We start from the raw sequence: 419,592 nt of genomic DNA on the forward strand, positions 1-419,592 counted from the left end.
AAAGTTTCATCCCCTTTAGTAATTCTGACTATTTATTTTTCAAATACAGATTCTCTTTCATATCCATTTATTGATTAATCATTACCTGTGAATCAGTGCTGATTATCGTACACAAAGTGATACTTAGTTGTATAACTCTTTGAAAATACGTCGGATCCATTGACACATAGGATCATTGTGAAAACGTTTGTGCCAGTATAGATAAACATCTTCTGAAGGATGACGAAGTGCCTTTGGTACCCTTTTACACACAAGTTCACGTTGCTTCGCAGCTTGCTGGGCAAAAGGAGTTGGAAGGTGAAATATGATATCCGTAGTTTCTGCGATATCAGGAGCGACATTGAAATTAGAAAGTTGGACAGGAATCGACAACTTACGTTGCTTGTCGATTAATCCGAGATCTTTAAAACGACTTTCAACCGACAGTTTTTTATCACCTTGAAGTGAGATCTGTCCTAACTGACTATTCAGAAGGTCATCGACCGTGATCTCTTTGTCTGCTAGCGGGTGGTCTTTACTCATCAACAAGCGATAATCGCGACTGGTCACAAAGGTGCGATACAGGTTCTGCTCTGAGCTAGACGGCTCATGAGTCGAGAGAACAAAATGTACGTCTCCCGAGATCAAACTCTCGAAGTGGCGTTTAGGAATTGAGTCGATGTCCACAATCATGTTCGGAGCCTGACGACGAACCTCCGCCATCACTTTTGGCATCAAATGAGTGATCTGAGGTACCAAACCAAAGAATCGAACAGTCGCATCGCTATCACTTGGCTCAAACACATCCCCTGCTACAAGCTTTTCCAATCGCCCTAATACCGATGTTAAATCTTGTTTGATCGACTCAGCTTTTGGTGTTAGTTCATACCCATAAGTACCGCGAACCAACAAGTCATCATTGAAAACTGTGCGAAGCTTTTGCAATGAACGGCTGATCGTCGGTTGGCTCATGTCCAGCGCTAATGCCGTATTTGAAACATGCTTTTCTTCTAACAGGTGCTTGAGGATAACTAATAAGTTGAGGTCGACTTGAGCCAGATTCATAGAATAGATACTTAGAAATGGAAAATTCAGATTTAGAATAATGCAGCGAGCTCGTTATGAACACAACGGCCGTGGACACTTGTTATCTAGGTAAAGTGTAACAGTTTGTAGCAAAAGCAGTGGATTGTGAAAAATGACTAGGAAATTAGATACAGAGCAGCCGCACTTTAGTACGGCTGCTAATTAGATGATATTAGAGTGGTATGTTGCTAGTCGCTTAACATCGACAAATCATCATCAACTGGGCTTTCTGCGTTTTTATTATCGAAGCTAGAGCTGTCATCCATAACATCTACACCCATGTCGGTGTTATCTTGCGTAGTCCAATCGCCTTGCGAGCTGTCATCACCAGACATTGAGCGTCCAGCTCTATCTGCGCTTGTTCCCTGCATTTCGTAACTTTCATCAATGTGGATCGATGCACTCGCATCCGCACCTTCGACTGGAACATCATTGACATCAATGCCCACCATCTCTAATTGAATTTCCCCTTCAAATGCCTCATCCACTTTCAGTGCCATTGGCGCATCAAGATTGCTCACGCTATAGCCGCCTTCACCATCTGAAACCCCTTGAACAGGCTCTACTCCATCAGGTAAACCGGTTACCAGCATATGCTCTACATCTCCATTCCCGCTGATATTGTCTGGAATATCAACGTCGAACGTATCGCCCGGCGCCGCAGTATAATCTGGCTCTTGGTTTGAGCTTGTTTGAGGCGCTGGCTCCCTCATTGCCATCGCAATCACTGGTTGTGGCTCATCAAGTGGGTCTTCGTTTAGCAGTGTCACTTGGTGTTGACTGCCATCTGAGGTAGTAAAATCGATATCAATGTCACCTTGGTAGTTAGGATCTCCCCAGAAACTCCACGTCCCATTGTTATTATCGATTAGCGTACCACCATCGCCAGTGTATGAAACTTCGCTGATGGTTGTGGTTTCACCACTATTTGGCACCAACTCAAGCAGATCTTCACTTTCGAGCAGTGCATAGCTCTCATCACCAAGAACGAATGGAGAAGGCTCAGGTTCACCTCGGCCTAACTCTGTTGTCACCTCATTGTCAGCCGGATCTTCAACTTCATCGAGAGAAACGACGGATAAAGTGACCGAGAATTCACCGTTGTAGTTTTCTGGTGGTGTCATGGTCAGCGTATTGAGGTCCCATTTACCAATATCAATCGCCTGATTTTCCTCAGTGATCACGACTGTATTCTGACCATCACTCACAGTAAAACCAATTGGATAGCCTGTCATTGTTACGCTGGTCATGACCTCTGACGTATCAAGCTGTTCGATATCAATCCCGAAGTGTGCCGTTGTATCCTCTTTAAAAACTAATGGGCCATCAAAGCTTGTAGTGATTGCCACACCATCTGCTACTGGGCGAATGTAGACATTCATGTCCATGCTGGCTTCAGTGTTACCATCAGTAACTACCACTTGAAGACCTGTGGTACCAGCAAAGTCGTCAGTCGGAGTAAACGTCCAAGTTCCGTTACCGTTATCAACAACAGTACCTTCCGCTTCCTCCCCCGTGGCAGTAACGACACGAGACACAGTCAAGGAACTATCTACATCACCAAATAGGTCAATCAAGTCAGAACTATTGAAGGTAATGGCTCCATCTTCATCCACTGCTAAATGCGCATTACCGTTCTGGAACGGAGCATCATCTACTGCCATTATGTTGAGGTTTACAGTACCTTCTGTGGTCGCTTCACCATCACTGACTTCATAAGCAAGATCGATAGCGCCATTGTAGTTTTCCGGAACCACAACTTGGTACAGTCCGTCTTGAGTTGGTGTAATTGATGCTTGTATCGGCGTTCTAATAGACAAACTTTCCAGCGTGAACTCGGAGTCATCCACGTCAGTAACTTTTGAGAGAATGAAAGCTGGGTCAATGGTAATGACTTGATCCTCGACACCTTCCATTGAGAGAGTTGGAGCTATCGGTGCGTCATTGACGGCTTCCACATTGAAGGTCAAATCCGTGGTGGTCGTCGAGGTGTCGCCATTTGAATTTTCAACAGACGTAGCAGACAGTTGCAGGCTGACTTCGCCGTTAAAATCTTGTGGTGGTGTAAACTGCAGATTATCTAGATTCCACCCCAATACATCGACGCTGTTGCTATCGGCAGTCGCGTCAAAGGTATTTGTGCCATCGGTTAGGGTACTCCCCTCCGGCAAAGCATCTAAAACTATAGACTGCATGCTTTCCGAACCGTCGAGATCCGTAAGCATCGTGCTGATATCAATACGGATATCATTATCTTCTGTCGGTACTTCAGTCACCCGAATATTGTCTAACAAGCCCCCTAAGCTGTTGTCATCAGGAGCGTTAAACTCAAGTCGTGGGTTATCAGTGGTCGCAGTCAGCTCATAACTATAAGTGTGCCAGCCTACTGTATCCTGGCTGATGGTATCGATAAGCTCGCCATCAAAATACAGCTCAATATCTGAATCGTCTTCCCAGTTGCGTCTTGCTGAGTAATCAAAAGTAAGAGTGACCGTTTCTCCGGCTTGAAGGTCAAGGTTTTGGTAGATATTAGACTCATCGCCTCTGTGTACTTCTAACTCGATGACATTGCCACGGTCGCTATCACGAATGCCGGTGTAAACTTGTTCTCCACGAATTTCCAAGCCGCCATGAGTATTATCCGTGCTCCACTCATCACGAGCATTACTGGTATCAAAGTCCGTATCAACCATCGCACCTAGGCTGGCTGAAACATCAGGCGCGTCAGCGACCGCTTCCACATCTAAATTGAGTACAGCGGGGACGGTGTGTGTCCCATCCGTGACATCATAGGTAACGTCAATGTTGCCGCTATAGTTTTCTAGCGGAGTCACTGTAAACGACCCATCTGGATTTGCACTTACAGAGCCAATCGCAGGATCAACAGAAACATTCAATGCTGTCAGATCATCGCCATTGATGTCTGTTGCGTTAGCGAGAAGGTCATCTTGAGTAAACGTAATGGCGTTATCTTCGCTTACTGAATCAGATAATGGTGATACTTCTGGCGCATATTCGTTGGCATCAATATGTAAGGTTTGACTTGTTGTCGCGGAGTCTTGATTGGAGCTTTCTGTTGAAGTTGCTTCAATCACTAAATCAATGTCGTCGCTAAAGTCTTCTGGTACTTCCAATACTAAAGTTTGGTCCAATACAACAGAAGGAATGATCGCGGGTTCACCATCTGCCACCACGATTTCACCGCTGTAAATCGCTTGGTTAGTTTCACCTAAATCAATTGAGAAAGAGAAATCGTCATAGTCACGGTCACCACCACCATATAGATCTTCAATTCCGTAAATTAACTCACCGTCGTCGTTCATAGTAACGCGAGTATGTTCTACGCCGTCTTGATTGAGATTTGTGCTGGTGCCACCATGGAATACTGCATCACCATTTTGGCCACGCACCACACTTTCTGTACCATCTTCAGCAATGTAGATTAATTGTGGATCATTTGAAGTGATACTTGCCGGTGAACCATCCTCATTTCTAAAGACAAATTCACCACCTTCCAGTGATTCAAAATCGTTGTAGCGACCACCGTTCGGGATGACGAATAGGTTGAAACTCTGACCCTCTTCAAGTTCGAACGAGAAAGAAGACTCTCCCGGTATTAAAGTACCACCAGCGCCTTGTTGTGAGGCATCACTATACACCATATTTACGTTGGTGATTGAGCCATCCTCTTCCACCACATAGTAACCTACCGAGTTCTTGTAACCTGCACTCTCACCCTCAAAAGTCACTGTGACGGTAGAGTCAGTAAAACTGGTTAAGCCGCTCGATTGATCATTAAGAATCGCGTCACTATCGTAGCGAATTACACTACCATCCGGCGCCCCACCAACCGTAACACTTAGTGCTTCAGATCCATCTTGATCCACCAAAGAGGCGTCGATATCAAACTCAACCACATTCTGATTATCGCGAATCACTTCACCATCTAGGTTGTCTGCACTTGGTGTCACACTGAGCTCTGGAGCATCTGCCACGGCTTCAACATTTAGCTGAAGTTCATTGTTAACCGTATCAATACCGTCGGTGACGTCGTAGGTGATAGATATTGGCCCATCAAAGTGCTCGTCCGGTTCAATGGTAAAGGTTCCATCATGGTTATCCGTGAGTACCCCATTTCCGTCAATACTCAAGTTAAGTGCTGTTAGAGATTCACCGTCCAACTCCGTAACATTGGATAGAAGCTGTGCTTGAGTCAACGTAATTAAACCATCTTCATCAACCTGATCTGTTAAGACGCCATCTACAACTGGCGCATCTTGTTGAGGGATAACATCCACAGATACTGTCGCGGTATCAAACGAACCATTCCCATCTGTTGCAGTGTATTCAAATTGAGCTTCACCGAAGTAGTTAGGTGCTGGTGTAAAAGTAATAGAACCATTTTCGCCTAGTTCAACTGCGCCTTGGCTCTCATCCACCATGCTCACTTCAACTATCGACAACAAGTCACCATCTGCGTCAGTGTCATTGGCCAACAAGTCATTGGCATCAAGAACAAGCACACCATCTTCTAGCACCTGAATAGGTGTCGTAGTAATGGTGTCATCAACGTCAATCAACTGCTCAGTAACATCGATAGGCTGATCAGCGGTATCATAGTTTAGGTCTAACGTTGTAGCACTTGTCACTTCACTGCCATCACCCTGAATAGTGACCAGCTGCAGTTCTTCTGTAAGCGTGCGAGATACCGTCATATTCTGCACAACATATGTGCCGGTTCCACCAGTAGTGCCAAGTTCGAAGTGATGAACAGGTTGATCCGTTGTGAAGACGTACTGATCTTGGAACTCACCAGATTCTCGATAACCGCCTTGAGAATCGATAACATTCCCCTCTTCATCGTAGGCGGTGATGATTACTTCCGTTGCGTTTCTATGAGATTCATCAAACCAGCCGCCAAGCCCATCGAGTTGGAAGGTAATTTGATTAACATCCTCACCATCAATCGTGACAACAAGCGTGTCGTTATGGGACAAACCATTATTCGATTGGTCGCCAATACCAGCCCCTACGGACGTTCCAGCGCCATTCCAAGCTGTCAAATCCCCACCAGTAACTTGAGTCGTGATTGTGACGTCATCTTGCGTAAACACAGCCGTGTCACCATCAACTACGCCCCAATCAGATGCTTGTGCGGTTCCATCAAACACATCCGTGCTGGTATCACTATCGAAGCTACCTACCTTGATATCAATCGTCGCTGACTCGACGACATCTACATCTGGAACAAACTGCAGTTCAGTATCAGCAGAGTATATTTCACCGACAACGACATCTTCCCATACATCGTCTTCATTGAGATATTGAAGTACACCATTCTCAGGCTCGGCATCTAGGCGAATGCTTGGCTCTCCGGCATCAAGCTCTGAGTCGTCGTTAGCTATGACCGGGTCATTAACAGATACAACATGAAGATTCGCGGTGGTTTGCGCGGTTGCACCTTCGTTGTCTTCAATCACAACATCAAACACCACGTCACCATGGAAGTTTTCATTAGGCGTAAAGCTAAAAGATCCGTCTGGATTTTCTACAAGCTCACCGTCCTCACTTGAGTATTCGACAGATTGAAGACTCACAGGCCCCTCAACATCGGTAGAATTAGCAAGCAAATCATCCGCCGTGAAATTTAATACGCCATCTTCATCAATTTCGTGATAGGTCGGCGCTGCATCAGGAAGATCGTTCACCGCTTCGACATTGACGTCAAACGATAAGGTATCAGTGGTCGTATCGCTATTATCAAGCTCGTTAGAATAGATAGGTCGATCGGGAGTAACATTGACATCAAAACTCTGGGTATCCTGCTTGCTATCACTCGCCTCACCCGAATTCGCAGCGCGGCTTTCACTCGAGCCCTCACCACTTTGAGGTTGCGACGAACTTGATTGCTGAGCAGGTTGACCCGCACCTTCATTACCTGCAGGTGTATTTCCGCCTACTTGCTGCGAACCGACATTTTGTTGAGCTCCACCACTTTGTTCCGAGGATTGTTCCTCTTCTTGATTCTCCTCTTGCACCTGAGAAGGCGGTGCGCCACCCTCGCTTTGACGTCCTTCTGCTGCAACAGGTTGGACCCCTTGCTCTCCACCCTCGCTCTGTTGCTCTGCACTCGGCTGTTCGTTGCCTTCTGCTTGCTGCTCACTATTTTCTTCTAATGGTGCTACTGAGTCAGAGCCGGTGGCCACTGTATTTGCAGCTGTAGATTGCTGATTATTTTGATTTCCGGGATGAGATGACGAAGAAGGCGACTTGTCCTCTGTGGCAATTTGCTCAACTGCATCGTTCAATTCGTTGTTTTCTGGGTTCTGACCAACTGGCATACGCACTCCTTGTCAATGACTTATTGTTTCTTATTATTCCTATGCTATACGTAGCATAGGACACCAAGCACATAACACAAGTTGATCAAAGCCGTATGGAATAAAAAGATGATCCGACGCTTATTCTGTTTAATACATATTAAAAATTAACGAGTTAGGCGTCTCTTCTAACAAATCTGTACTAGAGTAAAAAGAAAACAAAAATGCGTTGCATATGGACCGCCAACCCGAGCAGCGAAATTACAACGTCAATAAACTCGCTTGATACTCAATACTACTCGCTATACTGCGAACAATTCAAAGCGAAGGGCAAGGATGGCTGGCTTATGAATGAACTAGATAAAATCATCGAGCGCTCGATTAACCAAGAGCACCAATCAACGCTCGATACGTCAAACTCCCAAGACAAAGTTACAGTAAATAAAGTCTTTGTGATCATTGCTGTTTTTATACTAGGCATCGTGATCTGGGCGACCCAAGCAACCATTGATATTACGGTGTCAACAAGAGGCGAGGTTTTACTCGATTCGGACGTTGAGAAAGTACAGCATTTAGAAGGCGGTATTCTAGAAGAGCTCTATATCTCTCCCGGAGACCTTGTCTACAAAGGTCAAAAAATAGCAACATTAACTTCGCAAGACCGTGTGTCGGAATTGCAATCCACTCGATACGAAATATCTCAACTTCAGGTCGAAAAACTCAAATACCAAGCTCTCATTCATGACACACAACCTGACTTTTCACGTTACGCAAACTACCCTGCCTTAGTTGAAACGCAAACCCTCTCATGGACAGAAGAAAACAATCGAAATCGATCTAATGATGAGCTGTTCTTACATGATATTCAGCATAAAAAAGGGTTGATCGAATCAATGAACCGTCGTGTTGCCTCTTCAAAGCAGCAACTGGCCGTGATTAATCAGCAACTGAAGATCAAAGATCAGCTTTATAAAGAAGAGATGGCATCGCATATAGATGTGCTGAACATGAAGGTACAGCACCTGAACATGTTGCGTGAGATCGAGAACCTTAATGAAGGCATCTTAAACGAAGAGTTCCAACTTACTCGCCTAGAAAAGCAATTGAGTGACAACCAAAAGAATCGTAGAACCGACTATTACACCAAACTCACTGAAGTAAACAACAACCTTAAGATCAAACAAACTCAACTTCCGTCGGTAACCGACAAGGTGGAAAGGCTATTAGTGTTCTCTCCTGTTGATGGCAAGGTCGACAAAATCAACTTCAATTACCAATCCGCCGTCATCCCTCCTGGTGACAGCATCGCAGATATCACGCCACTCAACAATGAGATGCATGCAGAGGTCAAGATCCCGCGTAAGGACGTAGGCTTCATCGAAAAAGGACAAGAAGTCAAACTCAAATTCGATACCTATAACTTTGCCAAGTACGGCATCTTATCTGGCAACATCGAATCCATTTCTCGCAGCTCTTACGAAGAAAAAGAGCAAGAGTACTACATCGCCAAAATCAAGATTACCGAGAACTACCTAACGCGTAATCAAATCCAATATTACATTGCTCCTTACATGGAGTTTACTGCAGACATTAAAACCGGTAGCCGAAAAGTGATCGATTACGCCTTGAAGCCGATCATGACCGCGCTCGATGAATCGTTTGATGAGAGGTAGCGGCCATGAGTCAGTCAAATAGATACACCCAAAAACTGAGTCACTTACTGTTCATTGTGATCGTTGCTATTTTGAGTACAAGTGCGGTTTATACCGTTCAAACCATCTACAACAACAATGAGCGTAGCAATGCGCAATCGCTACTGTTTGGTAAATCTCATGAAGTGCTCAGTGATATTTCAACGCTCAACTCAACTCTAGACTTGTGTAGTACCAATATTGAAAGCTGCGAACAAGAACAAGTTAACTTATTGATTACCAAACTTCAGGGTGAACTATCAGAGTTTCAACAACTGATCTCTGAAGAAAAATCGCTAGCCCTTTTAACAGGGGTTTTAGGGTTCGATCTGTTAGAACTTCATTTCCAAAAATACCAAGAGACTGGCGACTTAAATCAACTCAACAGTTCGCTGCGTGTCGCATCCGAGAAAAGCGTCAATACCGTCAACAGCTTCATGGATAACTACCACAACCAAGCAGCGCAAAACTCACACCTGCAGTTGTACACGATCGCTGGTTTTAATCTGGCACTCTTTTTGGCGCTGTTTGTTTACTTTACCCAAAACAGCCGACTATTAAGCCGCACCCGAGCACAGAAAGATCAAGCGCATGCGACCTTCAAACAGATATCGAGCAATCTAAAAAGCATTGACCACGAGGCGGTAAAAGCTCGTATCTCAAGCGTCGAAACCTCGAGCATTGAAAAGAACATCTACGCCAAGCTGCTGTCGAGTTACGAACAGTTAGAAGAGCAGAAATCGCAGACCGACCTTTATCAACGCTTATACAACCTACTCGGTTACGAAGTACGCGGTATCACCAATACTATTCAAGGTGGGATTAAGTTATTGGTTAAGGACAGCGATGAAAACGGAGCCCTGCTTGCCAAAGAGATCATCTCGGCTACGTGGACATTGGAAAATCTTGCAGACAACTTCAACCGCTTATCAAACGTAGATGCGCTTAACGATGACAAAAACATCGACTTCTACGACTTGATCAGCGAGTTGATTGTTCTTACTGCCACCAAATCTAAGCAACAGTCCAAAACGCTTGAGTGCTTTGTTGAAAATACTATTCCAGCTCAGCTTTACGGCAGTCAAACTGGATTGTTCTGGATATTGCTACTCCAGATTTCCAACAAAATCGCTACGCCTACGCATTCTAATGCTTTACTGCATGTCGGCTGCAATAGCTCATCACAAGTAGATAAGCTGCGTATTACTCTGTCCCTCTATTTTTATCGCGATACCTACACCCAAATTGAGCAGTTAGACAAGCTCAACTGGAACGATGCACAAATCAAAGACATCACCAACGTTGAACTAGCTAACAACCTACTTACCGGGATCAAAAACTACTCCGCGGTATCTGAGTCACTAGAAGAAGCGGAAAAAATGGTGATCAATTTTGATGTCAACGCTTCTCAGTACGCGCCTCTTACTAATCGCCTGGAGGGACGCACCATTTTGTTGTGTGGTACCGACAGTTTACAGCTCGATATATTGAGCCAGACTTTTGTTAATGAAGGCGCCAACGTCGTTTTAGCAAGCACGGCTAACGACATCTTTAAAATGATGAAGGATTTAAAACCTCACGACGGTATATTCTTAACAGACCACATTAAGGGCATCACTCTCGATTCCTTCTGTAAGACGCTTAAAGCACGATTAGCGGCCAAAGAGATCAAATTGATGCTCTCTATGTCGAGTTCAGCCGATCTAGACGATACATACAACCACGTTGATTACGTGTTCTACCACCCGTTTACCCCTGTCGACTTCATCGACAACATTGTTAAGACATTAGACAGTGAAAGTGAGAAAGAGAGCCAGTCTGATAAGCAATTCTTGATCGTTGAAGATGATAGAGTGCAGCAGATCATTCTTAACAAAATTCTCTCCAACTTTGACTTCCAGTGCCAAGGTGTCGATGACGGTGCCAAAGCGGTTGCGCTTATCAAAGAGCAGCAGTTCGATATCATCTTTATGGACTGCATTATGCCAAACATGGACGGTATCGAAGCAACAACCCACATTCGCCAATACGAACGTGATAACCACTTACCACCCACCACTATTATCGGTGCTACCGCGTTAACCAGTAATAAAGAGCACAAACGCTGTGTTGATGCAGGCATGGATTACGTTATCAGTAAGCCATACAAGAATGATGAAATTTACTCAGTTATCAAGAAATACATGGCGATTAGGAAGGTGGGTTAATGAAAGCAGTGTTTGATGCAAGAAGGTATAACAGGTCGACACTGGGGTTATCCTTAATCGGCTTATTCACTCTTGCAAGTAGTATCAATTCCCAAGCTGGTGAGCTGTCTGTAGTGATTGACGAAGCAATTGCAAAGAATTACAGCATCATAAATTCAAGATATGAAATTCAAAGTACCGAGTTTGATAAAGACATTAGCTCTGCCTTTTTCTATCCGACAATCAATGCCAACGCCAATACCACGTGGAACGAATCAGACGTACGTTCATTGCAACCGAGCAACCAAAACTACAACAGCAATGGTTACACCCTCTCGGTATCTCAAACCTTGTTAGATGTCTCGCGTTATAACACTTACCGCGAATCGGAATTGGACGTGCAGATCAGCAAACTGCAACATGACAAATTGGTCAATGATACGGTGGTCGAAGTCGTAGACAATTACTTTTCATATCTAAAATTTCATGCCCAAAGAAAGGCCACCGATGCGCAGTATCGTTCATCCGAGTCTCGTCTAAAACAAGTAACTCGTAACAATGAGCTAGGTAATTTACCAAAGACAGATGTTTATGAAACTCAAGCGAGGAAGAACACCACCAGCAAACAGATTTCGGACATCAACAAACAGATAAACTTGTCGCTGAATCAGCTGCAATCAACGTCACAGACCCAAGTCGTCCCCTCTTTTGACGTAGCGCTCAATAATCAATATCTACCTATATCTGACTCAGAAAAAGCACAACTAAAAGGGAAATTAGTTGAAGCGAACTTCGACATAACGATAGCAAAGTCGCTATTAGATAAATCAAAACGAACCCTAAGCAAATCACGTTCAGACTTCTACCCAACGCTACAAGCTTCTGCCAACTACGAGTATGAAGACAGTAACCGTGACAATTCTAAAACCGACACCACAACCTACAGCTTAACCGTCGATTTACCTATCTTTGAAGGTGGTAGCGACTATTACGAATATCAAAAGAACAAGGGGCGAATTCAGCAATTTTCCGCTCAATACGACCAAGCACTCAACGACGCACAATTTGCGCTCGACGATACAGTGCTGACCATTAATGCCAACATCGAAGCCATGTCCTATTTGCGAGCAGCTGTAATCGCAAACTATCGCGTTTACCAAGGCAATAAAAAAGCTTACCGACTTGGTACAAAAACCTTAACCGACCTACTTAATTCGGAATCAGACCTTTTTGACAGCATTCGTGAGTACTACACCAATCAGTATGATTATGTCATCAACGTCACCAAACTTAGAGCCCTGTTTGGAGCCATCGATTTGGAGGAGCTCAATCGTATTTCTGATCGGATGATCCCTATCCAGGATACTTTTGACTTATCGATCATCGACAGCTTGTCAGCGGAAGGAGAAGGATAATGGACAAACTTAATTACCTTCCCAAATTGAGTGTTGGTGACACCAGCTTCTTAGTGATATCAAGTATATTGACCACCATTCTTGGCTTGGTACTGCCATTTTCGATATTGATCATTTTCGACCGTATCATTCCCAATGAATCCAGTTCCTCTCTCTATTTCATCTTCGTGATTATCCTTGTGGCGATCATGCTCGACTATAAAATCAAAAACATTGAAGAGTCGATGGTATCGAGAATAGGCAACCGCTTTGAACAAACGGCGACCAACCAGATATTCAATGCCATCTGTCACTCAGACACAGCTCAATTTAAAAAGCTGGATACTGGGTCTTACTTGGAAAGGCTGACTACCATTCTTGGGCTTCGTTCCTATTACAGCGGTGAGCTCATCGGTGCACTTATCAACGCATTCACTTGTCTTGTTACTCTGCTGATCATTGCGGTTATCAATCCACCAGCAGGGTTCATCTTAGTCGCGAGTGCTCTGTTTTTGTTGGTTACAGCTCTTCATCTATCAAAGAGTAAAGTCGCTTTAATGCAGAAAAAATCTGATATAGATGGCACCACTAACTCGAATATCATCGATATCATCTCTAACCCGCTCGATATCAAAGGGCGTTCGATGGAGTACCGACTTGAAAACCTAATGAACACCATGGTCAAAGAGCGTGAGTACCACACCAGCGAATTTGAAAAGCAAGAATCAAAGTTCAGCCTAACCTTAACGCTTATTCAGCAACTGGCTGTGATATTAACCGTGGTAACCAGCGCCATGGCTGTAATCAACCTCGATATCAGCCAAGGGGTAATGGCAGCCATCATCCTTCTGACCAATCGTTTCTTTGGCCCTTACCAACAGACCATGCGTGCCATTAGCCAATGGAAGGTCAACAAGAGCTATATTATGAGGCTGAACGAAATACTGGAGATGGCGAACGAACACACATCCAACCGATTAGTAGGCGTACCGCCAAAACATGTCAGCTATCAAGGTCAAGAACACTATCAGTTTCAAGCCAACAAAATCACTGTACTTTCAGGCCAGTCTGGCTCAGGTAAGTCTTCTATTTTAAGAGGATTAAGTCAGTACTCACATGAGACAGCAATGGAAAGACAAGTCGATGATGACATCATAGATAACATTATCATGGTCACTAAACACAGCACTTTCGTTGATGGCACCATCATCGATAACATCACCTGTTTTAGACCTGAACTGCACAAAGCCGCTTATTCGTTGTGTGAAGCATTAGGAATAAAAAGCGATATAGACGATCTTAAGCAAGGCTTTTATACCGAGATAACCACCACAGGCATCAAGCCATTCTCACGCAAGGTTAATTTTGCATTGCTCATTGTTCGTGCACTGCTCAGCAACAAGAAAATCGTACTCATCGATGACTTCGACCTCTCTTATGATGTCGACTTTTCGGCCAATTTGCTCTCATGCTTGCGCCCAAGGGTCAACTCTTACTTGTTCGTTATCGCGAGTAACAAGATAAAACACAAAGATCGTAACATCGAACACATCAAAGCTCGTGAGGTGGCATAGCATGGATACATTGATTGCTTTTGACGAGATAAAAGAACGTCTACTCCACTTTCGAGAAGGCCACTTATCGAGTCGTTACGCCGAGAACCCATTATTGCTCGGCTTAAGCTACACCTTAGTCGCTCTTCAATGGGAAGGCACGGCAGAGCTGTTGTCAGATACGTTTATCGCCGATACAGACCACTTTAAAGCGTTTGATGCCACACTGTCACGACTCGGCTATCAATGCCTGCACAAAAAGATCACCAATCATAGGCAGCTGGAAACACTCAGCTGCCCAGCATTTATCACAATCAACCGCCAAAACTACATTTTGTTGGGTGTCGATAATGAGGTGCTACACCTATACGACTATGAAAATGACATCCCCATTGAGAGCCCACTTCCGGCCAAATTTAAGGCTCGTGTTTGTGCTATATCGAGCTATTCACGGATATTTCGTGAACCACCACCTGAATCACAAGACAAACGGAATTGGGTGAAACACATCTTCTATGAACACAGTGCTGAATTTAAAAGTCTCGCTCTATTGAGCCTTTTCATCACTCTGTTCGGAACCATACAACCGTTTTTTATTATGGGTGTGTATACCTTTGCGTTAACCGCAGACTCCGCCTCAACCTTATATTGGCTTGCCTCTGGCGCAATTGCTGTCGCTCTAATGGAACACTTTTTGAAGCGACAGAGGATGAGTATTCTCAACACCTCCGGACAAGAACTTGCCCACTATATTTCGTATCACGTGATCTCTAAGTTATTGTGGCTGCCTTATGCTATGACCTCTAGCGCCACCACCTCTTCACAGTTAGCGCGACTAAAAGATATCGATCAATTTAGACAACTAGTAACCGCAGAATCGAGCTTAAGTTACTTCGATCTGCCGTTTATCTTTATCTTTCTTATTGCCATCTTTGTGATGTCTGGTAGTGCTGCAATTACGGTTCTGATTGGCATTGCACTCATGGTGGTGTTTTGTATTTATGCTCGCTATATCTATCTGCAAGCGACATCTCGAAGCTCTCGTGCCAACGCAATGGTCTCTTATCAATGGAACGAGCTTTTAACGAATGTAGGCTCAATACAAAAGCTGCCGCTGCTCTCTGTCGTCAAATCCCGATTCAACGCAGCATTGACCCAGCGCCTCAAAGACTCTCATCAAGTTTCAATTACCAACTCTAAGATTCAACAACTTGGTAGTAGTCTCATTCAAGTAATAGGCACCGCTAGTATTGTGACTGCGGTATCTGCGGTAATGGCTGGGGATGCCAATCCGGGTGCGATGCTGGCGATCATTATTCTGGTTTGGAAGACATTAACGCCTATCATGGGAATCTACAATTCACTCGCCAAAATCGACACGATTAAAGCCTCTTCGGCCCAAATCAATGCTTTGATGTCCCTTGACGATGACAAAACCAAAATGGAAAAAAGCCCGCCTATTCAAGAATTGGGGGGACGAGTTAACATTAAAGGGTTGTCTCACCGTTACCCAGGCGTTGGAAGCGGGCTAACCAACCTGTCTGTTGCAGTCACTCCAGGGCAAAAAGTGGCGGTATGTGCTCCTTCCGGTGCCGGAAAAACCACCTTGATGAATATACTCGCTGGGATAGAAACTCGTTTTCAAGGCCAGCTACTCTACGACGGCTACAACGTGGCTCAGTTTAACAACTTTAGACTTAGAAGCAGTCTTACTTATATCCCATTTAATATGCATCTGTACCCGTCTACCGTTCATGCTAACTACACGGTATATAACGGATATGTCCAAGATGAGACCATTGACGAGATGCTTAACTTCTTTGACCTGTTGCCCTATTTACCACAAGGTAAGAACACCCTATTGAGTACTGAATTCCTTGACCAACTTCCTGATGGCGTATATCGAAAACTGGTATTGGCAATCGGTCTAGGAGACTGCTACAAAAAGGTTCTTATTTTGGATGAGCCCTTTGTGGGCGCCGAAAATGAAAACAGCCGTTATCTAACGCTTTTGTTTAAGGAGCGACTGGCGAGCTGTACTGTGATGTTTACCACCACTAGTAAAGCTATGGTCGCCGTTTCAGACAGATGTCTACTACTAGAAAAAGATGGTTCACAGAAGTTTTTCGGTACTCCAGATAAAGTACTGCAAGCAGCTCCTTCAATGATTAACTAATATCTAAGATTTGATGGCGTCTCTACTAAAAACGCTTGTTCTAATAGAAAAGAGCGACCGATATGGGTCGCTCTTTCGATACAAAATGCTAACGAGAACCTAGGTTACTCTTAGAATCATAGTTTAATCCAAGCATCATCCCAATACAGGCTATCTCCCGGAGCGTAAGACGCGCTCGCACACCACGCGGTGTACGGCCAAGGCTTACATTCGTAGACACCGTTGTCAGCGCCTATCACTCGGTCACCCGCTTGATACGCAGTGCCTGCTACATAGTCAGGATACTCTCCCGGCGGTGGTGTTGTCGTCTCATCAGTCACAACAAAGCTGTTTTGTGATGAAACCGTTTCGCCATCTTCAGCAACACCTTCAAGTAGTAGCTGATACGTGCCTGCCTCAACCCCTTGTAATTCAATGGTTAAAGCGGATTGGCCATTAACTTGAGACTGAGACTGCTCAACCACTTGATTCGAAGCATTACGAACACTCACATCAACCATTAACGCTTGGTTGCTAACTAACTGTAGGTTCAGCGCAACTTGACCATTATCCAATGCGTATGAAGATGCTAAGCCCGTTACACCCAGCGTAGGGTCGACATCGGGATCAGGCGTTTCACCACCACACGAAGCGTCTGAATCTTTACTCCACACACCCCACTCGCCCGTTGTGCCCGGTTCTTCACCTCGAGTCCACCAGCCCGCTTTCCATGTGTGTCCATCGTGAGAGACTTTGTCGCCTTCAACATAAACACTATCTGCATCCCAAGGGTTTGCGCAGGTTGATCCATCAGTCACTGTCACAGTCCGTGTCGCTTCAACGGTTTGAGCCGCACTGTCAGACACTTTATAAACTAAGGAATACTTACCGATAGTATTTACATCCACTTGCCCTGTAACTTGTATTGATGCTGTTAAGTCACCGTCTTCCGCGTCGTTGGCTGTAACGCCCTCCAATGCATCAAAATCGCCGTCTAGCATTACCGTCGTATTCTCTACTCCACTCAATACTGGCTTCTGGCTATAGACCTCTACAGTACGTACTTGGGTCGTTTGATTATCATCGCTATCGGATACTTTATAAGTAAGCACGTAAGTACCAATTGAAGCAGTATCCACGTAGCCTTCGACTACGATTGAAGACGTTAAATCACCATCTTCTTTGTCATGTGCAGAGACACCCTCTAACTCATCAAACGCACTTCTATGTAGCACTCGAGTATTCTCAACGCCTTTAAGGATTGGCTCACCGTCGTTACCCGGAGGTGGGGTTACTTGGCTATGGATAAATGGACCATAGTCATTAATAAAGGTTTCGTTGTACTCTTGCCCTTGCGCGTTGGTGCCCATGTCCCAGTTCACAGACCAAGTCATAACGCCACGCAGCGGCTGGCCCTGCTCTGATAACTGTTCAAATGCAGAATACAGATCTTGTGGTTCTTGTACGTAACCAGTAGCCGCAGCATCAATGTTAGAAGGGATACCAAACACTAACTTGTTGTGAGGAATTTTATGAAAGCCTCGCGTGCCGTTACTCAATGAATCGGAGATGTAGTAGATAAACTCTTCTTTCAATTCATCGTTATTTTGAGCAATCCAACCGACACCCTCTACCCAGATACCGTCACCACCTTGGTTGTAGAATTGAGGGTTAATCCAGTCATAGTAACCTTCAAGGTTATCGATGTATGGGACGTATTTACCACCAGCAGTCAGGTATGGAAATTCAGGTGCCATGGTAATGAGAAAGTTTTTGCCCTGCTCTCGGTAATGATCTTTTACCAGTCTTAATGCTGCTGGAATGACAGTTTGGTTATCCGCAGCCGTTACAGCCGCTTGCTCTAAATCGATATCTAAACCATCAAAACCATATTTCTCGGTAAGACGAATGATCTCTTCAGCAAACGCCGTCTCATCTCCCGTCTTAAGTTCAATATGAGCATCAGCACCACCAAGTGCGATAAGTACTGAACGCCCTTGCTGATTAAGCTCTGATATTTGGTTAATGAACTGCTGCTCTGAAAGGCCAATAGTTGGATCGAGCTTAAAAGTAGGAATGCGACCTTCTGCAACATCATAAACCTTCATAAAAGAGACGTTCACAATGTTGTACATCGGGTTTACTGCATCTAAAGTGACGCAAGGCGCCTTGCCTCCCTTATAACCTGCTCCATCGCACCAGTTGTGCCAATATCCTACTACCACACCGCCATTAGGGTTGGTCATTGGAGTACTGCTCGCATTTGCCATTCCCGGTAGTGCGACGATACCCACTGAAATTGCGAGTTGTAGTGCCGTTCGTTTCATCATAAACATCAATCCTCGTTGAATAACTGTGCCTATCACAGCGCCTAACAATGATTTTATGCATGAATAAAAACAGACTAATAATGTATTTTTTATAAAAAGAGTATCATTTATATAAGTTGTGATTTTAACTCACAGATAAAGAAAAAATATAATCTTACTTTTGACTAATCTGAATTATTTACCCGTCTTTTTTACTTATTTAAATAACCAGAAGGAATTGTTTGACATGGGATTATTTAGATTAAATATATTAATAAAGCCTAATAAAACACGCTTCGAGGAAATTCGTCAGCCCCTCCACTCACTAGCTACACCACCGTTATGCGATACAAAAGCCCCTCACCACCAGATAAACAACAGTATGCATATTAACTTCTACACATTGTACAATATTAAACCAATTAAGGAATTGCTAATTTAAAATATGTAAAGTGCCCGCCGAAATTAATGAATAGGAATTCACAAAGTTATGGTTTCATTCACATTATTGATAACTCATCCTGTTTCAATTGATATTGATTTTATAAATTAAAATACATATTCAACTCGCCGAGTAAGTGTCCCATATACTATGACCATCAAGTACCAGAGCATTGCCAAGACCTCACTCCATTTTATTGCTTCTTTTTGTTGTTCTATGGCTCTGCTTCTTCCCATCACACCCTTTCACTACAAGAATGTGAGCGAGAAGTCGGTAGTACTCGCAGAAGCCAAATTAGATGAGATAAAGGCGCAGTTCGATTCTTTTATAACCACGCAAAATGCTAGCCTTCCGTGTAAAGCATTTGTGCGAGAGCTTAGGCAAGCTGTATTTCACACGGACTGGGTAAAAGAAGCGGCGATATATAATGATCGAGACTACTTTTATTGCTCCACAACCGAAGGCGACGTTTGGTTTCCTTTATATCAAACCATCAGCAACCGCATAAACAATGACCCGAATCTAACAACACTTTCTTATACCAACTCTGCTATTTCTCAGTCGAAAGCCATTATGCTGATCTTCAAAGATCACGTAAGCCAAGAAGGTGTCAGCCTATTAATCCCACCGCATTACATTTCTGACATTGTCGAAGATCATCTGTCCCAATACGGGCTGAATTCAAAGGTTGAAGTCATTCATCGAGACATCTCTGCGCTCGAGCCAATTTCATACATTAAAGCTTTAAAAATAGAGTCTGACACTTATCCACTAGCCGTCATCTCTTATGCTGGTTATGGCTATTACCTCAACTTCCTTCTTAAGTACTCTTGGTTTGGTTTTCTTTGTGCTGGTGTCGCGACCATCGTTGCGCAGAACATTAAGCACAGAAACCAAGAACGGAGAGGCCTTGAGTATTCACTGTCTAATGCACTTAAAAACAAACACTTACATGTTCACCTTCAGCCTATTGTTGATCAGCGCACTTCACAGGTTGTTGGTTGCGAGTCACTCTTACGATGGAATGACCCAGTCGAAGGCAGTGTCTCGCCTGCGATTTTCATCCCGCTCGCAGAAAGCCTAGGGTTAATCGAAGATCTCACCTACTTTGTGCTTGAAGAAGTGTTAAGCACATTAAAAACAAACAGCTCTCTATTTGAGAACAGATACATTAGCGTCAACATCAGCCGCAATGTCGTCTCAAACCCAGAGTTCGCCGACAGTGTTCTTAGACTATTCCGTAAAAACCCAGAGTTGTTGAACAAACTTATCTTTGAAGTCACTGAGGATGGTGAGTGTCTTGAGAAGGACATGGTGACAATTAGAACCAACTTAAACAAACTGGCTGAAGCTGGCGTAGAAATCGCAATCGACGACTTCGGCACTGGTTACGCGGGGTTAGACTTTGTACGCCAATTCCCCTTCAGCGTCCTTAAAATTGACCGTGTGTTTGTAAAAAACATCTCGGATTCGTCGAGCTTAGGAGTTCCTATTCTTGAATCTATGCTTCAGCTGGCCGACTCACTTGGAATGGAAGTGATTGTTGAGGGTGTAGAGAACGAATCGCAAGTCCAAACGCTCTCAGGGTTGGGCGTAAAATACATCCAGGGCTTCTATTACTACAAACCCATGCCAAAGAAACTGGCTTTGGAAATATTGAAGCAGCAAGATCTGATTCGATATGAAGGATTTAAGTTGCTTCCTTCTTAGATATGCCCCTTAAACATAAAACGCCTGCTATCTTGTCTTGAATAAGTCAAAGGTAGCAGGCGTTATTGTATGGACCCGTTACAGCCAATCAGCGTACAACAAACACCGAGCAATGGGCGTGGCGAACAACCTTCGCTGCATTAGAGCCCAGTAGATAAGAGCGAAATTTTGGTTTGGCAGATGCCATCACAATCGCGTCGGCTTTCGACTGTTTCGCTTGAATAACCACTTCGTCAAATACAATCCCATTACGTATGATGCTTTTACCGCGGTGTGGTCTTGGCACCAACTCTTCCAACATTGTTTGTACACTGTCAAAAACGCTTAGGTGTTTATCCGAGAATGTCGACCCACTTACCGTCGGTACCATGCTGTGGTGCACTCGCGCATCATCCACATAAAGCATATCAATCACACCGTTTTCCGAGATCAGCTTGAGTGCCATTTCGACTTCCCTTTTGACCACTTCTGGATAGGCAAGATCAACAGGCATTAAAATTCTGTTCAGACTCATATCAATTTGCCCCCATAACCTTGTTAGGTAGCCACATCACCATTTCAGGAAACAACATACAGGCTATTAAGACGCATAATTTCAGCAAAATGAACGGCAAAATGGAGCGATAGATATCCATCATACTGACACCCGGCGGAGCAATACCTTTTAGATAAAACAACGCAAAGCCATAAGGGGGTGTCTGCACTGCTATCTCGATGTTTAGAATCATCAAAATTCCAAACCAAATAGGATCATAACCGAGCGATACCACTATTGGCGTGAACAGCGGTGCGCACATCAATACGATGATCAGTTCGTCGATGATAAAACCGAGCAACAACATGATGACTTGCAGAAGGATAATCACGCCTAATGGGGGCAAACCGAGATCTTGCGTGATTTGGGCGACCATGTTTTGCACACCACTCAGCATATGGAAGTTGCTAAACAGAGAAGCGCCTAAAATGATCCACATCGATACGCTGACCAACATCGCTGTTTCAAAGCCAGAAGATTTGAACATTTCAAAGCGAAAGCGCTTAAAAACAATAGCCAGAAGAATCGCACCAACAACACCAATAGCCCCAGACTCAGTCGGAGTCGCGATACCTGTAATAATACTGCCCAACACAGCCACAATAAGTAACAGCGAGAACATTCCGTCACGAGCAGTTCTTATCTTCTCTTTGCCCGTCATTGAGCTTTCCGCGCCCGTACCTAAAGGTGCTTTCTTCGGATTGAACTTACAGCTGATAACGACATAAGCGATTAGCAAGGTTATGGAAATCAAAGCTGGGATGATCGCCGCTAAGAACATGCGCCCCACGGAGTTCTGGGTTGTGGCCGCGTACATGATCATCGGGATACTCGGTGGTATTAGGATTCCCAATCCGCCGCCTGCCATAATCACACCTAGGGCGAGACGTTTATCATAACCACGTTCTAACATCGGTTTGAGCGCGATGCTTCCCGATGTCATGATCCCTGCCCCAATGATGCCCACCATGGCACCAATCATGGAACAGACACCAATGACGCTGATCGCCAATGAGCCACGGATACGCCCGATCACCATCTGACTCGCGTTAAACATCGCATCCCCGATACCGGAGCGTGTAAGAAGTTGTCCCATATAAATATAGAGCGGGATAGCCAACAAAATAAAGCTAAAGAAGTTACTCTCTATGGTGGTTGGCACTAAATTAAATATGCCCTCTCCCCAGGTTAGATAACCCATTCCCATAGCGATGCCACCAAGTGCTAGACCAACTGGTGCACCTAATGCAAAGCTAAACAAAATACAGCCGATAAGAAGCAGCGTTAATACCTCAATACTCATGCATCCCCCGCCTGTTCAATTAATTCTTGTGGCTGTTCGATACTTTCTACTTCTCGTTCAATCAGGTCGTTGCCTGTGATAACGAAATAGATGTCCTGCACCATGTCGCTGGTAAACTGGGCAATGAACACCGCGCTCGCGCACATCATCATCACCCAAAAATGTGCCATTGAAGGTGCCCATTCAGACTGGCGTCGGTAGTTAAACTCCACCGCCTCTTCAAACTTGCCAAATGCCATCATCATCACGACACAAAGGAAGAAAATCGCCAACGAGTAGGAAAACAGATTGAACAGTGAACGAACTCTTGTAGAGACTGACAGGTACAGAACATCAACATTGATATGCGCTTTGTTCTGTTGCGCTAATGCGCCACCTAGGGCGGCAATGTAGCCAAATAAAAACAGTGATACGTCGTATGCCCATATAGTGGGCTCACCTAACACGTATCGAGAAAACACCTCAAAGGCGACGGTGGCTGCAAGGATTGGCATCAACACCGATGCTGACACGCCAAACCAATACACAACCCGATTTATGCCCAAACAATAAGCAGTTAACACCTTAGTAAACATAACCTTCATCCCTAGCAGCAAATAGGAAAAGGGGGCAAGCCCCCTAGATTGACAAATTCACTGATAATTCGACATCTACCCTATGATTTGAAATCAGTGATAAGCCAAATTTTTATTCGTTGTTTTGTACAATTTTGATTAGGCGTTGGCTGTATTTGTCAGCGTCAGCATATTCGCTCCATAAAGAGCCAGCAGCACCATTCCATTTAGCGATATCTTCAACACTCGGTTCTGGGCTCCACTTCATGCCTTTTGACTCCATATCAGCAATCGCTTGAGACTCCCATAAGCGGGATTTTGTCATCTGCTCACGAGCGTGAACTGAGCTTGCTGCACGAACAATGGCTTGAAGATCTTCAGGTAGCTTGTTCCACGCGCTTTTGTTCACAACAATAGGGAGGGCCTGCGCACCAGCGATTGGCAAGCGGTACATGTACTTCGCCACTTCGACGTGGTTTCCGTCTCTATGGTCAATCAAGTTACTGCCTATTGAGCCATCGATAACGCCCGTAGCCAAACTGGTGTAAATTTCACTCCAAGACAGTGAAGCTGGTGAAGCACCTAGATTACGCAAGAATTTTCCGTAGGCGCCTGGCGCACGAATCTTGAGGCCTTTAAAATCTTCAACAGAGTTAATTGGCTCTTTGGTCAGTACATAAACCGGCAGCTGAATGTACGGTTCCAGCCATACCAAATTCTGTTTGTCGTAAGCTTCTTCAAGTACTTCACCCCAACCTTTCTCGTGGAATAGCGCACTCAGCTCACCGACATCATCAGTCATACCTGGCAAACCCACTTCAACCACGCCTGCAGGGAACTCTCCCGCATGCATCGGTTGGAAAGGTGCGCCCATTGTCATTAAACCCGATTTAACCGAACCCAAAACGCCAGTCTGACCAACGCCTTCACCGGCATACATCACTTGAACGGCAATACGGCCGTTAGACATGGTTTCAATGTTTTCAGCAAAGCTCTTATACACTTCACCATAAGCGGTACCGCGAGAGTATAGGTTCACAAATCGCCAGTTATGCTCTGCCGCAAAGGCCTGAGACGCAGTAAAAAATGTGCTAGAAATAGCCAATGCATATCCAGCAACGAGTTTAGTTACACTTCTTTTGCGTAGTTTGCCTAAGGTTTTAAACATGAATAATCTCCTTGATATGATCTCGCTGTTCTAGTTATTCCAAAACAGTGCTGGGTGACGCTTCAGTTCCTCGTTGTCACCTTGTGAACAATAATTACAATTTGTTTACATTCATTAAATTCATATTTATCCACCTAAAGTTTTATAAATCTCAAACCTTTGCAGTTTTAATAAGTGACTATGCAAAAAACGGGGACTCGTCATTCAACAATTTCCGGGATGCAGAACGAAAAAAAGCAGCACATCGAGTGCTGCTTCATGCGAGGTATCGAAATAAGTTTCTCGTTACTGCAATAAGATGAAAGGCATGTTTCAAACAAAACGCTGAGAGGTCATAAACTGACGACTAGATGCCCTGACATAGATATTTGATCTCCAAGTAGTCATCAATGCCATACTTTGAGCCTTCACGCCCACTCCCAGATTCCTTAACACCGCCAAATGGGGCAACTTCTGTCGATATGATCCCCTCATTTGTCCCTACAATTCCGTACTCAAGTGCTTCACTAACGCGCCACACTCGACTTTGATTCTGTGTGTAGAAATAAGCGGCTAAGCCATAAGGTGTGTCGTTCGCTCGCTGGATAACTTCCTCTTCATCACGAAAACGGAAAATGGTCGAGACTGGGCCAAATAACTCTTGGTGTGCGATGTCCATCTTTTCAGTGACGTTGGTCAGAATAGTAGGTTGATAGAACTGACCACCCACCTTAGATACGCTTCCTCCTAATACAAGAGTTGCCCCCTGTTCAATCGCTTGCTCGACTAAACCATGCACCTTATCAACCGCTTTTTGATTAATCAGAGGGCCAATATCAGTACCATCAGAGAGGCCATCACCAATCACTAAACCACGTACGGCTTGAGTATAAAGCTCAACAAATTGCTCATAGACCGAATCATGAATATACAAACGGTTAGTACATACGCAGGTTTGGCCAGCGTTTCGATATTTCGAAATCAACGCACCCTGCACTGCTTTCTCAATGTCCGCATCTTCAAACACAATAAATGGTGCGTTGCCACCTAGCTCAAGGGAGACTTTTTTGACCGTATCTGCAGCTTGGCGAAGTATATGTTTGCCAACAGGCGTTGAACCGGTGAATGAGATTTTTCGAACCAAAGGATGCTGACAAAGCACCTCACCAACACTTGCAGGTGTGGACGTAGTTACAATGTTTAGCACGCCTTTAGGAATGCCGGCCTGCTCGGCAAGTTTCGCCATCGCCAGCGTACACAACGGGGTATCTTCTCCCGGCTTAACCACCACAGTGCACCCTGCAGCCAACGCTGGCCCAACTTTGCGAGCGATCATCGCGATTGGAAAGTTCCAAGGTGTCACTGCCGTCACCACACCAATAGGCTGCTTAATCGTCATGTAGCGTGTGTTAGGGTTCGCAGATGGAATAATATCGCCATAGACTCGCTTAGCTTCCTCGCCAAACCACTCAAGAAATGAGGCTCCATACATCACTTCGCCGTATGCTTCTTTATAAGGCTTGCCTTGTTCTGATGTGAGTAATTTAGCCAGTGAATCTGCGTTCTCGACAATGAGGTCAAACCATTTTCTCAACAATCCCGCTCGATGTTTTGCGGTTGTTTGTTTCCATTCTAAAAATGCATCATGAGCAGCTAATACGGCTGTTGTCGCTTCTTGCTGCCCCATATCCGGCACGTGCGTTATCACTTCACCTGTCGCTGGGTTCACAACCTCAAATTGTTTGCCATCAATCGACTCTACCCATTCACCATTAATGAGGCATTGGGATACTACTAAATCTAATTGTTTCATCACTTCAGTCCCTAATTTTATAAATTCCTACAACTTCAAAGATTCTTGAATTTGTTTGACGCATAATCAGCCACTTACATAACAAAAATAATAACAAACGCTTAATCGGGATAAATGTTCCCCTTTAAACATGAAGTTTTATGAGCCTAAAACAATGACAAAGAATCCTTCGCCTGTCGGTCAAATTGGTGACTACGAAATAAAGCAGTTAAAGATATTTAAGGTCGTCGCCGATTGCGGTGGCTTTTCTGCCGCCGAAACAGAACTCAACATCAGCCGTTCAACGATCAGTATTCATATCTCTAACTTAGAATCTCGACTCAACCTCATTCTGTGTAGACGTGGCCGCGCAGGGTTCGCACTAACGGAAGAAGGTGTTGTTGTCTATGAAGCAACGGTTAAATTACTCGGAGAGCTAGAGGACTTTCGAAACACAATCAATCATTTAGATATTCAGTTATCGGGAAGTTTGACGGTGCTATTTAGTGACACGATAAGCCTAGACAAACGCGCTAGCATTCCTACCGTCATTCGTAAGTTTTCAAAACTAGCGCAAGAGGTTTATCTGACGGCTGAAGTCGCAAGAATGACAGAGATCGAAAGAATGGTAATGCAGGAAGAAGCAGACATTGGCTTTATCCCCTACCACAGAGCGCTTGATGGATTAGAGTATGAACATATCTACACGGATATTTGTTATCTGTATGCCAGCAATAACAACCCGTTGGCGCAACTCGATGATCATGAGCTGACTGATGAAGTGATCGACGGCTTTCCTGTGGTTTATGCTGGAATCAAAACCCAAGAACGTATTAATGGGCACTTAGCCAATATGAACCTAAAAGCGACCGCCTATAACTATGAGTCTCGTATGGCGCTACTGTTGTCTTCTCGTTTTATTGGCTATTTGCCTGAACAATATGCACAGCCTTATGTCGAGTCTGGTGAGCTTGTTGCTATCGCCCCTGACCGCCGTTATTACAATTTGGAAATCATGGCGATCACCAAGAAAACATCCGGGCTTAATAAAGTACGCTCACTTTTTACCAAAACAATGCGCGACTATTATCGCAAGCAAGCTACTGAGCTAGCTATATGACGGAGAATGAAAAATAGCAGAAAATGAAAATGCCTGAGCGTTGCTGCCCAGGCATTTTTATTGATACGAACATAACGAGTTAAACTCTATGTTCGACTTAAGCCACTTCTGACGCTGTTTTATTATCTTGTTGTTCTAGTGAATCTGAACTTATCTCTATTTGCTGCTTTTCAATGATCTTGTCACAAATATAACCGCCGATCGGTATTGCAGATGTTGCTGCAGGAGATGGCGCATTACAGACATGAAGGCTTCGCTCGCTTTCAGCAAATAAAAAGTCATGCACCAATGTACCGTCTTTAAGTACCGCTTGAGCTCGAATACCGGCAGGATATGGTTCCAGATCTTCCACTTTGATTTGAGGGCAATATTTGTTTACTAGCTTTAAGTAACCAGGCTTCCACCACGAGTTCTTGGTTTCAATTAAGCCCGTCTTTAGGTGCTTCACGGTAACCTTCCAAAAACCCGGGAAACGCACCATATCCATCACGTCGCGAACGCTAAAATTGATCTTCCCGTACCCTTCTCTTTTCCATCCTTGGACAGCGTTTGGCCCAACAGTGACTGAACCATCAATCATTCGAGTCAAATGCACGCCCAAAAACGGTAGGTCTGGATCGGGAATTGGGTAGATTAGATGATTCACAATATCATTGTATTTTTCTGGTAATCGATAGTATTCACCGCGATAAGGAACAATTTGGAAATCAGTCTCAATGCCCATCATACGTGTTAAACGATCCGCCATTAGACCTGAGCAAACCACCAAAAAGTTGCCAGCATAAGATGTCGCTTGTTGATTGATATTAGCCGTTACGACAATGCGCTCTGGCGATTCATTCAATCCCGTCACTTCGGAGTTTAATGACACTGTGCCACCAGCAGAGACAAACTCTTCAGCCATTTTCTCGGTCACAAGGCGATAATTAACAATGCTCGTCGTAGATACCGCAATGGCGCCTAAGCCCACAATGTTTGGCTCACGACGCTTTAATTCCTGTTCATCAATTAGCTCAACATCCAAACCATTTTCGTGGCAACGCAAATATAACGCGTGCATGCGCTCAACTTCTTGTTGAGACGTTGCGACCAGCAATTTGCCACAGTTTTCAACAGGGATGTCGTGTTTTGCACAAAACGTCGTCGTCGCTTCCACACCCGCTTTGCAAAATTCCGCTTTCAAGCTACCCGGCGCGTAATAAACGCCAGCATGAATAACGCCGCTGTTATGGCCCGTTTGATGATGCGAAAAGCCGGATTCTTTTTCCATCAACAAAATCGATTTATCTGGGAAGCGACTTTGTAATTGCCAAGCCGTCGATACCCCGACTATGCCACCGCCGACTACGACGTAGTCATACACTTTTTCCACGACTGGTGCTCCTTCACTCTTTTCGTTTTTTATTTACTTTCTCTATTTTTATTATAGTTAAGCGACTTAACGCATTACTGTCGTTCAAGTCGCTTATTGATCATCACTGTTCGAAAACTAGCGAGTAAAGTGCCCACGCTGACGCAGTAGCTCACGCTTAAGGCCTGGGTCTGCCACAAACTTATCGCGGCCATGCAGCCAGCAATGATTTTGTACCACCAACATACTGCCGACGTTCACACGGACATTAAAACAGTTAGTATCGCTTTCTAGAGATTCACTCATTTGGTGAAGGTAAAGGCCTTGCTGCATGTTTTTCGGCTGTGCAAACTGGTCGATGAACAACATATGAGGCTTGCCATTTTTATCCTCTTCAAAGAACACAGGGTGATCTACTGTGTAACCGACATTCTTACTTGGCGGTGCACCCCACACAATATCTTGCTTAGCCATTGGATGATGATAGAAACGCTCTAAATCTTGCCAATCATCAACGTGCAACAATAACGAGTCGCCCATCTGCATATTCTTTTCATCCATCTTCATCATCAATACGAAATCGGTACGCTCTTGAACGTAAGTCCCATCATTGTGAAGTTCCATACGTCGATGTGCCTGACGTAGATAACTATCACTATTGTCATCATTTTTAACGGTGAAGCGCGCGTAATACTTACCATACATCGCATCGAAGTTAGGAATCCCAATCAAATGAGATATTGCGGTCGACAAAATAACAAAGAAGTCACGTTGCTCATCACTGTCGTCAAATGCCGCTTTCGCTTCCGCATCAGGTTCTAACAAAAAAGCGCCTGTTTCCCTGTCTTCCATGGTTGCCACGAGAAATTTACCCAGTTGGTAGTCACACGCCTTATCAAGAGCATCGGCCACAGCGAAACGAAGAAAAGCTTTATATTCTAATGATTGAAGATTGTAATCTTGCGTAAGCTCAGAAAACTTATCCAGCGTTCCTTTCGCTAATGTCACGACTTGTAGACGTGAGTTTTCTGGGTGCTGCGAGATAATAAATCCACTTTTTTCTTGTACGTTTTCACTAAAAACCGTCGCGATATTCATTGTTTCACTTCCTTTTGACTGTGCCGCTGAGCGGCTTTTTCATAATATCTTGTTGTTAAACAGTTGAATGACTGACCAATGTTGAGCATTAGATATCAGCCACGCCTTGAGTTAACAAAACTATAACGACAGCGAGATCATATTAACAATATATGGTAGATATAGTTTTCATATACAAAATAGATGGCAATGAAAATGGATTTGAAACGTCTCTACTATTTCAGCCAGTTGGCAAAGACTGGAAACTTTACCAAAGCCGCCGATCAACTTGGGATTGCACAGTCTGCTCTCAGTACCAGTATCAAGAAGCTCGAACAACAATTGGAGCTCAAACTGATTAATCGAACCGAGCGACAAATGAGCCTGACCGCCGAAGGGCAAGTGCTGCTTCGTCACACCAAAATCATCTTGGAAGACGTTGAACAAGCTGAAAAAGAGCTACAAGAGTTGAAAGGATTAACCAGTGGAGTGATTAATTTCGGTGCGCCGGCAATGCTTGCTTCTTACTACCTTCCAGACGCGTTGGAGCAATTCAAAAAGTCATATCCCGGAATTCAGATTAATGTCCACGAAGCTGGTACAGCGACATTGGCGCAAATGCTTGTTAATGGCGAACTCGACCTAGCGCTGATTAGAGGCGACCGCGAACACGAGCAGATTCGCCATACACTGTTGGCTCAAGATCAAATTGCGGCCTGTGTTCCCACTAATCATGAGTTCGCAGCGAGAAGTCACATCACTTTAGAAGAGTTTTGCCAGCAGCCCTTGGTAATGTTTAAAAATGGCTATTTTTTGCGTGAAACGATCAACTCCTACTGCCAACAAAACAAAGTCCAGCCCAACATTCACTTTGAGACCAACCTACCAGAACTGCTTAAATCTATGGTCCACCGGCAGATAGGCATTGGTACTTGCTTACCAATTTTGGTTGCTAACGATCCGCAACTGAAAGCCATTCCGTTTGATCCCCCTATCCCATTACAGCTAGGGATTGGTTGGAAATCGAGCCACTACCTCTCAACGGCCGCAAAGGCATTCGTCAGCTTCTTACAAGGCACATTGCGCAACCAACAACACGACTAAAGTTTGATGACGATAAATCTTTATATTGATTCGGAGTGATTTTATTGGTGTTTTGCCGTGGATAACATTCTCGCTACATTTTCAAACACAGAGCATGTCGACCATGGAAAAGAAAGTAAATTACGACGCATTCTGGATGCCGTTCACTGCAAACCGCGACTTCAAGGCTAACCCTCGAATCATTAATCGCGCCGAGGGTATGTATTGCTACTCTGATGGAAACGTCAAACTGCTTGATGCGACTGCTGGCCTTTGGTGTGTGAATGCAGGCCACGGTCGTAACTCTATAGGTGAAGCGATGGCAAAGCAGGTCGCAGAGCTAGATTACAGTTCACCGTTCAATTTTGGGCATGATATCGGTTTCGAGTTTGCAGAACGTCTTATCAAACACACACCACCAGGTTTGAATAAAGTGTTCTTCACCAATTCAGGATCCGAAGCCGTTGAAAGTGCACTTAAAATTGCATTGGCTTATCAGCAAGCCAAAGGTAACACAGGTAAATTTAAACTGATTGGTCGTGAACTCGGCTATCATGGGGTTAACTTTGGAGGAATATCCGTAGGTGGTTTAACACCTAATCGTAAGGGTTTTGGTCCACTGCTTGCGACCGACCACCTCGATCATACGCTCGACATCGAACGCAACGCGTTTAGTAAAGGCTTACCAGAAAATGGCGTAGAGAAAGCCGAACAATTAGAACGTCTTATCCAGTTTCATGGCGCTGACTCTATTGCTGCGGTTATTGTTGAGCCTATCTCAGGTGCTGGCGGCGTTATCCTGCCACCTAAAGGTTATTTGCGTCGAATACGTGAAATCTGTACGCGTCATGATGTGGTACTGATTTTTGATGAAGTCATCACTGGCTGGGGACGCTTAGGCTCTGCCTTTGCCGCCGAAGAGTTTGATGTTGTACCCGATCTGATTACTTCAGCAAAAGGGATCAGTAGTGGTGTTGTTCCTCTAGGCGCTGTTTTCTCTAGCGAACATATCTACAACACCGTGGTAAACAGTGCACCTGAAGGCACGGTTGAGTTTTTCCATGGTTATACCTACTCAGGGCACCCTGTTGCCTGTGCTGCTGGACTAGCGACTCTGGATATCTATGAAAAAGAAGGATTACTTACCCGAGCAAAAGGCGAGATTGGGCAGTACTTCGAGCAAGGACTTCATTCACTGAAGGGAACAGGTAACATTATCGATATCCGCAATTATGGATTAATCGGTGCGGTACAGTTCGCAGAAGCGTCTCATGGTAAACCAATCGGTTTTGATATCCTTAAACGCTGCTACGACAAAGGCGTAATGGTTCGTAGTATGGGTAATACTATCGCCCTATCCCCACCACTGCTCATCGAAAAAGAGCACATTGATGTCATCGTCGAAACTCTCTCTGATGTAGCCAAAGAGTTTGCTTAGGACTGGTTTTCAGACACAAAAAAGCCCGCATAACTGCGGGCTTTTTACCATACCGAAGTATGAAAATTTGGTGGGTCCGGGCGAACTCGAATCGCCGACCCCTACCATGTCAAGGTAGTACTCTAACCAACTGAGCTACGGACCCAAATTTTGTGTTCTCTTGCTTGATTAAGTCTCGTGTGACTAAACGCTGTTGTTCTGACAAAAAACAACTTAAGGGATGGTGGGTCCGGGCGAACTCGAATCGCCGACCCCTACCATGTCAAGGTAGTACTCTAACCAACTGAGCTACGGACCCATTCCTTAAGAACGAGGAAGATATTAACGACACAGCTGAATTGGTGCAAGTATAAATTTACTTTAAATCAACCGTTTGCTCTTTATATCAACAAAGCGTCGGTTTTTTAGACTCAACCTAGCTCGTTTTATTGAGTTGGGTCACATTAAGGTGGAAAGATAGAAACAAAGCACTCGCTGTGGAGTGCTTTAAATTAGCGTGCGATGGAAACTGATGGTTATAAAATTGGTATCGCTAACGAATCTCTATTGTATAGATACCAATCAAACTAAATATGATCGCAATGAATATCAGCAAGTTATCTCTATCCAAAACTAACCCATGCTATTCTTAATTTTTGGAAGTGCATATTCTTTCGGCAATGTAAGAACCAAAGACTGCATTTTTTGCCCGCGGTCGTAGTAATTAAACAAAGTGATGATCCCTACGATAAGGTTGAACCTTCCCAGTTTGTCTGAGCTTGGTATAGAAGAAAGCAACCGATCTAGGTGAACAATCGGATCTGACGCGTGTGTCCATCTTCTATTTATTAGCTTGTCAATGAACATAAAGTATACCGATGGTCTCTCCTCACTAATAATATAGAAAGCCGCAACCATTTCAGAAGTTGGTTTGTACTTGTCCAATGTTTGTCCAATCTTTCGAATCTTGTCGCACTCATTAGATATCGTTAACAACTGCTGGTTGTGTACAAGACGATACATAGATTCGAAGTTTCTGTCGTTCTCATTGTTCTTATAATTAAATATCAACTTCATAGCACCTAATAGGTAGCTGTCTTTAAATAAAGTATCGGCATCTGTTGTTGTGCTCATACCCAAATCTCTCATTTATTGTATTTTTTATTACAAGGGGATATTTCATTTTATTATTAATAGTGAACGTTTATGTCTAAGGTGGATTTTCGTTACTCAGACACTTTTCATTCACCTCGATATAACTATGACATAACGGCTTAATGTCACTAACCACTATTACTGAATTTTTATTTTTAAAAAATGCTCCTGTAAACACTGCTTAAAAAAAAGGGTAGAAATAACTACCCTTACAAATGCCAAGACGTTGTTGTTTTTATTATTTTTATATAGAGCGAGTTGCAGAAGGCTCACTCTATTTGAGCCATAATTCCCATAAACAGAGCATCATTGCTTTGACTCTATGGTGTGTAAATTTAATGTACTAATTTCCCTCTTTAGCCTTATTGTCACTATCTGATTTTAATTATCTTATGACAAATAGTGCATCGGTATTTTTGTTTGATTAACAGTAACTTTTCTATGCTAGTTCGATGCAAGCGAACGACAGATTTGTGTTTGCAATTTTTCATACTTCTCCTAGTTATATATTTCCAACTAGACGTTTTTATTATTATTTTGTTTGAAAAATATTATTTACAAAAACAATCACACAATCAATCGATTTTACTAAAGTTTATTTGGCCTTACACAGGCTTACAAAAGTGTTTGTTTGTAATTATTGACTCTAAACATCAGTAGAGATAGGCACTCAGGCGAGCTTTCTGATTTATATATCAATGAAATCAGCACAACCGTAAGTCTTACTCTATTGATATTAGAGTTAACTAATCAACATTTTTAGTAAAAAGTGATTCTAATAAATAGAGTGCTAATCGGAGTACTCCAATAGTTATTAGAAACTAAACCATAATAAATATGAGTGTACTTAAGATAGGTAATAAATAGACAGGTATCTAAGAAAGGAAATTGACGAGAAGTCAGTAAGGCAGGCAAAAGTGCCTGCCCTATTCAATTTGAATTGTTTTGAAAATGACTATTCTTCTTCACTTTCGAAAACAACGTTGTAGTTTTCAGTGTAGGTGCAGTTTGGTTGGCGGCTACATGTGAAGAATCGACGACCTTTGTGTTCACCTTGACTAGCAAGCTTAATGATCATTGGTGAACCACACTTCTTACAAAAGCGAACTTCTTTAGAAGGTTCAATCAAATCAATGTGTGCGGCAAGTAATCTCTTCAAACGGCTCACCTGATAGCTGTGTTTAATTGACGCTCCTATCAAAGGTAAACCCGCTGATTTACATACGTGAATAAGCAGTTTTTCACGGTCTACCTTACCTTTGTTCAATTCCTTGCCGTTATCAAGTTCAATAATGACTCGCGGTTCTAGCGTTCTTGGATCGCAAACAACAAAGTCAAAGTAACTACGGGAGATTTTATTGTTAGCAATAAACCAGTTCTTTTTAGAGTTTGACTTGGCCGGTGCTAACACGCTCGTCATGCTGACTTTTGCAAAAACAGCACCGTGATTACCCACTGCAGATTTCAGTGCGTTGTAAAAGGCGGCTTGCTGCATGTTCAGTAATGCCCCTTTCTTCTGGTAAGCATGATCTTTTGTATCATCATGTTTAACCACATATTTTTGTATGAAGTAAAAAAATACAACCAAGAGAATTACAACAATAAAAATATTCGTCATTTTGCCATTGCTTAACTATGAACTAGAACCGTTAGCGTATGTATAAAAGTCGTCATAGGCAAGAAAAAGCATCAGCTTTACCAACCTCTACACATCTTAGTGACTCAATCATCAAGCTAAATACAGTACGCAGGACACACTCTGTACAATTTCCACACAGAAAGCGCCTAACCATTGATTTAGATCAAATTTACCAAGTATGTGATCAACTAGTCTGAAATTCGTTAAGCAAATGTTAAGGAAGACAATATGGAACTAAAACAAGACCCGAGATGTTATACCGATGTGTGTGTCGATGGAAAATGGTTCCACTATGACCACTGCAGCACTCGTGCTTATATGTTGAAAGGTGGCGCATCAGCCGTTTTTGAACTAGACAGAGAGCCATCTACTGAAACTGAGCTCGTTGAGCTGCTACAAGGAATAGCTAAATAAGAGCTTCAAAGATAGAGCTGTCTCCGTAATCGTTAATACCTACTAAACATCAAATTGTGCTCTGACAGCAAACTTTATTTCCTCCAAGTAAGGTTTGCTGTCATTCCCCTTCCACAACTCAAGAGCAGTTAATAAACAGATCCGTTCAACAATGAGTTTCTCACTCTCATCTTTATTCAATTAGCACATCAATTGCTGTCTTAAATTCACACTGGTGATATCAAAGCTCATTCCTACAACCGCCGTAAATTGCTACTCAGTTTTTTTAGAAATCTGGACGATTCAGAGCATTTTCTTGATTTAACTCAGACAATGTACCGCCTAGTTGGCGTTATATTGAATTTCCTGTTCCTACAGACCACTATTTCAGAAGAAAAAGTGGTCATCATAATGAGAGTTAAAAATGACCCAAGTTAATGAGCAACGTCTAGTTGAGCACTTTTGCGATCTAGTAAAAATTGACAGTGAATCACGTAATGAAAAGGCGATAGCGGAAGCACTAGCAGAACAGCTAGGTGAACTTGGCTTCACCGTTCACAAACTGCCTGTACCAGAAGAAGTTTCAAACGGCTTCAATATCTACGCACGCTTAGAAGGTTCACTAGAAGGCAGCACCGTATTTAGCTGCCACATGGATACTGTAACGCCGGGGATTGGTATTGAGCCAATCATTGAAGACGGTATCATTCGTTCCAAAGGCAATACCATTCTAGGTGGTGATGACAAATCAGGCATCGCTGCGATTATGGAAGCAGTACGTTGCATCAAAGCAGAAGGGCTCGAGCACCAAACCATTGAAATCGCATTCACTGTTTATGAAGAAGGCGGTCTGTTTGGTTCATTGAACTTTGATATGTCTTTCATCCAATCAGACAACGCAATTGTACTAGATACAGGCGGCCCTATCGGTACTATCGTTAACGCTGCACCAGGCCAACAAAAGATCGTTGCTAAGATTAAAGGCCGCCCTGCCCACGCAGGTCTAGCGCCAGAAGAAGGCATTAGTGCAATTCAAGTTGCGGCTGACGCTATCACTAAAATGAACTTGCTACGAATCGATGAAGAAACCACAGCGAACGTTGGTATTGTTGAGGGCGGACAAGCGACTAACATCGTAATGCCAGAACTAACGGTTGTTGCTGAAGCGCGTTCACTGAATGGTGACAAGCTAACTAATCAAGTTAACCACATGGTCTATACTTTTGAAGAGAGCGCTAAACAGTTTGGTGCAGAAGTTGAAATCGAATCAACTCGTGCATACGACGCGTTCGTTATTGCTGATGACCACCCGCACATCCTGTCAATTAAATCAGCATTCGAAAAATTGGGCGTTACCGCTGCAACCAAGGGTACCGGTGGCGGTAGTGATGCAAACAACTTTAACGCGAAGGGTTTAACTACCGTTAACCTGTCAACCGGTATGGCGAAAGTACATACAACTGAAGAGTACATCGCAGTTAAAGACATGGTTTCAATCACCGAGTTTGTTATTACCTACGTAACGCAATAAACCAGATAGAAATTAAAAAAGCCAAGCATCATCGCTTGGCTTTTTGTTATCTGGAAAACATGACGTTAAGTTACTTGTTAGAAGACTCCATCATTGTCATCACATCTAACGCTTCTTCGATATCTTTAACGGCTACGCGATTGCCTTTCTCTAACTGAGCAAAGACAATACTCAAAAAGTCATTCTGATTAAACAGTTCTTCATTGCTCGCATATCTCTTAAGGTACGAATCTTTTAGCTGCTCTGATTTCATTCTATTCTTGGAATTAGCAACAAACACCACGATCGCTAAAGCGATAGCTAAGACAAGAATGTACAACATTAAATTTCCTTTCTTGGTTTGATTTCAACCTCTAGCGAGGCCTTTGAGAATATTATCAATAATTACAGTGTGGGTTCTTTGTCAGATGCTCGAAGTGTGCATTCGCCCCAGTTTTGGAGCGTTTATGTGCTCTCAACCTGTGACCACAATCATCACATATGAAGTGTGTTTTATGACGTATCTTTAATGCCTCATCTATGGTGATAGGCTGGTTGTCGTCTGCATTTATTGCCGTAAATATGTTCTTGGTGGTCTTTTTCGCTTTCTTAACGCTCGTACGAGAATAGTCTGTTAATTGACTGCTACTGATTGTTAGGGGGCCAAACAGTGCGGTTTCTATCGTTATCATATTTCACCCATAAAAAGAGGCACATAGAACCTTTAACGCTCTACTTTGGTGAGGGTGTAGTATCCATATTGCTTTCAAAACTCTCTATTATTTATAGAAAGAAAGAGACTCTTTTATATCAATGAGGTAACAAGGGTATAAAAATCAAAAGGTTAACAAGAAGTGTAAAGCCACCTAATTTAGATAAGATATGCTCGCTCGAGCAGAAAAAACAAAGCCAAGCGTGGCGGCTTGGCTTTGTTATTTGAATGGAGCTTTGCGAATCTAAGACAATAGCTTAGAACCCTCGCCTTTTCCAAAACTGACCTTCATCTTTCGCAACTAAATCAAAGGTCTTATCGGCTATCACTCTGCCCTTAAGCTCAACGGTCATTCTCCATTTACCAATCTTATTGTCGATAGGCGCCCAGATCGTGTCGCCGAGATAAAAGTCCCAGTCATTGCTTCCGACATACTCTTCACCGTCGAATGGCTCGAGTACTTCTCCTTTGTCGGTGGTGATGTTTGGGTGATAGATGCAGTATCGGATCTTTTCACCTTTGGCTTTTTTAATATTGATGATATACCCAAACTCCACATCGATTTCGGCTTCTACTCGATGAGTGAATTCCTGAATCTTTGGTAGGTCTTTAGATTTTGAATCCCAAGTCGAGTAGATACCATAAGAAGTCATATCCACGACAACAGAACGTTTTGCCATTGTTCATTTAACCTTTAACTGTTTTCTTTATTTCTCTTCATGCAACAAGACACTTTGGGCCATCGACTCCGATGTTCGCAGTTTTGTTATTCTTGCCAATCTTTCTTCATGCGTGCAACTACGGACTCCGGCACTCCGTGAATATTGCCATACTGTTCACGGCACACCTCAATAAGCAGTTCAGCACCATGTTTGCGCGCCATGTTTCGGTACGCCTTCATCTCCCATCGCTTCACGAACGTGTTCGAAACAACCACATCAAGACCTTGCTTTAAGGCATCTTCCGCACGATTTTGACACCACTCATGCGCTTTGGGGAGCAGTTCCGGTTCGAAACAGTATTCACCGTCACTATTCACGAAGTACATGTCGGCTTCTACATGAAAGGCGTCGAGAGATTTTGCTCTTGTTGATTTGCCAGAACCAGGCAGACCTCGAATTAAGATAAGTTTCAAACTGGTACTCACCGATCATCAAAAATAGAGTGAAAGCAAAATGTTAACGTATCTGAGGTCAAAAGCATAAACCTAGATCATTAAGCGCTGTTTTAAGCATCAAACGTTCACTAGTGTGTATTCAATTGTCCCAACATAGGTTCTGTAACCTCATAGATGAGCAGGTACCCGGCGGATTCAATAACGAAATATTTACAAAGGTGCGTTTTGTATGTCGACAAGCGTCACAATATATTATAGATTCAGAAGTATAGACGTCTAAATATCTAGCTTAGGGAGAAAGCTGTGCCTATTCGCATTCCAGACCAATTGCCAGCGAGCGATGTTCTTCGTGAAGAGAACATCTTTGTTATGCCGCTATCAAGAGCATCGACACAGGAAATTCGTCCACTTCGAGTCTTGATCCTCAACCTAATGCCGAAGAAGATTGAAACTGAAACTCAATTTTTACGCCTATTGTCGAACAGCCCGCTACAAGTGGATGTCGAGCTACTGCGTATCGACGATAGACCAAGCAAGAACACACCAACTGAGCACCTTGATAACTTTTATCGTCAATTTGAGATGGTAAAAAACCGTAACTTTGATGGACTGATCATCACAGGTGCGCCACTAGGCTTGGTTCAATTTGAAGATGTGATCTACTGGGACCATCTAAAGACCATTATGGAATGGGCTAACAAACACGTTACCTCTACCCTTTATGTTTGCTGGGCGGCTCAAGCAGGCTTGAAACTGCTTTACGATCTACCGAAACGTACTCGTAAAGAGAAGTTATCTGGTGTTTATCATCATGAGATTCATAACCCGTACCATCCAATCCTGCGCGGCTTTGACGATACCTTCTTAGCACCACACTCTCGTTATGCTGACTTCTCACCAGAATACCTATCCGACCATACGGATCTCGATATTCTGGCGACATCTGACGTCGCTGGTGTTTACTTAGCAGCGACAAAAGATAAGCGAAATGTGTTTGTGACCGGGCATCCAGAGTACGATGCACATACACTTCACAATGAATACGTTCGTGACCTTGGCGAAGGAATGGAACCGGTAATACCGATCAACTACTACCCTAACAACAATCCTGATAACAAACCTATTGCTAGTTGGCGTAGCCATGGTCACCTGCTGTTTTCAAACTGGCTAAACTATTGCGTTTACCAACAAACGCCATACGATTTGGATCATTTCAGCGAAGAAAACTTCACCAAGGACGACTGATTCGTCTGAACAGTTCTTTAAAACCAAAGCGTTTATTCGAGCCGTTTGTCACCTCTCTATTATGAGTTGGTAACAAACGGCTTTTTTATGGCGATTGGGTCGCATTAGCTCGCCTTTTTGCCAACCAACCATTCGAGTTCTCCTATCATGTCTGTGAATTCACAAGGAGCCTCTCAATGCCTTCATCCAAGTTAACCAACTTATCCCCCTTCCTACTATTAATTGCGCTCAGTGGATGTGTGTCAGTAACAGAAGGTGAACCACAAAGAGTTGAAGCCGACCCTATTGCAATGTCTGAGTCTCGAATCGCTCTTGGGCTAGGTTATATGGAGCAAGAGAATATGGTTCGAGCACGAGAGAATCTTGAATTGGCGATTCAACACGCCCCTCGCTATTATCGCGCTCGCCTATCGATGGCACATTATTATGAAAAAGTTGGAGAAACCGATGAAGCGAGAAAAGAATATAAAGCTGCACTGAGGCTAGACTCGAACAACGGTAACGTTCTAAATAACTATGGTACCTTTCTCTGTAAGCAAGGCGATTATGATCAAGCCGACCGATACTTCAACAAAGCCATCAACCAACCCTTTTACTACTTAGTTTCGGCAAGCTATGAGAACGCTGGCTTTTGTGCACTAAAGTCAGGTGATAGTGAAAAGGCTAAGTACTACTTCACACGCGCTCTCGACCACGAGCCAAACCGTTTTAAATCAATCCTACAATTGACAAAGATCGAGGTATCACAGCAAGAGTTTCGAGAAGCAAGATTGCGCTTGTTTAAGTTCCACCAGCGATATGGGTATCAAATCCCCTCTTTGCAGATCTTAGTAGAGTTGGAATCAAAAGCAGGTAACAAAGCTTTACGCGACAAGTATCAGTCTATGCTTGATGAGATGAAAGTCTCTTAAGATAAATCCACGTCCATTAAAAAAGCCGACGACTTAATTTCATCAGTCATCGGCTTTCATTATCGTCCTGATTCGGCAAAACAGTAGCCTATTATTGTTACTTCAGCGAAATCCAAGCCTGGCGTTGCGACTTATCCATGAAGCTCCAAGCGACAAAACGACTGACTTTTTGTCCTTGCGCCATCTCAACGACTTTAACCTCTTTCGCATTAAGCTTAGCCAGTTGATCCTTTAATACGGCGACGTTTTCCTTTTTGGAAATCAGAGTTGTGAACCATAAGACTTGCGTAGCAAACTCCAAGCTCTCCTTTGCTAAACCAGTGACGAATTTAGCTTCTCCTCCCGGACACCATAGCTCTGCTTTTTGACCTCCGAAGTTAAGATCGGGCTTGGTTTGCTTACTCGCCATTGCACTCGGACGCGAAACCTTCTTGTCGAATTTACCCTGCTTTTTCGCACGATTCGCCGCAAGGTTATCGAGCTTTCGCTGAGTCCCTTTCTGCGCTTCTTCTAAAGAGCTGTGGAATGGCGGATTACATGTTGTGACGTCGTAACGTTCATTTTCCTTAATGATCCCTTTAAAGAAGGCTGTTGAGTCATGTTGTAATCGACAGTGAATCTTACCTTTCAAGTTAGGGTTGCTTTCAGCAATAAAGTTAGCAGCCTTAACTGAGACTGGATCCACGTCACTTGCGTTATAACGCCATCCGTACTCCGTAGTCCCGATGATTGGGTAGATACAGTTTGCTCCTACCCCAATATCAAGAGCTTTGACCTGATCATGTTGGTATGGCTTGCCCTGGCTTTCACTATTCAGCAGGTCGGCAACTCGATGAATGTAATCAGCGCGTCCCGGGATCGGTGGGCACAAGTAGCCAGCCGGAATATCCCAGTGTTGAACACCATAGTGATGCGCAAGCAAAGCTTTGTTCAGCAGCTTCACAGATAATGGGTCAGAGAAGTTAATTGTCGATTCACCAACAGGATTCTTCACCAACTGGTCTTTCAGATCAGGTAGAGCTTTCACCAGAGCATTAAAGTCATATCGCCCACGGTGCTGGTTTCGTGGGTGCAAACCGCTTTTAACCTGTGGTTTCTTTACCGTCGTTTGACTAGATTTCTTTATTGCTTTGCTTTGCTTACTAGACGTGGCACGTTGCTTTGATGACGCAGGTTTTTGGCCCTTAGACATCTTAGCTGATGCATTTTTTTTATCATTTTGATTTTTAGAGGCAAAGTTGCTTTTAGGTTTCTGATTCATCGTTTATTTCTTTAAGTCTAAATAGATCATAAACAGGCGAGCATCCAATTCTAATTGGTGATACTCAGGCTCCATATGACAACATAGCTGATAGAAGGCTTTATCGTGCTCTTTCTCTTTGATATGTGCGAGTTCATGAATCACGAGCATTCTTAAGAGAGGCTCTGGTGCATTCTTAAACACACTGGCGATACGAATCTCATTCTTAGATTTGATTTTTCCGCCGTGGTTCTTAGCCACATACGAATGCAGACCCAATGCATTATTGATTAGGTGGATTTTGCTGTCGTATACCACTTTACTGATTGGTGGCGTCTTCTTCATATAACGGTTTTTAATCGCCATCGCGTAATCAAACAGCGCTTTCTCACTCTTGATAGTGTGGTTTTCGGGATAGCGGGACTCAAACCATTTTACCAATCGACCGGACTCAACCATTTGTGTCACAGGATCTATAATGTGTTGCGGGTAACCTTGAATATAACGCAGTGATGGGTGCATGAAGCTACGCCTTAAAAGAGCTCTTAAGAGAGGACACAAACCAAAGCCGTGTAGTGTAACTGATCACACTTTTCTATTCACCTTAGATTCGCTACACTTTGCCCAGAACCATCAAGAGAGAACCGAAATGAAACGTGTTGTATTGTACGTAGCGGATAAATGCCCTCATTGTAAAGACGCTCAACGCTACCTAGATTCAAAGAACATCACCTACCGCCTGACCAACGCAAAAATGCAGCGTGGCCGTAAAGAGTTACAAGCAATGGGCGCTCGCTCAATCCCAGTACTTAAGATTGGCGATCAAATCATGGTTGGATGGAATCAGAAAAACTTCGACAAGATGTACAACGCCAACTACAACTAGAATCGAGTCGGCTTAAATTGCATCATAAAAAAAGCCCGCATAATGCGGGCTTTTTTGTGCAAGTAATACACAAAAATATAAAAATTGTAGAATCAAATCAGCCTTTAATTTTAAAGACAGCGTTACATTTAACGCATTTGTATTTCGCTTTAATACCCAAAATTTTATCAAACAAAGTTCTGTGTACTCTTACTACTTGCTGCTCTTTACATTTACACTTCATAGAATCTGATTAATATACTGTCAAGAATTTGAACTATACGTAATCATTACTGAAAGTAAACCAAATTTACATTTAATCTCTAAAAATCAATAGGTAATCGGTAAAATTGAGTATTTTATCCATATGAATTATGTGACATTTAGTCAATAACGATCAAAAAGTTAATGGTTATATAATTCATCCGTAAAATATCCGATTTTTACAAAACAGCCCTCGCGACTGTTTATTGACACAATTGTTGGTTAAACATACTGCTTAACAAATTCAATAAAGGTTCTATCTGCCTTCGATAAATACCCTTCTTTTCGCCATGCTAACGATAAATTAAGTTTTACTGGTTCACTAAATGGAATACCCACAACATCCGATTCATATTCAGTCACCAAACTCAGCAAAGCGGTTATTGCGAACTCCTGTTTTACGATCGACAAAATCATAGGCAATAAATTCGTTTCAAAGGCGATACTCATATCAAGATCGTGTTTCACGCGCATTTGATCAATAAAGTCACGATGAAAATATCCCGACTTAAACATGATCAAGTCTTGCTCAAAGAACTGCTCAAAGGTCAGGCTTTTTTGTGCTGCGAATGGATGGTCTTTACCTACAACCGCCAACATTTCTGAGGCCAGTAGATGATCTGTTTCTAGATCTTCAGGCACGTTATCATGGTTCACCACACCGATATCGAGCTCACCATTAAGCAACATCTCTCTAATTGAGGCGGTACCAGCATCTATCATGGTGATCTTGAGGTTTGGGTACTGACTTTTAAACGCCATAACCACTCTTGGAAAAAAGTAGCTTCCCATCATGCTTGGCGCGCCCAATCGTACTTCCCCTTTTTCCAGCCCCTTCAGCTCATTCATCGCCAGTTGAGCATCTTCAAATTGCTGTCCAATACGTTTGGCGTGCTCATATAGCACTTTTCCCTCTTCTGTTAACGTCACCTGCTTATCTCCTCGTCGGAATAACGTGAGTTCAAGGGTTTGTTCGAGCTTTTTTATAGAAATACTTAAGGCTGGTTGTGCGATATGAAGCGACTTGGCGGCCTGTGTGAAATTGCCATGGTCGGCAACCGCTAAAAAGTGACGAAGAGATTTTGATTCAAGCATGGTGATATAAAAAATATATTGAGGTGATATCTTTAATATATTTCTTTTATCAAGGGTGAGTTGCTACTTTGTTCACAAGTCGGTAAATAAATAATACAAGGTTCACCTCATGTTTGACGCAGGCACGCCACAATACAGAAACATCACCCGTTCATTGGCGATTGGCTCGTTTATTATTTTTTGTAACCTCTATGTCTTCCAACCCATTCTTCCACATATGGCTGAAGTGTTCTCAGTCAGCGAAACTCAAGTTAACTGGTTATTCGCAGCGACTACACTCGGTTTATCATTCAGCCTTGTTCCCTGGGCCATAGCATCAGAAAGCTTCGGCCGAAAACCTATTATTCTACTTAGCCTCTTTTTAATTCCGCTAGTTGGTCTCTCTATGGTGTTTACTTCAACGCTATGGCAACTGGTTGCGGCACGCGCAATCATGGGGGTTGCAGTTGCTGCCTTTGCTGGCGTCGCCGTTGCGTATATGGTCGAAGAATTAACACCTAGAGCGTTTGCTATCGCTATTGGTGGCTATATTGCGGCCAACTCGTTAGGTGGGATTTTTGGACGTGTGATAGGTGGGCTCATCACTGACTACTTCGATTGGCATGCAGCTATCCTCTTTTTTGTGGTGAGTTCATTTATTGGTGCTCTCTATATCGCTTGGAAACTGCCAAACCAACATGGATTTAAGCCGCAGAAAGGTCTGTTCTTTCACCACAACCGAGCGGTGATCACTCACCTCAAAAATCCAACACTTTGGACAGCGATGCTCATTGGTGGCGCTAACTTTGCTCTCTTCGTTAATTTGTATTCTGTAATGGGGTTCAGGCTTGTTGCAGAGCCTCATTCCCTTGCTGTCAGCTTGGCGTCGTTGATCTTCCTTTGTTATCTAGCAGGGACGCTTAGCTCTAAATTCTCTAGCCGTTGGACACAAAGGTACGATCCACTCGCGGGTATCGCCTTTGGTGCAAGTATCAGTTTGCTCGGCATGCTTGTCTCTGCCGTTGAACAGATCCCCTTCATGATTGCTGGTCTTCTCTTAATTAGCTTTGGCGCATTCTTTGCCCATACGCTCGCATATGCTTGGGTGAGTCAAAAGGCGACCAAGGCAAAAGCGACCGCAACTGCGCTTTATCTCGTTCACTATTATATAGGTGGTAGTCTGGGTGGATTCCTGCTGCTTTATTGTTGGCAACACTTCGGTTGGAATGGCGTTATGGCGGGAGGTTCGTTGTTGTATGGCTTGATCTTCATCTGGCTCTATCAACTGCACCACCATCGCGAAACCAAACCTGCAATGACACAAGCGCAAGTCTAACAAGCACTTATTTAAGCGTTTGAAAGACCGATTAGTACAGTAAGGGTAAATTAGGGTTTTGATTACGACTGATTTTGTTATGCTACGCAAAAATTATTCGGAGCAAGTCATGTCAAACACATCCTCGAACGATCTTCAGGTTATTCACGACCAAGTTCAACAATGGCTAAATGATGTTGTGATTGGACTAAACCTATGTCCTTTTGCTGCCAAACCACAGCGTAACAAGCAGATTAAGATCTTCGTTAGTGAAGCCACAACTGAAGAGGCGTTGTTGGAAGACATTATGGCGCACTTTGTGGAACTCGATAACACGTCGCCGCAGGAGCTAGAGACAACGCTGGTTGTTGTTCCAAACATGCTTCAAGACTTCTTTGACTACAACATGTTTATTGATTGGATCGAGGCGCTTATTAAGCAGCAAGATTGGGAAGGCATCTACCAAGTGGCGACGTTCCACCCTGATTACTGCTTTGGTGGTGCAGATCCAGAAGACGATGAGAACCTGACTAACCGCTCACCTTTCCCTGTTTATCATTTAATTCGTGAAGAGAGCATGGAAAAAGTGTTGAAGCACTATCCGAACCCAGAAGCAATTCCAGACACCAACATCGCTCGTGTGGAGTCTCTGACACCGGAAGAGCGACGTAAACTATTCCCGTACTTGTTTGGCGCTAGCTAGTACAAACTTTCTGCGAAGTCATTATATATGGGCGGGCTACAAATTGGTCTCGCCCATTTTCTTTGGCGAGATACAAACACTCATCAGCAACCTTTATCAAATTGTCGAGCGTCGACATTCTATTGAGTTGATCACCTTCATCGGCCAGTTGAAAGTGGCAAACACCCGCAGAGATGGTAATAGGCTCTCTGTCTAAAGTGATCGTTTTCACTGACTGTAAAAGTTGCGTTATGCGGCGCTCAGCATACTCAGGAGTAGATTGCGGGTAACAGACGATGAACTCTTCACCACCGAATCGAGCTGCAATCCCCCCCTCATCGGTATTTTCTCTTAGAACATTGGCGATCTTTTTAAGCACATCGTCACCGATCTGGTGACCATAGTTGTCGTTCACTTTCTTGAAGTGGTCAATGTCGATCACCGCAATGCTCCCGACCCCTTCACCTGCCCTAAGCTTCTCAACCTCTGCATTGAGCTTTTTAAACAGGCAACGACGATTGGGTAGTCTAGTCAATGGATCGTACAGGGCTTGATATTCTAACTTCTCATTAAGCTGTTTAAGTCGTAACTCTTGCGCTCTTCGAACCAACTCCACTTCAATCCACGAAGCCATCAGCTTCATCACGTCGATATCAATCTCTCTAAATTTTCGATAATAAGGTGTTGGACTAGAGAAGTTTAAGGTGCCATAGATTTCATTATCAACATAGATTGGTATGCCGATATAAGACTCTAAAGCGAAAGCTTTGTAAGCTGGGTGTGCGGCGTAAACATCATGCGTGCCGCAATGTTCGATTGAAATCGGGCCACGAGCTTGGCAAGTAATCTCGCAATAGGTAGCTCTATAATCGAAAGAGTCACCCTGTTGGAGCGGTACATCTTCAGGAGTGACGCAATATTGAACCGTGTAATTATCCCCTTCGACTTTAGATAGAATGCCAATATCGAGTTCAAATCGTTGTAAGCCCATCTCCAAGAGCTGTACGATTTGTACATCAAACCCTTTTTGATAGTCGTTAGTAATTTGATACAAGCGTCGAATAACAACTTCGCTTTCGCTGGCTCTATTCATAAATCGATTCTCTACTTTAGTAGATGGCTCTCATATAAGCCATTCCTGATATTGATGAGTAAAAGGGAAAAACAATCAATATACAAATACTTTGATAGCAATCAGAGACATTGACACAAAGAATATGTTCTCAACTGCTTGTCTTGTGAATAGCGCCAAACTTCTAGCTTTGCTAAAATGCCCGTCTACCAAAGACAAATGGATAGGAATATGACCCTTTCTCAACTAAACCAAACCATCTTCGATCACCTTTACCGCGATATTAAAGAGTTCCGTAGCACTTTTGATCTTCCTGTTGCTGCACCAGAAACCATGGACGACAAAGGCGATACTCTTCACACCTCTTTGGCTATCGAAGAGCTGACTGAACTTGCAGAAGCCGATTCAAAAACAGAACAAGCCGATGCAATCGTCGACAGCGTCTACGTATTAATGGGTCGTTTAGTCCACATGGGCCAAGACAAAGTTGAAGATAATCTAGCAATCAGCTACCTAATTGATTTGTTGCTTAACGTCGCGAAGAACCGCGCTATCGACTTCCTACCATGTTGGGACGAAGTGCACTCAAGCAACATGAGTAAGGTATGTCGCAACGAGAAAGAGTACGCAGAAACTGAAGCATTCTACGCTGAACAAAACATCAAGCTAATGGCCGTACAAAAAGGTGATTACATCATCGCGAAGTGTGCAGAAGATTTCGTTTCAGAAGAGAAGACCATTCGCCAAGGTAAAGTGCTTAAGTCGGTTTACTACCGTCCAGCTGATCTTGTGCCGCTAACGGCTTAAAAATATTTCCTTATAAGCGAAATTTAAAAAGCGCCTCAAGTTCTGAGGCGCTTTTTGTTTATTTCTACAGACCAAAGTGGCTGACTGAGTTAGCTTGGTTGGATTCTTGCCATGTGGTAAACCGCAACATATTCGCCATCACGAAATGCAAATGCCGCAGACTCCCCTTCAATTTGAAAACCAAACTTTTTGTAGAGGTTAATAGCCTGCTCGTTGTCGGTGTAAACCGTCAATTCAAGGCGCTTAATGTTAATCCAGTTATCACAAAGATCGACCGCAGTCTGCAATAATGCGCTACCAACACCTTTCCCCGCAAAGTTATCTTTGACCCCCATGCCCAATGAGGCAACGTGCCTGCGTCTCGGGTTAACACAGACCTCTAAGCCAAGGTTGCCAATGACTTCGCCTTGGTACAACGCGACGTAAGAATAGACATGCTCTGGAACATGGGTGAGACGCTTCTCCCAGAGCTCGAGCGAAGGGTGTGGGAGTTGCAGGGTGCCGCGAAACGCATTTGGGCACTCGTAGATCTCTTTAACACTTCTTGCATCACTCGGTTCTGTGCGTCTTACTTGTATTTCCATTTCATTTCCTTCTTAGTTCATGTTGTTTTATCACTCTAATTGCTGTTCCTTTCACAGTAACAAAACAGCGTTAAATAACAACAGGCTAGAAGAAAAATAATGAAATTAACAAGTTACATAGTAAAAGATGCTAGATAGCATTTCGACTTAAGGGAACTAGCCATTAGTAGTCAGATTTAGCTGTCAATTAAGGCCCAGAGAAAACGCGACTTCTTTTACTTGAAACTAAGGCCGTGAATGAATTATTCGAAAAGTAGATAAGTGGAATCGTCGACAGTAATACTCTTAATTCGGGTATTAAACACTTGCTCAAGCTGCTCTGGGACCATCACCTTTTCAGCTGTGCCAACCTTTTGTAACACACCTTTATCTAACAAAAGCACCTGGTCAGCATGCCTTAAGGTGCGATTCAAATCATGGTTCGCCATTAAAACTGAAATCCCTTGCTTGGCGACCCGGTCGATAAGCTTATAGAGCAATGCTTCTTGCCCAATATCCAGCGGTGCAGCTGGCTCATCAAGAATCAGTAACTTCGAATAGGGATTTAACGACGGCCAAATCTGAAGACACATACCCGCCAAACGGACACGTTGCCATTCGCCGCCAGAAAGGGTCTGTATTGAGCGGTGCAGCTTATCGCTTATCTCGAGCATCTCGCTAACCTCTGTCAGCACCTCAGACACGATCGCACTGTGAGGCTCTGCAGAACTTGGCAGGGACAAAGCAAGAAATTGAAACACCTCTAGGTTGAACGCTGGTCGTGCGCTCTGACTTAAATAAGCACGCTGCAGAGAGAGGTCTTGCAGTGAAAAACTCGATAATTGTTTATCAACCCAAATTACCTCGCCTGTATAACCCTCTCCTATACCCGAGATCGCCTCGAGTAAGGTACTCTTGCCGCTGCCATTTGGGCCGACAACATGAGTAACCTGCCCCGGTTTTAGGTCGAATGAAAGCGGCAATAGCCTTGAGCCTACGCTTAAACTTTTAATTTGAATCATGATTTTTCACCAACATCCAAATAAAGATTGGCGCACCAATCGTGGTTGTCATAACACCAAGCGGCAATTCAGCAGAATCAAGCAGTGTACGAGCGCAGATATCTGCAAACACCAACAGTGCTGCGCCTGATACCGCTGAGAGTGGTAGCAGATATCGGTTATCAGTACCTATCGCCAAGCGTAATAAGTGTGGCACGACTAAGCCCACAAAGCTGATCACCCCACCAAGGGCAACGGCACAACCGACCAGTATTGAGACAGCGAAAATCAAACGCCAACGTAGTGCCGGTACGTTGATACCTAGCTGAGCAGCGTGTACTTCCCCTATCATCAGTTTGTCGAGTTTACTTCCTTGCAAACACAACCATATGACGACAGGAATCATCACTAAAGTAAGAGTGTGTTGATACCAAGCGACACCGCCTAAGCTACCCATCAGCCAGTACATCAGCTGGCGAAGGCTTAGATCATCACTAAAATAGAATGCCCAAGTCACCATCGCTCCCGACAAAATGCCAAGTGCAACGCCAATCAACAAGAGTTTTGCGGTAGTTAAGCGCATCGCTCTCACCATGCCCACCAGCAGGAGTGTAAAACAGAGCGAGCCGATCACCGCTGCAATCATAAAAAGTTCGGGCGTTGGAGCGAACGGTAAGAAAAACAGAACAACAACCATTGCGAGACTAGCGCCACCGGAAATTCCGAGCACACCGGGCTCTGCTAATACGTTTCCTAACAAAACTTGTAAGCTTGCTCCAGACACGGCAAGCGCTGCGCCTATTGCAATTGCAGCAAGCAGACGTGGAAGTCGTAAATCAACAAGTAACTTTTCTTCAAGTGGAGAGAGTGTATTCAACGGAGAGATAAAGAGATCACCGACCATTAAATAGAGGCCGCTGAGAACAATCAGCGCTGCAAGCATCAGATAGATGGCACGAGTCCAGCGTCGCTGTTTTTGTTGAATAAGGTGTTGGAAATCCATATCAAGCTACTTTAACTAAGTTCGCGTAACCTTACCTGTATCCCCAAATAAACACAAGGTTCGCAATAACGTGCGAACCTTGTGATATCAATCGTTTGAGATGAATTAGTGGCGTTGATTAATCGTAAACCAGTTGGCCATGATCAAATCGAGTTTCTACCTCACACACCATTAGTGCGGCACGTTGTCCAATAGCAACATTGCGATTTGGGAACACGACTGCTTCATTCTCATTTTTAGCCATCAATGGTTTATCACCGTCGTGGCCAAACACTTCACCATGTTTGAATGCAGTGAAGTTCTCAACTGAGTCTGAGAACATGAAGTCAAAATCGTCATGTAAACGAACAATAGTACGACTTACACGATAAGTAATGGTTTTCTTTGGTAGGTGCTCAGGCTCAGTTTCAGCGATAAGGTTACGCATCGCCAAATCAAATGCCGTTAGCTTATCGAGTTGGTTCTCACCAATGCGCGCCACCTGCCCAAGCTCCATTGTTAGTGCCTGCGCACCAAAGTTTTCTGCACTGTACCAACTGAATGTACTGGTTGGAGAGTTTGAAAGCAGCAAAGCCTCTACGTGCCCGCTATTAATAAAATCAATGAGCTCTTGGCTGCGAACGGGATGACGAACTTTAGGGCTTACTGCAAATGAATAGTGCTTCGATAAACGAATTGCACAGTGAAGGTCTAAATGCCAGCGCGTCTCAGGTTGAGTATCTCGATAGAACTCAGTAACTAAGTGCTTTAGATGGTTCGCAATCTTGCTTTCGCGGTTTACTTCATACTCTTTATCGTCAAAAAGACGGTTCATGTTTACATCAAGAAAACGGGTATGAGCGTTGGTCGCTTCTGGGTGAGCGATAATAAACAAACAGCGAGCTTTTACTGATTGGAAACCTGTTTCAATGTCTTCAATAATCTTATCAACCAGTTCCATTGGTGCGGTTTCATCACCATGAACGCCTGTTGAAAAAATGATGTTCTTGGTCTGTTGATCGTAATCCGCAGGAATCACTTCAAAGACACCACGTTGGTGGACTTTTAGTTGTACTCCATTACCTAGTACGGTTTGTCCTGCAAGCACTTCTTGTTCAAGATCTAGGCTGTCAAAAAGAAATGATTGGCGAAAGAGAGATTTCGTCATGCGCTACTCCTTAATTGCACGGCCGTATGTTAATAAATTGTACAAAGAAATTGTGTTGCTATGATCGCACTTATCAACAGAAACTCCGTTATCACTCACAAATACTGCCCATAAATAGTTATATTGGCCCTGGTTATAACAGGGAGAATTAAACCTTGCGAGGTTTTTAAGCTATATCAATCAGATAAGAGCCGTGTAACCTACCACAGCTCTTATTGAGTATGAACCGATTAAGATCAATTAATCTTCTTGATTGAGCAGTCTTTCAAACTCGTCAATTTGCGCAGACACCATATCGATACTCTGTTGCCAGAAGTCCGCTTCAGTAAGATCCATACCTAAGTGCTTAGCCACCACATCTTCAGCCATCATGCTGCCCGTGTCTCTAAGAAGTGCGACGTAGTCACTGTAAAAGCGTTCGCCCTTCACTTCTCGTTGCGCGTACACACCCTTACTGAATAGGTAGCCGAACAGGTACGGATAGTTGTAGAAACTCACTTGCGAGATACTGAAGTGCAGCTTACTCGCCCAGAAGTAAGGGTCCGCTTCACTCATTGCTTCGCCGTACCACGCTTTCCACGTTTTCTCCATTAAGTCACACAACTGCTTAGCCGTAAGCTCGCCTTTCTCGCGCTGTTCGTAGAAGGCCTTTTCGAACTCAAAACGTACTGGAATATTGATCATCAATGCCAAAGATGAAGAGAGCTCTTCCCACAGCATTTCTAGCTTCTCATCACGCGTTTCTGCTTGTTTTAGCAAGTGGTCACGAACAATGTTTTCCGCAAAGATTGAAGCAGTTTCCGCCAACGTCATCGGGTAACGAGTTTGACACAGTGGCATGTCACGCATAACCCAGTTATGGAAGGCATGGCCAAGCTCATGAGCAAGAGTCATAAGATCCGAACGGCTACCACTCCAAGTCATGAATACCAGTGGAGAGCGCGTCGCTGCGAACTTGGTACAGTAAGCTCCCAAGCGTTTGTTTGGCGCAGGCGCTGCATCAATCCAGCCATTTTCAACCATAAGGTCAACAAACTGCGCCATCTCTGGATTAACTTCTGCAAAGGCAGTCTTAATCACATCGATCGCTTCATCAAACGGGTAAACCTTAGATTCACCATCACCCAGCGGTGGCATCGCAGCAAGATGGTTCCAAGGTTTCATCTCATCCAGGCCATGGACTTTCGCCATCAACAGACCCGCTTTTTGGCCTACCGAGCGATTGGCTTTTGCTGTTGCCATCATTGTATCGAGTGTTTCAGGCACGATACGACTGCCATGCAAGCTCGGCGCTAAGAAATGCACATCACAGATCTTCGAGCGTTTTTTGTTTTCAGTTAAGCGCCACCCTGCCAATGCGTTAAGAATGGAAGCGAACGATTCTTGATGCGTCGCCATCGCTTGTTGAACAGCGCGCCAACCTGGCTCTTGCTTATCAAACTCACTACCATAAAGAAGGCTCGCCGCTTGTGAAAAACCAAGTTCTTCCTCTTCACCTTCAAGCTGCAGTGAGAGTTTTAATGACCCCGTTAAGTTGTCGTATAAACGACCCCATGCATCACGACCATCAACTTCCATTGCAGCAAGCAGTTGTTCTTCAGCAACACTTAGACGAGTTGCCGCTAGCTTACGGGAACTCTCGATAGCAAAGCCTTGACCCGCAACGTCCGGACTGGTGTGGTCTAGTACTTTGGTGATAAAATCCACGTCAGCGTGAACCAGAGTGTCTTCATAAGGGCTAAATGCTTGAGACATTTCAGAGTTGAGTTTTGCAACACGGCCCAAAAGCTGTTTCGCTTCGGTATGGGTTGCATCCACTGACGCGTGGCAATTTGCGAAGGTATGAATGGTTCCCAACAGCGTGCCTGCCGCTTCGGAGGTTTGAATCGCATTCTGCATCGCGATCACGGTATCGCGCTTTTCAACATGAAGATAGAGCAGTTCGATACACTGCTCGATCAATTCAATATCTTGTTCAATTTTTGAATCGTCTAATCCACGATATGCAATGCTCAAATCCCAACTTGGCGTTGTCATGAGTTCTGTCCTTATTCTGTGCGATGTTCTATCGATAAATTGGTATATATTAAAATCCAGTTTTCACTGGCTGGTGCTAGGTTGCTAACAATGGCTGCCCAATCACCTTCACACTGATATAGTTATTGTCGTCTGTTTGTGTGATTTGAATGTGTGTCAGAGACGCATTACCAATGGCAAGGTTGGAGTAAAGCGTTGGCTTCTTCCAATCAATATCCAAACAATGCGCCAAAATCATTCTAATTACGCCACCATGCGTAACCAATAATGTGTTGTCATTGATGCAACTAATAAGTTGCGACCAACCTTGAATTACTCGTTGATGGAATGCCTGTAAACTTTCCGCTCCAGCAAGTCGGTGATTTGCTGGGTCTTGCCAAAATGATTCTAAACAGCCCCATTGGTCGCTAAGAAGATCGAAAGGCACGCCATCTACATCACCGAAATTCATCTCTTGCATTTCATCGATGCTCTGCAAAGGTATTGATTTGGCTCGCGCCGCTCTCTCTGCCAAATCATAACAACGGCGCAGTGGTGATGTTGCTACTGCATCAAATTTAATCGGAAGCGCTGTGATTGCTGCGCAAATCTCATATTGGAGTGACGCGTCAACGAGCACGTCTGTCTTGCCATTGAGTGCCGCCTCTCCAAGTACTTTGCCATGACGAACGAGGTAAATATTTTTGGTACGTATCTTGTTCAATATGAGCCCGTTAGCCTTCGTTTTTTAGAACCATAGGTAAACCTGCTGCAATGAAAGTAACTTGCTTCACCACTTTTGCTAAGGCTTGATTCATTCTGCCAGCATTGTCTACAAATAAACGAGACACTTGCCCCATAGGAACAACCCCAAGACCTACTTCATTTGAAACCAAAATGATATTGGCTGGGCTCGATTCGACGGCATCGACTAACTCTTCTATCCAACTTTCGACTTGTGCATTAGTCGCTTGTTCACCAAGTTGATAAATCACGTTGTTGAGCCAAAGTGTTAAGCAATCTACCAAAACCACATCTGATGAATTTAAATCGCGCAGTGTTTTTGCAAGCTCAAGCGGCACTTCATGTTCGTTCCAACGCGTATCACGTCGTTGTTGGTGATGAATAATGCGAGCCTCCATCTCAGCATCAAAACTGGTCGCAGTTGCTATGTAGTGCAGCTGAAACGCGTCGTTACTCGATTTCTCGATGGCTTGTTTTTCAGCGAAGCTCGACTTTCCTGAGCGTGCTCCACCAAGAATTAAATGCGTGTTTTTTCCATTGTTCATGATTCGTGTTTACCCCATAAGTCCGTTATAAAACGTAGCGATAAACAGCAAGTAAGTTGAAAGTTCGACCAGCTGCTGCGCGGCGCCTAAGCAATCTCCAGTAAAGCCACCAATACGCAGCGTTAGCCAACGTTTAAGCAGTGTACGGACGACATAGCCTATGACTAACAACAAAGCGCTAAATTCGATACCAAACCATAAGCTCGGTATTAATCCAATGGTAATCAAAAATAGAGTTTCAGTGCGCGTCTGCTTATTGGCTAATGGCTTACTCTTGCTGGTATCAGGATCGCTGACATAAGGCATGTCATAAATCAGCGACGCTGCAATGGCTCGACTAAATGCGTAACTTGAAACCAAGATCATGAAAAGATCTGCGGTACTTGTTTGCTCAATAAGCTCGCTCAGAAACACCCACTTACCTAACAGAGCCATAATCAATGCAGAAGCGCCATAAGTACCAATACGACTGTCTTTCATGATGGTTAGGCGTCGCTCAAGGGTCATGCCTCCACCAATACCATCGGCCATATCTGTCAGGCCATCTTCGTGGAACGCACCTGTCAGCATTAAGCTAAATGCCATCATAAGGGTCAATGCTACGTCAACGGGTAAGAACAAACTTAGCAAAACATAGACGGACGCACACAATAGACCGAGCAGAATGCCGACCGTCGAAAAATAACGCCCGGCTCGATTCATACGCTCTTCCGAATAAGGCGTATTATGGGGTACAGGTAGACGAGAGAAGAAACCCAGTGCCAACAAAAACAGTTGCCACTGATATTTAAAGCCGCTGTTTGTCTCAGACTGATTCATTACACCGTCACTCCAGCACTCTCAAAACTGGCCATGTTGTTGTAGAACTCAGCGGCGGCCTTAATCAAAGGCAGTGCCAATGCTGCACCCGTACCTTCACCGAGCCTTAGTCCCAAGTCCAACATAGGTTCAGCATTTAATTCACTCAATACATATTGATGTGCGTGTTCTTGAGACTTGTGCGCAAACAACATGTAATCACGACATGCTGGTTCAATTAAGCTCGCCACATACGCAGCTACCGAGACAATAAAGCCATCTACCAAAATCGGTGTTTGCGCCTTTGCTGCGCCGATAAACCCACCAACCATTTGTACAATTTCAAAGCCACCCACTTCAGCAAGCACTTGCTCTGCAGATTTGCCTTCACAGCGCTCGACACCGTTGGCAACCACTTGCTGCTTACGTTTAAGTTGTTGGTCATCTATTCCAGTACCAAGACCAACACACTCTTTTGCATCTAGCCCAGTTAGTGCGCTGAGTATTGCCGAAGCACTGCTGGTATTGCCAATGCCCATTTCACCAAACATAACGAGGTTGCAGCCTTGCGCGATTTTACTTTCAATCAAAGACTGACCATAGCTGATCCCTTTCTCGACCTGTTCAAGTGACATAGCTGCTTGTTGATTAAAGTTGTGAGTACCATTACCCAACCTTTGAGTGACCAATACTGCGGTATTGCTGCCCGAAATCGCGCTGGTATCGATGGCTTGTAAAATACCTGCGTCCACAACGGTTAGGTCAATATCGTTTAACCGACAGAAACAGTTAATCGCTGCGCCACCATGGACAAAGTTCAATACCATTTGCTGAGTCACAGCACTCGGAGCAATACTCACCCCCTCATCCGCGATACCATGGTCGCCAGCAAAAACAAACATTGAAGGCTTCGTGATTTGAATTGTCTCAGCCGGTGTTTGGCTTTGTTGACTTTGAATGAACGCCAATTGAAAAGCTGTCTTCTCTAACAGGCCAAGAGCGCCCAATGGTTTGGTTTTTTGATCGATTCGATTTTGGATAAACGCCGAGTGTTGAGTGTCTAGCATGGAAATGACTTACCAATGTGATGATTTGAAGTTTTAATCGTTAAATGACTGCTTTTGCTGAGAGAGCAGTAGTTTCTTACGTACAAAAATAGTTTCTTACATAGTAAAACCAGAAAACAGAGCCCATCGTTGACTCTGCTTTCGATTATTTTGGTCGCGCTACCGAAAAAACATTAGAGAGCGTCGCGTATTCACCGCCACCAAGGCGTGACAACGGGTTTAGCGCTAGCGCATCGATTTTCAATCGCTCACTGGTTTGATCGATAATCTCTTCAGCAATGTATACCGCTTCAACCTTTGCGAATACCAAGCTTTGTGGAACCTCTCCCACTTCTTTAACTTCAAACAGCGTACAACCAAACGCCACTGAGCAAGATTTAACTCGAGGCAAAGAGAAACCTTCAAACTCGACTAACTCAATATCGTTCGCTTGTACTTCAGAATGATCGTGCTCGAGTGTTGCAGCTGTAGCCGTCATTACTTCCGCAGAGGATTCAGACGCAATATGAATAACTAACTTACCGGTTTCTATTGCATTTTTGGCTGTGTCTTTGATTTCACCTGTCGGCTTTTTTCCAACAGAAAGCATCAACAATGGAGGCTGGCTCGATACTGGAGCGAAGTAGGAAAACGGAGCAAGATTAAATACATCACCACTTGATTTGGTTAACGCCCATGCTATTGGACGAGGTACAACCGTTTGAGTCATCAGGTGGTAGATTTCATTTGCAGAGAGAGTATCGAACTGGAGGTTCATCGCGCATCCTTGGCTGTGACAAAGTAACAATCAGTGTACTTGCTATCGCCTAATCTATCTATCGATAAGTCCCTTTTGACTCCGTGTTTGTTGTCGAATTGAACAAAATCGACTCAAAAATCTCATTTTGACTGTCAATTTGAACAATCCTGGACCGTTCAATATTGCATTCCAATAAAATCAATCACTTAAAAGTTGGCATCAGTTATGCTTCTATTAAAGTGCTTTAAGTCACTCACTATGAAAAGCCAAGTGTACGGCTTTCAAGGAACGAAAGCTGAGGTACACATTTAGCAAAATAAGATTTAGGAGGTCTTTATGTTCGCTAACCAAAGTAGAAGAAAGCCGAATAAATCTGGTAAACAAAGCAAAAAGGTGAAGAAAATCCCACTCTCCTTCACTTAGGCAAGCGCCCGTCTCCAGCGCAAGCCAGAAAGCCCGCTCCCCGCGGGCTTTTGTTTTATTGCGTCAGATGCCAACTCGCTGTAAACATGAACAATTTGTAGCGCAATTCACGGATTTTTCTGGATCTTCTGAGTAGATTGTTCCAAAACTAAAGTACTCAGTATTATAGATTCACTACATTTCTACTCACTAAGGAGTCCGCATGTCCATTCAAGGAGACAATTCTTCCGTTATCTTAGCAGGCGCGACGGGGTTAATTGGTGGTCATGTATTGCAACACCTGTTAAATGAATCTTCGGTAAAAACCGTTTATACACTCACTCGCTCTCAAATAGTAACAGAGCTCGCTTCAAATAAGCTGGTCCAAATCATCAACAACGACCTCGATGTCACCCAGTGGAACGATAATCACCCAAGACCAAAGCTCGGTGTTATTTGCCTGGGTACAACCATAAAACAGGCAGGCTCAAAATCAGCATTACGTAAGGTAGATGTAGAATTGGTGACTCACGTCGCTCAAACGATGAAGTTTTTGGGTGTTGAGCGCGTTGCCGTTGTATCCAGCTATGGCGCTTCTCCCACTTCTTACTCACACTACTTAAAATGCAAAGGACAGATGGAACAAAACTTAATTCGTATTGGTTTCAAGCAATTGTTTATTGCGAGGCCTGGACCACTACTAGGTAATAGAACGAAGCCAAGATCTGATGAAAAGCTCCTACAAACACTCTCTCCTCTTTTCAGACCTTTTATGCTTGGTCGTTTAAAAAACCTTCGCCCAATAGAGTCAGAGGCTGTTGCCAAGACAATGCTGTTTAAATTATTCGAAAATAATTTCAAAAATGTCGAAATCTTTAGTTCGAGTGACATGCTCAATTTTTTGGCGAAATATCGCTAAATTGATGACTGAAACATCACTCTGTTGAATATCCGAACAACCACTCTTTTAGATATGACTAATTGATCTATCAAATTACTTTTCCTTATTTTACGTTTTGTTACAGAACGTTATTTTAGCTAACAGTACTCACGCCTATATATCTAGGCTTCCTATCGTTCTGAAGTAATTCATAAGGAAATTCAATGTCATTCCCTGCTATCGCTGCCTTAGCGGTATTCACTGGTATTCTCTTTTTTCTCTACGGACAGCAGAAAAAAGAACACACACTTTCGCGTCTAGTTCTACTTGGTCTTGTCTTTGGTAGTGGTTTCGGTCTTGGGCTACAACTGCTATTCGGCGAAGGTAACCCGATCATTAAAGAAACCTTAGACTGGGTTAACATTGTTGGCCGCGGCTACGTGGGTCTACTGAAAATGGTCATCATGCCACTGGTACTAGTGTCTATGATTGCCGCTGTTGTGAAATTAGAAAAAGGCGGTTCACTGGGTAAGATTTCAGGAATCACCATCTCTGTACTGTTAGCTACAACCGCTATCTCGGCCGTGATCGGTATCATTGTGACTCAAGCATTTGGTTTGTCTGCAGAAGGGCTCACTGAAGGTGCACGTGAAACAGCACGTCTAGCAGCACTAGAAACTCGCGCCGACCGTGTCTCTGACCTGACTATCCCTCAAATGCTGGTTAGCTTCATTCCAACTAACCCATTTGCTGATCTTACTGGCGCACGTTCAACGTCTATCATCGCTGTTGTTATCTTTGGTGTGCTAACAGGTATTGCAGCACGTAAAGTGATGGCAGAGAAAGAAGAACTAGAGTCACCGATTCGTACTTTCGTAGAAGCCGCGCAATCTATTGTGATGCGCCTTGTTAAGATGATCATGGCTCTGACTCCATACGGCATTGCAGCTCTAATGGCGAAAGTTGTCGCGACATCAAGCGCATCTGATATTCTGAGCCTACTTGGTTTCATCGTCGCTTCTTATGTAGCTATTCTACTGATGTTTGTAGTACACGGCGTATTGGTTTCATTTGTTGGCGTAAACCCGAAAGAATACTTCAAGAAGATTTGGCCAGTACTGACGTTTGCGTTCACATCACGCAGTTCGGCAGCAACAATTCCTCTGAACGTTGAAGCGCAAATCACTAAACTTAACGTACCACCAGCGATTGCAAACCTGTCAGCGTCATTCGGTGCAACAATCGGTCAAAACGGTTGTGCGGGTATCTACCCTGCAATGCTAGCGGTGATGGTTGCGCCAACTATGGGCATCAACCCAATGGACATCAACTTCATCCTATCGCTGATTGCCATCATCACAGTAAGCTCATTTGGTATCGCTGGCGTAGGCGGCGGTGCCACGTTTGCAGCACTAATAGTACTACCTGCAATGGGACTACCTGTAACTATCGCTGCTCTGCTTATCTCTATCGAGCCACTTATCGATATGGCTCGCACTGCGCTTAACGTATCTGGTGCAATGACGGCAGGCACAATTACAAGCCGCATTCTAGGTAACAAAGAAGAGCAAAACGATCTTCAGCAAGCTCAAGCGTAATTGGATTGAAAGCGTCGACTTAAGATAAGTTATGTAAACTCATTCAAGCCAAAACGAAAAAACCGATGCGCACTGCATCGGTTTTTTATTTCAAGCACAAAAAGACTAAAGATCGAGCTCAGAAATACTCGACATAGCAAGCAGTTCGTCCTCTTCCTCACTCAAGCCACTGATTCCTATTGCTCCAACAACACGGCCTTCAACGACGATAGGCACGCCACCTTTAAAGCCAGTGATATTCGGATCATTCCAATAACCGATATCCTTGCCGGTCGCTCGTGCCCACTCACCTAAATTGCCACTTGGTTGACGATCACGTGCCGACGTATACGCTTTGCTTTTTGCTAACAGGCCAGCCTGAACACTTACGTCGTCCATCTTAGCGAATGAAACCAATTCACCGTGAGTATCACAAACAGCGACGGCAATTTGCTGATGATTTTGAGTCGCGATTTCAATAGCCATCGCCACAGCTTGTTGAGCTTTGTTTGAAGTCAGCATGGTTATCACCTATGGTAGAGCTTGGCCACGAGAGTAAACAAATAGGTTGTACCACTCTTCGCGAGTTAGATTAACCTTACTCGCAGCAACACTTGCACGAATTCGGTCAAGGTTAGTTGTACCGATCACCGGTTGAATACCGGCTGGATGACGCAGAAGAAACGCTAATACGATCGCTTCACTAGTCACACTGTATTTTTCAGCAAGCTGTTGAACGTATTTCGAAGTCGCTCGAACACTTTCATCCTCAGAATTTAAGCCCTGCTCTGAAAAACGTCCTTGCGCCAAACAGCCCCATGCTTGAAGTTGAACACCATTGGTGCGGCAGTATTCTAGCGTACCCGGAGCCCAATCCGATTCATTCAAGCCTTGAGAGTTAACCAGAACAACATCGTTGAGCCAATCCAGTTTCGCAAGGCTCATCTCCATCTGATTAACCACTAGAGGTTGGTCAAGAGCAGATTGTAGATACTCGATTTGATGGCCACTCATGTTAGACACACCAAAGTGTTCTACCTTGCCCGATGAATGCAGATCTTGGAGTGTACGAGCTAACTCATCGAGCTCCATCAGCGGATCAGGACGGTGTAGCAAGAGTACGTCTAACTTTTCCGTATTTAAGCGTTCAAGAATGCCATCAACTGAACTCTGTACCCAATGTGCTGAGAAATCATAACGTCCAACGTTACCTTCACCTTGAAAACGAATTCCACACTTCGACTGCAGGAACATTTGATCGCGCAACTCAGGCTGGCTCTTTAATACTCGGCCAAACGCCTGTTCAGCTTTAGAAAATGTATAGATATCAGCATGGTCAAAAAGATTAATACCTGAAGCCATTGCCGTTTCGATAATAGCCTGTGTTTGGTACACATCGTCTTGAGAAACAGGGTTGTCGTTCCAACCGCCGCCTAGCCCCATACAGCCGTATGCAATTTCACTGACATTAGTTAGGTGTTTTGACAAAGGAAGTACGTTTTTCATTATTCATTCTCGTATTCATAAAATCAGCCTTAATCATATTGTTCTACGAGGAAAACAGAATAGCCTGAATCCGAAATGATTGTTCGCTATAATGAACAAATCGATACTGGAGATAAGACATGAATGAGCACAAGCGAATAGAAAGGTTGATGTTGTTTGTTGAGCTTGCTCAACAGCTCAATTTCACCAAAGCGGCAGAACAACTCCGTATTTCAAAAAGTTACTTATCCGAACAGATAAAACGGTTAGAGAGTGACTTAGAGTGCCCGTTACTGGTTCGAACCACACGCAGTGTCCGACTCACGCTTCAAGGCGAGCGTGCGCTTGCTCAAGGCTTGGTTATTCGCTCTCAAGTACTCGATCTCGAGCGAAGTGTATCTGATGAACATGAAGCGATTAAAGGGGTGCTAAGAATCACCGCGCCCAAGATGTTTACTGAGGTCTTTCTCTCTGACCTGTGCCAACGCTTTCAAGCGCTTTACCCGGACATCTATTTCGAGATAAACAGCAGCTACACCACATACAACCTCAACCGCGAAGATATCGACATAGCATTTCGCGCCACCAACACGCCACCAGAAAACATGGTGGCTAAAAAGCTATTTTCGTATCAACACGACCTCGTTGCTGCGCCGAGCTATCTAGAAAAGTTCGGTGAACCTAACTCACTCGACGATCTGCAAAATCATCAATGTCTTGCGACCCTACACCAACATGAATGGCCATTTAACAGTGGTAGCGTGCATGTTTCTGGTTGGCTCTCAAGCAACGAGAACCACCTTTTAAAGCAACAGGCTGTGCGTGGCAGCGGCATTATTCGTATCGCTAGTTATTACGTCGCTGAAGAGATCAAGCAAGGAAACCTAACACCACTACTCACTCATGAATGCATCGCAAACGGCAATTCCATCTACTTGTTTTATCCTCAAATGGTCTACCCAGCCAGAAAACATAAAGCTTTTGTGCAGTTCGTTCAAGACTACTTCGAAGAGCATAAAATCGAAAAGTAACTTTATTTATCAGCAGCTTACCTTGCTCCCAGAAGAGTGAATATAACGCCAGACGACACAATTTGTTACCTTTCAACAAAGGTTCAGGTGATCGTCTGTGCGTCCCCTTTCGAATAACGTTGTGATAGCCAACGTGTTTGTGTACGCACTGGAATGCACATCACTCGTTTAAGTCATGACTTAAAAGTGCCATCAAATCGAAACATGAATTTGCGTTACTGAAGCTACCCATTGAGACAATGAGTACAATCAGGAGGATGTATGAAATACTGCCCGTTCTGCTCGACCGAATTAATCGAAAGACACCATGTACAGGTGTGCCCACGAAATGAGATCGGCGAATGCCGCTTCGATGGCTATGAACAGTACGAACAACGTGTGTTGGCCGAACTCTCGTCTGACAACCTTAATGTGAATAGCAATGTCTATAGTCGAATCCCAGAAAGGTAATCCTTAGCTGAAGCCCTTTTAACGACTATCAGCTTACCGTCACTAACATCTTTCGATGGCCCATCGCCCTTTTAGACGTGATTCATAGCGATGGCTAGACAAATAAAAACGCCCTTGAAGAAACAAGGGCGTTTTTCATTCTAAGTGTTACTGATAACTCTAATGGTGTAGCTCAGGATTCTGAAAAGCATCACCTAAGCTCACAACACGTAATTATTTCGCAGTATCAGCTGCTACTTTTGGTTGATCAACTTCTGTTAGAAGACCTTTAATCAGGCTGACACAGCCTAGTAGTAGGATGATAGTAAACGGCAGAGCCGCAATGATTGTAATTGATTGCAGCGCTTGAATTGATTGTGTACCACCAATCCACAGCATTACCATCGCAATTGCGCCTGAAATGATTGCCCAGATAACCTTCTGACGAACTGGCACTTCTAGCTTACCGCCTGCAGTCATACCATCGATAACGATAGAACCAGAGTCAAGAGTCGTTACGAAGAATACGATAATAAGCGCAACTGCAATCACAGATAGAATGTTACCTAGTGGGTAAGCATCTAGCATGTAGAACAGGCTTAGAGAAACATCAGCGATACCCTGATCAATACCCAGTTGGCCAACCTTATCCATCACTTGCTCAATCGCCACGCCACCAAAGATAGACATCCAAGCTGAAGTAACAATCGTTGGGATAATAAGCACGCAAAGTAGGAACTCACGAACTGTACGACCTTTAGAGATACGCGCTACAAACATACCGAAGAACGGTGCGTATGCTACCCACCATGCCCAGTAGAATACGGTCCAACCATGTAACCAAGTCGTATCTTCACGGCCCGTTGTTTGGCTCAGCGGGATAATGTTTTTCACATAACCTGTTACCGCTGTCGCGACTGAATCTAGAACCGTAGTGAAATTAAGCACCGCGATGAAACCTAGGAAAACAAATGCGATAACCATGTTTAGGTTACTTAGTAATTTTACACCACCGTCCATACCACGAAGTACAGAAACAATTGCCAGTACCATAATCAGTACAATGATCAGTTGCTGGAGGAACAAGTTGTTCTCAAGACCAAATACATGGCTGATACCACTTGCTGCTTGCGTACCACCTAGTCCTAGAGAAGTCGCTAGACCGAATAGCGTTACTAGAACTGTCATCACATCAATCACGTCGCCTGTTTTGCCCCAAACTTTGTCACCAAGGATTGGGTAGAAAACTGAACGCATCGATAGTGGTAAACCTTTGTTGTAAACAAAGTACGCTAGACAAAGCGCTGCCATACCATAGATAGCCCAAGCATGCAGACCCCAGTGGAATACTGTCGCGCCCAGTGCAGCTTCACGGCCAGCTGCAGTATAAGGTTCTGCGTTGAGTGGCGTACCAAACCAGTTAGTGAAGAACGCTGTAGGCTCTGCCACACCCCAGAAGATAAGGCCGATACCCATGCCCGCAGCAAAAAGCATCGCAATCCAAGAAGCCATTGTGTAGTCAGCAGTTGCGTTTTCGCCACCTAGGCGAATTTTGCCCAATGGAGAGAATGCCAGACCAATAGCAAAAATAAGGAAAAGGTTCGCGCCCCACATGAATAGGAAATCGAAGTTCGCAAGTACTGCGCCTTTCACCGCGTCGATTGCAGCTTTTGCATCGCCGGGTGCCATTGCTAGAAGTGTTACGATGAAGAGAATTGAAAGGCCTGCAGAAGCAGTGAAAACCGTGTTGTGGACATCCATGCCCCACTTGTTAATGTTGTCTTGACCGACTTGATAATCTGTTGAATCTATACTGTATTTTTTTGACTTAAAACTCATAAATTAAGATGCACACATATTCGACAATCCGAATATAAGGACCAACTCCATATCCAATTAAAATTTGATCAGCGCGCCATACCATATAAAAGGGTAAAAATAAGTGAATTTAATCAATCACTTACGACGTCTTACTCAATCCCGAGGTCGGTATTATAACACAGAATAAAACATTTTTTTGGCAAAGCCTGCGCACTAACCCACCAGAGACAGCATAACTATCTGATTATAAAGAACTAAATAGTGGTAACTTTTTTCAAAAAATAGTTAGAGTACAAATTAATTTTCTTGCTCATACCAAGTGCATTATTCACTTCAAACAACGCTAATTAGGGCATTCGCATTTGCGGTCATTGTCTTACTCAAGTCATAAAAAAATGCAGTTGACTCATACGAGTACAACTGCATTTTTAAATCGTTTAAGGCTTAGTACTTGATTACCACATCAAGTCATCTGGCACGACGAAGTCTTTGTACGGGTCATCTTCATCAACTTCTTCTTCTGAAGCCGCCTGAGTATCAACGATAGATTCTTCGTCACGCATCGCAATCTTGTTGGCAACGCTGGTTGGGATAATCACGTACCCTTCGTCATCACGAGCAATACTTAAAATACCTTTACTTAGCTGCTTTTGAGTCAGCTCTTCGACGTATAGGTGCTTAACCAACGTACCGTCAGTAAAGTTGTATTTGATCTCGCCATCTTTTTGCTCGATCTTGTTCATCGCAATCAACTGTTTCACCTGAGCTTTGATCTCTTTACTCAGCTGTTTCTCTTTCATTTGTTGATTCAGCTCTTTATCTTTCGCTTGTTGCGCCAAACGATTCTCTTCAGCTGCTGCTTTCGCCTCGCGAGCTTGAACACGTGACTTCTTAGAGCCTTTTTTTGCTTTTTTCAGCTTTTTCTCATTAACCAAGCCAGCTTTTAGCATCTGCTCTTGGAGTGTTAACTTTGCCATGACTTTCCCAGTTCAGGATTAAAAACGGCACTATCATACCTGTTTTTTGTCATTCTGTTTATATCCTCTACTCGGTTTATGACAAGGATAAAGAGTCAAATATCTAAACTCGCGATTGCCGCGGCTTAATTAGCGTCTAAATTAGGACAAACGTTGACGAAATTGCGCTGGTGTCTGTTTCATCCAGCTCCTAAATGCACGTCTGAAATTAGCAGAATCGCTATAACCAAGACGTTCCCCTATATCTTCAACACTGATGTCGGTATTTAGCAGCAACTCCTTGGCCAATTCTCGGCGGACTTCAGCAAGCAAATCATGATAACTCGTATCCTCTTTCGAGAGTTCCCTTCGCAATGTTCGTGAAGAACAGCCAAATTCACCAGCCAATTGTTCAATGTTTGGAAACTGACCAGGTTCTTGATAAAGCATCGCTCTCACTTGATTACTAAAGATTGAGGGAGAACCTAGACTTGCCATGATGCTATGACAAGAAGATAAATAATGCTCTAAGGATGCAGCATCGTGACTCGGCAATGGCTCATGGAGTAAATCACTATTAAAACGGAGCTCGCAAAACGTTTGGTTGAATTCAACATTACAAGCAAACCGTTGTTGGTATTTGTCTCCATGGCGACATAAAGCGTAGATAGGCTCTGGATAAGAAAGACGTAGCTCATTAACTTTCAGAGGTTGACGAGTCAACTGATAGAAAAGAGAAACAATAGAACTGAAGAAATACTCACAGCAGAAAGGCAACATTTCGCCGATATCCAACGAGTTCTCGATTCGGATGATCGCTTCATCAGAGTCCTGAATCAGTACCACGGAGAATATTGGACCGTTTAGCCGAAGATATTTGAAGCCACTCTTAACGGCTTCCAATACGTTTGCGCTCGTCGCCAGCACGTAACCCAGCACACCAAAGTGGTTCAACCTCGCCTGTTGTCCAAGCCATAAGCCCAGCCCTTCTTGAGGCAATAGACGATTCACCGCCTTGAACACAATCAACTTGTCGGCAAAGCTAAGTTGAATATTAGGGTCTTGCCAATCAATGTTGGCTAAGCCAAGGGAAGACAACAACGCTTTACAGTCGATGCCTCGTGATTCTAGGCTATCAAGCAACAACGCAATATCTAAACTTCCCAATGGTTGATGGGCACTACTTGGTTGATATGCCGCCAATATTTTCTCTTCTGTCATGACTCTTCCATAATCCGTCGTCGGCTTCCCTTCTAATCAATAATTGAGTTGGCCTCTCTATTGGAACTTTACCATATCCAAATCACACAGCGTGATGGCAAGCTGTTTAATGTCCGCTAATGACCTAACCTTTCGCAAATTGGCTCACTAGAATAGTCATCATGTTAATGCAATGTAAACTTTAATCATGATTAAACCTGAAATCATCCGAAAAGCACCTAGAAGTATTATTGATTCTCAGGGCAAGCCTGTTGTCGGTCAGTTCGATACAATCCCTCACGAGCTCAATATCGAGAGGTTCGATTATCGCAATGTCATGGATAATCCAGCCAGTCGTTGGCAACGCTACTTTCATTATAAGCAGTTCCAATTTGTCAGCGTGGTTGCTGCAAACTATGTCATCGGTGTTGCGATCGCCGATATTCGCTATCTGGGTTCCGCATTCTGCTATGTATACAACATCAACGAAAACAGTCTTGAAGAGCAGTCTTGGCTTCGCCCACTGTCTCTAGACAAAGCAATAACATCTTCTCCCTACCAAGGAGTCACCCAAATTGCTCGAGGCCAAATCCAATTCAGCATTAATAAAGGTAATTGGGCAGTAGAAATAAATACTAAGCATGTTCAAGCCAACCTTGAGCTCCTAGGTCAAGAAGATAGTCAGCCGCTTTCAATGGCAACACCAACTGGCTACTCGGGCTGGACCTATACCCAGAAACACAACGCGCTTTCAGTAAGTGGAAACCTGACCATTAACAACCATGAAGTGGACCTTGAGCACGCCTTAGGAGGCTACGATTTTTCAGCTGGTTATATGCGCCGGGAAACAAGTTGGCGCTGGGCAAGTATTAACACGCATCTTATTGGAGAGTCCTCAAAACTGATTCGATTCGGGTTAAATCTGGCGGCAGGCGTAAATGAGACTGGGACGTGTGAGAACACACTTTGGATAGAGGGCATAAAACATCTCCTCCCTGTCGTCCACTTTGAGTTTAACCGTGATGACATCACTCAACCTTGGCAGATTCACTCTGAAGATCGACGAATTGATCTGACTTTTACGCCTTGCAATAAACGCAGTGAAAAACTCAATTTGATTGTGCTTAAGAGCAATTTTCGTCAGTTTATCGGCCACTTTTCTGGCTCGATAACAGATAACTATGGGGTCATACACCAGCTCGAGCATGTACTTGGATTAACTGAAGATCATTTTGCGTGCTGGTAAGCGAAGTTACTACCCAATAAACCTATCTACCCAAAACTGTTACTAATACATACCGAGGCATCCGATGAACATAGAGTCACTCATCAACAACCCAGAATGGTTACTCGTGGTACTTGCACCACTTTTCATCGCTTGTATGCTCGCTGAGTATTTCATTGGTCAAAAGCAGGGACACTTACCTGAAAACTCGCGCTATACCGTTACGGAAGTCGCTTGCAATTTCACTCTGGCAGGAATGCATCAGCTCTCCGATTTGGTGACGGGACTATTGGTTGCTCACCTGTATCTTTGGCTCTTTGGTTGGCGACTCATCGAGATTGAAATGGGGTTGGTCAGCTTTCTCTGTCTAATGATATTGCAAGATTTTTGCTATTACTGGTTCCACCGAGCGAGTCACAGAACACGCTGGATGTGGGCATCGCATGTTGCCCACCATAGCTCTGAACGAATGAATTTTAGTACTGCCTTCCGTCAAAGCTTGATGTATCCAATCTCTGGCATGTGGGTCTTCTGGCTGCCATTGGTGATCATTGGATTTGAGCCTAAGTGGGTAGTATTCGTCGTACTTCTCAACCTTGGTTTACAGTTCTTCGTTCATACACAATGGATACGCACATTAGGTCTCTTAGAGTGGGTGTTCAACACGCCTTCTCACCATCGTGTTCATCATGGTCGTAATCCACAATACATTGATAAAAACTACGCAGGCGTGCTCATCATATGGGACAAACTGTTTGGCACTTTTGAACCGGAAGTGGAAACCGTTCGTTACGGCACCACTAAGCCTGTCAACAGCGATAACCCTATAACTGTCACCTTCCAAGAGTGGAAACTGATTTTTCAAGACCTCAGAAACCGTGAATATAGCTGGCGTGAAAAGCTTAAAATGATGTTCACGCCACCGTCTGATTAACCCAACAAGCTCAGAGCTGAGTTTGGAGCTTGTTTCGCCTGTGCCAATATTGAACTAGAAGACTGTTGTAGTATTTGAGATTTGGTCAACTCTGTTGTTGTTTTTGCAAAGTCTGTATCCCTTATTTGACTTTTTGATGCCTGCACATTGAGATCAATATTGTTTAGGTTGCTGATAGCGTGCCCAAGCCGGTTTTGAAAAGCTCCAAGTTCAGCTCGATGCGAATCAACATACTCTAAAGCCTGGTCGACCAAAGCAATTCCCCTTTGGGCACCACCTTGAGAAGTTACATCAATATTAGACACAGTCTCATAGCGATATTCTGGTGCGCCCATTATTTCAAGGAAATCGCCATCGAGATTAACGTTAAAGTCAGGCCCATAAAATATTTGTAGTCGTCCCTCTCCATCAACCGATGTGTTAACAATATCCTGCTGGCCATTGATTCTTGTCGCGATTTCTTCTAGGTCGCTGCCTTTCTTCAAATCAAACGTCACCTGTTCAAAACCATATTCGTCAGCTATATCAACTGTTAGTGATGCGTCTCGAGGTAAGGTCCAGTCATCAGCTTTTCCCTCAGCTGTCCGCAAAAACATGCCACCAGCAGAAAGGCTGTCAGATCGTACGTTTTGTAGGCTCAGTACAACCGCCTCTCCACTATCAGCACCAATTTGAAACGATCTATCTTGAAACGAGCCATTTAACAACTTTGAACCAGCAAATGAAGTCGTTTCCGCAATTCTATTGAGCTCATCATTAAGCGCTGTAACCTCGGCTTGAATCGAAAGCCGATCATCTTTTGAATTCGAGCCATTCGAAGCTTGTAGAGACAAATCACGCAACCTTTGGAGTACATTGGTCGTCTCATTTAAGGCGCCTTCCGCCGTCTGAGCGATAGAGATTCCATCGTTAGCGTTTCTTACTGCCACCTCAAGACCTCGATTTTGTACATTAAGTCGATTCGATATCTGCAGACCTGCTGCATCATCCTGAGCACTATTTATTTTGTAGCCTGATGACAGCTGTTCCATTGAAGTACTGACTTGGGAACTGGCATTATTTACAAACCGCTGAGCTACCATAGCCGATACATTTGAATTTACATTTATAGCCATACTGTACGCCTAGTTATATTTATAAAAACATCAATAATTTACATGAATATTATGCATTTAATAACCTATCGGCACTTTATGAGCCAACTTTAATATATCCGTTCCTTTTTCGTCCGATTTGTTGTGCTATCTGTCGCATTTAGTACAAATACAAGCCAACACGGTTCAACAAAACAAATTTCATACTCCTTGACTAGAACTAAGTGACAAACTAGCTGAGCTCCTTTGAATGATTTCATTCAAATAAAACATGGTGTTGAACATAAATCTAATCGCGAATCAAGTCGGCTAAGCTCATTGCGTTAGCGCCCTCACGGTGTTCTAATACTTGGGAAATCAGATAAAACTGGATATATCAACGTTATGCAGCACGACTCTCAGCCGACCTACTTCTTCTTCGATTATGAAACTTGGGGGACGAGCCCAGCCAAAGATCGACCAAGCCAATTTGCGGGTGTTCGCACCGACCAAGATTTCAACATCATTGGTGAGCCTCTGGTTATCTATTGCCAACCGCCAGCTGATTATCTACCTGCACCTGAAGCTGCATTAATTACGCGAATCACCCCACAGAAAGCAATGTCACAAGGCTTACCTGAGCCAGAGTTCATCGCTAAGATTCACGCAGAGTTATCTAAGCCAAACACAACCAGCCTTGGTTACAACAGTATTCGTTTCGATGATGAAGTGACACGTTACACCTGTTACCGCAACTTTATCGAACCGTATGCGTGGAGCTGGCAAAACGGTAACTCACGTTGGGATCTGTTGGATGTGATGCGCGCGGTGCATGCATTGCGCCCAGATGGCATTGTTTGGCCAGAAAATGAAGAAGGTTTCCCAAGCTTTAAGCTAGAACATTTGTCTGTTGCTAACGGCATTGAACACGAAAATGCGCACGACGCGATGGCTGACGTTATTGCAACCATTGAAATGGCGAAGAAAGTTAAAGCTGCTCAACCGAAAATGTTCGACTACTTGTACAACATGCGTCATAAACGCAAACTGAATGAACTTGTCGACATTGTTAACATGACACCACTCATGCACGTCTCTGGCATGCTAGGTAAAGAGTGTAACTACACCAGTTGGATTGTGCCGATGGCTTGGCACCCTACCAACCAAAACGCGGTTATCGTTGTAGACCTAGCGAAAGATCCAACGCCATTGCTTGAATTAGACACTGATGCATTGCGTGAGAGGCTCTACACCAAACACAGCGAATTAGGTCCAGACGAACTGCCTATACCGATTAAACTCGTGCAACTGAACAAATGTCCTATTCTTGCACCAGCGAAAACACTAACGGCTGAAAATGCTGAAACCATTGGCATTGATCGCCAGCAGTGCCTGGCAAACTTAGCGATTCTTCGTGAACACCCAGAGATTCGCGAAAAGCTGATTGGTCTTTATTCTGTTGAACGCGAGTATGAGAAAGACGACGATGTTGATACTCAGCTTTACGATGGTTTCTTTTCTCCATCAGATAAAGCCGCGATGGATATTATTCGTCAAACTGAACCAAACAACCTCGCTGCACTCGACATCAGCTTTGCCGACGAACGTATAGAGCCCCTTCTGTTCCGTTACAAAGCACGTCACTACCCTTGGACGTTAGATGAATCAGAACAGCAAAAATGGGCGAATCACTGCCGTGAGTTTTACGAAAGTCGACTTGAAGAATACATGCTCAACCTTGAAAATCTTGCTCATGAGCATGAAAACGATGAAAAGAAGATGGCAATACTCAAAGCGGTATACCAGTACGTAGAGAAACTCGCGAGCTAAACCCGTCTTTTATAGCTCTAAAGCTTTATATGTACTAATTCAGACTTAAATAACGGTTACTCGTTAACCGTTATACATTAACTCAGAAAGAGACTCCTTTTGAAAGAAAGATTGATCCAACTTGTGTATCTAATGATCTCTTTTACATTGATCATCGGTTCACTGACAGCAGGCAACGCCATTCAAAGCCTTCTCGATACTGCGATTCCTGGAAGTATCTTTGGCATGCTACTGCTTTTCTTCGCAATGGTGATCGGAATTGTCCCTCCCCACTGGGTTCAACCTGGTGCGAGCCTAATCATCCGTTTCATGATCTTATTATTTGTACCGATCAGTGTTGGTCTCATGGAGCACTTCGACATGCTAGTTGCCAACGCCCTTCCCATCTTAGCTAGCGCGGTTGGTGGCACACTGATCGTCCTTATTTCTCTATCTTGGTTCTTAGACCGAGTGATTGCGAAGGGGAAATAGTATGTGGATTCTTCTGACTATTGTCGTATTTCTCTTTGCTCGTTGGGTAAGTCAAAAAGTAAGCTCGCCATTATGTAATCCTCTATTGATCAGCTTAGCGATCATTATTCCGGTGCTCACCTACTGGCGAATCCCATTCGAGGAGTACTATGCAGACAACACTTGGATTACCTTTATGCTGCAACCTGCCGTTGTAGCGCTCGCCTATCCTCTGTATGAGCAGCTACCGCAGATAAGAGCCAATTGGCGCATCATCACCTTTGCTTGCGTCTTAGGCAGTGTAATGTCAATGCTGACCGCTGCATTGATTGCCGCTGCGTTTCATGCAGACCTTGGCTTAATTGCAAGCTTACTAGGCAAATCGGTGACCACCCCAATCGCAATGGAAGTCTCTAGCCATCTCGGTGGTGAAGCTGCCATAGCGGCAATTTTGGTGCTTTTGGTTGGGCTATTTGGTGCAATTTTCGCTTATCCCATCTACAACCTAATCGGCATTAAAAGTCCAATAGCACGCGGACTTACCATGGGAACGGTCTCTCACGCATTAGGAACAGCAACTAGCGCAGAGAAAGATCCACGAGATGCTGCATTTAGCTCTCTAGCATTAGTGTTATGTGGCGTTATTACCTCGATATTGGCACCTTCTGTGTTCTCGCTGGTGTTATGGATATACTCATAATTGCAAAAATTTAACCCGAAGTAGCTGACAATCTATCTATGTCGTTGCTATTTCCCGAACAAAATCAGAGCGCTTTTCCAATAAATCTTTGGGAAATGCGCTCTTTTTTTCCACTAAACTATTTATTCATGCAATGTGATGCACCCGTCAATTTGTGACATCAATTACACTTTGCTGGCTGCAAACGATTTCATTTGTGACCTCACTCTAATTGTGCAACACAATGTAACAACCAACATACAATAGTGACACCGATCACAGAAAGTTTCTGAGTATTGCATAAACTTAAAGCCTAAGGTCAATTAAGGATTCAACATGAACAGTCGTATTACCCTGGCGCTGGAAAGTGCTCCAGCTTCATTGAAAGCACTTTTAAGTGACATCGTATTAGCAGACAACTTTGACGCCACAATCTCTAAAGAGCAGTTTCAAAGCTTGCTGGATGCAAGCGGTCTTTCTGATAAAGAAGTTCGTCTAGCTTTACTGCCAATCGCAGCTGCGTTCTCTTACGCACCGCTTTCTGATTTCTACGTTGGTGCAATAGTGCGCGGCCTATCTGGCCACATCTACTTTGGTGCGAACATGGAGATTGCCGGAGCACAGCTTGGACAAACGGTACACGCAGAACAAGCAGCAATCAGCCATGCTTGGATGAAAGGCGAAAAAGGACTTTCTGACATCACAATCAACTACAGCCCTTGTGGTCACTGTCGTCAATTTATGAACGAGCTGACTACGGCTAACGAGCTGAAAATTCAGCTACCAGAACGTGAAGAGCGTTCACTACAAGATTACCTTCCAGACTCTTTCGGCCCTTCTGATTTAGGTATCACCGAAGGCCTAATGACAGAGCTTGACCATAAATACACAACTGAAGAAACGACACCTATTGTTGTTAAAGCTCTAGAGGCGATGAACCGCAGTCATGCGCCTTACACCAAAAACCTAAGTGGTGTTTCGCTTCAACTAACGTCTGGTGAAATCTTCTCTGGTGCCTACGCTGAAAACGCGGCATTTAACCCGAGCTTGCCTCCACTTCAAGTAGCGATGATTCAAGTGATGCTGGCAGGTATTAGTTTCGATCAAATTGAGAGCGCTGCTCTAGTTGAAAACGCACAGGGCAACATTAGCCACTTGGCGGATACGCAATCAACACTGGAAGCAATTAACCCTGATATCCCAGTCACTTACTTAGCAATCTAACTGCATTAAGTTAACATGCGATTTACATAAGCAGCCCTCTTTTAGTCGGCTGCTTTTTTTATGCTTAAAATTCACTAAAACCACCACGCAAACGTTTGCTTTTGAGGTTGGAATGAGTATGATCTCCCCGTTCTCAATTACTCGTTCAACATGTTCGGAAGGAATAACTATGTTTGGTACCGCCACTCGTGACAATGCTACTCGTGTACTTCTATTAGGCTCAGGAGAGCTAGGTAAAGAGGTTGCTATTGAATGTCAACGTTTAGGTTTAGAAGTGATCGCTTGTGATCGCTACCCAGATGCACCTGCAATGCAAGTTGCTCACCGCAGCCATGTGTTAGATATGCTCGATGGCGATGCGCTAGAAGCGATCATTGAACTCGAAAAACCCGATTACGTAGTACCTGAAATTGAAGCCATCGCGACCAGCAAACTGGTTGAGTTAGAAGAAAAAGGCCTAAACGTCGTTCCTACTGCAAACGCAACCAAGCTAACAATGAATCGTGAAGGGATTCGTCGCCTTGCTGCAGAAGAGTTAGAACTGATGACTTCACCATATCGTTTTGCCGATACGTTTGAAGATTTCTCAGCCGCCGTTGAATTTGTCGGCATCCCTTGTGTCGTTAAACCAGTAATGAGTTCATCTGGTAAAGGCCAAAGCGTTATTAAGAGCGAAGACGACATTCAGAAAGCATGGGACTACGCTCAAGAAGGCGGCCGCACTGGGGCTGGACGAGTAATCGTAGAAGGCTTTATCGATTTTGATTATGAAATCACTCTGCTTACTGTGCGTGCGGTTGACGGTGTTCACTTCTGTGCGCCAATCGGCCATCGCCAAGAAGACGGTGACTACCGTGAGTCATGGCAGCCACAGGTGATGTCAGACAACGCACTCAAGGCTGCCCAATACACAGCAGGTAAAGTGGTTGATGCTCTAGGCGGCTACGGCATCTTTGGTGTGGAGCTGTTCGTAAAAGGCGACCACGTGATCTTCAATGAAGTATCACCTCGCCCGCACGACACGGGTTTAGTTACACTCCTCTCTCAAGACTCTTCTGAGTTCGCTCTGCACGTTCGCGCATTCACTGGTATGCCAATCAAGAACATCACTCAATACGGCCCATGTGCTTCTGCTGTGGTACTTGGTCAGGGCACATCAACGAATATCCGTTTCGAAGGTCTAGAGAACGCACTAAATGCGCCTCAAACTCAGGTTCGCTTGTTTGGTAAACCAGACATCAATGGCCGACGCCGCTTAGGTGTAGCTCTAACACGCCGCGATAGTATTGAATCAGCTATTGAAGACGCAGTAGAAAGTGCTGCTAAGATTAAAGTGATCTACTAATCTAAATCACTGCAGTACAAGTTGTCAGAAAAAAGACGGGACTCAGTGCCCGTCTTTTTGTTGTGATATGTAGTTAGTATCTCTTAAAGCTGACATTCAATCAGATAAACTTCTTCTGAGAAACGTGATAGACCTTTCTTGGCGATCTTAGGATGATCATCACCAGCAATATCTTGATTGAGTTGTGTAATCTTGTATCCAGAGAATAGCTGTTCTACTTCATCTCTTGGTACACTGAACGGAGGCCCACTCATCTCTTCTTGGTTGTAATCCAGAGTCACTAACAAGATCTTGCCACCAGGTTTTAACAGCTGCTTCAACCTCTCCACATACTGCACTCGCATCTCTTTAGGCAATGCCACTAAAGAAGCACGATCATAAACCGTATCAACCGCTTGAATCGGCGCCGTGAAGTAATCACCAGTGTAGATGCTCAGTTCATCAAACTGGTACAGCTCATGTTGACCATTAATCTGTGTCACCATTGGCGTATAAAAATGTTCCGAGAAAAATGCGCGGACAGCGATTTGGCTTAGCTCAACACCCTGAACGTCTTGATGCTTAGACGCCAACCAAACGAGGTCTTCGCTCTTACCACACAGTGGAACAAAAACGCTCTTGTCATGGCTAGGTTCAGTGTGCTTCCAAAATTCAATGAGCAGTGGATTCACATCTTCTAGGTGGAAACCAATTTGGTTTGCGGCCCATTTATTGTGCCAAAATTCAGGATTATTCATCTTTCGTTCATCTTGTTCATTTAATAATGCAAGGGTACAGGATAGACAGGTAAGAGCAACCTTGGCAGGGGTCAAAGTTCTTGAAAATGTGGAACTAACGCTTCTTTAATTTGTCTATATGTTCACATACTAAAACAAGAGAAAACGTTAAGGTTGGTTTCTGTTCAAACGGCCCCATATAGTATGTAGAGACACCATAGTTTGAACAACAATTTGCTCTTAGCGTTACTGGTTACCCCTTTTAGTTTCACCGTTTTGTAACCTCGTATATTGGAGTTTGAATGAGTGTATTTCTCCGTACCACGGCACTAATGCTTCTTGTATTGAGCCGCGCGCCTGCATTCGCAGCAACTGTATCAACTAACTCAGCAGAACCTACTCGCACACCAGCACAAAACCAAGTGTCATCGAAAGTATTCCGTCACAGCCTAAGCGGCCTGTACGGTATCAAAGCGTTTGACTCAAATCCAACTCAACCTTATACCGACTTCGACGTTCTTTACAGCAAATCACACCAAGCTCAAGCAGAGCTAGAAACCATCTGTAAAAGTACTGCCCTACTTACCAACTCTGAAGCACTATTCGCAGGCGTAAAATCACAAGCTCGTGCAGAAGAAAAGATTGCATTGGAACTGAACGGCGACGTTACCCGCATCACCGACCTTGCGCGCGCAACCATCATCGCTAACGATGTAGAGAGCCTAGTAGAAGTGTACGAAGCAGTAAGCCGCGAAGCGGATGTCGTTAAAGTAAAAAACAAGTTTAAGTCTCCAGCTGACTCAGGTTACCGTGACCTTAACTTGCTAGTTCGCCTGCCAAAAACGAATATCATCGCTGAAGTTCAGCTTCACCTTAAAGCAATTGCTGATGTGAAAAGTGGTCCAGAGCATGAACTGTATGAAATCATTCAGGGTATTGAGCGTAACGCACTGGCGCAAAACCGCCCTATCAATGACATTGAAGCAGCACAAATCAACAACCTAAGAAGCCAATCTCTAGAGCTATATCAGCAAGCTTGGCAGCCATATATCACCACTCACATTAAAGCAGCCTAGTCATTTCACACTCACTAATGAAAGGTTGTTAACTCAAACAAATAGGCGGTCATCACGACCGCCTTTTTAGTGCTTCCAAGTATCTAATCTAGCCTTATCTATTCCCCTACTAGTCTTTGTGATTAGCGCGAGAAAAATACGTGCAGTTGATCGCTTTTCTATACTTTCTTCCTTTGTCTTTTTCTGCTTCTATAGAGCATCAACCCGATGACATATAAAAGGAATTAGGTCACATGAAGGTTATGCCATCTGTCATTTTGCTTGCTTCTGCTTTACCTCTCACAAGCTACGCCAATGAATGCGGTGAATTTACCATCGCAGATATGAACTGGAACTCAGCCAGTCTAATTGCTCATATAGACCAATTTATTCTCAACGAGGGGTATGCGTGTGACGCTCAGCTAATACCCGGGGATAGCGTCCCTACAGGCACCTCTATGATCGAGAAAGGCCAACCTGATGTTGCTCCAGAACTCTGGACGAACGGCATCAAAGAAGCGTTAGACAAAGGTGTTGCTGAGAAGCGACTACGCTACGCTGGTAAATCTTTAACTAATGGTGGTGAAGAAGGCTTTTGGGTACCGAGTTACCTTGTTGAGCAATACCCCGAGCTAACAACCATAGAAGGAGTTATCAAAAACGCTAAACTGTTTGAGCATCCAGAAGATGATGAAAAGTTTGCTTTCTATGGCTGCCCTGCTGGGTGGACTTGCCAAATTACTTCAGGACACCTTTTTAATGCACTGAAGCTCGAAGATCATAACTTTGAAATGATTGATCCAGGCTCAGGTGCAGCGCTCGCAGGTACAATTGCCAAAGCGTACGAACGTAACAAAGCATGGTTTGGATACTACTGGTCGCCAACGCCGGTACTCGGTAAATATGAAATGGTGAAAGTTGATTTTGGAAGTGGGACGGATATAGAAGAATTTCGTAACTGTACAACTCAACCAGATTGCGAATCTCCGAAAGTAACCATGTTCCCTGCAGCGCCAGTTCACACCGTTACAACCGAGAGTTTTGCAACCAGCCAACCAATCGCATACCAGTACTTTCAGAAACGTGGGTTTACCAATGAGAAGATGAGTGAGCTTTTGGCTTGGATGGAAGATAATCAGGCAGACGCAGAAGAAGCAATGTATCACTTCTTGGAGACATCACCTGACGTATGGCACAACTGGGTACCACAAGACGTGGCAGAGAAAGTACAACAAGCGCTGTAAAAAGCGCTTTTATAACATTTGTTAAGATAATTTACTTAACAAGACTCATTCGCGTTACAGATACCAGAAAGAAAAAGACCACGCTGTGCGTGGTCTATTGCTTGGCTACTTCTCGATTTTAATATTTTCTACGCGGGCTTTTAGTTTTTGACCCGGTCTGAAAGTAACAACACGTCGAGCAGAGATTGGAATGTCTTCACCAGTTTTAGGGTTACGACCCGGACGCTCGTTTTTCTCGCGAAGATCAAAATTACCAAAACCTGACAGTTTTACCTGTTCGCCATTTTCTAGTGCTTTACGAACCTCTTCGAAAAACACTTCAACCGTTTCCTTGGCATCCCGTTTGCTGTATCCGAGTGTCTCAAACAGGTTCTCAGCCAAATCGGCCTTCGTGAGTGCCATAAAACTTTCCTCAAAGCTATGTTAAACCTTGCTACTATCGTCAGTAGCGCCGAAGCATTTACCCTATTCAATCAATGAGATAAGGCTGTTTACAAGGAAAGTGTATGCCAAGCTTCTGATTTTCGCCAACTTTTTTATCTCAACTCTTTAATTATTTATGCAAATCAAGAACATAACACTCTTAATTAAGTGGATATTAAACTGGAAAACATCTAACTAGCGAACAGCAATTAGAAGTAAAAACCAAATAAAATCAGATATTAAGAATATATAACTTAATTGATACTTTTATACAAAATCGAGACTTTACGCTTACCTCTAATAAAATCAGCCACTTGGTTTAACATTAATCTCAACAGAGATTATATTTCGAACACAGAATTTCATGCCATTTATGACTCAACAGGATTTAATTCGAATACTCCCATCGTAAAATAGACCTGCACATCACAAGATCCTCTAACTTTACAAACGAAATAATCTCTATCCTAGCCGCAATTTTGGTTTGCTTGCACTTAAACACGCCTACAACGAAATAGTAAATGTACTTCCCTCTCCTACTTTGGAATCGACAGTCAATGTACCATCTAGGTTTTCCACCATAGCCATTGCGAGGGAGAGGCCTAGCCCATACCCTTGCACATTACTTCTGCTGCTATCGACTCGGTACAGACGTTCAAAGATCAAGGCTTGAAACTTAGGCTCAATGCCGATGCCAGTATCTTGAACAGAGATACTCACTGATTCATTGCCCTCTTGTTCAGCACTCAATGTAACACTGCCTTGCTCGGTATATTTAATCGCATTATCAAGCAGGTTAACCAATACTTGCGTTAACTTGTCTGGGTCGGATTGAAGTCTCAGTTCACTTGCCACATCGACGATCAACTCAATCTGCTTGTCTTCGGCGACATCTTCATACCAACTCGCAACATCGCGGATAACCTCAGATACGTTCGTCTCAATTTTCTGCGGTATACGTTTTCCAGTTAGTTCATCATTGAGCTTCATTAAAGCGGTAAGCATGTTGCTCGCTTGCGTTGCATGTTCTGCACAGTCGGCTAACGCTTCTTTCATTGAATGCGGATCGCCATCGTTAATTAAGGCGGTTTGGGAAGCTAAAGTGATGCGCGAAAGAGGCGTACGAATATCGTGAGCAATAGCATCAACCGTTGTGTTTAAGGTCGTCGTAACGTGGTGAAGTCTCACTACCGAACTTCGGACACTTGAACTGATCACCTCTAACCCTTGTGGCGACTCTGTGTGCGGCTCTTTGATCTCCAACTGTCCTTTCTGGAGCTGGTCCAACAGATCACCAAAAGTGACAAGCGGAGACATAGCACTTTGTATAATTTTACGGGTAAAGACGGCCGTTACTACCAACAAAGCCATAAGAGCATAGAGTGTCATTAACCATTGATTGAACGCTATGTGGTCTCTTGCACGATTATCCAGTACCAGCCAAAAGTCGTAACCCTCACCTTCCATTTTCAGCGACATGTAGGGGTTAAAAACAAAGTTATCAAGCCACGTTCTTTGGTTCTCAATCTGATACTGTAGAAGCGAGCCGGCCAAGTCGACGCCATTAGAGTTCGACAACCTATTAGCGATATTCATGTCCCCAGCCACAAGTACTACTTCATTTGGCTTGTGATTATTCACGGCATAGGCCGCAATATTATTCTCTATAAGACGATGCGGGTTCGCCTCCAACACATGAATCAGTCGCTCTGGCGAGTCGTAGGTCAAAATTCGTTGATACTCAGACGACATTGAGGTCATTATCTTCTTTTCAGTTTGATATAGATCGAAGAAGAATATTGCCCCAACAATCAACTCCACCAGCAACAAGCAGAACAACAGCGTTGCCATAAGGCGCAGTAGCAGATGATTTTTAGCTTTCGCCAGAGCTTGTTCGATATTACGACTTGAGGACATAACCGACGCCTCTCAATGTATGAATCAACGGTGTTGAAAACCCTTTATCCACTTTGCTTCGCAAGCGACACACAAGAACATCAACAACGTTAGTTTGCGGGTCGAATTGATGTCCCCATACGTGTTCTAAGATAGCGGTTTTAGACATCACCGCTTCTGGGTTCTCAAGAAGTAGCTTCATCAGCATAAACTCACGCTGATTGATAGTAATCGTCTGTTGATCACGACATAAGGTGTGTTTGATGAGATCAAGACTAAGAGGACCATACTCGAGCGATAAAGCCTGAGTGGCTGGTTGCTTTCCACGACGAGTCAGCGTTTGACAACGAGCTAAGAGCTCAGGGAAAGCAAATGGCTTTACTAAGTAGTCATCAGCTCCAGATTGTAACCCCTGAACACGCTCTTCCACCGAATGCTTTGCACTTAGAATAATTACCGGCGTTGCGTAGCCTTGTCCTCTCAGCTCTGCCAATACCTCAAAGCCATCTTTCTTCGGCAACATAATATCGAGAATAATGACATCGAATTCTTCAGTCATCGCTTCATGCAGACCGTCAATGCCGTCTGTTGCGTGCGTTACGCTAATCCCTTGTTGCTGAAAGCCATTCACCAAAAATTTGGCAATATGAAGATCATCTTCAATCAATAGTATTTTCATTAACGTCCATTTACCCGTAAGCCTTGTTCTCAATACACTCTATCAACATCCTTTCTCGAATATAACCAAGATTACAACTTTGTAATGTTTCGGAAAGGCTGCGGCAATTATGACTTCGTTAGTATGACCTTGTTGAATCAAAACACCTTGTTGGTGAAACACAGGTCACTGAAACAAAACCAATCAAAAATATGTCTTAACGGAGTAAACATGAAAACAATGACACGTACTTTTATCGCAACAGCTTTCGCTTCATTTGGCTTCTCTAACTTTGCATTGGCCGCGGAAACTCAAACCGTATCGGTTACACAAATCTCTTCCAAAGCCGCATTTCAGTTAGCTCAAGAAGCGGTAAATCAATGTGAGACAGATGGTTACAAGGTTTCAGCTACCGTTGTTGATCTATCTGGAAACGTCATAGCTCAGTTACGCTCTGACGGCGCGGGTATCCACACATTAGACAGCTCTCGTAAAAAAGCCTTCACCGTTGCAAGCATGAAGCAGCCGTCAGGGAACTTAATGAAACTCATCGCTGACAAACCTATCATGCAGCCTCTACAAAACATGGATGACAATCTACTGTTCTTGGCGGGTGGCGTTCCAGTACAACTGAATAACACTATGATTGGTGCCATTGGTGTTGGCGGCGCACCAGGTGGACATTTAGATGTGGCTTGTGCTGACAAAGCGATCAAGAAGTTCTTCTAACCACTGCTTGCCCGTATCTCTACATACACAAATAAACGAATAATCAAAAAGCGCTCCAATGTGAGCGCTTTTCTGGTATTCAGACGAGTAATCTCAATCAAATCATGCCGTCGTTGTGTACAACTTTTGCGACTGCTTCTTAGTAATCAAGATACGTCTGACAAGTGCAATAACAAACACGAGGCTTTGAATCAGAACGATTGTTGGGGCTGGTGCACTATCAATATGGAAACTCAAATACGCGCCCAACACCATCGTTGTGAGGTTCACCACACACGCAATCCACAGCATGGTTGAAAAACGCTTCACTAACAGAAATGCTATTGCGCCGGGTGCGATAAGCAAACTAATTGCCAGGATAAGACCGATTGCGCTCAGCGTGGCTACAATGGTCAGCGAGAGAAACGTCAGCAAGGTGTAATGCAACACGGTTACATTCAGTCCACTAACTTTTGCTTGAACCTCGTCAAAAGAGTGCAACAGAAAATCTTTCCAGAACAATACGATACCAAAAACAACCACCGATGAGATGATCGCTACAGTACTTAGCTCTTGCGTATCTACACCAAGCATATTGCCAAATAGGATGTGATCTAAGTGTGCGTGAGTATCTAACGCTACATAAAGCACAATTCCTAATGCGAACATGCCAGAGAATACAACACCCATCACCGTATCTTGTTTCACTCGGGAGTTTTCTGCCAAGAAACCAGTCAAGAAACTACATAACATTCCAGCCAAAAATGCACCTAGCAATAACGGTAAACCCGTAACATACGCCAGAACAATGCCCGGTAGTACAGCGTGACTCACAGCATCCCCCATAAGCGCCCACCCTTTCATAACCAGAAAGCAAGACAATAACGCAGTAGGCAAAGCAACAATCAAGCAAATCAGAAAAGCGTTTTGCATGAAGGGAAATTGGAATGGCAACAACAAATCCATACTAATACTCCTTGGCCAAAGATGTGTGCTCAAGGGGAGAACCAGAAGCGCTGAGCTCGTCAGAATTTGGCTCCTTTGCTAGTGCTTTTTTCGCCCTTAAACGTGCAGCCAGATAACCATGCTTGGGAGCAAAGAAAAACGCCAAAAGGAAGATAACAGTTTGCAGGCAGATGATAATGCCCCCTGTCGCCCCATCTAGGAAGAAACTAATATAAGCGCCAGCAAAACTTGTCGTACTACCAATAATGACTGACACCAAAATCAGTCGAGGGAAACGGTCGCAGAGCAAATATGCCGTTGCACCCGGCGTTACCACCATAGCAATAACCAACAGCGCTCCTACCGTTTGCATCGCCGCAACAATCGATGCCGATAAAAGAGTGAAGAAAATCGCCTTTAGAACACCTGGGTTAAGACCTATGGATCGCGCATGGTTTTCATCGAAGAATGTCACCATAAGATCTTTCCACTTCGCCAATAGAACCACCAGCGTGACAACACCAATCACGACTAACTGAATCGTATCTTCAGGTGTGATGGCGAGAATGTTACCCATGGTGATGGTTTGAACGCTGACAGAGATGGGATTGATTGAAATAAGGAAAAGACCAAGTGCGAAAAATGAAGTGAAGACTAAGCCGATGATCACATCGATTTTCAAGCCGGATCGTTCAGACAGGAACAGCATAGTACCTGCGGCTATTCCACCAGATATAAAGGCACCGAAAGCAAATGGAAGACCGATCATATAAGCCAAGGCGACACCCGGTACAACGGCATGTCCCAGAGCGTCGCCGATTAAGGACCACCCTTTAAGCATGAGATACGCAGATAGAAACGCGCACACGCCGCCTACTAAAGCCGAAACCCACATAGCGTTATTCATATAGCCGTAACTAAATGGCTGTAACAACAGTTCCATCATAATTGAGGCTCCGTCTTTTTCGCTGTCAACGCTTTGCCGTCATACTGAATGAATGGTCGCTCATCGTCAGTAAGAATGGTCAGTTCTCTAGTATCCTCATCGTGATGAAGTGCATTACCACCCAACTTAAAGTGTCGTAGTGAGCCGCCAAACACGCGTTGGAGGTTTTCCTCGGTGTAAGTCGTTTCAATCGGACCAGAGGCCAGAACCGTTTTGTTGACCATGATGGTTCTATCGCAAAACTCAGGCACAGAACCAAGATTATGCGTCGACACCAGCATTACATGACCTTCATCGCGAAGCGATTTAAGAAGATCAATAATTTGATGCTCAGTCTTTACATCAACCCCCGTAAAGGGTTCATCCAACAGAATCACCTTTGCTTCTTGTGCTAATGCTCTCGCCAAGAACACACGTTTCTTTTGTCCTCCGGATAGTTCACCGATTTGACGCTTTCTAAACTCCAGCATATTAACGCGCTCAAGAGCTAGGTCGACGGCCAAATGATCAACATCTTTGGGTCTGCGAAGCCAATTCATGTGACCGTAGCGCCCCATCATCACCACTTCTTCCACCAACACTGGAAAACTCCAATCAATCTCCTCTGACTGGGGCACATAAGACACCATGTTACTTTTGAGCGCTTTTTTAACGCTCTCACCCAATATTTGGATTTGTCCTTTGGACATAGGAACAAAGCCCATGATTGCCTTAAAAAGAGTCGACTTCCCTGCTCCATTCACACCAACCAGTGCCGTCACTGACCCTTGCGGTACGGTAAAGTCCGCATCATAAAGGGCTGTGTAACCATTACGATAGGTAACCGTTACATCACTGACTGAAATGCCAAGGCTTTCCTCATTTTTAACATCATTCATAACCGGTGCTTTACTCCCAATATCCGTTTGAATTCATTGTGTCTAATCTTGTTAAACATATGTCTTAGTTCGTTGACGTAAGACCATTTGCTACCGTGGTCGAAGTCACTTTTAACAGATCTAGGTAAGTAGGAACCGGACCATCAGCCGTTGATAGCGAATCGACAAACAGCTCACCGCCATACTGGGCGCCGGTATCTCTTGCCACTTGTTTTGCTGGCGAGGTATTAACGGTTGATTCACAAAATACGACCGGGATATGGTTTTGTTTTACGCCATCGATAACTGAACGTACCTGCTGCGGAGTGCCGACTTGATCAGCGTTCATTGGCCATAGGTACAATTCTTTCAAACCAAAATCTTTGGCAAGGTAACTAAACGCCCCTTCGCATGTGACTAGCCAGCGATTGCCGTCAGGGATCTGAGCGATCTGGTCTTTTAAAGGTTCGATGATTGCTCTGAGTTTGGCTTTGTAAGCAGCTGCGTTCTTTACATAAATCGCTGCGTTGTTTGGGTCGTGCTTAGCAAACGCTTCAACAATGTTATCAATATAGATAAGTGCGTTATCTAGCCCCATCCACGCATGCGGGTTCGGTTTACCTTCATAAGAACCAGAAGCGATAGGAATTGGATTGATTCCCTTAGTCAACGTTACCGCCGGTACGTCTTTCATATTTGATAGAAACTGCTCAAACCAAAGTTCTAGGTTCATCCCATTCCACAAAATAAGATCAGCATCAGATGCGCGAACAATATCTTTCGGCGTGGGCTCGTAACCATGAATCTCAGCGCCAGGCTTAGTAACAGAAACCACCTCAGCGGCATCCCCTGCTACGTTTGAAGCCATATCAGCCAACACGGTAAAGGTAGTTACTACCTTCATTTTATCTTCCGCTGCATTTGCTAATGGCGACATTGCCAGTAACAGTGACGAGGCAACCAACGCTAGCTTTTTCATACCTTTCTCCTTGATGGTGAGAATCTCTAATACTGTGTTAACATATCCGTGATTTTTGCGAATGGTTCGCATTTGCAATACATACTAATGCGAACAATTCTCATTATCAACATTAATTTGTGTAATTAGGAAGGCTATTTATGACAGTGGATGAAATAGAGGTAGATAACGCCGACGTCATAGGGGAACTCGAAGGAATATTGAGGTCTCAAGGCGTTCGTGTGACACGGCAACGAATGGCTATTTTGGCCGTTTTGGCTCGCACACACGATCACCCAACCGTTGAAGAGCTGCACGAAAGAGCCAAGAAGTTCAACGTCAATGTCTCTTTAGCAACGGTTTATCGCACTGTCGCTGTACTTGAAGAACGCGGTGCCATCATTCGTAATGAATTTGAAGGTACTAATGCTCGTTATGAAATAGCCAATAGACCCCATCACGACCATTTGATTGATGTAGACAGTGGGCAAGTCATTGAGTTTTATTCAGAAGAAATAGAAGCGCTACAAGAAAAGATCGCTAAAGAGCTCGGTTATGACATCGTTTACCACCGCCTAGAGCTATACGTAAAAAAGCGAGACGCTTGATTATCACAACATATCTCCCCTACCTGTTTCGAATAACCATAAGGATTTGAAACGAGGGAATTCATTACCCTGCAATAAAGCAAGTAATAACAATATGGAAAACAGAATGGAAAAGTTCGAATGGCAAATTGAAACCAAAATTGGATTTAGGCCATTGCTCATGCTCTACAGAGCCTTGTTTAAGCCCAAAGGCTACAAGCAGTTAACTACCCATGCCATTGAATTCAACTCGAGTGATGGTTTCCTTTATTACCGCGTAGAAGAGCTAGGCAGTGGTTGGGCCGTAAAACCAGAAGATGTTGCTTGCCTTGCGATGGAGAGTACTTTGGGTAACTCTTCGCAATCGCGAGATTACACAGGTTACTTGGCGGAGCTTCGAACCAAAAACAACGACCAGCATCGCTTTCAATGTGATCTCTCCGAAGCAGAATTTCAGCGAATGGAAAGAGAGATTTTAGCGCTACGTTAAGTGAAGGCTTAACCAGATCTAATGTGTACTAATTCAGACCTGATCTGCACTACTCCAAACTCTTTTCTCCACTAATCTAAAACCTTCAGATATAAAAAAGCCATCACAAGAATGATTCGGTGATGGCTTTTACTTTTATTCCGATTGGTGGTGTATTTCAGCTATTAGTTAACGGTTAGACTCTTCAACTTTGAATTTGCTCATCAAATCATCGAGTCGGTTATTCACCTCTACAAGCTTGGCTGCACCTTCGTCCATCTCAATACCTGCTGCTTTCAACGCCACAACAATGTCGTTGATCTGGTTAGTGTTACGTCCAATTTCGTGGGTCACGCCGCTCTGCTCTTCAGCAGACGTCGCGATTTGCATACTTGCATCGTTAATCTCGGTGATGTGTACAGATACCTCTGCCACACTGGCCTCTAAACCATTGGTGCTCTCTTCGGTATCATTACAGCGAGCTTTGGTACTCTCCATAGCTTCAACCATAGTTTTGCTGCCAACCAAGAGTTCATTCAGCGCTTTTTCAATCTCTTCGGTACTGGTTTTCGTGCGGCCAGCAAGGTTTCTCACCTCATCTGCCACCACGGCAAAGCCTCTACCCTGCTCACCAGCCCGAGCCGCTTCAATCGCTGCATTGAGTGCCAACAAGTTAGTTTGTTCCGCAATATCGCTGATGACCGTCAGGATAGAATAGATGCTCTCTGACTTAAGGTTCATTTCCTGAACGCGTTCCATCGCCTTATCGATGTCTGATCTCAGCTCAACCATACTTTCTTTAGAACGCTCAATCGTTTCCATCGAGGCATAACCAAGAGACTCTGCCTTTTGGGTCAATTGAGCCGTTTGAGAAGCACTTTGCGCTACAGCTTCGGCTGTGGAGTTCATCTCAACAATCGCAGTGGCTACTTGTTCAGTCTCTGCAGCGTGCTCAGTCAATCTTTCCGCACTCACTCGTGACTGCTCAGATAGATTAGCCGTTCTGCTTTTCAGCTCTGATGAAAGTAACTTAACCTCAAGCACCATATCTTGCAGTTGAGAAACGAAGCCATTGATTCCTTTTGCAATACGACCCAAGTCATCGTTCGAGGTTTCTGGCAATCTCTTAGTCAAATCGCCATTACCTTGAGCTAGCCCTTCAACCAAATCACGCAGCGCCAACACAGGGCGGTATAGGTAATTAAAGACAAGCGTTAGGGTCAAAACGGTAAACAAGATCACCAGTAAGACACTGACAATTTTCTCTTGGCGTAAGTCGTATAGCTCGGCAAAAGCAACGGACTCATCAACACGAATCGCGAAATACCATGTTTTGTCTGCGACTTTAAACGCATTAGAGAACAGAAGCTTACCAGTTCCGTCCAGCTCATATTCTTGAAGAGCAGAGGGTTGATTCACGGCATTCAGTGCAACGCTACCAAACCCTTGTAACTCAGACGCTTTAACACCATTTTTAATTTCTGGAGAAGATGAAGCCAAAACCGTGGTGTTCTGATCCATCATGATCGCCACTGCACCTGGGATCTCCGATACCTGTTTAACAACTTGGTTTAAGTAATCTAGCGTCAAATCTGAAGACAAAGTTCCATCAAACGCTTTCTGTACAAAGCTAATCCAGATAACACCATCGCTTGCGATGTAAGGTTCAGTCACTGATACACCTGACTGTCTTTGGGCAAGCAGATACCACTCTCTTTTGGTCACATCGCCATCATATTTGTGATTCGGCCATGTATCCGCACTTTGGTTCCAATAACCATCACCATTATCTAGAGAGATCACCACACTACCAATGTCCATCGCTTTGGCTAGTATTTGAGTTTGCTCGACATAATTTGTTGGGAAAGGTTTATTGTTGTAGTGATTGGCAATACTTGAAACGCTATTTGCCTTTTGAGCGAAGTACTGCTCGACGGTAAGGGATTGTTGCTTGGTGTAATCAGTGAAATACCGCTCTACATCCTTTATTACGAACTCTTCTGTCTGTTTATACCCATAAAGCTCGCTTGCCATTAATAACACCGTCATTAACAAAGCAACGGAACCTAATAAAATACCCTTGAAACCAAGACTTCCTTTTCTCATATACATCTCCCGACTTTGAGTACTGACGTGATTACTGCGGATCCTACAAATCATTCACAGAACCAATACTAAAAACCCTTATAACATAGTAATTACAAATAAAACTATCAGTAAAAATGTGAAGATTTGATGACAGCGTCGAATAAAGAGATCTAGACCACGAATCCATGCCCATTTTATCAAACCGGGACAGAAAATCTGTGTTGTATGTTCGCTTCAAGCGTTTGGCAATCAATAACCACATATACTAGGGGGTAGTATTTTATACTCAGGGGGAGTATAGTTTTTTAATTGTCATATACCACGGAAGAAGAGTTTCTGAATGAAAGATGTTAAAGGTGTATTCCGCAATCTGGAAAAGATGCTGAGAAAGGCAAACTGGTTTGACGATGGATGGGAAATTTACAACCGTGGAGAATACCTGCAGTTATACAAGGAGACCTGGTTCAATCAAAGCCAAGGCGGTATTCATTTCGAAACCTTTATCGAAGGGCCTCAAATTAAACAAAAGTCTTTTCCTATCTGTATGCATGCCGAAGAAGACTGCCCTGCCCAAGCGGAGTTTATCCGCCAATTTAAAGAGATAGAGAAAAGTCGAATTGAGAGCTGGAAAGGATACAAAATTCAAGACAACAGCTACGGCATTTGTCAGCGAACGCTGCCACTCAACTTCAAAAACCTAGAACAGCGTTTATTTGAAGAGTTCAACCGACTGCGCGCTCTAGAGGCCAGCGTCGAAAAAGTACTAGATAGGCTTTAACATGAAAAAACAGAAAAGCCCTTGTATCGATATGTGCGATTTTTCCCACAGTAAAGGCTGGTGTCTAGGTTGTGGAAGAACGCGTGAAGAGTGTAAGGCTTGGAAATCAATGAAGCCCTACGCCATCAACGTATTGAAAAAAGAGTTGGTAAAAAGAAAGTCGCAAATGAGCCGATGACCACTCATTACTTTATGTAGGAGTCCAGCACTTTAAGAACCACTTCCATATCCTGTTCGCGCTGATCTTTGTCATCTTCTAGTACAACATGCTCTAGAAGGTGGCCTTTGATCACTTCTCTCATCAAACCATTAACCGCCCCACGAATTGCTGCTATTTGTTGTAACACGTCTTGGCATTGCTGATCTTCGTTATCCAACATCTTCTTCAGGCCATTCACCTGACCTTGTATTTTGCTAACTCGGGCTTTGAGTTTTTTCTGATCTTTAGCGGTATGGGACATAAGGTACTCGAAGTAATTAGAAACAAGGTTTTACCCGTTAATGTAACACTTAAATTATACTGGGGGGTAGTTTTGATTGGTGATGCTTAAGTGTGCGGCCCCATATGTAAAGTTCAGCCGTTAGTATCAATTTACAAAACAGACTTAAAATAACTAAAGAAAGGCGCCAAGAAGCGATACAATGCCGGCGCTGCAAAACAGTGGCGTAACATCCCTATTTACAAAGAACCTTAAAGTAACGATACATGTCTAAAGAACCCGGTTTCACTACAGAATACACCCTCGACAAAACTTTCTTCGCAGAATGTTATGACCAAACGAGCGTGCCTGTTCAGTTCCCTAAAGCCTATTTAAAGGCGTTTCTGTTCCTTATTTTTGGCTGGGTTCTACTTGAGTTTGAGCTGTTACCGAGTGGCTACGTTGGCTGGTTCTTCATTGTATTGAGTGTGATTGAAGCGTTCAGCGTTTACTGTAAAAGAACTTGGTGGTTATGGCGTCAGAGAATCAGTTCTGGTTCGGGCAGCAAGGTAGTTTTTAAGGGTGACTTGGACGGCGTGAGTTACAAAAACTACAAAACCACCAACACTATAAAGTGGAGCCAAATCGACGAGCTTGAGCAGACTGACCTAGGCTTGATTATTCATATTGGTAAACAGCGCCAATACGTGAGTAAGTCGTGCTTAAATGACGAAGCCATTGCCTTCATGCTGGAGCAGCACGCTGCTACTAAAGAGAGAGCTTCCAAATAGAATCGCTCTAAAAAATGCCTGCTAACTCAGCAGGCATTTTTTCTTTCTGTTTCAGTAACTGGTGTGCTGTCAGTGTGATTTAGAAAAATGTACAGCATTTATGTGGTGATGAACTCGTAGTGCCAGTGGAAGAAACACATACGATACCAAAGAGACAATTATCGCCACTGAAATGACTGTCACAACCACATGGCTATCCGATATATTTTCAGCAACCCACATGGGAATAAAATAAACCAAAGGCAACAAAATAATAAACGTATATAGCGCCACCCAATGCCTTGAAGGTGGCGTCGAGTTCTCAACGCCTTTCATTGTGTATCCCTCACTGATTAATTGTTGTTTGCTTTTTAGATAAATGAGACTAGTTAAAAATCTTCGGTAAAAATCAGAATCAACTGACTCTCTTCACGCGCAGTAAAATTCAAGTCTTCAGTTCTAATCAACGTCCCTGCTTTTACTTCAACACCATTGATTTGCGCCTCCCCTGTACTCAAGTAAACCAGAGCTTCACCTTGATGAGTAGTTTGATAGCCCTCATCGGCCTGCACCACCTCAATAACCGTGTGACTATCAAACGTCTCCGATTGCGATTTACTTCCGCCATAAATACGTGTGCGTTGGTTTGTTTTAGGCGTATAAGATTTGTAACCTGCGGGCTCCCCTGCTACCTCCGGAAGAACCCATAGCTGAATCAATTGATTTGGCACACTGTCTGGGTTTACCTCGTTGTGGGCAAAGCCTTCACCACCTGCACGTTGCACCTGAGCTTCGCCTGCCACCAGTCCTTTACCGTGCTCTAATGAGCCTTCGTGGCTGACACGGCCTTTGGCCATCACACTGATCACATCAATTTCGCGGTGTGGATGCATGCCTGTTTCACCGTACGGAAGAAAGTTGGCGTCTGCCAGATATACAAAGTTTCCAATACCATTCGAGGTCTTCGGATTTTTACGAGCGCCAAACACGCGGTAGTCGGTCACCACCTGCTTTTCTTTTAAGCCTGCAAAGCCGCCTTGTGGTAATTGATCAAGAGTTAACATTTCCATCGTCGCTTCCTTAGTAATTTTGTTAGCTGATGGAAGTAGAATAGTTTGGTATCTGATATTGATATATAAGTCGATTGATACAATACTGTTCAATATTTGATAACAATAAATGGATTTATGCTCAATTGTGATTTGAATGATTTGATGGTGTTCGCCTCTGTCGTCGAACAAGGTAGCTTCACCAGAGCAGCCGAATCTTACAACACACCAAAATCAAACATCAGTCGTAAGATAACCCGGTTAGAGAACCACCTAGGCGTTAGATTATTGGAGCGTTCTACCCGCTCTCTTCACTTAACTGAGGTGGGTCAGCGCTATTACGAATACTGTCGCCGCATTAAAGATGAGCTAGATGCTGCCGATAGCGCCGTTGAGTCTATGTTGGAGAAGCCTCAGGGAAGATTACGAATTTGTACATCCCTTGGTGTTGGTCAGTCCCTTCTCTCCGAGCACTTAGCCAATTTCTGCCTTCAAAACCCGGATGTTGAACTCGATTTAACGCTGACCAACCGACGTGTCGATCTTATCGAAGAAGGATTTGATCTTGCCTTTCGAGTCGGAGAGTTAGCAGATTCTAGCTTAGTAGCGAAACGTTTATGCTCAATCAATTTAAAACTCTATGCTGCACCTAAGCATGGATTCGAAAAGCTATCACACCCAAGTGAGCTTCCAGAGCAACCGCTGATGCTAATGAGCGCCAAAGAGCGTAGCGCCGACTGGCATTTGATTTCTGATGATAATGAACACCATATTTCCTTTAAGCCCAGCGTGAGGTGTGATGACTTCTCAATGCTAAAGCGCATGGCTATTCAAGGATTGGGGATCACAGAACTGCCAGATTACATGGCTGAAGAGTTTGTAGAAAATGGTAAACTAATTAATATCTTACCGGATTGGACATTCAAACCAGTCGATCTGTATGCGCTCTATCCTAGCCATAGAGGCGCAACACCTAAGGTAAGAGCACTGCTCGATTATCTCACTCAAGAATTGTAATGACCGGACTCCAACAATGAACATTGTTTATCAAATCAGTGACTGTCACCTCTCTGACGAATCCAGCTATGAAAACCTACGTCGAGCACTGGAATATGCCAATAGCGACGCTAGCTGTAATACGATTTTCCTGACAGGTGATATTTGCTGTAACCCAACATCCGGCGATTACACTGCCTTAGAGGCCTTCATCAAACAGTACATTAGCAACAAGTCGATTTACGCGATTGCAGGTAATCATGACAACTCTTCGTTAATGCGCGCAGAGCTTAAAGATTCAACGATCTGTGTGACAGACAAAGCCACTGTTTGTGGGAGAGAGTTGGTGTTTCTCGATTCAAGCTACAAACCACTGAATAAGCAGCATCCGCTGGGTTCAGGACGTATCGATAACCACGGCATGGCGCAGCTTAAAAAGCACCTGAGAAAGTCCAACGATCCAGTCGTGGTTATCCACCACCCTGTGATTCCCGTTGGCTCCGATTGGATGAAAGCGATTCGCCTCGAGAACGACACTGAAGTGATGAAAGTACTTCAAAAGTATCGCGTGCGCGACGTGCTTTGTGGTCACGGACATGATGGTATTACGACTACACAGTCAGGCGTCACTCAGTACATGGCACCAGCAACAGCCTATGGGTTTGACCACTCACTCGATGAATACAACCGTAGTGAGAGAATTGGATTAAGTAAAATCTCGCTCTCTGCCAATTCTATCGACTACCAAGCCATCTATTTGTAGTCGTTCGCAATTGCTTCATTTTTAAGGTGCTCGATGAACGCAGGAACCTTCTTCGCTATATGCTTTCTTGATGCGTAAAAAGCATATAGCACCAAGTCTTCAGGCTGATATTCCAATTCAACAACCTCTAATTCACCTGCGTTAACCTGCTCTCGACACAGTTCGCTTGGAAGTATCGCAAAGCCCAAGCCAGCTAAAGCACCCGCCACTGCCAACTGACCACTGTTAACCTTAAATGCCGACTTTACCCGCTGTGTCACTAGTTCACCTTTGTCATCTTTAAACACCCAAGGTGTACCATTGAGTACAGTAAAACTAGTGATACAAGGTACGTGTTTTAGGTCGGTAATCTGAGTTGGTTTAGCGCAGGTTTGTAGGAGCTTAGGAGATGCTACCACAACACTCGGCCAGCGCTTGATCTCGCGGGCAACCCAGTTATTGTCTTCAAGCTTGCCACGATGAAAACTCAAAATCACATCGAAGCCATCTAAGAAATCCTCTTTTGGGCTGATGCTGGTATCACAACACAACGAAATCAACGGATGCTTAGTACAAAAGGACACGACTGCTTGGGCAAGCTCCGGAGAATCTGGCATCAAAATATTGAGCTGCCCCGTTACCTCATGTGAATGTTGCGTCACTTCTTCAAGTGCATCACTGAGTTTGTCCAACAATGGTTGAGTACGTAAATAGAGTTGCTCTCCGACTTCGGTTGGAGCAATACGGCGAGTGGTTCGTTCGAATAATCGAGTATCCAATTGCTCTTCCAATAACGCGATGTGGCGACTGACGTTTGAAGTCGGTAAACACAAAAACTCCGCAGCGCGTTTAAAGCTATTGTTCTCATAAACGCAATGAAAGCTCTTAAGCCACTGTTGATCGATTTTATCTAGCACCTTGTTACCCCCCCAATAATCCCAAAAAATTGGATTATAAAACCAATATTCGACACTTTATTACCAAAAATTGGCTTATACAATGTTCATCATTCAAAGTATCAAGAACACGGTTTAATCATGAGTTGGCTAGAAAAACTATTAAATAAGAAGAAGTTAATCAGTACCCACAAAGCTTCAATTCCTGAAGGTGTTTGGACCAAGTGCCCTAGTTGCGACCAAGTCTTGTATCGCGTCGCACTAACAGAAAATTTAGAGGTGTGCCCTAAGTGTAATCACCACATGCGAATGTCAGCACGAAATCGATTAGAGAGCTTTTTAGACAAAAGCGAACAAATAGAGCTAGGTAAACAATTTCTGCCACAGGATCTACTCAATTTCAAAGACAAAAAGCGCTATACCGAACGTCTAACACTTGCTCACAAGAACACAGGCGAAAGTGACGCATTGGTTGCAATGCAAGGTGAGTTATTAGGGCTACCTGTTGTCGCGTGCGCTTTTGAGTTTTCGTTTATGGCGGGCTCAATGGGCTCAGTGGTTGGAGCGCGTTTTGTAGAAGCTGTCGACACAGCCATTGAAGCCAATTGTGGCTTAGTCTGCTTTTCCGCTTGTGGAGGCGCGCGCATGCAAGAATCACTGATGGCATTAATGCAAATGGCCAAGACCAGCGCCGCGCTAAAACGTCTGTCTGACGCAAAGCTTCCCTACATTTCGGTACTCACCGACCAAACCTTCGGCGGTGTATCAGCGAGCTTAGCGATGCTTGGTGACATCAACATCGGTGAGCCCAAAGCTCGAATTGGTTTTGCCGGTCGCAGAGTGATCGAACAAACAGTTCGCGAAAAGCTACCCGAGGATTTTCAACAAAGCGAATTTCTATTAGAGCACGGTGCACTCGACATGATCATCGAAAGGCATAACATGCGAGAACGTGTTGCCAGACTTATCGCGATGATGACAAACACCACTTCTCGAAAAGTGTGACGCGAAGAACCAAGCGTTTTAACGTGGAGATACCCTAATCCACGTAGATTATGTTTGAAATTCGACATAGCTCATCAACGGATGCATTGCATACTATTGCGTATTTATGATTAAATCCACGAATAATATTAACACTATAAATTAAATTTAATTATATGATGCATAAGCAATTTTACAAAACGACGTTGGCTCTATCTGTACTGGCTCTTTCTGGTTGTGGAGGTAGCGATAGTTCTTCGTCCTCAAGTGCTGTCAGTATGGCAAAAACAAGTTACCAAGTTGAGTCTAGCGCATTTGATCTAAGCTACGTTGATATCCCTTTCAGCGTCAAATATAACGCAGGAGACAATCTCTACTATGGAATAATGAGCGACAGCGGAAATTTAATTTCTCGTGTTGAGTACCATGTCAATGAAAATGCTACGGGCAACGTAACCATATATTTTAAAGATGCTTATGAGTTAGGCAGAGGAACCAAGTCTACAACAGCTCAGTTCGCAGTTTGTTACGATGAATACTGTAATCAACACTACTCAGGGTCACCAGTTGCAATTACTCTGACTAATACCGTAACTCTTGATCACGGTATGAATCTAGCGACTCCAAACATTGAAACTAACGCAGATTTGAACGACCTCAACGTTTCTAAAAATGTATCTGATGTCATCAGTCTCTCAGGCTCTGACTTACAGAACCTCTATATAGATACAACTAGTAATAACTTATTCATTACATCAGTTACGCCTTATATCAATCAATCTAATATTGGTCTCAATATGACCCTAGAAACACCAGCAGTTGTTGGTGTTGGATCATTTAGCTCAACTATCGATGTAAATGTATGTTATGACTCTAACTGTAACTATCCGATTGATGGTAGCCCATTAGCCGTTCCAGTTAGCTACAGAATTAGCAACGATTTACCGAACCCTGATCCTGATGGTGGCACTCCAACAACACCAGATGGTTCTTCAATAGATTTTGATAACGCTCCTATACACAATACTATTGATGCAGCCTATTCTGATGCATTAAATGTAGTGGCTGTTGTTTCAGATCGCCCAAAAAACGCGATCTATTTTTACAGTTTGAACGATAAAAAAGCTTATGAGTTTGAGCTATATCGCTCACCATCAGCCATCACTGTAGATAATAAAAATGGGACTAATCGCTTTATTGTTGGGCACGATGCCATGATAACTACCTTGGCATACAACGCTTCTTCTCCACAAGATACCCAAGTAACGAACATATATAACCATCATGATATATATGATTTAACCACTGATGGCAGTTACGTATGGACATTGCCCTATACGAATCAGTGGGTAGACCTACAAGTCATTGACCTTGAAGCTGGCTCTGTTGTATCGAGAAATGATTGGAGATATTACGAAAAAACGTTATTAAAGATCAGTCCTAATAGCCAAGCCTTTTACAGTTTGGATACAACCATCAGTCCTGGTGATATAGCTAAAACGGATATTTCCGATCCAAAGAATCCAGAATCACCCATCGATTCTCGTTACCATGGCGACTACAGCTTCTGTGATGATTTCTGGTTCAACCATACTGGTACGTTCATCTACACACAATGTGGAGTAAGGTTGAATGCATCAAGCAACCCAGAGCTTGACATGACATACGCAGGAAAGATCACGTTACCAACTCAGTATACTAAGATTCGGACACTGGATGAATCACACGATAACACCAAGGTTGCCTACGCGCTTGAGGGAGAAAGCAACCAGATAATGGTATTGACATCAAACCATTTAAATCCGCTAGAAACGATTACTCTTCCGGATACAAAGATAGATAATAGTGCTCATACTACTGTGCCAAAGTTCATCTTTTATGGTGCTGACGGTAAGCTAAATGTTGTTGGTAACGCTACAAAAAATGGATTCACACACACATTAATACTCCAACAATAGCAATACCGCTAATTATTTAATTAAAAGGCCTCCTCAGCGGGAGGCCTTATTTTTTGACAATACATGGAGCGATCTTCCTAAAGCACTTGCCTAGTTTGAATTTCGACACTAAAGCTTAGACTCCAAGAGGTTTTTAGTGACTTTACTCCGCATACACTCATCTGAGATTCTACCTCAGATACCCTGTATAGAACTTCTTCTATCGATGATGACGAACACGCAGATTCAGAGGTAGATACTTTGCGTATTCAACACTACTCATTAAGACAAGCTCCTCACAATCGCCATCAGACCCATTGCCAAGAAAAGAGCGCCGCAGCATCGGTTGAATATGTGGCCATTTCTTAGGAGCAGCGCTTTGACCTTATCGGCGACTCTCGCGACCCCAAACTCAACCGCAAATTCAATGCACAGAAAGGTCACTGTAATCACTACGAACTGAGGGAAAAAGGCTTTGTTTGGGTCGATGAACTGAGCCAAGAAGGCAGTAAAAAACAGCAGCACCTTTGGGTTAGATAGCGCAGCAAAGTACCCTTGCTTAAAGAGTTGTCGCGGCAACAGTGCTGCCGTTTCAGTCTTGCCTTCAACGTTAACGCTCGGAGCATAGAATAGCTTCAGGCCTAAGAAACCGAGGTATAGAGCACCTAGCCATTGAAGAACAATCATCAGCTCCGGTTTTGCCTCCAATAACGTACCTAACCCCAGCATGGCTACGGTGATTAATAAGAAGAAGCCACAAACGCCACCATAAATCGTCCATAGTGTCTTCTTATAACCAAATTGGGCGCCATGGCTGAGTGCCAATAAAGAGTTGGGGCCGGGAATACACGCTAACCCAAAAGCAGACAAAATAAACAAACACCACACTTCAAACGTCATAACTAACCTTCAACAAGATAACTGAATCTGTCGCTAGTATGCGTCGAAGAGTAATTTGATAACGGTAATATATGGACTTAAAATAGCACTATCTAGACATTCAAGGCTGCTGGTATGGATCACTCCAAAAACGTCAGATTTCTATTAATCCCCTTAGAAAACTTCAATATGTTCCCCTTTGGAGCGTTTTTAGACAAACTACGCTTCTCCGCTGATGACGCGGATCTTAGTCAGCAACGTTACTGTTCGTGGCAGATCATGTCTCATACTCAAGGAGTCATAACGTCTAGCAGCAATATTCCAGTCATGGTTGAGCACACTCCGGAGACCATCGAGCTGAAGAACGTTGATTATGTTGTCCTTTTTGGTAGTCGAACTGCTCACGACTCACAGCAACAAGCTCCCTTATATCGTGCATTTCTTAGAAAAGTTGTATCGGCTGGAATCAATATCGTGAGCATCGATAACGCCTGTTTTACGCTTGCAGAGTTAGGGTTGCTAAACAATCACCAGGTCGTGGTTCACTGGCGACATCATCATGAGTTTAAAGCGAACTATCCCAAGGTTGTAGTGCGTGATGAGCAGTTGTATCACTTCGACAAAAAACTCATCAGCTGTACCGGTGGCAGCGCGACCATCGACCTTCTTATCGCTATCTTACAAGATCATGTAGGCCAGATTAGATCTGAAAAAGGGTTAGCAGATATGCTGGTCGACGAAGGCCGTGGTAGTCATCATCGATTAAAGTCATCTCAACATAGCAATTTCCAAAACCGCCATGTCGACCGTGCAGTTTCATTGATGCAGGAGCATTTAGCGCTGAGTACTAAAGTAGAGGAAATTGGAGCTTTAATTGGCGTTAGCCGTCGACAGCTAGACCGACTTTTCCAACAACAGTTCGATATGTCTGCTCACCAATATTGGCAAGAGCTACGCCTACAACACCTGCATTGGCGACTAATCCATTCCAGCCATAGCTTGATACAGCTGGCGGATGAAATTGGAGTAAAAGATACCAGTTACCTGTGCAAAATATTCAGAAAGAGATTTGGGATGACGCCAAACCAATGCCGTCGCAATTCATTAAACCCAAACCAATAAAAACACCCTGCCGGCTCATGACCTGACAGGGTGCGACTTATGTTATGTAATAGTCTACTGACTTAGATTACCAACCAAATCTACTGACTCAACTGTCCGAACTTCGGCAAGCTCTTCACGAACCTCTGGTGCACATCCATATAAGTTTGCATATAGATCTCATCGATACGCTCATTACTTGGGAAGCACGATGAGAAATCAACATGCTTGCGATCAATGGATAATTTAGCCGCTTCAATAATATGTGCAATGAACATACGAGGATCTTCTAAACCAATCGAGATACGCATAGTCGTAGGTTTAATGCCTGCTTCATTGAGCGCCTCATCGCTCAACTCTGAGTGAGTGGTCAATGCCGGACACAAAGCGACCGTATTGGTTTGCCCAAGGCTTACTTGCATACCGATAGCGGGTTCAAGCATATCGAAGAACTGTTTGAACCCATCACGATTGATTGGCGCTCGGTCACCATTACCCTCCATATCGATTGTGAACAGCGCTGCTGGTAAACCCAAATGCATATTGTTCTGACAATGCTGATAGTTGTCACTGTCTGGCAGAGCGGGACACGACACATTAATATCTGGATGAGCATCGAAAATCTTCGCGAGAGTCAGCGTATTGATGGTTTTCTGCACCACACGCATCTCATAGGTTTTCATGCCGTTCAGCACTTCAAACGCTTTGTCTGCATCTAAGAATGCGCCTTTAATGTAATACACATTCCAGAACAGGGTTTCGTTCCATGGAATCATCGCCTCATCGCCATTGGGTTTGGTGAAAGTGACCTCTTCCCCTTTTGGTACAAACATGGTCTCGTTGCAGCCAATCACAACACCTGCTGTGGTGGTGCCAGAACCGGCCAGCTCTTTGGTATACGAGTGAATCACGTAATCCGGTCTTTCCATCACATCATCACGTTTGAGTACTGGGTGTAGCAGTGGTGTGCCTACAGTGGAATCCACAATCACATCCCAGCCGCGAGAGTGAGCCGCTTTACTGATGTTGGCGACATCTAACACGTAGCCATGTGGGTTACACGGTGACTCAAGGTAGACATAGATCTTCTTACCTTTTGCAAGGCGATCGGCATACTTGCCTGCGACCTCATCAAGACGAGACGCAAACTCATCACCGGAGTAACCATCCACCCACTCTACCGCGACATTCAAGTTCGAAGGCTTACCAAACCAATCTTCCAGCAACTGATAAGAACCGCCGTAGATGTTGCGCGAGGCCAATACAATATCTTCATGCCCTAGCAAGTGACTCAGCAAGCCATCAATGGCCGCCATACCCGAGTTGAAGTTCCATGCAAGGTACTCGTTGGCTCTTGAACCCGCCTCAAGATCAACCATGTGGTTTGCCAGTGAGATTGAGGTCGGGTTAAGCAGTCGAGAGTAGATATCGTGCAGTGGCTCTTTACCGTTGAACGCATCTTCAATCCACTCGGTACAGGCAAACAAATAGGTCGCTGTACGCGTAATCACTGGGCTTGCAGAGAAAATAGCCGCTACATTATCGAAAATTGGATACGCGCCTTTTGAGGCAAAATTACCATTGTTAGTCGCAATGGATTGGTAAGTCGCGCGCATTGGGTTTTGCAGGTTATCGAGGATCTTAGCGATCTGGAATGACAAGAAACGTTTGGCGTTAAACCAAGCGATTCGATCACTCTTATCCAGTTCTGAAAGGCCGTCAACCGTTATTGCCCAAAGATCGTGTGTCTTAGTATTCGCTTTGTACAGCGTCGTCGCCAATTCCACCAGCGTGGTGCCGTAATCGCTGTTTGGGTCGATACCGAAGTGTTTTGCTTGCTCAATAGCAAGGGCTTCTGCTTGTTCGTGTTTGGTTGTTTTACGCAGTGGGCTCAATTGAGTTGAAGTATTCATAGTTCCTAAATCATTCCATCCTTGTTGTACCTACTTTAATTTTAGTGTTATAAAAATGTTAAAGATTGCGATTTAAGAAGTTAGTTGCCCAGTTTGAGCAATAATATTGCCAAGAAAACTCCAAGATTAATGGAATATGCCAATGGATGAGATCGACAAGAAGATACTGGCTGAACTGCAAAGCAACGCACGACTCACCAACCAAGAGTTAGCCGACCGCGTGGCGCTTTCCCCCTCCCCTTGTTTACGCCGAGTTCGAGCATTAGAGAAACAAGGGATCATTCGTGGCTATCACGCCAGTGTCGATCAAGAGGCATGCGGCCTGCCCGTGAATGTGTTTGTGTTGGTGAAGCTTGAAAAGCCGACTGAAGAGAATATGCGAGATTTCGAGCAGCACATTGAAGCCATTGATGAAGTACTTGAGTGCTTTCTAATGACAGGTAATCACGACTACCTACTGCATGTGGTGAGCGAATCGCTCAAAAGCTACGAGCAATTTATCCGTAAGCAATTAACCCGCCTACCCAATATCGCTTCTATTGAATCCAGCTTCGCTTTTGGGCAGGTAAAAACAAAGACTAAGTTGCCAGTGAGGTGAGAATAACCATCATAGACTTTGAAAGAACTGCTGATAGAATGACCATATCCATCCACTAGACGAAATATAAGGAGGTAACCATGAACCAGTGTGCATTGTCTTTTGCATACATTTTTGCTTACGAAGTTCGCTCAAGTTTTACCAGCAACGTGCTGCGATAACCTAGCTTGAGCGAAGTAGCAAAACAGACAGACTAACTAGAGTCTCTTCCCTCTAGCTTACGAGGTTATTGTCAGCGAACAACTGACGATAGGCGTCATTACGCCTGAAAAACTTGAGTAAGCCAATGAGCACATTATTATCAACCCAATCAGTTACATTCAACACACCTTCAACATCTCTGTTTGAAGCTATCTCTTTCACCCTTAAACAAGGTGACCGCATCGGCCTTGTCGGCTACAACGGCAGCGGAAAAAGTACCCTACTACAACTACTCTGCGGTAACAAAGAACCTCTCTCTGGTGCTATTACCATATCGAGTCACTGTTTAATCGAACAAGTCGAGCAGCATTTGCCAGCGAACCTAGAGCACCTTTCTATGCTTGAAGCCGTGGTCGCAAAGCTTCCCAAAGATGAACAGTTACAAGACCAATGGCGCGCAGAGCTGATCCTCTCCGATATGGGTTTTTCTTCCAACGATTGGAGCCTAACCGCAGGTTCTCTGAGTGGTGGTCAACACACACGCCTATTACTCGCAAGGGCTTTGATCTCAGAGCCAGATCTGCTTTTGCTCGATGAGCCGAGTAACCACCTCGACCTCCCTACCTTACTGTGGTTAGAACGCTTTCTAATCAGCTGGAGGGGTAGCTTTGTTCTCGTGTCACATGACCGAAAACTATTGGATAAGGTCACCAACTGCACTTGGATTTTAAGAGACAAACGCCTTAATTACTTCCAACTGCCCTTTTCAAAAGCACTAGACGAGCTCGCACGAGTTGATGAAGCTGCAAAACAGAGAAACTTGGCGGAACAGAAAGAGATTGATCGTGTTGAAAAAAGCGCTAAACGATTAGCTAACTGGGGCCGATTCTATGACAACGAAGATCTGGCAAGAAAAGCCAAAACCATGGAGAAAAGAGTCGAACGATTAAAAGAAACGCAAACCGAACTTACCTCTGGAGCCCCTTGGCAGCTCTCCTTAAAAGGTGAAGCCCTGAAAGCAAACCGACTGCTCGCTATCGACAAACTCGATGTAAAGCCCGCGCTTGATGCACCTGTATTACTTAAGGTGATAGAGCAACAGATCAAAAGTGGCGATCGAGTTGCGATTATCGGTAGCAATGGTAGCGGCAAGTCATCAATGTTGAAAATTCTCTGGCAGAACTATACGCAACGTGAAAATAACATGGAGGGCATTCATTTCCATCCACGTTGCCGACTCGGTTTTTACGACCAAAGCTTAAAGCAACTCAATGACAATGACGCCTTGATTGACTCCCTTGAAGGGTTAACTGACCTATGTGAAGAAAGACGTAAAATCGCGTTAATCAGCGCTGGTTTCGAGTACAACAGACACTCTCAAAAAGTAAGCGAATTGAGTGGTGGCGAACGTTCACGGTTATTGATGCTTGGGTTATCACTGGCAGAGTATCACCTACTCATGCTCGATGAGCCTACAAACCACCTTGATATCGATGGCAAAGATCAACTCAGCGATACACTTAACCAGTTTGAAGGTGGAGTGTTACTTGTAACGCACGACCGAGAACTGATTGAAAAAAGCTGTAATCGCTATTGGTTGATTAAAGAAGGCGAGCTCACGGAATGGCATGACCTGGAAAAGCTGTATGGTGAAATTGATTCAGAAACGAAAGCTCATGACCGTGAGCTCTCAGGTATTGAGTTATTGGAGAATGAATCAACTGACAGTAGTTACTCACCTAGCTCTAACCATAGCCAAACAAGCGATAGTCTTGATTCTGAAGAAGCCATATTGGAAAGACTGTATCAATTAGAAACCTTAATTGAGGAAGACAAACAACGTAAGCCAAAGCATCAGAAACCAAAGATGCAGCAACAATGGCAACAAGAGTTAGAACAGATTACTCTCCAACTCAATCTGTAATAACCTGGAGTAAACGGGGTAAAGTTAACCACTGAGCATTCGTAACACACTCCACTAAAAACCAAGGCCTCGTTTGTGCGAGGCCTTGATTTTTTATGCCATAACTACCCTACTTCAAAGACTTAGCGCCTTAGCACTAGAGTACTGTTACCTAGTAAGTGCTGGGAGCTAGAAACTACTAAACGACTGTGGCAGGCGCTGCACTTCATCCCAGTCTGAGAGCTCAATATTGATCAATGATTTGCGCTTCTCATTACACAATGATGCGATGTTGATGATAGGAAGTTGACTACGAAACTGGGCGGTGAGGATAACCTTTTTACCTTCGTGAAGACCGCTTCGACATTGCGCCAAAATCGCCTCAGTATCTAGCTGGTGTGCTTTCTCGATAATCTGAATACCAGCGTTTTTTTGATAGTAACTTGTTAGCCAAGATATCGCCTGCTCTTCCAAACTAGTGAGCACGATGACATCTTTTGTTGCCATCAGATCGTTGAGTTCAAGTTGTTTGAGTTCTGTTTCCATAAATACTCTCTTCGTCGAATCAGTAACCATCAAATTAAAGTCGGTTGCCCAGTGTCGCCTGTGCCAAATGATAGCCTCTGTCTATCATCTCTTTTGAGCGTTCAAACTCCAACGTACCACAGGCATTACGTGGCACCTCAAGGGTAATATCGGCAGGATAAGCGGCGAGTTTCTGGCGAGCGATAGTCGACTGCATCGCATCAAACGCTTGGTTGGCAATATCGTAAGCCGCAAAGTTGAAGCTCATTTTACTTTTGACGTTATTGCCTAGGTTATCGATAAAGTGGGCAACCTTATCGTGCAGGTTACTCTCTTTTGTTGGCAGGGAGACCGGTGTCACTTCTTGTTTAAGCAGTTCAGGTTCGCCACCTAAGTTCACAGCGATTGTCACGTCTGTGTTGTCGCCAAAGGTTGGAGCAATGGGCACAGGGTTAAGCACTCCCCCATCAATCAACTCTTCACCATTGATGACATGAGGTGTAAAGAACAGCGGAAGAGAGATAGAGGCGCGAATGGCATCAAACAGAGAACCAGACTTCAGCCAAATCTCTTTCTCTTCAGCGACATTAGCAGCAACGGCGGTATAAGGAATAGGAAGATCTTCAATAGCAATCTCACCGATCAGTTTACGCAGAGAGTCTATGATCTTGTCCCCTTTGAACATACCACTCGATTGCCATGAAAAGTCCAACAACATCGTCATATCAGACTGTTCTATACTGGTGATCCACTCTTCAAATTCATCCAACTTGCCCGCAGCGTAAACACCGCCGATAAGTGCACCAATTGAACACCCAGAGATAGACTTTATCTGATAACCATGTTCGATTAGCCAGCGGATAACGCCAACATGAACCAAGCCTCTAGCGCCACCACTACCAAGTACCAATGAGATTGTTTTTGCCATCGTACTAATCCTTTAATTCATCAGCTCTTCAAAGCCTTAGGTAAAAAGTATATCACTTCGTATAACCACACGCAGTGCAATGATATGAAAACTGCTTCACCAATACACTTAAATGTGTTGGCAGTAAATGAGTCATTCCAGCAAGCCTAAGCGCGACTAGGAATCTGGTTTCCGCAAACGCTCAATACAAAAAGTCGCCCACTTAAAAAGCGAGCGACCTCATGTTGTTCATTCTATTTCTGTGTTCAATCTGTTAGTAAGCTCATTCTGTTAGTAAGAACAGGAAGCTACAAGACACGTAAGCACTCTTCAGGCGACAAGCTCAATAGTGTATTGGCGAAGTTAATCTTCTCATCGCGCCATCTCAATGCAGCTTCTCGGCTGTCTTGTGAATGACGGTCAGCTTCAAAGTAGCTTTTGCTTGGTAGCCCGTTGGCTGGCGTCATCACCATAGATTGCTCGTTCAAGCGAATCGTAAACAAGAACTGACCACGTTGCCCGGTTTGCGCTGCTGGGTGGTGCAATGTGGTATCACAACAATAACGTCTATCACGCAGTGCGCGGCATGTGTACTCAAAGGCATCTTGAGCACCACGTCCAGGGAACGCGGTATAAATGCTGATGCCATCACGTTGCAAAGACTGGTCACCCGCCGCGAGTTGCACCGCGTGTTGGATCATCCTAAATCCCAGAACCACGCCACCAATGCTGTTCAATCCACTGTATTGAATTGCGCCTTCTAAGCTCAGGTGAAGTTTGTCTTCCCCTTCATAGAGAAAGAGATCAGGCGATGCCCAATCGCTCTTTGGAATAAGCAGTTGAGTAATATCCGAGTGTTCCATGTTGGTCTCCGCAACAATGAGTGTGTTTGAGACCACAAAATAACGTAATGAGAATTATTATCAATAAATTTTGTTCAAAACGTTGCTATCAGACAGATTTACGTTTCGGCTTGGCAGAACTTAAAACAACAAGTGCCGGTCTTCCCTTTGAGCTACTAAAAGTTGCCTCGTAGCGTATACCTTGGTCTCAAACGTATAGTTTACTTTTTAGACAGCTTAATCATCAAACCACACCCAAGACTTCTAGAAAGTAATAATCAATAGACTTTATCGGGTACTTTAGCGCCAAGCATTTCTTGTTAGATATTCGTTTATTACCCATCAAGTTCATCGTCTACAAACAAACTTCCCCACCCGATTTACAGGCTTTCATTCTAGCGCCTTAAACCTACGACTAATGTCTAACTACCTGAGTCTATTTGTTTTTTTTGGTTTGATATAAGGTACTAGCAACTGAAATGTTAATGACTTTTTAAATATAAGTTTATGTATTGTTTGCATCACTAATTGAGTCATGACGTTCTGTGTAGAAGAAAAAGATATCGCTAACTACTCCGCTCAATCTTGGTGTCGAGAGTAAATTACGTTTGTTGGAACAACACACCTTAGAGTGTGAAAGAAAGGAATCAAAATGAGCAGTACTTTAGAGTCCGTAAATATACCAAGAGAGGAGCCTCAAACCCATGAGGACGAACTCTCCTATGAACAACAACACAAACCAAGCTCAGAGTTTGAATCCCGAGAGCAGTATCTAGAGCACGAGTTACAGATCATGTCGCCTAAGCGTTGGCGTCCAAATTTACCGTTTAAAGATTATCGATTTGAGATAGAAGACACCATCCCAGCCATGGCAGCGACCATTGGTAAAGTGGTTATGGTAGGTGCTATCGCAGCAACCTTTGCCGGAGCGCTTGGGCTAAACGAAGGCTTCATCCTAGAAAACGTTCGTTATGAACTCCTTATCGCCTCTGTTTTCATCATCCTTTTCTCTGGTTTTCTATTACCGACGGCTAACCTCGCAGGTACACACGGCCCACTTATTCCATTAATCCCAATTGTGGTTGCCGCTGGCGGTCACCCAATGGCCTTTGGTTTGTTGATTGGTGCGTTTGGCTTGCTGTTAGCCATCAGTAAAGGCGGCAGTATGTTGGCCAACCTCACCAGTAAAGGCGTGTGTGGCGGCTTGCTGCTCTATCTTGGCTTTGTGGGCACCGCTTCTCAAGTGAAAAAGCTGTTCGCTTGGGCTGAAGGAATTGGCATGAGCCATATCGCTTTTGTGGTAATCTTCTGCACCATTATTCTGTACGCACTACTGGAACACTTCCGTAAGCGTTGGTTAGCTGTGCCTCTTAGTTGCTTGTTGGGTGGTACGATTGCATTTGCTATGGGCGCGCCGTTCTCTTTCCAAACTGAACCTGGTCTACCGAACATGAACCCTATGTATTGGTGGGGAGAAGATACTGGTTGGATGCTAGGTCTACCGACAATTGAACACTTCATGGTAGTTCTCCCGTTCGCAATTCTAGCAGTAGCGATGTGGTCACCCGATTTCTTGGGGCATCAAGTATTCCAAAAGATTAGCTACCCAGAGCGTACTGAAAAAGTACACATGAACATTGATGACACCATGACTACAGCGTCTATTCGTCAAACGTTCGGCTCGCTACTTGGCGGTACTAACTTTACGTCTTCATGGGGTACTTACATCGTACCTGCAGCGATTGCTAAACGCCCTATTCCGGCGGGTGCTTTGCTGACGGCTCTGTTCTGTATCATCGCTGCGATTTGGGGCTACCCGATGGATTTAGCTATCTGGCAACCGGTACTTTGTGTGGCTCTGATCGTGGGTGTATTCGTTCCACTGCTAGAGGCAGGAATGGAGATGACACGTGAAGGCAAAACTACTCAATCAGCAGCGATTGTTGTGTTCTCATCAGCGCTTGTGAACCCAGCATTTGGTTGGTCTATCACCATGCTACTAGACAACTTAGGCTTAGTCGGCTGTAAAGAACGTAGTGGTGAACTGAGTAAGATGAGCCGATGGGTACTACCGGGCATTATGTTTGTTGTACTAACAAGCGTGATGGCATTGGTTGGCCTTCTACCGGGCATTCCAGCAATCATCCCGAGCTTTCGCTAAGCTCAATTAGCATTAGTTTGAAAGAATAAGGCCTCGCACACGCGAGGCCTTATTGTATCTGTTTGTCCCGTCCTGAAATCAGCGAGAGCTGACTTAACTCGAGAGCCATTCATCCAGTACTGCAATGAATTCAGGGTGGATAAGATAGCCTATTGAAGCGTGCGGGTTACTTTTTCCGTTACGGATATTGAGATTATAGATTGGGTAGATGTCTTTCATTCCGCCGGGTACTAAACCCAGTTCAAGCATCTCTTTATAGTCGTTTTTAATTTCACTGTCGTGAGAGATAAAATCATCTTCCGCCGATATGTTTATCCATTTTTGAATGTTTAAGGGATACTTTTTGTCACCTTTTAAGCGACTGCCTTTAAGCCTGTCTTTTACGTTTTCATCACCCAGTGGTGAACCGAGTGTAACCAATAAGTCGACCTTCTTGTCGGCGCCATAATCGTGTCTATATTCTCCGTAGTGAGATAACTTCCATAACACGTCATAACTGATCATCGAACCAAGACTGTGCGATACGATCATTACGTCATCTTGATTATCAAGCGCTTCCTTAAGTTCGACCATTAATCTATGCCGAACATCGCTACCAAAATAGGTATCTTCATTCCAATAGTGAGCCATATCTGGCGCGACCTTAGTAATGAGCGTCTCGGCTATCCCTAGTCTTCCAAATAACGATGAAAACGTATCTGCTAAAGCCTCCTTAAGAAAGCCCATTTTAGATACATCACCATACGTTGCTTCGTCGAACTGATGAGTTTGGTACTCTTTTAACTTCGCCAATGCCTGTTGGCGACTTAAAGGGTCTTCGGTTGGTTCTTCTAATAGTTTGTTTGAAAGCTCACCGTAGTAGACAAACCGCTTATCGACATTTCTAAAAGCTTGTAATGCGTTTGCGCCTCCACAGTCTCGATGCAAGCCATGCTCTATCGCATCGTACCAGAGCGCTTGAAGTGCTGCTTTGTCGGGCTTTTGAGCGCGACCGTGAATGAATATGATTTTCTTAGCCATAACAGGACGTCCTAGATTGCATAGTTAAAGTTATTTTTATCAATAGTAAGCACCTACTAGATTAGGTCAGACTCTATAAATAAGTGTGACTTAGGTTGCATAACTAGAGGGTGATTGATAAATCTTTTATATAACTATGAGACAGCCGTTTTAGGCGATTAATGAGTGAAAGATTCCGTCACGACTCGCAAATTGGTAATGAATGTACCGAGCAAAACCTTTCACACACAAAAAAGCCCCGCAAATGCGAGGCCTTAGTATCTATTTAGGGTTTCAACCGCCCTACTTCACTGTCTTTAATCCATTCGGGTAATGAAGGTTTGCTCATCATCGACAAACGCCACGTAGTCGCCGTGGTAGATGAACACGCGGCCACGCCCTTCAACAATACACGCTAGCTGCGGGTTCAAGTCTTCTACAAGGTCTTTACTTTGATAGGTACCGGTATCAGTGATAACGCCGCGAAGTGTCGGCAAAAAACCATAGCTGTGCTTGGCTTGGTCAATCAGGCTCAATTCACTGTTGATAGAGAAGTACGATGGGATTGGGCCAGCATCTTCGATAAACATCGGCTTCAATTCTTCAAAGGCGGTAATCACCAGCCAGTCGATGCCGTTTACATGATGGATAAACATAGTGGTTCTCGATATTTCTAATGCGGGGATTCTATCACTAACAAGGGGGGAGCGTGGGAGAAATTGAGTTTTCGAGAAGGAAATACTGACTCGCCTAATATGTACTAATTCAGTTTGACTGAACCATTCAAAGCCTCGTTCACTCCAGGCCTTCTTTTTTATCAACCAACTACAACTATTCAACACAACGATTTAATGCCTATGATCAACATGACATTAACCTCCCTAGGGTTTTCTAATATTGAGAATATTATCCACAAGATCAGCCCGAGCATATTGTACTTGATGGCGCAGCTTATCATCGGTTTGAAATGATGAGAAATACGGTAAAAGTACTATATATTGAGCTTAATTTCTTCCTTCTATACACCCGCAACTTGAATCCAATAGGGCTGCTTTGGAAAAGCGTAAATTAACAATGTTTGTTTCCCCTAAAAACAGTGTTCACCTCTGCTATCAAAAAGTCTTTTGACATTACGTTACCAAAAGTTTTTAGGCTTACTTGTATCGAGAATTACAAATAACTTTCAGATACTGACACCTACATCTTCAGTTTAACGGGGATACAAACATCGTTAGCAATTTAAATATTATAATTAGTGTGCTATTACTTTATTTTTCACTTCGTTCTTTCAAATAATTCAATAACTCATTGAAATGTTTCGTTCTAGGCTTATTTACGTTATATCTCTCCACAACTTTTTCAGCCACATCCCACTTATTAATGTTAGCCAAGTATGTGATATAACTTTCAGTTAACTCATAGTTATATGTAGTTTGAAGTAATAGCCTCTCATAAAGATTAATTATGAAACTTTTAGATTTATAACTACTTAGAGAAACGCAATCAGCATATCCAATTGCAAACAAACTAAATTCTCTTGAATCTGGGTTGTGTAAATTAAACCCCACCTTTGAAGCTATCGATAAAGATTCATCACAATATCGATTCTGTAGCAGCATGATGCTCATCGCATATGCATATTCTTCTACCTTATCACTTGGTGATTTCAAAAATGCCATATCCAACACAGGTAATATATCTGAATAATCCTGACCTGTATTAATCAAAGCAATAGCTTTAACATAATAACCAAGCTCATCTTTGTTATTTTTTTCAATATAATCATCAATTAAGTTTAGTACACTTTCATATTGCTCAGTCTTGATAAGATATTCGAGATCTTCTCTATCTGTTTCTTTTGAGCACGCTATAAGAAAGAACATGACGAAAACTGAGAGGTAGTGCTTGTATTTTATTATATTCACTTACCACACCTTTATCTTAAATTTAATAATATCAATAGTTTTATTTCTATTAAAACAAGTTTCCACTCTTACTCCTTTTGAATCTGGATCAACCTTAGATTACTAATAGCTGATCGTCTTCCCGAAACCATCCGGTTAACACTAACTCAATAAACACCTAATCCAAATTTTTTAACCTTAACATGTATTGACTCAACGTGCCCAATCTGACTGAAGTCAATCATGCAATTCCAACCCCTCGATGAATTAAATACCTTATAATCTGAAAACTCTAGCTCTTCTATTATGCCTAAACCTAGCTTTATTAACAGTAGATAAATTGTACCATCATGAGCTCTATTTTCATTTTCACTATTTTATATACTACTTATACTCCTTCTGAAGAAGTATATGTAGAGTCTGGTAACCTCTCAGTACCCATGATCGAGTTGATTAACTATATCCCAAACGGATTGCTGTCGAAAAAGGCTCCCCCCACAACAGACCAAAGCATGGCTTCTAAAGGTCGTCGCCCTCTTCGAACTGTTGCTACTCCGGGTTGTTCAAAACCTTTCTGAATAAGGTCTGGGCTAAGAATCTCAGAGTATTTATCAAAGTGATGTAAGGCATTACATGTCCGAAAAGTATTCGCAAACTAATTCTCTAAAGACATAAAGAAATCCGGTATTAGTTTCCTAATATCGCATTTTGAAGCTTTTTGATGATCGTTCAAATGATCTCACAAATTTCTTAACTGATCGGCATTACTCGAAATGCTAGGCCTTAGTTTTTCAATCAGCAGTTACAACCGCCCTACTTCACTGACTTCGCCGCTTTCATCAACTTCATGTCGAACTGCTGTCGTTGCTCTAGCATCGGGAAACGATCTGAGCTTTCAATGTAGTAAATGCTTTTAGCTTTTGTGTATTTCTGATTCGCTCCAGAGTCCATTACCGCTGAACTTTTCTTGCTAAAAAGGTAGAAAAGTTTATAGTATTTTTCAGGCAAAATTGAGAATCGATATGTCATTACAGAAAAAACAACCCAAGGTATCACTCAACATTAAAATCCGAACAGACTTAGATTTTCGCCTTAAACGAGCGAGAAAAGCAGCACGTGAGCAGGGCTTAATGTTCAACGTATCTCAAGAAGTTGAGAAGTTTCTTGAGAAGGAAGTAAAGAAAGTAGAACGCCAGTTATCAATCGATGAGGAGATAAAGAACAACCTCGAGGATCTTGGTGGGCTTAATATAGACAAAATGATGAAATCAATGGATTAGTCAAAGCACTAAGGTATTGATTAATTTGAATTTACACAATGACAAAACGTGGATATGATTATGGGCACAATAATTGGACTGTTAATTTTGGCTGGTATCAGTGTGTTCCTACAGCGTCAAACGGGACTTCATTTGCATGAGTGGATTGCAAAAAAATATAAAGAATCTCAAGACAGAAAGTAATGGGCTGTCACAGTGTGACAGACTCCATCGATTAGACTTAAAAGACTAAGGCCTCGCGCAAACGAGGCCTTAGTTTTATCCATAGAGTGATTACTTTCCAACAATCCAATAATCAAACCGCAATTTAATTTACAGCGTAGTGTTTTCTCGCTGCCTCAAGGATCTTGTTGGCTTCCACATCGTCGCCCCAGCCTTGCAGTTCCATGCCACCGTCTGGGCCTTTGTAGTTTTCAAACCAAAGGCCAACGATGTCTTGAACACCTGGGTAGGTATTGTTTAGCTCGTTTAGAGAAGTAACATCTTTAAATGGTGAATCGTTAGTGAGAACGGCCACGAGCTTGTCGTCTTGCTCGCCATCATCTAGCATTTTCATCACACCGATCAGACGTACAGGAACAACTTCACCACGTGGTACAGACTGACCAAGAACAATCACATCTAATGGGTCGCCATCACCACCAAGCTCTTTTGGTAGTGCAGTACGTGGGATTGAGCCGTAGTTACCTGGGTAACCAAGGTAGTTAACCACGCGTGGAGCGCCTTTTTTGTGTTCCCAGATAACTTGCTTGTCATTGTCTTTGCTTAGTTCCCACTTAGCAGAAGTCCCTGTTGGGATCTCTACAATTGCATTGACGATGCCATCAGCAGAAGCTGCAGGGTAATCATTAAAGCTTGAGTTTGCTTCAAGGGTAAATGAGTCTAATTGTTTTAATGCAGGAGCTGACGCCGCTGCTAAGTCATAGCTTAAACCGTTGGCGGTCGATGTGGTTTTGTAACGCAGCATGTAGTCAACCTTACCACGCTCTTTGAACAGTTTATCGAAGCCTTTTTGGTTGTATGCGCTAAACTGCCCCATCTGTTTAACCGAAAGATTTGAGCCACCAACGTTGTTCGTATCCATAGATAGGATATGGTTGCTGACCGCATTGACTGCCTTTGCGTAACCTTCGGTAGAATTCAGATCAAAGTCTGCTGCATCAATCGCTTTACGTACTTCTTTAGACCAGTAGAACTCTAAGAACGGGACAGGCTGACTTGGCTTATTCCAGCCCACATCACGAGAAAAGTACATCAGTGAGCGGTATTGATCGTTAGCGAAGTTGGTTAGCCCAAGAGAGGTTGGAAGTTGTTGATAGCTAATCGCTTCACCGTTGTTATCAAACAGCCATGTATTGCCGTCTTTTGCCATTTGGTTCCAGAACGCGTCCATGTTTTTGAGGTTGCGGTAATCTTTATCAACCACCACATTCACATTGAACGATGCGCCACCTTGAGACATGCGGTAGAACACATTGAACGTATGGTGACCGTCTGTCAGGTAGTATTCACCATTGGGTGCGATAACCACAGTCTTCATGTCTTTTTTACGTGCACCTGTTTCCGTTTCACAAGTGAAAGTCGAAGGAATATTCGGGTGTGCTTGGTCTTTGATGCTCACTACGCCTTTTTGGCCGTTGGCTTCACAGATTTCATCAAACATCTTTTCTTGGTCAAATTGGTAACGACCCAACTTGTACATAATTTGATCGTAACCCACAGATGGTTGAGTTGGTTTTAACTCATGGAGACTAAGTTTAATGACATCGCCTTCAGAGACATTACTTGCGTGAGTTGGTAAAGCGAAGATAGCCAGAGCGCCAATCGTGGCAACAAACCCAATTTTTTTCATAAGTCCTTCTATATACGTAACAAAATTTCATACGCTAAATTAATCTGCTACCGTGACATTAATATTTCACTTTAATAAAGAAGATGTTGCACTCGTTCTGTAGTGGTTGAACGATTAGTTACCATGCCCTGCTAAGTCCATAGTGATCACTTGGTACTGCTTTGAAGACTCACTCACTTGGTTTTGCCATAGCCTGCTGTCTAAGCTCCAACCGTGAGTGAAGATCGTCGCCGTCCCTCCCGCTCCCACTTTTTCACTATGCAATTTGCTCACCATCGTGAGATATCACGATACCGTATTTAAACGTTGAATCATGAGCCATGGCATTAATGCTACCAAGCGCCATGAATACCAAGAGCGTGATGTTTAGAATTAAGCGTTTCATAGTGTCTCACTACTTACTTTGGAGGGAACACAGAAAGTGCCCCTCTCAATCAATTTAGCCACTATAAAGTGTGAAGTTATAGACAGGTCAAGGGTGATTTAGATACAAAACTCTGTTGTTGTGGCTCGACCAATTCATTTTTGTCCCACAATCGTTCAGATCTAATACTCTACACATTTTCAGGGCGAGTATTTCCCCTACCAAAACTATTTCGATGGTATGTAACTTAAAACGCAATCTAGGCCTAAATGAAGTGGTGTAATGAGTTTAGCTGTAAGTTTTACCAAGTATCTAATTTTCAATTCATATAAAAATCATCAAAATAACTAGATTAATTCTTTTATTAATCTGTGGTTTCTTTCGCAGCTTCGCTGCGGTTTAGCAATGTCTATAGAATTATCTTGATACTTAGAAAGTACAAATGTATATTCTAAACAATCCTTTACGCGTTGGTTTTGTTGCAAACAGAACTTGTCGGGCGTATCGCCAGACAGTAATTTATTGTGGACATTTAGGGTTGCGCTTCAGCACTTTCCGCACGATCCTTCGTTCCTCAGGAGCGCACGAAAAGTCTTCAGCGCATCCTTTAGGTAAAGGTACTTATAAGGCAACCATTGGTTGCCTTATCTTTAATTAGCCATAGCTTATGTAGAAAATGACAGAAAACACATACAGCAGCGTTACAGAAACTATCTTTAGTGATCTCAATCATTCAAACTTTTCTGTCAACTTCAGTACCCCTCCTATTATTTTCGTCTGTGGCGGGCCTATGACTCAGGTTGCTGCAAGTGTGAGAGAAAGAGTTTTTACTTACTTCGCAAAAGACACTACAAGCAACATCACAGATCACCTAATTGCAGCAGAAGACTTTAAAGACTATTTTAAAGATGGTGCCTATGATGACCTTATGGAGTTTGAAGATGATATCGCTAGCATATCAACTCTTGTCGTAATATTTCTTGAGAGCGCCGGTTCACTTGTTGAGCTGGGGCTGTTTTGCAATCGAATTGAGCTCAAAGATAGATTGATAGTTTTTGTGCCTGCTGAAGAGCTTGAAGCTAAAGAAGATAATGAACCAGCATACTCTTCGTTCATTTATCTAGGTGCGATTCAGAGTCTTAAACGACGCAATGATACGTCCGTCATGATTTATCCGTGGGCAAATACCGAATCTATAAAATATGATGAGCTTGATTTTGTAGTAAGTGATATCAAAGATAAGTTGGCAAAAGTTAAAAAGACAGATAAGTTCGACGTGAAAAACTCAGGGCACATGTCTTATCTTATTCACGACATAATTCGTCTATGTGAGCCCATCAAACTAAGCGAAATAGAAATGGCTTTAATTTGCTTGGAAATCGATTACCCTACAAGAAATATCACTAAGTGCCTATATTTACTGGAAAAATTCAAGCTTGCTTCTCCCTATGAGTACAGTGGTTCTAAGTACTATTACGTCAATGACGAATCACTATCCAAAATAAAATTTGGTAAATCTAGAAAAGGGAAAGTACTCGATGCACCTAACTTGAAAATGGAAATCAGGAGTTCATTTAATCCTGTTTTTATGAAAACAGAAGATGAAAAAGAAATAGAAATTGCAAAGAAAAGATTTAATGCTCTAAAACGTATAGTTCAAATAAGGAAAGCCAATGACTAATCTATTTGAAACATTACAAGGGCAACTATCCCTTTCGGATGACGAACTGTTATCTTACCTTCATACAGTGCCTCTCCGCTACAAACGTTACTACATTGACAAGCGTAATAGCACTGAAAAAAGGCTAATAGCTCAACCTTCCAGAACAGTAAAGATACTCCAAAAGTATGTAGCTTCCGAGTTAGAAGAAGTTATCCCTGTTCATCAATCAGCTATGGCCTACTGTAAAGGCAGGGGAATAAAAGAGAATGCTAAGAAGCACGTACACTCTCGCTATCTGTTAAAAATGGACTTAAAGCGCTTCTTTGACTCCATTACCCCGACTATTCTTTCTGATGTAGTAATGAAGCACGGTATCGAATTGAGTGAAAAAGACTACATTCTCGTTAGTCAATTATTTTTTTGGAAACTAAGAAGAAACAGTCCACTGCGCTTGAGTATTGGAGCACCTAGCTCTCCATTTGTCTCAAACGCAATCATGTACTTCTTTGATGAAGAAATCTCAAAACACTGTGAAGAGCTTAATATCGTTTACACTCGTTATGCCGACGATATGACATTCAGCACCAATAAGAAAAATGTTTTATTTGAATTAGAACGCACTGTGGTCAAATTACTTAGATTGAACTTTGGAAAAAACATCAAGATTAACAAGGAAAAAACCGTACATTCTTCTAAAGCTCATAATCGACACGTTACTGGCGTCACGCTGTCAAACACGGGAAAACTATCTATAGGTAGAGAAAATAAGAGGAATATTAGGGTAAGTATCCATAGGTTCATTAACGGAAAAACTAATGATAAGGATGTGCAAACTCTAAAAGGAAGTTTAGGGTTTGCAAAACATATTGAACCGGAATTTGTAAAGAGCCTCGAAGATAGGTACGGTGTAGAAACCATCAAAAAGATCCAGACATTTGATATTTTACCATAGGATCTCATTGTGCCAGACCTATAACCTTAGACTGTTTTTGCAGTGGATAAGTGAGTTTGGCCACTTACTCAGAGTTTTTGCAATACCTAAGGTAATCCGCCAAATGCTATTTTAGTGAGGCATATAACACGTTGTTACCCAATAATGAGGTTAGCCCCCCCCCCTTATTCTTACCCAAAACAAAAAGGCCTCGCAATTGCGAGGCCTTTGGTTTTCTATCTATCAGAAGAGATTAGTCGCGAAGTGCTGCGCCGAATTTCTCTGAGATTGAAGCTACGATAGCATCTACTGAACCAGCGATGTCTGCATCTTCTAGTGTGCGCTCTACAGACTGTAGAGTCAGTGCGATAGCTAGGCTCTTCTTGCCTTCTTCTACGCCCTTACCTACGTAAACGTCGAACAGTTTAGCGTCTGTTAGGAATTCGCCACCAGCAGCGATACACGCTTCTACGATGTCGCCAGAAGCTACGGCTTCATCAACAACAACCGCGATATCACGACGGTTTGCAGGGAACTTAGATACTGCTACTGCTTCTGGAAGCACGCGAGTGTTGATAGCTGCCCATTCGATTTCGAATACGATAGTACGGCCGTTTAGACCAAACTTACGCTCTAGCTCTGGGTGAACAGTACCAATGATACCCACTTCTTTACCGTCTACTACGATAGCCGCAGTTTGACCTGGGTGAAGTGCTGGGTGCTTAGCTGCTTTGAAGCTGTAAGCTTTTTCGTTCGCTGTTAGCTCTAGAACTGCTTCTAGGTCGCCTTTCAGGTCGAAGAAGTCAACAGTGTTAGTTGCAACGTCCCAGTGCTCTTCACCGCGAGTACCAGAGATAACGCCCGCTAGCATCATTTCTTGACGCATGCCGTTTTCAGCTGATGCTTCTGGGATGAAACGTAGGCCAGATTCGAATAGACGAACGCGTGGCTGTTGACGCTTCTGGTTGTGAACAACAGTGTTTAGAAGACCTTGAATTAGGCCAAGACGCATTGCTGACATGTCCGCAGAGATTGGGAATGGCAGGATTAGCGGCTCAACATCTGGAACGATCAGTTTTTGCTGTTCTGGCTCTACGAAGCTGTAAGTGATTGCTTCGTGGTAGCCACGGTCTACAAGAAGATCACGAACGCGCTTAAGCGGTTGGTCAGCTTCTTTGTGGTCATTCATTTTAAGTGCCGCTTTAGGCGCTTGGTTTGGAATGTTATCGTAACCGTAGATACGACCTACTTCTTCAATTAGGTCTTGCTCGATTGCGATATCGAAACGCCAAGATGGAGACGTTGCCGTCCAACCTGCATCTGTAGTTTCCACTTCACAACCTAGACGAGTTAGGATTTCTACCACGTCTTCAGATGGGATTTCGTGACCTAGTAGGCTGTCTAGCTTAACGCGACGTAGAGCAACTACGTTTGCTTTTGGTAGATCAGCTTCAGATTCGCTGCCGTTTACTGGCGCAACTTCACCACCACAGATATCAACTAGAAGCTGTGTTGCACGCTCCATTGCCGCTGCTTGTAGTGTTGAATCAACACCACGCTCGAAACGTAGAGAAGAATCTGTGTGTAGGCCGTAAGCACGTGCGCGACCACGGATGTGATCCGGTGCGAAGAAGGCTGCTTCTAGAAGTACGTCTGTAGTTTCAGTTGTTACACCAGACTCTTCACCACCAAAGATACCAGCGATTGCTAGTGCTTTGTTGTGGTCAGCGATAACAAGCGTGTTGCTGTTTAGTTCAGCTTCGTTGCCATCTAGAAGTGTTAGTTTTTCGCCCTGCTCTGCTAGACGAACCACGATGCCACCTTCGATCTTAGCTAGATCAAATGCGTGCATTGGTTGGCCTTGCTCTAGCATCACGTAGTTTGTGATGTCTACAACTGGGTCGATTGAACGGATACCACAACGACGCAGTTTTTCTTGCATCCAGATTGGTGTTTCCGCTTTCACGTTTACGTTCTTAACCACACGGCCAAGGTAACGTGGACACGCATCAGTTGCTTTGATTTCAACAGATACTGTGTCTTCAATGCTTGTAGCAACAGCTTCAACTGCTGGCTCTGTAACGTCTGCGCGGTTTAGTACGCCAACTTCACGAGCAAGACCACGGATGCTGAAGCAGTCAGCGCGGTTCGCTGTTAGGTCTACGTCGATCGCAACGTCTTCTAGGTCTAGAAGTTCACGAACGTCCATACCTAGAGTTGTACCTTCTGGTAGCTCAAGGATGCCGTCAGACTCTACGTCGATACCTAGCTCAGAGAAAGAACAAAGCATGCCGTGCGATGGAACGCCACGTAGTTTTGCTTTCTTGATTTTGAAGTTACCAGGAAGTACTGCGCCAACTGTTGCTACTGCTACAGTTAGGCCAAGACGACAGTTAGATGCACCACAAACGATGTCTAAAAGCTCTTCTTCGCCGATATCAATTTTTGTAACTTGTAGTTTGTCTGCGTCTGGGTGCTGACCGCACTCAACCACTTTACCTACTTTAACGCCGGTGAATTCACCAGCAACAGGTTCTACATCGTCAACTTCCAAACCAGCCATAGTGATTTGGTGAGCTAGCTCTTCGCTGTTAATTGCAGGTTTAACCCACTCGCGTAGCCAAGATTCACTGAATTTCATAGTTTTGACTGCCCCGGATTACTTGAATTGTTTTAGGAAACGAAGGTCGTTCTCGAAGAACGCACGAAGGTCATTTACGCCGTAACGAAGCATTGTTAGACGCTCAACACCCATACCGAATGCGAAACCAGAGTATTTCTCAGGGTCGATGCCTACAGAGCGAAGTACGTTAGGGTGAACCATGCCACAACCTAGAACTTCTAGCCATTTGCCATCTTTACGTTTCACGTCAACTTCTGCTGAAGGCTCTGTGAATGGGAAGAATGAAGGACGGAAACGCACTTCTACTTCTTCTTCAAAGAAGTTACATAGGAAGTCGTTCAGAATACCTTTCAGCTGAGCAAAGTTTACGTTCTCATCTACCAGCATACCTTCCACTTGGTGGAACATTGGCGTGTGAGTTTGGTCGTAGTCGTTACGGTAAACACGGCCCGGAGCGATGAAACGGAAAGGAGGCTTGCCGTTTTCCATTGTACGGATTTGAACACCAGACGTGTGCGTACGTAGCATTAGGTCTGGGTTAAAGAAGAAGGTATCGTGGTCAGTACGAGCTGGGTGATCTTCTGCGATGTTTAGTGCATCAAAGTTGTGGAATGCATCTTCAATCTCAGGACCAGACTCAGTGTTAAAGCCTAGCTCACCAAAGAACTGTTCAATACGCTCAACTGTGCGTGTTACTGGGTGTAGACCACCGTTATCAATGCGACGACCTGGTAGGCTCACATCGATTGTCTCTTCTGCCAGTTTCGCTTCTAGCTCTGCACGTTGTAGTGCATCTTTGCGAGCTGCTATCGCTTGTTGAACAGCACCTTTCGCTTTGTTGATCTCTTGACCAGCAGTGCGACGCTCTTCAGGTGGTAGTTTACCTAGGCTTTGAAGCTGTGAAGTTAGTTCACCTTTCTTACCTAAATACTGAACTCGCACTTCATCAAGTGCGACTAACGAATCAGCGCTTTCAATCGCTGTCGTTGCATTAGCAATGATCTCTTCTAGATGTTGCATCGTTTCCTCATCTACCTTCTGGTAGTGTCCGTATCGGATGATTAGTTTTTTCGATAGCTACACATAGTAATCAAACCAGCTACTAATGCCAAATTGAATTGCCAAAAGAACAAGTTATTGACTAAAAACACGGCAACTTTAACGGGATATGAGTGAGAAGGATGAAGAAGTGGCACAAACAGAGGTACCACTCCTTAATTTAGAGGTGAGTTTCACTCGAAATTATAACTAAGTTACACCCGAGAGAATGAGCAAACGGTATTCCAGAACTGGAAGAAAATCAGGCCTGAATCTGAATCGAACACACGCTGTTTTTGCCCGCATCTTTCGCTAGGTAAACAGATTCATCGGCGGCCTTGATCAACTCACTCATCGATTCGAACTCTGGGGTTATTTCTGCCACACCGACACTAATACTGCCTACCCAAGCTTGATGACCGGTTTCAACCTTTAATTCAGACACTTTCTGACGAGCCGTTTCCGCGATGTACATCCCCCCTTTCAGGTCGGTATCCGGGCAAATCACCAAGAACTCATCGCCACCTAGCCGACATACAACATCGTCATTACGGAAGGTGTTTTTTAGCTCGCGTGCGAGGGTTTGCAATACCAAGTCACCAGCATCATGGCCACAGGTATCATTTATGCTCTTGAAGTGGTCAGCATCGATCATAATGCAAACCAAAGGTAGGCCAAGCTCTTGGGATTCTTGCCAATGCACTGCGAGCTGTTTAAACGCACAGCGACGATTAGGTAATTTGGTGAGCGAATCTGTTAACGACAGCTCTTCAAGTTTCTTATTTGCTCGTTTTAATTCAGCCGTGCGCTCTTCAACCTTATCTTCAAGTAACTGATTGAAGCGTAACAACTGTTTATTGCGCTCAGACACCTGTTCAAACAGACCTTTAAGTGCAGCTAATAAGGGAATGGTCGAAGAGTCTTGCTGCTTCTCTTCTGCTTCAAAGGCTTGTAGAGGTGTTGCGCCCTCTGCTATCGCTGCCATTTGTCGCGCCATGTTTTGGTCGATACCAAGGATATGATAGGCAAGCCAATGGATCAGAAAATCAAGTAACTGTCGTGCCGATGATTGATCTTCTTCTAAGATGAATGCTTGCATGCTGTAGATGTCTTGCATAAAAACACGATGCACCTTGATGTGCTCTTCGATGTGTTTTTCATGCACACCACGCTCTCTCATCAAACACTCTTCTTCCTTAAAGTGGAATTCGGCATAGCGCGTAAGATCGAGCAGAGCGACGTTAATGTCACCGATAGAAATCGTATTCTCCGATAACAGGTTGCCGTAGTGGTTGATAAAGCCAACAAGGTATTGATGTTGTTCGTCTACAGCATCAATACCTGTTTCAAAATTTTTATCCCAATTAAATGAATTCATAAGTCCCTTAGGGCCAATGCCGCCAGCATAATTTAAATGCATATCCGATCATTATAGGTGGTCAATTAACATAACCACCTTACCTTTAGGGCTATTTGATTTCTCGCCGATTTTATAAAAAGACGACCTTGATCGTTATAAACCGCAGTCCTAACCAAAATTGAGGCGTTTTGTTCAACAACAACGCCTCAATTAGCCAACATTAGAAGTAATACTCCAACGCCAGCTCAACAAAATCGTCCTTGCGAGCAAAGAACAACAAGTCTTCCGGCGTTTCGTTCTCGAACAACCAACCGTTCAATCGCCACTTAAAGTGGTTATTGATGCGGGCTGAGGCTTCTACGCGTGCACTGTAAACATCGCTGTTGTCTAAGTCTTGCGTCATGCCGACCAGAACTTCGGTGCCATCTTCATCGTTAAGCGCAAATCGCGTTCCAACAAACACATCGTTTTGCCCCACGTTTTGCGCGTTGTTGCCTCGGCTGTCATACAGATATTCTGCAAGAAAACCGATGTCCCAGTACGAATCTAACGCCCCTACCCAAGTGTATTCAAAGCCTGTAACTAACCCTGTGTGGTTATCGAAACTGTCTCGATAAACACTTTCTAACTTGAGTAGCCAGTCGCCAACAATACCTTGAACATCTAAACCAACGTGCTGCATTTGAGCGTAGTAAGGTTTGAGCTTGTTCCCTTCAAAGCGAAAGTATGGGTCGCGGTTGGTACCTGCTAAGTAGCTTAAGCCAACGTCCCAATCTCCGTACATTTGGCTATAACGCAGCGCGACATCGACATGTTTTTCTTCTCTCGAAGATTCATACAGCGCATCGTCAGAGACTGGGATGGTTGGTCGCAACCTTCCGTCCTCGCCCGCAAAGGTGCGCTCTCTGAAATACGGCAGTAGCATCGCATCCACGGTGCCCCAATCTTTAACAGACGTGAAATGCACCATGGGTTGGCCAAGTTTGGCTTCACCATCGACCGATTCAATGGCATCAGTCTGGTTCACTACATCCACCAAGTGTGCAGACTCTGTCACACCCCAGAACACTTTGCCGACACCGGCACGCAGTTCATAATCATCCCAATAAGTGAGGTACAACGCCTCTCGAATATCACCGTGGGTTCGCTCATCGTCTTGGCTGTCAAAGCGATAAAACGGGGTGAAGGTGAAGCTACCATTACCGTCTTGCTGTTCCCAATAGAGTTCAGGTTGCAGCACCAAAGAGGTTTGGTCTTTGCTCTGCCCTTGTAAGCCGTCACTGAAGAACTGGCGATGTTCTACGTTGACTTGCCCTGCCAGCTCAACCGAATGACACATCGAAGAGACACTCATTAAACCGAGTGTCGCGGCGATAGTCACCGCCAACTGCGAGCCTAGTAACACATTCCTTTTCATATCAATGCCCTACTTCGCTCGCTTAAGGGTATTTTTCTGGAAGTCGCGCTCTTCAAGTCCGTTCTGGAACACCAAATCTGTTGTCGTTAGGACGGTGCTTTTACCCGTTTGATGGTTTTGCATCGCCATAGTGTGAGCACGCCAGTACTGATTTAGGTACTGTTTGTAATCTTGGAACGACAAGGTTTTCAGCAGTGCACCTTTACGGTCGTAGAATTCAACTTTCATTGGGCGGTAATGCTCTTGGTCTAGCCACACTTTCTGCTTGGTGTAACCTGAGTTTTTGTCGGTTGGCACTTGCTCTAATACAAACGTGTCTAGTCCATCAAGTTTGGCGTCTTCCACATAGTTAAAGGTGTACTTTTCTAGCTCGAATGAACTCAAATCTTCGTAAGCAAACTCACTGCCCATAAACGGGCCTGACTTGTTACGTGAAGAGATACGTTTCACACGTTTTAGAGCTGGTAGATACAGCCATTGATCGTCTGGCTTGGTGATGTGCGAATGGTTGAGGAAAGCCGTGCCTTTTACATCTCGCGGTTGATCAAAGATGGTTAAGCCTTTATCGCCATCGTTATCAACCTCTAAAGATTTAAGGCGCATTAAGCGAGTGCTGCTCTCTCCTTGTTTGTTTTTAAGCAGCATCTCCATGGTCGCAACCGAATCGCCCCAGCCTGTATCTAGGCTTTTGCGTTTTTCTGCAATTTCTAGCCCTTTTGCAGAGTCAGCCAGGGCAGGTAAAGCCACAAATGTGCCTATGGTTAGCGCACCCATTGTTATCATTGACGTTATTAGTGTTTTCTTTGCTTTTGTTTTGTTAGCCATCGTTCTGTTACTGATAAAGTGTTTAAAGCTTTTCATAATGATCTCCTTGGTCAGCCCGCATCTACAGGCTGACATTTCCTTATTTGGTCGAAGTGGATAACTCGGCGGTTGGGTTTGCCTGTGTGGTAGCGGTTTGCTTTTTTGCGTCGCTCACGTAGTGGTTTTCTTTGTCGAAAATCATCAGCAAGATTGGTAGCAAAATGAAATCCACAACCAGTGCGATGAAGATAACAATGGCACTCAGTAAGCCCATGTCGGCGTTGAGTCTGAAACCAGATAGCGCGAGTACGCTAAAGCCAGCAACAAGCACCACTGTGGTGATCCACAATGCGCGACCAACGGTGTGGAAGGCGTAACGCACCGCCTGTTCAGCTGATTGGCCTTCTTTGCGAGCACGCTGGTATTTACTTAGGAAGTGCACCGCATCATCAACCACGATACCCAAAGTAAGCGTGACTACGACTGACAAACCAAGATTGATTTCGCCCGAGATAAGCGCCCACAAACCAAAGCCAATGATCGCTGGTGCAATGTTTGGTACTAGGCTAATCACGCCTAAGCGAACCGAACGCAGAGCGAAGATCATCAGCGCAGAGATAAGCACTAGCGTGATTGGCAAGGTAGAAAGCATGCTCGCCATGTTGGTTTCACCGATGTGAGCAAACATTAGAGATGGGCTAGACGCGACCACTTCATATTGAGGTGCATTGGCTGCGAACCATGCGTAGATGCGCTCTTCAAGCTCCACCAGCTCCACACTGCCGAGGTTGTCGACGGTGAGTACCATTTTGATCGAGGATTTATCGACGTTTATCTGGTTGTTTAGGTCTAGCCCGTAAGGCAGAGACATCTCGTAAAGAAGCAGATATTGCGCCGCGAGTTCACGATCGAGTGGCAGTTGGTAATAACTAGGATCATCACCATGCATGTTCTTATTCAGACGCTTATAAACGTCTGACAGTGTCGCGACATGGTCGGTTTCTGGCTGAACGCGTAACCACTCCGTAAAGTCGCCTATCGCTTGCAAGAACACAGGGTCAGCAATGCCTTGAGACTCGTTGGTTTTTATCGCGATACTTAGGTTGGTCATGCCACTGATGGTCTGTTCCATAAAGTCAGCAGCTTGGCGAAACTCGTTTGAGGTATCAAAGTACTTCACCGATTCATCGTTGACTTTGTTAAGTGGAATCAAGGCCGCAGCAACCACTATCACTAGCGTAGAAACTGGTAGCAAGGCTTTACGATTGTTCACCACGAAATCGCCCAGCTTATCCATGAAGGTCACTTTTTCAGACTCAGTAGTGGTTGGCGCAAGGCGTTTCACCGGCAGCAGGTTAAGCAGCGCAGGCAGCAGAGAGACTGACAGCAAGCAAGCGATCATCACACCCAGTGCAGACAAGTTACCGAAGTCACGCAGTACTGGAGAATCCGACATATTCATCATCAAGAAACCAATCGCAGTGGTGACTGACGTAATTAGAATCGGAATGAAGTTAAGCTTGATACTGTATTTAATCGCTTCGGCTTTGGTCAGTCCGCGCTGCATAGCTTGGCGCATGGTCACAATCACGTGTACACAGTCAGCCACCGCTAGGGTTAACACCAATGTTGGAACATTCACGGTTGCGGTACTTAAGAACATACCAGCCCAACCAGACAAGCCCATGGTCGCGAGAATCGAGGAGATGATCACCACAAGGGTTGCAACAACGCTAAAGAACGAACGCAGCATAAAGGTAAGGAACACCAACACCACTAACAGCATTAATGGCACTAGCGTTGAGCTGTCCTCTTGAGCGGAAGTCATAAAAGCGTTGTTCATGGCGATGATGCCCGCTTTATGGAATTCAACATTCGGATACTGAGCTTGGTACTTGTCGATCATGGCATTAATAGCCACGATAACTTCTTGTACTTCCGCAGTTTTATCCACTTCTGGCAACTGCACGGTCACATTAACAATCGTTACATCGCCAGAGGCCGACACCAATGCATTCTTGAGGAGTGGCTCGTTGAGGGCAATCTGTTTTACTTTGGCGATTCGCTCTGGCGTGTGCTCATACTCTTCATACAGGAGGTCTTCGACCAATAGGTCATCTTCAAACGCTTCGGTATGTTGATAGTTAGCGATAGAATCGACACGACTAGAGTATGGGATCTGCCATGAGTCGACAGTGAGGTTTTGAATCAGAGTGAGAGTCTCTGGAGTGAAGACATTGCCATCGTCTGGGGCGATCACAATGGAAAGGTTGTCTGTTTTGGCGAAGGTGGTTTGAATCTCGTCAAACGCCATCAACTGTTTGTTGGTTCCTTCAAAGAAGATGTTGTAGTCACCTCTGAAATAGAGGTTTTTGGCACCGAACGTCGCAACGGCGATCACCGCTAACACTACGAACAGCGTTATAAACGAGCGTTGGGTGGGTAAAGTATACCAAGCACTCTGTGTTTCTGATGGTTGATTTTGGGGTTCCATCACAGCCTCCATATGTGACGATTCGTCATAAATGTATATTTAAAAACCAGCAATTCGCTGGCAAACATACAAAATGAGGTCAAAACTAAGAACTGACTCGCTTCTACTCAAATCAGCTCATTTTTTTGACGATTCGTCACTAATGGTGCTAAAACAACCCACATTAGTGGGCTGAATCTACTTAACGACCAACAGATTCTAGGTAGGCGACTTCTTCACTGAACAACTCTTGCTCTACTCGGCGCCAGGTCTTTTTATAATCCCATTCCGAAGAGAGCGGCTTCCAGTTCAAGCCATCTAAAAGCATATTGGCATTATGCAACACTGAATATGGGTCTTGGATTCGTTTAATACAGTGGCTGTTGGATGCATTTTGGTTCAAGGCATTAGAACCAAAAGCGATCGACCAGTTTGCAAAAACAATAGCATCAGAACCAATTCCAGAAGAGAACTTCAGGTCCCCCGCTTCAACAGCGCGGTTTACCAACTCATCGGCATGCTGAATCACCATCTCTTCGAGTTGATTGAGCTCTTGCACTCTTGTTGGCGAGGCCTTCTCTAGTATCCAAGGGCTCTTAGCCATAATTGCACAGGTTGACAGTACTGGCTCCATGCGTGCATAGATTCGGTATGCAACGTGCAGTGCCATTACTTTTTCACGGCTTGTGCCTTCAAACTCTCCAGAGCGCGCAAATAACATCGCCTCTGTTTTAAGTGAATGAATACACAGGGCTAAAACAACGTCTTCTTTACTGCAAAAATGATTGTATATCGTCCCTTTCGAGTAAGAGCTCGCAGCGGTTAACTTATCCATTGTTAAGTTACCAAAGCCCTGCTCTCTAACGATATCCCTTGCCAACAACATAAGCTCTACCTCGCGTTCTGCGATCGCTTGTTGTTTCTTAGTCATGCCCGAGATGCACCCTAGCATTCCTTTTATTTCATCTTTGCAACCTAAGCCAAACTTCATGTTTAGTCCGTACCTTAACTCAGCCTGTATACAGGCGTGGTCTGTTTTAAACCTTGTCTGTATTAAACAATACTCCTACTCAATATAATAACATGAATCCCATAATCATGTACGCTGCCATTTTGTGACGCTTCGTCATTTTTGACTTATCGTCATAATAGCTCAACTATTGATCAAATCAAGTCTCATTTATAAATTTATTCGACTGATGAATCATTTCTAACCATTACTCAACCAAGCTCATACATTTTCAATACCTTACGTGACGAACTGTTCACTCTGGGATCGTTATGGTTCTTAAATAGGTCGTTATGATTCTTAAATACGTCTTTTGGAAATAGAGGTGGAGTGTTGAATGCTCAGCAATGCTTAATATTTGTTTAGCTGACATTGATTTAGCTGAAGTTGCTATAAATTCCGGTGTGGGTGGCTTACAATGGGAACATGAGTTGTACTTTATCAAGAGCATCATTTTGAGCGCTAAATTTACCTATCTTACTTGGAAAATTAATACCAGCAGCCCAGCTGAAAAGTTGGTGATGCTTTTACTCGCGGACAATGCCGATGATGAAGGCTACGCAACGATTGAACTTAACAAGGCTTCTACGCTGACGGCTCTATCTGTTTTTGGATTAGCGGACTGCTTAAAAGCCCTAGTCGACAATGGTTGGCTAGATAAAGTGAAAGTCGAGCGCAGAGACAACCAAGAAATTCACGTGTTTAAGATGCTGCTGGAACAAGAGCAACCTGCACAACAGGTCAACTCCATTCCAGTTTATTCACCTGCACCTGCACCTGCACCTGCACCTGCACCTGCACCGAAATATCAGCCTGCTCCAGCGCCAATGCAAGTGATGTCGACTTCCCCTCGCCCACAAAGCCGCGGGGGAATGAATGGCAACACAATTTCAACTCACGATCTGGATGAAGAGAACATTCCATCGTGGGCTGAACGTGCGTTTAAGTTTTCCGGATTGTCCGGTGACCATAATCTAATATGGAAGAAGTTTGTCCTTTGGTACAAAGCCAAAGCCAATGAATTAATGCCAATATCTCGAATTGAATCTAAGTTGCAGTACTGGCTAGTTAACGAGAAGCAAAATGAAAGACAACAACCGAAAACCGCTCAATATTCAGGAACTTCAGGACAAACTCAAGGAAATGGGTATCGACAAAAGCTTAGCCCATCTGAGCGCTTCAGGCAGCAACTCATCCAGAAAGGCAAAAAGCCAACTTTCTGATCCTGAGCCTGCTGTTGTTCCAGAAGTTTTACCGGTCGCTGCTTCGCCATCAGTACCGGTTGTTGAGTCCAATACAGGCTCAAATCAGCAAGTGCCCGTCGTTGACCAAGATCCGGCTGAGCTAGAGCTGTCTGACTGGTGCATCCATGTATTTGGTTCATTCTTAAGCGTGTATGAAACGCAGTGGGAATACCAATACGGCAGTGAGCCAAGCGGTAAGTTTATTGAATTCGCTAATACCATCGACTCTGACGGCTTAAACCGCGTGCTGATGCACTGTCATGAGCGTATTCAACTGGGTAACAGCTGGCCGCCACAAATGGGTGAGCTGTGGATCCTAAAAGATTCACTGACAGAAGAAGAGCTATTGGATAGCCGCATTCGCGTGTTATCTCGTACTGCTATCAACCCAATTGAAAAGTGGCTGATTCAAAACAAACTCTACGACTTGAAACGCACAGCTGAAAACAAGCTTGATGCCCTATTCAAGAAGTACTATTTGGAAGCAAAAAGACTTGATGAGAAAGGCATGCTTCATACTGAACTACCACAACATTTGCTGGCTGCGAACTCAGTGAAGAACCTCAACGACTTGAAACGTGAAGAGTATGAAGAGAAGCACGGTAAAGCGCTGAACCCGAGAATCCAACAGATTCTAGACAGTAAAAAGTCTCGCTAAACTAGTTAGTTGCAATAGAGCTAGCTATTCGCAATAAACTCGCTACTAAAAGCCCAAATACAAAAACGCCAGCAATTACGCTGGCGTTTTTATTAATTCGTTGTTTTTGGTGCGATTCAAATCGAAAGCGCCAAAATGACGACTCACTGCTTTAGAAAAATCTTACAGTAGGTGGATTGTCGCGTTTAGCGTGAATACACCTGAGTCATCGTCTTTCATCTTGAAGTTCTGGTAGCTTGCACCAACAGATACTGGGCCAAAGATGAAGTACTCTGCACCAACACCGTACATGATATCAACGTCGTCTTGCTTAAATGTTTCGCCCTTCAGCTCGTAAGAGTGCAGACCGCCTTTCGCGTAAACGTGTAGAGGGCCGAAGTCGATGCTTGGCTTAATAGCAAGGTAAGCTGTTGATGCGTCAATGTCTTGAGCAGTGCGGTTGCCGTATTTAGTGTTGCTGAAAGAACCTAGATCCCAGTAACCTGCTTCTACACCGATGATAGGTAGAATACCTGTACCCACGTGGATACCCACCGCTGATTCGCTCTCGTCAGCAAATGAGTTTTGACCACCCATTACACCACCGTATAACCATGAATCAGCCATCGCTGTTGAAGATGCACCTAGCAGAGCTAGCGCTAATAACGTTTTTTTCATACTTGACCTTCTCGTCCTAGCGACGCTTAAGCGGTAAATGATTGCCACTAAAACGTCTTTTTGTAATTACTATCCAATTAACAAGAAAATAAGCAAGATTCATACCTGAACCTTGCTCGATTATCTCGCTCAATCCTTAACAAGCATCGATAGCGTTTTTAACACGCTTGTCCGATACTGGGTATGGCGTGCCAAGTTGCTGTGCGAAGAAGCTTACACGAAGCTCTTCTATCATCCAACGCACCTCTTTGACATTTTCTGGAACCGCGATCCCTTTTGGCACCTTATTCAGTAACTCTTTGTAATCGTTCATTACTGATTCGACTTTAATCATGTGTAAGCGGTCTTTGTTCGGATCAATCGGCAGTTTCTCCATACGACGCTCAATCGCGCGCATGTAGCGCAGGATGTCCGGCAGACGCTTCCAACCACATTCAGTCGCAAAGCCCTTGAATATTAACCCTTCTATCTGCGCTTTGATATCCGACAAAGCAAATGCCATCGATAGATCAACACGCCCTTTCAGCTTTTTGTTGATGTTGAACGCTGTGGTCAGAATGGTTTCAACTTGCTGAGCGATCTCTACGACCGTATCACCAAGCTCTGCACGAACGTGTTCTTTCAATGCTTCAAATTGCTCTGGTTCCCAAACCAAACCGCCCTTCTCTTCGATAAGCTTATCGATGCCACAAGCGATACAATCATCAATCAAATCAAGGACTTTACCATAAGGGTTAAAGTAAAGACCTAGCTTAGATTTGTTTGGCAGGTTCGAGTGTAGGTACTTAATCGGCGATGGCACGTTAAGCAAAATCAGACGACGCTGACCTGCTTTCATTGCTGAGATCTGCTCTTGCTCAGTTTCGAACAGTTTGATCTCTACACTGTCTTTGGTATCCACTAACGCTGGGAAGGCTTTTACGTCGTAACCGCCACGTTTCTGTTGGTACACCTTCGGCAGTTCGCCAAAGCTCCACGTGTGAAGGTTCTGCTGCTCGATGTCGTCATCAGCCACTTTCGATAGTGTCTCTTGAACCTTGTCTTTCAAGCTCTCTTTCAACTCGTGCAGATCTTTGTGCTCTTTCAGCTTACGACGGCGGTGGTCTACCGCGCGGAACGTTACTTTCAAGTGCTCTGGGATCTGGTCAAGTTTCCAATCATCACGCACTACTTCGACACCTGTCATACGGCGTAGCTCTTTCTCTAGAGAATCGAGTAGCGGCGCTTCAAGTGGTGTTACTCGCGCAAGGAATGCATCTGCATAGTTTGGCGCAGGCACAAAGTTACGTCGTAACGCCTTAGGTAGCGATTTGATAAGGCTAATGACAAGTTCTTGACGTAATCCCGGGATCTGCCAGTCAAAGCCACTCTGCTCTACTTGGTTCAGAATCGGCAGTGGTACGTGAACCGTCACACCATCGTTGTCGTCGCCCGGCTCAAATTGGTAGCTCAATTTCAGCTTCAAACCATTTTGATGCCAGAAGTTCGGGTAATCTAAATCAGTAACATGGCTCGCATCGCCACGGAACAGCATCGATTTCTCGAAGTTCAGTAGCTCAGGCGTCTGTTTGCTGGTTTTCTTCCACCACGTATCGAAGTGACGGCCAGAAATCACCTCTTCACCAACGCGTTGGTCGTAGAAATCAAACAGCTCATCGTCATCAATCAAGATGTCACGACGACGCGATTTATGCTCTAACTCTTCCACTTCTTGCAGAAGCTTGCGGTTCTGTTTGAAGAAGGCATGTTTAGTTTCCCATTCACCTTCAACCAGTGCGCTGCGTACAAACAGTTCACGGCTCACAGTCGGGTCAATTGAACCGTAGTTCACTAGGCGCTTAGGTACGATTGGAATGCCGTAAAGCATCACTTTCTCGTGCGCCATGACCGCGGCTTGTTTCTTCGACCAATGAGGTTCGCTGTAGCTGCGCTTAATGAGGTGCTTAGCTAATGGTTCAATCCATTCAGGCTGAATCTTAGCAATGATACGACCCCAAAGTTTTGAGGTTTCCACCAGCTCAGCGGACATGATCCACTTAGGCTGCTTCTTAAACAGGCCAGACGCAGGGAAGATATGGAAGCGAGCGTTACGTGCACCTTGGTACTCGTTCTTCTCTTGGTCTTTCATACCAACGTGCGATAGCAAACCCGATAGCAGCGACTGGTGAATGCCTTCGTAGCTACCCGGTTCGTCGTTAAGCTTGGTATCCAATTCACGCATTGCTTGGTGAATTTGGAAGTACACATCTTGCCACTCACGAATACGCAGGTAGTTCAAGTAATCTTGCTTACACTGCTTGCGGAACTGGTTGCTCGACAGCGCTTTTTGCTGCTTCTTGATGTAGTCCCACAGGTTCACGAAGGTGATGAAGTCTGAGTCTTTATCGAAGAAACGCTTGTGCTTATCGTCAGACGACTGCTGTTTGTCAGACGGACGCTCACGCGGGTCTTGAATCGACAATGCAGACGCGATAACCATCACTTCGTGCAGACAGCGATTGTTGGGAGCTTCAATAACCATGCGCGCTAAACGCGGGTCGATTGGCAGCTTAGATAGCTTGCGACCAATAGCCGTTAGCTTCTTAGTATCGTCGCCTTGGTTCTTGTTCTTGCTGTTTGGTTTGCCCGATGCAATCGCACCTAGCTCTTCAAGCAGTCTTACGCCATCTTGGATGTTGCGTTTATCTGGCGCTTCTACAAATGGGAAGGCTTGGATATCACCTAGTCCAAGAGCCGTCATCTGTAGGATTACCGACGCTAGGTTGGTACGCAAAATCTCTGGATCGGTAAACTCTGGACGTGATTCAAAATCTTCCTCAGAGTACAGACGAATACAGATACCTTCAGCCACACGACCACAACGACCTTTACGCTGGTTAGCACTCGCTTGAGATACTGGCTCAATCGGTAGGCGCTGTACCTTAGTACGGTAGCTGTAACGACTGATACGCGCAGTACCTGGGTCGATTACGTATTTGATGCCCGGAACCGTTAGCGAGGTTTCTGCTACGTTGGTTGCCAGTACAATTCGACGACCCGTGTGCGATTGGAAGATGCGGTTCTGCTCACCCGCTGACAAACGTGCATACAGCGGCACGATTTCAGTATCACGCAGGTTACGCTTACTTAGCGCATCTGCAGTATCACGAATCTCACGCTCACCATTCATGAAGATCAGGATGTCGCCTAAGCCTTCATCACATAACTCATCAACCGCTTCGAAGATACCTTCCATTTGGTCACGATCAGAATCGCTGTCGTCACCACCCAGTGGGCGGTAGCGAGTTTCTACTGGGTACGTACGACCTGATACTTCAATGATTGGTGCATTATTGAAATGCTTAGAGAAGCGCTCAGGGTCGATGGTTGCCGACGTGATGATCACTTTCAGATCAGGACGCTTTGGCAGCAACTCTTTCAAGTAACCCATGATGAAATCGATGTTCAAGCTACGTTCGTGCGCTTCATCGATAATGATGGTGTCGTACTGGTTTAAATAACGGTCGTGCTGAATCTCGGCCAGTAGAATACCGTCGGTCATCAGTTTGATTTGGGTGTTATCCGAGATTTGATCGTTAAATCGAACCTTATAACCCACAAACTCACCCAGTTGGGTTTCCATCTCTTCTGCAATTCGGTTCGCTACCGAACGCGCAGCCAGACGACGTGGCTGAGTATGGCCAATTAGGCCATAGCGACCGCGTCCAAGCTCAGAACAGATCTTAGGAAGTTGAGTTGTTTTACCTGAACCCGTTTCACCCGCCACGATCACCACTTGGTTCTCTTCAATCGCCTTAGCGATATCGTCACGCTTTTGGCTTACGGGCAGGATTTCTGGGTATTCGATGGTTGGCTTTTGCGCAGCGCGCTGAGTTGCCGTCATCATCGATTGGGCAATATCTAGTGCAATCTCGTCAAAGACTGCGTGTTTCGATTTCTCGTTTTTAATTCGGCTAGCACCTGCAATTCGCTTACTCAGACGGAAGCGATCGCGCATCATACATTCATTGAGCGCTTTACGAAGAGAGGCAGGTGTATTTTGGGAGGCCTTAGCCTGAGAAGCAGAATTCTTGTCTGCCGCGTCCGAACGTGCGGCGTCTTGATTCTTATCTGCTTTTTCCGGAGACGAAGTCAAAGCGTGTCCTATTCTTTTCATTACATAAAACTTCGCGAATTGTAGCACATAAGGGCTAGAACAAGATAACGGAAAGCACCTTACGAAATGCACCCTTCTAGAGTCATTCAATTTTTTCGAACAACTTAAGCGAATCTATCGCCTTTTAGGCTTTCTTTGTTCTCCTATAATGCATCACATAACAAAAAGCACTTATTCAAGGAAAACCATTATGTCTCGTGTATTAGCCCTTAAATCAAGCATCCTAGGCGATTACTCTCAATCAACTAAACTGGTTGAAGAGTTCATCAAAAATGTAGACCAAGACAAACTGACGGTTCGCGACCTAGCTGCAAATCCACTTCCAGTGTTGGACTTCTCGGTAGCAACTGCGCTTCGCGCAACGGAAGATCTTTCTCAAGACCAGCAAGCGATTGTTGACCTATCTGATACGCTAATCGAAGAGATTAAAGCGGCAGATACGCTAGTGATTGCGGCACCTATGTACAACTTCACTATCCCAACTCAGCTTAAAAACTGGATTGACCTAATTGCTCGTGCTGGTGTGACGTTCACTTACACAGAGAACGGCGTGAAAGGTCTAATCGAAGGTAAGAAAGCGATCGTCGTAACGACTCGTGGTGGTATTCACAAAGACGCGGCAACTGACAGCGTGACACCATACCTACGTACAGTACTTGGCTTTGTTGGCATCACAGATGTGGAATTTGTTTACGCAGAAGCACTCAACATGGGTGAAGACGCAGCAGCAAAAGGCATCTCAGAAGCGCAAAGCAAGCTTGCTGAATTGGCGTAATGTAACGCTGATTGAAAAGAGTAAAATCTGAGTAATAAACGAAAGCCTCATATCACTATGAGGCTTTTGTCGTTATATCGAGTTGTAATTAAAACTCATACTGGAAGTAGATGGTATTGTAGTTACTGCCACCTTTAATGCGACCAAACTGGGACGCGTTTTCGAAGATAGCCGAACGGTGGTGAAGTGAGTAACCAAACCATAGATTGTTGAGATCATTCTTGCCGAACAGATCGCCTACATTGACATCAAACGAGAAGTCTAAGTAGTTCAACAGGTGACTTGCGGTATAGCCCTTTTCTGCCATCTCTGTAGCTTCAATGTAAGTAATTGAATCGATGTATGACATACCTTCTGCGACACCAAAACGCCATTGCGTTGGCCAGTTAAAGGTGTAGTAAGCCTTAATCGCAACCACATATTCCGTACTGCTTGATTGAACCTCTGAACTCCAGTGGTGAACGATACCGGGCGTTAGATAAATATCTAACGGGAAGCCAAATATCTCATCCGTCAGTGGATGACCGTAGAAGAATGAGGTCAGTTGGTTATTGAACTCATCTTTCTCGCGATTGAACTTCATGATGTCGCCGATGTTTGAAGGCGTTGCCCAACCGTGTGCCACACGAAGATAGGCTGGGTTACTAAGTCGAGGTTTTGGCGCTTTCTCTTTGTCATTAAAGAAACCAAATCCGACGTAGAATTCACCTTGGTAGCGGTCTTCCACAATTGACGATTCGTAGGCGTTATCATCTAAACGAGTAACGCTTGTCGAACCAAGCAGGTACAAGTTAGAAATAACATGATATTTGGCTTCAATACCCACATTGAAATCGGCACCAGCACCAATCGACTGCCCACCCACCTCATAATACTCGGTGTTAAAGTCGGCACTCTTATAACGAAGTGTCGCACTTGGTGTGAACTCCCAGTCCCCGACTTCGTAGTAACCTTTGGCTCTAAAGTTGCCATGGAAACGGTAAGAGTCGTCGCTCATAAACTCAGTTTCTAAGCGCCATTGATCGTCCAATTGGTAGGCAAGCTGCGCACCAAAGTCGGCTGTATCACCCTCAATTGCATTCTGTTCAGATGCAGGAATATCGATAAAACGCATGCGCGAAATCGCATTCAGTTGCCACTTCTCGTCGTCTGATTCGAACAGATAGGCACCCATTTCTGTGCCATCAATAAAGACGTAGTCGTTCTTAAAAAACAGCATTGGCACGAACGAGCTTACCGTTTGGTCACCACCGGACGTGTCGTAGGGAATACTCGCCGTTCGATACATCGCGGCGATTCCCCACTCCTGCTCTTCGATCGCTGCTGCATTACCACTGCCAAGTAGCGCACCCGAGCTAACCATGGTTGCTATTAATTTGTTCTTCATTACTGTTTTTTCTCTGTTGAGCCGATTTCTGCTACCGAATAGACATTTCTTGACCAATTTTGGTCAACTAACTTTAGGTTTGATCGTCATTGACCGTTACAATGAAGATCACCCTATGGTCAATTTAAAGTATTGTGAAAGTTTCCGAATTACAAAACATTATAAACCAGCTTCCGAGCGATGCCGATCCTGACGTTGTCATGGGAGAGGCTTGGTTACCTGAAAGACTAGTCGACACCACGCTTGATGGTGATCTGTTGTTTCTTCAATTTGATAATGCTCCTGAAGAAACGCAAGGAGACGAAGAAGGTCGTGGTTTTGTGGAGCACGAAGTTACCATGATCCGAGAAAAACTCGAACAAATACTTGATGCTCCTTCAGACACCAAAACAAAAGCCGACGCGATGCTGGCTCTATTTTTAATGGGTCATGAACTTTCTAGCTCGGAAGTTATCGAAATACTCGAGACGCCCGAACCAGATAACGACTTAATATAATTAAAGAATAGTCCACCACCACGATTTTAGGAACACTGTGAAGCATTCGACACCTGAGACACTCCCCTTACTTATTGCTGGCCCGATACTGCGTAAAACGACCAAAGACGAGGTTGTAATCTGGGTCGTCACCAGTCAGCCGCTTTTAGGTATGGTTTCGCTCTACCATCGCGACCAAGATGACGCGTTTTATCAGTCAAAGTTGGCTGAGCAGCAAAGCTTGCGAATTGGTGTTTCAGCTTGGGTAACACTTATCCAGCTTCACGGTGAATTTCCAACCAATACGCCACTCGAGTACGATATCGAGACGGAACAAGGCACGCTTAAAACACTAGCACCACATCTTACTTACAACGATCGCCAACGCGTTGAGTTTGTAGTGTCTGAAGAGTCGAACTACATTCTGCATGGCTCCTGTCGCAATCCACACCATCCCAGCAAAGACAGTTTGGTCGCGGCTGACAGCAAAGTAGAAAAACAGGCGCCGCAAGAACGTCCTGACTTGCTGATGATGAGTGGCGACCAGATTTACGCTGACCACGTTGCAGGCCCTATGTTGGATGCCATTTGGCAAGTAATCCAACTGCTTGGCCTGCCAGATGAGCGCCTACCGACAGACGCTCAGGTTAATGATATTCATGACAGCCAATCCCTGTTTGAAAGTGAATATCACCTTTACCAGCGCCACCACTATCTGCCACATCACAATCAGTCAGACTCTTTGTTGGACAAACTGTTCCCTAATCGCAAGGTGCCTATATTCAGTTCTCGCGATTGTGAAAACCATTTAGTGACATTGTCTGAATTCGTCGCTATGTATCTGTTGGTATGGTCACCTACTCTTTGGCAGTGCATTAACCGTGAACGTCTGATTGAAAACAACTTCGAACAAGGTGGCAGAAAGCTAACGCCACTTGAGCAACAACAGTGGCGCGATGAAACTGAGGTTATTAACGACTTCATTGCAGGTTTGCCACAGGTGCAACGCTTGCTCGCACACATCCCGACCTACATGATCTTCGATGATCATGACGTTACCGATGACTGGAATCTCACCGTCGGATGGGAACAAGCGGTGTTGCAAAACCAGTTGGCAACACAAGTGATTGGTAATGGCCTCGCGTCTTACTGGCTTTGCCAAGGTTGGGGTAATGCGCCTGAGAAGTTCAATGATGTGTTTATCGAGCACGCTAAATCGGTGTTTGAGATTCAAAGCTCACAAGAAGCCAAGTCACTTGAACCTATGCCACTTCAACCCAAGATTGACGAGCAAGCGCATCAAGCGTTCGTCGAATACTTGAGTCGCTTTGAAGATTGGCACTACACCATCGAGCTATCACCGAAGGTGATTGTGCTTGATACTCGTACTCGTCGTTGGCGTTCAGAATCACGCATGAACAAACCGTCAGGCTTGATGGATTGGGAAGCTCTGATTGAGTTCCAACATCAACTCATGCATCAAGATAAGGTAATCATTATCTCTGCTGCACCGATGTTTGGCGTTAAGTTTATCGAAGCACTGCAGAAAATCATGACTACCTGTGGCCAACCGCTGCTCATTGACGCGGAGAACTGGATGGCCCACCCAGGCAGTGCTAACACCCTCATCAGCATTTTCACCCATACCAAGACTCCGACCAACTTTGTGGTGCTTTCTGGTGATGTGCATTACTCCTTTGCCTACGACATCAAGCTGCGTTATCGCAAAAACAGTCCGAACATCTATCAGATCACTTGTAGCGGCATCAAGAATGAGTTCCCAGCACCTCTGCTTAAGTTCTGCGACGTATGTGATCGCCTGCTGTATAGCCCGCGTTCAATACTTAACTACTTCACCAAACGTAAGCGTTTGAGAATCGAGAAGAGAAGCCCTGACAACCAGAACTTCTATCGCCTTTCAAACCGCAGCGCGATTGGTGAACTTAAGCTCGATGAATCGGGAAAACCTATTTCAATCACTACCTTGAGTGGCGATGGAAAGGTAACTCGTTTCCCAGAGCCTGATTAGGGCTAATGACTCGTCAAACTACCTATAGTTTTGTCAACATAGTGTAAATCCACTTGCGAATGACCAAGGTAAGCCCAATATTAATAGTATTAGTTCAACCTATATCTCAATATTATCAATTCGGTTGAGCGTGCAACTTAGTCCTGTTTCGTAGATTGGAGCTTATTATGTTTAATTCTCTTACTTCACTGTTCAAACAACTGATTGAAGGTGAAGACCTTAGCAAAACCTCGAAAGCATCGCCCAATATTGCGATTGCGAGCCTGCTGTGTGAAGTCGCTGGTGCTGACCACGAAATCGATGAGAAAGAGCAAGCAGCCAAACTCATGCTGATTCAGCGCCTGCTAGGTCTAACAGAAGAAGAAGCTGCTCAACTGCTTGAAAAAGCGCAGCCACAGGTTGACCAATCTGTGTCTCTGTATGATTTCACTTCGCAACTTAGAGAGCTATCACAACCGGTGCGTATCGACTTAATTAAGGCGATGTGGGAAGTGGCTCATGCTGACGGTGAGATTGATCCGATGGAAGATGCGGTGATCCGCAAAACCGCAGAACTGCTTTATGTGGACCACAGCGATTTCATTAAGACAAAACTGAGCGTGCTTGGCGAAGAGTAGCCTTGTCGCGATCCCTCATGCAACACCACCTAATATCCCAATTGCGTCGAAGACTAACCCAACAATGAGTTAGTCTTGATATCTATAATCACTAAAGAGGGAACATCAATCACTAGAGAGGGAACGTCCGTAAAAAATGCCCTTTAGCTCCAGAGGGACACCATTTTTATGGATAAACAGCCCTCTTTGGTCTGATACCAAAACACTACGTTTATTCTCTAGCTCCTGAATGAATAGGTTTTTTACATTAAATGTCTGAGGGTTAGACGCCTGATCTTGTTCGGTCTGGTAGAAATAGTAATGATCCCCCCAACGCAGGAAAACACCAAAGAACTGCTTGGCATGAATCACCTTACCCTCTCGGTCATAACCAATGTAGTGCATTTTTGAACGACCATTTCTCAGGCGCAGTGTCAGCTCTTCATACCCTAAGCCATCATAAGTCACCTTAAACTGATAAGCGTTATTGGTGGACATACCGGAAACCAATCCTACCGATAAGATAAGAACAACAACCAGGATAATTGGTAGAAAAAAATGTCTCATGCTAGGACTCTTGGCGGCAAGTAAGTGACAAAAACTCAGAGGTAATCTCTACCCACTGACCGTCCATTAAAGCAACGGCTTGAATATTGTTGCATCCAACACCTCGGTCATGCAGATACACGCGAGTTACCCCTCGCTCTGAGAGTTCCTCAAAAAGCACCTCGTCTTTCTTAATGATTTTAATGTCATCATGAACTACCTCTATCCCTGCAATGGTTTCATGATTCATGAAAAATGCCATTTGAGAAAAAGTGGTTAAAAGCCCGATAGCTACCAATGAGCCGAGCGCTCCTTTCACTAGCGATGCCAAAGCAATTCCAAATACCACTTTCTGGGTAGACTCGAGAGTATCGGGTAGCTCAGCCGTTTCAGCGTGAGTTTCTAACTTCGCTACCGTATCGTCAGTAGTCGGAATCGACGCTAAGGAATCAAGAGCTGGAATGCAGTAGCCCTCTTTTTGCACTGTCACGACTTTGAATGGCGCATCCAATGTAATCAACGCATTACGAAGGTTTTTAATAGCAACATTTAACGAGCTGCTGGTGACTATTTTTCCAGGCCAACACTGTTCGAGCAAAACGTCACGCTTAATGGTCTTCGGGGACTCTTTATACAAGAGATTTAGGATCAGGCACTCTGAATAAGAGAGGTTAACTTGATGAGAAGAAGTCGTGCTTCGTAAGGTGCAAGTATCAAGCTCAAGCACTAAGTCATTTAAGGTAATTTTATTATTGTCCATACAGTAGAAAAACGAATGTGCCAATCAATATAGATTAGCACATTTGCAAATATTATATCGGAATCAAAGCTTTAGCTTAAAACCCAGCTCGCTAACATGTATATCTGCAAAGCCTAGCTTAACTGCTTCGAGTTCATTCGCCACTTGCCGTGCGTGCTCCTCATCTTTGGCGAGCACTGCGATTGAGTAAACAGGTCGAATCATCTTTGTCTCACCATCGGCTGAGTCTGAAATGTCTTTGTTATAAAGATACGCTGAGGTAATGGTGCTTGTTGCACTCCAATCAACAATTTTCTGTAGATCACGACCGATAACCTTATCCACCAGCAATTTATCTTCTGGCTTTTTCCAACTCAGTTCTACGGCGTAATTGGTGAAGGCAACGTCGGTATTTAGCCACTTGTTCCCGATCTCTCTCACCTCGGTGATCTCTGCCAACTCTTTATATTGCAGTGGTAAGTTACCTATTGTGTTTCGAACTTCTTGCTCACTGTTGGCTTCCATCACGAACTTAATGATAGGAAACGACTTGTCACCGATGAAGCTCTCGCTCACAAACATATCGTGAATTAAACCTGCATCAATCAAATTGGCGAAGGCTTTCTTTTGATTGGGCATTGCATCAAACACCGCTTGAGCATCATCGGTTTTCCACGCAACAGCAACGCCAAAAGCCGCTGCATTAATATTAAAAGATAAAAATAAGCTAAAAAAAGCTAAAGTCAGAGGGGTTGTATATCGCATCGACGTCATCTCTTAGTCTCGTATAATCTGGTATAGGTTAGGGTCAGCAGATACGCCTTGAATCATCATCGGCGGTAACTCTTTTCTCATGTTCGCTATGGCACTTTTGAACATGTCCTCGCTTTCCCACTGAGCTACGTTGATAAAACGGTAAGTCGCATCATCATCGAGTGAACGGTGCAATTTAGTCGATATATACCCCGGTTGTTGCTCAAGAATGTCTCTCGCAGCCTCCCAATACTCAAGCGTTACCTCTTCGCTTGCCGCATCGACAACAAACGTATTGATCAACACTACTGGCTTAGCCACAGCCAAGCTGCTCATCGTTAACATCAAAGCACCGAGTGTGTGCTTTAACGATTGTCTGATTATTGTTTCTTTCATACTCACTCCCTTGTAAAAGCGAGAGAAACTTAACATAGGATTTCACGATAAAAAGACCACGAGTCGATCTTTAATATTAATTAAAAATAGATAACTTAATCGCCCCCTTCCCCCCACAAAAATGCACCTAAATCCGTTTCTACAACTTCTGCAATTCACTGTTCCATCATTTTGATTCTCATATTGATATATTCACTCGCTCTCCTATCCCCAAAATAACAAAAACCAATAAAATCTATTATTTTCATATAGTTAAATTTTGGCACCCTCTTTGCTCTATTTAGGTTTTTAGGGACAAAAGGGAACCGACCATGAGAAAGCTACTTCCAACAATATTAACAACAGCAGTTGCTCTCACCTTGCATGGATGTGGAGGAGGTGGCGGCGGAGGCGGTGGCAGCACATCAACGCCTGCAGCAACACAGAGTTTCTCAGATATTTCAGTGCCGAGCTCTTTCGAATGGAGCGGCTCAACTTCTCGAGACCTGACAATTAATGTTGTCAGTGATGTTTCACAGCGTGACGGAGAGGCGGCAGCGATCCGCGGTGCTCACATCGTAAAACTGTATAGCATGAGCAGTGACGGTACCGACTCCCAACCATTTTATACGGGGATGACGAATAGCGATGGCCAACTGACTAACACATTAAGCCTATTAGACACATGGCAAGGCATTAAGTTGGTGGCGCTTGTTCGTGGTAATGAGTGTATCTCTCAAGTTGATTCCACAGACATTGCCAATGACCTGTACGTCAGCTGCAACATCGTTTTAGACGCAGATTAAGGAGTGAATATTATGGATAATATGAAAAAATCACTGCTTGTAGCTGGTTCCATCGCTGCGTGTGGCCTTTCCAATCAAGTATTTGCAGCGGCTTCAGACAACCAAACCGTCGATAACGGTGACGGCTCTACGACCGTGACCCAAACGATCAATGCCAGCAGTACTTCTCCTCATTATGTTGCACCGTCTGGATACGGATTTTCGATCTACAGTAACAAGAATGAAGACTACTCTTGGCAACACAACATCTCTATTCCGGCTGGAGCTCAAGTAACCTCTGCGACATTGACAATTTATGCCTACGATGTGGATTCTGAAGCACACCATGGTGAAAATGGTGAGTACGACAGTGTTACCGTCGATGGCACTATGCTCAACCCTGGCTTTCTACAAGGTACCAACAACAACTGGTCTACTACTGTATTCGATCTACCGCTTGCTTCATTGGACGACGGTTTAATTAACGTAGACCTAGATATCGATGTTAATGGTGACGGTTGGTTAACCACGCTCGACTACAGCTTATTGACGGTAACTTATACTGAGATCGAGAACGATCCTCCATTCACCCCAACTTTATCTCGCAGTAGTGGATTAGGCGATAATGACCCACTAGTGGTATCAGTAACAGGCCCAAGCCCGGCTGACCCAGACGGTGACTCAGTCACTTATACCTATCGTTGGTTTGTCGATGTTGGACAAGGTTTCTATGTGGATGATGAGTTCGTTGGCAAGAATGACAACAATGGCGCTACCCTACCAGCTAATCAAACTGAAAATGGTGAGCTGTGGAAAGTACAGGTGACTGCCGTTGACTCTAACGGTCTAATCAGTAACTTTGCAGAGATCAGTTGGCCAGAGATTGGTGATAGCGATGGCGACGGTGTTGCTGACGCCAACGACTATGCGCCAAACGATCCGAATATCGCCTTCTACAGCCGCACACCAACGACCGGATGGCATACATTGGCGTACGAAGATCTATGGCCTTATGAAGGCGATTACGACCTGAATGACTTCGTCACTCGCTACGCTTACGGTGTTTACACTAATGCGAGCAATGAGATCACCCGCTTCGATTACTACGGTCAAGCCGTTGCGCGTGGTGCCGCTGACAACAACAGCTTTGCCATATCTCTCGCTGGATTGGAAGCATCGGATGTCGGTACACTGACTCGTACAATCGACGGCGTAACCACAACAGTGACTCCTGAATCTGGTCACAGCGGCGAGATGGTCTTCGTGCTGATTGACAGTGTGAGCGATCTGTTGCCAGCTAGCGGCTCTTCTAACTTCTATAACACTGAGGCAGGTGACAACCGAAGTGCGGTAGATTACAGCGCATCACTAGTCATTGATGGCTCTATGAGCAGCTTGGCACCAAAAGCGTTCAACCCGTTCATTTTCAAAGTGGGTTCTCGAAACAAAGAGATTCATCTAATGAACTACCCGAACACTGACCTTGCGAATACCAGCATATTTGGCGTAGGTGATGATGACAGTGTTGTTGAGAATAACGAGTTCTATCAAACTCAGGCGGGTCTACCTTGGGCATTGGATATCCCTGCAAACTGGGCTCATCCATACGAGAAAACAGACACCAGCCAAGCTTATCCTGACATTACACCTTGGGTAGAAAGTGGCGGTGCTACCCATACCGACTGGCACTCTAACCCAGCACCATCGAAAACGTGGTAACAGAGTCGCTATCCCAACCTATAAAGAGTAACTAATAAGAAAAAAGCCATCATTACTGATTGAGTAATGATGGCTTTTCTAATGAGTAACACTGATTTCTAGAGCATCGTTAGTGTTAGCTTGGCGAGATTGTATGCATCGACATACCCTGAGTGCTGACGCCCTTCCCATTCGATATTTTGTGCTTCTTGAGCAGCTCTGTGACCGATGCGTTTGTCTTTGAGACGATGTTGAATGCGATACAAGGTCGCGATATTCAAGAACTCGGTAAACGGAGGTTCAATCCCCTTCTCAATACACTCTTTGTGTAGGATTAGGTCATCACGCCCCCAAGCTGCATAAATCTTATTGGGGCCACCAAAATTTTTGATCATCGATTGAACGACAGACGCCAATGGACGGCCCTGCTTTTCGATTTTACGTGGGGTAATACCGGTTAATTCAGCACAAAACAGAGAGACTTCATCTTTTTCAGGCTTAACGTAGTACTGCGCGCGTTTAACGATTTCTCCTGAAGCCAGATCAATCTCAGCCAGACCCACTTCAATGATCTCACCAGTTGTTCCTACTCCATCTTCGTTCCAACAGCACATTTCCAAATCGAAACAGACTACTCGATTGTGATTCATACGTTGCCTAATTCTCTCGTCTAAAATTTTAAAGCAGGGATTGTACCTGAGCCTATTCAAGATCTCGACCCCAAGGCAACTAAGTGTTCAAATCACCTGCAATCGTCACTTGGTTTCGCCCATTGACTTTACTTTGATAAAGCATACTGTCGGCGAGTTGAAGCGTCTCTTCAATGCCCTCATTGACGCGGATAGTTGCACCGATACTCAAGGTGCAATGAAGCTGTTGACCTTTGTGTTTACAAACGGTTTCTCGCACCTTATTTAGAATACAGTCTAGATAACTCGACAGTTGCTCCCTCTCGGTAATACTAGAAAGAATACAAAACTCATCCCCGCCAACTCGGAATAAATTGTCGCCTGATTTAAGACTGGTTGAAATCAGTTTCACTACGTGCACCAACAAAGCATCGCCGGCAGGATGACCATATTCATCATTGATCACTTTAAACTTATCAATATCAAACCCGATGAGGGTAAAGGGGGTATCGCTATCTATGGCACTGTCGAGCATTTTGTTAAAGGCACGACGGTTATAAATTTCAGTCAAACTGTCGTGATTAGCATAAAAACGGAGCTCTTCCGTACGCTTATCGAGCATTAGGGAAAGTCGCTCTTTCTCACGTACTTGTAAATTCACAATGTACGCCAACAGCAGCGAGATCATAGTCCCGACTAGAGCGATACCGGCCAATACCAAATAGCCGTTAAAAGAGATGTAAGAGTTGATCTTATAATCGATAGTCCACTGTCGATTCGTCAACATAATATGCTTAGTAATGCTCTGACCATCGACGTTTTCAAACCCTTCAGACTCGAACAATAGAGGTGCATCTTCCGCTTCGAAGCCATGATCAGTAACACGAACATACACGTCTAAATCCCCCACGGTGGAGGCTAGAAGGTTTTCAAAATAGAAGGTTGTTCGGATCACACCAATTACTACACCAAGCAAATCATCACTGTGACCATCAAACACTGGGTGGTACACCAACATACCGGTTTTAGGTAAATCTCTACTCAAGCCATCTTGCAGTAGTCGTACTTTATCCGAAATGTTCGCCTCTCGAGTCTCACGTATATTGTCTACGATGAGCTTAAAGCGATCACGAGAGGAGTAGAACCCTAATACTTGATTATTAGGTTCTGTATTTGGGTAAAGGTCAGTCGCGATAAACGCTGGTTCACCCTCTAGCAGATAGCCATAGGTCTTAGGACCATGTTTAGGGATAGTGTAGATTTCAAAAGAAGGATACAGCGCTTTCATTTTCGCTGTGTATTGTTCCATTTCGTCTGCTGTGACTTTTTGCATCCACTGCAGACCAATAAGACTTTTAGATCCGTTAATGGTTTGTTCTGCGAAACGATCGAACTTGTCCCAATGTTGGGGATCATTGGAGTAAAAGAAATTTGCACCAGAGCCAATATAGGCAACATCGTTATCGATGAAAGCTTTCAAACTCAAAGTTTGATGATCAGCAAAACTGTTTAGGTTGGCCTTTAAGGATCGACTTTGAGTTATGGCAACGATGACGAAACACAAAACCGTTATTAAAAACGTGACGAAAAAAGTAATTAACGGGAGCGTTCGTTTTTTCAACCCAGTCCTAGGGTCGATAGTATGCGGCATAGAGCTTCCAAAACATGTTAATTGTTTCGAAATTATACACTGACAATATAACAGTCTCTATTCCCCTTTAGGGATGATTCTGGAATATAACTAACACTATTTACACACCACGGACATTAATGGTGATTAAACCAACAAATCCAGATTACTTTTCAAGCTAACACACCAAAAAAACCCTTTATCAAAAACATTAAATAAAGCTCTTAGACCTTGAATATGCTAGTATCTACCCATATTTATAGCTTGAAAGAAACTGAATTACCCTAAGGTAAATCACTCTTCTTTCCGACCAGTATATTCATCTATACAAGCGAATATACCGTTAAATCAATCTAAAGAGAAATCACAATGAACTTTGATTTAAACCTTATCCCACAAACGTTTGATATGCTTCACGCAGGCCTAACTGCATCAAGCGTTTTACTACTGCTGATCGCTGTATCTCGCAAATCTAAAGTCGTCGAGAAAGTGGTTGAAAAACCAGTAGAGAAAATTGTTGAAGTTGAAAAGCCGGTTGAAAAGATCGTAGAAGTTGAGAAAGTTGTTGAAGTTGAAAAAGTTATCGAAAAAGTAGTAGAAGTTGAATCTAAGCTAGCAACAGCATCAACGGATTCTGCAATGCAGCTTCTATCTATCATGCAACAAGAAGCTCGCCTGATTGACTTCCTAAAAGAAGACCTAACGTCGTTCTCTGACGAAGAAGTTGGTGCTGCGGCACGTGTTATCCACACTGGCGGCCAAAAAGTACTGAGCGACTACGTAACTCTATCTCACATCCGTAGCGAAGACGAAGAGACTCGCATCACTGTGGCTGAAGGTTTCAACCCACAAGAAGTTCGTCTAACAGGTAACGTAACTGGTAGCGCACCATTCAACGGTACGCTTGTTCACAAAGGCTGGAAAGCGACTGAAATGAAGCTACCTAAACTGGCTGAAAACTACGATGCATCTGTTATTGCTCCTGCAGAGGTAGAACTATAATGGACCAGCATAACCATTTATCTCAAGACGCTTCGTCTCAAGAGCAAGGCGCCAAATACAGCGTAGGTATCGACTTAGGTACTACTCACTGTGTGCTGTCTTTCATTGATACAACCAATGAAGATGCACGAGTTGAAGTGATGCCAATCCCTCAGCTGACTGCACCGGGTACAGTAGAAACGCGCAGCCAACTAGGCTCGTTCTTATACCAGCCGCACGAACACGAGATGAACGAAGCGTCACGCGTTCTTCCTTGGTCAACAGAACCAAAAGCACTGGTTGGTGCGATTGCTCGTAACCTTGGCTCGAAAACGCCAATCCGCCTAATCGCTAGCGCGAAATCTTGGCTATGTCACGGTGGCGTTAACCGTCGTGATGCTTTCCTTCCTGCAGGTAGCCCTGAAGAAGTTGAAAAAGTATCACCGCTGAAAGCGACTGAGCTTTACCTAGAGCACCTGAAAGATGCTTGGAACCACGCTAACCCATCACACCCGCTTTCTGAGCAAGATGTGACCATTACTGTTCCTGCATCTTTCGACCCTGCAGCTCGTGACTTAACGGCAGAAGCAGCACGTAACGTTGGCTTCACGCACCTAACACTTCTAGAAGAGCCGCAAGCGGCACTGTACAGCTGGATCGATAACAGCAACGATCAATGGCGTGACGAAGTTGAAGTTGGTGACATCGTACTTGTTGTCGATATCGGTGGTGGTACGACTGACCTTTCTTTGGTTGAAGTGACTGAAGACGACGGTAACCTAACTCTGAACCGTATCGCGGTAGGTGAACACATCCTACTTGGCGGTGACAACATGGATTTAGCGCTGGCTTACCGTCTGAAGATGAAGCTAGCACAAGAAGGTAAAGAGCTAGCTCCTTGGCAAGTTCAAGCGATGACACACGCATGTCGTGATGCAAAAGAAGCGTTACTAAACGATGCTGAACTACAATCCGTGCCAATCGTTGTTCCAAGCCGTGGTTCTAAGCTACTGGGCGCAACGCTTAAAACTGAACTGACACAACAGGAAGTACAACAAACTCTGGTTGATGGCTTCTTCCCTAAAGTGGCTGTAACTGATCACCCAGTTCAGAAAACACGTGGTGCACTGACTCAAATGGGTCTGCCTTACGCTCAAGATGCGGGTATTACGCGTCATATTGCGGCTTTCCTATCTAAGCAAGCAAATGCGCTATCAGGTGGCGAAGAAACGGCTCAGCAAGATTTCAACCCATTCGCAAACATGCCAGGCATGCCGGGTGCGGAAGCGCCAGCTGCTGACTTCATTAAGCCAACGGCTATCCTATTCAACGGTGGTGTTCTGAAATCTAGCCTACTGGCAGATCGCCTTTCAGACACGATCAATGAGTGGTTGATCAACGCTGACGCTGAATTTGCTAAGCAGCTTTCTGGTCTGGATCTGGATCTTGCCGTAGCAAGCGGTGCTTCTTACTACGGCGCTGTTCGTCGTGGTCAAGGCGTACGTATTCGCGGTGGTATCGCTTCTGCTTACTACGTAGGTATTGAAAGTGCGATGCCAGCAATTCCGGGTATGGCTCCTCCAATGGAAGCACTGTGTGTTGCACCATTTGGTATGGAAGAAGGCTCAAGCGTTCAAGTACCAAGCCAAGAGTTCGGCCTAGTGATCGGTCAACCGGTTCACTTCCAATTCTTCGGTTCAACGACACGCCGTGATGATGAAGCAGGTACTCACCTTGACCACTGGGCACCAGAAGATCTAGAAGAACTACCAGAGATCCAAGTAACTCTGCCTGTGTCTGAAGGTCGTCGTGAAGGCGAAGTCGTTCCTGTAACGCTTGCTTCACGCGTCACTGAGTTAGGTACGCTTTACCTAGAAGCTATCGCAACTGATAACGGTCAGAAGTGGCACGTTGAGTTTGACGTTCGTGAAGATTCGAACCAAGACTCAAACGAGCAAGCTTAATGATTCAACGGCACCTTCGCGGGTGCCGTTATTTTATCAAAGCGTGATTCTCTACCGCTGATACGGATAACCTAGAGAATCTGTTTTCAACCGATACATTGAAATCCAAAGTGATGATATTCCCGACTCAATTGTTTATCACGATTGATGTAATACCTTCTTATCGGGAATGACGTTTAAGAATTACGACAATAAGACCAACTCTTTCAACAAACTGGTCATCACTTAAGAAGAATAAGGTTTTGTATGGCATCTCCTCGTTTCTTAGTCGGTATCGATTTGGGTACCACCAACACTGTGGTGGCTTACTGTGAAATCACCGACGATTTACAACAATCCCCTGTTTCTCTGTTCGACATCGACCAGCTTATTGGCCCTGGCGAAGTGGTTCGTAAACCCCTACTCCCTTCTTTCCGTTATCACCCAGCTCAAGGGCAGATTGCGCAAAACGATCTTACCCTTCCATGGGACGTTGAACCTGTCGCCGGTGATATTAGTAATGTAATTGTTGGTGAATGGGCACGTGAACTCGGCGCTAAAGTTGAAGGTCGTCAGGTATCCAGTGCTAAAAGTTGGCTCTCTCACCAAGCTGTAGACCGCAACTCGGACATCTTGCCATGGGCAGGTGCAAGTGACGTTGATAAAGTCTCACCCGTTGTGGCGAGTGCAAGCTACCTCAACCATATCCGTCAAGCATGGAACTACCGCAACCCTAGCAACAAACTAGAAGATCAAGACGTTGTAGTCACTGTGCCAGCATCGTTTGATGAAACTGCACGTAAGTTAACCTTAGAAGCGGCTCAATTGGCGGGTCTTAACAAGATCTTACTACTAGAAGAGCCTCAAGCAGTTTGCTACGACTGGTATGCACGCCACCAGCAAACGGCTGCTCAAGAGCTTGAACAACTGCCTCTGATCTTGGTGTGTGATGTCGGTGGTGGTACAACCGATTTAAGTTTGATTGAAGCACGCTTCAATTCTCAAAATGGCGCAGAAGCAGAACTCGCCCTTGATCGTATTGGTGTTGGTGAACACCTAATGCTTGGTGGTGACAACCTGGACTTGGCTCTAGCTCACCTCGCTGAGCAACGTTTCAACCAAACGAAAAAGCTTAACGCTTCTAGCCTAACCAAGCTTATTCAGCAGACTCGTAGCGCTAAAGAGAGCCTACTCTCGAGCCAAGCGCCAGATAACGTAAAAATCACTATGCTGGGTAGTGGTTCGAAACTTCTTGGTGGTACAAAGAGTATTGGTTTGACCAAAGCCGAAGTACACCAGATTGCTCTTGAAGGCTTCTTCCCTCTTTCTGACTTTAATGAAGTTCCAGACAAACGCCGCAGTGCGGTGGTCGAGTTTGGTCTTCCGTATGTTGCTGATCCAGCAGTAAGCAAACACATTGCCGAGTTTCTAACTCAGCACCAACAAGTCTCGAAAGCTGCGTTGGAAAACTCTTCAATTGAGCACGATGAGTCTGCACCTGCGATTCCAGTAGCCATCCTATTGAACGGTGGTGTGTTTAACAGTGACTTGGTGACCGATCGTATCACTCAATTAATGAGTGATTGGAAAGGCTCTGATATCACCGTATTAGATAACCCGCATCCAGATTGGTCAGTCGCTTTGGGTGCCGTTGCCTTTGGTAAAGCACGACGTGGCGCACAACTTAAAATTGGTGGTGGTGCCGCACGCTCCTACTTCTTGCACCTACAAGAAAAGAACAAGATGGGCAAAGCACTTTGTCTACTGGCTAAAGGTACCGAAGAAGGCCATGAGATTCGTCTAAGCAGTCGTCGTTTCTCTTTAACTCTTGGCGAACCAGTACGATTCAACCTACTGACTTCCACTCATGATCAGATCGCTCACGATACTGCGATTCAAAATGGCGTGATGGTTGACGTCGATGCGGATCTTTTTTCACCGTTACCGCCTTATATCTCAACGCTGGAAGGCTTGGATGACAAAGAGCTTCAAGCTAACCAGAAAGAGCGTGTTGAGGTTCAGCTTGCTTGCCAATTAACAGAAGTCGGCACACTGAAAATGGAGTGTGTGAGCGTTAATGATGACAGCCAGCGTTGGTCGTTGGAGTTTGAGGTTCGCAATAAGCAAGGCGATGATACTGAGCAAGAGAAGTTACATCCTCGCCTTGAAGAGTGCAAAGAGCTTGTGTCTCGCCTCTACAGTGGTAATAAGAAAAGTGCCGATTCAAAAGAGATTAAAACCCTCGCTAAAGATCTTGAAAAGCGTTTAGGTAAACGTGATGAATGGGACTTCACCACCCTGCGTCACCTATTTGATACCTTCTCACTAGGTAGAAAACGTCGCCGTCGTTCTGAAGCTCACGAGAAAAACTGGCTTCGCTTGGCTGGATATTCCATGCGTCCCGGTTTTGGTGATCCAACGGATTCATGGCGTATGGAACAGCTGTGGGGTCTTTACCAGCAAGGTATCCAGTTTAAGAATCACCAAGGCTGGACGGACTGGTGGGTATTCTGGCGTCGTGTTGCGGGCGGCTTAAACCAAGAGCAGCAAGAGACCATTTTGGCAGATATTGCTAAGTACCTACACCCGGGGGCGATGAAGAATCCGAAATCAGCGAAAGATGCGCAAGACCATGGCTACGAGTCTATGGTTCGTTTAGCCGCATCTTTAGAGCAACTGGAAGTAGAAGACAAAGCGCTGCTTTCGACTTGGTTCCTCAACAAAGCTATTAACCATAATCAGTTCGAGCAAGCGCACTGGTGGGCTCTGGGTCGCTTGGCGTCTCGTACGCCTCTGTACGGTAGCCAACACAGCGTCATTCCTCGTGAGCAAGCGGAGCAATGGCTACCTAAGCTACTTGATCAGAACTGGCACAAAGAGCCAATGATCGCTTTTGCGGCAGTGATGATTTGCCGTAAGACCGGTGACCGCTTATTCGATATTTCTGATGATTTCCGCGCACAAGTTGTCGAGAAATTGAAGAGCAGTAAAGTGCCGGACTCGTGGCTAACGCTGGTAACTGAAGTCACTGAGCTTTCGGAGATTGAATCTAAGCGTGTGTTTGGTGATGCTCTACCAAGCGGGCTGAGTTTGATTCAGAGCTAATCGCTGAACACAATCACTTGATAATAAAAAAGCCACTTTCGCTGATTGAAAGTGGCTTTTTAGTTTATGTTGGCTACCTTGCTTAACCATTTAAATCGTTGAACCATAACGTGGTTTGTCATTACTAATGTTTTGTTCCAGTTGGGTTAATCGTAAAATCCGTGTGTTCGTAAATATCAGAAAGCTTTTTAGGTTTCTTTGGTTTTGCTCCTCGTTTAGTTGGCTGATGAGTTTCGTTCAATATCCACTCCTCATGCATTTTTGCCGAATCCAAGAAATCTGGATCTTCCATTGCTTCCTTGCGAAGTTTATTTACACGTTCGAGAGTTTCCCAAATCATAATACTTCACCTCCACTAAGGCAGTACTATAAATTTAGTTCACAGAAGAAAAACTTCAAATAAACTAATGAGATAGCGATCTCATTTTGAGAATTAAGCCAATTATCAGGTCAGTTTTCACCCAATCAGCAGGATCAAAAAAGCGAGCATTAAGCCCGCCTTTTTCATCTGATCACGCCAAAAGCATACCGAGATATTACTCTGCGCGATTACCGATCTTCACTGTACCATTGGTTGCAAACCATAGTGCTTGTGAGCGACGACGTCCGAGTAAAATTGGGCCATCATCGTAAAACAAAAAGTTCTTCCAATGCTTCTTAAATACCGACCATTTAGTTTCAAGAATATTGTACTTTTCATAGCAAAAATAAACAGTTACGTCATCTTGCCAGTCAATGAAGTCTAAGATCTCTTGTGGCATATCTGGTTCGTCAGCTTCCCAGTTTTCCATCCAGCTGATCTCTTGCTCCCAGTTAGATGCTTTGCTTGGCCAGTCTTGCGAGCTCAGTCTATCTGCGTCTGGGCTCTGTGGGCTTACATTCTCTTTCCAGAACTGAGAAGCACGCGCCTGTGTCATAGGTTTGATCTTTTCTAAGTCTTCAGCAGGCAATGGCATTGACTGATGAGTGAAAATCCATTTTCTTTGGTATTCGTCCAAAGTTGTATATGACATCAAATTTCCTTAACTTTTAAAAAGCCTTGTTCAATCGGCTTGATATTTTTACTACCGAGCTTAAACACTCAGCAAATTTTAATTCTAGATCATCGCGATCATTTATCTTCCCAATTCGGGTTGATCAATGAAGTGAGGACATGATCTCGCCACTGGCCGTCGATCAAAAGGTAGTCTTTAGCAAACCCTTCTTTCTCGAAGCCTAAATGCTTTAATACCGCCGCACTTCTTTCATTGTGTGGGATATACCCAGCCATGATGCGATGAATCTTCTGCACTTCGAACATGTAGTCCAAAGCCATGCGAAGCGCTTTACGCATGTAACCATTGCCCTGCGCATCTTTCGCAAGGGAATAACCCAGGTTACACGCATGAAATGGGAATCGAGATAGATTACTGAACGAGACGGTGCCTAACATTTCGTTAGTCTCTGCGTTGATAATCAAGCAGTAGTAAGCCAACCCCATTTTGTGCAGCTCATTTAACTTAATTAGACGCTGAGCCCAACCAGTGCGTTCGAAAAACGCCTCTTCACGAGTGGGTTCCCACGGCTTTAAGTGCTCACGGTTGGCTTGAAAATAACCACTGATCAAAGACGCATCGTCTATTTCTGCAGTACGCACAATCAGATTTCCTGAGCGTTTATACAGACGCTCAGGAGTACTTCTATCTTCCATCAAACGTCCCTAATTCTTGCGAATACCATAGTCTCGAAGCTTGTTAGCAATCGAGGTATGAGACACATTCAATCGCTTAGCGAGTTTGCGGCTAGATGGGAAAGACTGATAAAGCTTCTCTAAGATTTGCGATTCGTAGTCTTTCATTATCTCATCCAGTGAACCGTCTAGGCTAAGGTTAGCCATTCCAGAGTTCATGGTTTCTAGCTGAGGTAAGTGGAACTGCTCGACCGCTAAAGTATCGCCTTCTAACTCAGTCAGTGCGCGAAGCACCATGTTATCGAGCTGACGGATATTACCCGGCCACTGATAATTGCCAAGCTGCTCAACCAGTTCTGCAGTGAGCTTAGGTTTCAGCATACCGAGTTGCTGCGCGTACTTAGCCACAAAAAGCTCAAGCAGCGGCGCAACGTCATTCGAGCGCTCTCTCAGTGCTGGAATCGACAGCGTCAGTACATTTAAGCGGTAGAAAAGGTCTTCACGGAACGAACCAGAGTCAGCCAGTTCAGACAGTTTGTGGCGCGTTGAAGCGATAATGCGCACATCGGCATGCATCTCTTCTTCTTCACCAACACGTCTAAAGCTGCCGTCTTGTAGGAAGCGCAACAGTTTAATCTGCAGGTGTGGGCTCATCTCACCGATTTCATCGAGGAAAACCGTACCGCCATTCGCTTGCTCAAAGATACCTTTATGACCCTGCTCATGGTTAAACGAACCCGGAGCGTGACCAAACAGTTCGGTTTCCGCAACATCATCTGGCATTGAGGCACAACTCAACACAAGGAAAGGCGATGAAGAGCGATGAGAGCGGTTATGACACGCTTTCGCTAGCATCTCTTTACCTGTGCCCGTATCACCTTCAATAAGTAGCGGTTGGTCAAGCATCGCCAGTTTCTTAGCTTGGCTGATCAGCGCTTTATGACGGTTAGAGACACCGACAAAATGCTCGAAGCCTAAGTTGTTCTGCTCTGACAAAGAGTCTTGTTGCGCTTGGTCTTGTTGGCACGAACGAATGGTCATTACGCCACTGGCCAATACTGGCTCATTGACGTCACCACCAAGGTAGACAGGAAGGATCTCGATAGAGAAGTCTAAACCATCCAAAACCACGACTTCACGATGGCGTTTTACGTCACCCTCAATCCAACGACTGAAGTTAAAGTTAGGGACAAAAGTAGAGATTGGCTCACCCACGACCTCTTTCTCTGTCTTACCAAACAGATTAAGCGCAGCATGGTTAACCATGTCTACTGACCCTTTAAGGTCGATTGAGATAACCGGATCAGGGAGGTTTGCAAGTAGTGCAATCAGCTCTGTGTTATGCCTTTCGCTTGGCATAAACTGAATTTTTCGGACGTCCTTTACACCAGAAATTCGACGAATTTCAGCCATAAGTTCACTAAAAGCATCAAAATCGATATCTGGGCAATTCAGATAGATAATGCCTTTAACATCAATCTCGATACCACGCAGATCGATGCTTTTGGTTGCTAAAATATCAAGCAGCTCACGGGTTAAACCGAGTCTGTCTTCACACAATACTTCAAGACGCACAAGTATTCCTATTCAAGGTGTCAGGATAAGTTGACAGTAGTGTGAATTAAGGCCTCTATTCAGTCAAGAAGAAGAGTAAACAGATGTTTACTCTTCTCTCAATAATTACTTGATTGCGATACGTTTCAGCTCGTGTACCACGGCTTTTCGCATATGCGATAACTTCACTTTACGATCTTGATGCCAAGGCATTGGTCGCAACAGTGCCATCGCTTTTAATCCTAAGCGTGCAGTCAGTATACCGACACCTAAGCCTTGACCCGCTCTTGCTGATACTTTACCCGCTAAGTCCATAGAAACGAGATCCATGCTTGCATCGATAGCCAGTTCACTCGCGCCTGCAGCCGCCATGTTCACCAATACTAGTTTGAACAATTTCAAACGCGACCAGTAACCTAGCTCGATACCATAAACATCAGCCAGTTTGTCAATCATGGTGAAATTACGCCAAGCCACCAGCAACATATCAGCTGCGGCTAGCGGACTCACTGCAACAAGAGCTGCTGATTCTGTTGAGTATCGTGTAACAAGATTAGTAGCAATCTTATCTTGTTGCGACACTACAATCGCATCATACATATCTAGCACTTCGGCATCGCTGTGCGCTGGGTTAATGCTGTTCTTCCATTTATCGAACGCTGGCGACTCAGCAATAATACCGCCTTGCTTGGCGATATCTTCACAGAAGGCTTTACCCTTGCTGACACTGTCGCTTTTCAGTAGTGCTTCACTCTGCTCTTGTACACTGAAATGGTTTCGCAATGAACGCAGTTTCCACAACTCTTTACCCATAGCACCAAGACCGAGCGACGCGATGGCCGCCATAAAGCCAGCCCAGCCAAGTGATAGCCAGTCCGCCGTTTGGATAGCGGTGACAACACTATCGATAGCTTGCCAGCCCACTAAGCCTGCAAAAGCCGTTAGTAGACCTGAAGCCAGCCATTTACGACCACGACTTGGACGGATGACCTGCTCTAGCTGTTTCTCTGGCTCGCCCTGCTGTTCGTTGTCTTGCTCTACAGCGGCAGGAACAAACTTCTCTTGCTGTTCAAATACAGTTTGCGCATTCAGCTCTGGCGTATCTTGACGTTTTTCTTCATCGGCAAACTCACTATTCAGTGGTTGGTCGAAGACTTGTTTGGTTTTCAATTCATTCATTCTTTAACCCCCTACTTCAGTTTATCGCCAATAAGATATTCAAGTGCTTTGTCCATTCTCACATGCTGACAAGGTTCATCAGAATGCTGAGGCATCGGCCTGAAGCTAGTGAAATCGAAGCTATTCTGTTGCCAATAATCTTTGTGCGGCAACTTCTTCGGTACTTCACCTGGATACATGGTTTGTGGCTGTCCATCCAATGTCGTGCCTTGCAGCGCTGGCTGGCTGCTCGAGCCTGAGGCGATGAAGCCTGCACTGGTCGCTTGAATCGACGCGATACTCATGCAGCTCATTTCAATATGCTCAAAGGCCGCTTGCTGCCAAGCTGGATGAACCATCTGCTGTAGCAAAGACACGAGGTTTGGATGCTGATCCGGTGTTATATGATCGGCTTTAGTCGCTGCAAATAGGATCTTGTCGATCTTCGGTGCAAACAGACGACGCAGAATATTGCTACGCCCATATTTAAAGCTCTTTAGTAACTGCTCCAGTGCGCCGCGCATGTCCATGAAAGAGTCATGGCCAGCATTTAGAGGCTGTAAGCAGTCGACCAATACGATTTGGCGGTCAAATGTAGCGAAGTGGTTCTTGTAAAACGCCTTCACCACTTTCTGTTGGTACTCTTCATAGCGCGCTTTCAGAACTGCATAATTGCTCTGTTTGCCATATTTTTCAGCTGGCTCAAGGCATGGGAAGAACTGAAGCACAGGTGCACCTTCTAATTCACCCGGCAAGACAAATCGACCCGGTTGAACCCAGTGCAAACCTTGCTCTTTACAGCCATGCAGGTATTGAGTGTATGTATCTGCGATCTCTGCTAAGCGCTTTTCGTCCGCATCTGCAAGCAGATCCAGTTCACTCGCTTGCTCTTTCCATACTTGTGCCAATTCAGCACGTTGACCTTTCAGCGCGGCAAACTGAGACTGGCTCCAGGTATCAAAATCCATATCCAGTAGCGGCAAGTCCAGTAGCCACTCTCCCGGATAGTCAATAATATCGAGATACAAGGTGCTATTTTTACTGAGAAGCTTTTTCGCGCCACTCGCTGGCTTATATTTGAGTGCCAAGCGAATCTCACTCACATCACGCGTTGGCACTGGCCAAAATGGTGGCTCTGCGTGCAGCGCATCCATCGCCTCATCATAAGAGAAGCGTGGAATCATCATGTTGTGCTGAGGGATACGTTTTGCGCCAATCAAGCGTCCATCTCGCGCCGCAGTAAATAGGGGCAAATTGTTGTGCGTTGAAGTATGCAGCAGTTGATTCACTAAGGAAGTGATAAAGGCGGTTTTACCAGCGCGCGATAGGCCAGTTACCGCAACTCTAATATGAGAATCCGTTCCTCGACTGATAAAGTCACTCACTTCTTGTGTTATTTTTTTCATTCGAACGACTCCGTTATACTTGGCTCGCATGCTTGTCTGCACACGAGCGTATTTCAAAAACAGGGGATAAGAAAGAGAAGTAAATGAAAGCATCCGTCCTGTTTATGCGAGGTATTATCTAATATCGTTTCTTAATGCTAGATGAATAAAAGCCCCTGATTATCGTTATAATCAGGGGCTTTTGGCAATTTGTCTTTCTTGCATTTGAGGAACGTTTGACGACTAATCGTCTTCTATCAACTTATAGATAACAAATAGCGCAATCTCTGCAATCAACCACAATGCACATGTAATTGTGACGTATTTATTATCGAAAATGCTAATCCCTTTCAAGATCAGATCATAACCAACAAAACCACCAATCACCACGGCTAAAATAATCTGGAGGATCTGAATAAAACGAGGCATCCGTTTCTCCTATATTCTTATATCAAACTATGTGTTTATCACTATATCATTGATAATAAGACAAAAGTGCAGGACTTGCTGCACTTTTGTCGTTTTCGAGTAAAAAACCTAGACCTTTTACCCTAATCGCTTGCAATTACTGCTCAGCTTCAGCGATTTTAACCTTCCAAGTATCAGGGCCGATTTGGTGGGCGTTTGCGCCCGTTGAATCAACCGCAACTGTTACTGGCATGTCTTCAACTTCAAACTCGTAAATCGCTTCCATACCAAGATCTTCAAACGCAACAACGCGAGCTTTCTTGATTGCTTTTGCAACTAGGTAAGCAGCGCCACCTACAGCCATCAAGTAAACCGCTTTGTGCTCTTTGATTGATTCAACCGTTGCAGGACCACGTTCCGCTTTACCGATCATACCCATGATACCCGTTTCGTTTAACATCATGTCAGTGAACTTATCCATGCGTGTTGAAGTTGTTGGGCCAGCAGGACCTACCGCTTCATCGCCCACTGCATCAACCGGACCTACGTAGTAGATAAACTTACCTTTGAAATCGACGCCTTCAGGTAGACCTTCACCGCTTTCAAGCATGCCTTGAATACGCTTATGCGCAGCATCACGGCCAGTAAGGATTTTGCCTGATAGAAGAACCGTTTCACCCGTCTTCCACTCTTGAACGTCTTCTTTAGTGACTTCATCAAGGTTAACACGACGTGTATTCGCGCCCGCTTCCCAAGTGATGTCTGGCCACTCTTCTAGCTTAGGTGGCGTTAGCTCTGCTGGGCCGTTACCGTCTAGCGTGAAGTGTACGTGACGCGTCGCTGCACAGTTAGGGATTAAACATACTGGCTTAGACGCCGCGTGTGTTGGCGCAGTTTTAATTTTCACGTCAACAACGGTAGTTAGACCACCAAGACCTTGTGCACCAATACCTAGCTTGTTTACGCGGTTGAAGATGTCTAGACGAAGCTCTTCTTCTGCGTTCTCAGGGCCTTTTTCGATAAGCTCTTGGATATCGATGTGCTCCATTAGAGACTCTTTCGCCAGTACCGCCGCTTTTTCAGCCGTACCACCGATACCTATCCCTAGCATGCCCGGTGGACACCAACCTGCACCCATAGTTGGTAGTGTCTTCTCTACCCATTCTGCAATGTCATCAGAAGGGTTAAGCATGACCATCTTAGTTTTGTTTTCGCTGCCACCGCCTTTCGCCGCGATTTGGATTTCAACCTTGTTGCCTGGAACCATATTAATGTGAACAACCGCTGGTGTGTTGTCTTTGGTATTAATACGCTTACCTGCTGGGTCCATTAGCACAGATGCACGCAGTGGGTTATCTGGGTTGTTGTAAGCTTGACGAACGCCTTCATCAACCATCTCTTGAACTGTTAGGTCTGTTTCCCATTTCACATCCATACCGATGTTGACGAAACAGGTTACGATACCCGTATCTTGACAAATTGGACGATGACCTTCTGCCGACATACGAGAGTTAATCAGAATCTGAGCGATCGCATCTTTTGCTGCTTGGCTCTCTTCTTTCTCATAGGCTTTTTCTAGGGCTTGGACAAAGTCTAAAGGGTGGTAATAAGAAATGTACTGAAGTGCGTCAGCGACACTGCTGATCACATCTTGCTTACGAATAACCGTCATTGCATGCCTCTTTATTGTTCTAGTTCCATGTTGGGCTCATGGCTCTATGGGTGTTTAGCTTATTATAATGTTGAGCTTAATTTAGTTGCTTTAACACTCGCCTATCTGAGCCGTTAAATAACCAAGATAGTCGCCTGCTTCGCTTTGCACTAAACCCCTTGTTTTGAACTGTGTGAATCAGGAGCCCATTTTAATTTCAATTTATGATACTCTTGCTTCCTCTCACACGCCATGCAGTGATCGAACTCTTTGTCACAAATTAAACAAATGAATAACAACGAACTCCAGTCTATCCAAATCAAGCCGCTCGATTATCAATCAACTTTAGCTAAACAGCTGTTTTCAGGTATAGAAACCCTACCGTGGGCAATGCTATTACGCTCAGCTTCAGAAAGCCATGTTGATAGTCGTTTTGACATTTTGGTTGCTCAACCGGTCGCCACATTCGAGACAATCGGTCAAAAAACCACGATAAATGTTAATGAAAATCGTATCGTTTCAGAGAACGATCCATTTGAGTTGCTGCATCAGTATCAACAGGAATTAATCCCCGATCTTGATTGTGAACATGACCTGCCGTTTGTTGGTGGTGCATTGGGTTATTTCAGCTACGATTTGGGACGTCGTGTAGAGACGTTACCAGAGCTGGCTGAACATGATATCAAAGCACCAGATATGGCTGTTGGCCTGTATGATTGGGCTGTTATTGTTGACCATAAACTCAAGACAGCGTGTGTAGTTGGTTTAAATGTTGAAGCGCGACTGGCATGGCTTCAGGATCATAGCCCTGTCTCTCATACTTCATTTAGCTTAACCACTGAATGGCAATCGAATATGAGTCAGGATAGCTACAGCAATAAGTTCGATTCTGTTCAAGAGTACCTATTATCTGGTGACTGCTATCAAATTAACTTGGCGCAGCGCTTTAATGCTCAGTACCAAGGCTCAGAGTGGCAAGCGTATGAAAAGCTTGAGCAATACAACAGCGCGCCGTTCTCTGGTTTTATTCGCCTTGAAGAATGCGTCATTTTAAGTGTTTCTCCAGAGCGCTTCCTTGAGCTTAAAGACAACACAATTGAGACCAAACCAATCAAAGGTACCCGCCCTCGCTCTGAAGAAGCTCTAGCCGATGCTGAATACGCGAACGATTTAGCTAATGCAGAGAAAGACCAAGCAGAGAACCTAATGATTGTTGACCTGCTGCGCAATGACATTGGTCGCGTCGCAAAACCGGGAACAGTACACGTTCCGAAACTGTTTGATATCGAAAGCTTCCCTGCGGTGCATCACCTAGTGAGCACCATTCGTGCTGATCTCGATGAACAATACAACGCCGCTGACTTATTAAGAGCGTGCTTCCCTGGAGGCTCCATTACTGGTGCACCGAAAGTAAGAGCAATGCAGATCATTGAAGAGTTAGAGCCGCATAGACGCTCTGCTTATTGTGGCAGTATTGGTTATATCAGTCGCCATGGTCGTATGGATACTAGTATCACGATTCGAACCTTGGTTGCTGAGGACCAAACACTTTACGCATGGGCCGGTGGCGGCGTAGTTGCAGACAGTGATTGCCAATCTGAATATCAAGAGACACTAGACAAGCTCAGTAGAATCCTGCCTGTGCTTGCTCAAGACTAATCAAAAGCCAAACGCAGTGTTCTAGATGTGCTAACAAAATAAAAAACCAGAAGTCCGAGCTTCTGGTTTTTTATTTGAGTCACGCTAACAAAGTATGCAAGCTATTATCTTAATACGCTTTCCGCTGTACCTATTGAGTAACTGGGTTTACTCCCCACTTCTTAAGCATCTCTTTTAGATCATTGGCCGTATAAGGCTTGCTGAGGATGTCGTCCATACCACACTCGATGCAGCGCTCACGTTCCTCTAAAGTCGTGCCCGCAGTCAATGCCACAATCGATTTGGTGTAGCCTTTCGCACGAAGCTTCTCGGTCGCCTCAAAGCCATCCATTATTGGCATTCGACAATCCATGAATACCACGTCGTATTCATTGGCACTGGCAAGCTCAAAGCCTTCTACGCCATTGTTAGCTATGGCTGGCTCAATCTCATGCTTGCGCAACATCTGCTGAATAATGATTTGATTCATCTTGATGTCGTCTACCACCAGCACTTTTAATAGTGATAAACCTGTATCGGAAACGATGCTCTCTTTTACTTTCTCTTCGTAGTGAGACGTTTCTACTACGATGAGAGGTAGTGCGATGGTGAATGTGGTCCCAACACCTTGCTCACTTTTTACCGAGATATGGCCGTTCATCAGGCTCACTAATTTACGGCATATCGCAAGGCCTAAGCCGGTGCCTTCATAGTTTCGACTACTGGATCGGTCAGCTTGAGTGAACGGGTCGAACAAAGTATTGATTGCGGCTTCGGCGATACCTACCCCGGTATCTTCCACAGCAAAAACGAATTGCCCATCTTTCCAGCTCACATCGACTCGGACGTAACCCTCTTCAGTGAACTTAATGGCATTGCCGATCAAATTCACGAACAACTGAGTGATTCGCTCCAAGTCACCATTAAAGTAGGCTGGAACCTGCTTGCCTATTGAAATCGTAAAGTCGAGCTGCTTCTCCGTCGCACGGTTGATGAAAATGCTCTCTATGGTGTTTTTCAGATCACGCAACGCAAATGTTTTTGGAATCAGTTCCAGCATACCTGCGTTGATTTTACTGTAGTCGAGCAAATCATTGATGATAGTTCTGAGGAATTCACCAGACTGGCTGAGGTTGTTAATGATTTCACGTTGCGGCTCAGTCAGTTCTGTATCGCTAATCAGCTCTGCACTTCCCAACAATCCATTAAGCGGCGTTCGAAGTTCATGGTTAATCATCGCAACAAAGTCGCGTGTCGAACGTTCGGACTCTTCAGCTCGGCGTCTTGATTCGATGTTACGATTGATAGCCAGTTGATGGGTAATGGCACTACAGATAAGATCCGTTACTAGCATCAGTTGGCTTTGGATGAAGTCGCCATCTTGATCACCGAGGTTTACCTTTACTAGCAGCGAACCAATAATAACCTTCTCTACCTCAAGCGGAATCACCAACACATCACCTTGCCACATCAACTCTTGAGTATCCAGATCCACTCCACCGAGCGCAGCATCCCCATAGTCATTGGTTTTTAGTTCAGGCAGCAATTTTGGTGGCAGCACTAAACGGCTAGCTTCAATTAGATAACTGTTAGTGATGTTGGTGGTTAACTCTTGGAGCATAACGTCGTCTAGGTCGCTGCGTAAAAACGCTCGACCAAAGTCGATCAACAAGTTATCTATCTGCTCTTGGAATTCGATCCGACGTATATTGGCGTTGGAGCGCTTTTCAAGCTGACGTAGCGCCAGCTCAAGCTGTTGGTTTGCTTCAAAGAGTTCTAGGCTTTTCTGCTCTAGTAACCTTTCCGCTTCTTTTCGTGCTGCAACTTGTCGTTTAAGCTTACGCTCAATGGCCGACTCTGAACTCATACTGCTATTCTACCCTCAAGTTGAAACGAACAACGCTTTGGTCTTCATTTTGAGGAATCATCTCTATAGCGATAGATTCGTTGTGATACTCCGCGCACCCCTCAATTAATCCTAGGCAAACATGTGACATGCAGCGGGCACTTTTATAATCGAACACCAGTTGTGCTTCTTCCGTCGTTAAGAATGTAAACTGAGGAGGCTCAGCATCTGGGTAGAGCTTCTTCACTTCTACGTGAATATAACGCTCTACATGCTGGATGAACTGAAAGGTGGTATTGCTGTGGGTGAGACTGGCTTTATCAGGCAGAGAGTCGAGTAAGTTCTTGAATACAGACTGCCCGAATACGCGCTGCAGACTGGCGGCATCAATGTCAGTTTTTTTGCTGAGATTGATAATGAGTTTAACTAGGTCTTTGTGATCATAGCTGCCAACCGAGGTATAGATACCTTCGTCGTCAGACATTTCAAGCACTTCCTCAAGAAGGTCAAGACCAAACTTATCTTCAACAAGCTCTAAGAATTCGGTAAATATGATTCCTTTCATTGCATACCTTCATTTTTTAGTTTTTAGAATTATCACGCCGCTGCAGTTGCCGAGTCCGCTGGTCGCTATAGTATCTAAGTAGCTATGGTCTCTAGGTCGTTATGAGTACTAGATTGCTAAGTACTTAACAGCCCAATGAAAACTTACAATATAGGCGGTGGTTTCTATCAATATAGCAAATATGCAACGCTTCGCATCTCTTCATTCCTAAAACTGTCGAGTGTTGCCGATTGGTGTTGGGCCAGAAGTTGTGCTTATACTTATTAGCATAATAATCAATACATTGGCTCAATATGGACAAACAGAACTTCTTACAGCAATTTCAACTTAACCCGATTGTGGGCTATCACCCAGAATCCATTGAACGTGTGGCACAGATTCGTGATGAAGATCTACGCCAAGCCGCTGTCGTTGTCGGATTAGTAGAACGTGAAAATGGACTTAACGTAATTTTTACTAAACGAGCTGCACATCTGAAACATCACCCCGGACAAGTGAGCTTTCCCGGCGGAAAATACGAACAAAGCGACCCGACATTGCAACATACCGCACTTAGAGAGCTACAAGAAGAGATCGGTATTGTTAAAGAGCAGGTCAAAGTGATAGGCCAGCTTCCCGCTCTGAATACCATCAGTAAATTTTCAGTAACGCCGATTGTTGCACTGATTGATTCCGACTACGAGCCCAAAATAGACCGTAATGAAGTGGACTCAATTTTTGAAGTTCCTGCCGAATATGTGTTCGACCAAGCCAACTTACATAGTCATTTAGTGGATTTTAAAAAGGTCAAGCATCGCGTCTTCGCAATGCCGTTCAAAGACCAGCTGATCTGGGGTGTAACGGCACAAATCGTACAATCAATGCAGCAGCACGTACTGAAACAAGTTACATAAAATGAAGGTTTCAGTTATTTTTTATTAACAAACGCTCAAAATTCCATGGAACAGATTTATTAATACGTTTTTACGCAAACGGTTACCTTGTATAAATCTAAAACAGCCCACCCTTCAGATAAGAAAAACTAATATCAGGCATGAGCAAAAATCACCTGTAGCACGCCAAAATCGTGATCACAAAACCGTTTTTCGCCTATCATATAACAAGCCGTTTCATTACATGATTTAGATCTATTTTTTGCCGAAGAAAATTCTGCAAAATTAGCCCCGACTTATTTCCTGTTCCCAAAAAATGAGTAATTTAACATGAATACAACAACTTCTTCGGCAAATGCCGTAAAAGACTCGAGCAAGTTTACTTATAAAGATTTTACTTGGTGTCTTTCTCTGTTCGGTACAGCAGTAGGTGCTGGCGTACTATTCCTTCCAATCAAAGCTGGTGCGGGTGGTTTTTGGCCATTAGTTATCCTAGCTCTAATCGCAGCACCAATGACTTGGTTTGCACATAAATCTCTAGCACGTTTTGTACTGTCTGCAAAAAATCCTGAAGCAGATATCACTGATACAGTAGAAGAACACTTTGGTAAGACTGGCGCGAACCTTATTACTTTCGCTTACTTTTTCGCTATCTACCCAATCGTTCTAATTTACGGTGTTGGTATCACAAACACTGTGGACTCTTTCCTTGTAAACCAAATGGGTATGGAATCTATTCCACGTCCTCTTCTTTCTGGTGCACTTATCCTAGCTATGACTGCTGGTGTTGTATTCGGTAAAGAGCTAATGCTGAAAGCAACTTCAGCGATGGTTTACCCACTAGTATTCATCCTACTAGCACTGTCTTTCTACCTAGTTCCTGATTGGAACACATCTATGATGGACGTAAGCCCAGAATGGTCTGCTATGCCTTCTATCATCTGGCTAGCAATTCCAATCATCGTGTTCTCTTTCAACCACAGCCCAATCATTTCTCAGTTCTCTAAAGAGCAACGTCGTGTACACGGTGAAAACGCAGTTAAGAAGACTGACGCTATCACTGGTGGCGCAGCAATGATGCTGATGGGTTTTGTAATGTTCTTCGTATTCTCTGTTGTACTTTCTCTATCTCCAGAGCAACTAGCAACAGCGCAAGCGCAAAACATCTCTGTACTTTCTTACCTAGCTAACGTTCACGAGTCTCCACTTATCTCTTACATGGGTCCTCTAGTAGCGTTCGCAGCAATCACTTCTAGCTACTTCGGTCACTTCCTGGGTGCACACGAAGGTCTAGTAGGTCTAATCAAATCTCGCTCTAACACTCAAGTAAGCAAGATTGAAAAAGTCTCTCTAGCGTTCATCGTTGTGACTACTTGGATTGTTGCGGTAGTTAACCCAAGCATCCTAGGTATGATTGAAACAATGGGTGCTCCAATGATTGCAGCTATCCTGTTCCTAATGCCTGTATTCGCGATGAACAAAGTACCAGCAATGGCTAAGTACAAAACTTCAGCACCTGTACAAATCTTTACAGCTTTATGTGGTCTAGCGGCTATTAGTTCTGTAATCTACGGCGCTCTTTAATCTCAGCACCATTACACTGACGCACATGAGTGAAGTATTACTCATTGAGCAAGCTGAGCATTAAAACCAAATATAATGATAATAAATGAGCCTCCCTACTCCCCTTGGGAGGCTCTCTTTTGAGGTAATCACTATGATTAGTGTTTTTGATATCTATAAAATCGGTGTTGGTCCATCGAGCTCACACACGGTTGGACCAATGAAAGCGGGTAAAGAGTTTATTGATGATCTTCGTTCAATGGGAAAATTGCGCGACATCACTAAAATCACCGTGGACGTATATGGATCACTATCACTGACAGGGAAAGGTCACCACACAGATATCGCTATCATCATGGGTCTTGCTGGCAACACCCCTGAGAAAGTAGACATCGATTCTATTCCGGGCTTTATCGCTCGCGTAGAAGAAACTGAGCGCCTTCCTGTTGGCATGCACTGTCACACAGTATCGTTCCCGAAAGACGGTGGTATGAACTTCCATACTACTAACCTTGAGCTACACGAAAACGGCATGACTATCCACGCTTGGATCGATGACGAAAAAGCGTACTCAAAGACTTATTATTCTATTGGTGGTGGCTTCATCGTTGACGAAGAGAACTTCGGCAAAGAAGAAGAGAACCCAATCAAATCGCCTTACGAATTCACAACCGCTGAAGAGCTAGTGAACCAGTGTAAAGAGAGCGGCCTTTCTATCAGCACACTTGTGATGAAGAACCAGGCAGCCCTTCACTCTGATGAAGAATCTCGCACTTACTTCGCGAACATCTGGAAAACGATGCGTGAATGTATGGATCGCGGCATGAACACTGAAGGTATCCTGCCTGGTCCACTACGTGTACCTCGTCGTGCTGCGGCACTTCGCCAACAGCTGATGACTTCAGAGAAAACAACTAACGATCCAATGTCGGTTGTTGACTGGGTAAACATGTTCGCTTTCGCTGTTAACGAAGAGAACGCAGCTGGCGGTCGCGTTGTTACAGCACCAACAAACGGCGCATGTGGCATCATCCCTGCTGTACTGGCTTACTACGACAAGTTCATCCAAACAGTAACAGAGAAAGACTACATCCGTTACTTCGCGGCTTCTGGCGCGATCGGTGGTCTTTACAAGCGTAACGCTTCTATCTCTGGTGCAGAGGTTGGCTGTCAGGGTGAAGTTGGTGTGGCATGTTCTATGGCAGCTGCAGGTCTTGCAGAGCTTATGGGTGGTAGCCCAGAGCAAGTATGTATGGCTGCGGAAATCGCGATGGAGCACAACCTAGGTCTAACATGTGACCCAGTTGCTGGCCAAGTACAAGTACCATGTATCGAGCGTAACGGTATCGCTGCAGTGAAAGCGATCAACTCGACTCGTATGGCACTGCGTCGTTCTTCTGCTCCTACTGTATCTCTAGATAAAGTTATCGAGACTATGCTAGAGACGGGTAAGGACATGAACGCAAAATACCGTGAGACATCTCAAGGTGGTCTAGCAATCAAAGTGGTTTGCTAATTAGCACTCACATTTAATTTGCTTATAAAGAAAAGGAACGCCGAGGCGTTCCTTTTTTGTATCTATTATTTTAATGCTTATGGCTAACGTCGAATTAAATCACTTGAGAGATAATCAAGAAGCAACCAAACAGCAGAGAAAATAGCATCATCACGCTACCACCTTCCGCTGAGTATCTATCCTCAGCCACTTTCATAAATCGCTGCTTGTGCACCATCACTAGTGGGATAAACACAGCAAGGAACACCAAGATAATACCTGCGTAGTTCAATACCTGTAGGAACTTGTCTGCTGCCAGCAATGAACCTGTAAGAGGCAGAATAAAGCTAATTACGTAAGTTACCGCAGTGTTCTGGTTAAACATGTCTCGGTTTTGGTTAAACAGAGCCATTGCTACGCCAAAGAAAGAGGTCAATAGTGCCAAGCCAGTGAAGGTCGACAGGATATTACCAATCCAAGGTGACTTAGTCTCAAACGCGGCCATCAAGTCTGACACGTTATGGAAGCTTCTAAATTGCTCTTCGCTTAGGTTACCCACTACAGCAAATAACCAACATAGGTAACAGACAAGTGGAATCAAGGAACCGACAATCACCATGTTGCGTAGTTGCTTGTCTGTCGCTTCTTGGTTGTAAGAAACCAGCGTAGGAATCACCACCATGAAACCAAAACTGGTAAACAAGATCGCACTGGTTTTAATTAGCGCGACGTGATCATGACTCGTTACTTGCGTCAGGTTTTCTTGTGTCATACCAGGAGCAAGGAACGTCATCGTAATCACAAGGCTTGCTAACATCACAAAGAATAGCGCTCGGTTGAGCTTATCAATCACACCTGTACCACACGCAACCACTGCACCCGCGATCAAGGTAAATGCAATCTGACCTGTCGTCGCACTGATATTAATGCCAAGGCTTGCAAGTAGTTGGCTCAGAAGATCGCCAGCACCTAGGATGTACGCCATCAATAAGCAGATTAACAAAGCATAAAGCAGGCCATTAGTAATGAGCTGACCTTGTTTGCCCAGAGTTTTACGCGCGATTGAGTTCAAACCAAGGCCGCCACCAGCCTTGATTGTCGCTTCAAGAAGTAGAAGCGCCGCATAAGTAGTACCGAAGCAGATCAGTACCATCAAAAGTGAACCGTATAGCAATCCAAATTGAGCAAGAACCATTGGAATTGCAAGCATACCAGCACCCAGAGCGGTACCAGCGATAATTAGGGAGCTCCCTATCATTTTAATATTCATTGTCTTTAACTTATTTGTTTAGTTTTTAATAGGTGTACTTCTCTGTCATCAATCAAGATGCAAAGAAAATTCGAAAGAAGTTAAGCTTTAAAACGAATATCGATAGGAGCGATAAGCGGAGTTAAATCGCGAGAAGGCAGTAGAAAGCGAGCTGTGATAAAAGCGAGATTGTAGAGAAAGAGAGGCAACTGAAGAGTTCTGTTGCTGATGTGGTGAACCTTCTGTCGGTTCGATGATTGGTGATGTGATTTTGAATTTCATCTATGTGTCCAAATTAATCACATTCCGTGTTATTACAAGCAGCGATCCTTTACTGCCTTCCTCAAGTATTGAGGTAAATTCATCTTAACGAAAGACACCTGAAAAACAACGGCACAACCTTATTTTCTGCTATTTTTTGTTCGTTTGTCTGTAATTTAAACAATCAGAGTTAAAAAACATCACATATATTCTAAATTGCTCATTCAAACGATCCTATTTGCCACATTTATCTAAAGATCTTAACTCATATTTACATGTTATTTTCATTTTCAATCTCACACCCATCACTATAGATAGATGCGTCAATTAAAAACCCCATTAGTTGAAAGAAGATCAAAATATGACGCTAAGTGCGCTGTTTTTATGACGTTTTGACGCCAATTTTCCATCACAAAGCTGCTACATCACAGAAACATAACCACAATCGGAGTATGGTCACACAATTACCCCTTTATGGTAGGTACCGCATAACTTTGCCGCTACAGTATGCTCGTCATTATAATTAATAAAAATATGTGTTCGGTATGCGCTCAACAATAACGTTTAAAATACTGGTAGCACTGGCCGTAGTTTTCTCCCTACTCCTCGCTATCTCTACATACTTTCAATACACGCAGCAGAAGCAACTTGTAAACTCAGTTTTGAGTGAGCAACTGCACGATAAAGCCAGTAACTATTTCGATAGCCTCAACATGATGATGCTGACAGGCACCATGTCGCAAAAAGAGACGCTACGTCATAAAGCATTGGCGCAAGAAGGCATCGAAGACGTTCGCGTGCTTAGAGCAGACACTGTCAGCAAACTTTATGGTCCTGGCAGTGCTGATCAACAACCGAAAGACGACATCGATAAACGTGCGCTCGCCGGTGAAACGGTCATTGAACCTTTCAGCGCAGATTGGGGTAAAGGACTGGTCATCGCCTTACCAATGAAATCGAGTGAGAATTACCGCGGCACCAATTGTGTGTCTTGTCACATGGCACCGGAAGGCGAAGTGCTCGGCGCGATTCGCCTTGAGTACAACTTGAGCCATGTTAATGACCTCATCCATACTCAAACTGTGACTGCCATTGCCATCATGGCTGTGATCTCTTTTGTTGGCTTTGCTCTGACCATGGGGCTTATCCGCAAGATCATTGTCCGCCCTCTACAGCAAACCGCTCGTTTCATGACACGCGTCAGCGACGACAAAAACCTATCTGAAAGATTGCCAATTGAGCGTAATGACGAAATTGGTTCGCTATCAGCAGCGATCAACTCTTTCATGAAAACCGTCTCGAACAGTTTAGGTCAAGTACAAGACACCTCACATAAATTGAATTCGTCAGCAAACCAGTTAACGAGTGTTGCCCATATTACTGAGACAGCCGCCAGCGATCAGCAAAGCGAGACAGCCGAAGTGCAGAGCAATATTGAAGGGATTCAAGCGCAACAAGTAAGTGCTGAACAAGCCACTGTGACAGCTTCGAACCTTATCAACCATACCGCTGACGTCGCGTTCAAGAGCGCAAACCAAGCTCACGATGCAAGCAATGAGATTAAGAACCTAGTGACCAGCATCGAAGAAGTGAAAGATAAGATTTCTTCTCTCAATCAACAAACCGGTGAAGTGTCTTCTATCTTGACCGTGATTCATGGAATTGCTGAACAAACCAACCTATTGGCGCTCAATGCGGCGATTGAAGCAGCACGTGCTGGGGAACAAGGCCGCGGGTTTGCGGTGGTTGCCGATGAAGTTCGCCACCTAGCCTCTCGCACGGCAGAAGCCACTGGCAACATCGAGTCAATCATCAATCAATTCCAGCAAGGTAGTGAGCAATCTCTACAATCTGCCGATCATGTATGTGCTCAGGCTTACCAAAGCTCGACCGATATCGACGCGCTAGCTGAAGAGATGAATGGCGTTGTTGAGGAGATGAAGCAGGTATTAGCACACGCTCAAGATATTCAGCATCAAACTCAATCCACCACGCACGCAACGAAAGATGTGCAGAATAAGATTGAAGCGATCACATCTCATGCGAATAACACCTCACAATCGGCAGCAAGTACTCGTGACATCAGTAACGACCTTGAAGAGCTGTCCGACCACCTAGAGAGCTTGATCAACCAATTTACCCTTTCTAATAAACAACAAGGAAGCTAATCACGCTTCTTCATATCTGCAACAAGGCCGACTAATAGAGTAAAAAGTCGGCCTTTAAAGAAAAATAAGTCCATATAGGAAATATTTCTTTCTTCAACTAACAATAAAGGTTGAAGCTCTCTGTGTGACAGGTAATATGTTCCATTGATTTAAAAAGTTTATACAACTCAATGTTTCGATTGTTTTTTGTTCAAGTATCAGAAAATTAAAACTATCGTGATTTAGCATTGGGTTGAATTTGTCCCTCAATGGAGAATGAAACCAACATGACTTACGCGCCTGTAAAAGACGTACTTGGCGGCAAGCTAGCGGTAGACAGTGAAGTAACTGTTCGCGGCTGGATCCGTTCACGTCGTGATTCCAAAGCTGGAATCTCTTTCCTTGCCATTTATGACGGCTCTTGTTTCGACCCGATTCAGGCCGTGGTCCCTAATAATCTTAATAATTACGAAGACGAAGTACTAAAGCTAACTACAGGCTGCTCTGTTGAAGTAACTGGTAAGATTGTTGAGTCTCCTGCGAAAGGTCAAGACTTCGAACTTGCTGCAACTGACGTTAAAGTTGTTGGTTGGGTTGAAGACGCAGAAACTTACCCAATGGCGAAGACTCGTCACTCAATCGAATACCTTCGTGAAGTAGCGCACCTACGTCCACGTACTAACGTAATCGGTGCTGTTGCGCGTGTTCGTAACTGCCTATCTCAAGCAATCCATCGCTTCTACCACGAGCGGGGTTTCTTCTGGGTATCTGCTCCACTGATCACAGCTTCTGATGCAGAAGGTGCTGGTGAGATGTTCCGCGTTTCTACGCTAGACATGGAAAACCTACCTCGCACTGAGAAAGGCGATGTTGATTACAACGAAGATTTCTTCGGCAAAGAGACATTCCTAACGGTATCTGGTCAGCTAAACGCAGAAGCTTACGCTTGTGCACTAAGCAAGGTTTACACGTTCGGTCCTACGTTCCGTGCTGAAAACTCAAACACAAGCCGCCACCTAGCTGAGTTCTGGATGGTTGAGCCTGAAGTTGCATTCGCTGACCTAGAAGACGTTGCTAAGCTGTCTGAAGACATGCTTAAGTTCGTGTTCAAAGCAGTACTTGAAGAGTGCCGTGATGACCTTGAGTTCTTCGCTCAACGCATCGACAAAGAGGCAATCACTCGTCTAGAGCAGTTTGTTTCTTCTGACTTCGCACAAGTTGACTACACTGACGCAATCCAGATTCTTCTAGATTCAGGTCGTGAGTTCGAATTCCCAGTTGAATGGGGTATCGACATGTCTTCTGAGCACGAGCGTTACCTAGCTGAAGAGCACTTCAAAGCACCAGTAATCGTGAAGAACTACCCGAAAGACATCAAAGCATTCTACATGCGTGCGAACGATGACGGTAAGACTGTTGCGGCAATGGACGTATTAGCACCTGGCATCGGTGAAATCATCGGTGGTTCTCAGCGTGAAGAGCGTCTAGACATCCTAGACGAGCGTATGCGTGAAGTAGGTATCGACCCAGAACACATGAGCTGGTACCGCGACCTACGTAAATACGGCACAGTGCCACACGCTGGTTTCGGCCTAGGTTTTGAGCGTCTAGTATCTTACGTTACAGGCATGGGCAACGTACGTGACGTTATCCCATTCCCACGTACTCCTCGCTCTGCGAACTTCTAATTCCGCACTACGCTGAATTAAAAGAAAGAAAACAAAAACCTCCGCAATTGCGGAGGTTTTTTTATGCCTAAGACACAGAGAATACATTACGCTTATTTAGCTTTGATCTTGTTTTTCTGCGTAACGAATCGCCAGTGCACAGATACCAAATAGAACAAATGGAATAGCAGCTGTGGTGTATTCAGTCCATGCCATATCAGCAAATGCTTTTGCCAACAACACATGGCCGAAAATCAACAGTACCGCACATACAATAGCGACTAGGATAAGTTTGATTTCATTTCCAGCAGGTGATTTCAACATAACGGTTTCTCCAATATTTGGTCTACCGTTATTCAAACACAGATTATCTTGTTGAAAGGCGTACAGTTATGCCTGATTCAAGGCGTACAGTTTTTAATGTTGAGGTTTATGACTGACGCAACAGTTGGTGAGCGAGCTGGCCCACCGTTTTCAACGCAGAACGGCGCTCTTGAGTCAGCTCATGAGAGAAGTTAAGTCGAATCGCGTGAGAGACCATATCACTCTCGCTGAACAGGTCACCCGAAGCGATACTAATCCCCTTCTCCATTGCTTGTTTATACAGCTTATGGCTGTCGAATGACTCAGGGAAACGAATCCAAATAAAGTAGCCACCCTGCGGCTCTTCTAGTTCAATTGATTTAGGGAAATACTCTGTTACTGCCTCGATAAACTCTTGCTTCCTCGATTGTAGGTGCTTACGTAGTTTACGCAGGTGATTATCGTAGCTTTCATGAGTAAGGAAATGTGCCACGCCCAACTGTACCGGAGCACTGCTCGATAGCGTGGATAGAAGTTGCTGTTTTTGGATTTGGTTATGATAACGAGCATTGACTACCCAGCCCACTCGATAGCCGGGACACAAACTCTTCGAATAAGAACCACACAGCAACACAGAGTCGTTGGTATCGTAGGCTTTAAGCGGCTTAGGTTTCTCCCCATCATAATAGAGGTCAGCATAAACATCATCTTCGATGATCAAAGCTTGATGTTCACGAGCGATCGCCACTACTTCTTTTTTGCTCTTGTCTGACAAGCAAGTTCCGGTTGGATTTTGGAATGTTGTCATCAACCAACACGCTTTGACATCATGATCAATCAACGCTTGTTTAAACGCAGTGATGTTCAATCCATCCTTAGGGCAAACCTCTACCTCTACTGCGTTCAATCCGAGCCTCTCGACCGCTTGCAGCGCACCATAAAACGCAGGCGCTTCTATAACTACTGTGTCACCCGGTTTAGTCACCGTTTGTAGGCTAAGATTTAGGGCTTCCATAGCGCCAGACGTGATCACGATATCTTGATGACTAACGACAATCCCTTGCTGTAGATAACGCTGGGCGATTTGACGCCTTAAAGATTCACTCCCGGGAGGAAGGTTGTTAATAACACTCGCCCCCGTCATCTTGCGCCCTGCACTAGCGAGGTTTCTTGTCAAAACAGGAAGTGGGAACAGGTCCGGGTCAGGGAAAGCAGAACCAAACGGCACCACGCCTTCAGCAGAGCTAGAGGTTAGAAAGTCGAACAACCTATCGTTGATCGCACGTTTGGGTTCTGTTACTTCAGGTAACGTCACCAAGCTCTCGATTTTAGGTGCCACAAAGTAGCCAGATTGGGGTTTGGCAATGATCCATCCTTCGCTCTCTAACAGTTGGTACGCCTGAAGAACCGTACTGTTACTGACCTTATAGTTACGGCAGCTCATACGAACAGACGGGATCTTCTCGCCAGATCGCCAAGTATTGTTGGCTATCTGTGTGCGAATATCCTTTGCCAGCTCTTCGTAACGTGCCATAAGTTGTACTACCTAAAGAATCAATAAACCCAATACTCTAGCATTAACATGGGCTTAGATTGTAGCTATCCCACTGATTCAGCGTCATTTATATAATTGTGTGAAAAACTTCACAGAACTAATGAGCTGCTCTGCTAACTTTGATGCATAGCGAGATATTCATATCGCTCTAAACTTATACAGATGTTCACAATAATAATGCGAGACCATAATGAAAAAGATAGAAGCAGAACACTTAGAGTACAAAGGTGAATCAAATGGTGTCCACAGTTGGACAGCGCCAAGTGGACAACCTTACTACTGGCACCCAGATTGGCTGCACATTGCTGAAGACGCAACCGGCTCACATCCAAAAGAGAAGCTTGATGTTGTTGATGACCAACCAGCTACTCAAAAACATGCCGTATCGGCCATTCTAAAACACATCAACCAGTGGGCAGCGGACAAGCTAGCTTCACACCCAGAAATCGAAGCGGGTTCGGTTGAAGCAGAAATTCACCTTAAGAAATGACGCCTCCATGGTTCACTGACTATTAGAGAAGTCAGTGAACCCAATTTCCTCTACCCATAACAACTCCCAGACAAACGCTACACTTAACAATTCTATAAAAGCTTTCACTTAGTTATATCAATTGCTCTTTCTCACCGATAGAATTATCAAAATCCATACAGAAGAAATATTTTTTAGCCTGTCTCGTTCTACTAATAAGTCATTGGAAGCAGACTAGGATAATAACAAGGATTAATTGATGGATTCTTCACACCACAATACCAATCTAACCGCCAAGTTGTACGTTCTCGCCGGTGTTCTTTTTGGGACATATGGCAGTCGAGTTTGTCCGATGTTAGAAACATTAACGGCTATGGAAACGATCACTCACGTCAGTATAGTGTTTGCTATTCTGTTTGTTATTCGTTTTTTCATTGCACCTCGTTGGTCTGTTTACCAACAAGGGCAATACATCAAACTAGATACGAGTCTATTTTTCGCGATTAGTATCCCACTCGCGACCTATTACAACCTAAGTTACGAGTTTCCCCTAGATAGCAACCTAAAGGTTTTATTCGGGTTGGCTCTATTTGGATTCTTTACGGGTAGCATTCTAGAGCTCGACTCCAAGCTCAAGCAGATGGATACCTACCATGAACAAGGTGTCAGCAACGTTCAACTTAATGGTGTTCGCCAATCTTTGGTTAAGCAACTGATAGGCTTGGTGATGGTACTGCTAACATCATTGACCCTGATGCTAAGTATGGTCGCAATCAAAGACGTATTTTGGCTCGAACACAATCCAGACCGCATCTTAGACGGTACGGGCAAAATCAGCATAATGAAAGAGTTTGCTTACTTATCCTTGGTTTTAGGTGGTTATGCCGTGGTGATCATGACGATGTGGAGCAAACTAATTAAGAAAATTCTGTTAAGTCATGAATGCGCACTGGTTGAAGTAACCAAGGGGAACATTCAATCTCGTCTACCTGTCTTCAATCACGATGAGCTGGGCTCGATGGCGTCATTGACCAATAACATGCTTGATAGCCTGCAATCCGTTCAGCAAGAGGTCAAAACCACCCGTGACGTGGCAATCGTCAGCTTGTCTGCCCTAGCCGAATCTCGTGACAACGAAACAGGTGCACATATTCTACGCACGCAGGAGTACGTAAAAGCATTGGCGGAGCAAATGAGCCTATCACCAAAACACTCATCATTGCTCACACCTGAGTACATTGAACTGCTCTACAAATCGGCACCACTGCATGATGTCGGCAAAGTAGGTGTTCCTGACAATGTGCTGCTCAAGCCAGGTAAATTGACAGATGAAGAGTTCGACATCATGAAAAAGCACCCAGAGATTGGTGCTGAGGCGCTGTCTATTGCCGAAGGTCAACTGGGTAGTAGCTCATTCCTGAGAGTAGCTAAAGAGATATCACTGACTCACCATGAAAAGTGGAACGGTCAAGGTTATCCGAATCAACTGGCGGGTGAAGACATTCCGTTGTCTGGTCGCTTAATGGCGTTGGCTGATGTATACGACGCCTTGATATCGAAACGTGTATACAAACCCGCTTTTAGCCACGATAAAGCCAAAGAGATCATTATTGAAGGTAAAGGTCAGCACTTTGACCCTGAGGTTGTAGAAGCTTTCTTGGCGGTAGAACATCAATTTGTCGAGATTGCCGCAACACACAAAGATGGCAAACACGACATCAGTGAACTCGAACGAGAAAACCTGACTTTACAGCCTACGTAGCTGATATAAAACTCGCTAACTTCTTACACCCTATTGGTTTATCCGTAGGGTGTTTTATTAGATATATTCGAGCTTTACTCATAAATTCCATCGAAATAGATTTTTTTTCCGCTTTCTTCCCAATTCATATTGTCTTCAAAATTTCATACAGGTATAAATACCACTAGATACTATCCCCTCTCAATTGACATGGATGAAGATTATGTTTGAAAAAGTACTCGCAGCACCAGCAGACCCTATTCTTGGCCTGACTGAAGAGTTTAAAAAAGACGCTCGTGCAGAAAAAATTAACCTTGGTGTTGGTATTTACAAAAACGAAGATGGCCAAACGCCAGTTCTAGCTACCGTTAAAAAAGCGGAAGCAGCTCTTCTAGAAAACGAGAAAACTAAATCTTACCTAACAATTGAAGGTACTGCGGAATACGGTCTAGCGGTACAGAAGCTGCTATTCGGCGCAGACGCTGAAATCGTTACTGCTCAACGTGCAAAAACAGCACAAGCTCCAGGTGGTACTGGTGCTCTACGTGTTGCTGGCGAATTCATTAAACGTCAACTTGGCGACGTAAAAATCTGGATCAGCAACCCAACGTGGGCAAACCACAATGGCGTATTCTCTGCTGCAGGTATTGAAACAGCTCAATACAGCTACTACAACGCTGAGACTAAAGACAAAGACTTCGCGGGCATGGTTGCTGACCTAGAGAAAGCATCTGAAGGCGATATCGTTCTACTACACGGCTGCTGTCACAACCCTACAGGTATCGACCCAACAGCGGAAGAGTGGGAAGTACTGGCTAAACTAGTTGCTGAGAAAAAGCTTCTTCCACTATTCGACTTTGCTTACCAAGGTTTTGCAAAAGGCGTTGAAGAAGATGCTGCTGGCCTGCGTACTTTCGCTAAGTACAACAAAGAGATCCTAGTCGCGAGCTCATTCTCTAAGAACTTTGGTCTATACAACGAGCGTGTAGGTGCATTCACGCTTGTAGCTGAATCAGCAGACGTTGCAAACACTGCATTCTCTCAAGTTAAGAGCATCATCCGTTCTATCTACTCTAACCCACCAGCGCACGGTAGTGCTGTTGTTACGCACATCCTAGGCGACGCTGAGTTGCGTGCAGAATGGGAAGCAGAAGTAGCTGAAATGCGTGACCGTATCCAAGAGATGCGTGAACTATTCGTTGCAACTCTGAAAGAACAAGGCGTTGATGCAGACTTCACGTTCATCGAACGTCAAAACGGCATGTTCTCGTTCTCTGGTCTAACTAAAGAGCAAGTAACTTGCCTGAAAGAAGAGTTTGCTATCTACATCGTAGGCTCTGGCCGTATCAGTGTTGCAGGTATGACTAAGTCAAACATGCTACCTCTATGTAAGGGCATCGCTGCAGTACTATAAGCTTTAGCCCTTTTAAGTATTAAAAAAGCCAGCGTATATGCTGGCTTTTTATTATTTCGACACTTTTAGATGCCTTAACGGTTATTTTAGAAACTTATCTAAACAGTTAGTACTCTAATCGAAACTCTAGACCAAGCTCGTTAGTTCGCTCTCCACCGTTATTCCCTTCGCCGTCTCGGTGTTGGTACGCCCCCTCAATAGAGAACTTAGACGTAACCTTGTAGCGTAAACCTAAGTGGTAAACTTCTTCATCAAACAGATCACTTCGATTCGCTTGAATACTACCGTTAGCAATCCATCGTTTCGCAAAACCATAATTCAACTCGACCTTACCACCATGGATAAATTCGGTATCCGATTCGAGCGTCTGGTTATTTGAATTGAGCTCAATTTCACCCTTGGTTATCCCCAACAAATAGGATGCCACGATATCGAGATCTTTGCGGATATTAAAACGATAGCCTGCACCGCCCATCAGAGTATCAATTCGAGTCGTACTCTCATCTGGATGAATAAAACGTGCGGTGTAATCACCAATAAGCAACCACTCATCCGTCATTTCGTAGCTAACACCCAATCCAAACACAGAAGCATTGTTATTGCCGCCTGCATCTGCATCTAGACTGCCAGAATAAACCGAAGCGGTGACATAATTATAATCAAGAATTGTTGGCTCATTATCTTGGGCCATAGCCCCTACTGAGAAAGCAGTACACATAGAGATTAAGCCCAGCTTCCATATCGACATTTAACTCTTCCTTAACACTGTCTTCTTTTTATCAAAGGTTAGTCTATCCATCAGACTTTAAAAAGGTTTTACCTCACAGAATGATTTGTCCCGGCAAATTATTATCAAATGATGTACCATGAATTCATACTAACTTACGGATGAACATTATGGATGCTGAGTTATTAGAGATTCAAAATTTCCTCGCACAATACCCTCCTTTCAGCGAATTACCGGAAGAGATGCTCATAAAAGTCACGAGCAGCGTGGAAATTTCCTATTATCGTCAGGACACACCGATAATTCACTTCGGCGACCAAATCCACGACTTATATGTGGTACGCAGTGGTGAAGTGGAAGTCTACCGACGTAAAGGAGAACTCTATAACCGTTTAGATCAAGGCGATCTGTTTGGTCAGATGGGCCTTCTGACCAATAACAAGGTACGTTTCCCAGTTAAAGCTATCGAAGATACCCTGCTTTACTGCATCCCAGAATCCATCTTTCAAGAGCTCTACGACAATTACGACTCGTTTGCCGACTTTGTTGAGGTTGAAGATAACGCGCGCTTACGCCAAGCCATCTCAAACAACAATGATGCCAACGATCTCACGACCTCAAAGGTAAAGACTCTGCTGACCAGCAGCGCGCCAATGATAGAGCGTTCGCGAACAATTCAACAGGCGGCGACCATGATGGCAGAAGAGAATGTCTCTTCACTGCTGATTATTGATCCTGACATCGTAGAAGATGACGAAGACGATTCAACACCAGTTATCGGTATCATTACCGACCGAGATCTATGTACTCGTGTGCTCGCCGAAGGCTTAGACCCTTCTGATGAGGTTTCTAGTGTGATGACTGCCGAGGTTATCTCACTCGATCACAACGCCTACGTCTATGAAGCCATGCTCACCATGCTGCGCTATAACGTTCATCACCTACCCGTGCTCAAAGATAAAAAGCCAATAGGCATTATTGAAGCGACAGACATCGTTCGTTATGAGTCCCAGAACTCGCTGTTATTGGTGAGCAGTATCTTCCAGCAGCAGAGTATTGAAGATCTCAAAGTCCTGTCAGAACAGGTTAAAGACAGCTTTGTTCGCCTAGTTAACGAGGATGCGAACGCTCACATGGTGGGCAGTGCTATGTCGGTAATTGGCCGAAGCTTTAAGCAACGCATTATTGAACTCGCTGAGGAAACTCTGGGCAACGCGCCTATTCCATACTGCTTCCTTGCTTTAGGCTCTATGGGCCGCGATGAGCAATTACTCGTTACAGACCAAGATAACGCGATTATTCTCGATGATACTTACGACGAAGCAAAGCATGGTGCTTACTTTGAAGCATTCTCTAAGTTCATCTGCGACGGCTTAGATCAGTGCGGTTACAGCTACTGTACAGGCGACATTATGGCGACCAACCCGACTTGGCGCATGACGCGCACTGAATGGGAAGAGTGCTTCGCAGATTGGATTGATAATCCGAACCCGAAAGCGCTATTGAACGCCTCAATCTTCTTCGATCTTGATGGTGTTTACGGCCGATTAAAGTGGGCAGAACAACTCAATAGTTTCATTGTACGACGTTCTCGCAAGAACAACCGATTCTTGGCATGTTTGGCTCGCAATGCGCTCAACCGCACACCGCCACTTGGTTTCTTTAAAGATTTCGTGATGGAGAAGGATGGACGCCATAACAACTCCATCAACCTGAAACGACGCGGTACCGCGCCACTGGCTGACTTAATCCGTGTACACTCACTCGCGGTCGCGTCACGCTCTAAAAACTCATTTGAGCGTCTCGACGACATTCTTGACGCTGGTATATTACCGAAAGGGCGAGCTCAGGATCTTAAAGATGCGATGGAGTTTATCTCTATGGTACGTATCCGGCATCAAGCTCTGGACGTTGATAATAATATTGAACCAGATAACAACATCGAACCAGAGAATCTATCGGACTTTGAACGTCGTAACTTAAAAGATGCATTCCAGATTCTCAGTAACGCTCAGAACTTCCTCAAGTTCCGTTACCAAGCCAACAACAACTTTAAGTAGATACGATGACGAGAATATTTAAGTCACCCGCTGTAGATTGGCATTTCAAATTTGCCCAGAAGCTTGACCGTGTCAAGGATGAGCGTCTCAAAGAGTACTACAGCAAACCGCTACCAGCGGCTGACACTCCGATTTCTGAAGTGACCTTCTTGGCATTGGACTTTGAGACCACAGGACTTAACCCGTCTAAAGATGGCATTATCACCATTGGGTTAGTGCCATTTACACTCAACCGAGTCTACCTGAAACAAGCACGTCACTGGACGCTAAGGCCAAGACAAAAGCTGGAAGAAGAGTCGGTGGTTATCCATGGCATTACTCACAACGACATCCTTAACGCCCCAGATCTAAACGAGGTGCTCGATGAAGTGCTTAAAGCAATGGCGGGACACATCCCAGTTGTTCACTATCGACGCATAGAACGTAACTTCCTCGATAACGCGCTACGCTCACGTCTGGGTGAAGGTATTGAGTTCCCTGTATTAGATACCTTGGAAATTGAATCTCAAGTGCAGCATAAGCTTGCTGGCGGTTTGTGGAACAAACTGAAAGGTAAGAAACCGGGCTCGGTTAGATTAGGCCAAAGTCGTCGCCGTTATCACCTCCCCGACTACACACCACACCATGCGTTGACGGATGCCATTGCGACAGCAGAGCTGCTTCAAGCACAGATTGCACACCACTATGATGCAAGTAGACCACTAAAAGAGTTCTGGTTGTAATCGGCTAGTCAGTTTTTTAACCGCCTGTACCAAAGAGCTCCAGCTAAAGAGCCCCAAACTAAAAAGGAGCAACATTGCTCCTTTTTAGTACCGTACGTTCTAGAGTAATTAAGAGTCGCCCTGAGCTTCGTAAAACCGACGTTTCTCTGTATACATATCTTGATCGGCATTACTGAACATGTCTCTCAATGCCGAACTATCACTCTGAGAGAAGCCGATGGAAAACAGCACTGGAATAGGGTGACCCTTTATTAAGATATGAGACTGCGCTTGGTCGGCGTATAACTGCTCTTTGAGTGTCTCGACCTCAGGGACAGCGCTCGGAGTCAAAGTCAATACCGCAAACTCATCGCCCCCCAATCGATACATATTGCTATGAGCTTGTAGACGCTCCTGAACAACGTCCACACAGGCTTTAATCAACCTATCACCCGCCTGATGGCCATGGACATCATTGGTCTGTTTCAAGCCATTGACGTCGATAACCAGCAAAGACAGCACCCAACCTTTCTCAATGACCTTACGCTCGCAATAACTTAAATCATCATCAAATGCTTTGCGATTAAAACACCCCGAAGCAAGGTCTACTCGCGTCATGTTTTCTAGCTCAATCCAAGCTGCGAGCTGTTTCTGGTAGAGGTCAAAGATGAGTTGATCTTCATCGTTCAACGTTAGGTGTTCACTATTGTGATTAAAGTAGCCGATGACCTGCCCCTTCGAATCCAGTAGAGATTGCACTCGGTTAGCATTCGAGACATCTAAAGTCGGTTTAGTAAACGAGAACTGAATACTCTTACCCGAAAGCAACGCCGCTAATTGGGTTTCGACCAAGTTCGGTATTAACCGATACTCAACACCTTGTCGCATCGAAGCAAACTCAACAATCCGCATAATATTACGCTTTTGATCAGCCTCTCTTTGCAACGAGTGCGTCAAGCGATACGTTTTCTCCTCAACAGTTTGCTCAAGCTGAACATTGAAGTTTTCAAGTTGCGCGTTGTTGACCTTTATCTGTTGATACGCGGACTTGAGCTTATCATTGCGTATCGTGAGTTCATCTAGCTGGTACCCGATACGCCGCCACATCTTGTCGAGTAACACACTGAATGCATAAAACTCTGTAAACTTATGCTGTTCAGGTTTAACAGTGGGCAGCTTCTCTTTCGAGTATGATTCAACCGATTCCGACAACAGATTCAATTGGCGTGAGAACCAGTGATTGAGTACCAAAGCAAACACCACGGCGAGCACAAATGTAGCAAATAGAATCCGCACAAAGACCACTTGCGCTTGCTGCATCTCTTGCTGTCGCGCTTCATCAGACACATTGTGCTTCACTGCAATGGAAAGCGGATCTAAGAACAATGGGTTGGCTATTTTTACTAGGTGTTCGTGCTCACTACCCGAATTCAAATCGACTGAATGGGAGTAATGAAATTCAACCGACTCTTTTTCAAAAAGAAACGGCGCAACCTTTTTCTCCAACCTGTCGTAACCCATCAACACAACTAGATAACCTTGCGGGGAATATTCAGACCCTTCCACCAATCGATAAGGCAGAATTGGTGCCACAATCGCGATGCCAGATTTAGAGTCGTTCGCTAGCGACGGTTCTGCGAACTCGCGATGAAAGATCTTTCCTTGAATATAGGTGGATTTAGGGCGCTTTATCTCACTCAATAACTGGCTGTTTTCAAAATGGTACAGACTGCCTTTGCTGTCATAGATTGGGCGCCAATCCTTGTCCAAGATGTATGTTGCTGACACACTATCAGCAAGCTCATTGAAGCGAGCCATTTTTTCCCACACCACGCTCGAGAAGAAGACATTGCTGCCTGCCTTTAATAACGATCGGTCTTGGGCGTACCATTCAGTAAGACGTAATGTCAGATCGAGCTCACTCTTCACCGTCTGGGTAATACCTTGGGTCGAGTTATTGAGCTTAATAGTCTTCTGCTCTAATAACGTTTCAGACTGCTTGTTCAATATCAGCTGACCAGAAAAATAGACGGGTAGAATCGCACAGCAGAAAAGCACTAGGCCCATAGTGTATTTAAGAGAAAACTTCATTATTGATGCTCTCCGATTCGTTCGGCATAGCGCGCAACAAAGTCATCATAAAATGCAGGAATCTCGTCTTTAGGCATGCCCAACTTGTAACGCTCTAGGGCACGTGCAGCCGCCTCCCAAACGATCGCCATATAATAGTCACTCGACATCATTTGTGCTGCTTGAAACTGTTGATACATCTGAGCAAAACTGCCTTGATTTGATGTCATTCGCTTTTGATTCACATCCTTGAATGGCGACATCATCGCATCACTTCGCGCTAAGTAGCTGAATCTATTTGACTGTAGAAAACTGACCATTTCACGCAATACCATCTGTTTATCAATATCTTGCATGCCCTTTTCCGTTATCGCGAACACCTTGGCGCCGCTGAATGAAGCCATACCTTTACCTTGATAAGTTGGTAAAGCATTAATGGTAAGGTTAGGTTCCGATTCAATGAGTTCGCTGTAGGCCCAATCACCATCGATTAGGTAATCTACTTGACCACTAAGAAAGCGTTGACGCGCGCATACATTATCGCACTCGCGAGCAATAGCACCCTGCTGTTCTAACTGTTCAATAAAACGAAATATCGCGACAACGCTCTCGCCATCTATGCTTCGTGATGACAATTGTTGGTTTGAAAAAAGCTGATGAAAAGCCAGATAGAAGTACATATTGGGGTTTGGAAAGGCGATAGCTTCACGTGATGACTCATGCGATAAATGAGTAAGCTGCTCCCATGACATCTGGGTGCTACTTTGATGACGAGAATAGAGAACCAGTTGGTTACCGATCGCTACGGGAAGCGCCTTTAACTGGCCATTGAGTTCGACCACTTCAAGGGCTTTTTCCTCATAGCGGCTTTCGTCAACCCAAGTGTCAGGAATGGTCGAAATATCAATATAATCTGACAAGCCGAGAAAATCGGAAGGCACCCAAATTGCGTCAGGGAAAGCGGTATCTCGAGGGTCTGCGACCACAAGCTCAGCACGAATTGAATTGATATCAAAACGGCGAACTTCGACCGTATGTTCAGTTAAGGTTTCGATATGCTGCTTTACTTTCTGAGCTGTTTCAAACTCAATGCCAGCCCATATTTCAATGGTCGCCGCATATGCTATCAAAGGGAAAAACGCTACGAGCCCCGCTAGTATTCTCAAACCTGCCTCATCACCAAATCAAACACTGTGAATACCGCAAATTTGCGGCGATACGTTATACAGTATTTGTCCATTAAAAAGAAGAAAATTCACTATGGCTCCTCCCCTTTCAAAGTTCGATACGAGGAGAAAACCCAAAGTCATTTACAATAACCCGTACGGTTATAATTGGCGAGCGAATTGTCATCAGGGCTTGAGCTAGCTCATCATATGTAGACCTTCAAAATAAAAATTTTATAAAAGATACAAAAAAGGGTGTCACACTGTGACACCCTAACTAATAAGTATTGTCTATTTAACGACTACGCGTTCTCTTGCTCAAACTCTTTCATAAAGTTCACCAACGCTTGTACACCTTCAAGCGTCATCGCATTGTAGATAGATGCGCGCATACCACCCACAGCTCGGTGACCTTTTAGAGACTTAAGACCCGCTTTGTCCGCTAGCTCTAGGAACTTGCCATCAAGCTCTGGTTTAGCCAATTGGAAAGGTACGTTCATACGAGAACGGTTTGCTGGGTGAACTTGGTTACGATAGAAGTCTGATTCATCAATTGCGTTGTAAAGAAGCTGAGCTTTCTCTTGGTTCACTTGCTCAACGGCTTCTACACCACCTTCTGCTTTCAACCACTTAAATACTAGGCCAGACAAGTACCAAGCAAACGTAGGTGGAGTATTGAACATAGAATCTTTCTCTGCCAATACCTTGTAGTTCAAGATGCTTGGTAGAACTGAGTTGGCCAGTTCTAGAAGGTCATCACGAACAATCACGATACAGATACCAGCAGGGCCAATGTTCTTCTGAGCACCCGCGTAAATTACACCGTATTTTGATACGTCAATTTTACGAGAAAGAATATTTGAAGACATGTCCGCAACAATTGGCTTGTCCGTTACAGGCAGTTCGTTGATTTCGATGCCATCAATGGTTTCATTCGGGCAGAAATGAACGTAAGCCGCTTCTGGGTCAATCTTCCACTCACTTGCTGGAACTACCGCAGCTTTACCATCGACGGTTGTCTTAGCGTTGAACACGTCAATCTCTGCGTATTTGCTCGCCTCTTTTACTGCACTCTCAGCCCAGTAGCCAGCATCAACGTAAGTTGCTTTTGTTTTGTCACCCAGTAGGTTTAGTGGAACTGCTGCAAATTGAGCACGCGCGCCGCCCTGACAAAACAGAACTTTGTAGTTGTCTGGGATGTTCAGAAGATCACGTAAGTCTTGCTCCGACTCATCCGCGACTTGAATAAATTCTTTGCTGCGATGGCTGATTTCCATCACGGATGTGCCTAGGCCATTCCAGTCAATAAAATCCGCTTGCGCTTGCTTCATTACTGGTTTTGGTAATGCTGCTGGACCTGCACTGAAATTAAAAACGTTATCTAAAGTGTTTTCCATGGGGGGTGATGCTCCTGCTCGATAATAACTGTGGCTCGATGTAACTGTAAATCGATATATCTATGCAAGTAATACCACGTTTTACTCAACATACAAAGCAACAAAAGAGGTCTACAGACCTCTTTTGTTGTGTATCGATTAAAAACCTTAGCTTTGGCTAGCTAATAGGCGTATTCACGATGCTTGTGCTTCAAATTACTGCATTAAAGCAGGCATTAACAGCGCAATTAATGGAATTTCTTGCCCATTTTCAAAGACTAAATTTCCATTTTCTAGTGCAGCGTGAATTTCGTAGCCAGTTTCCGTTTGCTCAATCATCTCCATAACGATCAATTCGTCGATGCCTTCCTGAATAAATGGGTACTCTTGTACCAGTTCATTAGAAAAGCTCGAGCTAATGTCACCCTTTAGAGCTGGGATAATAAGGCTTGGATCGCTGCTAATGTTTTCGGTGCCTTCTGGAACACTGACTAGCCACTTAGAGTGAAACTCACCCTCGCCCAAATCCAACGAGATGTTCTTCATCGAAAGGTCAAAACCTTTTGCGAACAGGGTATCAATGTAAGGAATGATCTGCTCAATATCTTCCTGCGTGAGCACAGGGTTTGACTGATAAATCTCAAACACTTTCTCGAAAGATTGGCTATCTAGCTTATCCATCTCAAAATCAACATTAAGGTTGTTCACCTCACCGTCGCTAGTTTGAATCGATGCAATGTTCAGTTTCAGATTACTGCGCAGCCGTTTCGTTGCCTCATCAAGGTGTGATTCAAAATCGTATTGAGAGTTTTGAATAGACACATACGGCTGCATTTGCGCATCCGTTACAGCAAACGAATCAATGGTGAAGTTCTGAGTACCTAACCAGTAGCCCTTTGCTTGTTTACCTTCTCCCACACCTTTCAGATTAGATAACGTCATCTCTTCGCCAGATGGGAAATCAATCTGAATAGAAGGAATATCAAGCTTGTAATCAATCTGTCCTAGTACAGTTGCATGGCCAGATATTGTCGACTTAGTAATAGAAACTGAGGTTTCATTCTCAGCAGTACCTTGATGGTTCAGCTGGCTTAGTTCTAAGTTAAAGCTGGTGTTACCATTCAACTCAGTGCTCGTAGTCAGAGTCAGTGGTAGATCCGGTTGGTCTTCCAGAGTCGATAGCGCATCAAGACCAATCAGGCCATGGCTAACGTCACTGTTAACAACATATTCAGTTGGCAAGCCATCAATGGCTAGCTGCTCTTTTAGGCTCTCATCGATAATCGTGATGCGTGTTTTTACATTTGATGAGAAATAGCCGCGGTCGTAATCAACAATTTCAGCCTGAATGCTAGAACTGTTCAATGTTGCGATACCATCTGTAATCGCATTCTGCCCAATCTGGCCAACGGCTAGTGGCCAACAGAGTGCTAATGAAATGGCGCCACCAATGGCACCGATTTTTCTAAGCTGTTCCATGTGTTCTCTTTAATTACGATCGTTTGTAATACTCAGTCTAACCTAACAATAGCAATCAGGAAACATTGAGTTAAATCAGTCTATTGCTGAATACTTCAATCAGCTCAACAAATTACCAACTAGCTCTCATCCTTTACTGACGCATATTGGTACTCTATGGCTAGGGAAGTTATAGAGGGAAAAACGTGAATCAATACGCTGTTATTTGTTTAGATAATAATCCAATTAGCATTGAGCGAATCAGGATTGAGCTCGCGCCACTTTCCGCGACGTTCGATATCTACACGGCCGAAGATCTTGACGAAGCTCATCAGGCTTTAAAAGACATTCACGACAACCACCAAACCGTCGCTTTGGTGATTACCCATCATCACTCTCAGTTCGATGGCGTTCAGTTCCTTATCGAGCTCGAGCAACTGCCTCATACTAATACGGCGCGTACGATTTTGGTTAGCGCATCGTCAGATATCCAAATTATCTTAACGGCTGTCAATGAAGGACGCTTGAATCACTGTTTGACCAAACCCGTTCCAGACCAAGTGCTGTTCAAGTCTGCCCAAAAGGAGCTCACGTCTTTTATCATCAAATACGCGGCAGACGACCTACTCACTTATAGCCAAGTGCTAGATCAGCAGCGAATTTTGCGTGCTCACATCGAACAGAAAATACGTTCATTCCAGTCCGGCTTTATTCACGACTTCCATCAGCTCTCCGATACCGCTTTGGCTGAGAAGGTCGTTAACGCGCTGCAAGATTTCTTCTCTCAAGATGATAAAACCAAGGCTATTCGCGCCTACTCTTCTGATCACTTGTTGACCAAGGAGGGAGAAGACAACCGTTTCTTGTGGTTTATCACTGAGGGTGAAGTTGCTCTATATAAAAAAGATGAGCTAGGTCAGCAACGTGAAGTAGTAAGACACACCAAAGGGAACATTGTAGGCGGTATGTCTTTTGTGACTGGTGAGCCCTCTTTTTCTACCGCGATTACGCTAACGCCAACGCATGTTATCAAGCTTGACCGAGATGTTTTCTCGCAAGTGATGCATTCGAACAGTACCTTGTTACCACTGTTCACCAATCTACTGCTGCGACACTTCAACCGCCGCCTGCAAAGGAGCATTACCACTAAGCTTCGCCTGCAAGAGACACTGGAGTCACTTGAGTCTGCCCACCAGCAACTGATTGAGAAAGAGAAGATGGCGATGCTTGGTCAGCTAGTAGCAGGTGTTGCTCATGAGTTGAATAACCCTATAGCTGCAATACTACGTAGTATCGAAACACTCGCTGATAACCTTGACTCAATTCTATTGAATTCAACCCTACCGAATTCATCATTGGCCACTCAAGTGCTCGACACAGCCAAGCAATCTAAACCACTTTCGACCGCCCAAGAGAGAGACTTAGTCAAAGCCCTCTCTTCAACAATTAGTGATCGCGCAATGGCGAAGAAAGCGGTGAAATTGAATCTAACCGATCAGCCTCAGGTGATTGAGACACTACAACAGTCGCCTACAGCAGCCAAAGAGTTGCTCAACGATTTAGAGCATTACCATTTGGTTGGAAACTCTATTCGCTCGATCCATGTTTGCAGCAAGCGAATTGCGGATATGGTCAAAAGCCTTAAAGGTTACGCAAGGCAAGACGACGAGGCCAAACTGCATGCTGACCTTTATGAAGGACTTGAAGATACGCTGGTAATTTTTGAAAACAGGCTGAAGGTTCACAACGTAGAAAAACACTACGACAGTAGCCTACCTCGACTGCTTTGCCAGCCATTGGCGTTGCAGCAAGTTTGGACCAATCTCTTGTCTAATGCATTGGATGCCCTACCTGAGCGCGGCACAATTGAGATTACAACGTCTCAAAAACACCGTGACCAACAAGCTTACTGGGTTGTCGAAATAAAGGACAACGGACATGGTATCGACAGCGCCAATCTTGAAACCATTTTTAGCCCCAATTTCACGACCAAGAAGGAAGGAAACTTCGGTCTAGGAATTGGACTTTCTATTTCCCAACAAATTGTGACTGCGCACAGCGGATTCATTACTGTTGACTCAGAGCCGGGCAGCTATACCTCAATGCAGGTATGGTTACCTCTCGATTCACAAGGAGCCTCAAATGAATAAGTACCTAATACTATGTGTTGATGACGAGCCAGAAGTGCTCAATAGTGTCCTTCAAGACCTTGCACCATTTGAAGACGACTTTGTGGTTGAAGGCGCAGAGTCAGTCGACGAGGCAAAAGAAGTGATCAAAGAGATGCAACAAGACGGCGTAAAATTGGCGCTGATACTCTGCGACCACATCATGCCTGACAAAACCGGCATCGATTTTCTGATTGAGTTGAACCAAGAGCCTTCAACTCAACCCACTCGTAAACTTCTTTTGACTGGGCAAGCGGGTTTGGAAGACACGGTAACGGCAATCAATAACGCAGCGCTCGACTTCTACATCTCGAAACCTTGGCGTGGTAACGAACTCAGAGCCACCATTACCCAACAACTGACCGACTATGTGATTCAAGAAGACGACAATTTATTGCAATGGACAGCGATCCTCGATACCGAAAGAATTCTTACAACTATGGCGAATAAACGCACCAGTTTTGGCGAGTAGACTGCAAATCTAGCAATCAAAGTTGCACAATGGCACTCAATTTGCTTACTTTTTAGCTAAATGACAAATGAATGACATTTAAAAGGATTACTTTTCTACAAGTTAGACTAGAATGTCTCGATATTTATTGTTTGTGCCACTGGGTGCAGACACAGGGAATTAACATTAATAAAGGTTTACTGTCGTTATGCGTAAAATTCTACTGACTACCGCTATGCTTCTGGCATCTAGCCAAGCATTTGCAGCCGATGACCAACCACAAGTAATGAGCAACTTTAGCTACGATTACTTCGAAGCTCGTATCGGCGCAAGCCCAGTTACTTTCGGTGGCGCGTTCAGTAAGTCAATCCACCCAAATGCTCACGCTGTAGCACGTATCGACTCTGAGTTTGAAGGCGATTTTGATTCTGGCGTTGGTCTTGGTTTCCACTCTCCAATCAACAACTGGGCAGATCTTACTGGTGAAATGCTAATGCGTATCGTGCAGCCAGAAGACTCTAGCTCTACTGATCTGGGTATGGAGCTGAACCTAGGTGTTCGTCAATGGTTAGGTCCACAACTTGAGGTTGGTGGTAAAGCGGGTTACGTATCTATCGATGACAACGATGATTGGATCGGTTCTGTTTACGCTCGTTTCCACTCTACAGAGCTATTCTCTCTAGGTGCAGAAGCTCGTATCAACGACTTCTACGGCGATCAAATCATGTTCACTACTCGCTTCAAGTTCTAATAGACTTGAGGCTCCCCACAAGGGTAGTTAAGTAAGCGATTGAATAGATAAACAAAAACCGAGGATTATGTCCTCGGTTTTTATTTGTATTGAATAATCTTAAGCATATAGGTGGATTCTAGTGGCAGCTCTTCAATAGCTGTTGTTTGCGAGGTTCTTGAAGCAGTTTCCAGTGAATACCATCAATTGCACCAGCAAATTTCCAAAGTAGCTTTAGATCTACATCGTTGCCGTAAGTTTTACGAACCTTACTGAAAACTTCAGATGCGCCTAACTGCATGAACATAGAGACATCTTCAACGCCCGCCTTTTTAACCATACGTTCCAACGTGAGTTGCATGTTAGGTAGGTCGCGCAAACGGCGGCTAGCAGTCGATTTCTTGAAACTACGTTGTTGAACTGAATTATCGATAGAAGTTCGAATAATACTATCCAGCTCAGGGTGCTCACACGTAAACAGATCGGTAATGTCGTAGTAATTTACAGTGGCTGTTGTCTGCTTTTTGACGTGGCGATATTTTTCACAGTCTAGATCCGTCAATTTTTCATCTAACGACTCACCACCGCGAATAAATAAACAACCTTCGCTAATCAATGCAAACATCGCATCGCTCTGAAAGAGGCCTGTACCTCCAAACATTGAACGTTTTTGGTGCTCACCAAACTTACTTACGTAATTAATAAATGCTGTCTCGGTCATATCCATTGATCCTTAATCAAATTACCCCGATTAGTACGATCACCAGATAAGCAGCTTTTTGTATGCGAAAATAAAATGTTCTAAATATAGGTGAATATTATGAGTTGCTTTCCACCTTTGAAATAAATCATACTTCGAAAAGAAAATTAAGTCTGGACTTAGCTCACAGCAATTAATTGACTATCACAAAATTTCATGACTAGTATCACATTACGCCATTATTTGGCGCTTTCATTTTGACGCCTAGTGTTATCCCGGTTCAAATTTAGTTGTTTTTAGCCAAAGCTGATTTTTGCTTTTGTACTATTGCACGGCAGCATTGCGGCTTGTAAACTGGAACCGTCTTACAATTTACTCTCTCTATATGAATCATTTATCCTTCTATTGGCTTCCTGAGAACAAAGCACTTCTACTCAAAGGACTTGAAACCGAGTTCGCACAACTGGTTAGTAGCTCTATTGCCTCTGGTAAAATTAACTTACCTCCCATCCCAGATGTGGTTTTGAAAATTCAGAAACTTTGTACCCTCGAATCAACAGGAATCGCCGATGTAGCAAAATGTTTGCTAGAGGATCCAGGGTTAACAGCCATAGTGATTCGTGTTGCCAATTCCGTAGTGTTCAACCGCCGCAACATCACCTGTGTCGATATCATGACTGCCGTTTCTCGTCTCGGGATTCTGCGCGTTCGCGACATTGTGACCGCACAAGCGATTGAACAACTCAAACACAGCGTCAATCTAAGCCAAGATTGTAATCAGTTGCTAAGACAAAGTGCGTCGATTTCAAAAGAGCTTGGCGCAACTATGGTGTTGGTTACAAACCAGTTTAAAGAGTACGAGCCGCAAGAATATAGCTACCTAGAGCAAGAAAAAGCCCTATTAGTCGGCTTACTTGCTGATATCGGTCTGTTCTGTTTAGTTAGCGAGTATCACAACTACTTAGAGAGAGGTAATTACCTCGACCAAGACATCGCCTTGCAAATCTTCCAGACCCAATGTTCAGCTACCAGTCAATTGGTCTTGAAACAGTGGGGATTTGATAGTGATTTTATTGATGTCTCCTCGAATAAGTCCTCTATAAACAGTGAGAAAGACGTTTCTTACCTCGATATTGCACGAATTGCTAATCATCTCTTGATGTTTAGAAACAATGATGAAAACATCGACTCTCACGAAGTCGAACTTAACGTCACTGGAGCTGAAGTTCTCTATCAACTTAGCAACTTAAATGACAATGAGTTCCACGGACAGCTTAACGACGTTATCAATGCGAGCGGTTTATAAGGCGATAGACCGCTAAATCAGCATCGAGGGAATCATGTTTACAGGGATGATCTTCATTTTTGCCCCGCTTGTGGTGGGGTACCTATTTTCTATTTCTAATGAAAAGACACTGGATACGATTAATCGTGCTACCTCTTCTCTGATATACGTCATTCTTGGTTTAATGGGGTTAAGCCTCGCCGCACTCGACAACCTAGGTAGCAACCTACAAACGATTTTGCTCTACACAGCGACATTTTTCGTCTGCCTAAGCGCGTGCAATCTACTGGCGTTGCCTTTAATTGATAAGGCCCTTCCACTTCAAACAGACAGCAGTCAGAAGAAACTACCACTCTCTTCTATGGCACTCGAATCTGCCAAATTGATTCTAGTGGTTGGTACCGGTCTTATTGCTGGCCTGCTACTGCCAATCGGTTTGAGCTGGGTGGATACAGCCAGTGAGTGGATTCTGTTCGCACTGCTGTTCTTCATCGGTATTCAACTTCGAAACAGTGGCCTAACACTGCGCCAAATTCTCTTGAACAAACATGGTATGGTGATTGCCGCCACTATTATCGTCACCTCCTTGCTAGGCGGTGTGATTGCCGCCTACCTACTAGATATCCCACTGTTTCGTGCTTTAGCAATGTCATCTGGCTTTGGTTGGTATTCACTAGCCGGAATTTTAATGGGTGACGCCTTTGGTCCCGTTTATGGCGGCGCCTCTTTTATGCTGGAGTTGCTACGTGAATTGGTCGCTCTGGTCGTGATTCCGATGTTGATACGAAGCTACCCTTGTACTTCTATTGGATATGCGGGCGCGACAGCGATGGACTTCACCCTTCCAGTGATACAGACAACCGGCGGTGTTCGTTGTGTGCCTATTGCGATTGTCAGCGGCTTCATTTTGAGCCTGTTAGTGCCGGTATTGATGCTATTCTTTGTATCTCTTGCTAACTAGATCGCAGGAATGGGCCCTGTTTTCCATTAGAATGCGTCGGTGTCTCTGTACTCGATACACTGAAATTGCCCAAGATACTGAAACAGTTACCGAAATAAAAAGACATTAAGTGTCGTTGCTCAACAAATACTAACCACGGTAATCTGTGAAGACATAGTTCTACATAAAAATTAGTTCTAAAAAGAATAAACCCAAAAAGGAACCACTATGAAACGCCTTTGTGTCGCACTACTGCTAGCATCAACTTCTACTTTCTCTTTTGCAGCAGAGAGCTTAACTGGAAACCAACAATGTCTTGCTGAAAAATACGATGCGTACATCGACGCATCTCTAAACTGGTACTCAGATCTTGCTGATCTAACTTCAGCTCAATACCCAGAGCTTAAAGAAGTGAGTCAGTGGTTCCTTGAAGGCCGTAAGCACCACTTTGAATTAAACCGTGCTGCTGTTCGCTACTACCTAGTTAACGATTCAAGCAAAGTCGCTACGGAGCGATCTGTTGAAGGTTGGCTGAAGCTGGAACAACATGACATCAAAGCACTATCACAACGTGATGATGAGCTAGGCAAAATTGCAAAGACAACCTTCGATGATCGTCAATCTAAGCCACACGCACAAAACTACGAGCTACGTTCTGCATTTGCAGAGCTATTGAGCCACCCGAAACAGATCGATACTGCCCTTCAGCGTTACAACCAATCTATCGCTAAAGTAGAAAATACTCAGTGTAAATAGCGACATAAACGTGACTTCTTTTAGAAAGTTACGTTTATGGGAAGTGGGATTTCATAATTAAGACGGGACTTTGTGCCCGTTTTCGTTTAGATTGTCCCGCTCGCGTCAATATTAGAAAAATAACTCGCTTGCTATGGTTACGGAACAAAAAACAGCAGATGTAAGCTTTGACAGCCTACTGCGTATCTTCACGGTACCAGAAGGTCCAGACTCAACACTTACACAAATCGAAGACAAACTGTCACAAAACCTGAATCAATTTCTACGAGAGCACATCGTGGCTGAAGAGAAGCCGCTCCGTGAGATTGAGAAGGACTTTTCTAATGCTCATATCCCAGAGCAGCCAGAGTTTGTTTCTGAACATACCGAGCACCTACTCGATTCACTCGTTTCTCACTCAGTTCACACATCAGCGCCAAGCTTTATTGGTCATATGACGTCGGCTCTGCCGTACTTCTTAATGCCGCTTTCAAAGATCATGATTGCTCTCAATCAGAACTTAGTGAAAATCGAAACTTCAAAAGCATTCACACCACTTGAGCGTCAAGTGCTGGGGATGCTGCACCGCCTTATCTACCAGCAAGACGACACCTTCTACTCTCGCTGGATGCACAGTGCTAACCATTCATTGGGCGCTTTCTGCTCCGGCGGGACGATTGCTAATATCACCGCACTTTGGGTTGCACGTAACAATGCACTTAAGGCACAAGGCGAGTTTAAGGGCGTTGAGAAAGAAGGCCTGTTTAAGGCTATGCAGCACTACGGCTATGAAGGCCTAGCGATTTTGGTTTCTGAACGTGGTCACTACTCTCTGAAAAAAGCCGCAGACGTACTGGGTATCGGTCAAGAAGGTCTTGTGTCGGTTAAAACTAATAACGACAACAAGATTTGTACCGAAGATCTGAAGCGTAAGATCACTGAGCTAAAAAGTAAAAACATCAAGCCGTTTGCAGTAATCGGTGTTGCGGGTACAACAGAAACCGGCAACATTGACCCACTGAAGAGAATGGCTGAAATTTGTGCCGAAGAAGCGTGTCACTTCCACGTAGATGCTGCTTGGGGTGGTGCAACGCTTATGTCGAACAACCATCGTCATCTGTTAGATGGTATTGAACTGGCAGACTCAGTGACGATTGATGCGCATAAACAGCTCTACATCCCTATGGGTGCGGGTATGGTGTTATTCAAGAAGCCTGACGCTATGACGGCCATTGAACACCACGCGCAGTACATTCTACGTAAAGGTTCAAAAGACCTAGGAAGCCATACTTTAGAAGGCTCTCGATCTGGTATGGCGATGCTCGTGTACGCAGCCATGCACATCATTAGTCGTCCAGGTTACGAGCTACTGATCGACCAAAGTATTAATAAGGCACGCTATTTTGCCGACCTTATTAAACAACAAAGTGACTTCGAGCTCGTTTCTGAGCCTGAATTGTGCCTTCTGACTTACCGTTATGTGCCTGAAAGCGTTAAACTAGCTCTCGAAAAAGCTGACGACGCTGACCGTACAGAACTTAACGAACTGCTCAACGAACTGACGAAGTTCATTCAGAAGAAACAGCGTGAAACGGGTAAGTCTTTTGTGTCTCGTACACGTCTTAACCCTGAAGCTTGGTCACACCAACACATCATCGTGTTCCGTGTAGTTCTTGCCAACCCGCTTACGGGTAATGAGATCCTAACTTCAGTGTTAGAGGAACAGCGCGAAATCGCGAAGCTAGCTCCGAACCTAATGGGTAAGATCACAACACTAGTCAGTAAGATTCACTCATAGTTATTCAAATTTAGTTGCATCAGATTGAAAATTTATTTCTTTTTGATGTAACTAACACGTCATTTCCACGCCTATTTGCACTTTTTTTACTCAGATCCTCTTCCAGTTTTGTAGTTTTCTAAAATTTTGTTGAGGTTTGTCATATTCTGAAGCATTCATCCCGTGTTTTTGTATTAGTAAATAGTGTGTTAGGTTTATACTTATCCTATGGTGCTAGTTAAAAGTATATCTATTTGAAACGGCAGTACTAAAGAGCATTATCGTTGTGGCTTGTTTTTGCTTGATAACTCTTCACTGCTATTTGTTTCAGCCACTCCCCTGGTCAGCGGATATTAACTAGCAAGTTGTTCTCTATACCCTCGTGAACACTATGAATACATTAGAAAAAATACAAAAAAACCTGGAAAATTTCAGCAAGTCTGAGCGTAAAGTCGCCGAAGTCATTATGGCTTCCCCTCAAACTGCTATTCATTCTAGTATCGCTACATTGGCAAAAATGGCCGATGTGAGTGAGCCTACTGTTAATCGCTTCTGTCGTCGTTTAGATACGAAAGGCTTTCCTGACTTCAAATTGCACCTAGCGCAGAGCTTGGCAAACGGAACACCTTATGTGAACCGTAACGTTGAAGAAGATGATGGCCCAGATGCCTACACGCATAAGATTTTCGAATCAACAATGGCATGTCTAGATGTGGCTAAAAATAGCCTAGATTCAATGCAAGTTAACCGTGCGGTTGACCTGCTAACGCAAGCTAAGCGCATCTCTTTCTTTGGTTTGGGTGCGTCTTCGTCTGTTGCAAGAGATGCTCAAAACAAGTTCATCCGTTTCAATATCCCAATCACCTGTTTTGAAGACATCGTGATGCAACGTATGAGCTGCATTAACTGTAGCGACAACGACGTTATCGTTCTGATTTCACACACAGGCCGTACTAAGAGCCAAGTTGAAATTGCGAACCTAGCTCGTGAAAATGGCGCAACAGTTATCGCCATCACGGCTAAAGACTCTCCACTGGATAAGGCAAGCTCACTGTCTATTTCATTGGACGTGCCTGAGGACACTGACGTTTACATGCCAATGGCAAGTCGCGTAGTTCAAATGACAGTTATCGATGTTCTAGCGACAGGCTTCACGCTTCGTCGTGGCACTGGTTTCCGCGAAAACCTAAAACGCGTTAAAGAGTCACTGCGTGATTCACGCTACGAGAAATACTCTCAGTTCTAAACTGTCTTTAGACATATTAAAAAACGGAGCCTCATGGCTCCGTTTTTGTTTTATCAAACTTATTAGTTTTTATATCGTCCAGCTATTGCCCTTTTCGACGACGCTGTTTTCCGAGGCGTAAGAGTTAATAATCGTAAAGCTCGATTCCGTTCCGCTTTCACGGTAGCTCTTATGCTGTAGCTGTGAAGAATCACAACTGCAGTCGCGACAAACCTTCTCTAAGATGTGTACCAGTCGTGCCTTATTAAGTGGCAGGGGATTTCCCTTGATCGCTACCGACTTCATCGCATCCTCAGCAACATCTTCAAACGGTGTTTTACATACTCCGAAGTGAAGGAGGCTCGGTATTTCAAGCGTCTCGAGTAACTCTGAAAGCCAACTGACTGACTGCTCCTCAATTGCGTTCTCATCGCCTGTTACGATTGCAGCAATACGTTGATAGCGAGCTAAGATATCGTCGCGCCCCTGCTCTCTAGCGACCTCAATATTCTCTAGCATCACCAACGGCGCTAAACGACCAGTAATGATGCTGTGTGGAGCATGTATCTTTCCCCCCAATGCCGATGCCAAGCCATGTGCCGCTCCCAATTTAGCATTAGTAATTGCCATGCCACCTAGCATCGACGCAAACGCCAGATCAGCGCGAGCTTGAGGTTGGTCTTCTACACACGCATTCACCACTGACGCACTCAACTTTCTTAACCCTTCTTCACAAATCATATCAGTGAGTGGATTTGGATCGCCACAAACATAGGCTTCCATTAAGTGAGTAAAGGCATCCATTGCCCCGCGGCCAGACAGATACAAGCTAGTACCATAGGTAAGTGTTGGGTCGACAATAGCCACGTCTGCAAGCATATCCGGACTGCGTAAACTAATTTTGACCTGATCTTGTCCAGACTTTAGTACCGCATTTTTGGTGACTTCAGCCCCCGTACTTGCCGTGGTTGGGATCGCAATAAAAGGTAATGGCTTGGTCTTCAAGGGCACATTGCGTCCAACGACTTCTACATAGTCATACACATTGCCCTGATTGGGCAAAATCGCCGCCAACGCTTTCCCCATATCAATTGCACTGCCACCGCCCATGGCAATCACCATATCGGGCTTAAAGCGGCGTGCAGAAGTGGCGGCCTCCTCAACCATGGTTATATTCGGCTCACCCGACACGGCGATGTGCTGATAACGCATACTCTGTGCGTCGAGATATTCGGTAACAATCGCGGTTCTGTCTAGGTTACTCCCAGTCACCAGTAACACACTGTAGCCATACTGATTAAACTGAGACAGTGAAGACGGTAATGCTCCTTCACCAAAGATGATCTTTGTAGATGTCATAAATTGAAACATGGTGCCTCCTGCGCCTATGACCAAACAATACTACGAACTCTTTGTTGTTGTGGTTTGCTAAAACTTCTATGCGGTTATCTGTTTATTTGAATGCTATATGATTTATCTAACTACAAGATGCCCTTAACTGAATCGATTTTTTTTGACTCGGTGCAACTTGTCGCATTAAAAACGCCTCAAAGTCAGATTATTAGCGCTGATTCACATTCTGTACCCTATCTCCTTGCGTCTAGCGAGGGCATTAGAGGAAAGCGGAGGTGTGGGTGAATATTATTTAAGCTGATAGGTAAAACCTATCGCATTAACAGGCAATTCCATCTTTATTTCCCCATAGCATTGAGGCATAGTTGGTTTTAAGAATTTTGAGTCGTATCCCTTTAAGAATAGTTAACATATTTGGGTTAACGAGCCTCATCCCGTATTTAGGAGAAATGAAATGTTTGTAGTAATCTTTGGTCGCCCTGCTTGTCCATTCTGTGTTCGTGCTAAAGAGCACGCTGAGACTCTTAAAGCTAAGCGCGATGACTTCAACTACCGTTATGTTGACATTCACGCAGAAGGCATCAGCAAAGCTGACCTAGAGAAAACTGTAGGTAAGCCAGTTGAGACTGTTCCTCAAATCTTCGTAGACCAAGAGCACATCGGTGGCTGTGATGACTTCGAAGCATACGCAAAAGCAAACCTAGGTCTTTTCGATTAATCGAAAGCGTTGATTAAAATAGGTTAAGCCTGACGCAAAGCCTATCAAATCATTGAAGAAACCTTATTCTAAAGCTCACGTGATTCACGTGAGCTTTTTTAATACCTAGAACAAAAATGAATCACGTTAAAATCAAGTGAAATAGCAAATTAGCGCTTATAATTTATCTATAATTAGATACAATTCACATCTCTACACTATCTTATGTTTCACGCCTTATACTGAGCTACTGCTGTGAATATCGACGTTGTACTTTTGCTTGAGCAAAACCCTATTCTTCTCATCTTTGTCGTATTAGCGATTGGCCTTGCCATTGGTAAAATCCGCTTTGGAAATCTTCAACTAGGTAACTCTATTGGTGTCTTAATCACCTCATTAGTAATGGGTCACCTTGGCTTCTCATTCAACGCAGAAGCACTAACCATCGGCTTCATGCTGTTTATCTACTGTGTTGGTATTGAGGCTGGACCTAACTTCTTTGGTATCTTTTTCAGAGATGGCAAACACTACCTCATCTTGAGCTTAGTTGTACTCTCAACCGCTATCGCTCTCACCTACTTCTGTAGTGAATACTTGGATTTAGGGTTTGGTTTGTCTGCGGGTATGATGGCTGGTGCACTCACGGCAACGCCAATTCTTGTAGGCGCACAAGATGCCCTCAATTCTGGGCTCGCAGAAGTGCCACGCAACATGGACATAAGCCTAGTTATCGAAAACCTTTCGGTTGGCTATGCGATGGCATACTTAGTCGGCTTGATCAGCATGATCATGTTCGCGCGTTTAATTCCAAAGCTGCAAAAGGTCAACCTGCATGACTCTGCGGAGCAGATAGCACAAGAGCGTGGCTTAGGTGCGTCTGGTCAGCGTAAAGTTTACCTGCCAATCATTCGCGCATACCGCGTTGGACAAGAGCTTATTGACTGGACAGACGGCAAAAACCTGCGTGAGCTTGGTATCTACCGTCAAACGGGTTGTTATATTGAACGTATCCGTCGTAACGGCATTCTTGCCCATCCAGATGGTGACGCAATTCTGCAAGAAGGTGATGAGATCGCGCTAGTGGGCTTCCCAGATAGCCATGCTCGTCTTGATCCTAGCTTTAGAAACGGTAAAGAGGTATTCGACCGTAACCTTCTTGACCTTCGTATCGTAGAAGAAGAGATCGTCGTAAAAAGTGACAGTATCGCGGGTAAACGCCTTTCAGACCTCAACCTGTCTGAATATGGCTGTTTCTTGAACCGTGTAGTGCGTGCTCAAATCGAAATGCCGATGGATTTGAACATCGTATTAGCCAAGGGTGACGTTCTACAAGTCAGTGGTGAGAAGAGCCGTGTTCATGGCCTAGCTGAGAAAATCGGTTTCATCTCGATTCACAGCCAAATGGCAGACTTAATGGCTTTCTGTAGCTTCTTCATTCTGGGGATTCTGTTCGGTCTGATTACCATGACATTCGGCCAAGTTTCGTTTGGTTTGGGTAATGCGGTTGGCCTACTGCTTTCAGGCATTATGCTGGGCTTCTTACGAGCAAACCACCCTACCTTTGGTTATGTACCTCAGGGGGCTCTGAACATGGTCAAAGACCTAGGTTTAATGTTCTTCATGGTTGGTATTGGACTCAGCGCGGGTGGCAAGATATTTGAGCACTTAACTCAAGTCGGCCCTCAAGTAATAGGGATTGCGTTGATAGTAAGTGTGTTGCCGGTAATATTCGCGTACCTAGTCGGCGCTTACATTCTTAAAATGAACCGCGCATTGCTATTTGGTGCGATCATCGGTGCGAGAACCTGCGCACCCGCGATGGACATCGTAAACGACCACGCTCGCTCAACTATCCCTGCTCTGGGCTATGCCGGTACGTACGCGATAGCCAACATATTGATGACCCTAGCCGGCACTTTCATCATCATTATCAGCTAACAACTAGATTCGTTCGGAATTTTTCAATGCACTAATTCGCAAGAGTTAGTGCATTTTTTATGACCAGTTTTTAGCAGTTCAAGCCTCGCTCCTGCTCTCAACTCCTCTCGCATCCCGCCACTCGCATCCCGCATCTGCTTTTAATCTCTTCGCATCTCGAAACTCGTATCTCTCATCTGCTTTTTAATCTGCCCCTAGATCAAAAAAGGCGCTCAATGAGCGCCTTTTAGCATTTAGACCTAGCGAATTAGATTAGATGTCTGCTACATCAAACTCAACAGCTGGGTTAACGTCCGCATCGTAATCAACGCCTTCAACGCCGAAACCGAATAGTTTCAAGAACTCTTCTTTGTACTCTACGTAGTCAGTCAGTTCTTTTAGGTTCTCAGTCGTGATTTGTGGCCATAGGTTACGACAGTGTTCTTGGATGTCTTCACGAAGTTCCCAGTCATCTAGACGTAGACGGTTCTTCTCATCCACTTCTGCTGCGCTGCCGTCTTCTTTGTATAGACGTTGGCTGAACATGCGGAAGATTTGTTCCATACAACCTTCGTGTACGCCTTCTTCACGCATTTTCTTGAATACCATTGCGATGTACAGTGGCATTACTGGAATTGCAGAACTTGCTTGAGTCACTACAGACTTAAGAACAGCAACGTTCGCAGTACCGCCAGTTTGACCTAGTTTCTCGTTAAGAGCCGCTGCAGCACGGTCTAGATCCATCTTCGCTTTACCTAGCGCACCATCCCAGTAGATTGGCCACGTTAGCTCAGTACCGATGTAGCTGTACGCAACTGTCTTACAACCGTCAGCAAGAACACCAGCTTCAGAAAGAGCATTGATCCAAAGTTCCCAGTCTTCACCGCCCATTACGGTTACTGTGTCTTTGATCTCTTCTTCTGTTGCAGGCTCTACGCTTGCTTCAATGATCGTATCTTTGTTTGTATCAACTGCTGTTGAAGTGTAAGTCTCACCGATAGGCTTAAGAGAAGAACGAACAACTTCGCCAGTCTCAGGCATTTTACGTACTGGAGAAGCCAGCGAGTAAACCACCATGTCAACTTGACCTAGGTCTTCTTTAATTAGGTCGATTGTCTTTTGCTTAGCTTCATTAGAGAAAGCATCGCCATTTAGGCTTTTCGAGTATAGGCCTTCTTCTTTTGCTAGCTTGTCGAATGCTGCTGAGTTGTAGTAGCCAGCTGTGCCCGGCTTTTTCTCAGTACCAGCTTTTTCGAAGAAAACACCGATAGTTGAAGCGCCGCCACCAAATGCAGCTGCGATACGAGAAGACAAGCCATAGCCACTTGAAGAACCCACAACAAGTACACGTTTTGGTGCATTTGCAATTGGGCCTTGAGCTTTGGTGTAAGCGATTTGTTCTTTTACGTTAGCTTCACAACCAACTGGGTGTGTTGTAGTACAGATGAATCCGCGAATTCGAGGTTTGATGATCATATTCAACTTCCTTAAAAAATCCCTGTTAGGATAAAAGTTTCGTCTACAAATGGCATCTAATTTCTTCAAAAATGTGGCTAAAATGCAAGTGGTTGGAGCACTCGGGTTGTATTTGCAGACATTTGTTCAAAATTCTAGCAAAGTTCTGGTTGTGTGCCGTACAAATACAAAAAAGGCACCTCGAAAGGTGCCTTTTGATGATATTTCTATCAAGCAACGCTATTTAGCTTAGGTTTCAGCTCTTTTCGCGTCAAAGTTTCACTATAGTCGTGACTAAAGTGGTCAACTTGAATCGCAGCATAGCGCAGTTTGTCTGCTGCTAAGATTTGGTCAACTTCAGCTTGTGTTAACACTTCAGCAGCTAATGCTTCCTCTAGTCGGTCAGCCAACAGACCTTTGCGTGCTACCTTACCTTCTTTCACTGCTTTGAAGATCTTACGCTCTAGTGGTTTGATATCGTACATCGCAATGAATGCGTTCTCCATCAAACCAACGCTGTCATCTTCGTCTTGGCCAATGTAGCAAAGGTGCGTTAGGCGCTCACGGTGCGCTCCTGGAGTCATTAGACTTTCAGCAAGTTTCACTGTTAGCGTATCGCTTGGCTTCTCGAAGTGGTTACCCACTGGGAAGATTAGCCCTTTCAGAACCTTACCCACTACCTTGTTAGGGAAGTTACGGTACGCTTCCTGTAGTGACTTAGCTGTGTGGTGGAAACAGTGCTGTACTGCGTAGTGCAAGTAATCTAGGTCCGCTTGCTGACGACCTTCATCTTCATACTTCTTAAGCGCTGCAGATGCCATGTATAGGTAACTTAGACCATCACCTAGACGCGCAGAGATCAGCTCTTTACGTTTCAGTTCGCCACCAAGGGTTAGCATTGCAAAGTCAGCACTCACTGCAAGAGCACGACTTAGGCGAGTTAAGTCTTGGTAGTATGGTTTCGTTGGACCGCTCATATCCGCTTTGATGAACTTAGAGCCTGTTAGTGCAGCGCCGAAAGCACCAAACGTGTTCTTAGTTGCATGAGAGATGTGTTTGAACAGCAGATCATCAAACTCTTTCGCGCCTTGCTTCTCATCTGGGTTAGCCGCTGCTTCCATCTCACGCAGTACGTAAGGGTGACAACGCGTTGCACCTTGACCGAAGATCATCAGGTTACGTGTCAGGATATTTGCCCCTTCCACCGTAATCGCCACTGGAATACCTAGGTACGGTGCAGCCAGATAGTTCATCGGACCGTCTTGGATTGCACGACCAGAGTGGATATCCATTGAGTCGTTCAGAATGGTACGCGCCATTTCCGTCATGTGGTACTTGGCAATCGCGGTTACGATACCCGGTTTCTCTTTTAGGTCGAGAGACGTCGTGGTCAGTGTACGCGTTGCTTCAAGTAGATAAGTTAAGCCACCAATGCGACCTAAGCTTTCTGCGACACCTTCAAATTTACCAATCGACATACCAAACTGCTTACGAACGTATGCGTATGCACCGGTTGTACGCGCTGTTAGGTGGCCCATTGCCGTACCTAGAGCCGGTAGCGAGATACCACGGCCCGCAGACAGACATTCCACCAGCATACGCCAACCTTTACCTGCGTAGTCTGCACCACCGATTAGCCATTCCATTGGGATAAACACATCGTGACCACGTGTAGGACCGTTCATGAACGCAAGACCAAGTGGGTCATGACGCTCACCAATCACTACACCTTCGTGATCAGCTGGGATAAGAGCACACGTAATGCCGATATCTTCTTTGTCGCCTAGAAGCTTTTCTGGATCGTGCAGTTTGAATGCAAGACCAAGTACGGTAGCAACCGGCGCTAGCGTGATATAACGCTTGTTCCAGTTAAGACGAATACCTAACGTCTCTTTGCCTTCGTGCATGCCCATGCACACAGTACCCACATCTGGGATACCGCCAGCATCAGAACCGGCTTCAGGGCCTGTTAGAGCGAAGCATGGGATATCTGTACCGTCAGCTAGACGAGGTAGCCAGTAATCTTTTTGCTCTTGAGTACCATAGTGAGATAGTAGCTCACCCGGGCCAAGAGAGTTTGGAACCATTACCGATACAGCCGCACTGATACTGCGAGTAGCGATCTTGGTTACGATTGTTGAGTTCGCAAGCGACGAGAAGTTTCGACCACCATACTCTTTCGAGATGATCAGTGAGAAGAAACGCTCTTTTCGTAAGAAATCCCACACTTCTTTTGGAAGGTCACGGTCTTCTTTAACGATCTTGTGGTCATCAAGCATCTCTAGAAGAGTTTCAAGCTCGTTGTCCATGAACGACTTCTCTTCTGCTGTCAGCTCCGGTTTTGGATATTGATGCAGTTTTTGGAAGTCTGGCTTACCAGAAAAAAGCTCTCCATCCCACCAAACACTACCGGCTTCCATCGCTTCTTTCTCAGTGCTAGAAAGCGGCGGCAGGACTTTTTTGAAGAGTTTAAAGGCTGGGTCGCTTACCCATTTTTGTCTTAGAGAGCTCATAGTTCAGATCCTTTTGTTCACTATTTTTTTGGTGTGAATTTATGCTTCTTATTGTTCTTACTCTTTAGCTGACATGCCTGCCGCTAAATAAGGAATCAAGATATCGACGACAGCTTTCGCATCAACCTCTCTTCCATAATCATTTTCTGATATTTCCATCAGTGCTTGGCTAGACGCCATGGTGAATACACATGTCCCGAGGGTAAAGTGCAGTCGCCAAAATAACTGTTCTTGAGTGAGGTCTGGATTGGCCTTCATTACCGAGCTGGTAAATAGCCCCAAAACGTCACTGTAACGTGTAGTAATGAACCAACGCAGGTGACCTTGCACATCGGTATAGCCACGTCCAATTAACAACATGAAGCGGCTTGTGCCGTCTGGTCTCACATCGTTAAGCGAGCGTAGTGGCGATCTCAAAGATTCAAACACGTCACTCATCGTATACGTTTCGTTCAAATTAAGGTTCACTAGTGCATCTTGAAGTGCAGGCATGAACGCTTCTAAGTAACGATTGATTACTGCTCGAACCAAGGTCTTTTTATCGCCGAAGTGGTAATTTACCGAAGCTAGGTTCACATTTGCTTTACTTGTTATGGTACGTAACGAAGTGTCGTTAAAGCCATGCTCAGCAAACAATCCCTCTGCTACATCCAGTATCTTCTCTTTGGTCGAACTTCTTGGTGCCATTTCAATCACTCGTATTAAACAACTGTTTGAAATATACCCATAGAACATTTATTTAACAAGTAAGCAACATCACATTTTCACCCATTGGTCGTACCAGTTTCAAAAATAGTTTGGTAACACCCTGAATTGCCTGTGTTTTAGAAAAACAGAAAAAAAGAACAAATTTTCTTGGAACTGATTGGAAGTTGGCGGGTCATAAAAAGGGTAACAGGAAGCGCATTTTTAAGTCTTTCTGGCCGTCAGACTTGTTTCACTCTCTTGTTACTCACTGCAATTTCCTTATTAACTCCTATACTTGTATCCGCCCAAACCGAGTTGGTTTGGGCTTTTTTTTGCCCATAGTTAGTGAGTTTTGGCTGTTTAACCTCATTCCTCGCCTATCGTTACTCCTTTTAAAAGTCCCTCTCAAATTCACAAAGCAAGCTATTGAGATAATTAACAATAAGAAATTGGAAATTTGTATCTATCAACAGCGTGCACTGCACCTTTTACATAAGTAGGGCTAAGTTCGCTGTACAGTATCCGCATTAACGTTAATTTTTTTGTCTAAACTTCTCATTTTCCAAGCAAATGTCCTAAGCTTCGAATACAAGGTCAGTTTTTTCTCACCACCTGAACTTGTCATCATAAAGAGACAGTCAAAAGTAGAAGGAGAACTACTTTGAAATTGTTCAAATTATCTTTGTTGAGTTGCGTCATTGTTGCAACTCCTCTTGGGGCACAAACGCTAGAACAAGCAGTCGCTATAACGCTTGCTACAAATCCAGAGTTGAAAAGCATCTTTAATGAGTTTTCGAGTGTTCGAAGTCAAAATGATGCAGCGGGAGGTGCGTATCTTCCGAGTATCGATCTAGATGCAGGTATCGGGTATGAAGGGATAAATCCAGCCCCCAACAACGGCCCTGATACTGATCTAACTCGAAAAGAAGCAACCGTTTCGTTAACTCAACTGATTTGGGATGGCTCTGCCACGCTCTACAACATAGACCGTACTGCTGCTGAAGCAGAATCGGTTCGCTTACAGCTGCTCGCAGATGCAGAAGACAAGGCGTTGGAAGTTACGCAAGTCTATCTCGACGCAGTAAAAGCAACGGAAGTCTTAGCGCTATCGGAAAGTAACCTCTCGGTTCACAAGAAGATATACAAAGACATCAAACGAAGAGCTGAGTCTGGTATTGGTTCGACGGCGGATGTGTCGCAAGTAGAAGCTCGTATTGCGAAAGCTCACGGTAACCTACTGGCGGCGCAGAACAACCTGATTGATACACACACTCAATTTAGAAGGATCGTTGGTCAAGAACCTCTAGGGTTGGTATACCCTCGAGCTGATGTATCTAAGATCCCTCTCTCACTCTCTGATGCCCTAGTGTTTGCTTATGATCACCATCCAGTGATTCAGATTTCGGGTGCCGACGTCGATGCCGCCCACTTTCAATACAAGCAATCTAAAGGGGTTAACTACCCGACCTTCTCTATAGAAGCTTCCCAAACGTGGAGAGATGACGCTGGCGGCGATGAAGGTTCAAGCCAGGAAACCCTTGCCATGCTACGTATGAGATACAACTTGTACAACGGTGGTAGCGACTCTGCTGAAAGTGAAAGTGCAGCCTACCAGTTGAACAAAGCCAAAGATCTGCGTGATACCGCTTATCGTCAAGTGGAAGAAGGGCTTCGTTTGTCATGGAGTGCTTTAGATTTAACACTCCAACAAAAGAACTTTCTATCCGATCACGTAGACTCTGCAGCGGAAACCGTTATTGCTTATCAAAAGCAGTACCGAATTGGACAACGAACTTTACTTGATGTGCTCAATACAGAAAACGAGCTGTTTGAAGCTCGTAAAGACTACTTAGACGCACACTACGCTGAACAATACGCTAAATACCGTGTATTGAACGCAACGGGAACCCTGCTCGATGCTATGTTGGTTGATGTTCCAGAAGAGTGGACAAGAGGAATGGAGTATTAATTATGAAATCTTTGTATCTCATTTTACCCGCTTGTCTAATTTGCCAGCCATTAATGGCGTATGAAGAAGAGCCTTACGGTGAAACGCCTGTGGCAGTGCAGATTGCCGACCTTAAAGACGACGATCTAGATGGTGTAATTAACGCCCGAGACGATTGCCCTTCTACCCCTAGAGGCGCGCTAGTTGATAACGAAGGCTGCGGCGAAAAAATACGTGCGCAAGAAGTTAAGCAATTACGAATCCTTTTTGCCAATAACTCCTATGAGATTAACCCTGTATTCTCTGACCAGATTCGCCAGATGGCACTCTTCTTAGAGACTTATCAATCGGCTTCTATTGAAGTTCAAGGCTATGCGAGCAAAGTTGGCTCCGCTGAACACAACCTTGCACTATCGAAAGAGAGAGCGCATGCGGTTGAAGACAGGCTGATAGCCAATGGGGTTGAGCCTGAGCGAGTACGCATTGTCGGTTACGGTGACACCAAACCAGAAAGTGCCGGTGATGATGCAACGTCTCATGCGTTAAATCGACGCGTAACAGCAACGGTTGTAGGTTTAAATGAAGAGATTGTTGAAGAGTGGACTATCTTCACTACACTAGAAAAATAGATTCTTTATAACACACTCAATGTTTGCCAAAACAAATCCAAGCAACGCGGATGATTAGGAACAAGGCTTAGTTGAGAATAGGCTTAAACAATAAAGCCGTGATGAACACTCATCACGGCTTTTTCGTTTCTTTGTCATTATGTTTTTAAAAGTGTTGGTGGCTACTGTCCTAACCAGCCAACCCTTTCAAACATGTTTTGTAATGCTTACAGCTTAACTTCTTGATGCTTTGTCTTAGGTAACGAGACACTCAATAGTACATAACCTAGAACTGCCGCTGTCGTTGAACCCATCAAGATACCTAATCGAGCCAGCGTATCAAAATCTGCGTTCGTTGGGCCAAATGCCAACGAAGATATGAAGATAGACATCGTAAAGCCGATACCACATAGCACAGACACCGCGAAGATGTTCATGAAGTTCACACCCTCTGGAAGCTTAGCTACACCTGTTTTCACAGCGCCCCAGCTGAATAGGAAGATACCCAGTGGCTTACCAATCAATAGACCTAAAGCGATACCAAGCGGTAGCATACCTGTCAGGTTTGAAATTGAGATGCCTTCCAGTGAAATACCTGCGTTTGCAAATGCGAAGATTGGCAAGATTGCAAAAGCTACGTATGGGTGCAGAGCATGCTCTAGGTGTTTCAGCGGAGAATGTTCTCCTTTGTTGCCTTTAAGTGGAATCGCAAAACCGATAACCACACCAGCAAGTGTTGCGTGAACACCAGACTTCAATACTGCAAACCACAGAATTGCACCAACAATCAAATAAGCACTCAGTTTAGTCACATGCTTGTTGTTTAGCATGAACAGCACACCTGTTGCGATGAAGCCAACTGTTAGCGCTAGTGTCGATAGGTCACCTGAGTAGAACAGTGCAATGATAACAACAACACCTAGGTCATCGATGATTGCTAGAGCCAACAGGAACACCTTCAGGCTTACCGGTACACGGTTACCAAGAAGTGCCATGATACCCAATGCGAATGCGATATCTGTAGCTGCTGGGATAGCCCAACCTTGAAGCGCTTCAGGGTTGCTTGAGTTGAATAGCACATAAATTAGTGCAGGAGCTAGCATACCACCTACCGCAGCGATAGCTGGGAAGATTGCTGTCTCTTTAGATTTTAATGCGCCTTCTAAAAGCTCACGCTTTACTTCAAGGCCGATGAGTAGGAAGAAGACTGCCATTAGGCCGTCGTTGATCCAGTGAGACACGGACATACCAAATACGTATGTGTGTAGCATACCCTGATACATTTCGTTCAGAGGTGAGTTCGCTACGAACATTGCAACTGCCGCAGCAATTACCAAAATGATGCCGCCAGCAGATTCCATTTTAAAGAAGTCACGGATGACGTCGTTCATGATTTCGCCCTTATATTTATTATTTAAATAAACGAATAACAAAGAATAGACACGAGTGTATAGCCAACTTTCGACGATACATAATCACTTCTTTGGATGTTTAACTTCGGTTTTTCCTACAAATACTAAACAATACGTCGTATATTCCATAATGTTGTTACTCACACTAAATTAAGTATAGATGACCAATATTATAAGTGTAAGCTAGACGAACCCTCCATAAAGTGAGTTAACGTGCATAAAAAAGGCTATCAAATGATAGCCTTATATAAAAATCAATAACCAGTCAGTTGCATAAACCCTGACGCCTCATGGCTTCCACTGGCCATAATGGGTCCCTCCCAATAAGGGATAACAAACGGTAGCCACATGTCCCTACGTTGGATCCGAGTTGTGAGATTGATCTCATATTTAGGCACGTTGATGATCCACTGAAGCGGCATTCTGCGCCCGTTAAGCAGGGTACTATTAGGTAATGGTGTAATGTCGATATCAGAATCAGAGAGTTGATAGACCTTTCCTGAGCGTGTTGCTAGTGTGCCAAACACATAAGGCATCTGCTGATTGCTGCGGTAACGGCTCACACTCAAAGCAGAACCATCATCTAAGTTAAAGACAAACCAATCCCAACCTTGCTGCCCTTCACCAAGTAGACCGCTGCCCCACTCTTTATGAAGCCAGGCGTTACCAGATACTTCAATTTCTTTACCATCAAGCATCAGTTTGCCATTCAGAGCCAAGAACGGCGCACTAAAGTTGTATGAAGCAATAGGAAGTAAATCGTGTTTCTTCTGATAGCCGTTTTCGCCATTCAGCACGTAAGGGCCTTTGGTCACTGAATCAAGCTCTAAACCAAATGTGTCGGTCTCAATGCTCAAACGCCCTGGAAACGGGGTCGCACCAAGCGCACGCCAGTTCCAATTATCAATCCAAATTCGGAATGGACGGTTAGTCATTCCTGCTTGACCAATACCGCCACGTGCGAGTCTTTGTTCTTTCCACACTTGAGTGGCTGAGGTCACAACCACATTTGAGATATAGATTTGTGGGCTTTGCCAGCCGCGTGCCTCTCGTTCATCGGTCGCGATTCTGAAGAAGCTCCATTGAACGGAGTAGTCTTTACCATTGGCATCTTCTAAAGTCGCGAAGTAATGCCACCACTCATGTTGGAACTCAGGATGGAATTGGAAATCTTTCGGCAGTGAAACGGTACGGTCAGGCAATACTGGTTCAAACACCTTAAATTGCTCACTCACCAACACAGAATTGACTTCATTGATCCCCTCTTCACCTACATCAGCGAAGTAAGAGTAATAAGACCAAATACCAACAAACAGACCAAAGAAGCCGACCAGTAGAACAGCAGAGAGGACTTTATTTCTCGGCTTTTTCACGCCTTTTCTTTGACCCATTTACAGCGCATCCCTAAGTGATTTCATCGGTGTATTACCTATCATACGTAATACTGGCAAGGCTCCAGCGATCATCAACGCCGCCATCGACCATGCAAAAGTCATGAAGTAGTCCCATGGTATGACTTGCAGCTCTAAAGACCAACCGAAAGACTGCTTAATCACGATATCTACAATCAGGTTAGCCAACGCCAAACCAAGTGGTATCGCTATCAGTGACGATATCAGACCAAAAACAAACAACTGCAGGCTTCCTGTGAAGATCAGCTCTTTTGCCGACACGCCTAAGCAGCGCTGCAGCGAAATATGACGTTGCCTTGATACCTCACCCGCAACGGTCGCGAAGAAGATACCAAACACAGCAATAACCAACGTAATGTTGCCCAAGGTATCTGCAATCGCAAAAGTACGGTCAAAGACACGCATCGCCTGGCTATGAATATTGTTATTGTCAAAGATGCGCTCAGAGCTCAATCTAAATACCGATTCTAGCCTGCTACGCAGTCCGGTTGGATTCACATCTTCTTTAAGTATGACACCTAATCCAACGTTGCCCCGCCCCGCAAAGCCGTATAGCCAGTTACGATGCGACATCATGACTTGATGATAAGGATTACCGTAGTCGTAATACACACCGACAACTTGCCATCCAGAGCCAAGGCTATCGTACATATCGATATAGTCTCCCGGACGAATGCCCAGCTTGAGCGACATCGACTCACTAATAAGGACGCCCTTAGAGTGGTGTAAGTGATACCAGTAGTTCGGGATACCCAGCTTAATGGTCAGCGCTTCTAACTCCCCTTCGGAAGGACCAGTACTCACAACTTGGATACTGCCTACTGGAGAAGGAATATCTTTCTCCCAGCGCCACCATACCGAGTCTACTTCTGGCTGATCTGATAGCCAGTTGCTCATGCGTGCTGCAGAGTTATTGGTTGGGTAGATATACAAGTCTGCCGCAAGACGCTGAGACAGCCATTTATCAGTGGTATCTCGGAAGCTACCAACCATGGTCTCAACGCCGATATTTGCCGTCATCGCTAGCATAAATGCCATAGTTGCAACGCCGCGGTAACTCATGCTTGCAGCAGCATCGGCAAAGAACCAACGCGCGCGGACCCAACGCAGAGAGTATGAGAAGCTATTGAACAGTTTCCACATTAAGAAAGGTGTAAACAGCGCAACACTCACTAGCATCAATGCAATGATGGCAAAGCCAGATTCTTGCGTCTGAGGAGCTTGATATACCGCCACAGCAGCTACACAGAAACCACAACCAATCAACGCTTGCCATGTAAACTCAGTACCTGCGAAACGCATTAGAGACAAACGAGATGAGAGTCGAATTGGCTGAGACTTTAGTAAACGAATCAAAGGCCAAGCACACGCTAAAAATGCACCGATTAATGCCATACCAAAGCTGTAGACGCTCGCTTTCCAGCTCCAGTCGATACTTAAGCCAACATTAGCGTCATAAAGATCGCCGAGACTTGAAGATACAGCTGGCAGCAATTGGTTTGCCAACATCACGCCAAAGACGTTACCGCAGATCCAGCTAACAACAACCAGCGCTAGCAACTCAAAACAGAGTGCTTTGGTTAGCTGCCAGCCGGATACGCCTGTTTGTCTGAGAACCCCAACCAAAGGCTGCCTCTGTATAAAAGAGAGCGACATTGCTTGATAGAAGATGAACAGGCCTACAACAAACGAAAGCATTCCCATCGCCGTCAAGTTCAAGTGGAATGCACTGGTTAGCGACTCCAACTCAGCTTTAGAGCTGCGAGAGATAGTTAAACCATTCGGCAGCATGCTCTTAAGACGCTCAAACTTCGCTTCCGACATATCTGAACAGGCGATAACGGATAGGCCAGAACTGCGCTTCAACATTCTCAGAAGAGAGATGTCCGCAATCAAACGCGTGCCGTTAATCATCTTATTCTGGTCGACAACCAAAGGACCAAGCTCAGAACCGTCTGCAAGATGGATATAGTCACCGTCACGCCACTCCATATGCTTGGCCAGATCATCACTCACTAAGATTGGGTATGGCGGCTTCATCAAGTTGAGCGTGGTGAGGTCTTGAAGCGCAACGCCAGGTTGCAACTGAAGCATCGAGACAGGATCTAAGCCTATCAGCATGAAGTTGGAGCCGTTTTCGTCAGTTACGCGATGGTTATCAAAAGGGGCGCACTGCTGAAATCCTTCACGACGAAGTTGAATGTAGAAACCTTGTGGGATCTTATTGGCGCTATGTTTTGGTCGAATACGGTAAGGAAGCGGATTGGAAAATAGCTTTTCGCCATGAGCATAGCTCTGCTTAGCATGTTGGTTGATGGCAGTAACACCAACCAAAAGAGAGACGCCCAGTGTTAGACCGAGCCAAACAAGAATGATTTGAAGTGGGTAGCGTCGATAATGACCGAGTAGCGCTTTAACTACGGGCCATAACATGAAGCTGCCCCCCTTGTAGACGGATGCAACCATCCATATGCTGGGCAACCTTTTCACTGTGCGTCACTAACAATAGCGTACACTCAAGCTCACGTGCTAATGACGTCAGCAAGCGCATTACCGCTTCTGCGTTGCGCTCGTCCAGGCTACCAGTAGGCTCATCGGCAAGCAGGATCTTTGGCTCCATATAGAGAGCACGAGCAATCGCCGCACGCTGCTGCTGACCACCAGACACCTCTTCAGGGTAGCGTCCCAATAAAGGCATAAGATCGAGTGCAGACAAAATTTGACGCCATAAGCCTTTATCTTCAGGTAAACCCTTCAGTTGACGGCAAAAGCGAATGTTATCGGCAATGTTCAATGTTGGTAACAGATTGAACTGTTGAAAGATATGCCCGATGTTATTACGACGGTAAGCAGTGCGATCGCGCTCCTTTGCCATATGCATATCAAAGTTAGGGAATAGGATTTCCCCGGAGTCAGCAAGGTCTAGCCCTGCAATGAGGTTAAGCAAAGTACTCTTGCCTGAGCCACTTTCACCCATTAATGCAAGCTGGTCCCCTTGATTTAATGTTAATTCAGCACCTTGTAAAACGGGATGGAACTCTCCCCCGTCGACATAGCCCTTACATAGGTCTGATAGCTTTAACATTAAACAGCTCACATTAGTTAGAATTTGGAATGAGAATCTACACTAAATCTAAGGTTGTAGGAAGTAATTTGAAAGATAGATCACATGCTAAGTATAAAGTCACATAAATCTTACGTCTGACTTCAACTTCCTATAAGATTTTTTATCCATTTCTTACTCTTCATGCGATAGAGCGACCCACCCCATTTGATCACCTCTTCTGTTAAGAACATCAAATAGATCCATTCAGGTTCGACGCCAAAATAGATAGCCGCAATAGCCGCTAGAGGGATACTAATCAGCCACTGAGCAATCAGATCTTGGTAGAGACAGAATTTCACATCTCCACCTGCTCGTAAAACGCCAACAATCACCGTCATTGGGATAGAACGAACCACAATACCTAAGCTCAAAATCAAGATGAATTTTTCAGATAACTCACGCGTTTCTGGAGTGAGTGCGCTGAAAGAATCTAGGATTGGTGCTTGAACAAAATAGAGTACCAACGCGACCACAATGCTGGTGAAAAACGCAATGATGCTGATGCCCAATGCTTGGTAGTAAACCGCTTCATTGTTTTTGGCTCCTAGCTGATTGCCCACCAGAACGGCAGCAGCGGTCGACATACCAATTAAAAGTGCCAAAGAGATAGATTCAACTGGTGTCATCACCGAGAGTGCTGCTAAGCCCTGCACGCCCGATTGCCCCATGATCGCGTGATAGGCAAACAAGCCCCCCGCCCAAGCTAAGAAGTTAAAGGTTGTTGGCAAAGAGAGCTTGAGAAACCTAACGACTTTCTGGACCGTCGCAGCAGCCATAACGTCAGCGCCTTTAAAAGCCAACAAGTGTTTCTTCCCGTAGAGATATCCGTAAAGCGTCACCACCTCGATCGCACCGCTCAACACAGTCGCAATTGCTGCGCCTTTGATGCCCATCGCAGGCATGCCGAGGTTACCGAAAATAAGAACCCAGTTAAGAAAGATATTAGAGAGAATGCCAATACCGCTGAAAAAGGTACTTAGCCCCGGTCGGTGCATCGCGCGAAGCCCCACCGCCATGCTACTTACACAAGCAACGGCAAACATACTGAACGCGGTAATTACGATGTATTCGGTGCCTAAACCGATAACTTCTTGTGAATCTGTGGTAACGCCCATCACTTGCGTTGGGAAAGAAACAAAGAACACGACGGTTAACGCTGCGAACAACATCGAAACCAGCCAAGTTAGCGCGGTACTCTCTCGCACACCTTGTTTATCTCCGGCACCCCAATATTGAGCCGTTAGAAGAGCACCACCCGTTGTTACCCCAACCAACATAATCGTAGTCACGAACATGGCACGACTTGCGACACCTACCGCGGCAATATCAGCTTCTCCTAGCTGCCCCAACATCAAGACGTCAACCAAGCCTCTACTTGAAAACATAATGCTCTGCAGTGTAATAGGCAGTGCAATGGCAATCAGCTGGCGAACAAAGTCACCTTTGGTATGACGTATTATTGAAGCAAGAAGCATAGGGTCACCTCAATGGAACATATTGAAGAAAAAAGAGGAACATCGAAACATTATAACAGTCGTGTATTTTTATCCGCGGTGATAAGCCGAGAATCAGGAGGTGATAAAAAGACTGCTATGAAACCAAGTGAAAAGCTATTAAAGCACAATCAATTCAAACAATGAATGAAAAACAGGCATATACAGATAAAATATAACCCACCAAATCATTTATAGCGCTTTTATCCGAGTAAAATCCTATTTTTGATTAAAATCAAAGTTAAGTTCGATATCTAAATTACTGAAATTGTTATTAAAAATAACATAAACAAATAAATACATGTTTTACAACAAATTTAAATGTTAAAAAGCTTACAATCTAGAAAATCGATTAATATCAATTCCTTTTTACCATTTCATTAAGTCTAACTAATTCAATAACTTCCAAAGCAAATCATTAGGGAGTTAACCATGAATAATAAAAAAATAGCACTAGGGTTAGTGGGTTTAGGTGTCGCGGCTTATTTAGGCTCAGTCTACATTGTAAATAAGGACGATAAAGATCTGGCAGCACGTCAAATTGCCCAATACTCACACTTAGACCCACAATCACTGAATTTCCAAGCCATGAAGATTATGGCTGACAAAGGGTGTGGATACTGCCATACCTCAGACAGTGAGATGCCTTTCTACTCAGAGTGGCCAATCGCTAAGAATCTAATGGACGCAGATATACAAGTCGGCCTGCGTCACTTCGATATCAATAAGCTTTACCGCAACCTCCAGAACCAAGAACCTATCTCTGAAGTGGCGCTCGCACGTATCGAAAAAGTTTTATACGACGACTCTATGCCACCAAAGATCTATCAATCGATGCACTGGGCAGCTGGAATCTCAAAAGATGAGAAGCACACCCTATTAAAATGGATTCGTGAAAGCCGCGCTGAACGCCATCAGGACTCCCCTGTTACCGCTGAGCGCAAACAGCGTGCATTGCAACCTATCTACACCACTTTCGAAGTTGACGCAGGTAAAGCTGAGCTTGGCAAAGTGCTTTATCACGATACCCGCCTTTCTGGCGACGATACTGTCTCGTGTGCGTCATGCCACAGCTTAGATACTGGTGGCGTGGATAACCTAGTGGGCTCAGTGGGTATCGATGGTCAAGTTGGTGGCATCAACGCGCCGACGGTATTTAACTCAGTCTACAACAAACTGCAGTTCTGGGATGGACGTGCTCACGATCTGCAAGCTCAAGCTGGCGGCCCTCCATTCAACCCAATTGAGATGGGCTCTCACGACTGGGCTCAGGTGATTGAGAAGCTAAGTGACGATGACGAAATGGTCGCAATGTTTGAATACGCTTATCAAGGTGAAATGACAGGCGATACCATCACCCACGCCATTGCAGAATTTGAGAAAACGCTCACGACACCAAATAGTCGTTTTGACCAGTATTTAATGGGAGATAAGCAAGCGCTGAGCGAGACAGAACAGCACGGTTTAGATCTGTTTAAACAATACAGTTGCCATACCTGTCATGCTGGTGAAGCTATGGGTGGTGAAACGTTTGAAACTATGGGCATCAAAGCAGACTATTTTGCTGACCGTAGTGCACCTATCACCGCTGAAGATATGGGACGATTTAATGTAACTGGGCAAGCAAGCGACAAGCATAAGTTCAAAGTACCTACACTACGCAACGTTGAACTTACCGCGCCATACTTCCATGACGGGCAAGCTGAAACGCTTGAGCAAGCTATCTACGATATGGGCAAGTATCAGGTAGGCGTTGAGATGTCAGACAGCGAAGTCAAAGCGATTAAGTCGTTTTTGAAAACCTTAACCGGTGAGTACAAAGGCAAGACATTAAGCACCAAAGCCGACAATGTTCAGCAAGCGAACGATTTATAAACACGACTATCGTTAAAACAATCTGAGACACAATTAAGCCAATAGCAAGATACTATTGGCTTTTTTGCATATGACACTGGTAAATTAACAGCTAGTGACGTCCCTACTTCATATCAACGAATGGAGTCTTTATGAAGAAAGTACTGGTGTTAGGCGCTTCTGGTTATGTTGGCTCTCAACTATTGCCCCAACTCCTCAATCAAGGTTATCAGGTAACGGCAGCCGCTCGTCATATTGACTATTTGCAAGCTCGAACCGAGTCCCATCCAAACCTCTCACTAGAGTACTTGGATCTTGCTGATGCTAAGGCGACTAAAGAGCTAGTACCTCAGTTTGACCTCATTTTCTTCCTCGTGCACGGTATGGCAGAGGGACATGACTTTATTGATTACGAGCTCACGTTGGCAAGAAACTTTGTCAATGCGCTTGGCCCGCGCAATCAACATGTGATCTACCTAAGCTCACTGCAACCACAAACGGCAGATTCGGATCACCTTCAAGCACGAAAGAAAACTGGCGATCTATTAAGATCTGGCCCAGTTCCTATCACTGAGTTACAAGCGGGCGTGATCATCGGCCCGGGCTCTGCAGCCTTTGAGATCATGCGAGATTTTGTTTATAACCTGCCAATAATGATTGCGCCGAAGTGGGTCGATTCAAAAGCCAACCCAGTCGCCCTAAAAAACCTCAACTATTATTTGTTAAAGCTTGCCGAGGAAAACCCAGAGGCTCACCAAACCTTTGAAGTGGGCGGCCCAGATATTGTCAGTTACCGCAATCAATTTGCTCACATCGCTAAAACCGCAGATAGACCACTAAGGTTATGGGCAACATCGCTGTTAACTCCAACTATTGCCTCATACTGGCTTGGTGTCGTGACGTCCGTACCTTCGAATATAGGACGCGCCCTCCTTGCGGGCTTAAAGCATGACTTTATTGCTAACTCCACTGCAATTCAGGAGCGTTACCCACAACGCCTGATTTCATTCCAAATCATGGTTGAGCAAGCAATTCGAGCAGAAGGTGAATTCGTAAAGAGTAACGTTTGGGGCTTTGACAAAACTGCTTTTAAGCGCTGGCAAGCCGGCTACGGTTACTACCCTAAACAGACTGGGGCTACCATCCAATCTACCGTTTCCAAAGAAGAACTCTGGCAGGTGGCTCAACAGATAGGTAGCCCAAAACAAGGGTATTTCTTTGCGAACGCTCTATGGCGCACCCGTGAATGGCTGGATCTTTTCTTCGGTGGTGGTGTGCCCAAAAGGCAAGAACCGGAAGGCCCAGCACTCAAAGTCGGCGATCATATCGATTCATGGAAAGTGATTCGTTGTGAAGAGAACCAGTTCCTATCACTGCTATTCGGTATGAAAGGCCCCGGCCTTGGTCGCCTCGAGATAACAGTTTCCGACCTTGCCGATAATGACCAAACAAACAATCAAAGCGAACTCAATATTACAGCTTGGTGGCATCCTAAAGGCTTTCTGGGATTGCTGTATTGGTTTGCCATGATGCCAGCGCACCTGTTTATATTTAAGGGGATGGTGAAGGCGATAGAAAAGCAGGCGAAAGAGCAGATAAGGGATTCGGGTGGCGAGATGCGAAAAGACTAAAAAGCAGATTCGGGATTCGAGCAACGGGATGCGAAAAGAATTAAGAGCAAGTTCGGGATTCTAGTGACTAAATAAAAAAGAGCGGATAATTCCGCTCTTCGTATCTCTAATCTCGTATCTGCTACTCAGCAATAAAGCTGATTGGGATCTCAGCCAGCTGATTACCTTGGTTAGCTGGGTAAACGATGTATTCGCCGTGATATTTCACTGCTGATTTGTAGTCGGTCACTTTATGAAGCATAAAGCCAGACTCCATTGCAGCTTGAACAAACTCAGCGTGGTTACCACGAACAAACCAGTTCATCGGTTTCACCATCAGTTCACCATCGAATGAATCGTCACACTGCTTGCCACAAAGTGCGAATGAGTGCTCGCCATCGGTGAAAAATTGAATTTTTCCACCTGTGGTCAGTTCGTCTTCGCTTGAAACACTCCAACCCATGTCGTACATCTTGTCCATGAAGGCTTCAACGTCACTATCTTTAAGCGCTTTTGACTCTTCACCTTGTGGGAAGAATTGAGCATAAAACGCCGAGATTCGACGGAATGTAAATGTCAGATCCGAGTTATTACCTTTAGATCGACCCTGCTTCTGCCAGCGAATCAGATCCGCAGCGACACAACGATCATAGGCTTGCGATTTAATAGCCTTAGTTACCCAGCGCACCAAGTAGAGGTTATTAGCAATCGGTGCGTCTACCGCTTTGCCAGATTTGTGTAGAGCCGTTAACTCATCGAGTGCTGTGTTAACCAGCTTTTGAATTTCAATGTAGTATTTTGACATTATGCCTTCTTTCCTAATGTCCAATAAAGTAGTGCTGAAAGTACGGCACACAGTGCCATCACAATGACCATAGAGCCAGCACTGTCACTCGGTAGGAACGCAACAATTGCGCCCACTACAGAGCCTGTACCAAAACGTAATGTACCCGCAAGCGACGAAGCTGTGCCCGCCATATTGGGGTAACCGCTAAGCAGCAAACCCATGGTATTACTGCCGATGGTTGATAGTGTGCCGATAAATAGCATCACAAATGGCACGATACCCCAAAGCCCGAGATCTAAACTCCAGCCAATGAACAAGCCAACACCCGCGAGCAGTTGAATCGCCAGTCCCACTCTCAACATAGTATGAGAGCCTACCTTTTTCACCATACGACCATTAATGCTGGTCATCAAAATCATGGCAACGATATTTAAGCCGAACAGGTAGCCGAAAAGGTCTGGACGTACACCGTAGATATCAATGTAAACAAAAGAGCCTGCCGTTAAGAACGCGAACATACCTGAAAATGAAAACGCCCCCGAGAAGATGAGTCCCATCGCGGTTTTGTTTTTACATAAGCGGAAGTAGTTACGCATCGTCGTTTTAAAACGCAACGGTTGACGCTTCTCTACTGGCAAGGTTTCAGGAATCTTAAACGAGACAGCGAGAATCACGATCACAGCGAAGATTGCCAATACCCAGAAAATCGAACGCCAGCCAAACCACAACGCCAAGTAACCACCAATCATTGGTGCCACCAGCGGCGCAACCGTCATTACCAAAGTAACGAACGACATGGTTCTTGCAAAATCTTCGCGATCAAACATGTCACGCACGACAGCTTGAATGATTACTGCTGCCGCTGCGCCTGCAAAACCTTGCGCGGTACGAACATAAGTCAGCGCTTCAATGCCATGCGTTGTTGCACTAACCATCGACGCAATCGCAAACAGAACCACACCAATCAGTAGAACGGGTTTACGACCATAGCTATCTGCCAATGGACCATGAAGCAGCTGTCCCAGTGCAAAACCAGCGGTGTAAGCCGTAAGCGTGATTTGAACTTCACCGGCAGTCACACCAAGATCTTTGGCGATAGTTGGCATCGCAGGCAGGTACATGTCGATGGCAAGTGGTGTTAAAGCACCGATCGCACCAAGAATCAAAAACAGCATTAAACCTAGCTGGGGTGTTTCAGGTTGGGAACTGGGGGCAGTTTGGGTTTGCATAAATCTCCGACTAAGTACTAAGAGCTGCGCTTACACGCAGACAGAATATTGGCTGAGACTTTCCTAGTACCAGTCAAAATGAATAGCCGACGCTGTCCTTGGTCGGCATTAAACAGAGAGGAAGATTACTTCCAGATAGAGTCGATCTCTTCTTGAGTCAGGTAACGGTATTCACCTAGCTCCAAAGATTCATCCATCTCAATTTCACCAATACGTTCGCGGTGTAGCGCTTCTACTTTGTTACCTAGTGCAGCGAACATACGCTTAACTTGGTGGTACTTGCCTTCATGGATAGTAAGAAGCACTTCACGCTCGGCACGCACTTCAAGGTGTGCAGGAAGAGTAAGACCATCTTCGCTTTTCAGCTGGATGCCCTCTTTGAATTTCTCTACGTAATCGTCTTCAACTGGATCCACCAGCCAAACGCGATACATTTTTTCACACTTGTGTTTTGGTGAAGTGATACGGTGAGACCATTGACCATCATCGGTCACAAGCACTAGGCCTGTGGTATCCACATCTAGACGACCAGCAAAGTGAAGCTTGTCCATCTTGATCTCATCAAGCAGGTCAAAAACCGTGCGATTAGAGCTGTCTTCATGCGAGCAAACAAAACCTTCAGGCTTGTAAACCATGATATAACGTGGGCCTTGAACACGTAGTTCATTGCCTTGCCATTCAACAACGCACTCTTCGGTAACCTTAGTGGCACCGCTCTTTTGCATAACGTCGTTAACTGTCACTGTTTTTGATTTTAAAATCTGTGTTGCTTCTTTTCGAGTGACGCCTAATGAGTCACATAGAAATTTATCTAAACGCATGAATACCTCAACTAATCTAAGTCAGGTATTATAGTCACCTTTGCTCAATTAGTTGAGCGATTTCACACTATTTTTGCCACTTTACAAGACGCAGTATGTATACACTCCGCCCATATCAAGCCGACTCCGTAAAATCTGTTATCCATTACTTTCGCAAACACCAAACGCCCGCCGTTCTGGTGCTACCAACCGGCGCAGGTAAAAGCTTGGTCATTGCCGAATTAGCACGCCTAGCAAAAGGGCGAGTTCTTGTAATGGCGCACGTGAAAGAACTGGTTGAACAGAACCACGAGAAGTACGAAGGCTATGGCTTGAAAGGCTCGATTTTCTCGGCCGGTTTGGGGCGAAAAGAGACCGACCAGCAAGTGGTGTTTGCCTCTGTACAGTCGGTAGTGCGTAACCTTGATGCCTTTTCCAATCAGTTCTCACTCTTGGTTATCGATGAATGTCACCGAGTACCTGATGAGAAAAATAGTAGCTATCAGAAAGTGATTGCTCACCTACGTGAAAATAACCCAGGCATTAAAGTACTTGGCCTAACTGCAACACCATATCGATTGGGGATGGGTTGGATTTACCAATACCACACTCGCGGTCAAGTGCGTTCTGAAGATCCAAGATTCTTCCGCGACTGTATCTTTGAGTTGCCTATTCGTTACCTTCTCGACGAAGGCTTCTTAACCCCTGCCCGCATGATTGATGCACCGGTACTAAGTTACGACTTCTCACAGTTAAAGCCTGCCAACACAGGCCGCTACAAAGAGGCCGAACTAGATATGGTGATCGAACAATCAAAACGCGCAACGCCACAAATCGTTGAGCAAATCATTCACCTAGCGAAAGACAAACAAGGCATTATGGTGTTTGCCGCCACCGTGCGCCACGCTCAAGAGATCCTTAGCTTACTACCAGAAGGTGAAGCGGCAATTGTGATTGGTGATACCCCAACCTTAGAGCGTGATCAGATCATCAATGACTTTAAGCAGCGCAAAACCAAGTACCTAGTAAACGTATCCGTACTGACCACTGGCTTCGATGCCCCACACGTGGATCTGATTGCGATTCTGCGTCCTACTGAGTCGATCAGTCTTTATCAACAAATCGTCGGTCGTGGTCTTCGTCTGTCTCCGGGCAAAGAAGAGTGCCTAGTATTAGACTACGCAGGTAACAGTTACGATCTCTATCAGCCTGAAGTTGGTGACCCAAAGCCAGACTCTGACAGCGAAATCATCACCATCCCTTGCCCGGCTTGCGGTTTCAATAACAACTTCTGGGGCAAGCTCGATAGTAATGGTTTCTTGCTGGAACACTTCGGCCGTAAATGCCAAGGTTATTTCACCGATGAAGATACTGGCGAGCGTGAGCATTGTGGCTACCGATTCCGAGCCAAGTATTGTGGTGAATGTGGCGCTGACAACGACATCGCCGCGCGAATTTGCCACGAGTGCGATGCGACCCTAGTTGACCCGGACAAAAAACTAAAAGATGCACTGAACCTTAAAGATGCACTTGTATTTGAGTGCCTAGAGATGGACCTAAACGTGTTTAAAGACGATAAAGGTAAATCTCAGCTCAAAGTGACGTATCGAGGTGAAAACCAAGCTCAAGTTCATGAGTTTTGGTCGTTAACTACCAAGAAGCAAAAGCAGACTTTTAAAGACCAATTTGTTCGCCCTCATTTGGCCGATAGACACCGCCCTTTCGAGGAAGCATCCCCAACCAAAGTGGTCGCTCACCAACATAGATTCAGGCCACCACAGTTCGTTATTGCACGTAAGGTAGGTCGTTTCTGGAAAATGCGTGACAAGATATTTGATGATGAGCTTCAGGAGCGTTAACCCTAGTTCACCGCTCTTGTGTCACTAAACCCACAACAAAGGCTGCTAAAGTCTCATTGTGGGTGCGATTCACTTTCTGTTCATCTTCACTTTTTTATACTACCTACTATCAACATTACCTAGGATTCGCTATGTTTAGTAAAGCAATGATTTCTTTGATGTCTTTGAGCTTTGGCTTAGTGGTTTCCGGCTCTGCATGGGCGGACTCACACCCTAACGGGCACGACCTCGTTCAAGATGTTCACAAGGAAGGTACTCGCATCGAGTTCGAAGAAGACCAAGATGAAGTTTATGAAGCGGTTAGAGAAGGCTACATTCGCCCGTTTTCTGAGATGTACGCTGCAGTGGAAAATGACCTGCACGGTCGCATCATCAAGGTTGAACTTGAAGAAGACGATGACATCTGGGTCTACGAGCTAAAGATCAACTACAAGAACAACATCATCAAGGTCGAATACAACGCTGAGACGTTAGAGATGTTGATGATCAAAGGTCGAAACTTTAAAGATGCGATCAAAACTGACAGCGAATAAATAGCCATAAGAACCATATTTCCCGCTGCGAGTAACGAATTGCAACACCTAATATCGAATAACAATAAGCAAAAAGAGCCAATCATGAAAATTCTCGTCGTTGAAGATGAACCGCGTTTAGGCGAACAGATTATTGAAACTCTCGAAGGAGCCGACTGGGTTCCTGAACTGTCACAAGACGGTATCGATGCACTTTATCGCGCAACTTCAGAAGAGTGGGATGCGATTGTTCTAGACCTTGGCTTGCCAAAGCTTGACGGGTTGACGGTATTGAAAGGTATTCGAGATGAGAATATCAACACGCCAGTGATCATTCTTAGTGCGCGCGACACCTTAACTCAGCGTGTAGAAGGCTTGAATGCAGGTGCCGACGACTACCTCACTAAACCCTTTGAGATGGTTGAATTGATCGCTCGTATTCGTGCCCAACTTCGCCGAGCCTCTGGTTCTGCATCGCCAATCCAACAAATCGGTGACTTAAGCCTGGATACTCGTAGTTCGAAAGTGCTTTGGCAAGGCCAAGCGGTAAGCTTAACAGCGCTTGAGTACAAAGTGGTTGCCTACTTCATGCATAACAAGGACAAGGTTATCTCGCGTACTGAGTTGGTAGAGCACATTTACAAGCAAGACTTCGACCGCGATTCAAATACTGTAGAAGTATTCATTGGCCGCATTCGCAAAAAGATCGCACCAAAGATCATTAAAACCGTGCGCGGTTTAGGCTATCAGCTCAACGCCGACTAATCTCTTCCTTGTGAGTGGCTCACTTTGACCTTAGATAAAAGTGAGCCAAAATAGCGATGAATCTAAATAAAAAATCCCTCAAAAAGATCAGTCTAAAAAGCCGCTTGCTCCTCGCTGCGGCTTTTTGGTTAGGCGCCATGATTCTTGCCGCTGGTATTGGTATTCCAAAACTGGTTAACGACTATTTGGTTGATGATCTAAAACAGCAGCTCAGCCTAACTATGGACGAGCTCACGGCCAACATCGAAACCAGCGATGCGGGCATGCTGATGATGCTAGAACGATTGTCGGACCCGAGGTTTAATCAACCTTACAGTGGCGTTTATTGGCGAGCAGAAAGCCAAGGACAAGTGATTCGTTCACGCTCACTGTGGGATAAAGATATGGATATCAAGCGCTCTCCTATCCATACCTCGATTAAAGGCCCGGACAAAGAACAACTGATTTATATCGAGCAACTCATCTACCTACCAGAACTAAGTGACCCTGTCACTATAACCATAGGTGTTGATGAAGACCCACTTGAATCTACCCTCCATGACCTTACTGGCCAAGTGTGGATTATCTTGGGCTTGTTGTTTGTTGGCGTTCTGCTTTTGATTGGTATTCAAGTTAGTTGGTCGCTCCTTCCTCTTAACAAAATGCAGCGCGAACTGGCGATGCTACGTAAAGGGGAGCAGCAAGGTCTCAGCGATAGCTATCCAAAAGAGGTTTCCCCACTAGTCTCTGACTTGAACGCCCTACTTTTTCACTATCAAGAGTTGTTGGAGCGCGCTCGACACCATGCTGGTAACCTATCTCACGCCTTAAAAACGCCACTGTCAGTACTCAAAAATGAAGTGAACTCACTACCTAAAGAGAACCAACACCTACTGCAGCAGCCGATTGACCAAATCCAGAGCCAGATTGATTATCACCTAGGCCGTGCTCGTATGGCAGGCGCGATGAACATCTTATCGGTGAAGTCATCGCCTTGTGAGCGCGTAGAAGCTATCTCGATGGCCTTTGATAAAGTCTATGCGGCCAATGAAGTCACCATGATCAATGAGCTCGATTCAGAGATTGAGGTCGCTGTAGAGAAAACCGATCTTGATGAGATGGTTGGTAACCTACTGGAAAATAGTTATAAATGGGCAACAAGTATTATTCGAGTTCACTCCAATGAGCTCAGCGAAGGCCGCATTGAGCTCATTATTGAGGATGATGGACCGGGTATCCCGGAAGAGAAAATGAGCCAAGCGGTTAAACGTGGCGTGCGCCTTGACGAAACAACGCCGGGTACAGGTTTAGGACTCAATATCGTAAACGAGATGGCACATAGCTATCGCGGGCAACTCAATCTAGAAAAAAGCTCGATGGGCGGTTTAAAAGCAACACTTATCCTGCAGCTTTCTCAAAACTAGAAACTTAGAGCTAGATGCTGAGAAAAGTTAATAAGCATACCAAACGTATTGGTATGCTTATCTCTATTATCTAGGGAATCAAACCTACTTACAGCTCGGCAGTAACGTCTGATACATGGTTTTAAAACCTTTCAGAGATACCGTTGCAAATTCTACTTTTGAGCCATCACCTTGAAGCTCGACCTGCAATGACTTAGCGCTGTAGAACGATTCAAGTTGATTCACAGGAACAGTTGCCCAGTGAGTCTTGCCTTTAATCCAAACATCCATGGTAAAGCGAGTTCCATCATCCAGCACAGTTTTCGCTGGATAACCCAATTCCTCTCTCAACAAGCCATTAAAGAACAGTAAATTGACGCCTTCAGTGGTGCATCGCAGGGCAACCGTATCGACATTACCATCACTTTTCACACTCGACACGCCAAGGATAACCGCTTCACCAGTATCGAAACTTTTCGACTCGTAATGCTCCCAGTCTTGATAAGTGTCTGTAAGTTCCAAACCAGCACTCGCATTAAAAGCAAACAGTAATAGTAAGCCTGCAATTAAGTGTTTTTTCATCTCTTTTCCCAATAATTAAGCCACGCCTTTTCGTTCGCCTTAGCCTGTCATTCATTAAGACAAAACACTACTCAGTACGCGGCTAAACAATGACTAAATTACTTGGTTTTCGCCGATACTTCTGGAAGTAACACAGCTTCAAAACGCTCCGCTTCGCTCAAGAACTGGCGCATAATTGCATCCACTTTCGCTTTATTACCTTCGCTATTTGCACGACGCTGGGACTGAATCAAACGCGGGCTATCCGTTAGTAAATAAGACTGTTCCATTGCGTTCAGCATCCCCAAATCAGACCGCAAGTAGCGATCAATTTGGTCATCGCGTTGCACCAACTTGTTCTCCAGTACCTGTTCATCCGCTCCTTGTTTTGCCACGGAGCTCAACACTGAGTGCGTCAGAGAAATCAGCTCGTCAACACGCTCTGGCGCACAGGTAAACAGAATTCGGCCTTCGGCTTGTGGGCTGTGTACGTCTTGCCAGAACCAGCTCGCGACGCCATAAACGCCTGATGCTTGTTCACGAAGCTTAAGTCGCAGTTGCTCTTGAACTAACTCACCGCTTAACTCCAAGTAATATGCGTTATCTGGTCGCCATTGAGAGTCTTGAGTTAAATAGATCTCGACCTCTGCTCTCGGCTCTTTCGAATCGGCTGTGCTGTAACGAATCATTGGAGAAGAAGCTTTCACATCGTAGAAAGTGCGTTTTGGCTCTTTCACTTCGATTGACGACAAGTAGCGGGCAGCGAGTTGCTCAAGCTCATTTGCAGAGATATCCCCGACAACAAAATAGGTGTAGTCGGTTTTTCCCGCGATGTACGTTTGATAAACGTCGCTTAGCTTCTCCGTGGTGTAGCTTGGAGCTTGTTCGCCATTATCGCTATACACGGTTGGAATACCTGGGAAGCGTAGCTCAGAGACTTTGCGCACAAAGCGATCTGCACCATCGAACTGGCTGCCATTTAAGCGCTGCTCCATCTCAACTTGATACTCTTTCAAGGATTTCTCTGATACCGGACTCGACGCCAGTTTCAAATGAAACAGCTTGAGCATTTTTTCAAAGCTGTCAGTTTTTGCCCAACCTGAAAAACCCTGTTGATAATCGCCAACCAATGTCGACATCACTACTGGGTTGCCTCGAAAGATGGTCTGGATATCAGCCTGAGACACCTCACCAACACCGGTATCATCGACGAGGCTTACAGCGGTTCTCAATGCTTGATAATCACTCTGCGGAATAGAGCGAAGCCCGCCTTCAGTGAGCGCTTTAAAGTGCACTTGACCCGGGTTGCTATCGCTATGGCGGTAAACCAGTTTGCTACCATTGCTCAATCGGTATTCCGTAATTCGATGCTCCGCCCATTTTTTCTCTTGCTTGATCGTCCCCGGTTTTGGATCAACCATAGGTAGTACAGCGTTGCTGTCATCGACGACCCAAGGCTGCTGCTTAGTGCGCATGCTCATTTGCCATTCACTCTCCACCCATTCAGATGCAAGTTTTGGCTTACGCTTGTCGGTAGGTTGAGTGAGCAGAACCAAGCGAGATTTAGGCCCAATGATATCGAGAAATGCCTCGTTCACCTGCTGCAATGTAATACGGTCCAGAAAGTACTTATTCAGCTCATAAGCTTGATCGTTACTTACCAGAATCTGACCACTTGCCGCAGCAACCATCAAATCTCCCGCAAGATCAATGCTGTAGTTTTTCTTATCTTGACCTCTTTCGATGACACCTTGCAAACGGCTAATCTCTCCATTAACTTCGGCCTCAGAAAAACCTTGTTGCGCCAACTGAGCAACAAACTGGAACAGCCCTTGTGTTGCTTGTTGGTACTCACCCTCGACTAACTGTAGAGAAAACACAGCCTGCGTTGTTTCTCTGCCGACATTCGATGAGTAAAAATTGGCGGCATTGACCACGTTATCTTCATCTTGCTCCCAACGCTGCAAGCGCACGTTAAGTAAGCGTGTAGCAATTTGATGAGCAAGGTCTTGTTGATAACGTGCAAAGCTTAAGTCAGGCTCAAAAGTTGAGAAAAAGCTCACTTCAACCGAAGGTGATGAATAACCCTCTTCGGAAACAACTTCGCTGCGCCAACCATCCACGAGAGGAATGCTGTAATCGATCTTCTCAAGTTCAGATTCAGGTGCATTTGCATCTCCCATTTTCTGGGTGATCAGCTGTTTAACCTGCTCTGTTTGAACGTCGCCGACCACCACAACAGACATATTATCTGGGCGATACCATCTGTTGTAGAAATCCGCGACACGATACTTGGATACATTTTGAATGGTCTGCGGGTCACCAATAGGGTCTCGAGTGACATAGCGTGAGCCCGCCATTTCGATGGCACTTTTCTTATCACCCAAGCGCAACATTGGTCCTAAGCGAGCACGCCATTCTTCAAGCACGATACCACGCTCAGCATCAAGGTCGCCCTTCAGCATAGTCACATTACTCGCCCAATCGGAAAGAATGTCCATAACTAACTCAAGTGTCTCAGGATCATTACTCGGTAGGTTCAAGGTATACACGGTATTTTCAAAGTCGGTGAATGCATTGATATCCACACCAAACTTCATACCCGCCTCTTCGAGCACCTTAATCACGTCGTTTCCCGGATAGTGCTCAGTACCATTAAACGCCATATGTTCAACGATATGAGCAACACCTCTTTGGTCGTCGTCTTCGTTCATTGAACCTGCATTAACGACCAAACGAACGTAAACTCGCGATTCTGGGTGGGTATTTTCAGCAATATAGTAGCTAAGACCATTCTCGAGCTTGCCGACTTCGACACTGCTATCGAAGCTTAATGTCTGCGCTAAATCTAAAGACGTATCTTCATTGTTTGTTGGAGTTGTTACCTGACAAGCACCCAAAAGTGCGGCACTTGCCAAGATCAGTATCTTGTTAATCTTCATGAATATTTAAATGACTGTGTTTGAGTACATAAGGTGATCTGGTTTTGTTCTTCTTCGTGTGTTTCGCGATGAGAAACCTCAACAACATGTGTATCTGGGAGTTGCTGCGCCATGATCTCTCTGATCGAACGATAGCTCTCAGGATCAAGAGCAGACATTGCTTCATCTAAGAACAGCCATTGTGGTTTTTGAACCAAGCTGCGAGCCAGCATGATTTTTTGCAATTCACCGCCTGACACACTCTGTTGCCAGTTGCTATTTAGATCGAGCTGCTCACTGAACTTACGAATACCAGCAAGAGTTAAGGCATCCACTAACTCCAAATCAGACGTCGATTCGCCGTTCGGATACAGTAAAATCTCGCGTAAGCTTGCATTAGGCAGATACGGCTTCTGAGGAATAAACATACACTCACTATCATCTGGCATGCTCACTTCGCCATTTTGGTATGGCCACAAACCCGCCAACGAACGAATGAACGTACTCTTACCGCCGCCCGAGACACCTTTGATGGTGATACTCTGTGAGATCGCCCCACTCTGTTCAGATAGCAGTGGTTGCTGTTGTGGTGAATACAGATTGAGGTCACGCCATTCTGGTTGACTCGAACGTGGCATAGCATTCGCGGTAGGCAATGCCTCTAGTTGTGTGTGGAACGTGATCAAACGGTCAGTCACCGCACGCCAATCAGCAAGTGACTCATAGGAATCAACGAACCAACTGAAGGCCTCTTGAACACGGTAGAAACCGGTCGCAGTTTGCATCATGTCACCAAGCTGCAACGCACCACTCATTAGCCGTGGAGACGCCACCAAGTATGGGAAGATACGAGCAACTTCATTGTAGCCACTGGTAAATGCACCGTATTTTAGCTTCATGCCAGTGAGTTGCTGCCAGTTATCCCATACCTTGCCGAATAGGTTTTGTGTTCGATGGTTCTCTGCTGATTCACCGCGTTGTAGCGCAATAGATTCCGCATGTTCACGAACTCGCATCAAGTGGAAACGAAAATCTGCTTCACTTTTCTCCTGTTCAAAGTTCAATGGCACTAAGCGTTTTGCAATTTTGTGCGTCAGCCATGTACCGATGATTGAGTACACGATGGCCACCCATACCATGTAACCCGGAATTACCCATTCACTGCCTGCAAACTCAAAAGTAAGACTGCCAGACAGGTTCCATAGAATCACAACAAATGAGAACAAGCTTGTGATAGTGCGCAGTAGACCTAAGCCCATCGACAGTGTTTTGTCACAGAAATCTTTAACATCTTGCGAGATACGCTGGTCTGGGTTATCGCTATCTGGATAACTCAATTGATGACGATATAGGCGCTTACCACCCAACCACTTCTGCAGAAAAGTATGGGTAAGCCAACGACGCCAACGGATTCTCAATGTTCTTCTCAAGTACTCTTCCGCCAGATCAACCACGGTGTAAACCACCATGATCAATACGAACTGACCGAGCATATTCCAGAAGTTATTCCACTCTTCATTCTGCATTAAATTGAAAAAGTCGCGGTTCCAGTTGCTGTAAAGCACTGCGACTTCAACGATCAGATAATTCAATCCGACTACAAGCCCTAACAACAACCAAGCAATACGCTTCTCGTCGCTACGCCAGTATGGATGTGCTAGCGACCATACTTGCGAGAGGAAAGGTTTGTCTTTGAGAGACAACGGAGATGGGTTAGACATAGTTCACCAAAAACGACAAGGCAACCAGCAGCCAAAGCAACTGGTTACCCTTTACCAAAATAAAAGAAATGTGATTATTAGAATTCGTAACCTAGCTCAAGCCAGAATTCACGGCCTGGTGAGAAGGTTGCATTACTAGCTGAGCTGAAAATGCCCTTTTGGCGTACATCATCTAGCACGTTAAGAACATCAACTTGTACGTAAGCAGAATGAGTTCCGTAGAAGCTCGGTTGGTAGCGAACTCGTGTATCCCACTGCGTATGCGTACCATGGTCATAGGTGTAGTACATCTCTTTGCCATCAGCTGCATCTGTTGAATACTCAGCGTCTTTTACTGGTGCTTTTATGTAGACCTTATTTGACCACGAGATGTTGTAGTTAGGTATTGCCATATCTAGCCCTAAACGTACTATCCACTCTTCACCGTTGCTGTTTACTTCTTCCTGCGCCTCTGCGCGAGTCATCAGTTTTCCATCAAGGTAAATTAACTCATTCGCGTTGTAACCAGTGCCGAGGTTAGACGCATCTGTTGTTGTCCAGTCTGCGGCAAGGGTCGTTGTCCAATATGTTGGACCTAACACCCATGGCTTAATGTTGGATGCTTGAATGGTGTACACATCGACGTTGTAACTTTCTGTATTTCTATAAGTCACCACGCCCCCTATGTCTTTAGCTTTAATTCTGTCTTCGTATTTACGACCGACATAACCAGCAGAAAGAACAAAGTTCGACACATTCTGTGCAACACCTAGTGAGATCTCATCAGAATATGGCGTTTTCAAGTTTTCGATTGATGCGAAATCACGAGTGGTATCGTTATTCAGTTCTAATATTTCACCTGCTAGCTTCATGGTTCCGGACGAGCGACCATAGTAGCGGTTCATACCAAAGCGTAGATTCGTATCGCGAGCAACTTGCAGTGACGAAGCGAATCGATACGCCACGTTTGTATTATCTAAGAAGTCATCGCGATCAACACGAACACCAGGTCGTAGTTTTAGATTGCCAATCTTAATTTGGTCTTCGATGTATGCTGCGTAATCTTGGTGGTCTGTATCTACACTTCCTGCGTTTAAAGTATCTACAGTCTTTGCGAACTCAACTCCGCCCCAAGTCATCGTCGTGTTGATTGTCACATCGCTGTCACGATTAAATTTATAATCTGTTTTGCGATAATCCGCCCCCATAGAGACCACATGAGACGTTGAACCAAGATTCACTCGGTCAAAATCATACGCTAACATCAGGTTGATATTTTGCTGCGTCATGTCGCTATCGCCATATCCGCCTTCGTAATATTCAAATGACGGATCAAACTCGATATAGACGTTAGCTTGATTCGAAGAAGAATCGCGTTCATCTTTAAACTTGTCGTACGCCGCTGTTGCAGAAAATGAGCCCGAACCTAATCTTTGAGTCCACTTAATCGTAGAGCCGTAAGCGAGATGCGTATCTGTAACATCACCCTCTGTATTCGTAGCAAAGTACTTACCTTCACTGTAATCAGACAAACGCAGACCAAACTCTAGAGATCGATTAGTATCAGGAGCCCAGTTGAAGTTTGCGAGGAAATTGTCTGAACGACGAGTGTGGTCTTCGACATCTCGTTTACCTGTCGGGTTTAGCAAACGAGTCTGCTTGATGTCTGAGTCTCTTCGGCTAAAACCAAGTACCATACCCACGTTGTCAGTAATAGCTTGCTCTGCCACAACACTAAAGGAATCTTTTTTATATTCTGGTTGATACGTTGCTTCTGAACCAGTTGGCTCCTTAGCATCCGATGCGGCTTTAACATTGTCATCAATATGAACCGAAGCCCAATCAGAACGAGTACCTCGATAACGCAACTTAACGCGGTTTTCGCCACTGTAGTGGCGAGTTTCAGCGTTAACTGCACCACCAGTAAAGCCACCAAACTGTGCAGGAATATCACTAGTATAGGCTGTGATACCACTCAAAAGATTAGCGTCAAAGTAATACGCTTGCTCAGAACTCTTATTCGGATTAACCGCCATCGAACCATCAAAAAGCCCACCAGTTGGATCGATGTCGTTGTTGATATTAATTCCGTTAATTAAATATGCCGTTTGCTCAGGATCTGCACCATTAATTGAGATTGAGCTCGGCTTAATCTCGCCGCCTTGTAGGCCATCTAAATCACCACCAGCAAATCGTACATTTGGGTTGTCTTTTAGATAATCGGTTAAGTTACCGTTTGAAGAAGGGGTATCTTTGATGTCATCCGCATCCAGAGTTTGTTTTGTTGAAAGCTCATCGTCTCTCGTGTCAGTAACATTAACACTAAGTTCAGCTTCAGCCTCAGATGGTTTTTCTGTTTCTGCGTAAACGCTAGACACAGAACAGAGCGACGCAATGGTCGCTGCAAGAAGAGTTTTGTTAAAAGGGTGCATGTTAAAAAGGTCTAGGTGATAATAATTATCATTAATGCTAACAATAAGACATTCAACAAGTAAATCCCTAACCCATTACCAATAACTTCAGAATAATCTACCAATACCTGATTTTAGTTAATGAAAATGCAACATTCATTACTGTTATAAATTATACCCAAATCTTATAGAACCCTTTAACCACAAGGCTTAATGAAAATAAATATCATTTGGAATAAAATGTCGCCCACCACATTTACTCACACAAACTGTTAACAAAATAATTATTATAAGAAATGCAGTTTTGCTAAGGCAATCGATAAAATACAAATCAATGACAATTCATACAAAAACAAGACAGACAAGGAATAACCAGCATCTTGAAATAAATTTAAATAAAATAAAATCAATTGTTTAAACTAAAAATCACAATGTAACACGAAAAATAATGCTTCACATATAAATAAAAACAATTATCATTCCCGATCTTTTGTGATTGCTTCACCGAATATTTCCAACCAACACAAGCGCTCATACTGATGATTCAACTCCGTTTTACACTCGTAGCGATATGCTCATTCTGTCTGCAAAATAATGCATTTGCAGAATCAATCACTGATCAAAAAATACAAGAACAAGTCGGGCATATCGAATCAACATCTGCAATCCAAGATCGTATTGAGTCGATCGACGACCAAGCTCAGTTACAACGTGAAACGGCAAGATCCCTAGATCATGAAATAAGGTTGCAAAGCCGCTATCAAGCGCAGCTCACTAATCAACTGATTCAACTACAGAATGTTATTGATGGGCTAGACGTTGAGATGGATAACATCCGCCAAACTAAGGTCAGCTTATACCCACTACTAGAGCAAATGACCGAAACACTGACAGAACTAGTGTTGGCCGATCTCCCATTCGATCGACAAACGCGACTAAAACGAATCAACCAACTAAACGACAACTTGCTCGATCCTCAACTGAGCGATGCTGAAAAACTTGAACGAATCTTGATTGCCTATCAAACAGAAATCCAATTCGGCACCGAAGTAAAAACATGGTTTGGCAGGCTAACAGCTGATCAAGAAGTTCAATATTTAAGGGTTGGACGTTTGGGTTACTACTATCTATCACTTGATTCATCACTGGCTGGTGTGTGGCGTCCGAAACAACAGGTATGGGCAACGCTCTCAAGCGAACAAACCAAGCAGGTCAACCAAGCTATTACAGCACTGAACAGTGGTAATACATACCCACTCCTCACTCTTCCAAAGGCGCAATAATCATGAAGAACCTAACAGCTAATAACAGCACTTACATGATGAAAAAGAGCCTTTGGAAATCCCGTAACAGTGCGATGTTGATAGTCAGCCTAGCCACAATGTTGGGCGCTAACCAATCTCACGCTGCAGAAGAACCAGTTCGTTCACCTGTTTCGGCAAGTGAGAAGTCAGAGCGATCAACAACTAGCGATTCACTGCAATCCATCTTTGAACGTGTTGAGAAAGCGAGCCAAGCCGATATTCAGCGCTACCAAGAGCTTAAAGTTCGCAAACAAGAACAACTCATTGAAGCAAACGCGCGAGTCACCGCGCAGCAAACCAAGCTACAAGCGCTCAACACTCGCAATGCTCAGTTAGAGGAACAGATTCTTCAGCTACAGCAAAAGCTGCAGGATAAACAGAAACAGGTCAAAGCCGCTAAAGCTGACATCGTTGAGGTCATTGATCTCACTTCTGCTCAACAGAGAAATTTCCTCTCGAACAATCGCCCTTTAGCGACTTGGGCAAACGTGAAAGAACCGCAACCTGTCGATGAAAATGACTTCAGTATCGCAACCATCCATCAGCTTTGGTTGGCAATGGTGCAACAAATCTCTACATCGAGTGCGCCAAACGAACATGTGGGTGAGATATTGCTGCCTAATGGAGAGGTCAAGCAAGCTTCAATTCAACAAGTTGGTGCATTTAGCCAGTTTGCTGAAGGCTATGGCTGGCTTAGTTTTGATGGTGCACGCCAACAGTGGATTCAGCTCACTCCACAACCTCAATTAGTTCACAGCAACGAGCAATGGTTCATCGATCCTGCCTTTGGTTTTGGCTTCTTGGCCAACGCTAAGCAACCTAAATGGTATGAGGCTTACTTACCTGCCGGCATTATTGGGCTGCTCATCGGTGTTCTTGCTGTCATCGGCTTTTCTATCGGTTTAGCACGCTTATTCAGCGTAACCAGAGAGAAAAAAGCAGTGAAGCAGCAAGCCTTAGAGCTCAGTAAATTATCCGAAAAAAACATGTTAGGTCGCGTGCTCCTTCAACTTAAGGGATGTACAACAGACCAACAGATGGAAGATGTTGTAGACGCCAACATTAGCCGAGAGATGCCATGGCTAAACAAAGGTATAGGTACATTAGCAGTTTTAGCAGCAATAGCGCCATTAATGGGACTTTTAGGCACCGTTGGTGGAATGATCGAAACATTTAGTGTCATTACCGCGCAAGGTGCTACTGATGGTGAGCTACTTTCAGGTGGCATTGCAGAAGCGTTACTGACCACAAAGTTGGGGCTACTAGTCGCAATTCCCCTATTGATATTGCACTGTCTGGTTAAAACACAAGCACAGCAATTATCGGAGATTTTGGAGCATCAGGTCACCAGTTTAGTCGTGGACATCAGACACGGTAAACAAGCGTAATGCTAGAGCAAATATTAAGCGCACGCTTACCTATGGACCACCCCATTATGTGGGCCATTAGTTTGGTGTCTTTGGTCATGTGGGGGTTAATCATCCAATGCTATTTCCGTTTTCACAGTCTGAAGCAGTTGAATCTTACCTCGCAAATTCACCACGTGAGTGCGCGATACTCAAGTATTACCAGTAGTGAGCTAAAGCACATTCAACAAGGTTGGATTAGCCAAATTAATCAGCACCTTAATCTAGGGTTAAACGAAATTAGGCTCTGTGTTCGCATTCTTCCCATGCTCGGTTTGCTAGGTACAGTCGATGGCATGATGGAGTGTTTTGCACAGTTGAACAATGACGATGTGTTGAACGCGGTTTCTAATGGTATCAGCCAAGCCATGTTGACTACTCTGGCCGGCCTGCTCGCGGCCATATCCGGCATGTACCTAGCCTACAACCTAAAGCGACAACAACAAAAGCTAGTAGAGTTCTGCATCAAACAATGGAAAACCGATGAAAATTAAAACGTTCACTGACAGAGAAGATTCCCCTCAAGTTGACCTAACCCCATTGATTGACGTGGTGTTTATCCTTCTGATCTTTTTCATCTTGTCGGCCAACTTTCAAAAAGAGTCGACCTTAAACGTTGATAGGCCTAGTGCATCAAGCTCGACTCTCACACCACAATCGGAAACTCTGACTGTGAGCGTCGATCGTGACAAAAACATCTGGTTTAACGGGCAGACCGTAAATCTCAGCCAACTTCAATTCCAAATTAAGGCTCACATCACCGAAAAACAGACCACTAACGCCATCGTTAATGCCGACCGCTCTTTAGACACCGGCACTCTTATTTCTGTTATCGACACACTGCGTTTATCAGGGCTTGCCAATGTTGCTATCGCTACCCAAGACCAGTAAAACCAAGCAATTCGGTATTTTTGGGGTGGCTGTGGGCGTTAATCTAATCTTGGTTTTGGTGCTGTATTTGCTTGTTTCAACGCCAACGTTGACGCGAGATAGTTCCGCCTACCCGACATATGTCCAAACCATCACCTCTCAGAAAAAGCCACAAGAGCCGGAAACAATGAAGCCTATTGTTGCAACTAGCGCCCCCAACTCTGCGCCAAGTCGCCCGGCCCTAGTTAACTTTGAGATACCCAACATGGAAAGCCTAGTAACTCTCCCAAAGGTGACGTTTAAGCCGAGTGAGGAGTTAAACGTTCATCTCAACTTTGATTTTTCATTTTCGGGCGAAGGTTTACAACAAGGGAGCAATTTCCGTTCTCAAGTGGTAATGGCAAAACCAACTTACCAAATTCCGCCAAAATACCCGGCCAAAGCGAAACGTAATGGCATTGAAGGACATATAACTTTTTCATTGTTGATAAACCAGCAAGGTGAAGCTATGCAACATAAGGTTGTAGAAGAGTCGCCTCCCGGGGTGTTCTTGCGTTCATCACTACGTTCCGTCATGCGCTGGAAGTTTGTACCACCACAATCAGGTGAGCAATGGCAACAAGTCACTATAAGTTACAACTTGGAAGATTAAAGGATGAGAATAGTTTCGCTACTTATGGCTATGCTAGTGAGCGCAGGTACTTGCGCTCAGGTCGACATTCAAACCTTTGAGCGCTACCAAAAATTAAGCCAATTTCTAGAACGTGATAATATTGATATCCAAGCGTTTGAACGTTTTCATCACAATCATCTAGGTGACAATAAAGAGACGTTAGAGCTCACTAAAAGCCTTTATTTACAAGCTTGCTTAAAGCTTGAAATACTCAAATGCGCACTAAACAGGACCAATGAACTGTTAGAGTTAACCGAAAACAGCGCTAACCAAGAACAGCTATTGCGCCTTGCAGTACAGTTAAACTATCAGAATGGCCGCCATTTAGACGCCCTATCGCGTTTTAATGAATGGAACTTAAACCGAGCATCAGTATCAAGTACTGAGCAATCAAAGCTACCTAAAACATTGCAAGCTGAGGTTTATACCCTGGCTGCGCACAGCGCTTATCAAATCGAAAAATGGTCAGCGAGTGTAGAGGCGATAAAAACAGCGATTGAACTCAATGCAACAAAGCAGCGCTACCAGCTCTTATTAGCAAGCTACCAACGTTTGAGCGCGCATGAAAAAGAGCAAGAGACACTGCTTAAAGTTACTCACCTCTACCCAAATGAAGTGAAGTTTTGGGCGCGCTTGGCTCAATCTAGCCTTTATTTTAAGCAGCCAGCTCGCGCTATTGCTGCGCTTTCAGTAGTGAGAGAACTAAACCAACTGACTGAGCCACAAAGAATACTCTTGGCGCAGCTTCAGTTAACCAAAGGAGCACCTGCAAGTGCCTATCAAACTTTGGATGAACATCGCCCATCAACTCAGTACCAAGATAAATTCAACAAACTGAAGCTACATGCTCTACTCAAATCTCGTCAGCGAGAACAAGCTCTGCAGCTGCTGAATTTGTTACCGAGCGACACTCAACTCACGACCAAAATTCAACTCAGCTACAACGAACAAGAGTGGGACAAAGTCATCACGCTTCTAGATCAACAAATCAAACAGCAGCCCGATAACCCAAGATGGCAGTTAATAAAAGCGATCGCGCATTTCGAGTTAAGTCAGTACGACCAAGCAAAGGCTATATTGACAACTCTGGTTGGCGGCAAGCTTGACCGCTCAGCACAACAATGGCTCGCTCAAATCGAATATTTAAGCGATGCGAGCTAATCAGCCGTTACCCTCCTATCACCAAGATATTGCCGTCGGTAAAGTAATCATGGTCATCGTTTAGAACCTCGGCTCTCGCTAAGGGCTGTTGTTCTATCGATATCTGAGGAAGGTTTTGTTTCACCTGCAGCTCTAAGCTATCACGCTCTGCATCAACGTTCGGATCAATGTTATGCAAAATCGTCACAATGCCTGAGTATGGCGTTAGCTTTAAGCCGTTGTCATAACTGATCGCACCTAGCCACTTGGTCTGTTGGGTCACTGGATCCAATCCCGCTCGCCACCATCGAATATGGCTCCGTTTCATCAGATTACCAGGTAACTGAAATGCCATATCTTGTGGCTCACCTCGCCAATATAAGTCGGAAACGGGCGGCGTATTTTCTTTTAGCAGTGTTAGATAACCCGCCCATTCAATCTCATTGCGAGAGAAGGTTTGATTCTCGATCCAACCAAGCTCTCTCATCAGTTCTCGCGGACTCTCACCTATATACACAACGTTGATTGCTTGTGCGTCATAGAAAGAAGACTTCCCCGGAAACGCCTTGTATGTAACTGCATCTAAATGTATTGACTGCGCCGCTAACTCCGAAGGTTGCGTATTAAAGTCATCAGCCTTCCAGAAGAAATGGGCATAATTTGCGTAAAGCACCCAAGCCACCAGCAGTGCACTCGATTTAAGCATCACTTTTCGCCACTTAAGGCGGCGAGCAATAATGGCAAACACACCGACGACAAACAGGCCAATCAATAAGCTCTGGTGCTCTGCGATAAAGGTTTGAACCCCTTGTAACATCGGGAAATGCTCTAGGCCATGAGCCAGTAGCGCTCCCCAAAAGATAAACTGACCACCACCCAGTATCAGACCAATGGTCGCCAGCATTGAAAACTTATGCCAAGAGACCCTGTGCGATCCAGCGATAACCGGCACAACCCAAGCAATGGGGCCAAGCAAGCGTGCAAACAGAATTATGTAGGTTCCCTTTCTGGCAATAAGGTATCGACAGCGTGCTATCAGTCGCCTTGTTTTAGGTCGATAAGCCATCAACTTTCTCTGTGCCTGAAAACCCCATTTCGAGCCAATGAAGTAGCTAAGTTGATCACCGATAAAGCCGCCTAACATTACCCATACCAAGGCCGACCATACGCCAGAATAAGCTTGATACCCTGCAGCAATGAAAAATGGCTCCCCCGGTACAAAAAGGTTGGGGCCGATCAGCGCATCACCTAATGCGCCTAAAAACAGTCCTAGTCCCTCAAACATAGCGATACCTTTCTAATTATTGCTCTCTGTAGTGGCCGAACTGGTAGTTCACTTCGTTGTTACGCATTTCGCCTTTGAAGAATCGACGCACGTTCGCCTTAAGGTAAGTCATGCCTGTTTCAACAACGCCATCTTGGTCTAAACGTCTTGGGTCAAAACCAAATGTCATATTGAGGAAACGGAAACGCCATGTTTTGCTGGCTCTTTTCACGTAATCACAATCTTCGCACAGTACAATTTCTTCATCGAAACCACCGATTTCTTGATGTGCGCGTTTGGTAGAGAAAATGCAAGCACCTACTGCAGTCGGGAAGAAGAACTGAGTTGCAAACAACCCGACGTTAAATAAGCCGTATCCGAACTTATGCACCAAAGGTAAACCTTTAGAGCTCATATAGACGCCAGCCACTTCAAGCTTACGCTCATCTAACTCATATAGAGCTTTAGCTAAGAAGTTTCTTGGCAGCGCTACATCGGCATCTAAGAAAAGAATACGATTGTATTTCGCTAGCGAAGCGCCGGTATTACGACCTAAACTCACGCCTCGCTCTTGCATATGATGTACAGTGAGCGAAGGCAACGCACTCTCATACGCTTGTGCTACGTCTCGGGTTTTATCGTCACTATTTGAATCAACAACGATAACTTCAAACTCTTGGTGTGTCTGAACACTCAGTTCTTCCATTAGACGCCCAATGCGCTTCTCTTCGTTTAACGTGATAACCACAATGCTGATCGGTTCCATAAATCCACCTATTACGTTCTGCTGTTTAAGTTGCAATAAGATTAACTAGGTACGCCTTAACCAATCCTTAGTTTGGCATTCATATTCCGTTCATTAACGTGATGATTTGATGAAGGTTAAAATGGATTTGGTGACAGTGCGGAAAACAGATAAAATGGCAAAAACGAGCACTTCCGGTGGTTTTCTCTACAAACGCACCAATTTGCTCGTTTATTTTATTTCCAAGTGGGGATCTTGCTTGCTCAATCTAGAATAGAGTGTTAGTATCCGCGCTCGCTCAAACATGAACTTGTTTATGTTGAGCATTACCACACACTCAAGGTCGCATTGAGGTGTGAACTTAATTTTTACTAATTTGAGAGTAAAACTATGAAATTCGAAGCAGTAGTACGTACTGAACTAGGTAAAGGTGCGAGCCGCCGCCTACGTCACGCTGGTCAATTCCCAGCAGTTGTTTACGGTGGTGAAGCAGCGCCAGTTTCTATCGCGCTAGCACACGACGAAGTGATCAACCAAATGGACAAGCCTGAATTCTACGAAGCAATCACTCTAGTGATCGACGGCGCAGAAGTTAAGGTTAAGCCACAAGACGTTCAACGTCACGCTTACAAGCCAAAAGTTGAGCACATGGACTTCATCCGCATCTAATTCCCTACCAAGGAATTAGTTGGATAAATCCAACCTTTTGCATAAAAGATAAATCGACCTTACCAATCGATAAATCTAAAAATTCGAAACCCCGATGCTACCAACATCGGGGTTTCACCGTTTCTGATACCTCAAAAACGTTGTAAATCTCGCGCAGTACACTGAATGAGTACACTCTAGATAACACTTTTTTGGAAGAGATCAGAATTAGTAAATAGAGAGAGGGGAATGTTGAGATGGTTATCGCTGTTTGCCTCAGCAGATTACTGTGCATTGACAAAGACCCAAAGAGATATGGTGGTTCTACAAAAAAGAAAGTAGCCTAGTTATCTTCTTAAGCTCTGCTTTCTATAATACTTGTAATGTCTTTTTTGAGTTCCTCTGAAAGGCGTTCAAATTGTTCTGGTGCAACCAAACCGTCCTCACACATTTGCATAAGCTGAATAAATGCACGGCTTCGAGAGTGACCATCAAAAATAAACTTCATTCGGTTTTGAGATTCTTTTGAGTGCTGACACATAAAGTTGAACCTTTCCCCTACAGGCTCAGACTCATCAGTAATCGTTTTGATGGCTTCATCTAGCTGTCGAGTACAAAACACCTGCGCTGCTTCCCTCTTTATCTCACAAAAGATTTTCCAATCAGACTCTTTGATATTCATACTGACCTCCATAAAGCGTTACTTTTAGGATAGAACACGGCGCCGTAAATACTTGTTAGCCCGATACTTTCCCTAGAAGTTTGTTATTTATTTTAACGACTCCGAAGAATAAGATTACCCCTGTAACTCCATTTAACACAGCTAAAGCCGATGGAATAAAGAAGGTTGAAAGCTCCTTAGCATTCACCGCAGGCACCAATATGAACTTAACGTTGCATAAGTACCAAAGTAAAACTGGTAGGGCCGAATAAATACACCCTAGAACACGACTAGACAGGCTTAAACTTGTTCCCTTCACAAACGCAGAAACAAATCGAAATACCGTAAAAAGCCCAGCACTACCTAGCAACAAAGTACCAAGCACACCGGCAGAAAAACCAATAATTAATAGGTTTTCGCTTATATATAATTCCTGTAGTGCGGTAATGCCTAACAGCAAAGAAATAATTGACGTTACTCGGTACGCCTTAATTTGTCTGATTCTCATTGTTTCTCCCTAGAAAGCTAACTCCTTGTAAAGATGTGAGGCACGCAATACCTAAGCTTCCGCATGCCACCTTAACCGCTGAAAATAACGCATACTAAAAATGTCCAGCGTGCCGAATCACTCTTGAACAATTGTTATGTGGCTTCATAGCTGCACGCCTAGAAATAGTACCCAAATTATTGTGCTAACTACGGCAAGAAAAAGTGCAAAACCTATAATATTAATAAGCCTCTGAACCGAAACACTTTTATTTTGATAGTTAGGGTAGAAATTCTCTAAAGCAAAGCTATTAAAAAAACCTGCTATGGACATTTTCCCTATCCATACCAGCAGGCTGTTATTATCGGTACGCAACATGAAAATTTGGTTAATCGTTTGACCAGTTTCAAAAGCTTGATATGCCCAAATCAGTCCAAAAAGGACTGGAGGTGCAATTAAAAAGAAAATTGGTGCTTTAAACTTCATTTTTCTCCAGCCACATAACGCCCTGCCAAGTGGCTAGCGACGCATAACACGATACTTAAACTTGCTGCCGTAAACACTTTACCAAACTAGAACCAAAATTGCCGAGCGTTGATAGTCCGTCTTTAGCAGTTTGTTATGTCTTTACTCAAAGTAACCCTCCGAAGCAATTGCAACCGATTGAAAGTACAACCCTTCACCTTCTTCTAAGTCAGGAAGAGTTGGACGCCAGAAAGATAACTGAAGCTCTTCAAATACGTAGCTATAGCCTAACTCTGGATCAGAATGATCATAGTTACCTTCTAGCTGAATTCGTTCGAGCACATTAGTCGCTAATGTCCTATGTACGTCAAAACCAAGCAATGTAGTTGAAAACAACTCAGACGCAGCGGCTTCAATGAACTCAACTCTTCCTTCATTATCAAAATCGACCATGAGACCGTCTAAAAAATGATGGCGATGACCATAGATGCAATCAGGATCTCCGATAGCATTGCGCACTTCAGTTTCTGTCATACCGAGCTTGACTGGACCGATTGAGTTTCCTAGTTGAATCTCGAAAATTTCCATTTGAACCCTATAAACACATAATGTTCCGCAAAAGGATGAGCAACGCAATTCCGATGCCGCCGCAAAACACCTTAATCACTAAAACTCACGCATAATAAAAATGTCCAGCGTGCCGAATCACTCTTGAACAATCTGTTATAACGCGGTTTCCAGTGAACTCATAGTCTCAACTGATCTCAACGCCCCCTTAGAAAACTCCAAGATACTTATCGCAAGTTGGTCTACAGGCATGGACAAAAGACATTGACCATCGGTTCCAAATATACGGCTACCTCCTAATCCACAAATGTTCTGATCGTTGAGCGCTTGTGGCCAGTTACACTGTAGAACAAATGCATCGAGTTCCTTAGCTATTTCAGAAGCCATTGAATAATAGCCCGTTAAGGTATCGTCATTGCCACTTCGGCTGATATAGCTAGGCCAAACTATGATTTCTGGAGAGCAGGAACGAACTTGAGAGATAAACCAATCTGCATCCTCGACTTCTCTACAAATTACCGTGGTACAGCGAGTACCATCAAGATCCAACACGTATCTATTGCTACCTTTAGCAAAAAACTGGGATTCACTTTCAGTTAATCCAACCTTGTCCCATTGTGCGATGACCTGACCATTTTTACTGATGCACAAATAACTATTGAACACATTTGAGCCAACTACTTTAGGTGCACCAAAAAACAAACTTGTTCGATACTTTTTCGCTAAATTTTGTAGTTCGACTATGGCATTTTGAATTAAAATCTCTTTAGACTCAGCTTCTATATTTCTATGAAAGCCACTTAATGCAAGTTCAGGGAAAATTAGGACATCTAGGACATCTAACCTTTTAATATACCCAGATATCGTCGTAAGGTTTTGTGCAACAGTCCATCTCATTTGCATCTGAACAATACCTATTTTCACTCTGTACTCCTTTAGTGCCATAACGAATGACATGGATTCCCCCCTACCGAGGATCTGCCACACTTATGTGGTACTTAAATGCATCGGAGGCACCATGTCTGATTATTCTTATTTTTGCGGTATCGACCTAGCTAAAAACCACTTTAGCCTTCATGCCGTAGACCAAAATGGTAAAGTCATACTTCATAAGTCAGTAACACGCTCTAAACTATTGACTACAATAGCAAATATGCCACTCATGCGTATAGGTGTTGAAGCGTGTAGTGGTGCACATTATTGGGCTAGAACACTCAATAAACTGGGTCATGACGCCCACATTATGGCTGTTAAATACGTAATTCCTTATCGAACTAAGGGAAAGAACGACCTTAATGATGCTGTTGCTATTTGCGAAGCTGTTCAGCGACCCTCAACTCGCTTTGTGCCCGTAAAATCCCCCGAACAGCAAGCCATCCTATCTGTACATAGAATGAGAGAGCATTGGGTTCGTGAACGCACCGCGCTTATGAATCGCATGCGTGCTCTGCTTTCGGAATTCGGCTTAATCATTCCTGTTGGTCGTTCTTCATTGATGAAACAGGTTCCCTTAATGCTCGAAGGTGCAGAAAATGAACTGCCACTCCTTGCAAGAACATTGATAGCTGATGCTTATCATCACCTTGGCGAACTCAACCAACGTATCGCCGATACTGAACAAGTCTTCGATTCTTTTGCCAAGGTCAGCACTAATGTCCAGCGAGTGATGAAGGTCCGAGGTATTGGGCCACAAACCGCAACAGCGATACTCGCTTCAATAGGTAACGGCTCTCAATTTGATAAAAGTCGCGACTTCTCTGCTTGGCTAGGCTTAGTACCAAAGCAATATTCCACAGGAGGAAAGCCTCGGTTAGGTCGGATAACCAAACACGGTGATAAATACTTACGAACACTATTAGTTCACGGCGCAAGGACCGTGATTGCCAACCTTGGTGACAAGCAAGATAAGCTAAGTCAGTGGTGTCGAGGCGTTCTGGAGCGCAGAGGAATGAATCGAGCGATAGTGGCACTTGCCGCAAAGAACGCACGAATTATATGGTCGCTTTTACACAATCAAACCGAATATGAAAACTATGCTGCTTGAGTAGAAACTTAAGCAGCATAAAGAGTTAAACCCACCGGGTCATTGCAGACGCTAATGATGGAGATAGGTTAAGACCACTTGCGGAGAGCCTGTTAATGCGGCGGACACACTCGATGTCATCTAACGAATAAGGCACCGCAGTCGCGCAAAGTCATCAGGGCCACGACGTATGCGAATCGTCGATAAGTAGGCCGAATGTAGAGCGGCAGTCCAAAACCCATCAACATAAGTTTAGCGGATGTTTGACAACCGGGGGAATCCATGTAGCCCTGTAAAGGGGTGAGCAACGCAATACCACCCGACTTAAAGTTTGTGCCGTAAACACTAAAGCCAATTCAAGCCGAAAGTGCCGAGCATTGCGAATCTGTCTTAAACGCTTTGTTATGTTTGGTACCATTTACTTGTATTGAACTCTTCAGGAATATCCTGTTCACTAGGATCATCAAATCCTAGTTTTTCTAACGTATCAAACCACAAATCACGCTTAGACTCAGGCAAATTAACCCCACACCAAGGACAGTAATTAATCATTGAAAAGCTACAGCTACCATCCCGGATTATAATTCCGTACTCATCAAATTTTTCTAAATGTAGTATTAGAACGTCGGGACATGAAAACTCATCTTGATGTTGGTCGCAGTCTAAAGTCAATGCATAGTTCATTTGATCACAACAGTGATTCATGAGCTTCTCCAAAAACATAACAGCTATATTAGGCAGAAAAATTCTGCGCTTAAATACAGAATTATTCTGCCTAGTATCTTAATAACGTCAACGATACCCCGTTTTTATGAAAACTAACAGTAACTTAAGCACTACAGCTATCTGCCTACATCTCAAAATACAGAATTTTTCTATATAATATAAATTGGTGTGCCAAGCTGGAAACCTATGTGTGCATAACCAGTTAAAGTTCAATGAAAAAATCACCATTTTTGTCGTATATACAAGAACGTATACTGGGACGACACTATACCCTTCATCCAACGGAGGCGTATATTTATTGGATTCACCAATACATTCTTTATCATGATAAAAGCACCCAAAGAGCTTAACCTCCAAGCATGTAGAGGATTTTCTAACGTATCTGGTTGTTAACAAAAAGTCGGTAAGGAAAACGCAAAGTCTGGCTCTCAATGCATTAGTCTTCTTATACAAAAAGATTATTCAAGAACCCGTAAAACTTGATATGCAGTTTCGACACTCAGATAAATCAAGAAAATTGCCAACAGTCATGACTCCAGAAGACATTGATAAGGCTACCAAACGGGTTCAAGCCTATAACTTCATATAGCCTTTATTCGTTGCAAATTCTTTGTCGAATAGTCGGTGTAACGCTTTATTTCGTTTATCAACTTTCGCTTCGGTTTTGCTATCAAATACCATGACGATATCGTCTTTAGTCGAATACACAGGCCACAAATGCAATTGACCACCATTTGGACTACCTGTTTTTGCAAAGTTAACCCAAGCGCTCGACATTAATTCAGATAACTCTCTATCCTCTCTCGTCCAAGGCCTATCGACGGTATCAAGATTATTAAAAGCATAGACTAAATCGCCCATGTGATACGCTCCGTGCTGCGAGCTAAATTCACCGGGTGGAGTTTTATTAAATGAATAAAGATAAATAGGTTCGGTGCCCGACTTGTTTTGTTGAAATGCCCATTTTCGCGCCGCCCAGTGAATTGACTCGGTTTTAGCCAAAACGAAGTTTTCCATAGCTTGGCCATCGGTTTTGGCTGGATACAGCTTTAGATACTCTTGTGTATAGTCACCAAACAAGCTTGTCACGCCAAACTCGAATGTGTCTAGTTTGATTGCATTAGGTGGTATGGTCGCCGCTTCATCTGATGTACCACCTACCAACATAGGTACATCAATTTGATGCCCTCTTTCATACACGCTAGATACGCTCTCGGGCAGTAACCAACCATCAACAACTGGCCAAGCTTTATAAGGTTGTGCCATCAACTCTTCAGGGGAGAGCTTTCTAAGTTCATGAATAGAATTCACGCCTAAACTGTTCGCGTATCGAATACCTGCCGCTTCATTGCTCTCAAGCGTTGCATGCCCTTTCATCGCAAATACAGAGCCACTTTGTGCAATAATCTTATGAAACAGGCCCTTTGCCTTCGGCGACGCGGACAAAAGGTGCGCACTGATTGCACCTGCCGACAATCCTGAAATGGTGATGTTACTTTTGTCGCCTCCAAACTGCGCGATGTTGCGCTGAACCCATTTCAATGCAGCGATTTGATCCAGTAGACCGTAGTTACCCGATATGTGATTCGGCGATTCCTGTGTGAGTCCTGGATGTGCCATAAAACCTAGAACACCCACTCGGTAGTTTATAGTGACCACCACTAAGCCCTTTTTAGCCAGTGCCGTTCCATCAATCGAGTCATCACTGCCCGATCCCCAAACAAAACCACCAGGATAAAACCAGACCAAAACGGGTCGCTGTTCATCAGTTTTAGCCTCTGGTGCCCATACATTGAGATATAAACAATCCTCATCATAGACATGCGGTTTGGGCAGAAACTCTTTTTGATAGAAAGAGCCTTTTTCAGGCGGCGTTTGGATACTCGATGCGCCGTATTCCTTGGCGTTGCGTATCTCTTGCCATTTTTCAACAGGTTCTGGCGCGGCCCAACGTAAATTACCAACGGGCGGCGCCGCAAAAGGAATACCTTTAAAGACTGAGATATTGTTATTGCGGTTCACGCTTCCCAATAACCAGCCGCTATCTATCTCTATCTTTTTGTCATGAACATTATTAAAAAGAGGATTTCGAAACATAAGTGAGCACTTAAAAATGGCGTAAAAATGGTTGATTTAGAAACAGAGGAGAGTGAGTTAACACGCGATTCAATGGTGTTAACAATCGCAGCTCTACCCACTCTGAGAGCAAGTCGATTGGTACCGCAATGCAGACTTCCTAGGCGTTTTTTGCGCTAAAAAGAGGCCAGCATTATCAATGCTGGCTTGTGTTTAGATTAAAAATCAAGCTGTACCAATAAACCGACCGTGCGCGCTTTTTGGAGTAACGGCGAGTCTGTGTATACCACGCCTCGAGCTTCGTAGAGTATGACGTCATCAGAATCGAACAGGTTGTTCGCGAACAGTTTGGCATGACCATAGTCAAAGAAATAAGCAATCGAAGCATTTGTGGTCGTGTAACCAGAAATCTTTCCTACTTCATCATTATCTGTCGTTGAGTAGTAATCACCAACATACTGAACGTTACCATTCAACTCAAAGTCACCAATCCAGTAGTTCAGTCCCGTTACTCCGGTAAACCCAGGTGCACGAGCAAACTCTTTGCCATCATAGATGCTCTGCGTGCTATCGCTAATTTCAGTTTTCAGTACGCCTAGATTAGCAAAGAAGCTCAAGTCTTGTGTTGCATACCAATCCACTGTGGCCTCGGCACCATAAGACTTCGCGTCATCCAAGTTTGAAATCTCTGCGCCGGTTAACTGTTGCAGATTTTCGTAGTCGTTATAGAACACGTTGGTTGTCAGTTGAAGGCTTTGGTCCATCAAGCGATGACGCGTAAAGAACTCATAGTTCCAGACAGACTCTTCATCAAACATGTAGGTTGAGCGTGCAATGAAATCTACCCCAGCACCACCTGAGCCGAACCCTTTTGCAGCACTCACACCAAAGGTATTATTTTTATCTACGTTCCAAGCCAAGGCTAACTTCGGTAAGAAGTCGTCAAAGGTCTTATCTAGCTCTAGCGCAAATGGACCCGTACCGCCCTTCCTAAATCTTTTCTCACTTTCATAGCGACCGACCGCCGTTAGTACCACGCTAGAGGTTAGGTTATAAATGGCTTGTAAGTAAGCAGATTGGGTCTTAGTTTCATCCTCGTAAGAGCCCATACCATCAATAAAGTCGTCTTGACTGTTACTGAAATACCTTGCTCCTACTAAAAGGTCCAACTGCTCTGAATCTGAAACATATCTAAGCGTTGGCTCAATATGGTACTCCTTACCTTGAATCTCTGCCGTGAATCTATCTCCTGTCGGAACAAGTCGTTTAATTTCGAAATCGCTATAGTTGGTGTTAAACGCCAACTCAACGTTCGATGTCACACCGTAAGTTAAGTCCCAAACGTAGCTATTCGTATTTCCTTCAGACACCGGACGCTTAGAAGGGAATGGAGCAAACGGCGAGTCATCCGGCTCATACTCCCCTTGAGGAGCACGATGGTCGTTGTAGGAAATGGTAAGTGTTGAGGACAAATCAGGGATTTTACTTGGCTCGACCAGCAACTTAGCTCGAATAACATTTGATTCAATTTCTTTCGGATCGCCTGCAGGCTCATAGCTTACCAGTGCTACAGAGCTTTCTTGATACTGCCTATCAGCACTAATACGAAATGCCACCTGATCATCTACAAGAACATCGTTGTATACGATGGCAGTCTGCTGGAAGTTATTGTTTCCCAATCCGCCTTTCACCGAAAACTGACGCTCAAAAACAGGAGCGTTAGATCTCAAGACTACGGTTCCGGCAATCGAGTTTCGACCCTGAATATAGCTTTGTGGGCCAAGGTACACCTCTGCTTGCTGCATATCCCACATGGAGTTTTGCCCATATGCGAGTTCGTTGTAGGTCAGTGAGCGCCCATCTAAAGAAACATTGAGTCGTGGTTTAGAACCTGAAATAAAGGCTGCTGCCCCTACGCCAGGGCCAGAACCATCAACACCTCGCACTGTCGCGATCTGGTTACCATAACCAGTATCAACAATGTTTGGGCTCATTCTCAATAAGTCTTGAGTGGTATTAATACCTTTTTCCTGCATTGAGTCTTGGTCATAAACGACAACACTTGCGCTGGTTTCTTGGAGTGAGCGTTCAGATTTGTCACCGTATACCACCATTGTTGGTACTACACCGTCTTTGGTCTCTTCTGCGGCAACGGCAACTCCCGCTTGCATACCAATACAAGCAAAGGCAATGGATGCTGCGAGGGTACTGAGAGGGTGTCTGTTTGGCTGGCTTTTCGCTAAGCGCTCCATGCGCACTAATTCCATTTGGTCATTCTCCTAGAGTTTGCCGGTCGCCGTATTACAAGCACTAATGGCTTGCTTGACCTCGATACTGGGTTCTTAGGAATACGGCTTCGCACTGCTTTGTTAGTTTTCCGACACGTAAGTCACGTGACATTAGTTATAAGGTCATGCTCTATATCAGTATTTAGCCTTGATACAGACTTACCATTAATAGCCCATGCCCTTGATTTTTATGGCTTAGTTACCGATATATACAATTTATTATATTGATAACCATTCTCATCTACGGAGCGTATATTACTAAGGGTTGTCATTACATACTTCTGAATTTGTGCTTTTCGAACGGGCAAATGAATTGAATGATTGGAATAGTTTATGACAGAGAACTTCGCGAGATAGGCACTGGTTTGAGTACGAAAAAACCTGATGATTCATTGGAAAATCATCAGGTTAATTTGGAGATCTATATTGTTACCAAGCTAAAGGGCTTAGGTAAAAACCAGTTAACTCACCTCATACAACATCCGGTATCAAAGGGGCTTTAGGCACAATCATCGGCGAGCTTGTGACCGGATCTGGAATGATTAAGCTATCTAGGCCGAACACTTGCTTAACCAAAGATTCAGTCATTAGATCTTCTGGTTCGCCTTGAGCAACAATTTTTCCACCACTCAACACAATCAAATTATCGGCATAACGACAGGCTTGGTTCAGATCATGCAATACAGCAACGATAGTGTTACCCCGTTGTTGTTTGAGCAGCTTAAATAGTTCAAGTAACTCAAGTTGGTGGGAGATATCTAAATAGGTCGTTGGCTCATCTAGCATCAGAATTGGCGTTTGCTGTGCAAGCAACATCGCAATCCATACCCGCTGCCGTTGACCGCCAGACAAAGCATCAACCGTATGCTCGGCAAACTCTACAACTCGAGTGACTTGCATCGCTTGCTTTACCGCTTGCTCATCTTCTATGCTCCACTGGCTAAACAGTCCTTGATGAGCATGACGACCTCGTGCGACTAGCTCTTCAACGGTCACCCGTTCAGGGGTAGGCGAACTTTGAGGTAGGAAACCTAGCCGTTTAGCGACCTCTTTGCTTGGCATGCTCTGGATCTGTTTACCATTGAGAATGACACTTCCCTGCTTTGGTGTTAGTAAGCGACACAGACTTTTCAGAAGCGTCGACTTTCCGCAGCCATTTGGCCCAACAATGACCGTTAATTTCCCTGTCGGGATAGTGACATCGAGTGCTTCACATATGATTTTTGAGCCGTATCCAAGCGTGAGATTTTCAGCGCTAAGGGTTGGGTTTCCATCCATTGCAGAATCCAAAATAGTCATAATACGTTATTCGTTATCGGCTTCTGATAATAAGCCACAGTAAATAAACCCCGCCAATAATTCCGCACACTCGGCCTATTGGCAAGTTCAGGTCTATTGGTATCAATTGGGTGATAAGATCCGCAATCAGTAGTATTAATGCGCCCATCAGTGCAGAAGAAATAATAGGTAAGTTTGCGGTATTTCTTAATCGAGCCATCAATTGTGGAGCTGCTAAAGCGATAAAAGCAATGGGCCCAGTCGCTGCCGTTGCCAAAGCAGCGAGTGCGACACCGATCAACGTCATAATCAAGCGGAGCCATAGAATCCGAATGCCTACCGACTGAGCACGCAACTCGCCAAGTTCTAATCCAGCCATTGCCGCTGTAAACAGCTTGATTAAAGGCAATAGTAAAACGACGCCAAACACGACTGGAAGTGCGTGCTGCCATGTCCTGGCATGCAGAGACCCAGCCAGCCACAAATTTCCAGTAATCGCGCTATCGATATCTCCTTTCACCAAAAGCAGGCCATTGAATGCGCTGAGTATCGCGCCAACGCCAATACCGGTTAACACTAGGTTTTGACGCTTTATGGCGCCGCCTTGATAGGACAGAACCAATACGACCACAGCGGTTGCGAGCCCACCAACAATCGCTCCAATTGCGACTTGAAGAGATCCACCAGCAAAGTAGATGATTTGAATGAGTGCCCCAGCAGCCGCCCCTGACGTGAAGCCGATAATGTCGGGAGAACCCAATGGATTTCGAGAGATAGATTGGAAAATAGCACCAGAAGCCCCTAATGCAGCACCCGCAAATACGGCAGTAACGATTCTTGGCAATCGAATATCCCACACTATTTTGGCTTGAAAGCCCGCTTCAGCACGCTCCGAAGATAGTAAAATCTCCAAAACGTGCTGAATAGTCATAGGTAATTTACCGACACTGAGCGCGAACAAGGTCAGAAGACATAAACTCAAAGCCATAATAAAAGCAATGGAGACATTCTTTATGTTCACGACAACCGACGCAGATTTCCATCGCAAAGCGTACAAGTATCGAGAGGAAAGCACTTTTGTAACTGTAAACACACTAACGCCTAATCAAGTACAAGAAAAATGGTCCACCAATCAATGCCACCATAATGCCGGCACTTATTTCATCAGGGTAACCGACTATACGGCCCAATATATCGGCGATAAGAAGTAATAAAGCTGAGATCAGCATACAGGCAGGTAGGAGTTTTTTATGGTCGGTACCAACGATTAACTTGGTTATATGAGGTGCAGTCAAGCCAAGAAAACTAATAGGGCCCGCTGCTGCAGTAGCGCTGCCCGCCAGTATGGTCACCACAACAAATGAACCCGCCCATACATAGGCAGGATTAATGCCTAGTGTTAGACCTTTTTCAAAACCCAACACGATAGAGTCTAAAGGTTTCGCTAATGCGAGAGACAACAACAACCCGACTGCAATAAATAGCGAGACGGGATACAAGACATCATAGCCACGCCCTTGCAGTGATCCAACCGACCAATGACGAAACTGGTAAAACACTTCTTGGTGACTATTGATAGTGATTAAGCTAGTAATTGCCAACAGCATAATCGTTAACGCCGTGCCCGATAAGACGACACGCACGGCATCGACCTTTCGGCCTTTCCCTGCAATGAGATAAACCATAAGACCGGTAATTGCCGCACCTAACAGCCCTAACCAAACATAAGTTGAAATACTCGTCAGTCCAAACAGGGAGATGCCCAGTACGATCATGGTCATCGCTCCAGCATTAACACCCAGTATTCCAGGATCAGCCAATGGGTTACGAGTGAGCGCTTGCATTATTATGCCCGAAACCCCGAGTGCCGCGCCGACAATCACTGCCAGTAAGGTTCTTGGAATTCGTAAATGGTGAACGATGAGATGCTGAGAATTGTTTCCGTCAAATTGAACCAAGGCTTCTAGAGTTGTCGCTACGGCAATATCTCGAGAGCCTAGGAATACGCTGACGAGCATTAACACTGGCAAACAGATAAAGGCAGCCATCAAAATCAGGTTGACCTGTCGCTTATTTCTTCGGGCAACGGTGTGAACTAATTGAGTCATGTCAATAAAAACGCCGTTATCTTAACGGCCAAATCGCGCAAGCATATTCTTGACGATCTCTCTGGAACTGTAGAGATCGACTCTAAAGGTGTTCTCCCCTAGCCCATATACTTGTTGGTTTTTCACCGATGGTAAGTTTTTCAATACCACATCAGACATCAAACTCCGGGCTCGCTCATCAGACGCCTCAATTAAAAAGCTCGTTTCCGCGCTAAGTTCGGTCAACTTCTCATAGTTAACCATCGCAAAGTCGCTATGAGAGACTGGGCCCGCATGCCAACTATCATCTGATGATTCGATCTTAAACCCTAAAGCTGAAAGCAATAATGCGTGCGCCCCTTGTGATTTCGCCACAGCGTTGGTCACGCCCGGCCCGTGGTAACTGATAATATTAACCTGACCATCAGGCAAATCTAATCGAGCCTTAGCATCGGCAACTAACTGATCAAATTCGGCGACTTTCTTTTCAACATGTTTTTCATTACCCAAAGCTTCACCAAGCTTCTTGGCGAGTTCCTGCCATGATTGCGTGCTGTAATCGACGATAATAGTTGGGGCAATAGATCGAAGATCTTTAACTTGATTAAGCGCAGAGTCGGCACCTGATTTCGATACAACAATCAGATCTGGCTGCTCTAAATAGGCAGACTCAAGGTTCACGCTACCTGCTGGCCATAATTTTTTTAACGAGCGCTGCTCAGCGACAGACTGCCATTGTCCAAAAAACGCTCCAGTCGTATCGGTGGCCGTAGCAATTAAAGGGGCATCAATGGCAAGCAAGGTTCCAGTCACTGTAACTGAAGTCGATAGCACCCTAACTGGCTTGGTTGGAATCGTTGTTGTGCTTCCATCGGCGTTAACAAAGCTCTTAGGCCACGCTATTGCGTTAGTCGAAGTGGCGCTTATGAGCAAGGCGAAAGCGGTTAAGATTATCTTTTTCATCAAGGGTTAATACTCATAAATAGATACGTTAGACATAACGAATTTATTGGAACTGCTCAGAGAACAGGGGCTGTTCCAATTAGGTTGATTTTATTGGCGATATTGGCGCTCTCCCACTGCTGTGGGCTGTAAGGCATTGAATAGATTTCCTTATTGAGGAACATGTGTAACTGACATGTGCGTGCCTTTGAATCAATTCCATCGCGCTGACCGTGAGCCAGTAACACCTGTGGACAAATCACACCATCTTGCCATTGGGTTAACTGAAGATAGGCTGTACCGAATAAGATGTAGGCAAAACCATCACGGGTTAACTCAGCAGGCATTTCTCCGTTGAGAATACCTTGCTCATAAGATCCACCATGCATTGGGATGGTTTGATTATCTGCGGTCTGATAGAGGACGCAGCCCCATGCGGTATCTAATGCAAAGCCAAGTTGTTCTAATTCGTCAATGGACTGCTCCAATGAGGTCAAGATCACTTTCTGACTTGATGGCGAAGTTGAAATGTCTGAGTCCACCTCTGGGTCACCAAAACCCGTCACTTTAACTAATTTAGCCTTAACCAACTTGCTCCACAGCTGATGAAACAATAGTGCGCCTCGACTGTCTGCATTGTTCTTGCGATCCCAGCTTGCTAATACCTGAAAGGCTTGCTTCACTGGCGCAGAGCAATCACTTGGCTCTAGAGTCAGAATCCAATCTAAAAATGTCTCAGCCGCATAGTTACGGTTATCAAAAACCACCTCTAACGCTTGTTGAGCGCTTATCTTGCCGCTAGCACTGATCTCTTGGATTCGCTTATACGACATGATCAGACGAGGGTCGTAGTCGAGCCTAGCCGCTGCTAATGTGCGCTGTTGTTTGTGCTGACCAAATACCGATGGGTAATCAGGCTGCTGCTGACCAAACACACTGTACTTATAGCTGTTGTTGGTATTGTGAATAATGCCACGAGTGACAATGTTCGGATAAAAAGACTTATCCGCCTGCAGTGGCCTCAAGTTTTGGTCGCGGAATGAGTTTTTTGTTTGGCTTCCATCCAGTACGTTAAATGCAACACCCTGGATACCGACATGAGCATCTGCCATTACTTCATCGGTTATAGGTGGAACATTACCGGCGACCACATAACCCACTTCGCCATGTCTATCGGCGACAACAAGCTGGCAAAGCACTCCTCGGTGATCTTCTATCTTTTCGATAAACTCTCTAGTAGAGCGAGCCTTCGCCGCCGACAAAAACTGATCTAGCCCTTTAGCGTTTCTCTCTCCCGGATTGGTGATGGCATACCAGCCAGCGGGCTTGTTGGGTGATTGAGGAAGCTTGAAAAGTGTCCCTAAGTGAGACTGTGCAAACTCGAAAGATTGCGTGACAGTTCCACCGGATGCTTGCAAGGTTTCTATATCAATGCGGCGTATGGTCGCAGACTGATAGTCACCGTCCAGTAAGTACTTAATCGAGTCTTGCTCGAGTTGGACGTCCATGAGGTGCAGAACATAAGGTGTGACTGTCGCTGCATCCAAAATACTCCAAGAGACGTCAGCATTGTATCCAGTCAGTGGTAACGGAAAACCTAAAAACGTGGAGCCTGCTACATCAAGTTCACCCGGAATCGTCAGGTGACACTGGTGCATGTAGATGCGGAGTTGATGTGGGTTTCTCTGCCAAGCTGAATGAGGATTCCCCACAAGGATAGCACCATCGCCTTCAACTACCTCGCTGCCATAAGCCCAAGCATTACTGCCAAAGCCCCCTTCGACTTCAACGGGTGTGTTATGAGGAGAAACACTGTCACTTGAGTCACTGGCATGATTGCAGTTGGCCGAATCTACGAGATGTGGCCCAATCTCGATCAACTCCTTCATTATGCCAAAGCGCATAGCAAAACGAACAACGTCATCGACTTCAAACCGAACCATAGGTTCTTGACCAACGAGCTGCTGGTATTGTGTCTCAGAAAGACTATCTACAAAGAAATTTAGGCCATTTACATAACCACAGATGTAATCTTGAGTCTCTGGGTTTAATCGCTCAAACTCCTCTTTAACCCATTCATCTGGGCCCCTAAGTTTGAACATTAAATCTGAATTGAGGTTGGTCGTTTTAAGGAAGCCTAGGGTGGAGAAAGCTTCTGGACCATAGTATTTAGAGCGTTGCCCACGCATCGCAATCGCCTGACCAACAAGTTCAACCAACCTGTCTCGGGCATGAGCATAGCCATAACCAAGTCCTAAGCTTTCATAGTTATCAGCTTGGATACGAGGTACATCTTTGTCGCTCCAAACAATCTCGACTTGATTGAATTTTCCTTGGCTTTCATAGGTTAACGTTTTGCTCTCTGGAACAGATTGAGAAAACTGAGTCATACTATTTATTAATCCTAATATTTGCGATTCCTTCGACACTCGATCAACAAGCGGTGAATACAACAAACGAGTCCATTTGATATCCTCAACGCCGCAGTCTCAATGCCCTTTCTTTTTGATATGATAATCATTATCATTAACAAACCAATGATGATACGAAGTTTTCACTCTCTATACTTCTGAATTTGTGCTTTTTGTTAGCAAACTTTATTAGGTGGCGGGAGCACTAAGTGGAAGCATTAGGATCGCACAGAAGCAAGTTATTGATATACGAACGATTTTTATATGGAAATAACAAACAAGACCATCAACAGCGCCATTGAGTACATTTTCAACAATCTCACCAGTGAATTAGGGGTAGAAGAAGTTGCAAGTCATTGCAATTTATCGAAATTTCACTTTAGTCGATTGTTTAAAAAGTCTACTGGCGAAAGTATTTATTCGTTAATCAAACGCTTGAAAATGGAAGACAGTGCCATAGTACTGGGCACGAATACCAACAATAGTATTACCAATATTGGCTTGGGTTACGGATACAGCTCATCCAACTACAGCTCAGCCTTTACTAAGCACCATGGGATCTCACCAGCAAAGTTTCGCAAGCTGAAAAAGGATAAAAAGTTTGATTTGGTCAGTCACTTCGACGGGTCTGAGATCGTATACCAAAATTTTGAATACTATAACGAAGATGTCGTAATTCAAGAGCTCAAAGATATACGAGTGCTCTACCGACGCTACATCGGAGACTATGGTGATCTTGTTCATCATTGGCCGAAGTTTATCGAAGAACACCGCAGCTTCGTCCATGACGATTCACAGCTAATTGATGTGTGTTATAGCGACCCGAACATCACTGACAAAAGTCGTTGTGTTTATGACATTTGTATAAAAATAGATAACGACACTGTTTTACCGCCCGATATCACCACAGAAACTCGCATAATCAAAGGTGGGAAGTTTGCCTCTTACTCCGCAAAAGGGAGTCCGAGTGAAATTGCCCATGACTATAAAGGCGTTTTCAATGTGTGGTTGCCGAATAGTGGTTATAGCTTGGACAATAGAATTCGATTTGATTCGTACAAAGTAGTCAATCCAGAAGAGCAGTATTTCGAAGTGGATATTAATCTCCCAATTCATTAGAAATGCGCTTTCTTAAAACAAATAAACTAGAGCAACTAGACTTAGCAGGTTATTAAAAGCAACAGTGGCAAGTTCTAGCACACAAGTTAACTTGCCACACTACATCTATTACTGGCAACGACGCTGTTGCTAAGTACCTCTCGGCGCAAACATGATAATCGCCATACCTAACATAGCGACACTCGCGCCCACTACGTCCCATAATGTTGGGCGAATCCCATCCACAGCCCACAACCATAAAATTGCGACAAAAATATAGACACCACCGTAAGCCGCATAAACTCTGCCTGCAGCTGTCGGGTGTAAAGACAACAACCACGCAAATAGTGCGAGAGACAAAGCGGCCGGCACTAAGAGCCATATCGATTTGTCTTCCTTTAGCCACAAGTAAGGGAGATAACACCCCAGTATCTCCGCAATGGCCGTCACAAAAAAAAGCCCTATTGTCTTAAGCTCTAACAAATCTATTTCCTATTTTGCTTCTATTCTCAATAATACGGCTAAACTCTAATTCATCTAGTCGCTTACCAAACTCTCCTAGAAAGGCAACTATACGATAAAGTCTCTGGTTTAGAATAGAGCTCAGGCTATTTACTTACGTATTCCGTTTCACAGTCGATTCCGACACATCGAATAGTAATAGTTGTACTCTTTGTCGTTGTAACTGAATTTGTGGCTCTTTTGGAGCTAGTAGTGTCCGGGAGCTCGACTAGTTCCGCATCAAGCACTGCTAGCATTTCTTCCTTGGTCGAATCAAAGTCTAACTTCCCAATCAACTCTAATAATTCTGAATCAGAATATTCTTCGTGGTGACCTCGCAGTGTTTGAACAACTTTCACTTTGGAGGAGTCAAAATCGAAAGACTCGACGAGTGTTATTAACTCTTTAAATGTCATCTCTCGATTTAGATCGCTTACATTCTCGGAAACAAATCTGTTTTTTGTTGAGTCAAAATCAAAAAAGCCTACATTTCTCAACAGGTCTTCGGGCTCCATAGCCTGAACACCTAAAGAACAAACTAAGCAAAATAATCCTGACATAATGATCTTATACAACTTCAAACTCCTCCTTTTGTTCGATTTATATAACTATCAATTAAGATGAGACGCTCGCATACCGCTAACGGCTCATACCACTTTAATCAATACAGCTTACATATAGTGAAAATACCGCATGTTGCAAATCATTCCTAAACACTTTTTAAATGTGTTTTTCATACAACGCTTCGTAAGCTAGCCCTTCAAGTTCACCAGTTAACTCACGCCCTGACTCATCTTGTAATTTATAGTCAATTTGATGTTTTCCTATCAAAGCACAACCGTCTAAGCCCAGTAAAATGGTATATAGAGCGTCAGTCAATGAATCATCTAAGATTCCTCTTACAACGTCCAATTGCTGTGCTTCAATGCCAGCTTCTTTCAAAATAGTTAAAACAGATGTATCTGATACTTCCGAAAAATAGCCTTCAAGTAACTGACGCTTTAGATAAGAGAACTCACCAACGAATTCCAAAGGGGATATTGATATTGTCATTTTGAGTCATCCTTCATTCTAAACGCATAACAGATACAATAAGTCGCACAATACTAAATCAAAAAGTACACCGAACTTCATTCCAAGATATCTGAGTGGAATGGTTTGCCTTAATTGCTTTTTATGTTTTAACTTGATCCAAGTACCACTTAGCCTGCTCCCAGTTCACATCTTGCTCCATATGCCAATCAAAAGGACGGGGATTACGGTGATGTTCGACTATGTACTGTAAATGTTGGTGCGCTATTTCTGGATCATAGACTCGCCATACCAAGCGCCTAGTTGCATTCCAAGTTTCCCTGACAAGAAACAGAGCATTGCCTCCGGCTTTAATTTCCTCGTCTAGTTTGTCGCAAAACGGATCGACTATATCTCTCTCTTCTTGCGACGGCAGGCCATTTTCGATTAAGTCGTCGAAGTCAATAATTACAGATAAATGCCAACTAAATATTTCTTTGGGCTCAAAATCCTTCAGATTTGAGTTTAATACAGCAACACAAGGCAGCCCTTCGCATTTCCAATCTCCAACCAAGAATTTTTCTTCAGGAAGAACTACTCGAACTTCATTTTCTTCAATTTGCTTTTTCTTTCTCAGTAACTTTCTAAACACCAAACCATCCTTGAAAACGTAAAGAGCTTGTGATGTACAAACTTTATATCCCTTAACAAAAAGTAAGCTCTAATCAGTACAGATTTCATAATAATCAATTGATTAACCAAGCTTATGTCAATAAGTTAGTCACGCTACCACGAATCAAAGCTTTTCACTGAACTCACCACACTGGTTACACTTATAACCCTGTTTATAGAAGAACAGAGGAAAGCCTAACAATATGAAAACCAAAAACGCTGGCCGCTTTCCCTTTGTATACGCAGATAAGTCACGACTTCCGCACTGAGGGCAAATATCTTGCTTTTCTCCTATTTCTTGAGAATGACTTTCAAGGCTTTCCGAAAAGTCACTCGTCAGAATTTCGGTCGCTTCCTCTAAATCTTCTCCTGACACCAATAGACGAACACCTCCAATGGCATTTGAGTATAGCCATTGCGTGTTCACGGTGTGCTCATCTGCGATGAAACTTTCGATTCCGGCACTTTCTAGATTTGCTTTGGCTATATGAGCTTCATGAGGAAAAGAAAACCTTGCTACCACAACCATGAATTTCTCCCAGGGGCTAACGCCTTGTTAGATGTTTTGACAGATACCTATTTATTGTGTTTGGGATTAGCGAAACAGCGCCGATATTGCCACACGAAAACTAAAATCAACGAACGCTCAAAGTACCACGCGTAGTGAATCATACTTCAGTAACCTGGTTGTCCCCTACTAGCCTGATTCCGCTTCATCTGTCTTTATTAATGTCACACCATCCACTTCCATAACCCACTGCCCATCTGATAAATAGGGAGGCTGAGACACGACAAAAGTCGTCGTCAAAAAGGCAAAACCAACAACAAAGTCGTCATCGATAAACTCTTTTATCGGTGCATTGATCGTAGTTGTTCCACCTTTATGTGTTCGCTTATAAGATATCGTGCCATCTGAAAGTATTAGTAAATACATGTCTACACTTTGCCACTCGCCGACATATGACAACTTATTGTGGGGTAGCGAGTCACTACACCCTGCAAGTGCAAACAACGACAATAAGATAACAAATAATTTTTTCATCGCTTGTCTCGATAGTCTAAGGCCTGAGTAAGTTCCGAATCACCACTTCATGGATAAAACTAAGAAAAGTGCTGCACTTCGACGGACAAAATGCCACTAACGATAACTCGTCCTAAACACGTAAAATGAATTATGTGTCCAGTGAGATATCATCCCAATGTTCCTCTACCCCATAAGCCCAATCAATTGCTTTTCGTCGTTGTGATACCACGCTTTCATCAAACCTGCATTTTTGCTTCGTAAGTGCACACTCACGAACATACCAATGCAAACGATATAGCAAATCCGACAGCGCTTGGATCTCATGAATTGGGCGTAGTCGTGCATTTCGAATAAAGTCAATCGGATCACTTTTAAAGGGTATTTTGCTTGCGAGATCATCATCGCAACACCTGAAGTGATCTAAGCCTGCAATACCAATACACCAAGCCAAAGCCTGAATACTTTCAACCAGCTAAGAAATATTTATTTTATCTTGCTCATCGATTACTGTTTGAAAAAGCAGTTGGCGTTCATATTCACTAACGTATGGTAAAAGCTCATATTGATTTAATAAATCGAGCAAGTCTTGCCCTTTGGCATCATAAGCTAATCCGATTACATAAGCTAAAGCACTTAACCTTGATGCAATATCTTGTGCCGTTCTAGGGCTTACATCTTCCACACTTTCAATTTGAGGTAAGAGCTCAGGAGTATCAACTCCAATCGCTTTGAGATACTTGATACTTTTCTGTTTTACAGCGTCCATATTCATTTTCCAAAGAACCTTGTTGGCGCAATACTGTGTACAAAATGCGACTGCGTTTCCAAACATTGCACCATGAACACGAAGCAAAGACGGAACGAGAAATGCCGCGCGTTATGAATCTATAGTTATAGTATGACAGTCAATTTAATGTGAGCCAGTCTTATGGCTTGTTGCCTTCCTCGGCGATCAATCTATCGAGTTGGCCAATTATATATGGTTTAACCCTATCGTTCCAAGTGAGATAGAACTTTGTAGTTTCAGCATCTTGGGGAATATTTTCTTTAACCCAGTATTTATGCTCTCTAACCTTTGATTCAAAATCTGGGATATCAGTTTTTAAATGATCACTAAATCTAAACAGTAAGTATTTACTAAGTTCTGGTCTGTATTCTGAATAGATATCTATCATTGCTTTTAACTTTACTGGCTCCAATTTAATTCGAGAATAAATTGAAATTAGATTCCGCAAAGAGTCAACATCGCCATTCTCAAAGAGCTCTTTTAGATACAGTTCTTCAGATTTATCGGAGTCACCAAGCATTGCAATATTATACACATAAGCATTATTAACATATGGGATAGTATCAGAGAAATAGTCTTTAATTGCTGATGACATAGAAGCCTTTATTTGATACATATGGCTAGAGAGGACAAGTAATCCACGTAAATAAGACTCTTCAGTATTGCTTATCTTTCTATAACTACTAAACCAATATTGGGTGAGTAGTGTTTTATGTCTATACTTACCATCTGGTTTATAGCGCATGTACGGCACTATTGTTTTCGAGTAAGGTACATCTAACAAAGAGTATACGGCTACTGTCCTTAATGCTTCCATCCATGCTTCTGCTACATCGTAGGGTTCAACATCCTCGTCAACAAGCTTAATTTTTGCCAAGTAGTCTCTATATCGGATGAGCCTTTCCTTGCCTGTCATCACCGAAAGCTCTTCATATAGTGCCCTATCAAAAGCCATACTACATAACACTGACATGTTTTGTCTTTCGATTAGCCTAGTCTCGTCGTTTGAAACACAAATCTCTAAATCATAGTTATTGACTTTCCACATATTGACTATAAATGCATACATCATATTAAATTCGCCAAAGCGAGCGACTAAATCATGGGCAATATTAAATCTTTTACTTACATTTAATGGATAGTTCTCGGCATCAACCATGTATATAATAGTGGGAAGGATAGCTCTAGCATCTCCTTTATCTGCCAGATCGAACATAGTCGACAGGTACTTTTGAAACTCTTCATCAGGGATAGTCACTGTTACTTCTGCCGTATTACCCTTGGCTATGCTAAAGTATTTTGTATTTTTTAAGACAAAATATATTTGTGCTGATATATCACCTTCTCTAGCTTTAGCTAACAGTTTATTGATATCTTTATCTAAGATAAACTGAGCGTATGGCTCTCCAAGGCGAGCGAAATGGTTAATTACTTTTTCATACTCAATTTTGTTTCGATCTACGTGAGGGTAACAGCTACCTTCTTGCAAGCTTAGGTAATAATAAAATAGTTTTTTATCTTTGGTTACAGGCTCTTCCAGGTGCTCAACAATTTCAGAGCTACATATTTTTTCGATTGGCAAGATATCAGCAGCAAAACTAGCATTAGATATTAAACTAAATAAAATAATGCCTAAATGAAGTAGTGTAGTTTTCATGTCATTCCTTGTATTACCATTGATCACAATCGCTCAGATTTTTTCATCTCGTTACCACAAGAAACCATACGAATTTTGACTCTAATTTACAGTAACTTAATGTACGATTATGTATCTATGCGTCATAGGTTTAGAACAACCTACATAGAAACGATTTAGAGGCTTGCAGCGCCCGATGTGAAAGGGTTCGTTCTTATAAGCCATCAAGCGCAAGGAATTGATATTCAAGGGTAGGGATAGATTCCAAAAGCTAGAAGGCTTTCGGGAGATATGCATTTTTACTGATTTATCATCTTATCTATTCTCACCAATGCGCCATAAAACGCCGCTTGGATCGATGATACAGAAATCTAGCATTCCCCAAGGTTGATCTACTAGCTCGGTAACTTTGACACCAAACTCTTCGGCGATATTTAGTTTCAGAACGTGCTGGTACCAACTATTCGCATCTTCCACCAACAGGTGCATCATTGAGTTGTTGCAATGGGCAGGCTCGTAGAAGTCTTGAAGCAGAAATGCACATGAACCAAGTTTAAAATAAGCGATACCGTCAAACTCCGAGGCCATCTCGAATCCTAGACGCTGGTAAAAGCGTTTCGACAGTTCAAAGTCCTTCGCTGGCACGAATGATTTGATTTCTACAGCATTAAGATTTTCCATATCTACCTCTAGATTTAAATTCAGCGAAGATCAAACAACTGATTTTGCATCAACGTTTGGCAGTAAAGCTTATAACACTCCTCCCTAAGTAACACCCAATACATCTACTTTTATTCAATCATCCATTCGGTAATTTTTCCTTCTGCAAGAGTAACTTATAGTGCATACTGGCGGCTTTTGCATGGGTAAAAAATGAAGAAGAACGGTTTTACACTTATTGAGCTCATCACCGTAATTGTTATCCTTGGAATCATTGCTGTCGTTGCAGCTCCGAGGTTCCTGAACGTAAGTACCGATGCTCATGTTGCTTCCGTCAAAGGGACTGGTGCAGCATTTAAAAATGGTATTGATTTTGCCTATTCCAAAATAATGGCAACGAATGGTGGTGGACCTGCTTCCAATGTCTCGATCTATGACGATACGGCAACAGGCCAACTTGATTTTAATGAGTGGGGGTATCCTGCTCAACAATGGCACTTAGAAGAAGATTCTCCTAGATTAGATAACGTCGAAGATTGCATGTCGGTTTGGAATGCTATTTTGTCAGATCCACCAAGTGTCTCCAGACTAACATCACCCACTAATAGCGACTATTTAGTTGAGTATATCAGTAGAGATCAGTGTCGTTATCACTACAGAATTGTCCCAGACATATCGATCTATTATAACTCGACCGATGGTAGCGTCATTGTAGATGATGATCCGACAAGCTAAGGTAAAACACCAAAAGTTGGTTGTTTTTGCTCATGCTTCTCCAATTTTTTGACTTTAAGTAGGGCGCGCATTCGCCCTACTTACATAAAATTTTTACTTAGCCATAAATTACACAGTTATTCCTAACCAAATGTCCTACCCTATTTGTGGTTACCCCTAACCTGGGTGTTATGATATAACATTGCAAATTTTAAAAGTTGTAGGTTTTGTTATGTCATCTATACCCGTTACTATTTTGCATGGTTTTCTCGGTTCAGGAAAAACCACCTTGCTACGAAACATACTTCAACAAGCGAGTAATCAAAGTATTGTGCCTTCTGTTGTCGTGAATGACATGAGTGAGTTAGACGTAGATGGCGTGCTCATCGCGAATACAGATGTGGTCAATGAAGAGCAAGGAAACTTCGTTACTATCAGTGGTGATAGTGTCAGTAGCCCGAGTGGCCTAGTAGAACTCGAACAAGCTTTAATTCAGCTTTGTGAAGAGCAAAAACCAAGTTGGATCGTGATTGAAACGTCAGGCAGCAGCCATCCTCTTCCATTAGTGGAGTTCTTCAAGCATCGAACTCAGTTTGCACTCAAAGATGTAATTACCTTGGTTGATGCTATTTGGTTACGAGACGACTACAGCCAAGGTGCAGACCTCATTCCGACATGGCAAGAGAACCTTCAAAAAGGGATTCGAGGTATAGAAAACCTGTTGGTCGAGCAGATCATGTTTTCTAACCGTGTGTTACTGACAAAAACTGATCGAATCGATGATGAGAGCGTCGCTAAAATTGCGCAGGCGATACACCCTCTTAATGTCTACGCGAACATCATAAAAACCTCATGGGGCAACATTAATATTGCTTCCATCAACAACCAGCAAGACTACAACTATTTTCTGGTAGAGCAGCTAATTGAAGAGCTACGCGGTGGCGTCAACACACCATTGAACTTGTCAGGTAAGGCGAATCAAAGCTTAGTCTCAAAAGTACTCAAAGATGACCGCCCATTTCACCCTCAGCGCCTTTGGGACACTTGCCACCAGTACATGACCAAAGGTGTGTTCCGTAGTAAAGGCTTCTTCTGGTTCCCGACTCGAGATGATGTTTCACTACTGTGGAGTCAAGCGAACGGCAATGTGGGACTAGAAGTTACCGGGTTTTGGCGAGCTTCTGTGATTAATGATGAATCTCAAAACTACACCGACGAACATAGAAAGATACTCCAAGAGAAGATAGACAGTGTTGACAGTCGATTCGGAGATCGTCGTTGTCGTCTTACAGTGATTGGACAGCTAGATGAAGTGGACAGCTTTATAACCGCACTAGAGAAGTGTTTTTTAAGTGATTATGAATTGGTGCAGTGGAAAAACGGGGCGAATTTTGAAGACCCTTGGCCGCAGCAAGTGGCCAAATTGAAACAGCCAATTAAGTAGGAGCTGAAAACAAAAATGCACTGGTAACTTGCGTTTGCATTACCAGTGCATGAATGATTTTGGGGGTTAGATTAGCGAGACGCCATTGCACCTTTGCCCACCCCTTCATAAGCGACAATCTGAAGAGACTGGCCATCGTTGAGGCTTGGTTTAACTTGGTCAGCGATGTAGCCCGCCAATAACTCAACCGTTGTGTCAGTTGGTAGAATTTCAGTCTCGCTCTTAGCAATAGCTAACTCGAACTCACCTTGTGGGGCTGTGTAACGGAAGGCATAGTGGCTTTCATCTGTCACTGCTTGCGCATGTTCACTCAAGTTAAGCGCGTCTAGCGTTGTCACATCTTCTTGCGAGCCTAAGTAAATGTCTTCCCAGCGCTTAGCGAACGCCTCTTCTCGCTCTGCATCTCGATTACCATCGACAAGGATTTCAACTGGTGAACGGTGGCCATGAGCAATACGCTGACAGTTGCCATCGTGCTTCTTGAGGCCGTGTGTGTAGTGATAAAACGCACCGTCAATCTTCTCGTGACGCAGGGTAATTTCTAGACCAGAAACATTGCTCGGTAGGTTGTCGCGTAGAATGTCATAAACGTGCGCTGTAATGCTTTCGATGGTGATCGCTTCAGCATCAATCAGGCAGTATGCTTCATCTGGGCATTGTAGATGGATACTCTTATCACCACGCATTACGTCAAGCGTTGAATAGCCCGGCTTAGTAGCCTTGTGGATGATAGCTGAGTTTTTCATTGGCACCAGTAAGCGATGGTCAACATACTCATCAACAAGGTGTTTGATCTGCTTCTTAACCCTGCTGAAATCTAACACCATGCTCATTTCATTGAGCTCGCCAGACATGATGACATCTAAAATCCAACTATCTCCCACGACCCCTCTGTGTTCACAGATGTATGAAGAATCGATAACGGTAAGATCTCTTACAAATAGGTTCAAGTTGAACTCCTTACTATTAATGAGATACGGGAGGCTGATTAACGTTTCAGCAGACACTTCGTCTCATTGCTTAGGTTGAATGAAATTGGAGACGCAGGATGGTACAACCGCTTTGTAAAGTCCACCTTTTTAATGCGCCTCTCATAAGAAAAGGCCAATCTCTGTACGATTTTCAAGAAACCGTCGATTAAAGCCTAGTCTAGCGTCTGACAATAAGCATAATCTCGCGACTTATCACCATTTTTAGTAAGGATTCATAGCATTGACGCGATAATGGTTAAACGCTCATTACGCCCTTGATCACCGTCTTCGCGCTCCCTTTGAGCTTAATACGATGATTAGGTAACACTTCTACATGAACATCGCCGCCCCGCTTGGATGCTTGATATGCCCTCAACGTGCTTTTACCCAACTTCTCGCTCCAGAACTGGCCTAAGGCACAGTGCGCAGAACCCGTTACTGGATCTTCGTTTACCCCAACCCAAGGGGCAAAGTAACGCGAGATAAAATCCAAGTTCTCGTCATCTGATAGCGCTGTTACCACAACTCCTCGCCCTTGAAGTTGCGTCATTGCATCAAAATTGGGTGTTAGCTTGTGTACCGCTGTTTCACTTTTAAGCTGGATAAAGACCTTCGAATCAAATCCACCATAAGCTTCAATATTTTGGGCATCAATTCCTAACGCTTTGATTAACGGCTCATTAAACTCTAGATCGAGATGAAGCTCAGTTTGAGGGAAATCCAGCTCAATACCATCTTCAAGAACAGCTGCTGTTAATGGACCAGATAATGTGTCAAAGGTGACCTGCTCTCCTACACGCAAATCTCCACGTTCAACTAAAACATGAGTCATCGCGAGTGTGCCGTGACCGCACAACTTCACTTCAATCTCAGGCGTAAACCAGCGCAGATTCATATCATGCAATGTAAGAAACGCCGTTTCCGATACCGCCATCTCTTGTGCGATAGCAAACATCAAGTCTTCACTCAATGGCTGCTCGATAATACAAACACCGGCAGGGTTGCCCTTGAAAGGTGCCGACGTGAACGCATCGACTTGGTAAATATCTAGATTCATATAACTTTCTTTTCCTTGAAATGGTTCAGTTGTGATTATTAGCGGCGGAGGGGCTTACAAAAATTTCTCGATCAAGACTTCATCAATATAAACACCACCCACTTTAGCGTGCTTTTTGGCAGTGCCTACCACTTCAAAGCCTTGGCGCACATAAGCAGCTAGTGCGCGCTCGTTGTCTGCACGAACATAGGCAAACAGCTTTTCATAGCCTTTCTGTTTTGCCACTTCAAAAGTTGATTGGAACAGCTGCTTCGATACGCCTTTACCACGGCTTTCATCATCAACAAAGGTACCGATGATACCCACATGATCAAAGGCTTTGGTGTATGAAGCAAAAGGTTCGATGTTTTGAAAGGCGATGACTTTGTTTTGCTCTTCGTCAACCGCAACAGTAAACACGCCTTGTTTTGGGAAGTTCGCGATAAAGCCCTTCTCTTCCTCGACAGAAAAAGTGGTATCAAGAATGGTATACAAACCTTCTTCGATAATCGGATTAAGTACTTCAGTAATGCCTTGCGCATCTTCAACGGCGACTTGTCTAACTACTAAGCTCATGCAATTACTCTCTTATTATTATCAAGAGACTTGTTGTACATCAGTTACATGGCTACAGCAATCTAATGAATTGAATATGCGATATTTTTTCTCGCGAACAGACTCAACTGATCACTATCTAGACGGTGCTGATTTAATACCTATTACCGTTGTAGACTCACCGACACCATCACTGTAAATGCTGGCACACAGGTATGCAGTATCAGGAAATCTATCTAAAAGCTGATTGATCGCATTCTCGTATTGCGATAGTTCAGTCACTTTATGAGCGAGGTGAATACCGCCGACTACTTTCCCTAAGTTTTGGGCGTCGAGAAAGTCGCATGCTGCACTGTGGTTATCAAAAGCAAACAGAAAGTCGCTGCTTTCTGACAAGTTTCGTAGGTCTACAATATCGAGGTTATTCGGCATTTCATGTGATAGCAGCTTTGCCATTAAGTTCTCGATAACTCGAGCCACAGCACTCATATCATTTGACGGGCTATCAAATACCAACAGCAAAGTATCGGAATGCTGACATAAGGTATTCAGCTGCTTCGTTTGGTTTAGGCTGTTCGAAGACACCAATAATGCGTCCAACTTTTTGCTTCTCAGTATCGACTCAGATAACTCCGATTCCGACAAGTGATTAACACCTTCCGAGAATTCGTTGCTCGGCGCATAGGCAGCGATTTTGGGCTCATCTAATTCCATCTCAATGGGCTCAAACATGGGCTTGTTAGATTCCTTTCATAAACGTTGGGTTGAAAGAAAGTCGCCGCCTCATTCGAAGCTGCAACCTTCATCTTGAAAACATAATCAGATTAACTTGGCTGATTTGGCCAATCACGAACATGAATGTCCATTTGTGGGAAAGCAATCTCGATGTCGTTTTCTCTAAATAGCTTATCAATGTTCTTGTTAATCAAGTGAATTGTACTCAAACGGTGTTCAATCGCAGTAATGTGCACACGTAGTTCAAAGTCTAAACTGCTAGCACCAAAGGCAAGGAACACCACGTATGGAGATGGCTCTTCAAGAACCAGTGGGTTTTCACTCGCGATTTGGTAAAGCAGTGATTCAACCTTTTCGACATCGGTACCATACGCGACACCAATTGGGATCACGACTCGTGTAACGGGATCGGTCAAAGACCAGTTGATCAACTTCTCGGTGATAAACACCTTATTAGGCACCACTATCTCTTTGTTATCCCAATCGATGATCGTCGTTGCACGGGTCTGTATCTTACTGACCGTTCCTGATAGTTCATTGATCGTCACGATATCACCAATCCGGATTGGGCGCTCAAACAGGAGGATCAAACCGGAGATGAAGTTGGCGAAAATTTCTTGTAGACCAAAACCCAAACCGACACCAAACGCCGCCACCAGCCACTGCAAACGAGACCATTGGAAACCCAGCATCGCAAACACCGTCAGCACACCGCCCACCAAAATCAGATACCTAAGGAGCGTGGTAATGGCATAACCCGAACCCGGAGCAAGGTCGAGACGCCTTAAGATAAGCAGCTCTAACACACCAGGTAAGTTGCGAACGCCGACCATAGTCACTAGCAGCGTAATCACCGCATAAATCAACGACTGAATGGTAATGTCCACCAGCCTTGCTCCGGCTTCAGTGGTTTCGCTTACCTGCCAAACGACAACATTGTTGAGTTGGCTCGTCATCTCTAGAGCGCTCGACCACAAAGTTAACAACGCAATCACGAGCCCAATTAAAGATAACCCTCGAAGCAAAGTAATCGACTGTTCACTGACTTGCTCACTGTCCAAAGCACGTTCTTCAACATCAGGCATAGATTCTCGGAGCTCTGCCAATTCCGGTGGCTCGTCAGCTTGCTCTTGTTGTTGTGCAATCAATTCTTCTCGGCGTTCCAGTAGTCGCTGATAGGTTAACTGTCGATGCTCAAGCTTGAGGAAGCGCTCGGCAAGCTGATAGATAAACAAACCACCTAGAATCACGAAAATCGTCAATTGCTGATAGATCAACAGTACCCAAGATGCGACATATAAACCGACAATCGCCATTGCAAGAATCCCAACGAACGAACCCAATACCACAGCACGAATCACAAACAACGATACACCTTGGTTGAAGGGCGAAGGGAACGTGGAAGGCAGGTGCTGCTTTTTAAGCAAAGAGCTGTATACCGCCAACATAGAGCCGATAAGTACCAAAAACAAGACACGGGAAATTTCAGCTTCTTTTGAACCCGCTGCGAGTTCTGCGGCGTAAATCGCGACTAACAACAAAATCAATGGCCAGCGGACGCGCTTAGCACCCGCATGCAGATATTCACAAATGTAACTTGGCCAACTAAGGTGCAGGTCGAGCACGCCTTTAGGAGAGCTCAGTGAAAATATCACCTCAACCACAAACAATCCCGTCATCGCCGCAAAAGTGATGGTTTTAATCTCTTCTGAACTGGAGATCGGCCATAGCCAATGGACGATATACGCCGTCATGCCAAACCAAAGCGGTAAAGCTATCGCCCGAAGAGAAGCCATAAGAGACAAAATCAGAGTAAATCGGAATTTATCCTTAAGCGGATGTCCAAATATTTTTTGATATTCCAATCGGCGACTAATTGCTCGCTTGGAGAAACGGATATAAAGAACAAACAATGTTGCACTGTAAAATGCGACTAACGAGCCAACAGTGATAAGCTGCTCTTTGGTTAGCTGCTGAAACCTTTCGATAAACGGACGTTGATCCCCGAACCACACCTCATGCTCAAAGCTGGTCAGGTGTTGCCACAACGGAACATTACTGCGGCTCCAAAGTTGCTGTTGTTGTAAAAAGGTGCGAGCGCCATTCACTTCTAACACATACTGGCTTTTAGAGGTTTGAAGTTTGCTGAGTGCGACGATCAGCTTGTCGTAACTATCGGTGAGCTGTTTTAAAACCAATTGAGTCAACTGGCTCAACTCATCTACAGGTTCAGTGCTTTGCTGGATCTCAGAAACCGACTTGCTCACAGCAAAGTCGTCTAAGGTTTGCCCTATTTCGTACTTTCTGATGTGGGCATTAGCAATGCTATTCGGGATCTCACTGCTATCGACCACAGTGGGTAAGCGTTGCAGTTGCGCACGAATAGAATCACCAAAAGCGGTGCTATCTCGCAACCAATTCAGGTTATCTTTAATTAAACGAAGCTCACTGGTTAGGCTTCTTCGCTCTGAATCGACCTCATGAACCGTGATTCTCGCTTGGTCTATCTCCACCAGAACTTGTTCTAACTCTTCGGCGAAAGTCGTTAGTCGATCCAATCTTTGTTGCTCGGGCAGTGTTAGGCTATCTCTTTGATCTCTTAGCTTATTGGTTTGATCGATAAGCTCGCGCACCGAAGCCTGCTCTACTTGGGTAAGTCGTTCTTGAAGATCAATAACCAAGGGCGCAGCAAGCTTGATCTTACGATCCAGTAGCTGGCGCTCCAGACGAACGATTTCGGTTCGCTCATCTAAGCTTTGCAGCTCAGCGGCAAGGACTTCACGATCCAACTTCAAACTCGTTAAATCACTTAACTCCAGCCACTGATCAATAACCTCTCCTTTGTCGCTCTTCGCCAAGTTGGCTTTTTCAATCTGCCTATCAAGCTGAGCCAAACTGCGCGGCAACTCTGTTCGAGCTGTGCCCAGTTGTTTAGCTTGCTCAGATTTAGTTTGAAAAGAGGTTCGCCACTCCACAAGCGCAGCTTGCAGCGATGCAATGGATTGAGAAAGGTCGCTAAACTTAACCAGTTGATCGGTTTTGAAGATATCCAGCGACTCAACGCTATTGATACTCTTCATCAAACGTTCGCGCTGAACAGGAAACTGGGTGATGGCTTTTAAGTATTCATCACGCTTATTGCGTTTTTCATCAAGGCTCGCCACCCGAGCTTTTAGAGTCTCATATTGACCGATGAGCACTTCGTTCTTGGGGTTTTCAGCACTCAGCTTAGTGATTTCACTGTCGATGTAATCCAGCTCCGGCAGTGCTTGCGCCAGAACATTCACCGATGCCATCGTGATAAACAAAGTCAGTATCCACAACATCAAGAGGTTTGATGGTCGACTTAGCCTCCAATTGAACACACTTTTCTCCCTATATTAGGCAAACGAAACTTACCTAAGTGTAGGAACAATTTGCCTATTCTGCTTTGTAATTCAATTAATTAGCTAAAAATAAAACAGCCCGCACATTTTCAGTGCAGGCTGCTGGATAAGACTATGAATTAACAAACAGATTGGCGTTTTCAGTTAACTAAATAACTCCCCCTCTCTACTAGTCACGACGACCATTTAGCACTGGCTCATGTTGATCAGCGTGCGATACAAAGCGTACTCCGCCATCGGACGCTTCATTACGACCTTGCAACTTTGGCTCAGGTGCGATGCGTTCAGACTGAACTTGGTTATTTGAGGTCGCGGTCATATCGATAGTACCCGTGTAGTTACCGTCAGCAGCAAAAGCTGTGTTCATTGAGATTGCCATTAGACCTAGTGCGATTAGCTTTTTCATACATCACCTCATTATTCTTAACTATGGTTCGTTTTATCGGCATCAATCGTTGTTTCAACTGTGTCTCTTGTGTTGATGCCGTTTGTTTCGATACCGTCCTTTTCGATATAAGTACTTTAGCGCTAACCCTTTGCTGTCACGAGGAAAACCAAGGTTTCCAAAATAGAAACTCCCTGTCCCCAGTTAACGATTCAACCAAATTAGATTTTGACCTTCCCTTGTCTTTCCGACTAATACTTATGATTAAGATGAGCGCATGGATGCGTATTCGGAGAAGGACATGAACACCAACCTCGATATTCAAAATATCTTAGTCTTAAAGAAAATGTACGAGCTTCGCCACGTTGGTTTGGTTGCCGACGCTTTGGGGAAGACATCAAGCGCCATAAGTAAAAACCTTTCAAAGCTCAAGACCCAGCTAGACGACCCATTGTTTATTCAGACCAAGCAAGGGTTTGAACCGACCTCATTTGTTGAGGCGAATATTCAGCACTTTGAGAGCATCATTAGCAGCATAGGTTTAATCAAGCCTGAAGGGTTTGCCCCTGAAACCTATCAAGGCTCAATTAAAATTTATGCCAACAACCATTTCTGGCAGCAGCTGGGGGATAAGTTGTACTTAAAGCTGTTGAAAGAGGCGCCCGACGCTAAGGCGTCATTTCTTCACTGGGATACCAATGCCAGAAATCGCATCATTGATGGTGAAGATGCCGTCGCAGCACACTACTTTGATGAAACACTTCCCCAATCTATTGCTCAAACTGAGTTTGGTCGTGGTTCTGTGGTCTTTTTCGTTCGTAACGACCACCCTGCCACTGATGTTCACAGCTTAACGGACTACCCTGTTGTTCTGCACAAGACCGCAGGTTGGAACGACAATAAGTACCCACTCATCGAGCGCCTGAGTAATATCGGATTTCAGTTCACACCCAAGGCAGAAGTAACACATCCACAAAATGTCCACGATATCGTTCTACAGACAGACCACTTCGGAGTGACAACCAACGGTAGCGTTCCGGAAGGTTGTCGGAGTATTCACTTGCCTCAAGCGCTGAATATCGAAATCAGCTACGTGATGAGTTGTCGTCGTTCGCAACAACAAGACCCATTGAACCAATGGTTATTCAGAGTGCTCAAAGAGACTATTGCCGACAATCGGAGATAGAAGTGCAGGTAAAGCCACCACCGATAAGCACCGCTAATGACTGATATATGTATAGCTACTTAGAAACGAATAACACTTATCAATAATATGACCGCATCAAAAGGACGTCAGCAATGAGTTTGATTTCACACACTCATTCGCACGATTAGGGACGCCAAATAATTCAGAGAGTGCAGTCACATGAAAAAGAATGCTTTATTAACCGCTATTGTCGTTGCTTTATTAGCTGGATGTAACAGTTCAGACAACTCATCGCCTGATCGTGATACCACACCAGGTAACCCAGGCATACCAGCTCTTCCTGGTGGAGGTGATGACGGTGGTAATCAAGGTGGAGACCAAACTGACCCAGATGGCGATCACGACCTAAATCCTTCTAAAGATCCGCTGATTATCGAGGCAGCTCAGCGCTGGGGCACAACTTATGAAGAGATGTATGATGCTTGCCAACTTTGGACTTGTAATTTAACAGGCTTAAATGAGCGTATTACCTTCACCATTGAGCGTGATACTGTACTTCTTGAAGGTTCAAGCAAAATCGTATTCACTCTGTCTGATAACAGACATGACCTTTGGCCAACATTTACTTTTTACAGCGATTTAATTGGTCGTAAAGATATCGACATTGAGCATGTCGACTCAACGTTTGATTACAGAGAGTTAGACAGCATACAACGTGAAGGCTCCACGCTGCTCGGCTGGAAAACCGGTTCAGACAGCTGGGCAACACAAGATCCACGTAACTGCGACAACGTGTACTGTGCTTACCTTAAAACCTCTTGGTTAGAAAACGCACTGCATGCATCAGCGATGGCAGTCTATCGATTGGATGGCGAAGTGACAGCAACGCAGCGTACGTACATCGCAGAAGAGGAATTGAAAGCCTTATTCCCAATCTTTAATGCTAATTTCCCTAGCCAGTATTAAATTGAACGGCCCCTGATCGTTGAACACCAATTATTAGGGGCTTTTTGAATATTAGAATTAGTGCTTTTGATGATTAGCGCTTTGGTTTAATTGCGACTGTATATCTGCGAGCACCTCATCCAGCCCTTCCCCTAAAGCTTCGACAAGCGATTCATACCCCGACTCTTTTAATGGCGTATTAGATTCAAATTCCGCTCGTGCCAGTTCCACGTCTTGCTCGCTCAATACCCAAGTTCCTTTTATTTCAGCATTGCCAGTGTAAGAACCGTTGAACTGATCAAAAGTAATGATCAACTCTTTATCCGAGTCTCCACTGGCATCGGAAGAGTCAATACGCTCTTCAAGTAACCCTTCAAGGTTCTCAGCCCACACATGCTTACGCGCAGCAACCAGTTCATTTTCAGACTTGCGATACGCAATGCCGATGGTGTCGAGATAATCAGGCAAGTCGACTCGCGTTTTCACCTTAAAAACGGGTTTGTCCAATGTACTCTCTGGCAGGAGATAGGCATGAGTGCCGTCAGTGGGAGAAGAGCACCCTAAAAGCCCGAACGATACAAACAGTGATATAAATAGTTTTCTCATTATTCCACTCCCTTAACTGGAATCGGATCTTCTTCCACATCGCTACCAAACACCAACGCATTGGGTTTGTCGTTTAGTACTTTGATCAAAGGGCGAAGCTCTTTAAGCACATGCTCTAACTCTTCAGATGCGCTAATGAGCTGTTTATAAGCATCCGAATCATCATCATAGCTACCTAGTGTTGCTTCAAGTTGCTTCATGGTTTCACTGATGTCTTGTGGCAAGGCTTTAGTGCCTTCGCTATCAAGCAGTTCATCGATACTCTTCAGAGTACTGTCTAACGACGCCAGAGAACCATTTAGGTTAGCGATTGTGGCGTCTAGCGGAAGCTCATTGACCTTATCTAGGAAATCGGTGATCTGTTTTTGAATTTCCGTTAAGCCACCAGCCACAACTGGGAACACGGGATAACCATCAAACTCTCTTGGTTCGTAAGGCTCTTCGTCTTCATAAAAGTTAATATCGACAAACAGTGCCCCGGTAAGAAGGTTACCCGTTTTTAAGGTTGCTCTTAGCCCCTCGCCCATTTGCAGTTTGACGCGTTCTGCAAAGGCTTCGGCATTCACGGCTCTGAACACTTCAGAAACTCGTTCAATTTCGAGCTTAATAAGAATAGGGATACGGTTGGAAACCTTGCCTTCTTTGTCCATACGTATCTGCAGCGGCACGGTATCCACCGTACCAATTCGCACCCCTCGATACTCTACCGGTGCACCTTTTCTTAACCCACGGACCGACTCTTCGAACAGCAGTACGTAATCAAGTGACGTGGTATATTTCCCCTCTACTACCGCGTCGTAATTATCATAAAGCGTGTACTCTTTTAGGTTCTCTTTGATTTGAGCCCCCGGTTTAATGCTCTCCGCCACATCAAAACTTACCCCACCAGTCAAAATACTCTCTATCGAAGCAAAGTTGACATCTAAGCCATTAGCACCAAACCTCACATCAATGCCAGAAGAGAGCCAAAACTGTGTTTTTTCGAAGATGAGCCCATCATAGGGAGCAAAGATGAACAGTTGATATTTGCCCTCTTTCTTTTGATAGTCGAAGCTGGTTTTCTCTACCCGCCCTACCACAAAACCATGATGCAATACCGGTTCACCAACCGCGAGTTGATTCGCTTTCTTATGAGAGACAACCACCCTGATCCCTTTAGTATCTGGACCTGCTACTGGAGGTGTATCTAACACATCAAACCTCAATTGGTCTTCACTCGATTTACCCGGTTTCAGCTCGATGTACGAGCCCGACAAAATAGTCTCAAGCCCACTAATACCATCGGTTCCGACATGCGGCTCGACCACCCAAAACTGAGTTTCAGCATTGATCATACGAGACGCTTTTTTGTCTATTTGAGCTTTTGCAATGATGTATTCATAGTCTTCACTCAGAGCGACATCGGTAATGGTACCCACATGAACATTCTTGGATTTAATCGCCGTTTTGCCCGCTTCAATACCAGACGCATCCGGTAAGATCAAAGTGATCTCCGGCCCGCGATTATTGAAGTATTGAAATAGCATCCAACACCCCACCAAAACCGCAATGATTGGCACAATCCAAACGGGCGACAACTCGCTTTTTTTGGATACCTTCGCATCCGACGTACTTTGCTTTTCCATGTGCTCCACACCTCTTTGAGGAGATTACTTCCATATAATTCGAGAATCGAAAATCATCGCTGACAACATCGTAAATATGACAACTGCCGCAAACGACAGCGCCGCAGGGCCAGGGTAGATCGCCATAACGCCATCCAATTGAACCAATGCCACCAATATTGCGACGACGAAAATATCTATCATCGACCAACGACCAATAAATTCCGTCACGCGGTAAACCTTAAGGTAGCGATTCGCCTTTTGCTCACTGAGCCCACGCACCCTTTTGGCGTTCCAGTACAGATAAGCCAAAGCGACCATCTTTGCCATAGGGATAAACACGCTCGCAATAAGAATGATAAGTGCCACAGGGTATGAACCCATATTCCAAAGTAAGATGACCCCTTCCATGATGGTTGAACCTTCACTGGTTCCAAATGCAGAGGTATACATCATCGGATACAAATTGGCTGGGATATAAAACACGACTGACGTGAACAACAACGCCCACGCAACTTGTAGATTTTTAACTGGCTCAAAACGATGCAAATGAGTGTTGCAACGGGTGCAATGGTGAAGGCTGTCGCTGTACTGGTGTACCTGCCCACAGACATGACAAGCAAGATGCTGCTTATTTTGAAATACGCTCCCGACCATTGGTTCTTGCGAGGCATTGTTTGGGACTAAGCGATCCCACAACCAATCAAAATCGACTAAAGAGATCGTCTTAACCACCAGCATGGCATAAATACAAAACGCCCAAAACGACAAGCCCATCGAAACATCCGCCAAGGCGGCTATCTTAATCAAGCTCACTAACACACCAATCAAGAACACATCAACCATCAGCCACGGCTTCGCCCAACTCAAAGATTTGAGGGCCAGAAATGTAAATCGGTGGGAGGCGTAATTGATTCGTTTGTTGCGCTCTACCAAAACGCAGAACCACAATGAAAGCACTAGAAAGTAAGCCGGTAAAAGAATTACCGCCAAAAACAAAAGTAAGGCTATCAAACTGTTGTCCATACGATTCATCATATCAACAGCTTGGTATAGCGTGATTTGCTGGCTAATACCTTGAACACTAAATGACATGTAGGGGAAAGTAAGGCTCATGATTAATGTAATCAGACTCGCCAACGCATAAGCGATTACGCCCTGCTGTTTATGATGCCCCACACTCGATAACGTATGAGCACACCTTGGGCAAGACGCTTCGCTACCTGCGGGCAACTCTTCAAACTGACTAACCAGTCCGCATTCATGACATGACTTAGTAAAGCGCTCAGGCAAAGACGTTCCCTCTCAATATTAATACGCAACTAGACACTCTAGGTAAATATAAGTAAGGGTTGGATTTTTTGCCAATTAGCATGTGATCAAAGGAGATCAATAGATTCAAAGTAAGAAGTGAGAAGATAAGAAGGAGGTGACCCATCGCCACCTCCACATTAAGTAGTCAGAGTTTCGTATTGATTGAACAAAACCTAGTTGTGACTGTTATCAAGCTGATAGAAAGTCACTTGGGCATAATCACTGTCATTGCTCGTATTATCTTGTAGGTAGATACCCGCTTTGAAATACATGTAGTTATCAGCATCATCATAACCGCTGTTTTTCATATCGACTTCTTTGGCTGCAAGCTCAGTCCCATTCTGACTGATGATTGTGATCAGTTTGTCGCCTTCCACCACAATCGAGTATGAGAAAGTCTCATCCAAGGCAATACCATCACTCGGATTACTTAGACTATTCAAGTCACCATCAGACGTAACCATGTTACCCAATAAGTTGTACCAAGTTTCATCACCACCTTTAGACTTTGAGGTTTCATGAGCAAAGTAGATAGCACCTTTGTCGTTGTTTGGCAGCTTATGGTAGTACAGGCGAATCGGTTCATTTTTCTCGGCGTGGATTTGACCGACCACGATTCGGCCTACTTGCTCAGTATTAGAAGTCGTTGTCGTAACATGATTGACTGCTAGCGTTGCGTTTAAACGTCCATCAATTCCGCCAAATGCCGCTTGCTCACTGGATGGGATAGAAGAGAACGCCCAGTTATTCTCTTTGCCAGATGTTGAGTAAGACGTATCACCACGGCGTAGCATTTCACGCAGCTCAGTTCGCACATACTTAGTACCGCTTGATGTGGTAACCCCTTCCACTGGCGTATAGAAGACCAAGCCACCATCACTTCCAGTGTAGAAAAACTCATCTTCGTAGCCCGCGTCTAGCGTGTTCTCTTTGATTGACGTCGCGTAACCGTCGCCCTCATCGACAGGAATACTCACGTACCAATCCAACAGGTCAAAGTTGTCTGAAGGTGGAGCATTGGGATCTAACCCAAAATCTTGTCCATCGTTGCCATGAACTTGTACTTCGGTAATATTAGTCCACACACTCTCAGCACTGTTTGAGAATACCTTGATGCGAACCCAATGTGCTTGAACGTCTTGCACATCATAACTCTCAAAATCGGATGTATTACCACCGCTGTACCCGTAGTAGACCTTATCCCAACTGCTAGAGCTTTCGTCAGCCAATGCACGAATCTCGAATTTATAGGTCTGTTGTTCGCCTTTACCCCAAGCGATCTTAACGTCTTGAACATTTTGAACAGACCCAAGATCGAGTACCAGATTAACCGGAGCGTTTTGCGCAGCCCAGCGTGACGACCAATCGGTGTCACCATCGATAGCGTTTGAAGCAGGATAAGAAGAGTGTGCCCCACCCCAGTCCGATGCCGATTGAATATTTAGCTGCTCCGCAGCAACAGAGCCTGAAAGCAGCGCAAACATGACAGCACAAGATAGTGGTTTGCAGGGTTTAAAAATCATACAAGTCTCCATGATTTGTTTCACGTATATTATTTTATTCCATAGATTGCACAGCTTCCTCTGTGCAACGGAAGATAATATAGATGAAGATTTGTACGACAAGTTGGTTAAATATCACAATAATGAATTATTGTATTACAAATACTATGATGTGTGATATCACTCATCTTTATACTCAGCAGATCATGTATGTTTGCACTTAGAAGTTGAGATACCTCAGTTAAACAGCTCTTGTGACAAACGTTCTTCCAGTGAGTGAATACATAGGGAGACAGATGGCGGAGTATGGTGGGTATATGGATTTAGAGCATAAACCGTGTTCATGGGTAACTGATGATTAGGCATAAGATTAACCAGCTCAGGTTCTATTTGTTTTAAATAGAAATCTGGTAATACACCGATTCCCGCCCCCGCTTTTATTAGAGCGAGGCAACTATGAATGGAGTTCGTAACGCAGCTTGCCTGTTTGCTGAAATCCACTGCCGCTTCAGAATCTGAAGTAAAACTATGTTCGATATGCCTCCCTTGCCAGACATTAGCGATATACGGTAGTTCATCAATAGGCTGATTCTGCAGAGAAACCACACCACACAGTTGATCTCGAAATCCTCCGAGTCGTTTTTGCTTTAACGTACTATCTGGAGAGTTGCCGACACGAATGGCTAGGTCGATATCATTACTCATGAAATCGAGTCGTTTGTCATCACTGATTAGCTCTGGCTGCAGTTTAGGATAACGTTTCATTAGATCCGCAATCACTGGAGCCACCAGCACGTCCATCAAGGCGTTAGGTGCGGTAATGCGAATGCGCCCTTGTGGTTCCTCTTGCTCTGCTTGCGCCATTTCCCAAGCTGAATCCGCTAAGCTATTAAGATCTTTACAGCTTAAATAAAACCGTTCTCCCATTGGAGTAAGGGTTTGCCTGCGCGTTGTTCGCTTTAGTAGTGAAGAACCGAGCTCTTGCTCAAGTTTTTTTAGATGTTGGCTCACTACAGATTTTGAAAGGCCGAGCTTCTCAGCAGCAGCGGAAACCGAGCCTTGTTCAACAATATGAGCAAAGATCGACATCTGTCTCAGCTTGTTCATCTTATTGTTCTCTTTTTATAAACAGTTATTTCTATTATCTCTGTTTTTCAAATTAAAGAGTAGTTTTAAACTTTGTCTTAGTTAACCAACACGACACATCGGAGAGAAAAATGAGCAATCAAGTATTAGAAGCGTGTAAGAAAGGTATCGCGGCTTGGCAAACAGCATTCAACAACCAAGACGCGCAAGGTTGTGCCGCTCAATATAATGAAGATTGCGTGATGCACGCTCGCCCGTTTGGCGCATTCGAAGGTCGCGAAGCAATTGAGGCTTTCTGGCAGGGCATCATTGACCAAGGTTTCAAAGATGTCGATTACACCGACGTAAAATGGGAAGAGCACCAAGATGGCGGATACATTCTGACTTCGAGCTGGACAATGAATAAAGCGTTTGGCGTAGTGCACCGCGAACACTGGGTTGTGGAAGAAGACGGTCACGCACGCTTGATCAGCGATGACTTTGAAGTACAAGGCGAGCGCTAACCTTAAATAGGTAAAACTGCCGAGAATAGGTATTACGACCAAAATCGTTTAAGAGGCCGATCACTTATATAGTGGTCGGCCTTTTTCACATCATGTTTTCTAGGTGAAATGTGCTCCTCCCAATTGTTCCATTTCCTATTACGTCCTTTGCAGACTAATCTCTCGCCGAGTGTGACACTCACGGCAAACTGATCTTTTTGCTCTAAAGTGGCGTAATCTGACCTTGTTATTCGTAACTTAGTAAGCCAACCTTAACTAGTGGGAACACAATTTTTAATGGAGTAAAAACAATGATTAAGATGTTAGTGTGTGATTTTGATGGCACCTTGGACGGTGGTTCATCTGACGGGGTCAATCAATTGTTTGACTACTTAAGCGATCAGCCTAGCATTCGATTTGTTATCGCCACAGGTCGTACGTTGCCTTCCATAAAAGTTGGCTTAGCCTCGGATAACTACCCAACACCACACAGTATTATCAGCGACGTCGGAACCCAGATTCACCATCATCAACCAATCCAGCAACCTGATACACATTGGCACCAACGACTAAAAGCAACGTGGGATAAACATAAAGTTGAACAAGCGTTGTCTGGCTTCGACTTTATGGGGAAATTGGATCCCAACCATCAAGGCGACTATAAAATCACATATGAGGGATCATTAACTGACCACCAAAGACAGCTTATTTCGAGTGCGCTCATAGCTCATGGTGCACAGGTAGATCTAACCTACTCTCACGATTGGTACTTGGACGTCACCCCGAAGAACGTCAACAAAGCCTCTGCTATTCACCACCTATTGAAACAGCACGACCTAACTATTGATGAAGTGTGTGTGGCGGGTGATTCCGCGAACGATACCTCAATGCTGACCATCGATGGCGTTAACTCAATTCTGGTGGCCAACCACTACCCAGAAGTCGCTCACCTCTCGCAAAGGGACAATGTTTATACCAGCAAAGCGACTCATGCAGCAGGGGTGTTGGAAGGGCTTCAATACTGGCAAAACCAACCTAGATAACGCTCAGATACACTGAATCAAACGGAGCAAAAAGGTTACTTCCAGCCCATTTTCCACAAACTATTGTCGGTGAGGTCATGCCAGTCGATATCACGAGCACGCTTTGTCATCACTGCTTCAAGAACACACCTTACAACCACATCTTCTTCAAATTCCATTTCAGTAATCATGAAGTGCTTTTCACGATTGACGGGGGTTACGGCTGTCCACTTACTGTGCAGTAGCTTCTTAGGGTTGATTCTGTTCATAAAACTCTCCTTTCTTCTAGTTTTATCTATAAGCTTCAAGGAGTTATTCGGATCACTTAGAAATAAAAAAAGCATGGTGACCAATCATCACCATGCTTTATTACCTGCTAGATTTTAAGCCCCAATTACCAATCGTAAGTTAAGCTCGCGATAACGTTGCGACGGTCGCCGTAATAACAGTAATAGTTACAGGTAGCGACGTACTCTTTATCAAACAGGTTTTTCGCCGCGACTTGCAGTTTGTAATCCGCGAATCGGTAGCTTACCGTTGCGTCGTAGAGGGTATAAGACGGAACCTTATTTTGCTCGAGGTTATCGCCATAAGTTTCGCCAATGTATCGAACACCACCACCGATGCTCAACCCATCTAAAGTACCATCAAAGAATTGGTATTTCGCCCAAGCGGAACCAATCATGTCTGCCACTTGTGCTGGCGTTTTACCCACTTGATTCTGATCTTGGTCTTTGGTGATCTCAGAATCTAAGAACGCTAAGTTACCAATTAGAGTAAGTGACTCGGTTACATTAGCCACAGCACCCAATTCCACACCTCGGTTACGAATTTCACCAATCTGGTTGACTTGGTTACTACCAGTGATTACATCCACCACATCCTTCTTCGTCGCTTCATACACCGCAACATTGAACTGACCCTCAAAACTCTTAGGCAGGTATTTCACACCCGCTTCGTAGCTTTCACCACGTTCTGGCTTCGCCGCTTGATTAGCAACAGAGGTTTTAATGATAGGCTCAAAAGATTGTGCATAACTAAAGTAAGGTGTGAACCCTGCCGACATCGCATACGCAACACCTAAATTGGTTGTCCATTCCTCGTAATCCGCTTTGTGATTACTACCTGTTGTCTTATTGGACTGTTCATTAGAGGTATCGTCGTAGCGAAGCCCTGCTTGGACAATCAAATCATTGAATCGAATTTGGTCTTGAACATACAGCCCTAACTGACGGTTCTTAGTTGTATTGTTCTGCAAGTCAGCATCAGTCATTGGCTGGAATGTTGTAGGATTTAGCAATACAACGTTGTTCGTATAAGTTGGGTTGTAGATATCAAACAGAGGATTGTTAATACCCGGTGGTATGGTCGTGTTGCCATCTGCCACTAGTGGATCGAAGGCATAGTCTTGGCTATCAATATCAATAGCTTGATAGTCAACACCAGTGAGTAATGTATGTTCAACAGACCCAGTTCTGAATTCAAAGACCAACCTATTGTCGACATTAAACGCGTCTGATTGCCCATCCTCTGTCGAGGCCTGACGCAAGATCGTTTTTCGCTCTCCAAGAGGATCAAGTCCAGCGTTTATGTCTTGAGCATAACCTAAAGAATAAATCTGCTTTAAGTTGATATCCATACGGCTATAACGTACCGACTGGCCGAAGCTCAGTGCTGAATTAAACTCATGATTAAATTCATACCCTAACGAGAGTTGTTGACGCTCAAAGGTTTCCCAATCTGGATTACCTACCGCGGTACTATCTGAGATTTTACCATTTGGGTTATCTGTTAGCGTGCCTTCCATCGGTAAGAACTGCAAGTAGGGGTCGGAATCATCTTCTTGGTAACTTGCTAAGAACGTGATGTCGGTTTTATCGCTCATCTTCCACGTCAGCGATGGCGCAACCATAAAGCGTTCCGCCTCAACGTCATCGACCTTGGTGCCATTCTTTCGACCAAGCGCCACTATGCGGAAAGCCACATCATCATTCACCTCGGTGTTCACATCGAGTGTCACTTGGGTGCGGTCAAATGAACCAACGTCTATGCCTACTTGACCTGAACCACCATCAAATTGTGGGCGCTTGCTAACGACATTAATCAGACCACCTGGTGGGTTTTGCCCATACAGCACAGACGCAGGGCCTCGGAGTACTTCTACACGCTCCAAACCAAATGGGTCAATTTGCCAACTGTAAAAGCCCGCGGAATACAGTCGCGTACCATCTTGATACAAGCCTGTCCCTGCTTGTTGGAAGCCACGTACGACAAACCAGTCTTGTTTATTATCTTCACCGTAATAGTTAGTCTGAATACCCGGTGTATACTGAAGTGCATCAGAGATACTGATAGAGGCACGGTCATCCATCTGCTCACGTGTCACCACAGAAACTGCTCTAGGGGTTTCATGCAGGGCAAGCGGCGTTTTAGTTGCGGTTTGACTTTTCTCGCCAACATAACTGAAGTCCGGTCCTACCGCATTGTCATCGACCTGCTGACCTATCACGACAACCGTTTCATCCTCTTCTGCATGAACAGCTCCTCCACCAAGTAATGCAGTCACTGCAATTGAAAGTGGGGTGAGCTTAAACTGCCACTTCATCATTCTCTCCTTAACTAAATCCACACAAACAACAAGTAAATACAAATTATTATCATTAATATTCACATCACGAATTGTAACAGGAGAAAAATTAATGTGAATTTATAAATCAAGATGATATGAAACAAGTGATCAACAGCACGTATAATGAGTTGACTATGCTGTTAAAAGTTACGCCTGGGGAGCAGAGATAGTTGAGAAAGATCGATAAGGGTTAGAGGAGCAAGATATATACGACGAATTGAGCCATGATGACTCAATCCGTCCCAAAGCAACTGTAATTAAATAGAAATACCATCACATCAAATGTCGGTTACATAGAAGTACACGTACCTTGGATAGCAAGATCGGTCTTAGTAACTTCAACTTTACCAGTTTGCTCTTCTACTTGCTCTAAAGCTGCACCGCCAACGAACACACCCATTTTGATGTATTGCTGAACGAAATAGTTACGACCTTCTTCTGTATACAAAGTTAGGTCGTTGGCTGAGAACTCGGATTCAGTACTGATCGTATGTTCTTGGTTGCCTGAAACTTGCTGGTAAAAGAAAACACCAGGTGCAGTCTCACCAACGCAATCGCCATTAATGTAGACATCTTTTTTCAACGCAGCGCCGACTGTCGAGTTATCACGATATACATATACACCCGCCATACCCTCTGCAGGCTCAGCAAATTGCTTCAATTTAGTTGACTCAGCCTTATCTGCGGTCGGAACCGTCGCACAACCTGATAATACTGACAGTGCTACTGCACTAAAAATTAGCTTAGTTTTCATTTGTTTACCTTTTGCCAAATAACAATTATTTATAATTCGACAAAATGATATACATACAAACTTATGAATAATTTTCATTTTATAAAAATCGCGACATGCCTAACACAATGCGACAATCTCTCATTTGTAATTTATAAACTCGTCACATTGTTACGATTTAATACATACTTAACCTGCTGTTTTTAAAATAAAAAAGCCAGCATTAAGCTGGCTTGGATTCAACAGATTGAGTTATTTCAACTAACCGTTCTTAGGTGGAACAAATGCTGTAAGTTCAAGAGCCGGACCTGTGTACTTCTCAATCTTCACGAGTGCAGAGTTCGCTGCACAGCCGTTTGCTAGACGCGAAGTTGGAATATCAAGCGTTAGTACGTTTGCACCGCCGTTCTTACACAAACCAGTCGCTTTATCTAAGTCTGGCCAGCCACCTTCGTGGATACAAACAGCACCTTGCTTAATACCATCAGTCACGAGGGCACCAACAAGAACTTGGCCGCGGTCGTTAAATGCTCGAACTAGATCACCCGTTTTGATACCACGCGCTTTTGCATCTTCGGTATTAATTGAGATTGGCTCACGGTTAGCAATTGCGTACTCGTCACGGATCTTCGCGTAGTTGAACTGACTGTGTAGACGATGTGCCGCGTGCGCTGTCATTAGCTGCAACTCGTCACCCTTAGCTTTACCAAAAAACTCTGTCGGTTCCATCCATGTTGGGTGCGCCGGACAATCTTCTAGTTTGTAGCCCTCAATCGTTTTCGAATAGATCTCGATCTTACCTGAAGGTGTACCCAGTGGATTCATCACAGGATCTTTACGGAAATCAGCGTGACGTACGAACTGAGCTGCTTTCTTGTTGAACTTCATTTCAATCAGTTGGTTATCGTCCCAGAACTTACCGAATTTAGGCATACGAACACGCGCTTTCTTACCCGCTTTCTGAGCGTCGTCGTAGAAGCCTTTGAGCCAAGCCATCTCGTCTTTACCCTCGGTAAACACATCACGACCACCCGCTTTGATCATTTCGGCCATATCAGCAAATACATCAAAGTCATTACGCGCTTCACCTTGAGGCTCAACAACTTTCTTCATCGGCACTAGGTGCTGGTTAGAATAGTCACCCGTCATGGTCATGTCGTTACGCTCGAACGAAGTCGTGATCGGTAGAACAATATCACCGTGCTTCGCCGCAGCCGTCCAGTAAATCTCGGAGATAACCACCAGCTCAGGTTTTTGCCATGCATCAATCAAACGGTTGGTGTCTTGGTGGTGGGTAAAGTTACCGCCGCCTGCCCACCAAATCATCTTGATGTCTGGGAATGTTAGCTCGTGACCATTGTGCATAAATTTAGCACCAGGGTTTTCCAACGCTTCCACAATACGTGCAACAGGGAACGCATTCACCGCCCCCGATACCGCCCAGTCGTTGCCCGCTGAAGAGCCACCACCAATAGATGCAGAGATTGCGGGAAGTACACCAGCGTCGCGCGTTGGGTTACCGCCGTTAGAGTAGTGGTAAGAAAGACCGAAACCACCACCTGGCAGACCAATCTGACCCAGCATTGCTGCAAGCGTTACGATCATCCAGTGGCGTTGCTCACCGAATTGTTGACGCTGGATACCCCAACCCGCCATTAGCATGGTGCGGTTTTGGCTGAAGATGTCGGCGAGTACTTCCATCTGTTTCGCTGGAACACCCGTGATCTCTTCTGCCCATTGTGGTGTCTTCTCTACACCGTCCTCTTTACCCATTAGATAGGCTTCGAACTTATCATAGCCAGTGGTGTAAGTATTCAAGAACTCAACGTCGTGTTTGCCTTTCTTAACCAGTGAGTGTGCAATACCCAGCATCATCGCCACGTCAGTCATTGGGCGTGGTGCAATCCACTGTACCGCATCACCAAAGAATTCAATCGTCTCTGATTTCATTGGGTCGATAGCAATGATCGTCTTGCCAGATTTCTTCAGTTGGTTAAAGAATTCAAGGCCAGAACAGTCCGTTGAACTCCATGCAATCTTCAGTGTGTTCAATGGGTTCATACCCCAAAGAACCACAACATCAGAGCTCTCTAGAACAACTGGGTGTGTCGTTTGTTGTTCGTATACTTCAATAGAACCCATAACGTGTGGCATGATCACTTGTGCGGCACCCGTTGAGTAGTCACCTAAGTGACCTGAATAACCACCTGCCATGCTCATATAACGTTGAAGCAGTGTTTGCGCTTTGTGTAGGACACCACTTGAACGCCAGCCGTAAGAACCAGCAAATACAGATTCTGCACCGCTCTCTTTACGAATACGCATGTGTTGCTCATGAATGAGCTTGTAAGCCTCATCCCAAGAAACACGTACGAATTCATCATCACCACGCTTGCCTGTTGGGGCTGAAGGGTTTTCTAAGAATCCTTTACGAACCATTGGGTACTTGATTCGGGCCTTAGTATGTACTTGATCTGGGCCCGTGGTTTGTAGGCTGTTTGGCACCGTTTGAGCGAGCGCGTTGGTCGTTGAAACCAGCTTGCCATCTTTCACTTCACAGATCATCGGCCCCATGCGACCAGCAGTAAGAACCCCTTTACCACGCTTATTAGCCGCTGCCGCTGTCATCGGTGCTAGCGACGTAAAAGCGAGAGCTCCGGCTGCCATACCTGTTCCTTTAAGGAATCCGCGACGAGTAATATCAGTCATTGTTGTTATCCTTTCGTTTCTTATTTAGTGGCCAGCCACATCTTTTGCGTGGTTCTGGAAGAATTTAGTAAGAAGTTCTAAGTCTTCAGATGAAATATCGGTACGATCGCCCATGCCTTTCGCTACAGGTCCCCAAGCATTGACAGTAAAGTGACCCGCTGGAATCTTCGCGTGACAAGTTGAGCAGTAGACGTTGTCGAGCTCTTCTGCGTAATCCCAGATAGGTTCAAGTGAATCCAATACATCTGCATCAATCTGCGCGGTGATCACAGCGGTACGCCACTCATTGCCGTACTCATCAGCATGAAACTCACCTGCATCAACCGCATTTTGTCCCGCTTCGGTTAGCATTGCGACGATAGCGCGTTGACCTTCGCCGTAGTAAAGTACTTGCTCTGCACCTTTCATTTGGTAAGCGTGAAGCTCAACTGTTCGCTCATTGCCTTCTACTGATACAACGTCCAATTTTGCAGTTGGATTGATAGTACCTAGGTCACCCATCTCAATGGTTTCTACTGGGTAAACCACCTTCGCTGAAGGGTCGGTTTTCTCAGTGAACGCCATTAGGTTATCGAACGCTTCGCTATCCATTTCTGGTTCCGGTGCGAAGTGAGCAACACCTTTATGACAGTCGATACAGGTTTGATTGTTTTCTTGAGCGTATGCGTGCATTTTTGCTGCATCTTCCGACTGCTCATAGCTATCCATCGCATCAAAGGTGTGACAAGAGCGGCACGTTGCTGAATCACTTTTACGCAGTTGCGCCCATACCGTTTCGGCCATCGCCATACGGTGCTCTTCGTACTTTTCTTCGGTGTCGATCTTTCCAGTGACAAATTCGTGATAAATGTCCTTAGACGCTCGAATTTTTGTGATTACGTAGTCAATTGGGTCCGACGGAATGTGGCAATCTGAACATTCAGCGCGGATACCTTTGGCGTTACTGAAGTGAATTGAACCTTCATACTCTTCGTATGGGATCTGCATGGTGTGACAAGAAACGCAGAATTCTGTGCTCGATGTGTAGTGCATGACCGCAGCCGTGCCACCTAACGTCAACCACCCAATTCCTATGCCTATCGCCGCGATAACAGCGATATAACGTTTTTTAATAGACATATTTAGTAATCATCTTTAACAATTGGTTGCAATTGCGATCAGACTAATACTTTAGGGGTAACTCTTATTGATTTGCGTCATAAATTATCATTATTGATAATAAATATGGCGTACAGTGAGAGCTAAGTTCAACATTTCCACCTTCATGAATTCGCACCCAACATATTTATCAATAGAAGCCCTCACATCCTATAAAATTTCAAAATGACATTAGATTCATACCTCATAAAAAAGCGACTTACTCACGTAGTGATATCAAGTTAAAAAGCCGTTAAATGAGCTAGAGTTCACGGTCAGTGAAATAGTATGAGAAGACCATGAGCCACCCTGAACTTTTGCAGAAAATTGCTAGTTTTGACCGTATTGAGCAAGCGCTGGAGTATTTTGAGATCGGATTTGACAGTCGATTCATTGCAGAGAACCGAATAGAGTTAGTGAAACGCTTTAACGGCTATCTAATTTTGACCAAGCCGGATGATTGGTTTTCAGGACGAAGAGCACTCAAAAATGCGTATTGTAAGGTTCAACGCAGTAAACTAGACAAACATACACGTGCCGCTTGTCGCGGTTGTACATCTTGCCAGCGCCGCTGAGCCTTTCTGAGTAGTTTGCTTGAAATGAAGTGTGCTAATCTTAGTGCAACTCAACCACGAGATAATAACTACAATGAAAATTTTCAGTAATTTCGAAAGCGGCAATATCAATGTCGTTAACGCAGATGCTCCACAAAACATCCAACTGACTATCCCAGCAGATAAGCACACTGACATTGCACAGTGGTTTCACTTCCGTTTAGAGAGTGAAGCACAAGTTTCTCACCATTTTGAAATCCAAGGCTTAGCAAAGTCAGCCTACCCTGAGGGTTGGAAAGACTACGACGTTGTTGCTTCTTACGATCGCGAAGAATGGTTCCGTATTCCAGCAACGTTTGATGGCGATACAGTTAAATTCGACATCATCCCAGAGCATGAATCCATGTTCTTTGCCTACTTTGCACCTTACTCTTATGATCGCCACCAAGATTTGCTGCACAGTGCTCAAACGCATCCTGCTTGTAAGCTTGAAACGCTAGGTGTGACTAATGACAACAACGACATTAGCCTACTGACTATTGGCGAACCAAGCCCAGAGAAGAAGAATATCTGGATCATTGGTCGTCAACACCCTGGTGAGACGATGGCTGAATGGTTCATTGAGGGCTTCTTGCAGCGCCTGCTTGATGAAACAGACACGGTTGGCCGTGCCCTACTCGACAAGGTTGTGATTCGCGCAGTGCCAAACATGAATCCAGACGGCAGTATCCGTGGTCACTTACGCACCAATGGCTTGGGTGTAAACCTAAACCGCGAATGGCAAACACCATCCATGGAGCGCAGCCCAGAGGTTTACCTCGTTCGTGAACGCATGTTAGAGACTGGCGTAGATATGTTCTTGGATATTCACGGCGACGAAGCCATCCCTTACAATTTTGTCGCGGGTAGTGAAGGCATCCCATCTTACGATGAGCGTCTAAAAGGTCTTGAAGAACACTTCAAACAAGCACTGTTCACTATTACACCAGAATTCCAAGACGAAGTTGGTTACGATAAAGATGAACCGGGTAAAGCAAACCTAACTGTGGGCTCAAATTGGGTTGGTGAGCAATTCAAGTGTCTTTCTTACACGGTTGAAATGCCATTTAAAGATCATATTAGCCACGCAGACGAGCTTTACGGCTGGTCACCAGACCGCAGTGTGGCATTTGGTCACGATATGCTTGCTGCAGTATGGGCAACAGTACCAAAACTGTAATCCGTTTAGTCTATTTGCGGATAACTCTATAAAGTTATTGCAGTTATAAAGACAAAAAGCCCGAGAGTTATTTCACTCTCGGGCTTTTTAATGTTCTCAACTATGCCGCTCTTAAACTTGCGAAAAATGCGGGATAGCGTTGGCGGATGTGTCTCTGCTCCGAGACCATGTCTTTAAAGCTCGGGCCACGAGACAACTGAATGATCACTTCATTGCCATCAAAGCGTAAAACCGCACCCGATACATCAACGCGCTTTTCATCATGCAGATCGAGTGTACCCGCCATGGAAAGCCCACGATAAAAGTGACTGACATTTCGTGTCATAACACGCACGCCTTTCTCAGATACCTCACTCACTTGAAAGAGCTCATCTTTGATACGCATTATCGGCCTCGCACCTTTTGGGTACTTCAAGCGATAGTACTGGCGCTTTTGGGTAAAAGACCCGTCACTCATTTATCTGTCTCCCTACACGTGGTGCCAATCAAGCACTTAAATCAATATCCACTTAATAAATGAACATAGCACAAATCATCATTAGAATTAATTATCGGCAGCGCTCGTCAGACCTTTAGTTAAAACATCGACAAGTGTTGAGACAGAGTTCGCATTCCGTTCATCAACATCTATTTGCACGCAAAGGCAAACCCAAGTTGCTTTGATTCGCTAAAATGATTCACTCAGACAATGTCCACTGTTAGACTCCCCATCCACTTTTAATTGGTTCCCACTATGACGTTTAAATCATTAAACCTGTGCTCTGAGCTTATTGATGCTCTGCCTAAAACGCTTCAACAGCCAACAGAAATTCAGACAAAAACGATCCCTGTGATCATCCAGAAAAGAGATTTACTGGCGTTGGCTCAGACTGGCAGCGGCAAAACGCTTGCATTTGGCTTGGGTGGGCTACACAACCTAGACAGTAACGTCGAAACAGTTCAAAGCCTCATTGTGGTGCCAACGCGTGAACTCGCCAACCAAGTTACTTCTTCCTTAGAGCCATTTGCGCGAGCAGTCTCCATTCGTATTGCAACTTTAATTGGTGGCATGAGTGAAGAGAGTGTGAAGGATGCTCTAAATAGCAGACCACAAATGATCGTGGCGACGCCTGGCCGTTTAGTGTCTCTGATTGAACAGGGTTCACTATCACTGTCACAGTGCCAAACATTTGTGTTGGATGAAGCGGACCGCCTATTAGACATGGGATTTTGGCCTGACGTTCAAACGATCAAGAAATCTTTGCCAGCAAAGCATCAGACTCTACTTTTCTCGGCAACACTACCGACAGAGCTTGAGCAACAAGCTGATGCCCTGCTGTTCAAGCCATTGAAAGTGAGCGTGCACCAAAAAAACAGTGTCGCTGAGAACATCCAAGAGACACTGTACTTAGTCAACAAAGGCAGTAAGCCACAAGCGCTTATCAGCCTATTGCAACAGCACACAAACACCCAGGCTTTGGTTTTCATTGGAGCCAAGGACAACGCCGATGCTCTAACGAAGAAGCTCAAAAAAGCCAAACTCAACGTTGAAGCGCTACACGGCAACAGGACTCAAGAAGAGCGTAGCCAGATCCTTGACGATTTCAAACACGGGAAAATTGAAACGCTTGTTGCGACCGATGTAATGGCGCGTGGTATTCATATTGACGCTCTACCTCTAGTCATCAACTTTGAGCTACCGATGCATTCAGCAAGTTATGTCCATCGTGTTGGCCGTACCGCTCGTGCTGGATCCAATGGCCATGCTATTTCGTTAGTAAGCCACAGCGAAACGGATGCTTTGAATGCAATTCGTCAGTTGACTGAGCGAACCTTACCAGTTCAATCATTAGAAGGCTTCCCAGTAACAGACAGGCCTGCAGCTGAAGGGACACAACGTAAACGCCCACCGAAAGACAAACAAGCCAACCGTCGCACTGCCAAAAAAAAGAGTATTAAGCAATTTAAAAGTAAGAGCTCACGTTAAACAGTTCAGTCGTTACTGCCAGATTCGGTAAATCGCACTTTTAACAAAAATAGAACTTTCACCCAAAGCCTGGTTTCGAACTGGGCTTTTTTACATCTGAATCTCTAGAAATAGTCACCTCCACTCATATAAAACATCTTATTTTGACGCTTAACGAAGATCTGTTTTAAATTACATTTTTATGAATAAAGCACTCAACTGATTGATTCCTCGTTGGTCAAAAAAAATACTTAAAAATCGCGTTGACGGTCACAAAACCACCAACTAGATTTTTCTATTAGTGTCTATAACCAGGAGGTCATTGAAATGAAACGTGCTAGCTCTGCATACCGATTACAACTGATTAAAGAAGTAGCAACCCGACGCGATCGTCAACGTTCTAATGACCCGATGGCTAACTACATTCAAACGCTATTAGACAATAAAGATGAGAGTGATAGTTCTGTTGAACGTAATCACCGATTCAGTGGTAATCACTTTGATGAGCATATTGGTGGATGGGTAAGCGATCACTGGGGATCTAAGTAGATTTAACCCGAAAAGCGATAATCTCGAGCCTAAATGCATAAAAGCCACCGCTGGGTGGCTTTTTAGTACTTAATCATAACCTTTGCCTTTGGCTTTCATTTAAGGACTACTGGAAGGGCATATCCGATAGATGAGATAACACTTCCATTTGCTCTTCTTCGGTCATACTGTGCCAATCACGCGCGACTCTTTCTGGGTCATCTTTATCTTCTAGGCGTTCCTTGTCGAGCGATTTTATTGGCTTGCTCTTAATTTTGCTCTCTTTCTTACTCATACCAACATCATCCCTTCTGGCATCGTAGTCTCTTTAATATTACACCTGCCGGCCGATGTAAAGAGTTTGTTAAAAACAGACTGTATGACTCGCAATTATCCGAAAAGATCTTGTTGCGGGCTCACAGAGTCTTCTGGTAATTGTTCTGGTTTAGATCCATTGTTCAACTGTGCAAGGCGTTTTCTTCTATATCTCTGTCGACATAGTTTGATCACGTGTAACTGCTGAGCGGGTGTCATCGACATCCAATTAAACCGCTCTTCCCGTTTTCGCATACAGCCATTGCAATAGCCTTTTTCATCCGTTGAACATACTCCCACACAGGGGCTTGGAACTTGAAAAAACTCTAACTGCTCCACGACTCCTCCTGAGTACTCTATGTGCCTGATACTATGATTATTAAATCATCGAACCCAACGAAAACATACTAAACTATGACCGTATACTGACACATATAGCGTTTTGTTAACTATACTTTTCACCAATCAAGTTACACATCTTTGGTAACTTCGTTTATTCCTTTGGAGCCATATTATATGAAGTTTAGTTCAAAAAAATTACTAGCAGTAACCGCTTTGCCTATCATGCTTGCTGCATGTACAACAACGGGTGATGACGCAATGCAAGTAACAGCTACCGATCTACAGCACCATAATTGGGAACTGGCACAAATCGACGGCAAAGACATTGAGAAAAGCGAACATCAAGCAGCACCTCGTCTAGAGATCGGTGAGAAACTAACAGCTAACGGTATTGCTGGCTGTAATAATTTCTTTGGTCAGGGTGAACTGAAAGACGGTCAATTCCGCATCAAACAGATGGGCATGACAATGAAGATGTGTCACGGTGCAGCAATGGACATTGAGCAGTCTGTATCTGCAACACTTGCTGAATGGAGCGACGTAACTCTAACTAAAGATACGTTAGTACTTAAGAACGACGTACACACTCTGACTTACACACTAAGTGATTGGAAAAACTAATCCTAACAATGTGATGAACAAGTTTTCTAAAGGAGCCATTTGGCTCCTTTTTTCGTATCTGAGGGGTATTTCTAAATCATTTGAAAAATTCACGATTTATTCTGTAATTATTTAGCCAAAAACACGGTCATAGATAAGGTCACATAATTCGATGAGTAATCCTTTGAATTTACTATTGAATTAGAAATTATTTCAGAAACAGATAGAATAACCTTAAGGAAGTAACAAATGCACTGCCCTCGCCCGTTCACTAAGATATGGAAAAGTTTATGAACAAATTAGTTAGTACGATTGGATTACTGGCCACAACAGCCTACAGCGCAACACTTTATGCAGACAGCACGAACTCGCAAGAGTGGAGCCAAATTGAACGTGAAGCCGAAGGACAAACTGTCTATTTTCACGCTTGGGGTGGTAGCCAAGAGATCAATCGCTATATCCAATGGGCAGGCAAACAACTGCAACAAAACCATGGTGTGACACTTAAGCACGTTAAGGTAACCGACATCGCAGAGACGACCACCCGCCTAATCGCAGAAAAAGCCGCGGGTAAAAACAGCGGTGGTAGCGTCGATATGGTCTGGATCAACGGTGAAAACTTCCGTTCAATGAAAGACAACGCTCTACTATTTGGCCCATTCACTGAAACGCTGCCGAATTGGCAATATGTCGATAAATCTCTACCAATCGATGTTGATTTCTCAGAACCTACTGAGGGTTTAGAAGCACCTTGGGGTGTTGGACAACTGGTCTTTATTCACGACCAAGAAACACTCAACAACCCACCGCACTCTTTCTCTGAAATGTTGAGCTACGCGCAAGCGTATCCAAACCGCTTAAGCTACCCTCGTCCACCAGAGTTTCATGGCACCAGCTTCGTGAAGTCGCTTCTTATTGAACTGACTAAAAACGACCCAGCACTGTCTAAACCTGTTGATGAGAAAACCTTCCAGGCTATCACTCAGCCACTGTGGGCGTACCTTGATGAATTCCATAAAGTCGCGTGGCGAGGTGGAAAACAGTTCCCTGCGGGTACTTCTGAAAGCATCCAGCTTCTTGATGATGGTCAGATCGACTTAGCGATCACCTTCAACCCGAATGCAGTTTTCTCAGCGCAAGCCAACGGTACACTAGCAGAGAGCACCAAGGCATTTGCTTTCGAAAGTGGCGCTCTATCGAACATCCACTTCTTAGCTATTCCTTGGAATGCCAATGCCTCTGCAGGCGCACAAGTAGCTATTAACTACCTACTGAGCCCAGAAGCACAATCGCGTAAAGGCGACCTTAACATCTGGGGCGACCCATCTGTGTTAAGCAGCAAATACCTAACAGGAAGCGCGCGTAATACTCAGCAGTTCAAGTCGGTAGATGAGCCACACCCAAGCTGGCAAACCGCACTCGAGTCTGAGTGGTTAAAACGCTACGGTAACTAAGTTTGATTCTTCACGCTCTATATTTTGTTGTTATAGCGGTGTGCATCATCCCAACTATCCCTGGGGTAGTTGGGGTTATTGCTTCATCTCTCAGTTATATCCCTCCATTGGGTTTAGAACAGTTTTCAATCGTAGGTTTCCAGCAAGTTTTTGCGTGGGAAGGCGTTTACCACTCTATCGGGCTCACTCTGAGTTCAGCAGTGATCAGTAGCTACCTTGCCTGCTTTCTGACCTTCTGTATTCTCCAAGCAACGTGGGACAAACCGTTCTGGCGTAAAATAGAACTCACGTTGTCACCTATGTTAGCGATTCCTCATGTCGCCTTTGCCATCGGATTCGCCTTTCTGTTTAGCCCAAGCGGTCTTGGCATGCGTGCCCTGCAAGGTTTCTTAGGGGAACCATCAACGAATACTGAGCTGGCGTTACTGGTGAAAGACCCGTATGCACTTGGATTGATCGTGATGTTGGCATTGAAGGAGATTCCATTCTTATTGTTAATGAGTATCTCTATTCTGCAACAATTAGATGTTCCTAAAATCACCAAAGTGAGTGCTTCGCTAGGCTACAGTCGTTCACAGATTTGGTGGAAATGTGTTTTCCCACAATGGTTCAACAAATTGCGCTTCCCTATGCTGGCAGTGCTTGCTTACAGCTTGTCAGTGGTTGATATCGCGCTCATTATCGGTCCAACAAACCCACCAACTTTTGCGGTATTAGTGTGGCAATGGTTTAACGACCCAGACCTCAACTTGCTACCAAGAGCGGCGGCTGGGGCGATTGTTCTCTTTGGTTTAGCAAGCCTACTTATTGCGTTTGCTCGATTAGTTGAATGGGCCGTTCTTAAGTATTTCCGAAGCTGGCAGGTATCAGGTCGTCGTGGTGTCGCTCTACCTGGACGTAGCCTGTTCTCTTTCTTGGCAGTGCTAACAGCCGTCATGTTTCCATTGATGTTGCTATGGAGTGTCGCTCAACGTTGGCGCTTTCCTGACCTTCTGCCAAGCCGCTACAGTACCCGCTTTTGGGAATACGAGTGGGATGCGATCACTGGAACCATTAGCACCAGCCTCTGGATTGCAATTATTTCTGCGACTATCGCCTTAGTACTTGCCCTCATTGCTCATGAATATCGTATTAAGCATCGCTGGCAGGTTCCGGGATATATTATCGCGATTCCAATGCTTATCCCTCAACTATCTGTACTGTTTGGATTGCAGGTTACCACTCTCTACCTCAATAGCACCGCTTATGAGTTTTGGGTAATTTGGTCGCATGTGTTTTTTGCTTTTCCCTTCGTCTACCTGTCATTGGACGGCCCTTGGCGCAGTTTCGAACCTGGCTTGATCAAAGCGGCGCTCAGCCTTGGAAAATCACCACTTCAAAGCTGGCTCACGGTTAAATTACCGATTCTGTTACCAGCAATGGTTTTTGCATGGGCTGTCGGCATTAGTGTTAGCCTTGCTCAGTATTTACCAACCTTGATGTTAGGTGCAGGTAGAATCAGTACCATCACCACAGAAGCGGTTGCACTAACCAGCGGATTTGATCGTCGGGTCACTGCGATTTACGCCATTTGGCAAGCCTTGTTGCCTCTGTTCTTTTTCTCTTTTGCGATTCTTATCAGCCACTTACAGGTGAAGTATCGCCGTCTTTCATTCAAAGGTTTATTGCCTAATGAGTCTATCTCTCAACGACCTCGCCATCCATAAGCTCGATGGAAGCGAGTTATTCTCATCGCTCAGTCTTCATTTAGAATCCGGCGAAGTGCTGGCATTAATGGGGCCAAGTGGCTGTGGCAAGTCGACTCTGCTCGACGTGATCGCAGGTCACCTTAGCAACGAGTTTGAATACACAGGACAAGTCCACGTCAACGACATGCGAATTGATCAAATCGCTCCGCACCAACGTGAGGTGGGAATCCTGTTTCAAGACGATCTGCTCTTCCCTCACCTAAAGGTTTGGGAAAATCTGGCCTTTGCACTACCAAACAGTATCAAAGGAAAAGAGCGCCAACAGAGAGCGCTAGATGCGCTAAAAGACATCGAACTGACACGACTTGCCGACTCTTTCCCAGACCAAATTTCTGGGGGCCAGCGAGCCCGAGTAAGTCTGACGAGAATGTTGCTCGCCAAACCGAAAGTTGCATTGTTGGACGAACCCTTCAGTAAACTCGATCCTGAGCTACGTGTTCAATTTCGTGATTGGGTATTTGAGCAACTCAGCAAAGCGAACATTCCGACATTAATGGTGACCCATGATGAAGCGGATATTCCACCGGCAGCGCGAGTACTGAATTGGCCATGGAGCACCGAGAATGCTAGATAAATATTCCATCAAGGTCATTCGCTGGCCGTTAACTCAATCCGCTAAAGTTCTAAACAGCGCTGGCGTCACTGCGAATCAAACTACGTTTTTCGGCTTTTTGATTGGCTGTTTAGCCTTCCCGTCGCTTGCTTTTCAACAGTATGATTTGGCACTGCTATTTGTGGTATTAAATCGTATCTGCGATGGGCTTGATGGCGCACTTGCTCGTATCCAGGGTATTACCGATGCTGGTGGGTTTCTCGACATCAGCCTCGATTTCTTGTTCTACTCCTTAATACCGTTTGGCTTTGTGATTGCTAACCCAGACGCCAATGCCGTCGCAGGCGCCTTTCTGATTTTCTCTTTCATCGGCACAGGCAGCAGTTTCTTAGCCTTCGCGGTTATGGCGGGTAAGCAAGGGATCGAGAACCCTGTCTATAAGCATAAATCTTTGTACTACATGTCTGGATTGACTGAGGGAACAGAAACCATCGCTTGTTTCATTGCGTTTTGTATTTGGCCACAACACTTTGCCGTCATTGCTTATGCGTTTGGCGCGGCGTGTTGGCTCACCACATTTATGCGAATCTACTTCGGCTTTCAAACTCTTAACAACGTCAAAGCCTAAGGCACTTCGATTCGACTAATATCGAATTCATAAAAAAGCGCCGCGTTACTATGAAGTAATGCGGCGCTTTCAATTGATCATGCCTAATGATTATTCTGCAGATTCTAACTTGAAACGGAGTACTTTCAGGCTTGAATCAGCATCAACATCCACAAACTCAGGTGGGTTCGGTAAACGTTCTAGATATTTAACATTTGGCGCTTCTTCCGCCATAGTATCAATCAAGAAGTTTGGTGAAACCATTGGAGAGTTCACACAAGCAATCACTTCTCCACCCTCTTTAAGAAGCTCAGGCAGACGACGCAGAATTCTCTTATAGTCTTTTGTCAGTGCAAAGCTGCCCTTTTGGAAAGATGGTGGATCAATAATCACTAATTCGTACGGGCCACCTTTCTTGATTTTTCCCCAGCATTTGAAGATATCGTATCCAAGGAAGTTCACTGAGCGCATGTCATGTTCATTGAGGCGATGGTTGTCACGACCTTTGCTCAACGAACCGCGTGACATATCTACGTTAAGGCATTGACGCGCACCACCCGCTAGAGCGGCTACAGAGAAGCCACAGGTGTAAGCAAACAGGTTTAATACGTTCTTACCTTTAGAGTTCTCTTGAACCCACTGACGGCCGTTACGCATGTCCAAGAACAGACCGAAGTTCTGGTTGCGACCGATATTCAACTGATACTTAAGACCGTGCTCAACAACCACTGGCGATGAGTCTAGCTCTCCCCAAATCACTTCTGATGGGCTGCCTTCAGCATAGCGATGTTGAAGCACAACACTCATGCCCTGCTTCTGTTGCCAAATTGGCTGCTCCGTCAATTTAAGAAGCCCATCTTTCAAGCTTGATAAAAACTCTTCATCAACCTGTTTGAAAATGTTCACTAACAGCTGACCATCAACCCAATCACACGTTAATTGCTCTAGGCCTGGCCAAAATTTACCACGGCCATGAAAAATACGACGTAGCTCGTTAGGTACTTCGTTTAGCTGTTGTTCGATATGTTCAAAAAATACCGGTAAAGCAGATGCTTCCATTATATCTCTCACTTAATGTTTAGCTTTGGCCACGCCAGTGACCAAGGTTCAAGCCAAGTATCCAAACCTGTCGATACCGTCTCTTGCGACCATTTTTGACCAAGAGACTGGTGTGATCTCGGGTCACACACGTATTGATATGCTTGCGATTGATAGGTAAATCGGATCGCAAACGCATGCAAGTAGCCGCGATCAGATTGACTTGAAGAATTATAAATTGGGTCGCCAACGATCGCCGAACCTATCGACTTCATCGCTACACGAATTTGATGAGTTCGCCCTGTGTATGGCTTACAAAGCAGGAGCCTTTCACCCGGCTCAGCCGCTGCCGATAAAAACTGAGTCACCGCTGGGTTTTCTTTACTGTTAATCAGCTTCCAGCTTGAACGTCGAGAACGCTCCATATCACCCACAATCAGGCCTTGCTTCTTTTTAGGCTTCTTTGAACCGATCGCAAGGTAGTACTTTTCAACCTCTCGGTTAGCAAACAACTGAGACAACTCACTCGCCGCAGCCGCGTTTTTTGCTAACAACAGTATTCCAGAGGTCATTTTGTCTAAGCGGTGCACCAGATAAAGCTTTTCAATGTCTAGTGATGTCGCGACCTCTTGAAGAAGCATGGTATCACCATCATCTTTATGGACGCTGACGCCTGGATGTTTATTGATAAGTAAAAAATCTGAGTGGTTTACAAGAATGTCGAACATGAAAAGGCTTACTCCGTAATCGAGCTAGAAGTATACCTTGTCCCACACTAGATACCAGTAATGAAAAAGCCCACGACTGAATGTTCAACAGTCGTGGGCTCAATAATGCCTTACCGCATCTTTACCATGGTTTAAGCAAGTTTAAACTGACCAAGTAAGGTTTCCAGCTCTTTAACCTTAGCGTTTAGGCTCATCGTACTCTCAGAGCTGCGTGTCGCAAGCTGCAGAGAAGACTCTGAGATATCGCTGATCGCTGTAATATCCGCTGCAATCTCTTTGGTCACTGCAGTCTGCTCTTCCGCCGCTGTCGCAATTGAGTTAACCATACTTTGTACATTGGCTGCTCCGTTCACAATCGCTTCCAGTGCTTGAACCGCGCCAGAGCTTTGCTCAACGCCAATATCTACTAAACGACAGTTGTCTTGAGTGTATGTAACCGCTTCTTGTGTACCTGATTGAATCGCTTGAATGATACCTGACACTTCTTGTGTTGCTTTGGTAGTACGTTCAGCAAGCGCTCGTACCTCGTCCGCAACGACCGCAAAGCCACGGCCAAATTCACCTGCACGCGCCGCCTCGATTGCAGCGTTCAATGCCAATAAGTTAGTCTGTTCTGCGATGTCTTCAATTACTTTGATGACACTGCCAATCTGTTCACCATGAGAGCCAAGCGTGTTCATTTGCTCCGACATCTCGCCCATTTGAGCAGACACTTGTTGAATACTCGCCACCATTTCCACAATCACAGAGCGGCCGTCTTCTGCTGAAGTTTCCGAGCGTCGCGCTTCTTCATAGGTAGATGTACCCTGTTGGGCAACTTCTGAAATCGTTAGACTGAGCTCTTCTGCCGCGGTGGCAATCAAAGTCGCTTTGTCTGCTTGTGCGGACGCACCTGAAACGATGTCTTGGCTAATCGACGAAAGCTCACCACTTGCCGATTGCACTTGATTCGTTACAGACGAGATAGAACTAATCAAACCAACGAGCGATTTCTGCATCTGGTTGATCGATTGGCCAAGGTGTGCCAATTCGTCATCCGAATCGTCAACAATGTCTTCTGCTGTCAAATCACCACTCGCAACTTTACGTGCCACCTGTTCCACTTTGGTTAGGCGACTGGTAATCGAGTTCGACAATAGGTAAGCAATCACTACACCCGCCGCAATGGAAATGGCAGTTAGGATTATGATCATACGTTCCATTGCTGTAAATGAGTCTGTCAAAGCAAGCAACGCTTTGTCAGTTTGCACTTCTTCGGCCATCGAAGCTTCATCAAGCAGAGCTTCAATCGACACTAAATATTGTTCATAGAGCGCACGCAAATCACGGATATTATCCAAGAACGCAACTTCCTGATTCACCTTAGGTGCAATTTGATTTTCAAACGCAGTATTGAACTCTTTCATCAGGTTCTCAACGCGTTCAATTCGACGGTAGTCAGGTGTACCCACGCTCTCTAGTGCTTTAACCTTATTAACCGCTTCGAAAAACTGCCCTTTGTTTGCACGGTAGTCATTAAGTGCGCCATTAACATGCGTCACAGCACCCATTGCATCTCGGTAAACGTCTGCAGTCTCATCGACCAATACAAGATAGTTCACTAGCTCAGGCACGTCATCCATGCGGATCTCGTCAGCCACTCGATGTGAGCCCGTAACCTCGATCCAAACAAACGCAACCAATACAATCATTAGCGCCAATATAGAGCTAAAGCCTGCATACAATTTTTTTCTTACAGACAGTTTCACATTTCACCTTCCTAAGGGAGTCAATATTCACTTCGCATATTGTTATGCTTGAATATATATCGACTGACATACGAATAACTTTAGAAAAAACCGTACGAAAAACCCTATAAACAAGAAAAGGTTAAAAATAAAGCAAAAAAAACGAGAGTCCTAAGACTCTCGCTTTCTATTGGTTTTGGCTTTGAAGACCGCGATTACAATTTCTTAGAAATTAACGCTGAGCCTGCAATGATACCGATACCTAATAGCATGATTGCACCCTTACCGCTGTCGAAGCCAGAAGAGATACCCATGAATGCAACGATTGCGATTGCTACTGGGATTACAAACTTAACTAGTGTGTACCATAGACCGAATAGTGGGAAAGATACTTCACCGTCGTTAGTGATTTCTTTCTCTAGGTCTGCACGGTTTAGTCTCCAACCAGCGAAGATACATACCAACATACCGCCAACAGCTAGGAAGATCTTATCTGTTAGTAGGTCGAAGATATCAAATGCACCTGTGTCGAACAGTGTTGGACCAACGCCACCTAGAGATAGAGAAGCGAAGATACATAGTGCAGCCATTACAACACTTGCAGAGATAACAGCTGTTACACGCTTCATGCCTTTCTCATCGATTAGGTAAGAAACCACAACCTCAAGTAGAGAAACAGAAGATGTTAGAGCCGCAACACTTAGACCGATGAAGAACATAAGTGCAAATAGAAGACCAATTACGCCGCCCATTTCAGCAAATAGCTGAGGAACAACTACGAATACTAGACCAGGACCTGCTGCTGGTTCCATGCCGAATGCGAACATTGCTGGGAACATTGCAACACCAGCTAGGATAGCAACACCTGTATCCATTGCTGTAACCATAGCAGTAGTTTGAACTAGGTTCTCTTTCTTCTTAAGGTAAGAACCATAAGTCAACATACAACCCATACCTAGAGATAGTGAGAAGAATGCTTGACCAAGTGCAGCTAGGATTACGTTGCTGTCTACCTTAGAAAAATCAGGGCTGAATAGGAACTCAAGACCAGCCATAGAACCAGGAAGAGTCAGACCTTTGATCGATACCACGATAAGGATCAGGAATAGCAGTGGCATTAGAACCTTACCCGCTTTCTCGATACCGCCCGAGATACCTTTCATAACGATAACAACGTTAAGAAGAAGGTATAGACCCATCCACATTAGTGGTTGAACTGGGTTAGAGATGAAACCACCGAAGCTGTCACCGATTGCTTCAGGTGCGTCTAGAAGACCACCAGCAATCTTACCGATGTAAGCAATAGACCAGCCGCCTACTACAGGGTAGAAACCCATGATAAGTAGACCACTCACTACGCCGATAACACCAGCGAACGTCCAACGACGGTCAGTTGATTTAAATGCACCTACTGCTGATTTTTGCGTATGACGGCCAATAGCAAATTCAGTCAGCATCACACTGAAACCGATGAAAATTACGAAGAATAGGTAGATTGCAACGAAGGCACCGCCGCCGCTCTCACCTGCTGTGTATGGGAACTTCCAAATATTACCTAGACCAACAGCAGAACCTGCTGCAGCCATTACGAATCCTAATTTCGAACCCCAGGTATCACGAGGTGTTGTGGTTGTATTACTAGTAGCCACTTTAACTCCAAAATTTGTATGTTGTGTAATGTTGTGTTTGCTTTGGGTGGCGTCTTATAAAAAGAAGGTGTAAATCTTCGTTTACATCCTAAAAAATTTGATTGACGCTCGTTGTATAGCAAGTAAACCAGTTTAAGATTAAAATTGGAAGCCCGAACCGTACATATTTCGTTACCAATGTAAAATATTATGGTTAAATGCCGACTTTTCATACAAAACAATCGTTTTCGTCTTAAGTTAACTAAAACTTAACAACTTTACTCTATTTACAGCCTTTACTCTATTTTGTAAATAGTTGTTCTGTAAAATTCCCAAATTGTCAAAATAGCATTACTATCTAAGTGTCTCTTTTTTCGAGTATTAGATGTGGAAAAGCTCTATCATTTCTTAACTTTGGCCGCCGTTGTGCTCTATTGGGTGCTGGTTGCGGGTGTAACGCTTCGAGTGGTGCTGAAAAGGCGCTCGGTGAGCGTATCTTTGTCATGGCTACTCGTTATCTATATCGTCCCAATTGTGGGAGTTGCCTGTTATTTCCTTTTCGGTGAGTTGAATCTGGGAAGAAAAAGAGCAGAACGTGCCCAGCGTATGTTTACCCCTTTCGGTGATTGGTTCCGTCAATTGGACCACTGCCAAGTGCACCTGCCTGGCAAAGTTGGGTCGCCAATCCACAAAATCGATGAACTCTGTAACAACCGTATGGGTATTCCTGCATTAAGTGGCAATACGCTCTCTTTGCAGTCGTCTCCCAACGAGATCTTACATTCGATCATTGAAGACATCGAAAACGCCCAAACCAGTATCAAAATGGTCTTCTATATCTGGCACCCGGGCGGCCTAACCGATTCCGTCGCTTCAGCGTTAATCCGTGCGGCAAAGCGCGGCGTCGATGTGAAGGTTCTACTCGATTCCGCAGGTTCTCCGCGATTCTTCAAAAGCCACTGGCTTTCTATGATGCGTGATGCTGGCGTGCAAGTCGTGCAAGCGCTTGAAGTAAGCCCTTGGCGTATGTTCCTACGACGCCTAGACCTTAGACAGCATCGTAAAATCATCGTGATTGATGAAACTGTGGCCTACACCGGCTCAATGAACATGGTCGATCCTGCCCATTTCAAACAAGGTGCAGGTGTTGGACAGTGGATTGACGTCATGGTACGAGTTACTGGTCCAACAGTGAACGTACTGTCTGCTATCCACGGTTGGGATTGGGAGGTAGAGACAGGTGAACGCATTTTGCCTGCCTTACCTGAATGCAAGGTTGATGAATCTGAAGTCAGACATCCGGTTCAAGTTGTGCCGTCTGGTCCCGGTATGCCAGAGTATCTTATTCTGCAAGTGTTGAGCATTGCGATTAACCAAGCAAATCGCTCAGTACGTATAACAACGCCTTACTTTGTACCGAGCGCAGATCTACTAGAAACCCTCAAAATGACGGCGCAACGTGGAGTCAATGTCGAGCTCGTGATCCCACACAGCAACGACTCACTCATGGTTAAATGGGCATCTCGCGCATTTTATACCGAACTGCTTGAAGCGGGCGTGAAGATCTACGAATTCTACGGTGGCTTGCTCCATACCAAGTCCGTGGTGATTGATGAGGAGTTCTGCTTAATTGGTACGGTGAACATCGATATGCGCAGTTTCTGGCTTAACTTCGAAGTAACGCTTGCCGTCGATGATGTGAGCTTTACGCGTCAACTTGCCGACCTTCAAGAGTCGTACATTGAGACTTCTCATCCCGTCAGCCTCGACAAATGGCAAGAACGAAGCCTTCAATCGCGCTTCTTTGAGCGTCTATTTTACCTCTTCAATCCATTACTCTAGGTTTTGATTCCTCTCGATAATTTCTTCCATAGACCCTTTTTCACTAAAGGGTCTAGTTAATTCCTAAAAACTCTTTAACTTCCCTTGCTTTCGTACCCAATGGCATGTTTTAAATAAAGGATAATAGATTGATAAGGAATTCAGAGTATGTCCGAAAGCAAAACAACAAAACTGATCACAGCGGGCCGCGATAAAAAGTGGACCAACGGTGTGGTTAACCCACCCGTTCAACGTGCATCAACTGTTGTATTTGATACGGTTGCAGAAAAACACAAAGCAACCGTAAACCGTGCCAACAAAACTCTATTCTATGGCCGTAGAGGCACTAATACCCACTTTGCTTTCCAAGACGCGATGGTCGATCTTGAAGGCGGCGCTGGCTGTGCGCTTTATCCTTGTGGTACTGCGGCAATTTCTAATGCCATCCTCTCATTCGTAGAAACGGGCGATCACATTCTAATGGTCGATACTTGTTACGAGCCAACGCGTGACTTTTGTGACACCATCATGAAAAAGATGGGTGTAGAGACCACTTACTACGAGCCAACCATCGGTGAGGGTATTAAAGATCTTATTCAGCCGAATACTAAGATACTATTTACCGAGTCTCCGGGTTCCATCACCATGGAAGTTCAAGATATTCCAACTCTGGCTCGTATTGCTCATCAACACGATATCATCGTTATGCTCGACAACACTTGGGCTGCGGGTGTTAACTTCTCGCCATTTGAGTACGGTGTGGACATCTCAATTCAAGCTGCGACCAAATACATTGTCGGTCACTCAGATGTGATGCTAGGCACTGCTGTCGCCAATGAAAAACACTGGGATCAGTTGCGTGAGCAGAGCTACCTGATGGGACAATGCGTATCTCCGGATGATGCTTACCTAGGTTTGCGTGGTATCCGAACATTGGATGTGCGCCTGCGTCAGCACGCCGAGAACAGCTTAAAAGTCGCTCAGTGGCTACAAAGTCGTCCAGAAGTGGACCATGTACGTCACCCTGCACTAGAAAGTTGCCCAGGCCATGAGTTCTTCAAGCGTGATTTCACCGGTGGTAATGGCCTGTTTTCGTTTGTACTTAAAACAAGCTACCCACGTGCTACAACTGCGTTGTTAGATGGCATGAAACACTTCAGTATGGGTTACTCATGGGGTGGGTTTGAAAGCTTGATTCTTGCGAACGAGCCAAAGAGCTTTGATAGCCTGCGTACCGTTGCGAATCCGAAATTTGAAGGGACACTGGTTCGTCTGCACATTGGCCTTGAAGACGTCGATGACTTGATTGCAGACCTTGAAACTGGCTTTGAGCGCTACAACGCGCTTCTTTAGACTACTGATACAAACTCAGCATTAACTAAAAGGCAGCCACTTGGCTGCCTTTTTCGTTTTCTATCTAACTACTTTTCAATCACTTGATTAATTCACTTGGTAGCAAATCGAATTGAAGATCTCTGAGCGGTTATCATTAAACAGATAAAGGTAATCATCCACCACTTGATAGTTGTAATCGATAGTGATGCCTTGATACTCACTGTATTCGGCGTTGATTACTGGGTCAGGGTGCTTCGTCGCAGTGCGAACATCAGCAATGGTCATTGATAATCGGTCGCCCTGTTGCTTGTAATATCCGTTATACAGATTCTCTACCACATGGCTTGAATCATCTTTCCCCGTAATGGTGACGAACTCTTTAATACTGAATGTCTCATCCGACTGGAACGTGAAGATCATCCGTTCATAGAGTGACTGATAAGGCTCAAAGGCTCTAGAAAGAAAGTCGGTTTTCATGGTCTTACAGTGCCAGCGACTACCAGAAAGCGACTCTTTCTCCAACGTAAAGCTCATACCCGCGGCAAATATCAATACTGCTAAAACTATTATCCGCATAGGTAATCTCTCGTTGCTACATACTTTTTGAACGAATCAAACGATGTTTTAAGATCGAATACCGATACGATGTAATTGAATGCTTGTCCGTTTCCTTTCTGTACGAACATACTCAAAGCATCATTCTCTGGCTCGTCAACCGAAGGGTAGATTCGGACAAAAACACTCAGTTGACAGTGCTTAGGTAACATTGTTGTTAGAGCGAGCTCAAGTTCATCAATCGAGTAACGTTCCTTTCTCACGACATGAAGGTAATGGTGGTTGCTGTTATCAACATAACTGGACGAATACTCTGCTTGGTCGGCAAAGTAAGGCAGTGAAGAATCAAATACTCGATATAGGTTAAACGCGATAACAACGGCACAAAGCGCGGCAATGAAATAGAAGCCGAAGTTGAAGGCTCGGCCACCTTGAACCAATGAAGGCTTGGCGTTAGAACTCAATTTGTCTTGCTTCGCTTTGAGCACTTGTTGAGAGTCTTCACCAGAAGACATCTCTGTCTCCTGCTCAGAATTGCTTTCAACAACCATCTCAGATGCGTGTTGAGTTTCGATAGCAGTCAGTGAAGAGACTTCGAGTGAATAACCTGTTTTACTCACCGTTCGAATAGAGGCACAGTCACATGTCACTTTTGCGAGTGTTTTTCGCAGCTTTGATACTACGTTGGTCAGCGCTTGTTCAGAAACAATGACATCGCCCCAGCACTCTTTGAAGATCACACTGCGCTCAACGCAATCACCTACGTTTTGCAACAAAAAAACAAAGACTTTGCCTTCAAGTGGAGAGAGCGTTTCGATGTCACCATCATTGAAGTGAAACTGCCTACGTAGTGGATCATAGGTTGCCTCACATATTTGATAATTCTGTCTTTTCACATTCTTTTATAAATCTATGTCACTGGCCGCATATAATATTGAAAAGTATAGAAAAGACTAGTCTATTTTCCACTAACGACTAAATTACCATCGCTTTATCGCTACTTTTTTGGGCAATCAACCAGGTGGTCGTTCACCATGCCGACCGCTTGCATAAATGCGTAGCAGATCGTCTCTCCGACAAACTTAAATCCACGCTTTTTAAGGAATTTACTCATGGCTTTTGATTGCTCAGTTGACGCAGGAACCTGAGACATTTCTTGCCAGTTGTTCATGACGACTTGGTGGTCAACGAACTGCCAAAGCGCATTAGAGATTGAACCAAATTCTTTCTGTAACTCTATTGCGGCACGCGCATTATTAAATACTGAAGCAATCTTGCCTTTGTGTTTGACCACATCATACGTTTCAATAATCTCAGCGACATGTGATTCATCCATTGCTGCCAAAGCCTCTAAGTCATACTCTTTAAATGCCGCTCGATAGCCTTCTCGCTTCTTCAAAATTGTGATCCAACTTAAGCCAGCTTGCGCACCTTCAAGCGTAATAAACTCAAACAGAACCTGATCATCATGAACCGGGATACCCCATTCCTTATCGTGATACTCCCTTTCCAACTCGTGCTTCAATGCCCATGCACAGGTTTGTTCGACTTGTTGTGTCGTCATTTGTGATTCTCCCTAACGGTCAATACAGCGACCAAAAAATAGTGCCCCTTGATGGGGCACTATAGTCTTTAAATAATAATGAAAATGTTAGACAACTTTGATTTTGTGGAACATGCGGTACAACACCGGAACCACAATCAAGGTTAATACTGTCGCAAAGCCTAGACCGAACATGATAGTTACCGCCATCGGCTTAAAGAAGATGTCCGGTAGAAGCGGAATCATACCCAGAATGGTCGTAATCGCCGCCATACACACAGGTCTAACACGACTCAGCGCAGCATCTACTACCGCGATGTATGGCTCCTTACCCGACTTCATCTCAATATCGATTTGGTCGAGCAGTACAATACCGTTCTTGAGCAGCATCCCCGACAAACTCAAGAAGCCAAGCAATGCCATAAAGCCAAACGGAGTGTTGAGCGCGAGCAAGCCTGTGGTTACACCAATCAATGCCAATGGCACAGTCAACCAAACAATCAGCGGCTCTTTCACTGAGTTAAACAAGAACACGGTGATCAAGAACATAAACAGGTAACCGAGAGGCATCGTGGTAAACAGCGACGCTTGCGCATCGGCTGAAGACTCGTACTCACCACCCCACTCGAGTGAATAACCCGGTGGAAGCTCGATCGCTTCAATCTGTGGCTGTAGACGCTTTTGAAGCGTTGCAGCGGTCTCTTCACCCAGTAAGTCAGGGTCAGCAAACACCGTCAGCATACGCTTACGGTTCTTACGAATGATGAGTGGGTCTTCCCATTGCATCTTGTAACCTAGGGTCACTTGTTGCAGTGGAATGAACTCACTCAATGCTGGGCTCCAGATCTTCATCCCTTCGATGTTTCGGATATCGATACGCTCATCTTCTGGCAGGCGTGCCACGATAGGCATCAACGTCGTACCATCACGATATACACCGATCGCTTTACCAGAAAACGACATTGCCAAGAAATCATCCACATCAGACTTCGTGATACCGTAACGACGAGCCTGACTTTCGTTAAACTGAGGTTCAAGAACCTTAGTACGATCGCGCCAGTCGTGACGAACGTTAAATGCACCTGGATCAGCATGCATAATATCAATCACTTGAGCGGCAATTGAACGCAGCACTGTTGGATCAGAACCTACGATACGCGCTTCAATTTTCGCACCGCCACCTGGACCCAATTCAATCTGCTTCAACTTGTAGTCAATTTCAGGGAAGCTCGCGTCGACATAGTCTCTAAAGCGCTTCATAAGTGGAGCAAGGACTTCATAACTTTTAACACGTGTTGTGATTTCACCATAAGCACTGTAGCTCTTCTCTGGCGCATACGTCAGCATGAAACGCTGTAAACCCTTACCTGCGGTCGTCGTAATATGCTCAACTTCCTCTTGCTCAGATAACCAGTTTTCCAGCACTTTCAGCTTGGTATTTGTCGCACGGATGTCTGTCCCTTCTGGCATCCACACATCTACTTGGAACATTGGTGTAGTTGATGATGGGAAGAAGGCTTGTTTCACGAAACCGAAGCCGTAAACACTCGCACCTAAACCAATCACCAGAACGATCATGGTTAGCCATGCGCGCTTCATACAGAACTCAAGGAACTTTTTGTAGATGACAAAAACCATCCCGTTGTATGGGTCTTTACCTTCGTTATCCGGGTCCACCTTCTGACCTTTGAAGAACAAGTCAGCAAAGAACGGCGTGATTGAGATTGCAGTGAACCAACTCAACATCAATGAGATAAGCAGTACCGTAAATAAGGTGCCACAATATTCGCCCGTCGAGTCTTCTGAAAGTCCAATAGGCGCAAAGGCTGTTACCGCAATCACAGTCGCACCTAACAGAGGCCACTTAGTTTGAGTAACGATGTCGGTGGCTGCCTGCATACGTGTCCGGCCTTTTTGGGTGCCTATGAGTATGCCTTCGACCACCACAATGGCATTATCCACCAGCATCCCCAGCGCAATAACCAGAGCCCCCAGTGAGATACGTTGCAAATCGATCTTGAAGTACTGCATGAAGATGAAGGTACCCAATACCGTCAGCAACAAAATCAATCCAATCAACAGACCCGAGCGCAGCCCCATGAAGAACAGCAGCACCACGATAACGATAGCAACGGCTTGTCCTAAACTGACCACAAAGCCACTAACCGACTTGTCTACCTCTTTCGGTTGGTTATATACCTCAGAGATATCAATGCCTACAGGTTGTTGGTATTTCAGCTCGGCTAAGCGTCGGTCAAATGCTTCACCAACCGCCACTACGTTTACACCTTGAGCAAACGAAATCCCGAGGTTAAGCGCTAACTTACCGTTGTAACCGATGATATTGGTTGGTACTTCAATGTAACCACGCTTAACGTCTGCCACATCTTTCAAGTAGATGAGGCCTTGCGCGCCACCTTCGGTAAGAATCAAGTCTCCGAGCTGTTCAACATTCTGGAATTCCCCCGTCGGGTGTATACGAATATATTCGTTACCGATTCGTACCGCACCTGCGTCTGAAACCACGTTTTGTGTCGAAAGGAGATTAAAGACTGTGTTTGGAGAAAGGCCTAAAGAGCTGATTTTCTTCATCGATATTTCAATGAACACTTGCTCTTGCTGCGCTCCGGAGACCGAGACTTTACTCACTCCATCCACCAGTTCTAATTCACGGCGGAGGTAGTCAATATAATCAAGTAGCTCTTTGTAGGAGTAACCCTCACCAGTGACCGCAAGCAGAATCCCGTACACATCACCAAAGTCATCGATCACTTGAGGATCATTCACCCCCGGAGGCAGCTGCCCTTTGAGATCGTTCACTTTACGACGCAATTCATCCCAGATCTGTGGAAGGTCATCAGGGCCGTAGTTGTTCTTCATGGTCACAGTGACCTGAGACAGTCCTCGGCTTGAAATAGAATTGACTTCATCAACATAAGTAAGTTGTTGGATTGCTTTCTCGAGCGGGTATGTCACCTCTTCCTCAACTTGCTGAGGTGTTGCTCCCGGGTAGGAAGTGACAACCATTGCGTCTTTAATGGTGAACGCGGGGTCTTCTAGTCGACCTAGTCCAAAGAACGCTGAGACACCACCAATCAAGAAGATAAGTGATAGCATCCAACTAATCACCTTATTACGAATGAAATATGCCGCAACTCCTGTTACTTCATCATCGCTTTGAGGCTTGTTATTCACTTCACTCATTATTCGTCTCCTGAGACAATACTTCCACTGTCATCCCATCTCTTAACTTCGACACACCTGCTGTCACAATGGTTTGGCCAATTGCTAACCCTTTAATCACTTGCAGAGTTTTTTGGTTGGCTTTGCCTAAAACGATCTGTTGTTTGGTCACGGTCTTATCATCATTCACAACCCAGACATAAGAGTCTTTGTTATCTAGAGGATCGCCGTCAGCATTGAATACCGACTCAATTGGGATCAGCACCCCTGCTTTGAGCTCTAAGCCAATATCGCGACCGTATGAAGTCACCTCAACCGCCATACCATCAAGGATCAGATCATCCTTTGGCATTGGTAGCGCAAGAGTCACAGTAAACGTGCCAGTACTCGGATCCGGCTCTGTGGTGAACTCCTTGATTCGAGATTCATATTCATTGCCGCTAGGGACACGAACCAAAGCTCGAATATCCGAGACCAGTGTCTCAGTAGGTTGATTCACATAAATACGATCTGGTAGCTGAATCACCACCTCAACGTCTTCAACACTGTGAATATTGACGATCTGTTGGCCAACCTGAATGTTCTCGAATTGGTCGACGCTTACGCGAGAAATGATGCCATCTACAGGGGCACGCAATTTAGTAAATGAAAGACGCAGTTTCGCCAACTCCAACTCGGCATAAGCGATTTGACGCTGCGCTGCAATTTCATCAAATTGGGACTTGGCCAATAGGCCTTTTTTAACCAATGGACTTGAACGTTTGTACTGGCTGTTTACCACCGTATATCGAGCCTGAGCGTTATCGACTTCTAGTTGATAGTCAGTTGGATCAAGTTCGGCAATCACGTCACCTTCTTTGACACGCTCACCCTCTTTTACCGTCAGTCGGTTAATTTCGCCTGCAACTCGAAAGCTAAGGTGCGCTTTCTCTGCCGCATTGGCGACTGCTGGGAAGTAGAGCTTGTCATGAAAATCAAGAACCTGTACTTCCATAGCTCGAACCAAAGGCACATTGACTTCAGACGTCACCTCTGGTCGTTCACAACCAGCAAGTAACGCTAGACAGGAGAGCCCAATAGCTCTTTTAATATTCTTCATATTAGAGCCCTCTCTCTTTAATCCACTCGCGGACTTTTTCACCTGACTTCAACTCATTAACGCCAGATGTCACGATGCGGTCACCATCATTCAACCCAGAAACGATATGACGCTTTTCATCCGTCACTATCGCGACTTTCTCAACAATGCCGTCGTTGTTCACGCGCCATACATAGGTATCGTCGTTTTCTGTAATCATTGCGGCGGTTGGAATCTTGGTTGCAGCACCGCGATTTGAAGAGAGGAATACGTTACCAGACATGCCCGGCAAGATACCGATGTCCGTCGGACGCTCCATTACCATAGTCACTTTATAAGAACCGGTTTTAGGGTCCGCTTCGGTATCGACCTCTTGGAATGTCAACGGGTAGGAATAATCCGGGAAGGCATCAAACACCATGTTCGCTTCTGTTTCAAAACCGGCTGAGTAGCGCGTGATTAACTGATCCGGAAGCAAAAACACAACCTTCATAATCTGGTTGGTTTGAATGTTCATAATCCCTTCTTTGGCTGCCACATATTCATGATTTTCGGCAGGAATAATAGAGATGGTGCCGTCGTAAGGAGCAACAAGGTTAGTGTATCGAAGGTTGGCTTTGGCTTGGTCTAATACCGCTCTTGCCGAGTTATGGTTTGCTTTCGCTTGATCGTAATCTTGCTCCGAAACCACGCGGTCTTTGCGCAGCTTTTTAGCTCGTTCGAATTGAACATCCGCCAACAGATAATTAGCTCGTGCCTGCTTTTCTAGTAGTTGATACTCGTCGGGGTTGAGAATGGCGAGTGTGTCGCCTTTTGTGACCACCTGCCCTGCAGTGACCTCAATACTTTGTAGGAGCCCCGGTACACGGAATGCGAGGACTGCTTTATCACCGGCTTCTGTTGTGGCTGGAAAGTCGCGTTTAAAAGTGTTGTTGCCGACAGAAACAGTGAAGAGTTTGGCAGGTCGAGATTCAGGTTCGGGGACAGGAGGCAGCTCCTTACCACACCCAGACAGCCCTGCTAGTGCTGTCATAAGGACAAGGGAGGCTTTATACATTTGAGATCATCCATATCTATAAATATTTTATTAACATAGATTAATCACATCTAACTTACCAGTTAATGTCCGGAATTATTTTGAGAAAATATCCAAAAAAAATAACGGCTTGGACGATAATCATCCAAGCCGTTATAGGAAGTTAATAAGTTAACGTGCTACATGTTTTTAAACTCACGATTCACTTTGAAAGTATCAGAAGTGACATAAGCTTCAATGTTGCGCACATCGCGCTCTATTTTCTCGAAGTCACTCTCTAAAGTGTTGAGCAGGAACTCTGGTGTTTGACCTTGCTCCCATGGCTTTTGCTTTAAAGTGTGCTCCTGTTTTGACTTAAGTTCATCGACATAGCGTCTTGGCTGCTTTTCAATCATGAATGTCATCGCCAGATAAGCGAGAATCACTAAGAAGCTACCGCCCAGTAGCGCCGCAGAGATAACCATAATGCGTACTAACCATACTTCTAAGCCAAAGTAATTCGCTAGGCCGGCACAAACACCTGATAACTTGCCGTTAATAGGGTCGCGATACAGTTCTCTACTCATAGTTTCGTCTCCAATTAGGGGACTCCGCATCTAAAATCTTTTCTAAAGTTTTAATACGATCTTGCATAGACTCCGCTTGTTGCGAAAGGTGGTGCAACCTTTGAAGATCCGTCTCAGACAAACCGTTGCTCGACTTCTTCTTACTGCGGTAGTGTAAAAATAACCATAGCGGAGCAACAAAAATCAGAAAGACAATCAGTGGAACAGCTATTAGAAATGATGACATAGATAACTCCTAGGTTATTTATCGCGATTTTCGACTTGCTGCTTCAGTTTCGCCAACTCTTTTTCAATTTCATCTTGAGCTTGCAGTTCAGCAAATTCTTGGTCAAGGGATTTAGCGTTACCTGTTTTAGCATACAGATCCGCTTCAGCCTCAAGTTCATCTACTTTACGTGACATTTGCTGAAATTTCGCCATCGCTTCATCTGTTTTGCTTGAATGAAGATGTTTTTGAACATCACGACGATTGCTTGCTGCGTTGTTACGAATCGCTAGCGCTTGTTGCTTTGCGCGCGTCTCAGCGATCTTAGTTTCAAGCTTACCGATTTCGCTGGTTAGCTTTTCAATTGTCTCTTCCACTAGGGTTTGTTCAGTGTGAAGACTCTTGATGATGTCTTCTAGCTTTTGCTTCTCAATCAGAGCAGCTCTCGCTAGATCTTCACGTTGCTTAGTCAGTGCAAGTGTCGCTTTTTGTTGCCAATCTGCAATTTGGTCTTCGATAGACTCAACCTTACGAGCCAGTTCTTTTTTGTCAGCGATAGCTTTCGCTGAATTGGTGCGAACTTCTACCAGTGTGTCTTCCATCTCTTGAATGATAAGACGAATCATTTTTTCAGGATCTTCAGCCTTATCGAGTAATGCGCTGATGTTTGAATTTACGATGTCTGCAAAGCGAGAAAAAATACCCATAAGGAACTCCTTAAATAATCAACTTAGCCAATGGTTAAACCATGGATACTGTGCGAATGGTGTTATCACTCGCGGATAAACTTATTCTTAGTAATCCAAATTGCGTGCCAATTTTATACTCATTAAAAATCAATAACTTAATATTAGGTGGTGATTATAACAACAGATGCTATGATGAAATTAACCAAGTGTTGGTATTTTTCACCACCAGCGTCACACAATTGCACTGATAAGGCCACCTATGCAGCAAAATTTAATTGGCGAATCCCCAAGTTTTCTCTCTGTTCTAGATAAAGTCTCTCAATTGGCTCCAATTGAAAGGCCAGTCCTCATCATTGGTGAACGCGGTACCGGTAAAGAGTTGATTGCGCAGCGTCTTCATTACCTCTCGAAGCGTTGGGACCAACCCCTAATTTCATTGAACTGCTCCACACTCAGCGAAGGCTTGATCGACTCCGAACTCTTCGGTCACGAGTCAGGCTCCTTTACAGGTTCAAAGGGTCGTCATCAGGGTCGATTTGAGCGTGCAGAAGGCGGCACTTTGTTTCTCGATGAACTAGCAACCACTCCTCTTGCTGTTCAAGAAAAGCTACTTCGCGTAATCGAATATGGACAGTACGAACGCGTTGGTGGCCAAAAAGCCCTTAGCGCCAATGTAAGGCTGGTTTGTGCGACCAATGCCAACCTGCCCGATATGGCGAGTAAAGGTGAGTTTAGGGCGGATCTACTTGACCGCTTGGCGTTTGACGTGATTACACTCCCACCTCTTCGAGAACGAAAAGAAGACATCATACTGCTTGCCGAATATTACGCGATTAAGATGTGCCGCGAACTTGAACTAGAGCTGTTTGTCGGCTTCTCACCTGAAGCAAAACAGTCATTGATCGATTACCCGTGGCCGGGCAACGTTCGTGAACTGAAAAACGTGATTGAACGAGCTATCTACCAACATGGCCGTAATCCAGAGCCGATTGAATCTCTTGTATTTAATCCGTTCAAGCCAGCATGGAGTGAAGCCCAGGCTGAAACTGACAATCCTGAACCAAGCAACCATACTTCTAATGAGCGCAGCTTTTCGCTTCCTCTCGATTACAAGGCGTGGCAAGAGGAACAGGACATCGCACTCCTCAATCAGGCGCTAAAAACAAGCAAGTACAATCAAAAGCAGGCAGCTGAACTGCTTGGTCTTACCTACAACCAATTAAGAGGCATGGTGAGGAAATATGCGATAGTTGGTCAAAACAGCGATAAATAGCTGCTAGCACAGGATTATTATTTGGAGCGCAATAAATAAAATGTTAAATTATCTGGATCTTGAGGCACCTCTTCCGCCTCGTTTCGAAAAGTATTTCTTTTTATGAAAGCACTATTAAGACTGTCACTAGGTATCTTCACGCTAGGCTTTTTAGCTGGCTGTGGAGAAAGCGTCGATCACGACCAGATCCGAGAAAAAGGCTTTATTTACTGCGGCCAAGGGAACCCGAGTACCTTTAATCCACAATTGGTGGACAGCGGTATTACTGCGGAGTCGCTAAGCCCTCAGATTTTCGATACTCTGCTGCAGCTCGACCCTGAGACATATCGCCCACAGCCTAACATCGCATCCGAATGGACGGTGAACAAAGCGGGGACTGAATATACCTTCAAATTGCGCCCAAATGTGCAGTTCCAAACGACCGATTGGTTCAAGCCAACACGTGCTCTAAACGCACAAGATATTGTTTTTAGCTTCGAGCGTATCACCAACAGCACTCACCCATTTCACTATGTAGGTGGCGGCCTTTACCCTTGGTTTGCGGGTATCGATTTCCCGAATCTAATTAACAGCATTGAAGCGATTGATGACCTAACGGTTAAGTTTACGCTCACTCGTCCAGACAACTCATTTTTGACCAACATTGCCACCAGTTATGCAGTGATCCACTCAAAAGAGTACGCCAATCAACTGATTCAGTTAGATGAGAAAAACCGCTTAGACTCACACCCAGTCGGTACAGGCCCATTCTACCTTGATGATTTTCAAATCAACGATTTGGTTCGATTGAAAAAGCACAAGAATTACTGGAAGAGCAAGGTGAAAATGGACCAAGTTGTGTTTGATACATCACAACGTGGTACTGGCACACTCGCAAAACTACTGCGTAACGAATGTGACGTGCTGAATTCGCCTATCTCGAGCCAGATTCCAATCATTCAGGCTCAAGAAGAGCTTGAGATTACAGCGACACCAGCTGTAAACGTGTCATTCATCGCTCTAAATACAGAGCACCCCGCACTGCGTGACGCACGCGTACGTAAGGCGCTAAACCTAGCGATCAACCGCCAAAATATCTTGGATTCAGTGTATTACGGGACAGGCAGCAAAGCGTATACTCTATTACCACCAACCTCTTGGGCCTATCAAAAGGACCAAGTTCAGGTTCGCTACGACCGAAACTATGCTGTTGCACTTCTTAAAGATGCCGGCGTCGACCCCGGATTGGAACTCTCTATGTGGGTACCACTTGAACCGAGGGCCTACAACCCAAGTCCGCGTAAGACGGCGGAGCTTATCCAAGCAAACCTTGCTGATATCGGTATAAGCTTAAAGCTTTACACGGACGACCGATTCGATCGTACTCAGCTCTCTTCCATCGCGTCGACGGATCTTCTGCTTACGGGCTGGATTGGCCACACTGGAGACCCAGACAACTTCTTACGCCCACTGCTCTCTTGTCAGTCAGAACGCGCTGGCTTGAACGTATCGATGTGGTGTAATTCAGATTTTGATTTTCTTCTCGATCTCGCGCTAGAGATCAATCAACAGAGACACCGAGTGAACTTGTATCACCAAGCCCAGAATATTCTTAACGAAGAATTCCCAGTAATCCCTCTGGCTCATGGCGTGCAATTCCGTGTACACGACCGCTCATTAACAGGCTTTAAGCAAAGTCCATTTAATGCGCAGCCTTTCGACCAAGTGACGAGAGAGGTGCAGCCGTAATGTTTTGGTATACGTTAAGACGCGTTAATTTATTTGTCATCACGCTCGCGATACTGACTATTGTTGGTTTCTCATTGCTACGATTAGACCAAACGTCACCGTGGGCTATTCAAGAGTTTTGGCCGGGCTGGTTGAGCTACATTGGCGAATTATCAACACTGAACTTCGGTATCAGTAAACATGGTGCGCCTATCTATGATGAATTGGCCGTGGTCTTCCCAGCGACGCTAGAATTGTGTTTCTTCGCCTTCCTTCTTGCGCTTCTTATCGGTATCCCGCTAGGTACTATTGCAGGCATGCGCCAAGGCAAGTTCATCGACACCACAATCTCGTTTACATCGATGTCAGGTTACTCTGCCCCGATCTTCTGGGTTGCACTGCTGATGATCATGGTCTTCTCTTTGCATTTTGAGATGTTCCCTGTTGGCGGTCGCTACGATTTACTGTACGAGATTGAACATGTCACTGGCTTTGCAATCATTGATGCATTTTTTGCCGAAGGCCGCTACAAAGCACATGCTTTACAGAGTGTGATTGAGCATATGGCCCTGCCTTGTTTGGTACTGGCTTTAGCGCCAACTACACAGGTTATCCGTCTAATGCGAGCATCAGTGGCCGAAGTGATGACGCAGAACTACATCCGTGCGGCACGTATTAAAGGTCTTTCAACTCACGAGATCGTCACTCAACACGTGCTACGTAATGCGATTCCACCTATCGTTCCTAAGGTCGGTGTACAGCTTTCAAGTATGTTGACGCTTGCCATCATTACCGAATCTATTTTTAACTGGCCAGGTATCGGTCGCTGGCTGCTTGATGCACTATCGAACCAAGATTACGTATCAATCCAAGCTGGTGTGATCGTGGTGGCAACGCTCGTTCTGACAGCAAATATCCTATCGGATCTGATCGGCGCGATGATCAATCCTCTAGTAAGGAAAGAGTGGTATGCTAACAAGTAACGTTTATCAAGAAGAGCGCATCCCGACTCAATTTGAGCGTTTTTGGCGCAGTTTCCGCAATAACAACCTAGCGATGTTTGGCCTGTGGTGCTTGGTATTGATTATCTTCGTCACTATCACCGCGCCTTGGCTAGCACCTCATGATGCTCAAGAGCAGACTGGTCACTTATTGACGCCACCATCGTGGGATCCAGCCGGTACAGTTGAATACTTTCTAGGAACGGACGATTTAGGTCGCGATATCCTGTCACGCCTGATTATTGGCTCTCAGCTCACCTTTGGTGCAGCGGTGGTGATTACCTTCATTGCGGCTGTCATTGGTTGTTTGATTGGCGTATTGGCGGGTATGACTCGTGGTCTACTATCAAGTACCCTAAACCACCTGCTTGATACAGTCATGTCTATCCCATCTTTGCTGCTAGCAATTATCTTTGTTGCTTTCCTAGGTTTTGGGGAATTCAACATCTTACTGGCGATCTGTCTTGCGCTGATTCCACGCTTTATTCGTTCTGTTTATATCGCGGTGCACGCAGAGGTAGAGAAAGATTACATCATGGCATCACGCTTGGATGGTGCGAACGATTTTTACCTACTTTGGAACTCTATCGTTCCTAATATTCTTACGGTTATCGCCCTAGAAGTGACGCTAGCGCTGTCTGTTGCGATTCTCGACATTACCGCACTAGGCTTCTTAGGCTTGGGCGCTCAAGCACCAAGTACAGAGTGGGGCTCGATTCTGGGTGACTCTGTAGAGCTGATCTACTTAGCGCCTTGGACTGTGACCCTACCTGGTCTCGCAATCATGTTTACTGTTATCGTCATCAACTTAGTCGGTGAAGGCGTACGCCAAGCACTTAACGCAGGAATCGAATAATGCCGTTACTTGATATTCGACATCTGACCATTGAAATCGAAACACCTCAGGGCTTGGTTAAAGCCGTAGATCGTATGAGTATTACCCTTAATGAAGGGGAAATTCGCGGCTTAGTGGGTGAATCAGGTTCAGGAAAAAGCTTGGTAGCCAAAGCGATCGTTGGCGTATGTAAAGAAAACTGGAAAGTTTCTGCTGACCGGATGCGTCTAGGTAACATCGATCTACTTCAACTGACACCTAAAGAACGCCGCCGAGTCATCGCCCGTGATATCGCGATGATCTTTCAAGAACCTTCGACATGTCTCGATCCTTCGGAAAAAGTGGGACACCAACTGATCGAAGCGATTCCATCTCATGCCTTTGAAGGTAAATGGTGGCAGCGCTTTAAGTGGCGAAAGAAACAGGCGATTGCCCTACTTCATAAAGTCGGTATTAAAGACCACTCACGCCTAATGGACAGTTACTCTTATGAGCTGACTGATGGTGAGTGTCAAAAAGTGATGATTGCGATGGCGATTGCTGCCAAGCCAAAAGTACTGATTGCCGATGAGCCAACCAATGACTTGGACCCAATCACTCAGTCGCAGATTCTGCGTCTGTTGAGCCGCATGAATCAGCTGCATAACACCACCATCATTTTGATTGGGCATGACTTAACAACCATTACCCAATGGGCAACGCGAATTACGGTTATGTATTGCGGTCAGTCAGTTGAATCTGCAGACACACCTAAACTCTTGGATGCACCTAAGCACCCTTATACCGTAGCGCTGCTTAAAGCGATGCCAGACTTTAAAGATTGGATACCGCATAAAGAGAAATTGCAGTCTCTACCAGGCTCAATTCCTCCTCTGCAGCATTTGCCAATTGGTTGTCGTTTGGGTCCAAGATGCCCTTACGCACAAAGACAATGTGTTGAGATACCTCATACCAGTCGCGTAAAGAATCATAAGTTTAACTGTCACTTCCCACTGAACATGGAGAAGAAAAAGAAATCATGAGTGCACTATTAGAAGTCAGTGATCTTTCCAAAGATTTTACGACACGCTCTGGGCTTTTTCGTAAGAAGATTCATCAGGCGGTGAAACCGGTGAGCTTCACTCTAGAAGCGGGACAAACCATTGGATTTATTGGACAAAATGGCTCTGGTAAGTCAACGCTTGCTCGCATGTTAGCTGGTATGGTTGAACCTACGTCTGGTGAGATTCGAGTTAATGGTGAAAGGCTTGAACACAAAGACTACTCGACGCGTTGTAAGCTAATTCGCATGATCTTCCAAGATCCAAATACGTCGTTAAACCCTCGTATTCAGATCGGTCGCATTCTTGAAGGACCACTCAAGCGAAATACCAACATGCCGCCTGAAGCGCGAATGAAGCGAGTGAAAGACACGCTGCTTCGCGTCGGCTTGCTACCAGAGCACGCTTACTTCTACCCTCAAATGCTCGCAGCAGGACAAAAACAGAGGGTTTGTCTGGCTCGTGCCTTGATACTTCAGCCATCCATTATTGTTGCCGACGAAGCGCTTAATGGTTTGGATATGGCGATGCGCTCTCAGATCATCAACCTGTTCTTGGAGCTTCAAGAAGAGATGGGCGTATCGTTTGTGTACGTTTCACAACACATCGGCATCGTTAAACACATCACCGATAAAATCATCGTTATGCATGAAGGCGATGTGGTCGAAGCAGGTGAAACGCATGAGGTGCTCTCTAACCCTGCTCACCAAATTACTCAGCGTTTGGTTGAAAGTCACTTCTTTAAAGCACCAAACTATTAGTCACTGAAATCATTAAAACTGCGGTAATGTCAGAAGATGAGGGAATAAATGAAACTGTATCTGTTCTACATTTATTCCCTTTTTATTGCTCTATTTTCAGGCCCCACTCACGCTACTGGACTTACTTGGCTTAACCCTAGCTTCGTTGCACGCGCTTTCTACAGCGTTGCTCTGGAGCATGAATATACAAGTGGCAACCACCCGTTGGCGAAATGGAACCAACCAATAAGAATTTGGTTAGATCACCGCGTCGGCGATGCTGCTCTCCATCAAGAACTTGCCGAATTACACGTTCAGCACTTGGCTCAAATCACCGGCCTATCTATCGAGTTTGTTAGTAAACAATCACAAGCCAACGTGCATTGGATTTACACACGTGAATCAAAGTGGATTAAAGAAGCCAAGTCAGCACTTAACCTAAGGTCAACTCAACATTTAAACACGGCAATATGCACCGCAGGTTATAAGACCAATGCCACTGGTCATATTGTCTCTGCGGCTATCGTAATACCTGTAGACTTGGCAAGGAGTCGAGGCAAGTTATTAGCATGCGTCGTAGAAGAAATCACACAAGCGTTAGGGCTGCCCAATGACTCGGAGCATGCCTACCCTTCTATCTTTAATGATCACACACCAGAGGAGCTTCTAGCGCCTTTAGACGTGGTTTTGTTAAAGCTACTCTATGAGCCAGAGTTAAAAGCAGGGATGACGCTCTCAGAAGTGAAGCCTGTTGTAAAACGGTTAGTAAAGAAATATCAAAGAGAAGGGATACTGAAAGGTGCTACTAAGGAAGCCAGACAAGCTCCCTTATATGAACTGTTTCGTTAAAAAGAACTGATTATGTGAATTCTCTATTTCTCTCCTAAACTCTTTTGGGGAGCTAAAGAAAATGGAGATAGATTTGAGAATTAACTGGTGGAATAGTTCAATCAATCTCGTGCCCATTCTTTTGGGCGCTTGTTCTATTTTACTTATGGGTTATGTTGCGTTTTGGGTTCAATTTAGCCTTCCTCTTAATGCCGATGTCTCCTTCTTATCTCAAATGGCACGGTTCACCCACTCATATGATTTCTATACGGAGTATTATGAGATAAACCCACCTCTAATTGTATATATTTACAAGTTAATACTATATTTAAACCCATTATCTACAATGGACTATATCTCTAATCTTAGAGTTGGGATGATTGTCTACCTTGTTATTTGTTCATTTATTACGTTAAATAACCTTAGGTATATTGAGTATGGGACATTACTCTCTACTACTTTATCTTTCTGCTTATTCTTTACATTTCCTAACGACTTCTTACAAAGAGAGCATATAATAAGCGGAGCGATAATAGCTTATTGTAGCAATGGTATCTTAGTTTTATCCGGAAGAGGAAACTCCATATCAACATCAATATTAAACTCATTACTTATATTTATAGCAATTTCAATCAAACCTCAATATATTTTTGTTTTCGTATGTTCTGAATTATACATATCTTATCAATTAAAAAGAATATCTAATATATTTAGCTTGCAGGTATTTTTGTCCATTGCTTTAGGAGTTGGTTACCTAACATTTGTTTATTTACAACATCCATCGTATTTTGAATTAATAATTCCATTAGCATCTACTTCCTATTCCGCTTACTTTGTCCCTTTCAAAGACATAGCAACTTCAGTCTTTTTTTTACTTCTAGTAACCTACTTTCCAATTAGGTATATTTGTACTAACACGTCAAAAAAAAAGCAAACACTGCTTTTCTACACAATAACCATTTATATTTCCGCGATAATTACTTTTTTAATGGGTAGAACAGGTTTCACATACCATCTAATTTTAGCTGCAATTATAGGTCTATTTTTTATATTAGTATCAACTTACATATGTTTATTTAATCCGATTATAAAAGGAAGAGTTAGGGATAACATTCAAGTGGTTATATCTTTGGTAACCCTGATTGCTCTTTATTATTTTAACTATTACAACTTCATCCCTCCTAATCATGAAGATTATAATTCAAAAACTAAATTTAATATTGAAAACAGACAAGAAGAAGAAATAAAAGATATATATATAATGATATCAAACAACACTGTCGAGTTTGATAAGATATACGCATTGACTACAACACTTTATCCCGTTCATACCGTAGTTGCTCATACTAATTTGAGATGGGTAAATAAATTCCCAGTCATGTGGCCTTTACCAAATCATCTCACTGGAACTACTACATTGAGCAAAAATGTGGTTAAATTTGTATTGAAAACAATAGAAGAAGATCTTATAGAAAAAAAACCGGAAGTCATCTTAGTAGAAACGAGTAAATCACTACAGAGATATCCTGAAGAATTTAATTTCATTAATTTCATATCTTCAAATGAAGATATTAAAAACCTCTTTAATTCATATAAAGAAGTAGGGGTGGCTAGCTATAAAAACAAAAACTTTAAGATACTTAAGCTAGAGGAAAATAAAAGTGAACTATAAGTTAGTGACTATTATCTGTCCCGTATTCAATGAGGAAGATAACATATTATCATTTGTTCTTTCTATAAATGATGTATTTTCTAATATTAACGTCGTGCACGAAATTCTTTTTATTGATGATGGTTCAACCGATAAAACTTTACAGGTAATAAAGGAACTTAAGTCTACTCATTCTGAAATTAAGTATGTTTCTTTATCTCGAAATTTTGGCAAGGATGCTGCGTTGACAGCTGGCCTAGATAACGCGACTGGAGACGCAGCAATTCCCATGGATGTTGACTTACAAGATCCCCCTTCGCTTATTCCTGAAATGGTTGCTCATTGGCTTGAAGGCTACGATGTGGTACTTGCAAAAAGAGTAGACCGAAAAGACTCATGGCTAAAACGAACATTAGCTACTACTTTCTATAGTGTCATGTCTCGAGTAGGTGATAGAAATATCCATCATAGTGTTGGTGATTTTCGTTTATTAAGTCGGCCTGTATTAAATGCTTTGATGCAAGTAAAAGAAAAATCACGTTATATGAAAGGGCTTTTATCTTGGGTAGGGTATAGAACAACTACAATAGATTTCGTTAGAGAAGAAAGGAAACAAGGAGAAAGTAAGTTCCCACTAAAAAGCCAAATAAAGCATGCATTGGATGGATTAACAAACTTCAGCTCTCTTCCACTTCGATTTTGGAGTATTTTGGGGTTTATGTTTTCATTCGCTTCTATGATTTATGGATTCTTCATAATAATTTATACACTCATAACAGGTGTGACAACTCCTGGCTACGCCTCGATATTTGTTGCTATCACGTTTTTTGGAGGAATACAGTTAATTAGTATTGGTGTTTTAGGAGAATATATTGGAAGAATATATATGGAAACCAAGTCTCGCCCTATTTATCTAATAAAAGAGAAAAGTTAATGGAAGAGTTCGCATACAAACAAATGAAAGAAACTCAATCTTGTCATTGGTGGTATTTGAGTCGCCGAAAAATATTAGATAAAGCTTTGGAAAAACATGTTGGATCCTGTAACGATATACTTGATATCGGAGGAGGTATGGGTGGAAATATAGAGCTTTTGAAAAAGTACGGCTCATTGACTATCTTTGAAAAGAATAAATATGCGGTAGAATATTTATCTACACTAGAGTCTTGTCATGTCATTCAAGGCAGCTTTCCCGAAAGTATAGATAAGCATTTTCCCAATTTTGATTTAATCACAATGTTTGATGTGCTAGAGCATATAAAAGATGATCAGATTGCATTAGAAAAAATATATAAGTTAATGAAGAAAGGAAACAAACTTATAATTACAGTGCCCGCATACCAGTTTTTATTCTCCCATCATGATATTGTCTTTCACCATTACCGTAGATATAACATGCAAGAAATTCTCTCTAAAGTCCAAACGGTTGGTTTTGATGTAAGGCATCACACTTATTTTAATACAATACTTTTCCCAATCGCTCTTATCTCTAGGATTATAAGTAAACTATCACCAAAGATACAAAACCATGAGCAAAATATACACAAATCAAAATCAAATTTGATACTTGAGAAAATATTTTCTTTAGAAAAACACTTAATAAATAGATTTAGACTACCTTACGGACTGTCAATTTTACTGATACTTGAAAAGAAAAATGGATGAAAGAAAATTTGTAAAATTCATAACTTTTGGTTCAATTACAACCGTCATCTATATGATAACGTCATTTGCACTAATAGAACTCGTAGGGCTTGAACTTACACAATCTCACCTAATCTCCTATCTAATGTGCTCTTTTATATCCTATACATTTAATCGAAGTTTAGTATTCAAAAAAAGAATAACATTATCAAACATACTAAAATTTAGCATGCTATCTATGATATTTTTAATTATAACAGGTTTCACAAGTCAAATAATAGTAGAATATAATCACAGTCCATTACTGAGTATCATAATAATCCCATGTTTATATTCTACTATCAGCTACTTAGCAATGAAATTCCTCGTTTTTAGCGATAAATGAAGTTTTAGATTATCGAAAGTTAAGATAACAAAAACTACAACGATGAATCACCATAACTAACGCTTCGCCGCTTGCTTCTTGAGTTCGAAATCGAATTCGTCAGGGAAGAGTACTACGCCCTCTTCCTGCTCATTTGGAAAGACAACAACAGCGAGTTCATCGTCTTCTAGACCCATGGTCCAACGACTGTGCCACTTATTCAATGAGATAGCTTCAGCTTTACATTCTGACCACTCGCCTGTTGCCCAAGACTCTGCGAACTCTTTGTTTGGCCAAACGGGTACACAATCTTCATCTTCAGTATTTAGCATCACACAACCGTGCTCGTCGGTTAGGATCCATACTTCACGATTAGCCACGATCTCTTTTACACAGTATTTAAAGCGTTGTTCACCTGTGTATTTGTTAACTTCTGCGATTTTTTGCTCGTCTAGCGGTGTAGTCATTGTCTTTTCCTACTTTTGTCAGTGCGTTCGCTCTCATACAGTGTATGCCGAGCTTTTTGAACTGCAAATACTTCTATTCAAAGAAATAGTCTAATAAGGTGTAATTTAATGCCAAAGAAAAACGCCTGCTAAAAAGCAGGCGTTTAATTCGTCAGCAGCTTAATTAAGCAAGCTCACCTTGAAGCCAAGGCCAACCTTGCTTCTTACGGCTTAGTGTATTTTCCATCATCAATACACCATCTTGCTCGTGCTTAACTAGCTTCTCAGCCCACTCACCTTTGTAAAGAAGACGAGTTTGAGCTGTTGTGATATCAGTTAACATTACTGCAGCGAATGCTAGACCGTCTTTCTCGCAACGAGTTTCTAGGTCAGCTTCAAGAGCTTCAATCATGCCATCAACTTGCTCAAGAGTTGCTAGCTCAACTTGGCCAACTACTACGTCGCGACCGTTGAACGGGTAACCTTTAAGGTCTTTTTCTACTAGTTCAGCAGCAGATAGGCCTTCGATGTTTGTTTTCGCGATTAGTAGTGCTTTGATGAACGCGTCTACGTCAGTTACACCAGCGATTTCTGCTAGTTCAGCAACTGCGTCTTTGTCTTTTTGAGTACAAGTCGGAGATGCAAAACCTACCGTGTCTGACAGGATAGCAGACATCATTAGCTTAGCGATTTGTGGAGTGATTTCGTGACCTTCAATCTTGAACATGTTGAATAGTACAGTGTTTGTACAACCAACAGGCCAGATCCACGCTTCCATTGGATTTACTGTCATCACATCACCAAGACGGTGGTGGTCAACGATACCAAGGATTTCTGCGTCAGCAACGTCATCAGGAGCTTGAGCTAGATCTGAGTAGTCTACTAGCCAAATTTTTTCGCCAGCAACAGAAGTACGAAGCTCTGGCATATCTGCGCCAGCAACTTCTAGAATGTGTTGAGTTTCGCGGTTGATCTCGCCTTGGCGAATTGGTGTCGCTTCTTCGCCACGAGCTTTAAGAAGCTCAGTTGCAACTAGCGCGCTACAAATACTGTCACTATCAGGGTTTTTGTGACCAACAACTAAAATCATGTTTCTTCCTATTACACTAAAATTACAGCTCTACCTATAGAGCATCTCTTTATTCCGCTTACTTTACCCTATTTTTTGACAATGATCATCGCTTCGTTGCTGCCTGTTAGACTATTTGCCTATGGTAAGTTGCTAGAAAAACCACAAAATACAATTGATAATCATTCTTATTCGTATATAGTTATACCTAAGCCTTTATATACTGGGTATATCGCTATGAATCGAAGAATCCAATTCGCATCAGAACATCACACTTCAGAATCAATACCGTCATCCCTATTTCGTAAGCGAATATTTCTTACTGTCGCGCTTGCCACTCTGATTGTGACTGTATCGCTATTGGATCTTACGGTCACGACTTTGACAGACTTCGCTTTTGCTTCTGCACTCTACACGTTATTGAGCTTAGTGGGCTACCAATGGCTAACGCTTAACGCCGATAATGAACACTTACTCGCACATCAATGTCGCTCCAATCAAATCGTCTGTGTTTCTGTAATGGCCGCAATCCCTGGCTGCGGGGGTATGGTATCGGTTATGTCTCAGTTTGTTTCTGGGAGGCTAGGCATTGGCGCACTTATCGCAGCCCTAATCAGCACACTTGGCAACGCGGCTTTTTTGTTCATTGCCAGCGACGTAAGCACCGGCATCGCCGCGATCGCATTGAGTGTTATTGTGGGCAGCGCTTTGGGAAAAATTATTAATCTGTCCCATGTTGATGACTTACTGCGCCCAACAAAGCTTTAAAATCAATTAATCCCTCTTCTCAATCATCCATTTCCGAGTTTCCGTTCGTTCCAAGGTCACCTGTCAGGATTACTGGTGGCCTTGGAGCGTTCTCCATAGAGCCTGTTTATTCTCATAGGATGCCCACAAAGGCTCGTAGACGATTTCAAATAATGTAGGCTAACAGACTTCAAAATGTAAAAAAGCCCCTGTAAGCATCGCTTACAGGGGCTTTTAACTATCTTTCGGTGTTTATATCGAGTGCATTAAGCAACTTCGATTGGACCACCGAATGAAGTAACTGGAGGTAGCTTACCAGTGAACTTCTCAAAGTCGACCAGACATGTGTTTGCTGAGGTCGCTTGAGCTAGCTCAGAAGAGCCAATATCTTGAGTCAGTGTGTTTGGATCGCCGTATGTATCTAGCGCGCCCACTTTCTCGTTCATTGGACCGTACCAAGCACCTTCTTCGATACGCACAACACCTGGAGCGTAGCTATCCATAAGAACAGCACCAGCCAGAAGTTGACCACGGTCGTTGAATACACGTACCACATCACCATCTTTGATGCCTTTCTTCTTAGCATCTGTTGGGTTGATGTAGATTGGCTCACGACCTTGTACCGCGTAAGTCGCACGGAACTCTTCAGAATCACACATCTGAGAGTGAAGGCGCTTGTCTGGGTGACAAGATTGTAGCCAGTACGGGTGTTTATCAGAGCCTGGACCACCGTGTGAACGCTCAGATTTCTCGAACCACATTGGGTGTTCTTGACAGTGCTCGTAGCCCATGTTGCCTACAGTACGGCTTGTGATTTCGATGAAACCAGAAGGTGTACCTAGTGCATTGATCTCTGGATCTTCACGGAATGAAGCGTGACGAGTCCATGGCTTACCTTTACCGAAGTCTAGGAAACCTTTCTCCCAGAACTCAGCAAACTCTGGCATTTCAAAGCTGCCTTCGTTTGAAGCGCGACACTCGTCATACAGAGATTTAACCCATTGCATTTCATCCATACCACGCGTGTAGTCGTCGTAACGACCCCAACGCTTAGTTAGGCTAGACATGATCTCGAAGTCAGTCTTAGATTGGAACAGAGGATCCACTAGCTTGTGCATCGCGATCAGACCACGACCAGAATATGCGCCGTAACCATCAATATCGTTACGTTCCCACTGAGTACATGCTGGAAGCACGATATCAGAGTGACGACACGTCGCTGTCCAAGTAAAGTCTACTGCTACAACAGTTTGTAGGCTCTTGAACGCTTTACGCATCTTGTTGCGATCTTGGTGGTGATGCCACGGGTTGTTACCACTAAATACCATCATCTTGATATCTGGCAGTGTTACCGTTGCGCCATTTGCTTTGATCTTCTTACCTGGCTCTAGCAGGCTATCAACCCAACGAGCAACTGGGATTACACGGCTGTAACCGTTGTAATCTGTGTTCGTGTGTTTCGGCTTCTGACCTTGGTCGATGTTCAGTGGGAATGAACCCGGAGCTGAGAAACCAGTTGAAGATACACCGATACCAGAGTAGTGGTGACCGTAAGAGATACCACCGCCAGGTAGACCAATTTGACCAACCATTGCTGCGATAACTGCACACATCCAGTAAGGCTGTTCACCGTGTTGTTGACGCTGAATACTCCAACCAACAAGAATCTGTGTACGACCGTTAACTAGCATCTTAGCAAAGTCACGGATAGAGTCCGCACTTGCGCCACAGATAGCAGAAGCCCACTCAGGTGTCTTCTCAACTTTGTCTTTCGTCTCACCTTGAACGTACTTAATGAAGTCTTCAAAACCTAGACAGTAAGTCTCGATGAACTTCTTGTCGTATAGGCCTTCATTATAAAGCACGTGAGCAACACCAAGCATGAACGCCACGTCAGTTTGTGGGTTGATGTAGAACTGCTCGTTTTCTAGGTAACGACCTGTTTTGTTTTTCACAGGGTCAACAGAAACAACGTTGATCTCTTTGTTAGCTACTTTTTCTTTCAGTTGTTCTAGGTATGCGAACGACTCGTGAGTCTCACATGTCCAACCTACTTGAAGGTTCTTAACTGGATCGTTACCCCAAAGGATAATGTTGTCACTGTTTTCTAAGATAAGTTCCCAAGATGTACCTTGTGCATAAACTTCAGTCGAACCTAGTACGTAAGGCATGATCGTCTGACCAGCACCTGTCGAGTAGTCACCGATTTTCTTCACAGAGTAACCGTGAAGCGCCATTGCACGTTGCATGTGGTTAGTACAGCTGTGGAACTGACCAGTTTGTCTCCAACCAGTTTGACCTGTGTGAAGCGCCCATGGACCGTAATCTTTCTGTACGCGCTCAAGTTCGCGGTAAACAAGGTCTAGTGCCTCATCCCAAGTCACACGGATAAAGCGGTTGTTACCACGTGTGTCTGCGCTGTACTTGTGCTTCTTCAACCAGTCTAGGCGAACCATTGGGTAACGCACACGAGATGGGCTGTAGATAATACCTTTGATACCTTTCAACATCTCTGTTGGGTGGTTATCGATTTCTAGTGGCTTGATCTCTTGAACTTTACCAGCGTAAACACGTGCACGGAATGCACCCCAGTGAGAACCTGAGACTTTCCACGTGCCGTCTGTTTCTGCTGCAGATGCAGAAGCCGACACTAATAGGCTTGGGCCCATAACTGATGCCGCACCTGTTGTCGCGACACCTTTCAGAAAACTTCTTCTTGTAATTGCCATTGTGTTACTCCAATTGACGTCTTATTAGTGATGGCCTTCAGAAAAATCTGATGAGTGCTTCTGTAGATACTTAAGAACAAGTGCTTCTGTATCAGTGTCGAAGTTAACGAATGCGATCATACCGTCTAGCATGCCTACCCAACCGTTAGCACTGAAGTGTGCTTCGTCTGGCTGAGAGTGACACGTTGAACAGTTAGACTGGTAAGCCTGACCTGCTGCATTCCAGATTGGATCGAAGTTATCAACCATAGACTCTTTCTTCATCCATAATGCTAGGTTAACTTCTTCCCATGGAAGACCCGTTAGCTCATCTTCTTTCTTCTCACCAACAGTGATAACGTCGCTTTGAGACACTTCTTTGGTCAAGATTGCAGTAGAGATGTTCATACCGAAATCTTCTTGGATTACACGACCGAAGCCTTTCGCTTTACGCCAGCCGTCGATCTGAACCTTGATCATGTCGCCTTTTTCGTCGATCACTGCAACTTTACTTGCAGGACTTAATAGACCCGCTTCAACTGTTGCTGTTTCGTCTGTGTACATTGGTAGGTGACGGATTGAGATCACGTCAGAACCGTTCGCATAAGAAGTGCTACCTGCAACTTGCTCAAGCTCACCAACGATACCGCTCGCTGATTCCATATCAAGTGGAAGGTTGTGCGCGATACCTTTGTGACAGTCAACACAGCTTTGGTCACGCTCTGCTGCATTCTTCATTTGAATACGAGCAGTTGGACGCATGTTTTCGAAATCCATTGAGTCGTAGTTGTGACAGTTTTTACACTCTAGAGATTTGTTTGCAGAGAAACGATCCCATTCGTGTTTTGCCAACTCGATACGACGTGCTTCGAATTTTTCAGGTGTATCTAGGTCACCGAAAACTTGTGCGAATACTTCTTTAGATGCTTGCATCTTACGTGCGATTTTAGCTGTCCATTCGTGAGGAACGTGACAGTCTGGACAAGTTGCACGAACACCAGATGTGTTTTTCCAGTGAACCGTGTCTTGCAGTTCTACGTATACGTTGTCACGCATGGTGTGACAGCTGATACAAAATTCTTCTGTGTTAGTTGCTTCTAAAGCAGTATTGAAACCACCCCAGAAGATAACACCCGCGATAAAACCACCCATGGTTAGTACACCAAGGCTGATGTGTACTGCAGGGCGTGTCATAGTGCGCCACAGTTTAACTAAAAATGACTTCATGATTAGCTCTCTTAAATATCTGTTCTAAAAAATGTTGTTGTGTGAGGCATTACATGCCGCCGTGAGCACCTGGAGGTCCGAATACGAACACTTGAAGCGCCCAAACTAGGAAGCCGTAACCACCTACAAAAGCAACACTCAACACAGGAAAGAGAACCACTGCGATGAAGAGGAATGACTTCCACTCCAACGAGCGCTTTTCGCCAGTTTCAATTTTATTAACATCACTCATACATTTTGCCTATTTTGTATTTAGTAATTTCGATAAGCCCATTCTAAGGGGCTAAAGTTCATCAGTATCTAGCAACAAATTTTAGACCATACTCAAAGTAGGGTTCAATCAAATCACCGCTCTTAACCCTTGCTAATCAATACTTTTTTGAGCTCATCCAGAGTTGTTTTCAGTTAAAGAAACATATTAAAAAGTATTAACAAATGTGAAGAATTAAGCAGATTAATCAGTTGTTAAATTGACACAAAAACCCAACAAACCAGTAACCAATTGTAACTTTTTACCTACTAAGTAGTAGCCAAATTAGACGCAAACAGCGAGATTTATGTGCAAATTTTGTTAAATATTTGCTGCAAAAACGCGCTGTAATTTCATCAGGAGAAAATGAATTTGAGCGTCGTTTCAGATAGTATGGGAGGACTAAATAAGGAAGCTTTATGCAAGACGTTATTGATATTTCGTGGTGGCAGTTATTACTTTTTAGTTCACTACTGATTCTTCCCATCGGCATTAATCACCACTTCAAACTCGGTCTCGCGAGAGAAGCTAGTATCAGCATTGTTCGAATGGCTGTTCAGCTATTCCTCGTAGGTTTGTACCTCGAGTACCTCTTTGAGCTCGACAGTGTATGGATTAACCTTCTTTGGCTAAGCATCATGATCGTCGTGGGTGCAAGTTCGATTATTGAAAAAGCAAAGCTGCCAAGAAAATTGCTCTTGTTACCCATCGCAACCGGATTGTCCATTACCTGCATTCCTATCGTGCTTTTCATCTGCTTCTATATCATCAAACCAACGCCCTTATTTGGTGCACAGTATTTGATACCTATCGCTGGCATGCTGCTTGGTAATAGTTTGAGTAGTAATATTGTGGCGCTACAAAACTTATTTGGTGCCTTTGAAACTCAAAAGTCGGAGTATGAAGCGGCAATAGCACTAGGAGCGTCTCCAACCTACGCGTCAGCGCCGTTTGTTCGAAATGCAATGCAGAAGGCGATGTCTCCTATAATGGCCTCTATGGCGACGACAGGCCTTGTGACACTTCCCGGTATGATGACTGGCCAAATTTTAGGGGGCGCCTCCCCTATGATTGCCATTAAATATCAGTTAATGATCATGCTCGCCATCTTCATCATGATGAGCACATCGCTTGCGGTAGCTTTGAACCTTTCACTTAAAGCCGCTCTGACCAAAGAGGGGCGAGTAAAAGTAAAGATCAAAAATAATACTTGATCACCATTTTGATCCTTATAAATAGGGTTACTCACGGAATTTAAGACAGGTTATCCACAGAAACTGTGGATAACCAAATGCAACACCTGTGGCTCTGCCCTATTCAAGTTATCAACACCCCAAATTAGTGCATCTCTCCCCTTTTCAAGGATATATAGAGATTCGTTACCGAATAGATGCTTTTTTAAGCGACTTCGGCGTTCCATTAGCGAGGTTGTTTGTCCACAATTAAAAACGGCCCACCGAAGTGAGCCGCTAGAAACTGTGATTAAGTGTGTCAAAATCAGTCACGCAGATAGATCAACCAGTACCACATGCCGACAAAGATACCGCCGCCAATGATGTTGCCTAGTGTTACAGGCAGTAGGTTATTGATCAAAAAGTCCATCATATTTAGGTCAACGTAATCTGCTGGATTGGCTCCAGTCATACTCCAGAACTCAGCTGGAGCAAACGTCTTAATACCGATAGCTAATGGCACTTGGAACATGTTGGCAATGCAGTGCTCAAAACCCGCCGACACAAACATCGCAACAGGTAGAATCATAACCGCAATTTTATCTGTGAGAGTGCGGCCACTGAATGTCATCCATACTGCAATACACACAAGCACATTACACATGATGCCCAATGCAACGGCTTGAATAAAGTCATGGTGAAGCTTGTGTTGAGAAATAGCCATGGCATTCAAACCCACTTGGCCATGATCAAACATGTATTGTTTGGTCAAAAGCATACAAGCCACCAGTAACAGAGCACCAATCAGGTTACCGATGTAAACTGTCGCCCAGTTTTTGACTAAGGTTTTCCATGAAATCTTACCACTTGCTCTCGCTACCAACGTCAGTACCGAGCTGGTAAACAGTTCACCACCGGTCACAACCACTAGAATAAGACCAAGACTGAAGGCAAGACCACCAATTAAACGAGTAATGCCCCAAGGCAAGTCACCAGCCCCTGTCGTCACTATGGTATAGAAAACAAAAGCGATACCAATATGAATACCAGCAGAGATAGCCAATAAGAAAGATTTAATGGGATCTTTAGTTGCTTTACCTACGCCGATATCGGCAGCGCGCTCAGCCATTTGAGGCGGTAATAATGAGTCAAATTGATTTAGGTTCATGGTTGTTTACATTTTGAAACATGTCGTCGGGAGCGCGATAATCCTCTCTTTTATTTTTTATTTCAAGTGCTAATTTTCACGCTAATTATCGTGATCCAGATCTCATTCAAAAAATGCATAGAATTTGGCTAAAAACATACGACTTTAGGATTAGCCGGATGTCATCACTCAATTATCTGAAAAACCTCAACAATATAATAAATACCCTAAATTCAATTACTTATAAAATGTTGGATAAAAATACTATGCGCTAACTCGCTACTTATCCTCCTCCAAAAGGAAAATTTTGACGCAGATCAACAGAAAGTAAAAAAGCGCCCGAGGGCGCTTTTAGGATTGGATATAACTGTATTTGTTGGTCGCTACGAGTTTTCAACGTCTGCGACAGTTTCAACCTTTGATGCAGCTTCGTCGGCTGCCGGCGCAGTTACAGCTTCAACCGCTGGTTGTGCCACTGGCTCAGCTACAGCTCCACTCGCCTGCACCTTCAAGCTCGATACCAAATCTTCGAGGCTCTTGATGTGAGCATCACTTTTTGACACTTGTTCACTCAGCAACTCAGTCTGTTTATTGGTATCCACAAGCTGTTGTGCCTGCTGTTGGTTTTCCGTTTCTAGTTTCGCTAACTTCGCCGTTAAAGCTTCAATTTCTTGCGTAAGCTCTGAAGTTAAATCTGAACTCTTAAGCTTTTTAATGCTAGCAACAATCTTTTCTGACTGAAGACGTAGTCCAACATCGCGATAATCTTGCTCATTAACCGCTTTAGAGATGTTAAGTAACTGATTTTCTGCGTTCAATACCGCTTGCTCAAACTTATCATCTTTAATGCTTGCAAGCAGTTTTACTTCATGAGCAACACTACGTACGTGGTTAAGCTCAAATTCTGCGGCTGCAATTGCATCTTGGATGATCGACTTTTCACGCGGAGTTGCCTTAACCTTGCTTTCTGCGAGTTCAATTTGTGAAGTCGCTTTAGCAAAAGTCAATGGTACCACTTCATGAAAATCTTCATCTTCAAGCAGCTCTAACTTTTCTTTTAGTGGAACAATATATTTCTTATGAGCCACTTTCACTTCAAGTACGCGAGCATTATTCAAGAACTCAACTTGCGCTTCTTGAGCATCTTCCAGCTCATCCACTAGCACATAGTTAAATAGCTCTTTGTACTCTGAGTACAGACGTTTGTAGTTTGACTTAAACATCGTATCTGCACCCAATAGCTTCAAGTAATCCATTTGTGCAATAGAGTCAGCTAGTACTTGGTCTGCTTTATCTTTTAGCACCAGAATCGCTTCGTAGTTTGATTTCACCGTTTCTATTTTCTCATCAAACGCCTGAGCGTATGTCTGGCTTGAGAAGATAGAGTAGCTATCTGTAATCAATGTCTGGTCTTTTGCGATATCCGCGTAAATCTCTTGCGCGTCTGACCACGCACCCAACAACTCTTTGTAGTTTTCAGGTGCATACAGGGCGTATTGTGATTGTGCTTCTAGCTTAGTTTCCCATTCTGTGTAGGTTGTTTGAATTGAATCAAACGAACGTACTTCACTGGACGCTTGAACATCCTTATTCGTTGCTTGGCTCGTACCATTTTGATCTGCTGGCGTACTTTGACACCCAGCAACACCCAATAGCATACCCACCACTAAAGCTATCTTCTTGGCTCTCACTGACCTTTTCCTTTTTATATAATTCGCACCATCTCGGTGTCATTAGATTTTTGTCAGTCCAATATATTACAAGCGTCTCAAAATGAACATCACCCATTGCCCAAATGAATATAATTCAGCCAATTTAATTAGAGGTGCCAAGCTATTCGTTGATTAAACATCCAATTTGGTATCAGTTATCAATTCTCTTGATTTCCTATTGCCTGCATTATCATTGCGCACTATTGTGAAAACAGAAGACATTAAAATTAATAGGTCAATTATGAAGTACACCACTGAACACATTGCAGATTTAAACCTTCTTCTTCAGTTTGATGTAAGCAGTGCCGCGACCGGCATTAAGGTGCATCAAGAAGCTTCTTCTGAAATGAAAGAAGCGGTACAACGTTTGTTCGACAAGGGCCTTTGTACTCAACCAGACGGCGGTTACCTCACTGACGAAGGTATTGAAACCGCAGAGCGTGCCGACAAACTATTACGCATTTTAAAGTAAGTTCACATTTCCAGATTCAGACTCCATTAGCTTCGGCAATGGAGTTTTTTCGTTTATGGACTTTTCATTTTTTTACAAAGGTTTGTTAGGCTTAAAAGAAAGATTTTGACTTCCTGTAAGGTCAAATCACCAATCAATATTGCGAATACCAATACAGTAAGTAAGTGAGGAAATTATGGCATCTATATTAGTCCTAGGAGCTGGTTGGGTTGGCGCACCTTTAGCGGACCATTTAGCCCGCCACGGACACAGCGTTGTCGCAACGAAAACAAGCTCGCAAGGTGTGGAAGAACTTAAACAGCAACAAATACACGGATTGGAATTTTGTTTTAGTGAAAATGCAGATACCGTTTCTCAACTCTATTCACTGTTACTTGAGAACAACATTGAGATCGTGATTGGCAGCTTCCCACCTGGATTTAGAAAGGGCTCAGGGAAAGCGTATGCACAGCAATGGCAGCAGTTAGTAGAAGCGAGCCAAAAAGCGAATATCAAAAAACTGATTATGGTGAGCTCTACTACTGTGTATCCAGAAAAGCCCGGAACCATTGATGAAAGTGACGCATCGCTAGCGATCACAAATACATCGTCAGCTTATCCGTTTTCTGACAACGCCAAGATCATGCTTACAGCTGAGCAATCTGTTATCGACTCTGGCATTGATTACACTGTACTGCGTTTTAGTGGACTGATTGGCCCTAACCGCCACCCTTCTCGTTTTGCAAGCAAGCTAAAACAAGTGAGCTCTCAAGCACCGGCCAATATGCTGCACCTAGATGACGCGATTCGCGGTGTTGATTTCGCCATCACGCAACTCCACAACCAAGTTGTCAATGTCACAACACCTAACACGGTGAGCAAAGCTGAATTCTATGCCGCTGCACTAAAGAGCGCGAACAGTAAAGAATCCCTCCCGCCAATTGTCGATACGCCAGATAAACGAGTCTCCTCAGAAAAGATCATTAGCTTAGGTTTCTCATTCAAATATAACTCTACCTTGGATGCTCTCCATGACTAAATTGCACCGGGCCATTGATACTCTGTGGGATTATATGAAAGTCGGTGATACACCAGCACCCTCCGATTGCATCTTTGTTTTGTGTAGCAACGATACTCGTGTGGCTGAATACGCTGTACAACTGTTCAAGCAAGGGATCGCTCCCTACATCGTTTTTTCTGGGGGCGTTGGGCGATTTACAGAGGGTCAGTTTAGTCGCAGCGAAGCAGAGACATTTGCCGCGATAGCCCGTGACTGTGGTGTTCCCGATTCAGCAATTGTTCTCGAGACGCAAGCAAGTAATACCGGTGAAAATGTACGTTTTACCTATGACTTGCTGAAAAATAGAGGTGATATCCCTCAGCGACTGACCCTAGTTCAAAAGCCATTTATGGAGAAGCGAACCTACGCCACCTTCAAACAACAGTGGCCGGATAAAGACGCACAGATTACGGTTACTTCTCAATGGCAACACTGGGTTGATTACTACAATGAAGAGTTGCCCTTGGAAATGGTGTTAAGTGCATTAATAGCGGATTTCGAGCGTATCAAAGAGTACCCAAGATTAGGGTTCCAGATTGCCCTTCCCGTCCCAGAAGATGTGGAATCAGCCTATCAACAGCTTAAGAGTGTTGGATTTGAAGCTTAAGACGTTGGGTTCAAGGCCTAAGTAGACATTCTAATTACGTTATAGGATTAATATCCTTCGGATATAAAAAACGGTGGCTTTCGATAGCCACCGTTTTTATTTGTTCAACCGGGATTATTTGCCCAATGCTTCTTTGTAGTGCAGTCGGCATACAGAGACATATTTATCGTTGCCACCAATCGCAACCTGATCCCCTTCTGCAATCGCCACACCATGTTCATCGGTACGAATCACCATGTTCGCTTTGCGGCCACAGTGACAAATAGTTTTAAGCTCAACCAATTTATCTGCCCACGACAACAGGTATTTGCTACCTTCAAATAGCTCACCAAGGAAGTCGGTTCTTAAACCATAACACAGTACAGGAATGTTCAGCTTATCGACTACTTCAGTTAGTTGATAAACCTGCTCTTTCGATAGGAACTGACACTCGTCAATTAGAACACAGTGGCGCTTTTCCTCTTCGTTCAATGCAGCAATAGCTTGAAATAGGTTCGTATCCGCTTTGAACAACTGTGCTTCCGATTGAAGACCGATACGTGAACTTACTTTACCAACGCCGTAGCGATCATCTAACGCCGCAGTGAAGATTACGGGAGTCATCCCACGCTCTTGGTAATTAAAAGAAGACTGTAAGAGCGTTGTTGATTTACCCGCGTTCATCGCAGAGTAATAAAAATACATCTGAGCCACAGAAATATTCCTGTTAAATATAAATTGAGTATAAAAATAAGGGTGAAACTAGAATTTATGCTAGAAAAAAGGGCTGAAAATCAGCCCTTTTTATAAGATTACTTACGACGCCAAGTTGTGCCTTCAGGGCCGTCTTCTAAGATAATACCTAGCTCATTCAGCTTATCACGAGCAAGGTCGGCATTAGCCCAATCTTTAGAAGCGCGAGAATCGTTACGCAGTTTGATCAGCGCTTCGATTTCAGCCACTTCATCGTCATCGCCCGCACCACCTTGAAGGAAAGCTTCAGGCTCTTGGTGAAGAATACCAATAACATCAGCCAGCTCACGCATTAGAGCACCAAGCTCGCTTGCTTTCTCAAGGCTTTCTGTCTTCAAGCGGTTCACTTCACGCGCCATATCAAACAGTACAGAGTAAGCTTCTGGTGTGTTGAAGTCGTCATTCATCGCTGCGGTAAAGCGTGAAACGTACTCTTCGCCACCAGCTGGTGCAACAGTTAGGTCAAGACCACGCAGAGACGTGTATAGACGCTCCAGTGCGGAACGTGCTTGGTTCAGGTTATCTTCACTGTAGTTTAGCTGGCTACGGTAGTGACCAGACATTAGGAAGTAACGAACCGTTTCTGCATCGTAGTGACCCAGCACGTCACGAATCGTAAAGAAGTTACCTAGAGATTTAGACATCTTCTCTTTGTCGACCATTACCATGCCACTGTGCATCCATGTGTTTACATAGTCTGTACCATGTGCACAACAAGATTGCGCAATTTCATTCTCATGGTGTGGAAACTGAAGGTCAGAACCGCCACCGTGAATGTCAAAGTGGTTGCCTAGGATTGAAGAGTTCATTGCTGAACACTCAATGTGCCAACCTGGACGGCCTGGACCCCATGGAGATTCCCATGTTGGTTCGCCCGGCTTAGACATCTTCCAAAGAACGAAGTCTAATGGGCTACGTTTTGCTGATTCAACATCAACACGCGCACCAGCTTGAAGTTGCTCTAGGTCTTGCTTAGATAGCTTGCCGTATTCGTCAAACTTCTTAACCTCAAACATTACGTCGCCGTTGCTTGCTACGTACGCGAAACCACGAGTAATCAGGGTTTCAACCAGCTCGATAATCTCAGTGATGAATTCTGTCGCGCGTGGCTCAACATCTGGACGCTTCATGTTTAGCGCATCAAAGTCTGCGTGCATTTCGCCGATGAGACGTTCTGTTAGCGAGTCACAAGATTCGCCATTTTCGTTTGCACGCTTGATGATTTTGTCATCGATGTCTGTGATGTTACGAACAAATGTTAGGTCATAGCCAAGGTAACGCAGGTAGCGTGATACTACGTCGAAAGAGACGAAAGTACGGCCATGACCGATGTGACAGAGATCGTAAATGGTTACCCCACAGACGTACATGCCGACTTTGCCAGCTGTAATTGGTTTGAATTCCTCTTTCTGTCTTGTGAGTGTGTTATATATCTTCAACATGATCTCTATCTATATTGTGGATGAATCGAAATAAGACTCGCAGTATAACAAGTCATTACTTAATAGGTAATACCTTTAGCCGCCAAATCGGCTAAACTCCTTGTTATCTATTGGTGATTTCGTATTTTGAAACTCAATCAAACTAGGCTAGAATCGCCTTTCATATTAAAAAAGACAGTAAGGTAACAATCATGATCATCCTTCACACAAATTTTGGTGACATCAAAGTTCAACTCAATGAAGAAAAAGCACCAGAAACAAGCGCAAACTTCCTACAGTATTGCCGTGACGGTTTCTACGACAACACACTATTCCACCGTGTTATCGATGGTTTCATGATTCAAGGCGGCGGCATGACTTCTGGCCTTAAAGAAAAAGCAACTCGTGCAACAATCAAGAACGAAGCAAACAACGGCCTAAGCAACAAAGTAGGTACGCTAGCAATGGCTCGCACAATGGAACCGCACTCTGCAAGCTCTCAGTTCTTCATCAACGTTAACGACAACACATTCCTAGACTTCCGTAGCGAAAGCCTAGACGGTTGGGGTTACTGTGTATTCGCTGAAGTTGTAGAAGGCATGGACGTTGTAAACCAAATTAAAGGTGTTAGCACTGGCTCTATGGGTATGCACCAAGACGTACCACTAGAAGAAGTGATCATCACTGGTACAACAATCGAAGCTTAATCTAGCCTTCGATTCGTATTCACCATTGATACATCAATAATTGGGACAAGGGAGCACTCGCTCCCTTTTTTTAAAACTGTATGAAAACATATTTTATCTCAGACCTGCACCTCACCCCTTCTCGACCAGACATTACCGAGTGCTTTTTTACATTCATGAAGAATGAAGCCGTCGAAGCCGATGCACTCTATGTATTAGGTGACCTTTTTGAGTTTTGGATTGGAGATGATGACACTAGCGACTTTGCAAAATCAATTCGCCAGACATTTATCGACTTAGTTGCTCAAGGTGTTCCTTGCTACTTTACCCAAGGTAATCGCGATTTCTTGGTTGGCAAGCGATTCGCCAAGCAAACGGGTGTAAGACTTCTCGACGAAGTGGAAGTGATCGACATCTATGGGCAGAAGGCGGTGGTTCTCCATGGAGATACACTTTGCACTGAGGATGTTAAGTACCTTGCATTCAGGGAAAAAGTCCACCAGCCATGGCTACAATGGGTATTCAATCGAATTCCTTTCTTCATTAAGAAGAAGATTGTTTCCAAAGTGCAATCTGATATTAAAGACGATAAACAAACAAAGTCACTCGACATCATGGATGTCACCCAATCTGAAGTCGAGAAAGTGATGAAAGATAATCAGGTCGATCTGATGATTCACGGTCACACTCATCGACCAAATGTTCATCGTTTTACCAATGCCGAAAATCAAGAACAAACTCGAGTAGTGCTTGGTGATTGGTATACTCAAGGATCTGTTTTGGTCGTGACACCAGACGGGTTTGAGCTGCAATCGAGAAAGTTTAGCAACCGATTTCATAACTAAATCCGCCGTTTCATACGGATTATTATGATGCGTCAGACTTTCTATGATTGTATATGGTAATTTCCTCAGAATTAGCTATCATCAGTCTATTAAAACTAAACCGAACGCAATACTAAGTGAAATATTCATACGTAGCACGCCAGCCAATACTTGATATTGATAAAAAAACCTTAGGTTACGAGTTACTTTTTAGAGACGGTCCTAAGAATACGTTTCCAGAAGTCGAACCTGAGCTTGCTACCAGTCGCTTACTGTCAGACCATTTCTTGTCTACTCACTACAATACGTTAGGAGACAAGCTCGGTTTTGTTAATTTCCCATATGCCAGCTTAATTAACCTTGTACCAACGCTTTTCCCGAAAGAGAGCTTGGTCGTTGAGATACTTGAAGACTGTGAGCCGACTGATGAGCTGCTAGAGGCTATCAAGACCATCTACGACGCGGGCTACACCATCGCTCTGGATGACTTTGTGCCAAGTAAAGCTTGGAAACGCTTCCTTCCTTACGTCTCGATCATCAAGTTTGATATCCGACTTGTGCCGATCGCAAAGGCTTCAATGTTCATGAGTACGATGCGTGATCTCGACATTAAATTCCTCGCCGAAAAAGTCGAAACACACGAAGAGTATGAGCAAGCAAAAGCGGCTGGCTTTAGTTACTTCCAAGGCTATTTTTTTAGCAAGCCTGAAATGATTCAAACGCGCGCGTTGAACCCTGCATTTTTGACCACGATTCAATTGTGCAAAGAAATCGCCAACGAGCCGATCGACTTCAATGAGGTCGAGCGACTGATCACCTTGGATGTGACCTTATCTTATAAGTTATTGACCTACGTAAACTCTGCTGGCGGTGCGACCACGACCATTCGCTCCTTCCGACAAGCGTTAGTGTATTTGGGTGAACAAAAACTGCGTAAGTTCGTCTCATTAGTCGCGATTGCATCAGCTAAAGAAGACAAGCCTGATTCCCTATACGGCCTCGCCGTAATTCGAGCTCGACAATGCGAGCTGCTGATCGAAAAGATGCGCGTTAAAGAAGAACCCGGACAAGCCTTCCTAACAGGTATGTTCTCGCTTCTAGACTCCCTACTCGATCAGCCGCTGCAAGAAGTACTGAACGCAGTGCCAATCGACGAAGAGATCAAGCAGGCCTTAGTAAACCGCAAAGGCGTGCTTGGCGCGGTACTCGCTATGGTTGTTGCTTATGAGCAAGCTCGCTGGGACGAAGCGACACGTATCCGAAACCTATTGAAGCTAACAGAAGCTCAATTAGGTCAAACCTATGACGAAGCAACTAACTGGGCACAAGAGCTACTCTCACCAGTAACGACATAAGTGTGTATCACCACCTTGAGTTTTGTTAGACTTACGACAATGTTCATTCAGACAAGATTAATGGCCTCATAATTGAGGCCATTTTTATAGGATAAGATAAATGTCTCAATGCCCTTGCGGTAGCAAACAGAGCTACGCTATGTGCTGTGAAGTTGCGCATAAAGACCATCATAACGTTACAACTCCAGAACAGCTAATGCGTTCGCGATACAGCGCTCATGTACTCGGCCTAGTGGATTATGTAGTGAATACCTATCACCCTAGCTGCAATGCTGAGGCGCAGCGTGAAGGTATTGCCGAATCCATTGACAGTGATTGGGCAGGACTTGAAGTGGTTAATGCGCAACCTGGAACTAATATCGATGAAGGTTTCGTTGAGTTCAAAGCCTATTTCAATGAAGAAGGCGCGCAGTATTGCATGCAAGAACGCTCGCGCTTCGTACGAGAAAATGGCCTTTGGTTTTATATCGATGGTGAGTTTCCAGAACAGAGCCAACCTGAACCTGAGATTGATCCTCGTCTCAACCAAACCGTAGAAAGTTTTAAGATCGGTCGTAATGATCCGTGTATCTGTGGCAGTGGTAAGAAATACAAGAAGTGCTGTGGCTAACTCGTACGTATAGGAAGTCAGATTAGAAGAAGAGATTCCTGATGTCGCTTAGGCTCCTCGGAATGACGAGGCCTAAAGGTGAGAGAGATACACAGGATAGAGCGCTAAAAAAAGCCCCGTAAACATAGTTGCTTACGGGGCTTTGTACTATCTTTTATGGGGTTCAATAAATCTAAAAAGAGCTTACTTGTGGCGCTCTTTTAGCTTATTCACCACATCGTTCATTGATAGACCTTGGTCTTGCAATAGAACCATTAGGTGATAGATCAAGTCTGCTGATTCACAAACTAACTCCGCCTTATCGCCCGACGTCGCCGCAAGCGCGACTTCAACGCCTTCTTCGCCCACTTTTTGCGAAATACGCTTGGTGCCACGGGCATATAGGCTGGCAGTGTAAGAAGAGTCAGGGTCTGCGTCCTTGCGGGCAGCCAATAGCTGCTCAAGTTGATGAAGCCACACCATCTGTGTCTCTTCTTGCGGATCCACATCCCAGCAGGTGGTATTTCCAAGGTGACAAGTTGGACCGATTGGGTTCACTTTTACCAGCAAGGTATCGTTGTCACAATCCAATGACATGTTCACGAGTTGTAGAACATTACCTGACGTCTCACCTTTAGTCCACAGACGCTCTTTAGTGCGTGAGAAAAAGGTAACTTGACCTGTTTCACCCGTTTTAGCCAGGGCGTCTTGGTTCATGTAGCCCATCATTAGTACTTGGCTTGACTGAAAATCTTGCACGATTGCAGGAACGAGACCGTCCACCTTATCCCAATTGATACGTTCAGCCAGCGTATTTACTTCTGTCGCTGCGAAACTCATAGACGCACCTCTACACCTTGTTGTTTTAGATATTGCTTCAGTTCACCGATATTGATGACTTGTTTATGGAATACAGAAGCTGCAAGCGCTCCATCCACGTTTGTTTTGTTGTACGCTTCTGCAAAGTGCTCCATGGCACCTGCGCCACCAGACGCAATCAGCGGTACCTTACACACTTCACGAACCATATTCAGCTGCTCTAGGTCGTAACCGTTGCGCACACCATCTTGGTTCATCATGTTTAGTACGATTTCACCTGCGCCACGCTTCTGCACTTCCTGAACCCAATCTTTGGTTTCCCATTGAGTCGCCTTAGTACGTGCTTCGTCGCCAGTGAATTGATAAACCTGGTACTTACCCGTCTCTTTATCGTAGTAAGAGTCGATGCCCACAACGATACATTGAACACCAAACTTATCCGCTAAATCAGTGATGAGTTGTGGGTTAGCCAGTGCCGGAGAGTTAATCGATACTTTGTCTGCACCAAACTCAAGAATGCGTGCTGCATCTTCAGCCGATTTAATACCACCAGCAACACAGAAAGGAATATCAATCACTTCCGCAACACGCTTTACCCAACTTTTATCGACGACACGGCCATCACTCGATGCGGTGATATCGTAAAACACCAATTCATCTGCGCCTTCTTCCGCATAACGCTGTGCTAGAGGAACAATGTCACCAATGATTTCGTGGTTACGGAACTGAACGCCTTTTACTACTTGTCCATCACGAACGTCTAAACAAGGGATTATTCGCTTTGCCAGCATGCAAACGCCTCCTCTGCAGTGAACTTGCCATCAAGAAGTGCGCGGCCAACAATGACGCCAGCTACACCACTTCCCTTAAGAGCTTCGATATCAGCTAGGCTGCCAATGCCACCTGATGATTGGAACTGAACCTGTGGGTACTGCTTACAAAGATCAACGTAAAGTTCTACGTTTGATCCTTCTAACGTACCGTCACGTGAGATGTCAGTACATAGAACGTGTTTTAGGCCGACCGTCAGGTAGTCCTCAATCAGTGCTTCAATTGTCACACCTGAGTCTTCTTGCCAACCTGAAATCGCTACTTTACGAGTACCGTTTTCATCAATGTTGATATCCAAAGCAAGTACTATTTTTTCGGCACCATACTTTTCCATCCAGCCTTTAACAAGTTCAGGCTGTTTTACTGCAGTTGAGCCAACAACAACGCGTTGAGCACCAGCTTCCAGTAGATCGATAACGTCTTGCTCATTGCGAACACCACCGCCAATCTGGATGTTGGCCGGTGTGCTAGCCAGTAACTTAGCAATCAGGTCCAGTTGGCGCGCTGTTGTGTCTTTAGCGCCGGTAAGATCAACAAGGTGGAGCCAGTTAGCACCCGCTTGGTGATACAGATTGAACTGTTCAGCTGGGTCAACTTTGTATTCTGTTACTTGGCCGTAGTCGCCTTGGAATAAGCGAACAACTTGGCCTTCAATTAAATCTAATGCGGGAATAATCATTTACATTCCTTTTATGGCAGTGTTAGCCACTGCCTAATCCTTTATTACAATTCCAAGAAATTCTGAATCAGTTTAGAGCCTGCTTTAGAAGAACGCTCTGGGTGGAACTGAACACCGTAGTAGTTACCGCTTTGAACCGCTGCGGTAAATGGATTTCCATATTCACACTGTGCGATAGTGTAGTCACCAACTGGCATTGCAAAACTGTGTACGAAGTAGAAGTACTCACCCTCTTCGATATCTTTAAACAGTGGGTGTTCCGGTGTTGATTTCACGGTATTCCAACCCATGTGAGGAAGCGGCAAATCACCAGTATCCATTAGGCGAACTTCACCGTCACATAGACCCAAACACTCGACTAGCTCATCGGCTTTTTGGCCTTTCTCTTGCGAAAGTTTACCTAGCAGCTGCATGCCCAAACAGATACCAAGTAGTGGTTTCTCAACCTGTTTAACCAGTGAAATTAGGTCACGCTCAGCAAGGTTTTTCATCGCTTCACTTGCGGTGCCCACGCCCGGTAAAAACAGTTTATCTGCCGCCAGAACGACAGCAGGATCTTTCGAGATCTCAACGGCATAACCAAGGCGTTCAATGGCAAACTTTACCGACGAAACATTGGCACAGCCCGTATCGATGATGACGACTTTCTGCTCTTTCATGCTTATTCCTTACAGTACGCCTTTGCTACTTGGTAACTCGTTGCCTTCAACTTTAATAGCTTGGCGTAGAGTACGACCGAATGCTTTAAACAAACTCTCGATGATGTGGTGATCGTTATCACCTGCTGAAGATAGGTGCAGCGTACACGCTAACGTATCGGTTAGTGAGCGGAAAAAGTGAACCACCATCTCAGTAGAAAGATCGCCTACTTGCTCACGGCTGAACTTCGCATCGAACTTTAGGTACGGACGACCAGATAGGTCTAACGCACACTGTGCCAGACACTCATCCATTGGCAGGCTAAAGCCAAATCGACCAATGCCACGCTTGTCACCCAGCGCATCTTTTAGTGCTTGGCCAAGAGCCAGTGCTGTGTCTTCTACCGTGTGGTGATCATCGATGTGCAGGTCGCCTTTCACCGACAGGTTCATTTGGAAGCCGCCGTGTGTCGCGATTTGATCCAGCATGTGGTCGAAGAAACCCATCCCGGTATCAATCTTATTACCGCCTGTTTCATCAAGATTTACAGCAACCTTGATGTCCGTCTCTTTGGTAGTACGAACCACTTCTGCAACGCGGGCTTTTACAGTTAAATCTTTTAGGATTTGCGGCCAGTTCATCATGCCTTCTGCATTTGGATCTGGGTTGTACTGAATGCCACGAATAGCCATGTTCTCGGCCAACTGCAGGTCAGTAACACGGTCGCCAATCACAACAGAATTCTGGAAATCGACTTTACCCGCTTGCAGGTACTCTTTCACCAAACCCAGTTTTGGCTTGCGGCAAGAGCAGTTGTCTTCGTCAAAGTGAGGACAAATCAGTACATCGTCAAACTTCACACCTTGAGATTCGAAAAACTCCATCATCATGTTGTGTGGCGCATCGAAGTCTTCTTGAGGGTAGCTATCCGTGCCAAGCCCATCTTGGTTAGTAACCATCACTAGACGATAACCAGCATCTTGCAGCGCAAGCAAACTAGGAATCACTAACGGCTCAAACTTAAGCTTGTCTAGGCGGTCAACTTGAAAATCGACAGGCGGCTCAACGATCAGAGTACCGTCACGGTCAATAAATAGAATTTTCTGTTGTTTACTCACTGGAACTTCCTTTTAATTTTAAATCTTGTGGCTCAGACAATAGTATCTAAGCCAAATCAATCTGTTTACTTCGCGTAATCAATCGCTGTTTCTATTGGTAAAAGTTTCGAATAAAACCAAGTGTCTTTTCGCACTCTTCTCGATTACCAACGCTGATACGAACACAATCTTCGATCGGCGAATTGCGTAAAATGATGCCGTTGTCCCACGCAGCTTTAAACAGTGCATCACCATCAGGGAATTTAACGAGCAAGTAGTTACCCCAACCATCGAACACCGTCAGTTGTGGCATCCCCATTAAACCTGCCTGTAGATAAGCACGGTTTGCGTTAAGGTCAAGCACTTGGAACTTCGCACGAGCTAGCCCTTCTTGAGACAGCGCTTGAGTGGCGATCTCCGCTACTGGAACTGGTACTGGGTAAGGTGCGACAACTTTAAGAAGCACATCAATTAACTCTTTGTTCGCCAACGTGAAGCCGCAGCGCAAACCAGCCAAAGCAAACGCCTTAGAAAGTGTTCTTAAGATCGCGAGGTTTGGATACTGGTCCAAAAGATCCACCGTCGAGGCTTCTGGACAGAAGTCGATGTACGCTTCATCCATCACTACAATCGCTTTGTCTTGCGTCATTTCCAACAACTTAATGATGTCTTTGCGCTCAACCAGGTTACCCGTAGGATTGTTTGGGCTACATACAAATACCACTTTAACGTTATCAAGCTGCGCTTCGATCGCAGGGAGATCGAGTTGCCAATCGGCGGTTAATGGAACAACCTTTCGCTCAACACCGATCGTTTCCGCGCTAATCGCGTACATTCCATAGGTCGGTGGACAATACAGGATTGCATCTTCACCCGGCTCACAGAAAGCGCGAATCAAAAGCTCAATACCTTCGTCCGCACCACGAGTTGTGATGGTCTGTTCAGCTTTAACACCCGCGTATTGAGCGTACGCCTCAATCATCTCTTTTGGCTGACACTCACTATAACGATTTAGACGCGCAAGATTCAGCGTGTATTCGTTATCAAATGGAGATTCATTGGCATTAAGCCATACGTCACCAGAGCCACCGATTCGTCTTGCCGACAAATAAGGAGTTAAGGCTTGAACTTGTTTTCTTGCTAGCTTTTCCATGAACAACTTACTCTCTTTAATTCTATACTTCGGCGCGATTGAGTTTTTCAACTCGGATGGTTACAGCACGTTTGTGTGCATCAAGACCTTCTGCTTCTGCCATGGTAACAACCGTTGGCGCGAGACCTTTCAAACCATCTGCTGATAGCTCTTGAACTGTCATTCTCTTAGAGAAATCCGCCAAACCTAAGCTAGAGTAGGTTTTGGTATAACCATAAGTTGGAAGAACGTGGTTGGTACCCGATGCGTAATCACCTGCTGACTCGGGTGACCAGTCACCTAAGAAGATTGAACCTGCATTATCAAGTAGAGGTAGAAGTTCGCGTGGGCTCTTAGTTTGTACGATCAAGTGCTCAGGGCCATAGAAGTTAGAGATAGCGACCGCTTGCGTAATCGATTCTGCAATGATGATTAAGCTCGACGCCAACGCTTGTTGCGCGATATCTGCACGAGACAATTCTTTGAGTTGCTTCTGAACCGCTTCCGTTACTTGGTCTGCAATCACTGGTGATGGCGTTACTAATACCACTTGAGAGTCAGGGCCGTGCTCAGCTTGGCTCAACAAGTCCGCAGCAATGAAGTCGGCATCTGCTGTTTCGTCTGCGATAACAAGTACTTCAGAAGGACCCGCAGGCATATCAATCGCCGCGCCACGGAAATCGTTGCTCACTTGACGCTTTGCCTCGGTAACGTAAGCGTTACCAGGGCCAAAGATCTTATCTACCTTTGATACCGTCTCAGTGCCGTAAGCCATAGCAGCAACAGCCTGACCGCCACCTACATTATATACTTCATCAATTTTACAAAGCTTAGCGACGTATAGAATCTCGTCTGCAATCGGTGGTGGTGAACAAAGCACCACTTTACGACAACCCGCTATCTGAGCCGGAACACCAAGCATTAGAACCGTTGAAGGAAGCGGAGCACTACCACCCGGAATGTAAAGACCAACCGTATTGATAGCGCGAGTCACCTGCTCACATACAACGCCAGGTTGAGTCTCGACCTTAATAGGTTGCGGTTTTTGCGCTTCGTGAAACTTAGCAATGTTGCTGTAAGCCTGCTCTAGCGCTTGCTTCATTTCTGCTGTTAGACGAGCACTTGCTTCTTCAATCTCGTCCGCCGAAACGCGGATAGACTTTGGCGTTACCCGGTCAAACTTTTCGGTCAGTTCAGTCAGTGCTGCGTCGCCCTCACTTCGCACTTTGGCGATAACCTCAGAAACAGCCGCGGTGATGTTTGCGCCCTCACTAATCGCGGGACGCTCTAGTACAGAATCTTGCTGAGATTCACTTAAAGATTGCCAAACAACGGTTCTCATGCGGATTACCCCATCATTTTTTCGATTGGTAATACTAGGATTGAACTCGCACCTAGCTCTTTCAGTTGTTCCATCGTTTCCCAGAACAAGTTCTCTGTACTTACTAGGTGAACTGCAACTTTGTCTTTGTCCGTTGAAAGAGGAAGAACCGTTGGATCTTCAGCACCAGGTAGCAATGCTTTGATCTGTTCAAGCTGAGCAGTTGGAGCGTGTAGCATGATGTACTTAGACTCTTTAGCCTGTTGTACGCCTTGCATACGCGTTAGTAGCTTTTCAATCAGTGCTGTCTTATCTGCGTCAAATTCGCCAGTACGTTGAATCAGTGTCGCTTTAGATTGGAAGATGATTTCAGCTTCTTTTAGACCGTTTGCTTCCAGTGTTGCGCCTGTAGAAACTAAGTCAGCAATCGCATCTGCTAGTCCTGCGCGAGGAGCCACTTCTACAGAGCCAGTTAACATACAAGTGCTGAAATCAACACCTTGCTCGTCCATGTAAGCTTTTAGAAGTTGAGGGTAAGTGGTTGCGATACGCTTGCCCGCTAGGTCTTGCGGTCCGTTGTACTCTTCGTCTTTATTGATTGCGATAGATAAACGGCAACCACCGAAATCTAGACGACGTAGTGTTTGGAACTCTGCAGGCTCTTTAAGAGCAAGGCGATCTAGGCGAACTTCTTCCAGTTCATTTTCACCAATGAAACCAAGGTCAACGACACCGTCCATGATCAAACCTGGGATGTCATCATCACGAACCAGTAATAGGTCGATTGGCATATTTAGTGAATGTACAACTAGGCGCTCACCCATGATGTTGAATTTAACACCACATTTTTTTAGTAGGTCTTGGCACTCTTTACTTAGGCGACCTTTCTTTTGAATTGCGATTCTTAGGCGTTGTGTCTGCATTGCTGTATCCCTGTGCAAATATTTGAATTTATTAATTAATTTAAAGCGCTAAAACTAAAAAACCCTCGGAAGACTCTGTCATCCCGAGGGTTTAAATCTAAATTCTTTTGACTTAACCTCCGGGAGTAATCTTGCTCCCGGGTACGCGTATATCTCCCCGAAAGACTAGATAGGGTGATGATGGTGATGAATGTTCATTACTAATTTACGCATACTTATCAGCTCTTATGTTGTTTGCTGTCTTATCTCCACACTAACTAAGGTGGTGGTCTTTTTCAACCATTTATTCGAACTTTTTTCACGATTTTTAAAATTAATTTAACGCCAATAAAAAAGGGAAGCCGTAGCCTCCCTCTTAAGTGTGGTTATTTCACTGATTAGCTTTTGCAAGTTGCCATTTTGCAACGCGAGAAGTAACCCAGTGCAAAACACACACCAACAAATGTTAGCGCTGCTGCTGAGAACGAAAGCGCTACAGAAGCTGTCATACCCAGAACGATGAAGCCTACACATGATACTAGAGCCACAGACAGCGCGTAAGGAAGCTGCGTAGCTACGTGGTCGATGTGGTTACAACGTGCACCGGTTGAAGACAGAATGGTTGTATCTGAGATTGGAGAACAGTGGTCACCAAATACAGAGCCTGCTAGTACCGCACTCAACATTGGCAGCATAAGTGCAAGGTCTGTCGCGCCAGCCATGTCACCCGCGATTGGTAGCATGATGCCGAAGGTACCCCATGATGTACCAGTAGAGAATGCCATCAGACCAGCAAGTAGGAATAGAATCACTGGTAGCCAGTGGTAATCAATGTTGCCCGTTGCTAGCGAAGATAGGTAGGTACCTGTTTTCATGTCGCCAATAACTGAACCGATTGTCCATGCGAATACAAGGATCAGGATTGCGCCAAACATTGAGCGAGCACCGATCCACATAGTACGAACGATTTCCGCCATAGGCAGTTTTTGCTTAAACACGGTTGCTAGAGCAACAAGTAGACCTAAGATACCACCGTAAACAAGAGACTTACCTACATCTGTGTTTTCAAACGCACCAAGTAAGTTAAACGCTTGGCCGTCAGCAGCCAGTGCCGCGCCGCCGGTGTATAGCATCGCTGCTACTGTCGCCACGATAAGCGATACGATAGGCATAATTAGATCAGACACTGAACCATTTTGGCTCTCTTCAATGTCTAGCTCTTCATTTAGGTCGTGAGCTTGTTGGCTGTCATTGTCGCCTTCAAAACCACGGCCTTGAGATGCTTCAATTTCGTGGTCACGCATTTTGCCTACATCAAGACCAAACCACGCCACTGCAAATACCATTAGTAGTGCAAACACTGCGTAGAAGTTCATTGGGATAAGACGGATGTATGCGCCTAGTGCCGAGTACTCTGTCATACCATGAGTCACAAGAATGCCACCGATGATAGTCATGATGTACGCACCCCAGCTTGATGCTGGCATGATCACACACATTGGAGCAGCAGTTGAATCTAAGATATAAGCAAGCTTAGCGCGAGATACATAGAAACGGTCTGTTACAGGACGAGAGATCGCACCAACGGCTAGGCTGTTGAAGTAATCATCAACAAAGATGAATACACCCAAGAATGCAGCTAATAGTTTAGAACCACGTTTGCTCTTAACACGAGACTGTGCCCATTCAGCAAACGCACGAGTACCACCAGATAGCGTTAGCAACGCCGTCATCATACCCAAAAGAAGAAGGAACCCGACAATACTCATGTTCCAAGTGTTAATACCGCCGTCTTCAATGAAAACACCCGATACCTTAGTAGCAACATAGCTCGCGGCATTACCAACTGAATAATCAGCCAGCAGAATAGCGCCCATTACAATACCGACACCAAGAGAAACTAAAACACGACGAGTCACAATAGCAAGGCTCAATGCCACCAGTGGCGGGAGCAATGATAAAGGCGATGTTGCAAAATCTATTAAATTCATGATCTTCAAAAACCAGTTTATTTTTATTTGGCTAGAGATCTACTGCAGACAAACTCGGTACAGACGACCAAGTTCATGTTGAACTAAGCGAAAGGGAAGTGAACACTTCACCCAACCCTACAGTAGCGCTCCATAGTTTAAAATTAAGACTATGGCAGTGTTGTACCTATTTAGCACAACCCCAGCAAATTGCTTAGATATACAATTTACTTCGGCAATTACACCTTTTGCTCCCATTCATTGGCATCACCCCAATGAGAGTTACTCTTTGCAATTGCACCTCTACGTGCGATAACACTTTTAACTATTGTTAGTTCATTTTAACAACAATTTAACCAGCGCACCGCATCAGGTAGCCGCAATTGTACTCAACAAAAGCAACAATGCAACATATCATTCCGAGAAAACTAACTTTTTTGTTAGTAAAGTAATCAAGGTGCTCACAACATCGCCACACCTACTCCACCAGTCACATATCACATTTATAGAGTAGTATTAGAATTATTATATCTTAAACTTGGGACTCCATCGGTTTTTCTGAAAGTTCCCCTCTTTTTCAATATTTAATTAAGTTCTAATAAAAAATACTGTTTGTTTTCTTTAATACCTCTGTTTATTATTAGGAGGATTAATTAATTTATCTTGATGGGAAATATCATGTCTGAATTAACAAAAACTCTATTAAATATCCGTAGCCTTCGTGCATTCTCACGTGAATTAACTCTTGAGCAACTAGAAGAAGCACTAGATAAACTGACTATTGTTGTACAAGAGCGTCAAGAAGCTGAAGCTGAAGAACGTGCTGCTCGTGCAGAACAAGAAGCAAAACTAGCTGCAATCGCAGATCAAATTGCTAAAGACGGCATTGACGTTGCTGATCTAATTGCTGCTCTTTCTGGTGAGTCAAAAGCAAAAGGCACTAAATCTAAGCGTGCACCACGTCCTGCTAAATACAAATACGTTGATGCAAACGGCGAAGAGAAAACTTGGACTGGTCAAGGTCGTACACCTTCAGCAATCCAACAACAGCTTGATGCTGGTAAATCTCTAGAAGATTTCGCTATCTAATAGTTAGCAATCAAATTCATATAATAAAGGCCCATTTCGATAGGCCTTTATTTTTATCTGAGCAAAACTATTTGTGTCTTACCAATCTTAAAGTGAGCATCTACACTTCTGCCCTTCCTTCATGTTACCCGTCCTTAATAGATAACACCCACCTATTGTGGTCATCAGGCACCTCAGCCGAATCAACTCCCTTAACGCTTTACAATATTGTAATGCCACGCCGTTCAATAGAAAGATAACCACGACATTTTGTGGTAGTGCTAAGCTGAAAATCCGCAGACTCACGATAACCCGATTAATTATCTCAAACTCTAAAGCTTGTCGATCGTTATACTAAAGTATATATACCTGTGAAGGCTGTTCCATTTGGGAACATATTGAATAATAAGCGCGTCAATAACCCACGCTATTGCGTAATTGTCTCATTATTATTATGTATATACACGCACATGATAATCATCGAGACATTATACATGCCATATAATGAGACACTCTTATCAAGCGCCTTTTGGCAAGGTGTTACGTAAATAAATTATGATGAAACTCCCTTACTATTACTTACTTGACTACCGACTATTCGAAAACTGAACGCACCTATCAAATATTAATAGAAATAAAAAAACCTCAAACTAGGTTTGAGGTTTTTAGACAGTTCAGCTTTTCAATAGTGAGCGATTAACGTTCCCAGTATGCTTCTTCTAAGCTGTCTTCGCGTTCAGGAAGACCACGAGATAAACGTGGTGAATGCTGAACTAATACTTCGTAGCTTGCACGGTTTGAATATTTACATACTTGTGAGAACGAAGAGTAAGTTAAAAATGAGTGCTGATGCTTGCTTGAATTCGGCACATTCTCTTTATGGTACTTATTTGCAGCCATATCATGCAGCAACGCAGATAACGCAGCATCGCCCGCACCGTTGGTGTTCTTAATTTTCTCAGGGCCACCCATGTAAGGTGCAATATGCGAGTAAACTTTGATAGGAGATTCACACAACGCTTTATGCGCTGGGCGGCTAAATTCAAAACGGTTGAACTCGGCAATAGAACCCGGTAGCAACGGCAGTGTTGTTTCGCGCTTCGCAGCCTCTTCAGTGTAACCCGCCATAAATAGACCAACAGGACCTGCTGTACATAAAACCAAATCTACCCAATCCAGAGTCTTATCTGATGCAGCTAGAGGATCGCTTTCACCAGTTAGTGCTTCTGCTTCATCTTCATTCATCGCGACCACAGTCACGTGCTGCTTTAAGAAGTCTTTCCAGAATTCAGGGTCGTCTTGAATAACGAACTTAGTACCTAGAGTCAGTACAACTGGCACATCGTATTTCTTTGCGTACTCAATCGCTTTCATTGTCGCTTCAGGCATCGGATCGCCTGGCTTACAACGAACAAGGTATGCAGTTAGAACTAATGCAGATGCACTCTTGAAGATTTTCTCTGGAATGCTGTCTGGATTTAGCTGGTTCATTTGACCTTCGCTGATTGCAAAGGTGCGTTCACCATCTTCAGTGATCAAAGCAAAGCAACGACCGATTGCGCCATCTACCCCTTGTAAATGGTTCAGATCCATTCTGCTTGATGTGTTACATAGGTAACGGTAACCGTAGCTGCCGATTTTGATATCTTGGCTCATTACACCTAATAGTGTTGAGCGGTCATCCGCTAACACTGAGTAGTTGTGTAGCGTGTTACCAATGGTGCCACCAGCGTATTCATTAGTAATCAGACACTGCTCTTTTAGCTCTTGGTATAGGGACTCTGCAGCTTCGTCATTAATAACTAGAGAATGACCTTTACTTAAACCGTACTTTTCAATTAATTCTGAACTCACTTTCGCTTCGATATCCACCAAAGTTTGGTCAATACCAATAATATGAGTGCGAGACATCTTCTTGCTGTTCTGAGATTGGCTCACTAATGGGTCACGAGCATGAACCGGAAAATAGTGCTTTGATTTACGTTGTCCAGGAAATTTCATAAGGCTAGTCTAAGTCAAGGGGAAATAGGGGGCGGATTCTACCGCGCTATATTTAGCGCGGCAATCACTCAAACTATAGCAAACGTTTGCATGGGTATTTTTTTATTCGCCTTCCATAAAGCTTAGATCTGGCAGCATATCCAGATGTTCTGCGTAACGCTTTTGGTTGAATTCAGCGTTGTTCTTCATGACATCAAATACTTCGATTGCAAGTGCACATGCCATCGCTGCAATTGCATCTTCACGAGAGTGCCCGGTCATCATCAAACGCATTAAAGTCTCTTTGACCTTAATCGGTTGTCCGTCTTCTAGCTGATTCTCAATAATCTCAATCAACTGCTCTTCTTGCATAAATTCATCTTGTTCAGACATTTTTTCATCTCAGGTCTTGGATTTTCAGCGACTATGCCACATATAGGTCTGACATCCTAGCGACTCGCTTCGCTTTCATCAGATTCCTAATGAAATACAGCGCACTTCTTGTGCAAAAGAAACTGTGATTCCGGTCTCGGATCTGTCACGTTGTTTCTCTTTCTGTTAGAATCTGCGACCAAGTAATAGTAACGGTGTTTAGACATGTCAGATATCAGCTCTGGAAACAGCCAAAAGAAAGTAATTGTCGGTATGTCCGGCGGTGTAGATTCGTCAGTTTCGGCGTATCTTCTCCAGCAACAAGGCTATCAGGTAGAAGGCCTTTTCATGAAAAACTGGGAAGAAGACGATAATGAAGAGTACTGTACGGCAGCTGAAGACCTTGCGGATGCGCAAGCGGTTTGTGACAAGCTAGGTATCCACCTTCACACCATTAACTTTGCAGCAGAGTACTGGGACAACGTATTCGAATACTTCCTTGCAGAATACAAAGCAGGTCGTACGCCAAACCCAGACATTCTTTGTAACAAAGAAATCAAATTCAAAGCCTTCCTCGAATTTGCGGATGAAGTACTAGACGCAGACTACATTGCAATGGGTCACTATGTTCGTCGTACTTTCCCAACTCAAGAAGAGCTAGACGCAGGTAAAAAACCTGAAATGCTTCGTGGTCTAGATAGCAATAAAGACCAAAGCTACTTCCTATACACGCTTAGCTCAGACCAAGTTGCGCGCAGCCTATTCCCTGTAGGTGAGTTAGAGAAGCCAGAAGTACGTAAGATCGCTGAAGAGCAAGATCTGATCACTGCGAAGAAGAAAGATTCAACAGGTATCTGCTTCATCGGTGAACGTAAATTTACAGAATTCTTAGGCAAGTACCTACCAGCACAACCAGGTGACATTGAAACACCAGAAGGCAAAGTGATTGGTAAGCACAACGGTCTGATGTACCACACACTAGGTCAACGTAAAGGCCTACATATCGGTGGCACTAAAGGCGGCGGCGGCAACGAAGCACCATGGTTCGTTGGCGAGAAAGATCTTAAGCGCAACGTATTGATTGCGGTACAAGGTAAAGACCACCCTCTTCTAAAATCTGAAGGTTTAGTTGCGTCGCAACTGCACTGGGTAGACCGCGCACCAATTACTGATGTTTTGAAGTGCACAGTAAAAACTCGTTACCGCCAAACAGATATTCCTTGTACAATCATTCCAATTGACGATGAGAACATCAAGGTTATCTTCGACGAGCCTCAAATTGCAGTGACTCCAGGTCAGTCAGCAGTATTCTACCAAGGCGAAGTTTGTCTTGGTGGCGGCATCATCGAAAAACGCATCTAATAAAAAGAACTAGGAGTTACTACGTGGCCAACACACTTTATGACCGTACAATCGCTTTCGCTGGAATCTGCCAAGCAGTCGCTTTGGTTCAACAGGTAGCAAAAGACGGCTATTGTGATAAAGATGCCTTTGAAGCTTCACTCAGTGCGATTTTAAATACCAACCCAGCGAATACTGTTGGCGTATTTGGTCGCGAATCCAACTTAAAGCTTGGTTTAGAGTGCCTAGTAAAAGGTATCGATAGTACTCCTGCAGGCAGCGACATCACGCGTTACATCATTAGTTTGATGGCACTTGAGCGTAAGCTGTCAGGTCGCAATGATGCAATGTCTCAGCTAGGCGACCGCATCCAAACCGCAGAGCGCCAAGCTGAGCACTTTGATCTTTTTGATGAGCAGATGGTAAGCAACCTAGCGAGTATCTATCTTGACGTGGTAAGCCCGATTGGCCCACGTATTCAGGTCTCAGGTACACCTTCAGTTCTTCAACAGACATCAAATCAACACAAAGTACGTGCCCTGCTTCTTTCAGGGATTCGCAGTGCCGTTCTTTGGCGTCAAGTAGGAGGCAAACGTCGCCACCTAATCTTCGGACGCAAGAAGATGGTTGAGCAAGCTCAAATCCTATTAGCAAGAATGTAATACACCAGCTCGCGCACTGTCGCGAGCTTATTCTTTGTACCAAAACAACCCTCACGCAAACGTTTGCGCAATGTGCGTGACAAACTGCAAAGTTACTGGTATAAAGCTCACAAAATTTAGAAACTCAATTCAGGAGAACACCATGGAACTGTCAGCATTGACTGCTGTTTCACCAGTAGACGGCCGTTACGGAAGCAAGACAACTGCACTTCGCAGCATCTTTAGTGAGTTTGGTCTACTAAAGTACCGCTCTATCGTTGAAATTCGTTGGCTACAAAAGCTTGCGGCAACAGACGCAATCGCAGAAGTCCCGGCATTCAGTGCAGAAGCAAACAAGTTTCTAGATGAACTAGCAGCAAACTTCTCTGAAGAAGATGCAGCACGCATCAAAGAGATCGAGCGTACGACTAACCACGACGTTAAAGCGGTTGAGTACTTCCTAAAAGAGAAAGTAGCTGGTGTTCCTGAGCTTCACGCTGTAAACGAGTTCATCCACTTTGCATGTACTTCAGAAGACATCAACAACACGTCTCACGCGCTAATGCTGAAAGAAGCTCGTGACGAAGTGATTCTTCCTGAAATCCAAAACATCATCGATGCTATCAAAGCACTTGCTGTTGAGTACCGCGACATCCCTCTTCTATCTCGTACACACGGTCAGCCTGCTTCTCCATCAACAATGGGTAAAGAGATGGCAAACGTGGCGTACCGTATGGAGCGTCAATACAAGCAAATCGCGAACGTTGAAATCCTTGGTAAGATCAACGGTGCTGTAGGTAACTACAACGCTCACCTTTCTGCTTACCCAGAAGTTGATTGGCACCAGTTCTCTGAAGAGTTCATCACTGAGTCTCTAGGCGTAACTTGGAACCCGTACACAACTCAAATCGAACCACACGATTACATCGCTGAACTATTCGATGCAGTTGCACGTTTCAACACAATCCTAATCGACTTCGACCGTGACGTTTGGGGCTACATCGCTCTAGGTCACTTCAAGCAGAAGACTATTGCTGGTGAGATCGGTTCTTCAACTATGCCTCACAAAGTTAACCCAATCGACTTTGAGAACTCTGAAGGTAACCTAGGTCTAGCTAATGCTGTATTCGGCCACCTAGCACAAAAACTGCCTATCTCTCGCTGGCAGCGTGACCTAACTGACTCTACGGTTCTTCGTAACCTAGGTGTTGGTGTTGGTTACGCGATCATCGCATACACTTCTACTCTGAAAGGTATCAGCAAGCTAGAAGTTAACCGTGAAGCACTGCTTGCAGAGCTAGACCAAAACTGGGAAGTTCTTGCAGAACCAGTACAAACAGTGATGCGTCGCTACGGTATCGAAAAACCATACGAGAAGCTAAAAGAGCTAACTCGTGGTAAGCGTGTGGACGGCGAAGCAATGCGTAACTTCATCGACGGTCTTGAGCTTCCAGAGCACGAGAAAGCACGTCTGAAAGAGATGACGCCGGCTAACTACATCGGTCAAGCAATCGAGCTAACTGACAAGCTGTAATTCGAGATTCGAATACAATGATATGAGAAGGCTTCCCTTGTGGAAGCCTTTTTTGTATCTGTTAGCGGTTGCTAACGACGTGAGTGGCAAACCTAAACTGAATTAATCTATTAATACAGACGTAAGCCTAAACAACCCCCAACCGGGCGCGTTAAAGCAGTGCATTCACCAATAAATAAACTCATTATTTCAGTAATAAAAAAGGCCTCCCGAAGGAAGCCTTTCAATCACAAATCTCTTTAAGATTACATGTTACGTAGAGATGCAATACGCTTGTCTAGTGGTGGGTGGCTCATTAGCAGCTCACTCAGAGACTTCTTGCCATTGATACCAAATGCCATCATCGAACCTTCAAGCTGTGGCTCGTGACTTACCTTTAGACGCTCTAGAGCAGCAATCATCTTATCTTTACCCACTAGGCGCGCTGCACCTGCATCAGCGTGGAACTCACGGTGACGGCTGTACCACATTGTGATGAAGCTCGCTAGGAAGCCAAAGATTAGCTCAAGAACCATAGACACGCCGAAGTACACCATCATGTTGCTGCCACCCTCTTCTTCGTTGTCGTTAGAAGCAACGATGTTCGCGATAAAGCGAGATAGGAAGATAACGAACGTGTTCACAACGCCTTGCATCAAAGTCATTGTTACCATGTCGCCATTTGCGATGTGGCTAACTTCGTGAGCCAATACCGCTTCTGCTTCATCACGAGTCATGCTGTGCAGTAGACCTGTTGATACCGCAACCAGTGAATCATCGCGTTTAGCGCCTGTAGCAAATGCGTTGATGTCTGGTGAATCATAGATAGCGACGGTTGGCATGCCGATACCTACTTGTTGAGCTTGGCGGCTTACTGTTTCCATCAGCCAATGTTCTGTTTCATTGCGAGGGCTCTCAATCACCATACCGCCAACAGAACGTAGAGCCATTCCTTTTGACATCATCAAAGAAATAAAAGAACCACCGAAACCGAATACGGCAGCCATCACGAGCAATCCTGAAAGGCTGCCAGGCTGCATCCCCGTTACAGCGTATACAATATTAAGAACAACACTTAGTACCAATACAACCGCTAAGTTGGTTGCAAGGAACAACATTACTCGCTTCATTACTTATCTCCGCATGAAAGCTGTTTTATAAAAACTTATCATTATAGACAAAGCCAACAGGATGAATGTCGCGCTTTGAACACTTCTATTTACTTATACATATAGTCTAAGAATTAGAAAACAAGGTTAAGCATTAAATTGCAACATTTAATTACTAGACCGTATTCGATTTAGACTTGGGTATTAGACCTAAGTCGTATAGAGAACATCGACTGATCCGTTTACAGTGTGCCTAGATGATTTATTGGCTAGTCCGAGTAACAAAAGGAAAGGATCATGGTTGAAGGTACTAACACTCAAATGGCTATTGATTTACTGTGTTGTCACTTAGGTATCACTGAAGAAGAAGCAAAGAAACAGATTGGTATCGTGACGCCAGAGGCTGCGCAAAATAATATTACAGAGACACAACAAGCGTTGATGGGTCTAACTAAAGACCACTAATACCGCTTAGCGATCTCCTGGCTTAAGAGATCGACAGATAAACGAAAGGGCTGCAATTGTGCAGCCCTTTTCAATTTTTAGTCTTCAGCGAATGACTTATAGAGCCATTAGAGGCTGAACATCAATGTATTTACCAATGTTCTTCGATTTCGCTTTTGGTACATATGGGATCTCACCCAATTTCGGAGCACCTAACTTATCTTCTAACATGGCGATGATGTCAGCGTAATGCTCAGTACCTGGGTTAATTCGGTTTGCAACCCAACCAACTAGGTTCAGGCCATCTGCACGAATGGCTTCTGCGGTTAATAGAGCATGGCTTAGACATCCCAGCTTAATACCCACTGTCAATACAACTGGAAGCTGCTCTTTCTTAACCCAGTTAGACAGGCACACGTCATCCGACACCGGTACACGCCAGCCACCTGCGCCTTCAACTAGCACAAAGTCAGAGTTCTGCTTATGTTGCTCTAGTTTTTCAGAAAGCACCGCTTCATCAATTACTACACCATCACGCTTAGCTGCGATGTGAGGAGAAGCCGGAAGCATCAATGCGTATGGATTAACATCATCGTACTCGATATCTTGAGTTGCCGCTTCTTGAAGATGAAGAGCGTCGCTATTACGCGCGCCTTCTGGGTACTGCTCACAACCCGCTGCGACAGGCTTGTAGCCAATCGTTGAAAGTTCTTTCGCGGCAAAAGCTTGTAAGATAGCTTTTGAAACCACGGTTTTGCCCACTTCGGTATCCGTACCTGCAATAAATAATGCATCAATCATAATTGAATAACCCCTAAACAAACTTGATATGTTGCTGGTAAGAAACCTTGATGGTTTTGAAATGTTCGATACTCTTGCTCGACAAGCTGCAGCATTCTTCTACTGGTCAGACCTTGTGAGCGCCCACTTACGTGGTTGGCACCAATCCCCTTAAGGTCGCGCATTAATTCAAACGCTGAATCGTACCATACTGTGATGGAGGGCAAGTCTAGTAGATGGTGGACACAGCTAGATTGCGCTAACGCAATTTTTACCTGATTGGCGGTAATAAAGTGGTTGACGTGTTGATGTGAGTCAATTTTACTCCATGCCTTTTTCAACTCAATCAGAGAACCATCTAACAAGGTGGAAAAAGCAATAGAGCCACCTTGGCGCGTCACTCTCTTCATTTCTCGCAATGGCATGGAGAGATCATCACACCACTGCAGCGCCAAGCTAGAGAACACCAAATCAAAGCGAGCATCCTCAAATGGTAAGGCTTCAGCGTCCGCTTGCTGATAAACAGCTACGCCATCTCCACATCTCTGTTTGGCTTGTTCTAACATACCTAATGACAAATCGGCGCAGACAACCGTAGCTCCTCGCTCAATAAGTCGTTTGGAGAAATAGCCTGTCCCACACCCCAGATCTAATACCTGGTAACCAGTTAGATCGTTAGGTAACTTATCGAGAAGACGCTGACCTACGTCACGCTGGAATTCAGCATGTTTATCGTAATTTTTAGCAGCTTTTCCGAAGGCATCTGCGATCGCCTTTTTATCTTGGACAGTGTAATTATCTACGACGGCTTGCTGTGACATTTACTCTACCTCACGTTGCGTTTCTAGCGCACTTTTTAACGAATGAGTCAGCTGGGACACTTGCTCTGGGCTATGATTGGCCGTCAATGTAATTCTGAGACGAGCAGTCCCTACTGGCACTGTCGGCGGACGAATTGCGGTCATCCAAATGCCACTCTCTTTCATTCGGTTTGCAATACTAATAGCATGCTCTGACTGGCCGACCATAAATGGCTTTATCGGCGTATTGGTTTCGATGTAGCCCGTTAGCCCTTTTACACCTTCATGATAAATCGCCTGCAGCTCATTCAATTTATCTCTGCGCCATTGCTGGGTCTGTATCATTTGACATGCAGTGCTTAACGCAAAAGCTTGAGCCGGTGGAATCGCCGTTGAGTAAACGTGATGCCTTGAGAACTGGGTTAAGTAGTCCCCGACCTCTTTGCTACAAAGAATCGCTGCTCCAGACAGGCCAAAAGCCTTACCAAATGTCACTACGAGTAACTCAGGTTTTACTCCTGCAGCCGCACAACTCCCTGCTCCGTATTCGCCCAATATGCCAATACCATGCGCATCATCGACGGCTAACCAAGCATCGTCCTGCTCCGTCACTCTAGTGACTTCATTCAATGGCGCTTGGTCACCATCCATACTAAAGACACCTTCAGTGACTACTAACGCATTTTCTGAAACAGAAAGCTGCGAAGCCAAATGAGCAACATCATTGTGCTTGAAGCGCTTCATTTTCGCAGGAGACAACGCCCCCGCTTCCATAAGCGAAGCGTGATTTAAGCGGTCTTGAATAAGAGTGTCGTTTTTATCGAGAAGGGAGAACAACAACGCTTGATTTGCGCTGAAGCCTGAGCTGAACAGAATTGCACGCTCATAGCCTAACCATTCGCATAGCTGGGACTCTAGATTTTGGTGTGCAGCGCTAAAGCCTGTCACCAATGGTGAAGCACCACTACCAGCCCCATATTGACTTAACCCATCTTGCCAAGCAGAAACCAGCTCCGGATCATTCGCCAAGCCTAAATAATCATTACTAGAGAAGTTACTATATACCTTCGAGTCTAACTCAATTTCAGAGCGACTCACCGGATTCAGGACATTAAGCTGGCGATTAAGCCCTTGCTGAAGACGGTCAGTAAGGGCTTTTTGAATACGAGAGTTAAACGCTGGCATCATAGAACATGTCATCTTTCGTTGGACGAGCCGCAACGCGCTCAACCACTTGATCTAACAGTTCGTTTTCTTGGATTTCGTCTGGCTTTTGAGCCACTTCTTGGCTATTGATACCCAGCTTTTTAAATAACTGCATATCTGTATCTTCATCTGGGTTTGGCGTTGTCAGCAGTTTGCAACCATAGAAGATAGAGTTCGCACCCGCCATAAAGCACATCGCTTGCATCTGTTCATTCATGTTTTCACGACCAGCAGACAGACGAACCGCCGATTTCGGCATCATGATACGAGCAATCGCGATAAGCTTTATGAAGTCGAAAGATTCAACGTCATCAACGTTTTCCATCGGCGTGCCTTTCACTTTTACTAGCATGTTGATTGGCACACTCTCAGGGTGAACAGGGAGGTTAGCGAGCTCAACAAGCAAGCCAGCACGGTCATTGGTGCTTTCACCCATACCGATGATACCGCCAGAACAGATCTTCATACCTGCATCACGAACGTGAGATAAGGTATCTAGACGGTCTTGGTAAGTACGAGTGGTAATGATGCTACCGTAGAACTCAGGAGAGGTATCTAAGTTGTGGTTGTAGTAATCCAAACCTGCATCAGCCAATTCACCCGCCTGCTCCGGCGTTAACATGCCCAACGTCATACAAGTCTCTAGACCCATCCCTTTCACGCCTTTGATCATCTCTGTGAGATGAGGCATATCACGCTCTTTCGGGTTCTTCCATGCAGCACCCATACAGAAACGCGTAGAGCCTGCGTTTTTCGCTTTTTGAGCGGCATCGAGCACGCGTTCAACTTCCATCAAACGCTCTTTATCAACATCTGTGCGGTAGTGCGCACTTTGTGGGCAGTATTTACAGTCTTCTGGACAAGCACCGGTTTTAATAGAGAGGAGTGTACTCACTTGTACATGGTTATGCAGTTGGTACTGTCTATGAACAAGCTGTGCTTCAAACATCAAATCCATAAACGGTTTTTCAAGCAGAGCCTTAACTTCAGCTACTGTCCAGTTATGACGAACTTCCACGTGTCGATCCTTTTCTATTATTTTATTTGCGCAAATCCACTTTGAGATTTTGCATTTATGCTTGGCTAGTCTACCGACAAGCTTTAGACTGTCAACACATTGATAAAAACAAAAGTTTACAACTGGTTGCTATTTAACCAAATTACACATGGAACTCGCTATGGATCTCGCCTTTGATCGCCAGCATATCTGGCATCCCTACACTTCGACCCTGACACCTCTGACCTGCTACCCTGTGGTAGATGCTGAGGGTGTTTACCTTGAAATGGAAGATGGAAAGCGAGTGATTGACGGCATGTCTTCTTGGTGGTCAACCATCCACGGATACAATCACCCGGTATTAAATGAAGCGGCACACAGCCAAATCGACAAGGTTTCACACGTGATGTTCGGCGGAATTACTCACCAACCTGCAATCGATCTATGTAAGAAACTGCTCAACCTAGCCCCTAGCAATTTGGAACATGTCTTTTTGGCTGACTCGGGCTCAGTCGCTGTTGAAGTCAGTTTAAAGATGGCATTGCAGTACTGGCATGCAAAAGGTCAACCGAGATCCAAATTCTTAACGCTAAGAGATGGCTATCATGGCGATACTTTTGCTGCGATGTCAGTGACTGATCCAGATAATTCCATGCATAGCCTTTACAAAGGGTTCCTACCAGAGCATATCTTCGCGGCCTCACCAAAAACCGGTTTTTGGGATGAGTGGAACTCGGACGACATCAACAGCTTCAGAGAAAAGCTCAGCACGCATCATCAAGAGATCGCAGCCGTAATCTTAGAACCTATCGTTCAGGGCGCTGGCGGGATGCGTATCTATCATCCAGAGTTTCTAAAACAGGTGAGAGAACTGTGTGATGAATTTAATGTACTGCTAATTCTTGACGAAATTGCCACAGGCTTTGGTCGCACGGGCAAGCTGTTTGCCTGTGAGCATGCAGATATTCAACCGGACATTCTATGTGTTGGTAAAGCACTGACTGGGGGGTATATGACCCTTTCGGCGACGCTTGCAAGCAAAGACGTAGCTGATACGGTGTGTGGCGGTGAAGCCGGATGCTTTATGCACGGTCCTACCTTCATGGGCAACCCACTCGCGTGTGCCGTTGGTGCAGCAAGTCTTGGGTTAATCGAACAAGGTGATTGGCAATTACAGACGAAACAAATCGAATCACTTTTTTCAGAGCTGCTTCCAAAACTCAAACAACATGAGTTGGTCAAAGACGTTCGTTGGTTGGGCGCGATTGGTGTAGTGGAAACTCACACGCCCGTTGATATGGAAGCAATACAAGCTCACTTTGTTGAACAAGGGGTATGGATCCGACCTTTCGGAAAGCTGATTTATATGATGCCTCCATTTATCAGTGAATCGCATCATATCGAGAAATTGGTCTCCGCCATAGATTGTGCACTTCAACGACCAGAGTGTTTTCAATAAGCGAGCAATGCATTAAAGTATGAACGGTTGTCCGTCAAAACAACCGTTCATATCAACTGCTAACTCGTTTCTGTTAGCTCATTGTTTTTTGAAACAATTCATCGCAACTGGCTATCTTTACTCGCTCGGCGATTAAACAAGGCGTGTTGGTGAGAGGTATGCTCCAACATTGACTGACACTCAATACACAAGCGTATCCCTTGCATCGCCAATCGTCTTTTCTCTGGGATCTCGTCACCACACTCATCGCAATAATGAGCACTTTCTCCAGTCTTGATGTTACCTCTCACACGAGAGATCTCATCGGAAATGGTATCTTGAATTTGCTGGCTAACACTGTCGTCGCCAGTCCACCCTACAGCCATATGCCCTCCTCAATATCGTTATGAGAAAATCAATTCCTACCGCGGTAGGCGACCATTATACGAGCAACATCTATTGGATATAATCTAGCGTATGAGCAAATAACTATTACCTATTTGTAACAATAGCCAAATTCGGGCAATAAAAAACCCAGCGCAGTGGCTGGGTTTCAATATCAAAGGTTAACTCATTAACCGATGTGCGTTACGCCGCCCATGTACTTCTGAAGTACTGTTGGGATTGCGATACGGCCATCTGCTTCTTGGTTGTTCTCTAGAATCGCTACCATTGTGCGACCTACAGCAAGACCAGAACCGTTTAGTGTGTGTACAAGCTCAGGTTTCTTCTCACCTTTACGACGGAAACGCGCTTGCATACGGCGAGCTTGGAAGTCCCACATGTTTGAACAAGATGAGATTTCACGGTAAGTCTCTTGAGCTGGAACCCAAACTTCTAAATCGTAAGTTTTCGCTGCGCCGAAGCCCATGTCACCTGTACATAGAACCACTTTACGGTAAGGAAGCTCTAGAAGTTGTAGAACTTTCTCAGCATGACCTGTTAGTTCTTCTAGTGCTGCCATTGAGTCTTCTGGCTTAGTGATCTGTACAAGCTCAACTTTGTCGAACTGGTGCATACGGATAAGACCACGAGTATCACGACCGTAAGAACCTGCTTCAGAACGGAAACAAGGCGTGTGAGCTGTCATCTTAAGTGGCAGTTCCGCTTCTTCCGTAATGGTGTCGCGCACTAGGTTCGTTACTGGAACTTCCGCAGTTGGGATAAGTGATAGTTTCTTAAGAGGAACATCACTTACCTGCTCTGTTAGCGGGCTTGTGTGGAACAGGTCTTCACCGAACTTAGGTAATTGACCAGTACCGTATAGGCTGTCGTGGTTCACTAGGTACGGTACGTACATCTCTGTATAGCCGTGCTCATCAGTGTGAAGGTCTAGCATGAACTGAGCAATTGCACGGTGTAGACGCGCAAATTTACCCTTCATTACGATGAAGCGAGAACCAGAAATCTTAACCGCGCTTGCGAAATCAAGACCACCAGAAAGCTCACCAAGATCAACGTGATCTTTTACTTCAAAGTCGTAAGTCTTTGGCTCGCCCCAACGAGAGATCTCTACGTTGTCGTCTTCGTCTTTTCCTGCTGGTACTGACTCGTCTGGCAGGTTTGGAATCGCCATTGTGATCGCTTCAAGCTCACCTTGAAGATCTGCTAGTGCAACTTTAGCTGCGTCTAGTTCAGAACCTAGGTTACCTACTTCTGCAAGGATGCGCTCAGCTTCTTCGTGATCGCCTTTCGCTTTTGCTTGGCCAATGGACTTCGAGCGAGAGTTACGTAACGCTTGCAGTTCTTCAGTTTTCATTTGAAGGGACTTACGTTTTTCTTCAAGTTCACGAATTGTCTCTACATCAAGGTCAAAGCCTCGACGTGCTAATTTTGCCGCTGTTTCATCCAGCTCAGCTCGAAGTAATTTAGAATCCAGCATTGCTAATCCTATGCTTTAGTTATTTGAATATTCAGTAGTTTGACCACTGAAACACCACTAAACCGCCAAAATTGATGAATATTTCATCATTTTTTAACGATTTAATCTGAATTTTATGACTAGGTTAAGATATCCAAAAAAGGCTACTTTTCATAGCGTTTTTGTGGGCTTTTTGCGTCCAAATCCGCCAGATAATCTAGCTTCTCGCCAATCTTGGTCTCTAAGCCTCGTTTTGTTGGGAAATAGTACTGACGCTCACCCATTTCTGGTGGCAGATACTTTTCCCCTGCCGCGTAAGCCCCAGGTTCGTCATGAGCATAACGGTATTCTTGCCCATAGCCCATGTCCTTCATCAAATTTGTTGGCGCATTTCTTAAATGATGAGGCACTTCGTACTCAGGTAAGTTATGTGCATCGGTAAGCGCCTGCTTCCAAGCAGTGTAAACAGCGTTACTCTTTGGTGCACAAGCAAGGTAGACAACCGCTTGAGCAATCGCGCGTTCGCCTTCTGCAGGGCCAATACGAGTAAAGCAATCCCAAGCCGAAATCGCAACCTGCATGGCTCTTGGGTCAGCGTTACCGATATCTTCTGAGGCAATCGCCAATAGACGTCTCACGATGTACAAGGGATCACAGCCAGCAGCAATCATACGTGCCGACCAATACAATGCAGCATCTGGGTTTGAGCCACGAATGGACTTATGTACTGCTGAAATCAAGTCGTACCAAATATCGCCTTTGTTATCAAAACGAGCCACTTTCTCACCAGCGACTTCTGCTAGCAATTGAAGCGTAATTGACTTGCTGCCCTGCTCGTCATCCTCAGCCATATCGTAAAGTAGCTCAAGATAGTTCAGTGACATGCGAGCATCGCCATTCACTAACTCAGCTAAACGATCTAATACGTTGTCTGCAAAGTGGGCACTCACATCACCTAGGCCACGCTTTTTATCTTCAATAGCTTGGCGAATAACTAGAGAGATATCATCAGTATTGAGAGAAGTCAGTTTGTAGACACGCGCTCTCGAGAGCAAAGCGTTATTGAGTTCGAAAGACGGGTTTTCGGTTGTCGCTCCAATAAAGGTAACGGTGCCATCTTCGATATGTGGTAAAAACGCATCTTGTTGGCTTTTGTTGAACCTGTGCACCTCATCCACAAACAAAATAGTTCGACGACCCGCTTGCTTGTTCTCACGAGCTTTATCAATCGCTACGCGAATGTCTTTCACACCCGAAGTAACTGCTGACACTCGCTCGACTTCAGCATTGGCATAATTCGCAGCCACCTCGGCTAAAGTCGTCTTTCCGGTACCCGGTGGCCCCCACAAGATCATGGAGTGAATATGACCAGCTTCGAGCGCTCGACGCAGAGGTTTACCCGGTCCCAAAATATGCTGTTGACCGATGTACTGCTCAACCGTTTCTGGTCTCATACGAGCAGCAAGGGGACGAAAATCTTCGTCCCCCGAAAAGTCTAAACTGTAGTTACTCAATGGCTATCTCTTGATTCGCTATTAAATTGGACAACACTAAAGAATCAGTTTCTTTGGTCGTCAACTTCGACACCCTCTGGGGCGACGAAAGTAAAACGATCACTGCTTGGCTTACCAAGTTCAACATTACTGAATGTGAACTCACCTTTTTGACCGTCCTGCTCAATGACATTAAAGCCTTGAACGATGCCTTTGTCGTTGATCTGAATTTGGAAATTCCCTTGATTCGAATCAACAGCCGTTGGCTTGAGTGTAAATTGGTTACCCGATTGGGTTACATCGTAGTTATCCCAATCACTCTGTTGGTTGCGAGTAAGCAATACAAATGGAGTTTGCGCCGTTGCTTGTTCTTGCCAGTAGATACTGACTTGCTCAATGAACGGGCTATAGTACCAGAGGCTTTGACCATCAGAGACCAATAGATTTTCATCTGGGAACGTTGTTTCCCAGCGGAATAAGCTTGGGCGTGCAATTTCTACTGTACCCTCTCCTTCCATGACAACATCGCCATCAGGGCTTGTGACAACCTGTTTGAAATCAGCACTAAAGCCTGCGTTTAGCGCTAGTCGGTTGCTCAGTTCTTCCTTCGGTGAAGCGAAAACGGAAAAACTCATAAATAGAAGTGCGAGTGCTTTTTTCATTAATTATCCTGTTACAAGGTAAATCGGTCATAAAGCTATGACCGATCATTAAGGGTTGAGTTCCTATCTACGCAATTAAGCGATTACTCTTTCGGCGGTGCTGGCGCCAAGACTTCACGGTTACCATTGTGCCCCGGTGGGCTCACAATACCTTGAGCTTCTAACTGCTCAACAATGCGAGCTGCACGGTTATAACCGATCTTAAATCGACGCTGAACACCCGACACTGAACCGCGACGTGACTGAACTACATGCTCAACAACCTGATCAAACAATGGATCGACGTCTTCATCGCCTTCCATTTTTTCTCCCGGAAGCAGAGTTTCTGGGGTCTGTTCACCGTTGGTGATTTCATCGATGTAGTTCGGCTTACCACGAGCTTTCCAGTCGTTTACAACAGCATGTACATCATCATCTGATGCAAAGGCGCCATGAACACGAATGGTATGACTAGAGCCCGGTGGTAGATAGAGCATGTCACCCATACCTAGAAGCGATTCTGCGCCACCTTGATCCAAGATAGTACGAGAGTCTGTTTTCGTCGATACGGTGAACGCGACACGAGTTGGGATATTCGCTTTAATCAAACCAGTGATTACATCAACCGATGGGCGCTGCGTTGCAAGAATCAAGTGAATACCCGCTGCACGTGCTTTCTGAGCTAAACGTGCAATGAGTTCTTCAACTTTCTTACCCACCACCATCATTAAGTCGGCAAATTCATCGACAACCACAACGATGTAAGGCAGTTTTTCAAGCAATGGAGGCTCAGGGTCCATACTGTCGCCAGCTTGCCACAATGGGTCATGAATTGGGTGTCCCGCTTCCGCCGCCATTTTCAGCTTATCGTTGTAACCTTTAATGTTACGTACGCCTAGCGCCGACATTAGCTTATAACGTCGCTCCATCTCGCCCACACACCAGCGCAGTGCGTTAGAAGCATCTTTCATATCGGTAACCACTTCTGACAATAGATGTGGAATACCTTCATAAATAGACAGCTCGAGCATTTTCGGGTCGATCATAATGAAGCGCAAATCTTCAGGCGTTGCTTTATACAGCATACTCAAGATCATTACGTTCACACCCACCGATTTACCCGAACCCGTGGTACCGGCCACCAGCACGTGAGGCATTTTTGCGATATCAGCAATAACCGCTTCACCCGCGATGTCTTGGCCCATCACGACTGTTGTTGGTGATTTAGCATCAATAAACTGCTGACTACCCACCACATCAGAGAAGAAGACTGTTTGTCGACTCATGTTGGGTAGCTCTAAACCTACGTATGGTTTGCCCGGAATAACCTCTACTACGCGTACTGCCATCGCAGACAATGAACGTGCTAAGTCCATCGATAGACTTGAGATTCGACTCACTTTCACACCCGGTGCAAGATCAAGTTCAAATCGAGTAATAACTGGGCCAGGGAAAATATCCACCACCTCAGCTTTAATCTTGTAGTCAGCGAGCTTTGACTCAACCAGACGAGCGATATCTTCTAGAGCATCGCGGTCAATAAAGTTGTCACGCTTCTCAGGGTGATAAAGTAGTTCTAGGGTCGGCATCGGTGACGTTGGCTTAGGCAGATTAGGCTCTTTTTGAACCAAGAACGGGTTTTGCGCCGCCGCCATATTCGCCTGAGCTTCAGAAACAATATTCTGGAACGCCGCAACATCTTGGTCTGGGTGTGCAGGTTCTTCTTCCGTTACTTCTTCCCAAGGCAAGTCAATCGCCTGCTCTTCAACTTTATCTACTTCAGTATCCGTTTCGTTCCAATGACTTTCGTTAATACTAGATTCTTGACGAGGTATCTCTTCAAAAGCAGTTTCTTCAGCAATCTCATTATCAGCAGCAGGTTGTTCAATGAACATAGGTTCTGGCACAACTTCTGGCTCTGGGTCCGAGGTAAACGAGACTTGTTCTACTGGTTCACTGTTTTGTAACGGCTCCGCAATATATTCGGGTTCTTGTTCAGCAACAGGCTCTGGCGCAGCCTGAGGCTCAGCAGGCTGCTCTTGCATGTACTCTTGATAAGCAGCTTGCGAATGATGAGCTTCTGCTTGCGCTTGCTCGGCTAAGTCATCCTCATCCATCGCAGCATGCTCTAGTTGTTCAATAGTCGCATTCAGCTGCTTAGAGCGTTCTACACCTTCTTCCAATGGCTCTTCCGGTGCATGATAAACTGGCTCAGCTCTTTCAACTGGCTTAGGTGCTTCTATTGGTTGAGGCTCAACGAACTCTTGCATAAACGCAGCTGGTTCTGTAGGAGATGTTTTAACTGCAGCTTCAGGCGCTTTTTCAGGCATATGAATATTGAAGTGACGCTTAGGCTCTTCTGCCACAGGCATTTCCACTTCTAGTTCAGCAGTTGCCGAGAAGTGTAGGCTAGGATCGCTCGTCAGTGGGTCATTGGTTTCTTCAATCTCTTCAGCAACACCCTCAATTGGCAGATTCGACGCCTCAAGTTGTAACTCGTCGTGCTGCTCTGTTTCTCTCAGTTCTGGTTCCATTACCTCTTGGTCGTGGCCACGCACTTTGTTCACAAGGGCGGTAAATAGACGGATTGCAGAATCACCTAACCATTCAACAATGCTTAACCAAGAGATACCTGTTAATAGAGTAAAGCCCGCGCCCCACAAAAAGAGCAATACTAATGTAGAACCTAAAATGTTTAATGTCGGCAACGCTAAGCTAGTTAGTACATCACCAATCACACCACCTGATGAAAAGTACCAGATATCGTCAAAGTTGATATCTGCCAAACCACAGCTGGTTAATAGAAGAATCGTGAGGCCAAGTAAGCGAGTACCCCATAGCATGAAGTCGATGGTTTCATCTTCGTCGCGCTTGCGGAAAAGAACCCATGCCGCCAACGTAATAAGAATAGGCAGAGGGTAAGCTAGAGAACCAAAGACAAAAAACAGGGTGTCAGCTAACCAAGCACCAACATAGCCGCCTGCGTTTTGAATGTCGCCACCCCAAGCCGTTTGAGACCAAGATGGATCTGCCGGATTAAAAGTCAGCAATGCGACGGCAAGAAGAATTGAGAACAGTACACCTAGAATCAGGCTGCACTCTCTTAAGCGTTGGGTACCCGTCAAACGAGAAGACTGAGGCTCTTCACTCGTTTTGATGATTGTTTCGACTTTGTTGCCGCTCTCTTTGAACATAAACCAGCTTTATAAATGTGTTTGATAAAAACTACTGTTGATTTAACCATATCAAACGGAAAAACCCAATTCCAGAAAGCAAGAAAGCGGAAACTAAGTTCCGCTTTCTTGCTGTTCGACCATTGATGATTAACGAGTTTTAATCACCAGCTGGTTGGTTTGTTTCACTTCTTCCATTACCACGTAAGTACGAGTGTCGTTAACACCAGGTAGACGCAATAGCGTATCACCTAGAAGTTTACGGTAAGCACCCATATCTGATACACGTGTTTTTAGAAGATAGTCAAAGTCACCCGACACTAAATGACACTCTTGGATGTCGTCTAGTTTTTGAACGGCAGTGTTAAATTGTTCAAACACATCTGGCGCACCGCGGTTCAATGTGATTTCAACAAACACCAATAGTGATGCATCTAAGTACTGAGGATTAAGCAGCGCTGTATACCCTGTAATGTACCCTTGACGCTCCAAACGACGAACACGTTCAAGACACGGAGTCGGAGAAAGACCCACACGTTTTGAGAGTTCAACGTTCGAAATACGACCGTCTTTTTGCAACTCATTAAGAATGTTGCGGTCGATACGGTCTAGTTCCTTGGACGGCTTCTTATAGTTGTCTGCCATTTTTTATTCCACCTTATTACTTCCTTGCAAAAAAATATACTACAACTTTTTAATATTCAGTATCAAATTTTATCTCAACATATCTATACTAGATATTAATTCGACAGAATTACCCTACACACAGTTAATACAACTACTATAGATTATACAACCAAAATAAAATGAGGATTCAGGATGATTATTGGCGTACCTAAGGAAATCAAAAACCACGAGTACCGTGTTGGTATGATCCCAGCTAGCGTGAGAGAACTAATCTCACATGGTCACCAAGTTTTTGTTGAAACCAATGCCGGCAACGGTATCGGCTTTTCAGACGATGATTACATCGCTGTAGGCGCATCCATTCTTCCTACTGCTGCTGACGTATTCGCGAAAGCAGATATGATTGTAAAGGTTAAAGAACCTCAAGCTGTCGAGCGAGCTATGCTTCGTGAAGGGCAAATATTATTTACTTATTTACACCTTGCACCAGATTTTCCACAAACTGAAGAGCTTATCAAGAGCAAAGCTGTCTGCGTAGCCTATGAGACTGTAACAGATAATATGGGTCGCTTGCCACTATTAGCGCCAATGTCTGAAGTTGCAGGTCGCATGTCTATTCAAGCGGGTGCACAAACTCTTGAGAAATCTCACGGCGGTCGTGGTCTTCTACTTGGCGGCGTTCCAGGTGTTGAGCCAGCAAAAGTTGTTGTTGTCGGCGGCGGCGTAGTAGGTGCTAACGCAGCTCGTATGGCTGTTGGCCTACGTGCAGACGTAACTATCCTAGACCGTAACGTTGATACACTTCGTCGCCTAGATGAAGAGTTCCAAGGCCGCGCTAAAGTGGTTTACTCTACTGAAGACGCTATCGAGAAGCACGTTCTTGAAGCTGACCTAGTTATCGGCGCTGTACTAATCCCAGGCGCAGCTGCTCCTAAACTAGTGACTAAAGAGCACATCGCTAAGATGAAGCCAGGCGCAGCAGTCGTTGACGTTGCAATCGACCAAGGCGGTTGTTTCGAGACTTCTCACGCAACAACACACGCAGAACCAACTTACATCGTTGACGACGTAGTTCACTACTGTGTTGCTAACATGCCAGGTGCCGTTGCTCGCACTTCAACATTCGCACTAAACAATGCAACACTTCCTTACATTGTTAAACTAGCGAACAAAGGCTACCGTGAAGCGCTTCTAGAAGACAAAGGCTTCCTAGAAGGTCTAAACGTTATCCACGGTAAAGTAACTTGCAAAGAAGTTGCAGAGAGCTTTGACCTAGAATACGTAGATCCAGCTGAAGCTATCGCAATGTTCAACTAAGTAGATTGCTAGACAGTTTTGACTGACTAGAAATGTAAAAGCCAGCTTGACTCTTTTCAAGCTGGCTTTTTTATATCTTATAGCTGGCAACACTAGTTGGCGTCTACTTTAGCTATCCGCCTTCCAACCTCGAATCAGAATATTACGTGGCGTGATGTGTCTTTCGCAAAACTGTTCAATCGACGTTTGGTAGCCCTGCTCCTCTAGGTAGAGCGCCCTATCCAAAGCTAGCCACATCTCTAATGGTCTTCTAAACACTTGCTGTACCAAACTCAGTCGCTCCATATTCCAGAAAAGCTGCTCACCTAACCTTTCATATAACTCGAAATCTAGCTCGCTAGGTAAAACGATCTCTTTTTGATTCGCGGCCCACCAGCAAAATGCTTCAAACCCCTGAGACAGCTCTGACTTTTTGATGCTCGGAACTGGTAAATACTCTAAAACCCCAAGCTCACGCTTAATCAACTGACCAAAGCCCAATCGAAAGCTCATCTCCAATTGACGATGCCTCTTAACACGCTCTCCTCCAGTGACAGTTTCCTGCAATGGAATTCGCAGGTCAGATTTCGAAAGAGAAAGTTGTGCAGACTGAGCCAATTTTGACATGGCTTGATAGCGTTCCGACTGAATCAAGTGGTAACAACACGGTGAGACCGTAACCGCTGGAAGCGAGTGGTTCACCGCCTTATTGAGCAAGGTGACGTGCAAATCACCACAAGCGTGGAGTGCTACTGCATGTTGATTGTGGTTAAACACCTTATCGGAGTCCTCAGAAAAAGCGTCCCCTTGCACGAATTGCATCGGCAGTTGCTGCGCATCAGCAATCGCTTGGCCACTGTCACACAGCGATTGCTGCCATTCAAAACTGGTCACTTGTTGCTGCGACTGTTGCGATAAGATTCTTCCAAGGAACCCTTTACCAGAGCACCATTCAAGCCACTCCGTCCCTTTATGATGGTCCAATACGGCTTCACTCATCGACATGATCTGCTCGAGCTTACGCCCAGGGATTCCAGTGTCCGTCCCTTTAGGGAGATCTAACCCTTTTCTCTCCAATGTCGATAGCTCAACAGCCTCAACAACTCGAGATAAATCAGGGAAAAATGCGTTCAACTCTTCTATTAGAGACGCTGGCTGCTCTTTGAAAGCCAAGACCTGGTCGTTACTAAGCGATTGTAGCCAAGTAAACAGAGGTTGATTGTGGCGACGCCAAGGAAGCTCATCTTGTTGGCAAAGATGGAACGGCTCAGAACGCCAATAAACTTGGTGTTGATGAAGAAAAGAATCAAGAATTTGGAATTTGGATTGCATGCGGCCCCCTGTAATGGAGGGATTGTAGGTGGAAGCCATGCAAATAGAAAGTATTGGTGGACAGCTGATAGTAATCAGGCCTACTCAAAAGGCAGGCCTGAACATCATAATATCTATCTTACTGGAAGTTCGATGTCTTTAAACATCTCTTCAATTTCTTCATTTGATTTCAACGAAATCGCTTGTTCAACGACAGGGCGCGTTAAGTGTGGTGCAAAACGTTCCATAAAATCGAACATGTACGAACGTAAGAAGGTACCACGACGGAAGCCGATACTGGTCGTGCTCGCACCAAATAGGTGGCTCGCATCAATCGCAACTAGGTCTGTATCTTGTTCCGCATCAATCGCCATGCTCGCAATAACACCAACACCAATCCCCATACGCACGTAAGTCTTAATTACATCGGCATCGGTTGCAGTAAACACAACACGTGGCGTTAATCCGACTTTGTTAAACGCAGTGTCGAGTTCTGAACGACCAGTAAAACCGAATACATAGGTCACTAGCGAGTATGCCGCTAAGTCTTCGATGGTTACTTTCTGTTTTTGTGCCAACGGGTGGTCTTTCGTCACCACGATTGAACGATTCCAGTGATAGCACGGCAACATAATCGCATCTTGATAGAGATGAAGAGCTTCTGTTGCAATTGCGAAGTTCGCAGTACCCTTCGCCACAGCTTCTGACATCTGACTTGGCGTGCCTTGGTGCATGTGAAGTGATACTTTTGGGTAACGAGCGGTGAAGCCTTTAATCACGTCAGGTAGCGCATAACGCGCTTGTGTATGGGTTGTAGAGATGTTCAAAGTACCCATTTCTGGGTGAGTATGTTCGCCAGCTACCGCTTTGATACTCTCGACGCGAGCAAGAATTTCCTGCGAGATTCGAACAATGTCTTCACCTGCTTGCGTCACTTGAGTCAGGTGCTTGCCACTACGCTCGAAGATCTGGATACCTAATTCGTCTTCAAGCAAACGAACTTGCTTACTGATGCCCGGCTGAGACGTATAAAGACTCTCAGCTGTCGCAGAGACATTCAGGTTATGGTTGACTACTTCAACAATGTACTTCAGTTGTTGTAACTTCATCGGTGACCTCGTAATCCTTTACTCATTTCAGTGCTAACTTATTAAGAAAGTAAGCGAGTTAAACTTAGCGAATATAATAAATAGTTATAACGCCTTACTGGCAAAAATGATAGGAAAATTGAGTTTTTATAGAGCCTGATATGAAACCGTCGCCACTCCTTTGTAATCAATCCCTCATTATCAGTAAATAGTTTTCACTTTTTGATTACGTAGCAACATGAACAAGAGATAATGGCAAATCAAAATTTACAAGGCAGATAAGCGATTTACGGGTGTAGATACTCTATGGAATCGTGTATCCTCTGAAGTTAGCGATAGAACACAACAAGCAGACGCAATTATATGAATATTGGTTTAATTATTGCCTTAGTAGCCATTCTTTTGGTGTTGGTATTGGGCTACAACATCATGCTTCAGTACAAAGTTAAGGTGGAAACAGCGAAGAAACAGGAATCTTCTCGTTATTTGACCATTATCGATGGAACGGAAGAGCTGATTGGTAACGCGCATCACATGCCGTTTAGCCAAGACCTGCTGGTGTGCTTAAACACACGTATCCTCGATTCGCTTGAAAACATGTATGAGTTGGATCCCAAAAACAAACAACTTGCCCAACGCATTGAGAGTGTGAAACAACAGATCACTCAGCTAAAAGAGAACTATCAAGGTGGTGAAAGCACTGCTTTCCGCGTCCCTAGTAGTGACAAGCAAGCCATTATGATGTTGAAGTTGGTTAAACGCCTACGTGATACCATTCGCAGTGAACACAATAAGGGTCGTTTTGAAACTCAAGCTTACGTTGCAGAGAATGCTCGCCTAGAGACTATCCAGATTCGAATCAACATCGAGAACGTAATTAAGCGTGCTAACGACTCAATTGCTCGCGGCCAACCCGGTACAGCTATTCAACTGCTTCGTAAGGGTATTGACGCACTGACCACGAAAAATGACCCATATTCGAACCAGGCTCGTGAGAAGTTACAAGAGATGCTGAACGAACTTGATCAAAAGCGCCAAGATCGCAACGCACAAGAGCTTCAACAAATGGAGTCCAAAGAACGCGAAGACGATATGGATGCGCTATTTGGTCAGAAGAAGAAGTGGTAATCCCTCTCATCTAATACAACTCCCTAAGGCTGCCTCACTGGCGGCCTTTTTTACACCAAGAAAGCCCCTCCTAACCTTAATGTTCCTGTGGTAATATCTCGTTTTTCCAAAACTACTCAAGCTCTAGCATGTATCAAGAACTATTAGCTCCTATTCACTCCTTTCTAAAAGCCGAAACGCCAGACTCTTGGATCGACGAAGCCAAAAAGCCAGAAAACCTGCATATCATTTTACGTGATCACATGTTGTGTGAGCTAAAAGCTGCTCAGAGTGCCCTATTTCTGATTCGCAAATATGCGGTTGATAAAGAAAGTGCAATTCAGCTAAATGAGTGGATTAAGCCATACGAAGAGTTCGCCTACCGTCGCAAGGGAGATTTGGAATCGCTGCGTGGTAAGAGCAACGCATCAAAGCAGATCACAGCCAAAGAAGGTTGTGCTTATGGCGACGATCTCATCGACAAAATGGTACTGCTGATCAAAGAAGAACTGCACCACTTTTACCAAGTGATGGAGCTAATGGAAAAGAAAGGTGTCACATATCAACCTATCGAAGCGGGTCGCTACGCAAAAGGCTTGATTAAACATGTGAAAACGTACGAACCAGACGCTTTAGTGGACAAATTGATTATTGGTGCCTTTATTGAAGCACGCTCTTGTGAGCGCTTCGCAAAGCTCGCACCTTTCCTAGAAGAAGATATGGAGAAGTTCTACGTGTCTCTTCTTCGTTCAGAGGCTCGTCACTACCAAGATTATCTAGAGCTTGCTGAACAAATCGCGGGTAAGGATATTTCCGAGCGTGTCGCTCACTTCGCACGTGTAGAAGCGGAGCTCATTACATCTGACGACAGCGACTTTAAATTCCATAGTGGCGCTCCAGTTATCGCTGCTTAGTGACGTCCAACTGGAATATTAACGTACAAAAGAAAAGGCTCGCAAATGCGAGCCTTTTGTTATTTCTAATGGAAATTTACCCGTTAAAAATCTTCAGCATTTGGCAAGCGATCAAGCAATTCGTAATACTTACCTGCAACGCTCGCAATGTCACCACTCTGGTAGGCTTTGATCATATTAAGATCTTTAGCCCACAGGTCTTTGTCTGCATCTGAAGCCGCAACATAGCCCGCATATAGGTTATCTACAGCCGACATCATAGAATCACCTAAGTCATTAAAGATTAGAATCATCGCATCAGAGTATGCAGCATATGCTTTTGAAACCGGCTGAGCTTCACCACCTTTATACTGAACAGTACCTGCTGATGCGTCGTAGACAACGTCGCCCGAAGCAATACCTGCGTCGACAAAGTTGTTAAACGACGTTGCAAAGCTTAAGACTCCTGCTGCGATATCAACATCAATGTTCGTCTTCATAGCATTCACCATCGGTGCATCAAGTAACAAAACGGCATCATGATATTGAGGCAGGATATCGGTTCTGAAAGGACCCCATGCTGTTTCAACATTGGTCACAATCGTTGCAAGTTCCGTAGAATCATAGTTATCTAGGTAGACTTTCAACGCGTAGCCATCAGAGCTGACTAACTGGTTGGCATATTCATAAGCCAGTTTGTTTGCCTTGGTCGCCACGTAAGTTTCGCCGTCAATGACAAACTCAACTTTTTCTCCTGCAATCAAGCCGTAGCGGTCTTGCTGTTTCGTAAATGCATCCAACTGAGCCTTACCTAAAGATTTCACCGTGTAGTCATTCGATTGCATTTCATCGACACCCATGCTCAAAATCAAATCACCAATACGTTGACGGTCTCGACCAGAGATTCCAAAGAATCGCTCAATACCTCGCGGCATTGGAGAGAGTGATTCCATCTTCTCCGTAATGTGAAGGTTTACATCAACGCCATTTAGGTTGGTGTAGGCTTTACCCTCAGCATCAACCAACTCTACCGGTGTATTTAAGCCTTCGTTTGAGATCATGTTTGAGATGATATCTTCGTACTGCTCTTGCACTCCAGGAAGATCTAATAGTGATGCGAAGCTCACTTCATCGGTATAACGATTTGAGTAACGACGAGCTAGGAAATAACTTGCTAACGCTTTGTCTGGCCAGCTACCTAGTACAGATACTGCATTTGACCAAGGGTAATCAGGATCAAAGCTACCAATTGAATTCAGGAAACGCCCATTTTTCGTCTCTGCAACAGCTGTATACCCACTATCTGCATCTTCGATAAATTTAGCAGCTTGCTCATCAAAACAGTTCGCATCAATCAAATCGTAGTTTGCAGGTAACAAGTGAGAGTTGTTGTTAAGAAGCTGACCAAATGAAATTACTTTTTGATCACCGCTGGCATTTTGAATCACACACTGATGTTCTGGCGTCGCTAACACATCCAAGAAGTATGCTGCTGCGTTCTTAGCGCCATCTGCATAGTCACAGAACCAATAGTTTGCTTCAGCGCCTGGTGTTGTACAGTAAGTCTCGTTAGAAGCTAATCGCAGTAAGAAATCACCCGGCTTATCCGTGGAAGATGTGTAACCAAGGTTATTGTATAGATCATCAATGCGTTCTAGATCTTCCATCTTGTCACGGATTGATGTCATCTCACGATAACGACGAACAATATAGCCAGGGTAATCCGAAGAATACAAACCATTGGTGCTGTATTCTGCAAGGTTACGGCGATCATAGCTGTCTAAGTAGCTCTGCCATTCATATGCAACGATCTCGTTAAGACTTGTACCTTCATCAAAACGGTTACAATCACTGTTAAGAGAAACGTTACCATCGGTACAGAAACCGTAACTCTTACGTTCGATATTGTGTACATTATCTAAGTAGTAAAGTACACCATATCGCGTTTTTGCATAATCTTCAGGATCATCACTTAACGCGGCAATATCGAAACGACTGAAGTCACAGTTATAAAGAGACTTGCCAGCTTGATCGCCCGATAACGCCATGATTTCGCTACATACCATCAATGAGTCATTGTCCACATTGTTGCCAAAACGGTTGGCAAAGCTTTGCTGATACGCCTGTAGATCCGCAAGGTATTGTTGATAAGCTGCTTTCTCTTCGTCAGTACCTTCATCACCTGGATTTGCAACCGCCGCTGGCATGGCAGATGAAGAGTCTTGAATGGTTTCTACTTTACGCCCATAACCAAACTTAAACGCTGCAATATCATATAGACCCCATGTTGGCGTTTCATCCAACATGCTTGGTGCATAGTCCATGGTTGAGCTGTAAGCTGGAATATTATTTAGACCAAGAGCATGAGCCTGTTCTAGGGTGTAGTAATTTTCCTTGTCGTTCGAACCTTTGAAGTTATGACGTAAACCAACGTTATGACCCAATTCATGAACAAGTGTATTGCTGTATGTTGCAACGGTTATCGCATCAGCAGCCTCTTGTTGAAGATCTTTTGGTAAGTACTTCCAACGTCGTAGTTCTCGTGATGTTTCAACGCCATTATCATCAACCTTGATGTTAAAGTAGCGGTCGTCATCGAACTTAAGGTTATCAAGCATCGCTTTACTGGTTGAAGAGACCCACGACGCTTCAATTGGGTATGCATTGTTTTCAGACCAGAATGCCAGACGGTTCTCTTCAGCCGCTACGACATCTTCAAAGTCCATATCGTCACTGAAGTTTTTGGTAAGAATGGTCGGAGCTTGTGAAGGTGTTCGATCGCCTGTCAGCTCTTCTTTAGTCAAGGCTGGCGCTACGTCATCAACTTTAGGTAACTTAGACATTGCTGCCATAGTCGATAACTGTTGAATACGGCTTTCTACTTCAGCAACGGCAGGAGCTGAATCACCTTCAGTCGGCAGTGCTGGTAAACCATTCAGAGACAACTCATTTCGGTTGTAAAAACGTGCTAGGTTATCCCAATAATAAGGCACACCCGTTCTTGCTACACCCGCATATTGGTTAACATGCGCTTTAATGATCTCACCCGTCATCGGGTTAGCTACCGAAGGTCCATAACCTAGCAGACCATTCGCTAGAGGCTCGTCAACCAAGTTAATGATGTTATAGCGCAGATCACCCGGGTGTATACCTGCTGGCGCCGCTGAGTTGACAATTTCAATCGCTGGTTTGCCAGCATCATTACCAAACAAAGACAGCGCTTTGTTCATTTTGTCGATGGTTTGAATAGTCGAGTCTAAGAAAAGCTTATTCTTATCTTCGAAGAAGTTGTCCGTCAGATAGTATTTGATCGTACCGTTGTCTGGGTTAAATCGATTCAGATAAACAACATCACGATCATACTTGTTGGTGATCGGGTTGAGCTTTTTCGTTTGTGTAGTGAAAAAACCAATATCATTTTCATCACCGACTGGGTACATCACAGGTTGGTAGTTATCCGAAGCAACTACGCTTTCATGAACCAATGAGTAATAGAAACGCGCCTTGAAGGCACCATCAACCAATGCTTCTTCTAAGCCAGATTTAGTTGAAAAATTAATGTAGTCAGAAAGGTTATCTAAATCGACTTGGAAAGTGCGCTCTAACTCGAAATTGAGAATACCGTTCTCAGGATCAAAGTCCCAAGAAATCACTTTTGCGGTTCCCTGCTCTGTAATACCATCCTTCAAACCATACAGATCTTCCCAGTTAAACTCAGATACGATCAGCTCTTCTGGTTTAGGCGTGAAGTGAGTCTTCTTACGATAGTCTAAGCTTTTATCTTCATTTATCTCTTCGGTATTAGTACAGTCGTCATACGCATCTTCCTTACAGCGGTAAGCGGCAAAGTCGCCCGGAATTTCTAATACTTGCGCGAAGTTAACAAGATCATCACTGCCGACGATATCTTGCTCTGCACAATAATTGTTTTCGTCTTTTGGTAACGAAGAGTCAGGGTAATTTTTATCAAATGCACGCACCTCTAAACCAGTTTTGGTATAACAGAGTTCTACATAGCGTCCCATACCTTGTAGGAACGGAAATTGGTTTAATGCAAATCGTGGTGCAGCACCTGTCGTTGGAACATAAAACCAACGGCCGTCTTTAAGGTCTTGTACTGCAACTTCCTTAGAATCTCGCTCTTGAAGCTCGTATGCTTGGTCATCAGCACCACACCCAGCCAAAATAGCCGTAATTGCGGAGCTTAATGCAATCTTTTTAAAGTCCATATTGAATCCTTTTATTATTTTTATTTCCCTAAAATGAGAATGTTATATCTGCTGAGTAAGAGGCTTTGTCTGCATCGAATAGATCGATATTGCCCAGTGTGCCTCGTTCTGCATCTGCATATGCGCCTGACGTTGCGGCAGCTAGCGTAAATGACCAATTGTCGTTAAAGTCATACGCTCCATAGATAGAACCGCCATAGTCGACCGAATCACGTCTAGTTCCTTTGTAACTAATGGTATTTCCGCCTAAGGCATCAATTCCCAAAGTTAATTTGTCCCAGCTGTAACTCGCACCAGTAAATAGCGAGTACGTCCATTCAGTCAGAGACTTACCACCATAAGTTTTATATTTATGAAAATTCTTTCTAAGTCGGGGCGATATATTAAAATTCACTCCCCAGTGCTCGAAACTGATTGGAACAGCTAATCTGAATGCGGTTTGTAACTTATCGTTACGAGACGCTTCAGAGGTGGGAATAGTAAATTGCCCACTTGCACCTATTTTTCCACTCTCCCCAAACTCATATAACTTAGAGTGGCTTAGCCCTATAACCGAATCAGTAGCGTATGTCCCTACTTCATCGTCTAGTGCTCGATATCCACCCGAAGATATATATGCCTTCATATTTTCGGAGAGTTTATATTTCAGTGTGCCATCCCATGAGAAGCTTCGATCTGCTCGATAGTCATCTTTGTTGTATATATTTGTCGAATAACCAGCAGTAACGGATCCGCTGATATTACAAGTTATACAAGATGCATCGTTTTCATTTTGTGTTGATTCAGCTTTATCGTTAATATTATCAACACTATTATCGCCTTCTGCGTAAACAGAAAAAGTAAACATAGTGCTTAACAATATTGCGATCGGCTTCACCTTCCACTTTATTGTGTTATGCATGCTTTTTAACTTCCATGAATGTTAAGTTCAGTCATTGAACTTATTTAAATAATCCATCAAATTTTGAGTGAACAAACACCTCAATATTTATCACTAAATATCGATAGACTTTTTAGCAACAGAACCTTGCTGCCAAATTACTTTACAATTGAATTACAAATTTTCTTTGTATTATTTTGTACAGAATTGTATTAATGCTATTTTCTCTTTGTACGCTTCCTACGATTAGGGTGTGTTATTGGTATTGCTGAAAGTAGTTTCTTTGTATATTCATTTTTAGGGTTATTATATATTTCCATTGCAGAGCTATATTCCACAATCTTACCAAAATACATTACAGCGACGTCATCCGAAACCTGTTTAACAACAGAAAGATCGTGAGAAATAAAAATAATTGCTAGATTCATCTCCTTCTGTAAATTTAATAGCAAGTTAATAATCTGTGCTTGTACCGACACGTCTAACGCTGAGACGGACTCATCACAAATAAGCAATTTAGGTTTTAGAGCGATGGCCCGAGCGATTCCGATACGTTGACGTTGTCCACCAGAAAACTCATGAGGGTAACGATCAACCGACTCTCTGGCCAAACCCACCTTATCCAACAACTCTAATACCCACTGCTTGCGCTCTTTATTGGTACCGACATTATGGATAATATAGGGCTCTTCCAAAATCATACCGATGGTATGCCGTTGATTGAGAGACTCCATCGGATCTTGAAAGACAATCTGCATCTCTTTACGAAGTGGTCTCATCTCCCGAGCTTTCCAATGAGTGATGTCTTTTCCTTCAAAGAAAATTCGTCCAGATGTTGGTTCAAACAACTTCAATATTGTTCGTCCCAATGTGCTCTTTCCGCACCCTGATTCCCCAACTAGCCCCAAGGTTTGCCCTTGGTGCAGAGAAAAAGAGACGCCGTCAACGGCCTTAATCACATACCCTTTTGAGAACAACCTTTTTCCAGAGACAAAATGCTGAGTTACGTTTTCGATTCTTAATACTTCTGACATTAAGCTACCCCTTAAACTCAGGGAACAATGAAGTATCAATAGGTTTTATCTCTATTTGTTGCTTTGGTGGATGATCCAAACTTGGCATTAAACCCAGTAAACGCTTTGTATAAGGGTGTTTCGGGTAATCGAACAGCTCGAATACATCTGCATACTCAACAATTCGCCCTCCATACATGACAGCTACGTCATCACACACCTCTGCAACAACACCTAAATCGTGAGTAATAAACAACATCGCCATGCCGGTCTCTTGTTGTAGATCTCTCATCAGCTCTAAAATAGAGGCTTGAACCGTAACATCTAGAGCCGTGGTTGGTTCGTCACAAATCAACACGTCTGGTTTGCATGCAAGAGCCATAGCTATCATTACGCGTTGTCTCATCCCACCAGATAGGTTATGCGGATATTCGTCGATACGTTTCTCTGGCATTGGAATTTTGACCTTTTCCAACATCTTGATCGCATATTGTCTTCTATCAGCTTTCTTCAACTCAGGTCGATGAAGCGCTAGCACCTCCATTAGCTGCTTACCGATACTATGTACCGGGTTAAGTGCCGTCATTGGATCTTGGAAGATGATAGAGATCGAGTTACCTCGCATTTCATACATAGAATCGGGTGGCAAGGTAACGAGATCCTGATTGTTATAAAGAATCTCCCCACCGACAATCTGACCATAAGGCTTAGGTAGCAGACCCATAATCGACATGGATGTGACGCTTTTACCACAACCAGACTCTCCAACCAGACCTAGAGTTTTGCCTTTTTTAACTTTGAAGCTGACGCCATGCAGTACCTGAACGACTTCCGAGTCAGTAGCAAAAGTAACTTCTAGATCTTTTACTTCCAACACCACATCGCAATTAGGATCTTGTTTATATTCCATAGTCATACAAGCATCCGTCACAACTTAAAACGGTCATCAACAAATGAAACCGGAGTATAGGTTTTCTCTGACTTCATCGATGCTTGCGTCTCTTTCTTCAGTGAAGGATCTATCCAGAAACTACCAATATCCATCGGGTGGAAGATAGACTCTGTCTGCTTAGTCATTGGGTTCTCTGGATACTGGACCCAGCGCCAATGCGCAGCGCGTGAATACGGCACCATATAGCCTGGAACGATGATATTAGCCTGTGTAACGTAATCTTGAATCTGATACGAGAGTTGATAACGCTTAGCTTGGTCAAACTCAGCATCATACGCTTCTATCAATTTATCCAGTTCAGGACTACTGTAGTTAGTGTGTGCATTGGTTTGCGGTTTATTGGCGTTGTCTGAGTGCAAATACTCCCAGTAAGAAGGGATTTCACCCGAGCCCATATTGAGAAAAGCCAATTGATGCTTTTTCTCTAGAATGTATTTAAACGCCGATGACCCATCGACCAAGTTAAGGGTAAAGTCGAGACCCGCTAACTTGGCTTGCTCTCGGAGAAACGCAATTCTTGGCGTCCATGCGTTGTAACCGTAGGTGATAGCAAACGAAAGCCTCTGACCCTGTTTATTGATACGGATACCATCAGAACCAATGGTGTCAAAGCCGGCTTTTGCAAAGTGCTCAGCCGCTACCTGAGGGTCAAATTCTGGCGCTTTATTCGTTGGGTTATCGTATTTTCCATGTCCAAACCCGAGCCCATGTGGCTTACGAGAGTAGTCACCACGCATGATGTTTTTAATCATTCCGTCATAGTCGGTAGCGTGCATAATGCCCTTACGAACATTGATATCATCGAGCAATGGTTGCGCAGTATTCATCCACAAACCACCGGCACCTTGCGGTGTTTGATTGAACCCCCAAAATTTCTGGATGTAACCATCTTTAAAGCCTTGGGAGTCAGATTTCCCATGCCAATATTCAGGGAGTACGAAATCGAAGTAATCCAATTTACCTTTTTCAAAGTGCTTTAGCGCGATATCAAAGTCACGAATAACCGTAATACGCACCTTATCGACATTGTAGCGATTCTGATAATAGCGATTTGAATAGCCCCACCACTTTTCACCGACATGTTTGAAGGTAACACTCTTACCTTTTTTAACTTTATCTAGGTAATAAGGGCCTGCTGTGGGTTCACTCTTGAAGTTATATTTACGAACAAAGTTATCAACCATACCGTCATTATTTGCATCTTTCTCATCCGCAAAATAGTGTTTTGGTCTTGGTTGAAAGCCGTTACTTGGCATATTGATCAACACCATTAAAGCGTCTTGGCTCTGCTCAACAGCGGTTTCTACGGCAATGGTGTATTCATCTACTTTAATCACATCAATAATGGACGTTGAAAAGAAATCGTTATACCAAGGGTCGACGATATCTTTAGAGCGATAATAAGTGAGCATAAACAGATAGTCATCTGCCGTTATTTTCTCTCCATCAGACCATGTCGCATTGGGATCAAGCTTAAAGTAGACCGTTTTGTTGTCTTCAGAGAACGCCCAATCAGTCGCTAACTGTGGAATCCACTTGCCCGTATTAGGGTGTCGCTGAGCAAGCTTTGGGGCACCATCCATAAAGTAATGACGTAACCCTGAATTTGCGTCTGGCCCAACGCTACGCAAGGTCTGAGGAAAACTGGCCATGAATGTACGTAAGGTGCCGCCGCGTATCGCATCTTGTGAAGCAAAAAGTGGTTCATTGTTGTTAGACAACCATTCAACGCCCTGCGGTAAAGCAGTGGTTTGCGAGAAAGCTGATGTGGATAAACCCGCCATCAACGCTGAAATACATATTGAGAGTGTTCTATTCATAATTACATCCTGTAATTGGATACTTCCTGTAATTGGATACTTCCTGTAAATGTCTGAATCTAGGCTTATACGTAACGTGTGAACTTTTTGGGATCAAATGCCGAGCGTATCGCTTCACCTATAAATGTCACCATGACTAAAACTGCCACGATGGCTCCGACAACTGAGATCACAATCCAAGGAGCATCTAGATTCGATTTCCCTTGCTGTAGTAATTCACCCCAACTAGGCGTAGGAGGCATTAATCCAAGCCCTAGATAGTCGAGTGCCGTTAATGCGGTAATGTTAGCAGCAATCGTAAATGGCGCTAAAGTCACTATCATAACCATAGTATTGGGTAAGATATGATGCACTAGAATACGCGTCGTCGAAGCACCTAACGCTCGGGCTGCCATGACATATTCGCGAGCAGACTCTTTATATGTCATAGTTCTCATATACCAAGTGATTCCCATCCAGCCGAACAAAACATTAATCGCGACAAACAAGGTAAACGTTGGCTGGGTTATCGAGACTAAGATCATAATCACGTACAGAAACGGCACCATCGACCAAATCTCTATTAGCCTCTGAACAAACAAATCAAACTTGCCACCAAAGAAGCCCATACAACACCCGACCACAGTACCAATCGCATAAGAGATGGCCATGGTCATTAAGGCAAACCCCATCGCTATACGAAAGCCATAAACTAAACGCGCTAAAATATCTCGCCCTATCGCATCCGTGCCTAAATAATGTTTACTCTCAATACTCGGTGCTAGTGGTGGGAAGTCCCCAGAAAAGTCCTGCTCATAAGGGTTCCAAGGCACAATAGGCATGATGACAAAGTTACCCTCGCCTTCATCCTCAAAAATCTGTTTCAGATCTCTATAATCAGCCTCACTCGCATAGCTTAGCCCGAAGTCTGTCCCTGGCCTTACGTCTGAGAGAACAGGAAATGACCATTCGCCTTTGTAGCTAACGAGGAGTGCTTTACTGTTAATAAAAAACTCAGCGAAGATTGAAAAAATAAGTAGGAAACTCAGGATCAAAAGTGACCAATATCCACGTTTTATCTCTTTAAAGTGTTTAATCTTTTTCTGTGTTAGTGGGGTTAGTCTTATCATGCGCCAAACCTCACCCTTGGGTCGACAGCGGCAACACATAGATCAGAAACAATATTACCAATCATCAACATCGCAGCGTTAATAGCGACAATTCCCATAACAACCGGATAATCTCGCTCCATTATTGATTCATAACCTAATAAGCCAATACCATCGATATTAAAGATAACTTCAATTAAGAAAGAACCGGACATAAAGAATAATAATGAGTTACCAAAATGACTCGCTATCGGAATTAAGCTATTTTGTAAAGCATGTTTTTTAACCGCTTGCTTAAACGGTAACCCCTTCGCTATGGCTGTTCTAATATAATCAGCAGAGAGGTTTTCCATAAGGTTATTTTTCATTGTCATCGTGAGCGTCGCAAAATCGCCAATCAAATAACAAATGAGAGGAAGTACGGCATGCCACATGATGTCCTTAATTTGGTCTACCCAATTTTCATAGTCCTCAAAATCATCCCCGACGAATCCTCCCATAGGAAACCAATCAAGGTTATAGGCAAACAATGTGATTAGAAAAACGCCAACAACATATCCGGGTAACGCGTAACCAATAAATATTAAAATTGAAGACGTAGAATCAAATACTGAACCATGTTTGATCGCTTTATAATATCCAAGTGGAATTGATATAAAGTAACTAATAAAGAACGTCATTCCTCCATAAAACAACGAGATTGGTAAACGTTCAGCAATCATGTCACTCACTGGCTCGTAATAACGAGTTGATTCACCAAAATCTAATACGACAATCTTAGACAGCCAATTAACATAAGATTCTAATATAGGTTTATCTAATCCATAGAAGGCATTGAGTTCTGCAATCTGATCATCTGATAGTGATGAATTATTACCCACAACGCTTACTGCCGCACTGTCAGTTCCTGAATGCATTTTTGACAGCATTCTTTCTACCGGACCACCCGGGACGAAGCGAGTAATGGCAAAAATCAAGATTGTTATTCCTATAAATGTTGGAATGACAAGCAATAAACGCCTCAATATATAAGCTAACAATTGGAAGTACTCCATACCAATTAATTACATTTAAACCACATCCTGTGGACAATCACCAACCCACACACTGGTCCGATGAGATTTCAGTTCGTAAACTCTAGTTCATAAGAATATTGAATTAAACAATTACATCCAATTAACATTAAAAATAATCGACTCAAGTCATATTATTATAGTTAATTTGAGAAAATCGTTATGTAAAACCACAATATGTGTCGGTTTATTTAGACCACAATTAGAATAAGTAAATATAAAACCGAAGGAATATGTTGATAAGTATATATTTTAGAAAGGAAAGTTATAGAAAGGGAGTTATATAGTGAATATCACTACAAGGTGCACGGTTTAATCGTTTGCTAATTTTATTAAACGAGATAAACCATGCACCTACAGAATAATTAGTTGTTATTCATATGTAACAATTCATTGTTAATATTCTTTAACACTTCAGCTGGATCAGCAGCCTGAGTGATTGGGCGGCCAATAACTAAGTAGTCAGAACCTGATTCAATCGCTTTAGAAGGCGTCATGATACGCTTCTGGTCACCAACATCAGCACCTACAGGGCGAATGCCCGGAGTCACCAATTTGAACTCTTGGCCCAACTCACCTTTTAGTAATGACGCCTCTTGCGCAGAGCAAACAACACCATCTAAGCCTGCATTTTTAGTTAGGTTAGCGAGACGCATCACCTGCTTCTGTGGCTCAATATCAAGACCAATACCAGCAAGATCTTGTTGCTCCATGCTTGTCAGTACAGTCACACCAATCAGCAATGGACGATCTTTACCGTAAGGTTCAAGAATCTCGCGTGATGCCGTCATCATACGCTCACCACCACCAGCATGAACGTTCACCATCCAAACACCCATTTCCGCTGCTGCACGAACTGCTTTAGAACATGTGTTTGGAATGTCGTGGAATTTCAAATCTAAGAAAACCGAGAAACCACGCTTGTGTAGCTCACGTACAAACTCTGGTCCGAATAAAGTAAACATCTCTTTACCTACTTTTAGGCGACAAGATGCTGGATCGATTCGATCGACAAAGGCCAAAGCATCTGCTTGGTTGTCGTAATCCAGGGCTACAATGATTTTTTGATCGTTCATTTCATCTCCTAACGCAGTTTATTGTCTTAAATTTTACTCATAAAAATGCAGCCCGAAAGCTGCACTATTTAATTTGGTCTAACATTGACCATAAATTTATTCACCATCAAGGCCACGGATCGGCTTGATCGTCCCCCACCCCTTACACGAAGGACAGTGCCAATATAGAGAGTGGGTCGAGAAACCACACTTCCTACAACGGTAGTGAGGCTTCATTTTCAGTTGTTCACCAACCATAGATTGTAACGTGGTTAAGCTGTTCTTAGCTCGCCCCTCTTCAGCTTCTGCAATATGATAATCAATCAATCGATAAAAGCCTTTCATCGTTGGGTTTTTAAGAAGTTGTTTGGTCAAAAGTTCCTGAGCAGAGCCGATATCTTCATGCTGTGCAACTAGCTGGGCCAACATTAACTCAGCAGATACGCCTGCTTTTTTATGAATACAAACTTTAAGGAATTCGACAAGCTGAGCTTCCTGTCCCAAGTGGTGATAACAGTCAGCTAAAGTTGGAAGTACTTCACTAATAAAGTCGATGTCTTGATCAACAACAGATTCAAGGTACTCTATCGCCTTCTTGTACTCTTCATTTGCCAGATGAATTTTGGACAATGCTATGCTGGCTCTGACGCACTTAGGATCTTCACTGAGTGCTTTCTTAAAGTGTTGTATCGCTTTGGACTTGTTACCTTCGGCTTGCTCCTGCATTGCCATTTCACACCAGAAATGAGCAACCGTGGCACGCATCTTAAGCTTCTTCTTACTGATTTTGATTAGCACATTACCGTATTGAATGGCTTTGTTCCATTCTCGGGTTTGTTGATAGATAGAAACCAGTTGTTGAAGTGCACTCTCTTTATGGTCTGGTTCATCGACGAGTTGCTCAAAGATTTTCTCTGCTCGGTCTAAAAAACCCGATGCCATATAGTCTTTTGCGAGTTGCTGTAGTGCGAGATTTTTTTGGTCAATCGTAAGACCGGAGCGGGAAATAAGATTTTGGTGGATACGAATAGCGCGATCAACCTCTCCTCGAGAACGAAATAGGTTACCTAACGCGAGGTGTGTATCTATCGTTTCGTTGTCAACTTGAAGCAGTTCAATAAAGTGGTCAACCGCTTTATCCGACTGATCTGACAAAAGTAGGTTCAGACCTGTCACATACTGACGAGATATCTGATGAGATTGCTTTTGCTTTTCTTGCTGAGCATTACGATTACCCATATACCAGCCATAAGCCGCAGCAATGGGTAAAAGTAAGAACAGTAACTCTAACATTCAGTATTAGCCTTTCTCAGCTATCAAGCTTTTGATTCTACAGCGACTTGCTTTGATTGCTTGTTTAGCTTTTTCTTTAAACGGTGGATCTGTAGCTGAGATTTCATGTGCATGCTACCAAACACAATCCATGCTAGAACAAAACCCGATACAAACACTACACCAAGTAATGTAGATAGGTGGAAGTCACCTTGGGCAAGCAGATAATTGAAGTTCACGATAGTTTGGTTTTGAGAGCCTAAAGCCAGTGCAATTAGGAAAAGTGCAATAACAGCGACTATTTTTATAATTTTCATATTCATCACTCATTGGTTAATTAGCAGTACGATTATGCAGGAAAATTACTTATCAGACCACCATATTATGGTCATAAAAAAGCGGCATACATTGTAGTATGCCGCTTTTCAAAATTCCGATAAGTAATCTACATTCCTGTATTTACTCGTTCGCGTAGCTCTTTACCTGGTTTAAAGTGAGGAACGTATTTACCATCCAGCTCTACTTTGTCACCGGTTTTTGGATTACGGCCAACGCGAGGCTCACGGTAGTGCAGCGAGAAGCTACCAAAACCACGGATTTCGATTCGATCACCACTTTCCAATGTTGAAGCCATGTGCTCTAAAATGTCTTTTACAGCGTCTTCAATTTCTTTTGCAGAAAGATGCGTTTGCTCAGCGCATAGTCTTTCAATTAATTCAGACTTAGTCATAGTTACCCTCGTTGGTTTTCTTTTTAGAAATTATAGACCTATCGGAAAAATAAGCAAAAAAAAAGGGACCCAAAGGTCCCTTTCTTAGCGAAAAATTAAATTATTCGCCTTTAGCAGCTTTGAATGCATCTGCCATTGCGTTACCGAACGCGCCTTCGTCAGACTTGTTCAGTGAAGCCATTGCTTCTTGCTCTTCAGCTTCATCTTTAGCTTTGATAGATAGGTTGATTACGCGGTTCTTACGGTCAACACCTGTGAACTTCGCTTCAACGCTGTCACCAACGCTTAGGATTAGAGACGCATCTTCAACGCGGTCGCGAGAAACTTCAGAAGCACGGATGTAACCTTCTACGCCTTCAACAAGCTCGATAGTTGCACCTTTCGCGTCTACTGCAGTTACAGTACCGTTTACTAGAACGCCTTTCTTGTTGTCAGCAACGTATGCGTTGAACGGGTCGTTTTCCATTTGCTTAACGCCAAGAGAAATACGCTCACGCTCTGCATCTACTGCAAGAACAACTGCTGAGATTTCGTCGCCTTTCTTGTACTCACGTACAGCTTCTTCACCAGCAACATTCCAAGAAATGTCAGATAGGTGTACTAGACCGTCGATACCGCCTTCAAGACCGATGAAGATACCAAAGTCAGTGATAGACTTGATCTTACCAGTAACTTTGTCGCCCTTAGCTTGCATTTCTGCAAATGACTGCCATGGGTTAGCTTTACACTGTTTCAGACCTAGAGAGATACGACGACGTTCTTCGTCGATATCAAGAACCATAACCTCAACTTCGTCGCCAACATTAACAACTTTAGATGGGTGGATGTTCTTGTTAGTCCAATCCATTTCAGAAACGTGTACTAGACCTTCAACGCCTTCTTCGATTTCAACGAAGCAGCCGTAGTCAGTTAGGTTAGTAACACGACCAGAAAGCTTGTGACCTTCTGGGTAACGCTTAGCGATTGCTACCCATGGATCTTCGCCTAGTTGCTTAAGACCTAGTGATACGCGAGTACGCTCACGGTCGAACTTAAGAACTTTAACTAGGATTTCGTCACCAACGTTAACGATCTCAGATGGGTGCTTAACGCGCTTCCAAGCCATATCTGTGATATGTAGAAGACCGTCAACACCGCCAAGGTCAACGAATGCACCGTAGTCAGTAAGGTTCTTAACGATACCTTTAACTTCAGTACCTTCTTGTAGAGTTTCAAGAAGTTCGTCACGCTCAACGCTGTTCTCAGATTCGATAACAGCACGACGAGAAACAACAACGTTGTTACGCTTCTGGTCTAGCTTGATTACTTTGAACTCTAGCTCTTTGTTTTCTAGGTGAGCAGTGTCACGGATAGGACGTACGTCTACTAGAGAACCTGGAAGGAAAGCACGGATACCGTTTAGTTCAACAGTGAAACCGCCTTTAACTTTACCGTTGATGATACCAACAACAGTTTCAGCTTCTTCGCAAGCTTTCTCAAGAACGATCCAAGCTTCGTGACGCTTAGCTTTCTCACGAGAAAGTTGAGTCTCACCGAAACCGTCTTCAACAGCGTCTAGAGCTACGTCTACTTCAGCGCCAACTTCAACTTCAAGTTCGCCAGCAGCGTTCTTGAACTGTTCAGCAGGGATAGCAGATTCAGACTTAAGACCAGCGTCAACAAGAACGAAACCGTTCTCGATAGCTACTACAGTACCTTTAACGATGCTGCCTTGTTGGAATTCTGTTTCGTTTAGAAACTCTTCAAAGAGTTGAGCAAAAGATTCAGTCATTATTTAATCTTCAATAATTAAACGTCCATGGGTATCCTACCGCATGGGGTTGATAAATTCGCCGGTTATCATCCTTGCAACCAACGTTCTTGCTAGCTCGGTAAAAGTTACCCAGCCAGTTTCGATTCAATATAGTGTAGTGCTTTTTCTACCACCTGCTCAATATTCATTGAGGTGGAATCTAGCACAAGCGCATCCTCAGCAGGGCGCAGTGGCGCTACTGGGCGATTACGATCTCGGTCGTCTCGCTCTTGGATCTCGCTCAAAAGGTCGTCAAATTTAACATCTAAGCCCTTGCCTTGCAACTGTTTAAGGCGGCGATTCGCACGCTCTTCAGCACTCGCATCAAGGAAAATTTTCGCTTCAGCATTGGTGAATACTACAGTACCCATGTCACGACCGTCTGCAACAAGTCCCGGCGCTGCGCTGAAGGCACGTTGACGACGCAGCAGTGCTTCACGTACGCGAGGCAGTGCAGCAACTTTTGAAGCCGCCATACCTGTCTCTTCTTTACGAAGCTCGCCAGAGACATCTTCGCCTTCAAGAATCACTTTTACCAATTCACCCTCAGCAATAAACTGAACGTCTAAATGCGTTGCTAAAGGAACTAAAGCATCTTCAGACTCTGTGTCTACACCATGATGGATTGCAGCTAGTGCAAGCACGCGATAGATAGCACCCGAGTCTAGTAAGTGAAAACCTAACTTTTCAGCTAGTAACATACATAGGGTACCTTTACCTGCACCACTTGGGCCATCAACCGTAATCACTGGGCTTTGAGAAGGCATGTTTTACTCCACGTTTCTTCGTAAGTTTTATTCCGCACTCGCATAATACAACTGCGTTAACAGGCGGCACATTATAGAGAAAAATCAGTGTCGGGGCGAGGTAAATCTCACATTAATCCCTGTGAGCCTGATATAACGAAGTATTTATAAATCCCTCTGTTTAACTCGTATGTTTGTAGCAGCTTTAATGAAAAAGCCTCGCGAATCTGCGAGGCTTTTATAAGGCTTAAAATTGCGTTTTAAAGGGGACACATTATCCAATAATTGCTCTGACCGCTTCGAGGTCCTCGGGCGTGTCTACACCAGCAGCAGGCGCTTCTGCTGCAATATCAACATGGATTTTTTCTCCATACCAAAGCACACGTAGCTGTTCTAAACACTCTATACGCTCAAGTGTACTTGGTTCCCAATTAATGTAGGTATTTATAAAGCCTGCGCGGTATGCGTAGATTCCGATGTGCCTTAACAATGGAGACTCTGCATTTGTTCCATTATTAGCGTACGCATCGCGATCCCAAGGAATCGTGGCACGGCTAAAGTACAGTGCATAGCCATCTTTGTCCGTCACGACTTTTACAGCGTTAGGGTTAAACACTTCATCAACATGAGTGATTTCTACCCCTAATGTGGCCATTGGCGCTTCACTACCCGCAAGGTTGTTCGCTACTTGATTTATGATACTCGGTGGGATAAGAGGTTCGTCGCCTTGCACGTTTACAATGATATGATCATCTGGGATATTCATCACTTCGATCACTTCAGCAAGACGCTCTGTTCCAGACTCATGTTTAGGAGAGGTCATACAAACGTCTGCACCAAATGCTTTTGCTGCCTTTTCAACTCGAGCATCGTCGGTCGCGATAATGACTTTATCTGCACCAGCTTTGACGGATTGTTCATAAACCCATTGAATCATTGGCTTGCCGCCAATATCAGCTAAAGGCTTTCCAGGTAAGCGGCTCGATTGATAACGAGCTGGGATGACAACCGTAAATGACATTATTTGCCCTCATCCATTGAGATTGTGCGTGCTTCTGGCTCAAGAAGCACAGGAATACCCTCTTTAATTGGGTATGCAAGGCGATCAAGTTTACAAATCAGTTCTTGCTTATCTTTATCAAAAGTTAATTTACCTTTACACACAGGGCAAGCAACGATTTCAAGTAGACGGTGATCCATAGTATTCCATAACCTCTTTAATTTTTTGCATAACTTTGTTCTGTGATGCTTGGTCAAATTGCGCAGAAACAGGCAGATACCACCAATTATCTTGCGCATAACCTTCACATTTCACAGCATCTTTTTCTGTCATTATGATGTTCTCACCCTTTTCAGCAAGAGCGAATAACTCATCTTGGTCAAAATCTTTATGATCAGCGAAACCTTGAGTATGAACCACATCAGCACCAAGGTCTTCCAACGTTTTGAAGAAACGTGGTGGATGGCCAATTCCTGCAAATGCGACTAATTTTGTCAGCGCTTCTAAGGATGTCCTTTCTCCAGTTTTTAGGTTAACCACTTGGCTAGGTGCCAAAGACATCGCCATCTCATTAAATTCTGGTTGCCCACCGTTCGTCACTATAAAATCGACTTCACTTAAACGCGATACTGATTCGCGTAATGGCCCCAACGGAATCGCTTGTTCATTACCAAAACGGCGAACACCATCAACCACCACGAACTCGATATCTCGTTCTAAAGCATAATGCTGAAGGCCATCATCAGTGACGATAACGTCAACTTTAGAATCTAACAGAGCTTTAACCGCATTAGCTCTAACTGGATCTACAGCGACAGGCGCACCCGTTCTTTTCATAATCAAACGAGGTTCATCACCACAATGAGCTGCAGGTGTATCTTCAGATAAAACCAATGGATAACTCGGCGCTTTTGCACCATAGCCACGTGAAACAACACCCGGCTTATATCCTTGAGATTGCAACATCTCAACTAGCCAAACTACAACTGGCGTTTTGCCGTTGCCACCCGCCGTAATGTTTCCTACGACTATCACTGGTACAGGCGCTCGATACTTCGCTTTAGTACCTTGCTGATACGCTTGGCGACGTCTTTTACTGATAAAACTAAAGAGTAAACTCAATGGCCACAACAGTGGCCAAAGCAGATACTTTAAAGGGTGATTATCAAACCAAATCTTTTCGACCACGCTTAACTCGTCCCTACTCACCAAACTGAATACGGTGAAGTTGAGCATAGGCACCATCATGCTGAATTAGCTCAGCATGAGCACCACGCTCGACGATATGACCGTCGTCAACAACAAGAATCTCATCAGCTTGCTCAATGGTTGATAGTCGGTGCGCAATCACTAGAACAGTCTTATCTTTCTGTAGCTCATCTAACGCAGATTGAATTGCACGCTCAGACTCAGTATCTAGAGCGGAGGTTGCCTCATCTAAGATGAGTACAGGGGCATCTCTCAACAGTGCTCGAGCAATAGCTAGACGTTGACGCTGACCACCTGACAAGCTTGCACCGTTTTCACCGATGATAGTATCGAATCCATTTTCCATACCTTCGATAAATTCAGTCGCATGAGCCAGTTTTGCCGCATGTTCGATCTGTTCTCGTGTGTATTCTTCTTCTGCAGCATAAGCGATGTTGTTCGCCACTGTATCATTGAACAAATGAACATTTTGCGAAACCAATGCAAAGTGCTGACGAAGATTTTTCAATTCGTAGTCACGAATATCATGACCATCAAGCTCGATAGAGCCAGAATCTACGTCATAGAAGCGAGTGAAAAGGTTGGCAATGGTACTTTTACCCGACCCTGAACGCCCAACGAGAGCAACAGTGTTCCCTTTAGGTATCGTAAAGCTGACATTCTCAAGGGCTGATTTTTCTGCTCCTTGGTAAGTAAAGGTAATGTCTTTTACTTCAACGTCGCCTTTCACAGACTGAGGCTGCAGCGTTCCGGTATTTTTCTCAGTTTCTAGATCCATCAAACTGAACAGCGTTTGGCTCGCTGCCATACCGCGTTGGAATTCTGCGGTCACACCTGTAAGTGCTTTCAACGGACGCATCAGACCAAACATTGCTGAGAATACAACGGTAAACGTACCTGGAGTAAGCTCCGCCTTAATTGAGTCTACACTTGCCAAGAATAGAACGACTACAATTGCTACCGATGCGATCATTTGAATAATTGGGTTAGCCGCTGCCTGCGCCGTTACCAATTTCATCGTTTGTTGACGCATTTGGTTGCTCACTTTGTCAAATCGCTCTTTTTCCACGTCTTGACCACCGTAAGTTAATACAACTTTGTGGCCCTTAAGCATCTGTTCCGAAGATGATGCAACATGCCCCATGCTGGTCTGCATGTTCTTCGATATTTTTCTAAATCGCTTGGAAACGATACTGATCGCCCACGCAACAACAGGAGCTACAGCAAACAATACTAATGAAAGCTGCCAACTGTTCCAAAACATCAGCACCAATAAGCCGATAATACTAGCGCCCTCACGAACGATACTAACTAGAGCTCTACTTGTTGCAGCAGATACCTGTTCAGAGTCGTAAGTAATACGAGACAGCAGCGAGCCCGTTTGCTCTTTATCAAAGAACGACACCGGCATATGCATAAAGTGATTGAATATCTTGCGTCGGATTTGCATCACCACATTGCCGGAAACCCAGCTTAAACAGTAGGTAGATACAAAGCCACTGACGCCACGAATGAACATCATGGCGAAAATAATAAGTGGAAGAGTTCGTAAGAAGTCTGATTCTGCGCTACCGAAACCTTCATCCAGTAAAGGCTTCAATAATGAGATCATATATGTGTCAGAAACCGCGTTAATAATTAGAGCAACAACCGCGACCGCCAACCCTGATTTATACAATCGAATATAAGTCCAAAGTCGCTTGAAGGTAGCCCAAGTATTTTCATCTTTTTCTATAGACATGGAATCGCTTAATTTTTCTCACAATAATCTATCTATTCTACTCCCTTCCTGAGCATCTGCCTATACCATGGCTGTGCTCTATCTTGTCTAATCGAATGATAATTCCAGTCTTCAGCACTAACCATGATGGTAATTTGACCACTTTCACCAGTATCTAACCAATTCGCATTAATCAACTGATATCTTTTAACAACCTCTTCATTAGGCATTCCCCATCGATTACCTTTTGCTAACGATGCTACCGCCAATGTAGGTGACACAGATTCAATAAAACGACGGCTCGATGAGGTTTTGCTGCCATGATGAGGAACAAGCATGACGTCACTTTGTAAGACAGAGCCTTTTCTCGACAACATCCACTCGCTGACTAATTCGATATCACCCGTCAGCAGCATAGAAAATTGACTACGCGGGTCGAACAGGCGTATGACACAGGAATGTGGGTTATATGCGCGCTTTGTCAGCCTGGGCGGCCAAAGAACACCAAACTCCAAACCTTGCCAATGCCAAACATCCCCAGCTATACAGGTATACACTTGAGGTGAAACCTGCTCACTCAATCCCTGGCTACTTCGTACCCAAAAACCTGATTTCGACACCATGAGGTCATCCAAGCCTCCGGCATGATCTGAATCTAGGTGACTTAATATGACACCATCAACAGGCGGATTAGACCTTTGATGCAATATTGGCAATAACGTTGAAGCGACAACTGAACCACCTTGCCAATGATTACCTAAATCGTAGAGAAGCGTTCGCCCACCTTTTTCGATGATAACAGCTAATCCATGCCCCACATCCAGTACATCAATCCTCCACTCATTAGACGCCATCTCCGGTGCTGTTTCTCGAAGACTGACCAGTACAAGTAGCAACATGCTCACCCAAGGTCTGAAATAACGATAGATGAACAAACTGATGATTACAGCCAAGCTCAACCATTGAGCTATCTGTACATCAAGCTCCCACCAAAAGGGTGCCGCCCAAGAAGATGAAATAGAAATAACTTCGAGTAGAGCATCAATAAATTCCCATAGAACCTGCACATGCTCTGATACAAAGATATGGACAAATAAGGCTAGAAAAAGCATCGGCATAACTAGAAAAGTTACCCAAGGCAGCATCAGTAAGTTATAAAAAATCGAAACAACACTTAAGCCTTGGTAAAAATAAAGAGTCATGGGTAACAACAAGAGTGTAAGCACACACTGAACTTTGACAGCCAAGATTAGCTTGCTGACAAAACCAATGTGAGAATGTTCAGAACTCGACATTGAAATTGCATATAGAACGGCCGCTAATGAGCCAAAAGAAAGCCAGAAGCTTCCAGTCAGTGCCGAATATGGCCAGATAACGAGAACAATACAAACACTCACCAGAATAAAGTTGAGACTGCTAATGCTTCTCCCCTGCCAAATAAAATAACTTCCTAAACAACACATCACTAGCGCTCTTACCGTTGGTAATGTAAAGCCAGAAAACCAACTATAGGCAAGCGCTATCGTTAAGCCTGCGACAAAAGGAGTCCAAGTCATCATCGGTGTTAAGCATCGTATACCACGCCCTAATTGATAGCCGATACCAAAGGCCATACCAATATGCAAGCCCGAAATCGCGACTAAGTGAATCAAGCCACTGCTTTTAAGCTCTGACCACCTTTGTTGTGAAATAAAGTCTCGATATCCAAAAGTTAACGCGACGATTAAATCTCGGTTCGATAATGAGTCAAGGTTTCGCGTTATTTGATCAAACCAAATCGCGCGCCAAGATGAAGTAGATTGAATACGATATCGCGTGCCGGACTGGTAAGATGCATGAGCCACTATTTTTTGACTGAAAGAGTAGGTTTCTAAATCAAAGCCAGCCTCATTGAGCTTACCTAGAATAGGTTTGATCCTGACACTCAGTTCAATTGTTTCGCCTTGAGTGACACGAAAAGGGGTAAACAGCCTAACCTTTACCCATTGCCACCTGTCTAATTTATCACCGTTAATTGATCTAACTACAATTACGCTTTCATAACCTCGGCTATTTTCACTAAAAAGGCTAACAACCGATGCATTTATGGTAATATCCTGCCCGGACTTAAAGAGTACAGTTGTTTGCTGTTTTACCAAATCACTGACCATTAAAACCACCATTACCCCACAGAGAACACCTCTTAAAGGTTGGGAAACGCTATACTTGGTTGATGCTAATAGAACGAGCAATATCACCCAAGCCCAGTTCCAATGGGGCATGACAGGCCATAGGCTTGCTGACATTAATGTCAAAGCAAAAGACAATAAAAACCAAGTATTAAACAAAAGAGTTACTTCCTATATGCCAAGAAAGTTTATTAAGCGTTTTATGCCTGACCATGAGCTCATCAAGCGTCAGAAAGCATTAAAAGTTTTTGGCAACGTGCTATATAACCCAAATTTATGGTGCTTAAATCGACGCTCTGCCGCAGGGGCGTTTGCAGTGGGTTTATTTATGGCGTTTGTTCCGCTACCAAGCCAAATGATCATGTCTGCAGGCCTTGCTGTTATGTGTGGCGTAAACCTGCCATTGGCAGTCGCCTTGGTTTGGGTAAGTAACCCAGTTACCATGCCAGTCCTGTTTTATTTTGCTTACAAGGTCGGCGCGTTCGTCATGCATGTCCCACCTCAACCATTCCACTTTGAACTTTCTTGGGACTTCATTCTTGCTCAAATGAGTACTATTGGTCCTCCGTTCCTGCTTGGTTGCTTAATCTGTGGCATCGTCTCAGCAATGATCGGCTACTTCGGAATCCGTGGGCTGTGGCGATATTCCGTTGTAAGAAGCTGGAAGAAAAGACAAGTTAGATAAGAATAAGACTGTCACGATAACCTCCGCTTCACGGTTAATAAAACAATGAAAGCCGAGCTGTGAAGCAAGAAATAAAACTCTGTTGCATGCTTTTTCAGTAATAGCGCTAGCAATAAGTAAAGAAAACAAAAAAGGATCCCAGTTGGGATCCTTTTTTTATACCGTTAGTAAGTAATTATTTTGAACTTAGTACTGCTGCTGGATTTAGCTTCGCAGCTCGAGAGGCGGGATAAAGGGTCGCCAATAGGCTCAAGACTATCGCGGTACCAGACACCACCAACACATCCACCATATCTAGTTGTGAAGGCAAGAAGTCCACAAAGTAGATATTCCCAGATAAGAACTGGTGGTCAATAAGCGCCTCTAACCCTTTTATCAAGTGAGTGAGATTGAGTGCCACTAATACACCAATAACACTACCGACTAAGCTACCTAACACACCTGAGAACGCACCCTGCCAAACAAAAATACGTTTCACCAACCCATCGGAGGCACCCATGGTTCTTAAAATGGCAATCTCTGAAGCTCGGTCTTTCACCGCCATCATCAGCGTTGATACGATATTGAAACAAGCCACACCAATAACCAAAACCATAACCAAGTACATGATGGTACGTACTAACTGAATATCTCGGTACAAGAAGCCATACTTTTGCTGCCAACTTCTTAGATATACATACACATCCAATTGGTTACCGACTTCGCGCACAATGTTATTCGCGTTGAGAACGTCATTCACCTTAAGTGAAACGCCAGTCACAGCATTGCCCAACTTGGCGTAGCTCTGTGCATCTTTTAACGGCACAAGCGCTAAGTTATGGTCTATCTGCCCATTAAGGGTTAATAGCCCCGCTACTTTTACTCGAACACGCTTTGGCGCTTGAACCTTAACGGAACCGTTCGCCGTTGGAATCATCAAGGTTAAGTAGTCCCCTACTTTGGCCCCAATCGTATCCGCTACTCCCGAGCCAAGAATGACTTTTTGTTCGCCACTATTAAATGATCGCCAGACCGACTCGTCGATAAAGTTGCCTAGGCTCGATACCTGTGATTCCAGCTCTGGATCGATTCCACGAACTTCAATCGCCTTAAGCTCTTTGCCGCGCTCCGCTAGAGCTGTAATTTTTACGTAGGGCGCTGCAGCCATTACTTTTTCATGACGAACGGATTCGTCAATCACATGCTGCCAGCGCTCAATCGGTTCATTAACGCCTTCAAATTCACCGTGTGATATAACCGAGAGCACTCGAGATTCAAGCTCGCGCTCAAAGCCATTCATCGCCGATAAACCAATAATGATCACCGCAACACCCACTGCGATACCGACGGTTGAAGAGAGTGAAATAAAGGAGACCATTTTATCGCGCTGCTTAGCACGGCTAAATCGTCCACCAATCAAAAGAGATAAAGAGGCAAACACTAATTCACCTCCTCATTCACATCCACCAGCAGTCCATCTTGCATATGTAGCTGGCGATCCATCTTAGCGGCCAACTCGCCATCATGAGTAACAACTAAAAAGGCCGTATTATATTCACGATTTAGCTCTCGCATTAGGTCGTAAATAGAGAGTGCCGTCGCATGGTCAAGGTTACCGGTAGGTTCATCTGCCAGTACCAGTGAAGGCTTGTTCACTAAAGCTCGAGCAATCGCCACACGCTGCCTTTCACCACCGGACAGTTCCGACGGGCGATGATCGACTCGATGACTCAGCCCAACCTTATCTAACAAGGCAGCCGCCTCTTTTTTAGCTTGGCTCGGTTTTACGCCACCAATAAGAAGCGGCATAGCAACGTTTTCTAAGGCAGAGAAGTCCGCAAGCAAATGATGGAATTGATAGACGAAACCTAAATGCTGATTGCGCAACTTAGCTTGTTTATTCGAGCTAAGCGCCGCGAGATCCTGCTGTAGAAAGTGCACACTTCCCGCTGAAGCATCATCCAGTGCGCCCAAGATGTGTAACAAGGTACTTTTGCCAGATCCAGATGTTCCGATAATCGACACCAGTTCACCCTGCTCAATATCAAAGCTCACGCCTTTAAGCACTTCAGTATCGAGTGAGCCTTCGCGATATGTTTTACGGATGTCGCGACATTGAAGAAAATTACTCATAACGAAGAGCCTCAGCAGGTTTAACAGAAGATGCGCGATAAGATGGGAATACCGTCGCTATTAGACTAAGTGCGATCGCTAAAACAACGACCACGACAATTTGAATAGGATTAATCAAGATTGGCAAACTGCCACCAAACGAGAATAAGGCGACCCCCATGATTTCTAGAACAGTATTGAGGTTCATCGCCAATACAACGCCCAAGACACCGCCAGAGAGAGCACCAATAACACCGCTACTCGCCCCTTGAACCATGAATATCCCCATCACTTGTCCATCAGACATACCTTGTGTTTTAAGAATCGCCACTTCAGATTGCTTCTCCATTACCACCATAATCAAAGCGGAGATAATATTGAAAGCGGCCACTCCGATGATCAAGCCAAGCATCAGGCCCATCATGTTTTTCTCCATGCGAACGGCTTGAAACAACTCACCACGTTGGTCACGCCAATCACTCCACTCCCAACCTTCAGGTAGAGGTTGTTCAGCCAAATCTGCGACTACGAATGGATCTTCGAAAAACAGTCTCCAGCCCGAGATAGTATCCGACTTAAAGCGCATTAATCGGCCAGCATCTTCAATGTGAGTCACCATTAATTGAGCATCGATATCCGAACCCGTATTAAAAATACCAGCGACGGTAAAATTGCGCTGACTTGGAATTCGACCTAATGGCGTATATTGGCTGGCAGAAGTCACCATTAGGCGCACTTTGTCACCCAACGAGACTTTGAGGTTTCGCGCTAATGTATGACCAAGGAATAACTGATACTCGCCTGCCTTCAATGAAGACAAACGCCCAGCAATAAGGTGGTTTTGCAATGGATCGTCAGAAGCAGGTTCAATACCAATCAACAAACCCGCTGCCAATTGAGCAGGGCTTTGAATCACTGCCTCACTGCGGACTAAAGGTTCAACATGCCCTTTCAACGAAAGTTGTTGAGCGAAGGCTGGTGGCGTATCTGTGAGCTGTGTCTTCGCATCACTTTCATAGACTACCGCTTGAGGTAAGACACCAAGGATACGGTCTTTGAGCTGCGCTTCGAATCCATTCATTACTGACAAAACAGTAACTAACGACAACACACCTATAGTGATTCCTGCCGTTGACATATAAGAGACAAAACGGCTAAAGCGATCCCCTGAACGGCCTTTTAGATAACGCAGACCGATAAACATTGAAATAGGATGAAACATACTTTGAACCATCGAGTAGAGTTGCGGGTTAATGTAACGGGAATTACTTTCGGTGTGTAGGGGTCAACTGCAAATATAGAGTGAATTCACCGAATTAGTGGGCGATGACGCACTGTAAGGCATCATTTTCGCTTCAAAAACAAACTATTTGCTACTTTGCCAATACCAACCTTGATTACTGTAGCCACATAGCGATAATCAATAGATCACTTCAAGGAACTAAAGCATGACAGAGCAAGAATTTTTCACCGTCCACCATAGCCTTACCGCCAACATCGAGCCGATGGCTGAAGATTTTGTTCTCCCATCGCAAATCCAGTTCGAATCTGAGATTCCAGCTCCGTTTGTGGTAGCGAGTGAATTCAGCCAACTTGATCTAATGGCAGACAGTGCGCGTAAAGAGTTGAAAAACAGCGATCTCAAAAACGTCATTAGCTTGCTTGATGCTCAAAACTCTAAGCTCAATTTACTGCTCAGTTTTATGCTCTCTCAGCAAGACCAAGCTGAGTATCGTACACATACATACAGTTTTGGTGCGAGCCAGTTCTCTTGCTTTACTCAGTCGGATATCGCTCAGGGAAGCTATGTAAAAGCTAAGTTGTTCCTTGAACATCCGGCCGCCGCTGTATATTGCTACGCTCAAGTAAGCAGCTCAATACCAAGAGACGGCGGATTTGAAGTTCTATTTAAATATGCGCATCTGCGCGACACAGACCAAGATCTATTGATCAAAGCAGCCTTGCATCAACAACAGAAACTGCTTCGTCAACGCTCACTCGATCGAGATAACAAGTAAATCCCATGACCGATACATCGATTTTTACGTTACCGACGCCAAGCGGCGCAGGAGACAAAAAACATTTAGGTAATCTAATTGGCTCTTCACTGGCAGCCTCTATCGCTGGCCTAGCTGAACAACATAACAGCCATACATTGCTCGCGGTACCCGACCCACAAATTGCTCTCAAATTACAGTCCGAGATCGAGCAGTTTACCCAGCATTCAGTAAACCTATTTCCTGACTGGGAAACGCTACCATACGATAGTTTCTCTCCTCATCAAGAGATCATTTCTGACCGTATTGCTCACCTGTATGCGCTGCCGACTCTAAAAAACGGGATCACGATTGTACCGATCAGCACGCTATTGCAACGCCAATCGCCAAGAGAGTTCCTGCTTCAACACACCCTGATGGTAAAAACAGGCGATCTTTACTCACTAGAAAAACTGCGTTTACAGCTTGAAAAATCTGGCTATCGTTATGTTGATCAGGTATTTGGTCCGGGTGAATACGCCAGTCGAGGCTCGATCTTAGATCTGTTCCCAATGGGCAGTAAAGACCCATATCGTATCGACTTTTTTGATGATGAGATCGATACCATTCGTACCTTTGATCCGGAAAATCAGCGCTCAATCGCCGATATTGATGAGATCCGCCTTCTTCCTGCTCATGAGTTTCCAACATCAGATTCGGCAATCGAAGACTTTCGCATTCGCTGGCGTCAGCAATTCGAAGCGCGTCGCGAGCCTGAATCGGTTTATATGCAAGTCTCTAAAGGTACATGGCCTGCAGGTATTGAATATTGGCAGCCGCTTTTCTTTGATCAAACCGAAACCTTGTTTGACTATGTCGCGGACGACACACAAATCTTGGCACTGGGTGATATCGAACAAGCTGTCGATACCTTCCTATCTGACGTAGAACATCGCTACGAGCAGCGCGGTGTCGACCCATTACGTCCATTGTTATCGCCTGACCAACTTTGGCTGAAAAAAGATGAGCTGTTTAGTCACTTTAAGCAAAAAGCGCAAGTGGTGCTTAGCGTTGAGAGCTTAGAGGAAAAAGCGGGACGTACAAACCTACCTGTTTCAGCACTGCCAGATCTTAGTGTCCAACATCAGAACAAAGAGCCGCTTGCTAACCTACGCAAATTCACAGAATCATTCTCTGGCAAAATCGTATTCTCGGTAGAGTCTCAAGGTCGACGAGAAGCATTATGTGAACTATTGCAAGGCATCAAGATTCGCCCTGTCGAAGTCGAGACACTACTGCAATCATTATCAGAGAAAGACAAATTCAACCTCGTTCTTGGTTCTGCTGAGCATGGCTTTATCGATAATCAACGTGAGCTTGCCTTCATCTGTGAAAGTGATCTCCTTGGTGACCGAGTCATTCAGCGCCGCAAGAAAGACAAAAAGAGCGTTAACAGCGACACGGTTATTCGCCATCTCGCAGAGCTAAAACCTGGGCAACCTGTGGTTCACATCGACCACGGTATTGGCCGTTATATTGGCTTACAAACTCTCGAAGCCGGTGGCATGAAAACCGAATACGTAACACTTGAGTATCAAAACGATGCCAAGCTTTACGTTCCGGTTGCTTCACTAAACCTTATTGGCCGCTATTCAGGTGGTGCGGAAGAGACAGCACCTCTACACAAACTTGGTGGCGAAGCGTGGCAGAAAGCGCGTAAGCGTGCCGCAGAGAAAGTGCGAGACGTTGCTGCAGAACTTCTTGATGTATACGCCAAACGTGAGCTAAAGCCGGGCTATAAATTTGTATTAGACCGTGGCCAATACGCCACCTTTAAAGCGGGCTTCCCATTTGAAGAAACCGATGACCAATCGATGGCCATTAATGCCGTTATGTCTGACATGTGCCAACCAAAGGCTATGGATAGACTGGTGTGTGGTGATGTGGGCTTCGGTAAAACAGAAGTGGCAATGCGCGCAGCATTTGTCTGTACCGATAACGAAAAGCAAGTTGCGGTGCTAGTACCCACTACCCTGCTAGCACAACAGCATTTCGAGAACTTCAGAGATCGCTTCGCTAATTTGCCAATTCGTGTCGAAGTGCTTTCGCGCTTTAAGTCAGCGAAAGAGCAGAAACAGATCCTTGCCGACGTTGCTGAAGGCAAAGTCGATATTGTGGTTGGTACGCACAAACTGCTTTCAAGTGATATCAAGTTCCACGATCTTGGCTTGTTGATTGTCGACGAAGAACACCGTTTCGGCGTTCGACAAAAAGAAAAAGTTAAAGCGATGCGTGCTGATGTAGATATCCTCACCCTAACTGCAACGCCAATTCCAAGAACATTGAATATGGCGATGAGTGGTATGCGTGACCTTTCCATCATCGCGACACCACCAGCTCGACGATTGGCCATCAAAACCTTTGTTCGTCAAAGTGATGATGCAGTGATAAGAGAAGCGGTACTGCGTGAAATTATGCGTGGTGGTCAGGTCTACTTCTTACATAATCAAGTCGACACCATAGAAAAGACCGCAGAGTCGCTACAAAAATTGATTCCAGAAGCCCGAGTAACGGTCGCTCATGGTCAGATGCGTGAACGCGAACTAGAACGCATCATGAATGATTTCTACCACCAGCGCTTTAACCTACTGGTGTGTACGACCATCATTGAAACCGGTATCGACGTACCAACGGCTAACACTATTCTAATGGATAGAGCGGACAATCTCGGCTTGGCGCAACTACACCAGTTACGTGGCCGTGTAGGGCGTTCACACCACCAAGCGTATGCATACCTACTAACGCCGCACCCAAAAGCGATGACCAAAGATGCGATTAAGCGACTCGATGCCATTGCTTCACTCGAAGATCTTGGCGCTGGTTTCACGCTAGCGACTCATGATTTAGAGATCCGTGGTGCCGGTGAACTACTTGGTGATGAGCAGAGTGGTCAAATCCAATCGGTCGGCTTTAGTTTGTACATGGAGATGTTAGAGCAAGCGGTTGAAGCACTTAAGGAAGGTAAAGAGCCGTCACTTGATGATCTTCTTCGCGAGCAAACAGAGATTGAGATGCGTCTACCTGCGCTACTGCCAGACGACTACATCCCAGACATCAACACTCGCCTGTCGACATACAAACGCATCGCTAGTGTGGCCAACAATGACGAATTGGCTGAACTAAAAGTCGAACTTATCGATCGCTTTGGTGTACTACCAGATGCGACCAAGAACTTACTGTCAGTATCTGAACTGAAACTGGCGGCGGCGGCAATCAAAGCTAAGAAGATTGAAGCTCACGATAAAGGTGGTTTCTTAGAATTCTACCCAGACGCTGACATAAACCCAGCGTACCTTGTTAAACTATTGCAATCTCAACCGCAAAAGTTTTCAATGGAAGGGCCAACTAAGTTCAAGTTTACGGTACCATTGGTAGACAGACGGAAGCGAATTCAATTTGTCGGTGATCTTTTGGGCGAATTTAGACAAAACTTGCTGCCTGCAAGCTAATTCCACCCTTTTCACTGAGCATTTAATTTATCCAGCCGGATCTCCGGCTGGGATACGGAGTAAAAATGAAACGACTGATCCCACTACTACTATTGTTAGTCTCTATGCCGAGCTTGGCACAAAGACAATTTGATATAGAAGTGATCATTTTCAAGCGTGCTGTTGATGCTGAACAAGTCAATGAATCATGGCCAAACAGCCTTCCTGAAATCTCTCTTGAGCGTGCAGGCTCTTTCCAAAACTCTCAGTTTCGTGCTCAAAAAGGCGTAGAGATGTTGCCTTACTCAGCATATGAGCTAAACGATGAGAAAGAAAAGCTGCGCAAACACGCAGGCTTTGAAGTCTTAATGCATACCGCTTGGCGCCAAGGTGACGAAGGTCGCAATGCAGCACCAGTGTTCCGTATTCAAGCAGGCAAAGATTACTCGCAATCTTTTAACGCTGATGGTTCAGAGAAGAGTGCCGTTGTTGCAGCCAATGCGGAAGGTATTAAAGAAGAGACTATCGACAAGCCTCTGTATGAGCTGGATGGTAAGCTGCAAATCTACGTTCAGCACTATCTATACGCAGAAACAACTCTAGATCTTAAAGCACCAAGTGTTCGTGAAGTCACACTTCAAGAGCAGCAAA

The 419,592-nt window shown here is 44.3% G+C and carries 364 protein-coding genes, 2 tRNA genes, 5 pseudogenes, 1 riboswitch and 1 other annotated feature; of the genes and pseudogenes, 148 read left to right on the top strand and 223 right to left on the bottom strand.

Annotated elements, in window-relative coordinates; translation table 11 throughout:
• Positions 1–123: 123 nt before the first annotated feature.
• Together AC6R05_RS13885 and AC6R05_RS13890 are read right to left on the bottom strand one after the other, a co-directional pair.
• On the bottom strand, positions 124–1,044 hold the full coding sequence (locus AC6R05_RS13885) for a LysR family transcriptional regulator (protein WP_500647718.1): 921 nt from the start codon (positions 1,042–1,044) through the stop codon (positions 124–126).
• Positions 1,045–1,253: 209 nt separating this feature from the next.
• Positions 1,254–7,406, bottom strand: a complete 6,153-nt coding sequence (locus AC6R05_RS13890; protein WP_500647719.1) for a tandem-95 repeat protein — start codon at positions 7,404–7,406, stop codon at positions 1,254–1,256.
• A gap of 326 nt (positions 7,407–7,732) precedes the next feature.
• Here AC6R05_RS13890 and AC6R05_RS13895 point away from each other — a divergent pair, with 326 nt between their 5' ends.
• The 5 genes from AC6R05_RS13895 to AC6R05_RS13915 are packed head-to-tail and all read left to right on the top strand — an operon-like array spanning position 7,733 to position 16,385.
• Entirely contained in the window at positions 7,733–9,058 is a 1,326-nt protein-coding gene (locus tag AC6R05_RS13895) for an HlyD family type I secretion periplasmic adaptor subunit (RefSeq protein ID WP_500647720.1), read from the top strand.
• Between the two features lie 5 nt (positions 9,059–9,063).
• A complete protein-coding gene (locus tag AC6R05_RS13900) occupies positions 9,064–11,283 on the top strand; it encodes a response regulator (protein ID WP_500647721.1) in 2,220 nt (739 codons plus the stop codon).
• Positions 11,283–12,677, top strand: a complete 1,395-nt coding sequence (locus AC6R05_RS13905; RefSeq protein ID WP_500647722.1) for a TolC family protein — start codon at positions 11,283–11,285, stop codon at positions 12,675–12,677. The genes AC6R05_RS13900 and AC6R05_RS13905 overlap by 1 nt, the downstream gene beginning before the upstream one ends.
• Complete coding sequence (locus AC6R05_RS13910) at positions 12,677–14,230, top strand: ABC transporter transmembrane domain-containing protein (RefSeq protein ID WP_500647723.1); 1,554 nt, start codon at positions 12,677–12,679, stop codon at positions 14,228–14,230. Before AC6R05_RS13905 ends, AC6R05_RS13910 begins: the two co-directional genes overlap by 1 nt.
• Before the next feature lies 1 nt (position 14,231).
• Complete coding sequence (locus AC6R05_RS13915) at positions 14,232–16,385, top strand: ATP-binding cassette domain-containing protein (protein ID WP_500647724.1); 2,154 nt, start codon at positions 14,232–14,234, stop codon at positions 16,383–16,385.
• A gap of 116 nt (positions 16,386–16,501) precedes the next feature.
• Here the strand turns inward: AC6R05_RS13915 and AC6R05_RS13920 are convergent, their stop codons facing one another.
• A complete protein-coding gene (locus tag AC6R05_RS13920; RefSeq protein ID WP_500647725.1) occupies positions 16,502–18,694 on the bottom strand; it encodes an immunoglobulin-like domain-containing protein in 2,193 nt (730 codons plus the stop codon).
• Positions 18,695–19,265: 571 nt separating this feature from the next.
• On the opposite strand from AC6R05_RS13920, the gene AC6R05_RS13925 reads away from it, so the two are divergent.
• Entirely contained in the window at positions 19,266–20,825 is a 1,560-nt protein-coding gene (locus tag AC6R05_RS13925) for an EAL domain-containing protein (protein WP_500647726.1), read from the top strand.
• 88 nt (positions 20,826–20,913) lie between these two features.
• On the opposite strand, the gene AC6R05_RS13930 is transcribed toward AC6R05_RS13925, so the two are convergent.
• The 5 genes from AC6R05_RS13930 to AC6R05_RS13950 all read right to left on the bottom strand — a co-directional run bounded on the left by AC6R05_RS13930 (position 20,914) and on the right by AC6R05_RS13950 (position 26,177).
• Positions 20,914–21,339: a universal stress protein gene (locus AC6R05_RS13930; protein WP_500647727.1), complete on the bottom strand. Its 426-nt coding sequence runs from the start codon at positions 21,337–21,339 to the stop codon at positions 20,914–20,916.
• 1 nt (position 21,340) lies between these two features.
• Positions 21,341–22,663, bottom strand: a complete 1,323-nt coding sequence (locus AC6R05_RS13935; protein WP_152468789.1) for a TRAP transporter large permease — start codon at positions 22,661–22,663, stop codon at positions 21,341–21,343.
• The gene (locus AC6R05_RS13940) at positions 22,660–23,238 is read right to left on the bottom strand and encodes a TRAP transporter small permease subunit (RefSeq protein ID WP_500647728.1); all 579 of its coding nucleotides are present in this window, start codon (positions 23,236–23,238) and stop codon (positions 22,660–22,662) included. Before AC6R05_RS13940 ends, AC6R05_RS13935 begins: the two co-directional genes overlap by 4 nt.
• Before the next feature lie 112 nt (positions 23,239–23,350).
• The gene (locus AC6R05_RS13945; RefSeq protein ID WP_032548903.1) at positions 23,351–24,385 is read right to left on the bottom strand and encodes a TRAP transporter substrate-binding protein; all 1,035 of its coding nucleotides are present in this window, start codon (positions 24,383–24,385) and stop codon (positions 23,351–23,353) included.
• A gap of 346 nt (positions 24,386–24,731) precedes the next feature.
• Entirely contained in the window at positions 24,732–26,177 is a 1,446-nt protein-coding gene (locus tag AC6R05_RS13950) for an NAD-dependent succinate-semialdehyde dehydrogenase (RefSeq protein WP_500647729.1), read from the bottom strand.
• A 154-nt stretch (positions 26,178–26,331) separates the two neighbouring features.
• On the opposite strand from AC6R05_RS13950, the gene AC6R05_RS13955 reads away from it, so the two are divergent.
• A complete protein-coding gene (locus AC6R05_RS13955) occupies positions 26,332–27,276 on the top strand; it encodes a LysR family transcriptional regulator (RefSeq protein WP_032548901.1) in 945 nt (314 codons plus the stop codon).
• Positions 27,277–27,373: 97 nt separating this feature from the next.
• Here AC6R05_RS13955 and lhgD read toward each other — a convergent pair whose 3' ends face one another.
• A complete protein-coding gene (lhgD, locus tag AC6R05_RS13960; RefSeq protein ID WP_500647730.1) occupies positions 27,374–28,648 on the bottom strand; it encodes an L-2-hydroxyglutarate dehydrogenase in 1,275 nt (424 codons plus the stop codon).
• Positions 28,649–28,765: 117 nt separating this feature from the next.
• The gene (gene glaH / locus AC6R05_RS13965) at positions 28,766–29,725 is read right to left on the bottom strand and encodes a glutarate dioxygenase GlaH (protein ID WP_500647731.1); all 960 of its coding nucleotides are present in this window, start codon (positions 29,723–29,725) and stop codon (positions 28,766–28,768) included.
• 195 nt (positions 29,726–29,920) lie between these two features.
• On the opposite strand from glaH, the gene AC6R05_RS13970 reads away from it, so the two are divergent.
• Entirely contained in the window at positions 29,921–30,808 is an 888-nt protein-coding gene (locus tag AC6R05_RS13970; protein WP_500647732.1) for a LysR family transcriptional regulator, read from the top strand.
• A gap of 103 nt (positions 30,809–30,911) precedes the next feature.
• Positions 30,912–32,225: an omega-aminotransferase AptA gene (gene aptA / locus AC6R05_RS13975; protein ID WP_500647733.1), complete on the top strand. Its 1,314-nt coding sequence runs from the start codon at positions 30,912–30,914 to the stop codon at positions 32,223–32,225.
• A gap of 68 nt (positions 32,226–32,293) precedes the next feature.
• Here aptA and AC6R05_RS13980 read toward each other — a convergent pair.
• The 4 genes from AC6R05_RS13980 to AC6R05_RS13995 form a co-directional block, all read right to left on the bottom strand.
• Positions 32,294–32,370, bottom strand: a tRNA-Val gene (locus AC6R05_RS13980).
• Between the two features lie 76 nt (positions 32,371–32,446).
• Positions 32,447–32,523: transfer RNA gene (locus tag AC6R05_RS13985), tRNA-Val, on the bottom strand.
• A gap of 314 nt (positions 32,524–32,837) precedes the next feature.
• Positions 32,838–33,338, bottom strand: coding sequence for a hypothetical protein (locus tag AC6R05_RS13990; RefSeq protein ID WP_150872624.1), 501 nt, complete (start codon positions 33,336–33,338; stop codon positions 32,838–32,840).
• 976 nt (positions 33,339–34,314) lie between these two features.
• Positions 34,315–34,977 (bottom strand): DUF2726 domain-containing protein, encoded by a 663-nt coding sequence (locus tag AC6R05_RS13995; protein WP_150894504.1) that lies wholly within the window; start codon positions 34,975–34,977, stop codon positions 34,315–34,317.
• A gap of 249 nt (positions 34,978–35,226) precedes the next feature.
• Here AC6R05_RS13995 and AC6R05_RS14000 point away from each other — a divergent pair, with 249 nt between their 5' ends.
• Entirely contained in the window at positions 35,227–35,412 is a 186-nt protein-coding gene (locus AC6R05_RS14000; protein ID WP_032548893.1) for a hypothetical protein, read from the top strand.
• A 403-nt stretch (positions 35,413–35,815) separates the two neighbouring features.
• Positions 35,816–36,922, top strand: a complete 1,107-nt coding sequence (locus AC6R05_RS14005) for a M20/M25/M40 family metallo-hydrolase (RefSeq protein WP_500647734.1) — start codon at positions 35,816–35,818, stop codon at positions 36,920–36,922.
• Positions 36,923–36,992: 70 nt separating this feature from the next.
• On the opposite strand, the gene AC6R05_RS14010 is transcribed toward AC6R05_RS14005, so the two are convergent.
• From AC6R05_RS14010 to AC6R05_RS14020, 3 genes are all read right to left on the bottom strand, one after another.
• Entirely contained in the window at positions 36,993–37,244 is a 252-nt protein-coding gene (locus AC6R05_RS14010) for a hypothetical protein (RefSeq protein ID WP_500647735.1), read from the bottom strand.
• A gap of 626 nt (positions 37,245–37,870) precedes the next feature.
• Positions 37,871–38,293, bottom strand: coding sequence for a DUF3859 domain-containing protein (locus AC6R05_RS14015; protein WP_239842003.1), 423 nt, complete (start codon positions 38,291–38,293; stop codon positions 37,871–37,873).
• A gap of 86 nt (positions 38,294–38,379) precedes the next feature.
• The gene (locus AC6R05_RS14020) at positions 38,380–38,748 is read right to left on the bottom strand and encodes an ATP-binding protein (protein ID WP_500647736.1); all 369 of its coding nucleotides are present in this window, start codon (positions 38,746–38,748) and stop codon (positions 38,380–38,382) included.
• Between the two features lie 285 nt (positions 38,749–39,033).
• Between AC6R05_RS14020 and metA the strand changes: the two genes are divergently transcribed.
• On the top strand, positions 39,034–39,975 hold the full coding sequence (gene metA / locus AC6R05_RS14025) for a homoserine O-acetyltransferase MetA (protein WP_032548884.1): 942 nt from the start codon (positions 39,034–39,036) through the stop codon (positions 39,973–39,975).
• 176 nt (positions 39,976–40,151) lie between these two features.
• The gene (gene pilW, locus AC6R05_RS14030; protein ID WP_500647737.1) at positions 40,152–40,886 is read left to right on the top strand and encodes a type IV pilus biogenesis/stability protein PilW; all 735 of its coding nucleotides are present in this window, start codon (positions 40,152–40,154) and stop codon (positions 40,884–40,886) included.
• Positions 40,887–40,983: 97 nt separating this feature from the next.
• On the opposite strand, the gene rlmF is transcribed toward pilW, so the two are convergent.
• Positions 40,984–42,147: a 23S rRNA (adenine(1618)-N(6))-methyltransferase RlmF gene (gene rlmF, locus AC6R05_RS14035; protein WP_500647738.1), complete on the bottom strand. Its 1,164-nt coding sequence runs from the start codon at positions 42,145–42,147 to the stop codon at positions 40,984–40,986.
• 3 nt (positions 42,148–42,150) lie between these two features.
• Complete coding sequence (locus AC6R05_RS14040; protein WP_032548880.1) at positions 42,151–42,648, bottom strand: YgjP-like metallopeptidase domain-containing protein; 498 nt, start codon at positions 42,646–42,648, stop codon at positions 42,151–42,153.
• Between the two features lie 127 nt (positions 42,649–42,775).
• On the opposite strand from AC6R05_RS14040, the gene AC6R05_RS14045 reads away from it, so the two are divergent.
• Positions 42,776–43,012 (top strand): glutaredoxin family protein, encoded by a 237-nt coding sequence (locus AC6R05_RS14045; RefSeq protein WP_032549688.1) that lies wholly within the window; start codon positions 42,776–42,778, stop codon positions 43,010–43,012.
• 465 nt (positions 43,013–43,477) lie between these two features.
• On the opposite strand, the gene AC6R05_RS14050 is transcribed toward AC6R05_RS14045, so the two are convergent.
• Positions 43,478–44,350: a LysR family transcriptional regulator gene (locus AC6R05_RS14050; protein ID WP_032548879.1), complete on the bottom strand. Its 873-nt coding sequence runs from the start codon at positions 44,348–44,350 to the stop codon at positions 43,478–43,480.
• 109 nt (positions 44,351–44,459) lie between these two features.
• On the opposite strand from AC6R05_RS14050, the gene AC6R05_RS14055 reads away from it, so the two are divergent.
• Both AC6R05_RS14055 and AC6R05_RS14060 read left to right on the top strand, forming a co-directional pair.
• Complete coding sequence (locus AC6R05_RS14055; protein ID WP_500647739.1) at positions 44,460–45,665, top strand: MFS transporter; 1,206 nt, start codon at positions 44,460–44,462, stop codon at positions 45,663–45,665.
• Positions 45,666–45,774: 109 nt separating this feature from the next.
• Positions 45,775–46,347, top strand: coding sequence for a DUF1415 domain-containing protein (locus AC6R05_RS14060; RefSeq protein ID WP_500647740.1), 573 nt, complete (start codon positions 45,775–45,777; stop codon positions 46,345–46,347).
• Here the strand turns inward: AC6R05_RS14060 and AC6R05_RS14065 are convergent.
• The gene (locus tag AC6R05_RS14065; protein ID WP_500647741.1) at positions 46,340–47,419 is read right to left on the bottom strand and encodes a sensor domain-containing diguanylate cyclase; all 1,080 of its coding nucleotides are present in this window, start codon (positions 47,417–47,419) and stop codon (positions 46,340–46,342) included. The genes AC6R05_RS14060 and AC6R05_RS14065 overlap by 8 nt on opposite strands.
• 210 nt (positions 47,420–47,629) lie before the next feature.
• On the opposite strand from AC6R05_RS14065, the gene AC6R05_RS14070 reads away from it, so the two are divergent.
• On the top strand, positions 47,630–48,205 hold the full coding sequence (locus tag AC6R05_RS14070) for a nucleoside triphosphate pyrophosphohydrolase family protein (RefSeq protein ID WP_500647742.1): 576 nt from the start codon (positions 47,630–47,632) through the stop codon (positions 48,203–48,205).
• Between the two features lie 89 nt (positions 48,206–48,294).
• On the opposite strand, the gene AC6R05_RS14075 is transcribed toward AC6R05_RS14070, so the two are convergent.
• The 10 genes from AC6R05_RS14075 to AC6R05_RS14120 form a co-directional block, all read right to left on the bottom strand.
• Entirely contained in the window at positions 48,295–48,789 is a 495-nt protein-coding gene (locus tag AC6R05_RS14075) for a GNAT family N-acetyltransferase (protein ID WP_500647743.1), read from the bottom strand.
• A gap of 242 nt (positions 48,790–49,031) precedes the next feature.
• Positions 49,032–49,790: a vitamin B12 ABC transporter ATP-binding protein BtuD gene (gene btuD, locus AC6R05_RS14080; protein ID WP_500647744.1), complete on the bottom strand. Its 759-nt coding sequence runs from the start codon at positions 49,788–49,790 to the stop codon at positions 49,032–49,034.
• Positions 49,777–50,772 carry a vitamin B12 ABC transporter permease BtuC gene (gene btuC, locus AC6R05_RS14085; protein ID WP_285467088.1) on the bottom strand — a complete coding sequence of 332 codons (996 nt, stop codon included), beginning with the start codon at positions 50,770–50,772 and terminating at the stop codon, positions 49,777–49,779. Before btuC ends, btuD begins: the two co-directional genes overlap by 14 nt.
• Before the next feature lie 118 nt (positions 50,773–50,890).
• On the bottom strand, positions 50,891–51,919 hold the full coding sequence (locus AC6R05_RS14090) for a succinylglutamate desuccinylase (RefSeq protein ID WP_285467090.1): 1,029 nt from the start codon (positions 51,917–51,919) through the stop codon (positions 50,891–50,893).
• A 240-nt stretch (positions 51,920–52,159) separates the two neighbouring features.
• The gene (locus AC6R05_RS14095; RefSeq protein ID WP_500647745.1) at positions 52,160–53,956 is read right to left on the bottom strand and encodes a M3 family oligoendopeptidase; all 1,797 of its coding nucleotides are present in this window, start codon (positions 53,954–53,956) and stop codon (positions 52,160–52,162) included.
• 76 nt (positions 53,957–54,032) lie between these two features.
• Positions 54,033–54,659, bottom strand: a complete 627-nt coding sequence (locus tag AC6R05_RS14100) for a histidine phosphatase family protein (RefSeq protein ID WP_500647746.1) — start codon at positions 54,657–54,659, stop codon at positions 54,033–54,035.
• Positions 54,660–54,669: 10 nt separating this feature from the next.
• Positions 54,670–55,224 carry a bifunctional adenosylcobinamide kinase/adenosylcobinamide-phosphate guanylyltransferase gene (gene cobU, locus AC6R05_RS14105; protein ID WP_500647747.1) on the bottom strand — a complete coding sequence of 185 codons (555 nt, stop codon included), beginning with the start codon at positions 55,222–55,224 and terminating at the stop codon, positions 54,670–54,672.
• Positions 55,225–55,233: 9 nt separating this feature from the next.
• A complete protein-coding gene (locus AC6R05_RS14110; protein WP_500647748.1) occupies positions 55,234–56,043 on the bottom strand; it encodes an adenosylcobinamide-GDP ribazoletransferase in 810 nt (269 codons plus the stop codon).
• Positions 56,043–57,089: a nicotinate-nucleotide--dimethylbenzimidazole phosphoribosyltransferase gene (cobT, locus tag AC6R05_RS14115; protein WP_500647749.1), complete on the bottom strand. Its 1,047-nt coding sequence runs from the start codon at positions 57,087–57,089 to the stop codon at positions 56,043–56,045. The genes AC6R05_RS14110 and cobT overlap by 1 nt, the downstream gene beginning before the upstream one ends.
• 145 nt (positions 57,090–57,234) lie before the next feature.
• Positions 57,235–57,846, bottom strand: a complete 612-nt coding sequence (locus tag AC6R05_RS14120) for a flavin reductase family protein (RefSeq protein ID WP_500647750.1) — start codon at positions 57,844–57,846, stop codon at positions 57,235–57,237.
• A 607-nt stretch (positions 57,847–58,453) separates the two neighbouring features.
• On the opposite strand from AC6R05_RS14120, the gene AC6R05_RS14125 reads away from it, so the two are divergent.
• Positions 58,454–59,149 carry an NAD(P)H-binding protein gene (locus tag AC6R05_RS14125; protein ID WP_500647751.1) on the top strand — a complete coding sequence of 232 codons (696 nt, stop codon included), beginning with the start codon at positions 58,454–58,456 and terminating at the stop codon, positions 59,147–59,149.
• A gap of 185 nt (positions 59,150–59,334) precedes the next feature.
• Positions 59,335–60,708 carry an L-cystine transporter gene (locus tag AC6R05_RS14130; protein WP_032548861.1) on the top strand — a complete coding sequence of 458 codons (1,374 nt, stop codon included), beginning with the start codon at positions 59,335–59,337 and terminating at the stop codon, positions 60,706–60,708.
• A 105-nt stretch (positions 60,709–60,813) separates the two neighbouring features.
• On the opposite strand, the gene AC6R05_RS14135 is transcribed toward AC6R05_RS14130, so the two are convergent.
• Positions 60,814–61,209 carry a GlcG/HbpS family heme-binding protein gene (locus AC6R05_RS14135; protein ID WP_500647752.1) on the bottom strand — a complete coding sequence of 132 codons (396 nt, stop codon included), beginning with the start codon at positions 61,207–61,209 and terminating at the stop codon, positions 60,814–60,816.
• 9 nt (positions 61,210–61,218) lie between these two features.
• Entirely contained in the window at positions 61,219–62,193 is a 975-nt protein-coding gene (locus tag AC6R05_RS14140) for an aldo/keto reductase (RefSeq protein WP_500647753.1), read from the bottom strand.
• A gap of 119 nt (positions 62,194–62,312) precedes the next feature.
• On the opposite strand from AC6R05_RS14140, the gene AC6R05_RS14145 reads away from it, so the two are divergent.
• Positions 62,313–63,203 (top strand): LysR family transcriptional regulator, encoded by an 891-nt coding sequence (locus tag AC6R05_RS14145; RefSeq protein WP_500647754.1) that lies wholly within the window; start codon positions 62,313–62,315, stop codon positions 63,201–63,203.
• A 261-nt stretch (positions 63,204–63,464) separates the two neighbouring features.
• Positions 63,465–63,653 carry a hypothetical protein gene (locus AC6R05_RS14150; protein WP_285467110.1) on the top strand — a complete coding sequence of 63 codons (189 nt, stop codon included), beginning with the start codon at positions 63,465–63,467 and terminating at the stop codon, positions 63,651–63,653.
• 213 nt (positions 63,654–63,866) lie between these two features.
• Here the strand turns inward: AC6R05_RS14150 and AC6R05_RS14155 are convergent, their stop codons facing one another.
• The 3 genes from AC6R05_RS14155 to AC6R05_RS14165 all read right to left on the bottom strand — a co-directional run bounded on the left by AC6R05_RS14155 (position 63,867) and on the right by AC6R05_RS14165 (position 67,630).
• A complete protein-coding gene (locus AC6R05_RS14155) occupies positions 63,867–65,471 on the bottom strand; it encodes a BCCT family transporter (protein ID WP_500647755.1) in 1,605 nt (534 codons plus the stop codon).
• A gap of 437 nt (positions 65,472–65,908) precedes the next feature.
• Positions 65,909–66,430 carry a DUF2058 domain-containing protein gene (locus AC6R05_RS14160; protein ID WP_500647756.1) on the bottom strand — a complete coding sequence of 174 codons (522 nt, stop codon included), beginning with the start codon at positions 66,428–66,430 and terminating at the stop codon, positions 65,909–65,911.
• A 141-nt stretch (positions 66,431–66,571) separates the two neighbouring features.
• Positions 66,572–67,630: an AraC family transcriptional regulator gene (locus tag AC6R05_RS14165; RefSeq protein ID WP_500647757.1), complete on the bottom strand. Its 1,059-nt coding sequence runs from the start codon at positions 67,628–67,630 to the stop codon at positions 66,572–66,574.
• Between the two features lie 187 nt (positions 67,631–67,817).
• Between AC6R05_RS14165 and AC6R05_RS14170 the strand changes: the two genes are divergently transcribed.
• Both AC6R05_RS14170 and AC6R05_RS14175 read left to right on the top strand, forming a co-directional pair.
• Positions 67,818–68,855 carry a DUF2804 domain-containing protein gene (locus AC6R05_RS14170; protein WP_500647758.1) on the top strand — a complete coding sequence of 346 codons (1,038 nt, stop codon included), beginning with the start codon at positions 67,818–67,820 and terminating at the stop codon, positions 68,853–68,855.
• Between the two features lie 64 nt (positions 68,856–68,919).
• Positions 68,920–69,768, top strand: a complete 849-nt coding sequence (locus tag AC6R05_RS14175) for a sterol desaturase family protein (protein ID WP_500647759.1) — start codon at positions 68,920–68,922, stop codon at positions 69,766–69,768.
• Here the strand turns inward: AC6R05_RS14175 and AC6R05_RS14180 are convergent.
• The gene (locus AC6R05_RS14180) at positions 69,765–70,883 is read right to left on the bottom strand and encodes a flagellin (protein WP_500647760.1); all 1,119 of its coding nucleotides are present in this window, start codon (positions 70,881–70,883) and stop codon (positions 69,765–69,767) included. The genes AC6R05_RS14175 and AC6R05_RS14180 overlap by 4 nt on opposite strands.
• Before the next feature lie 363 nt (positions 70,884–71,246).
• Between AC6R05_RS14180 and sbcB the strand changes: the two genes are divergently transcribed.
• The 5 genes from sbcB (at position 71,247) to purT (ending at position 76,369) form a co-directional block, all read left to right on the top strand.
• A complete protein-coding gene (gene sbcB / locus AC6R05_RS14185; RefSeq protein ID WP_500647761.1) occupies positions 71,247–72,671 on the top strand; it encodes an exodeoxyribonuclease I in 1,425 nt (474 codons plus the stop codon).
• 99 nt (positions 72,672–72,770) lie between these two features.
• Positions 72,771–73,142, top strand: a complete 372-nt coding sequence (locus AC6R05_RS14190) for a CidA/LrgA family protein (RefSeq protein WP_500647762.1) — start codon at positions 72,771–72,773, stop codon at positions 73,140–73,142.
• Position 73,143: 1 nt separating this feature from the next.
• Entirely contained in the window at positions 73,144–73,821 is a 678-nt protein-coding gene (locus AC6R05_RS14195) for a CidB/LrgB family autolysis modulator (RefSeq protein ID WP_500647763.1), read from the top strand.
• A gap of 315 nt (positions 73,822–74,136) precedes the next feature.
• Positions 74,137–75,024, top strand: coding sequence for a cytidine deaminase (gene cdd / locus AC6R05_RS14200; RefSeq protein ID WP_500647764.1), 888 nt, complete (start codon positions 74,137–74,139; stop codon positions 75,022–75,024).
• A gap of 169 nt (positions 75,025–75,193) precedes the next feature.
• The gene (purT, locus tag AC6R05_RS14205) at positions 75,194–76,369 is read left to right on the top strand and encodes a formate-dependent phosphoribosylglycinamide formyltransferase (protein WP_285467123.1); all 1,176 of its coding nucleotides are present in this window, start codon (positions 75,194–75,196) and stop codon (positions 76,367–76,369) included.
• A gap of 83 nt (positions 76,370–76,452) precedes the next feature.
• Here the strand turns inward: purT and AC6R05_RS14210 are convergent, their stop codons facing one another.
• Positions 76,453–77,106: a thiopurine S-methyltransferase gene (locus AC6R05_RS14210; protein ID WP_500647765.1), complete on the bottom strand. Its 654-nt coding sequence runs from the start codon at positions 77,104–77,106 to the stop codon at positions 76,453–76,455.
• A gap of 281 nt (positions 77,107–77,387) precedes the next feature.
• Between AC6R05_RS14210 and AC6R05_RS14215 the strand changes: the two genes are divergently transcribed.
• A complete protein-coding gene (locus AC6R05_RS14215) occupies positions 77,388–78,161 on the top strand; it encodes a RelA/SpoT domain-containing protein (RefSeq protein ID WP_032548842.1) in 774 nt (257 codons plus the stop codon).
• A gap of 233 nt (positions 78,162–78,394) precedes the next feature.
• Entirely contained in the window at positions 78,395–79,384 is a 990-nt protein-coding gene (locus AC6R05_RS14220; protein ID WP_500647766.1) for an ABC transporter substrate-binding protein, read from the top strand.
• Between the two features lie 105 nt (positions 79,385–79,489).
• Here the strand turns inward: AC6R05_RS14220 and ihfA are convergent, their stop codons facing one another.
• From ihfA to AC6R05_RS14235, 3 genes are all read right to left on the bottom strand, one after another.
• Positions 79,490–79,786, bottom strand: a complete 297-nt coding sequence (gene ihfA / locus AC6R05_RS14225) for an integration host factor subunit alpha (RefSeq protein WP_004734853.1) — start codon at positions 79,784–79,786, stop codon at positions 79,490–79,492.
• A 525-nt stretch (positions 79,787–80,311) separates the two neighbouring features.
• Positions 80,312–81,724: a sensor histidine kinase gene (locus AC6R05_RS14230; protein ID WP_500647767.1), complete on the bottom strand. Its 1,413-nt coding sequence runs from the start codon at positions 81,722–81,724 to the stop codon at positions 80,312–80,314.
• On the bottom strand, positions 81,708–82,382 hold the full coding sequence (locus AC6R05_RS14235) for a response regulator transcription factor (protein ID WP_152468834.1): 675 nt from the start codon (positions 82,380–82,382) through the stop codon (positions 81,708–81,710). The genes AC6R05_RS14230 and AC6R05_RS14235 overlap by 17 nt, the downstream gene beginning before the upstream one ends.
• A 210-nt stretch (positions 82,383–82,592) precedes the next feature.
• Between AC6R05_RS14235 and AC6R05_RS14240 the strand changes: the two genes are divergently transcribed.
• Complete coding sequence (locus tag AC6R05_RS14240) at positions 82,593–83,090, top strand: GlcG/HbpS family heme-binding protein (RefSeq protein ID WP_500647768.1); 498 nt, start codon at positions 82,593–82,595, stop codon at positions 83,088–83,090.
• A gap of 102 nt (positions 83,091–83,192) precedes the next feature.
• Here the strand turns inward: AC6R05_RS14240 and AC6R05_RS14245 are convergent, their stop codons facing one another.
• The 4 genes from AC6R05_RS14245 to AC6R05_RS14260 form a co-directional block, all read right to left on the bottom strand.
• Entirely contained in the window at positions 83,193–84,035 is an 843-nt protein-coding gene (locus tag AC6R05_RS14245; protein WP_500647769.1) for a metal ABC transporter permease, read from the bottom strand.
• A 1-nt stretch (position 84,036) separates the two neighbouring features.
• Complete coding sequence (locus AC6R05_RS14250) at positions 84,037–84,957, bottom strand: metal ABC transporter permease (RefSeq protein ID WP_500647770.1); 921 nt, start codon at positions 84,955–84,957, stop codon at positions 84,037–84,039.
• The gene (locus AC6R05_RS14255; RefSeq protein WP_500647771.1) at positions 84,957–85,838 is read right to left on the bottom strand and encodes a manganese/iron ABC transporter ATP-binding protein; all 882 of its coding nucleotides are present in this window, start codon (positions 85,836–85,838) and stop codon (positions 84,957–84,959) included. The genes AC6R05_RS14250 and AC6R05_RS14255 overlap by 1 nt, the downstream gene beginning before the upstream one ends.
• 64 nt (positions 85,839–85,902) lie before the next feature.
• Positions 85,903–86,796 (bottom strand): metal ABC transporter substrate-binding protein, encoded by an 894-nt coding sequence (locus AC6R05_RS14260; RefSeq protein WP_500647772.1) that lies wholly within the window; start codon positions 86,794–86,796, stop codon positions 85,903–85,905.
• A 140-nt stretch (positions 86,797–86,936) separates the two neighbouring features.
• On the opposite strand from AC6R05_RS14260, the gene AC6R05_RS14265 reads away from it, so the two are divergent.
• Together AC6R05_RS14265 and AC6R05_RS14270 are read left to right on the top strand one after the other, a co-directional pair.
• Entirely contained in the window at positions 86,937–87,383 is a 447-nt protein-coding gene (locus tag AC6R05_RS14265) for a Fur family transcriptional regulator (protein WP_500647773.1), read from the top strand.
• Positions 87,384–87,489: 106 nt separating this feature from the next.
• Positions 87,490–87,852 carry a hypothetical protein gene (locus AC6R05_RS14270; protein WP_500647774.1) on the top strand — a complete coding sequence of 121 codons (363 nt, stop codon included), beginning with the start codon at positions 87,490–87,492 and terminating at the stop codon, positions 87,850–87,852.
• Positions 87,853–88,020: 168 nt separating this feature from the next.
• Here AC6R05_RS14270 and AC6R05_RS14275 read toward each other — a convergent pair whose 3' ends face one another.
• Complete coding sequence (locus tag AC6R05_RS14275; RefSeq protein WP_172974234.1) at positions 88,021–89,937, bottom strand: methyl-accepting chemotaxis protein; 1,917 nt, start codon at positions 89,935–89,937, stop codon at positions 88,021–88,023.
• A gap of 322 nt (positions 89,938–90,259) precedes the next feature.
• Between AC6R05_RS14275 and AC6R05_RS14280 the strand changes: the two genes are divergently transcribed.
• Both AC6R05_RS14280 and AC6R05_RS14285 read left to right on the top strand, forming a co-directional pair.
• Positions 90,260–90,697 carry a hypothetical protein gene (locus tag AC6R05_RS14280; protein WP_408693895.1) on the top strand — a complete coding sequence of 146 codons (438 nt, stop codon included), beginning with the start codon at positions 90,260–90,262 and terminating at the stop codon, positions 90,695–90,697.
• Between the two features lies 1 nt (position 90,698).
• The gene (locus AC6R05_RS14285; RefSeq protein ID WP_285407416.1) at positions 90,699–90,875 is read left to right on the top strand and encodes a DUF1289 domain-containing protein; all 177 of its coding nucleotides are present in this window, start codon (positions 90,699–90,701) and stop codon (positions 90,873–90,875) included.
• A 7-nt stretch (positions 90,876–90,882) separates the two neighbouring features.
• Here the strand turns inward: AC6R05_RS14285 and rcnR are convergent, their stop codons facing one another.
• Entirely contained in the window at positions 90,883–91,158 is a 276-nt protein-coding gene (gene rcnR / locus AC6R05_RS14290) for a Ni(II)/Co(II)-binding transcriptional repressor RcnR (protein ID WP_500647775.1), read from the bottom strand.
• A gap of 245 nt (positions 91,159–91,403) precedes the next feature.
• Between rcnR and AC6R05_RS14295 the strand changes: the two genes are divergently transcribed.
• Entirely contained in the window at positions 91,404–91,907 is a 504-nt protein-coding gene (locus tag AC6R05_RS14295) for a YcxB family protein (protein WP_500647776.1), read from the top strand.
• A 368-nt stretch (positions 91,908–92,275) separates the two neighbouring features.
• Here the strand turns inward: AC6R05_RS14295 and AC6R05_RS14300 are convergent, their stop codons facing one another.
• The gene (locus tag AC6R05_RS14300; RefSeq protein ID WP_500647777.1) at positions 92,276–92,956 is read right to left on the bottom strand and encodes a pirin family protein; all 681 of its coding nucleotides are present in this window, start codon (positions 92,954–92,956) and stop codon (positions 92,276–92,278) included.
• 117 nt (positions 92,957–93,073) lie between these two features.
• On the opposite strand from AC6R05_RS14300, the gene AC6R05_RS14305 reads away from it, so the two are divergent.
• Both AC6R05_RS14305 and AC6R05_RS14310 read left to right on the top strand, forming a co-directional pair.
• Complete coding sequence (locus AC6R05_RS14305) at positions 93,074–93,952, top strand: LysR family transcriptional regulator (protein ID WP_500647778.1); 879 nt, start codon at positions 93,074–93,076, stop codon at positions 93,950–93,952.
• Positions 93,953–93,968: 16 nt separating this feature from the next.
• Positions 93,969–94,694, top strand: coding sequence for a metallophosphoesterase family protein (locus AC6R05_RS14310; protein ID WP_500647779.1), 726 nt, complete (start codon positions 93,969–93,971; stop codon positions 94,692–94,694).
• Here AC6R05_RS14310 and AC6R05_RS14315 read toward each other — a convergent pair.
• Complete coding sequence (locus AC6R05_RS14315) at positions 94,685–95,590, bottom strand: LysR family transcriptional regulator (protein WP_500647780.1); 906 nt, start codon at positions 95,588–95,590, stop codon at positions 94,685–94,687. The two genes, AC6R05_RS14310 and AC6R05_RS14315, sit on opposite strands and share 10 nt — an antisense overlap.
• A 120-nt stretch (positions 95,591–95,710) precedes the next feature.
• Here AC6R05_RS14315 and accD point away from each other — a divergent pair, with 120 nt between their 5' ends.
• Both accD and AC6R05_RS14325 read left to right on the top strand, forming a co-directional pair.
• Positions 95,711–96,574, top strand: a complete 864-nt coding sequence (gene accD, locus AC6R05_RS14320) for an acetyl-CoA carboxylase, carboxyltransferase subunit beta (RefSeq protein WP_500647781.1) — start codon at positions 95,711–95,713, stop codon at positions 96,572–96,574.
• A 257-nt stretch (positions 96,575–96,831) separates the two neighbouring features.
• The gene (locus AC6R05_RS14325; protein ID WP_500647782.1) at positions 96,832–98,511 is read left to right on the top strand and encodes a hypothetical protein; all 1,680 of its coding nucleotides are present in this window, start codon (positions 96,832–96,834) and stop codon (positions 98,509–98,511) included.
• Between the two features lie 261 nt (positions 98,512–98,772).
• Here the strand turns inward: AC6R05_RS14325 and AC6R05_RS14330 are convergent, their stop codons facing one another.
• Positions 98,773–99,390 (bottom strand): LysE family translocator, encoded by a 618-nt coding sequence (locus tag AC6R05_RS14330; protein WP_500647783.1) that lies wholly within the window; start codon positions 99,388–99,390, stop codon positions 98,773–98,775.
• A gap of 168 nt (positions 99,391–99,558) precedes the next feature.
• On the opposite strand from AC6R05_RS14330, the gene AC6R05_RS14335 reads away from it, so the two are divergent.
• Positions 99,559–100,491 (top strand): GlxA family transcriptional regulator, encoded by a 933-nt coding sequence (locus AC6R05_RS14335; protein ID WP_500647784.1) that lies wholly within the window; start codon positions 99,559–99,561, stop codon positions 100,489–100,491.
• A gap of 80 nt (positions 100,492–100,571) precedes the next feature.
• Here AC6R05_RS14335 and AC6R05_RS14340 read toward each other — a convergent pair whose 3' ends face one another.
• Positions 100,572–102,383, bottom strand: a complete 1,812-nt coding sequence (locus AC6R05_RS14340; RefSeq protein ID WP_500647785.1) for a trans-sulfuration enzyme family protein — start codon at positions 102,381–102,383, stop codon at positions 100,572–100,574.
• Positions 102,384–102,525: 142 nt separating this feature from the next.
• On the opposite strand from AC6R05_RS14340, the gene AC6R05_RS14345 reads away from it, so the two are divergent.
• Both AC6R05_RS14345 and AC6R05_RS14350 read left to right on the top strand, forming a co-directional pair.
• Positions 102,526–102,981: an Lrp/AsnC family transcriptional regulator gene (locus AC6R05_RS14345; protein ID WP_032548816.1), complete on the top strand. Its 456-nt coding sequence runs from the start codon at positions 102,526–102,528 to the stop codon at positions 102,979–102,981.
• A 286-nt stretch (positions 102,982–103,267) separates the two neighbouring features.
• Positions 103,268–105,046 (top strand): ABC-F family ATP-binding cassette domain-containing protein, encoded by a 1,779-nt coding sequence (locus tag AC6R05_RS14350; RefSeq protein WP_500647786.1) that lies wholly within the window; start codon positions 103,268–103,270, stop codon positions 105,044–105,046.
• A 168-nt stretch (positions 105,047–105,214) separates the two neighbouring features.
• Here AC6R05_RS14350 and AC6R05_RS14355 read toward each other — a convergent pair whose 3' ends face one another.
• From AC6R05_RS14355 to AC6R05_RS14365, 3 genes are all read right to left on the bottom strand, one after another.
• Positions 105,215–105,571, bottom strand: coding sequence for a hypothetical protein (locus AC6R05_RS14355; protein WP_500647787.1), 357 nt, complete (start codon positions 105,569–105,571; stop codon positions 105,215–105,217).
• Between the two features lie 34 nt (positions 105,572–105,605).
• Positions 105,606–106,478, bottom strand: coding sequence for a patatin-like phospholipase family protein (locus tag AC6R05_RS14360; protein WP_500647788.1), 873 nt, complete (start codon positions 106,476–106,478; stop codon positions 105,606–105,608).
• A gap of 287 nt (positions 106,479–106,765) precedes the next feature.
• Positions 106,766–107,320, bottom strand: coding sequence for a hypothetical protein (locus AC6R05_RS14365; protein ID WP_500647789.1), 555 nt, complete (start codon positions 107,318–107,320; stop codon positions 106,766–106,768).
• A gap of 631 nt (positions 107,321–107,951) precedes the next feature.
• Here AC6R05_RS14365 and AC6R05_RS14370 point away from each other — a divergent pair.
• Positions 107,952–109,460, top strand: coding sequence for a DUF3360 domain-containing protein (locus tag AC6R05_RS14370; protein WP_150872762.1), 1,509 nt, complete (start codon positions 107,952–107,954; stop codon positions 109,458–109,460).
• 93 nt (positions 109,461–109,553) lie between these two features.
• Here AC6R05_RS14370 and AC6R05_RS14375 read toward each other — a convergent pair whose 3' ends face one another.
• Both AC6R05_RS14375 and AC6R05_RS14380 read right to left on the bottom strand, forming a co-directional pair.
• Positions 109,554–110,480 (bottom strand): hypothetical protein, encoded by a 927-nt coding sequence (locus AC6R05_RS14375; RefSeq protein WP_500647790.1) that lies wholly within the window; start codon positions 110,478–110,480, stop codon positions 109,554–109,556.
• A gap of 296 nt (positions 110,481–110,776) precedes the next feature.
• A complete protein-coding gene (locus tag AC6R05_RS14380) occupies positions 110,777–111,115 on the bottom strand; it encodes a cytosolic protein (protein ID WP_500647791.1) in 339 nt (112 codons plus the stop codon).
• A gap of 245 nt (positions 111,116–111,360) precedes the next feature.
• Between AC6R05_RS14380 and AC6R05_RS14385 the strand changes: the two are divergent.
• Positions 111,361–111,673, top strand: a pseudogene (locus tag AC6R05_RS14385) (IS630 family transposase); the annotation flags it as partial.
• Positions 111,674–111,727: 54 nt separating this feature from the next.
• Here the strand turns inward: AC6R05_RS14385 and AC6R05_RS14390 are convergent.
• The 3 genes from AC6R05_RS14390 to AC6R05_RS14400 form a co-directional block, all read right to left on the bottom strand.
• Positions 111,728–112,384 (bottom strand): hypothetical protein, encoded by a 657-nt coding sequence (locus AC6R05_RS14390; RefSeq protein WP_500647792.1) that lies wholly within the window; start codon positions 112,382–112,384, stop codon positions 111,728–111,730.
• 436 nt (positions 112,385–112,820) lie between these two features.
• Complete coding sequence (locus AC6R05_RS14395; RefSeq protein WP_500647944.1) at positions 112,821–112,961, bottom strand: transposase domain-containing protein; 141 nt, start codon at positions 112,959–112,961, stop codon at positions 112,821–112,823.
• 215 nt (positions 112,962–113,176) lie between these two features.
• Entirely contained in the window at positions 113,177–113,314 is a 138-nt protein-coding gene (locus AC6R05_RS14400; RefSeq protein ID WP_500647793.1) for a hypothetical protein, read from the bottom strand.
• Positions 113,315–113,385: 71 nt separating this feature from the next.
• Between AC6R05_RS14400 and AC6R05_RS14405 the strand changes: the two genes are divergently transcribed.
• Positions 113,386–113,643: a hypothetical protein gene (locus AC6R05_RS14405; protein WP_500647794.1), complete on the top strand. Its 258-nt coding sequence runs from the start codon at positions 113,386–113,388 to the stop codon at positions 113,641–113,643.
• Positions 113,644–113,950: 307 nt separating this feature from the next.
• On the opposite strand, the gene AC6R05_RS14410 is transcribed toward AC6R05_RS14405, so the two are convergent.
• Positions 113,951–115,495 (bottom strand): ParB-like protein, encoded by a 1,545-nt coding sequence (locus AC6R05_RS14410; protein ID WP_500647795.1) that lies wholly within the window; start codon positions 115,493–115,495, stop codon positions 113,951–113,953.
• Positions 115,496–115,612: 117 nt separating this feature from the next.
• Positions 115,613–115,880 (bottom strand): annotated as a pseudogene (locus AC6R05_RS14415) (alpha/beta fold hydrolase); the annotation flags it as partial.
• 655 nt (positions 115,881–116,535) lie between these two features.
• Here AC6R05_RS14415 and AC6R05_RS14420 point away from each other — a divergent pair.
• Both AC6R05_RS14420 and AC6R05_RS14425 read left to right on the top strand, forming a co-directional pair.
• Positions 116,536–117,540: a retron St85 family effector protein gene (locus AC6R05_RS14420; protein ID WP_500647796.1), complete on the top strand. Its 1,005-nt coding sequence runs from the start codon at positions 116,536–116,538 to the stop codon at positions 117,538–117,540.
• On the top strand, positions 117,533–118,474 hold the full coding sequence (locus AC6R05_RS14425; RefSeq protein WP_500647797.1) for a retron St85 family RNA-directed DNA polymerase: 942 nt from the start codon (positions 117,533–117,535) through the stop codon (positions 118,472–118,474). The genes AC6R05_RS14420 and AC6R05_RS14425 overlap by 8 nt, the downstream gene beginning before the upstream one ends.
• A gap of 232 nt (positions 118,475–118,706) precedes the next feature.
• Here the strand turns inward: AC6R05_RS14425 and pheT are convergent, their stop codons facing one another.
• The 7 genes from pheT to AC6R05_RS14460 all read right to left on the bottom strand — a co-directional run bounded on the left by pheT (position 118,707) and on the right by AC6R05_RS14460 (position 129,159).
• A complete protein-coding gene (gene pheT, locus AC6R05_RS14430) occupies positions 118,707–121,094 on the bottom strand; it encodes a phenylalanine--tRNA ligase subunit beta (RefSeq protein ID WP_500647798.1) in 2,388 nt (795 codons plus the stop codon).
• 18 nt (positions 121,095–121,112) lie between these two features.
• Complete coding sequence (pheS, locus tag AC6R05_RS14435; RefSeq protein ID WP_500647799.1) at positions 121,113–122,096, bottom strand: phenylalanine--tRNA ligase subunit alpha; 984 nt, start codon at positions 122,094–122,096, stop codon at positions 121,113–121,115.
• Positions 122,097–122,376: 280 nt separating this feature from the next.
• A complete protein-coding gene (locus AC6R05_RS14440) occupies positions 122,377–123,492 on the bottom strand; it encodes a GGDEF domain-containing protein (protein ID WP_500647945.1) in 1,116 nt (371 codons plus the stop codon).
• Positions 123,493–123,694: 202 nt separating this feature from the next.
• Positions 123,695–124,891 (bottom strand): hypothetical protein, encoded by a 1,197-nt coding sequence (locus tag AC6R05_RS14445; RefSeq protein WP_331441816.1) that lies wholly within the window; start codon positions 124,889–124,891, stop codon positions 123,695–123,697.
• Positions 124,892–124,900: 9 nt separating this feature from the next.
• Positions 124,901–125,674 (bottom strand): outer membrane lipoprotein-sorting protein, encoded by a 774-nt coding sequence (locus AC6R05_RS14450; RefSeq protein WP_500647946.1) that lies wholly within the window; start codon positions 125,672–125,674, stop codon positions 124,901–124,903.
• Between the two features lie 121 nt (positions 125,675–125,795).
• Positions 125,796–128,189 carry an efflux RND transporter permease subunit gene (locus AC6R05_RS14455; RefSeq protein WP_500647800.1) on the bottom strand — a complete coding sequence of 798 codons (2,394 nt, stop codon included), beginning with the start codon at positions 128,187–128,189 and terminating at the stop codon, positions 125,796–125,798.
• A 181-nt stretch (positions 128,190–128,370) separates the two neighbouring features.
• Positions 128,371–129,159 carry a TetR/AcrR family transcriptional regulator gene (locus AC6R05_RS14460; RefSeq protein WP_032548792.1) on the bottom strand — a complete coding sequence of 263 codons (789 nt, stop codon included), beginning with the start codon at positions 129,157–129,159 and terminating at the stop codon, positions 128,371–128,373.
• A gap of 473 nt (positions 129,160–129,632) precedes the next feature.
• Between AC6R05_RS14460 and AC6R05_RS14465 the strand changes: the two genes are divergently transcribed.
• Positions 129,633–130,400, top strand: coding sequence for a hypothetical protein (locus AC6R05_RS14465; protein WP_150895939.1), 768 nt, complete (start codon positions 129,633–129,635; stop codon positions 130,398–130,400).
• Positions 130,321–131,079 carry a hypothetical protein gene (locus AC6R05_RS14470; protein ID WP_150872786.1) on the top strand — a complete coding sequence of 253 codons (759 nt, stop codon included), beginning with the start codon at positions 130,321–130,323 and terminating at the stop codon, positions 131,077–131,079. Before AC6R05_RS14465 ends, AC6R05_RS14470 begins: the two co-directional genes overlap by 80 nt.
• A gap of 162 nt (positions 131,080–131,241) precedes the next feature.
• On the opposite strand, the gene AC6R05_RS14475 is transcribed toward AC6R05_RS14470, so the two are convergent.
• Together AC6R05_RS14475 and hrpA are read right to left on the bottom strand one after the other, a co-directional pair.
• A complete protein-coding gene (locus AC6R05_RS14475) occupies positions 131,242–131,736 on the bottom strand; it encodes an outer membrane beta-barrel protein (RefSeq protein ID WP_150872788.1) in 495 nt (164 codons plus the stop codon).
• Positions 131,737–131,872: 136 nt separating this feature from the next.
• Positions 131,873–135,871: an ATP-dependent RNA helicase HrpA gene (gene hrpA / locus AC6R05_RS14480; protein WP_500647947.1), complete on the bottom strand. Its 3,999-nt coding sequence runs from the start codon at positions 135,869–135,871 to the stop codon at positions 131,873–131,875.
• Positions 135,872–136,082: 211 nt separating this feature from the next.
• On the opposite strand from hrpA, the gene AC6R05_RS14485 reads away from it, so the two are divergent.
• Positions 136,083–136,667 (top strand): FMN-dependent NADH-azoreductase, encoded by a 585-nt coding sequence (locus tag AC6R05_RS14485; RefSeq protein ID WP_150894352.1) that lies wholly within the window; start codon positions 136,083–136,085, stop codon positions 136,665–136,667.
• 88 nt (positions 136,668–136,755) lie between these two features.
• Here AC6R05_RS14485 and AC6R05_RS14490 read toward each other — a convergent pair whose 3' ends face one another.
• Entirely contained in the window at positions 136,756–138,054 is a 1,299-nt protein-coding gene (locus AC6R05_RS14490) for a MipA/OmpV family protein (protein ID WP_500647801.1), read from the bottom strand.
• A gap of 79 nt (positions 138,055–138,133) precedes the next feature.
• On the opposite strand from AC6R05_RS14490, the pseudogene AC6R05_RS14495 reads away from it, so the two are divergent.
• From AC6R05_RS14495 to AC6R05_RS14505, 3 genes and pseudogenes are all read left to right on the top strand, one after another.
• A pseudogene (locus tag AC6R05_RS14495) lies at positions 138,134–138,530 on the top strand (VC1380 family protein); the annotation flags it as partial.
• A 58-nt stretch (positions 138,531–138,588) separates the two neighbouring features.
• Entirely contained in the window at positions 138,589–140,559 is a 1,971-nt protein-coding gene (locus AC6R05_RS14500) for a metallophosphoesterase family protein (protein WP_500647802.1), read from the top strand.
• A gap of 167 nt (positions 140,560–140,726) precedes the next feature.
• Positions 140,727–141,176: a tellurite resistance TerB family protein gene (locus AC6R05_RS14505; RefSeq protein WP_032548770.1), complete on the top strand. Its 450-nt coding sequence runs from the start codon at positions 140,727–140,729 to the stop codon at positions 141,174–141,176.
• Positions 141,177–141,281: 105 nt separating this feature from the next.
• On the opposite strand, the gene AC6R05_RS14510 is transcribed toward AC6R05_RS14505, so the two are convergent.
• The 4 genes from AC6R05_RS14510 to AC6R05_RS14525 form a co-directional block, all read right to left on the bottom strand.
• Complete coding sequence (locus AC6R05_RS14510; protein WP_500647803.1) at positions 141,282–141,722, bottom strand: hypothetical protein; 441 nt, start codon at positions 141,720–141,722, stop codon at positions 141,282–141,284.
• 1 nt (position 141,723) lies between these two features.
• Entirely contained in the window at positions 141,724–142,461 is a 738-nt protein-coding gene (locus tag AC6R05_RS14515) for a winged helix-turn-helix domain-containing protein (protein WP_500647804.1), read from the bottom strand.
• A gap of 63 nt (positions 142,462–142,524) precedes the next feature.
• Positions 142,525–143,205, bottom strand: coding sequence for a hypothetical protein (locus tag AC6R05_RS14520; protein WP_500647805.1), 681 nt, complete (start codon positions 143,203–143,205; stop codon positions 142,525–142,527).
• Between the two features lie 12 nt (positions 143,206–143,217).
• Positions 143,218–143,538, bottom strand: a complete 321-nt coding sequence (locus AC6R05_RS14525) for an antibiotic biosynthesis monooxygenase family protein (RefSeq protein WP_500647948.1) — start codon at positions 143,536–143,538, stop codon at positions 143,218–143,220.
• 362 nt (positions 143,539–143,900) lie between these two features.
• Between AC6R05_RS14525 and AC6R05_RS14530 the strand changes: the two genes are divergently transcribed.
• A complete protein-coding gene (locus AC6R05_RS14530; protein WP_500647806.1) occupies positions 143,901–144,374 on the top strand; it encodes a hypothetical protein in 474 nt (157 codons plus the stop codon).
• Positions 144,375–144,386: 12 nt separating this feature from the next.
• Positions 144,387–146,072, top strand: coding sequence for an LruC domain-containing protein (locus tag AC6R05_RS14535; protein ID WP_500647807.1), 1,686 nt, complete (start codon positions 144,387–144,389; stop codon positions 146,070–146,072).
• Between the two features lie 98 nt (positions 146,073–146,170).
• On the opposite strand, the gene AC6R05_RS14540 is transcribed toward AC6R05_RS14535, so the two are convergent.
• Entirely contained in the window at positions 146,171–146,701 is a 531-nt protein-coding gene (locus tag AC6R05_RS14540) for a 3'-5' exonuclease (protein WP_032548762.1), read from the bottom strand.
• 79 nt (positions 146,702–146,780) lie between these two features.
• Positions 146,781–148,331 (bottom strand): sensor domain-containing diguanylate cyclase, encoded by a 1,551-nt coding sequence (locus AC6R05_RS14545; RefSeq protein ID WP_500647808.1) that lies wholly within the window; start codon positions 148,329–148,331, stop codon positions 146,781–146,783.
• 348 nt (positions 148,332–148,679) lie between these two features.
• Here AC6R05_RS14545 and AC6R05_RS14550 point away from each other — a divergent pair, with 348 nt between their 5' ends.
• From AC6R05_RS14550 to AC6R05_RS14560, 3 genes are all read left to right on the top strand, one after another.
• A complete protein-coding gene (locus tag AC6R05_RS14550; RefSeq protein WP_032548760.1) occupies positions 148,680–149,312 on the top strand; it encodes a DUF2760 domain-containing protein in 633 nt (210 codons plus the stop codon).
• Entirely contained in the window at positions 149,312–151,255 is a 1,944-nt protein-coding gene (locus AC6R05_RS14555; protein ID WP_500647809.1) for an Hsp70 family protein, read from the top strand. The genes AC6R05_RS14550 and AC6R05_RS14555 overlap by 1 nt, the downstream gene beginning before the upstream one ends.
• Positions 151,256–151,501: 246 nt before the next feature.
• Positions 151,502–154,339: an Hsp70 family protein gene (locus AC6R05_RS14560; RefSeq protein ID WP_500647810.1), complete on the top strand. Its 2,838-nt coding sequence runs from the start codon at positions 151,502–151,504 to the stop codon at positions 154,337–154,339.
• Positions 154,340–154,463: 124 nt separating this feature from the next.
• Here AC6R05_RS14560 and AC6R05_RS14565 read toward each other — a convergent pair whose 3' ends face one another.
• The 8 genes from AC6R05_RS14565 to AC6R05_RS14600 form a co-directional block, all read right to left on the bottom strand.
• On the bottom strand, positions 154,464–154,679 hold the full coding sequence (locus AC6R05_RS14565) for a hypothetical protein (RefSeq protein ID WP_032548757.1): 216 nt from the start codon (positions 154,677–154,679) through the stop codon (positions 154,464–154,466).
• 196 nt (positions 154,680–154,875) lie between these two features.
• On the bottom strand, positions 154,876–155,352 hold the full coding sequence (locus tag AC6R05_RS14570) for a DUF2947 domain-containing protein (RefSeq protein ID WP_500647811.1): 477 nt from the start codon (positions 155,350–155,352) through the stop codon (positions 154,876–154,878).
• Between the two features lie 98 nt (positions 155,353–155,450).
• On the bottom strand, positions 155,451–156,029 hold the full coding sequence (gene rimJ / locus AC6R05_RS14575; RefSeq protein WP_500647812.1) for a ribosomal protein S5-alanine N-acetyltransferase: 579 nt from the start codon (positions 156,027–156,029) through the stop codon (positions 155,451–155,453).
• A 9-nt stretch (positions 156,030–156,038) separates the two neighbouring features.
• The gene (gene tyrR / locus AC6R05_RS14580) at positions 156,039–157,583 is read right to left on the bottom strand and encodes a transcriptional regulator TyrR (protein ID WP_032548752.1); all 1,545 of its coding nucleotides are present in this window, start codon (positions 157,581–157,583) and stop codon (positions 156,039–156,041) included.
• Positions 157,584–157,688: 105 nt separating this feature from the next.
• Positions 157,689–158,741, bottom strand: a complete 1,053-nt coding sequence (locus AC6R05_RS14585; protein WP_500647813.1) for a YcjF family protein — start codon at positions 158,739–158,741, stop codon at positions 157,689–157,691.
• Positions 158,742–158,752: 11 nt separating this feature from the next.
• The gene (locus AC6R05_RS14590; RefSeq protein ID WP_500647814.1) at positions 158,753–160,126 is read right to left on the bottom strand and encodes a YcjX family GTP-binding protein; all 1,374 of its coding nucleotides are present in this window, start codon (positions 160,124–160,126) and stop codon (positions 158,753–158,755) included.
• A gap of 222 nt (positions 160,127–160,348) precedes the next feature.
• The gene (locus tag AC6R05_RS14595) at positions 160,349–160,534 is read right to left on the bottom strand and encodes a hypothetical protein (protein WP_032548748.1); all 186 of its coding nucleotides are present in this window, start codon (positions 160,532–160,534) and stop codon (positions 160,349–160,351) included.
• A gap of 136 nt (positions 160,535–160,670) precedes the next feature.
• Positions 160,671–162,185, bottom strand: coding sequence for a fumarate hydratase (locus AC6R05_RS14600; RefSeq protein WP_285467203.1), 1,515 nt, complete (start codon positions 162,183–162,185; stop codon positions 160,671–160,673).
• A 267-nt stretch (positions 162,186–162,452) separates the two neighbouring features.
• Between AC6R05_RS14600 and pabB the strand changes: the two genes are divergently transcribed.
• A complete protein-coding gene (pabB, locus tag AC6R05_RS14605) occupies positions 162,453–163,823 on the top strand; it encodes an aminodeoxychorismate synthase component 1 (protein WP_500647815.1) in 1,371 nt (456 codons plus the stop codon).
• 130 nt (positions 163,824–163,953) lie between these two features.
• Here the strand turns inward: pabB and AC6R05_RS14610 are convergent, their stop codons facing one another.
• Both AC6R05_RS14610 and AC6R05_RS14615 read right to left on the bottom strand, forming a co-directional pair.
• Positions 163,954–165,669 (bottom strand): ATP-binding protein, encoded by a 1,716-nt coding sequence (locus AC6R05_RS14610; protein WP_500647816.1) that lies wholly within the window; start codon positions 165,667–165,669, stop codon positions 163,954–163,956.
• Positions 165,670–165,673: 4 nt separating this feature from the next.
• The gene (locus AC6R05_RS14615; RefSeq protein ID WP_032548743.1) at positions 165,674–166,213 is read right to left on the bottom strand and encodes a heme NO-binding domain-containing protein; all 540 of its coding nucleotides are present in this window, start codon (positions 166,211–166,213) and stop codon (positions 165,674–165,676) included.
• A gap of 293 nt (positions 166,214–166,506) precedes the next feature.
• Between AC6R05_RS14615 and AC6R05_RS14620 the strand changes: the two genes are divergently transcribed.
• The 3 genes from AC6R05_RS14620 to AC6R05_RS14630 all read left to right on the top strand — a co-directional run bounded on the left by AC6R05_RS14620 (position 166,507) and on the right by AC6R05_RS14630 (position 170,164).
• Entirely contained in the window at positions 166,507–167,106 is a 600-nt protein-coding gene (locus AC6R05_RS14620; RefSeq protein WP_500647817.1) for a CoA pyrophosphatase, read from the top strand.
• A gap of 309 nt (positions 167,107–167,415) precedes the next feature.
• Positions 167,416–168,669, top strand: coding sequence for an aromatic amino acid transport family protein (locus AC6R05_RS14625; protein WP_500647818.1), 1,254 nt, complete (start codon positions 167,416–167,418; stop codon positions 168,667–168,669).
• 133 nt (positions 168,670–168,802) lie between these two features.
• Positions 168,803–170,164 (top strand): L-serine ammonia-lyase, encoded by a 1,362-nt coding sequence (locus AC6R05_RS14630; protein WP_150894305.1) that lies wholly within the window; start codon positions 168,803–168,805, stop codon positions 170,162–170,164.
• A gap of 94 nt (positions 170,165–170,258) precedes the next feature.
• Here AC6R05_RS14630 and AC6R05_RS14635 read toward each other — a convergent pair whose 3' ends face one another.
• Entirely contained in the window at positions 170,259–171,413 is a 1,155-nt protein-coding gene (locus AC6R05_RS14635) for an amino acid permease (RefSeq protein ID WP_032548738.1), read from the bottom strand.
• An 87-nt stretch (positions 171,414–171,500) separates the two neighbouring features.
• Entirely contained in the window at positions 171,501–171,674 is a 174-nt protein-coding gene (locus AC6R05_RS14640; RefSeq protein WP_160168781.1) for a hypothetical protein, read from the bottom strand.
• Positions 171,675–172,198: 524 nt separating this feature from the next.
• On the opposite strand from AC6R05_RS14640, the gene AC6R05_RS14645 reads away from it, so the two are divergent.
• Positions 172,199–173,821 carry a methyl-accepting chemotaxis protein gene (locus AC6R05_RS14645; RefSeq protein WP_500647819.1) on the top strand — a complete coding sequence of 541 codons (1,623 nt, stop codon included), beginning with the start codon at positions 172,199–172,201 and terminating at the stop codon, positions 173,819–173,821.
• A gap of 266 nt (positions 173,822–174,087) precedes the next feature.
• Entirely contained in the window at positions 174,088–175,488 is a 1,401-nt protein-coding gene (asnS, locus tag AC6R05_RS14650; RefSeq protein WP_500647820.1) for an asparagine--tRNA ligase, read from the top strand.
• Between the two features lie 96 nt (positions 175,489–175,584).
• Here asnS and AC6R05_RS14655 read toward each other — a convergent pair whose 3' ends face one another.
• The gene (locus AC6R05_RS14655) at positions 175,585–175,791 is read right to left on the bottom strand and encodes a hypothetical protein (RefSeq protein WP_500647821.1); all 207 of its coding nucleotides are present in this window, start codon (positions 175,789–175,791) and stop codon (positions 175,585–175,587) included.
• 106 nt (positions 175,792–175,897) lie between these two features.
• A complete protein-coding gene (locus AC6R05_RS14660; protein ID WP_500647822.1) occupies positions 175,898–177,304 on the bottom strand; it encodes an aminotransferase-like domain-containing protein in 1,407 nt (468 codons plus the stop codon).
• A 211-nt stretch (positions 177,305–177,515) separates the two neighbouring features.
• On the opposite strand from AC6R05_RS14660, the gene AC6R05_RS14665 reads away from it, so the two are divergent.
• The 3 genes from AC6R05_RS14665 (at position 177,516) to AC6R05_RS14675 (ending at position 180,949) form a co-directional block, all read left to right on the top strand.
• A complete protein-coding gene (locus tag AC6R05_RS14665) occupies positions 177,516–177,815 on the top strand; it encodes a hypothetical protein (RefSeq protein ID WP_032548730.1) in 300 nt (99 codons plus the stop codon).
• Between the two features lie 238 nt (positions 177,816–178,053).
• The gene (locus tag AC6R05_RS14670; RefSeq protein WP_500647823.1) at positions 178,054–179,556 is read left to right on the top strand and encodes an HD-GYP domain-containing protein; all 1,503 of its coding nucleotides are present in this window, start codon (positions 178,054–178,056) and stop codon (positions 179,554–179,556) included.
• Positions 179,557–179,758: 202 nt separating this feature from the next.
• Positions 179,759–180,949, top strand: coding sequence for an amino acid aminotransferase (locus AC6R05_RS14675; RefSeq protein ID WP_500647824.1), 1,191 nt, complete (start codon positions 179,759–179,761; stop codon positions 180,947–180,949).
• Positions 180,950–181,055: 106 nt separating this feature from the next.
• On the opposite strand, the gene AC6R05_RS14680 is transcribed toward AC6R05_RS14675, so the two are convergent.
• Positions 181,056–181,697, bottom strand: a complete 642-nt coding sequence (locus AC6R05_RS14680; protein WP_500647825.1) for an outer membrane beta-barrel protein — start codon at positions 181,695–181,697, stop codon at positions 181,056–181,058.
• 149 nt (positions 181,698–181,846) lie between these two features.
• Between AC6R05_RS14680 and AC6R05_RS14685 the strand changes: the two genes are divergently transcribed.
• Both AC6R05_RS14685 and AC6R05_RS14690 read left to right on the top strand, forming a co-directional pair.
• On the top strand, positions 181,847–183,736 hold the full coding sequence (locus AC6R05_RS14685; protein ID WP_500647826.1) for a DUF294 nucleotidyltransferase-like domain-containing protein: 1,890 nt from the start codon (positions 181,847–181,849) through the stop codon (positions 183,734–183,736).
• A gap of 5 nt (positions 183,737–183,741) precedes the next feature.
• Positions 183,742–184,458, top strand: coding sequence for a 3'-5' exonuclease (locus AC6R05_RS14690; RefSeq protein ID WP_150868831.1), 717 nt, complete (start codon positions 183,742–183,744; stop codon positions 184,456–184,458).
• Positions 184,459–184,566: 108 nt separating this feature from the next.
• Here AC6R05_RS14690 and AC6R05_RS14695 read toward each other — a convergent pair whose 3' ends face one another.
• The 4 genes from AC6R05_RS14695 to AC6R05_RS14710 all read right to left on the bottom strand — a co-directional run bounded on the left by AC6R05_RS14695 (position 184,567) and on the right by AC6R05_RS14710 (position 190,528).
• A complete protein-coding gene (locus AC6R05_RS14695; protein WP_500647949.1) occupies positions 184,567–186,504 on the bottom strand; it encodes a GGDEF domain-containing protein in 1,938 nt (645 codons plus the stop codon).
• Between the two features lie 23 nt (positions 186,505–186,527).
• Entirely contained in the window at positions 186,528–187,673 is a 1,146-nt protein-coding gene (locus AC6R05_RS14700; protein ID WP_500647827.1) for a sugar ABC transporter substrate-binding protein, read from the bottom strand.
• Positions 187,674–187,975: 302 nt separating this feature from the next.
• Positions 187,976–189,070, bottom strand: a complete 1,095-nt coding sequence (gene serC, locus AC6R05_RS14705; RefSeq protein WP_500647828.1) for a 3-phosphoserine/phosphohydroxythreonine transaminase — start codon at positions 189,068–189,070, stop codon at positions 187,976–187,978.
• A 195-nt stretch (positions 189,071–189,265) separates the two neighbouring features.
• Entirely contained in the window at positions 189,266–190,528 is a 1,263-nt protein-coding gene (locus AC6R05_RS14710) for a DUF945 family protein (protein WP_285467224.1), read from the bottom strand.
• Between the two features lie 185 nt (positions 190,529–190,713).
• Between AC6R05_RS14710 and AC6R05_RS14715 the strand changes: the two genes are divergently transcribed.
• The 3 genes from AC6R05_RS14715 to AC6R05_RS14725 all read left to right on the top strand — a co-directional run bounded on the left by AC6R05_RS14715 (position 190,714) and on the right by AC6R05_RS14725 (position 193,877).
• Positions 190,714–192,657 carry an ATP-binding protein gene (locus AC6R05_RS14715; protein WP_500647829.1) on the top strand — a complete coding sequence of 648 codons (1,944 nt, stop codon included), beginning with the start codon at positions 190,714–190,716 and terminating at the stop codon, positions 192,655–192,657.
• On the top strand, positions 192,650–193,147 hold the full coding sequence (locus tag AC6R05_RS14720; protein ID WP_285467226.1) for a response regulator: 498 nt from the start codon (positions 192,650–192,652) through the stop codon (positions 193,145–193,147). The genes AC6R05_RS14715 and AC6R05_RS14720 overlap by 8 nt, the downstream gene beginning before the upstream one ends.
• A gap of 187 nt (positions 193,148–193,334) precedes the next feature.
• Entirely contained in the window at positions 193,335–193,877 is a 543-nt protein-coding gene (locus tag AC6R05_RS14725; RefSeq protein WP_032548717.1) for a hypothetical protein, read from the top strand.
• Positions 193,878–193,995: 118 nt separating this feature from the next.
• On the opposite strand, the gene AC6R05_RS14730 is transcribed toward AC6R05_RS14725, so the two are convergent.
• Positions 193,996–194,577, bottom strand: coding sequence for a TfoX/Sxy family DNA transformation protein (locus tag AC6R05_RS14730; protein ID WP_150868835.1), 582 nt, complete (start codon positions 194,575–194,577; stop codon positions 193,996–193,998).
• 364 nt (positions 194,578–194,941) lie between these two features.
• Here AC6R05_RS14730 and AC6R05_RS14735 point away from each other — a divergent pair, with 364 nt between their 5' ends.
• From AC6R05_RS14735 to AC6R05_RS14755, 5 genes are all read left to right on the top strand, one after another.
• A complete protein-coding gene (locus tag AC6R05_RS14735) occupies positions 194,942–195,862 on the top strand; it encodes an HDOD domain-containing protein (protein ID WP_150868836.1) in 921 nt (306 codons plus the stop codon).
• A 34-nt stretch (positions 195,863–195,896) separates the two neighbouring features.
• Entirely contained in the window at positions 195,897–196,802 is a 906-nt protein-coding gene (locus AC6R05_RS14740) for a LysO family transporter (protein WP_500647830.1), read from the top strand.
• A gap of 207 nt (positions 196,803–197,009) precedes the next feature.
• Entirely contained in the window at positions 197,010–197,537 is a 528-nt protein-coding gene (locus tag AC6R05_RS14745; RefSeq protein ID WP_032548712.1) for a hypothetical protein, read from the top strand.
• Between the two features lie 133 nt (positions 197,538–197,670).
• The gene (gene panP / locus AC6R05_RS14750; RefSeq protein ID WP_500647831.1) at positions 197,671–199,314 is read left to right on the top strand and encodes a pyridoxal-dependent aspartate 1-decarboxylase PanP; all 1,644 of its coding nucleotides are present in this window, start codon (positions 197,671–197,673) and stop codon (positions 199,312–199,314) included.
• Between the two features lie 370 nt (positions 199,315–199,684).
• Positions 199,685–200,539, top strand: coding sequence for a MurR/RpiR family transcriptional regulator (locus AC6R05_RS14755; protein ID WP_032548710.1), 855 nt, complete (start codon positions 199,685–199,687; stop codon positions 200,537–200,539).
• A 69-nt stretch (positions 200,540–200,608) separates the two neighbouring features.
• Here AC6R05_RS14755 and AC6R05_RS14760 read toward each other — a convergent pair whose 3' ends face one another.
• Positions 200,609–201,889 carry an iron-containing alcohol dehydrogenase gene (locus AC6R05_RS14760; protein ID WP_500647832.1) on the bottom strand — a complete coding sequence of 427 codons (1,281 nt, stop codon included), beginning with the start codon at positions 201,887–201,889 and terminating at the stop codon, positions 200,609–200,611.
• Positions 201,890–202,325: 436 nt separating this feature from the next.
• Here AC6R05_RS14760 and AC6R05_RS14765 point away from each other — a divergent pair, with 436 nt between their 5' ends.
• Both AC6R05_RS14765 and AC6R05_RS14770 read left to right on the top strand, forming a co-directional pair.
• Positions 202,326–202,589, top strand: a complete 264-nt coding sequence (locus tag AC6R05_RS14765; protein WP_032548707.1) for a GrxA family glutaredoxin — start codon at positions 202,326–202,328, stop codon at positions 202,587–202,589.
• Between the two features lie 234 nt (positions 202,590–202,823).
• Positions 202,824–204,506, top strand: coding sequence for an aspartate:alanine antiporter (locus AC6R05_RS14770; protein ID WP_500647833.1), 1,683 nt, complete (start codon positions 202,824–202,826; stop codon positions 204,504–204,506).
• Positions 204,507–204,758: 252 nt separating this feature from the next.
• On the opposite strand, the gene fabV is transcribed toward AC6R05_RS14770, so the two are convergent.
• The 3 genes from fabV to psrA all read right to left on the bottom strand — a co-directional run bounded on the left by fabV (position 204,759) and on the right by psrA (position 209,140).
• The gene (fabV, locus tag AC6R05_RS14775; protein WP_032548703.1) at positions 204,759–205,961 is read right to left on the bottom strand and encodes an enoyl-ACP reductase FabV; all 1,203 of its coding nucleotides are present in this window, start codon (positions 205,959–205,961) and stop codon (positions 204,759–204,761) included.
• A gap of 209 nt (positions 205,962–206,170) precedes the next feature.
• Positions 206,171–208,453 (bottom strand): acyl-CoA dehydrogenase, encoded by a 2,283-nt coding sequence (locus AC6R05_RS14780; protein WP_500647834.1) that lies wholly within the window; start codon positions 208,451–208,453, stop codon positions 206,171–206,173.
• Between the two features lie 57 nt (positions 208,454–208,510).
• Positions 208,511–209,140, bottom strand: coding sequence for a TetR family transcriptional repressor PsrA (gene psrA / locus AC6R05_RS14785; RefSeq protein ID WP_032548700.1), 630 nt, complete (start codon positions 209,138–209,140; stop codon positions 208,511–208,513).
• 661 nt (positions 209,141–209,801) lie between these two features.
• Here psrA and AC6R05_RS14790 point away from each other — a divergent pair.
• Together AC6R05_RS14790 and AC6R05_RS14795 are read left to right on the top strand one after the other, a co-directional pair.
• Positions 209,802–211,109, top strand: coding sequence for a TolC family outer membrane protein (locus tag AC6R05_RS14790; RefSeq protein ID WP_500647835.1), 1,308 nt, complete (start codon positions 209,802–209,804; stop codon positions 211,107–211,109).
• The gene (locus AC6R05_RS14795; protein ID WP_500647950.1) at positions 211,109–211,717 is read left to right on the top strand and encodes an OmpA family protein; all 609 of its coding nucleotides are present in this window, start codon (positions 211,109–211,111) and stop codon (positions 211,715–211,717) included. Before AC6R05_RS14790 ends, AC6R05_RS14795 begins: the two co-directional genes overlap by 1 nt.
• A 206-nt stretch (positions 211,718–211,923) precedes the next feature.
• Here AC6R05_RS14795 and nhaA read toward each other — a convergent pair whose 3' ends face one another.
• The 5 genes from nhaA to AC6R05_RS14820 all read right to left on the bottom strand — a co-directional run bounded on the left by nhaA (position 211,924) and on the right by AC6R05_RS14820 (position 219,101).
• Positions 211,924–213,087 (bottom strand): Na+/H+ antiporter NhaA, encoded by a 1,164-nt coding sequence (gene nhaA / locus AC6R05_RS14800; protein ID WP_152468921.1) that lies wholly within the window; start codon positions 213,085–213,087, stop codon positions 211,924–211,926.
• 275 nt (positions 213,088–213,362) lie between these two features.
• Positions 213,363–214,499: a lipocalin-like domain-containing protein gene (locus tag AC6R05_RS14805; protein WP_500647836.1), complete on the bottom strand. Its 1,137-nt coding sequence runs from the start codon at positions 214,497–214,499 to the stop codon at positions 213,363–213,365.
• Positions 214,500–216,953, bottom strand: a complete 2,454-nt coding sequence (locus tag AC6R05_RS14810) for an ABC transporter permease (protein ID WP_500647837.1) — start codon at positions 216,951–216,953, stop codon at positions 214,500–214,502.
• Positions 216,934–217,605, bottom strand: a complete 672-nt coding sequence (locus AC6R05_RS14815) for an ABC transporter ATP-binding protein (protein ID WP_032548689.1) — start codon at positions 217,603–217,605, stop codon at positions 216,934–216,936. The genes AC6R05_RS14810 and AC6R05_RS14815 overlap by 20 nt, the downstream gene beginning before the upstream one ends.
• A gap of 122 nt (positions 217,606–217,727) precedes the next feature.
• Positions 217,728–219,101 carry an MATE family efflux transporter gene (locus AC6R05_RS14820; protein WP_500647838.1) on the bottom strand — a complete coding sequence of 458 codons (1,374 nt, stop codon included), beginning with the start codon at positions 219,099–219,101 and terminating at the stop codon, positions 217,728–217,730.
• 450 nt (positions 219,102–219,551) lie between these two features.
• On the opposite strand from AC6R05_RS14820, the gene AC6R05_RS14825 reads away from it, so the two are divergent.
• Both AC6R05_RS14825 and AC6R05_RS14830 read left to right on the top strand, forming a co-directional pair.
• On the top strand, positions 219,552–220,994 hold the full coding sequence (locus tag AC6R05_RS14825; protein WP_500647839.1) for a cytochrome c peroxidase: 1,443 nt from the start codon (positions 219,552–219,554) through the stop codon (positions 220,992–220,994).
• Between the two features lie 131 nt (positions 220,995–221,125).
• Positions 221,126–222,604 carry a DUF2867 domain-containing protein gene (locus tag AC6R05_RS14830; protein WP_500647840.1) on the top strand — a complete coding sequence of 493 codons (1,479 nt, stop codon included), beginning with the start codon at positions 221,126–221,128 and terminating at the stop codon, positions 222,602–222,604.
• A gap of 121 nt (positions 222,605–222,725) precedes the next feature.
• On the opposite strand, the gene AC6R05_RS14835 is transcribed toward AC6R05_RS14830, so the two are convergent.
• From AC6R05_RS14835 to rsuA, 3 genes are all read right to left on the bottom strand, one after another.
• Positions 222,726–223,388: a DUF2913 family protein gene (locus AC6R05_RS14835; protein WP_500647841.1), complete on the bottom strand. Its 663-nt coding sequence runs from the start codon at positions 223,386–223,388 to the stop codon at positions 222,726–222,728.
• The gene (locus AC6R05_RS14840; protein ID WP_500647842.1) at positions 223,388–224,599 is read right to left on the bottom strand and encodes a Bcr/CflA family multidrug efflux MFS transporter; all 1,212 of its coding nucleotides are present in this window, start codon (positions 224,597–224,599) and stop codon (positions 223,388–223,390) included. The genes AC6R05_RS14835 and AC6R05_RS14840 overlap by 1 nt, the downstream gene beginning before the upstream one ends.
• Before the next feature lie 125 nt (positions 224,600–224,724).
• A complete protein-coding gene (gene rsuA, locus AC6R05_RS14845) occupies positions 224,725–225,420 on the bottom strand; it encodes a 16S rRNA pseudouridine(516) synthase RsuA (protein ID WP_032552205.1) in 696 nt (231 codons plus the stop codon).
• 95 nt (positions 225,421–225,515) lie between these two features.
• On the opposite strand from rsuA, the gene radD reads away from it, so the two are divergent.
• The 4 genes from radD to AC6R05_RS14865 all read left to right on the top strand — a co-directional run bounded on the left by radD (position 225,516) and on the right by AC6R05_RS14865 (position 229,938).
• Positions 225,516–227,258: a DNA repair helicase RadD gene (gene radD / locus AC6R05_RS14850; RefSeq protein WP_500647843.1), complete on the top strand. Its 1,743-nt coding sequence runs from the start codon at positions 225,516–225,518 to the stop codon at positions 227,256–227,258.
• 131 nt (positions 227,259–227,389) lie between these two features.
• Positions 227,390–227,791, top strand: a complete 402-nt coding sequence (locus AC6R05_RS14855; RefSeq protein ID WP_150868855.1) for a PepSY domain-containing protein — start codon at positions 227,390–227,392, stop codon at positions 227,789–227,791.
• Between the two features lie 84 nt (positions 227,792–227,875).
• The gene (locus AC6R05_RS14860) at positions 227,876–228,535 is read left to right on the top strand and encodes a response regulator transcription factor (RefSeq protein WP_032552202.1); all 660 of its coding nucleotides are present in this window, start codon (positions 227,876–227,878) and stop codon (positions 228,533–228,535) included.
• A 56-nt stretch (positions 228,536–228,591) separates the two neighbouring features.
• Positions 228,592–229,938, top strand: coding sequence for an ATP-binding protein (locus AC6R05_RS14865; protein ID WP_500647844.1), 1,347 nt, complete (start codon positions 228,592–228,594; stop codon positions 229,936–229,938).
• A gap of 84 nt (positions 229,939–230,022) precedes the next feature.
• On the opposite strand, the gene AC6R05_RS14870 is transcribed toward AC6R05_RS14865, so the two are convergent.
• The 4 genes from AC6R05_RS14870 to AC6R05_RS14885 form a co-directional block, all read right to left on the bottom strand.
• Positions 230,023–230,499 carry a hypothetical protein gene (locus tag AC6R05_RS14870; protein WP_500647845.1) on the bottom strand — a complete coding sequence of 159 codons (477 nt, stop codon included), beginning with the start codon at positions 230,497–230,499 and terminating at the stop codon, positions 230,023–230,025.
• A 98-nt stretch (positions 230,500–230,597) separates the two neighbouring features.
• The gene (locus AC6R05_RS14875; protein WP_500647846.1) at positions 230,598–233,420 is read right to left on the bottom strand and encodes a M16 family metallopeptidase; all 2,823 of its coding nucleotides are present in this window, start codon (positions 233,418–233,420) and stop codon (positions 230,598–230,600) included.
• Positions 233,417–235,120, bottom strand: a complete 1,704-nt coding sequence (locus AC6R05_RS14880; RefSeq protein ID WP_285467254.1) for an ABC transporter ATP-binding protein/permease — start codon at positions 235,118–235,120, stop codon at positions 233,417–233,419. Before AC6R05_RS14880 ends, AC6R05_RS14875 begins: the two co-directional genes overlap by 4 nt.
• Before the next feature lie 77 nt (positions 235,121–235,197).
• Positions 235,198–237,531 carry a TonB-dependent receptor plug domain-containing protein gene (locus AC6R05_RS14885; RefSeq protein ID WP_500647847.1) on the bottom strand — a complete coding sequence of 778 codons (2,334 nt, stop codon included), beginning with the start codon at positions 237,529–237,531 and terminating at the stop codon, positions 235,198–235,200.
• A 518-nt stretch (positions 237,532–238,049) separates the two neighbouring features.
• On the opposite strand from AC6R05_RS14885, the gene AC6R05_RS14890 reads away from it, so the two are divergent.
• From AC6R05_RS14890 to AC6R05_RS14915, 6 genes are read left to right on the top strand one after another with little or no spacing between them, the layout of a single operon-like run.
• The gene (locus AC6R05_RS14890) at positions 238,050–238,793 is read left to right on the top strand and encodes a DUF3450 domain-containing protein (RefSeq protein ID WP_500647848.1); all 744 of its coding nucleotides are present in this window, start codon (positions 238,050–238,052) and stop codon (positions 238,791–238,793) included.
• 2 nt (positions 238,794–238,795) lie between these two features.
• Entirely contained in the window at positions 238,796–240,202 is a 1,407-nt protein-coding gene (locus AC6R05_RS14895; RefSeq protein WP_500647849.1) for a MotA/TolQ/ExbB proton channel family protein, read from the top strand.
• Positions 240,202–240,714 (top strand): MotA/TolQ/ExbB proton channel family protein, encoded by a 513-nt coding sequence (locus AC6R05_RS14900; RefSeq protein ID WP_500647850.1) that lies wholly within the window; start codon positions 240,202–240,204, stop codon positions 240,712–240,714. The genes AC6R05_RS14895 and AC6R05_RS14900 overlap by 1 nt, the downstream gene beginning before the upstream one ends.
• Entirely contained in the window at positions 240,704–241,111 is a 408-nt protein-coding gene (locus AC6R05_RS14905; protein WP_446576503.1) for an ExbD/TolR family protein, read from the top strand. The genes AC6R05_RS14900 and AC6R05_RS14905 overlap by 11 nt, the downstream gene beginning before the upstream one ends.
• Positions 241,083–241,742 (top strand): energy transducer TonB, encoded by a 660-nt coding sequence (locus tag AC6R05_RS14910; RefSeq protein WP_500647851.1) that lies wholly within the window; start codon positions 241,083–241,085, stop codon positions 241,740–241,742. Before AC6R05_RS14905 ends, AC6R05_RS14910 begins: the two co-directional genes overlap by 29 nt.
• 3 nt (positions 241,743–241,745) lie before the next feature.
• Positions 241,746–242,924 (top strand): tetratricopeptide repeat protein, encoded by a 1,179-nt coding sequence (locus AC6R05_RS14915; protein WP_500647852.1) that lies wholly within the window; start codon positions 241,746–241,748, stop codon positions 242,922–242,924.
• 7 nt (positions 242,925–242,931) lie between these two features.
• Here the strand turns inward: AC6R05_RS14915 and AC6R05_RS14920 are convergent, their stop codons facing one another.
• Positions 242,932–244,188 carry an LssY C-terminal domain-containing protein gene (locus AC6R05_RS14920; protein WP_500647853.1) on the bottom strand — a complete coding sequence of 419 codons (1,257 nt, stop codon included), beginning with the start codon at positions 244,186–244,188 and terminating at the stop codon, positions 242,932–242,934.
• A 16-nt stretch (positions 244,189–244,204) separates the two neighbouring features.
• Positions 244,205–244,933, bottom strand: coding sequence for a glycosyltransferase family 2 protein (locus AC6R05_RS14925; RefSeq protein ID WP_500647854.1), 729 nt, complete (start codon positions 244,931–244,933; stop codon positions 244,205–244,207).
• A gap of 369 nt (positions 244,934–245,302) precedes the next feature.
• On the opposite strand from AC6R05_RS14925, the gene rplY reads away from it, so the two are divergent.
• Positions 245,303–245,581 (top strand): 50S ribosomal protein L25, encoded by a 279-nt coding sequence (gene rplY / locus AC6R05_RS14930; protein ID WP_032552189.1) that lies wholly within the window; start codon positions 245,303–245,305, stop codon positions 245,579–245,581.
• A 334-nt stretch (positions 245,582–245,915) separates the two neighbouring features.
• Here the strand turns inward: rplY and AC6R05_RS14935 are convergent, their stop codons facing one another.
• The 5 genes from AC6R05_RS14935 to AC6R05_RS14955 form a co-directional block, all read right to left on the bottom strand.
• Positions 245,916–246,242 (bottom strand): hypothetical protein, encoded by a 327-nt coding sequence (locus tag AC6R05_RS14935; protein ID WP_500647855.1) that lies wholly within the window; start codon positions 246,240–246,242, stop codon positions 245,916–245,918.
• Positions 246,243–246,297: 55 nt separating this feature from the next.
• Positions 246,298–246,729: a hypothetical protein gene (locus AC6R05_RS14940; protein ID WP_150868868.1), complete on the bottom strand. Its 432-nt coding sequence runs from the start codon at positions 246,727–246,729 to the stop codon at positions 246,298–246,300.
• 144 nt (positions 246,730–246,873) lie between these two features.
• Entirely contained in the window at positions 246,874–247,194 is a 321-nt protein-coding gene (locus AC6R05_RS14945; protein WP_500647856.1) for a hypothetical protein, read from the bottom strand.
• A gap of 141 nt (positions 247,195–247,335) precedes the next feature.
• Positions 247,336–247,761, bottom strand: coding sequence for a hypothetical protein (locus AC6R05_RS14950; protein WP_500647857.1), 426 nt, complete (start codon positions 247,759–247,761; stop codon positions 247,336–247,338).
• Between the two features lie 135 nt (positions 247,762–247,896).
• Complete coding sequence (locus tag AC6R05_RS14955; RefSeq protein ID WP_500647858.1) at positions 247,897–248,664, bottom strand: carbon-nitrogen hydrolase family protein; 768 nt, start codon at positions 248,662–248,664, stop codon at positions 247,897–247,899.
• Between the two features lie 94 nt (positions 248,665–248,758).
• Here AC6R05_RS14955 and AC6R05_RS14960 point away from each other — a divergent pair, with 94 nt between their 5' ends.
• Positions 248,759–249,784: an IS110 family RNA-guided transposase gene (locus AC6R05_RS14960; protein ID WP_500647859.1), complete on the top strand. Its 1,026-nt coding sequence runs from the start codon at positions 248,759–248,761 to the stop codon at positions 249,782–249,784.
• A 381-nt stretch (positions 249,785–250,165) separates the two neighbouring features.
• On the opposite strand, the gene AC6R05_RS14965 is transcribed toward AC6R05_RS14960, so the two are convergent.
• Positions 250,166–250,468 carry a DUF6980 family protein gene (locus AC6R05_RS14965; RefSeq protein ID WP_500647860.1) on the bottom strand — a complete coding sequence of 101 codons (303 nt, stop codon included), beginning with the start codon at positions 250,466–250,468 and terminating at the stop codon, positions 250,166–250,168.
• Between the two features lie 233 nt (positions 250,469–250,701).
• Between AC6R05_RS14965 and AC6R05_RS14970 the strand changes: the two are divergent.
• A pseudogene (locus AC6R05_RS14970) lies at positions 250,702–251,042 on the top strand (phage integrase N-terminal SAM-like domain-containing protein); the annotation flags it as partial.
• Between the two features lie 20 nt (positions 251,043–251,062).
• Here the strand turns inward: AC6R05_RS14970 and AC6R05_RS14975 are convergent.
• The 7 genes from AC6R05_RS14975 to AC6R05_RS15005 all read right to left on the bottom strand — a co-directional run bounded on the left by AC6R05_RS14975 (position 251,063) and on the right by AC6R05_RS15005 (position 261,550).
• On the bottom strand, positions 251,063–252,586 hold the full coding sequence (locus tag AC6R05_RS14975; protein WP_500647861.1) for a carboxylesterase/lipase family protein: 1,524 nt from the start codon (positions 252,584–252,586) through the stop codon (positions 251,063–251,065).
• Positions 252,587–252,783: 197 nt separating this feature from the next.
• Positions 252,784–254,832, bottom strand: coding sequence for a TonB-dependent receptor (locus AC6R05_RS14980; RefSeq protein WP_500647862.1), 2,049 nt, complete (start codon positions 254,830–254,832; stop codon positions 252,784–252,786).
• A gap of 492 nt (positions 254,833–255,324) precedes the next feature.
• A complete protein-coding gene (locus AC6R05_RS14985) occupies positions 255,325–256,131 on the bottom strand; it encodes an ABC transporter ATP-binding protein (protein ID WP_500647951.1) in 807 nt (268 codons plus the stop codon).
• Positions 256,132–256,165: 34 nt separating this feature from the next.
• Positions 256,166–257,224: a FecCD family ABC transporter permease gene (locus AC6R05_RS14990; protein WP_500647863.1), complete on the bottom strand. Its 1,059-nt coding sequence runs from the start codon at positions 257,222–257,224 to the stop codon at positions 256,166–256,168.
• Between the two features lies 1 nt (position 257,225).
• A complete protein-coding gene (locus tag AC6R05_RS14995) occupies positions 257,226–258,239 on the bottom strand; it encodes a FecCD family ABC transporter permease (protein WP_500647864.1) in 1,014 nt (337 codons plus the stop codon).
• Positions 258,240–258,260: 21 nt separating this feature from the next.
• Positions 258,261–259,181: a Fe2+-enterobactin ABC transporter substrate-binding protein gene (gene fepB, locus AC6R05_RS15000; protein WP_500647865.1), complete on the bottom strand. Its 921-nt coding sequence runs from the start codon at positions 259,179–259,181 to the stop codon at positions 258,261–258,263.
• Between the two features lie 56 nt (positions 259,182–259,237).
• Positions 259,238–261,550 carry a penicillin acylase family protein gene (locus AC6R05_RS15005; protein ID WP_500647866.1) on the bottom strand — a complete coding sequence of 771 codons (2,313 nt, stop codon included), beginning with the start codon at positions 261,548–261,550 and terminating at the stop codon, positions 259,238–259,240.
• A 285-nt stretch (positions 261,551–261,835) separates the two neighbouring features.
• Here AC6R05_RS15005 and AC6R05_RS15010 point away from each other — a divergent pair, with 285 nt between their 5' ends.
• Entirely contained in the window at positions 261,836–262,690 is an 855-nt protein-coding gene (locus AC6R05_RS15010) for an AraC family transcriptional regulator (protein ID WP_500647867.1), read from the top strand.
• 129 nt (positions 262,691–262,819) lie between these two features.
• Here the strand turns inward: AC6R05_RS15010 and AC6R05_RS15015 are convergent, their stop codons facing one another.
• The 9 genes and pseudogenes from AC6R05_RS15015 to AC6R05_RS15055 all read right to left on the bottom strand — a co-directional run bounded on the left by AC6R05_RS15015 (position 262,820) and on the right by AC6R05_RS15055 (position 268,981).
• On the bottom strand, positions 262,820–263,152 hold the full coding sequence (locus AC6R05_RS15015; RefSeq protein WP_500647868.1) for a YnfA family protein: 333 nt from the start codon (positions 263,150–263,152) through the stop codon (positions 262,820–262,822).
• A gap of 125 nt (positions 263,153–263,277) precedes the next feature.
• Positions 263,278–263,745 (bottom strand): proline and serine-rich protein 1 family protein, encoded by a 468-nt coding sequence (locus AC6R05_RS15020; protein WP_500647869.1) that lies wholly within the window; start codon positions 263,743–263,745, stop codon positions 263,278–263,280.
• A gap of 145 nt (positions 263,746–263,890) precedes the next feature.
• On the bottom strand, positions 263,891–264,223 hold the full coding sequence (locus AC6R05_RS15025; RefSeq protein ID WP_500647870.1) for a hypothetical protein: 333 nt from the start codon (positions 264,221–264,223) through the stop codon (positions 263,891–263,893).
• A gap of 121 nt (positions 264,224–264,344) precedes the next feature.
• The gene (locus tag AC6R05_RS15030) at positions 264,345–264,833 is read right to left on the bottom strand and encodes a DUF695 domain-containing protein (protein ID WP_500647871.1); all 489 of its coding nucleotides are present in this window, start codon (positions 264,831–264,833) and stop codon (positions 264,345–264,347) included.
• A 144-nt stretch (positions 264,834–264,977) separates the two neighbouring features.
• On the bottom strand, positions 264,978–265,382 hold the full coding sequence (locus AC6R05_RS15035) for a putative signal transducing protein (RefSeq protein ID WP_500647872.1): 405 nt from the start codon (positions 265,380–265,382) through the stop codon (positions 264,978–264,980).
• 168 nt (positions 265,383–265,550) lie between these two features.
• Positions 265,551–265,895: a lipoprotein gene (locus tag AC6R05_RS15040; RefSeq protein ID WP_500647873.1), complete on the bottom strand. Its 345-nt coding sequence runs from the start codon at positions 265,893–265,895 to the stop codon at positions 265,551–265,553.
• A gap of 130 nt (positions 265,896–266,025) precedes the next feature.
• Positions 266,026–266,709 (bottom strand): annotated as a pseudogene (locus AC6R05_RS15045) (DUF4272 domain-containing protein).
• A gap of 94 nt (positions 266,710–266,803) precedes the next feature.
• On the bottom strand, positions 266,804–268,321 hold the full coding sequence (locus tag AC6R05_RS15050) for a hypothetical protein (RefSeq protein WP_500647874.1): 1,518 nt from the start codon (positions 268,319–268,321) through the stop codon (positions 266,804–266,806).
• 294 nt (positions 268,322–268,615) lie between these two features.
• Positions 268,616–268,981: a VOC family protein gene (locus AC6R05_RS15055; protein WP_285467275.1), complete on the bottom strand. Its 366-nt coding sequence runs from the start codon at positions 268,979–268,981 to the stop codon at positions 268,616–268,618.
• 192 nt (positions 268,982–269,173) lie between these two features.
• Between AC6R05_RS15055 and AC6R05_RS15060 the strand changes: the two genes are divergently transcribed.
• Together AC6R05_RS15060 and AC6R05_RS15065 are read left to right on the top strand one after the other, a co-directional pair.
• Positions 269,174–269,695, top strand: coding sequence for a type II secretion system protein (locus AC6R05_RS15060; protein ID WP_500647875.1), 522 nt, complete (start codon positions 269,174–269,176; stop codon positions 269,693–269,695).
• Between the two features lie 211 nt (positions 269,696–269,906).
• Positions 269,907–271,118 (top strand): CobW family GTP-binding protein, encoded by a 1,212-nt coding sequence (locus AC6R05_RS15065; protein WP_500647876.1) that lies wholly within the window; start codon positions 269,907–269,909, stop codon positions 271,116–271,118.
• A 71-nt stretch (positions 271,119–271,189) separates the two neighbouring features.
• On the opposite strand, the gene AC6R05_RS15070 is transcribed toward AC6R05_RS15065, so the two are convergent.
• The 6 genes from AC6R05_RS15070 to AC6R05_RS15095 form a co-directional block, all read right to left on the bottom strand.
• The gene (locus tag AC6R05_RS15070; protein WP_152468956.1) at positions 271,190–272,068 is read right to left on the bottom strand and encodes a 6-pyruvoyl trahydropterin synthase family protein; all 879 of its coding nucleotides are present in this window, start codon (positions 272,066–272,068) and stop codon (positions 271,190–271,192) included.
• 277 nt (positions 272,069–272,345) lie between these two features.
• A complete protein-coding gene (locus AC6R05_RS15075) occupies positions 272,346–273,146 on the bottom strand; it encodes a PhzF family phenazine biosynthesis protein (protein ID WP_500647877.1) in 801 nt (266 codons plus the stop codon).
• A gap of 54 nt (positions 273,147–273,200) precedes the next feature.
• The gene (locus tag AC6R05_RS15080; RefSeq protein WP_152468958.1) at positions 273,201–273,701 is read right to left on the bottom strand and encodes a GNAT family N-acetyltransferase; all 501 of its coding nucleotides are present in this window, start codon (positions 273,699–273,701) and stop codon (positions 273,201–273,203) included.
• 114 nt (positions 273,702–273,815) lie between these two features.
• Positions 273,816–274,412: a hypothetical protein gene (locus tag AC6R05_RS15085; protein WP_500647878.1), complete on the bottom strand. Its 597-nt coding sequence runs from the start codon at positions 274,410–274,412 to the stop codon at positions 273,816–273,818.
• A gap of 92 nt (positions 274,413–274,504) precedes the next feature.
• The gene (locus tag AC6R05_RS15090) at positions 274,505–277,780 is read right to left on the bottom strand and encodes a mechanosensitive ion channel domain-containing protein (RefSeq protein ID WP_500647879.1); all 3,276 of its coding nucleotides are present in this window, start codon (positions 277,778–277,780) and stop codon (positions 274,505–274,507) included.
• Between the two features lie 190 nt (positions 277,781–277,970).
• Positions 277,971–278,207, bottom strand: coding sequence for a VPA0252 family protein (locus tag AC6R05_RS15095; RefSeq protein ID WP_150868878.1), 237 nt, complete (start codon positions 278,205–278,207; stop codon positions 277,971–277,973).
• Between the two features lie 280 nt (positions 278,208–278,487).
• Between AC6R05_RS15095 and AC6R05_RS15100 the strand changes: the two genes are divergently transcribed.
• On the top strand, positions 278,488–279,372 hold the full coding sequence (locus AC6R05_RS15100; protein ID WP_500647952.1) for a LysR family transcriptional regulator: 885 nt from the start codon (positions 278,488–278,490) through the stop codon (positions 279,370–279,372).
• 180 nt (positions 279,373–279,552) lie between these two features.
• Positions 279,553–280,299 carry a hypothetical protein gene (locus AC6R05_RS15105; protein WP_500647880.1) on the top strand — a complete coding sequence of 249 codons (747 nt, stop codon included), beginning with the start codon at positions 279,553–279,555 and terminating at the stop codon, positions 280,297–280,299.
• A 57-nt stretch (positions 280,300–280,356) separates the two neighbouring features.
• Here AC6R05_RS15105 and AC6R05_RS15110 read toward each other — a convergent pair whose 3' ends face one another.
• The 5 genes from AC6R05_RS15110 to AC6R05_RS15130 form a co-directional block, all read right to left on the bottom strand.
• Positions 280,357–280,884 (bottom strand): PqiC family protein, encoded by a 528-nt coding sequence (locus tag AC6R05_RS15110; RefSeq protein ID WP_500647881.1) that lies wholly within the window; start codon positions 280,882–280,884, stop codon positions 280,357–280,359.
• The gene (gene pqiB / locus AC6R05_RS15115; RefSeq protein ID WP_500647882.1) at positions 280,884–282,509 is read right to left on the bottom strand and encodes an intermembrane transport protein PqiB; all 1,626 of its coding nucleotides are present in this window, start codon (positions 282,507–282,509) and stop codon (positions 280,884–280,886) included. The genes AC6R05_RS15110 and pqiB overlap by 1 nt, the downstream gene beginning before the upstream one ends.
• A gap of 24 nt (positions 282,510–282,533) precedes the next feature.
• On the bottom strand, positions 282,534–283,781 hold the full coding sequence (locus AC6R05_RS15120; protein WP_500647883.1) for a PqiA/YebS family transporter subunit: 1,248 nt from the start codon (positions 283,779–283,781) through the stop codon (positions 282,534–282,536).
• Between the two features lie 194 nt (positions 283,782–283,975).
• On the bottom strand, positions 283,976–285,325 hold the full coding sequence (locus AC6R05_RS15125) for a polysaccharide lyase family 7 protein (protein WP_500647884.1): 1,350 nt from the start codon (positions 285,323–285,325) through the stop codon (positions 283,976–283,978).
• A gap of 216 nt (positions 285,326–285,541) precedes the next feature.
• Positions 285,542–286,411, bottom strand: a complete 870-nt coding sequence (locus AC6R05_RS15130; RefSeq protein WP_500647885.1) for a LysR family transcriptional regulator — start codon at positions 286,409–286,411, stop codon at positions 285,542–285,544.
• Between the two features lie 110 nt (positions 286,412–286,521).
• Between AC6R05_RS15130 and AC6R05_RS15135 the strand changes: the two genes are divergently transcribed.
• Positions 286,522–286,893, top strand: a complete 372-nt coding sequence (locus AC6R05_RS15135; protein ID WP_500647886.1) for a YybH family protein — start codon at positions 286,522–286,524, stop codon at positions 286,891–286,893.
• Positions 286,894–287,183: 290 nt separating this feature from the next.
• Positions 287,184–287,915, top strand: a complete 732-nt coding sequence (locus AC6R05_RS15140) for an HAD-IIB family hydrolase (RefSeq protein ID WP_500647887.1) — start codon at positions 287,184–287,186, stop codon at positions 287,913–287,915.
• Between the two features lie 35 nt (positions 287,916–287,950).
• Here the strand turns inward: AC6R05_RS15140 and AC6R05_RS15145 are convergent, their stop codons facing one another.
• The 5 genes from AC6R05_RS15145 to AC6R05_RS15165 form a co-directional block, all read right to left on the bottom strand.
• On the bottom strand, positions 287,951–288,163 hold the full coding sequence (locus AC6R05_RS15145; RefSeq protein WP_150868887.1) for a TIGR02450 family Trp-rich protein: 213 nt from the start codon (positions 288,161–288,163) through the stop codon (positions 287,951–287,953).
• 125 nt (positions 288,164–288,288) lie between these two features.
• The gene (locus tag AC6R05_RS15150) at positions 288,289–290,499 is read right to left on the bottom strand and encodes a TonB-dependent siderophore receptor (RefSeq protein ID WP_500647888.1); all 2,211 of its coding nucleotides are present in this window, start codon (positions 290,497–290,499) and stop codon (positions 288,289–288,291) included.
• Between the two features lie 313 nt (positions 290,500–290,812).
• Complete coding sequence (locus tag AC6R05_RS15155) at positions 290,813–291,277, bottom strand: DUF2846 domain-containing protein (protein WP_150868889.1); 465 nt, start codon at positions 291,275–291,277, stop codon at positions 290,813–290,815.
• Between the two features lie 240 nt (positions 291,278–291,517).
• Positions 291,518–293,965, bottom strand: coding sequence for a molybdopterin guanine dinucleotide-containing S/N-oxide reductase (locus AC6R05_RS15160; protein WP_500647889.1), 2,448 nt, complete (start codon positions 293,963–293,965; stop codon positions 291,518–291,520).
• A 24-nt stretch (positions 293,966–293,989) separates the two neighbouring features.
• On the bottom strand, positions 293,990–295,084 hold the full coding sequence (locus AC6R05_RS15165; RefSeq protein WP_500647890.1) for a NapC/NirT family cytochrome c: 1,095 nt from the start codon (positions 295,082–295,084) through the stop codon (positions 293,990–293,992).
• 317 nt (positions 295,085–295,401) lie between these two features.
• On the opposite strand from AC6R05_RS15165, the gene AC6R05_RS15170 reads away from it, so the two are divergent.
• Positions 295,402–295,677, top strand: a complete 276-nt coding sequence (locus tag AC6R05_RS15170) for a nitrogenase-stabilizing/protective protein NifW (RefSeq protein WP_500647891.1) — start codon at positions 295,402–295,404, stop codon at positions 295,675–295,677.
• Between the two features lie 73 nt (positions 295,678–295,750).
• Positions 295,751–296,875 carry a M14 family metallopeptidase gene (locus AC6R05_RS15175; protein ID WP_408692253.1) on the top strand — a complete coding sequence of 375 codons (1,125 nt, stop codon included), beginning with the start codon at positions 295,751–295,753 and terminating at the stop codon, positions 296,873–296,875.
• Between the two features lie 100 nt (positions 296,876–296,975).
• Here AC6R05_RS15175 and AC6R05_RS15180 read toward each other — a convergent pair whose 3' ends face one another.
• Positions 296,976–297,332: a hypothetical protein gene (locus AC6R05_RS15180; protein ID WP_032552154.1), complete on the bottom strand. Its 357-nt coding sequence runs from the start codon at positions 297,330–297,332 to the stop codon at positions 296,976–296,978.
• 276 nt (positions 297,333–297,608) lie between these two features.
• On the opposite strand from AC6R05_RS15180, the gene AC6R05_RS15185 reads away from it, so the two are divergent.
• Complete coding sequence (locus tag AC6R05_RS15185; RefSeq protein WP_500647892.1) at positions 297,609–298,841, top strand: DEAD/DEAH box helicase; 1,233 nt, start codon at positions 297,609–297,611, stop codon at positions 298,839–298,841.
• 306 nt (positions 298,842–299,147) lie between these two features.
• Positions 299,148–299,369, top strand: a complete 222-nt coding sequence (locus AC6R05_RS15190) for a hypothetical protein (protein ID WP_032552151.1) — start codon at positions 299,148–299,150, stop codon at positions 299,367–299,369.
• A 106-nt stretch (positions 299,370–299,475) separates the two neighbouring features.
• On the opposite strand, the gene AC6R05_RS15195 is transcribed toward AC6R05_RS15190, so the two are convergent.
• Entirely contained in the window at positions 299,476–299,643 is a 168-nt protein-coding gene (locus AC6R05_RS15195) for a hypothetical protein (protein WP_167332348.1), read from the bottom strand.
• A gap of 95 nt (positions 299,644–299,738) precedes the next feature.
• Complete coding sequence (locus AC6R05_RS15200) at positions 299,739–300,002, bottom strand: DUF1289 domain-containing protein (protein ID WP_500647893.1); 264 nt, start codon at positions 300,000–300,002, stop codon at positions 299,739–299,741.
• Positions 300,003–300,179: 177 nt separating this feature from the next.
• Between AC6R05_RS15200 and AC6R05_RS15205 the strand changes: the two genes are divergently transcribed.
• The 5 genes from AC6R05_RS15205 to AC6R05_RS15225 all read left to right on the top strand — a co-directional run bounded on the left by AC6R05_RS15205 (position 300,180) and on the right by AC6R05_RS15225 (position 304,988).
• Positions 300,180–300,626 (top strand): META domain-containing protein, encoded by a 447-nt coding sequence (locus tag AC6R05_RS15205; protein WP_032552150.1) that lies wholly within the window; start codon positions 300,180–300,182, stop codon positions 300,624–300,626.
• A gap of 269 nt (positions 300,627–300,895) precedes the next feature.
• A complete protein-coding gene (locus AC6R05_RS15210; protein WP_500647894.1) occupies positions 300,896–302,059 on the top strand; it encodes an ABC transporter substrate-binding protein in 1,164 nt (387 codons plus the stop codon).
• Positions 302,060–302,064: 5 nt separating this feature from the next.
• Positions 302,065–303,765 (top strand): ABC transporter permease, encoded by a 1,701-nt coding sequence (locus AC6R05_RS15215; protein ID WP_500647953.1) that lies wholly within the window; start codon positions 302,065–302,067, stop codon positions 303,763–303,765.
• Positions 303,731–304,381 carry an ATP-binding cassette domain-containing protein gene (locus AC6R05_RS15220; RefSeq protein WP_152468976.1) on the top strand — a complete coding sequence of 217 codons (651 nt, stop codon included), beginning with the start codon at positions 303,731–303,733 and terminating at the stop codon, positions 304,379–304,381. Before AC6R05_RS15215 ends, AC6R05_RS15220 begins: the two co-directional genes overlap by 35 nt.
• Positions 304,371–304,988, top strand: a complete 618-nt coding sequence (locus AC6R05_RS15225) for a CDP-alcohol phosphatidyltransferase family protein (protein WP_032552147.1) — start codon at positions 304,371–304,373, stop codon at positions 304,986–304,988. Before AC6R05_RS15220 ends, AC6R05_RS15225 begins: the two co-directional genes overlap by 11 nt.
• A gap of 90 nt (positions 304,989–305,078) precedes the next feature.
• Here AC6R05_RS15225 and AC6R05_RS15230 read toward each other — a convergent pair whose 3' ends face one another.
• From AC6R05_RS15230 to AC6R05_RS15245, 4 genes are all read right to left on the bottom strand, one after another.
• Positions 305,079–306,026: a class I SAM-dependent methyltransferase gene (locus tag AC6R05_RS15230; RefSeq protein WP_500647895.1), complete on the bottom strand. Its 948-nt coding sequence runs from the start codon at positions 306,024–306,026 to the stop codon at positions 305,079–305,081.
• Between the two features lie 8 nt (positions 306,027–306,034).
• Entirely contained in the window at positions 306,035–306,733 is a 699-nt protein-coding gene (locus AC6R05_RS15235) for a TIGR01621 family pseudouridine synthase (protein WP_500647896.1), read from the bottom strand.
• 131 nt (positions 306,734–306,864) lie between these two features.
• Entirely contained in the window at positions 306,865–308,481 is a 1,617-nt protein-coding gene (locus tag AC6R05_RS15240) for a methyl-accepting chemotaxis protein (protein ID WP_500647897.1), read from the bottom strand.
• 194 nt (positions 308,482–308,675) lie between these two features.
• Positions 308,676–310,109, bottom strand: coding sequence for a sodium-dependent transporter (locus AC6R05_RS15245; RefSeq protein WP_032552142.1), 1,434 nt, complete (start codon positions 310,107–310,109; stop codon positions 308,676–308,678).
• 366 nt (positions 310,110–310,475) lie between these two features.
• On the opposite strand from AC6R05_RS15245, the gene cls reads away from it, so the two are divergent.
• Together cls and AC6R05_RS15255 are read left to right on the top strand one after the other, a co-directional pair.
• Positions 310,476–311,930 carry a cardiolipin synthase gene (gene cls / locus AC6R05_RS15250; RefSeq protein ID WP_032552141.1) on the top strand — a complete coding sequence of 485 codons (1,455 nt, stop codon included), beginning with the start codon at positions 310,476–310,478 and terminating at the stop codon, positions 311,928–311,930.
• A gap of 147 nt (positions 311,931–312,077) precedes the next feature.
• Positions 312,078–313,262 (top strand): cystathionine beta-lyase, encoded by a 1,185-nt coding sequence (locus AC6R05_RS15255; RefSeq protein ID WP_500647898.1) that lies wholly within the window; start codon positions 312,078–312,080, stop codon positions 313,260–313,262.
• 87 nt (positions 313,263–313,349) lie between these two features.
• On the opposite strand, the gene AC6R05_RS15260 is transcribed toward AC6R05_RS15255, so the two are convergent.
• The 9 genes from AC6R05_RS15260 to pspA form a co-directional block, all read right to left on the bottom strand.
• A complete protein-coding gene (locus tag AC6R05_RS15260; protein WP_500647899.1) occupies positions 313,350–313,820 on the bottom strand; it encodes a hypothetical protein in 471 nt (156 codons plus the stop codon).
• Positions 313,811–314,695, bottom strand: a complete 885-nt coding sequence (locus AC6R05_RS15265; RefSeq protein WP_500647900.1) for a winged helix-turn-helix domain-containing protein — start codon at positions 314,693–314,695, stop codon at positions 313,811–313,813. Before AC6R05_RS15265 ends, AC6R05_RS15260 begins: the two co-directional genes overlap by 10 nt.
• A 101-nt stretch (positions 314,696–314,796) precedes the next feature.
• Positions 314,797–315,363, bottom strand: coding sequence for a DNA-3-methyladenine glycosylase I (locus AC6R05_RS15270; protein WP_150894159.1), 567 nt, complete (start codon positions 315,361–315,363; stop codon positions 314,797–314,799).
• Between the two features lie 87 nt (positions 315,364–315,450).
• Positions 315,451–318,546: an efflux RND transporter permease subunit gene (locus AC6R05_RS15275; protein ID WP_032552136.1), complete on the bottom strand. Its 3,096-nt coding sequence runs from the start codon at positions 318,544–318,546 to the stop codon at positions 315,451–315,453.
• A complete protein-coding gene (locus AC6R05_RS15280; protein ID WP_500647901.1) occupies positions 318,539–319,624 on the bottom strand; it encodes an efflux RND transporter periplasmic adaptor subunit in 1,086 nt (361 codons plus the stop codon). The genes AC6R05_RS15275 and AC6R05_RS15280 overlap by 8 nt, the downstream gene beginning before the upstream one ends.
• 1 nt (position 319,625) lies before the next feature.
• Complete coding sequence (locus tag AC6R05_RS15285; protein WP_032552134.1) at positions 319,626–320,660, bottom strand: efflux RND transporter periplasmic adaptor subunit; 1,035 nt, start codon at positions 320,658–320,660, stop codon at positions 319,626–319,628.
• Between the two features lie 158 nt (positions 320,661–320,818).
• Positions 320,819–321,205, bottom strand: coding sequence for an envelope stress response membrane protein PspC (gene pspC, locus AC6R05_RS15290; RefSeq protein WP_150868906.1), 387 nt, complete (start codon positions 321,203–321,205; stop codon positions 320,819–320,821).
• The gene (pspB, locus tag AC6R05_RS15295; protein ID WP_500647902.1) at positions 321,198–321,431 is read right to left on the bottom strand and encodes an envelope stress response membrane protein PspB; all 234 of its coding nucleotides are present in this window, start codon (positions 321,429–321,431) and stop codon (positions 321,198–321,200) included. The genes pspC and pspB overlap by 8 nt, the downstream gene beginning before the upstream one ends.
• Before the next feature lie 14 nt (positions 321,432–321,445).
• Positions 321,446–322,117 carry a phage shock protein PspA gene (pspA, locus tag AC6R05_RS15300; RefSeq protein WP_032552131.1) on the bottom strand — a complete coding sequence of 224 codons (672 nt, stop codon included), beginning with the start codon at positions 322,115–322,117 and terminating at the stop codon, positions 321,446–321,448.
• Between the two features lie 241 nt (positions 322,118–322,358).
• Between pspA and pspF the strand changes: the two genes are divergently transcribed.
• The 11 genes from pspF (at position 322,359) to AC6R05_RS15355 (ending at position 333,203) form a co-directional block, all read left to right on the top strand.
• The gene (gene pspF / locus AC6R05_RS15305; protein ID WP_500647903.1) at positions 322,359–323,372 is read left to right on the top strand and encodes a phage shock protein operon transcriptional activator; all 1,014 of its coding nucleotides are present in this window, start codon (positions 322,359–322,361) and stop codon (positions 323,370–323,372) included.
• A 102-nt stretch (positions 323,373–323,474) separates the two neighbouring features.
• On the top strand, positions 323,475–325,100 hold the full coding sequence (sapA, locus tag AC6R05_RS15310; RefSeq protein WP_500647904.1) for an ABC transporter substrate-binding protein SapA: 1,626 nt from the start codon (positions 323,475–323,477) through the stop codon (positions 325,098–325,100).
• A complete protein-coding gene (locus AC6R05_RS15315; protein WP_150894146.1) occupies positions 325,100–326,062 on the top strand; it encodes an ABC transporter permease in 963 nt (320 codons plus the stop codon). The genes sapA and AC6R05_RS15315 overlap by 1 nt, the downstream gene beginning before the upstream one ends.
• A complete protein-coding gene (gene sapC / locus AC6R05_RS15320) occupies positions 326,049–326,936 on the top strand; it encodes a putrescine export ABC transporter permease SapC (protein WP_032552127.1) in 888 nt (295 codons plus the stop codon). The genes AC6R05_RS15315 and sapC overlap by 14 nt, the downstream gene beginning before the upstream one ends.
• Positions 326,936–327,937: a peptide ABC transporter ATP-binding protein gene (locus AC6R05_RS15325; RefSeq protein WP_500647905.1), complete on the top strand. Its 1,002-nt coding sequence runs from the start codon at positions 326,936–326,938 to the stop codon at positions 327,935–327,937. Before sapC ends, AC6R05_RS15325 begins: the two co-directional genes overlap by 1 nt.
• Positions 327,934–328,716 (top strand): peptide ABC transporter ATP-binding protein, encoded by a 783-nt coding sequence (locus AC6R05_RS15330; RefSeq protein WP_500647906.1) that lies wholly within the window; start codon positions 327,934–327,936, stop codon positions 328,714–328,716. Before AC6R05_RS15325 ends, AC6R05_RS15330 begins: the two co-directional genes overlap by 4 nt.
• Before the next feature lie 48 nt (positions 328,717–328,764).
• Complete coding sequence (locus tag AC6R05_RS15335) at positions 328,765–329,544, top strand: DUF2927 domain-containing protein (protein WP_500647907.1); 780 nt, start codon at positions 328,765–328,767, stop codon at positions 329,542–329,544.
• Between the two features lie 61 nt (positions 329,545–329,605).
• Positions 329,606–331,195, top strand: coding sequence for a hypothetical protein (locus AC6R05_RS15340; RefSeq protein ID WP_500647908.1), 1,590 nt, complete (start codon positions 329,606–329,608; stop codon positions 331,193–331,195).
• On the top strand, positions 331,185–332,108 hold the full coding sequence (locus AC6R05_RS15345; RefSeq protein WP_500647909.1) for a glycosyltransferase family 2 protein: 924 nt from the start codon (positions 331,185–331,187) through the stop codon (positions 332,106–332,108). Before AC6R05_RS15340 ends, AC6R05_RS15345 begins: the two co-directional genes overlap by 11 nt.
• Complete coding sequence (locus AC6R05_RS15350) at positions 332,108–332,839, top strand: class I SAM-dependent methyltransferase (RefSeq protein WP_500647910.1); 732 nt, start codon at positions 332,108–332,110, stop codon at positions 332,837–332,839. Before AC6R05_RS15345 ends, AC6R05_RS15350 begins: the two co-directional genes overlap by 1 nt.
• On the top strand, positions 332,832–333,203 hold the full coding sequence (locus tag AC6R05_RS15355) for a GtrA family protein (RefSeq protein ID WP_500647911.1): 372 nt from the start codon (positions 332,832–332,834) through the stop codon (positions 333,201–333,203). The genes AC6R05_RS15350 and AC6R05_RS15355 overlap by 8 nt, the downstream gene beginning before the upstream one ends.
• A 56-nt stretch (positions 333,204–333,259) precedes the next feature.
• Here AC6R05_RS15355 and AC6R05_RS15360 read toward each other — a convergent pair whose 3' ends face one another.
• Both AC6R05_RS15360 and AC6R05_RS15365 read right to left on the bottom strand, forming a co-directional pair.
• Positions 333,260–333,649 (bottom strand): DUF2750 domain-containing protein, encoded by a 390-nt coding sequence (locus AC6R05_RS15360; protein WP_152468991.1) that lies wholly within the window; start codon positions 333,647–333,649, stop codon positions 333,260–333,262.
• A 163-nt stretch (positions 333,650–333,812) separates the two neighbouring features.
• Entirely contained in the window at positions 333,813–334,718 is a 906-nt protein-coding gene (locus AC6R05_RS15365) for a manganese-dependent inorganic pyrophosphatase (RefSeq protein WP_150894142.1), read from the bottom strand.
• A gap of 216 nt (positions 334,719–334,934) precedes the next feature.
• On the opposite strand from AC6R05_RS15365, the gene AC6R05_RS15370 reads away from it, so the two are divergent.
• On the top strand, positions 334,935–335,465 hold the full coding sequence (locus tag AC6R05_RS15370; protein ID WP_500647912.1) for a putative manganese transporter: 531 nt from the start codon (positions 334,935–334,937) through the stop codon (positions 335,463–335,465).
• Positions 335,466–335,710: 245 nt separating this feature from the next.
• Here AC6R05_RS15370 and torA read toward each other — a convergent pair whose 3' ends face one another.
• Genes torA through torE form a run of 3 tightly spaced genes read right to left on the bottom strand, consistent with a single transcriptional unit; the run spans position 335,711 to position 339,611 of the window.
• Complete coding sequence (gene torA, locus AC6R05_RS15375) at positions 335,711–338,173, bottom strand: trimethylamine-N-oxide reductase TorA (RefSeq protein ID WP_500647913.1); 2,463 nt, start codon at positions 338,171–338,173, stop codon at positions 335,711–335,713.
• A 24-nt stretch (positions 338,174–338,197) separates the two neighbouring features.
• Entirely contained in the window at positions 338,198–339,379 is a 1,182-nt protein-coding gene (gene torC / locus AC6R05_RS15380; RefSeq protein WP_032552120.1) for a pentaheme c-type cytochrome TorC, read from the bottom strand.
• A gap of 49 nt (positions 339,380–339,428) precedes the next feature.
• The gene (gene torE / locus AC6R05_RS15385) at positions 339,429–339,611 is read right to left on the bottom strand and encodes a trimethylamine N-oxide reductase system protein TorE (RefSeq protein WP_032552119.1); all 183 of its coding nucleotides are present in this window, start codon (positions 339,609–339,611) and stop codon (positions 339,429–339,431) included.
• A 437-nt stretch (positions 339,612–340,048) separates the two neighbouring features.
• On the opposite strand from torE, the gene AC6R05_RS15390 reads away from it, so the two are divergent.
• On the top strand, positions 340,049–340,843 hold the full coding sequence (locus tag AC6R05_RS15390) for an ABC transporter permease (RefSeq protein ID WP_500647914.1): 795 nt from the start codon (positions 340,049–340,051) through the stop codon (positions 340,841–340,843).
• Between the two features lie 283 nt (positions 340,844–341,126).
• Here the strand turns inward: AC6R05_RS15390 and focA are convergent, their stop codons facing one another.
• Positions 341,127–341,969, bottom strand: a complete 843-nt coding sequence (focA, locus tag AC6R05_RS15395) for a formate transporter FocA (RefSeq protein WP_032552117.1) — start codon at positions 341,967–341,969, stop codon at positions 341,127–341,129.
• A gap of 362 nt (positions 341,970–342,331) precedes the next feature.
• Complete coding sequence (locus tag AC6R05_RS15400; protein WP_500647915.1) at positions 342,332–343,639, bottom strand: ATPase; 1,308 nt, start codon at positions 343,637–343,639, stop codon at positions 342,332–342,334.
• A 262-nt stretch (positions 343,640–343,901) separates the two neighbouring features.
• On the opposite strand from AC6R05_RS15400, the gene AC6R05_RS15405 reads away from it, so the two are divergent.
• The 3 genes from AC6R05_RS15405 (at position 343,902) to AC6R05_RS15415 (ending at position 345,778) form a co-directional block, all read left to right on the top strand.
• Complete coding sequence (locus AC6R05_RS15405) at positions 343,902–344,132, top strand: TIGR02647 family protein (RefSeq protein WP_032552115.1); 231 nt, start codon at positions 343,902–343,904, stop codon at positions 344,130–344,132.
• Between the two features lie 175 nt (positions 344,133–344,307).
• On the top strand, positions 344,308–345,150 hold the full coding sequence (locus AC6R05_RS15410) for an NAD-dependent epimerase/dehydratase family protein (protein WP_500647916.1): 843 nt from the start codon (positions 344,308–344,310) through the stop codon (positions 345,148–345,150).
• Entirely contained in the window at positions 345,134–345,778 is a 645-nt protein-coding gene (locus AC6R05_RS15415) for a YdcF family protein (protein ID WP_500647917.1), read from the top strand. The genes AC6R05_RS15410 and AC6R05_RS15415 overlap by 17 nt, the downstream gene beginning before the upstream one ends.
• Positions 345,779–345,892: 114 nt before the next feature.
• Here the strand turns inward: AC6R05_RS15415 and AC6R05_RS15420 are convergent, their stop codons facing one another.
• Together AC6R05_RS15420 and cysS are read right to left on the bottom strand one after the other, a co-directional pair.
• Positions 345,893–346,471, bottom strand: a complete 579-nt coding sequence (locus AC6R05_RS15420; RefSeq protein WP_032552112.1) for a thymidine kinase — start codon at positions 346,469–346,471, stop codon at positions 345,893–345,895.
• A 98-nt stretch (positions 346,472–346,569) separates the two neighbouring features.
• Positions 346,570–347,952, bottom strand: coding sequence for a cysteine--tRNA ligase (gene cysS / locus AC6R05_RS15425; RefSeq protein WP_500647918.1), 1,383 nt, complete (start codon positions 347,950–347,952; stop codon positions 346,570–346,572).
• 191 nt (positions 347,953–348,143) lie between these two features.
• Between cysS and AC6R05_RS15430 the strand changes: the two genes are divergently transcribed.
• The 4 genes from AC6R05_RS15430 (at position 348,144) to AC6R05_RS15445 (ending at position 351,406) form a co-directional block, all read left to right on the top strand.
• Positions 348,144–348,638, top strand: a complete 495-nt coding sequence (locus AC6R05_RS15430) for a peptidylprolyl isomerase (RefSeq protein WP_285408457.1) — start codon at positions 348,144–348,146, stop codon at positions 348,636–348,638.
• Between the two features lie 80 nt (positions 348,639–348,718).
• Complete coding sequence (gene lpxH / locus AC6R05_RS15435; protein WP_500647919.1) at positions 348,719–349,462, top strand: UDP-2,3-diacylglucosamine diphosphatase; 744 nt, start codon at positions 348,719–348,721, stop codon at positions 349,460–349,462.
• Between the two features lie 116 nt (positions 349,463–349,578).
• Positions 349,579–350,796 (top strand): EAL and HDOD domain-containing protein, encoded by a 1,218-nt coding sequence (locus AC6R05_RS15440; protein ID WP_032552108.1) that lies wholly within the window; start codon positions 349,579–349,581, stop codon positions 350,794–350,796.
• 100 nt (positions 350,797–350,896) lie between these two features.
• Positions 350,897–351,406 (top strand): YchJ family protein, encoded by a 510-nt coding sequence (locus tag AC6R05_RS15445; RefSeq protein ID WP_500647920.1) that lies wholly within the window; start codon positions 350,897–350,899, stop codon positions 351,404–351,406.
• Between the two features lie 183 nt (positions 351,407–351,589).
• Here the strand turns inward: AC6R05_RS15445 and hisIE are convergent, their stop codons facing one another.
• From hisIE to AC6R05_RS15490, 9 genes are all read right to left on the bottom strand, one after another.
• Complete coding sequence (gene hisIE, locus AC6R05_RS15450; RefSeq protein WP_032552106.1) at positions 351,590–352,225, bottom strand: bifunctional phosphoribosyl-AMP cyclohydrolase/phosphoribosyl-ATP diphosphatase HisIE; 636 nt, start codon at positions 352,223–352,225, stop codon at positions 351,590–351,592.
• Positions 352,222–352,995, bottom strand: coding sequence for an imidazole glycerol phosphate synthase subunit HisF (gene hisF, locus AC6R05_RS15455; RefSeq protein WP_032552105.1), 774 nt, complete (start codon positions 352,993–352,995; stop codon positions 352,222–352,224). Before hisF ends, hisIE begins: the two co-directional genes overlap by 4 nt.
• Positions 352,977–353,714, bottom strand: a complete 738-nt coding sequence (hisA, locus tag AC6R05_RS15460; protein WP_150894116.1) for a 1-(5-phosphoribosyl)-5-[(5-phosphoribosylamino)methylideneamino]imidazole-4-carboxamide isomerase — start codon at positions 353,712–353,714, stop codon at positions 352,977–352,979. The genes hisF and hisA overlap by 19 nt, the downstream gene beginning before the upstream one ends.
• Positions 353,715–353,758: 44 nt before the next feature.
• On the bottom strand, positions 353,759–354,373 hold the full coding sequence (hisH, locus tag AC6R05_RS15465; RefSeq protein WP_032552103.1) for an imidazole glycerol phosphate synthase subunit HisH: 615 nt from the start codon (positions 354,371–354,373) through the stop codon (positions 353,759–353,761).
• A 9-nt stretch (positions 354,374–354,382) separates the two neighbouring features.
• Positions 354,383–355,471 (bottom strand): bifunctional histidinol-phosphatase/imidazoleglycerol-phosphate dehydratase HisB, encoded by a 1,089-nt coding sequence (gene hisB / locus AC6R05_RS15470; protein WP_032552102.1) that lies wholly within the window; start codon positions 355,469–355,471, stop codon positions 354,383–354,385.
• A 91-nt stretch (positions 355,472–355,562) separates the two neighbouring features.
• Positions 355,563–356,603, bottom strand: coding sequence for a histidinol-phosphate transaminase (gene hisC, locus AC6R05_RS15475; RefSeq protein WP_500647921.1), 1,041 nt, complete (start codon positions 356,601–356,603; stop codon positions 355,563–355,565).
• 22 nt (positions 356,604–356,625) lie between these two features.
• Complete coding sequence (gene hisD / locus AC6R05_RS15480; RefSeq protein WP_500647954.1) at positions 356,626–357,930, bottom strand: histidinol dehydrogenase; 1,305 nt, start codon at positions 357,928–357,930, stop codon at positions 356,626–356,628.
• The gene (gene hisG, locus AC6R05_RS15485) at positions 357,930–358,826 is read right to left on the bottom strand and encodes an ATP phosphoribosyltransferase (RefSeq protein ID WP_032552099.1); all 897 of its coding nucleotides are present in this window, start codon (positions 358,824–358,826) and stop codon (positions 357,930–357,932) included. The genes hisD and hisG overlap by 1 nt, the downstream gene beginning before the upstream one ends.
• A gap of 53 nt (positions 358,827–358,879) precedes the next feature.
• Positions 358,880–359,016, bottom strand: a sequence feature (His leader region).
• Positions 359,017–359,203: 187 nt separating this feature from the next.
• Positions 359,204–360,796: a Na+/H+ antiporter NhaC family protein gene (locus tag AC6R05_RS15490; protein ID WP_032552098.1), complete on the bottom strand. Its 1,593-nt coding sequence runs from the start codon at positions 360,794–360,796 to the stop codon at positions 359,204–359,206.
• A gap of 115 nt (positions 360,797–360,911) precedes the next feature.
• Positions 360,912–361,089, bottom strand: a riboswitch (Lysine riboswitch).
• A gap of 364 nt (positions 361,090–361,453) precedes the next feature.
• On the opposite strand from AC6R05_RS15490, the gene AC6R05_RS15495 reads away from it, so the two are divergent.
• Positions 361,454–361,864, top strand: coding sequence for an H-NS family histone-like protein (locus AC6R05_RS15495; protein ID WP_032552097.1), 411 nt, complete (start codon positions 361,454–361,456; stop codon positions 361,862–361,864).
• A 675-nt stretch (positions 361,865–362,539) separates the two neighbouring features.
• On the opposite strand, the gene AC6R05_RS15500 is transcribed toward AC6R05_RS15495, so the two are convergent.
• Together AC6R05_RS15500 and AC6R05_RS15505 are read right to left on the bottom strand one after the other, a co-directional pair.
• On the bottom strand, positions 362,540–363,844 hold the full coding sequence (locus AC6R05_RS15500; RefSeq protein WP_032552096.1) for an inosine/guanosine kinase: 1,305 nt from the start codon (positions 363,842–363,844) through the stop codon (positions 362,540–362,542).
• 102 nt (positions 363,845–363,946) lie between these two features.
• On the bottom strand, positions 363,947–364,216 hold the full coding sequence (locus tag AC6R05_RS15505) for a hypothetical protein (protein WP_032552095.1): 270 nt from the start codon (positions 364,214–364,216) through the stop codon (positions 363,947–363,949).
• 204 nt (positions 364,217–364,420) lie between these two features.
• Between AC6R05_RS15505 and mnmA the strand changes: the two genes are divergently transcribed.
• The 3 genes from mnmA (at position 364,421) to purB (ending at position 367,711) form a co-directional block, all read left to right on the top strand.
• Positions 364,421–365,557 (top strand): tRNA 2-thiouridine(34) synthase MnmA, encoded by a 1,137-nt coding sequence (gene mnmA / locus AC6R05_RS15510; RefSeq protein WP_285467319.1) that lies wholly within the window; start codon positions 364,421–364,423, stop codon positions 365,555–365,557.
• Positions 365,558–365,580: 23 nt separating this feature from the next.
• Positions 365,581–366,198 carry a high frequency lysogenization protein HflD gene (hflD, locus tag AC6R05_RS15515; protein WP_032552093.1) on the top strand — a complete coding sequence of 206 codons (618 nt, stop codon included), beginning with the start codon at positions 365,581–365,583 and terminating at the stop codon, positions 366,196–366,198.
• Positions 366,199–366,340: 142 nt separating this feature from the next.
• Positions 366,341–367,711 carry an adenylosuccinate lyase gene (gene purB / locus AC6R05_RS15520; protein WP_150894097.1) on the top strand — a complete coding sequence of 457 codons (1,371 nt, stop codon included), beginning with the start codon at positions 366,341–366,343 and terminating at the stop codon, positions 367,709–367,711.
• 245 nt (positions 367,712–367,956) lie between these two features.
• Here the strand turns inward: purB and htpX are convergent, their stop codons facing one another.
• Positions 367,957–368,820: a protease HtpX gene (gene htpX / locus AC6R05_RS15525; RefSeq protein ID WP_500647922.1), complete on the bottom strand. Its 864-nt coding sequence runs from the start codon at positions 368,818–368,820 to the stop codon at positions 367,957–367,959.
• 276 nt (positions 368,821–369,096) lie between these two features.
• Between htpX and AC6R05_RS15530 the strand changes: the two genes are divergently transcribed.
• The gene (locus tag AC6R05_RS15530) at positions 369,097–369,264 is read left to right on the top strand and encodes a hypothetical protein (RefSeq protein ID WP_167332347.1); all 168 of its coding nucleotides are present in this window, start codon (positions 369,097–369,099) and stop codon (positions 369,262–369,264) included.
• A gap of 96 nt (positions 369,265–369,360) precedes the next feature.
• Here the strand turns inward: AC6R05_RS15530 and bioD are convergent, their stop codons facing one another.
• The 4 genes from bioD to bioB are packed head-to-tail and all read right to left on the bottom strand — an operon-like array spanning position 369,361 to position 373,047.
• Positions 369,361–370,044, bottom strand: coding sequence for a dethiobiotin synthase (bioD, locus tag AC6R05_RS15535; protein ID WP_285467322.1), 684 nt, complete (start codon positions 370,042–370,044; stop codon positions 369,361–369,363).
• The gene (gene bioC / locus AC6R05_RS15540; RefSeq protein WP_500647923.1) at positions 370,041–370,844 is read right to left on the bottom strand and encodes a malonyl-ACP O-methyltransferase BioC; all 804 of its coding nucleotides are present in this window, start codon (positions 370,842–370,844) and stop codon (positions 370,041–370,043) included. Before bioC ends, bioD begins: the two co-directional genes overlap by 4 nt.
• A complete protein-coding gene (bioF, locus tag AC6R05_RS15545) occupies positions 370,845–372,008 on the bottom strand; it encodes an 8-amino-7-oxononanoate synthase (protein WP_500647955.1) in 1,164 nt (387 codons plus the stop codon).
• Complete coding sequence (gene bioB / locus AC6R05_RS15550; protein WP_032552087.1) at positions 371,995–373,047, bottom strand: biotin synthase BioB; 1,053 nt, start codon at positions 373,045–373,047, stop codon at positions 371,995–371,997. Before bioB ends, bioF begins: the two co-directional genes overlap by 14 nt.
• 160 nt (positions 373,048–373,207) lie before the next feature.
• Between bioB and bioA the strand changes: the two genes are divergently transcribed.
• Complete coding sequence (bioA, locus tag AC6R05_RS15555) at positions 373,208–374,485, top strand: adenosylmethionine--8-amino-7-oxononanoate transaminase (RefSeq protein WP_500647924.1); 1,278 nt, start codon at positions 373,208–373,210, stop codon at positions 374,483–374,485.
• Positions 374,486–374,583: 98 nt separating this feature from the next.
• Here the strand turns inward: bioA and AC6R05_RS15560 are convergent, their stop codons facing one another.
• From AC6R05_RS15560 to lrp, 6 genes are all read right to left on the bottom strand, one after another.
• Positions 374,584–374,850: a DksA/TraR family C4-type zinc finger protein gene (locus AC6R05_RS15560; RefSeq protein WP_500647925.1), complete on the bottom strand. Its 267-nt coding sequence runs from the start codon at positions 374,848–374,850 to the stop codon at positions 374,584–374,586.
• A gap of 188 nt (positions 374,851–375,038) precedes the next feature.
• Positions 375,039–376,346: a serine--tRNA ligase gene (gene serS, locus AC6R05_RS15565; protein WP_032552084.1), complete on the bottom strand. Its 1,308-nt coding sequence runs from the start codon at positions 376,344–376,346 to the stop codon at positions 375,039–375,041.
• 143 nt (positions 376,347–376,489) lie between these two features.
• Positions 376,490–377,839 carry a replication-associated recombination protein A gene (locus AC6R05_RS15570; protein ID WP_500647926.1) on the bottom strand — a complete coding sequence of 450 codons (1,350 nt, stop codon included), beginning with the start codon at positions 377,837–377,839 and terminating at the stop codon, positions 376,490–376,492.
• Positions 377,840–377,883: 44 nt separating this feature from the next.
• Positions 377,884–378,480, bottom strand: a complete 597-nt coding sequence (lolA, locus tag AC6R05_RS15575) for an outer membrane lipoprotein periplasmic chaperone LolA (protein WP_500647927.1) — start codon at positions 378,478–378,480, stop codon at positions 377,884–377,886.
• Between the two features lie 83 nt (positions 378,481–378,563).
• Complete coding sequence (locus tag AC6R05_RS15580) at positions 378,564–381,653, bottom strand: DNA translocase FtsK 4TM domain-containing protein (protein WP_500647928.1); 3,090 nt, start codon at positions 381,651–381,653, stop codon at positions 378,564–378,566.
• A gap of 129 nt (positions 381,654–381,782) precedes the next feature.
• Positions 381,783–382,277, bottom strand: coding sequence for a leucine-responsive transcriptional regulator Lrp (lrp, locus tag AC6R05_RS15585; protein ID WP_004734558.1), 495 nt, complete (start codon positions 382,275–382,277; stop codon positions 381,783–381,785).
• Positions 382,278–382,451: 174 nt separating this feature from the next.
• On the opposite strand from lrp, the gene ald reads away from it, so the two are divergent.
• The gene (gene ald, locus AC6R05_RS15590; RefSeq protein WP_032552080.1) at positions 382,452–383,576 is read left to right on the top strand and encodes an alanine dehydrogenase; all 1,125 of its coding nucleotides are present in this window, start codon (positions 382,452–382,454) and stop codon (positions 383,574–383,576) included.
• Positions 383,577–383,684: 108 nt separating this feature from the next.
• On the opposite strand, the gene AC6R05_RS15595 is transcribed toward ald, so the two are convergent.
• Together AC6R05_RS15595 and cysB are read right to left on the bottom strand one after the other, a co-directional pair.
• Entirely contained in the window at positions 383,685–384,887 is a 1,203-nt protein-coding gene (locus tag AC6R05_RS15595) for a methyltransferase (RefSeq protein WP_500647929.1), read from the bottom strand.
• Positions 384,888–385,000: 113 nt separating this feature from the next.
• On the bottom strand, positions 385,001–385,975 hold the full coding sequence (gene cysB, locus AC6R05_RS15600; RefSeq protein WP_150894075.1) for an HTH-type transcriptional regulator CysB: 975 nt from the start codon (positions 385,973–385,975) through the stop codon (positions 385,001–385,003).
• 342 nt (positions 385,976–386,317) lie between these two features.
• Between cysB and AC6R05_RS15605 the strand changes: the two genes are divergently transcribed.
• Positions 386,318–387,082 carry a DNA repair protein gene (locus AC6R05_RS15605; RefSeq protein ID WP_150868945.1) on the top strand — a complete coding sequence of 255 codons (765 nt, stop codon included), beginning with the start codon at positions 386,318–386,320 and terminating at the stop codon, positions 387,080–387,082.
• Positions 387,083–387,210: 128 nt separating this feature from the next.
• The gene (gene miaE / locus AC6R05_RS15610; RefSeq protein ID WP_500647930.1) at positions 387,211–387,975 is read left to right on the top strand and encodes a tRNA isopentenyl-2-thiomethyl-A-37 hydroxylase MiaE; all 765 of its coding nucleotides are present in this window, start codon (positions 387,211–387,213) and stop codon (positions 387,973–387,975) included.
• Between the two features lie 83 nt (positions 387,976–388,058).
• Here miaE and AC6R05_RS15615 read toward each other — a convergent pair whose 3' ends face one another.
• From AC6R05_RS15615 to AC6R05_RS15700, 18 genes are all read right to left on the bottom strand, one after another.
• On the bottom strand, positions 388,059–392,183 hold the full coding sequence (locus AC6R05_RS15615) for a M66 family metalloprotease (RefSeq protein ID WP_500647931.1): 4,125 nt from the start codon (positions 392,181–392,183) through the stop codon (positions 388,059–388,061).
• 28 nt (positions 392,184–392,211) lie between these two features.
• The gene (locus tag AC6R05_RS15620; RefSeq protein WP_285467331.1) at positions 392,212–393,084 is read right to left on the bottom strand and encodes a hypothetical protein; all 873 of its coding nucleotides are present in this window, start codon (positions 393,082–393,084) and stop codon (positions 392,212–392,214) included.
• 197 nt (positions 393,085–393,281) lie between these two features.
• Positions 393,282–394,097 carry an ABC transporter ATP-binding protein gene (locus tag AC6R05_RS15625; RefSeq protein ID WP_285467332.1) on the bottom strand — a complete coding sequence of 272 codons (816 nt, stop codon included), beginning with the start codon at positions 394,095–394,097 and terminating at the stop codon, positions 393,282–393,284.
• 4 nt (positions 394,098–394,101) lie between these two features.
• A complete protein-coding gene (locus AC6R05_RS15630) occupies positions 394,102–394,986 on the bottom strand; it encodes an ABC transporter ATP-binding protein (protein ID WP_500647956.1) in 885 nt (294 codons plus the stop codon).
• A gap of 17 nt (positions 394,987–395,003) precedes the next feature.
• The gene (locus tag AC6R05_RS15635) at positions 395,004–396,812 is read right to left on the bottom strand and encodes an extracellular solute-binding protein (protein WP_500647957.1); all 1,809 of its coding nucleotides are present in this window, start codon (positions 396,810–396,812) and stop codon (positions 395,004–395,006) included.
• Between the two features lie 101 nt (positions 396,813–396,913).
• Positions 396,914–397,957: an ABC transporter permease gene (locus AC6R05_RS15640; protein WP_500647932.1), complete on the bottom strand. Its 1,044-nt coding sequence runs from the start codon at positions 397,955–397,957 to the stop codon at positions 396,914–396,916.
• Positions 397,954–398,976: an ABC transporter permease subunit gene (locus tag AC6R05_RS15645; RefSeq protein WP_150868951.1), complete on the bottom strand. Its 1,023-nt coding sequence runs from the start codon at positions 398,974–398,976 to the stop codon at positions 397,954–397,956. Before AC6R05_RS15645 ends, AC6R05_RS15640 begins: the two co-directional genes overlap by 4 nt.
• A gap of 398 nt (positions 398,977–399,374) precedes the next feature.
• Complete coding sequence (gene pyrF / locus AC6R05_RS15650; protein WP_152469017.1) at positions 399,375–400,085, bottom strand: orotidine-5'-phosphate decarboxylase; 711 nt, start codon at positions 400,083–400,085, stop codon at positions 399,375–399,377.
• Between the two features lie 96 nt (positions 400,086–400,181).
• Positions 400,182–401,357, bottom strand: a complete 1,176-nt coding sequence (gene lapB, locus AC6R05_RS15655; RefSeq protein WP_500647933.1) for a lipopolysaccharide assembly protein LapB — start codon at positions 401,355–401,357, stop codon at positions 400,182–400,184.
• A gap of 23 nt (positions 401,358–401,380) precedes the next feature.
• Complete coding sequence (locus AC6R05_RS15660; RefSeq protein ID WP_032552068.1) at positions 401,381–401,653, bottom strand: LapA family protein; 273 nt, start codon at positions 401,651–401,653, stop codon at positions 401,381–401,383.
• Between the two features lie 128 nt (positions 401,654–401,781).
• Entirely contained in the window at positions 401,782–402,066 is a 285-nt protein-coding gene (gene ihfB / locus AC6R05_RS15665; protein WP_032552067.1) for an integration host factor subunit beta, read from the bottom strand.
• Positions 402,067–402,166: 100 nt separating this feature from the next.
• The gene (gene rpsA, locus AC6R05_RS15670; protein ID WP_032552066.1) at positions 402,167–403,837 is read right to left on the bottom strand and encodes a 30S ribosomal protein S1; all 1,671 of its coding nucleotides are present in this window, start codon (positions 403,835–403,837) and stop codon (positions 402,167–402,169) included.
• Between the two features lie 107 nt (positions 403,838–403,944).
• Entirely contained in the window at positions 403,945–404,625 is a 681-nt protein-coding gene (gene cmk, locus AC6R05_RS15675) for a (d)CMP kinase (RefSeq protein ID WP_032552065.1), read from the bottom strand.
• 253 nt (positions 404,626–404,878) lie between these two features.
• The gene (kdsB, locus tag AC6R05_RS15680; protein WP_152469018.1) at positions 404,879–405,625 is read right to left on the bottom strand and encodes a 3-deoxy-manno-octulosonate cytidylyltransferase; all 747 of its coding nucleotides are present in this window, start codon (positions 405,623–405,625) and stop codon (positions 404,879–404,881) included.
• Complete coding sequence (locus AC6R05_RS15685; RefSeq protein WP_032552063.1) at positions 405,625–405,804, bottom strand: Trm112 family protein; 180 nt, start codon at positions 405,802–405,804, stop codon at positions 405,625–405,627. Before AC6R05_RS15685 ends, kdsB begins: the two co-directional genes overlap by 1 nt.
• Complete coding sequence (lpxK, locus tag AC6R05_RS15690; RefSeq protein WP_500647958.1) at positions 405,785–406,792, bottom strand: tetraacyldisaccharide 4'-kinase; 1,008 nt, start codon at positions 406,790–406,792, stop codon at positions 405,785–405,787. Before lpxK ends, AC6R05_RS15685 begins: the two co-directional genes overlap by 20 nt.
• Positions 406,793–406,805: 13 nt before the next feature.
• Complete coding sequence (gene msbA / locus AC6R05_RS15695; RefSeq protein WP_032552062.1) at positions 406,806–408,554, bottom strand: lipid A ABC transporter ATP-binding protein/permease MsbA; 1,749 nt, start codon at positions 408,552–408,554, stop codon at positions 406,806–406,808.
• A 32-nt stretch (positions 408,555–408,586) separates the two neighbouring features.
• Positions 408,587–410,860, bottom strand: coding sequence for a DNA internalization-related competence protein ComEC/Rec2 (locus AC6R05_RS15700; RefSeq protein ID WP_500647934.1), 2,274 nt, complete (start codon positions 410,858–410,860; stop codon positions 408,587–408,589).
• 16 nt (positions 410,861–410,876) lie between these two features.
• Here AC6R05_RS15700 and AC6R05_RS15705 point away from each other — a divergent pair, with 16 nt between their 5' ends.
• Positions 410,877–411,386: a DUF2062 domain-containing protein gene (locus AC6R05_RS15705; protein ID WP_032552060.1), complete on the top strand. Its 510-nt coding sequence runs from the start codon at positions 410,877–410,879 to the stop codon at positions 411,384–411,386.
• 175 nt (positions 411,387–411,561) lie between these two features.
• On the opposite strand, the gene lolE is transcribed toward AC6R05_RS15705, so the two are convergent.
• From lolE to lolC, 3 genes are read right to left on the bottom strand one after another with little or no spacing between them, the layout of a single operon-like run.
• Positions 411,562–412,806 (bottom strand): lipoprotein-releasing ABC transporter permease subunit LolE, encoded by a 1,245-nt coding sequence (lolE, locus tag AC6R05_RS15710; RefSeq protein ID WP_500647935.1) that lies wholly within the window; start codon positions 412,804–412,806, stop codon positions 411,562–411,564.
• Positions 412,806–413,498: a lipoprotein-releasing ABC transporter ATP-binding protein LolD gene (lolD, locus tag AC6R05_RS15715; protein WP_500647936.1), complete on the bottom strand. Its 693-nt coding sequence runs from the start codon at positions 413,496–413,498 to the stop codon at positions 412,806–412,808. Before lolD ends, lolE begins: the two co-directional genes overlap by 1 nt.
• Positions 413,491–414,699: a lipoprotein-releasing ABC transporter permease subunit LolC gene (gene lolC / locus AC6R05_RS15720; protein ID WP_500647937.1), complete on the bottom strand. Its 1,209-nt coding sequence runs from the start codon at positions 414,697–414,699 to the stop codon at positions 413,491–413,493. The genes lolD and lolC overlap by 8 nt, the downstream gene beginning before the upstream one ends.
• 226 nt (positions 414,700–414,925) lie before the next feature.
• Between lolC and AC6R05_RS15725 the strand changes: the two genes are divergently transcribed.
• The 3 genes from AC6R05_RS15725 to AC6R05_RS15735 all read left to right on the top strand — a co-directional run.
• The gene (locus tag AC6R05_RS15725; protein ID WP_500647938.1) at positions 414,926–415,495 is read left to right on the top strand and encodes a PilZ domain-containing protein; all 570 of its coding nucleotides are present in this window, start codon (positions 414,926–414,928) and stop codon (positions 415,493–415,495) included.
• A gap of 5 nt (positions 415,496–415,500) precedes the next feature.
• Positions 415,501–418,962, top strand: coding sequence for a transcription-repair coupling factor (mfd, locus tag AC6R05_RS15730; RefSeq protein WP_152469024.1), 3,462 nt, complete (start codon positions 415,501–415,503; stop codon positions 418,960–418,962).
• A 65-nt stretch (positions 418,963–419,027) separates the two neighbouring features.
• Positions 419,028–419,592: CsiV family protein (locus AC6R05_RS15735; RefSeq protein WP_500647939.1), on the top strand; the 565-nt coding region annotated here is incomplete at its 3' end.

This window comes from Vibrio sp. R11-SG3-ISO9 (genome assembly GCF_059834255.1).

Coding starts and splice junctions, on each gene's coding strand:
- AC6R05_RS13885 (WP_500647718.1), bottom strand. CDS start 1,044: ATGAATCTGGCTCAAGTCGACCTCAACTTATTAGTTATCCTCAAGCAC.
- AC6R05_RS13890 (WP_500647719.1), bottom strand. CDS start 7,406: ATGCCAGTTGGTCAGAACCCAGAAAACAACGAATTGAACGATGCAGTT.
- AC6R05_RS13895 (WP_500647720.1), top strand. CDS start 7,733: ATGAATGAACTAGATAAAATCATCGAGCGCTCGATTAACCAAGAGCAC.
- AC6R05_RS13900 (WP_500647721.1), top strand. CDS start 9,064: ATGAGTCAGTCAAATAGATACACCCAAAAACTGAGTCACTTACTGTTC.
- AC6R05_RS13905 (WP_500647722.1), top strand. CDS start 11,283: ATGAAAGCAGTGTTTGATGCAAGAAGGTATAACAGGTCGACACTGGGG.
- AC6R05_RS13910 (WP_500647723.1), top strand. CDS start 12,677: ATGGACAAACTTAATTACCTTCCCAAATTGAGTGTTGGTGACACCAGC.
- AC6R05_RS13915 (WP_500647724.1), top strand. CDS start 14,232: ATGGATACATTGATTGCTTTTGACGAGATAAAAGAACGTCTACTCCAC.
- AC6R05_RS13920 (WP_500647725.1), bottom strand. CDS start 18,694: ATGATGAAACGAACGGCACTACAACTCGCAATTTCAGTGGGTATCGTC.
- AC6R05_RS13925 (WP_500647726.1), top strand. CDS start 19,266: ATGACCATCAAGTACCAGAGCATTGCCAAGACCTCACTCCATTTTATT.
- AC6R05_RS13930 (WP_500647727.1), bottom strand. CDS start 21,339: ATGAGTCTGAACAGAATTTTAATGCCTGTTGATCTTGCCTATCCAGAA.
- AC6R05_RS13935 (WP_152468789.1), bottom strand. CDS start 22,663: ATGAGTATTGAGGTATTAACGCTGCTTCTTATCGGCTGTATTTTGTTT.
- AC6R05_RS13940 (WP_500647728.1), bottom strand. CDS start 23,238: ATGTTTACTAAGGTGTTAACTGCTTATTGTTTGGGCATAAATCGGGTT.
- AC6R05_RS13945 (WP_032548903.1), bottom strand. CDS start 24,385: ATGTTTAAAACCTTAGGCAAACTACGCAAAAGAAGTGTAACTAAACTC.
- AC6R05_RS13950 (WP_500647729.1), bottom strand. CDS start 26,177: ATGAAACAATTAGATTTAGTAGTATCCCAATGCCTCATTAATGGTGAA.
- AC6R05_RS13955 (WP_032548901.1), top strand. CDS start 26,332: ATGACAAAGAATCCTTCGCCTGTCGGTCAAATTGGTGACTACGAAATA.
- glaH (WP_500647731.1), bottom strand. CDS start 29,725: ATGAATATCGCGACGGTTTTTAGTGAAAACGTACAAGAAAAAAGTGGA.
- AC6R05_RS13970 (WP_500647732.1), top strand. CDS start 29,921: ATGGATTTGAAACGTCTCTACTATTTCAGCCAGTTGGCAAAGACTGGA.
- aptA (WP_500647733.1), top strand. CDS start 30,912: ATGGAAAAGAAAGTAAATTACGACGCATTCTGGATGCCGTTCACTGCA.
- AC6R05_RS13990 (WP_150872624.1), bottom strand. CDS start 33,338: ATGAGCACAACAACAGATGCCGATACTTTATTTAAAGACAGCTACCTA.
- AC6R05_RS13995 (WP_150894504.1), bottom strand. CDS start 34,977: ATGACGAATATTTTTATTGTTGTAATTCTCTTGGTTGTATTTTTTTAC.
- AC6R05_RS14000 (WP_032548893.1), top strand. CDS start 35,227: ATGGAACTAAAACAAGACCCGAGATGTTATACCGATGTGTGTGTCGAT.
- AC6R05_RS14005 (WP_500647734.1), top strand. CDS start 35,816: ATGACCCAAGTTAATGAGCAACGTCTAGTTGAGCACTTTTGCGATCTA.
- AC6R05_RS14010 (WP_500647735.1), bottom strand. CDS start 37,244: ATGTTGTACATTCTTGTCTTAGCTATCGCTTTAGCGATCGTGGTGTTT.
- AC6R05_RS14015 (WP_239842003.1), bottom strand. CDS start 38,293: ATGGCAAAACGTTCTGTTGTCGTGGATATGACTTCTTATGGTATCTAC.
- pilW (WP_500647737.1), top strand. CDS start 40,152: ATGCCTTCATCCAAGTTAACCAACTTATCCCCCTTCCTACTATTAATT.
- rlmF (WP_500647738.1), bottom strand. CDS start 42,147: ATGAATCAGAAACCTAAAAGCAACTTTGCCTCTAAAAATCAAAATGAT.
- AC6R05_RS14040 (WP_032548880.1), bottom strand. CDS start 42,648: ATGCACCCATCACTGCGTTATATTCAAGGTTACCCGCAACACATTATA.
- AC6R05_RS14045 (WP_032549688.1), top strand. CDS start 42,776: ATGAAACGTGTTGTATTGTACGTAGCGGATAAATGCCCTCATTGTAAA.
- AC6R05_RS14050 (WP_032548879.1), bottom strand. CDS start 44,350: ATGCTTGAATCAAAATCTCTTCGTCACTTTTTAGCGGTTGCCGACCAT.
- AC6R05_RS14055 (WP_500647739.1), top strand. CDS start 44,460: ATGTTTGACGCAGGCACGCCACAATACAGAAACATCACCCGTTCATTG.
- AC6R05_RS14060 (WP_500647740.1), top strand. CDS start 45,775: ATGTCAAACACATCCTCGAACGATCTTCAGGTTATTCACGACCAAGTT.
- AC6R05_RS14065 (WP_500647741.1), bottom strand. CDS start 47,419: ATGAATAGAGCCAGCGAAAGCGAAGTTGTTATTCGACGCTTGTATCAA.
- AC6R05_RS14070 (WP_500647742.1), top strand. CDS start 47,630: ATGACCCTTTCTCAACTAAACCAAACCATCTTCGATCACCTTTACCGC.
- AC6R05_RS14075 (WP_500647743.1), bottom strand. CDS start 48,789: ATGGAAATACAAGTAAGACGCACAGAACCGAGTGATGCAAGAAGTGTT.
- btuD (WP_500647744.1), bottom strand. CDS start 49,790: ATGATTCAAATTAAAAGTTTAAGCGTAGGCTCAAGGCTATTGCCGCTT.
- btuC (WP_285467088.1), bottom strand. CDS start 50,772: ATGGATTTCCAACACCTTATTCAACAAAAACAGCGACGCTGGACTCGT.
- AC6R05_RS14090 (WP_285467090.1), bottom strand. CDS start 51,919: ATGACGAAATCTCTCTTTCGCCAATCATTTCTTTTTGACAGCCTAGAT.
- AC6R05_RS14095 (WP_500647745.1), bottom strand. CDS start 53,956: ATGACAACGCCAAGTTGGGATTTGAGCATTGCATATCGTGGATTAGAC.
- cobU (WP_500647747.1), bottom strand. CDS start 55,224: ATGAACAATGGAAAAAACACGCATTTAATTCTTGGTGGAGCACGCTCA.
- AC6R05_RS14110 (WP_500647748.1), bottom strand. CDS start 56,043: ATGAATCAGTCTGAGACAAACAGCGGCTTTAAATATCAGTGGCAACTG.
- cobT (WP_500647749.1), bottom strand. CDS start 57,089: ATGCTAGACACTCAACACTCGGCGTTTATCCAAAATCGAATCGATCAA.
- AC6R05_RS14120 (WP_500647750.1), bottom strand. CDS start 57,846: ATGAACCTCCAGTTCGATACTCTCTCTGCAAATGAAATCTACCACCTG.
- AC6R05_RS14125 (WP_500647751.1), top strand. CDS start 58,454: ATGTCCATTCAAGGAGACAATTCTTCCGTTATCTTAGCAGGCGCGACG.
- AC6R05_RS14130 (WP_032548861.1), top strand. CDS start 59,335: ATGTCATTCCCTGCTATCGCTGCCTTAGCGGTATTCACTGGTATTCTC.
- AC6R05_RS14135 (WP_500647752.1), bottom strand. CDS start 61,209: ATGCTGACTTCAAACAAAGCTCAACAAGCTGTGGCGATGGCTATTGAA.
- AC6R05_RS14140 (WP_500647753.1), bottom strand. CDS start 62,193: ATGAAAAACGTACTTCCTTTGTCAAAACACCTAACTAATGTCAGTGAA.
- AC6R05_RS14145 (WP_500647754.1), top strand. CDS start 62,313: ATGAATGAGCACAAGCGAATAGAAAGGTTGATGTTGTTTGTTGAGCTT.
- AC6R05_RS14150 (WP_285467110.1), top strand. CDS start 63,465: ATGAAATACTGCCCGTTCTGCTCGACCGAATTAATCGAAAGACACCAT.
- AC6R05_RS14155 (WP_500647755.1), bottom strand. CDS start 65,471: ATGAGTTTTAAGTCAAAAAAATACAGTATAGATTCAACAGATTATCAA.
- AC6R05_RS14160 (WP_500647756.1), bottom strand. CDS start 66,430: ATGGCAAAGTTAACACTCCAAGAGCAGATGCTAAAAGCTGGCTTGGTT.
- AC6R05_RS14165 (WP_500647757.1), bottom strand. CDS start 67,630: ATGACAGAAGAGAAAATATTGGCGGCATATCAACCAAGTAGTGCCCAT.
- AC6R05_RS14170 (WP_500647758.1), top strand. CDS start 67,818: ATGATTAAACCTGAAATCATCCGAAAAGCACCTAGAAGTATTATTGAT.
- AC6R05_RS14175 (WP_500647759.1), top strand. CDS start 68,920: ATGAACATAGAGTCACTCATCAACAACCCAGAATGGTTACTCGTGGTA.
- AC6R05_RS14180 (WP_500647760.1), bottom strand. CDS start 70,883: ATGGCTATAAATGTAAATTCAAATGTATCGGCTATGGTAGCTCAGCGG.
- sbcB (WP_500647761.1), top strand. CDS start 71,247: ATGCAGCACGACTCTCAGCCGACCTACTTCTTCTTCGATTATGAAACT.
- AC6R05_RS14195 (WP_500647763.1), top strand. CDS start 73,144: ATGTGGATTCTTCTGACTATTGTCGTATTTCTCTTTGCTCGTTGGGTA.
- cdd (WP_500647764.1), top strand. CDS start 74,137: ATGAACAGTCGTATTACCCTGGCGCTGGAAAGTGCTCCAGCTTCATTG.
- purT (WP_285467123.1), top strand. CDS start 75,194: ATGTTTGGTACCGCCACTCGTGACAATGCTACTCGTGTACTTCTATTA.
- AC6R05_RS14210 (WP_500647765.1), bottom strand. CDS start 77,106: ATGAATAATCCTGAATTTTGGCACAATAAATGGGCCGCAAACCAAATT.
- AC6R05_RS14215 (WP_032548842.1), top strand. CDS start 77,388: ATGAGTGTATTTCTCCGTACCACGGCACTAATGCTTCTTGTATTGAGC.
- AC6R05_RS14220 (WP_500647766.1), top strand. CDS start 78,395: ATGAAGGTTATGCCATCTGTCATTTTGCTTGCTTCTGCTTTACCTCTC.
- ihfA (WP_004734853.1), bottom strand. CDS start 79,786: ATGGCACTCACGAAGGCCGATTTGGCTGAGAACCTGTTTGAGACACTC.
- AC6R05_RS14230 (WP_500647767.1), bottom strand. CDS start 81,724: ATGTCCTCAAGTCGTAATATCGAACAAGCTCTGGCGAAAGCTAAAAAT.
- AC6R05_RS14235 (WP_152468834.1), bottom strand. CDS start 82,382: ATGAAAATACTATTGATTGAAGATGATCTTCATATTGCCAAATTTTTG.
- AC6R05_RS14240 (WP_500647768.1), top strand. CDS start 82,593: ATGAAAACAATGACACGTACTTTTATCGCAACAGCTTTCGCTTCATTT.
- AC6R05_RS14245 (WP_500647769.1), bottom strand. CDS start 84,035: ATGGATTTGTTGTTGCCATTCCAATTTCCCTTCATGCAAAACGCTTTT.
- AC6R05_RS14250 (WP_500647770.1), bottom strand. CDS start 84,957: ATGGAACTGTTGTTACAGCCATTTAGTTACGGCTATATGAATAACGCT.
- AC6R05_RS14255 (WP_500647771.1), bottom strand. CDS start 85,838: ATGAATGATGTTAAAAATGAGGAAAGCCTTGGCATTTCAGTCAGTGAT.
- AC6R05_RS14260 (WP_500647772.1), bottom strand. CDS start 86,796: ATGAAAAAGCTAGCGTTGGTTGCCTCGTCACTGTTACTGGCAATGTCG.
- AC6R05_RS14265 (WP_500647773.1), top strand. CDS start 86,937: ATGACAGTGGATGAAATAGAGGTAGATAACGCCGACGTCATAGGGGAA.
- AC6R05_RS14270 (WP_500647774.1), top strand. CDS start 87,490: ATGGAAAAGTTCGAATGGCAAATTGAAACCAAAATTGGATTTAGGCCA.
- AC6R05_RS14275 (WP_172974234.1), bottom strand. CDS start 89,937: ATGAGAAAAGGAAGTCTTGGTTTCAAGGGTATTTTATTAGGTTCCGTT.
- AC6R05_RS14280 (WP_408693895.1), top strand. CDS start 90,260: ATGAAAGATGTTAAAGGTGTATTCCGCAATCTGGAAAAGATGCTGAGA.
- AC6R05_RS14285 (WP_285407416.1), top strand. CDS start 90,699: ATGAAAAAACAGAAAAGCCCTTGTATCGATATGTGCGATTTTTCCCAC.
- rcnR (WP_500647775.1), bottom strand. CDS start 91,158: ATGTCCCATACCGCTAAAGATCAGAAAAAACTCAAAGCCCGAGTTAGC.
- AC6R05_RS14295 (WP_500647776.1), top strand. CDS start 91,404: ATGTCTAAAGAACCCGGTTTCACTACAGAATACACCCTCGACAAAACT.
- AC6R05_RS14300 (WP_500647777.1), bottom strand. CDS start 92,956: ATGGAAATGTTAACTCTTGATCAATTACCACAAGGCGGCTTTGCAGGC.
- AC6R05_RS14305 (WP_500647778.1), top strand. CDS start 93,074: ATGCTCAATTGTGATTTGAATGATTTGATGGTGTTCGCCTCTGTCGTC.
- AC6R05_RS14310 (WP_500647779.1), top strand. CDS start 93,969: ATGAACATTGTTTATCAAATCAGTGACTGTCACCTCTCTGACGAATCC.
- accD (WP_500647781.1), top strand. CDS start 95,711: ATGAGTTGGCTAGAAAAACTATTAAATAAGAAGAAGTTAATCAGTACC.
- AC6R05_RS14325 (WP_500647782.1), top strand. CDS start 96,832: ATGGCAAAAACAAGTTACCAAGTTGAGTCTAGCGCATTTGATCTAAGC.
- AC6R05_RS14330 (WP_500647783.1), bottom strand. CDS start 99,390: ATGACGTTTGAAGTGTGGTGTTTGTTTATTTTGTCTGCTTTTGGGTTA.
- AC6R05_RS14335 (WP_500647784.1), top strand. CDS start 99,559: ATGTTCCCCTTTGGAGCGTTTTTAGACAAACTACGCTTCTCCGCTGAT.
- AC6R05_RS14340 (WP_500647785.1), bottom strand. CDS start 102,383: ATGAATACTTCAACTCAATTGAGCCCACTGCGTAAAACAACCAAACAC.
- AC6R05_RS14345 (WP_032548816.1), top strand. CDS start 102,526: ATGGATGAGATCGACAAGAAGATACTGGCTGAACTGCAAAGCAACGCA.
- AC6R05_RS14350 (WP_500647786.1), top strand. CDS start 103,268: ATGAGCACATTATTATCAACCCAATCAGTTACATTCAACACACCTTCA.
- AC6R05_RS14355 (WP_500647787.1), bottom strand. CDS start 105,571: ATGGAAACAGAACTCAAACAACTTGAACTCAACGATCTGATGGCAACA.
- AC6R05_RS14360 (WP_500647788.1), bottom strand. CDS start 106,478: ATGGCAAAAACAATCTCATTGGTACTTGGTAGTGGTGGCGCTAGAGGC.
- AC6R05_RS14365 (WP_500647789.1), bottom strand. CDS start 107,320: ATGGAACACTCGGATATTACTCAACTGCTTATTCCAAAGAGCGATTGG.
- AC6R05_RS14370 (WP_150872762.1), top strand. CDS start 107,952: ATGAGCAGTACTTTAGAGTCCGTAAATATACCAAGAGAGGAGCCTCAA.
- AC6R05_RS14375 (WP_500647790.1), bottom strand. CDS start 110,480: ATGGCTAAGAAAATCATATTCATTCACGGTCGCGCTCAAAAGCCCGAC.
- AC6R05_RS14380 (WP_500647791.1), bottom strand. CDS start 111,115: ATGTTTATCCATCATGTAAACGGCATCGACTGGCTGGTGATTACCGCC.
- AC6R05_RS14400 (WP_500647793.1), bottom strand. CDS start 113,314: ATGGACTCTGGAGCGAATCAGAAATACACAAAAGCTAAAAGCATTTAC.
- AC6R05_RS14405 (WP_500647794.1), top strand. CDS start 113,386: ATGTCATTACAGAAAAAACAACCCAAGGTATCACTCAACATTAAAATC.
- AC6R05_RS14410 (WP_500647795.1), bottom strand. CDS start 115,495: ATGAAAAAAATTGGGTTTGTTGCCACGATTGGCGCTCTGGCTATCTTC.
- AC6R05_RS14420 (WP_500647796.1), top strand. CDS start 116,536: ATGACAGAAAACACATACAGCAGCGTTACAGAAACTATCTTTAGTGAT.
- AC6R05_RS14425 (WP_500647797.1), top strand. CDS start 117,533: ATGACTAATCTATTTGAAACATTACAAGGGCAACTATCCCTTTCGGAT.
- pheT (WP_500647798.1), bottom strand. CDS start 121,094: ATGAAATTCAGTGAATCTTGGCTACGCGAGTGGGTTAAACCTGCAATT.
- pheS (WP_500647799.1), bottom strand. CDS start 122,096: ATGCAACATCTAGAAGAGATCATTGCTAATGCAACGACAGCGATTGAA.
- AC6R05_RS14440 (WP_500647945.1), bottom strand. CDS start 123,492: ATGAATTCATTTAATTGGGATAAAAATTTTGAAACAGGTATTGATGCT.
- AC6R05_RS14445 (WP_331441816.1), bottom strand. CDS start 124,891: ATGAAAAGGAATGTGTTACTAGGCTCGCAGTTGGCGGTGACTATCGCC.
- AC6R05_RS14450 (WP_500647946.1), bottom strand. CDS start 125,674: ATGATAACAATGGGTGCGCTAACCATAGGCACATTTGTGGCTTTACCT.
- AC6R05_RS14455 (WP_500647800.1), bottom strand. CDS start 128,189: ATGGAACCCCAAAATCAACCATCAGAAACACAGAGTGCTTGGTATACT.
- AC6R05_RS14460 (WP_032548792.1), bottom strand. CDS start 129,159: ATGAAGTTTGGCTTAGGTTGCAAAGATGAAATAAAAGGAATGCTAGGG.
- AC6R05_RS14470 (WP_150872786.1), top strand. CDS start 130,321: ATGGGTATCGACAAAAGCTTAGCCCATCTGAGCGCTTCAGGCAGCAAC.
- AC6R05_RS14475 (WP_150872788.1), bottom strand. CDS start 131,736: ATGAAAAAAACGTTATTAGCGCTAGCTCTGCTAGGTGCATCTTCAACA.
- AC6R05_RS14485 (WP_150894352.1), top strand. CDS start 136,083: ATGTCTCGTGTATTAGCCCTTAAATCAAGCATCCTAGGCGATTACTCT.
- AC6R05_RS14490 (WP_500647801.1), bottom strand. CDS start 138,054: ATGAAGAACAAATTAATAGCAACCATGGTTAGCTCGGGTGCGCTACTT.
- AC6R05_RS14505 (WP_032548770.1), top strand. CDS start 140,727: ATGTTTAATTCTCTTACTTCACTGTTCAAACAACTGATTGAAGGTGAA.
- AC6R05_RS14510 (WP_500647803.1), bottom strand. CDS start 141,722: ATGAGACATTTTTTTCTACCAATTATCCTGGTTGTTGTTCTTATCTTA.
- AC6R05_RS14515 (WP_500647804.1), bottom strand. CDS start 142,461: ATGGACAATAATAAAATTACCTTAAATGACTTAGTGCTTGAGCTTGAT.
- AC6R05_RS14520 (WP_500647805.1), bottom strand. CDS start 143,205: ATGCGATATACAACCCCTCTGACTTTAGCTTTTTTTAGCTTATTTTTA.
- AC6R05_RS14525 (WP_500647948.1), bottom strand. CDS start 143,538: ATGTTAACGATGAGCAGCTTGGCTGTGGCTAAGCCAGTAGTGTTGATC.
- AC6R05_RS14530 (WP_500647806.1), top strand. CDS start 143,901: ATGAGAAAGCTACTTCCAACAATATTAACAACAGCAGTTGCTCTCACC.
- AC6R05_RS14535 (WP_500647807.1), top strand. CDS start 144,387: ATGGATAATATGAAAAAATCACTGCTTGTAGCTGGTTCCATCGCTGCG.
- AC6R05_RS14540 (WP_032548762.1), bottom strand. CDS start 146,701: ATGAATCACAATCGAGTAGTCTGTTTCGATTTGGAAATGTGCTGTTGG.
- AC6R05_RS14545 (WP_500647808.1), bottom strand. CDS start 148,331: ATGCCGCATACTATCGACCCTAGGACTGGGTTGAAAAAACGAACGCTC.
- AC6R05_RS14550 (WP_032548760.1), top strand. CDS start 148,680: ATGAACTTTGATTTAAACCTTATCCCACAAACGTTTGATATGCTTCAC.
- AC6R05_RS14555 (WP_500647809.1), top strand. CDS start 149,312: ATGGACCAGCATAACCATTTATCTCAAGACGCTTCGTCTCAAGAGCAA.
- AC6R05_RS14560 (WP_500647810.1), top strand. CDS start 151,502: ATGGCATCTCCTCGTTTCTTAGTCGGTATCGATTTGGGTACCACCAAC.
- AC6R05_RS14565 (WP_032548757.1), bottom strand. CDS start 154,679: ATGATTTGGGAAACTCTCGAACGTGTAAATAAACTTCGCAAGGAAGCA.
- AC6R05_RS14570 (WP_500647811.1), bottom strand. CDS start 155,352: ATGTCATATACAACTTTGGACGAATACCAAAGAAAATGGATTTTCACT.
- rimJ (WP_500647812.1), bottom strand. CDS start 156,029: ATGGAAGATAGAAGTACTCCTGAGCGTCTGTATAAACGCTCAGGAAAT.
- AC6R05_RS14585 (WP_500647813.1), bottom strand. CDS start 158,741: ATGAATGAATTGAAAACCAAACAAGTCTTCGACCAACCACTGAATAGT.
- AC6R05_RS14590 (WP_500647814.1), bottom strand. CDS start 160,126: ATGAAAAAAATAACACAAGAAGTGAGTGACTTTATCAGTCGAGGAACG.
- AC6R05_RS14595 (WP_032548748.1), bottom strand. CDS start 160,534: ATGCCTCGTTTTATTCAGATCCTCCAGATTATTTTAGCCGTGGTGATT.
- AC6R05_RS14600 (WP_285467203.1), bottom strand. CDS start 162,185: ATGACGGTTATTCGTAAGCAAGATGTGATCAGCAGTGTCGCTGACGCA.
- pabB (WP_500647815.1), top strand. CDS start 162,453: ATGAATAACAACGAACTCCAGTCTATCCAAATCAAGCCGCTCGATTAT.
- AC6R05_RS14610 (WP_500647816.1), bottom strand. CDS start 165,669: ATGAGTTCAGAGTCGGCCATTGAGCGTAAGCTTAAACGACAAGTTGCA.
- AC6R05_RS14615 (WP_032548743.1), bottom strand. CDS start 166,213: ATGAAAGGAATCATATTTACCGAATTCTTAGAGCTTGTTGAAGATAAG.
- AC6R05_RS14620 (WP_500647817.1), top strand. CDS start 166,507: ATGGACAAACAGAACTTCTTACAGCAATTTCAACTTAACCCGATTGTG.
- AC6R05_RS14625 (WP_500647818.1), top strand. CDS start 167,416: ATGAATACAACAACTTCTTCGGCAAATGCCGTAAAAGACTCGAGCAAG.
- AC6R05_RS14630 (WP_150894305.1), top strand. CDS start 168,803: ATGATTAGTGTTTTTGATATCTATAAAATCGGTGTTGGTCCATCGAGC.
- AC6R05_RS14635 (WP_032548738.1), bottom strand. CDS start 171,413: ATGAATATTAAAATGATAGGGAGCTCCCTAATTATCGCTGGTACCGCT.
- AC6R05_RS14640 (WP_160168781.1), bottom strand. CDS start 171,674: ATGAAATTCAAAATCACATCACCAATCATCGAACCGACAGAAGGTTCA.
- AC6R05_RS14645 (WP_500647819.1), top strand. CDS start 172,199: ATGCGCTCAACAATAACGTTTAAAATACTGGTAGCACTGGCCGTAGTT.
- asnS (WP_500647820.1), top strand. CDS start 174,088: ATGACTTACGCGCCTGTAAAAGACGTACTTGGCGGCAAGCTAGCGGTA.
- AC6R05_RS14655 (WP_500647821.1), bottom strand. CDS start 175,791: ATGTTGAAATCACCTGCTGGAAATGAAATCAAACTTATCCTAGTCGCT.
- AC6R05_RS14660 (WP_500647822.1), bottom strand. CDS start 177,304: ATGGCACGTTACGAAGAGCTGGCAAAGGATATTCGCACACAGATAGCC.
- AC6R05_RS14665 (WP_032548730.1), top strand. CDS start 177,516: ATGAAAAAGATAGAAGCAGAACACTTAGAGTACAAAGGTGAATCAAAT.
- AC6R05_RS14670 (WP_500647823.1), top strand. CDS start 178,054: ATGGATTCTTCACACCACAATACCAATCTAACCGCCAAGTTGTACGTT.
- AC6R05_RS14675 (WP_500647824.1), top strand. CDS start 179,759: ATGTTTGAAAAAGTACTCGCAGCACCAGCAGACCCTATTCTTGGCCTG.
- AC6R05_RS14680 (WP_500647825.1), bottom strand. CDS start 181,697: ATGTCGATATGGAAGCTGGGCTTAATCTCTATGTGTACTGCTTTCTCA.
- AC6R05_RS14685 (WP_500647826.1), top strand. CDS start 181,847: ATGGATGCTGAGTTATTAGAGATTCAAAATTTCCTCGCACAATACCCT.
- AC6R05_RS14690 (WP_150868831.1), top strand. CDS start 183,742: ATGACGAGAATATTTAAGTCACCCGCTGTAGATTGGCATTTCAAATTT.
- AC6R05_RS14695 (WP_500647949.1), bottom strand. CDS start 186,504: ATGGGCCTAGTGCTTTTCTGCTGTGCGATTCTACCCGTCTATTTTTCT.
- serC (WP_500647828.1), bottom strand. CDS start 189,070: ATGGAAAACACTTTAGATAACGTTTTTAATTTCAGTGCAGGTCCAGCA.
- AC6R05_RS14710 (WP_285467224.1), bottom strand. CDS start 190,528: ATGGAACAGCTTAGAAAAATCGGTGCCATTGGTGGCGCCATTTCATTA.
- AC6R05_RS14720 (WP_285467226.1), top strand. CDS start 192,650: ATGAATAAGTACCTAATACTATGTGTTGATGACGAGCCAGAAGTGCTC.
- AC6R05_RS14725 (WP_032548717.1), top strand. CDS start 193,335: ATGCGTAAAATTCTACTGACTACCGCTATGCTTCTGGCATCTAGCCAA.
- AC6R05_RS14730 (WP_150868835.1), bottom strand. CDS start 194,577: ATGACCGAGACAGCATTTATTAATTACGTAAGTAAGTTTGGTGAGCAC.
- AC6R05_RS14735 (WP_150868836.1), top strand. CDS start 194,942: ATGAATCATTTATCCTTCTATTGGCTTCCTGAGAACAAAGCACTTCTA.
- AC6R05_RS14740 (WP_500647830.1), top strand. CDS start 195,897: ATGTTTACAGGGATGATCTTCATTTTTGCCCCGCTTGTGGTGGGGTAC.
- AC6R05_RS14745 (WP_032548712.1), top strand. CDS start 197,010: ATGAAACGCCTTTGTGTCGCACTACTGCTAGCATCAACTTCTACTTTC.
- panP (WP_500647831.1), top strand. CDS start 197,671: ATGGTTACGGAACAAAAAACAGCAGATGTAAGCTTTGACAGCCTACTG.
- AC6R05_RS14755 (WP_032548710.1), top strand. CDS start 199,685: ATGAATACATTAGAAAAAATACAAAAAAACCTGGAAAATTTCAGCAAG.
- AC6R05_RS14760 (WP_500647832.1), bottom strand. CDS start 201,889: ATGTTTCAATTTATGACATCTACAAAGATCATCTTTGGTGAAGGAGCA.
- AC6R05_RS14765 (WP_032548707.1), top strand. CDS start 202,326: ATGTTTGTAGTAATCTTTGGTCGCCCTGCTTGTCCATTCTGTGTTCGT.
- fabV (WP_032548703.1), bottom strand. CDS start 205,961: ATGATCATCAAACCTCGAATTCGCGGATTCATCTGTACTACAACACAC.
- AC6R05_RS14780 (WP_500647834.1), bottom strand. CDS start 208,453: ATGAGCTCTCTAAGACAAAAATGGGTAAGCGACCCAGCCTTTAAACTC.
- psrA (WP_032548700.1), bottom strand. CDS start 209,140: ATGGCACCAAGAAGTTCGACCAAAGAGAAGATACTGGATGTAGCAGAG.
- nhaA (WP_152468921.1), bottom strand. CDS start 213,087: ATGAACGACGTCATCCGTGACTTCTTTAAAATGGAATCTGCTGGCGGC.
- AC6R05_RS14805 (WP_500647836.1), bottom strand. CDS start 214,499: ATGGGTCAAAGAAAAGGCGTGAAAAAGCCGAGAAATAAAGTCCTCTCT.
- AC6R05_RS14810 (WP_500647837.1), bottom strand. CDS start 216,953: ATGTTATGGCCCGTAGTTAAAGCGCTACTCGGTCATTATCGACGCTAC.
- AC6R05_RS14815 (WP_032548689.1), bottom strand. CDS start 217,605: ATGTTAAAGCTATCAGACCTATGTAAGGGCTATGTCGACGGGGGAGAG.
- AC6R05_RS14820 (WP_500647838.1), bottom strand. CDS start 219,101: ATGCTTCTTGCTTCAATAATACGTCATACCAAAGGTGACTTTGTTCGC.
- AC6R05_RS14825 (WP_500647839.1), top strand. CDS start 219,552: ATGAATAATAAAAAAATAGCACTAGGGTTAGTGGGTTTAGGTGTCGCG.
- AC6R05_RS14830 (WP_500647840.1), top strand. CDS start 221,126: ATGAAGAAAGTACTGGTGTTAGGCGCTTCTGGTTATGTTGGCTCTCAA.
- AC6R05_RS14835 (WP_500647841.1), bottom strand. CDS start 223,388: ATGTCAAAATACTACATTGAAATTCAAAAGCTGGTTAACACAGCACTC.
- AC6R05_RS14840 (WP_500647842.1), bottom strand. CDS start 224,599: ATGCAAACCCAAACTGCCCCCAGTTCCCAACCTGAAACACCCCAGCTA.
- rsuA (WP_032552205.1), bottom strand. CDS start 225,420: ATGCGTTTAGATAAATTTCTATGTGACTCATTAGGCGTCACTCGAAAA.
- radD (WP_500647843.1), top strand. CDS start 225,516: ATGTATACACTCCGCCCATATCAAGCCGACTCCGTAAAATCTGTTATC.
- AC6R05_RS14855 (WP_150868855.1), top strand. CDS start 227,390: ATGTTTAGTAAAGCAATGATTTCTTTGATGTCTTTGAGCTTTGGCTTA.
- AC6R05_RS14860 (WP_032552202.1), top strand. CDS start 227,876: ATGAAAATTCTCGTCGTTGAAGATGAACCGCGTTTAGGCGAACAGATT.
- AC6R05_RS14865 (WP_500647844.1), top strand. CDS start 228,592: ATGAATCTAAATAAAAAATCCCTCAAAAAGATCAGTCTAAAAAGCCGC.
- AC6R05_RS14870 (WP_500647845.1), bottom strand. CDS start 230,499: ATGAAAAAACACTTAATTGCAGGCTTACTATTACTGTTTGCTTTTAAT.
- AC6R05_RS14875 (WP_500647846.1), bottom strand. CDS start 233,420: ATGAAGATTAACAAGATACTGATCTTGGCAAGTGCCGCACTTTTGGGT.
- AC6R05_RS14880 (WP_285467254.1), bottom strand. CDS start 235,120: ATGTCTAACCCATCTCCGTTGTCTCTCAAAGACAAACCTTTCCTCTCG.
- AC6R05_RS14885 (WP_500647847.1), bottom strand. CDS start 237,531: ATGCACCCTTTTAACAAAACTCTTCTTGCAGCGACCATTGCGTCGCTC.
- AC6R05_RS14890 (WP_500647848.1), top strand. CDS start 238,050: ATGATTCAACTCCGTTTTACACTCGTAGCGATATGCTCATTCTGTCTG.
- AC6R05_RS14895 (WP_500647849.1), top strand. CDS start 238,796: ATGAAGAACCTAACAGCTAATAACAGCACTTACATGATGAAAAAGAGC.
- AC6R05_RS14900 (WP_500647850.1), top strand. CDS start 240,202: ATGCTAGAGCAAATATTAAGCGCACGCTTACCTATGGACCACCCCATT.
- AC6R05_RS14905 (WP_446576503.1), top strand. CDS start 240,704: ATGAAAATTAAAACGTTCACTGACAGAGAAGATTCCCCTCAAGTTGAC.
- AC6R05_RS14910 (WP_500647851.1), top strand. CDS start 241,083: ATGTTGCTATCGCTACCCAAGACCAGTAAAACCAAGCAATTCGGTATT.
- AC6R05_RS14915 (WP_500647852.1), top strand. CDS start 241,746: ATGAGAATAGTTTCGCTACTTATGGCTATGCTAGTGAGCGCAGGTACT.
- AC6R05_RS14920 (WP_500647853.1), bottom strand. CDS start 244,188: ATGTTTGAGGGACTAGGACTGTTTTTAGGCGCATTAGGTGATGCGCTG.
- AC6R05_RS14925 (WP_500647854.1), bottom strand. CDS start 244,933: ATGGAACCGATCAGCATTGTGGTTATCACGTTAAACGAAGAGAAGCGC.
- rplY (WP_032552189.1), top strand. CDS start 245,303: ATGAAATTCGAAGCAGTAGTACGTACTGAACTAGGTAAAGGTGCGAGC.
- AC6R05_RS14935 (WP_500647855.1), bottom strand. CDS start 246,242: ATGAATATCAAAGAGTCTGATTGGAAAATCTTTTGTGAGATAAAGAGG.
- AC6R05_RS14940 (WP_150868868.1), bottom strand. CDS start 246,729: ATGAGAATCAGACAAATTAAGGCGTACCGAGTAACGTCAATTATTTCT.
- AC6R05_RS14945 (WP_500647856.1), bottom strand. CDS start 247,194: ATGAAGTTTAAAGCACCAATTTTCTTTTTAATTGCACCTCCAGTCCTT.
- AC6R05_RS14950 (WP_500647857.1), bottom strand. CDS start 247,761: ATGGAAATTTTCGAGATTCAACTAGGAAACTCAATCGGTCCAGTCAAG.
- AC6R05_RS14960 (WP_500647859.1), top strand. CDS start 248,759: ATGTCTGATTATTCTTATTTTTGCGGTATCGACCTAGCTAAAAACCAC.
- AC6R05_RS14965 (WP_500647860.1), bottom strand. CDS start 250,468: ATGAATCACTGTTGTGATCAAATGAACTATGCATTGACTTTAGACTGC.
- AC6R05_RS14975 (WP_500647861.1), bottom strand. CDS start 252,586: ATGTTTCGAAATCCTCTTTTTAATAATGTTCATGACAAAAAGATAGAG.
- AC6R05_RS14980 (WP_500647862.1), bottom strand. CDS start 254,832: ATGGAATTAGTGCGCATGGAGCGCTTAGCGAAAAGCCAGCCAAACAGA.
- AC6R05_RS14985 (WP_500647951.1), bottom strand. CDS start 256,131: ATGGATGGAAACCCAACCCTTAGCGCTGAAAATCTCACGCTTGGATAC.
- AC6R05_RS14995 (WP_500647864.1), bottom strand. CDS start 258,239: ATGACTCAATTAGTTCACACCGTTGCCCGAAGAAATAAGCGACAGGTC.
- fepB (WP_500647865.1), bottom strand. CDS start 259,181: ATGAAAAAGATAATCTTAACCGCTTTCGCCTTGCTCATAAGCGCCACT.
- AC6R05_RS15005 (WP_500647866.1), bottom strand. CDS start 261,550: ATGACTCAGTTTTCTCAATCTGTTCCAGAGAGCAAAACGTTAACCTAT.
- AC6R05_RS15010 (WP_500647867.1), top strand. CDS start 261,836: ATGGAAATAACAAACAAGACCATCAACAGCGCCATTGAGTACATTTTC.
- AC6R05_RS15025 (WP_500647870.1), bottom strand. CDS start 264,223: ATGACAATATCAATATCCCCTTTGGAATTCGTTGGTGAGTTCTCTTAT.
- AC6R05_RS15035 (WP_500647872.1), bottom strand. CDS start 265,382: ATGGTTGTGGTAGCAAGGTTTTCTTTTCCTCATGAAGCTCATATAGCC.
- AC6R05_RS15040 (WP_500647873.1), bottom strand. CDS start 265,895: ATGAAAAAATTATTTGTTATCTTATTGTCGTTGTTTGCACTTGCAGGG.
- AC6R05_RS15050 (WP_500647874.1), bottom strand. CDS start 268,321: ATGAAAACTACACTACTTCATTTAGGCATTATTTTATTTAGTTTAATA.
- AC6R05_RS15055 (WP_285467275.1), bottom strand. CDS start 268,981: ATGGAAAATCTTAATGCTGTAGAAATCAAATCATTCGTGCCAGCGAAG.
- AC6R05_RS15060 (WP_500647875.1), top strand. CDS start 269,174: ATGAAGAAGAACGGTTTTACACTTATTGAGCTCATCACCGTAATTGTT.
- AC6R05_RS15065 (WP_500647876.1), top strand. CDS start 269,907: ATGTCATCTATACCCGTTACTATTTTGCATGGTTTTCTCGGTTCAGGA.
- AC6R05_RS15075 (WP_500647877.1), bottom strand. CDS start 273,146: ATGAATCTAGATATTTACCAAGTCGATGCGTTCACGTCGGCACCTTTC.
- AC6R05_RS15080 (WP_152468958.1), bottom strand. CDS start 273,701: ATGAGCTTAGTAGTTAGACAAGTCGCCGTTGAAGATGCGCAAGGCATT.
- AC6R05_RS15085 (WP_500647878.1), bottom strand. CDS start 274,412: ATGTTTGAGCCCATTGAGATGGAATTAGATGAGCCCAAAATCGCTGCC.
- AC6R05_RS15095 (WP_150868878.1), bottom strand. CDS start 278,207: ATGAAAAAGCTAATCGCACTAGGTCTAATGGCAATCTCAATGAACACA.
- AC6R05_RS15100 (WP_500647952.1), top strand. CDS start 278,488: ATGAACACCAACCTCGATATTCAAAATATCTTAGTCTTAAAGAAAATG.
- AC6R05_RS15105 (WP_500647880.1), top strand. CDS start 279,553: ATGAAAAAGAATGCTTTATTAACCGCTATTGTCGTTGCTTTATTAGCT.
- AC6R05_RS15110 (WP_500647881.1), bottom strand. CDS start 280,884: ATGAGAAAACTATTTATATCACTGTTTGTATCGTTCGGGCTTTTAGGG.
- pqiB (WP_500647882.1), bottom strand. CDS start 282,509: ATGGAAAAGCAAAGTACGTCGGATGCGAAGGTATCCAAAAAAAGCGAG.
- AC6R05_RS15125 (WP_500647884.1), bottom strand. CDS start 285,325: ATGATTTTTAAACCCTGCAAACCACTATCTTGTGCTGTCATGTTTGCG.
- AC6R05_RS15130 (WP_500647885.1), bottom strand. CDS start 286,411: ATGAACAAGCTGAGACAGATGTCGATCTTTGCTCATATTGTTGAACAA.
- AC6R05_RS15135 (WP_500647886.1), top strand. CDS start 286,522: ATGAGCAATCAAGTATTAGAAGCGTGTAAGAAAGGTATCGCGGCTTGG.
- AC6R05_RS15140 (WP_500647887.1), top strand. CDS start 287,184: ATGATTAAGATGTTAGTGTGTGATTTTGATGGCACCTTGGACGGTGGT.
- AC6R05_RS15145 (WP_150868887.1), bottom strand. CDS start 288,163: ATGAACAGAATCAACCCTAAGAAGCTACTGCACAGTAAGTGGACAGCC.
- AC6R05_RS15150 (WP_500647888.1), bottom strand. CDS start 290,499: ATGAAGTGGCAGTTTAAGCTCACCCCACTTTCAATTGCAGTGACTGCA.
- AC6R05_RS15155 (WP_150868889.1), bottom strand. CDS start 291,277: ATGAAAACTAAGCTAATTTTTAGTGCAGTAGCACTGTCAGTATTATCA.
- AC6R05_RS15160 (WP_500647889.1), bottom strand. CDS start 293,965: ATGACTGATATTACTCGTCGCGGATTCCTTAAAGGAACAGGTATGGCA.
- AC6R05_RS15165 (WP_500647890.1), bottom strand. CDS start 295,084: ATGTCTATTAAAAAACGTTATATCGCTGTTATCGCGGCGATAGGCATA.
- AC6R05_RS15170 (WP_500647891.1), top strand. CDS start 295,402: ATGAGCCACCCTGAACTTTTGCAGAAAATTGCTAGTTTTGACCGTATT.
- AC6R05_RS15175 (WP_408692253.1), top strand. CDS start 295,751: ATGAAAATTTTCAGTAATTTCGAAAGCGGCAATATCAATGTCGTTAAC.
- AC6R05_RS15180 (WP_032552154.1), bottom strand. CDS start 297,332: ATGAGTGACGGGTCTTTTACCCAAAAGCGCCAGTACTATCGCTTGAAG.
- AC6R05_RS15185 (WP_500647892.1), top strand. CDS start 297,609: ATGACGTTTAAATCATTAAACCTGTGCTCTGAGCTTATTGATGCTCTG.
- AC6R05_RS15190 (WP_032552151.1), top strand. CDS start 299,148: ATGAAACGTGCTAGCTCTGCATACCGATTACAACTGATTAAAGAAGTA.
- AC6R05_RS15195 (WP_167332348.1), bottom strand. CDS start 299,643: ATGAGTAAGAAAGAGAGCAAAATTAAGAGCAAGCCAATAAAATCGCTC.
- AC6R05_RS15205 (WP_032552150.1), top strand. CDS start 300,180: ATGAAGTTTAGTTCAAAAAAATTACTAGCAGTAACCGCTTTGCCTATC.
- AC6R05_RS15210 (WP_500647894.1), top strand. CDS start 300,896: ATGAACAAATTAGTTAGTACGATTGGATTACTGGCCACAACAGCCTAC.
- AC6R05_RS15220 (WP_152468976.1), top strand. CDS start 303,731: ATGAGTCTATCTCTCAACGACCTCGCCATCCATAAGCTCGATGGAAGC.
- AC6R05_RS15225 (WP_032552147.1), top strand. CDS start 304,371: ATGCTAGATAAATATTCCATCAAGGTCATTCGCTGGCCGTTAACTCAA.
- AC6R05_RS15230 (WP_500647895.1), bottom strand. CDS start 306,026: ATGGAAGCATCTGCTTTACCGGTATTTTTTGAACATATCGAACAACAG.
- AC6R05_RS15235 (WP_500647896.1), bottom strand. CDS start 306,733: ATGTTCGACATTCTTGTAAACCACTCAGATTTTTTACTTATCAATAAA.
- AC6R05_RS15255 (WP_500647898.1), top strand. CDS start 312,078: ATGTCCGAAAGCAAAACAACAAAACTGATCACAGCGGGCCGCGATAAA.
- AC6R05_RS15260 (WP_500647899.1), bottom strand. CDS start 313,820: ATGCGGATAATAGTTTTAGCAGTATTGATATTTGCCGCGGGTATGAGC.
- AC6R05_RS15270 (WP_150894159.1), bottom strand. CDS start 315,363: ATGACGACACAACAAGTCGAACAAACCTGTGCATGGGCATTGAAGCAC.
- AC6R05_RS15275 (WP_032552136.1), bottom strand. CDS start 318,546: ATGAGTGAAGTGAATAACAAGCCTCAAAGCGATGATGAAGTAACAGGA.
- AC6R05_RS15280 (WP_500647901.1), bottom strand. CDS start 319,624: ATGAAGAATATTAAAAGAGCTATTGGGCTCTCCTGTCTAGCGTTACTT.
- AC6R05_RS15285 (WP_032552134.1), bottom strand. CDS start 320,660: ATGTATAAAGCCTCCCTTGTCCTTATGACAGCACTAGCAGGGCTGTCT.
- pspC (WP_150868906.1), bottom strand. CDS start 321,205: ATGAGTAGAGAACTGTATCGCGACCCTATTAACGGCAAGTTATCAGGT.
- pspB (WP_500647902.1), bottom strand. CDS start 321,431: ATGTCATCATTTCTAATAGCTGTTCCACTGATTGTCTTTCTGATTTTT.
- pspA (WP_032552131.1), bottom strand. CDS start 322,117: ATGGGTATTTTTTCTCGCTTTGCAGACATCGTAAATTCAAACATCAGC.
- pspF (WP_500647903.1), top strand. CDS start 322,359: ATGCAGCAAAATTTAATTGGCGAATCCCCAAGTTTTCTCTCTGTTCTA.
- sapA (WP_500647904.1), top strand. CDS start 323,475: ATGAAAGCACTATTAAGACTGTCACTAGGTATCTTCACGCTAGGCTTT.
- AC6R05_RS15315 (WP_150894146.1), top strand. CDS start 325,100: ATGTTTTGGTATACGTTAAGACGCGTTAATTTATTTGTCATCACGCTC.
- sapC (WP_032552127.1), top strand. CDS start 326,049: ATGCTAACAAGTAACGTTTATCAAGAAGAGCGCATCCCGACTCAATTT.
- AC6R05_RS15325 (WP_500647905.1), top strand. CDS start 326,936: ATGCCGTTACTTGATATTCGACATCTGACCATTGAAATCGAAACACCT.
- AC6R05_RS15330 (WP_500647906.1), top strand. CDS start 327,934: ATGAGTGCACTATTAGAAGTCAGTGATCTTTCCAAAGATTTTACGACA.
- AC6R05_RS15335 (WP_500647907.1), top strand. CDS start 328,765: ATGAAACTGTATCTGTTCTACATTTATTCCCTTTTTATTGCTCTATTT.
- AC6R05_RS15340 (WP_500647908.1), top strand. CDS start 329,606: ATGGAGATAGATTTGAGAATTAACTGGTGGAATAGTTCAATCAATCTC.
- AC6R05_RS15350 (WP_500647910.1), top strand. CDS start 332,108: ATGGAAGAGTTCGCATACAAACAAATGAAAGAAACTCAATCTTGTCAT.
- AC6R05_RS15355 (WP_500647911.1), top strand. CDS start 332,832: ATGGATGAAAGAAAATTTGTAAAATTCATAACTTTTGGTTCAATTACA.
- AC6R05_RS15360 (WP_152468991.1), bottom strand. CDS start 333,649: ATGACTACACCGCTAGACGAGCAAAAAATCGCAGAAGTTAACAAATAC.
- AC6R05_RS15365 (WP_150894142.1), bottom strand. CDS start 334,718: ATGATTTTAGTTGTTGGTCACAAAAACCCTGATAGTGACAGTATTTGT.
- AC6R05_RS15370 (WP_500647912.1), top strand. CDS start 334,935: ATGAATCGAAGAATCCAATTCGCATCAGAACATCACACTTCAGAATCA.
- torA (WP_500647913.1), bottom strand. CDS start 338,173: ATGGCAATTACAAGAAGAAGTTTTCTGAAAGGTGTCGCGACAACAGGT.
- torC (WP_032552120.1), bottom strand. CDS start 339,379: ATGAAGTCATTTTTAGTTAAACTGTGGCGCACTATGACACGCCCTGCA.
- torE (WP_032552119.1), bottom strand. CDS start 339,611: ATGAGTGATGTTAATAAAATTGAAACTGGCGAAAAGCGCTCGTTGGAG.
- AC6R05_RS15390 (WP_500647914.1), top strand. CDS start 340,049: ATGCAAGACGTTATTGATATTTCGTGGTGGCAGTTATTACTTTTTAGT.
- focA (WP_032552117.1), bottom strand. CDS start 341,969: ATGAACCTAAATCAATTTGACTCATTATTACCGCCTCAAATGGCTGAG.
- AC6R05_RS15405 (WP_032552115.1), top strand. CDS start 343,902: ATGAAGTACACCACTGAACACATTGCAGATTTAAACCTTCTTCTTCAG.
- AC6R05_RS15410 (WP_500647916.1), top strand. CDS start 344,308: ATGGCATCTATATTAGTCCTAGGAGCTGGTTGGGTTGGCGCACCTTTA.
- AC6R05_RS15415 (WP_500647917.1), top strand. CDS start 345,134: ATGCTCTCCATGACTAAATTGCACCGGGCCATTGATACTCTGTGGGAT.
- cysS (WP_500647918.1), bottom strand. CDS start 347,952: ATGTTGAAGATATATAACACACTCACAAGACAGAAAGAGGAATTCAAA.
- AC6R05_RS15430 (WP_285408457.1), top strand. CDS start 348,144: ATGATCATCCTTCACACAAATTTTGGTGACATCAAAGTTCAACTCAAT.
- lpxH (WP_500647919.1), top strand. CDS start 348,719: ATGAAAACATATTTTATCTCAGACCTGCACCTCACCCCTTCTCGACCA.
- AC6R05_RS15445 (WP_500647920.1), top strand. CDS start 350,897: ATGTCTCAATGCCCTTGCGGTAGCAAACAGAGCTACGCTATGTGCTGT.
- hisIE (WP_032552106.1), bottom strand. CDS start 352,225: ATGAGTTTCGCAGCGACAGAAGTAAATACGCTGGCTGAACGTATCAAT.
- hisF (WP_032552105.1), bottom strand. CDS start 352,995: ATGCTGGCAAAGCGAATAATCCCTTGTTTAGACGTTCGTGATGGACAA.
- hisA (WP_150894116.1), bottom strand. CDS start 353,714: ATGATTATTCCCGCATTAGATTTAATTGAAGGCCAAGTTGTTCGCTTA.
- hisH (WP_032552103.1), bottom strand. CDS start 354,373: ATGAAAGAGCAGAAAGTCGTCATCATCGATACGGGCTGTGCCAATGTT.
- hisC (WP_500647921.1), bottom strand. CDS start 356,603: ATGGAAAAGCTAGCAAGAAAACAAGTTCAAGCCTTAACTCCTTATTTG.
- hisG (WP_032552099.1), bottom strand. CDS start 358,826: ATGCAGACACAACGCCTAAGAATCGCAATTCAAAAGAAAGGTCGCCTA.
- AC6R05_RS15490 (WP_032552098.1), bottom strand. CDS start 360,796: ATGAATTTAATAGATTTTGCAACATCGCCTTTATCATTGCTCCCGCCA.
- AC6R05_RS15495 (WP_032552097.1), top strand. CDS start 361,454: ATGTCTGAATTAACAAAAACTCTATTAAATATCCGTAGCCTTCGTGCA.
- AC6R05_RS15500 (WP_032552096.1), bottom strand. CDS start 363,844: ATGAAATTTCCTGGACAACGTAAATCAAAGCACTATTTTCCGGTTCAT.
- AC6R05_RS15505 (WP_032552095.1), bottom strand. CDS start 364,216: ATGTCTGAACAAGATGAATTTATGCAAGAAGAGCAGTTGATTGAGATT.
- mnmA (WP_285467319.1), top strand. CDS start 364,421: ATGTCAGATATCAGCTCTGGAAACAGCCAAAAGAAAGTAATTGTCGGT.
- purB (WP_150894097.1), top strand. CDS start 366,341: ATGGAACTGTCAGCATTGACTGCTGTTTCACCAGTAGACGGCCGTTAC.
- htpX (WP_500647922.1), bottom strand. CDS start 368,820: ATGAAGCGAGTAATGTTGTTCCTTGCAACCAACTTAGCGGTTGTATTG.
- AC6R05_RS15530 (WP_167332347.1), top strand. CDS start 369,097: ATGGTTGAAGGTACTAACACTCAAATGGCTATTGATTTACTGTGTTGT.
- bioD (WP_285467322.1), bottom strand. CDS start 370,044: ATGATTGATGCATTATTTATTGCAGGTACGGATACCGAAGTGGGCAAA.
- bioC (WP_500647923.1), bottom strand. CDS start 370,844: ATGTCACAGCAAGCCGTCGTAGATAATTACACTGTCCAAGATAAAAAG.
- bioF (WP_500647955.1), bottom strand. CDS start 372,008: ATGCCAGCGTTTAACTCTCGTATTCAAAAAGCCCTTACTGACCGTCTT.
- bioA (WP_500647924.1), top strand. CDS start 373,208: ATGGATCTCGCCTTTGATCGCCAGCATATCTGGCATCCCTACACTTCG.
- AC6R05_RS15560 (WP_500647925.1), bottom strand. CDS start 374,850: ATGGCTGTAGGGTGGACTGGCGACGACAGTGTTAGCCAGCAAATTCAA.
- serS (WP_032552084.1), bottom strand. CDS start 376,346: ATGCTGGATTCTAAATTACTTCGAGCTGAGCTGGATGAAACAGCGGCA.
- lolA (WP_500647927.1), bottom strand. CDS start 378,480: ATGAAAAAAGCACTCGCACTTCTATTTATGAGTTTTTCCGTTTTCGCT.
- AC6R05_RS15580 (WP_500647928.1), bottom strand. CDS start 381,653: ATGTTCAAAGAGAGCGGCAACAAAGTCGAAACAATCATCAAAACGAGT.
- lrp (WP_004734558.1), bottom strand. CDS start 382,277: ATGGCAGACAACTATAAGAAGCCGTCCAAGGAACTAGACCGTATCGAC.
- ald (WP_032552080.1), top strand. CDS start 382,452: ATGATTATTGGCGTACCTAAGGAAATCAAAAACCACGAGTACCGTGTT.
- AC6R05_RS15595 (WP_500647929.1), bottom strand. CDS start 384,887: ATGCAATCCAAATTCCAAATTCTTGATTCTTTTCTTCATCAACACCAA.
- cysB (WP_150894075.1), bottom strand. CDS start 385,975: ATGAAGTTACAACAACTGAAGTACATTGTTGAAGTAGTCAACCATAAC.
- AC6R05_RS15605 (WP_150868945.1), top strand. CDS start 386,318: ATGAATATTGGTTTAATTATTGCCTTAGTAGCCATTCTTTTGGTGTTG.
- miaE (WP_500647930.1), top strand. CDS start 387,211: ATGTATCAAGAACTATTAGCTCCTATTCACTCCTTTCTAAAAGCCGAA.
- AC6R05_RS15615 (WP_500647931.1), bottom strand. CDS start 392,183: ATGGACTTTAAAAAGATTGCATTAAGCTCCGCAATTACGGCTATTTTG.
- AC6R05_RS15620 (WP_285467331.1), bottom strand. CDS start 393,084: ATGCATAACACAATAAAGTGGAAGGTGAAGCCGATCGCAATATTGTTA.
- AC6R05_RS15625 (WP_285467332.1), bottom strand. CDS start 394,097: ATGTCAGAAGTATTAAGAATCGAAAACGTAACTCAGCATTTTGTCTCT.
- AC6R05_RS15630 (WP_500647956.1), bottom strand. CDS start 394,986: ATGGAATATAAACAAGATCCTAATTGCGATGTGGTGTTGGAAGTAAAA.
- AC6R05_RS15635 (WP_500647957.1), bottom strand. CDS start 396,812: ATGGCGGGTTTATCCACATCAGCTTTCTCGCAAACCACTGCTTTACCG.
- AC6R05_RS15640 (WP_500647932.1), bottom strand. CDS start 397,957: ATGATAAGACTAACCCCACTAACACAGAAAAAGATTAAACACTTTAAA.
- pyrF (WP_152469017.1), bottom strand. CDS start 400,085: ATGAACGATCAAAAAATCATTGTAGCCCTGGATTACGACAACCAAGCA.
- lapB (WP_500647933.1), bottom strand. CDS start 401,357: ATGTTAGAGTTACTGTTCTTACTTTTACCCATTGCTGCGGCTTATGGC.
- AC6R05_RS15660 (WP_032552068.1), bottom strand. CDS start 401,653: ATGAAAATTATAAAAATAGTCGCTGTTATTGCACTTTTCCTAATTGCA.
- ihfB (WP_032552067.1), bottom strand. CDS start 402,066: ATGACTAAGTCTGAATTAATTGAAAGACTATGCGCTGAGCAAACGCAT.
- rpsA (WP_032552066.1), bottom strand. CDS start 403,837: ATGACTGAATCTTTTGCTCAACTCTTTGAAGAGTTTCTAAACGAAACA.
- cmk (WP_032552065.1), bottom strand. CDS start 404,625: ATGCCTTCTCAAAGCCCAGTGATTACGGTTGATGGCCCAAGTGGTGCA.
- kdsB (WP_152469018.1), bottom strand. CDS start 405,625: ATGTCATTTACGGTTGTCATCCCAGCTCGTTATCAATCGAGCCGCTTA.
- AC6R05_RS15685 (WP_032552063.1), bottom strand. CDS start 405,804: ATGGATCACCGTCTACTTGAAATCGTTGCTTGCCCTGTGTGTAAAGGT.
- msbA (WP_032552062.1), bottom strand. CDS start 408,554: ATGTCTATAGAAAAAGATGAAAATACTTGGGCTACCTTCAAGCGACTT.
- AC6R05_RS15705 (WP_032552060.1), top strand. CDS start 410,877: ATGCCAAGAAAGTTTATTAAGCGTTTTATGCCTGACCATGAGCTCATC.
- lolD (WP_500647936.1), bottom strand. CDS start 413,498: ATGAGTAATTTTCTTCAATGTCGCGACATCCGTAAAACATATCGCGAA.
- lolC (WP_500647937.1), bottom strand. CDS start 414,699: ATGTTTCATCCTATTTCAATGTTTATCGGTCTGCGTTATCTAAAAGGC.
- AC6R05_RS15725 (WP_500647938.1), top strand. CDS start 414,926: ATGACAGAGCAAGAATTTTTCACCGTCCACCATAGCCTTACCGCCAAC.
- mfd (WP_152469024.1), top strand. CDS start 415,501: ATGACCGATACATCGATTTTTACGTTACCGACGCCAAGCGGCGCAGGA.